The following is a 453,068-nucleotide window of genomic DNA, read 5'->3' on the forward strand; positions in this document are numbered from 1 at the left end:
GACCGCACCTCCAGCGGTACTGACTGCCGAGGATCACCGGCCCGGTGGTTTCGAGGCTCGCTGCGCTCGCACCTCAACCACCGGCGGAGGTGGCGGCCGGGGAGCCGGCCGCGGGCAGCGACCCGAGGCGCGCCGTACCCGCGTCGCTGCCACGGACCGCAACCCCCGACGGCCGTGGGTGAAGCACACGCACCCGTGGTCTCGACAAGCTCGACCACCGGGCATCGCCCGACCACGACTCGGACCTTGTCCTCTTGACGCCTGCCGCCGCGATCCGCACCGTTGACCCATGTCGCTCGCGGCCAGCTGTGTGCGGTGCTCCGCCCCCGTGCTGGAAGCGCCGGACGACCCGCTCGGCCGCTGGGCGTGCCCGGAGCACGGCCTGACCCACGCGCTGTGGCACGCCGAGGAGGCGTCGTACGCCGCGTTCGCGGAGCACCTGGGTGCGTCGCGGGCGTTCCCGACCTACCTGCCCTGGCCCCTCGGCCCGGGGTGGAGCGTGACCGACTTCGCGGCCGTCGGGGACGGGCCCGAGCAGGCGCGGGCGACGCTGACCTGCATCTCGGGCACCAGTGAGCTCGACGGGCCGGTGGACGTCCTCGTGGTGCTCGAGGAGGCCGGCACCGGGCTCGGTGCGCGCTGCGCGAGCACCCGGTACGACGACCCCGGCACCGAGATCATCCACCGCCCGCCGGCGGTGCGGATCCGCATCGACAGCCTGTCGGTGAGCCTGTGGGACGTGTCGACGAGCAGCGCGGACGGGGAGTTCGACCGGTCCGTGGTGGCCGGCGAGGCGGGTGGGCGCTGGCTCTGGATCGTGCTCCGCCCGGCCTCGGCGCTGCTGCTGCTGGGCGACGACTGGATCCTGCGCGACGTGTCCCGTCTGGGCCCCCAGCTGGTCGAGCTGCCGTTCGGAGGACCGCGCCCGACCTGGTGAGCCCGCGGACCGGCAGCGCTTAGGCTGCACGGATGCGCATCGACCTCCACACGCACTCGCGTGCCAGCGACGGGACCGACAGCCCGTCCGGCCTGGTGCGGGCGGCCGCGGACGCGGGGCTCGACGTGCTGGCGATCACCGACCACGACACCGCCGCCGGTTGGGCGGAGGCGTCCGCGGCGGCCGCGGAGGTCGGGGTGGAGCTGGTTCCCGGCATGGAGATCAGCACCCGCCACCACGGGCGCAGCGTGCACCTGCTGGCCTACCTGCCGGACCCGACGTACGGCCCGCTCACCGAGCAGCTCGGCCAGGTGCTCCGCGGCCGCGGGTCACGGGTGCCGGTGATGATCGAGCGGCTCCGGGGGCTCGGCATCGACATCACCGCCGACGACGTGCGCCGGGCGTCCGACGGCACCGCGGCGCCGGGTCGCCCGCACGTGGCGGACGCGCTGGTCTCGCTCGGGGTGGTGGCCGACCGCGACGCGGCGTTCGCGACGTACCTCGGCTGGGGCAAGCCGGCCCACATCGACCGCTACGCGATCCCGCTGGTCGACGCGCTGCGGCTGGTGGCCGAGGCCGGGGGAGCCGCGGTGGTCGCGCACCCCTGGGGCCGCGGCGGGCTGGGCCGCCCGGACGAGGACACGCTCGGGGAGCTGCAGGAGGTGGGCCTGGCCGGCATCGAGGTCGACCACCAGGACCACGACGCCGAGGCTCGCGACCGGCTGCGGGCGATCGCGCGCAACCTGAGCCTGGTCGTGACCGGGTCGAGCGACTACCACGGGGACGGCAAGACCGACCACGAGCTCGGCTGCAACACGACCGAGCCGGACGAGTACTCCCGGCTGCTCGAGCTCGCCCGGGAGGCGTCGCGGCGCTCGGGCCGGGTCACCCCCGCCGTCGTGGGCTGAGAGTCGCCCCGGCCGGGCGTCACTTCCGGCCGAGGGCCTGGAACCGCTGCAGCACCGACGTCGGCACCAGCCGGGCGGCCGTGCTGATCGCCTTGTACTGGGCGCCCGGGATCGAGAACGCCTTGCCGCGCGCGTGGTCCTTGAGCGCCTGCGCGACGAGCTCGTCCGCGTCGAGCCACAGGAACTCCGGCGCCGAGTCGCGGCGCACGCCCATCCGCTCGTGGAACTCGGTCTTGGTGAAGCCCGGGCACAGGCAGGTGACGCCGACGCCCTGGGAGGCGTACTCGTAGTGCGCCCACTCGGAGAAGCTGTTCACCCAGGCCTTGGCGGCCGAGTAGGAGCCCCGGGGCAGGAACGACGCGACGCTCGAGACGTTGATGATCCCGCCGCTGCCGCGCTGCGACATCGGGGCGAGCGCCGCGTGGCTGAGCCGCATCACCGCGGTCACGAGCACGTCGAGCATCGCCTGCTCGTCCTCCACGGAGTTGTCGAGGAACCGCTTCTTGAGGCCGAAGCCGGCGTCGTTGACCAGCAGGTCGACGGGTCGCGCGGCGTCGGCGAGGCGCGCCTCGACGGCCGCGAGCTGGCCGCGGTCGGTGAGGTCGGCGGGGAGCACCTCGACCAGCACGTCGTACGCCGTGCGGAGCTCCTCGGCCTCGGCCTCCAGCCGAGCCGCGTCGCGGGCGACGAGGACGAGGTCGTAGCCCTGCTGGGCGAGCTGGTGGGCGAAGGAGCGGCCGATGCCCGCGGTGGGGCCGGTGACCAGGGCCGTTCTCGAGGAGGCGGTGCGCGACATGAGAGAAGTCAAACAGGTGGCTGCACGATCTCGGCACCGACGTCCGGCATGATGGGCCTCGATGAGCACCCCGCGACGTTCTTCGTCTCCCCCGCTCCGCTCCTCCGGCGAACCACGGCGCGGGGACCCCGCATGACCACGACACTCGCGATCGCCAACCAGAAGGGCGGGGTCGCCAAGACGACCACGGTCGCCTCGGTGGGGGCAGCCCTCGCGGAGCTCGGTCACTCGGTGCTGCTCGTCGACCTCGACCCGCAGGCGTGCCTGACGTTCTCGCTCGGCATCGACCCCGAGGACCTCGAGCTGTCGGTGCACCACGTGCTCACCAAGGGCCTGGACCCGGCCGAGGTGATCATCGAGACCGAGGACGGCGTCGACCTGGTGCCGGCCACGATCGAGCTGGCCCGCGCCGAGGCCGAGCTGCTCACCCGCACCGGTCGCGAGCACGTGCTCAGGAGCATGATCGAGGCGCTCGACGAGGCCGAGCTCTCCTACGACTGGGTGCTGCTCGACTGCCCGCCCTCGCTGGGCGTGCTGACCGTGGCGGCGCTGACCGCCGCCGACGGGGTGCTGATCCCGCTGCAGTGCGAGACGCTGTCGCACCGCGGCGTGGGCCAGCTGCTCGACACGGTCTACGACGTACGCCGCTTCACCAACCGCGGGCTCGAGGTCTGGGGCGTGCTCCCGACGCTGTACGACGGGCGCACCAACCACTCCCGCACGGTGCTCGAGACCATCTCCGACACCTACGACCTCGAGGTGATCGAGCCGCCGATCCCCAAGACCATCAAGTTCGCCGAGGCGCCCGCGGCGGGCCGCTCGATCCTGGCGACCAGCCGCAGCAGCAAGGGCGCGAAGGCCTACCGCGACGTCGCGGAGAACCTCGTCAGCCGCTCGCAGCGGCCGAAGCCGAAGAAGAAGGCGAAGAAGTGAGCGCCCACCGCGGTGCCCCGGTGCGGCCGCGCTACGGCCGGCTGGCCGCGCTCGGCTCCTCGCTCTCGGTCACGGTGGTCGCGGTGCTCGGCGGCACCGGCGTGCTGCCCTCGGCCGTGGGAGACCCGCGCGACGCCGCGTCCGCGATCGAGAAGGTCGCCGACCCGCTGCCCTCCACGGACCCGGCCGCCGGGTCGTCCGGGGACCTGGCGGCGACCGGGACCGGCGTCGAGGACGAGGCCGTCGGGACGGACACCGGGACCGACCCGGTCGACGACACCGCGTTGCCGACCGGCACCGGCCACGGCAAGCGGATCGTGTTCAGCGAGAGCCGGCAGCGGGTGTGGCTGGTGAGCCGCGCGAAGCACGTCGAGCGCACCTACCTGGTCTCCGGGAGCCTCACCGACAACCTCGACCCGGGCACCTACTCGGTCTACTCGCGCTCCGAGCAGGCCTGGGGCGTCGACGACTCCGGGACCATGCGCTACTTCGTGCGCTTCACCCAGGGCGACACCGGTGCCGCGATCGGCTTCCACGACATCCCGATCGACGAGGGCGAGCCGGTGCAGACGCTCGACCAGCTCGGCACCCCGCAGTCGCACGGCTGCGTGCGGCAGAAGCGCTCCGACGCCAAGGCGCTCTGGGAGTTCGCGCCGCTCGGCACCACGGTCGTCGTCACCGCCTGAGATCACCTCGACCCGCCCGAAGCTCTCGGGCGGGTCGATGCGCGGTGCTGGTGACTTACTCGGTGGCGGTCGCCTGCGCGGTGCCGCCGGCCTCGCCGCCGCCACTGCCGCCGGAACGGCGACGGCTGCGCGAGCGGCTGCGGCTGCGGGACGCGCCGGAGCGGGCCTCGCCGCCCTCGGCGGGCGCCTCGGCGGAGGAGGCGGCCGGTGCGGAGCCCGCAGTGGCGGCTCCGCCGGAGCGGGTGCGGGTCCGGCTGCGGTTGCGGTTGCGCTCGCCACCGGAGCGCTCGCGGCCACCGCGGTCGCCACCCCGGTCGCCACGGTCCTCGCGGGGCTTGCGCTCCACCGGTGCGGCGTCAACGATGCGGCCCTTGGTGCCCGGGGCGATGCCCTGGTCGTGGTAGAGGTGCTCGGAGGTCGAGTAGGTCTCCTGCGGCTCGTCGAACGGCAGGTCGAGCGCCTTGTTGATCATCTTCCAGCGGGCCAGGTCGGGCCAGTCGACGAAGGTGATCGCGATGCCCGAGGCGCCGGCGCGGCCGGTGCGGCCGATCCGGTGGATATAGGTCTTCTCATCCTCGGGGCAGGTGTAGTTGATGACGTGCGAGACGCCGGCGACGTCGATGCCGCGGGCGGCCACGTCGGTGGCGACCAGCACCCGGAGCTTGTCCTCGCGGAACCGGTTCAGCGCCTTCTCGCGGGCGACCTGGGCCATGTCGCCGTGCAGCGGGCTCGCGCTGAAGCCGCGCTCGGCCAGGTCGTCGGCCACCCGCTGCGCCTGGCGCTTGGTGCGGGTGAACACGATGATCTTGCCGGCGTCCTCGGCCTGCAGCACGCGGCCGATGATCTCGGGCTTGTCGAGGTCGTGCGCCTGGTAGATGAACTGCGCGGTCGCGGGCACGGTGGCGTTCTCGTACGACGACTCCGCGCGGATGTTCATCGGGTGGCGCATGTGGGTGCGCGCGAGCGAGACGATCGCGGCCGGCATCGTGGCCGAGAACAGCATCGTCTGGCGGGTCTCGGGGGTCATCGACAGGATCCGCTCGACGTCGGGCAGGAAGCCCAGGTCGAGCATCTCGTCGGCCTCGTCGAGCACCAGCGCGTGCACGTGGGAGATGTCCAGCGCGCGGCGGTTGCACAGGTCGATGAGCCGGCCGGGGGTGCCGACGACGATGTCGACGCCGCTGGCGAGCGTGTCGAGCTGGGTGTCGTAGCCGACGCCGCCGTACACCGTGAGGACCCGGAGACCCAGGTCCTTGCTGGCGAGGTGGAGGTCGTTGGACACCTGGAGCGCGAGCTCGCGGGTCGGGGCGACGATCAGCGCCTGCGGCTTGCCCTGCGGCAGGTCCGCGTAGGCCGGGTCGGTCGGGGTGACGCTGCGCTGCAGCACCGGGATGCCGAACGCCAGCGTCTTGCCGGTGCCGGTGCGGGCCTGCCCGATGAGGTCGGTGCCGAGGAGGGCGACCGAGAGGGTCATCTCCTGGATGGCGAAGGGGGTGACGATGTTGGCGCGCTCGAGGGCGTCGCAGATCTCGGGAAGCACCCCGAGCTCTCGGAAGGTGGTCAGGGTCTTGTCGCTTTCGTGAGTCAGCCGGGTTCAACCGAGTGAATGTCGGATGCGGCGGACTCAGGAACTGCGGTCTGCCGCGCACATACGCGGCCCAAACGGGCCCATACGCGGGTCGCGCCGGGCGACCCGAACGCCCTCAGTCTATCGGTAGGGTGCGCACGTGCCCTCATCCCCGCCGGACGACTCGTCCACTCTCGCAGGCGTCGCGTTCCAGGACCCGGAGTACCGCGAGGCGGTGGTCGACCTCCTCGGGGCGATCGCCTACGGCGAGATCTCGGCGTTCGAGCGCCTCGCCGAGGACGCCAAGCTGGCGCCGACGCTCGAGGACAAGGTCGCGATCGCGAGCATGGCGGCCGCGGAGTTCGCCCACGTCGCGCGCCTCAACACCCGCCTCGCCGAGCTGGGCGCCGACCCGTTCGAGGCGATGGCGCCGTTCGTGGCCGCGATCGACCGCTTCCACGAGCACACCGCGCCCGCGGACTGGTACGAGGGCCTGATCAAGGCGTACGTCGGGGACGGCCTCGCCAACGACTTCTACCGCGAGATCGCGGCCTACCTCGACACCGACACCCGCGACCTGATCGTGGCCTCGCTGGAGGACTCCGGGCACGCGGCGTTCGTCGTCGACCGGGTCCGCGCCGCGATCGCCGCCGACCACCGCCTCGGCGGCCGGCTGGCGCTGTGGGGCCGCCGGCTGATGGGGGAGGCCCTCACCCAGGCCCAGCGGGTCGCGGCCGACCGCGACGCGCTCTCGGCGCTGCTGGCGGGTGGTGTGGACCGTCCCGGCCTCGACCTGGCCGCGATCGGCCGGATGTTCACCCGGATCACCGAGCGGCACGCCGAGCGGATGGCCGAGCTCGGGCTCGCGAGCTAGGACCGGTCAGCCGATCCCGCCGGCGTGGTCCGCGGTGAGGGTCCCCGCGAGCACCACGGGCGCGAGGAAGAGCAGCGGGTACGCGACGTGGCGGTACACGCGGGCCCGCAGCACGGTGAGGACCGCGCCCAGGAAGTAGACGGTCAGTCCGGCGCTCGCCGCCAGGCCGACCGCGGGGAGCCAGACCCCGGCCACCAGCCCGGCCGCCCCCAGGGTCTTCGCGGTGCCGAGCCACGGCCACCAGCTGCGGGGGACGCCGTACTCGGCCAGGTTGTCGACCACCCACGGCTGGTGGGTCAGGACGGCGTACGCCGAGTAGCCGACCCAGGCCGCGACGAGGATGACGATCAGGGTTGTCAAGGTGTCCATGCCGACTCGACACGTCCGCGCCGAGGAGTGTGACGGCTCAGCCGAGGTCGAGCCGGGCGAGACGCTCCGGGTCGGCGAGCACGTCGACGGCGACGATCCGGCCGCCGGTGACCGTGAACGCCATCACCACCTGCGGCCGCCCGTGCGGGGCGACCACGGCGCCCGGCGCACCGTTGACGAGCACGCGCCGCACGAACGGGGCGAGCCGGCGCGTGAGCACCGCCTGCCTCGCCACCCGGTCGCTGCCCCGGACCAGCAGGTTCAGCTGCGGCCGCGCCGTACCGCCGTCGGAGCGCAGCACGACGTCGGGGTCGAGGATCGCGACCAGCGCCTCGAAGTCACCGTCGTGTGAGGCCGCGAAGAACGCGTCGACGGCCTCGTGCTGGCGGGCCGGGTCGGGGTCGGGGGGCGGCGCGTCGACCCGGACCCGTCGCCGGGCCCGGCTGGCGAGCTGGCGCGCGGCGGCCGGGGACCGGTCGACGATCGGCGCGACCTCGTCGAAGGCGACGCCGAACATGTCGTGGAGCACGAAGGCCACCCGCTCGGCGGGGGTCAGGGTCTCGAGGACGACCATCAACGCCAGGCCCACGTGGTCGGCGAGCAGCGCGGACTGCTCCGGGTCGATGCCGGGCTCCGGGCTGACCACGGGGTCGGGGATCCGGACCAGCGGCTCCTCCCGCCGCTGCCGGCGCGAGCGCAGCACGTTGAGGCAGACCCGGGAGGTGACCGTGGTCAGCCAGGCCGCGGGGTTGGCGACCGGCTCGAGGTCGGCGCGGCTCACGCGCAGCCAGGTCTCCTGGAGCGCGTCGTCGGCGTCCGCGGTGGAGCCCAGCATCCGGTAGGCCACCGCCCGCAGCCGAGGTCGGTGCGCCTCGAACGCCTCCTCGAGCTGCTGGATCCCTCCCGAGTCCGGCACCCCGTCTCCCTCGTCCACCGTCTGCGCGACGTCCCCGCCGGTCAGGGCCCACAGGAACGCGGAGAGCATGAGGCGATCGTGCTCCTCGGGGGCGGCGTACCGCCAGCCTCGTGGATCAGCTGCGGAAGCCGACCTGCCCGAGGGTGCCGTGGCCGATCTCGACGTAGGCGAGCTTGGCGGCCGGGACGATGACCTTGCGGCCCTTGGCGTCGGTCAGCGTCAGCACACCCTCGCCGGACACCGCCTCGGCGACGAGCTTCTCGACCTCGTCGGCCGCCTGCTCGGTCTCGACGATCAGCTCTCGGGCGGCGTTCTGGACGCCGATCTTGACCTCCACGAGGTCCTCCTTCTTGCTTCGGGCTTGCTTCGGGCTTGCTTCGGGACAGTGCGGGGGTGGAGCGCGTGGGTCAGTCGTCGGACTTGGGCTCGTCGGACTTGGGGTAGCCCCTGATGCCGCGCCACGCGAGCCCGGCGACGAGCGCCGCAGCGTCGGCCTGGCTGATGCCGCCCGGCTCCGTGAGCCAGAACCGCGCGCTGACCTGGGCCATTCCCACCAAGGCGACCGCGAGCAGCCGCGAGGCGTCGGGGGGCAGGCCGGTGTCGTCGTGGATGACGTGCGCGATCATCGCCGCGCACTCGGTGGTGACCCGGTCGACGTGGCCGCGGACGGCCGGCTCGTTGGTCAGGTCGGACTCGAAGACCAGCCGGAACGCCCCGGTGGCGCCCGCGACGTACTCGAAGAAGACCTCCATGGTCGCCGCGACCCGCTGCTTGTTGTCGTGGGTGGACTCCAGCGCCACGCGGCAGTTGTCGATGATCGTGTCGCAGGACTCGTCGAGCAGCGCCAGGTAGAGGTCGAGCTTGCCCGGGAAGTGCTGGTAGAGCACCGGCTTGGAGACGCCGGCCCGCTCGGCGATGTCGTCCATCGCGGCGGCGTGGTAGCCCTGGGCGACGAAGACCTCCAGTGCGGACTCCATCAGCTGGGTGCGACGCTCGCGTCGCGGCATCCGGGCGCCACGCGGTCGGGCGGCGGGGGTGTCGTACTCGGCGGTCACCCGCGCAGCCTACTCGGCGGTTCGGCCCGTCCGGATGACGGGACGCGCCCGCCCGGTCGGGTCGCCGCGGGGAACATGGCGGAGCCGGCCGGCGTTGTCCCGAGCGTCCGACCAGGCGAACCGACCAGTCAAGGAGTACGCCGTGTCCTTTCCCGCGCTCGTGGAGCCCGCGGACGAGCTGACCATCGACGAGGTACGTCGCTACAGCCGCCACCTGATCATCCCCGACGTGGGCATGACCGGGCAGAAGCGCCTGAAGAACGCCAAGGTCCTCGTGATCGGGGCCGGCGGGCTGGGCAGCCCGGCGCTGCTCTACCTGGCCGCGGCCGGCGTCGGCACGATCGGCATCGCGGAGTTCGACGAGGTCGACGAGTCCAACCTGCAGCGTCAGATCATCCACGGCCAGTCCGACGTCGGGAAGTCCAAGGCGCTCTCGGCGAAGGAGTCGATCGCCGAGGCCAACCCGTACGTGAACGTCGTGCTGCACGAGGAGCGCCTCGACAACGACAACGTGCTGCAGGTGTTCGAGGGCTACGACCTCATCGTCGACGGCACCGACAACTTCGCGACCCGCTACATGGTCAACGACGCGGCGTACTTCCTGAGGATCCCGTACGTGTGGGGCTCGATCTACCGCTTCGACGGCCAGGCCTCGGTGTTCGCGCCGACGCTCGCCGACGACGCGCCGTGCTACCGCTGCCTCTACCCGGAGCCCCCGCCGCCGGGCATGGTCCCGAGCTGCGCGGAGGGGGGCGTGCTCGGCGTCCTGTGCGCCGCGATCGGCTCGATCCAGGTCAACGAAGCCATCAAGCTGCTGGCCGGCATCGGCGAGCCGCTGGTCGGCAAGCTGATGATCTACGACGCCCTCGAGATGGAGTACCGCAAGCTGCGCGTCCGCAAGGACCCCAACTGCGCGCTGTGCGGCGACAACCCGACCGTCACCGGGCTGATCGACTACGAGGCCTTCTGCGGGGCGATCTCCGAGGAGGCCGCCGAGGCCGCCGCCGGGTCGACGATCTCGGTCACCCAGCTCGAGCACATGCTCAAGGAGCGCGAGGAGGGCACCCGCGACTTCGTGCTCGTCGACGTGCGCGAGCCCAACGAGTACGAGATCAACCGGATCCCCGGCTCGGTGCTGATCCCCAAGGGCGACTTCCTCAACGGGTCGGCTCTGGAGAAGCTCCCGAGCGACAAGCAGATCGTGATGCACTGCAAGTCGGGTGTGCGGTCAGCCGAGACGCTGGCGATCGTCAAGGGCGCGGGCTACGCCGACGCTGTGCACGTCGGCGGTGGCGTGGTCGCCTGGGTCAACCAGATCGACCCCAGCCAGCCGTCGTACTAGGCGGGCTGGGGTTTCGGCTGCTGACAGCCGAACCCCGCCGGCGGCTCACACCTTCAGGCTGGCCGGCGATGACTACCCGCGCGTAACCCCCGCGGGGCAGTGGTCGTTGTCACTCCCGACAGAGCCATCGGTCCGGCGGTCGCCGGCCCCAATCGGGAGGGTCATCCACCCCATGCGCTTCTTCTCAAGCTCCGCGGCGCGTCGCGTCGTCGGCGCCACCGCCCTGGTCGTCAGCGCCGTCGTGGGCGCGGCGTACACCGCCGGTCCGGCGACCGCGGCCGGCCACCACCACCACAAGAAGGGCGCCCGCGTCGCGACCTGGGCGCCGGCCGACTCCGCGAAGATCCACCCCGGCACGATGATGTACACCGACGGCGCCCAGTGCACCGGCAACTTCGTCTTCGCCGACGCCTCCAGCAACGTCTACGTCGGCTACGCCGCGCACTGCGCCGGCACCGGCGCGGCCACCGACACCGACGGCTGCAAGGCGAGCTCGCTGCCGCTGGGCACGAAGGTGACGTTCAACGAGGGCGGCAGCCTGATCAGCGAGGGCACCCAGGTGGGCTCGGGCACCTTGGTGTACTCGTCGTGGGACACCATGCACAAGCTCGGCACCACGGACGCCAACACGTGCGCCTACAACGACTTCGCGCTGGTGAAGGTCGCCGCCGCTGACGTCGCGAAGGTCAACCCGTCGGTGCCGTTCTGGGGCGGGCCGACCGGCATCGACACCGACGGCACGGCCGCGGGCGACCGGGTGTGGACCTACGGCAACTCCAGCCTGCGGGGCGGCCTCGAGCCGCTCTCGCCGCACACCGGCGTCAGCCTCGGTGACGACCCCGCGGACGGTGGCTGGAGCCACCCGCTCTACACCGTGACCCCGGGCATCCCCGGCGACTCCGGCTCCGGCTTCCTCAGCGACGACGGCTTGGCCGTCGGCGTGCTGTCGACCCTGGGCCTCGCGCCGCTGCCGGCGTCCAACAACATCGGCGACCTCGCCAAGGAGCTCGTGTTCGCGCAGCAGCACTCCGGCATCTCCGGGCTCCAGCTGGTCAACGGCACCGAGCCGTTCTCGCCGATCCTCTGAGCACCCACAGCCTGAGCTGAGCCCGTGAGCTGAGCCCTGAGCCGAGGGAGCGTCCGGAGGCCCGGAACTTGCCTCCGGTGGCATCACGCACGACGGCCCCGTCCATGCCGGACGGGGCCGTCGTCGCGTTCGGGTAGTTTGCGGACCATGTCCGACCGGCGAGCCAGCACCGTGGCCGTCGTCTCGGTGGTCGCCGGCGCCCTGCTGGTCGTGGTGCTCGCCGCGTGGGCGTCCTCGATCGGGCCGAGCGAGGTGCTGCGCGGCGACGGCCCGTCGCCGGCCGCCACCGCCACCGCCACCGCGACCTCCTCGGAGTCGGCCTCGCCCGACCGCGAGGCCACCGAGCCCGCCGAACCGCGCGGCACCCCGCCGTGGATCCGCGCCTTCGCGCTGCTCGTCAACCTCGCCGTCGTCGTGGGGCTCGTGCTGGTCGCGGCGCGCTTCGGCGTCGTACCGCTCGTGCGATCGACCCGTCGCCGCCGTGAGGCGCGGCGCCGCCGCGTGCCCGAGCGCCTCGAGTTCGGGGTGCTCGAGCCGTCCGAGGCGGTCGCGCGCGCGATGCTCGCGGACGCCGAGGACCAGCGTCGGCTGCTCGCCGAGGACGGCAGCCCCCGCAACGCCGTGGTCGCCTGCTGGGACCGCTTCGAGACCCAGGCGGCGGCGGCCGGTCTGGCCCGGTCGCCCTGGGAGACCTCCGCGGAGTACACGATGCGGGTCCTCGACCTCGTCGACGCCGACCAGCCGGCGGTGACCCGGCTCGGCGAGCTCTACCGGGAGGCGCGGTTCTCCACGCACCCGGTCACCGAGGAGCGGCGGCGCGAGGCGCTCGAGGCGCTCGACGTCATCCACCGCACGCTGCTGCGCTCCACGGGGGTCGGCGCGTGAGCGCGCGGACCTGGTGGCGGCGGCTCCTCGGCGGGGTGGTCGCGTACGCCGTCCTCGAGGCCGGTCTCGAGCTGGCGAAGGCCGACCCCGACCCGCTGCGACTGGCCCTGCTGGTCGCCAGCGGCGTGGCGCTGCTCGGGCTGCTCCGCGACGCGCTCGACGGCGGGGCGGCCTCGTGGGACGTCGACGTCGACGTGCCCTCGCTGCGGGAGCGCGGCGACCCGCGGCTGCGCCAGTACCTCGGCCTCCTCGACGCCCACCTGGCCGCCCGCAGCCCCGACCCGGCGCTGCGCGACCGGCTCCGCCGGCTGACCACGCAGGTGCTCGCCCAGCGATACGCCCTGGACCGCGACGACCCGCGGGCGGCCGAGCTGACCGGCCCCGAGCTGACCGCGCTGCTCGACGGGCCGCCGCGGCGGCTGGCCCCCGCGGAGATCGACCGCTGCCTGACCCAGATCGAGGAGCTGTGAGCACCATGCCCGAGCAGGCGACCGAGACCACCCCACCCGAGCCGATGTCCGTCCCCGAGGCCGCCGACCTGGCCCGCCGGGTCCTCGACGAGGTCGAGCGGGCGGTGGTCGGCAAGCGGGACGCGCTCATGCAGGTGCTGGCGGCGGTGCTGGCCAAGGGCCACGTGCTGCTCGAGGACTACCCCGGCCTGGGCAAGACGCTGGCCGCCCGCTCCTTGGCCCGCACCCTCGGCATCGACTTCGCGCGTGCCCAGTTCACCCCCGACCTGCTACCGGCCGACCTGACCGGCTCGTTCATCTACGACCAGCGCCGCGGCGAGTTCGAGTTCCGGCGCGGCCCGCTGTTCACCGGGCTGCTGCTGGCCGACGAGATCAACCGCACCCCGCCCAAGACCCAGGCCGCGCTGCTCGAGGCGATGCAGGAGCGGCAGATCACCGTCGAGGGCGAGACGTTCCGGCTGCCCGAGCCGTTCCACGTGCTGGCGACCGCCAACCCGATCGAGTACGAAGGCACCTTCCCGCTGCCCGAGGCGCAGCTCGACCGGTTCCTGCTGCGCGTCTCCTTCGGCTATCCCACCCCGCACCAGGAGTACGACGTGCTCGCCCGCCGGATGGCCCGCCGGCAGGAGGAGGTCGACCTCGACGTGGTCACCGACGGCCCCGGGCTGCTGGCCATGCAGGCGGCGGTGGAGACCGTGGTCGTCGACGAGAGCGTCGGGCGCTACTGCGTGGACCTCGCCGTCGCCACCCGCCACCACCCCGACGTGCTCACCGGGGCGTCGCCGCGGGGGTCGCTCGGGCTGGTGCTCGCCGCGCGGGCCTTCGCGCTGCTGCGCGGCCGCGACTACGTCGTCCCCGAGGACGTCAAGGCCGTCGCGCGCCCCGTGCTCGCCCACCGCATCACGGTCAAGCCGGAGCTGTGGATGTCCGACGCGAGCGGGCGCCGCGTCGTGGACGCGGTGCTCGGCCAGGTCCCCACCCCGGCCACCCGCGACGCACTCCGATGAGCTCCCGGGAGGTCGGCCGGGGCGGCGCCGCCTCCTGGCGCTCGACGACGGCGCTCGGCCGGGCGCTGGTCGTGGGCGGTCTCGGCATCGGCATGGCGGTGCTCACCGGCGAGCCCGCGATCGTGGTGCTCGTCGCCCCGTTCGTCACGCTCGCCGCGCTCAGCCTGGTGCACCGGCCCGGTCGCGACCCGGTGCTGAACTCGCGGCTCGACCACCTCACGCTGCGCGAGGGCGTCGGCACCACGTCGCGGCTGAGCGTCACCGGCGCCGAGGACGCGGAGCTCCTGGTGCGGATCACCGGGCAGCCGCCGTACGTCGTCGCCCGCCCGCACGGTGGCCGGGTCGGGCGGCTCCTCGACGGCCCACCGCCCGAGGTGGAGATCAGCCCCCGGCGATGGGGCCGGCGGATGCTGGGGGCGGAGCGGGTCGCGCTCTACTCGCCGTGGGCGGGCTACCGCTTCGGGCCGGTCGCCCTCGGCGGCCAGTGGACGCGGGTGCTGCCGGTGACCGCGCCGTACGACTCGCGGGCCGAGGCCCCGCAGCCGCTCGGGCTGGTCGGCGCCCACCGGTCGCGCCGCACCGGCAGCGGCACCGAGCTCTCCGGCATCCGGCCGTTCCAGCCGGGCGACCGGCTGCGGCGGGTCAACTGGCGCGTCTCGCTGCGCACCGGCGACCTCCACGTCGTGACCACCCGGGCCGAGGAGGACACCGGTGTGCTGCTGGTGCTCGACGCGCTCGCCGACCACGGCGTCTCCGACGGCGTCGACGGCGCGGCCAGCAGCCTCGACCTCGGCGTGCGGGCCGCGTCGGCGATCGCCGAGCACCACGTGCGCCAGGGCGACCGGGTCGCGCTGCGGGTGGTCGGGCGCGGCCGCGAGCAGGTGGGGTACGGCGCCGGGGCGCGGCACCTGCGCCGGATCCAGGACCGGCTCGCGACCGTGCGCGTCGGGGACGCCGGCGAGCCCGACACCGGCGTGCTGCAGCTGGGCGTGACCGGCGGCGCCGTCGTGGTGGTGCTGTCGCCGATGCTCGCGGAGTCCGTCGGCACGGTGGCCGCGACCCTCACCCGGCGCGGTGTCGCGGTGCTCGTCGTCGACACGCTCCCCGCCGACGCCCGGCCCGACCTGCCCGAGGGCGCCGACCCCGAGCTGGCGGCGCTGGCCTGGCGGATGCGGATGCTCGAGCGGGCGGTGGTGCTCGACCGGCTGGCGGCGCTCGGCTGCCCGGTCGTCGCATGGCGCGGGCCCGGCACGGTCGACGACGTGCTGCGCCGCCTGGCGCGGCGCGCGCAGCTGCCACGGGTGGTCGGCCGATGACGCCGCGCGTGCCCGGCATCGAGCCGAGCGACTGGGCGCGCTCCCAGCTGGTGCTGCGGGCGCTGATGCTGCTCGGGCCGGTGGCGGCGCTGCTCGCGTCCGGCCCGACCGGCCACGCGGCGCCGTGGTGGCTGGTCGGCGTGGTCGCCGCGCTCGCCGGCGTCTGGGCCTGGTACACCGATGTGCCGTTCGGGGCCGCGCCCCTGCTCGTGGTCATCGGGTGGTGGGCGGCCGCCCTGGGGAGCACGACGTCCGCGTGGCTGCTGGTGGCCGCGGCGGCCCTGCTCGTGGCACACGTCGCCGCGGTGCTCGCGTCGTACGGCCCGCCGGCGATGCCGGTCGACCGTGCGGTCACCCGGCTCTGGGTACGGCGGGGCGCGCTCGTGCTGCTGACCGCGCCGGTCGCGTGGGGTGCGGCCCGGGCGCTGCGCGACCAGCCGGAGCAGCCCGGCATCTGGGTGCTCGGCGTGGCGGTCGCCTGCGTGGCCACGCTGATCGCCACCGCCGCGCTGAGGACCGACCAGGAGGAGCGGTGAGCGTCGATCCCGAGGAGTACGCCGAGCTGGTGCTGCAGTGCGTGGAGTCCGTGCCCCGGGGCCGCGTCACGACGTACGGCGCCATCGCGGAGGTCGTCGGCGAGGTGCTCGGCGGTGGCGGCCCGCGGCAGGTCGGCTCGGTGATGTCCTCGCAGGGCGGGGCCGTCCCGTGGTGGCGGGTCGTCCACGCCGACGGCTCCCCGCCCACCTGCCACGACGGCGAGGCGCACCAGGCCTACCTCGAGGAGGGCACGCCGCTGCGCCCGTCGGGCAAGGTCGACATGGCGCAGGCGTTCTGGCGGCCGGCGCTCCCGTAACCGGGTGGCCGTTGTCGGTGGTCGCGGGCAGAGTGGACGCATGCCCACCGCGATCCGGGCCACCGGCCTGGTCAAGAAGTACGGCGCCGTCACCGCGCTCGACGGCCTCGACCTCGAGGTCGAGGAGGGCACGGTGCTCGGCCTGCTCGGGCCCAACGGCGCGGGCAAGACCACGGCCGTGCGGGTGTTCACCACGCTGCTGCGACCCGACAGCGGACACGCCGAGGTGGCGGGCGTCGACGTGCTCCGGCATCCCAAGGAGCTGCGCCGCCGCATCGGCGTCTCCGGGCAGTACGCCGCGGTCGACGAGCACCTGACCGGCTTCGAGAACCTCGACATGGTGGGCCGGCTCTACCACCTCGGTGCGGCGGCGAGCCGGGCCCGGGCCCGCGAGCTGCTCGAGCAGTTCGACCTCGCGCACGCGGCCGAGCGCGTTGTGAAGGGGTGGTCCGGAGGGATGCGCCGCCGGCTCGACCTCGCCGGGGCGCTGGTCGCCCAGCCGCCGGTGCTGTTCCTCGACGAGCCGACGACCGGCCTCGACCCGCGCGGCCGGGTCGGCATGTGGAACGTCATCGAGGGGCTGGTCCGCGGCGGCACCACGCTGCTGCTCACCACGCAGTACCTCGAGGAGGCCGATCGGCTCGCCGACCGGATCGCGGTCATCGACCACGGCCGGGTGATCGCGCTGGGCACCGCGGACGAGCTGAAGGCCCAGGTCGGGGGCGAGCGGATCGAGGTCGTGCTGCTCGACCCCGCCCGGCTGACCACCGCCCGCCACGAGGCGGCCGCGGTCGGCATCGAGGAGCCCGGTGTCGACGACCGCGACCGCCGGGTCACGGTGGCGGTCGACGGCGGCACGACCGACCTCGTCGAGCTCCTCGGCCGGCTCGACCGGGCCGGCATCGAGGTCCTCGAGGCCGGCCTGCGCCGTCCGACGCTCGACGACGTGTTCCTCGCGCTGACCGGCCACCACGCCGAGGCCGAGACGCCGTCCGGGGACACTGACGACCCGAACCAGCCGGACGACCCGGACGACCCGGCCGCCGGCGAGCAGGAGGGGGTGGCCTGATGTCCGTGCTGTCCGCGGCGCTCGAGTCCGCCAGCGACGCGGCGGTGATCACCCGCCGCAACCTGCGCAAGATCCTCCGGGTGCCCGACGTGCTCGTGTTCACCACGCTGTCGCCGATCATGTTCGTGCTGCTGTTCGCCTACGTCTTCGGCGGGGCGATCGGCACCCAGGACACCGGGATCGACTACCGCGAGTTCCTGATCGCGGGGGTGTTCGCCCAGACCGTCGTGTTCGGTGCGACGTTCACCGGCTACAGCCTGGCCGAGGACCTCCAGAAGGGCATCATCGACCGGTTCCGCTCGCTGCCGATGTCGACGTCCTCGGTCGTGGTCGGTCGCACCGTCTCCGACATCGGCATCAACCTCGTGAGCCTGTTCGTGATGAGCCTGACCGGGCTGGTCGTCGGCTGGCGGATCCGATCGTCGGTCCTCGAGGCGGCCGGCGGCTACCTCGTGCTGGTCGCGTTCGCGTTCGCGATCTCGTGGATCATGGCGTCGGTCGCGCTGGTCGTGCGCACCCCCGAGGTGGTCAACAACGCGTCGTTCATCGTGATCTTCCCGCTGACGTTCATCGCGAACACGTTCGTGTCGATCTCGAGCCTGCCGGGCCCGCTGGCCACGTTCGCGAACTGGAACCCGGTCTCCTCGGTCACCCAGGCGGCCCGCGAGCTGTTCGGCAACACCGACCCGCGCGCGCCCGCACCCGAGGTGTGGTCGCTGCAGCACCCGGTGCTCTACACGCTGATCTGGGTGCTGATCATCCTCGCGGTGTTCGTGCCGCTCTCGATCCGGCTCTACCGGCGCGCCGCCAGTCGCTAGCCCTCGACGCCGGGACGGTAGTCCCTGACGAAAGGGCCCCGGATCGAGCCCGGGGAGGGCCCATTCGTCAGGGAGTACGCCCCCGGGCGAGCTCGGCCAGCCGGGCCAGCGCCTTCGGGAAGATCTCGGCCGGGGGCGTGACGAGCCCGGCGCCGACCTGCCCGACCCCGGCCTGCTTGCCGGCCATGCCGGTGTTGATCTGCGGGAGGATGCCCGTGCGGCACACCCGGGTCACGTCGATGCCGCTCGGGGTGCCCTGGAACTCCAGCACCGGCACCGACCAGCGCGGGTTCTCGCCGAGCGTGATCTCGTGCATCCGGCGGGTGGTCGCGAGCGCGTCGGGCACCGAGCCGCCGACGAACCGGACGATCGCGGGGGCGGTGGCCATCGCGAAGCCGCCGATGCCCGCGGTCTCGGTGATCGCGGAGTCGCCGATGTCGGGGTTCGCGTCGTCGGGACCGTAGTCGCCGAGGTACAGCCCGTCGGCCAGGAGCGCGGGGCCGGTGAACCACTCGTCGCCGGTGCCGGCCACCTGGATGCCGAAGTCGGTGCCGTTGCGGGCCATCGCCACGACCATCGTCGAGCCCTCGATGCCGCGGGCCGCGTCGAGCGCGAGCTTGCACGCCGGCATCGCGAGGTTGAGGAAGAAGTGATCGTTGCCGCCGATGAAGCGCAGCGACTCGGCCACGTCCGCGGGGTCGACCCCACCCGTGTCGATCGTGGTGACCATCGCGGGGGAGAGGTCGCGCAGCAGCATCAGCGTGCCGGCCCGGTTGCGGTTGTGGGCCTCGTCGCCCATCTGCAGCATCTGGGTGAGGATGCCGGTCACGTCGACCGGCCCCGCGTCCGAGTCGCGCACCGCCCGCACCGCGCGCTGGAGCAGCGGGCCGAGCACGTCGCCCATCCAGCGCAGCCGGGTGAGCACCTCGGGCCCGTAGGCGCCGTACCGCAGCACCTTGCCGAGGCCCTCGTTGAGCGAGCAGTGGGTACGCCGGCCGGTGGCCGCGTCCTCGAGCACGAACATCCACATGCTCGGCGTCACCACCCCGGCCATCGGGCCGACCGTGCCCCGGTGGTGGCACGGCTCGAGCGAGACGCTCGCGCCCGACTCGAACAGCGCGACCGCGTCCTCCGGGTCGTCGACGAGTCCCTCGAGCGCGGCGCCGCCCATGAGCGCCCCGCGCAGCGGCCCGGACGCGCGGGACCAGGCGATCGGCGGCCCCGCGTGCAGGAACTCACCGGGCTGCAGCCCGAGCGCCTCCGACGCGGGGAGCACGTCGACGAGCGTGGCCGTGACGCCGAGCATCGCGGCCAGCGCGCGCTCGTTGGCCGCGCGCCGCAGCGGATCCGCGGCGACGGTGGCCAGGTCGGCGGCGGTGCCGTCCATCGGCGGGCGCCAGTCGACGCGGGTCACCGGCACGGCCTGGTCGGCCACGGCGTCGGCGAGCAGGTCGGCGCCGACGTTCACGACGGCGTGCGGGGTGGTCTGCTGGCTGGTCACCGGGTCCCTCCCAGGAGCTCGATCGCGCGCCGGGTCGCGCCGGCGTTGGACAGGTGCACCTCGGCGCCGGCCTCGACGAGGGCGCGGACCTGTCGGTCGCGGCCCTGCGGGTCGCCGTCCGTGCCGACGACCGCGACCACGACCGGCTGCTCGACCCGGGCGATCGCCGGGGCCAGCGATGCGGCGGGATCGGGCTCGGCGCCGTGGCCGAGCACCACGTCGAGCAGCAGTACGCCGGTGGCCGGGTGCGCCGCGGCCCGGGCGAGGTGCTCGAGCCGGATCGACGGGTCGATCATCGGGTGCGCCCGGCCGGTTGTGTATTCGTCGTCGCCGAAGTCCACGAACGTGTGGCCGCCGTCGGCGCCGAGCGCCTCGGTAGCGATCAGCTCGGCCTCGCTGGCCAGCGTGCCGCCGACGAACAGCCCGCGGAGCACGGTCCCGTCGACCCGCCCGAAACTTTCGGGCGGGTCAACGGGCCAGGACGGGACCTCGCGGCCGAGCCGGCGCAGCACGGACTCGGCGGCGGCGGTGAGGTCGGGCCGGCCCGGTCCGAGGAGCGCGAGCTCGACCGGGGTCGAGAGCCCACCGGCGTACGCCTCGATCTCGGCGGTGACGTCGGGCGCCGGCGGCTTGGAGACCAGCACGATCAGCTCCACGCCGGGGTCCTCGTCGAGGCGGCGCAGCGCCTCGCGGGTCGCCAGGCCGCGCACGTCGGCGGAGAGGTCCCGGCCGCCGACACCGAGGGCCGAGGTGACGCCGACGCCCGCGTGGGCGAGCAGCGCCAGCAGCTGCTGGCAGCCGGTGCCGGAGGCGGCGACGATGCCGACCGGGCCGGGCGGGACGACGTTGGCGAACCCGAGGCCGAGGCCGCCGACCACCGCGGTGCCGCAGTCGGGGCCCATCACCAGCACGCCGCGCTCCGCGGCCGCCCGCTTGAGGGCGAGCTCCTGCTCGAGCGGCACGTTGTCGCTGAACACCATCACGTCGCGGCCCGCGTCGACGGCGTCCATCGCCTCGACGAACGCGTGCTCGCCCGGCACCGAGACCACGGCGACCGCGTCGGGGGCACGCCGCAGTGCGGCCGCGGTCGTGCGGGGCGCCGCGATCGCGGTCGCGCCCTCCTCGCGCCGGTTGGCGTCGCGCAGGGCGTGGTCGACGCCCGCGAGAGCGGGCGCCAGCGCATCGGGGCCGGCCAGCCGGAGGGCGACGACGAGGTCGTTGGGGCCCGCCTGCGCGGGCACCTCGAAGCCCATCTCGGTGAGCACGTCGACGTTGAGCGGGGTAGCCATCGCGACCTGGGCGGCCAGCACCCCGTCGAGGCCCTGCACGACGCGGCTGACCTGCAGGAGCGTGACCGAGTCGGCGTACGCGCCCGGCCTCAGCTCGACGTGGGAGTAGGTGCTCATGCGGCGGCGCCTTCCAGGTGGTCGAGGGCGAGGCGGGCGCCGTGCAGCAGCCCGCGTCCGGAAGTGTGCCCGACCGCCGCCAGGGTCGCGGCGCGGGCGGGGTCGTCGGGGGCGACCAGCCAGGCCGCGAACTCGGGGATGACCTCGCCTTGCATCGCGCAGTCCAGCAGCGTGGCCGACAGCAGCGTGGTGCGGTGGAGGTGGCGGCGGACCTCCGCGTCGACGTCGTCGGTCGCGACACCGGCGGCGCGGTGCACCGCCAGCCAGCCGCACAGCACGTCGTCGTCGTACGGCGTGAGCCCGTCGCCCCGGCCGACCATCGCGGTGACGTCGCCCGGCGGCGCGGCTGGGGTGGGCACCGCCGCCCGGACCCGGGGGACCTGCACGTCGACGAGCCGGCCGACCTCGAGCGGCGTGCCGTCCAGGTGCAGAACCCCGCCGCGGACCTCCGCGGTCGCGGCCCCCGGCACCCGGTCGGCGCCGGTGCGCAGCGCGCACGGCACCGCGGTCGCCCGGACGCCGACGACGCCGAGGCACCAGCCGTCCAGGTCGAGGTAGACCGCGTCGCGGCCGCGGTGCACGACCGGCACCGGCCCGTCGGCCGCCGCCCGCAGGCGCGCACCGACCCGGACGGGCGCGCTGACGGGGATCACCTACCCGACGCTAGTCCGGGCGATTACGGTTTGCCGATGTGAGGTTGTGCCAACGGCCGGGGCGAGGGAGTGCAAGTGTTGATAGGCAGTGAGCGCGAGGAGCTCGCGAGCGCCGCGCTGGCGAAGGTCGACGCGCTGCACACCGGCCTGACCCAGATCGTGCTCGAGGGCGGCAACCTCGACGGGATCGCGGCCGAGGTCGCCCGGGTGCTCGGCGTCGGGGTGGCCTTCACCTCCAGCGACGGCCGCGAGCGCGCCTCGGCGCTGCCGGAGGACCTGCGCTCGGCGCTGGAGTCCCACGGCCTCGTCGACCCGACCGGCCGGCTCCGGGTCGAGCGGATGGAGGGCGACGGGGTGGCCGTCGAGGCCGGCGAGGCGCGCTGCCTGCGGGTGGCCGCCGGCGGCACGGACCTGGCCCGGCTGGTGTGCCTGCGCGCGGGGGAGCCGTTGAGCTCCGACGACGTGCACGCGCTCGAGCGGGCTGCGGCGGTGGCGGCGCTGCTGATCACCCGTGAGGAGGCCGTCACCGCGGTCGAGAACAAGTACCAGGGCGACTTCCTGCGCGACCTGCTGATGCGCCGCGCCACGGGTCTGGCCAACGACCAGGCCTACGTCGCCGAGCACGCCGCGACCTTCGGCTGGGACCTCGAGCGGCCCGTGGTCGTGGTGGCCGCGGAGCTCGACCCGACGGTCGAGCCGTCGATCGAGCAGGAGCCGGTGACGAGCGCCCAGCGCCGCCAGTGGCAGGAGCGGTTCTCCGCCGCGTGGCGTCAGGTCAGCACCACGCTCGGCGCCGGGATCCCGAGCGTCGACTTCTCCTCCGAGGTCGTGACCCTGCTGCCGCTGACCGAGGGCGACGACGAGCCGGTCGCCGGCCACGGCGTCGTACGCCGGGCGGTCACCGCCGTCGCCGGTGACAAGGGCGGCGGCCGGCGCGCGTTCTCGGTCGGCGTCAGCCGGGTGGCGCACACCCTGGAGGAGCTGCCGGGCGCCTACGCCCAGGCGCGGCGGGCCGTGGAGGTCGGGCGCCGGGTGCGCGGCGGCGGGTCGACGACGTTCTTCGACCAGCTCGGCCTGCACCGGCTGATCGCGCTGATCCCCGAGGAGGAGAGCGGCGAGCTCCGCTCGTTCGTGCGCGACGTGCTGGGGCCGCTGGCCGAGCCGACCACCGAGGCCGCCGACCTGCGCGACACCCTGCAGGTGCTGCTCGACACGAACTTCAACGTCGCGGAGGCCGCCCGGCTGCAGTTCTTCCACTACAACACGATGCGCTACCGGGTCTCCAAGCTGGAGCGGCTGCTCGGCCCGCTCTCGACCGACCCGCACCTGCGCCTCGACGTCGCGGTGGCGCTGCGGGTGCTCGAGATCACGGGCTGATCGCACCCGGGACACGTCTCGGACACGGCTCGGTCTCGGGGTCGGAGGCATCCCGCCGCGCCCACAACAGGTGCCAGCCCCGTCGGCGTTCCTTCGGCATCTGTCGCCGTCGTGGGTGTGTCATGTGCATCACTAGTTTGTGACCACTCGGGGCCCGGTCACCACGGCAGAAGGGTGCTTTGACATGTCGATGTTCAAGTGGGATCTGGTCGATCCCAGACCCGGTGAGGCGGTCGCACCCCACCAGCGGCTCGCCTGGGGCAAGACGGTGGGTCTCGGCGCCCAGCACGTCGTGGCGATGTTCGGGGCGACGTTCGTCTTCCCGATCGTCATGGGCCTGAACGCCAACCTGGCGATCATGATGAGCGGCATCGCGACGATCTGCTTCCTGCTGATCGTCGGTGGCAAGGTCCCGAGCTACCTCGGCACCTCTGCCTCCTTCGTCGGCGGTGCGACAGCGATCTACACGTACTCCGGCGACGGTGGCCCGGGCGGCCCCGCGGACGTCACCGGCGCGATCCTGGTGGCGGGCGTGATCCTGGCCCTGGTCGGCGTCGCCATCCACTACCTCGGCGCGAACGCGGTCAACGCCGTGCTCCCGCCGGTCGTGACGGGTGCCGTGGTGATGCTGATCGGCTTCAACCTGGCTCCGGTCGCCACGAAGACCTACATGCCGTCAGACCCCTGGGTCGCGATCATCACGATGACCGGGGTCATCCTCATGGCCGTGGGCTTCCGCGGCTTCATCGGCCGCATCGCGATCTTCCTCGGCCTGATCTTCGGCTACCTGGTCTCCTGGCTGTTCGACGGCGTCTTCGGCAAGACCTCGCTCCCGTTGCCGAGCAACGCCGAGCCCGGGCCGCACCACCGTGTCGACTGGAGCGCGGTCAAGGACGCCGACTGGTTCGGTTTCCCCAAGCACACCGCGGACGGCCTTGTCGGCAACCAGACGCTCGCCAACAACCTCGACGCGGTCGGCTGGCACGCCCCGGCGTTCTCGATCACGTTCGTCCTCCTGGTCCTCCCTGCGGTGATCGCACTGATCGCCGAGAACGTCGGGCACGTCAAGGCCGTCTCGGAGATGACCGGTGCCGACCTCGACCCGGTGATGGGCCGCGCGGTCGCCGCCGACGGAGTCGGCACCGTCCTCGCCAGCGCCGTGGGTGGCTCGCCCACGACGACGTACGCCGAGAACATCGGCGTCATGGCCGCGACGCGGGTCTACTCGACCGCGGCGTACTTCGTGGCCGCCGTCGTCGCGATCCTGCTCGGACTGATCCCGAAGTTCGGTGCGATCGTGAACGCGACGCCGCCGGCGGTCCTCGGCGGCATCACGCTCGTCCTCTACGGCATGATCGGCCTGCTCGGGGCCAAGATCTGGAAGGAGAACGGGGTCAACTTCGCGAACCCCGTGAATCTGGTGCCGGTCGCAGCCGGGATCATCCTCGCCATCGGCAGCGCGGATCTGAAGTTCACCGACGACTTCATCCTCTCCGGCATTGCGCTCGGCACTCTCGTCGTCGTGTTGGGCTACCACCTCGCCCGGCTCGTCGCACCGGCCAGCGATGAGGGCGCGATCATCGTGACCCGCGAGGGCGCGGATGCCGAGGACCACGCCGCGCCGCACGACCACAAGCACTGACGAACAAAGGTTGCCGTGAAGCCAGCACCGTTCGCGTACCGCCGCCCTGGGACGCTCGCCGAAGCAGTGTCGGCCCTGGCCGGCGAGCCCGACGCGAAGGTGCTGGCCGGCGGCCAGAGCCTGGTCCCACTGCTGTCGATGCGCCTCGCCTCGCCGGCGATGCTCGTCGACATCAACGGGATCCCGGACCTCGACGCCATCGTCGTCAACGACGCCGGCGATGCGGTCGAGGGAGACGACGGCGGCGTCCGGGTGGGTGCACTCGCCCGGCACGCCGCCGTCCTCGCCTCTCCCGAGGTACGCCGGGTGCAGCCGCTCGTCCCGATGGCGCTGCAGCACGTCGCGCACGCGACGATCCGCAACCGCGGCACCACGGTCGGGTCGATCGTGCACGCCGATGCGGCGGCCGAGATGCCGGTCGTGCTCGCCCTGCTCGGCGGCTCGGTCGAGGTCGAGGGGCCGGGCGGGCGGCGGACGATCCCGGCCGAGGAGCTGTTCCTCGGCCCGCTGCAGTCCTCGGTGGCGCACGACGAGATCGCGGTGTCGGCGTACGTCCCGGGGCTCGCGGCGGGCGCCGGGGTCGCCTTCGACGAGATCGCCCGCCGGCACGGCGACTACGCGCTGGTCGGGGCGGCGGCGCTCGTCGAGGGCGACCGCGTCCGGGTCGGCTACCTCTCCGTCGGTGACGTGCCGACGGTGGTCGACCTGTCCGGCGTGGCCGACGACGAGCTCGGCGAGGCCGCGCTCGCCCACCTCGACCCCCCGGACGACATCCACGCGACGGCGGCCTACCGCGCCCAGCTGGTGCGGGTGCTGACCACCCGGGTGGTTCGATCGGCACGAGACATGGCGGAGGGCCTGTGAGCGAGGAGCTGCACGACGTACGCCTGACGGTGAACGGCGCCACCCACGAGATCCGGGTGCCGGCTCGCCGGCTGCTGTCCGACGCGCTGCGCCACGACCTGGGCCTGACCGGCACGCACGTCGGCTGCGAGCACGGTGTCTGCGGCGCCTGCACGATCCTCGTCGACGGCGCGCCGATGCGCTCCTGCCTGATGTTCGCGGTCTCGGCGGCCGGCCACGAGCTGACGACGGTCGAGGGCCTGGCCGACCCGGACGGCTCGCTCGGGCCGGTGCAGCAGGCGTTCCTGGAGTGCCACGGCCTGCAGTGCGGGTTCTGCACCCCGGGCTTCCTCACCACGATCACGGCCGGGTTGCGCGACAACCCCACGCCCACGCACGAGGAGGCCCGCGACATGATCGCCGGCAACCTGTGCCGGTGCACGGGCTACCAGAACATCGTGAAGGCCGTGGAGCGCGCCGCCGAGATCGGAGCGGAGCGCGCATGACCACCAAGCTGATGGGCCAGAAGGTCCAGCGGGTCGAGGACCAGCGCTTCCTGCGCGGGCAAGGCCGGTACGTCGACGACGTGGCCGTCGAGAGGGACCTGCTGCACGCGGCGGTGCTGCGCTCGCCGCACGCGCACGCGCGGATCGTCGACATCGACGTGGCCGACGTGCTCGACGTCGAAGGCGTGCACGCGGTGTGGACCTACGAGGACCTCACCGGCCCGATGAGCGAGCCACTCCCGCTGCTGATCCCACACCCGGACCTGACCCACGGGCGCACGCAGTACGCCCTGGCGAAGGACGAGGTCAACTACGTCGGCGAGGCGATCGCGTTCGTGGTCGCCGACGACCGCTACGTCGCCGAGGACGCCGTCGACCGGATCCGGGTGCGCTACGAGCCGCTGCCGCCGGTGGTCGGCATCGACGCCGCGCGGGCCGCCGACCGGCTGGTGCACGACGACGTGCCCGGCAACATCGGCGCGCGCATGGAGCAGAGCGTCGGCGACGCCCCGGCCGCGATCAAGGCCGCGCCCCACACGCTCACACTGGACCTGACCGTCGAGCGCAGTGCCTGTACGCCGCTCGAGGGGCGGGGGACGGTCGCGCGCTGGGACCCCGACCTCAACCGGCTGCAGGTGTGGACCTCGACGCAGAGCTCCACCGGCGTCCGGGCCGTGGTCGCGGTCAAGCTCGGGCTCGACCTCGGCCAGGTCGACGTGATCACCCCCGACGTCGGCGGGGGCTTCGGCGTGAAGATCAACCACCCGTGGCCCGAGGAGCTGCTGGTGCCGCTCGCGGCCCGCGCACTCGGCCGCACGGTGAAGTTCACCGAGGACCGCCGCGAGCACTTCATCTCCTCCGCCCACGAGCGCGGCCAGGTCCACCACATCGAGGTCGGGTTCGACGACGACGGCCGGCTGCTCGGGCTCGACGTGGAGTTCTGGCACGACCACGGCGCGTACACGCCGTACGGCCTGATCGTCCCGATCATCACCTCCACCCAGCTGCTCGGGCCGTACAAGCCGCAGAACTACCGGGTGGTCTTCGAGTCGCTCTACACCAACACCGTGATGGTCACGCCCTACCGCGGCGCGGGCCGGCCGCAGGGCTGCTACGCGATGGAGCGCACCATGGACGCGATCGCGTCGTACCTCGGCAAGGACCGCACCGAGGTGCGGTCGGTGAACTTCATCCAGCCCGACGAGTTCCCCTTCGACCAGGGCCTGATCTTCCAGGACGGCCGCGAGCTGGAGTACGACTCCGGCGACTACCCGGCCTCGCTGGAGAAGATCAAGGCGCTCGTCGGCTGGGACGAGTTCCCGGCGTTCCAGGCCGAGATGGCCGCCCAGGGCCGGCACGTCGGCATCGGGCTGGCCTGCTACGTCGAGGGGACCGGCGTCGGTCCCTACGAGGGCGCCCACGTGCACATCGAGACCAGCGGCAAGGTCAAGGTCGCCACCGGTCTCACCACCCAGGGCCAGGGCCACCAGACGGTGTTCGCTCAGCTGGTCGCCGACGAGCTCGGGTGTTCGTTCGAGGACGTCGAGGTCGTCACCGGCGACACCCGCCGGATGCCGTACGCCGTCGGCACGTTCGCCTCCCGCGCCGCGGTGATGAGCGGCTCGGCGATCCACCTCGCCGCCAAGCGGGCCAAGGAGAAGGTGCTCAAGATCGCCGCGGACGCGCTCGAGGCCGCGCCCGAGGACCTCGAGATCGTCGACGGGGTCGTGTCGGTCAAGGGCTCGCCCGGGTCGTCGATCGACCTCGGCACGGTCTCGGTGCTGTCCAACCCGCTGCGCTACGCCTTCGACGAGGCGTCCAAGGCCGCGACCCAGTTCTCGGTCGGCGACCCCGGCAAGCCGCCGGTGCCCGAGGACGAGGAGCCGGGCCTGGAGGGCAAGGACTTCTACTCCCCGGAGCGGGCGACGTTCGCCTCCGGCATGCACGCGGTGATCGTCGAGACCGACCCGGAGACCGCGGAGATCCGGATCCTGAAGTACGCCGTGGTCCACGACTGCGGCCACCTGATCAACCCGATGATCGTCGAGGGCCAGATCCACGGCGGCGTCGCCCAGGGCGTGGGGGGAGCGCTCTACGAGCGGATGGCGTACGACGAGTCCGGGCAGCTGCTCAACGCGTCGTTCATGGACTTCCTGATGCCCTACGTCACCGAGGTGCCCGACGGCATCGACATCGACCACCTCGAGACGCCCTCCCCGCTCAACCCGCTCGGCATCAAGGGCGCCGGCGAGGCCGGCGTGATCCCGTCCGCCGCGGTGTTCGCCGCCGCGATCGAGGACGCCGAGCGGGTCGGCCGTCCGGAGTTCACCGTCACCGCGATGCCGATCTCGCCCTCCGAGCTGTTCGCCCTGCGACAGGAGCACTCATGAAGATCACCGGGTCCGACGTCATCCCCTTCCCGGTCACCCAGGTCTGGGACTCGCTGCTCGACCCGCAGGTGCTGGTCGCCACCATCCCCGGCTGCGAGCGCCTGGAGACCACCGGTGAGCACACCTACGACATGACGGTCACGGCCGGCGTCGCCGCGATCAAGGGCACGTACGCCGGCAGCTGCGCGCTCTCCGACCTCGTCGAGCACGAGTCGCTGGTGATGCGGCTGCAGGGCGCCGGGGCGCCCGGCACCATCGACGCGACCGTCCAGGTCTACTTCACCGAGCCGGAGCCGGGCCACACGCGCATCGACTACGACGCGGACGCCGTCGTGGGCGGCATGGTCGGCGGGGTCGGGCAACGGATGCTCACCTCGGTGTCCAAGCGGATGGCGGCGGAGTTCTTCGGCAACGTCGGCGCCGCGATCGCGTCGCCGTCGCTCGCCGTGGCCGCCCCGGTCGGAGCCATGCCGCCGGGCGAGCGCTCGGGCATGCCGCAGGTGTACACCGCGCCCGCCCGGCCCGGTCTCGCTCCGTCGCCGGACTTCGCCAAGGGCATCGCCGTCGGCGCCGGCCTGGTGCTGCTCGGCGTGCTGGCGGGCTCGCTGCGGCGGCGTCGGTGAGCGGTCCGGTCGGGCGGAGGATCCCCGGTACACCGGGGAAACTGGCGCTTCTCGGGGGTTGCAACGGCCGACAAGCGCAAGAAGCCCCCGACCAGTACCCGGCACGGCGCCGAGGACAGGGCCGATGAGCGGCCTCTCGGTGGAGTCCACGGCCCGCGACCAGGCGGCTGCGGTCCGCGCCCGGGAGATCTCCGCCCGCGAGCTGCTCGACCTCCACCTGGCCCGGATCGCGGAGCGCAACCCGCAGCTCAACGCGATCGTCTCGCTCGACGAGGGGCGCGCCCGCGAGGGCGCCGCGGACGCCGACCAGGCGCTCGCGCATGGCCACGAGGTCGGTCCCCTGCACGGTCTGCCGTTCGCGTTCAAGGACACCCACGCGGTCGCCGGGTGGCGGACGACGTACGGCTCCCCGCTGTTCGCCGACCACGTGCCCGACGCCGACGAGCTGATCGTCGAGCGCGTACGCCGCGCTGGCGTGGTCGTGATCGGCAAGACCAACGTGCCCGAGTTCGCCGCCGGGTCGCACACGTTCAACCCGGTCTTCGGCACCACCCTCAACCCCGTGGACCCCACCCGTTCGGCCGGTGGGTCGAGCGGGGGAGCGGCGTGCGCGCTCGCATCCGGCATGGTGCCGCTCGCCGACGGCTCCGACATGGGCGGGTCGCTGCGCAACCCCGCGTCGTTCTGCGGGGTCGTCGGCCTGCGGCCCTCGCTCGGGCGGGTGCCGGAGTGGCCGCTGTACAACCAGTGGGAGACCACCTCGGTCGGCGGCCCGATGGCGCGCACCGTCGGCGACGTCGCGCTGCTGCTGTCCGTGCTCGCCGGGCCCGACCCCCGCGCGCCGCAGGCCCTCGGCGACCCCGGTACGGCGTTCGCCCCGCCGCTCGCCGGCTCGCTGGCCGGGCTGCGGGTCGCGGTGTCGGTCGACCTGGGCGGCGCGTTCGAGGTCGACCACGAGGTCGCCGCGGTCGTCGAGTCCTCGGCCGTCTCGTTCGCCGCGGCCGGCGCGACGGTCACCGGCGACCACCCCGACCTCCACGAGGCCGACGACACCTTCCGCACGCTGCGCGCCTGGCACCTGCACGCCAAACTCGGCCCCCTCCTCGCGGCGCACCCCGGCGAGCTCAAGCAGTCGCTCGCCGACAACATCCGTCTCGGCGAGCACCTCACCGGCGCCGACGTGGCCCGGGCCTACACCCGGCGCACCGCGCTCTCGGAGCGGATGCGGGAGTTCTTCGGCCCCGGCGGCCACGACCTGCTCGTCCTCCCGGTCTCTCAGGTGCCGCCGTTCCCGGCCGACCAGGAGTACCCGCACCAGATCAACGGCCGGCCGATGGAGACCTACCTGGACTGGATGCGGGCGGCGTACCTGATCACGGTCACCGGCTGCCCGGCGATCTCGGTCCCGTTCGGCCACACCGCCGACGGGCTGCCGGTCGGGCTGCAGCTGGTCGCGGCCCACGGACGCGACCGGTTCCTGCTCGAGGTCGCCGCGGCGCTCGAGGCCCGCGGCGCCTGACCCGGTCTGGACCACTCCCGGACGATATCCACAGGCCGGGGGAAAACCTGTGGGTTTCGGGCCCCTTGCCTGTGGACGGCCGGGACCGAACCTGTGGACGGACCAGGGACCTTCGGTAGAACCGCGGGTATGTTCCGCCGGCCTCTTGCGCGGGGGTCCGCGGCGGGCATAGAACTCTCTCACGCCCTCCGGCAACGGGGAGCGGGACAGCTCGAAGACGAGGGTCCACACGACGCGAGGCGGCTTGCCGGCTCGCGGCGCAGCGGCTGGGTGACGCGGTCGCTGGGACCGGAGTGGAAGAGCTGCCGACCGGGAGCGTCATCGGTACCGGTCACCCGAAGGCCCCTTGCGACTCATACTCGCGAGGGGCCTTCACCCATTTCCCGACCTGCTGCCCGCAAGCCGTGCGCCGCCCGCAACCACGACGTCGTAGCACCGAGCCAAGAGCGATCCCGCGGCCAGCGTGGCGGCGAAGCCGACGCGCCAGACGCGGCCTCTCGGCTGTGGGAATCCAGGCCACTTCTGTGGATGACCGAGCCCCCATCTGTGGAGGACCAGGGCAGTTCCGGTGGAACCAGCAGAATGTTGCGCGAATCCCTTGCGCGGTGTGGTCGCGCGGGCATAGAACTCTCTCACGCACTCCCGCAAGGGAGAGCGGGACAGCTCGGAGACGAGGGTCCACACGGTGCCGCACCAGCTTGCTGGGGCAGCGCCGCGGCGGCTGGGTGACGAGGCCGCTGGGACCGGAGTGGAAGGGCTGCCGATCGGGAGCGTCACCAGTACCGATCACCCGAAGGGCTCCTTGCGACTCATACTCGCGAGGGGCCCTTCACCTATTTCGGCCGCCGACTCCGCGCCCGCCGGGCGAGCGGACGCGCCGGCTCGGCGGTCACCCCGCGTGCCGGTGCGCCGACTCGCGGTCGGCCGGATCCCGCTCAGCTGTGGGGATCTGGGCCATTTCTGTGGATGACCGAGCCCCCATCTGTGGAGGACCAGGGCAGTTCCGGTGGAACCAGCAGAATGTTGCGCGAATCCCTTGCGCGGTGTGGTCGCGCGGGCATAGAACTCTCTCACGCACTCCCGCAAGGGAGAGCGGGACAGCTCGGAGACGAGGGTCCACACGGTGCCGCACCAGCTTGCTGGGGCAGCGCCGCGGCGGCTGGGTGACGAGGCCGCTGGGACCGGAGTGGAAGGGCTGCCGATCGGGAGCGTCACCAGTACCGATCACCCGAAGGGCCCTTGGAACTCATACTTTCGAGGGCCCTTCACCTATTTCACCGCATCATTCCGGTGTGTTCCGGCTCACGACGTGTACCGTCGGGGAGACCCGGACCTTGTAGACATGTGACTCCTTGGTGTGACCGCCGCTCCGGCAACCTGCTCGGAGCAGCCATGTCCCTCGTTCGTCCTTGCCGTCCCCACCACGGCCTTCGCCCTCGTGCTCGCCCTGCCCGGCGCCGCCCTCGCGGCGCAGGCTCCCATCGGCCTCGGCACCGCCACGTCGTACGCCGTGCTCGCCGGCACCACCGTCACCAACACCGGCCCGAGCGTCATCTCGGGTGACGTGGGCGTCAGCCCCGGCGCCGCCGTGACCGGGTTCCCGCCCGGCCAGGTCAACGCCGGTCACGTGCGGCGGGGAGTACGACGCGGACCGGGGCGGCTACCAGGCCAACGTCGTGGTCAACGCCCGCCTGGTCTCCCGGACGGCGTGATCGGGCGGGGGAGCGATGCGCCTCGCCATCCCCGTGACCGTGCTCGCACTCGTCACCGCCGATCTCCTGACCGTGGACCCGGGTCGGCGGACCGGCCGGTAACCGGGAGACTGGTCGGGTGGCTATGTACACCGTCCTGCACACGGTCGTCCCGCCCGTCGCCAAGGCGGTCTGGCGGCCGCGGGTGATCGGCCTGGAGAACGTCCCCCGCACCGGTCCGGTCATCCTGGCGAGCAACCACCTCAGCTTCGCGGACTCGCTGGTGATCCCGATCGTGGCCCCGCGCAAGGTGGCGTTCCTGGCGAAGTCGGACTACTTCGCCGGCGGCGGCCTCAAGGGCACGCTGCAGAAGGCGTGGTTCGAGGGGATGGGCATGCTCCCGGTCGACCGCGACAACACCTTGGCCGCGCTGGCCAGCCTCGACACGGCGCTGGAGGTGCTGAGCCGCGGCGAGGCGTTCGGCATCTACCCCGAGGGCACCCGCTCGCGCGACGGCCGGCTCTACCGCGGTCGCACCGGCGTGGCCCACCTCGCGCTGACGGCCGGCGCGCCCGTCGTACCCGTCGGCCTCACCGGCACCGAGCGGCTCCAGCCCGTCGGCTCGCGGCTGCCGCGGATCGTGCCGGTCACGGTGCGGTTCGGCGCCCCGATCCACGTCACCGGGAGGTACGACGGCGTCCCGGCCGGCCGGGCCCGCCGCGAGGTCACCGACGAGATCATGACGGCGATCCAGGCGCTGACCGGCCAGGAGGAGGCCGGCGTCTACAACGCTCGTCCTGAGGAGTGAGCGAAGCGAACGTCTCGAAGGCAACGGGCCCCGATGCCTGAGCTCGTGTCGGACCCGCTGGCAGAGGTTGCCGGAGAACAGTCGTCCCGTCGGCAACCTCTGCCGTGGTCGGGCCACCCGGTGACCGGTTGAATCGAACGGTGACCAGGCGCATCCGGATCGGCATCGACACCGGCGGGACGTTCACCGACGTCGTCGCCTTCGACGAGGAGTCGGGGGAGGTCGTCACTACCAAGACGCCGTCCACGCCGGGCAACCCGGCCGACGGGTTCCTCGCCGGCATCGACAAGGTGCTGGGCCTGCTCGGCGCGACCGGCGCCGACATCGACGCGGTCAGCCACGGCACGACCGTCGCCACCAACCAGCTGCTCGAGGGCAAGGTCGACCGGCTCGGGTTCGTCACCACCGAGGGCTACGAGGCGATGCTCGAGATCGCCCGCCAGTCGGTGCCCGACGGCTACGGCAACTCCTACTTCTGGGTGAAGCCCGAGCGGATCGTGCCGCGCCACCTCGTCCAGGGCGTCGGCGGCCGGCTCGACTTCACCGGGTCCGAGGTCCGGCCCTTCGACGAGGACGGCGCCCGCGCGGTCGCCCGCTGGTTCCGGGACCAGGGCGTGAACACGCTGGGGGTCTGCTTCCTGCACGCCTACGCCAACCCCGAGCACGAGGAGCGGATGCGGGCGGTGCTCGCCGAGGAGCACCCCGACGCCGTGGTGTCGCTGTCGAGCGAGGTGCTGCGCGAGTACCGCGAGTACGAGCGGGCGATGACCACGCTCGTCGACGCGGCCGTCAAGCCGCGGCTCTCGGCGTACGTCTCCAACATCAAGACCCGCCTTGGCGGCTACGTCCGCGCAGGCGCTCTCGGGGGGGACACGGGGGGCGGAGCTCCCCGTGCGATCCCGTTCTACGTGATGAAGTCCAACGGCGGTGTGCTCTCGGCCGACGAGGTCGTCCACCAGCCGATCACGACCGTGCTGTCCGGTCCGGCGGCCGGTGCCCTCGGTGCCGCGCTGATCGCGGAGGTCGCCGGCTTCGACCGGGTGCTCACCTCCGACGGAGGCGGTACGTCGACCGACGTCAGCGTGGTGATCGACGGCGAGCCGACGCTGACCACCGAGGGGTCGGTCGGGGCGTTCCCGTCCAAGATCCCGATGATCGACGTGGTCACCGTCGGGGCCGGCGGCGGCTCCATCGCCTGGCTCTCGCCCGAGGGCACGCTCAAGGTCGGCCCGCAGTCGGCCGGCGCCGACCCGGGCCCGATCTGCTACGGCAAGGGCGGCACCGAGGTCACGATCACCGACGCCCACGTGTTCCTCGGCCGGATCCCGCCGCACCTGCTCGGCGGCGAGATCCCGCTCGACGTCGACGCCGCGCGGGCCGGGGTCGAGGCGCTGGCCGGCAAGCTCGGCCTCGGCCCCGAGGCGTGCGCCACCGGCATCCTCGAGATCTCCGCCTGGAACCAGGCCAACGCGCTGCGCCAGGTCACCGTCAAGCGCGGACTCGACGTACGCGACTTCACGCTGGTCACGTTCGGTGGCTCCGGGTCGCTGCTGCTGTGCCGGCTGATGGACGTGCTCGGCATCCCCACCGTGCTGGTGCCGCCCAACCCCGGCAACGTCTCGGCGTTCGGGCTGCTCACCGTCGACGTGAAGAACGACTACGTGCGCACCCACGTGACCCTTGCCGACCACCTCGACGCCGCCGCGGTCACCGGCATCTACGACGACCTCACCACCCAGGCCGCCGCGGCGCTCGCGAAGGAGGGCTTCGCGCCCGAGCAGCACCAGTTCGCCCGCACCGCCGACCTGCGCTACTTCGGCCAGGCCTTCGAGGTGCGGGTGCCGGTCGCGCCCGGCCCGCTCGACCCGGCCGCGGTCGCCGCGGCCTTCCACGCCGAGCACAAGGCGCTCTACGGCTACGACTTCTCCACCGACCCCACCCAGCAGGTCGAGTGGGTCAACCTCCGGGTCTCCGGCGTCGGGCCGATCCAGCGACCCGAGATCAAGAGGCACGACGGCGAGGGTGGTTTCGAGGCTCGCTCCGCTCGCACCTCAACCACCGTGCGCGCGGTGTGCTTCGAGGCCGGGAAGGGGTACGTCGAGACGCCGCTGCACCAGCGCAGGGACCTGCGACCCAGCACGGTGATCACCGGCCCGGCGATCGTCGAGGAGTTCGGCTCGACGGTCCCGATCCACCCCGGTTTCGAGGTCCGCGTCGACGAGTACCTCAACCTGATCGTCACGAGGAGTGAGGCATGAGCAGGCGCGCCCCCACCCAGTTCCCGTTCGGCCACCTGACCGCCGACGCCGGCGCCAGCGCCGACCCGGTGCTCGTCGAGATCGTCCAGGGCTCCCTGGCCAGCGTCGAGATGGAGGTCGAGACCGCCATCGGGCGCACCAGCCGCAGCCCGATGATCCGCGACGCCCACGACTTCCGTGCCGGCATCCACGACCGGCTGCTGCGCAAGCTCACCGGCCGGTCCTACTCCGCCCTGGTGCACCCGGTCGCCCGCGACTTCCCGATCGAGGAGATGCGCGAGGGCGACGTGTTCTTCCACAACGACGTCTACCGCTCCGAGGGCGGCATCGGTCACCTGCCCGACCTGTGCGTGACGGTCCCGGTCTTCGCGGGGCCCGATGGCGAGCGCCGGGTCGTGGCGTTCGTGCAGGCCTTCGGGCACCACGACGACATCGGCGGCGCCGTACCGGGCTCGATGCCCTCGCACGCGACCAGCGTGTTCGAGGAGGGACTGATGGTCCCGCCGATCCGGCTCTGGGACGCCGGCGTGCCCAACCGCGCCGCGCTCAGCATCATGACCCGCAACTCCCGGATGCCCGAGTCGCTGGCCGCCGACCTCGACGCGGAGTGCTCCGCCTGCCTGATGGGCGCGCGCCGGCTCGGCGAGCTCTTCGACCGGTACGGCGTGGACGTGGTCGAGTCCTGCTTCGACGCGATCATCAACCGCACCACCGAGACCTACCGCCGCGAGATCCTCAGCCAGATCCCGGTCGGCAGCTGGGTGTGGGAGGACTACGCCGAGCACGACGGTGTCGACTCCCCGCAGCTGCACACGCAGCGGATCACGCTGACCCGCACCGCGGCCGACGACCCCGACGGTGAGCGGCTGATCCTCGACTTCGACGGCACCGGCCCGCAGGCCAAGGGCCCGATCAACCACTGCGGCGACTACAGCGACGGGGTCTTCCTCAAGAAGTGGCTGGCCCCGATCCTGCGCAACCTCGCCGAGACGCCCGAGAGGATGGCCGAGCTCGACGTCAACGAGGGCATCGTGCCGCTGATCGAGATGCGCTTCCCCGAGCCCGGCACCCTGCTCACCCCGGTCTTCCCGGCGCCCACCAACGCCCGCACGTTCGTGATCCTGCGACTGCTCGGCGTCCTCGCCGGTGTGGTCGCCAAGGCGGTCGACGGCCGGATGCCGGCCGACCAGGAGACGATCCGCTACACCGGCGTGTACGGCGAGGACCTCGACGACCGGCCCTACCTGATGCGCGAGGTGCTCGGCGGGGGGTCCGGCGGCCGCTACTACGCCGACGGCGAGGACACCATCCACGTCGTCCCCGACAGCCGCAACCTGCCGACGGAGTTCACCGAGGCGCGCTTCCCGTTCCGGGTCGAGTCGCTCTCGCTGGCGGTCGACAGCGGGGGAGCGGGGCAGTTCCGCGGCGGCCTGGGCTACGAGAAGCAGATCCGGATGCTCAAGGACGGCCACTTCATGTCGATCGCCGACCGCTCGATCCTGGCCTGCTGGGGCGTCAAGGGCGGCAAGGCCGGCCGACCGTTCCAGGTCACGATCGACCCGGGCGGCCCGCACGAGCGTGAGGTCGACGCGCTCGCCGACGCCGAGCCGGTCCAGGCCGGTGAGGTGATCCGGATCCGCACCACCGGTGGCGGCGGCTGGGGCGACCCGCTGCAACGCGACCCGGCGCTGGTGGTGCGTGACGTCGTGTGGCGCAAGGTCTCCCCGGAGGCCGCACTCGCCGACTACGGCGTGGTGCTCACCGGCTCGCTCGACGACGACACGCTGGCGTACGACGAGGCCGCGACCACCGCCGAGCGGTCCGGCCGGCCCGCGGCGGGCGAGGCGTTCTTCGACCGCGGGCCCGGCTACGCCACGCTCGCCGCGGGTGCGGCGTACGCCGAGGTGGACCTGGTCTGATGCGCGTCGCCGTCGTCGGGGGTCACGGCAAGACCGGCCGCGCCGTGTGCGCGGCCGTCCCCGGCGCGGTCGCCCTCGGCCGCGCCGACTGGCCCGACCTCGCCGGGGCGCTCCACGGGTGCGACGCGGTCTACCTGATCGCCCGAACCTGCACCCCGACGAGCCTGCGTACGTCGCGGAGGCTCTGGCCGCGGCGGCGACCGCCGGCGTCGGGCGGGTCGTCTACCACTCGGTCGCCTCGCCGTACGTCCCCGCGATACCGCACCACCTCGGCAAGGCCCGCGGCGAGGACCTGGTGCGCCGCTCCGGCCTGACCTGGACGATCCTGCAGCCCGGCGCGTACCTGCAGAACCTCGACCTCGGTGGCCCGGTGGTGCGGGTGCCGTACGACGTGGACGCGGAGTTCGGCTTCCTCGACCTCGCCGACCTCGGGCCGGCGGCTGCGCGGGTGCTCGGCGAGGCCGGCCACGAGGGCGCGACGTACGAGCTCGCCTCGCGGCTGGCGACCGTGCGGCAGCTGGCAGGCGAGGCCGGCCTGCCCGCCGAGCGGGTCGAGGACCCCGGCACCCACCCCTGGCTGAGCGCGATGTTCGCCTACTACGACCGCCACGGCCTCCCCGCCGGCACCCTGACCCTGCGCGCGCTGCTCGGCCGCTGAACCCGGACCGAGACCGCCCGACACCCTGTCGGTAAGATGCCGACATGGTGTCGACAAACGTCTGTGCGGACCTGGGAGGCGATCGTGTCCCTCGCCGTCCGTGAGCTCCGCTTCGCCCGCGCCCGGTTCGCCCTGATGGGGGCGGTCGTCGCCCTGATCGCCGTGCTGATGGTGCTGCTCTCCGGGCTGTCGGTCGGCCTGGTCGACGACGGTGTCTCGGGGCTGCAGAAGATGCCGGTGACGTCGTTCGCGTTCGAGAAGGACGTGCCGCACGACACCGCGTTCTCGCGCAGCGTCGTGCCGCTGTCGGCCGTCGACGAGTGGGCCGAGCAGCCGGGCGTCGAGGACGCCGCGCCGTTCGGCAACACCCTCGCCAACGCCCACAGCGACCGGGGCCTGGCCGTCGACCTCGCGCTGTTCGGCGTCGAGCCCGGCTCGTTCGTCGACCCGAAGCCGGTCGAGGGCGAGCCGCTCGGGAGCGACCCGCTCGGCATCGTCGTCAGCCAGACCCTGGTCGACCAGGGCCTGCGGATCGGCGACACCGTGACGATCGACCGGATCGGCACCGAGCTGCACGTCGTCGGCGTGATCGCGGGCCAGCACACCTACGGCCACGTCGACATCGCCTACGTCCCGCTGGAGACCTGGCAGCAGATCAAGGTCGGCGCCCGTCCCGGCGAGCAGATGTCGAGCACCGCGAAGGACGAGGCGACCGCAGTCGCGGTCCGGGCCGACGGCGACGTCGACCTCGCCGCCGGTGACCGGGCGGCCGGCACCGAGTCGCTGACCAAGAAGGAGTCGTACGGCGCCTCGCCCGGCTACACCGCGGAGACCTCGACGCTGCTGCTCATCCAGGTGTTCCTCTACGCGATCTCGGCGCTGGTCGTCGGCGCGTTCTTCACGGTCTGGACGATCCAGCGCCGCCAGGAGATCGCGGTGATGCGGGCGATGGGCGCGCCCACCGGCTACCTGCTGCGCGACAGCCTGCTCCAGTCGCTGCTGCTCCTCGTCGCCTCGGCCGCCGCCGGCGTCGCGGTCGGCGTCGGTGCCGGGGCCCTGATCGACGGGACCTCGATGCCGTTCGCGCTGAGCGCGCCGTCGATCGCGCTCGCCGCCGTGCTGCTCGTCGTGCTCGGGCTCGCCGGCGCCGCCGCGGCGGTGGTCCGCATCGTCCGGGTCGACCCGCTCACCGCCCTGGGAGGCGCCCGATGAACGCTCGCGTGGACCGACCAGAGCCGGGCCTGCTCCTCGAGGACGTCACGCTGCTCCTCGGCGACGGCGACGAGACCGTGCAGGCGCTGGACGCCGTGTCCCTCGCGGTGCTGCCCGGCGAGCTCGTCGCCGTGGTCGGCCCTTCCGGGTCCGGCAAGTCGAGCCTCCTGGCGGTCGCCGGGGCGCTCACCCTGCCGACGTCGGGACGCGTGGTCGTCGACGGCACCGAGACAGCCGCCGCCGGACGCCGCGGCCGGACCCGGCTGCGCCGCGACCACATCGGGTTCGTCTTCCAGTCCGGCAACCTGATCCCCGCGCTCACCGCGGCCGACCAGCTCCGGCTGCCGGGACGGTTCGGCGGGGCCCGTGCCCAGCGGGACCCGGTGGCGCTGCTCGCCGAGGTCGGGATCGAGCACAAGGCCGACCGCCGCCCGCACCAGCTCTCCGGTGGCGAGCGGCAGCGCGTCGGCATCGCGCGCGCCCTGGTCACCGACCCGCGGGTGCTGCTCGTGGACGAGCCGACCGCCGCCCTCGACCGGCAGCGCAGCCAGGACATCGTGGCGCTGCTCGCCCGCGAGACCCGGGCCCACGAGGTCGCGACGGTGATGGTCACCCACGACCACGACGTGCTGCACCACTGCGACCGGGTGTACGAGATGATCGACGGGTCGTTGCACGCGTTCGAGGGCTAGCCCGACCGACAGGGAGAGTGAGGCTGCGGTGCCGAGGATCCAGGCCGCCACCGTCGCCGAGCACCGCGCCCGCCAGCACCGCGCGCTGCTCGACGCCGCGCGCGCCCTGCTGGCCGAGCCCGGCCGGCGCGAGGGGCCCGGCCTCGGCGAGGTCGCGGCCCGCGCCGGGCTGGCGCGCTCGAGCGTCTACCAGTACTTCGGCTCCCGCGACGAGCTCTTCGACGCGCTGGTCGCCGAGCTGCTGCCCGGCTGGGCCGCCCACGTGCAGGAGCGGATGGCGGGGTCGAGCACGCCCGGGGGCAAGGTCCGGGCGTACGTCGAGAGCAACCTCGAGCTGGTCGCCGCCGGCGACCACGCCGTGCTGCGCGGGCTGGCGGCGGTCGCCCCGGCCTCGCTCGCGCACTCCAGCGCGGTGTTGCACGAGCAGCTGCGCCAGCCGCTGGAGCGCGCCCTCGCCGAGGCCGGCGAGGACGACCCGTCCGGCATGTCCGAGCTCGTGCACGCCGTCGTCCTCACCGCCTCGCGGCTGGTCGAGGAGGGCCGCCCGCTCGACGAGGTCACCCGGCTGTGCGAGCGGCTGCTCGCGGCGTACCTCGACCAGTGACCTCGGGTCTCAGGAGAACAGGCTGTCTCCGCCGCTCTTCTGGGTCGGCAGCTTCGGCACCAGCCAGCCCAGGAACGCGTCCTGGCTGCGGGTCTGGAGGTAGATCCGGCCCGGGCCGGTGAGGTCGCAGACCAGCCCCTCGCCGGAGAAGAACGTCGACTTCCAGTTGCCGACCTTACGGATGTTGTACTGGACGCCGTCGGTCCAGGCAACCATGTGGCCGGTGTCGACGGTGTAGGTCTGGCCCGGCTGCAGGTCGATCGCGTGGATAGCGCCGTAGCTGGAGAGCACCAGCTCGCCCTGACCCTCGATGCGGAGCATGAACAGGCCCTCGCTGGAGAAGAACGTCTTGCCGCCGCCCCACTTGGTGTCGACCTGGATGTGCGACGAGGCGGCGAGGAACGACCCGGACTGCACGTAGAGCACGCCGTTGAGCGGCCACGCGACGACGTCACCCGGCAGCGCGGGGGCGACGTACAGCTCGGCGCCGTCGGCCTGGGCGGTGAACGTGTTCATGAAGAACGACTCGCCGCCGAGCACCGAGCGCTTGAGGCCCTTGAGCACTCCGCCCTGGGTGGAGGTCTCCATGGAGATGCCGGGGGACATCGCGAGCATCGCCCCGGACTCGGCGCGCACGGCCTCGCCGGCGGCGAGGGTGAGCTTGGCGGTCGCGTAGGCGGGGCTGTACATGACTTCGGTCTGCATCGGACTACTTCCTCTACTGTCCCGAGCCGGGTCGGCCTGTCGCGGCCGAGCGTAGTGCTCGCGATCGAGACGAGGGCGGTGTTCGCGCTAGCGACCGGCGCCGGTCTGGAGGGGCGGCTCGCCGTACCGGTTCGGGTGCGGCTGGCTCGGCAGGCAGAAGAACACGATCAGCACCAGGATGCCCAGGCACGGGACGAGCAGCAGCAGCAGCCACCAGGCCGGGCGTCCGGTGTCGTGGAGCCGGCGCGCGCCCACGCTGAGGTTGGGGACGACCAGCGCCAGGGTCACGAGGATGCCGACGAGCCCCTGGTCGCCGGTGAGCGGTGTGCTCGTCACGTCGGTGCCGGCCAGGCCGTCGACGATCGAGGCCATGAGCGAGGCGGCGACGTTGAACACGAAGAACCACCAGAACTCCGGGCGCCCGGCGCGGCCCGAGAAGTCGGCGTACTTGCCGAGGCAGGTCGAGACGGCGTCGGAGAAGCTCACGGCCCCATCCTCGTGGATCGGGCGCGCTGCCGCCGAGGCGGCCCGGACAGAACGGCTAGCGGCCCGGTCCCCAGTCCAGCCGCTCGCCGTACTTGTTCGCGTGCGCGTCGCCGCGGGTGAGGCAGAAGACGAGCATCACGACCAGGCCCAGGCACGGCACCAGCACGATCAGCACCCACCAGCCGCTCCTGCCGATGTCGTGCAGTCGGCGCACGTTGACCGCGAGGCCCGGGAGGAACAGCGCCAGGGAGGTCAGGACCTGGAAGACCCCGCTGGACTCCCACACCCCTGAGTCGAAGTCGAGCCCGAGGATCGCGTCGAGGAGGGCGGCCGCGAACGAGACGAGGAAGGTGAAGAGGAAGAACCACCAGAACTCCGAGCGCCCGGCTCGGCCGGAGAGCTCGGCGTACTTGCGCAGGCAGGTCCTGACGGACTCGGAGAAGGTCACGCAGGCATCCTTCACCCGGAGCGCCCCGCCGTGAAACCGGTCTATCCGCTGTCCTGACAGACTCGGACCCATGGCCCGCTCCCCGCTCGCCGCGTCGATGATCCGATCCCTCGACCTGCAGCCGCACCCCGAGGGTGGGTGGTACCGCCAGACCTGGGCGGCCCCCGAGAACGTCACGCTGCCCGACGGCCGGGTCCGGCCGACGGCCACGCTGATCTACTTCCTGCTGCCCGCCGGGGAGTCCTCGGCCTGGCACCGGGTCGCGTCCGACGAGGTGTGGCTGGCCCACCACGGCACGGTCGCGCTCGAGCTGGGCGGCGTGGGCGCCGTACCCGTCCTCGAGACGACCGTGGTCGTCGACCGGGACGCACCGCAGGCCGTGGTCGCCTCCGGCACCTGGCAGCGCACGGTCCCGTCCGGGGAGGACGCGCTGGTCAGCTGCCTGGTCTCGCCGGGCTTCGACTTCGACGACTTCGAGCTGGCCACCGATGGCTGACCGGCCGGTCACGCTGGTCACCGGCGGCACCCGCGGCATCGGCGCGGCCACCGCGCTGCGGCTCGCCCGGGACGGCCACGACCTCGTGCTCGGCTACGCCCGCGACGACCGCGCGGCCGAGGAGGCCCGGCTGGCGGCCGAGGACGCGGGCGCCCGGTGCGCCGTGGTCCGCGCCGACCTCACCGAGCCCGACGGGGTCGAGGAGCTGTTCGCCCGCGCCGCCGCGCACGGGCGGCTCACCGGGGTCGTCAACAACGCCGGCGCGACCCTGCACATCGGGCCGCTCGCCGAGACCCCGGTCGCGGTCGTGCAGGCGACCGTCGACCTCAACCTCACCGCCGCCCTGCTGGTGGCCCGCGCGGCGGTGCGCGCGCTCGGCACGTCGTACGGCGGCCCCGGCGGCGTGCTCGTCAACGTCAGCTCGGGGGCGGCGACGCTCGGCGCACCGGGTGAGTACGTGCAGTACGCCGCCGCCAAGGCCGGGGTGGACGCGCTGACGATCGGCCTCGCGCAGGAGGTCGCCGGCGAGGGCATCCGGGTCGTCGGCGTGGCCCCGGGGATCGTGCGCACGGGCATCCACGCCGACGCCGGGGAGCCCGGTCGGCTGGAGCGGGTCGGGCCGCTGGTGCCGCTGGGCCGTCCGGGAGAGCCCGGCGAGGTCGCCGACGCGATCGCGTGGCTGATGAGCGTCGAGGCCTCGTACGTCACCGGCACCACGCTGCGGGTGGCCGGCGGGCGCTGACCGGGCTCAGGGCTCGATCAGCCCCGCCCGGATCGCGTAGCGGGTCAGCTGGGTGCGGTCGCGCATGCCCAGCTTGGCGAGGATGTTGGCCCGGTGCCGCTCGACGGTCTTGACGCTGATCGTCAGGGCTGCGGCGATCTCCTTCGACGAGCTGCCCTCGGCGATCAGCTTGAGCACCTCGTCCTCGCGCTCGGTGAGGACGGTCTCGGGGACCCGCTCGCCGCGCCGCATCCGGTCCAGGTAGTCGCGCACCAGCGGGCTCATCGCGCCCGGGTAGACGAACGCCTCGCCGCGCAGCGCCGCGCGGCAGGCGCCGACCAGGTCCTCGTCGGCGGCCGACTTGAGCACGTAGCCGCTCGCGCCGACCTTGAGCGACTCGAAGAAGTACTGCTCGTTGTCGTGCATCGACAGCATCAGCATCCGGGGCGGGTCGCCGTGGGAGGTGCGCCGGGTGATCTCGCGGGCCGCCTGCAGCCCCGTCATCCGGGGCATCGCGATGTCGAGCACCACGAGGTCGAGGTCGAGGGAGCGCACCAGCTGGACCGCCTCGGCGCCGTCGGCGGCCTCCGCGACCACCGTGAGGTCGGGCTCCTGGTCGAGGATCAGGCGCACGCCGCGCCGCACCAGCGCGTGGTCGTCGGCGAGCAGGATCCGGGCGGGGGTGCTCACGAGGCCGTCACCGGCACCTCGAGGCGCACGGTGGTCCCCGACGGGTCGCTGGTGACCGTGAGCTCGCCGGACGCGAGCCGGGCGCGCTCGCGCATGCCGCGCAGGCCCGCCCCCTCACGGCGTACGTCGAAGCCGTGGCCGTCGTCGGCCACGACGAGCGCGACCCGGTCGCCGACGCGGGTCAGGGACAGCTCCACGGAGGTGGCTCCCGCGTGCCGGGCGGCGTTGGTCAGGGCCTCCTGGGCGACCCGGTAGAGCACCAGCTCGGTGTCGGGCGGCAGCGGCGGCAGGCCCGGGGTCACGACCCGGCGGACCTGGGCGCCGCTGTGCTGCGCGAAGTCGGTGGTCAACGAGGCGAGGGCGCTCGCCAGCCCCAGGTCCTCGAGCACCCCCGGCCGCAGCTGGCGCGCGACCCGGCGTACGTCGTCGAGGCCCTCGCGGGTGGTCTCGCGTAGCAGGGCGAGGTCGGCCGCCAGCTCGGCGGGGGCCCGCTGCTCGGCCCGCTTGAGCCCCAGCAGCACGACCGTGAGCCGCTGCCCGACCTCGTCGTGCAGCTCCTGGGCGATGCGGTGCCGTTCGGCCTCCTGGGCGGCGAGCGCCTTGGCGTTGCTCGCGGACCGCTCGTCCTGGAGGCGGTCGACCATCGCGTTGAACCCCGCGACCAGCTGCCGTCCCGGGGCGCTCCGCGGGGTGGCCAGCCGGTCGGTGGGGTGAAGCGGGTCGACCGTGGCCATCTCGCGCACCACCCGGTCGACGGGTCCCAGGCTCGAGCGGAGCAGCAGCGCGTTGACCACCAGCATCGCGAGCAGCCCGACGCCCAGCACGACGACCTCGGACATCACCGGCCGCCGGGAGACGCTGAACGGGCCGAGCACCAGCAGCGCCGCCGCGGCGACGAGCACCGCGCCGTTGATCAGCCCCACCTTCCAGAACAGCCCCACGCCGCCAGCCTGACACGTGCCAGCGCACGGCCGGGCCCGGCGCCCGGCCCGGCGGTCTGCGAGGCGCCGAAGATGGGTGGTAGCACCCATTCGGTTCCCGGCGCCGGCCCCGAAGACTCGAGGTATGACCGACACCGCTCTCCTCCTGGTCGTCGCCGGCGTCCTCCTGGCGGCCTGGGCGACCACGTGCCTGCGTCGGGTCCCGGCCGGTCAGTGGCTGGCGGCGACCCGGCGTGGAGTGGTCCGCCGCAGCCGCTCCTCGGGGCTCGCCTGGCGGCTGCCGTTCGTCGAGCGCTTCGAGCGCGACCTCGTGCACCCCCACGACCTGCCGGTGGCGGTGCGGGCCACGACCCGCGACGGCGTGCCGGTGCTGGTGCTCGCGGACGCGATCGTCTCGATCCCGAGGCCGGCGCCCGGCTCGCGGTACGCCGACCCGTGGCCCGCGGCCGAGCTCGCCGCGGAGGAGGCCATCGCGGGCGTCGTGACCGACTGGTCCGCGGCCGGCCTCACGCAGACCGCGACCGACGCCCAGCCGCCGCTCCGGCGCGCGGTCAAGTCGCGGGTCGACCCGCTGGGGGTCGAGGTCCACGACCTCGAGCTCGTCGAGATCGGGGTCCAGCTGCCCGACGCCGGCCGTGGACCCAGCTGACCTCAACCTGGTCCTGCTGGCCGGAGCGGGGCTGCTCCTGGTCGCGGTGGCCGCGGTCCGGGCATCGAGCAAGGCGGGCCTGCCCAGCCTGCTGCTGTACCTCGCGATCGGCCTGGTGGTCGGCGAGGCCGGCCTCGGGCTGGAGTTCGAGGACGCGCAGCTGACCCAGGTGCTCGGCACGATCGCGCTCGCCGTCATCCTCGCCGAGGGCGGCTTCAGCACCGACTGGCGCACGGTGCGCCCGGTGGCGCCGCTCGCGGCCGTGCTCGCCACCGTGGGCGTCGGCGTCTCCGTGGTGGTCACCTCGTCGCTGGTCTACCTGCTCCTCGACGTCGACCTGCGCACCGCCGTCCTGCTCGGCGCCGTCGCCTCGTCCACCGACGCCGCCGCGGTCTTCGGCGTGCTGCGGCGGCTCCCCGTGCGCCAGCGGCTGCGGGCCACGGTCGAGGCGGAGTCCGGCTTCAACGACCCGCCGGTGATCATCCTCGTCACCGTGGTCACCTCCTCGGCGTGGACCGACGCGGACGGCCTGGGCATCCTGGGCCGGATCGGCTACCAGCTGGCCGCCGGCCTGGTCATCGGGTACGTCGTGGCGCGCGCGGCCGGGTGGCTCCTGCGGCGCAGCGCCTTCCCCGAGTCCGGGCTCTACCCGATCGCGACGCTGGCCCTGGCGTTCGTGGCGTTCGCGGTCGCCGGCCTGGTGGGCGGCAGCGGGCTGATGGCGATCTACGTCGCGGGCCTCACCCTCGGCAACGCCCACCTGCCGCACCGGTCCGCCACCGCGAGCTTCGTCGAGGGGCTGGCCTGGGTCGCCCAGATCGGGCTGTTCATCATGCTCGGGCTGCTGGCGAGCCCGGGCCGGCTGCTGGACGCGCTGCCCTACGCCCTGGTCGTCGGCGCCGCGCTGACCCTCGTCGCCCGGCCGCTGTCGGTGGTGCTGTGCGCGACGCCGTTCCGGGTGCCCTGGCGCGACCAGGCGTTCATCTCCTGGGCCGGCCTGCGCGGCGCCGTACCCATCGTGCTCGCCACGATCCCGATGAGCACCGGCCTGCCGCACGCGGAGCGGATCTTCGACGTGGTCTTCCTGCTCGTGGTGCTCTTCACGCTGGTGCAGGGCCCGACGCTGCCCTGGGTGACCCGCCGGCTGGGCGCGGCGGTGGAGCACCAGCCGCGGCCGGTGGCGATCGAGTCCGCGCCCCTGGACACGCTCGACGCCACGCTGCTCCAGCTCACCGTCGGCCCCGGCTCGCGGCTGGCCGGCGTGGAGGTCTCCGAGCTCCGGCTGCCGCAGCCCGCGGCGGTCTCGCTGGTGCTGCGCGGCGACGAGATCTTCGCGCCGGGCCCGGACACCGTGCTGCGCATGGGCGACCACGTGCTCGTGGCCGTCGGGCGGGGCGGCCACGTCGAGGTCGAGCGCCGCCTGCACGCCGTGAGCGACCACGGACGGCTGGCGGACTGGTACTCCCGACTCCCGGCGACGACCTCCCGGAGCGTTGGCACAACCTGACAGCGGGCCCGGCGGTCGTTGGCCGCTGTTGCCAGTGCCCGGCCCTCGGGACACTCAGTAGGTTCGACGACATGAGGGTCCTGCTCGCGCTCGGCGGCAACGCCATGACGAACGCCGAGGGCCGGGCCCGGCCCGAGGACCAGATCGCGGCGGCGGACGTCGCGATGGACGCGGTCGCGGGGCTGCTGGAGCGCGACGTCGAGGTGGTGATCACCCACGGCAACGGGCCGCAGGTCGGCAACCTGCTGGTGAAGAACGAGATCGCCGCGGCCGTCGTGCCGCCCGTGCCCCTGGACTGGTGCGGCGCCCAGACCCAGGCGACGCTCGGGTTCATCCTGATGAACTCCCTCGAGGCCGCGCTCGCCCGCCGCGGCGTCGAGCGCCGTACGGCGACCGTGGTCACCCGCGCGCTGGTCGCCGCCAACGACGAGGGCTTCACCCGGCCGACCAAGCCGATCGGCCGGTTCCTGCCGGCCGCGGAGGCCGCGGTGCTCATCGAGCACGGCGAGACCTGGGAGGACCGCGGCGAGAAGGGCTGGCGCCGCGTGGTCGCCTCGCCCGAGCCCCTGCGGATCGTCGACGCGCCCGCCGTCCAGGCCCTGGTCGACGCCGGCTTCGTCGTGGTCGCCAACGGCGGCGGCGGGATCCCGGTGATCCAGGACCTCGACGGCACCCTGCACGGCGTCGAGGCCGTGATCGACAAGGACCTCGGCGCGGCGCTGCTGGCCCAGACCGTCGCCGCGGACGTGCTCGTGATCGGCACCGACGTACCCCACGCGGTGCTGCGGTACGGCGCCCCCGACGCCGAACCGCTCGGCACGGTGACGGTCTCGCAGCTGCGGGGCTTCGCCGCCGAGGGGCACTTCGCGAGCGGGTCGATGGGCCCCAAGGTCGACGCGGCCTGCCGGTTCGTCGAGCGCGGGGGAGCGCGCGCCGTCATCACCGACCTCGCCCACATCACCCAGGCCGTCACCGGCGACGGCGGGACCGTCGTCGTCCCCGACCCCACCGGTGGTTGAGGAGGTCGCGCAGCGACCGTCTCGAAACCACCGGAACCCGAAAGGACCCCCATGCCCGACGCCATCGAAGTACGCAAGGTCCCGATCCACTCGGTCGCCGACGCCAGCGAGCTCGCGAAGCTCATCGACGACGGCGTCATGCAGGCCGACCGCGTGATCGCGATCATCGGCAAGACCGAGGGCAACGGCGGGGTCAACGACTACACCCGGATCATCTCCGACCGCGCGTTCCGCGAGGTGCTGGTCGCCAAGGGCGCCCCGGCCGAGCAGGTGCGCCAGGTGCCGATCGTCTGGTCGGGCGGCACCGACGGGGTGATCAGCCCGCACGCGACGATCTTCGCGACCGTGCCGCCGTCCGAGGTGGTGCCGAGCGAGGAGCCCCGGCTGACGGTCGGCTTCGCGATGAGCGAGCCGCTGCTGCCCGAGGAGATCGGCCGCACGACGATGATCACCAAGGTCGCCGACGCGGTGAAGGTCGCGATGTCGCGCGCCGGGATCACCGATCCCGCCGACGTCCACTACGTGCAGACCAAGACCCCGCTGCTGACCATCCACACGATCCGCGACGCCAAGTCGCGCGGCAAGACCGTGTGGACCGAGCACACCCACGAGTCGATGGACCTCTCGAACGGCTGCACCGCGCTCGGCATCGCGGTCGCCCTCGGCGAGATCGACATGCCCACCGACGCGGACGTCATGCACGACCGCTCGCTGTTCTCCTCCGTCGCGTCGTGCTCCTCGGGCGTCGAGCTCGACCAGGCCCAGGTGGTCGTGGTCGGCAACGCGCCGGGTGTGGGCGGGCGCTACCGGATCGGCCACGCGGTGATGGCCGACGCCCTCGACCAGGACGGCATCTGGGACGCGATCCGCTCCGCCGGGCTCGACCTGCCCGAGCGGCCGCGCACCTCCGACCTCGACGGCCGGCTGGTCAACGTGTTCCTCAAGTGCGAGGCCTCCCAGGACGGCCAGGTCCGCGGCCGCCGCAATGCGATGCTCGACGACTCCGACGTGCACTGGCACCGGCAGATCAAGGCGGCCGTCGGCGGCGTGACCGCGGCCGTCACCGGCGACCCCGCGGTCTTCGTCTCGGTCTCCGCTGCCCACCAGGGACCCGACGGCGGCGGCCCGGTCGCCGCGATCGTCGACCTGGGCTGAGTGGCGACACGCCGGAGGGTTTCGGCTGTCAGCAGCCGAAACCCGCACGACACGCGGGGCGCCTCCGGCGTGTCGTGCGGGTTCTGGCTGCCAGCAGCCGAACCCCGCACGGCGCGTCGACGGGACCAAGGTCAGTTAGATGAGATGTCAACCACATCAGACTGAGGACAAAGGTCCTACGAATTCCCGGGTCCCGCGCGGGACGATGGAGCGGTAAAGACGGGAGGACGGGCGTCGGACCCGCCCCCCGTCCCTTCACGAAGGACTCCATCGAACCCGTGACGACCACCGCAGACCGCCCCGTCGCCAGCCCCGCCGATCTCGCCGATCTCGCTGTCGACTCCGCCAGCAGCCCGGACACGATCACCGACACCGGTCCCTGGCGCGGGTTCGTGCGCGGCGACTGGTGTGACGGCATCGCGGTGCGCGACTTCATCCGCGCCAACTACACGCCGTACGACGGGGACGCGGACTTCCTCGCCGGCCCGACGCCCCGCACCACCGGCATCTGGGCGACGCTGTCGGCGATGTTCCCGGTCGAGCGGGCCCGCGGCGTCTTCGATATCGACACCCACGTGCCCGGCTCGATCACCAGCCACGGCCCCGGCTACATCGACCGCGACCACGAGCTGATCGTCGGCCTGCAGACCGACGTCCCGCTCAAGCGCGCGATCATCCCCAACGGCGGCTGGAAGATGGTCAAGGACTCGCTGGCGGCGTACGGCTACGAGGTCGACCCGCACGTCGAGGAGATCTTCACCCGCTACCGCAAGACCCACAACGCGGGCGTGTTCGACGCCTACACCCCCGAGATCCGCGCGGCCCGCCGCTCGCACATCATCACCGGCCTGCCGGACGCCTACGGCCGCGGCCGGATCATCGGCGACTACCGCCGGGTCGCGCTGTACGGCGTCGACCGGCTCGCCGCCGGCAAGGTCGCCGACCTGCGGGCCCTCGACTCCCGGCCCTCCAGCGAGGAGGTCATCCGCTCCCGCGAGGAGATCGCCGAGCAGATCCGCGCCCTCGACGAGCTCAAGACGATGGCCGCGTCCTACGGCTTCGACATCTCCGGCCCCGCGAGCAACGCCCGCGAGGCGATCCAGTGGCTGTACTTCGGCTACCTCGGCGCGGTCAAGGACCAGAACGGCGCCGCGATGTCGCTGGGCCGCACCAGCACGTTCGTCGACGTGTTCATCGAGCGCGACCTGGCCGAGGGCGTGCTCACCGAGGAGCAGGCCCAGGAGCTCGTCGACGACTTCGTGATCAAGCTGCGGATCGTCCGGTTCCTGCGGACCCCGGCGTACGACGCGCTGTTCTCCGGCGACCCGATGTGGGTGACCGAGTCGATCGGCGGCATGGGCGAGGACGGCCGCACCCTGGTCACTCGCACCTCGTTCCGCTACCTGCAGACGCTCTACAACCTCGGCCCCGCCCCGGAGCCGAACCTCACCGTGCTCTGGTCCCCGGAGCTGCCCGACGGCTTCAAGCGCTTCTGCGCCCAGGTGTCGCTGGACACCAGCGCGATCCAGTACGAGTCCGACGAGCTGATGCGCCCGCGCTTCGGCGACGACACCGCGATCGCGTGCTGCGTCTCGCCGATGGCGGTCGGCAAGTCGATGCAGTTCTTCGGCGCCCGGGTCAACCTCGCCAAGACCGTGCTCTACGCGATCAACGGCGGCCGCGACGAGGTCTCCGGCGCCCAGGTCGGCCCCGAGAGCGCCGTGTACGACGGGGAGGTGCTCGACTACGACGAGGTCCGGTCGCGCCTCGACGCGATGATGGACTGGCTGGCCGGCACCTACGTCTCCGCGCTGAACGTCATCCACTTCATGCACGACAAGTACGCCTACGAGAAGCTCGAGATGGCGCTGCACGACTCCGAGGTGCACCGCACGATGGCGTGCGGCATCGCCGGGCTCTCGGTGGCGGCCGACTCGCTGTCCGCGATCAGGTACGCCGAGGTGCGCCCGGTCCGCGACGAGCGCGGTCTGGTCGTGGACTACGACACCACCGGCGAGTTCCCGACGTACGGCAACGACGACGACCGCGCCGACGCGATCGCGGTCGAGCTGGTCGAGTCGTTCATGGCCAAGGTGCGCCAGCACCCGACGTACCGCAACGCCGAGCACACCCAGTCGGTGCTGACGATCACGTCGAACGTCGTCTACGGCAAGGGCACCGGCAACACCCCCGACGGCCGCCGCGCCGGCGAGCCGTTCGCTCCGGGCGCCAACCCGATGAACGGCCGCGACCGGCACGGCATCGTGGCCTCCGCGCTGAGCGTCGCGAAGCTGCCGTTCGAGGCCGCGCAGGACGGGATCTCGCTGACCACCACGGTCACGCCGAGCGGCCTGGGCCGCACCCGGGACGAGCAGATCACCAACCTCGCCGGCGTCCTCGACGGCTACATGTCCTCCGAGGGCTTCCACATGAACGTCAACGTGCTCGACCGCGAGACGCTGCTCGACGCGATGGAGCACCCGGAGAACTACCCGCAGCTGACGATCCGGGTCTCGGGGTACGCCGTGAACTTCGTGCGCCTGACCCGCGAGCAGCAGCAGGACGTCATCAGCCGCACCTTCCACGAAGGCCTGTAGATGACCGTCGACCTGTGCGCCGCCACCCCCGAGGCGGAGCAGTCCGCCCCGGCGGGGAGCGTCACCGGGTCGGTGCACTCGTGGGACATCTCCACCGGCGTCGACGGACCGGGCACGAGGTTCGTGCTGTTCACCGCCGGCTGCCCGCTGGCGTGCGCCTACTGCCACAACCCCGACACGCAGGACATGCGCTACGGCACCCGGCGCTCGGCCGACGAGGTGCTGACCAGGATCGGCCGCTACCGCGGGTTCATCGCGGCCTCGGGCGGCGGCGTGACGGTGTCCGGCGGCGAGCCGCTGCTGCAGCCGGCGTTCACCTCCGCGGTGCTGCGCGGCGCCAAGGACCTCGGGCTGCACACCGCCCTGGACACGTCCGGTGCGCTGGGGGAGCGCGCGAGCGACGAGCTGCTGGACGCGACCGACCTGGTGCTGCTCGACGTCAAGGCGATCGACCCGGCGATCTACGAGAACCTCACCCGGTTCGGCCTCACGCCCACGCTGCGGTTCGCCGAGCGGCTCGCGACCCTCGGCAAGCGGGTGTGGATCCGCTACGTCCTCGTGCCCGGCTGGAACGACGAGCCCGAGCACCTCGAGCGGCATGCGGCGTACGTCGCGACCCTCGGCAACGTCGAGCGCGTCGACGTGCTCGGCTACCACCGGCTCGGCCGCGAGAAGTACGCCCAGCTCGGCATGGAGGACCGGCTCGCCGGTGTCGACGGCGCGACCCCGGCGCAGGTCCGCGCCGCGCGCGACGTGTTCACCGCGGCCGGGCTGCGGGCGCCGTGACCTCAGGTGCACCGGGGATGATGGAGCGGTGACCACCACCCCCGAGCCCGTCGGCTCCGTCTGGCCCGGCCTCACCGACCAGGACCACTCCCACGCGTACGTCGACCGGTTCCGCCAGATGGCCGCCCGCGGCCAGGACCTCCACGGCGAGGCCCGGCTCGTCGACGCCCTCGCGCCGCGGGGCGCGCGGCTGCTGGACGCCGGCTGCGGCCCCGGCCGGCACGGCGGCTACCTGGCCGCCGCCGGCCACGACGTCGTCGGGGTCGACGTCGACCCGATCCTGATCGACGCCGCCCGGGCCGACCACCCGGGGGCCACCTGGCTGGTCTCGGACCTGTCGCGGCTCGACCTCCCGGCCCTGGGGGAGCCCGAGCCCTTCGACGGCGCGATGGTCGTCGGCAACGTCATGGACTTCGTGACCCCGGAGGCCCAGCCGCGGGTCATCGAGCGTCTCGGCGCCCACCTGCGCCCCGACGGCTTCCTGGTCGTCGGCTGCCGGACCGTCCGCGGGTTCACCCCCGCGGACCTCGACGCGGCGCTCCCGGGCGCCGGGCTGGTCCTCGAGCAGCGGTTCGCGACGTATGACCTGCGGCCGTGGACCGACGACGCGACGTTCTGCGTGAGCGTGCTGCGGGCCCGCTGACCGGGCCGACCGACCGGCCGCTCCGCCCCGCCCGACGTCATCCCTTTCGAGGGCCCTCGGCATCGAAAGGGATGACGTCCCGCGGCAGCGCGGGCCGGCTCGCGATCAGGCGGGCTGGAGGCCGGGGTTGCGGTCCTCGACGACGAACGACGCCGCCGTGCGCACCGGCGCGCCGGGACGCCGGACGTAGGGGACGGTCTTGAAGTCGGCGTACAGGCGCTCGCGCTCGAAGCGGGCCAGGACGTAGCCGCGCCGGCCGCTGGCGAACCGGATGTGCGGGTTGACGGCACGCTCGGCCCGCATCTCCCCGGACCGGTCCTGGCCGTCGCCGCCGCTGGTGATCGAGGTCGTCACGAGCTCCACGCCCACCGGCCGCGTGGACGGCCGGTCGAAGTCGAGGCGCAGGTCGTTGGCGTAGTGGCGGTGCACGTCGCCGGTGAGCACGACCGGGTTGCGCACGCCGCGGTGCTCGAAGCCCTCGAGGATCCGGTGGCGGGACGCGGCGTACCCGTCCCAGCCGTCCATCCCGACCTGGAGCCCGGGCCGCCGCGAGCGGTCCCGCTGGGCGAAGAACACCTGCTGGGCCAGCACGTCCCACCGGGCGTCGGAGTCGCCGAGACCCTGCAGCAGCCACTGCTCCTGCCGGTCGCCGGTGATCGAGCGGCGCGGGTCCAGGCGGGCCCGGCGCGCCGACCGGCTGTGGCCGCGGCTGACCTGGTCGTCGCGGTACTGCCGGGTGTCGAGCAGGTGCACGGTCGCCAGGTCGCCCCACTGCAGCCGCCGGTAGATCCGCATCCGCGGCCCGTGCGGCAGCGACGTGCGCCGCAGCGGCATGTTCTCGTAGTAGGCCCGGAACGCCGAGGCCCGCCGCTGCCGGAACGACGGGTCGGAGCGACGCCGGTGCTCCTGGTGCAGCCCGGCCCAGTTGCCGTCGACCTCGTGGTCGTCGAACACCACGCTCCAGGGCGCCGCGGCGTGCGCGGCCTGCAGGTCGGGGTCGGTCTTGTACTGCGCGTGCCGCTGCCGGTACGCCGCGAGCGAGACCGTCTCGGGCCCGGCCACCGACCGCACGTTGTGGGGGTAGGCCACGTAGGCGTCGTTGCGCATCTCGTAGAGGTAGTCGCCCAGGTGCAGGACCAGGTCGGGCGTCTCCTCCGCCAGCCGCCGGTAGGCGGTGAAGTAGCCGTGCTCGTACTGCGCGCACGAGGCCGCCGCGACCGTCAGCGACGAGGGCGAGCTCGCGTACGCCGGGGCGGTACGGGTCCGGCCGACCCCGGAGAGGTGGCCCTCCGCGCGGAACCGGTAGAAGTACTCGCGCCCGGGCTGGAGCCCGTCGACCTCGACGTGCACCGCGTGCGCGAAGCGGGGCACGGCCCGCACCCGGCCGCCGCGCACGACCCGGGTCAGCCCGGGGTCCTCGGCCACCTGCCAGTCCACGAGCACCTCGCGCGAGGGCATCCCGCCGAGCCCGTCCCAGGCCAGCGGCTGGGGGGCCAGGCGGGTCCACAGCACGACCCCGTCCGGCTCGGGGTCGCCCGACGCGACGCCGAGCGTGAACGGGTCGCGCAGCCTGCGCCGGGCAGCCATCGGCATCTCGAGGAGGGGTGGGCGGGCGGCGGCCGCGAGGGCCGGGGTGGACATCACACCGAGGGAGGCGAGGGCGCCTCCGACGACCGTGCGGCGGCTGATCACGGCCCTCACCGTGTCGGCGCCGGACGGGCTCTCGACGGCGCCCAGGAAGACGTCCGACGAACGCCGACCGAAACGACGGCGCGGGCGTCAACCCGCCCGTCAGGCTGCGGTCACCTGACGTGCGGGCTCAGGACTCCAGCCACTCCCGGATCGCGGCGTCGTGCTGCCCCAGCGTCGGCGGGGCGAGGTGCTCGGACCGCCCGCCGGAGAACGGGTTGTCGTCGAAGCGGATCGGCGACCCCGGCAGCTTCAGCTCGCCCTGGGTGGGGTGGTCGACCGAGAGCAGCAGGCCCTGGGAGAGCGTCTGCTCCCAGGAGTAGACGTCGTCCATCGACCGCACCTTGCCCGACGGCACGCCGGCCTCGGCGAGCCGCGCCAGCCACTGCTCGGCCGGCCCGTCGGCGAACAGCGCCTCGATGCGGGCGATCAGCCCGTCCCGGTTGGCCACGCGCAGCGCGTTGGTCGCGTACGCCGGCTCCTCGGGGTCCCAGCCGAACGCCGCGCACAGCGCCCTCCAGAGGCTCTCCGAGCCGCACGCGATCTGCACCGGCGCGGTCGCGGTCGCGAACATGCCGTACGGCGCGATCGAGGGGTGGTGGTCGCCGGCCAGCCCGGGCACCTCCCGGGCGACCGTCCACCGGGTGCCCTGGAACGCGTGCACGCCCACCATCCCGGCGAGCAGCGAGGTCCGGACGACCCGGCCCCGCCCGGTGCGGGTGCGCTCGTGCAGGGCCGCCAGCACCCCGAAGGCGCCGTTCATGCCGGCCACCAGGTCCGCGATCGGGACGCCGACCTTGGTCGGCTGCGACGTACCCGTCACCGACATCAGCCCGCCCTCGCCCTGCGCGATCTGGTCGTAGCCGGCGCGCGTCGCCTCGGGCCCGTCGTGGCCGAACCCGGTGATGCTCAGCAGCACCAGCCCGGGGTTGAGCTCGTGCAGCCGCTCGGCCGAGAAGCCCAGCCGGTCCATGACGCCCACCCGGAAGTTCTCCATCAGCACGTCGGCGCGCTCGACCAGCCGCGCCAGCACCTGCTTGCCGTCCTCGGACTTCAGGTCGAGGACCAGCGACTCCTTGTTGCGGTTGGCGGAGAGGAAGTACGTCGACTCCCGCTCGTCGTCCGCGCCGACGAACGGCGGCCCCCAGCCCCGGGTGTCGTCGCCGGCCGGCGGCTCGATCTTGATCACCCGCGCCCCCATGTCGCCGAGCATCATCGCGGCGTGCGGGCCGGCGAGCGCGCGGGTCAGGTCGAGCACGACCAGGTCGGAGAGGGGTCCATCGGTCATGCGGCGACGCTACTGATGTGTGCGGGCGCGGCCTACGGCGACACCTGCCAACGCGGGTCGCCTAGCTCTGCCACATCCACTCCATCTCGGCCACCACCAGGTCGCGGGTGGCCTGGCCAGCGAGCAGCTGCACGGCGTGCAGCGAGACATCGACCCCGGCGGACACGCCCGCCGAGGTCAGGATCGTCTCCGCGCTGCGCACGAACCGCTGGCCGCGCACGACCTTCGTGGTCGGCGAGATCGCCGCGAGCTCGTCGTACGCGTCGTGGTGGGTGGTGGCGGCCCGCCGCTCCAGCAGGCCGGCCTGCCCGAGCAGCAGCGCGCCGGTGCACACCGAGAGCAGCAGCTCGACCTCCGCGGCCCGCTCGCGCAGCCAGGCGAGCAGCCGCTCGTCGTGCAGCAGCGGGCGGGTGCCGGCGCCGCCGGGCACCACGAGCAGGTCGGGCGGGGGAGCGTCGTCGAGGGAGTACGTCGGCAGCACGGTGAACCCGCCGCGTCCGACGGCCGGGGCGCCGGTCAGGCCGACCGAGAACACCGAGAACGGCCCGTCCTCGCCCAGCTCGCCGGCGACGTTGAACACCTCGTAGGGGCCCGCGAAGTCCAGCACCTCCATGTCGTCGAAGGCGAGGATGGCGACGGTGCGGGCGCTCACGCACGCCATTGTCCCGCCTGTCGGCGCGGGATGGTCGAATGGCCACATGACGACCACCGCGACGACGTACCGCCTCGTGCGGCCCGACGCCGCCGCGGCCGTGCCCGAGCTCGACGAGCACCAGCGCCGCGTCGTCGACCATCCCGGCGGGCCGCTGCTGGTGCTGGCCGGCCCCGGCACCGGCAAGACCACCACGCTGGTCGAGGCGATCGTCGACCGCATCGAGCGGCGCGGCGCGACGGCCGACCAGGTGCTGGCGCTGACGTTCTCGCGCAAGGCCGCCGAGCAGCTGCGCGACCGGGTGACGGCGCGCGTCGGCCGCACGATGGCCACGACGCTGAGCTCGACGTTCCACTCGTTCGCCTACGGGCTGGTCCGGCGCTACGCGCCCGCCGAGCTGTACGCCGCACCGCTGCGGCTGCTCTCGGCGCCCGAGCAGGACGTCGTGCTCCAAGAGCTGCTCACCGACAACCCCGAGTCGGTCCGCTGGCCCGACGCGCTCCGGGCGGCGGTCGGCACGCGCGGGTTCGCCCGTGAGGTGCACGCCGTGCTGGCCCGGGCGCGCGAGCGCGGGCTGGACCCCGACGACCTGGTCGCGCTCGGCCGGGCCGAGGGCGTCCCGGAGTTCGAGGCGGCCGGGCTGTTCCTCGCGCAGTACCTCGACGTCCTCGGCGACCAGGCGGCGATCGACTACCCCGACCTGATCGCCCGCGGCGTCATCGAGGCGCAGCGCCACCGCGACGAGCTGCGCGCGCAGTTCCGCCACTTCTTCGTCGACGAATACCAGGACACCGACCCGAGCCAGGTGGCGCTGCTGCGGGCCCTGGCGGGCGACGGCCGCGACCTGACCGTCGTCGGCGACCCCGACCAGTCGATCTATGGCTTCCGCGGCGCCGACGTGCGCGGCATCCTCGACTTCCCGGCCGAGTTCCGCACCCGCGAGGGCGAGCCGGCACCGGTCGTCGCCCTCGGCACGACCCGACGGTTCGGGTCCCGGCTGCTGCGCGCCTCGCGCACCGTCGCCGCCTCGATCGGCGTCAGCGGGGCGATCCCGCACGGGGCCTGGGACGCGTTCCGCAACCCGGAGGCGGCGGCCCACGACCTCGGCCCCGGGTCGGTCGAGGTGCTCACGTTCGACACCGCGCGCGCCGAGACCGAGCACGTCGCCGACCTGCTGCGCCGCGCCCACCTCGAGGACGGGCTGCGCTGGTCCGAGATGGCGGTGCTGGTCCGCTCCGGCCGGGGCAGCATCCCCGCGCTGCGCCGGTCGCTGACCGCCGCCGGCGTCCCGGTCGAGGTGGCCAGCGACGAGACGCCGCTGGTCCGCGAGCCCGCGGTGCTGCCGCTGCTCGGGGCGCTCGCCGCCGTCGTCGACGCCGACGTCGAGGACCCCGCCCACGACGACCACGTCGGCCCCGACCGGGCCGAGGCGCTGCTGACCTCCCCGCTCGGCGGCCTCGACGCGACGGACGTCCGCGCCCTCACCCGCGCGCTGCGCGCCCGTGACCCCGAGGCCGCGCCGCGGACGCTCGTACGCCGAGCGGTGCTCGACCCCACCGCGCTCGACGGCGTCGATGGCGAGCCCGCCCGCCGCGCCCGCCGCCTCGCCGCGCTGCTCGACCGGGCGCGCCGGCAGGCGGCCGACGGTGGCACCGCCGAGGAGGTGCTCTGGACGCTCTGGGACGGCTCCGACTGGGGCCGCCGGCTCCGCCAGTCCACCCAGGGCGGCGGCCACGGCGCCCGGCTGGCCCACCGCGACCTCGACGCGATCTGCGCGCTGTTCGAGGTCGCCGCGCGCACCGAGGAGCAGCGCGGCCACACCAGCATCGGCGCGTTCCTCGACACGCTGCGCGCCCAGGAGATCCCGGCGGACACCCTGGCCGACCGTGGGGTCCGCGGCGACGCCGTCCGGCTCCTCACCGCCCACCGCTCCAAGGGCCTGGAGTGGCGGCTGGTCGTGGTCGCCCACGTCCAGGAGGGCGCCTGGCCCGACCTGCGGCGCCGCGACTCGCTGCTCGGGGCCGACCGGATCGGCCGCGACGGGCTGCTGCCGCCGCTGACCCGCGGCGCGATGCTCGCCGAGGAGCGGCGGCTCTTCTATGTCGCCGCGACCCGGGCGCGCCAGCGGCTCGTCGTCACGGCCGTGCAGTCGCCCGAGGACGACGGCGAGCAGCCGTCGCGGTTCCTCACCGAGCTCGGCCGCCCGGCCGAGCACCGGGTGGGCCGGCCGCGCCGGCCGCTGTCGATGGACGGCCTGGTCGCCGAGCTGCGCCGCACCCTCGCCGACCCCGACCAGCCCGAGCCGCTGCGCCGTGCCGCCGCCCGCCGGCTGCGGCTGCTGGCCGACACCGACCTCGACGGCCGCCCGCTCGCGCCGTCGGCCGACCCCGCGACCTGGTGGGGGCTGCGCGCGCCGACCCGGTCCGAGCGCCCGGTCCGGCCCGAGGGCGAGCCGCTCACGATCTCCGCGAGCGTGCTCGAGGGGCTGCTCACCTGCCCGGCGCAGTGGTTCCTCCAGCGCGAGGCGGGCGGCGAGGTGGTCAGCTCGGCCAGCCAGGGGTTCGGCAAGGTCGTGCACGCGATCGCCGAGCGGGTCGCGTCCGGGGAGCTCGACGCCGGCGACCCGATGCCCGAGCTGATGGCGCTGGTCGACGACGTCTGGGGGCGTATGGAGTTCCGCACGCCCTGGTCGTCGGCGCGCGAGCGCGCGGCGGTCGAGGCGGCGCTCCTCCGGTTCCTCCTGTGGCACCGCCGCCCCGGCGCCCGCACCGTCGTCGCCACCGAGCCGCGGCTGCACGCCGAGGTGACGCTGCCCGACGGCCAGATGGTCCGGCTGCACGGCTACGCCGACCGGCTCGAGCTCGACGAGGACGGGCGCGTGGTGGTCGTCGACCTCAAGACCGGCAAGTACGCCCCGACCGGGCCCGAGGTCGAGCGGCACTCCCAGCTCGGGCTCTACCAGCTGGCCGTCGACCACGGCGCGGCCGACGAGCTGGTCGGGCAGCCGGTGGTCTCCGGCGGTGCCGAGCTCGTGCAGCTGCGGCTCGGCGACGAGCTCCCCAAGGTCCAGCACCAGGCCCCCGCGTCCGGCGACGGCCCGCGGCTGGTCGAGGAGCAGCTCGCTCAGGCGGCCGCCGCCCTGCGCGCCGAGGAGTTCGCGGCCCGCCCGGGCGCCCACTGCGAGCGGTGCACGTTCTGGGCGGTCTGCCCCGCCAAGGCCTCCGGGACGGTGCTTTCATGAGGACCATCGACACCCCCGAGCAGCTGCGCGAGGTGCTGGGCGCCGACTTCACGTTCAGCGCCCAGCAGTTCGCGGCGATCACCGCGCCGCTGGAGCCCGCGGTCGTCATCGCCGGCGCCGGCTCCGGCAAGACCACGGTGATGGCCGCCCGCGTCGTGTGGCTGGTCGGCACCGGCCGGGTGCGGCCCGACCAGGTGCTCGGCCTGACGTTCACCACCAAGGCGACCGCCGAGCTCCAGCAGCGGATCCGCGAGAGCCTGCGCAACGCCGGGCTGCTGCCCGACCGCAGCCGGCCGCTGACCGGCCCCGGGGACGAGGACGACGAGGTCGAGGAGCCGACGGTCGCGACGTACCACTCCTACGCCTCGGGCCTGCTCAGCGAGCACGGCCTGCGGATCGGCCACGAGCCCGACACCCGGCTGATCGCCGACGCCAGCCGCTACCAGCTCGCCGCCCGGGCCGTGCAGCGCTACACCGCGCCGGTGGACAAGCTCAGCGACTCCCCGCGCCACGTCATCCAGTACCTCTTGTCCCTCGACGCCGAGCTGAGCGAGCACCTGGTGCTGCCCGAGGAGGTGCGCGCGTACGACGCCGCCGAGCGACCGCGCTTCGAGGCCGGCATGGCCACCGAGCACCGCAAGACCTACCGCGAGCGCAACGAGAAGGCGATCCTCGCGATCGACCGGCGGGCCGAGCTGCTCGGCCTGGTCGAGGCCTACCGGCGGCTCAAGTCCCACCTCGGGCTGATGGACTTCTCCGACCAGATCGCGCTCGCCGCCCGGCTCGCGCAGGACTGCCCCGAGGTCGGCGCGGCCGAGCGGGACAAGTACCGCATCGTGCTGCTCGACGAGTACCAGGACACCTCGGTCGCCCAGGCGCTGATGCTCAGCCGGCTCTTCGGCGCCGGCCACCCGGTCACCGCGGTCGGCGACCCCAACCAGGCCATCTACGGCTGGCGCGGCGCGTCGGTCTCCAACATCCTCGAGTTCGCCCAGGACTTCCCGGCGGCCTCCGGCACCACCCGCACCTACCCGCTCACGGTCAACCGGCGCTCCGACGAGCGGATCCTCGCCACCGCCAACCACCTGGCCGCGCAGCTGTACGCCGAGCGGCCGGACCTGCTGCCGCTCGAGCCCAAGCCGGACGCCGAGCCGGGCGAGGTGCGCGCGATCGTGCACGAGACCGACGTCGACGAGCTGGCCTGGCTGGCCGACCGGGTGGTCGAGACCCATGCCGCGATCGCGTCCCGCACCGACAAGCCGGCGTGGAGGGAGATCGGCGTCCTCACCCGCGACAACGCCCACGCCGCGGCGGTCTTCGACGCCCTCAGCGCGCGGGAGATCCCGGTCGAGATCGTCGGCCTCAAGGGCCTGCTGCGGCTGCCCGAGGTCTCCGAGGTGGTCGCCACGCTGACGCTGGTCCAGGACGTGACGGCCAACGCCGCGCTGCTGACCCTGCTGGCCGGGCCGCGCTGGGCGATCGGGCTCCGCGACCTCACGCTGCTCGGCCGCCGGGCCCGCGAGCTGGCCGGGGCCACCGGTCGCGGCGCGGCGTTCGCCGACCTCGAGGCGCAGCTGCGAGCGGCGGTCGAGGGCGCCGACCCGACCGAGATCCCGTCGCTGTGCGACGCCCTCGAGGACCCGGGCGACCTCGGCTACTCCGCCGAGGCGCTGGGGCGGTTCCGGATGCTGGCCGACGAGCTGCGCCGGCTGCGCACCGCGATCGGCGAGCCGATCCTCGACCTGGTCCGCCGCATCGTCGACGTCACCGGCATCGACGTCGAGCTCGCCTCGTCGGTCAGCCCGGCCGCGGCGGCCCGACGCGACAACCTCGACCTGTTCGTGCAGGCGGTCGCGGAGTTCCAGGCCGTCGACGGGCAGGTCACGCTGGCCGCGCTGCTGGCCTGGCTGGAGGCCGAGGACGAGTTCGGCCAGGGCCTCGACGTGGCCACGCCGTCCGAGGCCGACTCGGTCAAGCTGCTCACCGTGCACCGCGCCAAGGGCCTGGAGTGGGACGCGGTGTTCCTGGTCGGCGTGACCGAGCAGAAGTTCCCGACCAACCGCGGCCGGTCCAGCTGGCTGACCGTCCCCTACGCGATGCCGGTGGCGCTGCGCGGCGACGCGCGCGACCTCCCGCAGCTGGCCGGCCACACCCCCGAGGACATCGCCGCGCGGGCCAAGGCGGCCAAGGAGCACGAGGCGCTGGAGGAGCTCCGGCTCGGGTACGTCGCCTGGACCCGCGCCCGGCACCAGCTGTTCGTCTCCGGCTGGCGGTGGACGGCCTCGCGCAAGGGCGGGCTGGGCCCCTCGGCGTACCTCCTGCGCACCCGCGAGGCGATGGCGACGTGGGGCGGCCAGCCCGACGCGTGGCTCGAGCCCGTGATGAAGGGCGAGCCGCACCCGTTCGCCGACGCGTCCCCCGACCTGCCCTGGCCGATCTCCCACCAGACCGCGGAGGTCGGGCGTCGCCGCGAGGCGGCGGCGCGGGTGCGCGACGCCGACCCGGCGGTGCCCGATGCGGTCGAGGACATGCTGCTGCTGGACCGGATCCAGCAGTGGGACGACGAGATCCGGCGGCTGCTCGAGGAGGCGCGGCGCGAGCGCTCGCCGGACGTGGCCGTGCCGCTGCCCTCCAGCCTGTCCGCGACGTCGCTGGCCCGGCTGCGCGACGACCCCGAGGAGTTCGCCCGCGACCTGGCCCGGCCGATGCCGCGGCCGCCGTCGTCCGCCGCGCGATTCGGCACCCGCTTCCACGCCTGGGTCGAGGCGCGGTGCGGGCAGCAGCTGCTGCTCGACCCCGACGACCTGCCCGGCCGCGCGGACGCCGAGGTCGACGACGACGCCGACCTGCGCGAGCTGGTGAAGCGGTTCGAGGACGGCCCGTTCGGCGACCGGGTGCCGATCGCGATCGAACCGTCATTCGCGCTGGTGCTCGGCCACCCGGGCGGCGGCCAGGTCGTCCGCGGCCGGATCGACGCGGTCTACGCCGAGCCGGACGGCTCCCACCTGCTCGTCGACTGGAAGACCAACCGCGCGGCGACCGCCGACCCGCTCCAGCTGGCGATCTACCGGGTCGCCTGGGCCGAGCTGCACGGCCTGCCGCTCGAGCGGGTGCGCGCCGGGTTCTACTACGTCCGCACCGGCGAGCTCGTCGAGCCCGAGGGGCTCGCGGACCGTCAGGCGCTCGAGGCGATGCTCTCGCTCTGAGCCTCGCGGTCCAGCCAGGCGGCGACGCCGCGGGCGGCGACGCGGCCGGCCCGGTTGGCGCCGATCGTGCTCGCCGACGGGCCGTAGCCGACCAGCTGCACCCGCCGGTCGGCGACCGCGGTGGTGCCGTCGAGCCGGATGCCGCCGTACTCGGAGCGCAGCGCCAGCGGCGCCAGGTGGCCGACGGCCGGCCGGAACCCGGTCGCCCACAGGATCGCCTGCGCGGACTCGAGGGTCCCGTCGGGCATCCGCACCCCGTCGGGCTCGACCGCCACGAACATCGGGTGCCGGACGTACGCGCCGAGCCGTTCGGCCGCGCGCTCCTGCTCGCGCAGCACCAGCCCGGTGACGCTCACCACGCTGGCCGGCGCCAGGCCGCGGCGGACCCGCTCCTCGACCAGCGCCACCGCCTGGCGGCCGTGGTCGGGGGTGAAGTCGTCGGTGCGCCAGACCGGCTCGCGTCGGGTCACCCAGAACGTGTCCGTGACCGGGGCCAGCTCGCCGAGCAGCTGGACGGCGGACGCCCCGCCGCCCACGACCACCACCCGGCGGCCGCGGAAGTGCTCGGCGCCCGGATAGGCGACCGGGTGCAGCTGCTCGCCGCGGAACGTCTCCATCCCGGGGTAGCGCGGCACGAACGGGTGCGACCAGGTGCCGGTCGCGTTGACCAGGGTCCGGGTCGTCCAGGTGCGGTCGCCGGCCCGGACGACGAGCAGGTCGCCGGCGCTGGTCACCTCGTCGACCCTGATGGGCCGGAGCACGGGCAGGCCGTGCTCCCGCTCGTAGCGGTCGAAGTACGCCGGCACCACGACGTTCGCCCGGCCCGCCTCGTCGGCCGGCGGCTCGGAGTCGGGCAGCGCCGCGACCCCGTGCACGTCGCGCATGCTCAGCGAGTCCCAGCGGTGCTGCCACGCGCCGCCCGGCGCGCCGTCGGCGTCGAGCACGACGTGGCTCAGCCCGCGCCGCCGCAGGTGGTACGACGCGGAGAGCCCGGCCTGGCCCGCGCCGATCACCACCGAGTCCAACACCGCGTCGCCCATGCCCGGTGCAACACCGGTGCGCGGGCGATTAGTCCGTCGCGGTGCCCGCGGCGAGCGCGATCTCGACCATGGTGCCGAAGGTCTGCTCGCGCTCCTGCGACGTGGTCTCCTCGCCGGTGAGGATGTGGTCGCTGACCGTGCAGATGGTCAGCGCGCGCCGCCCGTGCTTGGCGGCGAGCGTGTACAGCGCGCTGGCCTCCATCTCGATCGCGAGCAGGCCGTAGTCGGCCATCCGGGCGACCAGCTCGGGGCGGGCGGCGTAGAACGAGTCGCTGCTGAAGATCAGCCCCACGTGCACGGCCTCGGCGAGGTCCTTCGCGGCCGCGGCGTCGTGCGCGGCGCGGAGCAGCCCGAAGTCGGCGACCGGGGCGTAGTCGAGCCCCTCGAACCGGATCCGGTTCATCGAGGAGTCGGTGCACGCGCCGGAGGCGATCACGATGTCGCGGACCGCGAGCCTCTCGGCCAGCGCGCCGCACGAGCCGACCCGGATGACCGACTGCACGTCGTACTCGGCGAACAGCTCGTTGACGTAGATCGACATCGACGGCTGGCCCATCCCCGAGCCCTGGACCGAGACCCGGTGGCCCTGCCAGGTGCCGGTGAAGCCGTACATGCCGCGCACCTCGGTGTAGCAGCGCGCGTCCTCGAGGAACGTCTCCGCGATCCACCGCGCTCGCAGCGGGTCGCCGGGCATGAGGACGAGGGGAGCGATGTCGCCGGGCTGGGCGCCGATGTGGGTACTCACGTGGCAGAAGCCTAGGACTAGCCTCGCGCAGGTGACGTATCCGCACGAGCGGCTCTCGGCCAACCCCCACGACCGGACCGCGCTGCACCGCGGCGACGACGCGTGGCTCGAGGAGAGGTGGGCGGACCCGCGGTCTCGGGTGCTGGTCGTCTCCGGCACCCGGATCCGTCCGCGCGACGGGCAGATCGCGTGGGTCTCGCCCGCCGACGCCCCCGATGGGTTGCGGGTGCTGCTGGGCGAGCAGGACGGCCGGGCGTGGTTCGCGGTGATCGTCGATGCGGAGCTCTCCCAGGCGGGCGAGCCGGGGGAGTGGACGCCGCTGCGCGGAGTGCTCCCGTACCTCGCCGACGACGCGGGCCTGGTCCTGCACGCGCTCGGCCTGGCCGAGTGGCTGTTCGTCACCCGGTTCTGCCCCCGCTGCGGCGAGCCGCTCTCGGCCCGGTCCGCGGGGCACGAGCTGGTCTGCCCGAACGGGCACACGCAGTTCCCGCGCACCGACCCGGCCGTGATCATGGTCGTCACCATCGGCGAGCCCGGCGCCGAGGACGAGCGCTGCCTGCTCGGCCGGCAGGCGGTCTGGCCGGCCGGGCGCTACTCGACCCTGGCCGGGTTCTGCGAGCCGGGAGAGACCCTCGAGGACGCCGTACGCCGGGAGGTGCTCGAGGAGGTCGGGATCGTCGTCGGCGAGGTGGAGTACTTCGGCAACCAGCCGTGGCCGCTGCCCGCGAGCCTGATGATCGGCTTCATCGGGCGCGCGCTGACCACCGAGATCCAGGTCGACGAGCGCGAGATCGAGGACGCCCGGTGGTTCACGCGTGCGGAGATGAGGGAGCTCTCCGAGGCGGGCACGATCGCGCTCCCCAGCGGGGTCTCGATCAGCCGGTCACTCGTCGAGCACTGGTACGGCGGCCCACTCCCGGGTCACTGGTAGCGGCCAGCGACCCGGGCGCGCGAGTTGGGGGGTTCGGCGGCGGGCAGCCGGAACCCGCACGACACGCCGGGCAGCCTCGGCGTGTCGTGCGGGTTCCGGCCGCCAGGTGGTGCGGCTGTGGCGGATGTGGCAACCCCGTGCCGGCCGGGCGAGCGCCTCGGTCCGCCGCGATGTGGGACCCCCCACGGATGCCCGGCGCCGCGGTCGGGCACCGTGGGGGACATGCCAGCACAGACGAGGAGCGTGGACGCGTGGGGCATCCAGCGCGACTGGATCGACTCCGACGACCTGCCGCAGACCGTCGCGTCCGAGACCGTCGAGAGCCTTCGCGCGGTGATCGACACTCCGCCGGACGACCTGGAGCAGCGCGCCCCGATCGTCACCCGTCCGGGCCGTGAGCTCGGCCTCGGCCGGGTGGAGGTGACCTGCGAGGACGGCTCGGAGCACGTCGTCGAGGGCCGGCTGCCCGAGGACTTCCCGCTCGGCTACCACCGGCTGCGCACCCCGGACGGCACCGGCCGCCGGCTGATTGTCTCCCCGGGCCGGTGCTGGCTGCCCGAGCGGCAGTCGTGGGGCTGGGCGGTGCAGCTGTACGCCGCCCGCTCGGCCGCCAGCTGGGGCATCGGCGACCTGGGCGACCTGCGGAACCTGCGGGCCTGGACCGAGCGCGAGGGTGGCGGGTTCCTGCTGGTCAACCCGCTGCACGCGGTCGCGCCCACGACGCCGCAGGAGGCCAGCCCGTACCTGCCGGCGACCCGGCGCTTCCGCAACCCGCTCTACCTCCGGGTCGACGAGGTTCCGGGGTACTCCGACGCTGACGTCGACGCCGAGGAGGTACGCCGGGTGGCGGCTGAGCCGCTGATCGACCGCGACGGGGTCTGGGCGGTGAAGCGGGTGGCGCTCGCGGCGGCGTACCGCCGTGTCGGTGACGACCCGGCGTTCAGCTCCTGGCGCGACGCGCAGGGTGCCTCGCTGGAGGAGTTCGCCACCTGGTGCGTGCTCGCGGAGGAGCACGGGCCTGACTGGCATGCCTGGCCCGACGAGCTCCGGCGGCCGGACGGGCCGGCGGTGGCGGCCTTCCGTGCGGCGCACGACGAGCGGATCGCCTTCCACGCCTGGCTGCAGTGGCAGCTCGACGCGCAGCTGCGCGCGGCGTCGGGCGACCTCACGGTGCTGCAGGACCTGCCGATCGGGGTGTCCGGCGGGGGCGCGGACTCGTGGGCGTGGCAGGACGTGCTCGCGCAGGGTGTCGCGGTCGGTGCCCCGCCGGACGCGCTCAACAGCCTCGGCCAGTCGTGGGGCTCGCCGCCGCTGGTGCCGTGGCGGCTCCGGGAGGCGGAGTACGAGCCGTTCATCCAGTCGGTGCGCGGCACGATCGCCGGTGCCGGTGGGCTGCGGATCGACCACGTGATGGGGCTGTTCCGGCTGTGGTGGATCCCGGAGGGCGCGGGCGCCACCGACGGCGCGTACGTCCGCTACCCCAGCGACGACCTGCTCGACATCGTCGCGCTCGAGTCCCACCGGGCCCGGGCCGTCGTGGTCGGCGAGGACCTCGGCACCGTCGAGCCGGGCGTGCCCGAGGCGCTCGCGGAGCGCGGCATCCTCTCGTACAAGGTGCTGTGGTTCGAGGAGGACGATCCGGCGGACTGGCCGGCCGGAGCGCTCGCGACCGTCACCACCCACGACCTGCCGACCGTGGCCGGGCTGTGGACCGGGTCGGACGCCGTGGAGCAGCACGTCGCGACCGGGATCCCCGAGGCGGAGGTGCAGAGCGGCCGGCGCGACCTGCTGGAGAAGCTCACCCGCGACGGGCTCGCGGCAGACGCCACCCCGGCCGACGCCGTGGCCGCGGCGTACGCCCAGCTCGCTCGCGCCGGCTGCCTGCTGCTCCAGCTCTCCCTCGAGGACGCCGTGCTCGAGGAGCGCCGCCCGAACATCCCCGGCACCGTCGACCGCGACAACTGGCGGATCCCGCTGCCGGTCCCGGTCGACCGGCTCGCGGACTCGCCGCAGGCCGCGCGGCTGGTGCGTCTGGTGACCGAGGCGCTGGCCGGGCGCTCCGCTCAGCGCCGCATCAGCACGACGACGCCCCAGCCGAGGTAGGTGCACTGGCAGGCCACGTGCTCGAACGGCGACGGTGTCCGTCTCGGCGTGCAGCTGGGCCGCGAGCTCGTCGTCGGGGTGCTCGTCGAGCCACCTGCGGGTGGTCACCCACTGACTCCGACTATTGCGGCGCGCGCAGGACCTTGCTCATCGGGCGGCCCTTGGCGAGCTCGTCGACGAGCTTGTCGAGGTAGCGGATCTGCCGCATCAGCGGGTCCTCGACCTCCTCCACCCGCACCCCGCACACCGGCCCGGTGATCAGGGAGGCGTGCGGGTTCAGGTCGGCCTGGGCGAAGAACTCCTCGAACGTCGTCTTCTCGTCCAGGTGCTGCTGGAGGGTGGCCTCGTCGTAGCCCGTCAGCCAGCGGATCACCTCGTCGAGCTCCTCGACCGTGCGCCCCTTCTTCTCGACCTTCGCGACGTAGTGGGGGTACACCGACGCGACGCTGGTGGTGAAGATCCGGTGGCTCACGGCGCCAGCGCCCCGAGGACGGTCTTCACGACCAGGGCCGGCGCGAGGCTCGCGGAGATCTCTCCCCGGTGGACCGCGGTCGAGGCGCCGTGGAGGATGCTCTGGATCGTCGTAACCTCCCACTCGAGGGGGAGGTCGGTCCGGAAGCACCCCTCGCGACGACCGCGGCGCAGGATCGCGCGCACGCGCTTGATGGGCGCCTGGTGGGCGTCGTGCAGGGTGTCGGGCGGCAGTGACGACTCGGCGGCGACGACGAGCGCCCCGAACCGGTGCGTGAGAGTCCACGAGGCCGTCAGCAACCGGGTCAGCACGTCCACCGGGTCGCCGGTCAGGTCGACGGAGGCGAGCTCTTCCTCCGAGCTCGCAATCGCCCGACCGGCGACGGCCGAGACCAGCGCGCCCCGGGACCCGAAGTGGCCGTACAACGTCATCCTGCCCACTCCGGCGGCCGCGGCGATGTCGTTGATGCTGGCGTCGGGGTCACGGGCCAGGCATGTCGTGGCGGCCTCGAGGATCGCGGCGATGTTCCTGCGGGCGTCCGCACGCACTGCCACCGGTCCGCGTGCGTTCGTCATGACCGGATGCTATCTCGTATCTAGACATACGAGATGCCTCGTGTTACAACTCGTACTATCGAATACGAGTTGACGGGAGTGGTCCCATGTCGGAGGTTCGGATCCACAACTTCGCGATCTCGCTCGACGGGTTCGGCACCGGCGACGGGCAGGCCGCCGACACGCCGTTCGGTCATGCCGGGAGCGTCTGCACGAGTGGATGTTCGGCACCCGCTTCTGGTTGGAGATGGGCGGCCATCCGGGCGGCACTGAGGGTGCCGACCACGCCTTCGCCCATCGCCACGGCGAGGGGTTCGGCGCCGAGATCATGGGGGCCGGGAAGTTCGGCCCTCCGGGCTGGCAGGATGATCCGGACTGGAAGGGCTGGTGGGGCCCGAACCCGCCGTTCCACACTCCCGTCTTCGTGCTCACCCACCGCCCCCGCGCCTCCATCGAGATGGACGGCGGCACGACGTACCACTTCCTCGACGCCACCCCGGGCGAGGCGCTCGAGCAGGCACGGGAGGCGGCCGACGGGCAGGACGTGCGGATCGGCGGTGGGGTCACCGTCGTGCGTGACTTCGTCGCCGCGGGCCTGGTCGACCACCTGCACCTGGTCCAGGTGCCGATCGTCCTCGGCCGGGGGGTCCGGGTGTGGGACGGCCTGGAGGCGCTCGACCGGACCTTCGATATCGAGGCGACGTCGACCGCCAGCGGCGTCACGCACCTGACCTTCACGGCCAAGCGCGGTGAGGCGCGATGAGCGCCCTCGACACGTTCATCCGCGAGGTGGCGTCGGTGGCCCGTGCGTCCGACGACGAGCATCAGGTCGCCCAGCGGGTGGCCGAGCTGCTCTCGGCGCTGCTGGCCGGCGGCTACCGCCCTCCGGCGGAGCTCACTCGGACCTCCGCGGACCGCCACGTGACGTACCCGCTCTACGTCGCCCCCGACGACAGTCTGTCGGTGGCGTGCGTGGTCTGGGCGCCCGGTCAGCGCACCCCCGTCCACTCCCACGAGACCTGGGGGGTCGCCGGCATCGTCTCGGGGGTCGAGCGCGAGGTCCGCTACCTCAAGCCCCGAGACGACCAGGTCCGCGCCCCGCTCACGCCGGCCGGGGTGAATGACTGGACGCGCGGGCAGGTCACCGTCTGTTGCACCACCGACGACGACGTCCACGCCGTCACGGCCATCGGCGAGGAGCCGACGATCGGGATCCACGTCTACGGCGGCAACATCGGCATCATCAAGCGCCGCTCCTACGACCCCGCCACAGGTGCGGTCGAGTGGTTCGCGTCCGGCTGGGACGCGCCGTCCGCGACCTCGGTCGGCTGAGGGCCGCCTCCCTGCCCGCACCATGGGACGGTGGCGCACGCATGACCCCGAGTGGCAGCGACCAGGTGCGGGACCGGATCGGTCGTGCGGTGGGTGAGCCCGCCACGGCGGACTGCTCGCCCAGCGGCGAAGTGATCGGCTGCTGTGCGCGGCCGAGCGCCTACAGTGACGACACATGTACCTGGAGAACATCGTCTTCGACGCCCACGCGCCGCGCGAGCTCGGCCGGTTCTGGGAGGCCGTGGTCGGCGGCGAGCAGCTGACCGACGAGCCGGCCGGCTACGAGACGCGCTTCGCCGTGTCCGGCGGGCCCGTGCTCGACCTGTGCTTCCAGCCCGTCCCCGAGCCCGCCGCCGGGTCGCCGCGGCTGCACCTGGACGTCGCGGGTGGCGGGGCCGCGATCGAGCGGCTCCTCGGTCTCGGTGCCCGCCGCTCCGACGGCGACGGCGAGCTCCTCGACCCCGAGGGCATGCCCTTCCGCGTCGTGGCGGGCGGCGAGAGCCGGCTCGCTGCGGTCCGCCTCGAGTCCGCCGACCCGGACCGGGACGTGGCCTTCTGGTCCTGGCTCACGGGCTGGGTCGAGGTGCCCGGCGCGCCCCCGGCGCTACGTCACCCGTCGGGCCTCGGCCCCACCCTCGAGCTGGTGCCCGAGGCGGGCGCCAAGGGCGCGACCAAGAACCGACGGCACCTCGACCTCCGGCTCGAGCGGGGCGACGACGAGGTCGCGGACGGCATCGCCGAGCGCGGTGGGCGCGAGCTCCCGGAGCTGTGGGGCGCGCTGCCGTGGCGCTCCTACGTCGACCCGTCGGGCAACGAGCTCTGCCTGCTGCCCGCGCGATCCTGATCCCTCAGCCGAGGTGCTCGAACAGCGACACGACGATCCCCTCCGGTCCACGCACGTAGGCCATCCGCACGCTGCCTTCGTACTCACCGATGCCGCCGACGAGCCCGTACCCGTCGGCGGCCACCGCGGCCACGGCGGCGTCGAGGTCGCCGACCTCGAAGGACACGTTGCGGATGCCGACCTCGTTGGCCAACGCGGTGGGTGAGCCGGGCAGATGTGCGGGCGCGACGAAGCTCGAGAGCTCCAGCCGGCACCCGTCGCCGGGCGGGCGCAGCATCACGATGCTGCAGTGCGCGCCCGGGATGTTGCACACGGTCTCCACGAACTCGCCCTGCACCGATCCGGTGCCCTCGACCTCCAGGCCGAGCCCGACGAAGAACGCCGTCGCCGTGTCCAGGTCGGCGACGGTGATGCCGACGTGGTCGAAACGCTGTACGTGAGCCATGGGTCCACTCTCCAAGGGTTGACGGGCGATTCGATGCTGGGACGGAGCCGGGGCGCGGATCTCGACATCGTGCCCTCTAGGTTGATCGGCATGGGTGTGGTGCTGCTGGTCCGTCACGGACAGGCGTCGTTCGGGGCCGACGACTACGACGTGCTCTCCGAGACCGGCTGGGAGCAGGGCCGCCGGCTGGGCGCCTGGCTCGGCGAGCGCAAGCTCGTGCCGACGCGCGTGTTCAGCGGCGGCATGCGCCGGCACCGGGAGACCGCGGAGGCCGTCGGGACCGCCGCCGGGTGGGACCAGCAGCCCGAGATCGACCTCGGCTGGGACGAGTTCGACCACTTGGGCGTGGTGGCGGCGTACCCCGACCATCCCGAGGGAGAGCTAGACCGGCGCGAGTTCCAGCGGGTCTTCGAGCTCGCCACCGAGCGCTGGACGGCGGGGACGTACGACGCCGACTACCCCGAGTCCTGGCCCGGCTTCGTCGCCCGGGTGCGCCGGGCGCTCGACCGCGCCTGTGAGGCGGCGGGTCCCGGCGGGACGGTCGTCGTGGTCAGCTCCGGTGGTCCGATCGCGGTCGCGTGCGCTGCACTCGTCGCCCCCGGCGCCGACGACCCCGCGACCTGCGCCCGGCTCTGGTCGCGCTTCAACACCGTGGTCGTGAACTCCTCGGTGACCCGGGTCGTGGTCGGCTCCACGGGCGCCCGGCTGCTGACCTTCAACGAGCACCCGCACCTCGAGGGCGAGACGCTCACCTACCGCTGACTACCGCTGGGCGAGCTCGCGCAGCCGCGGCAGGATCCGGCCGGCGTCCGCGCGCAGGCCGTCGTGCTCCCACTCGTTGGTGACCCAGGTCCGCACGTTCCCGACCCGGGCCGCGGTGTCGAGGGAGAGCTCGGCGTCGACATACATGTCGTCGAAGTAGACGATCGCGGCCACCGGCACCTCGTTGGCCGCGAGCCGGTCCAGGTCGTAGAGCGCCGGCCAGGCGTCGTACGCCGCCAGCAGCTCCGCCGCCCCCCGGAACGGCCGCAGCGAGGCGATCTCGTCGAACATCCAGGGGAACATCGTCTCGCCGGTGAGCAGCAGCGGGTCGGCGTCGGCGGCGAACTCCGGCCGCTGCTCGATCGCGCGCTGCGCGGCCCAGGCGGTCGGCGGCATCCCGGGCTGGCCGTAGGTGTACTCCTGCAGCACACCGAGCGGCGTGTCGACCCAACCGGTCAGCCCCATCACCGCGTGCCGGAACCCGTCGGCGAGCTCCTCGCCGTGCCAGGCCTCCTCGAGCAGCCAGTGGACACGGTCGTAGCCGTCGCTCATCCCGAACATGCCACCGAGCGTGCGCAGCCGCCGCGCGGTGAGCCGGTCGCCGTCCGGGAGCCGCACGTCGTGCTCGTCGAGGTGGTCGGCGATCGCCCGGAGCCGCTCGGCGTCGCCGGGGTGCCGCTCACGGAACTCCGCGTTCTTGCGGGCGATCCGCGGGAACGTCCGGGCGTAGACGGCGTCGGCGGTCGCGGTGAGGCCGGGCAGCCCGCCGGTCACGTAACAGGCGCGCAGCCCCTCGGGCGCCCGCGAGAGGTAGGTCATCGTCACGAACCCGCCGTAGCTCTGGCCCAGCGTCTCCCAGCGCCGCCCACCCGCGACGCGGCGGCGCAGCACCTCGGCGTCCTCGACGATCGCGTCGGCGCGGAAGTGACGCAGGTACGCCGCCAGTTCGGCATCCGACATGCCGACGACCGTCCGCGCGGTGATCGGGGTGCTGCGTCCGGTGCCGCGCTGGTCGAGCAGCAGGAGCCGGTGGGTCTGTGCGGCGTGCCACACCCACGCGTCACCGGCGCCGCCGCCCGGGCGTGGCGACTTGCCGCCCGGTCCGCCCTGCAGGAACAGCAGCCAGGGGAGGTCCTCGCTCGCGCGGTCGGCGGCGACCACCTCGCGGGCGAACACCTCGATCGTGCGCCCGTCGGGCTGCGCGTGGTCGAGCGGCACCTCGACGGCGTGGTCGGTCAGCAGCAGGCCGCGGACCCGTGCGGTCATGCGGTCCTACCGCTTCGGCTGGTTGACGACGACCGTGCTGAGGATCTTGTCGGCGAACGTCTGCCGCTTGGTGTCCCAGAGCGGCCAGAGCCAGCCGAGGTAGCAGGCGAGGCTGTCGAGGAAGTGCACGAGATAGCGCACGAACGACATGCCGCCGCCGATCGGCTGTCCGGTCGACTCACCGATCATCCGGATGCCGACGATGCCCTTGCCGAGGCTGTAGCCGGTGCGGCCCTGGCGCAGGCAGGTGTTCCAGACGAAGAACGCCAGCGGCACCAGGAACAGCACCGCCCCCAGGATCACCAGCGGGGTGCCGGCGTTGTCCCAGTCGCCGGTCGTGTGGTCGACGCCGTACCGGTCGGTGTAGGTCTCCATGTTGCGGGTGCCGAGCGCGATGCCACCGAACAGCAGGCCGTAGCCGGGGACCGAGACCAGCAGTGTGAAGAGGCTGTCGAGCAGGTAGCCGCCGACCCGCTTGCCCCAGTGGGCGTAGTCGTAGGCCGGGGTCGGGGCTCCGTAGGGCTGGCCGTAGGGCTGGCCGTAGGGCTGGCCGTAGGGCGGGGGCTGCTGGCCGTAGGGCGGCGGCTGCTGGCCGTACGGCGGCGGCGTCTGCCCGGGCGGCGGAGGAGCGCCGTACGGGTTGGCGAAGGGGTCCTGCGGCGGGTTCCCGGAGTCCGACATGGCCGACAGCGTAGTGAGGATCGGCCGATCGCGGAGGTGCTCGCCGGCATGCATACGTGGTATACATACTCGGTATCCACCGTCACGGGGGCGCGTGGATCGCTCGGTCGGGAGGCTCGGATGTCGGTCAAGCAGGCACTGCTGGCACTGCTGGAGCAGGGGCCGATGTACGGCTACCAGCTGCGCGGGGAGTTCGAGCAGCGGACGGGTTCGACCTGGCCGCTCAACGTCGGGCAGGTCTACACGACGCTCACCCGCCTCGAGCGCGACGGGCTGGTCGAGGGCGCGGGCTCCGACGCCGACGGCCACGTGGTCTACAGCATCACCGACACCGGCCGCGAGGAGGTCGCCGCGTGGTTCACCACGCCGGTGGCCCGCACCCAGCCGCCGCGCGACGAGCTCGCGATCAAGCTCGCCCTGGCCGTGACGGTCCCGGGCGTCGACGTCGGCACCGTCATCCAGCAGCAGCGCTCCGCCACGATGACCGCGCTCCAGGACTACGCCCGGCTCAAGCGCAGCGGCCCCGTCTCGGGGCAGCCGTCGGACCTGTCCTGGGGGCTGGTGCTCGACTCCCTGGTGTTCTCCGCCGAGGCCGAGATCCGCTGGCTCGACCACTGCGAGGCACGGCTGCGCCGGGCGGCGCTGGAGCGCCCGGCCGCCCGGACCGCGCGCGACGTCGCCGCGACGGCTGACGAGGAGGTCGCGCGATGAGCGCGAGGTTCGACGTCGAGCACGCGCACCTGCTGCGGCAGTCGGAGGCCGAGTGGCTGCGCCAGAGCGCGACCCGGATCCGCGCCGCCCGCGCTGCCCAGGGGCGCGACCGTGGCCGCCGCGCGACCCCGGAGAAGAACCGATGAGTGCGGTGCTCCACCTCGACGCCGTCACCCGGATCCACGGCGAGGGCGAGACCGCCGTCCGGGCTCTGCGCGAGGTCTCCTTCGCGGCTTCGGCGGGCGAGCTGGTGGCGATCATGGGGCCCTCCGGGTCGGGCAAGTCGACGCTCCTCACCCTGGCCGGCGGCCTCGACCAGCCCACGTCCGGCACCGTGTCGGTCGAGGGCGTCGACCTCGCCTCGCTGGGCAACGACGGGCGGGCCCGGATGCGGCGTACGTCGATCGGCTACGTCTTCCAGGACTTCAACCTGATCCCGGCGCTCTCCGCGGTCGAGAACGTCGCGCTCCCGCTCGAGCTCGACGGCGTCCGCGGTCGGAACGCCCGGGCCCGGGCCCGCGAGGCGCTCGAGGAGGTCGGCATCGCGGACCTGGCCGACCGGTTCCCCGACCACATGTCCGGCGGCCAGCAGCAGCGGGTCGCGATCGCGCGGGCGGTGGTGGGCGAGCGGCGGCTGATCCTGGCCGACGAGCCGACGGGCGCGCTCGACACCGAGACCGGCGAGGACGTCCTCCGGCTGCTGCGTGCCCGGTGCGACGCGGGCGCTGCCGGCGTCCTGGTCACCCACGAGGCCCGGCACGCCGCGTGGGCCGACCGGGTGGTGTTCCTGCGCGACGGCCTCGTGGTCGACGTCACCGGCACCGACCCGGCCGAGTCGCTGCTCGAGTCCGGCGTCTCGCGATGAGCCGCCTCACCTCCTGGCGACTGGCCCTCCGCCTCGCCAGGCGCGAGGCGCTGCGCTCCCGGGGTCGCTCAGTGCTCGCGATCGCGATGATCGCGCTGCCGGTGTTGGCGGTCACGGCGGCCGACGTGGTGATCTCGACCCAGCGGGTCAGCGCCGTCGAGTCCCTCGACCGGCGCCTGGGCACGACCGCCGCCGCGCAGGTGGTGGTGCCGGCCGAGGGGCAGCCGGTCATCCAGGGCGTCGACCCCCAGGCCGGGCACACCTCGCACGGCGGCCGGCCCGAGGCGGCGCCGACCGCCCGCGATCTCGCCGCGGCCCTGGGCGACGTGCGCCTCCTCCCGGAGCGATTGGGCGGGGTCGACCTGCGCACCGAGGACGGAGTCGGGTACGCCGAGGCCTTCGAGGTCGACCTCGCCGACCCGCTGGCCGCGGGGCTGGTCCGGCTCACCTCGGGCCGGCTGCCCGACGACGACGGCGAGGTCGTCGTCAACCAGGAGGTCCTCGACAAGGGCTACGCCGTGGGCGACCGGGTCGAGCTGACCGGCCGGCACGCCCCGTCGCCGGTGATCGTCGGCGTGGTGGAGGACGCCACCTGGCGCACCTACCCGGTGCTCGCCGGACCGCTCGGCAGCCTCGGGCTCGACGGGCCGGGCTACGCGCCCACCTGGCTGGTCGGCGGGGGACCCGTCGACTGGGACGCCGTGCGCGACCTCAACGCGCTCGGCGCGACCGTGTACTCCCGTGCGGTGGTGGAGCACCCGCCGCCGGCGTCGGCGATCCCGGCGGAGATCCGCTCCTGGCAGTCGGACGGCCCCGCCGAGGACGTGGTGGCGGCCGCCGTGCTCATCGTGGTGATGGCCCTGCTCGAGGTGGTGCTGCTCGCCGGACCCGCGTTCGCGGTGGGTGCCCGACGGCAGGCGCGCAGCCTCGCGCTGATGGCCGCGAGCGGCGGCACGCCCGCGCAGAGCCGCCGAGTGGTGTTGGGCAGCGGCGTCGTGCTCGGCGGTGCCGCCGCCGTGATCGGGATCGTCCTGGGCATCGGGTCGGGGATCGCCCTGGCGCCGGTCGTCCAGCGCTGGTCGAGCACGTGGTTCGGGCCGCTCGAGATCCCGTGGACGCACCTGCTCGGGATCGCCGGCTTCGGCCTGCTCAGCGCGCTGCTCGCGGCCCTCGTCCCGGCCTGGATCGCCTCGCGCCAGGACATCGTCGCCGTGCTCGCGGGACGGCGGGCCGACCGGCCGCCCTCACGCCGCTCGCCGGTCCTGGGGGTCGTGCTGCTCGGGGCGGGGGTCGCGGCCTCGGCGTACGGCGCCACCGCGGGCCGCGACGGCGCCTACTTCATCGCCGCCTCCGCGGTCATCGCCGTCCTCGGGATGATCCTGCTGGTGCCGGTCGTGGTGGTTGCGGTCGCCTGGGCGGCCGGTCGGCTGCCGCTCTCGGCCCGGTACGCCGCCCGCGATGCGGCGCGGCACCGGACCCGGACCGTGCCCGCGGTGGCCGCCGTCGCGGCGACCGTCGCCGGGGTGGTCTCGCTCGGGATCGCGGTCAGCAGCGACGAGGCCCAGAACGCCGGCACCTACACCCCGATGCTGCCGATGGGGGCCGCCACCGTCACCGACTACCGCACGAAGGCGGACTGGCCGGCGCTGCGAGATGCCCTCGACGCCATCGTGCCGTCGGCCACCGTCACCGAGCTCTCGGGGATGGTCGAGGCGACCGACGACGGCGGCTACATGGAGCTGACCGTCCGCCGCGACGGTGAGCAGGTGCCGTTGGCCGTTGCCGGTGGGGCCCTCGGCACGCCTGTCCTCGTCGACGCCGGCGCGGGCATCGGCGCACTGTCGATGCTGTCCGAGGCCGATGCTGCGGCCGCACGCCGGACCCTCGCGGCCGGCGGAGCCGTGGTCTTCACCAACGACGACGCGGACGGGGCGGGCGAGGTCCGGATGACCGCCCGGGTCCACCCCGGCCCCAAGCAACCCGCTGAGCCGCCGCGCTCGGCCACCCTCGCCGCTCTCCTCGTGCACGTCGACGAGCGCGACATCGCCCCTCGCGCCGTGGTCTCGCCCGCGCTCGCCGAGCGGCTCGGCCTCCAGACGCGCACGGTGTCGCTGCTGGTGACCGGCGCGGACATCAGCGACCGCCAGGCGACGGCCCTGGGCGAGGCTGTGACCGCGGTGGACCAGCACGCCGGGTTCTACGTCGAGCGCGGCTATCAGGCCGACGACTCGACGGTGATCCTGCAGCTGGTGCTGGGCGCGCTCGGGGCGGTGCTCATGCTGGGCGGCACCCTGACCGCGACGTTCCTCGCGCTCTCCGACGCCCGCCCCGACCTCGCCACGCTCTCGGCGGTCGGAGCCTCGCCGTGGCGCAGGCGCGCGATCGCGGCGGCGTACGCCCTCGTGGTCGGGCTGGTCGGTGCCGTGCTGGGCGCCGCGGTGGGGTTCATCCCCGGCATCGCGGTCAGCTATCCGCTCACGGCGCCCGACTTCGGCGGCCCCGGGCCGTTCCTCGACATCCCGTGGCTGCTCGTCGGCAGTCTGGTGCTCGGCCTCCCGCTGCTCACCGCCGCGATCGTCGGCCTCACCGCTCGCTCCCGGCTGCCGCTGGTGTCCCGCCTGGACTGAGATTCGCGGTAGTCCCTGACGATCGGGCCCCGGATCCGGCTCGGGAGGGGCCCGATCGTCAGGGAGTATCCCAAACAAAAAGTCAGGCTTGACTGTTTGTTGTTGACCGGCCATGCTGTGCCGGTGACGACGGCGGCAGGGAGCACTGCCCAGGCAACAGGCAGGGTGCCCCAGGAGGAGCGGACCCGGCTGATGCGGGCCCGGCTGCTGGAGGCGACCGTGGAGTGCCTCGTTGAGCGCGGCTTCGCCGGTACGTCGACCACGCTGGTCTCCGAGCGCGCCGGGGTGAGCCGCGGGGCGCAGCTGCACCACTTCCCGACCAAGAACGACCTGGTCGTCGCCGCCGTCGAGCACCTCACCGAGATGCGCGCCGCCGAGCTGGCCGCCGCCGCGGCCGCGCTGCCGACCGGGCGCCGCCGTACTCGCGCGGTGCTGCAGATGCTCGGCGACCACTTCACCGGCCCGGTGTTCACCGCGGCCCTGGAGCTCTGGGTCGCGGCCCGCACCGACGAGGCGCTGATGTCGGCGGTCGGCCCGCTCGAGCAGCGGGTCGGGCGCGAGACGCACCGGATGACCGTCGAGCTGCTCGGCGCCGACGAGTCGCGTCCGGGCACCCGCGAGCTGGTGCAGGCCACGCTCGACCTGGTCCGCGGCCTGGGCCTGGCCAACACCATCACCGACGACGCCCGCCGCCGCGGGCGCATCCTCGACCGCTGGGCCGACGTGCTCGACCAGCACCTCAAGGAGAGCGCATGACCCTGCTCGACGAGCTCCTCGACGACCTCAAGGCCGAGGGGGACCGGCTCTGGAACGTCGTCTCCGGCCTCGACGACTCCGCCACGGGCGGGTGGGCAACGCCGACCCCGGCGCCGGGCTGGACGGTGGCGACCCAGGTCGCGCACCTGCTGTGGACCGACGAGGTCGCGGTGCTCGCCGCCGGCGCGAGCACCTCTGAGGGCAAGCAGGCCTGGGACGCCGTCGTGCTCGAGGCGATCGAGGACCCGACCGGCTACGTCGACGCCCAGGCCCTCGAGGTCGCCCGCCTCGCGCCGGCCGCCCTGCTCGCCCGCTGGGGCTCGGCACGCGAGGCGCTCCAACGCGCGCTGCGCGAGGTGCCGGACGGGGAGAAGATGCCGTGGTTCGGCCCGCCGATGTCGCCGACCTCGATGGCGACCGCGCGCTTCATGGAGACCTGGGCCCACGCCCTCGACGTGTACGACGCCCTCGGCATCGACCCCGAGCCGACGGACCGGGTCCGGCACGTCGCGCACCTCGGCGTCCGCACCCGGAACTTCGCCTACTCCGTGCACGGGCTCGAGGCGCCGGCGGAGGAGTTCCGCATCGAGCTCACCGCGCCGTCGGGCGACCTCTGGACATGGGGCCCGGAGGACGCCCGGCAGTCGGTGCGCGGCTCGGCGTACGACTTCTGCCTGCTGGTGACCCAGCGCGTTCACCGCGACGACACCGACTTGGTGGCGAACGGCGAGGACGCCGACCGGTGGCTGGGCATCGCCCAGGCGTTCGCCGGGCCCGCGGGTGAGGGGAGGGCCAAGCGATGAGTGGTTTCGAGACGGTTGCAGCGCTTCCTCCTCAACCAGCGTTGCGGATCGGCAACTGCTCGGGCTTCTACGGCGATCGCCAGTCGGCGATGCGCGAGATGCTCGAGGGCGGGCCGCTCGATGTCCTCACCGGTGACTACCTGGCCGAGCTGACCATGCTCATCCTCGGCCGGGACACGATGAAGGACCCGTCGCTGGGCTACGCCAAGACTCATCTCCGGCAGCTCGAGGACTCGCTCGGCCTCGCGCTCGAGCGCGGCGTCCGCATCGTCAGCAACGCCGGCGGCCTCAACCCCGCCGGCCTCGCCGACCGGGTGCGCGAGGTGGCCCGTGGGCTCGGCCTGGACCCCCAGGTGGCCCACGTCGAGGGCGACGACCTCCGCTCGCGCTCCGCAGAGCTGGGCTTCGAGGGCGCGCTCACGGCCAACGTCTACCTCGGCGGCTTCGGCATCGCCGCCGCGCTGAGCGCCGGAGCCGACGTCGTCGTCACCGGCCGGGTCACCGACGCCAGCCTCGTGGTCGGCCCCGCGGTCGCCCACCACGGCTGGACGCCGACGTCGTACGACGAGCTCGCCGGCGCGGTCGTGGCCGGGCACGTGCTCGAGTGCGGCACGCAGGCCACCGGCGGGAACTTCTCCGGCTTCCGCACGCTGCCCCACGACGGTCGCCCGCTCGGCTTCCCGCTCGCGGAGATCGCGGCCGACGGCTCGAGCGTCGTCACCAAGCACCCGGGCACCGGTGGCGCGGTCACCGTCGACACCGTGACCGCCCAGCTGATGTACGAGATCCAGACCAGCCGCTACCTCAACCCCGACGTCACCGCCCAGCTCGACTCCGTGCAGCTGCGCGAGGTCGGGCACGACCGGGTCGAGATGTCCGGCATCCGGGGCGAGGCGCCGCCCGAGCAGCTCAAGGTCTGCGTCAACGAGCTCGGGGGCTTCCGCAACACGGTCGAGTTCGTGCTCACCGGCCTCGACATCGACGCCAAGGCCGACTGGGTGCGCGAGCAGCTCGCGCCGTCGCTCGACGCCCGCGAGGTCAGCTGGACCCGCAGCGCCCTCCCACCGGCGGACGCCGACACCGAGGAGGGCGCCTCGTGCCTGCTGCGGTGCACGGTCAAGGACGACCGGCCCGACCCGGTCGGCCGCGCGTTCACCAGCGCCGCGGTCGAGCTCGCGCTGGCGTCGTACCCCGGCTTCACGATGACCGCCCCGCCCGCCGCGCCCGCGCCGTACGGCGTCTACCGCGCGGCGTACGTCGACCGCGACGCGGTCCTGCACACCGTCGTCCACGCCGACGGGCGCCGCGAGGCGGTCGCCGACCCGACGGAGTTCGCGACGCCGGACCCCGAGTCCGGCCGGCGGCCGTCGCCGTTCCTCGCCCCCGCCGACTCGTTGACGCGCCGGGCGCCGCTCGGCTCCTTCGTGCACGCCCGGTCGGGCGACAAGGGCGGCGACGCCAACCTCGGGCTGTGGGTGGTCCACGACGGCTCCGGCAAGTACGACGCCCGGGTCACCTGGCTGGCCAAGCTGATCACGCCGCGCAAGGTCCGCGAGCTCGTCCCCGAGGCCGCCGACCTCGACGTGGAGGTGTTCGTGCTGCCCAACCTCGGCGGCGTGAACGTGCTGATCCGCGGGCTGCTCGGTGAGGGGGTCGCCGCGTCCACGCGGTTCGACCCGCAGGCCAAGGGCCTCGGCGAGTGGGTGCGGTCCCGGATGGTGCACGTGCAGGAGGGTCTGCTCTGATGAGTGGTTTCGAGGCTCGCTCCGCTCGCACCTCAACCACCGGCGAGCTGCGGGCGCTCGGCGCCGAGTTCGTGCGGCGCGAGGTCGCGCCGCACCTCCAGGAGTGGGAGGACGCGGGCGAGATCCCGCGCGCGCTCCACCTGGCGGCCGCGAAGCAGGGGCTGCTCGGCATCTCGTTCCCCGAGGACGTCGGCGGCGAGGGCGGCGACGTGCTCGACACCGTCGAGCTGCAGGAGGGGATGTTCGAGGCCGGGGCGTCCAGCGGGCTGATGGCCGGGTTGTTCACCGGCGGCATCGCGCTGCCGCACATCGCCGCGCACGGATCCCCGGACCTCGTGGACCGGTTCGTGCGGCCGACGCTGGCCGGCGAGAGGATCGGCGCGCTCGGCATCACCGAGCCCGGCGGCGGGTCCGACGTGGCCGGGCTGCGCACCACCGCCGTACGCCGTGGCGACGTCTACGTCGTCAACGGCGCCAAGACCTTCATCACCAGCGGCGTGCGCGCCGACTTCGTCACGACCGCGGTGCGCACCGGAGGCGACGGCCACGCGGGACTGTCCCTGCTGGTGATCGAGAAGGGCACGCCCGGCTTCACCGTCGACCGGTCGCTGGCCAAGATGGGCTGGCACTGCTCCGACACCGCCGAGCTGTCCTTCGTCGACGTCGAGGTGCCGGTCGCCAACCTGGTCGGCGAGGAGAACGCCGGCTTCTACTACATCGCCGAGCAGTTCGTCGTCGAGCGGCTCGCGCTCGCGGTGCACGCCTACGGCATCGCGGCCCGGTCGCTGGAGCTGGCCGCGGCGTACTGCCGCGACCGCGAGACCTTCGGCAAGCCGCTGATCGCCAACCAGGTGGTGCGGCACAAGCTCGTCGAGATGCGGCGACAGGTCGAGGTGGCCCGCGCCTACACCCGCGAGGTGGCCCGGCGGCACGCCGCCGGGGAGGACGTGATCGCCGAGGTCTGCCTGGCCAAGCAGACCGCCTGCGACACCGCGACCTACGTCTGTGACCAGGCCGTCCAGCTGCACGGCGGGACGGGATACATGCACGGGACCGAGGTGGAGCGGCACTACCGCGACGCCCGGATCCTGCCGATCGGAGGAGGTGCGACCGAGGTGCTCACTGATCTCGCCGCGAAGCTGCTGGGGTACGCCCGATGAGCGCGATGGGTGGGGAGGTGTCCCTGCACATGGACGCGCCGCCGGAGAGGGTGTGGGCGCTGGTCAGCGACGTCACCCGGATCGGGGAGTTCTCCCCGGAGACGTTCGAGGCGCGGTGGACCCGCGGCTCGACCGGGCCGGAGGAGGGCGCGTTCTTCAAGGGCCACGTGAAGCGCAACGGCGTGGGCCCGACGTACTGGACGCCGTGCCGGGTGACGAAGTGTGTCCCGAACGAGGTCTTCGAGTTCGCCGTCGGCAGCGAGGGCACCACGATCAACAACTGGGGCTACCGCCTCGAGCCCGACGGCACCGGCACCCGGGTCACCGAGTACTTCCGCCTGGAGCCGGTCTTCTACCTGCGCGCCTACTGGCTGCTGCTCGGCAAGCTGCGTGGCCGCACGAACGAGAAGGGCATGCGCACGACGCTCGAGCGGATGAAGAAGGTCGTGGAGGCATGAGCGCCGCGCACCGGACGGCGATGCTGGACAAGCTCGCCGCCCTCGACGCCGAGCACGCCAAGGCGGTCGCCGGCGGGGGGCCGAAGTACGTCGAGCGCCACCACGCCCGGGGCAAGCTGCTGCCGCGCGAGCGGATCGAGCTGCTGGTCGACGAGGGCTCGGCGTTCCTCGAGCTCTCACCGCTCGCGGGCTGGGGCTCGGACTTCCCGGTCGGCGCGAGCGTCGTGACCGGCATCGGCGTCATCGAGGGCGTCGAGTGCATGATCACCGCCAACGACCCCACGGTGAAGGGCGGCGCCTCGAACCCGTGGACGGTCAAGAAGATCTTCCGGGCCTCGCAGATCGCCGAGGAGAACGGCCTGCCGACGGTCTCGCTGGTGGAGTCCGGCGGCGCGGACCTGCCGACCCAGAAGGAGATCTTCATCCCGGGCGGCAAGCTGTTCCGCGACATCACCCGCGCCAGCGCCCGCAAGGAGCCGACGATCGCGCTGGTGTTCGGCAACTCCACCGCCGGCGGCGCCTACGTGCCCGGCATGTCCGACTACACGGTGATGGTCAAGGAGCAGGCCAAGGTGTTCCTCGGCGGCCCACCCCTGGTGAAGATGGCGACCGGAGAGGAGTCCGACGACGAGTCGCTCGGCGGCGCCGAGATGCACGCGCGGACCTCGGGTCTCGCCGACTACCTCGCCGAAGACGAGCGCGACGCGATCCGGATCGGGCGGCGCATCGTGGCGCGGCTCAACTGGCGCAAGAAGGGTGGTTTCGAGGCTCAGGCCCGGGGGGCCTTCGCACCTCAACCACCGTCGTCGTTGGTTGAGGTGCGAGGAGCGCTAGCGACGAGCCTCGAAACCAACGCCTACGCCGAGCCGGACGAGGACCCCGACGGCCTGCTCGACCTGATCCCCAGCGACCTCAAGGAGCCGTTCGACCCGCGCGAGGTGATCCGGCGCATCTGCGACGGCGTCTCCGCCGCCAACGAGGTGGTGTTCGACGAGTTCAAGCCGCTCTACGGCCCCTCGCTGGTCACCGGCTGGGCCAGGATCCACGGCCGGCCGGTCGGCATCCTCGCCAACGCCCAGGGCGTGCTGTTCTCCCAGGAGGCGCAGAAGGCCACGCAGTTCGTGCAGCTGGCCAACCAGACCGACACCCCGCTGCTGTTCCTGCACAACACCACCGGCTACATGGTCGGCAAGGAGTACGAGCAGGGCGGCATCATCAAGCACGGCGCGATGATGATCAACGCGATCAGCAACTCCACGGTCCCGCACCTGAGCGTGATCATGGGGGCGTCGTACGGCGCCGGCAACTACGGCATGAACGGCCGCGCCTACGACCCGCGGTTCCTGTTCACCTGGCCCTCGGCGAAGTCCGCGGTGATGGGCCCGCAGCAGCTCGCCGGGGTGCTCGAGATCGTCGCGCGCCAGTCGGCCGAGGCCAAGGGCGACGTCTTCGACGCCGAGGGGTTCAAGGGCATCAAGGAGATCGTCGAGGCGCAGATCGAGGAGCAGTCCCTGCCGCACTTCCTCTCCGGGATGCTCTACGACGACGGCGTCATCGACCCCCGCGACACCCGCACCGTCCTGGGCATCTGCCTGTCCGTGATCGAGAACAAGTCGTACGCGGGCACCGACCGCTTCGGCGTCTTCAGGATGTGACCCCGATGATCAGTCGCTTGCTCGTCGCCAACCGCGCCGAGATCGCCTCGCGGGTGTTCCGCACCTGCCGCGCCCTCGGCATCGAGACCGTCGCGATCCACTCGGACGCCGACGCGGCGCTGCCCTACGTCCGCGAGGCCGACCACGCCGTGCGCCTGCCCGGCAACGCGCCGGCCGACACCTACCTGCGCGTCGACCTCGTGCTCGACGCCGCGCGGCGCTCGGACGCCGACGCGATCCACCCGGGCTACGGCTTCCTCTCGGAGAACGCGGAGTTCGCCCGGGCCGTGATCGACGCCGGCCTGACCTGGGTCGGCCCTGCCCAGGAGTCCATCGAGGCGATGGGCTCCAAGATCCGCGCCAAGGAGATCATGAAGGCGGCCGGCGTCCCCGTGCTGGAGGCGCCGCCAGAGCCGACCGAGGACGACCTTCCGCTGCTGGTCAAGGCCTCGGCGGGCGGGGGCGGCCGGGGGATGCGCGTCGTGCGCACCCTGGCCGACCTGCCGGGTGAGATCGAGAAGGCGCGGGCCGAGGCGGCCTCGGCGTTCGGCGACGGCACCGTGTTCGTCGAGCCCTACGTCGAGCGTGGCCGCCACGTCGAGGTGCAGATCGTGAACACCAGCGTGTACGGCGAGCGCGACTGCTCGCTGCAGCGCCGGCACCAGAAGGTCGTCGAGGAGGCGCCGGCGCCGCTCCTGCCGGAGGAGGTGCGCACCGACCTCCATGACGCCGCGCGCAAGGCCGCCGAGGCGATCGGCTACCGGGGCGCCGGCACCGTGGAGTTCCTCTACGACCCGGCGAGCGAGCGCTTCTGGTTCCTGGAGATGAACACCCGGCTCCAGGTCGAGCACCCGGTCACCGAGCTGGTGCACGGCGTCGACCTGGTCGAGCTCCAGATCGAGGCGGCCGAGGGCAGGGTGGTTTCGAGACGGGCCCCTAGCGGGCCCTCCTCAACCACCGTGGACGGGCACGCGATCGAGGTGCGGCTCTACGCCGAGGACCCGGCCGCCGACTACCAGCCGCAGAGCGGGACCCTGACGACCTTCGAGATCCCCCAGGAGGAGGGGATCCGCGTCGACGCCGGCTTCGAGTCCGGCAGCGAGGTGTCCACACACTACGACGCCATGCTCGCCAAGGTGATCGCGCACGCACCGACCCGCGAGGCCGCGGCCCGCAAGCTCGCCGGCGTGCTGTCCCGGGCGAAGATCCACGGGCTGGTCACCAACCGGGACCTGCTCGTGGCGGTCCTGCGGGACGAGCGGTTCCTCCGTGGCGACGTGAGCACCGACTTCCTCGTTGACCCGCCCGAAACTTTCGGGCGGGTCAACGATGATGCGGCGGCGGCGGCGGCGATCGCGCTGGCCGAGCAGGCGAAGGCCGCACGGACCGTGCAGCGTGGCATCCCGGTCGCCTGGCGCAACGTGGTCTCCCAGCCCCAGCGCACCGTCTTCGAGGAGGCGACCGTCGACTGGCTCGGCGGTCGCGACGGGTACGTGGTCGACGGCCACACGGTGGTTGAGGTGCGAGGGCCGCTAGGCCCGAGCCTCGAAACCACCGTCACCCTGGAGACCGACGGCGTGCGCACGACGTACGCGATCACGGTCAACGGAGCCGGTGTCGACGTCGACAGCCCGCGTGGCCACGTGCGGCTGACCCGGGTGCCGCGGTTCGTCGACCCGGCCGAGGCGGTCGCCAGCGGCAGCCTGCTGGCGCCGATGCCCGGCACGGTGGTCAGCGTCGTGGTCGAGGCCGGACAGCAGGTCGAGGCCGGCCAGCCCGTCCTGGTGCTCGAGGCCATGAAGATGCAGCACACCGTGAGCGCGCCGTACGCCGGCGTGGTCACCGAGATCGACGTCAAGCCCGGTGCGCAGGTCGCCGCCGGAGAGGTACTCGCCGTAGTGGAGGAGCAGGAGTGAACACGTTCACCGAGTCCGAGGAGCGCCAGGAGCTGCGCAAGGCCGTGGCCAAGCTGGCCGGCAAGTACGGCGGCGACTGGTTCGCCCAGAAGGCCCGCGCCGGCGAGAAGACCACCGAGCTGTGGCTGGAGATCGGCAGATGTGGCTACCTCGGCATCAACATCCCTGAGGAGTACGGCGGGGGTGGCGGCGGCATCGGCGACATCGCGGCGGTCTGCGAGGAGCTGGCGACCGCCGGCTGCCCGCTGCTGCTCATGGTGGTCAGCCCGGCGATCTGCGGCACGATCATCAGCAAGTACGGCACCGACGAGCAGAAGCAGCAGTGGCTGCCCGGCATCTGCGACGGCACCTCGACGATGGCGTTCGCGATCACCGAGCCCGACGCGGGCACCAACACCCACAACATCACCACGACCGCCCGCAAGGACGGCGACGAGTGGGTGCTCAACGGTCGCAAGATCTACATCTCCGGCGTCGACGAGGCCGACAACGTGCTCGTCGTCGCCCGGGCCGAGGACGCCAGGACCGGCAAGGTCAAGCCGGTGCTGTTCGTGGTGCCGACCGACGCGGACGGGTTCGAGGCCCAGCCGATCCCGATGGAGATCGTCTCGCCGGAGCTGCAGTTCAGCGTCTTCCTCGACGACGTCCGCCTGCCCGCCGACGCGCTCGTCGGCGACGAGGACGGCGGCCTGGCGCAGCTGTTCACGGGCCTCAACCCGGAGCGGATCATGGCCTCGGCGTTCGCCACCGGCATGGCCCGGCACGCGCTCGGCAAGGCCACGGCGTACGCCAAGGAGCGCACGGTCTTCAAGGGCCCGATCGGCTCGCACCAGGCGATCGCGCACCCGCTGGCGCAGGCGCACATCGAGATCGAGATGGCGCGGCTGATGACCCAGAAGGCGGCCGCGCTCTACGACGCCGGCGACGAGTTCGGCGCCGGCGAGGCGGCCAACATGGCCAAGTACGCCGCCGGCGAGGCCGCCTGCCACGCCGCCGACGTCGCGGTGCAGACCCACGGTGGCAACGGCATCACCCAGGAGTACGGCGTCGCCGGGCTCCTCGTCGCCGCCCGCACCACCCGGATCGCCCCGGTCAGCCGCGAGATGATCCTCAACTTCGTCGCGATGCACTCCCTGGGGCTGCCGAAGTCATACTGACAAGGTGACCTCCTTCGAGCTCGACGGCGCCGCGGCGCTGGAGCAGTACGCCCCTGCTGCCGCGGCGGCGTTCCGCCGGGTCCAGGAGGTCCGTCCGTCCGGCCTCTACGACGAGGTGCTGGAGAGCCCTGGAGTGGCGGCGTTCGCCGACCAGTTCCGGGTCGACGTGTCGCAGGTCGACGAGCGGCTGCGGTCCGCCTTCGCCGACGCGACCGGCAAGCGTCAGTTCGACGTCGCGCAGATGGTCTGGGTCGCCGACATGGCCCCGCGCCTGACGGCGGCGCTGGACGCGGTCTTCGGCCCCTCGACCTGGGCCGAGGTGCCGCGCCGGGTGCCGGTCGCGGACGTGTGGGCGCTGATCGAGTCGTTCCTGGCGAGCGTGGCGCTGCTGGATCGGCTCGACCCGACCACGACCGAGCTGGTCCGGCTCCGCGGCGCCCGCCAGCACGCGTGCCGGCTCTGCGCGTCACGGCGCTCGGTCGCCGCGATCGAGGCGGGCGCCGGCGACGCCGACTTCGAGGCCGTCGACCACCACGAGACCAGCGACCTGTCGCCCGCGGCGAAGGCCGCGCTGGCGCTCACCGACGCGATCATCTGGACGCCGCTGGCGATCCCAGAGTCGGTCGTCGCCGACGTACGCCGCGAGCTCACGCCCGAGCAGGCCGTCGAGGTCGTGCTCGACGTGGTCCGCAACGCCGCCAACAAGATCGCGGTGGCCCTGGGCTCCGACGCCCCGACGATCACCGACGGCGTCGAGCTGTTCGTCACCGAACCGGACGGCACCCTCACCGTCGTCTGATCCCGACGTCCCTAAGGTGGGGGCGTGGTGGCGGTCTTCGACGGGTTCGCGACGATCGTCGCGCTGATCGCGCTCGGCACCCTGCTCGCCCACCTCGGCGTGATCGACGAGGCCGGCCAGCGGACGCTCTCGACCCTGGCGTTCTTCGTGGCCAGCCCGGCGCTGCTGCTCACCGTGCTCCAGGACAGCGACGTCGGTGCGGTGTTCTCCGAGAACCTGATCGCGACGGCCGGCGCCGTCCTCGCGAGCGCGGTGCCGAGCGTCCTGATCAGCCTCGCGCGCCGGCGCCGGCTCGGGGACACGGTGGTCGCGACGCTCTGCTCGTCGTACCAGAACGCCGGCAACCTCGGCCTGCCGATCGCGGCCTACGTGCTGGGCGACGCCGCCCTGGTCGCGCCGGTGCTGCTGATGCAGCTGCTGGTGCTGCAGCCGCTCGCCCTCACCCTGCTCGACGTCGACGCCAGCTCCGGTGCGGACGGGGGCGGGCTCTCGGTCCCGGCGGCGCTGCTGCGCCCGGTGAAGAACCCGCTCACGATCGGGTCCGCGCTCGGGCTGCTGCTCGCGGTCACCGACGTCGAGCTCCCGTCGGCCCTGCAGGACCCGCTGACGCTGATCGGCGGGATGGCGGTGCCCGCGATGCTGCTCGCGTACGGCGTCTCGCTGCGGCTCGGCCCGCTGCCGGGCCGTGGGGTCCCGATGCCCGATCTCGCGCTCGCCGTGGCGCTGAAGATGGTGGTGCAGCCGGCCGCGGCGTACGCGCTGGGCCGCTTCGCGCTCGGCCTCGACGGCAACGCGCTGCTGGCGGTCACCGTGCTCTCCGCGCTGCCGACCGCGCAGAACATCTTCATCATCGCCTCGCGCTACGACCGGTCCGTCCTGCTGGCGCGGGACGCGATCTTCGTCAGCACGATCGCGTCGGTGCCGGTGATCGTGACGATCACCGCGCTGGTGGCCTGAGCCCCCGTGGCCTGAGGTAGGTCCGCTCGACACGCTCGAACAACTGTTCGATACTGTCAGGGTGGGCAGGATCGCGAGCAGGCCGGAGGCGAGCATCCTGCACGCCGACCTCGACTCGTTCTTCGCCTCCGTCGAGCAGCGCGACGACCCGCGGCTGCGGGGCCGTCCGGTGATCGTCGGCGGTGGGGTGGTGCTGGCCGCGAGCTACGAGGCCAAGGCCTACGGCGTGCGCTCGGCGATGGGCGGGCGGCAGGCCTCGCGACTGTGTCCCGATGCGCTGGTGGTGCCGCCGCGGTTCTCGGCGTACGTCGAGGCGAGCCGGCGGGTGTTCGAGATCTTCGAGGACACCACGCCCCTGGTGGAGGGCATCTCGATCGACGAGGCGTTCCTCGACGTCGGCGGGCTGCGCCGGCTGGTCGGGTCGCCCGAGACGATCGGCGCCGCGCTGCGCGAGCGGGTGCGCGAGGAGGTCGGGCTGCCGATCTCGGTCGGCATCGCCCGCACCAAGTACCTCGCCAAGGTCGCGAGCGCGGTGAGCAAGCCCGACGGATTGCTGCTGGTGCCGCCCGACGGCGAGCGCGAGTTCCTGCATCCACTGCCGGTCGAGCGGCTCTGGGGCGTCGGCGCGATCACGGCCGCCAAGCTCCACGCCGACGGCATCCGCACCATCGGCCAGCTCGCCGAGCGCGAGGAGCTCGAGCTCACGGTCGCGGTCGGCAAGGCCGCCGGCCGGCACCTGTGGGCGCTGGCCAACCTGCGCGACCCGCGTCCGGTCGAGGTCGGCCGGCGCCGGCGCTCGATCGGGTCGCAGTCGGCCCTGGGCCGGGCCGGACGCCGGCGTACCCGCGAGGAGCTCGACGTGCGCCTCGCCGCGCTCGTCGACCGGGTCGCCCGGCGGCTGCGCGGCGGCGAGCGGATCGGCCGGACCTTCACGCTGCGGCTGCGCTTCGACGACTACACCCGCGCGACCCGCTCCGCGACGCTGCCGCGGTCGACGGCCGCCACCGCCACCTGGCTCGAGACCGGGCGGCGGCTCCTCGACGTCGCATGGCCGCTGATCGAGGAGCGTGGCTGCACGCTGCTCGGCATCACCATCTCCGGGCTGGAGGCGGCCGGTCCCGGGGTCTGGGAGCAGCTGGAGCTGCCGCTGTTCGTCGAGGAGTCGCGCGGCGACCGGCTCGACGTCGCGCTCGACCAGGTCCGGGACCGGTTCGGCTCCGCCGCGGTGACGCGTGCCGCCCAGGTCGGGCGGCATCTGGGGCTCGAGATGCCCACCCTCCCCGACCCGGCCCCGCGTCACGCGTAAACCACGCTCTCCGGCACCCCCGCCGGTACCGTGGGCAGGTGGGCAGGGCAATCGACGCCGTCGACCGCGGGCAGCGTCGCTTCCCGCCGGTCGCCATACCCCTGGCCGTGATCTACAAGTTCTTCGACGACCAGGGCAACTACCTCGCGGCGATCATCACCTACTACGCGTTCGTGGCGATCTTCCCGCTGCTGCTGCTCGGTACGTCGATCCTCGGCTTCGTGCTCCAGAACAACCCCGGCCTGGAGTCCGACCTGCTCGACACCGCGCTCAGCCAGTTCCCGATCATCGGCGACCAGCTGGGCCGACCCGAGGGCCTGCGCGGCTCGACCGCCGGTGTCGTCATCGGTGGCCTGGTCGCGCTGTACGGCTCGCTCGGCCTGGGCCAGGCGCTGCAGAACGCGCTCAACATCGCCTGGTCGGTGCCGCGCAACAGCCGCCCCAACCCGCTGCTGCTGCGGCTCAAGAGCCTCGGACTGCTGCTCACCGCCGGCGTAGCACTACTGGTGTTCTCCATCCTCTCCGCGCTCGGCAGCACCACCGAGGTGCTGGGCGGCACGATCAGCAGCTATCGCTGGCCGATCGTGATCGGCACCATCCTGATCATCACCGCGGTGCTCGCCGTGCTCTTCCAGTTCGGCACCGCCCGCAGTCACGACTTCCGCTCCGCGCTGCCCGGAGCCTTCACGGTCGCGATCCTCTGGCAGACGCTGCAGTACATCGGCGCGCTCTACGTCACCAAGGTCCTCACCGAGACCAACAGCATGAATAAGACCTTCGGGCTCGTCCTCGGTCTGATCGGCATCCTCTACATCGCTGCCGTCATGGGCGTCCTCGGCATCGAGGTCAACGTCGTCATCACCCGCCACCTCTGGCCGCGCGCCCTGCTCACGCCGTTCACCGACAAGGTCGACCTCACCGAGGCCGACAAGCGGGCGTACGCCGGCTACGCGCTCGCCCAGCGCCACAAGGGGTTCCAGAACGTCGAGGTGACGTTCGAGGGGCCGACGGTGGCGATGCCGGTGGTGGACGAGGACGACGGGAAGGGCACGGAGTAGGGCGGCCGCTGCTCGTCGGTGGGGGTCTCGTCCTCGATGACGTAGGCGTCGTGGTTGGAGATCGCGCGATGGCGTTCTGCCGCGCGCACCTGCCACGTGGTCGGCGCGGCGATGTGGTCGATGCTCAGCAAGCCGTCGATCTGGTGCGGCGGTGGTGCGGTCGGCACCTGGAGGCCGTGCCGGTCGACCACCGCGAGGACGGCGCGTGGTTCCAGTCGCTGCCCCACACAGTGGGGGCCGCCGCCTCGACGTCAGCGACTGCGGACTCCGTCAGTCTTGTCCGCGCTCTCCCGGTGACCCCGGACCGGTGCTGGTGGCGTAGCCGAACCGGAAGAACCCGCCCGCGAGGGCCGGAGTCACGCTGAGACGCCCCACCCGCCGGGCAGTTCATCCTGTCCGACTACGGGCGTTTCCCGACACCCTCAGACCTCGCGGGTGCTGTCGCGGTCGACGAGATCGGCGGACAGCAGCCGGGTGCCGTGCGGGCCGGCGTGGTCCGACGCCTGGATGCGACGGGCGAGCTGCTCGACGGCCAGCTGGCCGAGCATGCTGGGCGAGGAGTCCACGAAGGTGTACGGCAGCGAGAACCAGCGGGCGAAGTCCTGGGAGTAGAGGCTGACGACCGACAGGTCGTCGGGGACGCGGATGCCGCGCTGGTGCAGGACGTGGGGGAGTGCGGCGACCGACGCGTCGTTGTGGACGATCAGCCCCGTCGCCCCGGGGGAGCCGTCCAGGAAGTCGTGCCAGGACTGGTTGATCGCCGGCTGCTGCGACTCGCCGCAGTGGACCGCGAGCCCGATCCCGAGGGCGGCGGCGCGCTGCGCGGCGGCATCGCGGAAGCGCCAGGAGTAGGCGCCGCCGCGGTCGTAGACGTGCTGCGGCGGTGTCACCAGGATCAGCTCGCGGTGGCCGAGCTCGTGGAGGTGGTCGACCAGGGTGCGGGCGGCCCCCTCGAAGTCGAGGTCGACGACGTCGAGCCCGCGGGTGTTGCCGGGAAGCCCGACCAGCACGCTGGGCTGACGGGCCGCGCGCAGCGCGTCGAGACGGGGGTCGTCGTCGGTGACGTCGAGCAGGACCAGGCCGTCGACCATGCCGGACTCGGTGGTGCGCGTCAGCGCCTCGGCGCCGTCGGCCTCGGTCATCATCAAGATGTCGTAGCCGAGGGAGCGGGCCGTGTCGGCGATCGGCAGGATGTACTGCAGCATCGCTGGGGCGAACTCGTCGTCGTGGAACTGCACGAGCAGCCCGAGGACCGAGGTCTGCGAGGTGCGGAGGGCGCGGGCGCCGGCGTTCGGCGTGTACTTCAGGATCTTGATCGCGGCATCGATGCGCTGCCGGGTCTCGGGCGAGATCGACCGCTTGCCCGACAGGGCGTAGGAGACCGTGCTGCGGGAGACCCCCGCGGCCTTTGCGACGTCCTCGATGGTGGCCACTCGAGTCCCTTTCCGTGTTTCCAGTCGATCAGCGCGCCGGCACGACGCTACCGGCAGGCGCACAACAGGACGTCGAACCGATTCGACCCAGTGTTGCATTCGAAGTACGGATCGGCAAGCGAGTGCCGCCAGGACCGGCCGATGAGGACGACGGGATCGCACTCGGATGTGGACATTTTAGGCGGAGCGGAGCGTCATGGTCACCGGACGGAAACAATCGAATCGAATCGATTGACACGACCCCATGGGCGCGCTAACAATGGGCTCGTCGTGTAGTTGTGACGTCCGCCACCGGGGCGGCAGTCGTTCCCAGGGCGCCGCACGCTGCTCGGGTCCGCTTCGCAGTGCCAGGCCGTCGAGGCCCGGCGTGACTAGGAGATCAACATGAAGATGATGGGCACCCGACGGTGGGCGCTGGCGGCGGTCGCCGTCATCGCGGCCGGCGGCCTCGCGGCATGCGGTGGGTCGGACTCCGACGGCACCGACCAGAGCAGTGGGGGCGACGCTCTCACCACCGTGACCTACTGGGATCCCTACCCCCAGTACGAGGACGGCTCGGACTGGGCCGACTACGTCGCCGCGTGCGCTCCGGACGGCATGACCCTCAAGCGCACGGCGATCCCCAACGGCGACATCCTCAACGAGCTCACCACCGCGGTGAAGGAGGACAACGCCCCCGACGTCGTCCTCCTCGACAACCCGGCGGTGCCGGACGCGGCCGTGTCGGGCCTCCTCGCGACCGCGGACGACGCGGGCATCGACACCGAAGGCCCGGACGCCAACCTGGCCGGGCCGGGCACCGTCGACGGCACGACGTACGGCGTCCCCATCGGCGCCAACACCCTCGGGCTCTACTACAACGACGACATCCTCAAGCAGGCCGGCGTCGACCCGGCCAGCGTCACCTCCTGGGACGGCCTCGACGCCGCGTTGGAGAAGGTCACCGCCGCCGGCGCGAAGGGCATCACGTTCTCCGGGATCTCCGGTGAGGAGGGCACCTTCCAGTTCCTGCCGTGGTTCTGGGGTGCCGGTGCCGACCTCGAGGACCCGGGCTCGGACGCCGCGGTCGAGGCGGGCCAGCTGCTCTCGGACTGGATCGGCAAGGGCTACGCCCCCAAGTCGGCGATCACCGACAACCAGTCGGCCTCCTGGGACCTGTTCCTGACCGGCGACTACGCGTTCGCGGAGAACGGCTCCTGGTTCGCCAAGGCCGCCTCCGAGCTCGACTTCAAGGCCGTGATGATCCCGATCCCGTCAAAGGACGGCGGCCCTGCGCCGGTGCCGACCGGCGGTGAGTTCGCGGTCGCTCCGGTCCACCAGGACAACGCCGCCGCGCACTACGACGCTGCCCAGCAGGTCATCACCTGCCTGGTCGGCCAGGGCAACCAGGTCACGACCGACGACCAGCTCGGCTACTTCGCGGCGAACGGCGACGAGCGCCAGCAGCAGATCGACTCCGACCCGATCTGGGCGCCGTGGGCCGACGCGATCACGAGCGCCGAGGGCCGCACCACCGACCTCGGGCCCGACTACACCGCCACCTCCGGTGCCGTCTCCGAGGCGGAGCAGGCCGCGCTGAACGCGGCCGGCGACGCCGACGCCGTCCGGAAGGCCTTCGAGCAGGCCGCGCAGCAGGTCGGCTAGCGATCGTGCGGTGGTGGCGGCCACGGAGGCGGCCGTCACCACCCGCGGTCGTCCGAGCCCAGCAGCGCGTGCCCGGAGGTGTGAACGTGGACAACGTGACAGAGCAGAGGCCGACCACGACGACGTGGACCGAGCCCGGGGAGCGGGCGACGACCGTGACCCGACGACGCCTGCCGAGGCTCAAGCCGGGCACGCTCGCCGGCATCGGCTTCGTCGCCCCGTTGGCGGTCTACCTCGGCGCGTTCTACGCCTACCCGCTCTACGAGAACGTCTCGATGAGCCTGCACCGCTTCACGCGGGCGACGTACGTCACCGGGGATGCGCCGTACGCCGGCAGCGGGGTCTACCGCGAGGTCCTGGACTCTGCGCAGTTCTGGCCGACGGTGGTGCAGACCCTCACCTTCGTGGTGGTGTCGCTGGTCTTCCAGTACACCATCGGGCTGGCGCTGGCGGTGTTCTTCGAGCGCAGCTTCCGCCTCTCGGCGGTCCTGCGGGGGCTGTTCCTCGTGCCGTGGCTGCTGCCGATCATCGTCTCGGCGACCACGTGGCAGTGGATGATGGACGCCGACTCCGGGGTGATCAACCGGCTGATCGGCGTCTTCGGCGTCGACCCGGTGTGGTGGCTCAACAGCGACAACTCGCTGTGGGCGGTGATCATCGCCAACATCTGGCTCGGCATCCCGTTCAACCTGGTGATCCTCTACTCCGGGCTGCAGAACATCCCGACGGAGCTCTACGAGGCCGCGTCGATCGACGGGGCCAGCCGGTGGCGGCAGTTCCGGCACATCACGTTCCCGCTCCTCAAGCCGGTCACCGCGGTCACGCTGCTGCTGGGCTTCGTCTACACACTCAAGGTCGTCGACATCATCTGGATCATGACGACCGGGACCGGCAAGTCCCAGACGCTCGCGACCTGGGCGTACTCGATGGCGTTCGGCAAGGGCTCGTCGGCGGTCATCAAGTACTCCGAGGCCTCGGTGGTCGGCTCGATCCTGCTGCTGGTCGCGCTGGTCATGGGCTTCGTCTACCTCGCCGTCCAGCGGCGCCAGGAGGTGTGACATGTCCCGGCTACGCAGCGTGCAGCGGGCCCCGTGGAAGACCGCGCTGGGCGTGCTGCTGACCGCGGTCATGCTCTTCCCGCTCTACTGGATGGTGAACGTCTCGCTCACCGACCGCGGCGCGATCCGGGACGCCGAGCTCTACCCCCGCGCGTTCACGTTCGAGCACTACCGGGTGGTGCTCGGCGACCAGCTGCCCTACCTCCGCACCAGCCTCGTGGTCGGCCTGGGCACCGTGCTGCTCACGCTGGCGGTCGCGGCACCGGCCGGCTACGCGCTCTCCAAGCTGCGGGTGCCGGGGCGCAGGCTGATCGGCTTCCTGCTGATCGTCGCCCAGATGATCCCCGCCGTGGTGATGGCGCTCGGCTTCTACAGCGTCTACAACGACCTCGGCGTGCTCAACACGCTGCCCGGCCTGATCCTCGCCGACTCCACCATCGCCGTGCCGTTCGGCGTGATGCTGTTCTCGGCGTTCATGAGCGGCATCCCCCGGGAGATGCTCGAGGCCGCGCACATCGACGGCGCCTCGCACTGGCGGACGTTCGTCTCGATCGTGCTGCCGATCTCGCGCAACTCCGCCGTCACCGTGGCGCTGTTCGCGTTCCTGTGGGCCTGGTCGGACTTCCTGTTCGCGTCGACCCTCAACCGCGACGGCGGCAGGCTCCGACCGATCACGATGGGGCTCTACGACTACATCGGCTCCCAGAACCAGCAGTGGGGCGAGCTGATGGCGACCGCCGTCCTGGCCTCGATCCCCACTGCGCTCCTGCTCGTCGTCGCCCAACGCTACATCTCGGCCGGACTCACGGCCGGCGCGGTCAAGGACTGACCCCACCACCGACACCGAAGGACCCCATGACCGCCCCCGTCTCGTTCGACGTCCGCCAGATCCCCTTCTCCATCCGGGGCTCCTGGCTCGACCTCTCGCCGGTCGTCGCCCTGCACACGCAGGCCGACGAGATCCACCTGGTGTCGCACAAGAACGGCATGCACGCGGTCCTCGCGCTGCAGCCGGTGCTGGGCAGAGCGGCGGTGGACACCGCGTGGCGCGCCACACCCGCCGCCCTCACCTGGCGCGCGACCGACGGCGCAGAGGTGACGGCGGCCTTCGACGGCATCTCGGCCGTGCGGATCCGTGGCGCCGGGCTCGGGCTCCGGCTGAGCGACGCGTCGTCCGCGCTGACGCCGTTCACCGGCACCTACCTCTTCGAGGACCCCGTCGACGACGCGCTCGTCTTCACCTCCTACGAGACCGGGCGGCGCTACCGCGTCACGGCGCTCACCGGCGACCTGCACCGCGAGGGCGACCAGGCCCTCGGGCGCGCCGACCGAGCCGTGGTCGCCGGCGCCGACGGCCGGCCGTGGGAGATCGTCGTGCAGGAGACGACCGCGGCCGCCCCGCCGTACTCGTCGGACAGGTCCTTCGACGACGTGGTGGCCGTGGCGCGCGGCGCCTTCGAGGAGTACGTCGAGGCCGTCGCCCCGTGGCCGAGCGACACGGTGCCGGCCGCGGGGCTCGCGGCGTACGTCCTCTGGTCCGCGACCGTCGCGCCCGAGGGCTTCCTGCGGCGCGAGTCGGTGCTGATGTCGATGCACTGGATGGACAAGCTGTGGAGCTGGGACCACTGCTTCAACGCCCTCGCGCTCGCCGGGGGGCTGCCGGACCTGGCGCTCGACCAGTTCCGGGCGCCGTTCGACCACCAGGACGAGACCGGCGCCCTGCCGGACTCGGTCACACACTCCGAGGTGCTCTACAACTACGTCAAGCCGCCGATCCACGGGTGGACGCTGCGCCGGCTCCGGGCCACGCTCGCCCGCCCGCTCACCACGGCCGAGCTGACCGACATCTACGACCACCTCGCGCGCTGGTCGCGGTTCTGGCTCGACCGCCGCCGGCGGCCGGGGCACGAGCTGCCCTATTACCAGCACGGCAACGACTCCGGCTGGGACAACGCCACGACGTTCGACCTCGACCGGGTCGTCGAGGCGCCCGACCTGGCCGGCTTCCTGGCCATCCAGCTGGAGGTGCTCGCCGACCTCGCCGACGAGCTCGGGCGGCCGGCTGACGACTGGAAGCGCGCGCGCGACCAGCTCCTCGACGCCCTGCTGGGTCAGCTCTGGACCGGGGAGTCCTTCGTGGCGGTCGGTGCCACCTCGGGTACGCCGAGCACGGACTCGAGCCTGCTCAACCTGCTGCCCCTGGTGCTGGGCGACCGGCTCCCGCAGCAGGTCCGCGACGCGCTCGCCGAGCGGCTCGTGGAGCACCTCACGGCGTACGGCCCGGCCACCGAGCCGGTGACCTCGGCCCACTATGAGAGCGACGGCTACTGGCGCGGTCCGATCTGGGCGCCGTCGACGGCGCTCGTCGAGGACGGCCTGCGCGCCTGCGGGTACGCCGACCTCGCCGACACCGTCAACGAGCGGTTCCGGCGGCTGTGCGAGCAGTCGGGGTTCGCCGAGAACTTCGACGCGGTGACCGGCGAGGGTCTGCGCGACCGCGCCTACACCTGGACCGCCGCGGTCTACCTGCTCTTCGCCGCGGACGCCGTGGGTCGCTGACCGCGCCCCGTCCTCAGGCGTCGTAGTGCGACAGTTCTCCCCACCGTTCCGTCCACGACCCGCGCACGGACGAGCACCGCCAGACCGGCAGCCCCTGCTCCTCGTTGGGCGCGTCGGCGTCGTTGTCGAGCGTCGCCGCCCGGGTGCACCCGTCGAAGTCCGCGGTCGGGTCGCGCCACCCGACGACGATGACGGGGGCGGCGGACGCCGGCGGCGGGCCCCACTCCCGGTAGCCGTTGTGGCCGGAGTAGACGGGGACACCGACGCCGTACCAGCTCAGCGACCCCGCCTCGCCGTAGTTGCCGGTGAAGACCACGGCCGTACGGCGCTCGTCGGGTGGGAGCGCGTCGACGACCGCGCGGACCTGGTCGGTGTACTCCTCCCAGCCGATGGTCTCGAGCTGGACGTCGTTGACGTCGGCGTAGAACGAGCCGCCGAACGTCGAGGCCGGGAGGACCGGCAGCACCGCGGGGTAGGCGACGGCCGCCGACGCGACCATCCACGCACCGGCCCGGACGACGGCCCGCGAGGACCGGGTGGCGGCCAGGTGGGTGCACCCGGCGGCGATCAGCGGAGGGATCGCACCGGCGAGGTAGTAGCCCTTGCCGCCCGTGACGAGGAAGACGGCGAGCACGACGAGGAACGCGACCGCCAGCGGACGGGCCCGCACCCAGTCCGGGCGGCGGAGCAGCTGAACCAGCCCCAGCACCCACACCGCACCGATCAACGGGCTGAAGATCACCAGCGCCTCGAGCACCATCGTGATCCGTCCGCCGACCCCGCCGTACTCGTCGGCAATGTCGGCCGACAGGGCGAAGACCGGCCAGTCGTGCTGGGCCTGCCACCCCAGGTTCGGCACCCACATCGCCAGCGCGAGCAGGCCCCCGAGCCACGGCCAGCGCGTGCCCAGCGCCGGCCGTGTCTCGCGCACGAGCGCGACGCCGACCAGCACGCCGAGCAGGCAGAACGCGACCGCGTGCTTGTTGTTGAGGCCCACGCCGGCGACCGCGCCGGCGAGCAGCCAGAGCCGCGGGCGGTCGTCGACCAGCGCCTGTCCCACCACGACGAGCACCGCGGTCCAGAACAGCATGTCGAACGTCGCGGTCGACAGCAGGTGGCCGAGCCCCGGCACGATCGTGGAGAGGCCGACGGCCACCGCGGTCAGCGCCTGCCCGGCGCGGGCCGCGCCGAGCAGCCGGGCCGCCTGCACCGACAGCAGCACGACGCCGACCATTGCGAGCACCGACGGGATCCGGAGCACGGTGACGCTCGACGGCGCCACCAGGTCGGTGAGGCGGGCGAGGAACGGCGTGAACGCCGGCTGGTCGGGGTAGCCCCAGGCCAGGTGCTTGCCGGCCTCGACGAAGTAGAGCTCGTCGCGGTGCGGGCCGTAGTGGGGCGCGAGCAGCATCAGGCCGACGACGAGCACGAGACAGACGGCGCCGGCCTCGCGGACGGCGTACGGCGGGCGGTTCACGCGCCCCAGTGTGGCGCTCAGACCACCAGTCGTGCGCGGAGTTCGGCGAGCACGTCGTCGCCGAGCCCGAGGCCGTCGCGGAGGTAGCCGTCGACCGACCCGTAGTCCGCCGCGGCCGCGTCGTAGGCCGCCTGCAGGTACGACGCCTCGACGACCATCGTCGGCTCGTAGACCGCCACCTTGTCGGACCCCAGGTGCTCGGCGACCAGCGCGAGGTACTTCTCCCGGGTCGCCGACGAGACCTCGTTGGTCAGCAGGTAGTCCGCGACGATCGTGTCGTGGTCGACGCCGGCGAGCTCGAGCAGCAGCGCGGCCGCCCAGCCGGTGCGGTCCTTGCCGGCCGTGCAGTGGAACAGCTGCGGCAGCCCGCCGGTGGCGAGCTCGGTGAGCAGGGCGGCGTACGACGAGCGCGCGGCGGGCGAGCGCACGAACGCGACGTACACCTCGTGCATCACCCGGTGCGCCGCCTCGACGTCGGCCAGCGTCGCGACCGTCTCCATCGGGATGCCGGCCACCTCGGCGTGCCGCCACGCCGCGCCCGCGACCTCGACGTCGGGGTGCGCCTCGATCTCGGGCCCGCCGCGCAGGTCGTGGATCACCTGGATCCTCAGTCCCGCAAGGGATCTGGCGTCCTCCTGGGTCAGCTGCAGCTCGTTGGACCGGTAGTACGCGCCGCGCCGCACGTGCCGTCCGTCGCGGGTCGGGTAGCCCGGGTCGTCGCCGGCGACGTCGCGGAGGTTGTCGGCGGAGGCGAGTCGCAGCAGCTCGGCGGGGGCGTCGGTCACGTCGCCAGGCTAGGCAACCCGGGGCAACACCGGGTGAACGAGCCGTCAGCGCAGCGGGACGAACCGGTACCAGCCGTGCCGGGTGACCACCGGCGGGCCGCCGCCCTGAGCGACCACCAGCAGCATCTCGCCGCCCACCGGGATCACCATCCGGCCGGCCGGCGCGAGCTGCTCGACCAGCCCGGCGGGCAGGGCATCGGCCTGCGCCGACACCAGGATCCGGTCGTACGGCGCGTGCGCGGGGTCGCCGTACACCTCGGGCGTGGCCTGCTCGATCCGCGCCCACGACCACCCACCGTGGGCGAGGTTGGCGCGGCCGAACGTCACCAGCTCGGGCTCGAGCTCGACGCCGAGCACCTCGCCCGTGGGCCCGGTCAGCTCGGCCAGCAGGCCGGTCGTCCAGCCCGAGCCCGAGCCGACGTCGAGCACCCGGTCGCCGGGCCGGACCTCCAGCAGGCGCAGCATGTTCGCGACCGTCCGCGGCTGGGAGTTGGTCTGCCCGTGACCGATCTCGATCGGCCCGTCGTAGGCGGCGCGCCGGCGCTCGCGCGGCGGCAGGAACCACTCCCGCGGCACCGCCGCGAACGCCTTGTCGACCCGGTCGGGCGCCACCTGGCCAGTCAACCACCGAACCCGCGTCGCGAAACAGGTGACGCGGGAGCCCGTCCTGGGCGAGACTCGCGGGCGTGATCAAGGTCGAGCTGCTTCTCGGTGTGGCGGCGTTCGCGCTGTGGGTCTTCTGCCTGGTGGACGCGATCGGCGCCCCGTCGGACCGGATCCGCAACCTGCCCAAGGTGGCGTGGATCCTGCTGATCCTGTTCTTCCCGTTCGTCGGGTCGATCGCCTGGCTCGTCGCCGGCCGCCCCGACAACGGGGTGAGCCGCCGCTCGCCGTACGAGCGGGAGACGCCGCACTTCCCGGAGTACGACCGGCCGGGTCGGGCCGCCGCCGTCGACCCCGAGCGGGACGACGCGTTCCTGCGCCAGGTCCGCGAGCGGGCCGAGGCACAGCGCAAGGCCTACGAGGCCCAGCGCCGGCGCGACCGCGAGCGCGAGGCCGGCGAGCCGTAGTCGTCAGCCGCGCTTGGGCGGCAGCGGCACGAACATCGACGTGCGGGCGGCGTACTCGGGGTAGCCGGGCCGCTTCATCATGGTCTTCTCCAGCAGCCGCGCGCCGGTGATCCACACCAGCCAGATCGTCATCGCGACCGGCGCGAGCAGCGACGCCAGCCCGGCGACCCACCCGGAGGCGAGCCCGCCGGCGAGCCACAGCCCCCACCACACGCAGCAGTCGCCGAAGTAGTTGGGGTGCCGGGTCCACGACCACAGCCCGCGGTCCATCACCGGGCCGCGGTCGGGGTCGCGCTTGTACGCCGCGAGCTGGGCGTCGCCGACGGACTCGAAGAGCACCCCGACCAGCCAGAGCACGAGGCCGGCCCAGACCGGCCACGTCCACTCGAGGCCCGCGACCGCGGCGGTCTGCAGCGGCAGCGACACCAACCAGACGGCGGCGCCCTGGAGCCCGAACACCTTGCGGACGGCCCGGCCCATGCCCACCTGCTGGAGGGTGCCGCCGAGCATCGCCTCGTAGCGCGGGTCCTCGCCGTGGCCGCGCGACTTCACGAAGATGTGCCAGGACAGCCGGCCGCCCCAGGTGGTGACCAGCGCGGCCAGCAGCCAGGACTGTCCGGTGCCGGACACGACCGCGCACACGAGCGCGACCGCGATCAGGGCGAGCCCCCAGCCCACGTCGACGACCGAGACCCGGCCGACCCGCGCGGCGACGTACGCCGTCGCGGTCATCACGGCGGCGGCCGCGAGCAGCGAGAGACCGGCGACGAGCAGCAGGTCGGTCATGGTGTGATCATGACGGACGCGGGCCGCTCCAGGGTCAGCTGCTGCACGTCGAGGTAGCCCGAGGCGAAGCCGGCGCGGGAGTAGCACAGGTAGAAGTGCCACATCCGCACGAACGTCTCGTCGAAGCCCAGCCGGCGGACGTCGTCCTCGGCCGCCAGGAACGTCTCGTCCCACCGGCGCAGCGTCTCGGCGTAGTCGCCGCCGAACGCCAGCCGGTCGGTGACCCGCAGCGACGTGTGCCGCTCGGTGACCTCGTCGATGACCTGCGCCGACGGCAGGAACCCGCCGGGGAAGATGTACTTGTTGATCCAGGTGTAGCTGCCGCGGGTGGCAAGCATCCGGTCGTGCGGCATCAGGATCGCCTGGATCGCGGCCCGCCCGCCGGGCGCCAGCAGCCGGTCGATCGTGCGGAAGTACGTCGGCCAGTACTCGTGGCCGACCGCCTCGACCATCTCCACCGACAGCACGGCGTCGTACTCGCCGCGCACCTCGCGGTAGTCGCACAGCTCGATGCTCACCCGGTCCGCCAGCCCGGCCTCGGCCGCCCGGCGCTCCGCGAGCGCGAGCTGCTCCGAGGACAGCGTGACCGTGTGGACGGTCGCGCCGCGCGCCGCGGCGCGGATCGCGAGCTCGCCCCAGCCGGTGCCGATCTCCAGCACCCGGGTGCCCGCGCGGACGCCGGCCCGGTCGAGCAGGCGGTCGATCTTGCGGTGCTGGGCCGGGAGCAGCGCCTCGTCGAGGTCGCCGTCGAACAGCGCGGAGGAGTAGCTCAGCGACTCGTCGAGGAACAGCCCGAACAGGTCGTTGGACAGGTCGTAGTGGTGGGCGATCAGCTCGCGGGTGCGGTCCTGGGTGGTGCGGTGCGCGCGCGGCGTACGCCGCTGCACCAGCGACCGCGCCCGCTGCAGGCGCTGCGGGATCAGGTCGCCCACGTTCGCGGCCAGCACGGTGAGGAAGCCGGTGAGGTCCTCGGCGGTCCACGCGCCGGTCAGGTAGGCCTCGCCGAAGCCGATCAGGCCCTCGCGGCCCAGCCGCGCGAAGAGCTCGTCGGGCCGGTGCACGGTCATCGCCGGCCCGCCGCGGCCGAGGGTCTCCTCGCCGACGTGGACGGTGACGTCGAGCGCGTCGACGGCGTGGGTGAACAGGCGGCGCGCGACGCGGGACGAGACTTCCGTGCGGAGGCCGGTGGGTGCGGCGTCCAGCCCCGGCCAACGGCCGGAGGTGGATCGGGTGGACGTGATGGTCACCGGACTCCCTCCTGGTGGTGGGCCGGTCGCGGTCGGACCGGCAGTCGGCGCAGCCACAGCGCGATGCCGTGGGCGCGGATCAGTGCGGCGCCCCTGAGCGCCGCGGGTGCGGCCCGCCACGGGCCGTGGGTCGAGCGGGTGCCGGTGAGCGAGGCGCTGAAGCGCGCGCCGTCCTCGGTGTTCAACGTGACGCTGACCGTAAGCCGCTCGCCGGGCACCGGCACCAGCAGGTCGTAGCTGCCGTCGGTGCCGTGGAACGGCGAGACGTACATCTGCTTGGGCGTCGTGGCGCGGCCGCGCTCGTCGGGGCGGACGAGGTAGGCGTGCCGGTCGCCGTAGGTGTTGTGCACCTCGACGACCGTGCACGGGTCGCCGTGCTCCGGCGTCACCCAGAACACGCTGATCGGGTTGAAGCAGTGGCCGAACGCCCGTGGGTGCGCGGCCATCAGCACCCGGCCGGTGCCGAGCTCGACGTCGTGCCGGGCCAGGAAGGCCGCGAGGTTCTCCCTGATCGAGCGGTCCGGGTCGCCGAGGTGGTCGCGGCCCTCGAAGCGCCCGAGCAGCCCGTGGTCGGGCAGCGCGTCCAGGTCGACGAGCCAGGTGTGCGACCGGTTCCTGAAGGACCGCCGGAACGGCTGGCGCCGGACGTGGGTGATGGTGGTGGCGTAGACGCCGGTGGTGGTTTCGAGGCTCGGCGCTGGCGCGCCTCGCACCTCAACCCCCGTGTCGGTCGTCGCTGGCGCGCCTCGCACCTCGACCACCGTGGCGGTGTTTGAGGTGCGAAGGCGCCCTGGCGCCTGAGCCTCGAAACCACCACCCTCTGGATGGATCCACTCGAACCCCAGCCGCTCGGCGGCGGCCAGTCCCGAGCGTGCGCCGTCCTCGTGGAACCCCCACCCGTGGTAGGCGCCCGCGAACGCGACCCGGTCGCTGTCGAGCTCGGAGAGCCGGCGCTGGGCCGCGACGGACGCGGGCGTGTACAGCGGGTGCTCGTACTCCATCCGGGCGATCACGGTCGCCGGGTCGACGAGGTCCTCGCCACCCAGGGTCACCAGGTAGTGCGTCTGCGTGGGCAGCCGCTGCAGCCGCGTGAGGTCGTAGGTGACCGTGACGTGGCCGCGCTCCCCGACAGGCCGGCGGAAGTTCCACGACGCCCGTGCCGCCTCGGCGTCGGGCAGCAGCGAGGTGTCGGTGTGCAGCAGCGCCACGTTGGGGGAGTAGGTGATCGCGCCGAGCACCTCCCGCTGCGCCGGCGTCGGGTCGGCGAGCATCGCCAGCGCGTGGCCGGGGTGGGTGGCGATCACGACGGCGTCGTACGTCGTCACCACGCCGTTGCCGTCGGTCACCTCGACGCCGTCCGGGCTCTCGGCCACCGAGGTGACCTTGGTGCCCGTGCGGACCTCGTCGACCACGGCCGCGACCTGGCGGACGTACTCGTGCGAGCCGCCGGTCACCGTGCGCCACTGCGGCGAGCCGGTGACGCTGAGCATCCCGTGGTGGGAGAGGAACGCGAACAGGTAGCGGGCGGGGTACTCCAGCGCCACCTCCGGGTCGCACGACCACACGGCCGCGACCAGCGGCTCCATGAAGTGCCGCGTGAAGTACGCCGTGAACCCGCCGGCCTCGAGGAACTCCCGCAGGGTGCGGTCGTCGCCCTCGCCCGCGAGCAGCGCCCGGGCCCGCCGGTGGAAGCGCGGCACCTCAGCGAGCATCCGCAGGTACGCCGGGCTGGTCAGGTTCCGGCCGCCCGGGAACAGCCCCCGGGGACCGAGCGCGCCGGCGTACTCCAGGCCGGTGGCGTCGTCGCGCACCGACATCGACATCTCGGACTCCTGCGTGGCGACGCCGAGCTCGCCGAAGAGCCGCAGCAGCGTCGGGTAGGTCCGCTCGTTGTGCACGATGAAGCCGGTGTCGATCGCCAGCGGCCCGGCCGTCGCGTCCTCGACCAGGTGGGTGTCGGCGTGCCCGCCGAGCCGGTCGTCGGCCTCGAGCAGGGTGACCCGCGCGGTGCGGGAGGCGACGTACGCCGCGGTCAGCCCGGCGACCCCGGACCCGACGACCGCGACGTGCCGGCGGCTCATGCCTTCCTGCCGAAGTCGAACAGCGCGATCGGGTCGCTGGTCGGCTTGTCCGAGCCGCCCTCGGGCTCGACGGTGATCCCGGCCGCGGTGGCCGTCGCCGCGTCGCCGGCGAGCAGCACCCGCTGGTCCTCGCGCACGGGCATCAGACCGGCGGAGACCATGCCCTTGCCGGGCTGGTCGAGCCAGACCTGGTAGACCTTGCCCGGCGGGGGCGGCGGCATCTTCTCGGTGACGAGCACGGCCCGCCCGACGCTGTCGGAGTGGACGAGCGTCGCCCTGGCGCCGCCGTCGAAGTCGAGCGAGCTGCGCTTGGCGTCGGCGGCCGAGAGCACGGCCTCGACGGCCGAGGGAGCCTGGCTCGACTCCTGCCAGGGCTGCTGCCAGAGCACCGCGCCCCCGCCGACGGCGAGGACCGCGGCGGCCGCGGCGACCAGCAGGTTGACCCGGCGCCGGGGCCGGCGGGACGCGAGCGAGACCGGGGCGGGTGCCTCGGGCGGCAGCGGCCGGGTCGTGGCGATGCCGGCGAGCACGCGATCGCGCAACGCGGCGGGCGGCTCGACGGCGGTGGTCTCGGCGAGCGTGCCGGCGGCCTCACGGAGCGACGCGACCTCGGCCCGGCACTCCGGGCACTCGGCCAGGTGCCGCTCGAACGCGGCGCGCTCGAGGTCGTCGAGGGCGTCGACGGCGTACGCGCCGGAGAGCGCGTGCACGTCGTAGCCGGGGTTGCCCGGGTAATCGGAGCTCATGAGCCCACTCCCATCGCGTCACGCAGCCGGATCAGTCCGTCCCGGATGCGGGTCTTGGCGGTGCCGACCGGTAGGTCGAGCATGGTCGCCACCTCCGTGTGTGTGTAGCCACCGAGGTACGCGAGGCCGACGGCCTCGCGCTGCACCTCGGTGAGGGCCGCGAGCGCGCCGCGGACCCGGTGGGCTTCGAGAGACGCGTGCGCGGCCTCGGCGGTCGAGTCGTGCTCGACCGGCTGGTTCTGCTCGTGGTACGTCGCGTCGCGGCGGGTCGCCGCCTCCGCCGACCGCACCCGGTCGACCGCCTTGCGGTGGGTGATCGTCAGCAGCCAGCCGAGCGGGCTGCCCTTGTCGGGGGCGAAGCGGGACGCGGTGCGCCAGATCTCCAGGAACGCCTCCTGGGTGACCTCCTCGGCCTGGGCCGGGTCACGCACCACCCGCACCGCGAGCCCGAAGACCCGCGCGGCGGTGGCGTCGTACAGGCGCGCGAACGCCTGCTCGTCGCCGCGGGCCGAGAGCCGCAGCAGCTCGGCGAGGTCGGACGGCTCGGGACCGGCACCGGGCGCCCCCTCCTCGGGGGAGGGGGCGCCGGCGCCGACGGGGCGGATGTGGTCCACGGATGGATCCTTGCTCCTCGGGTCCTGGTGACGTCTGGTCTCGAGGGAGATCAGGGCATCAGGACGGAGTCGATGACGTAGACCGTGGCGTTGGCCGTGGGGATGTTGCCGCAGAGGACCTTGGCGTCGGCGGCGCCGACCGTGAAGTCCTCGCCCGAGCCCTTGACGACGACCTTCTCACCTTCGAGGGTCTCGTGGGTGCCCGCCAGGTCCGCCGGGGTGAGCTGGCCGGCGACCACGTGGTAGGTCAGCACCTTGGTGAGCAGGTCCTTGTCGGCGAGCACGCCCTTGAGGTCCTTCGGCGGGATCTTGCCGAACGCGTCGTCGGTGGGGGCGAAGACCGTGATGCCCTCGGCGGAGTTGAGGGTGTCGACCAGACCGGCCTCGCCGACCGCGGTGACCAGCGTCTTCAGCAGCGGGTTGGCGCTGGCCGCGGTGGCGACCGGCTCGGTGGCCATGCCGTTGAACGAGCCCGCGCCGGAGTCCGGGATCGCCGAGCAGCCCGCGCCGAAGGTGCCGGCGCTGGCGTCCATCGGCTCGGTGCCGGCGTCCGACCCGGAGTCGGACCCCATGTCGGACGGAGCGCTCGAGGCGGTGGTGGGCTCGGCCGAGGCGTCGTTGCTGTCGTCGGAGCCGCCGCAGGCCGCGAGGCCGAACGTGGCGACGAGCGCGAGGGCGGCGAGGCCGGAGGAGCGGCGGAGGGAGCGGTTCTTCATGGTGGTGCCTTTCGCTTCGAGTTCGTGGTGGTGGGGCGAGCTCTGCGGTTCTGGTCTGCGGCCGAGATGTGAGTAGTTCGGACCAGGTGCGGGATCGGATTGGTCGAAATGACGACGACCCGCCCGAAACTTTCGGGCGGGTCGACGTCAGGCGACGTTGACGACGATCTCCTGGATGCCGCTGGAGCCCGCCGGGAACGGCGCGGTGCGGGCGGCGGTCTGCACCTCGCCCTCCCCGTCGAGGGCGCGGACGGCGAGCGAGTGCCGCCCCGGCTCGGCGGTCCACGGCAGGTACCACTGCCGCCAGTAGTCGCTGCCGGCCGTCGGCCCGAGCCGGGCCTGCTGCCAGGGGCCGCCGTCGACGCGCACCTCGACGCGCTCGATGCCGCCCTGGTGCTGGGCCCAGGCGACGCCACCGATCACGGTGCGGCCGGCGTCGACCGTCGACAGCGGCCGTGGGGTGTCGATCCGGCTGGAGATCTTGATCGGGGCGTCGGTCGCCCAGTCGCGCCGGGTCCAGTACGCCTCCTGCTCGGCGTACGTCGTGAGCGTGATGCGGGTGATCCACTTGCAGGCGCTGACGAACCCGTAGAGGCCGGGCACCACCATCCGGGCGGGGAAGCCGTGCTCGCGGGTCAGCGAGCGCCCGTTCATGCCGACCGCGATCATCGCGTCCCGGCCGTCGGTGGCCAGCGCGAGCGGCGTGCTGATCGTCATGCCGTCGACGTCGGTGCTCAGCAGCTGGTCGGCGCGGGTGCCGTCGATGCCGGCACTGTCGAGCAGATCGGTGAGCCGGACCCCGAGCCAGCGGGCGGACCCGACGTAGGTGCCGCCGACCTCGTTGGAGACGCAGGTGAGCGTGATGTCCCGCTCGACGAGCGGCATCGCGAGCAGGTCGTCGAAGGTGAAGGTCACCTCGCGGTCGACGTCGCCGTCGATGGTCAGGGTCCAGCCGTCGACGTCGACGATCGGCAGCGTGAGGCGGGTGTCGACCCGGTAGAAGTCGTCGGTGGCGGTGCGGAAGCCGCTGATGCCGGGCACCCGGTCGTCGAGCCCGGCCGGGAAGGCCGGCGCCGGGTCGGTTGCGGCCGGCAGGTCGACCACCGTGGTGCGGCTGCGGTACGACGCGATCCAGCGGCCCGCGCCGCCCATCGCGGCCGCGGCGACGCCGAGGGTGGTCGCGGCGACCAGGACCCCGCGGCGGCTGGGGCCGGTCGCTCCGTCCGCCCCGCGGTCGGCCGCGGTGTGGGACCGGGTCAGCCAGGCGAGTGCGGCCAGGCCGGCGACGGCTGCCACGAGGCTGGGCAGCACGTCGCTGGTCGCCGCGCCCGGGCGGTCGAGCGCGGCGACGGCCGGGACGGCGACGAGCACCAGCAGCAGGGCGGCGCCGTACGCGAACCGGCGCCGCGCCAGCAGCCCGGCCACCGCAGCCAGGACGAGCACGCCGAGCAGCACCGAGCCGACCAGCACCGCCTTGTCGTGGGTGCCGAACTGCGCGATCGCCCACTCCTTCAGTGGCGTGGGCGTCAGGTCGATGACCGTGGACCCCACGACCAGCACCGGGGACGCGGCGGGCTCGGTCAGGCCGGCGACCAGGTGCCCGGCGGCGATGCCGACCAGGGTGGCCAGGATGCCGACGCCGGCGTGGGCGCTGGCATGGACTAGGCGATTCCTCATGGGTGCTGTTCGGAGCGGAGGCCACCCGCGGATGGGGATGCGGCAGGATGGCGCGCATGCCCGACGCCCCCACTGAACTCGTGCACTACACCGTCGGCGGTCCCGTCGGTGATGCCGTCGCCACCTTGACCCTCGACTCGCCCCACAACCGCAACGCGCTCTCGCGCCGGCTCGTCACCGAGCTGTTCGAGGGCCTCGAGCGCGCCGCGGCCGACCCGGCCGTGAGGGTCGTGCTGATCGGCGCCGAGGGCCGGGTCTTCTGCTCGGGCGCCGACCTGTCCGAGGCCTCCACCGGGGGCATGGAGGAGGGCACCCGCCGGATCATCGATCTCCAGCGCCTGATCGTCACCCTCGACAAGCCGGTCGTCACCCGGGTCTCCGGCGCCGTCCGGGCCGGCGGCATCGGCATCGTGGCCGCCTCGGACATCGCGATCGCCGCCGAGGACGCGACCTTCGCGCTCACCGAGGTCAAGCTGGGCCTGGCCGCCGCGATCATCTCGCTGACCGTGCACCACCGGATGACCCCCCGCGCCGCCGCGCTCACCACCCTCGGTGGCGAGGTGTTCACCGGCGCCCAGGCGGCGTCGTACGGCCTGGTCACCAGCGCGGTCCCCGGCGAGTCCCTCGACGAGGAGGTCGCCCGGGTGTGCGCGTCGCTGGCCACCGGCGCCGCCCAGGGGCTGCGGGAGTCCAAGCGGGTCCTCAACCGCGACCTGGTCGCCCGCATCGACGCCCACGGCACCGAGATGGCCGAGCTGTCCGCCCGGCTGTTCGCCTCCGACGAGGCCCGTGAGGCGATGACCGCTTTCTTGTCCCGTACGAAATAGCGGCATGTCGGCCCCGGGACACCGGGTAGGCTTGACGACTCGCTGAATCGGTCCGGAACGCTTCCGGGGTCTGAGGGGATCGAGAGTTGTCAGAAGAGCTGGTCGAGCGTGAGATCGCTGCCGAGCAGGCGTTCGTCGACCGGGTGTACGTCCAGCTGGCCGAGTCCGCCCGGCAGGCGCAGGCATTGGCCAAGGAGGGGCACAGCCGCGGCCGGCTGGGCCACGAGGGCGGGCTCGTCGAGCGCGACGCGATGGTGTTCCAGGCCGCCCGCCGGATCGCGCAGCTCGACGCGGCGCACGAGGGGCTGGTCTTCGGCCGCCTGGACATGACCTCGGAGGTCGACCCAGAGCCCCGCTACGTCGGCCGGATCGGCCTGCGCGACAGCAACCGCGACTCGCTGCTCATCGACTGGCGCGCCCCGGCCGCCGCGGTGTTCTACCAGGCCACCGCGGCCGAGCCGCACGACGTGGTACGCCGGCGGGTGCTGCGCTGCACCGGCCCGCAGGTCGTCGGGGTCGAGGACGAGCTGCTCGACGCCGAGGCGCTCGAGCGCTCCGGCGCCGACCTGCCGATCGTCGGCGAGGGCGCGCTGATGGCCCAGCTCTCCCGGGCCCGCGACCGCTCCATGCACTCGATCGTCGCGACCATCCAGGCCGAGCAGGACAAGGCGATCCGGGCCCCCGGCAAGGGCGTGGTCGCGATCTCCGGCGGCCCCGGCACCGGCAAGACCGTGGTCGCGCTGCACCGCGCGGCGTACCTCCTCTACAACGACCGGCGCCGCTACGAGGGCGGCGGCGTGCTGATCGTCGGCCCCAGCGGCGTGTTCATGCGCTACATCGAGCGGGTGCTGCCGAGCCTCGGGGAGACCGCGGTCGCGCTGCGCTCGCTCGGCGAGGTCGTCGACGGCGTGCGCGCCACCCGCCACGACGAGCCGGCCGTGGCCGACGTCAAGGGCTCGGCCCGGATGGCGGAGCTGATGCGGCGTACGGCGCGGCAACAGGCGCCGGGCAGCCCGCGTGAGTTCCGGATCTTCTGGCGCGACGACGTCGTCGTGCTCGACCGCGGCGAGCTGGGCCGGCTGCGCCGACAGCTGATGTCGCAGGGGCGCCGCAACCGGCAGCTGCCCCGGGTGGCGCACTCCCTGCTCGACGCCATGTGGCGCCAGATCCGCGGCGAGCGCGGCCGGGAGCGGGGCCGCGAGGCGTTCGACGAGGAGATGCTGTCGAACCAGTCGTTCGTCGACTTCGCCGCCGCGTGGTGGCCGCCGCTGGACGCCCTCGAGGTGCTCGGCTGGCTGCGCGAGCCCGAGATGCTCACCCGGGTCGGCGACGGCCTGCTCACCTCCGAGGAGCAGCGGCTGCTGGCCAAGTCGTGGGGCGACCCGAGCGGCACGGTCGACCTGTCGGTCGAGGACGTCCCGCTGCTCGACGAGCTGCGCTACGCCCTCGGCGACGTCCCGGCCCGCACCGACGACGAGCGCGAGCTCGACGACTCCGGCCTGCTCGAGGGCGGGGTGGACATGCAGGAGCTGTTCACCGCCGCCGACCGCGAGTACGCCCCGACCGGCCGCGCCTGGGCACCGCCGACGCACAAGATCGACGACGACCCGTTCGCCCACGTGCTGATCGACGAGGCGCAGGACCTCACGCCCATGCAGTGGCGGATGGTCGGGCGCCGTGGGCGCACCGCCTCGTGGACGATCGTCGGCGACCCCGCCCAGTCGTCCTGGCCGGTGCCGGCCGAGTCGGCCGCCGCCCGCGCCGCGGCGTTGGAGGGCAAGGAGATCCACGAGTTCCACCTCTCGACCAACTACCGCAACTCCTCGGAGATCTACGCCCATGCGGCGGCGTATGCCGAGCGGGTCGGCCTCGACGCCGACCTGCCGACCGCGGTGCGCTCGACGGGTGTGGAGCCGAAGACCCTCAGCGGGGTGACCGACCTGGAGGCCGCCACCCGCGAGGCGGTCAACGAGATCGCCGGCCAGGTCGCAGGCACCGTCGGCATCGTGGTCCCCGTCGCCCGGCGCTCGGAGGTCAACGCCTGGCTGGCCTCGTGGCCCGAGCTCGCCGAGGACGCCCCGGGGGCCCGTGCTGCGGTCGACTCCTCGGTGACCCCGTCGGGCGAGGACCGGGTCGTGGTGCTCACCGGCCTCGACACCAAGGGCCTGGAGTTCGACGGCATCGTGGTGGTCCGCCCCCAGGAGATCGAGGACGAGTCGGCGACCGGCAAGGCCACGCTGTACGTCGTTCTCACGCGAGCGACACAGCTGCTGACCACGCTGTCTTGAACCGTAGAGTTCGGGTATGACGACGACGCCCTCTGCCCGGGAAGCCATCGCGGCCCTCCAGGGGCACGAGGCGTGGGCGATCATCCGGCGCTCCACCCGGGCGGGAGACCGCGACACCGTCGGCCTGGTGGGCGGGCGGCGGCGCGTGGTCGAGTCGCTGCTCGACGTACCCCTCGAGGAGGGCGTGCCGCAGGAGGACCACATCGCCGACCGGCTGCTGGCGGTGCCGTTCCGCCAGGTGCGCGAGCGCGGGTTCGAGGCCCACGACGACGGCGCGCCACTGGTCGTGGTGGACGTCGAGACGGAGCTGGAGCTCTCGGTGGCCGAAGTGCTCGACGCGATCGACGACACCGGGGTGGAGTTCGCCGACCGCGGCGGCTTCGAGACCGACGACGAGGACTACGCCAAGCTGGTCGCGGCGATCATCCACGACGAGATCGGGCAGGGCGAGGGTGCCAACCTCGTCATCGGTCGCCACTACCGCGCGACCGTCGCCGACTGGGGCGCCGACAAGGCGCTGACGGTGTTCCGCCGGCTGCTCGAGCGCGAGCGCGGCGCCTACTGGACCTACGTGTTCTTCACCGGCGACCGCTACCTGATCGGCGCGAGCCCCGAGCGGCACGTCACGATCCACCCCGTCCGCGACGGAGCCGAGCGAGGGACGAGCGAGCGACCGAGCGGACCGTTCGGGTTGGCCGACGTGCGGATGAACCCGATCAGCGGCACGTTCCGCATCCCGCGTGAGGGCGACGTGCGCCGCGGTCTCCTGGACTTCCTGCGCGACGAGAAGGAGATCTACGAGCTCTTCATGGTCGTCGACGAGGAGCTCAAGATGATGTGCGACATCTGCAACGAGGGCGGCCAGGTGCTCGGCCCGTTCCTCAAGCCGATGAGTCACCTCGTGCACACCGAGTACCTCCTCGCCGGCCGCACCAGCCGCGACCCCCGCGAGGTGCTGCGCGACACGATGTACGCCGCCACCGTCACCGGGTCGCCGGTCGAGAACGCGTGCCGGCTGATCAAGCAGTACGAGTCCGAGGGCCGCGGCTACTACGGCGCCGCCCTGGCGATCCTGGGCCGCGACGACGTCGGCGGCCCGGTCGTGGACAGCCCGATCGTGATCCGTACGGCGGACGTCGGGCTCGACGGCCGGCTCACCGTGACGGCCGGCGCGACGCTGGTGCGCGACTCGGACCCGGCGTACGAGGTCGCGGAGACCCACGCCAAGGCCGGTGGCATCCTCAGCGCCTTCGGGCTGGTGCCGTCCGCGCCCGCCCCGTCGGTCAACATGGCCGAGCTCGTCAGCGACGAGGACGTGTTGCTCGCCCTCAACGCGCGCAACCAGCGGCTCAGCAGGTTCTGGCTCACCGACCAGGGCGGCTCGCCGCCCGACCCGCGGCTGGCGGGCAAGAGCGTGGTGATCCTCGACGGCGAGGACGACTTCGTGAACATGCTGCGACACGTGCTCGGCGTGCTCGGCATGACCAGCGAGGTGGTGCGGCACGAGGACTACGCGCCGGGACGCCTCGACGGCTTCGACCTGGTGATCGTCGGGCCCGGCCCCGGTGACCCGCGCGACGGGACCGACCCCAAGATGGCCAACCTGCGCGCCGCGGTCGCGGAGCTGATGGCCGCCCGACGGCCGTTCCTCGCGGTGTGCCTCGGCCACCAGGCCCTGTGCCACCACCTCGGCATCCCCCTGACCTACAAGGACATCGTCTTCCAGGGCACCCAGTCGCCGGTGCCGATCGGCGGTCGCACCGAGCGGGTGGGCTTCTACAACACGTTTGTCGGGCGCCTCGCCGACGGCTCGTCCGCGCCCGACGGGGTCGAGATCGAGACGGACGCCCACACCGGCGACATCCACCTCGTGCGTGGTCCGCACTACCGCGGCATCCAGTTCCACGCGGAGTCGATCCTCACCGAGCACGGCTACGACCTGCTCCACCAGATCGTGTCCGAGCTTCTCCTCGATGTCGTTCCGAGGTCGTCGGGGGAGCGCTAGGGTGGCGCAAGCAGCACATGGCGGGAACTCCGCTCGTGGGCCCGGTGAAGACTGCCCCCCAGCTTCATCGGGCCCGTCCCGTCTCCCGGACCCCGACGGTAGGTTGACCCGGTGGCCGCGCCCGAGGTGCCCCGTGTCGTCGTGGTCGACCACCACGACTCCTACACGTGGAACCTGGTCCACCTCGTCGCCGCCGTCACCGGCGTGCTGCCCGTCGTCGTCCAGCACGACGAGGTCTCCGCGGACGACGTGCTCGGGTTCAGCCACGTGGTGCTCTCGCCCGGCCCCGGCCACCCCGACGTGGTCGAGGACTTCGCCGTGGGGCGCGAGGTGCTGCGCCGCGCCACCCGGCCGGTCCTCGGCGTGTGCCTGGGCCTGCAGGGACTGGTGACGACGTACGGCGGCGCCGTCGGGCGGGTCGATCCGGCGCACGGCGACGTCGCCGTGGTCGAGCACGACGGACGGGGGGTGTTCGCGGGGCTGCCGCCGTCGTTCCGCGCGGTGCGCTACCACTCGCTCGCGGCGCTGGCCGTGCCGCCCTGCCTCGAGGTCTCGGCGTGGTCGGAGGGCGTGGTGATGGGGGTGCGGCACCGCACGCTGCCGCTCGAGGGCGTGCAGTTCCACCCCGAGTCGATCCTGTCCGAGCACGGCGCCCGGCTGGTCGCGAACTTCCTGGGCGTGCCGTGAGCCCGGCCGACCCCACGAGCAACCCGGTGGCGTTCTTCCACGACGTGGCCGCGGCGTACCGTCGGTGCTTCTGGCTCGACGGCGGCGGTGCCCGCGAGTGGTCGGGTCGCCGGTCGGTGGTGGGTTGGCTCGATCCCGACGACGTGTCGATCACCTACTCGGCGGAGCGGCGCGAGGTGGTGCGTCACGCGGGCGGGTCGTCGCAGGTCGTGGGTGACGACGTGTTCGCGGTGTTGGAGACGGAGCTGGCCGCGGGTGGGCCGACCGACCAGTGGGTGGGCTACCTCGGCTACGCGTGCCGGCCCGACCTCCCGGCGTCGGTCGGGGGCGGCCTACCTGATGCCGTCTGGATGCGGCCGTCCGGTGTCCGATTCTTCGAGCACGAACCTTTCAGGGAGTCCTTGCGCTACTCGGCCGTTGCAACCCCCGACAAGCGGAAGGATCCCCGGTACACCGGGGATCCTCCGCCCGCCCCCTACCGAGCCGCCTTCGCCCAGGTCCAGGAGCAGCTCCGGGCGGGCAACACCTACGAGGTGAACCTGACGTACCGGATCGAGGCGGACAGCGGGCACGACCCGGTGGCGGCGTACCTGCGGCTGCGCGAGCTCAACCCCGCGCCCTACGCCGGGTTCCTGCAGCACGACGTCCCGGGTGCCCGGGCGTGGCTGCTCAGCAGCAGCCCGGAGCGCTACGCCCGGGTGAGCGCCGACCGCACGGTCGAGACCAAGCCGATCAAGGGCACCACGCCCCGCGGTCGCACTCCCGAGGCGGACGAGGCGAACCGCCGCCGGCTCGCCGCGGACGCGAGGTTCCGCGCGGAGAACCTGATGATCGTCGACCTGCTGCGCAACGACCTCTCGATGGTCTGCGAGCCGGGGACCGTCGAGGTCCCGAGCCTGATGGAGGTGGAGTCGTACACGTCCGTGCACCAGCTGGTGAGCACCGTCCGGGGCCGGCTGCGCGACGGCGTCTCCACGGTCGGGGCGCTGCGGGCGCTGTTCCCCGCCGGCTCGATGACCGGCGCCCCCAAGCTGCGCACCATGCAGGTGATCGAGGAGGTCGAGGACTCGCCGCGCGGGCCGTACGCCGGGGCCTTCGGCTGGATTTGCGCGAACGGCCGGGCCGATCTCGGGGTGGTGATCCGGAGCCTCGCGACCGGCGGTGACGGCCGCTACGTCCTGGGCACGGGCGGCGGCATCACGGTCCGCTCCGCGGTCGAGGACGAGCACGCCGAGTCCCGCTGGAAGGCCGACCGCCTGCTGGCCGCGCTGGAGGATCCGGCGGGCTGAGGCAGGCGTACGCCGTGGGCCTCGTGGTTACCCTCGAAGCCATGGAGAACCCGCACGTCATCGTGCTGTTCGGGGCCACCGGCGACCTGTCGCGCCGCAAGCTGCTGCCGGGTCTGCTGCGGCTGTGGCAGGCGGGGCTGATCCAGGAGGCCCGCATCGTCGGCACCTCGCTCGAGGACATCGACACCGAGGCGTTCGTCAAGATCGCGCGGGTGGCGTGCGAGGAGTTCGGGCACTGCCCGATCGACGGGCAGGCGTGGGAGCCGTTCGAGCGGATGCTGCGCTACGTGCCGCAGTCGGCGGGGCCGACGGCGCTGGCCGAGATGGTGCGCGAGTGCCAGACCGAGCTGGGCTCGCCGGAGCGCGACGTCGACCTGCTCCACTACCTCAGCGTGCCGCCCAAGGCTGCGCTCGACGTGGTCCGCCAGCTCGACGAGGCGCACCTGGTCGAGCGGTCGCGGATCATCATGGAGAAGCCGTTCGGCACCGACCTCGCGTCGGCGAAGAAGCTCAACGCCCGGCTGCACGAGGTCTTCGACGAGAGCCAGATCTTCCGCATCGACCACTTCCTCGGCAAGGAGGCGGCCCAGAACATCCTCGCCTTCCGGTTCGCCAACGGACTGTTCGAGCCGATCTGGAACCGCAACTTCATCGACCACGTGCAGATCGACGTCCCCGAGACCCTCGGGCTCGAGGGCCGCACCAGGTTCTACGAGACCACCGGCGCCTACCGCGACATGGTCGTCACCCACCTGATGCAGGTGCTGGCGTTCATGGCGATGGAGCCGCCGACGTCCCTGGCGCCCGAGCCGATCGGCGACGAGAAGCTCAAGGTGTTCCGCTCGATGCGGCCGATCGAGCCGCAGCACGTCGTACGCGGTCAGTACGCCGGCTACCGCGACCACCCCGAGGTCGCCGACGACTCCGACACCGAGACGTTCGTGGCGCTCAAGGTCGAGATCGACAACTGGCGATGGGCGGGTGTGCCGTTCTTCCTGCGCACCGGCAAGAAGCTCGCCGAGGGCGCCCGGATCATCTCGATCGCGTTCAAGGAGCCGCCGCTGACGATGTTCCCTGCCGGGTCCAACGCCGGCACCCAGGGACCCGACCATCTGACGTTCGACCTGGCCGACCAGTCCCGGATGTCGCTGTCGTTCTACGGCAAGCGCCCCGGGCCGGGCATGAAGCTGGAGAAGGCGTCGATGCAGTTCGCGACCCACGACACCACGTCGTCGGGCGGGGTGCTCGAGGCCTACGAGCGGCTCATCCACGACGCGATCCGCGGCGACCACACGCTGTTCACCACCGCCGACGGCATCGAGACGCTGTGGGAGAAGTCCACCCCGCTGCTCGAGAGCCCGCCCCCGGTGCGCGCCTACGCCCCGGGCAGCTGGGGGCCCAACGCGATCCACCAGCTGATCGCCCCGCAGGCCTGGCGGCTGCCGTTCGAGCGGTCCTGGCGCGAGTCCAAGGACCCGTACGGCAGCTAGCCCCGGCAGATGCCGGCGAACGCCCCGACCAGCAGGTCGATGTCGTCCTCGGAGGCGACCAGGGGCGGCGCGAGCCGCACGGTCTGGCCGTGAGCCTCCTTGGCGAGCACGCCGCGCTCGAGCAGCTGCTCGGACACCTGCCGGCCGCTGGCCAGACCGGGGCTGATGTCCACGCCCGCCCACAGCCCGCGGGTGCGGACCGCGTCGACGCCCTGCCCGACCAGGCCCTCCAGACCCGCGGCCAGCCGCGCGCCGAGCGTCGCGGCCCGCTGCTGGAACTCGCCGGTCTCGAGCATCGCGACCACCTCGCGCCCGATCGCGGCCGCGAGCGGGTTGCCGCCGAACGTGGAGCCGTGGGTGCCGGGGGTGATCACCGACAGCACGTCGCCGTCCGCGGCGACCGCCGAGACCGGGTAGAGCCCGCCGCCCAGCGCCTTGCCGAGCATGTAGACGTCCGGGACGACGTCCTCGTGGTCGCAGGCGAAGGTCCGGCCGGTGCGGGCCAGGCCGGACTGGATCTCGTCGGCCATCATCAGCACGTCGGAGGCGTTGCACAGCGCGCGGACACCCTGGAGGTAGCCCTCGGGCGGGATGATCACGCCGGCCTCGCCCTGCACCGGCTCGAGCAGCACCGCGGCGGTCGTCTCGTCGATCGCGGCCTCCAGCGCCGCGAGGTCGCCGTACGGCACGAGCTTGAAGCCGGGCGTGTACGGCGCGTAGTGGGCGGTCGCCGCGGGGTCGTCGGAGAACGACACGATCGTGGTGGTGCGGCCGTGGAAGTTGCCCTCCATCGCGATGATCGTCGCCTGCGGCTCCGGGACGCCCTTGACCAGGTAGGCCCACTTGCGGGCGACCTTGATCGCGGTCTCGACGGCCTCGGCGCCGGAGTTCATCGGCAGGATCATCTCCTTGCCGGTCAGCGCCGCGAGGTCGCGGGCGAACGGGCCGAGCTGGTCGTTGTAGAACGCCCGCGAGGTCAGCGTCAGGCGCCCCAGCTGCTCGCGTGCCCGCTCGACCAGCCGCGGGTGGGAGTGGCCGAAGTTCAGCGCGCTGTAGCCCGCCAGGCAGTCGAGGTAGCGGCGGCCCTCGACGTCGGTGACCCACGCGCCCTCGCCGGAGGCCAGCACGACCCGCAGCGGGTGGTAGTTGTGCGCGGCGTACGACTCCGTGAGCTCGACGTGGGCCTGGGTGTCGTTGAGCGGGAGCAGGCTCGCGTCAGCAGTGTGGGCAGCGTCGGTGAGGTCGGTGGTGCGGGTCATGGCTGCATCGTCTCATCGGGTCTCGCGGCGGCCGTCGTCGGTGTAGGTCACCGACCCGAGGTCGACGGTACGTCGCGCGTTGGCCAGCGCGGCCACGATCACGGTGCCCAGCGGGCCGCGCCGGTCGAACATCGCGGCGGTGCCGACCGCGATGCCGTCGTGCTCGACCCGGTCGGTCGCGAGCAGCCCGATCTCCACGCCCTCGGGCTCGCGGGCCAGCGTCATCGTGATGTCGGTGTTGATGTGCTCGACGCCCCGGCTGCCCCAGTTGACGACCATGCTGGCGCCGTCGGCCGTGGCGGCCGCCGCCTGGAACCCGGTCACCGGCTCACCCGCGACCACCGGCACCGCCGTGCTCCACGAGGTCTTGCGGTCGGCGTTCTGGTGCTCGAGGAAGTCCTGGGACCAGCCTGCGGAGGAGCGCACGTACGGCGGCCGCGGCTCGGTCGCGGGCGGCACCACGTCCGCGGGCGGGGGCACCGGCCGCTCGGACGGCGCCCACACCTCGCCCTCGGTGTTGGCGGACGGCTTGAGGAACGTCGCGGTGCCGCGGGCCACCCGCTCGCCGTCCTGGGACAGGATCACGTCGACCAGGCAGATCCGCCGGCCCTCGCGCTCGACCTCCGCGGTGAGCGTGCACGGCACCATCCGGGCCGGGCGGAACAGGTCGACCGCCCACCGGGCCGGGCGCAGGTCGGTGCGGCCGGCCGCGGCCAGGCCGCGCTCGGCCGCCCAGGCCAGGGCGCCGCTGAGCGCCACGCCGTGCAGCTGGTCCTCGCTCCACATGCTGCACGCGAGCGGCGTGGGTACGAGGTCGTCACCGCGGCGGGTGAAGAACGAGAGCTGGCCAGCAACGGCGTCGGTCACTGGGTTGGTCACCGGGTCATTCTGGGGGACCCGCCGGCGCCCCACGCACCAGGGCCGCCAGCAGCCGCCGCGTCGCCGTGACGACCCGCTGCTCGTCGTACGGCTTCAGCTGGACGGCGTTGACGCTCTGCACGAGCCCGTCGGTCTGCACGAAGCCGGTGACCAGGACGCCGGAGGCTCGGGCGCGGACCGCCAGCCGCGCCGCGTCGGCGCCGGGGACGTCGACCGGCCGCAGCCGGGCGCCGGCCGAGCCCATCGCGTCGAGGGCCGCGTCGAGGCCGCCGTCGAACCACAGGTAGCTGACGTCGTACGCCGCGCCGCCCTCGGCCACCGGGGTGAACGTGCACCGCGGCTCGACCTCGGTGCCGGTCTGCTCGGCCATCCCCGCGCCGGCGAGCCGGCCGACCTGCGCGGCGGTCAGGCCGTCGCACGGGCTCCAGGCGACCGCGGCCGCGTCGGAGGCGACCAGGTCGTCGGCCGCAGGGTCGGGGTCGGCGTCCGAGGAGCACCCGGAGGCGAGCGCCGCCGCGGCGAGCGCGGCGGCGAGTGCCGCGGCCCTCACGAGGCCGGTGTCCAGTCGGGCACCGGGGCGTGCGCGCCGGGCAGCCACATGGTGAGCCGGGCACCTCCGGCGGGCGACGCGCCGGCCGTCACGGAGCCGGAGTGGCGCTCGGCGACCTGGCGCACGATCGAGAGCCCGAGACCCGAGCCCGGCATCGAGCGGGACTCCTGGGAGCGGTAGAAGCGGTCGAACACGTGCGGCAGGTCCTCCTCGGCGATGCCCGGACCCGCGTCGTCGACGGTCAGGGTCCCCTCGGCGAGCCGGACGGTGACGGTGCCACCGGGCGGGCTCCACTTCGCGGCGTTGTCGAGCAGGTTGGTCACGGCCCGCTCCAGCCCGGAGCTCTCGCCGACGACGTACCACGGCTCGGTGGCGACGTCGAAGGCCACGCTCGGGGCCCGACGGCGGACCCGCGCGATCGCGCGGTCGACCAGCTCGGGCACGTCCACGGCCTCGACCACGTGGGTCAGCGGCTCGTCGCGGGAGAGCTCCATGAGGTCGCCGATCAGCGTGGTCATCTCCTCGATCTGGGCGCGCACGTCGTCGAGCAGCTCGGCACGGGCCTCGGCCGGCAGCTCCACGCCGCCGCCGTCGGCCTGGCTGAGCAGGTCGAGGTTCGTGCGCAGCGAGGTGAGCGGGGTGCGCAGCTCGTGGCCCGCGTCGGCGACCAGCTGGCGCTGGCGGTCGCGGGACGCGGCGAGCGCCGCGAGCATCTGGTTGAACGCCGAGGCGAGCCGGGCGATCTCGTCGTCCCCCTCGACCGGCAGCGGCCGCAGGTCCTCGGTGCGGGCGATGTGCTCGACCGAGGAGGTGAGCCGGCGCACCGGTCGCAGGCCGTTGCGGGCCACCGCCCAGCCGGCCATGCCCGCGGCGATCACCCCGGCGAGGCCGAAGAGCAGCATCACGATGCCGAGCTTGCGGAGCACCGCCTGCTCGGACTCCAGCGACTGGGCGAGCACCATGGTCTCCCCACCCGGACGGTGCACGGCGACAACCCGCCACCGGGTGCCGTGCTCACCGATGATCGTGCGGACAGAGCTCGTGTCCTTGCCGTTGGCCACGTCGACCTCGGGCTGGCCCAGGCTGATCGCGGGCATGTGCTTCTGGGCGGAGCGGGCGACCGCGGAGCCACCGGTGATGCAGACCACCCAGGTGTTCGCGGTGCCGAGGTACTCCACCGGCACGTTGACGTCGGCGTCGCACAGTGCCACCGAGGCCGATCGGGCCCGGTCGAACAGCGAGTCGTCGAGCGCGGCCTGCATCTGCATCCGGACGGTCAGGTAGGCGCCCGCGGCGACGAACGCGACGGTGAGGCCGACCGCGATCGTGGTGAGCAGCGTGACCCGGCTGGCGAGGGAGCGGCGGTAGTGCCACCGCCCCTCGGCCGGGACCGCGGGGAAGATGGTCACGATTCCTTCAGCACGTAGCCCACGCCGCGCACGGTGTGGATCAGCCTCGGCTCCCCCTCGGCCTCGGTCTTGCGGCGCAGGTAGCCGACGTACACCTCCAGCGAGTTGGCAGTGGTGGGGAAGTCGTAGCCCCACACCTCCTCGAGGATGAACGAGCGCTCGAGCACCCGGCGCGGGCGGCGCAGGAACATCTCCAGCAGCGCGAACTCGGTGCGGGTCAGCTCGATCACCCGGCTGCCCCGGCGCACCTCGCGGGTGGCGACGTCCATGGAGAGGTCCGAGAACGACAGCACCTCGTCCGCAGCGTCCTCGCGCGGGACGACCCGGCGCAGCAGCGCCCGCAGCCGGGCGAGCAGCTCCTGGAGCGCGAACGGCTTGGTGAGGTAGTCGTCCGCGCCGGCGTCCAGGCCCTCGACCCGGTCGCCGACGGCGTCGCGGGCGGTGAGCACCAGGATCGGCAGGTCGTTGCCGGCGGTGCGCAGCGCTCGGGTGGTCTCCAGCCCGTCGAGGCGGGGCATCATCACGTCCATCACGACGACGTCCGGCGCGGAGGCGGAGATGCCGGCCAGCGCCTCGGCGCCGTCGGAGGCGAGCATCACGTCGTAGCCGTTGAACTCCAGCGACCGCCGCAGCGACTCGCGCACGGCCTTGTCGTCGTCGACGACGAGCACCCGCGGCTTGGGAGCAGGGGGCGTGTTCACGCACTCCACTGTGCCAGCCGAGCCTGAGTCCGGACTGAGAACGCGGGCGTTGCTCAGGCGTAGCGGGCGGCCGCCTCGGCTGCCTCGGCTGCCCGTGCGGCGTAGCCGCCGCCGAAGTGGCAGGCGTGCACGAGCAGCGGGAACACCTGGTGGAGCGCGACCCGGTCCTCCCAGCCGTCGGCCAGCGGCCGGGTCGCCGCCGCCGCCTCGGCGTAGGCGTCGAGGACCCGCGGCAGGTGCGGCAGCCCGAACAGCGCGAGCATGGCCAGGTCGACCTCGCGGTGCCCGCCGTACGCCGCCGGGTCGATCAGCCACGCCTGCCCGTCGAGACCCCAGAGCACGTTGCCGTTCCACAGGTCGCCGTGCAGCCGGGCCGGCGGCTCCTCGGGGACCAGGTCGGCCAGTCGGGGCAGCAGCGCCTCGATCGCGGCGGCGTCCTCGGCGCTCGCGGCCCCGCGGTCGCGGGCCAGCTTGAGGTAGGGCAGCACCCGGCGGGCGGCGTAGAACTCCGCCCAGGTGTCGGCGGGCCGGTTGGGCATCGGCAGCCGGCCGATGAATCCGTCGCGGTCGAGGCCGTACGTCGGGGCGCCGGCCGCGTGGGTGACGGCGAGCGCCCGGCCCAGCGCCGTGGCGGCGTCGACGGAGTTCTTGCCGGGCTCGACCCAGCGGATGATCAGGCACTCGTGGTCGGCGCCGAGCACCTCGGGCACGTGGACGCCGCCGTCGGGGGTGACCTCGTCGAGCCAGCGCAGTCCGGCCGCCTCCTCGGCGAAGAAGCCGTCCGGGGCGTGCGGCAGCGTCTTCATCAGCGCGGTGGTGCCGTCGCTGAGCCGCAGCCGGGTGGCGGTCGAGATGTCGCCGCCGGCGACCGGGGCCGTGGCCACCACCGCGGCGCCGAGGAGCTCCTCGGCGCGACGCGCGACCAGCGGCTGGCGGGTCACGAGGCCTGCCCGGTCCCGCTGATTGACCCGCCGTCGACCCAAGGGCGCTCGCGCTCCAAGGAGTCGACCAGCGATCTCGCCGTACGCTCGACCATCGCGAGGACCTCCTCGAATCCGGAGTCCCCACCGTAGTACGGGTCCGGTACGTCGCTCCCCGGATCGACCGGGTCGAGGTCGCGGAACAGCCGGACCCGGTCGGCGGCGCCGCCCGACTCGAGCACGTCGGCGAGGTTCTGGGCGTCCATCGCGAGCACCAGGTCGAAGCCCTCGCCGGCCCCGTCCGCCGCCCACTGCCGGGCCCGGTGGCGGGTGGCGTCGTACCCGGCGGCGGTGAGCGTCGCCGCGGCCCGGCGGTCCATCGGGTCGCCCACGTGCCAGCCGCCGGTGCCGGAGCTGGCGACCTCGACCCGGTCGGCGAGGCCGGCGTCGGCGACCCGCTCGGTGAGGACGACGGCCGCCATCGGCGAGCGGCAGATGTTGCCGAGGCAGACGACCGCGATCCGGTACCGCCCGGGAGTGCGCGCCGGGGGCAGCACCGGGTCAGCCCTCCTGGGCGTCACCGAGGAGCAGGCCCACGATCCAGGTGACGACCGTGATCACGATCGCGCCGCCGACCGCGGTCCAGAAGCCGTCGACGAAGAAGTCGATGTCGAACAGCCCGGCCAGCCACTCGGTGAACAGCAGCATCAGCGCGTTGATCAGCAGCAGGAACAGGCCGAGCGTGATGATGATGAACGGGATCGAGAGGAACTTCAGCACCGGGCTGACGAACGAGTTCACCACGCCGAGGATCAGGGCCACGAACACCAGCGGCCAGATCTTGTCCGAGACCTCGTCCCAGCCGGACGTCGCGCCACCGTGGAAGCCGATCCCGTCGAAGAGCTGGCACGCGACGGCCAGCGCGACGGCGTTGGTGAGCAGCCAGCCGGCGAACTTGAAGAGACCCACGCCGCGATCCTAGGGCCCTGGAGCGCCCGGAGGCAGCCTCCTAGAGGCCGAGGGCCTCGAGGATCGAGGTCTCGGCGTCGGCCAGGTGCCGGGCGAGGAACACCGAGGCGCCGTCGACGTCGCCGCGCTCGAGCAGCATCACCAGCGCGGTGTGGCTGTCGGCCTGGTCGTGGGCGTTGCGGCGGATCCGGTCCACCTGGGCGAGCGCCAGCTTGAGCTCGACCATCAGGCTCTCGGCCATCGCGACCAGCCGCGGCGAGTCGGTGAGACCGACCAGCGAGACGTGGAAGGCCAGGTGCCGCTCGTTGAGCTCCTGGTACGACGCCCCGGCGTGCACCGCCCTCGTGTAGTGCACCAGCGAGGTGCGCACGTCGTCGCGCAGCCGGTCGCCGGCGTCGGGCCACCGGCGTACCCCCGATCCCTCGAGCACCAGCCGGGCCCGGCAGATGTCGCGCACCGAGTCGGGGTCGGGGCTGGTCACGCTAACGCCGCGGTTGGGCTCGCGGGTGGCCAGGCCTTCGGCGACGAGCACGGTGAGGGCCTCGCGGACCGTGGGCCGGGAGACGCCGAGCGAGGAGGCCAGCGCCACCTCGCGCAGCGGGGTGCCGGACTCGAGCTCGCCGTCGAAGACCGCCCGGCGCAGCTCGTCTGCGACCCGGTCGACCGTCGAGGACAGGTCGAGGCGGAGGGAGTCGAAACGGCCGACGGGCCCGGTCATGGCCGCCATTGTGCCCTGCGGCGTCGGCCGCCCGTCGCCGGTCCGGGCTTGCGTACCGGGCTCGGGACCTTCAGACTGGGCCGCTCGTGTCAGATTGTCTGACAATCTCAGGACCTAGGTCACTGGACAGGCCGAAGGAGGGACCCATGGACCGGACTGCCACACGCCTCGGCTGGGGACGCCGCTACGTCATGGTCGAGCCGACGCACTTCCGCGTCGACTACCGCATCAACCCGTTCATGGACCCCGCCGACCAGCCCGACCCGGCGCGCGCGATCGCGCAGTGGCGCGAGCTGGTGGCCACGATCGAGCGGCTGGGTGGCACCGTCGAGGTGGTGCCGCAGCGGCCGGACGCCCCCGACATGGTCTACGCGATGAACCTCGGGCTCGGGCTGGTCCGCCCCGACGGCACGGAGCACGTGGTGATGTCGCACATGCGCTACCCGCAGCGGCGGATGGAGACCGGCAGCGCGCAGCAGTGGTTCGCCGGGCGCGGGTTCGCGACGTCGTACGTCGGCCGCGACGGCGTCGGCGCGCACCTCGAGGCCGGCGACGCGTTCGCGTTCGGCGACGCGCTGGTCGTCGGCTACGGACCGCGCACGGAGGAGCTCGCGCTCAAGCACCTGGCCGCCGACCTGGGCGTGCGGGTGCGCGGGCTGCGGATCACCCACCCGGGGATGTACCACCTCGACCTCGCGTTCTGCCCGCTCGACGAGCGCCGGGCGCTGGTCTGCCCGGCCGCCCTCGACGACGCGTCGGCCGCCGCGCTGCTCGCCCTGGTGCCCGAGCCGCTGGTGCTCACCGAGGAGGAGGCGCTCACGACGTTCTGCGCCAACTCGATCCTGGTCGGCTCGACGGTCGTGATGCCGGCCTGTCCCGACCGGGTGCGCGCGCAGCTGGAGGAGTGGGGCTTCGAGGTGGTCGTCGTCGACGTCTCGGAGTTCCACAAGGGCGGCGGGTCGGTGCGCTGCCTGACCAACCCCGTCGACGTGCGGATCGGCCGCGACCTGCCGTCCGTGCCCGGCGGTGAGGTGCTGCTGCCGCCGGAGTGAGGTGGCTCCGACGTCCCCGGATCACCGGGGAATCGGGACCAGCCTCCGCTCGCTAGCCTCGGCCCCATGTTCCCGGTCGGCGGCGTGGAGGTGATGCTGCTCCTCGTGGTGGCGTCGGGGGCGGTCTGCCTGCTGCTCACGCTGGCGCTGCAGCGGCGGCTGGGCTGGGTCTCGGCGGCCGCGTTCGGTGGGCTGTTCTGGTCGGTGGCGGTGATCGCGTCGATCACGCTGATCCCGGCCAACGGCGCCCCCGGGATCGTCCCCGCCGAGGGCCGGCTGACCACGTGCTCCTGGGACATCGGCGGGCCCGCGCCCGACGGGTTCTGGATCTTCTCCGGCGGGCAGCGGCTGCTGAACACCGCCGTGTTCGTGCCGCCCGGTGCGCTGCTCGTGCTGGCCGCGGCGCGCTGGCGGGCGGCGTGGGTGCTGGTGCCGCTGGGCCTCGTGCTGCTCGCCGGCTACTCGGCCGGCATCGAGGCGACCCAGCTGGCGCTGGCCCGGCTGGACCGGGCCTGCGACGTCACCGACGTCGTGGACAACACGATCGGGGCGGTGATCGGGGCCGGGCTGGGGATCGTTCTGGCGGCCCTGCTCCGGCCCTGGCGGCGCTGACTAGGGTGGCCGCCATGACCAGCCCCCAGCCCCGGCGCAACGTCGCGGAGATCCCGCCGTACGTCGCCGGCAAGCCGCCGACGGTCCGACCCGGGATGACGTCGTACAAGCTGTCGAGCAACGAGAACCCCTACCCGCCGCTGCCGGGCGTGATCGAGGCCGTGCAGGCCGGGGTCGCGGCGATGAACCGCTACCCCGACATGGGCAGCACCGCGCTGTACGCCGCGCTCGCGGACACCTTCGACGTGCCGGCCGACCACCTGTCGGTCGCGACCGGGTCGGTGGGCCTGATCTACCAGCTGGTGCAGGCGTTCTGCGACCCGGGCGACGAGGTCGTGTTCGCCTGGCGCTCGTTCGAGGCCTACCCGATCGCCGTGGCCGCCGCGGCCGCGACGGCGGTCAAGGTCCCGGTGCTCGCGGACGGTCGCCACGACCTGGACGCGATGGCGGCCGCGGTCACCGACCGCACCAAGGTCGTGCTCGTCTGCACGCCCAACAACCCGACCGGCCCGGCGGTCACCCAGGCCGAGCTCGACGCCTTCCTCGCGAAGGTCCCCCCGCGCGTGCTCGTCGTCGTCGACGAGGCCTACCTGGAGTTCGTGCGGATGGCCGACCCCGTGGACGGCCTGGCGACGTACCGCGACCACGACAACGTCGTGCTCACCCGGACGTTCTCCAAGGCCTACGGCCTGGCGGGCTTCCGGGTCGGGTACGCCGTCGCGCCGGCGCCCATCGCCGCGGCCCTGCGCGCGGTCTCGCTGCCGTTCGGCGTCTCGACCGTCGCCCAGGCCGCCGCGATCGCGTCGCTGGAGCGGCGAGCCGAGCTGCTCGAGCGCGTCGACGCGCTGGTCGCCGAGCGCACCCGCGTCGTGGCCGGACTGCGCGAGGCGGGCTGGAACCTGCCCGACGCCCAGGGCAACTTCGTGTGGTTCGAGCTCGGTGAGCGCACCGCGGAGTTCGCCGCCGCGGCCGACGAGGCCGGCATCGTGGTGCGCCCGTTCGCCGGCGAGGGCGCCCGGGTCTCCATCGGCGAGACCGAGGCCAACGACCGGCTGGTTCAGGTCGCCGCTGCCTTCTCCTGATCGACGACGCTGACCGGGCGCCGGATGTCGATCTCGCGCCACCGCGGGTCGACGGCCGGCAGCATCGTCACCAGCAGATACGCCGCTCCCACGGCCAGCATCGTCACCGGCAGCCCGGCCCCGGTGACGAGCAGGCCGCCGAGCACGCCGCCCAGGGGGATCAGCGAGAAGCACATGGCGGTCGTGAGCGACGAGACGCGGCCGACCAGGTGGGTCGGGATCCGCTCGAAGATCACCGCGCCCAGCACGGGGTTGATGAAGCCGGCCGCGAAGCCGCTGGTGGCCACGACGAGCACGACCGTCCAGAGCGGGCTGTCGAACGCGAACACGGCGTACCGCGGCGCCCCGCAGATGAGGAAGGCCACGAGGTAGGTGCGGTAGCGCGACAGCCCCGAGGCCCAGGTCGCCGCGCACACCGAGCCGAGCGCCGAGGAGCCCGAGAACACCGCGAACACCAGGCCGATCGACCCCGCGCCCCGCCCGGCGTCGACGGCCCAGACCGGGATCAGCACCGTGGAGTACGCCGCGTCGATCAGGTTGGTCAGCGCCACCATGACCGTGATGCCGAGCAGCACCCGGTCGCCGCGCAGGAAGTCCCAGCCCTCCCGCAGCTGGTGGCGGTAGCCGCCGGCCTCAACCTCCGGCTCGGGCGCCGCCACGGCCAGGGAGCTCGTCGACCACAGCAGCACGAGCGCCGAGACGCCGAAGCTCGCGGCGTCGATGACGAGGGCGTTGGTGGCGCCGAGCGCCGCGACCAGCACGCCGGCGAGCGCGGCGCCGAGCATCGAGGACGTGCGCTCGACGGTGCCGGCCAGGCCGGTGACCCGCTCCATCGGCACGCGGGCGTGCTCGACGATCACCGGCACCAGGGCGTGCTTGGCCGCGTCACCGGGGCCGCGCAGGCCGCCCGCGAGCGCCACCAGCCCGAGCAGCGCGGGGAACGAGAGCACCCCGGCCTCGTGCAGGACCGGGATCGCCCCGACCACGACGAGGCTGCCGAGGTCGCAGCCGACGCTGACCCGCCGGGCGCCGAGCCGGTCGATCACCGGGCCGCCGAGCACCTTGAGCAGCACCATCGGCAGCGCCTCGCAGAGCGCGACCAGGCCGGTCTTGGTCGCCGACCCCGTGGTGGTCAGCACCAGGAACGGCAGCGCGATCATCGACACGCGGGTGCCGGTGAGCGAGACCGCCTCGGCGGTCAGCCAGCCGTAGAGCGGGCGGCGGCCGGTCACGACCCCGAGACCTTGCCGGGGTAGGGGAAGGCGGACACCTGCACGACGTACGGCGCGGCCGCGTCGTCGTCCTCCTCCTCGACCGTGTCCATCTCCGACATCAGGTGGTCGACCAGTCGCTGGGCCCGGGCGGGCGTCAGCCGCAGCACCCAGTCGGAGTAGGTCGTGGTGGGCCGCCACTCCTCCGGCAGCGTCGGCAGCTCCTCGACCGAGCGCTGGAGCCGCTCGGTCATCACGACCACGACCGACTGGAGGTAGGAGTCCATCGTGTCGCGCTCCTCGGGCGTGCTCCCGCTGGCGGTGTCGGTGGTCGTGTAGCGGTGCGCCGCGCGCCACCAGCGGTCGCGGCCGTTGCCGCGCTCGGTGTCCTCCACGACGAAGCCGCGCTGGGCCAGCTGGCGCAGGTGGTACGACGTCGCGCCGGTGTTGAGACCCAGCCGGACCGCGAGCGTGGTCGCCGTCGCGGGGCCGTCGATGCGCAGCAGGCCGAGCATCCGCACCCGCACCGGGTGGGTGAGCGCCTTGAGCTGCTCGGGGGTCGGGGTGATCGAGGTGAGGTCCACCCCCTCAGGCTAGGACTGCACATATCCATTTGCAAACAATTCTTTGCAGTGATCGCGGGGTGCCTCTCCCGCCCGTCGCCCGCGGTCGGTACCGTCCCCGCGTGCTCTCTCGGTCCCGCCTCGTCCTGCTCGCCCTCGCCGCCGTCCTCGTCCTCGGGCTCCCCGTCTCCGCCGCCGGCTCCGCCCACGCGCCGGTGGCGCCGACCCGCCACCCGATGGACCAGCCCCGCACGGAGCACCGGATGGAGCGCACCCCGCGGAGCGTGCTGGCCCAGATGAGCCTGGCCCAGCGCGTCGGTCAGCTGTTCATGGTCGGGACCCCCGCCGACCGGGTCGACCGCGCCGCCCGCGCCCAGGTCCGCCGCCACCACGTGGGCAACGTGATGCTGACCGGCCGCAGCTACGGCGGGGTCCGCGAGCCGGCCCGGGTCTCCCGGGCGATTCGCGCCGAGGTCGGCCCCGACTCGACCGACGGCGTCCGCCTCTTCGTCGCCACCGACCAGGAGGGCGGCCAGGTCCGGGTGCTCCAGGGCCGCGGCTTCTCCGACATCCCCACGGCCCTGGTGCAGGGCACGTGGGAGCCGAGCCGGCTGCGCCGCGCCGCCACCACCTGGGCCGGGCAGCTGCGCCGAGCGGGCGTCAACGTCAACCTCGCGCCGGTGATGGACACCGTCCCGAGCCAGCGCGCCGCGCGGCACAACCCGCCGATCGGGCGCTACGACCGCGAGTTCGGGTACTCGACCAGGGTCGTCGCCCGGCACGGGGTCGCGTTCCTGCGCGGGATGGCCGACGGCCGCGTCGTACCCGCCGTCAAGCACTTCCCCGGCCTGGGCCGGGTCCGCGCCAACACCGACACCACCGCCGGGGTCACCGACCACGTGACCACCCGCCACGATCCCTACCTCGCGCCGTTCGCGGCGGCCGTCGATGCCGGTGCGCCGTTCGTGATGATGTCCACCGCGATCTACGAGCACCTCGACCCGAAGCGGCCGGCCGCGTTCTCGCCGTTCGTGGTCCAGACGATGCTGCGCGGTGACCTCGGGTTCCGCGGCGTGGTGATCTCCGACGACCTGGCCCGCGCCCGGCAGGTCGCGCGCTTCACGCCCGCCGCCCGCGCGCTGAGGTTCATCGGCGCCGGCGGCGACGTCGTGCTGGCGGTCGACCCAGACCCGGTGCCCGCGATGGTCGCTGCGGTCCTCGACCGGGCGCGCACGAGCGACCCGTTCCGGGCCAAGGTCGATGCGGCGGCGCTGCGGGTGCTGCGGGCCAAGCAGGCGCACGGCCTGCTCTGACGGCCCGTCGCAGGGGGCGGAGCAGGCTTCCGGGTGGTGGTTCAATCCCCGCATGACCACCGCCCGCACCGTCCCGGTGACCACCGAGATGGACGGCGACGAGCTCGACGCCGAGGACGCGTGGCGCGTCGCCCGGCGGCACGGCCTGGTCCGGATCCTCGTGGGATCGTTCGTGCGGTTCCGGTACGGCGACGGCTTCACGAGCAGCCGGGCGCTCGCGCTCCAGGCGAGCCTGGCGGTCATCCCGATGCTGCTGGCGCTCACCGGCCTCGCCGCCGACATCGACCGGGAGCGTCCCGCCCGGGTCGTGGCGTCCACGATCCAGCAGATCTCGCCGAGCCAGGGCAGCAAGGACGCGCTGGGATCGGCCGTGGTCGGCTCGGACTCGAGCGAGGAGGCCGGCGAGATCGCGCTCGTGGTGGGCCTGCTGCTGTCCGTGGTCTCGATGACGACCGCGATGGCCCAGGTGGAGCGCGGCGCGAACCGCATCTACGGCATCCGGCGGGACCGGCCGGCTCGGGCGAAGTACGGCCGCGCGACCGTGCTGACGGCGGTGCTGGCACTACCGGTCGGGGCGGGCTTCCTGCTGCTGGTGGCGGGTGGTGCCTTCGCCGACGCGATGGCCGACCAGTACGGCTGGTCGGCCCGTGCGGTCACGGCGTGGCAGGTCGCCCGGTGGCCGGTCGGCACCGTGCTGCTGGTCTTCTCGATCGCCGTGCTGCTCGACCACGCTCCCCGCCGCCGGCAGCCGGCCCTCTCGTGGCTCGCCCTCGGTTCGGGGATCGCCGTCGTGCTGACCATGCTCGCGACCGCGGGCCTCGCCGCCTACGTGCACGTCAGCTCGTCCTTCGGCACCACCTACGGCCCGCTCGCGGGGATCGTCGCCCTGCTGCTGTGGTCGCTGATGTCGGCGGTGTCCCTGTTCTACGGCGTCGCGGTGTGCGCGCAGCTCGAGGCGGTCCGATCCGGCGACCCGGCGCCGACGTACGACGACCCGGGCCGGCCGCACGGTCGCGCCGTGACGGACACCTGAACCACGGCGTGGGCGTCCGGGTTGGGTGCCCTTCCTAGGGTGGAGTGATGGCGACGGACTCGGGCACGACCAGGTACCTCACCCCCGGCGAGTTCGACCGGGACATGGACTACATCCCCGACCGGATCACCCAGGGCGCCCGCCGGCCCGAGCACGGTCCGGTCGAGGGTGAGCTGTGGCCGGTCGAGCCGGGGCGCTACCGACTCGTCGCCGCGAAGGCGTGCCCGTGGGCCACCCGCTCGATCATCGTGCGCCAGCTCCTCGGTCTGGAGGACGTGATCTCGCTCGGCCTGTGCGGCCCGACCCACGACGAGCGCAGCTGGACCTTCGACCTCGACCCCGGCGGCCACGACCCGGTGCTCGGCATCGAGCGGCTCCAGGAGGCCTACTTCGCGCGCCATCCCGACTACCCCCGCGGCATCACCGTCCCGGCCGTCGTCGACGTACCGACCGGCGCGGTCGTCACCAACGACTTCCCGTGGATCACCCACGACCTGTTCTTCGAGTGGCGCGACCACCACCGCCCCGACGCACCCGACCTCTGGCCGGACGACGTCCGCGAGGAGATGGACCAGGTGATGCAGCGGATCTTCACCGAGGTCAACAACGGGGTCTACCGGTGCGGGTTCGCGGGCGCCCAGGACGCGTACGACGCGGCGTACGACCGGCTCTGGACCGCTCTCGACTGGCTCGAGGAGCGGCTCGCCGACCGGCGCTACCTCATGGGCGACCGGATCACCGAGGCCGACGTGCGACTGTTCACGACCCTGGCCCGCTTCGACGCCGTCTACCACGGGCACTTCAAGTGCAACCGCAACAAGCTCACCGAGATGCCGGTGCTGTGGGCCTACGCCCGCGACCTGTTCCAGACGCCGGCGTTCGGCTACAACACCGACTTCGACCAGATCAAGGCGCACTACTACGTCGTCCAGGACGACATCAACCCGTCGCAGGTGATCCCGAAGGGACCCGACCCGGCCGTCTGGCTCACCCCGCACGCTCGGGAGAGGCTGTAGGTCTCACACGTCGACGGTCAGCCGCACGCTGACGTCCTGGCCGAGCTCCAGGCCCTCCGCGCGCCGGACCTTGTCCTTGAGCGGCACCACGTAGCCGCCGTCCTTGGGCCACAGCGAGGTGGTCCAGCGGGTCGCGCCGACGTGGACGGCGACGGGGATCATCCCCCAGCCGTAGGTCACCGCGGCCGCGGTCTCCGCCAGCTGCTCGCACTCGTCCTCGGGCACGCTGACGAAGTAGTACGGCGCGGGACCGCGCCACTCCCAGACGACGCCGTCGAACTCGAGCTCCACCTCGCCGAGGTTAGGGGGCGGGCGGGGTGACCGCTACCGCAGGCGCGCGAGATAGGCCGACGCCGTGTGCAGGTCGCGCAGCCGGCGCTCCCAGGTGATCCCGACGACGGTGAGCAGCGTGCCGGCCGCCCCGATCAGGACCCACTGCGGGGTCTGCGCGGCGTACGGCGCGAGCTCGCGCAGCACGACCAGCGTGCCGACCGTGGCGCCGACCAGCAGCGGGACGTTCCAGCGCAGCCAGGTGCCGGCGAGCACCAGCAGCAGGCAGCCCGCGCCGAGCAGCACGGCCCGCCACGTCAGCGGGTCGGCCAGCACCCACAGCAGCGACGGCACGGTCGCCAGCACCAGACCGGGGGTGAGCGCCTCGGCGGTCGACGCCCGCGGGTCGCGCCACAGCCGGTGCAGTCCGACGAGCAGCAGGGCGACCGCGCTCGGCAGCGTGTAGGCCTCGGGGGCGGTGACGCCGAGGTCCGCGAGCCGCACCCACGTCGCGGCGGCGAGCAGGAGCCCGCCCGCCCAGCCGAGCCCGCGGCGCTGCGGGTGGACCAGGGCGCTGGCGGAGACCAGGACCCCGGCGACGGTCAGGTGGACGGCGAGCGCGACCGACAGGTCGTCCGCACCGGCGAGCGCGCCCAGCGAGGCGGCGATGCCGGCCAGCGCCGCGCTGAGCTCGAGCTCGACCCGCGGCACCAGGATCGCCAGCACCCCGACGGCGAGGAGCGCCGGGACGCCGTGCTGGACCTGCTCGGCGTCGGCGACCGACGCCACCGACCAGACCAGGCCCGCCAGCGCTGCGGGGAGCAGCGCCCCGCCGATCGCGCGGAGCTCGCCGGTGGTGCCGCGCCAGGCCACGATCGCGGTCATCGCGACCAGGACCGCGGCGGCCGACGAGGTCAGGACGTCGCTGGGCAGCGAGCCGCCGACGGCCACGACACCGAGGCCGACGCCCACGAGGGCCTGGGCCTGCGCGTACCGGTCGTCGTGCCGCCGGGACCCGGCGAGCACGGCCTCGGCGAGCACGTTGGCGCCGAGCAGCAGCAGGGCCGCGGTGACGAGCACCAGCGGGACGGGGAAGAGCGCGAGCGTGGCGATCGCGGCCGCCAGCAGCACCCCGGCCGGCGCCTGCGGTCGGACCGCGGTCGGCCGCGGGGTCAGGGAGATCAGGGCCAGGAGCAGGCCGCAGGTGCCGAGCACCAGCAGTGCGGGCGCCGCGAGGGTGTCGGGCTCGCCGAGCCGCAGGCCGGCGCCCCGGGTGAACGGGTCGTCCTCGCCGAGGACGTTGCCGGTCGCCTGCACCACCAGCCCGGCGGTGACGGCCAGGACCGGCAGCGCGGCCAGCAGCATCGGGACCCGGGCCACCGGCCGCCAGGCCTGCGGCAGGGCCAGGGACACGACGGTCCACCCGACGAGCGCGACCAGGGCGACGGTTCCCAGGACGGTCGCGCCCTCGTCGACGGCGGGCAGGCTCGCGGTGAGGGTCAGCAGGCTGGCGGCGCCCGCGACGAGCACCCGGGTCGTGTCCGCGTCGCGGCGCACGGCCGGCACCGGGACCAGCAGGAGGAGCGAGGCAGCGAGCAGGCCCGCGCCGTACCCCTCGGCCCAGAGGCCGTGCAGCGACGGGTGGCCGGCCGCGTCGTCCAGCCCGACGGCGACGAGGGTCACCCACCACCACCCGGCGCCGACGGCGGCGAGCACCGTCCCGAGACGCAGCGAGCCCAGTCGGGCGGCCGCCGCCAGCACGAGGTACCCGAGCACCACGGCCACGATCACGGTCGTCACGTGGCCGCTGGCGGACATGGCGCCCGCACCGAGCACGCTCAGCGCGAGCGCGGCCAGCACCTGCGGCGCGCCGAGACGCGTCACCTGCGCGAGCGCCAGGGCGACCACCAGGACGGTGCCGCCGACCGCGCAGGTGAGGCCCGCGCCGTCCAGGCTGCCCAGCCAGCCGGCGTTGTCGGCCCCGACGACGTCGAGGGCCAGCAGGCCGAGCCCGACGGTGGTCAGCGCCTCGGCCGCGACCCGGAGCCCGCGGCGGCCGAGCCACACGCCGAGGCCGCCGCCGACCAGGGTGAGCGCCACCAGCACCGCCGTACGACCGCCGATGCCCAGCCACGACCAGGCCACCGCCAGGAAGATGACCGCGGCGACGAGCAGGCACAGGGCGCCGAGCCCGAGCAGGATCTTCGGCACCGACAGTGCCGACACCCCGTGGGGCTCGGTGGGCTCGGTGGGCTCCGCCGAGAACGCCGGGAACGGGGAGTACGACGAGTCCGTGGACTCCGCCCGGAGCCGGGCGAGGAGGTCGTCGGCGGTGCGGAGCGTCTGCAGCAGCTCGCTCGCCAGGGGGACGTTGAGCCGCAGCCCGCAGCCGGGGCAGGACGTCACCTGGAGCGGCAGCCGGGCGGAGCAGTCCGGGCACACGAACGGATCGGAGTAGCGGGTGGTCCGCGCCGTCGACGTCATACCGGTCACGATCCTCGCCCCGGCCCCGGAAACGAATGAGCACACGTACTCAACTCACCGGTCCTCCGTCCCGTCCGGTTGCCACAATGGGGGCATGGGCCACGACCACGACCACGCGGCCGGGCGGGCCGCGGACCGCGGTCGGCTGCGGGTCGTCCTCGCGGTGACGGTCGTCGTGATGGCGGTCGAGATAGTCGGGGCGCTGCTCACCGGCTCGCTGGCGCTGCTCGCCGACGCGGGCCACATGGCCACCGACGCCGCGGCCGTCGTGCTCGCGCTGGGGGCGTCGTACGTCGCGGCCAGGGGTGCCGGGCCGCGGTCGACGTTCGGCCTGCACCGGGCGGAGATCCTGGCCGCGCTGGTCAACGCGCTCGTCCTGCTGGTGGTCTGCGGCTACCTCGCGTGGGTGGGCATCTCGCGGCTCGCCGACCCGGAGCCGGTCGACGCCGGGCCGATGGTGGCGTTCGCCGCGGTCGGCCTGGTCGCCAACGCCGTGTCGCTGGCGATCCTCAACCGCTCCGACACCGGCTCGCTCAACCTGCGCGGGGCGCTCAACGAGGTCTTCGCCGACCTGGTGGGCTCGGTGCTCGCGGTGCTGGCCGGCGTGGTGATCCTGCTGTGGGGCCTCGACCGGGCCGACCCGATCGCCTCGCTGGTGATCGCGGTGCTGATCCTGCCCCGCTCGGTGGTGCTGCTGCGTGAGTCGGCGTCGATCCTGCTCGAGGTCGCCCCGCGCGGCCTCGACCTCGACGACGTACGCCGCCACCTCCTCGAGATGCCCGGCGTCGTGGACGTCCACGACCTGCACGCGTGGACGATCACCAGCGGCATGCCGAGCCTGTCGGCCCACGTGACCGTCACCCAGGACGTGCTCGACGAGCTGGGCGTCGGCGCCATCCTCGACCGGCTCTGCGAGTGCAGCGCGGAGCACTTCGACCTGCGGCACTCGACGTTCCAGGTCGAGCCGGTGACCCACCGCGAGCACGAGGACCTCGGCGAGGTGCACTGAACGACCCGGGAGGGATTGGCGGCCCCGACGATCACACCGGTAGGTTGAGGAGGCACGATTGTGTTCCGGGTCACAGGGCGCACCACCCCCGCGTCCCGCGTCCGGAGCGACCACACCTTGACCGGCCCTTGATCAGCCCGGCACGCGGCGACCCCGTACCGCCGACGACTCGAAGGAGCGCACGTGACCCAGCAGCCAGCAGGGGGCAACCCCGGCTTCGGCCCGGACCTCGTCGAGGTCTTCGGGCCCTCCCAGCAGGACGGCGGACCCGAGCTGGTCCAGCTGTTGACCCCCGAGGGCGAGCGGGTCGAGCACCCCGACTTCTCCTTCGACCTCGGTGACGACGCGATCCTCGGCTTCTACCGCGACATGGTGCTGACCCGCCGCATCGACACCGAGGCGACCGCGCTGCAGCGGCACGGCGAGCTCGGCATCTGGGCCCAGCTGCTCGGCCAGGAGGCCGCCCAGATCGGCGCCGGCCGCGCGCTGCGCCCGCAGGACTACGTCTTCCCGACCTACCGCGAGCACGGCGTCGCCTGGTGCCGCGGGGTCGACCCGCTCGACCTGCTCGGCCTGTTCCGCGGCGTCGACCAGGGCTCGTGGGACCCCAAGGCCAACAACTTCGGCCTCTACACGATCGTGATCGGCGCCCAGACGCTGCACGCCACCGGCTACGCGATGGGCATGCAGCGCGACGGCGTCGTCGGCACCGGTGACCCCGACCGCGACGCCGCGGTCGTCGCCCACTTCGGCGACGGCGCGTCCTCGCAGGGCGACGTCAACGAGTCCTTCATCTTCGCCGCGTCCTACAACGCGCCGGTGGTGTTCTTCTGCCAGAACAACCAGTGGGCGATCTCCGAGCCGATCGAGCGGCAGACGCGCATCCCGCTCTACCAGCGGGCCCTCGGCTTCGGCTTCCCCGGCGTCCGCGTCGACGGCAACGACGTGCTCGCGACGTACGCCGTCACCCAGGCCGCCCTCCAGCGGGCCCGCGAGGGGCAGGGCCCGACGCTGGTCGAGGCCTACACCTACCGGATGGGCGCCCACACCACGACCGACGACCCCACCCGCTACCGGCTCTCCGACGACCTCGAGCGCTGGAAGCTCAAGGACCCGATCGCCCGCGTCGAGGCCTACCTGCGGCGCAACGGCATCGCCGACGACGACTTCTTCGCCGGCGTCCAGCAGGAGGCCGCCGACCTCGGCGTGCGGCTGCGCGAGGGCTGCAAGGCGCTGCCCGACCCGGCGCCGCTGAGCATCTTCGACCACGTCTACACCGAGCTCACCGAGGAGCTCGCGGCCCAGCGGGACACGTTCGCGGCCTACCTGGAGAGCTTCGAGGGGGCACGGGCATGACCACGAAGATCACGTTGGCCAAGGGCCTCAACATGGGCCTGCGCAAGGCCATGGAGGACGACCCCAAGGTCCTGCTGATGGGCGAGGACGTCGGCAAGCTCGGCGGCGTCTTCCGCATCACCGACGGCCTGCAGAAGGACTTCGGTGAGGACCGGGTGATCGACTCCCCGCTGGCCGAGTCCGGCATCGTCGGCACCGCCGTCGGCCTCGCGCTGCGCGGCTACCGGCCGGTGGTCGAGATCCAGTTCGACGGGTTCGTCTACCCGGCGTACGACCAGATCGTCTGCCAGGTCGCGAAGATGACGTTCCGCAGTCAGGGCAAGATCCGGATGCCGATGGTGATCCGGATCCCGTTCGGCGGCGGCATCGGCGCGGTCGAGCACCACAGCGAGAGCCCGGAGGCGCAGTTCGCGCACACGCCGGGCCTCAAGGTGGTCGCCTGCTCCAACCCGGTCGACGGCTACTGGATGATCCAGCAGGCCATCGCCGCCGACGACCCGGTGATCTTCCTCGAGCCCAAGCGGCAGTACCACGCCGACAAGGCCGACCTCGACGAGAGCGCCACCCCCGACCCACTGTTCAGCTCCCGGGTGGTGCGCCGCGGTGGCGACCTCACCGTGCTGGCCTACGGCCCGACGGTGAAGACCGCGATGGCCGCGGCCGAGGCGGCCGCAGGAGAGGGCAAGTCGCTCGAGGTCATCGACCTCCGCACGCTGTCCCCGCTCGACATGGCGCCGGTCTACGAGTCCGTACGCCGCACCGGACGCGTCGTCACCGTCCACGAGGCGCACGTCAACCTCGGCCTGGGCGCCGAGCTCTCGGCGCGGATCACCGAGCAGTGCTTCTACTCCCTGGAGGCGCCGGTGCTGCGGGTCGGGGCCTTCGACACGCCCTACCCGGCGTCCCGGATCGAGGAGGACTACCTCCCCGACCTGGACCGGGTGCTGGACGCCGTCGACCGCTCGCTCGAGTTCTGAGGAGGCCCGCGTGGCCGAGTACAACCTGCCCGACGTCGGAGAAGGCCTGACCGAGGCGGAGATCGTGAAGTGGCACGTCGCCGTCGGCGACGTCGTCGAGATCAACCAGATCGTGGTCGAGATCGAGACCGCGAAGTCGATCGTCGAGCTGCCCTCGCCGTATGCCGGCACCGTCAGCGCGATCCTGGTCGCCGAGGGCGAGATGGTGCCGGTCGGCACCCCGATCATCGCGATCGGCGACGAGGCGGAGGTTGAGGAGGTTGCGAAGCAACCGTCTCGAGACTCCGATGCCGAGATCGACCTGTCCAACCCGGCCGCGTCCGGCGGCGGCGAGGGCGAGAGCCTGGTCGGTCGCAACAAGGCCGACCGCGGCCCGATCCGACGCGCCCGCCGGGTCGCGTCCGGCGCGATGGCCGCGCACATGCAGGCGCAGGCGGCGTTCGAGGGCGGCGGGTCGCCGATGGTGGAGGCCGACGAGCCGCCAGCCCCGGCCGCCCCGGCGCCGGAGCCCGTCGCGGCGCCGGCCGCGGTCCGCACACTGGCCAAGCCGCCGGTGCGCAAGCTCGCCAAGGACCTCGGCGTCGACATCTCGACGCTGACGCCCAGTGGGCCCAACGGCACCGTGACGCGAGACGATGTTCAAGCTGCGGTCGGCGGCTCGGTGGTTGAGGAGGTTGCGCTGCAACCGTCTCGAAACCACCTTGCTGCCCACGGCGAGGAGTGGCGCGAGCCGATCAAGGGCGTACGCAAGATGATGGCCGGCGCGATGGTGCAGTCCGCCTTCACCGCTCCGCACGTCACCGAGTGGGTCACCGTCGACGTGACCCGCACGATGGAGCTCGTCGAGCGGCTCAAGACGAGGCGCGAGCTCCGCGAGGTGAGGGTCTCCCCGCTGCTGGTGCTGGCCCGCGCGGTGATGCTCGCGATGCGGCGTACTCCGGAGATCAACTCCTGGTGGGACGAGGCGGCCCAGGAGGTCGTGTACAAGCGCTACGTCAACCTCGGCATCGCCGCGGCGACGCCCCGCGGGCTGGTGGTCCCGAACATCAAGGGCGCCCACGAGCTGTCGCTGGTCGAGCTGGCCTCGGCTCTCGGCTCGCTCACCGCCACGGCCCGCGAGGGCAAGACCCAGCCGGCGGAGATGAGCGGCGGCACGTTCACGATCACCAACGTCGGCGTCTTCGGCGTCGACGCGGGCACGCCGATCATCAACCCCGGCGAGTCCGCGATCCTTTGCTTCGGCGCGATCAAGAAGCAGCCGTGGGTCGTCTCCACGGGCGGGGTCGACGAGATCGTGGCGCGCGACGTCACCACGCTGGCGCTGTCCTTCGACCACCGGCACATCGATGGTGAGAAGGGCTCGCGGTTCCTCGCCGACGTGGCCGGGATCCTGGAGGATCCTGCCTCCGCGCTCTTGTTCTGATCGGGTGCGGGTTTTGGCTGTCGGCAGCCGAAACCCGCACGACACGCCGGGGTCCATCGGCGTGTCGTGCGGGAATGGGCCAGCCGAACCCCGCGGTAGACGATGACCCGTGCCCGAACGCGAGATCACCGAGCCCGTCGACCTGTGCCTGCCGAACGGGAGGCTGAACCCGGGCGCCGTCGGGTGGTCGCGCACCCCGCTGCACCGGGCGAACCTGCGTGGGTGGGGGCGGGCGAAGCGCTGGGAGTACTGGGGCGTCGTGACGCCGCGGCTGTGCGTCGGGGTGGTGGCGTCCTCGCTCGACTACGCCGGGGTCTGCTCGGTGTGGGTGCTCGACCGCGAGACCGGCCGCACCTGGTCGCACGAGGAGGTGCCGCCGCTGGCGCGCGGGGTGTCGCTGCCGCCCGCGGTCGGCGGGCGCGCGCTGGTGGAGGCGGGCCGGCTGCGGATCGAGCTGGACGCCGGCGCGGTGCGGGTGAGGGCACCGGGGATCGAGGTCGACCTCGCGGTCGGCCCCGGCGGCGAGTGCGTCGGGGTGGTGGTGCCGTGGAGCTCGCGGCGCTTCCAGTACACCGTCAAGGACGTCGCCCGGCCGGTCAGCGGGCGGGTCACGCTCGACGGCACGGCGTACGCCGTCACCGAGGGCTGGGCGGTCCTCGACCACGGCCGCGGCAAGTGGCCCTATGCGATCACCTGGAACTGGGCCGCGGGCTCCTCGGAGCGGGTCGGCATCACGCTCGGCGGCACGTGGACCGCGGGGACCGGGTCGACCGAGAACGCGCTGTTCGTCGACGGCCGGGCGCACAAGATCGGCGAGGAGCTGGTCTGGGAGTACGACCGCACCGACTGGCGGCGGCCGTGGCGGATCCACGGTCCCCGGGTCGACGCGCGGATCGAGCCGTTCCACGAGCGGGTCGACAAGACCAACCTGGGCGTGGTCGCCAACGAGACGCACCAGTGCTTCGGTCAGTGGTCGGGCTGGGCCGCCACCGACGACGGCGAGCGGGTGCCGCTCGACGGACTCGTCGGCTGGGCCGAGGAGGCCCGCAACCGCTGGTGAGCCGCGGGGTCAGTGGCCCGCGGCGTCGAGGGCGGCGGCGGTGAGCGTCCGACCGAGCCCGATCATCTCCGCGGCTCGGTGGAAGTCGAGCGAGCGGGCCGCCGACACCGGCACGGTCACCAGGACGTCGGGGGGCAGGCCGGCCATCCGGTAGCGGGTGACCAGCCCCTGCATGGCGTCCATGGACAGCCCGACGACGTCGGAGATCCGCAGCTCCTCGAGCGGGTCCGGCGGCTCCTTCTCGCGGCCGACCGTGCGGCGTACGCGCTCGACGAGCGCCTCGCGCCAGGTGGGCTCCGCGGGCTCGCGCGCCGGAGTGCTCTGCTCCTGGGCGCCGCGCTCACCCGACAGCGAGATCGCGACGGTCAGCTCGGCGGCGCTCGCGGCGGTCGGCTCGATCGGCACCGGGTTCATCAGGCCGCCGTCGGCGAGCAGGCGGCCGTTCATCACGACCGGCGTGATGACGCCCGGGATCGCGATCGACGCGCGCACCGCGGAGACGAGCGGACCACGCTGGAACCACACCTCGCGGCGGGCACGCAGGTCGGTGGCGACGGCCGTGAAGGGGATCGGCAGGTCCTCGATCAGTCGATCGCCGGCGATCTGCTCGACCTCGGCGAAGATGCGCACGGCGCCGATGGCACCCCCACTGGACCACTTGGGGTCCAGCAGCCGCACCACGCCACTGGAGGTCAGGGTGCGGGCCCACGCGGTGTACTCGTCGAGCACGCCGGCGGCGTACAACCCGCCCACGAGCGCGCCCATCGACGAGCCGGCGACGGCGACGATCTCATGGCCCCGGGCCTCGAGCTCCTCGATCGCGCCGATGTGCGCGTAGCCCCGCGCCCCGCCGGAGCCGAGCACCAGGGCGACACGCATGGCACCGAGAGTACGGGGAGCCTAGGGCTCGATGCCGGTGACCTCCCAGCCCGGCGGGGAGATCGGGTGCAGCATCGCGTCGGTGCCGCCGTCGACGAACAGCACCGCGCCGACGATGCTGGCGGCCCCCTCGGACAGCAGGAAGCAGATCGCGGCGGCCACCTCCTGGGGGCGTCCGGTCCGGCCGATCGCGGTCGGGTAGGAGTCGACCGCGGGACCGAACACCGGGTCGGCGCGCATCTCCTCGACCATCGGGGTCTCGGTCGCGCCCGGGGCCACGGAGTTGAGCCGGATGCCGGCGCCGGCCCACTCCGGCTTCACGCCCTCGCGGCGGGCCCACCAGGCGAGCGCCGCCTTCGTCGACGGGTAGACCATCACCGAGTCGACCTGGCCCGCCCCCTCGCGGGCCAGCGCCTCGTCGTCACGCAGGCAGGCCTGGGCGACCGGGGCGTTCCAGCCGGGCATGCCGGTGATGGAGTTGGAGGCGAGCAGCACCACGCCCGCGCCGCCGTCGGCGGCCCCGGCCGTGAGCTCGGCGTGCAGCCCGGTCACCAGCGCGATCGCCCCGAAGAAGTTCACCGATACCACGAGCCGCGAGTCGACGCCGGTGTGCCCGGCGATCCCGGCCGCCGGCACCAGCCCGTGGACCGTGCCGGTCAGCGCGCGTACGCCGGCAACCGCCTCGGCGCGGCCGGCCTCGGTCGAGAGGTCGGCGGTGACGTCGACCCCGTCGGCCGGGGTGCGGTCGACCCCGATCACCCGGTGCCCCTGCCCGCGCAGCATGGCGGCCGTGGCCGCTCCGATCCCGGACGCGGCCCCACTCACGACGTACGTCTTCACGGGCCGAACTGTAACGCGTTCTAGTGCGCTCAGGCGTAGCGGCGAGCCCGGTCGGCGGGTGAGCCGGGGCCGCGGGCGAGCAGCGCGGCGAGCTCGTGCTCGAGGACCGCGCCGACCCGCTGGCAGAACGCCTCGGGCTCGTCGGCGGCGTCGGGGCGCTCCGCCACGACCAGGTCGACGATGCCGCGGGCGTGCAGGTCGATCGCGCGCACCTGCTGGGCGCGGGCCATCTCGGGGGCGTGCGCGGTGTCGCGGTGCACGATCGCCGACGCGCCCTCCGGCGGCAGCGGCGAGAGCCAGGCGTGCTGGGCCGCGACCACCCGGTCGGCGGGCAGGAACGCCAGCGCGCCGCCGCCGTTGCCCTCGCCGAGCATCAGGCACAGCGTCGGCGCGTCCAGGGTGACGAGGTCGGACAGGCAGCGCGCGATCTCGCCGGCGAGCCCGCCGTTCTCGGCGTCCGGCGACAGCGCCGCGCCCTGGGTGTCGATCACCGTGACCAGCGGCAGGCCCAGGTCGGAGGCGAGCCGCATCCCGCGCCGCGCCTCCCGCAGCGCCTCGGGCCCCATCGGCCGCTCGCTGGTCTGCCCGCGCCGGTCCTGGCCGAGGAACACGCACGGCGCCTGGCCGAACCGCGCCAGCCCGAGCAGCAGCCCGGGGTCGCGCTCGCCCTGGCCGGTGCCGTTGAGGGGCACGACGTCGCTGGCGGCGTACCGCAGCAGCCGGCGGATCCCCGGGCGGTCCTCGCGCCGCGAGCGCAGCACGGCGTCCCAGGTGTCGACGTCCGGGGTGCCGTCGTAGAAGTGGTCCGGCGGAGGCGGTGGGACCGGGCCGACGCCCTGCCGGGGCGCGAGCAGGACCGACAGCGCCCGGTCGAGGATGTCGGCGATCTGGTGCGGCGCGAGGACCGCGTCGATGATGCCGCGGGCGTAGAGGTTCTCCGCGGTCTGCACGCCCTCGGGGAACTCCTTGCCGTAGAGCGTCTCGTAGACCCGCGGGCCCAGGAACCCCAGCAGCGACCCCGGCTCCGCGACCGTCACGTGTCCCAGCGACCCCCACGAGGCCATCACCCCGCCGGTCGTGGGGTGGCGCAGGTAGACCAGGTAGGGCAGCCCGGCCTCCTTGTGCGCCGCGACCGCCTCGGTGATCCGCACCATCTGCACGAACGCCGGCGTGCCCTCCTGCATCCGGGTGCCGCCGCTCACCGGTCCGGCGAGCAGCGGCAGGCACTCGTGGGTGGCGCGCTCGATCGCGGTCACCAGCCGGTCGGCCGCCGCGCGCCCGATCGAGCCGGCGAGGAACGCGAACTCGCCCATCACCACCGCCACCCGGCGCCCGTGCATCAGGCCCTCACCGGTCAGCACGGACTCGTCGGTGCCGCTCTTGTCGGCGGCCGCGGCCAGCACGGCGGCGTACTCGGGTGAGACGCCGGTGCGGTCCGGCGGGGTGTCCCAGGACACCCAGGAGCCCTCGTCGAGGACGAGGTCGAGCAGCTCGGTGGCCGAGAGTCGGGCGGGCGTCGGCGCGGTCACCCGCGCAGGGTACGGGAATACGGCGCCGCGTCGGCGGGCTCCGACCACCGTGGACCCCCTCGACCCGCCCGTCCTCCATCCCCTCCTGCGTGAGCGCCGCAGCGTGCGGGAGTACGACGAGTCGCACCGGCTGGACGACGTCGAGCTGGCGGCGCTCCTCGAGGCGGCCCGCTGGGCGCCGTCCGCGGGCAACTCCCAGCCCTGGGCCTTCCTCGTCGGTCGCCGCGACGACGGGGCCCACCGGGTGTTCGTGCCACTGCTCGCGCCGAGCGTGCGTCGCTGGGCGCCCGCGGCCTCGGCGCTGGTGTTCGCGCTGCACCAGGTCGCCTCGGGGCCGGAGGAGGACGCGCTCGTCTACTCCGACTACGCGGCGTACGACCTCGGCCAGGCGGTCGCCCACCTGACCGTGCAGGCCGCGGCCCTGGGGCTGTCCACCCACCAGTTCGCGGCGTTCGACCACGCCGGCCTCGCCGCCGCCTGCGGTGTCCCGCCGCACTGGGCGGTGACCACCGGCATCGCCGTCGGCCGGGGCGTCACCAGCGAGCTGGCCCCCCGGGTGCGGAGGCCGATGGCCGAGGTGGCGTACGCCGGGAGGTTCGGCGCGCCGGTGCTACCGGGCTGACTCCCGCCAGGCGGCGAGCACCTCGGCCTCGCGCTCGCGGCCGATCCCGGTGACGGTCGCGCCGGGGGTCGCCCGCAGCCACGCGAGGGTGTCGCGTGCGGTGTCGGCGAGCGGGCGCAGCACCAGCCCGGCGGCGTACGACGGCTCCGGGTCGTGGGCGCACATCCCGTCGTACTCGGGCCGCGGCAGCCACAGCGGCACCGCCCCGGGACCGGCCCACGGCTCGACGCCCTGCTCGGCGAGGACCTCCTGGGGCACCCAGGTCAGCTCGACGTCCGAGCCGCACCCCGCGGCGACCTGCTCGAGGACCTCGCGCATCGCCAGCACCTCGCCGACCCCGTCGTAGTCGCCGCCGGTGCGGGCCTCGGCCACCGTGACGATCCAGGCCGCCAGGTCGCGCACGTCGATGACCTGGGTCCGGTCGTCGGGCCGCCCGGGGGCGAGCACCTCGGGGTGCGCGGCGTCGGCCATCCGCGCCGGCCAGTACGTGAAGCGCCCGGTCGGGTCGCCCGGTCCCACGATCAGCCCCGGCCGGACCACCGTCCACGACGCGGCCCCGTCACGGACCGCCTGCTCGCAGGCGACCTTCATCGGGCCGTAGGCCTCCGGATCGACCGAGAGGTCGACGTCGTCCACGATCGGTTCGCGCAGCGGCAGCGTGCCGGGCCGGCCGCCGGGCGTCGACTCGTCGGCGTACACGTTGATCGTCGAGACGAACACCCAGTGCGCGTCCGGCAGCGCCGCCACCGCGCCCCGGACCCACGACGGCATCCGCGCGACGTCGACGACGGCGTCGTACGACGGGCCCGTCAGTGCGTCCGGCGCCGGCTCGCGCCGGTCCCAGACGACCAGCCGTGCACCGTCGGGCACCGACCCGGAGCTGCCCCGGTTGGCGCAGGTGACGTCGTGGCCGCGGCGCACGGCCTCGGCGGCGACCGCCTGGGAGAGGAACACGGACCCACCGAGCACGAGGAGCTTCACGCGGCAACCGTCGCTGCTGCGGCGCCGCCGGGCAAGGGATTCTGCTCAGGGCAGTCCTCAGCGGTCGGGTGCCCGCTCGCCCAGCAGCCAGGCGTCGAAGAACGCCGACAGGTCCTGGCCGGTCTGCTTCGTCCACCAGGTGGTGATCTTGGTGTAGTCGGCGTTGCCGTCCGCGTACACGCTCGGCCACTCCCGCACCAGCCGCCAGAACTCCCCGTCGCCGTACCGCTGCCGCAGGTCGTCCCACATCAGCGCCGGGCCGTAGTAGACGTTGCCGGAGCCGAACGAGTCCGGGTGATAGGCGGCCGGCGGCCCGGCCTCGGTCCGCAGCCTCGCCTCGAAGGTCGACCAGAAGTCCATCACGGCGGACACCGGCTCGCCCTCGCTCTCGGCCATCCAGACGCCCTGGAGGTAGGTGGCCATACCCTCGTTCATCCACACGTCGCGCCAGTCGAACGGCGTGACCAGGTCGCCGTACCACTGGTGGACGATCTCGTGCAGGAGCACCTCGGGCGAGGTTGCGCGGGGGGTGTCGCCGAGCGTGATCATGGTCTGGGTCTCCATGCCGCTCTCGGAGTCGACCACCAGGATCCCGAGCGTGTCGAACGGGTAGGGGCCGAGGTGGTCCTCGACCCACGCGAGCGCCTCGGGCGCGCGCCGCACCCGCTGCAGCAGGTCCGGCCGGTCCGAGGGGGTCCAGTAGCTGATCGGCACCCCCGACGCCGACTCGTCGGTGGTCATCGTGAGGTCGCCGAACGCCACCGTGATCACGTACGACGCGGCCGGGTCGGCCAGCCGCCAGCGGGTGACGGTGTCGCCTCGGGACACCGTGCGGGCGAGCAGCTCGCCGTTGGCGACGCCGACGAACGGCGCGGGCACACGGAGCGTGAAGTCGTAGAGCGCCTTGTCGGAGGGCTGGTCGTTGACGGCGTACCACGTGTAGGCGCCGTACGGCTCCTGCATCGTCCAGGCCCCGCCGTCGGGGGTGACGGTCCAGCCGGTCTCGTCGAAGTCCGAGCGCTGCACCGGCGCCGGCACCGGCTCGGGCCGGCCCGCGTAGCGGAGCCTGAGCGTGTGCAGCTCGTCGCGCTGCACGGTCGCGTCGACGACCAGGTCCTTGCCGCGGTGCTCGAACGGCGTCTCGCGGCCGTCGAGGGTGAGCCGACGCACCTGGAGGGGCGCGGCGAGGTCGAGCTGGAGGTGGTCGGCGTCCTCGGTGGCCCGCAGGCGGATCGACTCGACGCCGTCGAGCGTGCGGGTCGCGGGGTCCCAGGCCAGCTGCAGCCGGTACTGCAGCGTGTCGACGCCGGGGTCGCCCACGTCGGGGTAGACGCTGTCCTCGACCGGCGTGCTGTAGCCCTCGGCCGCACGACCGGCCGCGCGGCCCTGGTCGCCGGGGGCCGGGGTGGGCGAGGACTGGGGTGACGGCGTGGGGGGCTGGTCGTCCTCGGACGTGCAGCCCGCGAGCAGCAGCGCGGACGCGAGCAGGGCAGCGAGCGCCCTCACTCGCTCCCCCTCGGCCGAGTCATTCGCTGCTCCGCGGCCCGGTCATTCGCTGCTCCGCAGCCCGGTCATTCGCTGCTCCGCAGCAATGGCCGCGCGAGCCGGCGGCCGTGGTGGATCTGGGCCTTGATGGTGCCGAGCGGTGCACCGATCTGCTCGGCGATCTCCTCGTAGGACAGGCCGTAGACGTCGCGCAGCAGCAGCGGCTCGACGAACTGCGGATGGTCCTTCTCGATGGTCTCCATCGCCTCGAGCAGGTCCAGTCGGGTGCCGGCGATCACGCTCGTGGTCCGGGGGTCCGGCTTGTCGAGCGGGCCGTGCTCGAGGGGGTCGGTGGCGGTGGCCTGATTCTTCATCCGTCGGTACGTCGAGCGGGCGGAGTTGACCGCCACCACGTGCATCCACGTGGTGAACCGGCCGCGACCGCCCCAGGAGCCGATCTTGTTCGCGATGTTGAGCAGCGCCTCCTGGCAGGCGTCCTCGGCGTCCGGCAGGTGCGGCAGCACGCCCCGGCACACGTTGAGCGCTCGTGGGCGCACGGCGGCCAGCAGCGCCTCGAGCGCGTCCCGGTCGCCGGAGCGCGCTCGCCGGGCGAGCTCGTCGATCTCGTCCGCTGACAGTGCCTCATTCATCGGCATCACTTGTCATGCACATCACCCTTCCCCGTTGCCTGAACGATAGTCAGGTCACGGGGAAGGGTGATCGGACCGTTACTTGACCTCGGACCGGAGCAGCAGCGCCAGGCCGACCGCGAGCGGGGCGACCAGCCACAGCGCGCCGGAGACGGCCAGGTTGGCCCACTGCTCACCGGTGAAGCCGCCCTCGAACAGGAGGTTCTGGGTGTAGTTGAAGTCCGCCCAGGGGCGCAGGTCCGACCACCAGGACTGGCTGGCGGCGAGCACCTCGGACAGCGAGGACAGGACCAGGGAGTACACGAAGTACGCGACGATCGCGCCGGCCGAGTTGCGGATCAGGACGCCCAGCATGAAGCCCATCAGCATGCCCAGGGTGTTGGCGCCCACGATGTAGAGGAAGTCGTCCAGACCCATGTCCCAGACCAGGTCGGTGCCCGCGATCGTCGTGCCCACCAGGTTGCCCACCGCCCCGATGGCGAAGGCGAGGACCATGGAGACGACCGCGGTCGAGATCGCCACCGTCGCCTTGGCGCTGATCACCCGACCGCGGTGGGGGACCAGGGTGAACGAGGTCAGCCCGCTGCGCTGGCTCCACTCGGAGGTCACCGAGAGGATCGCGATCATCGGCAGGATCACCGCCATCGGGAAGCCGATCGCCGCCCCGAAGGTCGCGTAGGTGAGCTCGTCCTGTGGTGCCCACAGGATCACGGCGCCTGTGGCGAGCACCGACGTGATCGCGATGCTGGCCAGCAGCCAGAAGCCCGAGCGGGTGTCGAAAGACTTGCGGAGCTCGACGGAGACGATCCGCGAGAACGGGATCGGCGCCGGGACCGCGCGCTCGGTCCGCACGGCCTCGTGCTCGTGCTCGAGGGTCAGGGTGGTCATGCTGCTGCTCCTTCTGAGGTGTCGTCGCGCTGGGTGTCCGCGGTGAGGTCGAGGAACATCTCCTCGAGGCCGGCGCCGTCGGCGGCGCGCAGCTCGGTGAGCGGCACGCCGGCTCGCAGCGCCACCTGGCCGACGAGCTCCGCCTCGGCGTCGACGCGCAGGGCGTCGTGGGTGCCGCTCGCGGCGCTGTCGGTGAAGTCGATGTTCGCGTCGACCAGCGCGTGCGCCAGCCGTCGTACGTCGGGGGTGCGCACGAGCGTGCCGGCGGAGGCGAGCAGCTCGGCCTTGGTGCCCTGGGCGACGATCCGGCCCTGGCCGATCACGACGAGGTCGTCGGCGATCACCTCGATCTCGTGGAGCAGGTGCGAGGAGAGCAGCACGGTGCCGCCCTGGTCGGCGTAGCCGCGCAGCAGGTCGCGCATCCACCGGATGCCGGCGGGGTCGAGGCCGTTGGCCGGCTCGTCGAGGATCAGGGCCTCGGGATCGCCGAGGAGGGCGGTGGCGATGCCCAGGCGCTGGCGCATGCCGAGGGAGTAGTTGCGGACCCGGCGGCCGGCCTCCTCGGGGGTGAGGCTGACCAGCTCGAGCATCTCGTCGACCCGTCGGCGCGGTAGCCCCATCGTGCGCTGGGCGACGGTGAGGATCTCCCGGCCGGTGCGGCCCGCGTGCTGGGCGGAGGCGTCCAGCAGGACGCCGACCTCGAGGCCCGGGTTGGGCAGGTCGGCGTACCGGCGGCCGCCGACGTGCGCGGTGCCGGACGTGGCGGGGGTGAGCCCGACCATGATCCGCATCGTGGTGGACTTCCCGGCGCCGTTCGGGCCCAGGAAGCCGGTGACCCGCCCGGAGCGGGCGGTGAAGCTGACGTCGTCGACGGCCGTGAAGCCGCCGTACGTCTTGGTGAGTGAGTCGACCGTGATCATGGGTCAACCCTCGCGTTTGAGGGTCGGTCGCGGCATCGGGGAAGGGGGGCCCTCCGCCCCTGAGCCGACCCCGAGCGGTCTCAGGGTCCGACCCCGGCAGGGTGCGGGTCGGCTCGGGCATGATGGCCCCGTGCCCATGCCCTCCCGTCTCGGTCGGTACGCCGTGCGCCGGCGCATCGGATCGGGTGGCTTCGCCACCGTGTGGCTCGCCTACGACGAGCAGCTCGACTCACCCGTGGCGGTCAAGGTGCTCGCCGAGAACTGGACCGAGGACCAGGCCGTGCGGCAGCGGTTCCTCGAGGAGGGGCGGTTCCTGCGCAAGGTGGAGTCGCCGTACGTCGTCAGCGTCTACGACGCCGGCGAGCTCGACGACGGCCGGCCCTACCTGGTGATGTCGTACGCCGACCAGGGCACGCTCGCCGACCGGCTCGAGATCGTCGGGCTCACCCCCGGCCAGGCGCTCGAGGTGGTGCGCCAGGTCGGGACCGGCCTGCAGGCGCTGCACGTGCGCGGGGTGCTGCACCGCGACGTGAAACCGGCCAACGTGCTGTTCCGCACCGTCGAGGAGGGCGGCCGCAGCGAGGTGCGCGCGATGGTCGCCGACCTGGGCCTCGGCAAGGCGCTGGACATGTCCTCGCGGCTGACGATGATCGCGGGCACCCCGTCGTTCGTCGCGCCCGAGCAGGCCCAGGGCGAGCCGCTGGACGGGCGGGCCGACCAGTACTCCCTGGCGGCGCTGACCTACCTGATGCTCAGCGGGCGCGCGCCGTACGCCCACGCGTCGCTGGCGGCCGCGGCCGCTCCCGGTGCGCCGGCTCCGCTGTCGTCGCCGGAGCGGGTGTTCCCCAAGGCGGTCGAGGCGGTCGTGCGCCGCGGGCTCGCGGTCGACCGCGCGGACCGTTGGCCCGACGTGGCGTCGTACGTCGAGGCGCTCACCGCCGCGCTGGGGCCGGCCGCCGCGGTCGACCACTCGGCACCGTGGCTGCCCCTCGACCCGGAGCTGACCCAGCCCGGGGCCCGGCCCAGCCCGCTGCTCCCGGCCGATCCGCTGCCCGACCCGGTGCTGCCGCGCCGCACCGGGCGCCGGGTGCTCGGCGTCCTCGCGGCCGTCGCGGCCCTGCTCGCCGGTGCGGGTGTCGGGTACGCCGTCGAGCAGCGCGGCGACGCCGAGGTGACGGTCACCGACCGGACCGGCACCCTGTCGGTCAGCGTCCCGGGCGACTGGGACCGGGCCCGCTCACCGCGCGGCTGGAAGGCACCGGACGGCGGTGGGGAGTTCCCCGCGCTCTCGGTCGGCACCTCGCCGGAGTGGACCGACGTGGGCACCACCGCGCAGGGGGTCTTCCTTGGGATCATGCCGGGCGACGAGCTGCCGGACCAGGTGCCCCAGCATCCCGAGTGCCGCACTGCCCAGGACGCCGTGGATGACACCATCGACGAGAACGCCACCCGCACGGTCGTCTACACCGGCTGTCCCGGTGGCGTCACCGTGGAGCGGGTGGTCCAGGTCGCCGCCAACCGGCTGCTGTGGGTGCAGGTGCGCAGCGCCGACCGGGCCACCGCCAACGCCGTCCTGGACGACGTCCAGGCACACGGCTACTGACGCCCGGCGCGGTCGGGTCCTAGAGGAACCGGCGCAGCGCGTCGACGGACTTCGTGGGGACCGTGACCTTGATGCCCTCGCCGATCGCGCGCATCCGCCAGCCGGCGCCGGCGCGGAAGATCTTGGCCAGCGCGAGGCCGGTCTCGGGGACGCCCGCGGTCAGGGTGTAGCGGGCGATCTCGACCTCGGTCCCGTCGTCGCCCTCGCCGACCAGGCGGCAGTAGGCGCGGTTGATCCACTCCAGTGTGTGGCCCTGGTAGCTGCTGACCAGGAACACGATCTGGTCGACCTTGCCGTAGACCTTCCCCAGGTCGACGGTGATCGCCTCGTCGTCGCCCTCGCCGCTGCCGGTCAAGTTGTCGCCGAGGTGGGTGACCGAGCCGTCGCGGGTCGCGAGGTTGTTGTAGAACGCGAGGTCGAAGAGCTGGCCGTCGGCGAACTGCACGGCCGAGGCGTCGAGGTCCACGTCGGGGGCACCGGTGCCGATGAAGCCCGCGGTGCGCTCCTTGTCCCAGCCGACGCCCATCCGCAGCCGGGTCAGGGGCGTGCCGTCCGCGGCAGCCAGCTCGATCTCGGTGCCCTGACGGAGTTCGATCACGCTGCCGAACCTACCTCGCGGGCGTCACCGGCAGCTTGGTCACGCTCACCGCGACGTGCTCGAGCAGGGACTTCAGGCCGGGGACGTCGACGGCTCGCCCGGACACGCTCATCTCGAAGCTGGCGGCCGTCTGCCCGGGGGCGGTGAACCACCGGAACATGTTGTGCCGCTGGTGGTCGAGGCCGTCGCGGTAGGTGAAGTAGACCTCGTCCTCGTCCCGGTCCACGATCTCGACGTCCTCGTAGGTCGACTCCATCGCCGCGACCTTCTGCTCGACCATCTGCTCCGGCGTCAGCCGCTGCGTCACGATCTTGACCCGCAGGCTGAAGCCGCCCTCGGTGGGCTCGTCCGGCGGCCGCCAGCGGTACTCCTGGGGCTGGTCGGTCGTCGAGCGCACCCAGCCCAGGGGAGCGGCGTACCTCCAGAGGAAGAACGGCGGGTCGCCGAGCCGGTGGGTCCGGTACGGCAGCCTGGTCGGCAGCGCGGGGTAGGCGATGTCGACCGCGAACGTCGGTGGCGGGTCGACCGGGATCGAGGGCGACTCGGCGGGCACTGGCTCGGCGCGCTCGATCATGGCGGGCTCGTGGCGGTCGAGGGTGCCGAAGCCGTAGCCGCAGGCGGCCCCGATCAGCGCGAGGGCAAGCGTCAGCCCGATCCAACGCACCCTCATGGGCCACGAGGGTAGTCGTCCCTCGGTGTTGTGACAGATCTGTGTCAGAGTGTGCGAGTTCTGTCACAGACCTGCCCGGGAGAGCGTCATGACCGAGACCACCGCCGCGTCCCCCGCGGAGTCCCTGTTCGACCGGCACCGCGACCGGCTGGAGGCCGCCGTGGCGGCGTGCGCGAGCCGGGAGTACTACTCCGCGTTCGACGAGTCCCCGTCACCGCGCGTGTACGGCGAGTCCGCTGCGGCCGAGGGCAAGGCGGCGTTCGAGGCCTGGCTGGGCGGCGCGTTCCCGCTCGACACGCCGGGCGCCGAGGGCACCGTGGCGACCGAGCGATCGCCGTACGGCTTCGACCTCGAGGTGGCCTACCCGCGGGCTGTGGACATCGACGCGCTGATGTCGGCGGCGCGTGCTGGCATGAGGGCGTGGCGGGACGCGGGCCCGGACGGACGAACGGGGGTGTGCCTGGAGATCCTCTCCCAACTGCATACGCGCATCTTCGAGCTGGCCGGAGCGGTGCAGCACACGAGCGGGCAGGCGTTCGTGATGGCCTTCCAGGCCGGGGGAGCGCACGCCCTCGACCGGGCCGTGGAGGCGATCGCCTATGCGTGGACCGAGATGTCCCGCACGCCGGCGACCGCGCTCTGGGAGAAGCCGGGCCGCGGCGAGCCGCTCCGGATGGAGAAGACGTTCACCGTGGTGCCGCGTGGCGTGGCGCTGGTGATCGGGTGCAACACCTTCCCGACCTGGAACTCCTGGCCGGGGCTGTTCGCGTCGCTGGTCACCGGCAACGCCGTGGTGGTCAAACCGCACCCCGCGGCCGTGCTGCCGCTGGCGATCACCGTCCAGGTGTGTCGTGAGGTGCTCGTGGCCGCGGGCTTCGACCCCGACCTGGTCACGCTCGCGGCCGAGGACCCCGACGACCACCTGGCCGCGACGCTCGCGGTCCGGCCGGAGGTGCGCCTGGTCGACTTCACCGGCGGCAACGCCTTCGGCGACTGGCTCGAGGCCAACGCACGGCAGGCGGTGGTGTTCACCGAGAAGGCCGGCGTCAACACCGTGGTGCTCGACTCGACCTCCGACTTCGCCGCGATGTGCCAGAACCTCGCGTTCTCGTTCTCGCTGTACTCCGGGCAGATGTGCACCGCACCGCAGAACGTCTACGTGCCGGCGGCCGGGATCGCCACCGAGGACGGCGTGCGGACGCCCGCCGAGGTCGGCGCCGGGATCGGCGCCGCCCTCGACCGGCTGCTCGGCGACGACGCCCGCGCGGTCGAGCTGCTCGGCGGGATCGTCAACGACGACGTGCTCGAGCGGCTGGACGCCGCCCACCGGCGCGGCGAGGTGCTGGTCGCTTCGCGGACGGTCACGCACCCGTCGTACGCCGAGGCCACGGTGCGCACGCCCGCGCTGGTCCGGCTCACCGCCGCGGACGCGGGCGTCTACGAGGCGGAGTGCTTCGGGCCGGTCGCCTACCTGATCGAGACCGCGGGCACGGATGAGTCGGTCGCGCTGTTCCGCGACACCGTGCAGCGCCACGGCGCGATGACCGCCGCGGTCTACTCGACCTCCGAGGGGGTCGTCGGCCAGGTGCGCGAGGCCGCGCTCGACGCGGGCGTGGCGCTCTCGGAGAACCTCCTGGGCGGGGTGTTCGTCAACCAGTCCGCGGCGTACTCGGACTTCCACGGCACCGGCGCCAACCCGGCCGCGAACTCCTCCTACACCGACGGCGCCTACGTCGCGCCGCGGTTCCGGGTGGTGCAGTCGCGCCGCCACGTCTGACCACGGTGGTTGAGGTGCGAGCGAGCGCTCGTCCTGAGGCGCGAGCGGAGCGAGCCTCGAAGGGAGCCTCGAAACCACCGATGAGAAGGGTCGTCTCACCGGGTCTGTCGATCTCGTAGCACCCCGTCGCTTTCGGACGGGTCACCGATGATTCGGGACAACGAGGCCGGTCTGTCGATCTCATAGCGCCCCGTTCGTGGAGATGGTGAACGCACCGTCCACCCCAGGAGACCTCGATGACCGACCTCAAGAGCCGCTGGCTCGCGTTGTACGTGCTGTGCTTGGGCGACCTGATGATCGTGCTGGATACCAGCATCGTCAACGTCGCGCTGCCGTCCATCCAGACCGACCTGGGCTTCTCCCAGGACGCGTTGGCGTGGGTGGTCAACGCATACCTGCTGACGTTCGGCGGGTGCCTGCTGCTCTCCGGGCGCCTCGGCGACCTGGTCGGCAGCAGGCGGGTCTTCCTGGGCGGCGTCGTGTCGTTCACCGTCGCGTCGGTCGCCTGCGGTCTCGCGCCCTCCTCGGGCCTGCTGGTCGCGGGCCGGGCGGTCCAGGGCCTCGGCGGCGCCGCGGTCTCGGCGGTCGCGCTGTCGCTGATCATGGGACTGTTCTCCGACCCGGCCGAGCGGGCCAAGGCGATGGGCTTCTTCGGCTTCGTGATGTCCGGCGGCGGCGCGGTCGGCGTGCTGCTCGGCGGCGTGCTGACCGGGCTGTTCTCGTGGCACTGGATCTTCTTGGTGAACGTGCCGATCGGCGTCGGCGTCTGGATCGCCGCACGCCGGGTGCTGCCGGCCGACGAGACGGTGGACGGCGCCGCCCGGCTCGACGTCCCCGGTGCGGTGCTGGTGACCTGCTCGCTGATGCTGAGCGTCTACGGCATCGTCGGCGGCAACGACGCCGGCTGGACCTCCGGCCGCACCCTCGGGCTGCTCGGCACCAGCGCGGTGCTGCTCGCCGCGTTCGTCGTCCGCGAGGCCAGCGCGGCCAGCCCGCTCGTCCCGCTGCGGCTGTTCCGGCTGCGCAACGTCACGGTCTCGCAGGTGGTCGGCGCGCTGTGGGCGGCCGCGATGTTCGCATGGTTCTTCCTCGCCGCGCTCTACCTCCAGCGGGTGCTGGGCTACAGCGCGCTCGAGGTCGGCCTCGCGTTCGTGCCGACCAGCGTGGTGATGGCGTACTGCTCGCTGCGGGTCTCGGACAAGCTCGTGATGCGGTTCGGGATCCGGCGGCCGCTGATGGTCGGGCTCGCGCTCGCCGCGGCCAGTCTCGGCCTGTTCTCCCGGGCTCCGGTGGACGGCATCTTCGTGACCGACGTGCTGCCCTCGATGCTGCTGCTCGGTGCGGGCGCCGGCATCGCATTCAACCCGGTGCTGCTCGCGGCGATGGGCGATGTCGAGCCGCACGAGTCCGGTCTGGCGTCCGGGGCCGTCAACACCTCGTTCATGATGGGCGGCGCACTCGGGCTGGCGGTGCTGGTCAGCCTCTCCACCTGGCGCACCGACGCGCTCGCCGCCGACGGCGCGGGCGAGCTGGTCGCGCTCAACGGCGGCCTCCAGGTGGCGTTCGGGGCCGGCGCGCTCTTCGCCCTGGCCGCGGCGGTGATCGGCGGGCTGTTCCTGCGCCCCCAGCCGATGGGCGGGGCCGACGACCCGGTGCCGGTCGCCGTCGAGGCTGTCAGTCCCGACCCGGTCTGAGCATCCGAGCGGGGCCGGTAGCCTCGATCCGGTGAACCGGCTCGTGCGCCTGGTCGGCCCCACCCTCCTCCTGCTCGCGGCAGGGATCGGGCTGGTCATCCCCGCGACGATCGCGCTCACCCCGGCTCAGGAGACCGTCGTCGCCGGCCAGTACGTCGAGGTCGGCGCCGTCACGCCCTCCGGCGGCTGGCTCGGTGACCTCGGCGAGGCCTTCGGCGGCTGGCCGTGGACCTGGCCGGCCGCGATCGCCGACGGCTCCCGCGGACCGGCCCGGCTCAAGCAGATCGGCGACACCACGGTCGACCTGCAGCAGGTGCAGGTGCGCGGCCCGCTGCGGCCCCAGCTCGAGCTCGGACCGCTGGTGCGCACCCGCGCCGCCGAGCAGCTGCTCGATCCCCGCGAGGGGCCGGCGGCCCGTGACCGGGCGGTCCGGTCGGTGACGGACGCGTTCCGTGACTGGTACATCTGGGCCACCGTCCTGCTCGTCGCGATGACCGTCGGGCTGGTGACGCTCGTGATCAGCGTCCGGATCTGGGCGGTGCTGGCCAGGGCCAGCCGGAGCCACGCCCACCTGACCGTCGGGGAGGTGTGGCACCGGCACTCCCGGCGGCTCCGGGTGGCGGTGCTCGTCACGCTCGTCGGCACGCTCGTCGCGTGGCTCGGGGTCGGGGCGCTCGCGACCCGCGACGCCGGTTCGGGAATGGAGGGGGTCCGGTCGCTGCGGGACCTGGTGGGCGCGGCGCCGGTGACCCTCGCTCGTGCCGGACCGCCCGTCGAGGGCTACACCGGAGCCGTCATCGGCGACTCGCGTGCCTCTCGGCTCGGTGGGCCCCTGGTCGCCGACCCGGGGCCGGACGACGTCGCGTGCGACCGGTCCTCGGACTCTCTCGCCGCCCAGCTCGACCTGCTCCTGCCGCAGGACCGGGTGCGGAATCTGGCCTGCCCGTCGGCCACCGTCGACCGGGGGCTGCTCCACTCCCAGTACCGCGACGGCCGCACGGTGCCGCCCCAGGTCGCGCGGCTGCTGGGCATGCGCGACCTGCGGTTCGTGGTGGTGATGATCGGGCCCAACGACCTGGCCTGGTCGGACTTCCTGCGGTACTGCTACGGCTTCGCCGAGTGCGACGACCGGTTCGCCGAGGCGCAGTTCGACTACCGGCTCGCGAAGTTCGACCGCGACTACGGGGACCTGCTGGCGGCGCTGGCCGCGCTGCCCGGCAAGCCACAGGTCGTCGTGGTCACGTCGTACGACGTGTTCGCGCTGGACGCGGACTGTGCCGACACACAGGTCGAGGGGCGACCCGGGCTGGACGCCGACAGCCTGGCCCTGCTCGCCGACCGCAACGCGCAGTTCAACGACGTGCTGGCCGCCGGGGCGCGCGCCTACGGCTTCACCGTCGCCACCCCGCACCTCGCGACCCTCTGCCAGCCCGGTGACCCCGAGGTCGGTCGCGACCTGCAGGGCCTGGAGGACCCCTACCCGTTCCACCCGACCGGGATCGGCATGGTCCGGCTCGCCGCCACCGTGCTCGCCGCGATCGATCCGCCGGAGACCACCCGTTGACCCGCCCGAAACTTTCGGGCGGGTCAACCCCGTTAGCCTTCCGCCGGTGAGCAACCTGCTGATCCGCAACGCGCGGCTGGTCCCGGTCGGGGTGACGGACGCGGTGCCGGACGCGCCGGTCGACGTGGCCGTCGAGCACGGGGTGGTCACCGAGGTGCGGCCAGGTGCCGACCGCCCGGACGGCGCCGAGGTGATCGACGCCGGCGGGCGCTGGCTGGTCCCCGGGCTCTGGGACCAGCACGTGCACCTGGGTCAGTGGACGCTCGCCTCGCAGCGGCTCGACCTCGCGGGCGCCCGCTCGCCCGAGGACGCGACCCGGGCGGTCGCGGAGCGGATCGCGGCGTACCCCGACCAGCCGGTGATCGGCTGGGGCCACCGCTCCGCCGGGTGGGACCGCGACGTCACCGTGTCCGAGCTCGACGCGGTGTCGGGGGACACCCCGGTGGTGCTGATCAGCGGGGACGCGCACCACGCCTGGCTGAACACCACCGCGCTGATGCACCTCGCGATGCCGGTGCGCGACTCGGTGGTCCGCGAGACCGAGTGGTTCGCGGCCTATCCGCGGCTGGTGACGCTGGTCGGCACCGACGGGACCTCGCCGGAGGCCTACCGCCGCACCCTCGACGCCGCGGCCGCGCAGGGCGTGGTCGGCCTGGTCGACTTCGAGTTCGGCGGCGGTCGCGAGGAGTGGGCCGAGCGCTGGGCGCAGGGCTGCGACCGGCTGCGGGTCCGGTGGGCGACGTACGCCGACACCCTCGACGACGTGATCGCCGCGGGGCTGCGCACCGGCGACATGCTGCCCGGGTGCGACGCCCGCGCCACGATGGGGCCGCTGAAGATCATCAGCGACGGGTCGCTGAACACCCGGACCGCCTGGTGCTGCGAGCCGTACGGCGACGCCCACCGGCTGGAGTATCCCGCCGGCCAGCCCAACCTGGACGGCGCCGAGCTGCGCGAGCTGCTCGCCCGTGCGCACGCCGCCGGGCTGGAGGTCGCCACGCACGCGATCGGCGATGCGGCGGTGGGCGAGGCGCTGGCGGCGTACGCCGACACCGGTGCCCGCGGCACGGTCGAGCACGCGCAGATGGCCCGCCGCGAGGACGTGCGCCGGATGGCCACGCTCGGCATCCGCGCCAGCGTGCAGCCCGCGCACCTGCTCGACGATCGCGACCTCACCGAGAGGATCTGGGGCGAGCGGTCGGAGCGCTGCTTCGCGTTCCGCTGGATGCTCGAGGACGGCGTGGCGCTCGCCCTCGGCTCGGACGCGCCCGTCTCACCGCTCGACCCGTGGTTGGCGATGGCCGCGGCGGTGCACCGCAGCGCCGACGACCGCGCACCCTGGCACCCCGAGCAGTCCCTCACCGTCCGGGAGGCGCTGGCCGCCTCGGTCGACGGCCAGCCGACGGTCGCGCCGGGCTCGCCCGGCGACCTGGTGCTGCTCGACCGCGATCCGCTGCTGCGCGAGCTCGACCACGCCGACACCTCCGCGCTCGGGACCGCGCTCCGGTCGATGGGCTCGGCCCTGACCGTGGTCGCGGGCCGGCCCGTGCACCGGTCAGCGGAGCCGCTCTAGCACCGCCTTGGCGACCGCCCGCTGCTCCACCGCCAGCGGGTGGTAGGCCAGCGCCGTCCGGGCCGAGGTGACCCGGCCGTTGATCCACGGGTCGTCGGCGCAGATGTCGTGGCCGGCGCTGATGCCCCACAGGTCGACGTACTCCGCCCCGGCGTCGGTCGCGCCGGCCCGCACCGCGTCGTTGAGGCCCTGCGTGACGGACTCGGCGAACGCGTAGTCGCCGGCCGCGAGCGGCAGCAGGTCGCAGGTGCCGGAGGCGGGGACGATGTGCGGGTAGCCCACGACGAGCACCCGCGCGTCGGGCGCCTGCTCCTGCACGGCGCGGACCACGCCGGCGATGTTGCCGTGGATGCGCTCGAAGGTCTGCTGCAGGTCGCGGTCGGCGAAGGCGGCACGGCACGGCGCGCCCGTGGGGTCGGTGCGGCCCAGCTCCATGCACTGCCCGAGGACCCCGGCGAACAGGTGCTCGTCGTTGCCGCCCAGCCCGATGGTGACGAGGTCGGTGCCGCGGCGGACGGCCCGGATCTGCGGGGGCACCGTGCTGCCGCGCTGCCCGGTCTGCGCCGTGGTGACGTTCGCGGTCTGGGCGCCGCTGCAGCTGACGTCGGTCAGCTCGGTGCCGGGCATCGCCGCGGCCACCAGCGCCGGGTAGTTCACCCCCGAGCGCAGGCAGACCGTGCTCACGTCGGTCGGCGGCACCAGCGGTGCGGCGGTGTAGGAGTCGCCGAGCGCGACGTACCGGTCGTACTGCGTCGGCGCCGCCGGGCTGCCCGTCGTCCGCGCGGGAGCGGCGACCGGCTCGTCGGCGCCGTCCGAGCACCCCGCGAGCAGGGCGGCTCCCAGGACGAGCAGGAGAAGCTGTCGGCGCATGGCTCGACCGTACGTGTCGGGGGTACGGGACACCCATGGCCACCACCGACGCCGACCGCCAGACCGAGCCCCAGCAGAGCGAGTCGCTCCTGACCGTCGTGGTCGCGCTCGTCGCCAACGGCCTGCTTGCGACGGCGAAGTCGTTCGCCGCCGTCGTCACCGGCTCGGCGTCGATGGTCGCAGAGGCCGCGCACTCCTGGGCCGACACCGGCAACGAGGTGTTCCTGCTGGTGGCCGAGCGCAAGGGCAACCGGCCGCGCGACGACGAGCACCCCCGCGGCTACGGCCGGGCGACGTACATCTGGTCGCTCGTCGCGGCGTTCGGCCTGTTCTCCGCGGGCGCGGTCGTCTCCGTGTGGCACGGCATCGCCGAGCTCACCGCCGAGGAGACCGGCGCGCCGAGCTACACCGTCAACTACATCGTGCTCGGGATCGGCTTCGCGCTCGAGGGCGTGTCGTTCGTCCAGGCGAGCCGGCAGGTCCACGGGGCGTCACGGCGCTCCGGGATGCACCCCCTGAGCTATGTGTCGCGCACGTCGAACCCGACGCTGCGGGCGGTGTTCTTCGAGGACTTCTCCGCGCTCATCGGCATCCTGCTGGCCGCCAGCGGCATCGCGCTCCACCAGGTCACCGGGCACGCCGAGTTCGACGCGCTCGGGTCGATCGGGATCGGGGTGCTGCTGGCGTTCGTCGCGGTGTTCCTGATGCGGCGCAACATGGACTACCTGCTGGGGGAGGGGGTCAGCCCCGAGCTGCGGTCGCGGGTGATCGCCGAGCTGCTGGCCCACCCGCAGATCGACCGGATCACCTACCTGCACGTGGAGTACGTCGGCCCGCAGCGGCTGTTCGTGGTCGCCGCGGTCGACCTCACCGGCGACGACCGCGAGGGCCACCTCGCCGTACGTCTCCGCGACCTCGAGGCCGACCTGGAGCGCAACCCCCTCATCGAGGACCTGATCCTCACCCTCGCCCCGCCCGACGAGCCCGCCCTCTCCCCCTGACCGTCGAGTCGGGACACGCGCAGACCCGGGCGGCCAACGAGATCGGGCTGTGGGTGCTGCTCGGGCCCTCCGGGCTGTACGCCGGCATCGCGATCGTCAACGCCGTGCTGATGGGGGTCTCCCAGCGGCGCCGCCAGTTCCGCACGATCACGCTGCTCGGGGCCACCGATGCGCAGCTGCGGCGGATGGCGCTGTGGGAGGCCGGCCTGGTCGGCGCGGCCGCGCTGCTGGTCGGGTCGGCGATCACGGGGTTCGTCGGCTGGCTGGTGCGGCACGCGACCACCCGCGACGTACCGGACGTGGCGATGACCGTGCCCGTGGTGCCGCTCGCCGCGATCCTCGCGACGTGTGCGGGCCTGGCGCTCCTGGCCGCGCTCGCCGGCTCCGGCCGCGTGGTGCCCCGCCGGACCTGATGACCCTGAGCGGTAGTCCCTGACGAACGGGCCCCTCCAGGCCGAGATCAGGGCCCGATCGTCTGGGACTACCGCAGCGGAGGCTCTGGAGATGCCATCGAGATTCGGCGAACCCCTTGACAGGGAATATGTAAGTGCGCTGAACTAACAAACGTGACGACGATGTCCCCGGTCGGGAGGCCGCTCCGGCCCCGCGGCAAGCTCCTCCAGGAGGACGCCCGGAGGCACCACCGCTCGCTGCTGATCCAGCAGCTGTTCCGGGAGGGTCCGGCCAGCCGCGCGGACCTGGCGCGGACCACCGGGCTGACCCGGGTCACGGTCTCCGACCTGGTCGGCGAGCTGGTCGGCGAGGGTCTCGTCGAGGAGCTCGGCGCCCCCGCCGGCGCGCGGGTCGGCAAGCCGCCGACGCTGGTCGGGCTGGCCCCCGACTCCACCCACATCGTGGCCCTCGACCTGTCCGCCGACGACCGGATGAGCGGCGCGGTCGTCAACCTGCTCGGTCAGGTGCAGGCCCGCCACGAGCTCGAGATCGGCGGCGCCCGGGGCGCCGACGCGGTCGAGCTCGTCCACCGGCTCGCCTCGGAGCTGATCGCGATGACCGACCGCCCGGTCCTCGGGGTCGGCGTCGGCAGCCCGGGCGTGGTCGACGCCGGCGGCACCGTCGTCGACGCGCCCAACCTGGCGTGGACCGACACGCCGCTGGCGGCGAGCCTGGCCGAGGCACTCGGGCTGCCGGTCTTCGTCGCGAACGACGCCAACACCGCCGTCCTCGGCGAGCACACCTTCGGCCAGACCGGTGACGGCGGCCTGATGGTGCTCCGGGTCGGCATCGGTGTCGGCGCCGGGCTGGTGCTCGAGGGGGCACTGCTCCACGGCCACCTCGCCGCCGCCGGCGAGATCGGGCACGTCACGGTCGACCCCGACGGCGAGGTCTGCGCCTGCGGCCGCCGCGGCTGCCTGGAGACGATCCTCGCCGCCCCGCGGCTGCGCCGCCGCCTCGCCGAGCCCGGGATCGACCGCGACGCTGTGCTCACCGAGGTCGGCGAGCGGCTCGGCGCCACGCTGGCACCGGTCGTCGGCACCCTCAACATCCACGAGCTCGTGCTCAGCGGCCCCACCGAGCTGCTCGACGGCCCGCTCCGCGAGGCGGCCGACCGGGTGATCCGCGAGCGGACCATGCCGGTGAGCTCGGCGGGCCTCGCGGTCCGCACCTCGACCCTCGGGGACGACGTGGTGCTGGTCGGCGCCGCCGTCCTCGTCCTCTCGGGACAGCTGGGCGTGTCATGAGCACGGCCTCGATCTCGTACGACGGGCCAACCGGGCCCGCCGGCACCCAGGACCCGGCACTGCGCCGCACCTGGGCCAGTAACTCCGCCCGGTAGCCGGTCGGGGAAATCGCAAGAGAGGAACACTGCGGTGCGCATCAAGAAGACACTGGCCGGCGCAGCCCTGGCCACGTTGGCCCTCACCGCCCTGGGCGCGTGTGGCAGCGACAGCGACGACAGCAGCACCAAGAGCGAGGGCGACAGCCCGAAGACCGCGGACATCCGGGTCTGGCTCAACGGCGCGGACACCCCGCAGGAGGCGCGGGACTGGCTCAAGAGCACCTTCGAGGACGAGAACCCCGGTTCGACGCTGACGATCGAGGAGCAGCAGTGGGACGGCCTGGTGGAGAAGCTGACCACCGCGCTCTCCAGTGAGTCCGAGACCCCCGACGTGGTCGAGATCGGCAACACCCAGGCCCCGACGTTCACCTCGGCGGGCGCCTTCGCCGACCTCACCGACCAGCTCGCGACCCTCGGCGGCGACGACCTGCTGCCCGGCTTCGTCGACGGCGCGACCGTCGACGGCAAGACCTACGCGGTGCCCTACTACGCGGGCTCGAAGTACGTCTTCTACCGCACCGACCTGCTCGAGAAGGCCGGCCTCTCCGTGCCGACCACGATGTCGGAGTTCGTCGACACCGCGATCGCGCTCAAGCAGGCCAACCCCAAGCCGGCGAACTTCTCCGGCTTCTGGTTCCCCGGCCAGGACTGGCGCAACGGCGTCGCGTTCGTGTGGGACGCCGGCGGCGACCTCGCGACCGAGGACGGCGGCGAGTGGACCGGCGCCCTGGAGTCGCCGGAGTCGGTCGCCGGTCTCGAGACCGCGCAGAAGCTGTTCACGGAGGCCTCGGGTGCCGCCAAGGACGGCAACGAGGCCGACCCGCAGACGCCGTTCTGCGCCGGTGAGGTCGGCATGATGTCGGCTCCCGGCTGGGTCATGGGCCTGCTCAACGACCCGAAGACCGGCTGCCCCGACCTGGCGAAGAAGGTCGGCGTGTTCGCGCTGCCCGGCACCGACGGCCAGCCCGCCCCGGTGCTGCTCGGCGGGTCCGACATCGCGGTCGCCGCGAAGTCGCCCAACCAGGAGCTCGCCCAGAAGGCCGTCGCGCTGATGCTCAGCGACGACTACCAGACGATCATGGCGCAGAACGGCCTCACCCCGGCCAAGAACTCGCTCACCTCCCTGCTCGGTGACGACGCCTTCGCCCAGGCGACGATCGCGGCCGCGTCCAACGCCAAGCTGACCCCGGCCGCTCCCGGCTGGGCCACGGTCGAGGGCTCCCGGGTCCTCGAGGACCTGTTCAGCGCGATCGCCCAGGGCGGCGACGTGGCCGAGCTGGCGGCCAAGGCCGACGAGCAGATGAACCCGCAGCTCAACGGCTGACGCACCCGCTCGACCCGTGCTCGACCTGTAGGGACCGCACGTCACACGACCCCGGCCGGGGCGGCGCTCTGCGTCGCCGCCCCGGCCGTGGCCTGCCACTGCCAGGGTGGTCTCGACAGGCTCGACCACCGAGAGCCGTTCGACCACCGAGAGAGGAAGGAGGAGGCGCATGAGCACCACCGTCCGCCCGCCGCGTCCGCACCGCAGCCCGCTGCCGTACGGCCTGCTCGTGCCCGCGCTCGCCGCGCTCCTCGTGGCGCTCGGCTACCCGCTGGCGCGCGAGGTGGTGCTCGCGTTCCAGAAGTTCGGCCTCGCTCAGCAGTTCGGCACCCCGCCGGAGTGGGTCGGCCTGGCCAACTTCCGCGAGCTGCTGACCGACCCCTACCTGTGGCGGGTCGCGCTGCGCTCCCTGCTGTTCTGCCTGGTCAACGCGCTCGTCACGCTCGTCATCGGTGTCGGCCTCGCGCTGCTGATGCGACACATGTCCAAGTCCGTGCGGATCCTGCTGCAGACCGGCCTGCTGCTCGCCTGGGCGATGCCGGTCGTGGCGACCCTGACCGTCTGGCAGTGGCTCTTCGACACCCAGTACGGCGTGATCAACTGGCTGCTCACCACGGGCGGGGTCGACTACGCGGGCCACTCCTGGTTGCTCGACCCGCTCTCCTTCTTCTTCGTCGCCACGGTGATCGTGGTGTGGATGAGCGTGCCGTTCGTGGCCTTCACGGTGTACGCCGCGCTGACCCAGGTCTCCGAGGACATGATCGAGGCCGCCGAGATCGACGGCGCCGGGCCCGCGCAGCGGCTGCGCGCGGTGGTCCTCCCGAGCATCCGCCCGGTGCTGCTCGTCGTCGGCCTGCTCCAGGTGATCTGGGACCTGCGGGTGTTCACCCAGATCTACGTCCTCCAGCAGGCCGGCGGCAGCACCCGCGACACCAACCTGCTCGGCACCTACATCTACCGCCTCGGCATCGGTGGCGGCGACTTCGGGATGGCCGCCGCGGTGGCGATCTTCATGCTCGTGCTGACCGTGGTGCTGACCGCGCCGTACGTCTGGGCGATGCTCCGCCAGGAGGAGGACTGATGTCGCGCCCCACCCGCCGTCCGCTGCGGATCGCCGCCAACTCCGTCGGGATCGTGGCGTTCCTGATGTGCGTGTTCCCGGTCTACTGGATGGTCAACAGCTCGCTGCTGCCGCGCAACAAGATCCGCAACCCCGACCCGACCTGGGTGCCGTTCGGTGGCACGTTCGACAACTACCGCACGGTCTTCGACGGCGGCCAGTTCCTCGACTCGCTGAGGATGAGCCTGATGGTCACGCTGCTGACGATCGCGGTCGCGCTGTCCTTCGCGTTCCTCGCCGCCGTCGCGGTCTCGCGGTTCAAGTTCCGGGGCCGCAAGTCGTTCATCGTCGCGCTCCTGGTGATCCAGATGATCCCGGTCGAGGGGCTGTTCATCTCCCAGTACAAGATGCTCGAGGGGATGAACCTGCTCAACTCCGTGCTGGGCCTGAGCCTGGTGTACGTCGCCTCGGTGCTGCCCTTCACGATCTGGACGCTGCGCGGCTTCGTCGCCGGCGTGCCGTTCGAGCTGGAGGAGGCCGCGATGATCGATGGCTGCTCCCGGGTGCAGGCGTTCTTCCGAGTCACGTTCCCGCTGCTCGCGCCGGGCCTCGTCGCCACCGGCGTGTTCGGGTTCATCCAGGCCTGGAACGAGTTCACCCTCGCCGTCGTCGTGATGTCGCAAGGCGACAAGAAGACGCTGCCCGTGTGGCTGAGCACGTTCACCGACGTCAACCGCGGCACCGACTGGGGCGGAATCATGGCCGGTTCGACGCTGATCGCGATCCCCGTGGTCGTGTTCTTCCTGGTGGTCCAGGGCCGGATGGTCGCGGGCCTCACGTCCGGGGCGGTGAAGGGATGAGCGTCCCCCCAGTGGAGCGGCTGGCCCTGGGCGTGCTGCTCCCCGCCTTCCCGGGCACCACGCTGGCGCCCGAGGTCGCCGGGCTGCTGGCCGAGGGCCTCGGCGGGGTCTGCCTGTTCGGCAGCAACACCGCCGCCGGGCCCGGAGCGCTGGCCGAGCTGACGGCCGCGATCCACGCGGCCGCGCCGTACGCCGTCGTGGCCGTCGACGAGGAGGGCGGGGACGTCACCCGGCTGCACGCCGGCGAGCGCAGCCCGGTGCTCGGCCCGGCCGCGCTCGGCGCCGCGGACGACCTCGACCTCACCCGCGACACCGGGGCGGCGATCGGCGCGGAGCTCGCGGCCGCCGGCATCGACCTCGACCTCGGCCCGGTCGCCGACGTGAACTCCGACCCCGACAACCCCGTGATCGGCACCCGCAGCTTCGGCGCCGACGCCGGAGCCGTCGCCGCCCACGTGGCCGCCTGGGTCGCCGGGCTGCAGAGCGCGGGCGTCGCCGCCTGCGCCAAGCACTTCCCCGGCCACGGCGACACCGCCCAGGACAGCCACCTGGCACTGCCCACCGTCGACGTCGACCTCGCGACCCTGCGGGCCCGCGAGCTGGTGCCGTTCGCCGCGGCCGTCGACGCGGGCGTCGCGTCGGTGATGACCTCGCACATCGTGGTGCCGGCCATCGACCCGCTGCTGCCCGCGACGCTGAGCCGGCCGGTGCTCGCGCTGCTGCGCGAGGGGCTGGGGTACGACGGGGTCCTGGTCACCGACGCCCTCGACATGGCCGGCGCCTCCGCCGGCCGCGGGATCCCGGAGGCGGCCGTGCTGTCCCTGGCCGCGGGCGCCGACCTGCTGTGCCTCGGCGCCGACAAGGACGTCGCGCTGGTGCGGGAGGTCCAGACCGCGATCGTCGACGCCGTCCGCTCCGGGCGGCTCGCCGAGGAACGGCTGGTCGAGGCGGTAGGCCGGATCGCGCGGCTGCCGCGCCGGGACGGCGCCGTCGTGCCCGTCGACGCGGCCCGCCAGCTCGAGGGTGCGCGTCGCGCGGTCACCGTCGACGGCGCGCTGCCCGACCTGCGCGGCGCCGAGGTCGTCAGCGTCGCAACCACGGCGAACATCGCGGTGGGCGAGGTGCCCTGGGGACTGGACCCGGATCGGTTCGTCCACCCGGGGGAGCCGGTGAGGGGCGATCGGCCGGTGGTCCTGCAGGTCCGCGATGCCCACCGGCACCCCGAGGTCGCCGCCGGCGCCGCCGTCGTGGTGGAGTGGGGCTGGCCGGGCCCGTACGCCGGGGACACGCCCCGGATCTGCACGCGTGGGAGCTCCCGTCCGGGAGTCGCCGCGGTGACCGAGCTGCTGAGGAAGGCGGGGTGGGACCGGTGAACGTCGGGCTGGACATCGGCGCGACCAAGACCCTCGGTCTGGTGGTCGACGACGATGGCACGATCCTCGCCGAGGTGCGCGAGGCGACCGAGCCCGGTGCCGAGGGCGTGGTGCGGACGGCGGCGCAGGTCGTCGAGGCGCTGCGGGCCGCCACCGACGCGGGTCTCACCGGCACCGTCGGGGTGGGCATCCCCGGCCTCGTCGACGTCGAGCGCGGCGCGGTCAAGCACGCGGTCAACCTGGGCGTCAACGGCGAGTGGCTGCCGCTGCGCGACCTCCTGGGCGCGCGCCTCGGCGTGCCGGTGGTGGTCGAGAACGACGTCAACGCCGCGACCCTCGGCGCGGTCGCGATGAGCGGCGAGGACGACCTGGTCTACCTGAGCATCGGCACCGGCCTGGCCGCCGGCCTCGTGCTCGAGGGGCGGCTGCGGCGCGGCGACCACGGGGCCGCCGGCGAGATCGGGCACGTGCCCGTGGACCCGGCGGGGGCGCTGTGCCAGTGCGGCCAGCGCGGCTGCCTGGAGACCATCGCCTCCGGTTCGGCGATCGCCACGGCCTGGCCGTCGCCCGACGTACCCGCCGCCCAGGCGCTGTTCGCCGCCGCCGACGCCGGCGACCCGGCCGCGATCGCGGCCCGGGACCGGTTCGCCTCCGGGGTCGCGAGCGCGATCCGGGTGCTGAGCCTCACCGTCGACCCACGCTCGGTCGTGCTCGGCGGCGGAGTCGCCCAGCTGGGCGAGCCGCTCCGGGCAGCCGTCGCCGACGCGCTGCGCGCGCAGGCCCGGACCTCGCCGTTCCTCGGCTCCCTCGACCTCGCGGGCCGGCTCCGGGTGGTGCCCGCCGACTACCCGGTGGCCGCCGTCGGTGCGGCCCTGCTCGGGAGGTCGTGATGGGCACCGTCGTCTCCGGTCTCGTCGACGCCCAGGTCAACGGCGCCGCCGGCATCGACCTCACCGCCGAGCCGCACCGGCTCTGGGAGGTGGCCGCCGCCCTGCCGGCGTACGGCGTCGTCGCTTTCGTCCCGACCGTGATCACCTCCGACCCCGCGGCCCGCGACCAGGCGCTCGCCACGCTGGCCGCCGGCCCGCCCGCGGGCTGGGCGGGCGCCGAGCCGCTCGGGCTGCACTTCGAGGGACCGATGATCGCGCCGACCCGCAAGGGCGCCCACCCCGAGCGCTGGCTGCGGCCGCCGTCGCTCGAGCTCGTCGACGGCTGGTCGCGGGAGGCCGGCGTCGCGATCGTGACGATCGCCCCCGAGCTGCCGGGCGCGCTCGAGGTGGTCGAGCGGCTGACCGGCCGTGGGATCGTCGTCTCGGTCGGCCACACCGCCGCTCGCGCCGCCGAGGTGACCGCGGCGCTCGAGGCCGGGGCCCGCTACCTGACCCACCTCGGCAACGCGATGCCGCCGCTGCAGCCCCGCGAGCCGGGGCCGATCGGGGCCGCGTTCGGCGGGGACGTCGTTGCCGGTCTGATCGTGGACGGCCACCACCTCGACCCGCTGTTCGTCCGGACCGCCTGGCGCGCGCTGGGCCCGGACCACTTCCTGTCGGTCTCGGACACCACCGCCGGGCTCGGGCTGCCGGACGGACCCGCGCGCCTCGGCGACCAGGACGTCGTCGTCGCCGACGGCACCGTGCGGCTCGCCGGCGGCACGCTCGCCGGCTCCGCCGCGTCGCTCCTCGACTGCCTGCGGGTGCTCGTTGCCCAGACCGGGTGCACCCTGGAGGAGGCGGTGGCCACGGCGACCACCACACCGTTGACGCTGCTGGGCCTGCCGCCGCGCGAGGAGCGGATCCGGCTCAACGACGACCTGCGCCTGGAGGTGGACTGATGGAGGTCGTCCCGCTCGCGACCCCCGAGGAGGTGGGGGCGGTCGCCGCCGACGCGATCGAGGCGCTCGTGCGTGCCCACCCCGACGCCGTGCTCGGTCTGGCGACCGGGTCGAGCCCGCTGCCGGCGTACCAGGAGCTGGTCCGGCGGCACCGGGACGGCACCGGCCCGTCGTACGCCGGCGTCCGCGCGTTCCTGCTCGACGAGTACGTCGGCCTGCCGGCCGGCCACCCGCAGACCTACCGGGAGACGATCTTCCGCGAGCTCACCGACGCCCTCGGCATCCCGCGCGACCGGGTCGCCAGCCCCGACCCGTCGCCCGACGGGCTGGCCGGCGCGGGGGCGCGCTACGAGGAGGCGATCCGGGCCGCCGGTGGCGTCGACCTGCAGGTGCTCGGCATCGGCGCGGACGGCCACCTCGCGTTCAACGAGCCGGGCTCGTCGCTCGCGTCCCTGACCCGGATCAAGACGCTGACCGCGCAGACCCGCGAGGACAACGCGCGCTTCTTCGCCTCCGTCGAGGAGGTGCCGCGGCACGTGCTCACCCAGGGGCTCGGCACGATCCTGCGTGCCCGGCACCTGCTGATGGTCGCCTCCGGCGCCGGCAAGGCCGAGGCGGTCGCCGCGGCCGTCGAGGGCCCGCTCACCGCCTCCTGCCCGGCGTCGGTGCTGCAGCTGCACCCGCGCGCCTCGGTGCTGCTCGACCCGGCCGCCGCGTCCCGGCTCGCCCGGGCCCACTACTACCGCGAGGTGTGGTCCTCGAAGCCGGGGTGGCAGGGGCTCTGAGTCCTCGTCGGCGCGCCGGGTGTCGGCCCGTCGACCGTCGAGACACCAGAGATGGCTGGGAGCCGGCAGCCCGGGCAGCCATTCCTGGTGCCTCGACGGCAGATCAGCGCCCGGTGGCCTCGTCGTGAGGGGTCACCCCCAACCGCTCAACTCTGAGGTGACGCGGCCGATGTGCTGCGTGTGCTGGGGGTCGGCCCACGGACGTCAGAGGTGTCACGTGTCGTCCGGGGTCACGCCTCGACCAAGGGTCGACGGCACGGACAAGTGACACTCTGCGGCGATATCGACATACGTTGGTCGCGGACACTCGTGAAACACGGACCAAGGAACTGGTGATCTCTCGGTGAGAAAGCTCCTAGGCATGACGTCAGCGCTCCTTGCCTGCAGCGTGGTCTTCACGCTCGCACCTGCACACGCTGCCGTGATCGACGGCACCCCGCGCAAGGACCACCTCGTCGGTACCACCTCGGACGACCGCATCACGAGCGTGGGTGGTGGCGACTTCGTCAACGGGCGCGGCGGCGCGGACACGGTCTACTCCGGCGCTGCCGGGGACCGGGTGCTCGGCGGCATCGGCGCGGACCGCATCTACAGCTTCACTGGAGATGACCTGGTCCACGGAAATGGCGGCAACGACGTCGTCACCGCCAGCAGCGGGAACGACACCGTGTACGGCGACGCCGGTGACGACCAGCTCCTGGGTGGCCCGGGCATCGACCGGCTCTTCGGTGGTGTCGGCCTCGACCTGCTTCGCGGCGGCGGCGACAACGACACCCTGTGGGGTGGGGCCGACGATGACCGGCTCGAGGGAATGGCGGGCGACGACACTCTCTACGGGGAGGACGGCCGCGACACGATCCGAGGTGGTGGCGGCGTCGACATCGTCTACGGCGGCACCGGTGACGACAACCTGCGCGTCGTCAACCCCGGATCCGTTGACGGAGTCGGCGGGCTGCTGGGCGGCGCAGGTGACGACCGCGTCTACGGCGAGGACGGCAACGACCACGTCTCTGGTGCCACCGGTGACGACTACGTCGACGGCGGTGCTGGCAATGACGAGCTCGATGGTGGACCCGGCGCCGACCTGCTCGTGGACGGGGCGGGCGACGACCAGATCACGGGCGACGAGGACAACGACGTGATCTACCTCGGGCCCGGTCGGGACAAGTCGTACTCCGAGGAGGGCGACGACACCTACTACGTCCTCAACGACGGAGAGCGCGACGACATCTACTGCCAGGGCGGGTACGACCGCGTCTACTTCGTCGGCTCACGGGACTCCAGGGACATCATCCACCCCCTGCCGAATGGCACCGGCCCGTGTGAGGTGATCGAGGTCGTCGCGGACCCGCCCGCCGACTGGCCGTACTGACGTCAGCCCAGCGCGACCACGAGCGCCAGCACCACCTCGGGGTCGTCGAGCCGCTCGCCGTACAGCTCGCGCAGCTGGCCCATGCGGTAGCGCACGGTCTGGGGGTGCACGAACAGCTCGGCTGCGACCGCCTCGCGTCGGCCCTGGTGCAGCAGCCACGAGCGCAGCGTGTCGACGAGCTTGTCGGCGGTGCCCGGCCGCAGGCCTGCGAGCGGCGCGAGCAGCTGCTCGCGCAGGTCGGCGCGCGCGGCCGGGTCGGCGTCGAGGACCAGGCCGACCAGGTGCGCCTCGGTGTCCAGCTCGATGCCGGCCGCGCGGGCCCGCAGTGCCCGGTCGTACGACGAGCGCACCTCCAGCCACGGGCGCGCGGGCCCCGCGAGCGCACCGCGGTCGACGAGCGTGCGCAGCAGCGGCAGCCGGCGGTGGGCGTGCGCGTCGGGCACCAGCAGCAGCACGCCGTCGTCGAGCCCGGGCGGGTCGGTGACCTGCAGGGTCGCTGGTGAGACGGTGGACATCACCGGCCGCACCTGCGCCTCCGGCACGATCACCGCGGTCAGCGTCTTGGGCGGCTGCCAGCCGGCCCGGTCGGCGGCCGCGACGACCTGGTCGACCGGCGAGCCGGACAGCAGATGGTGGGCCACGCGCTCGAGCAGCCGCTGTCGCACCCGGCCGGTCGTGGCCAGCTCGTCGGAGTGCCCGGCGACGCTGGCCGCGGACAGCTCGTCGATGTAGGCGAAGACCAGCTCGGCGAAGCCGACCAGCGTCTCGCCGGCGACGCCCTTGCGCACCGCCACCGTCGACATCTCCCGCCACGAGACCCGAGCGCCGATCCGGTACGCCGCGAGCAGCGCGTCGGTCGACCGGCCGCTGCGGGCCTCGCCGCGCCCGAGCTGGTAGGCGCCCTCGACCGCGGGAGCCGCGGGCGTGGACACGTCGGCCCCGCGGCTGCCGCTGGCCAGCGACAGGAACCCGCCGAGCGCGAGCTGCACCGCGTTGCGGATCGTCTCGCCCATCGGCCCGCTGAACGCGTCGGTATAGCTGGGCACCTCGTCGATGATCGCGGCCACCACGTGCTCGGCCACGCGCGGCAGCTCGGCCCGCATGTCGTGGACCGCGGCGGGGTCGAGGCGCAGGCCGTGGTCCGCCGTACGCCGTACGGCACGTCGAACCATCGTAGCCTCCGATTGTTCGCAGATGACAAGAGTGATGCAGATCTTCACGTCGAGCGGTCATGATCTTACGCCCGAAGCGCAGCAGACTCGGAGCATGAGCATCTCCATCCCTTCTGGCACGGCCCGGTCCGGGTCGGGGTGGACCCTGCGCGGGACCCTGCGCCAGGTGGCCCAGGCCGCGGTCACGCCGCGCGACCTCGACGACGTGCTCGACCACTTCCACCCGCTGCGCCGCGGCACCGACCTGCGCGGCCGGGTCGTGGAGGTGCGCCCCGAGACCGCGGCGTCCGCGACGCTGGTGATCAAGCCCGGGCGGGACTGGGCCGGCCACGTGCCGGGTCAGTACCTCCGCGTGGGCGTCGACGTGGACGGCGTGCGCCTGTGGCGCACCTACTCGCTGACCCACGGTCCCCGCGCCGACCGCTGCATCTCGATCACGGTCAAGGCGATCCCCGACGGCGTCGTGTCCAACCACCTCGTGCACCGCATCCAGCCGGGCCAGATGATCCACCTCGGCCAGGCCGAGGGCGAGTTCGTGCTGCCCCAGCCGATCCCCGCCAAGCTGCTGCTGGTCACCGCCGGCTCCGGCATCACGCCGGTCATCGGCATGCTGCGCAACCTGTTCTCGCGCGCCGAGCGGCCGGCCACCGACATCGTGCTGCTGCACTCCGCGCTGTCCCGCTCCGAGGTGATCTTCGGTGAGGAGCTGCGGCGGTACGGCGCGGCCGGCTGGCTGCGCCTGGTCGAGCTGCACACCGACACCCACGGCCTGCTCGACGTCACCGAGCTCGACCGGATCGTGCCCGACCTGGCCGATCGCACGGCGTACGCCTGCGGCCCCGCGGGGCTGCTCGACGCGCTCCAGGAGCACTACGACGCGCGCGGCCTCGCGCTCAACGTGGAGCGGTTCCGTGCGCCGATGGTGGCCGCCGGCGAGGGCGGCACGCTGACGTTCAACTCCGGGACGACCGTCGAGGCCGACGGTGCCACCCCGATCCTCGACGTCGCCGAGTCCGCCGGCGTGCTGATGCCGAGCGGCTGCCGGATGGGCGTCTGCTACGGCTGCGTGCTGCCGCTGCGCGAGGGCGTCGTGCGCGACCTGCGCAACGGCGAGCTCACCACCGCCTCCCCCGGGGACGGCGTGATCATCCAGACCTGCATCAACGCCGCCGCCGGCGAGTGCCACCTCGACCACTGACCTCTCACCCGATCTCGATCTGAGGAGACCCGCATGACCGCGATCCAGAAGAAGCCCGTCAGCCCCATCGAGCACCTCACGCCCGAGGACATCGAGCAGCTCGGGGTCGAGCTGGACACGATCCGCCAGGACATCCTCGACAGCCGGGGCGAGAAGGACGCGAAGTACATCCGCACGGTCATCGACGTGCAGCGCCGCCTCGAGCTCGGCAGCCGCGCGGTGCTGCTGTTCTCGTCGTTCCCGCCGGCCTGGGTGGTCGGCACCGCCGGCCTGAGCGTCGCGAAGATCCTCGAGAACATGGAGATCGGCCACAACATCCTGCACGGCCAGTGGGACTGGATGCGCGACCCCAAGATCCACTCCACGACCTGGGAGTGGGACATGGCCACGCCGGCCGAGCAGTGGAAGCACTCGCACAACGAGCTGCACCACACCTACACGAACGTGATCGGCAAGGACAACGACCTCGGCTACGGCATCATGCGCGTCGACGAGGACCAGCCCTGGCACCCGTTCTTCCTCGTGCAGCCGCTGTGGAACTTCATCAACGCCTGCTTCTTCGAGTACGGCATCGCGGCGTACGACCTCGAGCTCGGCGCCACCATCAAGAAGAAGCAGACCAAGGACCCCGACTTCAAGCGCCGGGTCAAGGGCGTGCTGACCAAGATCCGCCGCCAGGCCACCAAGGACTACGTCGTGCACCCGGCGCTGTCGATCCCGACCGGCTCGTTCCTGCCGACGCTCGCCGCGAACTTCACCGCGAACGTCGTGCGCAACCTGTGGAGCCACTCGGTGATCATGTGCGGGCACTTCCCCGAGGGTGTGGAGACGTTCGAGAAGCGCTCGATCGAGGGCGAGTCGCGCGGCGAGTGGTACGTCCGCCAGATGCTCGGCTCGGCCAACATCTCCGGCTCCAAGGCGATGCACATCATGAGCGGCAACCTCTCGCACCAGATCGAGCACCACCTGTTCCCCGACCTGCCGTCGAACCGGTACGCCGAGATCGCCCCGCGGGTGAAGGCGCTGTTCGAGAAGTACGACCTCAACTACCACGAGGCGCCGCTCCCCAAGCAGGTCTACTCGGCCTGGCACAAGGTCGTCCGGCTCTCGCTGCCCAACGGCTGGCTGGCCACCACCAACGCCAAGAACGCCCCGCAGCAGCTCGCGATGCTCTACAAGATGAGCACCGGTGGCCCCAAGGTGCGGCGGGCCGCGCAGGCCCGGCTGAACCAGCTGGCTCGCAAGACCTCCGCTGCCGCCTGACCGGCGTCGCGGTGGTGTCGAGGCTCGTCGCTGGCGCTCCTCGCACCTCAACCACCGTGTGACCAACCGTGTGAGCGGCGTCCACGGCGGTTGAGGTGCGAGCGCAGCGAGCCTCGAAACCCGTGGCCCTGCGGGTCAACGACCGATCGCGTCGAGCTCCGCGAGGTCGTCCGGCGACAGCTCCAGCCCGGCGCCGGCGACGTTCTCCCGCAGGTGCGCGACCGACGAGGTGCCGGGGATCAGCAGGATGTTCGGCGAGCGGTGCAGGAGCCAGGCGAGCGCCACGGACAGTGGCGAGGCGCCGAGCCGGGTGGCGACGGCGTCGAGCTCGGCGGACTGCAGCGGCGTGAACCCGCCCAGCGGGAAGTACGGCACGTAGGCGACGCCCTGCTCCGCGAGGGCGTCGATCAGCTCGTCGTCCTCGCGGTTGGCGAGGTTGTAGGCGTTCTGCACGCACACCACCGGGGCGATCGACTGTGCCTCCGCGACCTGCTCGGCCGACACGGTGCTGACCCCGAGGTGCCGGATCAGCCCCTGCTCCTGCAGCTCGGCGAGGGCCCCGAAGCCCTCGGCGATCGAGCCGGGCTCGGGTCGGTCGAGGCCGCCGACGCGGTAGTTGACGACGTCCAGGGTCTCGAGGCCGAGGTTCTCCAGGTTCTGGTGCACGTCCTCGCGGAGCTCGCGGGGACTGCGCGCGTGCGGCCAGCCGCCCTCGGCGTCGCGGCGTGAGCCGACCTTGGTGACGATCACCAGGTCGTCGGGGTAGGGGTGCAGCGCCTCCTTGATGATCTGGTTGGTGACGTGCGGTCCGTAGATGTCGGCGGTGTCGAGGTGGGTGATGCCCAGCTCGACCGCCTCCCGGAGGACCGCGATCGCGCCGTCGCGGTCGGCCGGCGGACCGAAGACGCCGGGGCCGGCGAGCTGCATCGCGCCGTACCCGACGCGGGTCACGGTCAGGTCCCCCAGCTGGTAGGTCCCGCCGGGCAAGGTGGTGGTGGTCGTGGTCATGCCGACCACGGTGCCTGGCTCCGGCCGGGGGCCCCAGGTCCCCGTCATCCTGGGAGTGAGAGGGACAGGGACGGCCGGGACCACCCGGCTACCGTGGTCAGGGTGACCGACGACCGCCGCCTCGGGGACTACCTCCGCGCCCGCCGCGAGCTGGTGCTGCCCGAGGACGTCGGGCTGCAGGTCTTCGGCGTGCGACGCGTGCCCGGGCTGCGTCGCGAGGAGGTCGCGATGCTCGCCGGGATCAGCTCCGACTACTACCTGCGCCTGGAGCAGGGCCGCGACCGCAACCCGTCGGTGCAGGTGCTCGAGGCGCTCGCGCGGGTGCTCCAGCTCGACCCGACCGCGACCGAGTACCTCCTGACCCTCGGCGCCCCCCGACCCCGCTCGCGCTCCCGCCGGCCGCGGCGGGAGACCGTGCCCCCCGAGATCGCCCAGCTGGTGCAGGTGATCGGCCTGCCGGCGTTCGTGGAGGGCCGCTACCTCGACGTCCTGGTGACGAACCCGCTCGCGACCGCGCTGCAGCCGAACGTGCGGGTCGGCGAGAACCGGCTGCGCTCGTTGTTCCTCGACCCGGCCGAGCGCGCGGTGCTGCCCGAGTGCACCGAGCTCGCGCCCCAGATGGTGGCCGGGTTCCGGGCCCGGGTCGGCAACGACATCGACGACCCGCGCGTGGTGGAGCTCGTGGGCGAGCTGTCCCTGAAGAGCGAGGAGTTCCGCCAGGCCTGGGCGCGCCACGACGTCAAGGCGGTGCGGAGCAAGCCGGTGCGGATGCAGCACCCGTTGGTGGGCGATCTCGACCTGCGGCTCGCCAAGCTCGCCGTCGAGGGCACCGACGGCCAGACGCTGGTGGTGCACCACGCCGAGCCGGGCACCGACACCGCCGAGCGGCTCGCGCTGCTGGCCTCGCTGGTCGCGGAGGCGCCGGCGGAGCACGCGGCGTCGCGGCCGACCTGAGGTCGGTTCGTCACGACACCGAACGTGACGATGAGTCCCGCGCTTCGGCGGAGTCGGATGTGCATGACGACGTTCGCGCTCCTCCACGGCTCCGGCGACGGTGGCTGGTCCTGGCACCTGGTGCAGGACGCGCTGCGGGAGCGCGGGCACGAGACCGTTGCGCCGGATCTGCCCACCGACCGGGACGAGGCGACGTGGGACGACTGTGTCGCCGTGGTCGCGGAGGCGGTCGGAGAGGCGGGCGACCTGGTCGTCGTGGGGCACTCCGCAGGCGGCTTCGTCGTGCCCCTCGTCGCCCAGGAGCTCGGGGCGCGGCTGCAGGTGTACGTTGCCGGGATGGTGCCATGGCCCGGCGAGACCGCGGGCGACTGGTTCGACAACCTCGGCTGGTCGGAGGCCGTGGCCGAGCAGGCCGGCCGCGACGGTGGCCTGACCGGTAGCGCCGACCCGATCGTCGCGTTCTACGAGGACGTACCGGCGGAGCTCGCGGCCGAGGCGATCGCGCGGGAGCGGCCGACCAGCGAGCGGCTCGGGGAGACGCCCTGGCCGATGCCCGCGCTCCCCGACGTGTCGGCGACGTACGTCGTCACCGCGCGCGACCGGTTCCTCCCGCCGTCGGTGCAGCGCCGGGCTGCTGTCGACCGCCTCGGCGTCACCGCACCCGACGAGATCGACGCCGGCCACTGCGTCCACCTGAGCCGGCCCGAGGAGCTCGCCGACCTGCTCACCCGTGCTCAGGGCAGGAGAGCGAGCTTCCCGCCGGGGTGACCGCCGCGGAGGAGTTCGACCGCCTCGATCGCGTCCGCGAGCGGGAAGGTGCGCGCCACCGGCACCTCGAGCAGTCCCTGCTCGGCGAGCTCGATCAGGTGCCCGCGGACGGCGTCGCGGTAGGTCTTGCTGGCCGGCAGGGTGCCGCCGAGGGCGAGGAAGCCGTCGGACCGGGCGCGCTGGGGCGCCGCGATCGTGGCGATGCGGTCGCGGTCGGCGACCAGGGCGAGCGAGACGTCGATCGCCTCGTCCGTGCCGATGCAGTCGAGTGCCGCCGCGATGCCGCCGGGGGCCGCGCCGCGGACCCGCTGCTCGAGCCCGTCGCCGTGGGCCACCGGCACCCCGCCGTACCTCTGGACGCGGGCGAAGCTGCCCGCGCTCGCGGTCCCGACGACCCGGGCACCGAGCAGCGCCGCCTGCTGCAGGAGGCTCACGCCGACCGCGCCGGAGGCGCCGTGCACGAGGATCGTGTCGCCCGCCGCGACCCTGGTGACGTGCAGCATCTCCGCGGCCGTGGCTCCCGCGAGCAGCAGGGTGGCGGCCTCCTCCCACGCCAGCGACGCCGGCTTGGCGAACACGTCGGCGGCCGGGACGGTGAGCGCGGTCGCCCAGCCCCCGCGGACCCGGTAGGCGAGCACCTCGTCGCCGACGCCGCCGCCGCCGGAGGCGATCTCGGTGCCGGGTCCGATCGCGGTGATCACGCCGGCGACCTCGTAGCCGATCGGGAGCGGGAAGTCCGCCGCCGCCGCCCTCGCGGCGTGCTTGTGGTCGGCGGGGTTCATGCCGGCCGCGCGGACCTCGATGGTCACCTCGCCCGCGCGCGGCGGGGGTACGTCGTAGTCCTCGAAGGCGAACGCTCCCGGGGCGGTCGCGATCCAGTGCCGAGCCATGTCACCGACCCTAGTGCCGACGGACGGCCGCTCCGTCTCGCGCCAGGGCCTGGACCAGTTCGAGGGCGTCTCGGCGCAGAGCGTCGGTCGCACGCCGTCGCGAACGCGGGCGACTTCGTCTACATCCCGCCCGGCGTCCCGCACGTGCCGGTCAACATCAGCGACAACGAGTGGGCACGCGCTGTGGTCGCGCGGACCGACCCGGACGAGCAGGAGAGCGTCGAGCTGCTGCCGCACCTCGACGGGCTGCCGCACCTGACCGCCGGTCGTGACCGCCGCGGGCCCCGGTCCTGCTCAGTGCAGCCGGTTCAACGCCGAGGCGGCGAGCCGCCCGGCGCGGCGCGGGCTGCCGGTGGCGTTGACGTCGACGACGCCGACGTGGGCGCCGTCGACCAGGACGGCGTACCCGCCCGAGCGCGTGCCGTCGCCGTTGAACGTGGGCATCCAGAGCGCGCGCCCGGTGTCGGTGCTGACGCGGTGCACGCGGCCGAAGTACCAGTGCCCCTCCGGCACGTCCTGGCAGGCGCGGACCTGGCGGACGATGGTCCGGTAGCTCGCGGTGGCCTTGGCCGCCGACGCGCGGCCGGCGATCTGCTCGGAGACGTCGAACGGCGCGCCGCCGTCCCCGATCTGGCCCGTGAAGAGGCCGTGGAGGATGCGGTCGTGGCGGCCGACGACGTCGCGCATCCGGGTCTCGCCGGTACAGGCCGACAGGGCCTGCCGGCCGTCGCCCGTGCCGACGTGCCGGCTGACCGGCTGGGCGGCGTGGAAGGCGTCGGCCACGTCGGCACGGTGCAGCACGTCGCCCGCGCGCACGGGGGACGGAGCGGCCGCCTGGGCGAGCGCCGGCCCGGCGCCGAGCACCCCGGCGAGAGCGGTGGCGGCGACGGCGGCGAGAACGGTGGTGGGTCGGCTGATCATCGGGTTCCTCCGGTGGTGGGCACGAACGTGCCTGGTGATGTGGACACCTGAGTGATGACGGGCCGTCGGGCTTTGTTGGCTGGGATCTCCGAGAAATCTCAGCCGAGCCGCTCCGCGGTCTGGCGCGCCAGCTCGCGGAGGCCCTCGGGATCGACCGGGGTGACGTCGCCGTAGACGTCGACCAGGCACACCCGGTCGCCGGAGCGCGCGAGCACGCCGTACGCCGCGTGCTCGGGTGCGGCGCGGCCGATCCGCCACACCTGGGCGGTCCCGCCGGCGGTCGCCGCCGAGGCGACGAGCAGCGACGGTCGCTTGCCGGCGCCGCTTGTGCAGTGGCGGTACCACCCCGAGATCCGGTCGTAGAGGTGCCGGGCCTGGGGCGGGGTGTCGATCTGCGCGACCGTCTGCGCGGCGGTGAACGACGACTCACGGTCCCAACTGACGCTGACCGTCCCGACGGGGCCTGCGGCCTCGCCCAGCGAGGTGCGCTGGCAGGCGTAGGCGAACTGGGCCTCGCCGTTCGTCAGCGACTCGATCTTCAGGGTCGGCCAGCCGATCGTTGCGAAGTCGGTGGTGCTGAGCAGGTCGTCGGCGCCGAGCAGCCCGTCCGGTGACGCGGACGTTCCGTTGCTGGGCGTGACACCGGCATCGGCCCCCGGCCCCGTGCTCGTCGGGGCAGACGGCTCGTCCGTGAGCGCGTGGCCCGCGAGCCCGGCCCCAGTGCCGGCGACCAGCGATGCGGCCAGCAGGAGCAGGGCGGCCGCGCGGCCGATCCGTCGGCTCATCGGTCCCCGAGCATCCCGCGCAGCTGGGTGCGCGCCCGATGGATGCGGTCCTTGACCGCGCTCATCGGCGCGCCCGTCGCGGCCGCGATCTCGTCGTACGTGAGACCGCCGAGGTCGCGCAGCACGAACGGCTCGACCACCGTCGGCGAGCGCCCCTCGAGCTCCTCCAGCGCGTCGAGCAGGTCCAGCCGGGTGCCGGCGATCACGCTGGTCGTGCGCGGGTCGGGTTGCTCGGGGAGCAGGTCTGCGGTGCGCTCGCCGGCGCGGCGGCGCAGGGAGCGGTAGGTGCCGCGCGCGGCGTTGGACGTCACGACGACCACCCAGCCGCGGAACGAGCCGCGCCCGGTGAACTGGTCGAGCTTGGTCGCGATCGTCAGCAGCGCGTCCTGGGCCGCCTCCTCGGCGTCCTCCGGGTAGGGCAGGAACCGGCGGCACCGGCCGAGCACCATCGGGCGGATCCGCGCGAGCAGCTCCTCGAGTGCGGCCTGGTCGCCGTCGCGGGCCCGCGCCACGAGGGCGTCGAGCAGGTCGGCGTCACGCTCCGTGTCACGTGGGGAGGTCGGCATCGCGCCTCTCCCGGGGATACTGGCTCCATGGCACGCCTGGGACGCTACCTGCTCGAGGAGCGGCTCGGGTCGGGTGCCTTCGCCACCGTGTGGCGCGGCTACGACCCCGAGCTCGACAGCGCCGTGGCGGTCAAGGTCCTGGCCGAGAACTGGGCGGCGGACGGCGGCGTGTGCGAGCGGTTCCTCGCCGAGGCGCGGCTGCTGCGCCGGATCGCGCATCCGGCGGTGGTGCGCGTGCACGACGTGGGCACGGCGTACGGCGACGACGGGTTCGCGCGGCCGTACTTCGTGATGGATCTGGTCGAGGGCGGCACGCTGGAGTCGCGGGTCGGAGCGCTGCCGCCGGCGGAGGCCCTCGCGCTCGCGGCCGAGTCGGCCGAGGCGGTGCAGGTGCTCCACGACGAGGGCGTCCTCCACCGCGACGTGAAGCCCAGCAACCTGCTGGTCGACACGAGCGGCGGGACGCCCCGGGTGCTGGTCGCCGACCTCGGCAGCGCGAAGCTGCTCGCCGACGCGTCCATGCTCACCATGGTGACCGGGAGCCCGGCGTACATGGCGCCCGAGCAGGCGAGCAACCTCGACGGCTTCGATGCCCGCGCCGACGTCTACGCGATGGGCGCGGTGACCTACCAGCTGCTCAGCGGCCGGCTGCCGTACGACGTCGACTCGCCGGCCGCGGCGCGCACCCGCCCCGACGTACCGCCGCCGCCGATCGCCGACGAGGTCGGCCTGCCCACCCAGCTCGACGACGTCCTGTCCCGGGCGCTCGCGGTGCAGCCCGCCGACCGCTTCGCGAGCAGCGCCGACCTCGCCGCCGCGCTGCGCGACCTCGCGGCCGGTCGCACGGTGTCGCTGCCCCGCCGGCGTACCGCGGGCTGGCCGCTGGTCCCGGTGCTCCTGGTCGCCCTGGTGCTCTTCGTCGTGTCGGGTGCCATCGCCTGGATGCTCGGCTGAGCCGGGCGGTGGCGAGCGAGGAGGCCGAGGACAGCTGGTTCGCCCGCTGAGGTGCCTACTCGAGACCCCGCAAGAGTCGGAGCACGGTGGTTGAGGTGCGAAGGCCGCAAGGCGACGCACGGTGGTTGAGGTGCGAGGGCCGCTAGGCCCGAGCCTCGAAACCACCCCCGCAGGCGGACGTACGTCAGCCTGCGGGTCCGTACCTGGTTGCGGTGGTTGAAGGACGAGGGCGTGGTCGCCGTTCGCTGTGGTCACCCGAGGCTGGTCACCGCCGGCATCTCGGCACCAGATCGGTTTGTGGTTGCCGGGCTGTGGTCGCCGTCGCAGACCCGAGATCCCGCCTGCCGACATCCCCCACCTCACGACCCGGAAGACTTTACCTTCGACTTCGCCAGGGCCCTGTGGAACAAGGGGATTCCGGCCCTGCGATGTCGGTGGGCTCTGCTGGGATGGACACATGGCAGCCACCCCGCTCGTGCACCCGGACCTCGACGGTCCCCGGGCGCTGCTGGCTGCCCTCGAGACCAATCGGTCCGTGCTGACCGACGCCGAGGTCGCGCAGTTCCAGCTCGCGGTCGAGTGGGCCACCGCCCACCCCGCCGACGGGCTCGACGACGCCGCGACCATCGACGGCTCCGAGGGCGAGCTCGCGATCGCCGGCCCCGGCGCACCCCTGGTCGCGGAGTTCTGCATCGCGGACTTCGCGCTCGCGGTCGGCCTGACCACCGACGCCGGCCGCAGCTACCTCGGCGACGCCGTCGAGATCCGCCACCGCCTCCCCCGACTGTGGGCCCGGGTGATCGCCGGCACGGTGCCGGTCTGGCGGGCCCGCCGCATCGCCACCCACACCCGGTCCCTGCCCGCCGAGGGCGCCGACCACGTCGACAAGCACCTCGCCCCCCTCGCGCACCGGCTGTCCTGGGCCCAACTGGAACGCACCGTCGAAGCAGCCCGCGCGACGTTCGACCCAATCGAGGCCGAGCACCGCCGCCTGCTGGCCGCCGACGGCCGGTTCTGCGACGTCGACACCACCCAGGTCTCCCTCGACGGCACCATGGCGGTGCGCGGTGAGCTCGACCTCACCGACGCCCTCGACCTCGACCACGCGTTGAGCGAGGGTGCCCAACAGCTCGCCGACCTCGGCTGCACCGAGACGATGGATGTCCGCCGCGCGATGGCCGCCGGCGCCCTCGCCCGCGGCGACCTCATGCTCCAGACCTCACCGGCCCCGGAGACGGGGACAGACCCCGAGCAGCCGAACCCGACCCGGCGAAGCCGGGAGCTGGTGATCTACGCCCACCTGTCCCAGAGCGCGCTGGCCGGGATCGAGAACACCCGCACCCACGTCCTCCTCACCCAGGTCGCCGGCTGGTGCGCCACCGCCACCGGGCCCGTCACCATCCGCCCCGTCCTCGACCTGGGCGAGCACCTCCAGGTCCCCGGCTACACCCCCTCACCACGGCTCCGTGAGCAGGTCCTGCTCACCCATCCGACGTGCGTGTTCCCCGGCTGCCACCGACCATCACGCCGCTGCGACCTCGACCACGTCATCCCCTGGGCCGACGGCGGCCCGACCTGCACCTGCAACCTCGTCCCCCTCTGCCGCTTCCACCATCGCCTCAAGACCCATGGCAGCTGGACCCTCCACCGCACCGGCCACCGGATCTTCACCTGGACCAGCCCCCACGGACGCACCTACACCCGACATACCTGACCACCCCACCCCGCCGACCACGGCCGGCGGGGCCACAGTCATGCCCCGGCAGCAACGGTGCCGCGCGGAGGCCGTGGTCTCGAGGCTCGCTTCGCTCGCACCTCAACCACCGTGTGCCTCGACGACCTCTCCGTTGCGGGGCAGGTGTCCGCCGAGGGTGATCGGCACGGCCACGGCGCCGTCCACGCCCACGCGGTCGATGGCCTGGACGTGGACATGGGGCTCGGTGCTGTTGCCGGAGTTGCCGCATCGCGCCAGTGGCTCGCCCGCCCGGACGCGCTGACCGAGCTGGACTTCGATGCTCGCTTGACGCAGGTGGCACACGGCGACCACGGGCCCGGAGTCCGTCCGGATCATCACGTGATTGCCTGCCAGCGCCGCCCACCCTGCTGCCACCCGGCGGCGCTGGGTAAGGGCATAGCCGACGGACGGCAGACCACGGAAGGCATCGTGATCCGGTGCTCCGTCGTACAGGGCGACCACGACGCCGCGGACGGGTGCGAGGATCGGCTGCCCGAACCCGGGGAACCGCTCGGCGGCCTCGGAGCGCAGGAGCGATCGGGCCGTGATCGGTGCCGTCCGCCCCGCTGCGTCGACCGCGACGAAGTCGATGGCGAAGGATGTGGCGAACAGTGTGGTGCCGTGGCTCGGGACTCGGTTCGCCGGGCTGTTCTGGGTCAGCCAGCGGCCCGTGAATGGATAGGCCAGATCGACGGGCACGACCTCGGCGGTCCTACTCGTCGCCCGTCAGGTTGAACGCCCGCAGCGCACGTCCGGTCTGCCACGCGCCGGCCACGATGACGACCGTGAGCGCGAGGACGGCGTACGCCAGCGGCAGGTCGTCAACGAGGGACACGTCGGCGACCTGCTGGACGACCGCGGCCGACCAGCGGGTGACGCTGAGCCACCGCACCCCGTCCAGGAGCCCGCCGAGCAGTCCCTCCCACACCAGCAGGTAGATCAGCCCGACCACCACGGCGTGCCGGGTCAGCACCGACAGCAGCGCGAACAGCGCACAGTAGGCGACTCCCTCGGCGAGCGCACCGACCGCGAAGCCCACGGCGTACGACGGGGTGTCGGTGAGCAGGACCAGGCCCGCGACCAGCACCGGGAGGGCGGCGAAGGCCAGCACGCACGCGGCGGCGACCAGGAGCTTGCTGGTCACGATCGTGTGCCGCGAGATCGGCTTGGCGAGCAGGTAGGAGATCGACCCGTCGTCGATCTCGGGGGCCAGCAGCCCGGACGTCGCCAGCAGCGCCACCAGCGGCACGATCACGACCAGACCGAGGCCGTAGAGCGTGTGCCGGGCGCCCTCGTCGTCCTGGCCGACCAGTGCGCGGGCCAGGACGGACAGCCCGATCAGCACCGCGGGCAGCACGAACAGCAGGGCCCCGCGCCAGCGCCCGAAGATGCTGCGCACGCCCAGCCGGACGATCGTGCGGGAGACCACCGGGGACGTCATGGCGCCACCAGGTAGGAGAAGACGCTCTCCAGGGACTCGTCGGTCGGCGTCACCTCGTGCAGGCGTACGCCGTGCTCGCGGGCCAACCGCGGCAGCACCTCGCTGAACCGGCCGAAGTCGGAGGCCTCCAGCTCGATGCCGCCCTCCGAGCGCAGCCGGGCCCCGCGCACGGACGTGTCGGCGAGCAGCACCGAGGCCATCAGCCGGTCGTCGCCGGTGCGGAGCACGAACCGGTTGGGCCGGTCGGTCATCAGCCGCCGGATCGCGCCGAAGTCGCCCGAGGCCGCGTGCCGGCCCGCCACCACCACCTCGATCTGGCGGGCCACCTGCTCGACCTCCTCGAGGATGTGCGAGCTGAACAGCACGGTCCGCCCCTCGGCGCCCATCGTGCGCAGCAGCTCCATCAGGTGGATCCGTTGCCGCGGGTCCATGCCGTTGAACGGCTCGTCGAGCAGCAGCACCGCCGGGTCGTGCGCGAGCGCGGAGGCCATCTTGATCCGCTGCCGCATGCCCTTGGAGTACGTCGAGATCTCGCGGTCCTGGGCGTCGGTCATCTCGATCAGCGCGATCGCCCGCTGCGCCGCGGCCCCGGGGTCGGCCAGCCCGTGCAGCTCGGCGTTCGCGACCACGAACTGGCGCCCGGTGAGGTAGTCGAACAGCGCCTCCCGCTCCGGCACCAGCCCGAGCTTGCGATAGACCTGCTCGTTGCGCCACAGCGGCTCGCCGTCGAGCGTGACGGTCCCGGTCGAGGGCGCGAGGAAGCCCGACATCATCGCGATCAGCGTGGACTTGCCGGCGCCGTTGGGGCCGAGCAGCCCGGTGACGCCGGGGCCGATGGTCATCGTGACGTCGTTGACCGCGACGACGTTGCGGTACCAGCGCGAGACGTGGTCGATGCGGATCTCGCTCATGGCGAGACCTTCCGGTAGCGGAGCATCAGCCCGCCGATCGAGCCCAGCACGGTCAGCAGGGTGGCGACGACGTACAGGACCCCCATCGCGTCGCTGGAGGGCGGCGTCGGGGTGGCGTCGGGGGAGTCGAACAGGAACACCTGCAGCCCGTTGACCAGCGTGTACGGCGAGAACAGTCCGGCGACCTCGCCGACCACCTCCTGCTCGGCGCCGACCGCGATGCCCTGGATCGTGGAGACGACCGTGTAGCTGACGAGCAGCACCACGATCACCGCGGTGACCGCGAGGCCACGCCGGATCGTGAGGGCCGCGACGAGGGCGGCGAGCCCGGCCAGGCAGGCGGCCAGCAGGGCGGCGCCGACGATCGCGCCGAGGAACCGGCCGGTCTCGCGGCCGGGCGGCAGGTCGGCGAGCAGGCCGCCGAGGTACATCAGCAGCAGCGGTGCGCCGATCAGGACGAACGTCGCGACCGTCAGCGAGGCCAGCCGCACCAGCACGTAGACCGACCGGCGCATCGGCCGGGCCAGGTAGAGCGTGATCGTGCGGAAGCGCAGGTCGCGCGAGATCAGCGCCGGCGCCTGGGAGGCCACGAACACCGAGATCAGCAGCTGCGTGGTGAGGGGGTACGTCGAGTACGCGACGATCTGCTCGTCGAGGTCGAGGATGTTCTTGGCCTGCACGAGCACGCCGACCAGGATCAGCGCGGGCAGCAGCATCAGCCCCAGCAGGATCATCGGCAGCACCTTGGACCGCGCCGAGCGGCCGAGACCGTAGGTGTTGCGCAGGCCGGTGGTGAAGAACGACCAGGCGACCGGGCCCTCGCCGAGCCGCGGGCCGCCGTACGGCCGGTAGCCGAGGTCGTGGATGACGCCGGTGCGGGCCTCGCCGGCGTCGGTGCCGGTGTCCGTGGTCTCAGACGGGCTGGACACTGCCGGCACCTCCCTCGCGGAAGACGTCCTCGATGCGGTGGTGCCGCTCCTGCATCCGCACCAGGCCGAGGCCGAGGTCGACGGTGAGGTCGCGGACGACGTCGGGCGTGGTCTCGTCGCGGACCTCGACCTCGATCAGGTTGCCGTCGGCCGGCCGGGCGACCAGGCCGGCGTCGACGAGCGCCTGCCCGAGCAGCCGGTCGGCGTCGGGGCGGCCCTGCACCTCGATCAGCAGGCTGCCGGTGGCGTGCAGGAAGTCGGTGGTCGCCGAGGAGCGCAGCAGCCGGCCGCCGTCGAGGACGACGACGTGGTCGCTGACCCGCTCGAGCTCGCCGAGCAGGTGGGAGGTGACCAGCACCGCGATCCCGAACTCGCGACCGATCCGGCGCACCAGCGCGAGCATGTCGTCGCGCGAGGAGGGGTCGAGGCCGTTGGTGGGCTCGTCGAGCAGCACCAGCCGCGGGTCGTGGACCAGCGCCTGGGCGAGCTTGGCCCGCTGCTTCATGCCGGTGGAGTAGCCGCCGATCGGGCGGTAGCGCTCCTCGGCGAGCCCGACGTGGCGCAGCACGTCGGAGGCCCGCTCGCGCGCCGCGGCGTACGGCAGGCCGGACATCTGGCCCATGTGCACCACCAGGTCGCTGGCGGACACGTCGGCCGGCAGGCAGTCGTGCTCGGGCATGTAGCCGACCAGCGCGCGGATCCGGCCGCCGTCGGTGGCGACGTCGTGGCCGAGGACGGTCGCGCTGCCGCTGGTCGCCGGCACCAGGCCGAGGAGGATCTTGATGAGTGTGGACTTGCCCGCGCCGTTGGCGCCGACCAGGCCGGTCACGCCCTCCCCGACCGTGACGTCGAGGTGGTCGAGCGCGGTGACCCGTGGGTACTGCTTGGTCAGACCGGAGGTCTCGATCACGCCCACACGGCCAACCTAGACCCGCCGTCCTGGGTGAGTGCGGCAGGCTGGACCCGTGCGACTCACCGAACACGAGCTGACGGCCGCCCTCACCGGGGCGGCCAAGAGCGTCCTGGCCGCCCAGGACCGCGAGGTCCGCAAGGGACGGCGCACCGCCGACGAGGCGTGGGAGGCGCTCACCAAGTTCCAGCGGTTCCAGCTGCTCGACGGGCTCGGCGGCCAGGTGCTGCCGGTGCTGGTCGCGCTGCCCGACGTCGAGGTCGCCGTCGGCGAGCGGCCGTCGGCCACCGACGAGCAGATCACCGCCGCGGTCGAGGAGCGGCTCGGCGACGAGAAGGGCGTACGCCGCAAGGCGCTGCTGATGGCCCGGGTCGCGCTGGTGCGGGTCGCCCTGGAGAGCATCCCGCCGCGCCAGGACCCCGACGCGCTCATCGTCCCGGACCACCTCTGAGCGAGCCGACTCGAGGTCGTAGCTGCCGGCGGTCCTGACGTACGGGGGATGGTCGGCAGGACCGCCGGCACCCACCACCTGTCGCGACCCGGGGCCGGCGTTACATCCGTGCCCGCCGGTCTAGACCGGCGGGCGGCCAGGGTCAGCGGTCGATCATGCGCTGCATCGCCTCGGGGTAGCGGTCTCCGACGACCTGCACCTCGGTCGACGCGCTGTCCAGCTCGGCCAGGTCCTCGGCGGTCAGCTCGAGGTCGGCCGCGCCGAGGTTCTCGTCGAGGCGCTCGAGGCGACGGGTCCCGGGGATCGGGACGATCCACGGCTGCTGCGCGAGCAGCCAGGCCAGGGCGACCTGGCCGACGGTGGCGCCCCTGCGTTCGCCGACGTCGCGCACGCGGTCCACGAGCGCGAGGTTGGCCTGGAGCGCCTCCTGCTCGAAGCGCGGGAGCGATGAACGGATGTCCCCCTCGCCGAACCGGCTCTCGGCGGTGACCTGGCCGGTGAGGAACCCGCGGCCCAGCGGGCTGAACGGCACGAAGCCGATGCCGAGCTCCGCCAGGGCGGGCAGGATCGCGTCCTCGGGCTCACGCCAGAACAGGGAGTACTCGCTCTGCAGTGCCGTGACCGGCTGTACGGCGTGGGCGCGGCGGATCGTGCCGACGCCGGCCTCGGACATCCCGAAGCGGCGCACCTTGCCCGCCTCGATCAGCTCCTTCACCGTGCCGGCCACGTCCTCGATGGGGACGTCCGGGTCGACGCGGTGCTGGTAGAGCAGGTCGATGGTGTCCGTGCGCAGCCGGCGCAGTGAGCCGTCGACAGCGGCCCGGATGTGGTCCGGCCGGCTGGTGACACCGGTCTGGTGGCCGTCCTCGTCGTACGCGAACCCGAACTTGGTCGCGATCACGACGTCGTCGCGGACCGGCTGGAGGGCCTCGCCGACGAGCTCCTCGTTGTGGAACGGGCCGTAGACCTCGGCGGTGTCGAACAGCGTGACGCCGCGGTCCACCGCGCTGCGGAGGAACGTGATCATCTCGTCGCGTGGGGGCCGCGGGCCGAAGGCCTGGCTCATGCCCATGCAGCCGAGGCCGAGTGCGGATACCTGGAGGCCCTGCGAGCCGAGGGTGCGCGTGTCCATCGTGTGTCTCCTTCGTCGAGAGGTTCAGAGCTGTGTCCCAGGGAATTCGCTCGCCGAGCTGAGGCATCGTCGGTCAGTCTGATGCGATGACCAGCAGCGACCTGTGGGATGCCGAGACCGCCGAGCGCTATGACGAGGCCTCGGCCTTCATGTTCGCACCGGACGTGTTGGAGCCTGCGGTCGACTTCCTGGTCGACCTGGCGGGCGGCGGGCCCGCACTCGAGCTCGCGATCGGCACCGGGCGGGTCGCGGTCCCACTGGTCGAGCGCGGCGTCGCGGTGAGCGGCATCGAGCTCTCGGCGCCGATGGCCGACCAGCTCCTGCGCAAGACCCGCGACATCCCGGTCGTCGTCGGTGACATGGCGACGAGCACAGTGCCGGGGGAGTTCTCGCTGGTGTACCTCGTCTGGAACAGCTTGGGGAACCTCCGGACCCAGGCCGAGCAGGTGGCCTGCTTCCGCAACGCCGCCCGCCACCTCGCTCCCGGAGGCCGCTTCGTCGTCGAGCTGTGGGTCCCGGGTATCCGGCGCTTCCCGCCCGGGCAGGTGGCAGTGCCCTTCCACGTCGGTGAGCACCACGCGGGCTTCGACACCCTCGACATGACCACCCAGCAGGGCACGTCGCACCACTACCGGCGCCACTCCGACGGCACCGTGACCTACGGGGCGAGCAACTTCCGCTACGTCTGGCCGGCCGAGTGCGACCTGATGGCGCAGCTGGCGGGCATGAATCTCGAGGGCCGGTTCGCCGACTGGAGCCGTGCTCCGTTCACCCAGGACAGCGAGAGCCACGTCTCGGTCTGGCGCACGCCCGCCTGACGAGCCGCGGGGACCATGCCGCGACAGCGCGAGCGGGTGCCCAGCGACGTCCGATTGCCGCCAGAACCGGCCCGGCCGGCACGCCAGGCTGTGGGTCATGCACCGCGTCGTACCTCTCAAGGTCCACTACTACGGGACTCCCGTCGTCCTGGTGTCGTCCACGAACCCGGACGGCACCACGAACCTGGCGCCCATGTCGTCGGCATGGTGGCTGGGACAGAACGCGATGCTGGGACTCGGCGCGTCCTCACGCACCACGCACAACCTCCTGCGCACCGGTGAAGGAGTGCTCAACCTCGCCCCGGCCGACCTGGTCGACCACGTCGATCGGCTGGCGCTGCTCACCGGCTCGCCGGACCTGTCGCCGCACAAGCGCGAGACCGGCTACCGGTACGAGCCGCGCAAGTTCGAAGCCGCGGGACTGACCCGCCAGCGGTCGGAGCTCGTCGCTCCGGAGCGGGTGGCGGAGTGCCCGATCCAGCTCGAGTGCCGGGTCACGGGCCACTACCCGATCGACAGCGCCTCGACGACGGCGCAGGCCATCCACGTGGAGGTCCTGCGGGCGCACGTCGCCGACTCCGTGCGGCTGCCCGGTAGCGACCACATCGACCCGCAGGCGTGGGACCCGTTGATCATGAAGTTCTGCGACTACTTCGGCGACGGCCGGCCACTGGTCCCCTCCCGCCTGGCCGCGGGGTGGCGGATGCCGGGCCGGCTCGAGGAGTCGCCGACTGCCTGACGGCAGCCGCTCGTCGCGGGGGCCGGGTGTGCCCGCTGTCGCTGTCATCGTCGGCGACGCATCGGTCCGAGGGGCGGTGGGTGTCGTCGTCCAGGCCCTGGTCTTCGGCGCCCTGTGGGGTTCCTACAAGTACTGGCAGCTCCGCGCCGAGATCCGGGCGAGCCGGGCCGGTCGCCGCTCGTCCGACCCGGTCACCCCAGCGCCGCGTTGACCACCTCGCGCGCCTCCTCCTGCACCTGCGCCAGGTGCTCGGGCCCGCGGAACGACTCGGCGTAGATCTTGTAGACGTCCTCGGTGCCCGACGGCCGCGCCGCGAACCACGCCGACTCCGTCACCACCTTGAGCCCGCCGATCTTGGCGCCGTTGCCCGGCGCCTCGGTGAGCTTGGCGGTGATCTCCTCGCCGGCCAGCGAGGTGGCGGTGACGTCGGAGGGCGAGAGCGCGCCGAGGGCGGCCTTCTGCTCGCGGGTGGCGGGCGCGTCGATGCGGGCGTACGCCGGCTCCCCGTGCTCGGCGACCAGGTCGGCGTAGTGCGCCGAGGGCGACCGGCCGGTGCGCGCCAGGATCTCCGAGGCGAGCAGCGCCAGGATGATGCCGTCCTTGTCGGTGGTCCACGCCGAGCCGTCCATCCGCAGGAACGACGCCCCGGCGGACTCCTCGCCGCCGAACCCGAACGACCCGTCGATCAGCCCGGGCACGAACCACTTGAACCCGACGGGCACCTCGACCATCTCCCGGCCGGTCGACGCCGCGACCCGGTCGATCATCGAGGAGGACACCAGGGTCTTGCCGATCCGCGCGCCCGCCGGCCACCCCGGCCGTGCGCCGCCGAACAGGTAGCCGATCGCGACCGCCAGGTAGTGGTTGGGGTTCATCAGCCCCGCGTCCGGCGTGACGATGCCGTGCCGGTCGGAGTCGGCGTCGTTGCCGGTGGCGATGTCGTACGACGACCCCCCGTCGGTCATGCGGGCGATCAGCGACGCCATCGCGTTGGGCGAGGAGCAGTCCATCCGGATCTTGCCGTCCCAGTCGAGCGTCATGAACCGCCAGGTCGCGTCGACCAGCGGGTTGACGACCGTCAGGTCGAGGCCGTGCCGCTCGGCGATCTCGCCCCAGTAGTGCACAGACGCCCCACCGAGCGGGTCGGCGCCGATCCGCACGCCCGCGTCCTTGATCGCGGCCAGGTCGACGACGCTCGGCAGGTCGTCGACGTACGTCCCCAGATAGTCGTACGGCGAGGCCGCGGCCCGGGCGCGCCCGAACGGGATCCGCTTCACCCCGGCCAGGTCGGCCTTGATCAGCTCGTTGGCCCGCGCGGCGATCACCGACGTCGCGTCGGTGTCGGCCGGCCCGCCGTGCGGCGGGTTGTACTTGAAGCCGCCGTCGGACGGCGGGTTGTGCGAGGGGGTGACCACGATCCCGTCGGCGAGCCCGGCGCCCGGCCCCGAGGAACGACGGAGTCGGCCGCCGTTGGCGCGCAGGATCGCGTGCGAGACCGCGGGCGTGGGCGTGTAGCCGTCGCGGTCGTCGACGAGCACGGTCACGTCGTTGGCGGCCAGCACCTCCAGCGCGGTGGCCCACGCGGGCTCGGACAGGCCGTGGGTGTCGCGGCCGAGGAACAGCGGGCCGTCGTACCCCTGCTCGCGCCGGTAGTCGCAGATCGCCTGCGTGGTCGCGAGGATGTGGGTCTCGTTGAACGCGGTGCGCAGCGAGGAGCCGCGGTGCCCGCTGGTGCCGAACGCGACCTGCTGGTCGACGTTGTCGGGGTCCGGCACCCCGGTGTAGTACGCCGTCACCAGGTGCGCGACGTCGACGAGGTCGGAGGCTTCGGCGGGCTGTCCCGCGCGCGGGTGGCTCATGTCCACATCATGCCGGTCGATTGGTGTGAAGAGCGTGCCGCCTGGGCACGGCGTACAGTGGAGAGCGCGGGACCCCCTCGCGAACTCTCGTGAGGCAGGAACTATGCCGACTTCCGGCAGCGACACCGCCACTCTCGTCAAGCTCGCCAGCGTCCCGCCGAGCCCTGCCGAGCCGCACCGGCCGTGCCTGAGTGCGGTGATCCGCCGGGTCGGGCTGAGCCTGCTGATCGCCTGCGCCGTCCCGGCGACCGTCTTCTACGTCTGCCTGCGGCTCGAGGGCGTGTGGGTGGCGATCTTCGCCGCGCTCGCCTGGTCGTACGGCGCGATCGCGTGGCGCGCGATCACCCGTCGGCGGACGTCGGGACTGCTGATCCTGACCGCGGTGGTGATGACCGCCCGGACGCTGATCGCGCTGGCCACCGACAGCACCTACCTCTACTTCCTCCAGCCGATCATCAGCGACGGGCTGCTCGGCCTCACCTTCCTGGTCTCGCTCGGGACGGTGCGGCCGATGGTGGCCCGCCTGGCGGGCGACTTCTACCCGATGGACGACGAGCTGCACGTGCGCCCGCGGATCCGCCGGCTGTTCTGGTTCCTCACGCTCGGGTGGGCGCTGCTGTGCATCGGCAAGGCGTCGGCCACGCTGTGGCTCCTGCAGTCGCAGTCGCTCGAGACGTTCGTGCTGGTCAAGAGCGTCTCGGTTCTCCTGCTGAACGCCTTGGCGGTCGCCGCGACGATCGGCGCCGCGGTGCTGGTGGCCCGACGTGAGGGCCTGCTGGGCGAGCGGCTCGTCCCGGTGCCCGTCACCGCCTGAGGAGGCTCGGTCAGCCGACCGCGTCCAGCGCGGCGAGGTCGTCGGCGTCGAGGGCCAGCTTGGCGGCGCGCAGGTTCTCCTCCAGGTGCTCGACCGAGCTGGTGCCCGGGATCAGCAGGATGTTCGGCGAGCGCTGCAGCAGCCACGCCAGCGCGACCTGCATGTGCGTGGCGCGGTGCTTGTCGGCGACCTCCTGCACGGCGTCGACCGCGAGCGGGCTGAACCCGCCGAGGGGGAAGAACGGCACATAGAAGATGCCCTGCTCGGCGAGCGAGTCGATGAGCTTGTCGTCCTCGCGATGGGCCACGTTGTAGGCGTTCTGCACCATCGAGACCGGCGCGACGTCCTGCGCGGCCTTGACCTGCTCGGCGGTGCAGTTGCTCAGGCCGAGGTCGCAGACCAGCCCCTGGGACTGGAGATCGGCGAGCACGGTCCACTGCTTCGTGAAGTCGCCGTCCCACCCGTCCATGAACCGCAGGTTGACCCCGCCGAGCCGCTCGACACCCAGCCGGCCGAGGTTGTCGTGGACGGCCTCCTTGATCTCGTCGGGCTCGAACGCCGGCAGCCAGGCACCCTCGTCGTCGCGGCGCGCCCCCACCTTGGTGACGAGCACCAGCTCGGGCGGGTAGGGGTGCAGGGCCTCGCGGATCAGGTCGTTGACGACGTACGGGCCGTAGTAGTCGCTGGTGTCGATGTGGTCGACGCCGAGCTCGACCGCCCGCTGCAGCACCTGCTTGGCCTGGGCGGGGTCGGCGGGCGGGCCGAAGATGCCGGGGCCTGCCAGCCGCATCGCGCCGAATCCGATCCGCTTCACGTCCGAGAGTCGTTTCATGCGCCCCACTCTGCGCCGTCGCGCCGCGCCAGCCAAGGCCGCGCCCGGCCATAGGATCGTCGGGCGATGTGGGAGGTGGGGTGAGAGGGGCGCGGACGATGGCCCTGCTGGCCGTCGCCCTGCTGTTCCTGGCCGTCGGGCCGGTGGTGCTCCTCCTCGGTGCGGCCACGCTGTGCCTGCCCCGGGTCCGCGCCTGGCTCCGGCCGACCCGGCGGGTGCTCGCGGGGTGGGTGGGCGCGGTCCTGCTGGTCGCCGGCCTCGCGGTGGTCGTGCCGGACGGCTGGGTGCCGATCGCGCCCGGTCCGGGCACCTGGGTGACGCCGTCGTACGTCGGGCGCCCGGTGGCCGGCGGCACCGAGGACGGCCCGAGCGGCGAGTCGCCTCAGGTGACCACGAAGGGCTACGGACTCGACGACTGCCGCCGGATCGAGCTCGACGCGCAGGGCCGGCTGGTGACCGTGTGCGGTGGCGCCGGCGACCCCGTGCTGCGTCTGGTCGACCCCGGCAGCCTGCGGCTGCGGGCGTCCAAGGACCTGCCCGACCGCGGTGGCTGCCCGGCCGCGTTCGCCCTCGACGCCGGTGGCCGCGTGGTCGTCGCCGCGCGCGACCGGCTGCTGGTGGTCGGCACGGCGGACGCCGAGGGCGACCCCGACCTCACCACCGAGGCGACCGTCGACCTGGGCCTCGGCGTCGACGACTGCGTGGCCGGGCTGGCGGTCCGCGGTGCGCGCACCTGGTTCGTCTCGCGCGACGGCGTCGCCGGGGTGGTGACGGGCGACCGCGTCCACTCGGTCGAGCTCGCGGACTCCGTCGAGCGGCCGTTGGCCGTCGACGCCGGTGGTGCCTACGTCGCGGGCGCGGAGGCCCTGCACCGGGTGGTGCTCACGGGTCGCAGGCCGACCAAGGCCTGGAGCTCGCCGTACGACGGAGGCGGTGAGCGGGGTGCGGCCCCGGTGCCGCTGCCGGACGGCCTGGTGGCGGTCGCGGACAACCGCGAGCCACGGCTACAGGTGGTGTTCCACCGCGCCGAGACCGGCGCCGTGGTGTGCCGGGCCGAGGTCTTCGGCGACGACGAGGGCGCCACCGACGGCGGGCTGGTCGCCGCCGGCGGCGGTGTCGTCGTGCAGAACTCCCACGGCTACTTCGGCCCGCTCTCGACGGTCCTGGGTCGCACCACCGACCGCGGCATCGCGCGCGTCGACGTGGTCGACGGCGAGTGCCGGGTGACCTGGACGACCGCGATGGACGCCCCCAGCGGTGCGCCCGCCGTGTCCGAGGCCGACGGCCTCGTCTACGCCTATGTGAAGCGGCACAGCTGGCTCGGGGTGGACGCGTGGTACCTCGCCGCGCTCGACCTCGACGACGGCCACCTGCTCTGGGCTCGGCGCACCGGCCTGGGCGTGCTGCGCGACAACCACCACGGCAGGATCACGCTCGGCCCGGACCGGTCGGCGTACGTCCCGGTGCTCGGCGGGCTCGTGCGCGTCCACGACCGAGGTTGACCCGCCCGAAACTTTCGGGCGGGTCAACGTCCGATCACGGGTAGCGGATGCCCGTGACCTCCTGGCTGAGCTCCCAGAGCCGGCGCTGCGCGGTCTCGTCGTGGGACAGCTTGTTGCTGGTGGTGACGTGCGGGGTGCCGCCCCCCTCCGCGAATCCGCTCGGTCCGCAGTAGGTGCCGCCGGGGAGGTCGGCGGTGGCCGCCATCAGCGTCGGCCAGGCACCCTGGTCGGCCCGGTTGGGCGAGACTGCCTTGATCGCCGCGTCGAGGATCGTCGCCCGACCGCCACGAGCGCGGCCGTACTGCCCGTTGGCCGCGAGGTGCGTGGCGGCGAAGCCCGGGTGGGCGGCCAGCGCGCGCACCGGCACCTCCGCGCGCCGCGCCCGCCGGTCGAGCTCGTAGGTGAACAGCAGGTTGGCGAGCTTGGACTGCCCGTAGACCGGCCACCGCCGGTAGCGACCGTGCTGGGTCCGCGGGTCGTCCAGCGGCGCCCCGCGGGCGACCCGGTGCATCTGGGACGACACGGTGACGACGGTGCCGGCCCTGCTCGCCACCAGCTGGGGCAGCAGGAGACCGGTCAGCAGGAACGGCCCGAAGTGGTTGGTGGCCATCTGCAGCTCGAGGCCGTCCGCCGTGCGGTGGTACGGCGTCCCCATGACGCCGGCGTTGTTGACCAGCACGTCGATCGGCCCGAGCCCGGCGGCCTCGGCGGCCGCCCGGCGTACCGACGAGAGGTCGGCGAGGTCGACGACGAGCGTCTCCAGCGCGGCGGCCGGGACCTCGACGGTGATCGCGGCGCGGGTCTCGTCGAGCCGCTCCCGGGTGCGGCCGGCGAGCACGACCCGGGCGCCGCGCCGCGCCAGCTCGAGCGCGGTGAACTGCCCGAGGCCGCCGACGGTGGTGCCGGTGACGAGCACGGTGCGGCCGGACTGGTCGGGGATGTCGGCCAGCGACCAGCGGTCGGCGGCGGGCCTCACGGGGTGGTCGCCATCGCGTCGAGGACCCGGTCGGCGAGGGCCTGGTCGCCCTCGACGCTGACCGTGCCGGGCTCGGGGTCGCATCGTCCGCCGGCGACCCGGATGAACGCCTCCCGGTCCATGCGGAGCAGCACGTCCGGGTCGGGCGGAGCGTCGGCCAGCCGCTCGCCGCGGCCGGCGTCGTTGACGGTGAACGCGTACGGCGTGCTGCCCTCGAGCTCGAGCACCGCGGTGGTGCCGGCGGGTGCGCCGACCCGCTTGGCGAGCACGTAGCCCAGGCTCTCGGCGAGGTACTCCGCGGTGTGACGGGCGGCCGCGGAGTCCATGCCGCCGGGGCGGTCGACCGCCCGGCGGATGTCCTGCTCGTGCATCCACACGTCCAGCGGCCGGTTGCGCAGCAGCGTGCGCCAGTCCCAGCCGACGCCGCCGAAGATCGGCTCGGGCCTGCCGGCCGGGTCGGTCGGCGGGTCGGCGAGCAGCCGGGTGTGCCGCGCGGTCGCGGCGGACCGGATCTCGTTGATGATCGCGTCGGGGCTGGCGTCGCGGCGGGTGACGACCCCGATCTCGGTGTAGAGCCCCATCAGCCCGGTGACGTGGTCGGGCTCGCCGACGTCGGCGGTCTCCTCGGGTGCTCCGGCCAGGATCGACTCCAGGTGCGCGATGTGGGACGCAACGGCCTTCACGTCCCAGCCCGGCAGGTCGGTCGGCGTGGCCCAGTCCGACTCGTCGAGCTCCTCGAGCAGGTCGGTGAAGTCGTTGATCGCCTGCCACCACACGTCGACGTACCCGCGGAGCAGATCCTGGCCTGTGACGGGATCGGTCATGCGCGGAACCCTAGTAGTTCCTGAGGTTTCAGGGCACCCGCTGGTCGTGGAAGCGTACGGCGAGCACCGCGACGTCGTCGTCGAGCCGCCCCGGGGCGAGGTCGCCGACCACCGCGTCCAGGAAGTCGCCCATCGGCAGGTCGTGATGGGTCGAGGCGGCCGCACAGAGTCGCTCGAAGCCGATCGTGATGTCCTCGCCCCGCCGCTCGACCAGCCCGTCGGTGTAGAGCAGCAGCACCGAGCCGGCGTCGATCGTGGAGCGGTTGTCGGTGCGCTCGGTCCCGGGCAGCACCCCGACCATCAGGTCCGGCTGTCCGTGCTCGAGCAGCCGTGCCACGCCGGTCGGTGCGACGACCAGCGGCGGGGGGTGGCCGGCGTTGGTCCAACGCAGCGTCCGCTCGCCGCGGGCGCGCTGCTCGTCGCTCTGCTCGATGCGCGCGTAGACGAGGCTCGCCATGCCGTCGACCGCGAGGTCCTGCATGGCCTGGTCGAGGCGGGCGACGTTGCGCGAGGGCGCGTCGTCGACGGCCCAGGCGATCGCGCGCAGCATGTTGCGCAGCTGCCCCATGATCGCGGCCGCGCCGATGTTGTGGCCGACGACGTCGCCGACCATCAGGCTGGTTGCCCCGGAGGGCATCACCACGGCGTCGTACCAGTCGCCGCCCACCTGGTCGTGCGACGCCGCCGGCCGGTAGCGCGCCGCCAGCTCCAGGCTCTCGGGCTGCGGCAGGCGCGGCAGGAGCGAGCTCTGGAGCGTGACCAGCGCGTCCAGGCGCTCCTGGAGGAGCAGCGCGCGCTGCATCGCCTGGGCGGTGTACGACGCGAGCGCCTCGATGGTGAGCGCGTCCTGCTCGGAGAGCTCCCGGGCCTCGTCCCACACCAGCGCCAGCGCCCCGAGTGGCCGGCCGCGGCTGAGCAGCGGCACGAACGAGCGGGCCTCGCCGACCTGGCGCGTGGTGTCGAGGTGCGGGTACTCCCGGTTCTGCGTGTCCCGGTCGCGGTAGTGCTGGTGCCGGGCTCGCACGATCGCGCGGCCCAGGGGGTTGGACTCGTCGCGCGGCAGCACGGCGTTGCGCAGCGCGGACTCCCAGTGGCTGGTCGGCGAGGTGACGAACCGCAGGTGCTCCTGGGGCGGGCCGTCCCGGGTCGGGGCGTCGTCGCTCAACAGCCACATCCCGGCCCGGGCGCACCCCAGCTGCGCCAGCGCGGTCCGCTCGATCGCCGAGGCGACGTCGGCCATGGTGCGGGTCGCTGACAGTCCCTCGCTCAGGGCCAGCAGCACCCGGCTGCGGCGCGCCAGGCCGGCCTCGGCCACGCGCTTGCCGCGCTCCGAGAGCTCGGTCGAGCAGGCGGCCGCGAGGTCCTCGAGCTGCTCGCGGTCGTGGGCGCTCCACGACCGGGGCACCCGGTCGATCGCGCAGAGCGAGCCCACGACGTCGCCGGTGTGGTCGGTGAGCGGCCAGCCGAGGTAGGCGACCACACCGAGGTCCGTCCGCGCCGGGTGGTCGCGCAGGCGCGGGTCCGCGCGCAGGTCGTCGATCGCCACCGGGGCGCCACCCCCGACGACGTACTGGCACAGCGAGTGCGAGATCGGTGTCTCCCGGACGGCGTCGAGCTCGGGCGGGAGCCCGCAGGCGCCCGGGAACAGCTGCCGGTCGGGCCGGACGAGCGTCACCAGGCCGACGGGCACGCCGAGGGACCGGCAGACCATGCGGGCGTACCGGTCGAACGACGGGTCGGCGCGTGCGACGCCGGCGTGCTCCATGCTGTGCGGGTTCTCCTCCCGGTGCCCGGGGCCGCACGGTACCGCGACACCCCCGCCCGATGCTCACCCTTCGGGGGACTCGCTTCGCCTCCGACGTCAGCCGAGCGCGAGGGTGAGGGCGATCGCGAGCATCGTGAGGCCGATCAGCACGTCGAGCACCTGCCACGCGCGGGGACTGGCCAGCAGCCGGCCCGCGCGCCGGGCGCCGTAGCCCAGCCCGGAGAACCACACGCCGCTCGCGGCGCACGCACCGACGGCGAACCACCAGCGCCCGGTCGGGCCCTCGTGGTTGGCGATCGAGCCGAGCAGCAGCACGGTGTCGAGGTAGACGTGCGGGTTGAGCCAGGTCAGGGCGAGCGCGCGTACGGCGACCCCGCGCACCCCGGTCGATCCGCGATCGGCCGCACGCAGCGCGTCCGCCCGCCGGGCGCGCAGCAGCGAGGCGACGCCGTACCAGGTCAGGAAGGCGACGCCGAGCCAGCGCACCAGGTCGAGTGCCCACGGCGCGCGCTCGACGATCGTGCCGATCCCGCTGACCCCGGCGCTGATGAGGACGACGTCGGACAGGGCGCAGATCGCGACGACCACGCCGATGTGCTCGCGAGCCAGGCCCTGACGCAGCACGTAGGCGTTCTGGGCGCCGATCGCCACGATGAGGGACAGACCGGTCGCGAAGCCGGCGAGGGAGGAGTCGAGCACGCCGTCCACGCTAGGGGCGGCAGCAGATGAAGGCCAACGAAACAATCTGTCCGACCATTAGCATCACTTCATGGACCTCGCACCGTCCCAGCTGGCCGCCCTCGTCGCGATCGCCGACCAGGGCACGTTCGAGGCCGCGGCCCGGCACCTCCACGTGACCCCGTCGGCCGTGAGCCAGCGGATCCGCGCCCTCGAGTCCGAGGTCGGTCAGGTCGTCGTGCAGCGGACCACCCCGTGCCGCCCGACCGCGGCCGGACAGGTGCTGCTGCGGCTGGCCCGGCAGACGCAGCTGCTGCACGACGAGGTGCGCGACGCGCTCGCCCACGGGCACCGCTCCACGATCGAGCTGGCGGTGGCGGTCAACGCGGACTCGCTGGCCACCTGGTTCCGCGCGTCCGTCGCCGAGGTGGCGGGCTGGCCGGACGTCGCGCTGCGGCTGCACGTCGAGGACCAGGCCTACTCCGCCGGCCTGCTGCGCGGTGGCGACGTGCTGGCGGCGGTGACGTCCGAGCCCGCCGCGGTCCAGGGCTGCTCGGTCGAGCGGCTCGGCCTGATGCGCTACGTGCCGGCCGCGACCCCGTCGTTCGTCGAGCGCTGGCGCCGCGGCCGGGGCGCCGACTGGGCCGGCATGCCGGTGGTGGTGTTCAACGAGAAGGACGCGCTCCAGCAGGACGTGCTCACCGCGCGCGGGGTGGGGCTGCCGCCCCTGGTGCACCGCGTGCCGACGTCGGCGGACTTCCTCGAGGCGGTGCGCCTGGGCCTGGGCTGGGGGATGATCCCCGAGCCGCAGCTGCGTCCCGACGTCCGGGCCGGGCGGCTGGCACCGCTGCCGGGCCGTCACCACGTCGACGTGGCGCTGCACTGGCAGCGCTGGCGGCTCGACTCCCCGACCCTCGACCGGCTCACCGACGCCGTACGCCGCGCCGCGCGAGGTGCGCTCAGGCCCGGATGACCCCCCATGCACATTGACCCGCCCGAAAGTTTCGGGCGGGTCAACGTCGTGAGTGACTCAGGGGTGGATCAGAAGGCGTCCTCGTCGAGGTCCATCAGGCTGAGGTCGGTCGCCTCGGCGATCGCGCGCTCCGCGGTGAGCCGCGGCAGGTTGGTGTGCGCGAAGAACTGCGCGGCCGCGACCTTGCCCTCGTAGAAGGCGCGGTCCTTGCCCGGGTCGCCGCCGAGCTTCTCGAGGGCGATCTCGGCCTGGCGGAGCAGCAGCCAGGCGCACACGACGTCACCGAGCACCATCAGCAGGCGGGTGGTGTTGAGGCCCACCTTGTAGATGTTGCGGACCTCCTCCTGCGAGGACATCAGCTCGTTGATCATGTGCCCGACGATCGCGTTGGCATCGGCCAGCGCCGTGGCGAGCAGCTCGCGCTCGTTCTTGAGCCGCCCGTTGCCGGCCTCGCTGTCGATGAACTTCTGGATCTCGCCCGCCAGGTGGCCGAGAGCGGTGCCCTGGTCCTTGACGATCTTGCGGAAGAAGAAGTCCTGGCCCTGGATCGCGGTGGTGCCCTCGTAGAGGGTGTCGATCTTGGCGTCGCGGACGTACTGCTCGATCGGGTACTCCTGCAGGAAGCCGGAGCCGCCGAAGGTCTGCAGCGACTCGGTGCCGAGCAGCACCCACGAGCGCTCCGAGCCGTAGCCCTTCACGATCGGGAGCAGCAGGTCGTTGACCTTCTCGGCCAGCTCGTCGCGCTCGCCGTTGTGCTCGGCGATCATCACCTTGTCCTGCCAGGACGCGGTGTAGAGCACGAGCGCGCGCATCGCCTCGGCGAACGACTTCTGGGTCATCAGCGACCGGCGCACGTCGGGGTGGTGGGTGATCGTCACCCGCGGGGCGGTCTTGTCGGCGGACTGTGCCAGGTCGGCGCCCTGGACCCGCTCCTTGGCGAACTCCAGCGCGTTGAGGTAGCCGGTCGACAGCGTCGCGATGGCCTTGGTGCCGACCATCATCCGGGCGTTCTCGATGACCTGGAACATCTGCGCGATGCCGTTGTGGACCTCGCCGAGCAGGTAGCCGACGGCGGGCTCGCCGCCGCCCACGCCCGGGTCGCCGAAGGTCAGCTCGCAGGTGTTGGAGACCTTGATGCCCATCTTGTGCTCGACGTTGGTGACGTAGGCGCCGTTGCGCTCGCCCAGCTCGCCGGTCTCGAGGTCGAAGTGGTACTTCGGCACGATGAACAGGCTCAGGCCCTTGGTGCCGGGGCCGCCGGCGCCCTCGACGCCGACCGGACGGGCCAGCACCATGTGGATGATCTGGTCGGTGGTGCCCTCGGCGGAGGTGATGAACCGCTTGACGCCCTCGATGTTCCAGGTGCCGTCGGGGTTCTGCGTCGCCTTGGTGCGGCCGGCGCCGACGTCGGAGCCGGCGTCGGGCTCGGTGAGCACCATCGTGGTGTTCCAGCCGTGGTCGACGATCAGCTGGGCGATCTGCCGGTCCCGCTCGTTGCCGTTGCGGTAGAGCACGCCCGCGAACATCGGGCCCGCGCCGTACATCCAGACCGCGGAGTTGGCGCCCAGCACCAGCTCGCCCATCGCCCAGCAGATGCTGGAGGGAGCCGGGGTGCCGCCGAGCTCGGCGAACGTGGTGAGCCGCCAGTACTCGGCGTCCATCCATGCCTGGTAGCTCTTGAGGAACGCCTCGGGCAGCGGCGCGGTGTTCGTCTTCGGGTCGAAGATCGGCGGGTTGCGGTCGCCCTCCACGAAGGACTCCGCGAGGTCCTCGCGAGCGAGGCGGTCGACCTCGGCGAGGATCGCGCGGGCGGTCTCGGTGTCGACGTCGGCGAACGGGCCGGTGCCGAGGATCTCGTCACGACCGAGCACCTCGAAGAGGTTGAACTCGATGTCCCGCATGTTGCTCTTGTAGTGGCTCATGCCCCAACCTTCGCGATTGTGTACTCGTCAGTAACATCCATGATACGTACCCACGAGTAACCCAGCAACCCGGGTCTCGCGCGTCGCCTCCGGTGCCGCGCGCGGCCCCCGGATCGCTCTGCGGGTTGATCACCAGACGGTGTGGTTGCGGTCGGCGCGTGGGTTGCAGGCCGCCGAGACGGCGCGTCTGCACGCACGGTCGCTCAGGTCCGCTCCAGCCGCAGGGCCAGGGCGGGGCAGGCGGAGACCGCCCGGCGGGCGTGTCGCAGGTTTGCCGGATCGACCTCGGCGCGGTGGATGAGGGGGAAGCCGTCCGCGTCGTTGGCGAGGTTCTCCGGCAGCAGCAGCCCGCACAGCGCGTGGCCGTCGCAGCGGGTCCAGTCCACCTCGATCCGTGCCGCCCGGCTCATCAGCCGGCCCCGTCGAGCGGGAGTACGCCGCCGTAGGGACGCCCGCAGGTCCCGTGCCGGCGGTGCTCGGCGAGCTCGTCCGGCAGTGCCTCGAGGGCGCTCGCGACGAAGGCCGCGGTGCCGTCGGGGTGGGCGCAGGCACCGCGGCGCACCAGCCCGGCCACCCGGGCCTCGACCGCGGGCGCGGCACGTCCACGCAGCAGCTCGCCGACGTCGCGGGCCGCGGCCGCGGTCCCGAACAGGCACGGGCCGCACTGGCCGGCCGACTGGGCCGCCAGCCAGCGGGCGACCGCGGTGACCTCCGCGAGTGCGCACACGTCGCGCGGCAGCCGGGCGACCACGCCGGCGTTCAGCGGCAGTCCGGCGGCGCGCAGCCCGGGCCGGGCCGCGGTGCGGCCGACCACGTCGTGGACCCACCGGCCGTGGTAGCCGCCCAGCAGCACCGGCCCGCCCTCCCCGGGCACCAGCGCGTCGAGCGGCAGATCGGTCGGCACCTCGACGACACCCCGGGTCCGGGTGTCGCCGAGCAGGGTGAGCAGCGTGGTGCCGGGCTCCTCGGGGTCGCCGACCGCGGCGTACTCGGCGGGTCCGAGCGAGATCAACAGCGCCACCTGGGCGAACGTCTCGACGTTGCTCGCGAACGTCGGGGCGCCGTGCAGCCCCGACACCGACGGCAGCGTACGACGGCTCGGTGGCACGGCCGGGCCGCCGTCGAGCCCGCGCAGCACCGCGCGCACCTCGCCCGAGACGAACCCGGCGGGCTGGCGGTGCAGGTCGACCCGCCCGGTCACGGGCTCGCGCCGGGTGCGCTCCTCGAGCGCCGCGCGCAGCGACGCGTACGCGGCCTCGTCGTGGACGGCGATCGTGACGTGGGTGGTGCGCAGCGCCCTGGCCACCGCCAGCGCCCCGTCGAGCACCAGGTGGGGGGTGAGCGTCATCAGGGTCCGGTCCTTGCGGCTGGCCGGCTCGCTCTCGGAGCCGTTCACCACGACCTGGGTGCGTGGCCCGACGGGGACCGCGGCCAGTTTGGTGGCGACCGGGAACGCGGCGCCGCCCCGCCCGAGCAGCCGGACGCGTGAGGCGTCGGCGGCCAGCTCGTCGAGCGTGCGGTGGTGCTGGGGTCCGTGGACCCGTCGGTGGGTGGTCAGGTCGGCGCGGCCGCCGTGGGTGACGCCGCCGAGCAGGCGGGCGGTGCCGAACGCGGTCGGGGACGCCGCCGGCAGTCCGACGGTGGTCATGCCCGCCGCCCGCTGGTCGCGAGCTGCTGCCGGGCCGTCGCCAGCGGCGCGGTCACGTGCTGCTCCTCCGAGGTGAGCCGCGCCAGCACCGCGGTGACGACCGCGACCGTGGAGCCGGCGTACAGCGACCAGGCCCACCAGGTCTGGGTGTCGGTGCCGGACCACAGCCCGTGCGCGATGCTCAACGGCCAGACGGCGTAGGCGAGCGCGTGCACCGGTCGCCACCAGCGCACCGCCCGCGGCGAGGAGGCGAGCCGGCCGCGGAGCGCGCCGACCAGGGCCACCACGACCAGGCAGTACGCCGCCAACGTCCCGAGGCCCACGGCCGTGCCGCGGTAGCCGGCCGTGAACGGCACCAGCGCGCCGGGCACGCTGATCGCCACGTGGCTGTCGACCACCAGCAGCACGGCGTGGAGGCCGAGCAGGGCCAGCGTTACGACCGCGGCGGAGCGGTGCGCGAGCTGCAGCAGCATCCGCGACTCGCGCTGCTCGAGGCGGCGTCCCGCCGAGGAGCCGGACGCCCAGGCGCCCAGGCAGATCGCGACCGTCGCTCCGGCCAGGGCGGTGAAGCCCGCTGCGCGGGCCAGGAACCACAACGTCATGCCGCGCGCACCTCCGCGGGCCAGGCGCCGACGAGGCGGACCGCACCGGACCGGTCGACGAGGCGCGCGTCGACGTCGGCGAGCGCGAGCCGCGCGGCCGCGGCCTCGCCCCAGACCAGGGCGGCGGTGCTCCACGAGTTGGCCTCGAGCGCCGAGGGTGCCCACACGGTTGCGGTCCGGACGGGACCGTCGGCGGGCCGCCCGGTGGCGGGGTCGACGACGTGGTGCGCCGGCCCGGTCGTCGAGCGCCACCTGCGGACCGTCGTCGAGGAGGTGGCGAGGCCGCCGTGGGTGAGGCCGACCAGCTCGCCGGGGGCGTCCTCGGACTCCGAGACGCGCACCCGCCAGGGCTGCTCGGCGGCGCCGGCGACCGCGACGTCGCCCCCGATCTCGACGAGCACCGGGCGCCGGTGCCGGCGGGCCACCCGGCGGGCGGCCTCGTCGGCGGTCCAGGCCTTGGCGGTCGCCCCGAGGTCCAGCCGCAGCCCGCGGGCGACACCGATCCGGCCGAGGTCGCGGTCGACCACGACCCGGCCCCAGTCGCCGGGTCGGCCGGCCGGCCCGGTGGCCGCGACCCGGCTGCGGACGGCGGCGATGTCGCCGTCGTAGCCCAGGGCCAGCAGGTGGCCGCCGACCGTCGGGTCGACGGCGCCGTCCGTATGCCGGGCGGCGTCCAGGGCGACCCCGACCAGCGTGAGGGTCAGGGGACCCACCGGCAGCAGCCGGGGGGCGGCGTCGTTGACGCGCTCGAGCTCGGAGTCGCGGCGGAACCTGCTCACGGCGAGGTCGACCTCGCCCATGAGCCGGCGGACGATCGCGGCGGCGTCGTCGGCGACCGCGTCCGGGACGGCCTCGTCCTGGCCGACCACGACCCGGACCGTGCAGGACCAGTCCCGCCAGGTGCGCGTGGTCATGACGCGCTCGACCCGCCCTGCGCCTGGCCGGCGGGGGCCTGGACCACCCCGGAGCCCGAGCCGGTGCTCTGCCGGGTGCCGGTGCTGCTCGAGCCGCCGGTCCCGCCGGTGCCGCTGTCGGTGGTGCCGGTGCGGGAGCCGGACGCGAGGTCGGTGGCGTTGGCGGCGACCGCGGCCAGGCCGGCGGTGCCGGCCACCGCCGAGACCACGATGCCGGCGGTGGCGTACCGCGCACGACGGAGGAGCTGGCGGCGAGGGCTGTCGGTCATGGCCCCACGGTGTCCCGGGCTTGCTCAGGCCTGCCGGAACGGGCTCTCAAATCGACGTCAAATCCCTCTGTGCAGTGGCTAGGGGCGCCCGAGGAGCAGCCGGACGACGGTCCAGCCGTCCTGGCGGTGCAGCTCGAGGCGACCGCCGCTGGCCTCCGCGCACGACCGTGCGATGTCGAGACCGAGCCCGGTGGAGCCCCGGTCGCTGCGGCCCCGGCGTACGGCGTCCTCGGGCATCCCGGGCCCGCGGTCGCGGACGTCGAGGCGGACCAGGCCGGGGTCCGGGTCGCCGTGCTGGGTGAGGACCACCTCGATCGGGGTGCCGTCGGGTGTGTGGGCGACGCAGTTCTCCAGCAGGGCGTCGAGGGCGGCGCGCAGGTCGTCCTCGGCGCAGCGCACCTCGACCGGTCCGGGTGCCGGCCGGGTGGTCAGCGTGCGGCCCTGGTCCTCGGTGAGCGGGCGCCAGAAGTCGACGCGCTCGCCGACGACCTGGGCGGCGTCCGCGCGCGGCCGGACGCCCTCACGCTCGGGGCGACGGGCCGCGTGGATCACGGCGGTGAGCGTCCGCTCGAGCTGGTCGAGATGGGCCTCGAGCTCCTCGCTGCGGTCGGACGGCGGCAGCCCCTCGACGTCGAGCCGGACGGCGGTCAGCGGCGTGCGCAGGCGGTGGGAGAGGTCCGCCACGGTCTCGCGCTCGGCGGCCAGCAGGTCGTCGATGCGGCCGGCGAGCCGGTTGAGCGCGTCGGCGACCCGGCGCACCTCGGACGGGCCCTCGTCGGGAGCCCGCGCGGTCAGGTCGCCCTGCCCGAGCCGGTCCGCGGCCTCGGCCGTGCTGGCGAGGTGCCGCACCAGCCGGCGCGAGACGACCTCCGCGGCGGCGGCGGCCAGCAGCAGCAGTCCGACAGCCGCCGCCACGAGCAGCAGGAGCCGGTCGCCGAGGAGGGAGCGGATGTCGTCGCGGGAGGCGTAGGCGGCGACCAGGACCGGCCCGTCGCCGGTGCCGGCGCGCACGCTTACCAGCTGGCCACCGCCGATCTCGTGGACCTCGGCGTCCGAGACGGGCATCAGCCGGTTGTCGGCGTCACCGTCGCCCTCGCCGGTCTCCGCCTCCCGTGCGCCCTCGGCAGCGTGCTCGGCGTAGTCGCCGGCCTCGCCGGGGAGCGCCGCCCCGAGTGTGGTGCCGTCCGGCAGCAGCACGGTGACGGGCGTGGCGTCCTCGCGGGCGTTGACCCGGTCGACGTACGCCTTGAGGAGATCGGCGTCGGCGGGTCCGGTGCTCACGTAGTCCGCGACGCTGCGCGCGATGTCGGCGGCGCCCTCCCGGCTCTCCTCGGTCGCGGTGCGCTGCAGCAGGATCACCAGCGGGATCGCGAACAGCACGAGCACGGTCGCGGTGGCGCCGACCGCGAGGGCGAGGATCCGGCCGCGCAGGCTCATCGGTCCGTGCCGGGGTCGACGAGCTTGACGCCGACACCCCGCACGCTGACCAGGTAGCGCGGCTCGGCGGCGGTCTCACCGAGCTTGCGGCGCAGCCAGGACAGGTGGACGTCGACGGTGCGGTCCGCGCCGCCCCACGGCATCTGCCAGACGTCGGCGAGCAGCTGCCGCTTGGTGACGACCTCGCCGGCGCGGGAGGCCAGCGCGAACAGCAGGTCGAACTCCTTACGGTTCAAGGTCAGCTCGACCCCGTCCAGCTGTGCGGTGCGGGACACCGGGTCGACGACGAGCCCGCCGACGACCACCCGCGGGTCCTCCCGCTCCGCCGGGCTCGACCGGCGCAGCACCGCGCGGACCCGCGCCATCACCTGGGCTGCCGAGAACGGCTTGATCAGGTAGTCGTCGGCACCCGCGTCGAGGAGCCGGACGATCTCCCGCTCGTCGTCGCGCGCGGTGGCGACGACGACCGGGAGGTCGCTGCTGGCCCGGATCAGCGCGAGCACGTCCGCGCCGTCGAGGTCGGGCAGCCCGAGGTCGAGGATGACGGCGTCCGGCCGCTCGGTGCTCACGGCCTTGATCGCCTCCACCGCGGTCGCCACCGGAACCACCGTGGCGCCCTGCTCGCCGAGGCCCCGGGAGAGCGTGCGACGGATCTCCGGGTCGTCCTCGACCAGCAGGAGGCGCACCATGCCGGTCACCGTACTGCGGCCGGACCGCGCATCGTCCAGGCTCAGCCGCTCGCCGATCCCGTGTCGGACCAGGCGGCCTTCGCTCCGCTGTGCCCGATCCGCGCGACCTGGACGCTGGTGCCGACGGCGGCGACGAGCGCGAGGACGCCGACCACGATCGTGAGGGTGCGCATCCGGCTCGCGGTGCCCGCGTCCGAGGTGTGCGCGGGTGTCGAGACGTCGGTGGCCGCCGTACGACGGCGGTCGACCCACCAGAACGCGACCGAGAGCACGAACAGGGCGATCGTGAACGGCAGCAGCTGATCTCCGAGCTCCGCGTGCTTCTCGACCAGGGAGCTCTCGCCGACCTGGTGCTCGAGGTTCTCCCCGCTCGAGGTCGAGAGCGGGGTCAGGATCAGCGCCACCAGGCTGAGGGCCATCGGCAGCGGTCCCGCCCAGGCTCGGAGCCGGGGCGACGCGACGACGCCGATCACCAGCAGGGCGGCGAGCGGGACGAGCACGGCGGTGGCGTGGACGATGAGTGGGTGCAGGGGCAGGCCGAAGATCTCGGACGGCATCGGGTTCTTCCTCTCTCGCGATCGACGGGGTGCCGACCGGCCTGACCGACGATCGCGGTGCCGGTCTCAGCCGAGCCCCAATGCCCCCTCAAATCCAGATCAAAAAGTCCCGCCGCGACCAGGATCTTCCGGCCGCCCCTCAGTCCGGCCGGGTGTGCCGCCGTACCCGTCAAGGTCGAGTGAACAAGTCGACACATCTGACACACTTGACCCCATGCGAGTCTCCGCGAAGTCCGACTACGCCCTGCGTGCGCTGATCGAGATGGCCTCGCGCGTGGACGGTCGCGCCGTGAGCGCCGAGGAGCTCGGCCGGCTCCAGGAGATCCCGCACGGCTTCCTCCAGGCGATCCTCGCGGACCTGCGACGCGCCGGCATCGTGATGTCCCAGCGCGGCCAGTCCGGGGGGTGGCGGATGGGCCGCCCCGCGGCGGACGTGTCGGTCGCCGACGTCATCCGTGCCGTCGACGGGCCGCTGGTGTCGGTCTACGGGCTGCGGCCCGAGGCGGTCAGCTACAACGAGACCGCGGACGTGCTGCAGCACGTCTGGATCGCCGCGCGTCACTCGCTGCGCGACGTCTTCGAGCAGGTGTCGATCCAGCAGCTCGCCGACGGCGCGCTCCCCGACGCGGTCACCTCGCGCACCGCCGACGAGGACGCCTGGCAGCCGCACTGACGGAGCGCGCTAGCGCGCCTCCGCCGCCAGTCGCCGCTTGAGCTTCTTGCGCTTCCGCGCCAGCTTGGCGTTGCGCAGCTCGAGCGCCTGGTTGTGCTCGCGCAACCGGGCGACCTCGACCAGCGCGTCGGCGAGCGCCCCGGTGGCGGTCGCGAGCCGCTCCTCGGCGGGGACGTCGTCGGGCGGCACCATGCCCGCCTGGGGCGCGGCCGGCAGCAACCCCATGGTGTCGCCGTGCACGTCGTACCCGCCATCGGCCAGCTGCTTGCGCCAGCGCTCGCCCACCTCGAGCAGGTCGTCGTAGAGGTCTGGCGGCAGCGCCGGCCGTGCGCCGTCCTCCGTCGTGCCCTCGGCGAGGTGGCGCCCGACGACCGTGCGGTGCGTCCGGCGCGACAACCGGCCGTCGACCGCCCGGTTGACCGACCGCAGGACCGCCAGGCCGGCGGCGCCGGGGGCGGCCGGCTCGGTCCGCATGGTGTCGGAGAGCGGGAGCGCCGCGGCGTCGAAGCCCACGATCTCGCCGACCGCGCCCCAGACGGCCTGGTGCGGGTCCTGGTCCGGGACGACGACCACGTGGATGCGGTGCGGCTTGCGGACGGCCCCGCTCCAGCGCTCGAGGACGTCGCCGAGATCCTGGCCCGCCCAGAAGCGCTGGGCCTGCTCGTGCTCGCGCGCCGGGTCCATGACCCGTTTGCGGTAGCGGGCGAACGAGGCGGACCGGCCGGCCTCCACGGCGCCGGTCCAGGCGCTCAGGAGCTGGCTACCGAGGTCGCGCGCGGTCACCACGAGGTGGACCTCGAAGCCGGCGAGGCCGTCGAGGAGCAGGTCGATCTGGCCGGGGGTGCAGGGAGCGAGCAGCTCCTGGCTGAACACCACGTCGTGGCGGCCCCGGTGGGCGCGGCGGCAGATCCCCGCCCACGCGCCCTCCACCTCGCGGCGCTGGTAGCCCCACGCCTTGTGGTCGCGGCGGATCTCGGCGGCGGCCCGGAACATCTCGTCGGGCGAGACCGCCGGTTGCCGCACGCCCAGCGCGTCCAGCGCCTCGGCGTGCTCGGCGAAGGCGGAGTCGAGGAAGGCGCCCCCGGTGCGGGGCAGACCGATGTGCAGGTAGGCCTTGCGCTTGCGTGCCATACCGGCACCGTGACAGCCCCGGTCGGCCGGCCGGTGAACGCGCGGTGACCGCTCAGCGCCGCCGCCACTCTAGAACGTGTTGCAGTTTCCAGCCTAGGATGCCCGCGTGATCACCTCCGACGCCATCACCTGGAACGCGCCGAACGACCCGCACCCCGCCCGCGCCGCGTCCCAGCGCTCCTACTCGGCCGTCGCCAAGGGCGACCTCGCCGAGTGGCTGACCGTGTACGCCGAGGACGCGGTGCTCGAGGACCCGGTCGGGCCGTCGATGTTCGACCCCGAGGGTCGCGGCCACCGCGGCCACGAGGGCATCACGGCGTTCTGGTACCAGGCCATCGCGCCGATCGCGCGCTTCGAGTTCGAGATCAACGACTCCTTCGCCAACCCGGGCAGCAACACCTGCGCGAACATCGGGCGGATCCGGACGTCGTTCCCCGACGGCAGCCACACCACGACCGACCTGATCATGGTCTACGTGGTGGACGACGACGGCCGGGTCGTCTCGATGAGGGCCTACTGGGAGCCGGACCGCACGATGGCGAGCTTCACGCAGGCCTGACCGGGGCTCACCGCTGCCGTCAGGTCGCGCAGTGCTCGGCGATCCACTCGACCAGCGGCCGCAGCGTGCGCCAGTCGTCGCGGATCAGGTCGAGCACGTCCGCGGTGTGGATCACCGGCTCGAAGCCGAGCGAGTGCCCGGCCACGAGCGACTTGTGCCGGAGCAGCTCGATGCGCGGATGGTCGGCGTCGTACCCGCGCGGCGTGGTCTTGAGCCGGTCGCCGCCGATCTCGAACCCGCCCTTCTCCAGCGCGCCGAGGATCCGCTCCAGTTCGGGGCCGAAGCGGTCGTGCGCCACCGAGGAGCGGAACGCCGCCAGCCGCGGCCCGCTCGCCTCGTAGAAGCCCGCGCCGGTGCGCACGCCGCGAGGTGACAGCTCGACGTACCAGCCGGTGGCCTCGCCCACCCGCACGAACGCGCCCTGGTGGGTCTTGTACGGCGTCTTGTCCTTCGCGAAGCGCACGTCGCGGTAGGGCCGGAAGATCTTCGCCGGCCCGAACTCCGGCTCCAGCGCGGTGCACAGCGCAGTCATCGGCGCCTTGATTGCCTCGGCGTACACCGACTTGTGCTTCTCCCAGAACGACTTGGTGTTGTCGACCTCGAGGTCGTCGTAGAAGTCGAGCGCGGCGACCGGGAAGCCGGTGAAGGCAGGGGTCTCGGGAGCGGTCACGCACCGAGGGTAGCCAGCCCGCACACGACGAGGTGGCGCCGCCCGCTGCTGCGCCGCCACCTCGCCCGTGCATCGGATCCCCACGCTCCGACACAGGGTCCAACGTGGGTACGGCGGGAATGTGACGCGACCGGTCCGGTATTTCTCCGACCGGCGTGTCGCTCCCCGGAGCCTCAGTCGAGCGTCGCGGTGACCTGCTCGTCGCCGTCCTCGGCCAGCGCGGTGACGGTCAGTGCGTCGCCGCCGCAGCGCGGCTGGTCGAGGAACGCCTGTCCCCCGGGGGACTGGTAGACGACCGCGAGGCCCGTGTCCGCGCTCCAGCGCACCAGCGCCGCCGGGTCGCCCTCCCGCTGCGGGTCGCGCACGAAGTACGCCGCGCCGGCGCACCAGGTGAGGCTGCCGGCGGTGCCGGGGCCGAGGTCGAAGTAGCCCTCGCCGGCGCGGGCGTAGAAGTGCGCGGCCTCGATCTGGCGCTCCTTCGGGATCACCGACCAGACGGCGCCGTCGTCGGTGAGCAGGCCGTCCCAGCCCTTGCAGTCCGCGACACCCGGGAACGGCGTGACCCGGTCACCCTCGAGGGTGACCAGCGTCCGGCAGGCGGGCTGGGAGTCGTCGAAGGTCTGGAGCGCGGTGCCGGCCGGGGTGATCCGGGCGTCGTTGAAGCCCTGCCGGTCGGGGGCGCACCAGCCCAGCGTCGAGGTGCGGCTCGCGAGGTCGACGGTGGCGACGCAGTAGTCGCCGTCGTGGACCGTGGCGTGGAGCAGCCGGCCCTCACCGAGCGCCCAGGTGCCGCCGGTGTGCGTGGGGAGGTCGGAGCCGCCGTCGATCCGGAACGTCTTGCCGGTCGCCAGCTCGGTGACCTCGGCGACGCTGGGGCGCTGCTCGTGACGGTCCTGGAGCACGACCACGGCCCAGTCGCCGTCGATCAGCGCCTCGCTCACCTGGGAGCGCGACCCGCCGCTCGAGCCCGATCCCGAGCTCGAGCCCGGTCCGTCCAGCTGGTAGCCGCGGCCGTTGCCGGTGACCCTGAGCGTCCAGTCGCCGCTGCGCGTGACGGTGTCGCCCACCGGCCCGTCGACCGGGCGCCAGTCGAGGAGGTCCGTGGCCGGCTCGACCACCTCCGGCTGGTCCGCGGTGCCGCCGGAGGCGGCGGTCGAGGGACTCTCGGAGGGCTCGGGGTCGGCGGTCGTCGGCCCGGTGCTGGTCGGTGACGTGCTGGGCTCGGGCGTGACCGGCTCGTCGCTGCCGCCGCAGGCCGCCAGTCCCAGGGCGAGCACCGCCGCGGAGGCGGCGTACCGGAGCCGGCGCATCAGACGCCGACGTTGTGGGCGTAGTGGGCCTGGTTGCCGCGGTAGCTCTTGTAGGCGCTGCGCCACTGCACCCGCGCGATCGAGGGCTCGGAGGGGTCGAAGCGGTGCTGGTTCCAGGGCTCGAAGTAGTTGAGCACGTCGGGCTTGTCGCCGCGCTTCGCGTAGCCGCGGCCGACCTGGAAGTGCCCCGAGGCGTCGTCGTCGAGGTAGGGGTAGAACTGCTTGAGCAGGATCGGGTGGAGCACCACCGGTGCCTTGTAGTCGGCGAGATGCCGCATCATCAGCAGCATCCACTGGCGGAAGCTGTACTTGCCGATGTCGAGCACGATGTAGGGCCCGGCGTGGTCCTCGTTGTCCCAGCCGGTGCTCTGGTTGACGACGCGCACCATGTCGTAGACCGAGGTGCCGTTGCCGGTGGTGTTCAGCCGCCGGGCCCAGTGCCCTTGCGTCTGACGCCGGTCGCGCCAGCCCCAGGCGATCATCTGCATCGAGGTCGGGCCGCACCAGTAGGTGCGGATCTGCTCCGACACCTGCGTGGGGTCGAGGATCGTGACCCGCTCGGGGTAGTCGCCCATGGTCTTCACGCTCGCCTGGCTGGGCGTGGCGCTCGCGCTGGCGGAGGCCGACGGCTTGGTGGTGGGGCTGGCGGTGGTGCTCGCCGACGTCCTCGCGGCGGCGGGTAGGGCGGCGCGCGCCTCGGGGTGGTCGGCCAGGAACCCGACGGGCAGCGGGACGCCCTCGATCTCGTGGCGCAGCAGCCACACCTTGGCGACCGACCGGGCGGCCATGGTCAGCTCCGCGCGGTCCGCGGCGGCGCGGTCCGCGGGGCTCATCCGGACGCGCTGGTCGAGCGCGGCCACGGGATCCAGGTCGCCGGTGGACTCGGTGGCGCCGGTGCTGCCGGCCGGTCGGGCGGCGGCGGTGCGTGCGGACCTGGCCATCCGCGCCCGGACCTCGGCCTCGGAGTCCTCGGTCCACCCGGCGCCGAGGCAGTAGCGCTGGCCCTCGAGCTCAGCGCAGCGCACCGCGGAGGACGCGAGCTGCTCGGGGGTGGTCCTGCCCGAGACCCGGCCCAGGGTGCGGCCCGCGGCGACGACGCGGTCGATCTCGGCCTGCATCTGCGGCGTCACCTCCGACCAGCCGGCCGTGGCGGCGGGTCGCAGGCCGCCCGCCTTGCCCCCGTCGGACGGCACGATCGCCCCGTCGTCCTCGCCCCTGGGGATGAGCGGGGTGAGCGCGAGCAGCACGACGAGGGTGCCGGCGACGGCCAACACGGAACGGCGGGACATGGAACGACCTCGAGACGACGGTGGGGGAAGGACCGGTCATCCCACTGTCACCTCTGGCCACTTGAAGCGTCAAGTTGCCCAATGGTCACAGCGACGGCCGGCGTCTGGTCGCGGAACGTCCTACGTCGTGAGGTCGAGGGGCCACGAACGGGATGACGTCGCGGGCCTCCTCCGGGGAGTGGAGCGGATGACGAGACTCGAACTCGCGACATCGACCTTGGGAAGGTCGCGCTCTACCAACTGAGCTACATCCGCACGACCCGGCGAACGGGTCGGCGCACATGCTATATCGCTCACTCCCCGCCGGGGGAGATGACCCTCGGTACGACGGGGGCGACCACCTGGGCGAGCGTCGGGTGCTTGGGGCTGACCAGGTGGCCGGACGAGCGTCCGGTGAGCCGACGGTGCACCCACGGCACAGCCGACGTGCGCACCCATGCGGCGTGCTCGCGCAGCTGCTCGGAGCGAGTGACGGTCGGCAGGTCGAGGAGCGGCAGCGGCTCGAGGCCGTGGTCGATGCCGAGGGTGTCGAGCACCTCGATCGCCATCCGCTGGTGGCCGGCCGGGCCCATGTGCATGCGGTCGGGGTCCCAGTAGCGCCAGTCGCGGTACTCCCGCAGCTTCCAGTAGTCCACGACGCTCGCGCCGTGCCGCTGGGCGCTGTCGCGCACGAACTCGTTGTAGAGCGCGAAGCGGCCGCGCAGTGGCCGGAAGATCGCGGACCCGCCCGGGTCGAAGGCGGTGAACACCAGCAGGCGGGCGCCGGTGTCCGCGAGCCGGCCGAGCGCGTCGTCGTACCTCTCGGCGAGGGCGTCGATGTCGACCTTCGGCCGCAGGATGTCGTTGGCACCGGCGTAGATCGTGATCAGGTCGGGGCGCAGCGCGATCGCGGGCTCGAGCTGCTCGTCGAGGACGCCGCGCAGCTTGCGGCCGCGGATCGCGAGGTTGGCGTAGCCGAAGTCGTCGGTCCGGCTCGCCAGCACCTCGGCGACCCGGTCGGCCCAGCCGCGGAGGCCGTTGGGGCGGTCGGGGTCGGGGTCGCCGACGCCTTCGGTGAACGAGTCGCCGAGGGCGACGTACCGGTGGAAGCTCACCCACCCATTCTCGCCGCCATCGCATCCCGACGCCGCAGCGGGTCCGGGCCGGTAGGTTGAGCGCGTGCTGCTCTCAGACCGCGACATCCTCGTCGAGATCGAGGCGGGCCGGATCGCCCTCGAGCCCTACGACGAGGGCATGCTCCAGCCGTCCTCGATCGACGTGCGGCTGGACCGCTTCTTCCGGGTGTTCGAGAACCACAAGTACCCCCACATCGACCCGGCGGCCGACCAGTCCGACCTGACCCGCGTGGTGGAGCCCGACGGGGACGACCCGTTCATCCTGCACCCGGGGGAGTTCGTGCTGGGGTCGACGTACGAGGTCGTGACGCTGCCCGACGACATCGCCGCGCGCGTCGAGGGCAAGTCCTCCCTCGGGCGGCTGGGGTTGCTCACCCATGCCACCGCGGGGTTCGTCGACCCCGGGTTCTCCGGGCACGTGACGCTCGAGCTGGCGAACGTCGCGACGCTGCCGATCAAGCTCTACCCCGGGATGAAGATCGGACAGTTCTGCTTCTTCCGGCTGTCCTCGCCCTCGGAGCACCCGTACGGCTCGGCGAAGTACGGCTCGCGCTACCAGGGCCAGCGCGGCCCGACGCCGTCGCGGTCGTACCAGAACTTCCACCGCACCCCGATCTAGGCGATGGAGCTTAGGCTAACCTAACTTCCATGACGACCACCGTTACGACCGTGCCCCCGATGATCCTCGACGAGGTCGAGGCCGTCCGGGTCGAGCGACTCTCGCCGTCGTTCGTCCGGGTCGAGCTGGGCGGTGCGTGCCTCGCGGAGTTCGGCGTGGACGGACCGCTCTACGACCAGCGGATCAAGCTCGTCTTCCCGTACGCCGACGGCCCGCTGCCGTCGCTCGCAGGCGCTGACGAGTCATGGCTGCGCGTCTGGCTCGAGAGGCCGGTGGAGGAGCGCGGCCACATGCGCACCTACACGATCCGCGACGTCGTCGGGTCCGCTGCCGACACCCGTCTCGTGGTCGACTTCGTGGTGCACGGCGAGGACGGCTCCGCGGGGCCGGGGTCGTCCTGGGCCGAGCGGGCCCGGCCCGGCGACCGGCTGGTGCTGCTGGCGCCCCGGCGGGGTCACGCGTTCGGAGGGATCGAGTTCGACCCCGGTACGGCGGCCCGGCTGCTGCTGGTCGGCGACGAGACGGCGGTCCCGGCGATCTGCTCGATCCTCGCCCAGCTGCCGTGGCGGGCGCGTGGGGCGGCGTTCCTCGAGGTCCCGACGACCACGGACGTGCCGAGCGTGGTGCACCCCGAGGGGGTGGAGGTCGTCTGGCTGCCCCGCGACGGCGCCCCCCTCGGGTCGCTCGTCCACGACGCGGTGCTCGAGCACCTCGGGGTGCCGGGGCTGGTGGTCGAGGAGCCGGACGTGGTCGACCCGGACCTGTGGGAGACCCCGACGTACTCCTCCTCCGGCGAGGAGGTCGAGTCGGCGGTGACCGTGGTGGGCCACGATCTCGACGACCTCTACGCGTGGATCGCCGGGGAGTCGGGGATGGTCATCGCCCTGCGGCGGGCCCTGGTGAGCGACCTCGGCGTCGACCGGCGCCAGGTCGCCTTCATGGGCTACTGGCGCCGGGGCGTCGCGATGCGCTCCTAGGGTTCGGCGGCGGTACTCCCTGACGAACGGGCCCCGATTCGGCCGGCTGGGGGGCCCGTTCGTCAGGGAGTACCGCTGCGAGCGGTCAGCTGTCGAGGCGCGATGCGACGCGACGCATCCGCTGGACGAGCAGGCTGCGGTAGGTGGTGGACGGGATGCGGGGCGCCCGCGCACGGGTGATCCGCTCGGCAAGCTGCTGGCGGGCGACCTCGGCGTCGAGGACCACGTTGCTGTTCTCCATGGCGTTCTCCTGCGAGTGAGTGGGTGGGGTCAGGCCTGGGTCAGGACGATGTCGCCGCTGACCGTCTTCGCGCGGACCTCGACGTGGTCGGCGCCGTCGCGGGGTTCGCCGGCGCCGCTGAGGTTGGAGCGGATCTCGCCGGTGATCGTGGAGATGTCGGTCCACACCGGTACGCCGGCGGGGACGCCGACCGCGACGTCTCCCGAGGCGCCCTTGACCGTGACCCGGCCTCGAAGCGCCTTGCTCACGACCAGGTCGCCGGAGCCGGTGGTGAGGGCGACGTCGCCCTCGGACTCGCCGACCTTGAGGTCACCGGACCCGGTCTTCACCACGGCAGAGCCGCGGGTGGCCCACAGCTGCACGTCGCCGGACCCGGTCGAGACGAGCACGCTGGCGGCGGCGTCGACGACGAGGACGTCGCCGGAGCCGCTCTTGGCCTTGAGGTCGGCGCGGGCCGCCTCGATGCGGATGTCGCCGGACCCGGTCTCGACGACGAGCGGGCCGGCGCCGGTGTCGACCTCGACGTCGCCGGAGCCGCTCTTGAGCTGGGCGGTGCCGACCGTGCCGGTCACCATGATGTTGGCGCTGCCGGTGCGGACCGCGAGGTCGCTCGAGGTGGGCAGGGTGACGACCACGTCGAGGCGGCTGTCCCCGCCGAAGATGCCGCCGCGCTGCTTGGGCCCGACGACGCTGATCTGGCTGCCGTCCTGACGGACGACGGTCTGGTCGGCGTCGCGCCCGGTGACGACGACGTGGGTCTCGGTCGTGTCGGTGGCCGCAACCTTCACCGAGCCCTTGCCGATCTCGGCGACGAGGCGGACGGGCTGGTGGGTCTCGAAGTGATGCTCGGTCATGGTGCTCCTCCTGCATGAGGGTGTGGTCGGCCGCGGGGCCGGCCTGGTGCCGGACCCGGGAAGAGGGATGGGGGAGTGTGTTGCTGCTGTGCGACTGGGTCTCGACACGCCGGTCGCGGCTTCGTTCCTCAGCCGCGCGGCTCGCTCGACCACCATCAGCGGAGCCGCTGACGCGTCTCCGCTAGACCCAGCCGGTCATCCGGCGGTTGCCACGCTTGCCGCCGAAGGGGTCGTTGCCGCTGAGGAACGGGATGCTCGACAGGTCGATGTCGACGTTGATGGCGCTGTCCCGGGTGGTTGCCGCGCGGACCACGGTGACCAGCCAGGTGTTGAGCGAATGGCCCGACCGAGCCGCAAGCTCCTCGGCCTTGGCCTTGACCGACTCGGGGATCCGGAGCGTGATGCGGGCGACGTTGCCGTCGTCCTCGGGCTCCTCGACCGGAGCAGCGGGGGAGGTCGCCTCCTCGGACGGCCCGGCCGGCGTGCTGTGCACGACGAAGTCGAGCTCGCGGCCGGTGAGGCGCACGTCGACGCCGCCGTTGGGCATCTCGGCGGTGATCTCGGCTGCGGCCTGGGAGACCGCCTCCATCAGGGCGAGGCGGGCGGCGGGGTCGAGCGCGAAGGCCAGCCGCTCGGTGGCCTCGCGGGCCTCCGGGCCGGCCGCCTCGGCGGCGGCCACGAGGTCGCGGCGGAGGCTTTCGACGTACGGCGTGATGTCCATGCGCACCACGATGACATCACGATGATGTCATGTCAAGGCCATGTGACGTCACGACGGTGTCACCGTGGTGCGCGAGGTTTGTGCGGCTCGCGGGCCGGGCACGTGATCCGGTGGCCCATCCGGGCCTCCCCGATCGGTGCACGAAAGGTCATCACCATGGCGAGTCCGACCGTCCTGGCCACCGACACGATCATCTCGGCCCATGCGGTCGACTACCTGATCATCGCGCTCTACTTCGCGGTCGTGATCGGCATCGGCGTGATCGCCCGCCGGCAGATCTCCGACTCGGTCGACTTCTTCCTCTCGGGCCGCTCGCTCCCGGCCTGGGTCACCGGGCTGGCCTTCATCTCGGCGAACCTGGGCGCGGTCGAGATCATGGGCATGTCGGCGTCGGGTGCGGAGTTCGGCCTGCCGACCGTGCACTACTTCTGGATCGGCGCGATCCCGGCGATGCTGTTCCTCGGCGTCGTGATGATGCCGTTCTACTACGGCTCCAAGGTCCGCTCGGTGCCGGAGTTCATGCGCCGGCGGTTCGGCACCGGCGCCCACCTGGTCAACGCGACGTCGTTCGCGGTCGCCCAGCTGCTGATCGCCGGCATCAACCTGTACCTGCTCGGCAGCATCGTGCACGCGCTGCTCGGGTGGCCGCTCTGGGTGGCGCTGATCGTGGCCGCCGCCATCGTGCTCTCCTACATCACCCTCGGCGGCCTGAGCGCCGCGATCTACAACGAGGTCCTGCAGTTCTTCGTGATCGTCGGCGGCCTGCTGCCGTTGACGCTGATCGGCCTGCACCGCGTCGGCTGGTGGAGCGGACTGTCCGACAGGATCACTGCGGCCGCCGAGGCGCACCCCCAGGACATCGCGCCGGCCGAGCAGCAGTTGAACTCGTGGCCCGGCCTGCCCCTGACCGGCTTCGACTCGTCGTTCCTGTCGGTGATCGGCATCGTGTTCGGTCTTGGCTTCGTGCTGTCGTTCGGCTACTGGACGACGAACTTCGTCGAGGTCCAGAGGGCGATGGCGTCCAACTCGATCTCCTCGGCCCGCAAGACGCCGATCATCGGCGCCTTCCCCAAGATGTTCGTCCCGTTCATCACGATCCTGCCGGGCATGATCGCCGCGGTGCTGGTCACCGAGATCGGCGACATCAAGTCCGGGCAGACGGTTGCCGGCGGAGCCTCCGGCGAAGGGGTCAAGTACAACGACTCCCTGCTCTACCTGATGCGTGACATCCTGCCGAACGGCCTCCTCGGACTGGCCATCACCGGACTGCTCGCGGCGTTCATGGCTGGCATGGCGGCCAACATCTCGGCGTTCAACACGGTGCTGAGCTACGACCTCTGGCAGCAGTACGTCGTCAAGGACCGCGACGACGACTACTACTTGTGGATCGGACGGGTCGCGACCGTCGCCGCGACCGTTATCGCGATCTTCACCGCGGGCCTGGCGAGCAACTTCAGCAACATCATGCAGTACCTCCAGACGCTGTTCGGGTTCTTCAACGCCCCGCTGTTCGCGACCTTCATCCTCGGCATGTTCTGGAAGCGGATGACCGCCACCGCCGGCTGGGTCGGCCTGGTCGCGGGCACCGCCTCAGCGGTGATCGTGGCGTTCCTCAGCGAGGATTCGTTCGGGTCCGCGAGCACCGGCACGCTGGCGATCAGCGGTCAGGGCGCGGCCTTCGTTGCCGCCGGCGTGGCGTTCGTGGTCGACGTCGGACTCAGCATCGTGGTCTCCCTGGTCACCGCTCCCAAGCCGGTCGAGGAGCTCCGCGGGCTGGTCTACTCCGAGACCCCGCGCGAGGACCTCGTCGACCCGGACGAGGCAGCTCATCCGTGGTACCAACGCACGCTCCCGCTCGCCGGGGTCGCGCTGGTCATGGTCGTCATCCTGAACGGCATCTTCTAGGAGCCCGTCATGTCTGATACCTCGACGCAGGGCCGCCACACGGCCGGCATCCTCGACATCCGCAACATCATCGGCAGCCTGATCGGCGTGTACGGCGTGATCCTCACGCTGATGGGCCTGTTCGGCGACCAGGAGTCCGACAAGACCGGCGACGTCAACGCCAACCTCTGGGCCGGCCTGGTGATGATCGTGGTCGGCCTGGTGTTCGTGACCTGGGCCCGGCTCCGCCCGGTCGTCGTGCCCGAGCACCACGATCGACCCCAGGGCCCGCCTCACGACGAGGCGGCGTAGAGCGCCACCGCCGCCACGCGGTGGGCGTCGTCGCGGTAGACCTCGACCCGCAGCGGGCACCCGGCGCGGGTCGGCGAGAAGATCAGCGCCGCGAACGCGTCACCGGTGCCGGCGACCGCCGGCTCGGGGACCCCGCAGTCGCCGGGCCCCTCGGTGGCGCGGACGATCCGGAGCGCCGGCACGGCGTACGTCAGGGGCAGGTCGTCGGTCAGCCGCACCCGTGAGGTCGCCTCCCGCAGGGCGTCCAGGACTCCCGTCTCGGCCCACGCCTCGGGGTCGGCTGCTTCGTCACCGCTCAGCACGGTGGCCGGACCGTCGCCGGCGTACACGAAGACCCGGTCGGCGAACGCCGGGCCCGGGCCGCGCGCGTTGGCGAGGTCGACGAGCTGCCAAGTCGTCGAGCGCTGCTGGTAGGTGGTCAGACAGGTGATGTTGGCGGGGATCGAGGTGTAGAGCGTGATCGGGTCCCCGCGGTCGTACGCCGCACCTCGGGCGGGGTCGGTCCCGATCGCCCGGTCCGCCACCTCGCACGCGCGCACCGGCTCGACGGTCACCTCGAGGCCGAGGCCCTGCAGCAGGTCCTCGGCCGACTGCCGACCGAACCCGAAGACCGAGGGCACCTGGTCGTCGTCCAGGTGGTCGACCGGCGGCTCGTCGGGACGGGTCAGGGCCACCACGGCGAGCACCGCCGCGAGCGCGGCCACGGCGGCGCCGATCGCCCGCCAGGGTGGTCGCCGCGGTTCGCGCGGCCCACGGACGGCGTCCTCGAGGGCCGCCTGCACGAGCGGGTCGGGGTCCTCCGCGTGGCGGATCCGCCGGTGCTGTGCGGCCAGGACCTGGCGGACCAGCGCGGGCGCGTCGTCCTCGTCGACGCCGAGGTCGACCGCGGTGCGGAGTAGCGCGTGCCACCGGGCGTCGGCGTACTCCTGCGGGTCCACCCTCCCTAGGGTTCACCCAGGAGCAAGGAGACGGCCACGAGCTCGCCGGCGTCGTTGCTGAACAGCTGCACCGCGAAGTCGTCGACGCACGAGTCCACCGATCCCGGCGCCGGCACGACCGCGACGTGGTTGAGCTTGCGCAGGTCGGGGGGCACCGGCCCGTAGGTCTTCAGGCAGCGGCCGTCGGGCGCGGCGACGTACGCGACGGCACGGTGGTCGGTCAGGACATCGAGCGGCGACAGCGGGCACGCGCGGCCGGCGTACTCGCCGAGCTCGGTGCAGGTCCCCCAGGCCTGGGGCCGGCGGGCCTGGGCCCGGGTGACGAACCCTGTGAGTGCGTTGCCGAGGTAGAGGTCCACCTGGTCGGCCAGCGGGGGCAGGTCGGACCCGTCCCGGGCGAAGGCCCGGAACGCCTCCGCCTCCTCCTGGCCCGCCGGCGCCGGGTCCGCCGGGGCACTCGCCGTCGTCGTCGGCGTGGCGGGCGCGCTGGTGGTCGGCGCGGGCGTGCTCGACGGCGTGGGCGTCGGCTCCTCGGCGGTGGTGGGTCCGGCATCGGACCCACAGCCGGCCAGCAGGAGGATCCCCGACAGGGCCAGGGTGGCTGCTGCCCCGAGCCGCGTCATCGCTCCACCGTACGCGAGTCAGCTCCGGCCGGTCAGCAGGTCGACGGCGCGGATCGCGCCGTCGTCGTCGACCCAGACCAGCACCGACCAGTCGTCGCCGCAGCCACGTGGCTCGGGCACGGAGAGGCGCCAGGCGGCCGAGCTCGAGAGGCCGTCGGGGAGCTCGCCGCGCACGAGGCAGGAGTCCTGTCCGACGCCCGCGCCCTCGGACTGCGCGACCGGACCGGTGAGCCTCTCGAGGACCTCGCCCCAGGCCGTCGGGTCCGCCGCCTCCTCCGGGGTGAGCGTCGCCCACAGCCCGTCGGCGACGTACAGCTCGACCTGGCTCGCGACGGTGGGCGCCGGGCCGTCCCCGCGGGCGAAGGCGACGAGGTCGTCGGCGGCCTCGGTGAGCGGCGTCGGTACGACGAACGCGGAGCTGTCACACCCGGTCTGCCGGTCGACCACCCCGATGGTGACGGTCACGCCGGGCTCGACCTCGTCGCCCCAGGCGGGTGTCTGGGCCGCGACCGTGCCGACCTGGCCGCAGTCGGGCCGCGCCACCTCGTCGACGCCGTACCCGGCCGCCTCGAGACGGTCCCGGGCGTAGGCCGCGGAGTCGCCGACCACGTCCGGGGGGCCGGGTACGTCGCCGGGGGCGTGCACGTCCGAGACGAGCACCGCGTCGAGCGCGCCGGCCGGGTTGCGGAAGAGGGTGACTGCGGTGCAGGTCCCGAACAGGTGGACGCCGTCGGTCGGGATCCCCACCCACAGGACGAGTCCGCGGCGGCCGCGCAGCTCCTGCGGGCGCGGGCCGCAACCGCCGGGCCCGATCTGCGTGCCGAGCCCCGGGGTCTGGTAGACCGTGCTCCCGTCGCTGCTCCACCGCTGGACCTCGCCGACCGCCCGCCGCACGATGTCCAGTCCCGGCCACGACTGGGGGTTCGACGCCTCGGTGCGCGACAGCGTCGTGCGGTCGTCCCCGACGTAGACCGCCACCTCCCCGGCGAGCGGTGGTGCGTCACCGCGCCCCCTGGCGAAGTCGAGGAACCGCCACGCAGCCTCGCGGTCCGGTCCGAGGTCGCGCCCGAGACACCCGGCGTCCGGGGCGGCCGTGGTGACGGTGACCGATGTGCCCGGATCGACCAGGGTGCCGGTCGCAGGCCTGGTCCCCAAGGCGCGCCCGGGCAGGTCGCGGCAGCTCGCGACGGTCGCGATGGTCCCGCGCAGGCCGAGATCCTGGAGCCGGTCCACGGCCTGCTCGGCGGTCAGCCCGAACACCGACGGCACCTGGTCGGGGCCGAGCCGGAAGCGACCGTCGTCCGGTGGAGGTGGGGCGGGCTCTGGGGTCCGACCGCCGCCGGGCAGGGTCACGGCCAGCAGGGCGGCGACCAGCACGATCGCGGCGGCCGCAGCGAGTGCCGGCCACCAGGGCCGCATCGGCGGGGCGGGCAGCGGGCCGGCCGGAGCGACCTCCACGGTGTCGCCGGCGAGGTGCAGGAGCCTGCGGGCATCGTCGTCGGTGAGCATCAGCTGCTCCTCACATGGTCGTCGGCGGCCAGCGCCGCCAGGGCGCGCGCGGTCCGGCTCTTCACGGTCCCAGGCGCGACGCCCAGGACCTCGGCGGTCTCGCGCTCGGAGAGGTCGGCGTAGTAGCGCAGCACCAGCACCTCGCGGTGGAGGAGGCTCATCGCCGCCAGGGCCTGGCGGACGGCCAGGCCGGCGGCCAGGTCAGGATCGGGGGTCGGTACGTCGGGCAGCTCCTCGGTCGGCAGCTCACCGGTCCACCGGCGGGCCCGGGCGTCGCGCAGCGTGTTGACCAGGATCCGGTAGACGTACGCCTCCGGCTGATCGGCCCGGACGACCCGCCGCCAGGACCGGAAGCAGCGCAGCAGTGCGGTCTGCACGACGTCCTCGGCGTCGGGCTGCGGGCAACCGAGCAGCACGGCGGTCCGCACCAGCGTGGGACGCCGCGCGGCGACGTACTCGCTGAAGTCCATGCGGCCTCCCGTCCGGTCCACACCGTATGACCGGCGAGTGGCACGGATCGGTTCCCGAGAACGCCGAACGGGTCGTGTGCCTCAGCACGCGCGATGGCGCGTCCTGGGGCACACGACCCGTCGGTCGCGCTCAGAGGTCGAAAAGCGAGCCGGCCTCGTGGATGTCCACGTCGGTCTTCGGCTGGTGCGCCTCGCCGCTGGCCTGCGGCTGCGGCTTCTCCTCGGCCGCGGGCTCCTCGGGCTGCTCAGCCTCCGGCTCGGGCTCGGGCTCCGCTGCGGGCTCCGGCTCCGGCTCTGCGGCTGCCTCGGGCTCGGGCTCGGGCTCGCCGACCGCGGCGTTGGCGGCAGCGGTGGCCGAGGCGCTGAGCTCCTGCGGGTCGGGGGCCGCGATGTCGAACAGCGAGCCGCCCGAGCTCAGGTCGATCTCGGGCTGCGGCTCCGGCGCCTTCGCGGGCGCCGCCTTCGGCTCGGCTGCCGTCGGCTCGGCGGCCTTCGGCTCCTCGACCGTCGGCTCGGCGGCCTGCGGCTCCTCGGGAGCGGCGATGTCGAACAGCGAGCCACCGGACCCGAGGTCGATCTCGGATTGCGGCTGCTGGGCGGGCTTCTCGGCTGCGGGGGTCTCGGCGGCGTTCGCCGGCGCTCGCTGCTCGGCCTCCGGTGCGGGCTCGGCGGCCTTCGGCTCGTCGGCGGCGATGTCGAACAGCGAGCCACCGGACCCGAGGTCGGTGTCGGGCTGGGCGGGCTTCTCGGCTGCCGGGGCCTCGGGGACGCTCGCCGGCGCTCGCTGCTCGACCTGCGGTGCGGGCTCGGCGGCCTTCGGCTCGGGCTCCGCGTCGCCGCCCAGGTCGAACAGTGAGCCACCGGACGAGGCGGGCGGGGCCGGGGCCGGCTCGGCCTCCTCCTCGGCGGGCGCCGGGGTGTCGAACAGCGACGTGCCACCGGAGGCCTTGGCCGCCGGACCGACCTCCGCCGTCTCGGTGACGGTGTCGGTGGTCTGGGTGACGTCGCCCGCCTCCGGCTCCGCCTTGGTCTCCACCGACCGAGCAGCCGGGGCGGCGGCACCGCCGGAGCCGGGCGCGTACCGGGTGGCCATCTCGCCCTTGACCGAGGCGAGCAGCATCTGCGCCACGTCGAGCACCTCGACCTCGGCACGGGCCGCGCCCTTGTCCTGCTGGGCGGTGAGCCCGTCGGAGAGCATCACCCGGCAGAACGGGCAGCCGACCGCGATCTGGTCGGCTCCGGTGCCGACCGCCTCGATGGTGCGGTTGTCGTTGATCCGCTCCCCGATGGTCTCCTCCATCCACATGCGCGCGCCGCCGGCGCCGCAGCAGAAGGACCGTTCGGAGTTGCGCTCCATCTCGACGACCTGTGCGCCGGGCAGCACCTGGAGCAGCTCGCGCGGCGGGGTGTAGACGCCGTTGTGGCGACCGATGTAGCACGGGTCGTGGTAGGTGATCGTGCGCTTGTGGGCGCCGGCACCCTCGCGCACCGGGGTCAGCTTGCCCTCGCGCACCAGCCGGTTGAGCAACTGCGTGTGGTGCACGACCTCGAGCTCGATGCCGAACTCCTTGTACTCGTTCTTGAGCGTGTTGAAGCAGTGGGCGCAGGTCGAGACGACCTTCTTGACCCGGTACTCCTTGAACGTCTCGACGTTCTGCTGGGCGAGGCCCTGGAACACGAACTCGTTGCCGGCCCGGCGGGCGGAGTCACCCGTGCAGGTCTCGCCGTTGCCGAGCACGCCGAAGCTGACGCCGGCGATGTCGAGCAGCTCGGCGACCGCGCGGGTGGTCTTCTTGGCCCGGTCCTCGTACGCGCCGGCGCAGCCGACCCAGAACAGCCAGTCGACCTCGTCGAGCGACTCGATGGTCTCTCCGACGACCTTGACCTCGAAGTCCAGGCCCTTGGCCCAGTCCATGCGCGCGTTGGGCGACATGTTCCAGGGGTTGCCGTTGTTCTCGAGGCCGCGGAACAGCTGGTTGAGCTCGCTGGGGAAGTTGGACTCGACGAGCACCTGGTAGCGGCGCATGTCGATGATGTGGTCGACGTGCTCGATGTCGACCGGGCACTGGTTCACGCACGCCCCGCAGGTCACGCACGACCACAGCACGTCGGGGTCGAGGACACCGGACCCGTCCTCGGGCATGTAGAACCACTCGTCGCCGGTCTCCCCGATGAGCGGACGCTCGACCTCCTTGGTCAGCGTGGCGTTGCCCTCGAGCAGGCCCTCGCGCTTGCCCTCGTCGGCGAGCAGGTACGGCGCCTTCGCGAACGCCGCGTCGCGCAGCGCCATGATCATGAGCTTGGGCGAGAGCGGCTTCTCGGTGTTCCACGCCGGGCACTGCGACTGGCATCGACCGCACTCGGTGCAGGTCGCCATGTCGAGCAGGCCCTTCCAGGTGAAGTCCTCGACCGCGCCGACGCCGAGCTTGGCGTCCTCGTCGAGGTCGTCGATGTCGTCGAGGGTGACCGGCTTGCCGTCGGAGATCAGCGGCTTGGCGGCGCCGAGCGCGACCGGCTCGCGACCGAAGAGGATGTTGATCGGCGCCATGAAGATGTGCAGGTGCTTGGAGTTCAGCACGAAGATCAAGAACACCAGCATCACGCCGATGTGCAGGAGCAGGCCGATGCCGATCAGGGCGGTGCTGTCGGGGAGCACCTTGCCGAGCAGGTGCGAGACGAACGCCGCCTTGCCGTAGCCCTCCTCGCCGGTCGCCATGTCGCGGGCTGCGACCGCGCCGCGGAACAGGAACATCGTCCACACGACGTTGAAGATCATGAACAGCGTGAAGTACGCCGGGCCGAGGTGCGAGCCGAAGAAGCGGGACTTGCGGCCCATCTGCTTGGGCTGGTTGCGCAGCCGGATGGCCCAGAAGACGACGAGCCCGAGCGTGCACATCACGGCGATGAAGTCCTGGAGGAAGCCGAGGACGCCCCAGTTGTTGAAGACGAACCAGTGCCATTGCGGGTCGCGCGCGATGAGTGCGGCGTACGCCTCGAGGTAGACCGTGGCCAGGATCAGGAACGCCCACATCACGAAGAAGTGCGCGGTGCCGGGCACCGACCACTTGAGCATCTTGCGCTGACCGAACACCTCGACGACCTGCCGCTTGGCCGCGGCGCCGAGGCGGCGGGTCACCCCCGCGACGCGGTCCGGGGCGGGCTGGCCGTGGGTGATCAGCCGATACAGGAAGAGCACTCGCTTCCCCGCGATCGGCAGGGCTATCGCGTTCATCACGAGGCCCAAGATCAGCACTGCAGTCACTGGTTGCTCCCTGTCAGGTGGTCGGTCCGCGCGCCCGGGGGCGCGACCGCGAGCCTATTGGCAGCCGCGTTGCCCGTCAGTCCCCCGGAAGCGTGAGAAGAATCCTACCCATTGGTAACTTGATCCGGATACAGCACAGCTCCCGGCCGAGGCCGGGAGCTGTGCGAGGGCCCGAGGGTCAGGGGACCTGGGTGATCCGGTCGGTCGCGGAGGCCGCCACCGGGTCGTGCTCCTGCAGGTACTTCACGAGAGCGTCGATGTCGAGCCCGCCGAAGTAGCCGTTGGTCGACTCCGTGAACGTCGAGAACCCGTCGCCGCCGCCGTACAGGAAGTTGTTGGCGACGACGCGGTAGGTCGCGGCGTCGTCGATCGGCACCATCGGCGTCGCCGGGTCACCGTCCGCGTCCACCATCACCGAGCCCGGCACCAGCGCGTCGGCGTCGACCGCCGCCGCCTCGGAGGTGTCCCACGCGTAGCTGAGACCCGAGACCTGGAGGATCTTGCGGCTGGCCTCGTTGGTGCCGTTCCACTGCTGGTTGAGCAGCGCCTTGATCTGGGCACCCGTCAGGTCCATCGACACCATGTAGTTGTTGAACGGCTGGACGGTGAAGGTGGCGCCGTAGGTCACATCGCCGGCGGCGTTCTCCAGCAGGTCGGCCCGGATGCCGCCGGGGTTCATCAGCGCGATCACCGGCTCGACGGCGGTCCGTCCGCTAGCTCCGGCCTCGACCGTGGAGCCGTCGGCGACCTGGGCGTCGGCGATCAGGTTGCCGAGCGGCGAGTCGCCGCCGTCGGCGTCGGCGGTCCGGCTGACAGAGGTGCCCGGCTCGATGTGCCCGACGACCTGGTTCTCGATCGGCGCGACCAGGGCCTTGTAGGTGTCGATCAGCGACTGGACGGCCGGCACCGGCGTCACGTCGGCGCCGTTCTGGGCGATCAGGTTGTCGGCGTACTCCGCCGGCCGCACGACGTCGTGCGTCGTCGGGTCGATCAGCAGGTGGATCTTGGTGAGCATCCGGCCGATCGACATCGCGCTGGTCAGGAGCCGCGGCTGGCCCTTCGGGTCCTTCACGAGGCAGTTGTACGCCTGGTGGGTGTGCCCGGACACGACGGCGTCGATCGCGGGGCTGAGCTTCTGCGCGATCTCGAGGGCGGGGCCGCTGACGCCGGAGCAGTCGTTGTAGGCCGTGGTGTCCGCGGGCTTGACCCCCTCGTGCAGGAGCACCACGATCGACCTGATGCCGCGCTTGCGCAGCTTCGGCACCAGGGCGTTGGCGGTCTTGACCTCGTCGGCGAACGCCAGGCCCTGCACGCCGGCCGCTGTCACGATGTCGGGCGTGCCCTCGAGCGTCATCCCGATGAACGCGACCTTCTGGCCCTTGACCTTCATGATCTTGGTCGCCGGGAAGAGCGTGTCGCGGGCGTGCGCCTGGCCGTCGGCCCACTTGACGTTGGCGGCGAGGTACCGGAAGTCCGCCCCGCCGAAGCCCTGGTCACCAGGGCAGGAGTTGGCGCCGTTCGCGCCGTCCGGGCCGTCGTCGAGGCAGCCGCCGTTCTGCATCCGGCGCAGCTCGCGCCAGCCCTCGTCGAACTCGTGGTTGCCGACCGAGGCCACCTGGAGACCCAGCAGGTTCATGGCCTTGATGGTGGGCTCGTCGTGGAACGCGCCCGACAGCAGCGGCGTCGCCCCGATGAGGTCGCCCGCGGCGACGGTCAGCGGCGCCGCGCCCGCGGCGCGGGACCGCGCGCGCTCCTGCTTGAGCAGTCGGGCGAGGTACGCCGCTCCGCCGGCCGGGGTGTTGTTGATCCGCCCGCTCGAGCTGGTCGCGGGGACCGGCTCGAGCTGGCCGTGGAAGTCGTTGATCGCCAGCAGGTCGACCTTGACGTAGTCCTTCTTAGCGCCACCCTTCGCCGGCGAGGCCTTCGTCAGCTGGGTGTAGGTGGCCTTCGCGTCCGGGCGGTGCTCCCGGGTCGCCGTGGCGGACGAGGCGCCGGCGGCCACCAGGAGCGCCAGTGAGGTGAGTGCTGCTGCAGCAGGCAGGAGACGAGTGTGAACCGTCCGGGACATGGCTCTCCTTGGATCGGGCTGGGGCCTGCAAGGTAACCGACCCCCGACTTCCCGGGGAAGGCCCGCAGCGCCGACCCTCCCGAAAGGGCAAGCAGCGGTCTGCTAGCCCTGGCGCACCCCGGTGACCCGTCCGCCGCGGGTGAACGTGACGGTCATCGGCACCCGTGGCTTCGCCGCGGTGCTGGCGCAGAAGCCGTACGTCGTGCCGAGCCGCGTGTAGGGCTGTCCGACCGCCTCCATGACCTGACGGGTGGTCATGCCGGGGCGGATCAGGGCGCGGACCCGGTCGACCGTCTTGCGCTGCCCTGGGTTGCGGCAGGAGTCGGGGGCGATGCCCTCGGCCCGCTCCCACATCTGCAGGTAGGCCTCCGCGCCGCGCGCCATGTCGTCCTTGATCTCGGCACCGTCCCCGGTGTGCTGGGCGTCGGCGACCTTGCCCAGGTCCTGGATCCAGTCCGGGTAGAGGCCGTACTGGGCGACGCCGTCGACGTTGATGTCGTAGACGCGCTCGCCGGCGTGCTGCTGCCCGACCTGAACGCCGCCGAGGCCGGTGAACGGGTAGGTCACGGGGTTGGGCACGTCGGCCCCGCGTGGGTCGCCCTGGGCGCCCAGCCCGTTGATGTCCGCGCCGAAGCCGAGGCCCCAGTAGTAGCGCGGATCCGCCCAGCCGACGTGGGTGCGCCACTTCTCGACGAAGCCGGTCGAGTCGCCGGCGTACGGTGCGATGAACCCGCCCTCCTCGTAGATCCGCGGGTAGGCGTCGGGCGTCGACCAGGAGTGGCTCGAGAGGACCCCGTGGTAGCCCATCTCGTCGATCTGGTCGAGGGCCGCGACCCGGGCCTTGACGCTCATGTGGTCGGGGTCGAACAGCATGTGCCGCTTCGCGAGGCCGCGGATCGTGTACTCGCCGAGCGTGGTGAGGCCGCGGTTGTTGCAGTGGTCCGGGGGCCCGTAGGCGGGCAGCGCGGGCAGGTTGAGGGTGCCGAACAGCTCGGCCACCGCACCGAACAGCGCGTCCTGCTGGCCGGCGGAGATGTCCGGCGCGGCGAGCTGGTTGTGGTCGTGCGCGCCGGGGATCTCCGGCTCGCAGTGCCGCATGTCCCAGAACGTGCCGGTCTCGAGGAAGTTGGCGCTGTTGACCGCGACGCCGACCTCGCCGTTGTCGCCGGCGATGCCGGACAGCGCGTTGTCGAACTTGTTGACGAGCTCCATCTGGCGCACGCCCATGCGCTTGACCGCGTCGAGCTGCTCGTCGATGCCGGCGATGTCGCAGGCCGGCACGTCACCGCCGGGTAGCGCCTTGAACGTGCAGCCGAACGGCACGCTGGTCTCGATGCCCATGACCACCGCCATCTTGCCGGCGTTGATGACCTTCCGCGCCTGGAAGGGGTTGGTGACGATCCGGTAGAAGCCCTTGCCGGGCCCGCCGAACTGGGCGTCGATGTAGTCCTGCATCGCGTACATGTCCTTGGCCTGGAGGCGGACCGAATCCATGTCGTCGCAGGAGTTGTGCTTGATCGGGTAGAGCTGGCAGAGCTGGTTGTTCTCGACCAGCAGGTTCACGAAGAGCCGCTGCCCGCCGCGCCAGGAGCGCTCCAGCCACCGGTAGTAGGTGCCCTCGTGGGTCAGCGAGTCGGGCGCCGGCCAGTCCTTGAAGGTCGGCCAGCCGACCGGGTCGTGGTGCGGCCGCCCCGAGAGCACCGACTCGAGGACGCCGCCGTACCCGCCGGTGGCGGTGTGGTCGGGGCAGTCGACCAGGGCGTACGGCGCGCCGTAGCGGTCCCACGGCTTGCCGCAGTGGGCGTCGCCGCCGAGGAACTCGAACGCCATGCCGTGCGTGTGGGCGTCGACGTAGCCGCGGACCTCCTGGAACGGCGTGACACCGGCGTGCGGGCGGCCGGTGATGTCGATCTGGGACTCGGGGTACGCCGCGCAGCCGGTGGTCCGGGTCGGCCGGAACGTCGACGCGCCGCCGAGCGTGAGCGCGCCGACCGCGTTGGCGAAGGAGTAGCGGCCGCCGCCCAGCGTGGCGATCCGCCACACGGTGTCGGCGCTCGGGTCGCCGGCACGGTCGCCACCGGCGGACACGAAGGCCCGGTCGGTGTCGTAGATGAGGTAGCGGCCGAGGTCGGTGGCCTTGAAGTAGAACGGCTCGCCGCCGGAGGTGAGCGTGTAGCAGCCGCCCGCGAGCGCGTAGCGGTTCTGGGGGTGCAGCAGCCGCGGGCCGGTGATCGGCGCGGTGGTGAGGCGGGGGTCGGGCAGGGCGCGCTCGCGCTCGACGTACGCCGCGGCCTCGGCCTTCTCGGCCGCGGTGGTCGGGTCCCGCGTGATCGCGCCGAGGTCGCCGGCGCGGGAGATCGCGTTCTTGTCGGCCTTGAGGGCTTCGAGCGCGTCCTGCGCGTAGGTGTAGCGCTGGCCCAGGCCGCCGGGCCGCAGGCCTGCGGCGCCGCCCATCGACACCGCGACGGCCACCACCGTCGCCCCGGCGACGACGGCCATGGTCAGCTGACGGAGGCGTCTCTTCTCGTTCACCGGGGCTCCTTCACGTCGACGGCAGCGGTTCAACGATCAGTGCCCGCTGGGGTCACTCGCGGTGCGGCTGGCCACCGATGCGACGGGTCAGGTGCGCGGCGGTCACCGCGACCGCCTCGACCAGGGCGGCCGGGCCGGAGCCGCCAGGGTCGGCGGGATAGGTCACGGCGACCGCGGCGACGGGGTGCCGGTTGTGGTCGAGCACCGCGACCGCGACGCTCGCCAGACCGGGCGTGATCTCGCCGTCCTCGACGGCATGCCCGCGCTGCCGGGTGTCGGTGAGCACCCGGCGCAGCGCGCTGAGCGTCCGCGGGCCGCTGCCGTGCCGGTCGACGAAGTCGCCCGGGCCCGAGTAGAGCGCCCGCACCTGGCTCGACGGGAGCAGCGCGAGGATGGCACGGCCGCTCGCGGTGAGGTGGGCGGGCAGCCGGACCCCGACGTCAGTGACCAGTGGAGGCCGCCCGGGCGCTCGCTCCTCGACGACGTACAGGACCTCGCGGCCGTGCAGGATCGCGAGGTGTGCGGACTGCCGGGTCCGGTCGACGAGGTCGGCCAGCGGGCGCCGGGCGATCCGCTGCAGCGGCTCCTGGCGGGCGTAGCCGCTGCCGAGCTCGAAGGCCGCCGGTCCGAGCCCGAACCGGTGCTCCTCGGGCAGGTGCACGACGAAGCCCTCGTCGATCATCGCGTGCAGCAGGTGGTACGTCGTGCTGCGCGGCAGGTCGACCGCGCGCATGATCCGGTCCAGCGCGACCGGGTCGGGCTGGCCGGCGAGGAACCGCAGCACCCGCAGCGCTCGAGTCGCTGCGGGCACCTGGCTCATGCGGCGGAGGCTACCCCTCGCGAGACCCCGTGGATCCCGGCTGGTAGCCGTCGGCCCGGTGGTTGACGTCCGGGTCGAGTGCGTCGGCCTTGCGCAGCACGTCCTCCTGGCGGGCCTCCTCGACGTGCATGCCCTGGCGCGCCTCGGCGGCCCGCTGCTCGGCCTGCTCGGCCTCCGCGCGGGCGACCTCGGCGCGGGCCTCGGCCTCGGCGGCCCGGCGACGCTCGAGGTCCACCTCGGTCCGCTTGGCGTCAGCCTCGCGGCGCAGGTGCTCGGCGTGCTGACGGCGCTCCTCGGTGCGGCGCTTGCTCATCAGGTACGCGGCGACGGCGACGGCGAGCAGCACCAGCACCACGACGATGACGATGACGGTCTTCATGGGTCCTCCCTGGTTGTGTAACCCCCGGGAGTCCGTACCCCATCGGCGCCGGATCAGTCCCCGCGCCGACCAGAGGTCGGTGGGTCAGGAGAGCTCACGCTCCTCACGGACCGGCACCAGCGGCGCGGCCAGGACCGGGAACAGCGCGGCCAGCCCGAACGCCGCGGCGTACCCCCATCCGGTCACCACGAGCCCGACGAGCGGGGGTACGGCGGACGCCGCGAGGAACTGTGCGGTGTTCTGCACGCCGAGCGCCCGGCCGGACCAGAACGGTCCCGCGCGCTCGGCGACCGCGGTGAACGCCAGGCCGTTGTCCGCGACCGTGACCATGGTCGCCACCACCATGAGCAGCACCGCCACCCCGAGGTCGAGGGCGGCGGCCAGCCCGAGCAGCCCCATCGTGGCCGCGGCGGCGAGCGCCACCCAGCGCAGCGGCCGCATCCGGCCGCCGACCACGTCGGAGAGGTGACCGACCGCGATCCGGCCGAGAGCGCCCGCCACCTGCGCGATCGCGACGACGGTCCCGGCGGCCGCCGGAGACCAGTCGCGCTCCTGCACCAGCCAGGCCAGCGCGAAGGTCCACACCACGAACTGGGGAACCACCAGGAGCACCGAGACCCCGTGGATCCGACCGAGGTAGGAGTCCTCCCGGTAGGGGTTCGCGACCGCCGTGGCGTGCCGCTCCGGCCGGGGCGGGTCGACGACCACGAGCGCGACCACCGCGGCTGCGAGCGCGCAGGCGGCGGTGGGCACCCAGAGGGCGGCGTGCACGCCGGCCGTGTCGGCGACCACCGCGACCGAGATCGCCGCGACCCCGACCCCGACCGGCTGGGCCATCTGGCGGATCCCCATCGCCAGGCCGCGCCGTTCGGGCGGGAACCAGCCGACCACCAGCCGGCCGCTGGCCGCGTTGGTGCTCGCGGCGCTCGCGCCGGCGAGGAACAGCGCCAGGGCGAGCAGCGCCGTACCGCCGGTGACGGCGCCGGCGACGCCGGCGGCCACGGTCGCGCCCAGGCCGGTGAGCAGGACGAACCGCTCGCCACGGCGGTCGGTGACCGCTCCCCAGGCGACGAGCGAGATCATCACGCCGAGCGTCGGCGACGCGGCCACCAGGCCCGCCCGGGCCAGGCTCATCCCCTCGCGGTCGTGGAGGGCCGGGATCAGGAACGCGGGTCCGTGGACCATCACCGCGCCCGCGGCCTGCGCGAGCGTGCTGGCGCCGAGCATGGACCAACGACGGACGGCGCCGACGTCGTGCCGCTGCGCGGTCAGGGTCATGGCCCCAAGTGAACGCTTCGCGGCACGACGTACGACGCCGTGTCTTGCTGGTCGGGCAGTGACGAACCCGTCAGTGGCCCGTCAGCGGCGGATCGTGGTCTTCGCGACGCCGAGGTCGATGACCGCGCCCGATCCGTCGAGGAGGGTGATCCTCAGGGCGATCACCTTGAGACCGGCGGCGAGCCTCTGGACGACCTTCGGCTCGAGCTTGGCAACGCCCGGGATCTCGATCGTCTGGTCGATCGGGATGTCCTGCGGCTCACCGTTGGCGGTGATCGTCCCGATCGAGGTCCCCGCGGCGCTGCGGACGATCCCGCCTCCGGCCTTGCGGATCACCGTGGCCTTGCCGACCACCGCGTCGATCTTCAGGGCGCCGTCGCCGAGGTTGATGCCGGCCACGGAGCCGCGCTCCCAGGCCTTGCTGCGCCGGTCGTAGCGCTTGCCCCACTGGCTCGAGCTCACCGCGTCGACCACGAGGCCGCCGCCGAGGTCGACGTGAGCGTCGGAGCGGGTCAGGGGCTGCCCCTTGGTGCCCTGGCAGGGCATGATCGAGAGCGGGTTGCGACCGCTGGTGAGCACGCCGCCGAGGACCTCGGCCTCGGTGCCGGCGGAGTAGCCGCCGAAGCGACCGTGCTTCACACCGGAGACCGCCACGGCCTTGCTGCGGGCGACGACCAGGTCGGTGCCGGTGGCGAGCACCTTCACCCGCAGGGCCGCGGCCCACGCCGAGGCGGCGCTGGAGTTGGTGCTCTCGTTGGACGCACCGAGGCTGATCTGGGCCACCCCGGGGACGATGATCGGCGTCCCCGGCGTGGGGATGTCGAACTCCTGGGGGTCACCGACCGGCGGGGTGAGCACGATCTTGCCGATGCTCGAGCTGGTCTCGGCGTGGAACCCCGTGGCGTTGTGCCAAGCGTGGGAGAGCGAGGTGACGCCGCGGATGCTCAGCTTGCCGAGCGGGCTGTCGGCCAGGACGACCTCGGCCGTGGTGCTGCGCGAGTAGGAGTGCAGCGAGGCGCCGGACTTGCGGGTCCACACCCGGGTGGTCACACCGGAGACGGTGCCTGCGCTGGGCAGGTTGGCGGTGACGACCTCGTTGGTCCGCTCGATGCCGGGCGTGACCGAGCAGCTGATCACCGAGAACGCGGTCATCCCCGACCCGGCGGGGACCTGTCCACCCGTCAGCCGGGTGCCGTAGGCGCTCGCCTTGAGGGCGATGTCGCTGCGGGCCTTGGCGCTGGTGCGGCTCGCACCCGCCGGGGCCGGTGCTCCCGACGCAGGCGCGATGAGGCCCAGCGACGCGACGAGTGCGCCGGTGGCGAGGGCGGCGAGGACGGTGGTACGGCGGCGCTTCATCGTGGACCCTTCGCGCGGTGCGGTTGTTGTCGTCATGGGTGCCCGCTGCGAGGCGGGCCTATCAGATGGTCTAGACACGTGCCCCCGATGGGCGTGGCTGTGCTGAGACATGGTTCCCTCCTGGATGCGGCGGCTGTGCCCCCGGTGCCCCCACCTGGAGCGCGCGTCGTCCCTCGCCGCGGCAGCCGTCAGGGGCCCAACGGCGCCGGGCCGCTGCGGTTACGGTCGAGTAGCGTTGGTGTCTCGGATCCCGGACTCCAGTCGGTGGCGACCGTCTGGTGGCCGCCCGGTCCCCGGGCGAGGATGGCGGGATGGATCACGCGTCAGTCCCCTCGGTCGGTGTCGGTGTCGGACCGGTCTCGTTCGCCGACCTCCGGGCCGTCGCGCGGGACGGAGCCGCGGTGCGGCTCGCCGACGACGCGGTGGCCGCCATCGACCGGGCCCGCGGCGTCGTCGACGCGCTGGCCGCCTCCGAGACGCCGGTGTACGGCGTCTCGACCGGGTTCGGTGCGCTGGCCACCCGGCACATCCCCACCGAGATGCGGGCTCAGCTCCAGCGGTCGCTGGTCCGCTCGCACGCCGCCGGCTCGGGTCCCGAGGTCGAGCGGGAGGTGGTGCGGGCGCTGCTGCTGCTGCGGCTCTCGACGCTCGCGACCGGGCGGACCGGGATCCGCCGGGAGACGGCGACGCTGCTGGCCGCCCTGCTCGAGCACGGCATCACGCCGGTGGTGCGCGAGCACGGCTCGCTCGGCTGCTCGGGCGACCTCGCGCCGCTGGCCCACTGCGCCCTGGCGCTGATGGGGGAGGGCGAGGTCCGGGACGCCGCCGGCACGCTGATGCCTGCCGCCGAGGCGCTGGCCGCCGCCGGGCTGAGGCCGGTCGAGCTGGCCGCGAAGGAGGGCCTCGCGCTGATCAACGGCACCGACGGCATGCTCGGGATGCTGGTGCTCGCGATCGAGGACCTGCGGATGCTGCTGCGCACCGCGGACGTGGCCGCCGCCATGTCGGTCGAGGGGCAGCTCGGCACCGACCGCGTGTTCGCACCCGAGCTGCAGGCGATCCGCCCGCACCCGGGCCAGGCGCTCTCGGCGGCCAACCTGGTCACGCTGCTGCGCGACTCCGGCATCGTCGCGTCGCACCGCGGGCCCGACTGCAACCGGGTGCAGGACGCCTACTCGTTGCGCTGCTCGCCCCAGGTCCACGGCGCGGCCCGCGACACCGTCGAGCACGCCGCGACCGTCGCCGAGCGCGAGCTCGCCTCGGCGGCCGACAACCCCGTGGTGATGTTCGACGAGAGCGGGGACGAGAGCGCGCCCGGGCGTGTGGAGAGCAACGGCAACTTCCACGGTGCCCCGGTCGCCTACGTCCTCGACTTCCTCGCGATCGTCGCCGCCGACGTGGCCTCGATCAGCGAACGGCGTACCGACCGGTTCCTCGACAAGTCCCGCAACCACGGCCTGCCGCCCTTCCTCGCCGACGACCCGGGCGTGGACAGCGGGCTGATGATCGCGCAGTACACCCAGGCGGCGATCGTGTCCGAGCTCAAGCGGCTCGCGGTGCCCGCCTCGGTCGACTCGATCCCCTCCAGCGCGATGCAGGAGGACCACGTGTCGATGGGCTGGTCCGCGGCCCGCAAGCTGCGCCGATCGGTCGACGGCCTGACCCGGGTGGTGGCGATCGAGGTGCTGACCGCCGCGCGCGCCCTCGACCTGCGAGCGCCGCTCGAGCCGTCCCCGGCGACCGCGGCCGTCGTCGCGCTGCTCCGCTCCTCCGGGGTCGCGGGTCCGGGGCCCGACCGCCACCTCTCGCCCGAGATCGAGGCCGCCGTCGAGCTGGTGGCCTCGGGCGCCGTCCTGCATGCCGTCGAAGCCGTGATCGGAGAACTGCGATGACGAACCCCCGCCTGCCCATCCATGCCGCCCGTGGCACCGAGCTGACCGCGCGGTCCTGGCAGACCGAGGCGCCGCTTCGGATGCTGATGAACAACCTCGACCCCGACAACGCCGAGCGCCCCGAGGACCTCGTCGTGTACGGCGGCACCGGCAAGGCCGCCCGCTCCTGGGAGGCGTACGACGCGCTGGTGCGGACGCTGCGCACGCTGGGCGACGACGAGACCATGCTCGTGCAGTCGGGCAAGCCCGTCGGCGTGATGCGGACGCACGAGTGGGCGCCGCGGGTGCTGATCGCGAACTCCAACCTGGTCGGCGACTGGGCCAACTGGGAGGAGTTCCGCCGGCTCGAGGACCTCGGCCTCACGATGTACGGCCAGATGACGGCGGGCTCCTGGATCTACATCGGCACCCAGGGCATCCTCCAGGGCACGTTCGAGACGTTCGCCGCCGTGGCCGACAAGCGGTTCGGGGGCACGCTCGCCGGGACCATCACCGTCACCGCCGGGCTGGGCGGCATGGGCGGCGCGCAGCCGCTCGCGGTGACGATGAACGACGGCGTGGTGATCTGCGTCGAGTGCGACCCCGAGCGCATCCGGCGACGGATCGAGCACCGCTACCTCGACGTCCAGGCCGCCTCGCTCGAGGAGGCGCTGGCGCTCGCCGTCCAGGCCCGGGACGAGCGCCGGCCGCTGTCGATCGGCCTGCTCGGCAACGCCGCCGAGGTGCTGCCGCGGCTGCTGGAGGGCGACGTGCGCATCGACGTGGTCACCGACCAGACCTCGGCCCACGACCCGCTCTACTACCTGCCGGTCGGGACCGCTGTCGCGGACTGGGCGGCCGAGCGCGAGGCCGACCCCGCCGGCTTCACCAAGCGGGCGCGGGAGTCGATGGCGGTGCACGTGCGGGCGATGGTCGAGCTCCAGGACCAGGGCGCCGAGGTCTTCGACTACGGCAACTCGATCCGCGACGAGGCCCGCAAGGGCGGCTACGACCGGGCGTTCGAGTTCCCCGGCTTCGTGCCGGCCTACATCCGGCCCCTGTTCTGCGAGGGCAAGGGCCCGTTCCGCTGGGCCGCACTCTCCGGCGACCCCGCCGACATCGCCGCCACGGATCGGGCGATCCTCGAGCTGTTCCCCGACAACGAGCGGCTGCGCAAGTGGATCACGATGGCCGGTGAGCGGGTCCAGTTCCAGGGGCTGCCCGCGCGGATCTGCTGGCTGGGGTACGGCGAGCGCCACCTGGCGGGTCTGAAGTTCAACGAGATGGTCGCCTCCGGCGAGCTGAAGGCGCCGATCGTGATCGGCCGCGACCACCTCGACTGCGGGTCCGTGGCCTCGCCGTACCGCGAGACCGAGGGGATGCTCGACGGCTCCGACGCGATCGCGGACTGGGCGGTCCTCAACGCGCTGGTCAACACCGCCTCGGGCGCGACCTGGGTGTCCTTCCACCACGGCGGCGGAGTCGGCATGGGCCGCTCGCTGCACGCCGGCCAGGTCTGTGTCGCGGATGGCACGCCACTGGCGGCCGAGAAGATCGAGCGGGTGCTCACCAACGACCCCGGCATGGGCGTGATCCGACATGTCGACGCGGGCTACGAGCGCGCCGTCGAGGTGGCCCGGGAGCGGGGCGTCCGCATCCCGATGTCCGAGGGCTGAGGCGGAGGATCCCCGGTTCACCGGGGATCCTGGCGCTTGTCGGCGGTTGCAACGGCCGACAGGCGGAAGAAGAGGCTGACCAGTAGCCCAGCCTGGCGACACCGACCGTGCCAGAGTGGTCTCGTGACGACCCAGCCGGCTCGGTCCCGCGCCACCCTCACCGACATCAGCTCCCGCGCCTGGGAGCACCCCGCCGACCGCGGAGCGCTGGTCGCGCTGCGCAAGCTCAAGGGCTTCGACACCCTGCTCAAGGCGATCTCCGGCCTCTTCAACGAGCGCGCGGTGCGACTGGTCTTCCTCGGCTCCGCCGTCCGCGTCGACGAGCGCCAGTTCACCCGGCTGCACGGGCTGCTCGGCGAGGTCGGGCGCACGCTCGACGCGCCCGAGCTGCCCGAGATGTACGTCGTGGCCAACCCGGTCCCGGGTGCCCTCACGATCGGCATGAACAAGCCGTTCATCGTGCTCAACTCCGGCCTGGTCGACCTGCTCGACACCGACGAGCTGCGGTTCGTGATCGCCCACGAGCTCGGCCATGCGATGAGCGGCCACGCGGTCTACCAGACCCTGCTGCAGCGACTGATCCAGCTCACCGGCGTGCTGAGCAGCGTGCCGGTCGGCGGCCTCGGCTTCCGGGCGATCATGGCGGCGCTGTACGAGTGGTCCCGCAAGGCCGAGCTCTCCGCCGATCGCGCCGGGCTCCTCGCGACCCAGGACCCCGCCACCGCGTTCCGGGTGCACATGAAGCTCGCCAGCGGCGGCCACCTCGACGACCTCGACGCGACCTCGTTCTTCGCGCAGGGCCAGGAGTACGACGACGCCGACCTGCGCGACTCGGTCCTGAAGATGCTGCTGGTCGAGAATCGCTCCCACCCGTTCCTCGTGGTCCGGGCCACCGAGCTGCGCCGCTGGGTCGACTCCGGCGAGTACACGCGGATCCTCGCGGGCGAGTACCCCCGCCGCCAGGACGACGCCGAAGCCGGAGTGTCCGAGGCGGCGAAGGCCGCGGCGCGCAGCTACTCCGACACGTTCCGGCAGAGTCAGGACGCGGTCGGCAAGCTGGTCCACGACGTGGCCGGCGTGCTCGGCAGCGTCAAGCTGTGGCTCGACGAGCAGCTGCGCCGCGGGGACGACTGACCGGCCGCCCCGACGGCGGCCCAGACGGCGGCCCAGACGGCGGCCCAGACGGCGACACGGACGGAGCGAGGCCCCGGGACGGTGCGTCCCGGGGCCTCGACTGTCGAACCGTGTGGCGCTAGAAGACCCTGCGGCGGGTGCCGCCGATCGGCACGAGGTTCAGGATCAGTCCCACGACGAGCAGGATCAGCCCGATCGTCGTCAGGATCGGAATGCTGGCTACCAGGCCGATGATGAGCAGGATCAAGCCAAGAATGATCATTTTCTTACCTCCCTTGAGTACCCCCAACCGGCAGTACCCCAGGGGTGGTGCGGCGCAAACCTCCGGTCACCCCAGGGACTGGATCGCCCGGTGGATGTCGAGCGTGCGGCGGGCGGACTCGACGTGGAGGTTCTCCACCATCCGGCCGTTGTAGGTGACGACGCCCGAACCTTCCCCCGAATCCGACTGAGCGTCCTCCCAGGCCTGGATCAGGCCCTCGGCATCGGCGACCGCCTGCTCGCTGGGTGCGAACGCCTCGTTCGCGCCCTCGACCTGGCCGGGGTGGATCAGCGTCTTGCCGTCGAAGCCCATCTCGCGGCCCTGCCGGCACTCGGCGAGGAAGCCGTCGGCGTTCTTCACGTCGTTGTAGACGCCGTCGAGGATCGCGATGCCCGCGGCGCGAGCGGCGAGCAGCGCGGTGTGCAGGCTGGGCAGGATCGGCGCCCGGCCGGGCACGTGCTCGGCGTACAGCTCCTTGACCAGGTCGTTGGTGCCCATCACGAACGTGCTGAGCCGCTCGGACGCCCGGGCGATCGCGAGCGCGTCGAGGATCGCGACCGGCGTCTCGATCATCGCCCAGAGCGTGGTGTGGTCGGGCGCGCCGTACCGCTCGAGCGCGTCGACGAGCTGCGCCACCTCGGCGGCGCTGCTGACCTTGGGTACGACGACCGCGCGCGGGCCCGCCTGGGCGGCGGCCTCGAGGTCGGCCTCGTGCCACTCGGTGCCGATGCCGTTGACCCGGATCGTGAGGGTACGCCGGCCGTACTCGCCGCTCGCCGCGGCGGCGCAGGCGGCCTCGCGGGCGGCCGGCTTGGCGTCGGGAGCCACGGCGTCCTCGAGGTCGAGGATCAGTCCGTCGCAGGCGATCGTCTTGGCCTTCTCCAGCGCCCGCTCGTTGGAGCTGGGCATGTAGAGCACGCTGCGCAGCGGGGTGAAATCGCTCATCAGGCGTCCACCTCGATGGCGTCGTACGCCTTCTTCAGCTCGGGGTCGATCGCGGCGAGCTGCTCGGCGAGCTCGACCATCACCAGGCACTGCTTGAGCGAGGCGTCGTCCTCCATCTTGCCGTCGAGCATCACCGCGCCGGTGCCGTCGCCCATCGCGGCCGCCACCCGGCGGGCGTGGGCGACGTCCTCGACGCTGGGGCTGAAGACCCGGTTGGCGATCGCGATCTGCTTGGGGTGCAGGCTCCAGGTGCCGACGCAGCCGAGCAGGAACGCGTTGCGGAACTGGTCCTCGCACGCCACGGTGTCGGCGATGTCGCCGAACGGGCCGTAGTAGGGGTAGATCCCGTTCATCGCGCACGCGTCGACCATCCGGGCGATCGTGTAGTGCCACAGGTCCTGCTGGTACGTCGTGCGCTTCGCCTCGACGTCCGGGACGCCGACGTCGTTCTTGGGTGGGTCCTGGCGCACCAGGTAGCCGGGGTGGCCGCCGCCGACACGGGTGGTCTTCATCCGCCGGTCGGCGGCGAGGTCGGCCGGGCCGAGGCTCAGGCCCTGCATGCGCGGGCTGGCGGCGCAGATCTCCTCGACGTTCGCGACGCCGCGGGCGGTCTCGAGGATCGCGTGCACGAGGATCGGGCGGTCGAGCCCGGCCTTGGCCTCGAGCTGGGCGAGCAGCCGGTCGACGTACTGGATGTCCTCGGCGCCCTGCACCTTGGGGACCATGATCACGTCGAGCTTGTCGCCGATCGCGGGCACCAGCGTGGTGAGGTCGTCGAGCACCCAGGGGCTGTCGAGGGAGTTGATCCGGGTCCACAGCTGGGTCGGCCCGAAGTCCGTCTTCTGCGCGATGTCGACCAGGCCGTCGCGCGCCGCCTCCTTGTTGTCGGCCTTGATCGCGTCCTCGAGGTTGCCGAGCAGCACGTCGACCTTGCCGACCAGGTCGGGGACCTTGGCCGCCATCTTGGGGTTGCTCGGGTCGAAGAAGTGGATGGCCCGGCTCGGCCGGGCCGGGATCTCGGTCAGGGGCGTCGGGGCCCCGACCGCGAGGGGTCGGAAGAAGTCCTTGGCGGAGCGCATGGGCCGGAACGTAGCAGCGCACCGCCGCCCAGGGGTATGACCGATCTGACAGAGTGGTGAGCGTGGAGGCGCGGCAGGGGCTGTCCTCGGCCGAGGTCGAGGCGCGCTGTGCCCGTGGCGAGACCAACGCCGCCGACAACCGGTCGTCCCGGCCGCTGTGGACCATCGTCCGCGCGAACGTCTTCACCCGCTTCAACGCGATCCTGGGCGCCCTCTTCGTCCTGATCCTGGTCACCGGCTCCTTCGCCGACGGCCTCTTCGGGCTGGTGCTCGTCATCAACTCCGGGATCGGGATCGTGCAGGAGTACCTCGCCAAGCGGAAGCTGGACCGGCTCGCGCTGATGCATGCGCCGACCAGCCGAGTGGTCCGAGACGGCGTGCTCGTGACGGTGCCGACCTCCGCCATCGTCCTGGACGACCTGGTCGAGCTGCGGACCGGCGACCAGGTGCCGGCCGACGGCGACCTCGTCTCCGAGGACGGCCTCGAGGTCGACGAGTCGAACCTCACCGGCGAGGCCGACGCCGTGGCGAAGGACGTCGGCGACGAGGTGCGGTCGGGCACGGCCGTCGTCGCGGGGACCGGGCGGTTCGTGGCGGCGGCCGTCGGGCCGTCGGCCTACGCGAACGGGATCGCCGCCGAGGCCCGGAAGTTCACCCGCACCTCCTCCGAGATCCAGCGCTCGGTCAACCGGCTCCTCACCTACATCACCTGGATCATCGTGGTCGCGCTGCCACTGCAGCTGTGGTCCCAGGCGCGGGTCGTCGGCGACCAGGGCTGGCAGGAGGTCCTGATCCGCTCCACCGGCGGCCTGGTCGGGCTGGTGCCCGAGGGGCTGGTCCTGCTGACCTCGGTCGCGTTCCTGCTCGCCGCCGTCTCGCTGACCCGGCAGCAGGTGCTGGTGCAGGAGCTGCCCGCTGTGGAGGGGCTGGCCCGGGTCGACGTGGTCTGCCTGGACAAGACGGGCACGCTGACCACCGGCGAGATCGCGTACGAGCGCTGCGAGCCGACCGCAGACCTCGGCGAGGCCGCGTTGGGCGAGGCGCTGGGCGCCTTCGCCGACGACCCCAACGCCAACAGCACCCTGCAGGCGGTGGCCGGGGCCCTGCCGGCGCCGGCCGGCTGGGTGCGCACGTCGACGGCGCCGTTCAGCTCGGCCCGCAAGTGGAGCGCCGCGACGTTCGAGGGGCGAGGCGCCTTCGTCCTCGGGGCGCCGGAGATGCTCCTGCCCGACGGCGACCCGCTGCGCGACCGGGTCGCGGAGCTGGCGGCGAGCGGCCGCCGGGTGCTCGCGCTGCTCCACGGAACGGCGGACGGCCAGGACGGGCTGCCCGACGACGCCCGGTGCGTGGCGCTGGTGACGCTGACCGAGCAGGTGCGCCCGGACGCGGCCGAGACGTTGCAGTTCTTCGCCGAGCAGGACGTGCGGATCAAGGTGATCTCGGGCGACAACCCGACCACGGTCGCCGCGATCGCCCGACGCGTCGGGCTCGTGGTCGGCCCCGAGGCGGTCGTCGACGCCCGGACCCTCGGCACCGACCCGGACGAGCTCCGGGAGGTCGTCGAGCGGGTCACGGTCCTGGGCCGGGTGACGCCGGAGCAGAAGCGGGCCCTGGTACAGGCGCTGCAGCGCGACGGCCACGTCGTCGTGATGACCGGGGACGGCGTCAACGACGCGCTCGCCCTCAAGGACGCCGACATCGGCGTCGCGATGGGCAGCGGCGCCCAGGCGACCAAGGCCGTGGCCCAGCTGGTGCTGCTCGACGGCCGGTTCTCGCACCTGCCGTCGGTGCTCGCCGAGGGGCGCCGCGTGATCGGGAACGTCGAGCGGGTCGCCAACCTGTTCGTCGCCAAGAACGTGATGAGCCTGATCGCGATCCTGACCGCCGCGGCCTTCACGCTGCCGTTCCCGTTCCTCCCGCGCCACCTCACGCTGGTCTCGGCGACCACGATCGGGATCCCGGCGTTCTTCCTCGCGCTCGGCCCCAACCGCCGCCGTTACGTGCCCGGCTTCCTCCCCCGGGTGCTGCGCTTCGCCGTCCCGGCGGGAGCGGTGTCCGGCCTGGTCGTGGTGACGTCGTACCTGCTGGCGCGGTGGCTCTTCGACGAGCCGTCGGCGAGGGCCTGCGTCAGCGCGGGTGCCCTCGGTGGCGACGGGGCCTGCTGGGAGCCCTCGACCGGCGCGACCCTCGCGCTGTTGGTGACGTCGTTCTGGATCCTGGCGGTGCTGGCGCGACCGTTCCGGCCGTGGAAGGTCGCGCTGGTCGCGTCGTGCGTGGGGCTGGCGGCGCTCGCCTTCGTGCTGCCGTCCGCGCGGGAGTTCTTCCAGTTCGCGGCGTCGCCGCAGGTCGTGCTGCTGTCCCTCGGCGTCGGCGCGGTCGGTGCGGCCGCCGTCGAGGTCGTCTACCGGACGGCGCCGGACATGCGGCGGGCCGCGGGCACCTGAGGGTCAGCCGTAGGTGTAGAAGCCCCGGCCGGTCTTGCGTCCGAGCAGCCCGGCGTCGACCATCCGCTGCAGCAGCGGGGGCGCGGCGTACAGCGGCTCCTTGAACTCCTCGTACAGCGACTCCGCGACCGCCTTGGTGGTGTCCAGGCCGATCAGGTCGGCCAGGGCGAGCGGTCCCTGCGGGTGCGCGGCGCCCAGCACCAGCCCGCGGTCGATGTCCTCGGCGGACGCGAAGCCCGACTCGTACATCCGGATCGCGGAGAGGATGAACGGGATCAGCAGCGCGTTGACCACGAAGCCGGCGCGGTCCTGGCAGTCGATCGCCTTCTTGCCCAGCGACCCCTCGACCCACGCCCGCGACCGCTCGGTGGTCTCGGCCGAGGTCAGCAGCGACGGCACCAGCTCGACGAGCTGCAGCACCGGCACAGGGTTGAAGAAGTGCACGCCGATGACCTGGGTGGGCCGCGACGTGACGACGCCGAGCTTCATGATCGGGATCGAGGAGGTGTTGGACGCCAGGATCGCGTCCGGCGCCTCGACGATCGCGTCGAGCGAGCGGAACAGTGCGACCTTCGCGGCCTCGTCCTCGACGATCGCCTCGACGACGACCTCGCGGTCGGCCATCGCGTCGAGGTCGGTCACGACCCGGATCCGGTCGAGCACCGCGGTCGCCGACTCGATCTTGCCCTTGGTCTCGGCACGCTGCAGCGACCGCTCGAGCCGGCCCAGCGCGGCCTTGGCCGCCTCGTCGCCCGACTCCACGACCACCACGTCCTGGCCGGCGCGGGCGCTGACCTCCGCGATGCCCGAGCCCATCAGGCCGCCACCGACCACTCCGACGTTCTTCACCCTGCTCCTCCTCCGGACCGCTTCGTCCGTCGATTCCACCAGTGCCGCCGCGGCGGCGGTGCGGCGGGTGCCGTCCGGGCGGTACGGCGCGCCGCGCGCCGCTGGTGCCACGCGGCGACCGTGGCGTCGACGTCGCGGGGCATCGTCACCAGCGGCGGCCCGGGGGAGAGCGAGTAGCGGGCCCGGATCACCCGCTCGTTGAAGTCCTCGACATGCCGCCGCACCTCCGACTCGACGGCGTACCTGTCGAGCTCCGCGTCGAGCTCGGCGTCCTCCTTGCGCAGCGCGACGCTCAGCGGCAGCACGGTGATCCGCTCGCGCTCGACGAGCCGCTTCAGCCACCAGTCCGGGTCGTGCTGCTCGCCGAGACCCTCGATCGGCTTGCCGGTGCCGGGCAGGTTCTCGAAGTCGCCGCGCTCCATGGCCTGGCGGATCTGCAGGTCCACCCAGGTGTGCTGCTGCTCGATCCGGGCGCGGGCGGCCGCGCGCTCGGCCTTCCGGTCCGGGTCGTGCTCGTCGGGCATCGGGCATCACCTCCTGCCCGGCCCAGACTAATCGGCGGCTGGAACCGGCTCCCGGTCCTCCGCGACCACCCGCGGCATCGCCAGCAGCGCGACGGCCGCGGCCACGGCGGCGAGGGCGCACACCGACCACACGGTGAGGTAGCCCGCCAGCGGGGCGTGGCCCTCGGTCGGGTCGTCGATGGTGCCGGTCGCCGAGAGCGCGATCGCGAACACCGCGGAAGCGATCGCGCCGCCCACGGTCTTGGTGGCGTTGGTCATCCCGGTCGCGAAGCCGGTGCGCTCCGGGGGTGCGGCGGCCGCGGCGGTCGCGGGCAGCGCCGCGACCAGCGCACCCGACCCGAGGCCGGCGACCGCCATGTTGACCAGGGCCTGCCAGGTGGCGTCGTGGAACGGCAGCCACAGCGCGTAGCCGGTCGCGACCAGCAGCGACGAGAACACCAGCGCACCGCGGGCGCCCAGCGCCCGTGTCGTGAGCGGCAGCGTGAACGCGCCGATCGCCAGGAAGATCACGTAGAGGCCGATCAGCGTCGACACGAACCCGGCGCCCGCGCCCAGCCCGTAGCCGGCGACGTCGGGGTCGGTGCGCGCGAACGTCGACAGCGGGATCTGTGCGCCGAGCACGGACATGCCGAACAGGAACGCCGTGAGCTGCACCGGCCACTGCCCCGGCTCGCGCAGCAGGCGTACGTCGATCAGCGGCTCGGCCTGCGCCAGCTCGAAGCGCACGAACGGCGCCAGCGCCACCAGGCCGAGCACGACCAGCGTCCACGCGAGCACGCTGCCGACCCCGTCGACCCGGACCACGATCAGGCCCGCCATCACCAGGCCGACCGCGGTCGTGATCAGGCCGAGGCCGCCGAGGTCGAGCCCGCCGGTGCCGGTGCCGGGCAGGTCCTCGATGCCGAGCCAGATCACCACGAAGCACGCGGTCACCGCGACCGCCGGCAGCGCCAGCAGCACGGTCATCGAGGTGGCCCCGACCAGCGCGCCGCTGGTCAGCGCGCCGATGATCACGGCCAGCTCGAGCGCGCCGACGAGGATCGCCGCGGACCGGCGGGTCAGCTGGTTCTGCCGGCCGGTGTCGGCGGTGCGGCGGAAGATGATCGCGACCTCGAGGGGCAGCCACACGACGTACGCCCCTTGCAGTGCGGCACCGACCAGGAAGGTGGAGAACGATGGTGCGAACGCCAGGATCCACGAGCCGACCGCGGTCGCCGCCGTCGAGAGCAGCAGCACCCTCTTGTGGCCGACCAGGTCGCCGAGCCGGGCCAGTGGCGGCACCACCAGCGCGGCCACGATCAGCTGTGCCGCCTCGAACCAGTTGACGTCCGCGTCGGCGATCTCGAGGTGGTCGGCGATGTCGCTGAAGATCGGCGTGTAGTAGCCCTGCAGGATGCCGCTGGCGAGCTCGACGCAGACCAGGAACCCGACGATCGCGAACAGCCCGCGTTGGGGGGAGTGCCGGGGCCGGGCGTCGGTGGTCATCCGGGGATCCTCTCGATGAGGCGCTGGTACCAGCGCACGCCGTCGACGAGGGCGTCGATCCCGAGGTGCTCGTCGTAGGAGTGGATCGACTCGCGCTGCGCCTTGGTCATCCGGAACGGCGCGAAGCGGTAGACCCGTGGGCAGATGGCGGTGAAGAACCGCGAGTCGGTGGCCGCCATCATCACGTACGGCGCGGGCACGGTGTCCGGGAACACCTCGACGATCGTGGCCTCGAGGAGCCGGAACGCGTCGTCGTCGACCGGGGAGACCGGGCTCGGCTCGTTCTGCTCGACGACGTCGACCCGGACCTGGTCGTCATCGATCGTGCGGCGCACGTGCTCGAGCACCCCGGCGACGGTGTCGCCGACCATGATCCGGATGTTGACCCCGGCCTTGGCGGTGCTGGCGATGACGTTGAGCGCGGGCGAGCCCGAGAGCGTGGTCACCGCGAACGTCGTCCGGGTCATCGCCGCCGGCTCCGGGCCGGCGGCGACCAGGGCGCGGGTGAGGACCGGGCGCAGGCGGGCCGCGTTCGCGAGCAGCGGGCGCAGCGCGAGCATGGCGTGCGGGGCCATCCGGCGGAACAGCTCCACGGTCGGCTCGGGCACGCTCGCCGGCATCGGCGCGCGGTCGAGCCGGGTGATCGCCCGGGCCAGCCGCGCGGTCGGCCCCATCCGCGCCGGGGTGGACGCGTGCCCGCCGCGGCCCTCGACGCGCAGCTCGATCGAGGTGACGCCCTTCTCGGTCACGCCGACCACGCCGATCGGGGCGCCGACCCCGGGGAACGCCTCCGAGGCGACCGCGCCGCCCTCGTCGACGACGACCCAGGGGCGCACCCCGCGGGCCTCCAGCTCGACGACGGCGAGCCGTGCCGCCGTACCCGAGACCTCCTCGTTGCAGCCGAAGGACAGCCACACGTCCTGGGCCGGCACGAACCCGCGCTCGAGCAGTGTCTCGACCGCCTCGCAGATGCCGACCAGTGCGCCCTTGTCGTCGAGGGTGCCGCGCCCCCAGATCGCGCCGTCGTGGATCTCGGCGCCGAACGGCGGGTGCTGCCAGGGGGCGTCCGCCTCGACCGGTACGACGTCGAGGTGGGCCATCAGCACGACCGGCCGGGCGTCGCTGCGGCCGGGCCAGCGGAACAGCAGGCCGTGGGTGTCGACGCGGGTCGGCTCGAGGCGCTCGTGCAGCAGCGGGAACTGGGCCGCGAGCTCGGCCAGCAGCTCGTCGAACACGGCCGCGTCGACCAGCGCCGGGTCCCGGTCCGACACCGTCGGGATGCGGACCAGGGCCTGCAGCTTGCCGACGGCACGATGGGTCACCCGGGGGAGGCTAGTGCTCGCAGCGCCGTACGTCTCGGATGCGAGACGAAGGGAGGGGCTGCGGTCGTTGACCGCGGGGGCTCACGCCGATGGACTGGCCCCGTGCCCCCACCGTCCGCGATGCACGACGTCCTCGACCGGCTTGCGGCGCCGCCGCGACGGCGACCCGGCGGCCCCCTGGTCGCCCGGGTCGGCCGGGTGGTGGCCGATCGTGATCACGCCGACGGGGTCGAAGTCGTCGGGGATGGCGAACGCGTCCCGCACCGCCGCGTCGCGCTCGGGCGGGACGCCGATGAAGCAGGACGCGAGGCCCGCGTCGGTCGCCGTCTGCAGGATCAGCAGGCTCGCCATCGCGGTGTCCATGTCCCAGAACGGCTTGGGCCAGCGCGCCTCGTCCTGGTCGGTCCAGCCCTTGTCGGGCTCGGCATAGCGGCGCAGGTAGGCCGCCTTGCTCGAGCACGGCAGGATCACCACGGGCGCGCGCATCATGCCGGTCAGCCACTCGTCCGGGTGCTCGATGTCGTCGGCGGTCGCCTCCCAGAAGGTGCGGACGTCCGCCGTGGTGTCGAGCACGAGGAACGCCCAGCCCTGGCTGAACCCGGCGTTCGGGGCGCGGGTGGCGTTGCGCAGCGCGCGGTCGACGACCGCCGGGTCGACGGGATCGGTCGCGTAGTTGCGGACCATGCGGCGGCGTCGTACGACGTCCTGGAACTCCATGGAGCGAACTGTGCCTGACGACTTCGAACGGATGTGGGCCGACCTGGCCCCGGTCGGCCGGTCGGCGGTGTCGGGCGGGTACTTCCGTCAGCCGTTCACCGCGCCGGAGGCGGAGCTGCGGGGGTGGTTCCGCGAGCAGTGCGCCGCGCGGGCGCTGCGGGTCGAGGAGGACGCCTTCGGCAACCTCGTGGGCTGGTGGGACGTCGGCTCCGGCCCCGCGGTCGTGACCGGGTCGCACCTCGACTCGGTGCTCGACGGCGGGGCATACGACGGTCCCCTCGGCGTGGTGTCGGCGCTCGCCGCGGTCGACCTGCTGCGGGCGCGCGGAGTCGCGCCCGCCCGGCCGGTCGGGGTGTCGGTGTTCGTCGAGGAGGAGGGCTCGCGCTTCGGGCTGGCGTGCCTGGGCTCGCGGCTGGCGACCGGCACGGTCTCGTGGGAGGTCGCCCGGGAGCTGCGTGACGGCGACGGGGTCGCGTTCGGCGACGTCGTCGAGGGGGTGGTCGCGGGCGGCTCGTCGTCGCTGCTCGCCTCGGTCGGCACGTACGTCGAGCTGCACGTCGAGCAGGGCCGCGACCTCGTCGACCGCGGCGCGGCCGTGGGGGTGGCCAGCGGGATCTGGCCGCACGGGCGCTACCGCTTCGAGTTCGCCGGGTCGGCCAACCACGCCGGCACCACGCGGATGGAGGACCGCGCCGACCCGATGCTCACCTACGCGTTCACCGCGCTCGGCGCCAACAAGCAGGCCCGGCTGGCCGGCGAGCGGGCCACCTTCGGGCGGGTGTCGGTGACGCCGAACGGCACCAACGCCGTGCCGTCGCACGTGACGGCCTGGCTCGACGCCCGGTGCTCGACGTCGGAGTCGCTGACCGCTCTCGTGGACGGGATCACCGCCCAGGCCACCGACCGGGCGGGGCGCGACGGCACGTCGCTGACGGTGACCGCGGAGTCGGTGTCGCCGGCGGTGGCGTTCGACGCGGCGCTCGCCGCCCGGGTGGCCGCCGACCACGAGGACGGCGACTGGCCGGTGATCCCCACCCAGGCCGGCCACGACGCCGGCATCCTCTCCGCGGCCGGGATCCCCTCCGCGATGCTGTTCGTCCGCAACCCGACCGGCGTCTCGCACTCGCCGGCCGAGCACGCGGAGCTCCCCGACTGCCTGGTCGGCGTCTCCGCCCTGGCCGACACCCTGGAACGGCTGCTCCGGTGAGCGAGCCCCCCTCGTCGTACCTCCTCGAGCGGGCGTGGGTCGACGGCGTCGTGCGCGAGGACGTGCTGGTGGAGATGGCCGACGGCCAGATCACCCGCGTCACTCCTGCACCACTCGGCAGCCAGAACCCGCACGACACGCCGGGCGGCCACGGCGTGTCGTGCGGGGATCGGCTGTCAGCAGCCGAACCCCGCAGCCTCCGCGGCCTCACCCTCCCCGGGCTGACCAACGACCACAGCCACGCGTTCCACCGGGCGCTGCGGGGGCGGACGCAGCGGGGGCGGGGGACGTTCTGGACGTGGCGCGAGCAGATGTACGCCGTGGCGGAGCGGCTCACGCCGGACACCTACTTCACGCTCGCCCGGGCCACGTTCCGCGAGATGGTGGCGGCCGGCTACACGAGCGTGAGCGAGTTCCACTACCTCCACGACCCCGAGCCGCAGACGGGTGACGCGCTCCGCGCCGCCGCCGCCGAGGCGGGCATCCGCCTGACGCTGCTCGACGCCTGCTACGTCAGCAGCGGGTTCGGTGCGCCGCCCGAGGGCGTCCAGGTGCGCTACAGCGACGGGACCGCCGAGCGCTGGGCGGAGCGGGTCGGCGACGGGCCGGCCGCGATCCACTCCGTGCGGGCCGTGCCGCGCGACCAGCTGCACGTGTTCCGGGGCCGCAGCCCGCTCCACGTCCACCTCTCCGAGCAGCAGGCCGAGAACGACGCCTGCCTGGCGGCGTACGGCGTCACTCCGACCCGGCTGCTCCATGAGGAGGGGCTGCTCGGGCCCGGCACCACGGTCGTGCACGCCACCCACCTCACCGACGACGACATCGCGCTCCTCGGCAGCACCCGCACCAACGTCTGCATCACCCCCACGACCGAGCGCGACCTCGCCGACGGCATCGGGCCGGCCCGGCGGCTGGCCGACGCCGGCTGCCGGATCAGCGTGGGCAGCGACAGCCACGCGGTCGTCGACCCGTTCGAGGAGCTGCGCGCACTCGAGATGGACGAGCGGCTGGCGACCCGGACCCGCGGGCACTGGTCCGCGGCCGAGCTGCTCGCGATCGGCGCCGGCGGCCGCGGCATCGCGGTCGGCGAGCCCGCCGACCTCGTCACGATCGGCACGACCAGCACCCGCACCGCCGGCACCGGCGCCGACGAGAACACCGCGGTGTTCGCGGCCACCGCCGCCGACGTCACCCACGTCGTGGTCGACGGACGCGTGGTCGCGACGGCGGACGACCACGACGAGATCGGGCGCGAGCTCGCCGACGCGATGGAGGCACTGTGGCCACGACCCTGATCACCAACATCGGCGAGCTGGTCACCAACGACCCGGAGGCCGACGACCTCCTGGGGACCGTCGAGCAGGCGGCGCTCGTCGTCGAGGGCGCCCACGTCGCCTGGGTCGGGCCCGCGAGCGCCGCGCCCGCGGCCGACGAGCTCGTCGACGCCGGCGGCCGCGCGGTGCTGCCGGGCTTCGTCGACAGCCACAGCCACCTGGTCTTCGCCGGCGACCGGGCCGCCGAGTTCGCGGCCCGGATGGCGGGGACGCCGTACGCCGCCGGCGGCATCCGCACGACGGTCGCGGCCACCCGCGCCGCCACCGACGAGCAGCTCACCAGCCACGTCGGCCGGCTTGTCGCGGAGATGCGCCGCCAGGGCACCACCACCGTCGAGATCAAGAGCGGCTACGGGCTCACCGTCCGCGACGAGGCCCGCAGCCTCGCGGTCGCGCGGCAGTTCACCGAGGAGACGACGTACCTCGGCGCCCACGTGGTGCCCGAGGGCAGCACGCCGGAGGAGTACGTCGAGCTGGTGACCGGCCCGATGCTCGACGCCGCCCGGGAGCACGCGCGGTGGATCGACGTGTTCTGCGAGCGCGGCGCCTTCGACGGCGACCAGGCGCGGACGATCCTCGCCGCCGGCGCCGCTGCCGGCCTGCGCGGACGCCTGCACGCCAACCAGCTGACGTACGGCGAGGGGGTCCGGCTCGCCGCGGAGCACGGCCTCGCGGCGGTCGACCACTGCACCTACCTCAGCGACGCCGACGTCGACGCCCTGCGGGACAGCGGCACGATCGCGACGCTGCTCCCGGGCGTGGAGTTCTCCACCAGGCAGCCCTACCCGGACGCCCGGCGGCTCATCGACGCCGGCGTGCGGGTCGCGCTGGCCAGCGACTGCAACCCCGGGTCGTGCTTCACCAGCAGCCTCCCGCTGTGCATCGCGCTCGCGGTCCGCGAGATGGGGATGACCCCGGCCGAGGCCGTGCACGCAGCGACGTACCGCGGCGCGCAGGCGCTGGACCGCGAGGACGTGGGCGCACTCACCGTCGGGCGCCGCGCGGACCTGATGCTGCTCGACGCGCCCAGCCACGTATACCTGGCCTACCGCCCCGGAGTGCCCCTCGTGCTCGGCACCTGGGTGGCCGGCCGCCCGCTGTAACGCGGGTTACCCGATCCTCCCACCGTGCCGCAGGCCCCTGGGAACAGCGGCTAACACGGCGTTACCTGCGGCCGGGCGACCCACCTAAGACCCCCCTCAGCCGGAACCTAAGGCACTTGCCCGATGTGGGTGCCTACCTCAGGGAGCGAATCTCTTCTCACCACCGAGGAGCTGAGGAGCCCACCATGTACGAGAACACCGCGCACCGCGACTACGTCAAGAGCGAGCTGGAGTACCGGCTCAACCGGGTCCAGGCCGACCTGGCGGGGCGCCGCAAGCGCCGGGCGCTGGTACGCCGGAGCAGGGACGTCGACGGGCTGACCTGGAACACCGTGCGCTGACGGGCGCGCGGCGATGGCAGACCGGATCCTGACGCTCGTCCCGGACGTGACGACTAATCAGGAGCACCCGACAACGGAACACGGGATCATGGACGGCATGGCAGCACACACCAGCCGGACCCTGGTCGGGCGAGACGCCGAGCTGACGGAGATTGCTTCGCTGCTCGGCGTCCGTCCGTCCGGGACGGACCCGGGCGCCCAGACCGGCGCCCAGACCGGCATGGTGCTGCTCTCCGGCGACGCCGGCGTCGGCAAGACCCGGCTGCTCACCGAGCTCCGCGACCTCGCGTTCGCCGAGGGCTGGCAGGTCGTCGCCGGCCACTGCCTCGACTTCGGCGACAGCGCGCTTCCCTACTTGCCCTTCTCCGAGGTCCTCGGCCGGCTCGCGACCGACCGGCCGGACGTCGTCGAGGAGGTCGGCGCCCGCCACCCCGCGCTGGCGCGGCTCCAGCCCGGCCGCCGGATGATGGGCGGCCCCGACCGCTCCGGCGACGACCAGGGCGCCCTCGACCGCGGCGACCTCTTCGAGGCGATGCACGCGCTGCTCGAGGCGGCGTCCGTCAAGGCGCCGCTGCTCCTCGTGATCGAGGACACCCACTGGGCCGACCAGTCGACCCGCGACATGATCAGCTTCCTCTTCTCCCGTCCCTTCGACGGACCGGTGTCCGTGGTCGTCTCCTACCGCTCCGACGACCTGCACCGCCGGCACCCGCTGCGCCGCCAGGTCGCCGAGTGGTCCCGGTTCGGCGGCGTCAACCGGGTGGCGCTCTCGCCGCTCCCCGACGACGCGGTCCGCGCCCTGATCGCCCAGCTCGCTCCCGAGGGGTTCACCGAGAAGGAGCTCGCCGACATCGTCGACCGCGCCGAGGGCAACGCGTTCTTCGTCGAGGAGCTCACCAGCGCCGCCGCAGGGCCCGGCCGCTGGGTGCCGGCCGACCTCGCCGACGTGCTGCTGGTGCGGCTCGACCGGCTCGACGACACCGCGCGGCAGGTGGTCCGCACGGCGAGCGTCGCCGGTCGCCGGGTCAGCCACGAGATGCTGGCCGCCGCGTCCGGGCTCGACGCGTCGGCGCTCGACGAGGGCCTGCGCAAGGCCGTCGAGATGAACATCCTGGTCGTCGGCGCCGACGGCCGCTACTCCTTCCGCCACGCCCTCCTCGGGGAGGCGGTCTACGACGACCTGCTGCCCGGCGAGCGGGTCCGGCTGCACGCCCAGTACGTCGCGGCGCTGCAGGCCGGCGCGCGCGGCACGGCGGCCGAGCTGGCCCGCCACGCCCGGCTCGCGATGGACCTCGACACCGCTCTGACCGCGAGCATCCAGGCCGGCAACGAGGCCTCGCAGGTCGGTGGCCCCGACGAGGCGGCGTACCACTACCAGCAGGCCCTCGAGCTGCTCGTCGACCCGCGCCGGTGCGCGCAGGTCGACCTCGACCTGTCCAAGCTGGTGGTCAGCGCCGCCGAGGCGCTCTCGGCGAGCGGCGACCCCGAGCGCGCGGTCAAGGTGATCGCGGAGCAGGTCGACCGGCTGCCGGTGGACGCGCCCACGACCTGGCGGGCCCGGATGATGTCCACCCAGGCGCTGATGATGATGATGATCGACGGCGACTACGACCCGGTCTCGATCTCCGCCGAGGCGGTCGCGCTGGTGCCCGACGGCGACAGCGGGCTGCGCACCCGCGTGCTCGCCAACCACGCCCGCGTGCTCGCCGGCATGGGCCAGTACGACGAGGCGCAGACCGTCGGCCTCGACGCGCTGCACCTCGCGGAGCGGCTCGACCTCCACGAGCTCGCCTCCGAGGTGATCACCACGCTCAGCGGCCTCAAGAAGGCCGGCCCCAAGGAGGGGCTGCGCCACGCCCTCGCCGACGCGGTCGCCCGCGCCGAGGCCACGGGCGCGCTGTCCTCGGAGCTGCGGGCGCGCTACCTGCTCGGCCGCTCCTACGAGGACTGGGCCGAGTTCGACGAGACCGAGCGCTGGTTCCGCAGCGCGATCGACCGTGGCACCGACGCGGGCATGCCGTACGCGCCGTACGCCTTCGAGGCCCGCTGGCAGCTCACGTGGGTGCTGCTCGTGCAGGGCCGGTGGGACGAGGCGCTCGACCTGATCGACACCGGCCAGGACTCGCCGCCCCCGCCGCTCCCGCGGGCACTGATCGCGCCGCTGCGGATGCAGATCCTCCAGGCCCGCGGCGTCGACGTGTGCGACGAGGCCCGGATGCTGCGGAGGTTCTGGGCGCGTGACGGCGGGGTCGCGATCAACGCCAGCGCCGTGGAGATGGACGCGGCCGGCCTGCGCGGCGACGCCGCCGCCGCGGTCGAGGTGTACGACGCGGTCGTCGCCGTGCTCACCCGCATCTGGCACGAGTGGTTCAGCGCGCGCATCCGGCTCGGCGCGGTCACGATCGGCGCGGTCGCCCGGGCCATGCCGGAGATGTCCGGGGCCGAGCGGGCGGCGTACGTCGAGCGCGTCGACCGGATCCACGCCGACGGCCACGTGGTGCTCGACCGCTACGCCGACCCGTCGGGTCACTGGGGGCCCGAGGGCCGGGCGTGGATGAAGCGGCTGGACGCCGAGACCCTGCGGGTGCGCTGGCTCGCCGGCATCGACGCGCCCCCGCTGGACGCGCTGCTGGACAGCTGGCGCGACGCGGAGGTGCTGTTCGAGGACTTCGGGCACGTCTACGAGCTGGCCCGGGTGCGCACGGTGCTCGCCGGCATCCTGCGCGCGACCGGTGACCTGGCCGGCGCCCGCGAGCTCGGCGACCTGGCCCGGGCGACCGCGCACCGGCTCGGCGCGCAGCCACTGCTCGACGAGCTGCGTGTGCTCGGCAGCACCCCGGTGCGCGAGGAGTCCACACCCGACGCGCTGACGCCGCGTGAGAGCGAGATCCTGCAGCTGGTCGCGCAGGGCCGGTCGAACGGCGAGATCGCCAAGCAGCTGTTCATCAGCGCCAAGACCGTCTCGGTGCACGTCTCGAACATCCTCGGCAAGCTCGACGCCTCGGGCCGCACCGAGGCCGCGGCGATCGCGCGGCGGCGGGGGCTCGTCGGGTGAGCGTCACGTCCGGGCGGCCCCGATCGTCCTGTCCACCGTGACCGATCCGATCGCCGCCGCCTGGACCGCCGACCGCCGCTACCTCGAGGCGGTCGCCTCCCGCATCCTCGCCGACGCGGCCGAGGCCGAGGACGTCGTCCAGGACGCGTTCGCCCGGCTCTCGGTGCAGCGCGTGGACGAGATCGACGACGTCCGGGCGTGGCTGGTGGTCGTGGTCCGCCGGCTCGCCCTGGACCGTCTCGGGTCCGCGCACCGCCGGCTGTCGTCGCCGGCCGAGGAGGTGCCCGGCGATCCGGTCCCGGACCCGGCCGACCGGGTCACCCTCGACGAGGACGTGCGCCGCGCGTTCGGCGTCGTGCTCGACCGGCTGACGCCGGCGGAGCGTACGTCGTTCCTGCTGCACGACGTGTTCGGCTTCCCGTTCGACGGCGTGGCCGAGATCGTGGGCCGCAGCCCCGCCGCCTGCCGGCAGCTCGCGAGCCGGGCCCGCCGGGCGATCCGCGACGGCGCGTCGGCCCGGCCGGTCCCGGTCGACCCGCGGGTGCTGGCGGTGGCCGAGCGGTTCGCGGCGGCCTGCGCGGGCGGCGACCTCGAGGCGCTGGTCCGCGAGCTCGACCCGGACGTGTCCGGCTGGGCGACCGTGGACGGCCGGCGCACCGGGTTCGCCGAAGGCGCCGCCACGGTCGGGCCGCGGATCCTGTGGTTCCTCGGGCCGCGGTCGGGCTGCGAGCTCGTGCCGGTCCCGCTCGAGAGCGGGGTCGCCGTCCTGGCCAGCCGTCGCGCCGAGCCGGTGGTGGTGCTCCGGCTCGACGTCGAGCTGGGCGAGGACGCCGCCCGCGACCGGGTGGTGTCGATGCACGCGCTGGTGCTGCCCGCGTAGTCACGCCGACTTGCGGATCCCCTCACGCCAGATCAGCTGCACCATGCTCGGCTTGACCTCGGTCGTGGCGACGGCGACGGCCCGGCGCACCCACGTGGCGTCGGTCGCCTGGCGCAGCAGGCAGTCGGCCAGGTCGGCGCGCGAGGTGAACCGCTCCGGCAGGTGGCGGTCGCCGACGGCGTACGCCGTGACGTCCTCGGTCTCGAACAGTCCCGACGGTCGCACGATCGTCCACGCGAGGCTGCTGGCGGTGACCAGGGCCTCGAGGCGGCGCATGTCGTCGTACACGGTGCGGCCGATCGTGCCGGCGACGAGCGGCTGCACGATCCTGTCGAACACCAGGCCGCCGGTGCGGGCCCCGGGCTCCATCACGCTGGACGTGACGCAGGCGAACCGCTCCACGTCGTGGCGGTGCATCGCCGCGAGGATGTTGCGGCCGCCGCGGGAGTAGACCTCGACGGGATCGCGGGAGAACGGCACCCCGAGGGCCGAGAGCACCACGTCGTGGCCGGCGACCGCGTCGAGGACGGAGGGCAGGTCGAGCACGTCGCCCCCGACGACCCGCAGACCGGGGCCGGTCGCCGGGAACTCGTCGGGGTGACGGGTGAACGCGGTGACCTCGTGGGACTCCGCGACGGCTTGGGCGGTGAGGCGGCGGCCGGTGGGGCCGTTGGCTCCGAACACGATGATCTTCATGGCGGACAGGACGATCGCGGGTGCCGAGGTGTGACACGGGGCGCTCGCACCGGTGTACGGCCTTGTCCTCGGGGTACATGATCGGCACATCCGCATCCGACCCCAGGAGGACCCATGACCAGCACCCCCGAAGAGCCCCTGAGCGACGACGACATGGCGACCGCCCCGGCGGGCGACCCGGCCCCCGGCCCCGGCGGTGACGCCGACGGCACCGACGGCGACGCGACCGACACCACCGACGGCGACACCACCGACAGCGACGGCACCGACAGCGACGGGTCCGACAGCGACGGGTCCGACGGCGGCGACAGCGACGGGACCGACAGCGACGGCACGGACGGTGACGCCACGGACACCACCGATGGGGATGCCTCCTGAGTGAGCGCCCTCGACCTGTTGAGCGGTGACGCCCAGACCTTCCTCGCGAAGGTCTGGGCGTCCCGCGTGCACCTGCACCGCACCGACCCCGCCGATCCCGAGAGCCTGGTCGGGCTGCTGTCGCTCGACGACGCCGACCGGCTGCTGACCGCGAGCGCGATCCGCACCCCGTCGATCCGGCTGGCCCAGGACGGCGCGGTGCTGCCGGAGTCGGCGTACACCCGCAACGCCACCCTGGCCGGCAAGCAGCTGACCGGCCTGGTCGATGCCCGCAAGGCGCTCGCGCTGTTCGACGACGGCGCGACCGTGGTGTTCCAGGGGCTGCACCGCTACTGGCCGCCGCTGACCCGGCTGGTCGCCGAGCTCGAGCTCGAGCTCGGCCACCCGTGCCAGGCCAACGCCTACCTGACGCCGCCCGGGTCCCAGGGCTTCGCCGTGCACTCCGACTCCCACGACGTGTTCGTGTTCCAGACCGCCGGAGCCAAGCAGTGGGAGGTGCACGGGCCCGACGGGCCCGAGCAGGTGCTGCTCGAGCCGGGCCTGTCGATGTACCTGCCGACCGGCACCCCGCACGCCGCCCGCGCCCAGGACACCGTGTCGCTGCACGTCACGCTCGGCATCAACCAGCTCACCTGGCGCGGGCTGGTCGAGCGCACGGTCGCGCCCGCGCTGCGCGACGTGGCCGACGACCACCTGCCCGCCGGCTACCTCGACGACCCGGCCGCGCTCGCCGGGCCGCTCGCCGAGCGGCTGGAGCAGCTGGCCGACGCCGTACGCCGTCTGGACGCCGGCGCCGCCGTCGAGGCGGACGTACGCCGCTTCCTCACCAGCCGGCCGCCGCGCCTCGAGGGCGGCCTCCGCGACGTGCTCGGCCGGGCCGAGATCGCCGACACCACCCCGTTGCGCCGCCGGCCGGGCCACCCCTGCGTGCTGCTCGACCGGGCCGACCGGGTCGAGGTGCTGCTCGGCGACCGGTCGATGACCGTGCCCGCGTGGATCCGCCCCGCGCTGGAGGAGGTCCGCGCCCGCGGCGAGCTCACCCCGGCCGACCTGCCGCTCGACGAGCAGAGCCGGGTCGTGCTGTGCCGGAGGCTGGTCCGGGAAGGGCTGCTGGAGATCGCGTGAGCCCGGCCTTCCGCTGTGCGGCCGAGAGCCTGCTGCGGGACGAGCCCGCGGCGGGGACGGCGACCCACGTGCGCACCTGGCTGCTCCTCGAGCACACCGGGCCGTGGGGCAACGACGCGCTCCTCGACGCCCGGCTGTCCGAGGGCCTCGGACCCCGGCTCAAGCAGCTGGCCCGCGAGCACCGCGCCAAGGTGCTGTTGATCCGCCGCTTCAGCTCGAGCTCCGACGGCGACGGGGCGCGGGTGTTCGTGGCGTCTGCCGACCCGTTGTCTCCCCGGCTCGAGTCCGGCGTGCTCGCCGACGAGCGCGAGGTGCTCGACCTCGACCTGGCCGGGTTCCGGGCCGGCGGCACGACCGGGCTGGCGGCGTACGACGGCGACCTGTTCTGCGTGTGCACCAACGGGCGTCACGACGCGTGCTGCGCCGAGCGCGGCCGCCCGGTCGCCCAGGCCCTCGACCGGGCGCACCCCGCGGAGACCTGGGAGGTCTCGCACATCGGCGGCGACCGGTTCGCCGGCAACATGGTGGTGCTGCCGCAGGGGCTCTACTACGGGCGGCTCGACCCGGTGTCGGCCCTGGCGGTCGCCGGCGCGCACCTGGCGGGCGACCTCGACCTCGACCACCTGCGCGGGCGCTCCTCGCAGCCGATGCCGGTGCAGGCCGCGGAGATCTTCCTGCGCCGACAGCTGGGCGTCACCCGGGAGGCCGACGTCGTCCTGACCGGGCGCGCGTCGCAGGCGGGCGTCACCACGGCCCGCTTCGCGGTCGCCGGTGCTGAGTACGACGTGCGCGTGCGCACCACCGTCGACCCCGCCACCGCGACCCGGCTGACCTGCAAGGCGCACCGCGACAACCCGGTGCCCGAGCACGAGCTGCTCAGCGTGACGCGGCGCTCCTGACCACGACCAGCACGCCCTCGCCGCCCTCCCAGCGGCCGGTGAGGGTGGCGTCGCCGTCGGGCGCCTCGCCGACCCGGTGCACGACGACGGCCTCCGGGTCCTCGACCGCACCGCCACTGCCGCGCACGGCCACGAGCGGCTCGCGGGTCTCGCGGACCCCGTCGACCTCGAAGTACTCCGCCGCCCCGCTGCCGCCCGCCAGCACCGTCGCGGTCGCGGTCGCGTGCCAGACCGGGTCGCCCTCGGCGTCGTACACCCAGCGGGTGCCGAGCGCCGAGTGCTCCAGGGTGCCGACCAGGTGCTCCTCGGCGCCCTCGAGCGGCGCGGCCCGGTAGGTCAACGGCACGTGCACGAAGCCGCCGTCGACGCGGCCGAGCACGATGCCCTCCACACCGACCTCGCCCTCGGGGTCGTCGAGCCGGTAGCTGCCCACAACGGTCAGCTCCGGCAGTTCCGCCGCCCACTCCTGGCTCGGCAGCCAGGCGTCGAGCAGCTCCTTCTTCGTCGGGGTCAGCGTCGCGTGGTGGAGGAGGGCCATGGCGCGAGCCTAGGGGCGCGCCCCGCCGGTGGAGCGGGTGATGCCGGGACGAGTCACACCAGTCCCTCAGCTACCACTTGGCAGTCGGAACCCGCACGACACGCCGATGCCCCACGGCGTGTCGTGCGGGGTTCGGCTGCCAGCAGCCGAACCCCGCAGACACGCCGCCGAGGCCTCAGCTGAAGGCGCGCGTGACATGCCCGACGAGGTCGGGGTAGCGCATCAGATGCGCGCCGCCGTTGATGTCGAGGACCTCGCCGGTCAGCCAGGCGGCGCGCGCGAGGTAGACCGCGGCCTCGGCGATCTCCTCGGGCGTGCCGGACCGGCCCAGCGGCGTGTTCGCGAGGTAGTCGTCCTCGATGCCCGGGATCTCCATGGCCGGTGCGGTGAGCGGGGTGACGACGAGCCCGGGGGCGATCGCGTTGACGCGGATGCCCTTCGGGGCGAGCTCGAGGGCGGCGACCTCGGTGAGCATCGAGAGGCCCGCCTTGGCGGCGCAGTACGGCGCGAGGCCGGCGCCCGGCTGGCGGCCGTTGAGCGAGGAGAGCGAGATGACCGTGCCGCCCGGGCCGAGCCGGCGTCCGGCGTGCTTGAGGACGAGGAACGCGCCGGTCAGGCAGACGTCGACGACCCGGCGCCACTCGCCCGCGTCCAGGTCGGTGACCAGGCCGAGCGTCGAGACGCCGGCGCTGTTGACCACGACGTCGAGGCGGCCGTGCGAGCCGAGCACGCCCTCGAGCAGCGCCTCCACGGAGGCCTCGTCGGTGACGTCGACGACCACGTCGGCGTGGGCCGGGTCGACGTCCGCGACCACCACCCGGCAGCCGTCGCCGGCCAGCCCGCGGGCGATCGCGGCCCCGATCCCCGACCCGCCGCCGATGACCACCGCCACCCGGTCCGCTGTGTCGCCCATGTGCTCCTCCTCGCCTCAGCCCCGTAGTTGACGCGTGTCAATCTAGGACCTACGGTCCCGGAATAGAACACGTTCCACCCAACTCAGGAGGACCGGTGACCCGACCGACCACCCGACCCAGTGCTCACCCCCGGGTGGCCGTGATCGGCGCCGGCATCAGCGGCCTGACCTCGAGCAAGATGCTCGACGACTACGGCATCGACTACACAACGTTCGAGTCCTCCGACCGGGTCGGCGGCAACTGGGCGTTCGGCAACCCCAACGGGCACAGCAGCGCCTACCGCTCGCTGCACATCGACACCTCCAAGCACCGGCTGTCGTTCAAGGACTTCCCGATGCCGGACGACTACCCCGACTTCCCGCACCACACCCAGATCAAGGCCTACCTCGACTCCTACGCCGACGCGTTCGGGCTGCGCGACCGCATCGAGTTCGAGAACGGCGTCGTCCACGCCGAGCGGCTGCCCGACGGCGGCTGGGAGCTGCAGACCGAGCGGACCGGCACCCGGCGCTTCGACCTGCTCGTGGTCGCCAACGGCCACCACTGGGACCCGCGCTTCGCGGACTTCCCGGGCGAGTTCACCGGGGTCTCGATGCACTCCCACCACTACATCGACCCCCACGACCCGCTCGACTTCACCGGCAAGCGGATCCTGGTCGTCGGCCTCGGCAACAGCGCCGCCGACATCGCGGTCGAGCTGTCCTCGAAGTCACTGCAGAACGAGGTGACGCTCTCCACCCGGTCGAGCGCCTGGATCGTGCCGAAGTACACCTACGGCCTCCCCGCGGACAAGTACTACGTGACCACGCCGTACCTCCCGCTGAAGTGGCAGCGCTGGTTCGTGCAGAAGATGCAGTTCATGACCGGGTCCAACCCCGAGCTCTACGGCCTGCCCAAGCCCAACCACAGGTTCTTCGAGGCCCACCCGACCCAGTCCGTCGAGCTGCCGCTGCGGCTCGGGTCGGGCGACATCACGCCCAAGGGCGACATCGCCCGCCTCGACGGGGAGACCGTGCACTTCGTGGACGGCACCAGCAGCGACTTCGACGTGATCGTCTACGCCACCGGCTACAACATCACGTTCCCGTTCTTCGACCCGTCGTTCATCAGCGCGCCCGACAACCAGATCAGCCTCTACAAGCGGATGTTCAAGCCCGGCATCGACGACCTGGTGTTCGCGGGCTTCGCGCAGGCGACGCCGACGCTGTTCCCGTTCGTGGAGGCGCAGGCGCGACTGGTGGCGGCGTACGCCGCGGGCCTCTACCGGCTGCCGTCCGTCGAGGAGATGGAGCGGGTGATCGTCGAGGACCAGCAGAAGTACACCGGCCACATGCTCGACCGGCCCCGGCACACCCAGCAGCTCGACTACTTCATCTACGAGCACGACCTGCGGGCCAAGGAGATCCCGGCCGGGCGGAAGCGGGCGGCCCTGGCCGTCCACGGGAGCGCCCGGTGAGCGCGACCAAGGGCGACGAGCGGCGCGGGGCCCTGCTCGCCGCGCTCGAGGAGCATCTCGAGCAGGCCAGCCTCGACGACATCAACATCGCCGACATCTCGCGGCGCGCGGGCGTGACCCGGTCGGCGTTCTACTTCTACTTCGAGAACAAGGCGGCCGCGGTCGGCGCGCTCTACGAGGAGATGTACGCCGACGGGTTCGGTGCCGCCGAGGTGCTCGGTGGTGACGGGACCGTGCGCGACCGGATCTCCTCGGCGATCCGGGCGATCGTCCACGGCTGGGCCCAGCGCACCCACCTCTACCGAGCGATCCTCGACGCGCGGGCCGGCAGCCCGGCCGTCCGCGACCAGTGGGAGGCGTTCCAGGCGTCGTATGTCGACCTGGTCGCGGAGCTGATCGAGGACGAGCGCGCGGCCGGGGCGGCCCCCGCCGGGCCCGACGCCCGTGCGGTCGCGGCGGCACTGCTCGACCTCAACGACCGGACGCTGGAGCGCGTGGTCCGCGCGCCCGACGACTTCGACCGCGACGGCCACCTCGAGGCGGTCGTGCACGTGTGGCTGACCGCGATCTACGGGAGGACTTCGTGAGTGTCACTGTGAAGTACGACGAGCTGACGTTCCCCTCGGGGCAAGCCGACTGCCACGCCTGGCACTTCACCGGCGAGGGCGAGGCGCTCGCGACCGACGCCGGCCGCCCGGTCGCGGTGATGGCCCACGGGCTGGGCGGCACCAAGGACTCCGGTCTTCAGCCGTTCGCGGAGTCGCTGGCCGCGGCCGGGATCGACGTACTGGTCTTCGACTACCGGGGGTTCGGCGCCAGCGGGGGAGCGCCGCGCCAGACCGTGTCGATGTCCGGCCAGCTCGAGGACTACCGCGCGGCGATGGCCGCCGCGGCGCGGCTGCCCGGCGTCGACGGGTCTCGCCTGGTGCTGTGGGGGGTGTCCCTGGCCGGCGGCCACGTGCTCGCCGCCGCCGCCCACCGCGACGACGTCGCCGCGGTCGTGTCGCTGACGCCGCTGGTCGACGGCCTGGCCGCGGGCCGGCACGCGCTGTCCTTCCACAAGCCCTCCGCGATGCTCCGCTCGACCGCCGCGGGGGTGCGCAGCCGGGTCGGCGCGCCGCGGATGATGCCGGTGGTCGCGCGGCCGGGTGAGCTCGGCGCGCTGACGCTGGAGGGCTGTCTCGAGGACTACCTCGCGATCGCCGGCCCCACCTGGCGCAACGAGATCGACGCCTCGGTGGGTCTCGAGCTCGGCAACCACCGCCCCGGCCGGCAGGCCAAGCACGTCCGCGCGCCGCTGCTGGTGCAGATCGCCGACCTCGACCGCAGCGCCCCGCCGCACGCCGCCGCCAAGGCGGCGTTCGCCGGCCGCGCCGAGGTCCGCCACTACCCGTGCGACCACTTCGACGTCTGGCCCGGCAAGCCCTGGCACGACCCCGCCGTACGCCACCAGGTCGCGTTCCTGACCCGCCACCTGGCGCCCCCCGCCCGCTTGTAACGCTCCTCTATTGCCCCTCGGGCCCGGTCCCTCACGCCTGAGCCGGAGGACATGAAGGAGCGTTACAAGCGGCGGGCGTGGGTACCGTGAACCGGTGCCGATCTGGATCGAGGCGGGGCTGTGGGGCCTGCTGGCCGGGGCCGCGCTGGTGGTCGGGGCGGCCGTCGCGTGGTCGGTGCGGGTGCCGCGGATCGTGGTCGCGGGCGTGATGGCGTTCGGCGCCGGGGTGCTGATCTCCGCGCTGGCGTTCGACCTGATGGACGAGGCCGAGCACACCGGAGGGCTGACGGCCACTGCGGGCGGCTTCCTCGTGGGCGCGGTCCTGTACGTCGCGGCCAACGCCGTGCTCGCCCGCCGCGGCGCGCGGCACCGCAAGCGCGCCGGCGACGAGCAGCCCTCGGAGGAGGAGCAGGCCGGCAGCGGTACGGCGATCGCGGTCGGCGCGCTGCTCGACGGTGTGCCGGAGTCGGTGGTGCTCGGGCTCTCGCTGCTGGGCGGCGGTGGCGTCGGCGTACCCGTGCTCGCCGCGATCTTCATCTCCAACCTGCCCGAGGGGCTGTCGAGCTCCGCCGGCATGAAGCGCAGCGGCCGCAGCGCCCGCTACGTGTTCGGCGTGTGGTCCGGCATCGCCGTGGCCAGCGGCGTGGCCGGCGCGCTCGGCGTCCTCGCGCTGCAGGGTGCGCCCGGGGAGACGGTCGCGGCGATCACCGCACTCGCGGCCGGCGCGATCCTCGCGATGGTCGCGGACACGATGATCCCGGAGGCGTTCGAGCGCGCCCACCTGGCCACCGGGCTGATCGCCACGCTCGGCTTCCTGACCTCGTTCGTGGTCGAGCGCGCCGGCTGACGCCGCCGTTATTGACGACTATTCAATTCACCGAGACCCGCCTAGCATCGATCCATGGCGACGCTGGACGACGTGAGTGGGCTGACCGCCGAGCGGATGCGGCGGATGAGCCCGGGCAACCAAGGCAAGCTCCCGCCGGTCGACCGGACCGGCCTCCCGCCCGGCCCGCGGTGGCCGGTGCTGGTGCAGACCGCCGGGCTGCTGCGGTTCCGGCACCGCTTCCATCCCTACATGCGCCGCAAGTACGGCGACGTCTTCACGGTCCGGCTCGCGCCGGGCGGCAGGCCGCTGGTGTTCTTCACCCGGCCCGAGCACGCGAAGGAGATCTTCGCGGGCGACCCGGAGATCTTCCACGCCGGCAAGGCCAACGGCATCCTCGGGCCGATCATGGGCGAGCACTCGCTGCTGCTCCAGGACGGCGGGGAGCACAAGCGGGCCCGCAAGCTGCTGATGCCGGCGTTCAACGGGCACGCACTGCGGGAGTACGAGTCCCTGGTCACCGAGGTCGCCCGCGCCGAGATCGACGGCTGGCGCGACGGCCAGGAGTTCCGGGCGCTCGACCGGATGAACTCCCTCACCCTCGAGGTGATCCTCCGCGTGGTCTTCGGCGTCACCGACGAGCGGCGCCTGGCCGAGCTGCGCCCCCGGGTCAACAAGACCGTGAACATCAGCCCGGCGATCCTGCTCGGCTGGGGCTACCCGTGGCTGCAGAAGGTCGGGCCGTGGAAGGCGACCGTCGACAACCAACGCGAGCTCGACGAGCTGATGTACGCCGAGATCCGCGAGCGGCGTACCGCCTCCGACCTCGCCGAGCGCACCGACGTGCTCTCCCGGCTGATCCTCCAGGGTGAGGAGGGGGACCGGCCCGGCGACCGGCTCAAAGACACCGAGCTGCGCGACCAGCTGGTCACGCTGCTGCTCGCCGGCCACGAGACCACCGCCTCCGCGCTCGCCTGGGCGCTCTACGAGACCGGTCGTGACCCGGAGCTGCTGGCCCGCTGCCAGCGTGCGGCGGCCGAGGGCGACGACGACCTCCTCGAGGCGGTGCTGAAGGAGTCGATGCGGCTGCACCCGATCATCCCGATGGTGGTCCGCACGCTGATGGAGCCGGCCACGATCGCCGGCTGGGACCTCCCGAAGGGCACCACGGTCGGGCCGTCGATCATCATCGCCCACCAGCGCGAGGACAACCACCCGGATCCCGAGGTGTTCCGGCCCGACCGGTTCCTCGGCCACAACCCGCCGCCGAACACCTGGATCCCGTTCGGGGGCGGCGTACGCCGCTGCATCGGCGCCGGGTTCTCGCTGATGGAGGGCGTGGCCGTGCTGCGCGAGGTGTTCACGGCGTACGACGTCACCGCGCTCGGCAGCGACGAGCCGAAGGTCCGCAACATCACCAGCGTGCCCCGCCGCGGCGCCCGGATCCGCGTCACGGCTCGGTAGGCCGCGGCCGGTGGTCGGCCGGCGCGACGTCCCTCACGCCGACGAGACCCGCGGCCGCCAGCGGAACCGATCCACGACCCTCACCCGTCGGAGGGGTGAGGAGGTGCCGATGGCACGGGACGAGTCCGAGCAGTCCGACGAGTTCGGGGAGTACGTCGCGGCGCGCTGGCCACGACTGGTGCGGGCGGCGGTGCTGCTCGGGTGCGAGCCGCACGAGGCCGAGGACGTGGTCCAGTCGGCGCTGACCCGGTGCCTGGTGAAGTGGTCGCGGGTCAGTCGCGCCGGTGACCGCGACGCCTACGTGCACCGGATCGTGGTCAACACGTTCGTCGACCACCGGCGCCGGAGGTGGAGGGGCGAAGTGGCGACCGAGCGGGTGCCCGACCGGGACGAGGTCGACGGCAGCCTCGCGGTGATCGACCAGATCGGCGTCGACCGCGCCCTGGCCGGGCTGGTCGAGGACCAGCGGATCGCCGTGGTGCTGCGCTACTACCTCGACCTCAGCGAGGCGCAGATGTCCGCCGTGCTGGGCGTCGCGCCCGGCACCGTCAAGAGCCGGCTCTCCCGGGCGCTCACCGCGCTCGGCGCCGACCCGAACCTGACCAACGTGGAGGAGCCATGGACGCCCAGCAGCTGATCGACCGTCTCGAGGAGCACGCCGCCGAGGTGCCGGTCGGCCCGCCGCCGCTGGCGCTGATGCGCACCCGGGCCCGGCGTCAGCGGCAGGGCCGGATGGCCGTCGTGGCCGCGGCCGCGGCGGTCGCCGCCATCGGCGTGGGCGTCGCGTGGCCGGGTGGCTGGGGCTCCGGCTCCGACGCCCAGACATCGGTCGCCTCCGACGGGCCTGCCGACCCCGACTCCCCGCCGGACGGCTACCGCTACGTCGGCGCCGGGGACGTGGTGGCCGCCGTACCCGAGAGCTGGGGGACGAACAGGACCGACTGCGGAACCCCGGTCGAGGACACGGTCGTCATCGACCAGGGCGTGACCTGTATGGCGCTGGTCCCGCGACCCGCGGACGTCGACAGCCTGACCGTCCTCACCGGTTCCGCCGCCGGAGACACCCAGGACTGGGAGCACGTTGACGTGGCGGGCGAGCCTGCGCTGCGATCCCAGATCACCGACGAGGACGGCAGGGTCATCCAGAGCGTCCTGGTCTCCGGACGCAACGTGATGTTCGTGGCCGAGTCGTCCTCGGCGGATGGTGCCGATGTCGTCGACGGGATCCTCGACAGCCTCACCGTGCTGCGCGAGCACACCACCGTGCCCGCGTTCCAGGACCTCGCCTTCCGGCGCGGGGGCGATCCCATGGTGGAGGAGTACGCCGCCAGGCTGGCGGATCTCGGCCTCCGCACCCAGGTCAGCGAGAGGAACGGCAAGGGGTTCGACGCCGGCACCGTGCTGGACGTGACTCCCGGTGTCGGGTCGGTGGTCTCACCCGGCGACACCGTCCGGGTGGTCGTCGCCCGCTGACCCCCCTCAGCCCTGCTGCGCGAGCCAGGTCCCCCACGCTGGCCCGCGCAGCAGGGCGCCGGGCCCGGGCAGCATCGAGCCGCCGGCCATGCTCGGCGGTGCATCGACGGCCTCCACGGTGACGTCCGAGCCGGTGTGCTCGACCAACCGGCGCACCTGGTCGACCAGCCGCTCGACCTGCGGCCCGGCGAGGTCCTGGTCGGCGGTCACCTCGCCGGTCGCGAGGTCGAGCAGCAGGCGCGCCACCTCGGCCGAGTCCACCGGCTGACTGGGCACGTCGATGATCCGCGCGACGCCGTCCTGGGTGTTCCACCGGAGCATCTGACCGGGGAACTCGTGGAACTGGGTCGCCCGCAGCACCACCGCCCCCGGCGCGGCCTCGCGGGTGGCCTGCTCGTGCGCGAGCTTGGCGGCGTAGTAGTCGTAGTCGGGGCTTTGGTCGACGCCGACGATCGAGAGCACCACGCTCCGGCGTACCCCCGCGGCCGTCGCGGCGCGGCCGAGGTTGCGCGCGACGGTGGTGAAGTACGGCGCCGCGTCCTGCAGGCCGATGCTCGAGGTCACGTCGACGACGGCCTCGGCGCCCGCCAGCGCCTCCTCGAGGCCGTCGGGGGCGAGCAGGTCGAACCCGGTCGACCGGGCGATCTCGACGACGTCGTGCCCCTCCTTGCGGGCGAGGGCGGTGAGCTGGGCTCCGATCAGTCCGGTGGCTCCGGCGACGGCGATCTTCATGACGCACTCCTGGTTACTCGGATAGTTGTTGTCCGCGATGCTAGCCATGAACTCGGACACTTGTCATCCAGGTTTCGCCTACCATGGGCCCATGAGGATGTCAGCGGGGGTCGAGTGGGCCGTGCACTGCTGCGTGGTGCTCAGTCAGGCTGAGGGCCCGGTGCCCGCGACCCGCCTCGCGGAGTTCCACGGGGTCTCGCGCACCTACCTCGCCAAGCACCTCCAGCAGCTGGCCCGCGCCGGACTCGTCGCGTCCACGGAGGGTCGGGTCGGCGGCTACCGGCTCACGCGCCCGGCCGCGGACATCGCCCTGCTCGACGTCGTGGTCGCGATCGAGGGCAGCGACACGGCGTTCCAGTGCACCGAGATCCGCCAGAACGGTCCGCTCCCGGCCAGTCCGCGCAACTGCCGGAAGGCCTGCGGCATCGCCCGCGCCATGTGGGCCGCCGAGCAGGCGTGGCGCGACTCCCTGGCCGGCGTCACCATCGCCGACCTCGCCGCCGGCGTCACCGCCGACACCGGCCCGCAGACGTTCGTCGCGCTCCGCGGCTGGCTGGCCGGCACGCCGGCCTGATCGCCGTCGAGACACCCAGAATGGCTGTCCCGATGCGGGATCCTCAGCCATTCCTGGTGTCTCGACGGTCCCGGGTCGGCCTAGGAGCGCCAGGCCGCCCAGGCCAGACAGGCCAGTGACGCGGTCGAGGTGACCGCCCGCGCGACGTTCCAGCGCACCCAGGCGTCCTCGAAGTCCGCGCGTACGCCGGCCAGGTCGGTGATCCGGTCGACCGCGCCGGCGGCGTCCAGCGCGTTGTTGAGCGGGATGTTGCCGCCGGCCGTGATCGCGACGGTGCCGATCGCCAGCGCCAAACCGGCGATCACCCACGGCCGGGCGGTACTGCTGCTGGTGAGTACTGCCGCGCCCGCGAGCAGCGGTGCGCCGAGGAACGTGGCCATGAAGACCGGGTTCACGATCGCGATGTTCATCTGCTGCATCGTGTGGACGAACGTGCGGTCGTCCGTCCGTGCGAGGCCGGGCATCACGCCGGACGCCCAGGTGTAGTACGTGCCGGCCTGCAGCCCCGCGGCGACGGTCGCGGTGAGCAGCGCCGGCGCCCGGAGGGTCTCGAGGATCTCGTTCATGGGACGAGCACACCGCACAACGACGAGACGATCCATCGCCGTACGTCGCGGTTCCATACGCCAGCGTCTACGATCTCGCCATGGACGGACTCGCGGCCCTGCTGGACGGTCCCCGCGCCCGCGGTGCGTTCCTGCTCCGCTGCCTGATGGACCCGCCCTGGTCGGTCCGGCTCCAGGACGAGGCGCCGCTGTCACTCACCGCGGTCGTGCGCGGCGGGATGTGGGTCGTCCCCGACGACGCGGCGCCGTTCCACGTCGGCGCCGGGGACCTCCTGGTCGCGACCGGGCCCGAGCCGTGGACGATCGCGGACGAGGTCGACACTCCGGTGCAGGCGGTGATCCACCCGGGTCAGCACTGCACGACGCCCGAGGGACGATCCCTCGAGGAGGAGATGCACCAGGGGGTGCGCAGCTGGGGCAACAGCTCCACGGGCGAGGCCGTGCTGCTCACCGGCGCCTACCTGCTCGAGGGCGAGGTCAGCCGCCGGCTGCTGCGCGCGCTGCCCCGCTTCGTGGTGCTCGGGGAGGCCGACCTGGACTCCCCGCTGCTCCCGCTGCTCGCGCACGAGATCGGCCGGGACGAGCCGGGCCAGCAGGCGGTGCTCGACCGGCTGCTCGACCTGCTCCTCATCGCGGTGCTCCGGGCCTGGTTCGCGCGGCCCGAGGCCGACCCGCCGGCCTGGTACGCCGGGCAGTCCGACCCGGTCGTCGGGCCCGCCCTCCGGCTGCTCCAGCACCATCCCGAGCACCCGTGGTCCGTGGCCGAGCTGGCCACCGCCGGCGGCGTCTCCCGGGCCGCGTTCGCCCGGCGCTTCGCCGACGTGGTGGGCGAGCCCCCGATGGCGTTCCTCACCGGCTGGCGGCTCGCGCTCGCCGCCGACCTGCTGCGCGAGCCCGATGTAACCCTGGCCGCGGTCGCGCGCCGGGTCGGCTACTCCACGCCGTTCGCCCTCAGCGCGGCCTTCAAGCGCCTCTACGGCGTGAGCCCGCGCGAGCACCGGGCGGAGCCGGCGTAGGTCCCTGGTCTGCCGTCGAGACACCAGAAGTGGTTGGCTCCCGGCCCAGATCACCGCCACTTCAGGTGTCTCGACGGAAGACGGTCGCTCAGCGGATCGTGCCCACCCCCGGGATCATCGGCAGGTCGAGCGCGGTGATCCAGCCGGGCGGCAGGTCGTTGACCGCGGGTACGGCGTTGAGCGCCCGCAGCCCGGTGGCCAGGCAGCCCGCGATGGCCGGGGCGCGGCCGCTGCCGTCGGTGAACCGGAACGCGGTCTCCTGGCTGATCGAGGGTGAGCCGTCGATGTCCACGCGGTAGACGTCGTCGGCCGAGCCGGCCGGCCACTCGGGCGCCGCGTCCGGGCCGATCCGGTTGACGTGCTCGAGCGTGATCACCTCGCGCCCGTCGTACACGCCGTTGATCGTGAACCGGATCGCGGCGACGTTGCCGGCCTCGACGACGCCCTTGGCGGTCATGCGGTCGGTGGGCGTCACCCACTTCTCCCAGGTGGTCGTGATCTCCTCGAGCTCGATGCCGGCGGCGTGCGCGATCATCGGCACCGTCGCGCCCCACGCCATGATCAGCAGGTCGGGGATCTGCAGCAGGGGCGTGTACGACGGCGGGCGGCCGATGCCCATCTCGTCCTCGTAGTCGCCCTCGTAGTCGGTGTAGTCGAGCAGCTCGCTCGCGCGCACCGACCGCACCTCCCCGCACAGGCCCATCAGCGTCAGCGGGAACAGATCGTTGGCGAAGCCCGGGTCGATGCCGGTGGTGAAGCAGGACGCGCCACCGTCGAGGCTGGCCTCGGTGATCGGCTCGATCCAGCTCGGCGGGTTCTGGGTCATCTCCGGCCAGACCCAGGGCGTCATCGCGGTCGAGCACACGTCGATGCCCGCGCACAGGAAAGCCGAGATCACCCGGATGTTCTCGTCCGCGTGCTGCGCGGTCGGGCCGTAGTGCACGAGCGCGTCAGGGCGCAGTGCGATCAGCTCCTCGACGTCGGTGGTCGCGACGATGCCGATGGGCTCCGACAGCCCGCAGAGCTCGGCCACGTCCTTCCCGGCCCGCGTCGAGCGGGTCACGCCGACTCCGACGAGCTCGAACACCGGGTGTCGGACGATCTCCGCGATCACCATCGACCCCACGACCCCGGTGCCCCAGACGACGACGCGCTTCCTCATGCTGTCTCCTTGTCGGGGTGGTTTCGAGGCTCGGGCAGAGCGGCCCTCGCACCTCAACCACCGCGCCGGTGGTTGAGTTACGCCGAACCGCCACCGCCACCGCCACCGTCACCGGTCGAACGCTGCGCGGACCCGGTCCTCGGTCAGGCCGTAGTCCTCGAGGGTGTAGCTGTGCGAGGGCTTGGCGTTGCCCTGCTTGGACTCCTGGTCGATCGCCTCGAGTGCCGCCTGCACCTCCGGGGTCCAGTCGAGCCCGAACTGCTCGTAGATCCGCCTAGTCACCCCGAGCGGGTCCGCCACGAGGTCGCCGAACGCGACATCGGCGAACTGCGCCTGGTCGTACGCCGGCCGCGCGTCGTGGAAGGCATGGAACGCCCGCGACCACAGGTCGAGCTGGGTCTCCCCGATCGTGCGCCCGACGTACGTCGTGCTGTGCCCCGCGGTCGTCTCGGCCGAGAGCGAGCACGACGACGCGAGGCAGGTGACCGGGTCGCGGTGGGTGTAGACGATCAGCGCGTCCGGGTAGACGCTCATCAGCGCGTCGAGGGCGGTCAGGTGGGAGGGGTTCTTGAGCACCCAGCGCTTCTCGGGGTCGTTGAGGCCGACCAGCTGGAGGTTCTGCTTGTGCCGGGCGTAGGCGTCCGTCCAGTCCTGCTGCTGCAGCCACGCGGAGTAGCGCGGCACGTTCGCCAGCGACTCGTACGAGTTGGACTTGCCGGTCTGGCGCAGCAGCCGCCAGCACTCCTCGACGGTGGTGGCATCCATGTAGTGGATGCCCATGAACTCCGGGCTCTCCACGTGGTGCGCCGAGAACGCCTGCTGCATCGCCTGGAAGATCGGGTCGGACTCCCACGTCTCCCGCGGTGGCCGCGGCTGGGGGTACTGCGTCAGCCACATCTCCAGACCCTGCGCCATCGGGTCGGCGTGCAGCAGCCGGTGCAGCGCGGTGGTGCCGGTGCGCGGCAGGCCCATCACGAAGACCGGCCGCTCGATGTGGACCTCGCGGTGCTCCGGGTGGGCGGTGAACTGCGCCTGGGTGAGCAGCACGCCGACCAGCGCCGACTTCACCTCGGAGCGCTGGAAGTAGTTGCCCCGCGGGGTGAGCCCGGCCTCCGGCGAGGCGAGGTCCTCGGTGAGGACCCGCAGCCCCGTCTCGTGGGGGGTGCCCCCGAAGTCCGACATCCCCGTCGTCCGCATCGCCGCGGCCGCGATGTCCTCGTAGGACCCGACGTCCGCCCGCTCCCGGGTCATGATGTTGTCGCTCATCGTTCTCTCCCGCTGGTTGAGGTGCGAGGGCCGCTAGGCCCGAGCCTCGAAACCCGGTGAGCCGAGAGGCGGCCTCGATCGAGGCTGCCTCTCGAGCTGCGGGGGCTTCGAGGCTCCTGCGCTCGTACCTCGCTCCGGAGCACCTCAACCACCGCTAGTCGTGGAACTCGCCGCAGTCGACGGTGAGCATCTGCCCGGTGACGGCGGAGGCCAGGTCGGAGGCGAGGAAGAGCGCCGCGCGCGCCACCTCCTGCGGCGAGGCGAGCCGCTTGAGGTCGGTGGGCGCGGCCTTGGCGGCGTACACCTGCTCATGCGTCGTGCCCTCGACCGCGGCGAGGAAGTCGAAGTAGCCGCGGTTGACGTCCTCGTAGATGTACGACGGCGCCACGCTGTTGACGCGGATCCCGCGCGGCCCGAGCTCGGTGGCGAGCGACGAGGCGAGGTGCTCCAGCGTCCCCTTGGAGAGCTTGTAGCCGGCGTACTCCGGCTGGGAGCTGAACACCACGCACGAGTTCAGCATGATGATCGAGCCCTTGCTCTCCGCGAGCGCGTCGGCGAACAGCGCCGAGAGCCGCAGCGGCGCGAACACGTTGGTCTCGTTGACCTTCGCGAGCTTGCGCGGCTCGATCTGGGTGATCGGATCCATGGGCGGGATCGTGAACGCGTTGTTGATGACACAGTCGACGCGGCCGAACGCCTCGAGCGCCTTGTCGCGCAGGCTGACCCGCGAGTCCTCGTCGGTGACGTCCGCGACCACGCTCACGACCTTGCCGCCGTACCCCTCCAGCTCGGCCTGCAGCTCGAGCAGCCGCGACTCGGTGCGGCTGGCGATCACCAGGTCGGCGCCCATCTTCGCGGCCTCCTCGGCCAGCGCCCGCCCCAGGCCGGGGCCGATCCCGGAGATCACGATGACCTTGCCCCGCAGCAGCGGGACCGGCTCGTAGCGGTCCTCGATCGAGGTGTCGTGGGCCTGTGCGTAGCCAAGGTCGGTCATCAGCTCAGCATCCTTCGGGCGACGGAGCGCTGCCGGGCGGCGATCCGCTCGGCGTACTGCTCGGTGGTGAGGGGGGTGAAGTGCGGCAGTCGGCTCGGTACGTCGGCGGTCTTGACGACCTCGACGACCGGGCCGTCCTCCGGGCCGAGGTCGCGCTCGAGGCGCTGCCAGCGCAGCATGATCGAGCCGGTGCGGTGGCCGGTGGTCTCGAGCCAGTTCGCGATCGGGGCGCCGCCGGGCGGCGTCTCGGAGATCACGAACCGCATCAGGCCGTCGGGGTCGGTGACCGCCTGGGCCTTGGTGAGCGAGGTCTGGTGGGTCTCGTAGTCGGTGGAGACGTACCAGTCGGAGCCGATCTGGATCGCCTGGTAGGCGCAGTCGGTGCACTCGGGCACCGTGACGATCAGCGCCTCGTCGTCGGCGAGGTCGTAGTGGCCGATCGAGGAACGCTGCGAGGACAGGCCGCCCGGAGTCGACTGCGGCGCGGTCGGCTGGTTCGCCGGCTCCTTGCGTTCGAAGAACTGCGGAAACGCCAGCCAGGTCTGGATCGACCCGGTCAGCAGCTTGGCCGCGACCTCGTACTTGCGCTCCAACCGGGCCTGGGTGAGCGGGGCGGCCGGAAGGCCGACGGTGTCGGTGCGCTCGATCCAGAGCCGGCCGCGCTCCTCGGTGTCCCAGTCGTTGTAGACCTCGCGCACGATCATCGTCTTGGCGCCGGGCTCGGCGACGTAGGTGAACTCGAACGACCCGTCCTCGGCGATGTCGAGCTCGCGGTCGTCGAACGCTGCGTAATCGAAGGGCACCTCTCCGGGTCCGTAGGACCCCGCCATCACCTGGAAGGACAGGTCGGCGGTAGTGCCGCGGACGCCGCGCACGACGTACTCGACGCCCTCCTTGAGGTAGGCGTTGAAGTAGATCGCGTCCGGGTTGTCCAGGCCCTGCCGGGAGAACTGGTGCGTGGGGTTGATGAACAGCGGCCGGTCGAGGTCGTGGTCGAAAGCCATCTGCAGGGCCATCCGGATCCGTCCTGCGAGGTAGTCGTAGCCCTCCAGCAGGTCCAGCTCGGTGCGGATGAACGGCGCGCTCTCGATGAGCTTCTCCGCCTCGGCGATCGCGTCCTGCAGGGGCCGGGTGAGGTCGCTCATGCGTCCACCTCGGTGGTTTCGGGGCTCCTCGCTAGCGCTCGTCGCACCTCAACCACCGTGTCGCCGCCGGCGGTTGAGGTGCGAGCGCAGCGAGCCTCGAAACCCCGGCGGCTCACGAGCCCACCTTGGCGATGATCTGCTCGGCGTACCGCTCGAGGTGCTCGATCTTCTTGTCCAGCGGCTCGGTGTCGGGGCCCTTGATGTAGGGCACCCGGAACCCGACGATGCAGTCGGTGACGCCCTTGTCCTCCAGGCGCTTGATGCCGTCGAGGTCGTAGGCGTCGTACGAGATCACGTGCACCTCGAAGTCGTCGCGAGTGTCGCCCTCCTCCTGGCGGATCTCCGCCAGCCGCTTGAGCAGCCGGTCGAGCTCCTCGCCGTCGCCGCCGGCGTGCATCCAGCCGTCACCCTTGCGCACGGCCCGGCGCAGCGCGGCGTCGACATGGCCGCCGACCAGCAGCGGGATCCTCTCGCTCGCGCCGGGGCACTGCTTGAGCGCGTCGACGTCGTAGAACTCGCCGTGGTACTCGAAGTGCTCGCCGGTGGTCAGCCCGCGCAGGATGTCCATGCACTCGTCCATCCGCTTGCCGCGCCGCTCCCACGGCACGCCCATCGCGTCGAAGTCCTCGGGCCAGGGCGAGATGCCGACGCCGAGCCCGAGCCGGTTGCCCGAGAGGTAGGCCAGCGAGGAGGCCTGCTTGGCGACCAGCACCGGCGGGCGGATCGGCAGCTTGAGCACGAACGGCGTGAGCCGCAGCGTCGTGGTGTGCGCGAACAGATGCGCGCACAGCACCATCGTCTCGATGAACTCCTTGCCCTCGAGGAACTCGCGGTCCCCGGTGTCGGTGTAGGGGTACTTCGAGTCGGAGTCCTTGGGGTAGATCAGGCTGTCGGCGACCGTCATCGACGTGTAGCCGGCCTGCTCGGCCGCCTGGGCGAGCGGCGCGTAGTACGTCGCCTGGGTCATCGCCTCGGCATAGGTGAACCTCATGGGCCACAGAGTAGAACGTGTTCCAGTTTTCTGCCAGAGTGTGGCCGTGGACCTCCAGGAGATCAGCGACCGTCTCGAGATCGAGGGCGTGCTCGTCCGCTACACCCGCGCGATCGACACCGGCGACTGGGACGCGCTCGACACCGTGTTCACCCCCGACGCGGAGATCGACTACACCGAGTCCGGCGGCGTGGCCGACACCTACCCCGCGGTGAAGCCGTGGCTGGCGGAGGTGCTGCCGGCGTTCTTCCCGAAGCGGATGCACTCCCTGGGGCAGGTCGACGTCCGGCTCGAGGGGGACAGTGCGACGGTCACGGCGTACTTCCACAACCCTATGCCCATAGACGACGGCGCCGGCGGCACCAAGGTCGTGGAGTTCGGCGGTCTCTACCATCACTCCATGGTGCGGACCCCCGACGGTTGGCGCAGCCGCAAGCTCCACGAGGAGATCATCTGGAAGCGTGGCCTGTGAGCACGACCAAGCGGAAGCCGCAGGGGCTCGACTCCCCGCTGACCGCGAAGCTCATCAAGTACGGCGCCCGCGCCCAGGTCAGGGCCTTCCGGCTGACCAACGGCCGGATCGGGTCGAAGTGGCGGATCGGCGCGGGGTTCCGCAAGCCGGTCCCGACGCTGCTGCTCAACCACGTGGGTCGCACGTCGGGACGGACGTTCACGACCCCGCTGCTCTACCTCGAGGACGGCCGCGACCTGGTGATCGTCGCGTCGCAGGGCGGGCTCCCGAAGAACCCGCAGTGGTACCCCAACCTGGTCGCGCAACCGGAGGTGACCGTGGAGCTGCGCGGCGAGGGCGTGCGGCCGGTCCGGGCGCGCACGGCGGCGTCTGAGGAGCGGGCCGCGCTCTGGCCGCGGCTGGTCGAGCTGTACGCCGACTTTGCGAGCTATGCGTCCTGGACCGACCGTGAGATCCCCGTCGTGGTCCTCGAGCCGCGCTGACGTGTTTGGCCTGGTTTGGCCGGGCACCGACAATGGAGGGACGACGAACCGACCGACGGGGGAGATGACGCGTGTCCGAGCAGCTGCCCGAAGGCCCTGACGAGCGGCACCCGATCGTCATCGGCCTGGTGGCGCTGGTGGCGGTCGCCGTGTCCGTGGGCCTGATCATGGGCGTCGTGGTGCTCGCCGGGACGCACGTGCTCGGCCTCGGTGGCGGTGACGACAGTGGCGGGTCGACCTCGGCGCGGTCGATGTACCTGCCCCGCCCGGTGAAGACCCCCGCGGCCACGGGGCCGGAGATCACCCTGGCCCCCGGCCCGTCCGCGTCCTCGAAGGCCACGCAGCCGACGAAGGACCCGACGAAGTCCCGGAAGCCGCGCAAGCAGATCACGCTCTCCGCGTCCGTGACCTCCGCCGGCCCGATGGAGCCGTTCGGCCTGACCGGCGTCTATCCCGGTGGCGAGGGCGCGATCCTGCAGGTGCAGCGGTTCACGGCGGGGTCGTGGCAGGACTTCCCGGTCACGGCGTCGGTGAGCGACGAGACGTTCCAGACCTCCGTGGCGACGAGCTATCCGGGCCCGAACCGGTTCCGCGTGGTCGACACCGACACCGGGCTGGAGTCCAACGAGGTCAGGATCACGATCGGCTGACGACGGGCCGTCAGACGGGCCACCAGCCGGCCCGCGACGGCCGGCTGTCCGACCGCGATGCCGGTGAGCACCAGCAGCATGCCGAGCGCCTGGGCGGGGCCGAACATCTCGCCGGCGAGCGCGATCCCGACGACGGTGCCGGCGACCGGGTTGAGCAGGCCCACCAGCGAGACGGCCGCGGCCGGCAGCCGGCCCAGCCCGCGGAACCACACGACGTACGCCAGCACGGTCCCGGCCAGCCCGAGGTAGAGGAACCCGCCGACCGCCTGCAGGTCCATCGGCGGGGGAGCGCCCTCGACGATCAGCGCGACGGGCAGCAGCACCAGACCGCCGGCCACCAGCTGCCAGGCGGTGAACGTCAGCAGGTCCACCGGCGGCGTCCAGCGCTTGACGAGCACGAAGCCGAGCGAGGAGAGGGCGACCGCGCCGAACGACGCGGCCACGCCGATCGGGTCGACGACGAAGCCGGCCCGCAGCACGAGCAGAGCGACGCCCGTGGCGCCGACCGCCGCGCCGGCCAGCGACAGCGCCCGCGGCCGCTCCCGGATCAGGCCCCAGGCCAGCAGCATCACCATGATCGGCGCGGTCGCGGTGAGCGTCGCGGCCATGCCGCCGGGCAGCCGGTACGCCGCGATGAAGATCAGCACGAAGAACGCCCCGATGTTGAGCGTGCCCAGCACCAGCGTGCGCCACCACCAGATGCCGGTGGGCAGCCGCGGCCGGAACGCGAGCATCAGCAGGCCGAACGGCAGCGCCCGCACGAGCGCGCCGAACAGCGGCCGGTCCGGAGGGAGGAACTCCTCGGTCACGTAGTAGCCCGAGCCCCACGCGATCGGGGCGAGGGCGGTGAGGCTGAGGGTGCGCCAACTAGTTTCCACGGAAAGGATAATAGTTTCCGTGTCAGATATATTCCAGTCCATGGTGACGCCGGATCAGCGGGACCTCGACCACGTCGGCCGGATCATGGCGCAGTGGCGGGTGGAGCGACCCGACCTGGACGTCTCCCCGCAGGGGATCATCGGCCGGCTGCACCGGCTCGCCGCGCACCTGAACGAGGAGCTGGCGGTGGTCTACAGCCAGTTCGACCTCGGCCACGGGGAGTTCGACGTGCTCGCCACGCTGCGCCGCGCGGGCGCGCCGTACGAGCTGACGCCCAGCGACCTGGCCGCCCAGACGATGGTCTCCTCCGGCGCGGTCACCAAGCGCGTCGACCGCTGCGTCGAGCACGGCTGGGTCACCCGCCGGGTCGGCGAGGGCGACGCCCGCAGCCGTGTGGTGGCGCTCACCCCCGCCGGCCTCGATCTCATCGACAGCGCCTTCGAGGCGCACATGGCCAACGAGCAGCGACTCGTCTCCTCGCTCGACGAGCTCGAGCGCACCCGCCTCGCCGGCCTCCTTGAGAAGTGGGGCCGCACCCTCGGCGCCTGAGTGCCACGCCGGTGGCCTCGAGACGGGCGCAGAACGCCCTCCTCGACCACCGGGGCACGGTGGTTGAGGAGGTTGCGCTAGCAACCGTCTCGAAACCACCCGCTCGGGCAGCTCAGCTGGGGATCCAGTCGAACGCGTCCGGGTTGGGGCCGGTGCGGCCGGCCTCGCCCTGGTCGAGCCCGCTGATCGCGGCGACCTCGTCGGGGGTGAGCGAGAAGTCGAAGATCTCGAAGTTCTCGCGCATCCGCTCCGCCCGCATCGACTTCGGGAACACGACGTCCCCGCGCTCGACGTGCCACCGCAGCGTCACCTGCGCCGGCGTCTTGCCGTGCGCGGCCGCGATCTCGCCGATGACCGGGTCGCCGAGGACGCCGCCCTGGGCGATCGGCGACCAGGACTCGACGACGACCTGGTGCCGGTACGACGCGGCGCGGGCCTCCTCGTTGGTGAAGTAGGGGTGTACCTCGATCTGGTTGACCGCGGGCAGCGCCCCGGTCTCCTCGATGATCCGGTCGAGGTGCGCGGGCTGGAAGTTGGACACCCCGACCGACGTGGCGCGCCCGTCGTCGACGAACTCCGTGAGCGTGCGCCAGGTGGAGACGTAGTCGCCGTCGTACCTCGTCGGCAGCGGCCAGTGGATGAGGAACAGGTCGACCCGGTCCAGCCCGAGCTTCGTCAGCGTCTCGTCGAACGCGCGGCGCGCGTCGTCGGGCCGGTGGAAGCCGTTGTTGAGCTTGCTGGTGATGTACAGCTCCTCGCGCGGGATGCCCGAGGAGCGGATCGCCTCGCCGACGCCGGCCTCGTTGCGGTACATCTGCGCGGTGTCGATGTGCCGGTAGCCCACCTCCAGTGCCTTCGCGGTCACCTCGGCGGTCTGGTCGGGCGGCACCTGGAAGACCCCGAAGCCGAGCTGGGGGATCGTGGTGCCGTTGTTCAGGGTGATGGCGGGAACGGTCATACCCGCATTGAACTCCTCTCGGCGAGATCCATTCCCGCGGGTGCCAGTGCCAGGTCGACGAGCAGGTCGGCGTGGGCGGTGGTGGAGTCGATCGTCGGCAGCGGCGCCTGGTCCGGGCCGACGAGCAGGCCGATCTCGGTGCAGGCGAGTGCGACCGCGTCCGCGCCGCGGCCGGCCAGGTCGCGCATGATCTCGACGTACCGCTCGCGCGAGGAGTCGAGGAGCCGGCCCTGGGTGAGCTCCTCGAAGATCACCCGGTCGACCTCCGCGCGGTCGGCCGCGGACGGTACGACGACGCCGACCCCGCGCTGCGCCAGCCGGTCGGCGTAGAACGTCTCCTCCATGACCCACGACGCCCCGAGCAGGCCGAGGGTCGTCCACCCCGAGCGCTGGGCGAGCGCCGCGACCGCGTCGGCGATGTGCACGGCCGGCACCGAGACCGCGGCCTCGACGGCCGGGAACACCTTGTGCATGAGGTTCGTGCAGATCGCGACCAGGCCCGCGCCGCCCGCCTCGCAGCGCCGGGCGGCGTCGGCGAGCAGCTCGCCCGCGCCCGCCCAGTCCTCGCGCAGCTGGCAGTCGCGGACGTCCTCGAAGTCCAGCGACTGCAGCGCGATCCGGGCCGACGCGTGGCCGCCGCGGCGGGCGGCGACCTGCTCGTTGATCCGGCGGTAGTAGGCCTCCGTGGAGTGCCAGGACATGCCCCCGATGAGGCCGATGGTCTGCATGTCTCCAGCGTGCGGCCGGCGACCATCTCCAAGGAATCCCTGTTCTCGTTGCACGACCCATAAGTCATCCTTGGGTGATGGAGCCTCTCGACCCGCGCCGGGTGCTGATCTTCCGGGCCGTCGCCCGCGCCGGCTCGATCAGCGCCGCCGCCCGCGACCTCGGCTGGACCCAACCCGCCGTGAGCCAGCACCTCGCGCGGCTGGAGCGCGACGTCGGCGGGGCGCTGCTGCTGCGCGGCGCCGCCGGCGTCCGCCTGACCGAGGCCGGTACGGCGCTCCTGCGCCGGGCCGACGTCGTCGCGGCCGAGCTGCACGCCGCGGGCGAGGAGCTCGCCGACCTGGCCGAGCTGCGGGGCGGGCGGGTCCGGCTCGTGGCGCACCCCTCCGCTGCGGCCACCCTGGTGCCGTCCGCACTGGGCGTCCTGGCCCTCGACCGGCCCGGCCTCGAGGTGCGCCTCGAGGAGGCCGAGCCGCCGGAGGCGATGGCCGCCGTGCTGGCCGGCGACGCCGACCTCGCGCTGGTGTTCGGCTACGGCGGCCCGCCCGAGGGGCTCGGCCTCCTGGAGTGGCAGCCGGTGCTCGAGGAGTCGGTCCACCTGGTGCTGCCCGAGCAGGCGCCCCCGGTCGCGGGGCTCGCCGACCTGGCCGGCGCGGAGTGGATCGGCGGGTGCGTGCGCTGCCGGGCCCACCTGGTCGACTGCTGCACGGCCGCCGGCTTCGCCCCGGCGATCCGGCACGTCACCGACGACTACGTCGTGGTGCAGAACCTCGTGGCCGCCGGGCTCGGCGTGAGCGTGCTGCCGGCCTCCGCGCTCGCGGCCCACCGGGCGTCCGGCGTCCGCACCCACGAGCTGCCCGAGCTCGGCCGGCGGCGGGTCGGCATCGTGCACCGGCCCGGCGCACTGGCGGTCCCGGCCACCGCCGCGGTCGCCGCCGCGCTGGCGCACGCCGCCCGTTGACCCGCCCGAAAGTTTCGGGCGGGTCAACGGGAACACCGCTGGGAGACCATGCGTTGGAACGGATGATGAAACTTGAGTTGAACCGACTCAACTAATTTGCCAGACTCGCCGAGAGCGGCGCAGGATGGTCGCAACCTGAGACTCACAAGCGGAGGTAGCAGAAATGGCACGTGCGGTCGGCATCGACCTGGGCACGACGAACAGCGTCGTGGCCGTCCTGGAGGGTGGAGAACCCACCGTCATCGCCAACGCCGAGGGTGCCCGCACCACGCCCTCCGTGGTGGCGTTCGCCAAGTCCGGCGAGGTGCTCGTCGGCGAGGTCGCCAAGCGGCAGGCCGTGACCAACGTCGACCGGACCATCCGGTCGGTCAAGCGTCACATGGGCACCGACTGGAAGACCAAGATCGACGACAAGGACTTCACGCCGCAGCAGATCAGCGCGTTCGTCCTGCAGAAGCTCAAGCGCGACGCCGAGGCCTACCTCGGCGAGCCCGTGACCGACGCGGTCATCACGGTGCCGGCGTACTTCTCCGACGCGCAGCGCCAGGCCACCAAGGAGGCCGGCGAGATCGCGGGCCTCAACGTCTCGCGCATCGTCAACGAGCCGACCGCCGCCGCGCTGGCGTACGGGCTCGACAAGGGCGACGACCAGACGATTCTCGTCTTCGACCTCGGTGGCGGCACGTTCGACGTGTCCCTCCTCGAGATCGGCGAGGGCGTGGTCGAGGTCAAGGCCACGTCCGGTGACAACCACCTCGGTGGTGACGACTGGGACCAGCGCGTCGTCGAGTGGATGGTCAAGAAGTTCAAGGACAACAACGGCGTCGACCTCGCGGCTGACAAGATCGCCAAGCAGCGCCTCCAGGAGGCCGCCGAGAAGGCGAAGATCGAGCTGTCCTCGTCGTCCGAGACCACGATCCACCTGCCGTACATCACCCACGGCGAGTCCGGCCCCCTGCACTTCGAGGAGAAGCTCACCCGCAGCGAGTTCCAGCGGATGACGTCCGACCTGCTCGACCGCACCAAGGGCCCGTTCCAGAGCGTGCTCAAGGACGGCGGCGTCGCGATCAAGGACATCGACCACGTGGTGCTCGTCGGCGGCTCGACCCGCATGCCCGCGGTGACCGAGGTCGTCAAGGAGCTGCTCGGCGGCAAGGAGCCCAACAAGGGCGTCAACCCCGACGAGGTCGTGGCCGTCGGTGCCGCGCTCCAGGCCGGCGTCCTCAAGGGCGAGGTCAAGGATGTGCTGCTGCTCGACGTCACCCCGCTGTCGCTGGGCATCGAGACCAAGGGCGGCGTGATGACCACGCTGATCGAGCGCAACACCACGATCCCGACCAAGCGCTCGGAGATCTTCACGACCGCCGACGACAACCAGCCGTCGGTCGAGATCAAGGTCGCCCAGGGCGAGCGCCCGATGTGGGCGCAGAACCAGCCGCTCGGCAACTTCGAGCTCACCGGCCTGCCGCCGGCACCCCGGGGCATCCCGAAGATCGAGGTCACCTTCGACATCGACGCCAACGGCATCGTGCACGTGACCGCCAAGGACCAGGCCTCCGGCAAGGAGCAGTCCATGACGATCTCCGGCGGCTCGGCGCTCGGCAAGGACGAGATCGACCGGATGGTCCGTGAGGCGGAGCAGTACGCGGAGGAGGACGCCAAGCGTCGCGAGGCCGTCGAGACCCGCAACCAGGCGGAGCAGCTGGTCTACACGACCGAGAAGTTCCTCGACGACAACGCCGACAAGCTGCCCGACGACGTCAAGACCGAGGTCCGCACCGACGTCGACGCGCTCAAGGTCACCCTCGAGAAGGAGGACGCCAGCGCCGACGACATCCGCGCCGGGGTCACCAAGCTCGGGGAGTCCAGCCAGAAGATGGGCGCCGCGATGTACGCCGCCGCCGAGGCCGACGCGGCCGCGGCCGGCGGGTCCGCCGGCGCGACCGGCGAGGCCGACGACGACGTCGTCGACGCCGAGATCGTCGACGAGGGTCCGGCTGACGAGGGCGAGTCCAAGTGACGGAGCCGTCGTACGACGAGCAGCGCACGCAGGTGGAGGAGGAGCGGCCCCAGGAGACCGGGGTCGCCCCTCCCGCCGCCCAGCCGGCCGCGCCTGGGGCGGGGACGGGTGCGGAGACCGAGGCCGAGGCCGAGGCCGCCGAGGAGCAGGCCGAGCAGGAGGTCGAGGACGACCTCTCGGTCGCCCAGCGGGCGGTCGGCGAGCTGACGGCCGATCTGCAGCGGCTGCAGGCGGAGTTCCTCAACTACAAGCGCCGCGTCGACCGCGACCGCGAGCTGATCCGGCAGAACGCGACGTACGTCGCGCTCACCCCGATCATCGAGGTGCTCGACACCATCGACCGGGCCCGCGAGCACAGCGAGCTCGACGGCGGCTTCAAGGCCGTCGCCGACCAGCTCGAGCGCGTGGTCTCGGGTCTGGGCCTGACGAAGTTCGGCGAGCCCGGCGACCCGTTCGACCCCAGCCTGCACGAGGCCCTCTCCCACATCGGCGAGGACCCCGAGGTCACGGTGACCACCTGCAAGGTGGTCGCCAAGGCGGGCTACCGGATGGGCGACCGCGTCGTGCGCGCCGCGCAGGTGCTCGTGGTCGACCCGCCGAGCGGCCCGACCGAGTAGGAATAGCGATATCGACCGAGGAGAGGGGGTGCGCGCATGAGCACGACTGACGGCTTCCGGGCCGACTGGGCCCAGAAGGACTTCTACAAGGAGCTGGGCGTCACGAAGGACGCCTCGGCCGACGAGATCAAGAAGGCCTACCGCAAGCTGGCGCGCGCCAACCACCCCGACTCCAACCCGGGCGACTCCGCGGCCAGCAAGGCCAAGCACGACAAGTTCAAGGCCGTGGCCGAGGCCTACGACGTCATCGGCGACCCCGACAAGCGCAAGAAGTACGACGAGATGCGCGAGCTCTACGGCTCCGGCACGTTCCGCGGCGGCTTCGGCGGTGGCGGCGGCCAGGGCGGCGCCGGGGGCTTCAACCTCGACGACCTGCTCCGCGACCGGGCCGGTGGCGGGGCCGGCGGTGGCGGCGGCTTCGGCGACATGTTCGGCGACCTCTTCGGGGGCGGCTTCGGGCGTCGCCAGCAGCAGCAGCGGCCGCGGGCGACCAAGGGTCAGGACGTCGAGACCACGGCGACGATCAGCTTCACCGACGCCATCGACGGGGTCACGATCTCGCTGCGGCTGACCTCCGACGCGCCGTGCCCCGACTGCCACGGCACGGGCGGCAAGCCGGGCACCAAGCCACACGTCTGCCCCGAGTGCGAGGGCGCGGGCTTCGTGGTGTCCTCGGCGGGCGGGGCGTTCTCGATCAACGAGACCTGCCCGCGCTGTGGTGGCCGCCAGCTCGTCTACGACGAGGCGTGCCCGACCTGCCACGGCTCCGGCCGCGGCACCTCGGCCCGCTCGATCCAGGCCCGCATCCCGGCCGGGGTGCGCGACGGCCAGCGGATCCGGCTGCGCGGCAAGGGCGGTGCCGGCGACAACGGCGGCCCTGCCGGCGACCTGTTCGTGACCGTCAAGGTCGCCCCGCACCGGCTGTTCGGCCGCAAGGGCGACAACCTCACGATCGACGTACCCGTCTCCTTCGACGAGCTCGCGCTCGGCGCGGACATCAAGATCCCCACCCTCGGCGGCGCGCCGGTGACCCTCAAGGTCCCCGCCGGCACCCCGAGCGGGCGGACCTTCCGGGTGCGCGGCAAGGGCGCGCCCAAGTCCGACGGCACCAAGGGCGACCTGCTCGCGACCGTCGAGGTGCAGGTGCCGGCGGTGCTCGACACCAAGGCGCGTGCGGCCGTCGAGGCCTTCCGCGAGGCGACGGCCGGCAAGCCGTTGCGCTCGAAGCTCTTCGAGGACGCGTGACGTCATGCCGACCCGCCGACCGCCGTTCGAGCCGCCGGGGCCGGACGCCGCCGTCTTCGTCATCAGCGTCGCCGCTGAGCTGAGCGGCCTGCACCCGCAGACGCTGCGCACCTACGAGCGCCTCGGCCTGGTCTCCCCGGGCCGCACCGTCGGCGGCGGGCGGCGCTACTCCCACCGCGACATCGAGCGGCTGCGCGAGATCTCCGAGCTGACGTCCGCCGGCATCGGCATCGAGGGCGTACGCCGCATCCTCGACCTCGAGCACCGCGCCGCCGCGCTCGCCCAGCGCAACGAGGAGCTGGTGCGCGAGCTCGAGGCGCTCCGCGAGGCCCTGCGTGAGGCGCTGCGCCGCGCGGCGGGCACCGGCCCCGCCGGGCTGCCCAACAAGCTGCCGGTGCTGCGCGCGCCGGACCCCGGCCAGTCCGTGGTGGTCTGGCGCCGCGGGCGCCACTAGACCGGGAGCACCCCTGGTACGGTGGCTCACGGACGGGCAGACGGCCCGTCGCTCGAGTCGAAGGTCGTGAGTTGATGTCCGCCGCGCACGCCACTGCGCAACGCAGTGACGCCGGGACCGTCCTCGCGTCCGGCCTCTGACCACGAGCGACCGCCGCCCGGCGGGTTTGCCCTGACTCCACCCGTCGCCTGACGAGACGCGCCCCGAGTACGCGGGCGCTGCCGCCGGCGACGACTCTCCGCGACCCGGCGTACCGCCGCGTCGCTGACCGAAGGGACCACATCGTGTGGCACACCCGAGCTGAGACCATCAACGACATCACCGCCATCCACGCCGTCGTCGCGGCGGCGTTCCCCACCGAGTTCGAGGCCGACCTGGTCGACGCGCTGCGCGCCGATCCCGAGGCCTGGATCGACGGCCTGTCCGTCGTCGCCGAGAGCGAGGACGGACAGATCGTGGGGCACGCGCTCCTGACCCGCTGCCAGGTCGACGGGGCGCCCGCACTCGCGCTCGCGCCCTGCTCGGTCCGTCCGGACCACCAGCGCTCCGGCGCCGGGTCGGCCGCGATCCGGCACGGGCTCGCAGCGGCCCGCGACCTGGGGGAGAACCTGGTGCTGGTGCTCGGCCATCCGGCGTACTACCCGCGGTTCGGGTTCACCCCGGCCTCCGGGTTCGGGGTGCGGGCGCCGTTCGACGCACCCGACGACGCCTTCCTGGCCCAGGCCCTCGACCCGGAGCAGCCGACCCCGACCGGGGTCGTGCGGTACCCGGCGGCCTTCGGGGTCTAGGCGCCCGGACAGCGCCTGACCGCGGGCGGCACTCGGCACCGTGCGTGCCGGGTGCCGCCCGTCGGCGACACTAGAGTCGGCTCGTGACGACCGAGCGGAGCCACCGGGCCAGGTGGGTGGTCGCCGGCTGCTGGGCGCTCTGTGTCGGCTCGCTCGCGCTGCTGCCGCTGGTGACCACCGGGTCGGACGCCGATCGGGTGCCCGGCCTCGGCGGCGCCGCCTGGTGGGCCGGCGTGGCCCTCCTGACCGTGCAGGCTGTGGCGCTGCTGCGATGGTGGTCGAACCCGCCGCTGGCGCTGCTGGCGGTCGCACCGGCGGCGGTGGCCGCCGGCGGCGTGACCCTCGGCGACGCCACCAACGTCACGGGGTTGTTCGTGATGGTGGCGGCGTACCTGGTCGCCGTCGCTCGACCCGTGCGGCAGGCCTGGCCGGCGCTGGTCGCGGCGGGCGGCCAGGTGGCCTGCGGGGGCTACGTCGCCGGGCTGCGGCTCGACGACCCGGTGCTGACGTCGATCGGTGGCTCGCTGCTGCAGGCCGTGGGCACCATCGGCGCGCCGGTGCTGGTCGGCGTCCTCGTCGCGACCCGGCGCGAGTCGCGGGCCGCACGCGAGGACGAGCAGCGGGCGTTGCTGCGCGAGCGCGACGCGCTGCTCGTCGCCGCCGTCGCCCGCGAGCGCACCGCGATGGCGCGCGAGCTGCACGACATCGCCGCCCACCACCTGTCCGGCATCGCGGTGATGAGCGCCGCGATCGGCACCCAGATCGACACCGACCCCGAGGGCGCCAAGGCCGCCGCGGCGCAGGTACGCCGCCAGAGCGTCTCGGTGCTCCACGACCTGCGCAGCCTGGTCGGGCTGCTGCGGGTCGGCGACGACGCCCCGGACCCTGGCACGACCCCGACCCGGATCGAGAACCTGGCCGGCCTCGCCGCGCTCACCCACGACTTCTCCTCGGGTGCGACGCCGGTGGAGCTGACGGTCCTCGAGGCCTCCGGCCATTCCCTGGGCCACGGCGTCGGCCCGCTGGCCCAGCTCGCGGCGTACCGCATGGTGCAGGAGTCGCTCGCCAACGCCGCCCGTCACGCTCCCGGCGCCCGCTGCGAGGTGGTCGTCGACGACCGCGCCGCCGCCTCGCTCGTGTGACGGTCCGCAACGGCCCGCCCACGGCGCCGCCCGATGCCGCCGTCGGGTCGAGCGGCTTCGGGCTGGTCGGGATGCGCGAGCGCGCGGAGCTCACCGGTGCGCGGCTCGAGCACGGCCCGACGTCCGACGGCGGCTGGCAGGTGCTGCTGCGCATCCCGCGCGACCCCGACGTCCAGCCCGGCCTGCAGGAGGACTCATGATCCGCGTCGTCATCGCCGACGACCAGCCGCTGATCCGGGCCGGGCTGGCCACGCTGATCGGGGCCGAGCCCGACATCGAGGTGGTCGGCGTGGCAGAGGACGGTGTTCGAGCGGTCGAGATCGCGCAGGAGAGGCGGCCCGACGTGGTGTGCATGGACATCCGGATGCCCGGCCAGGACGGCATCGCCGCGACCCGCGCGCTGTGCGGCCCCGGCGTCGAGGACCCGATCCCGGTGCTGGTGCTGACGACGTTCGACATCGACGACTACGTGTTCGGCGCACTCGAGGCGGGCGCCTCCGGCTTCCTGCTCAAGGACGCCGAGCCGGCGGTGATCGTCGCGGCCGTGCGCTCGGTCGCGAGCGGCAACGGCACCATCGACCAGACCCTGACCCGACGCGTGCTGCGCGAGTTCACCACCAGGCGCCAGACCCAGCCGGTCACCGCCGGCCGCGCCAGCGAGCTGCTCACGTCCCGCGAGCTCGACATCCTGCTGCTGCTCGCGCAGGGCATGTCGAACGACGAGATCGCCGAGCAGCTGTACCTCGAGGTGTCGACGGTGAAGTCGCACCTGGCCCGGATGATGCCCAAGCTCGGCGTTCGGTCGCGCCTGCAGGCGGCGGTGTGGGCCTACCAGAACCGGGTGGTCGAGGTCCCCGACTGACGATCTCGGCGCCGTCGCGGGCCGAGACCGGTTGCTGGGTGTCCTCGATGCTTGCTGCCGAGCGTGCTCCGCATACTCCGCGCGGAGTACGCGGGAGTGTCTGCCGTGGCCAGACGCGTCAGCACCGCCGGCTTGACACCGTTGTCCGAGGCTCACTGGCACAACAAAGGAGCACAACGGACATGAGGCCGATCGAGCAAGGCCCAGCGCGCTCGTCGATGGGGCGCCGTAGTTTCGTCACCCGCGCGGCTGCCGTCGGTGCCGGCGTCGGACTGTCTGCCGCGGGCCTCGTGGCCTGCACCGACGACACGGCGGAGCCGAAGGCCCCGCCCGGTGACCAGGACGTCGCGCTTCGCGACCAGGACCTGAAGTTCATCGGCGTGGAGGAGACCTTCTCGACCCCGGAGCTGCTGAAGCTGAACTCCATCAACGACGACCACATCGCGTTCCTCGAGGAGATCGGTCTCGCGGATCTCGGCGAACGCCGACTCGGTGACATGGACGAGGGAGGACTCAACGTCCAGATCCTCTCGGCGCACACGCCGGCGGTACAGCTTGTCCCTGGGCAGGAGGGCATCGACTTCGCCTACCGTCTCAACCGGCAGCTCGTCGAAGGGCCGATGGCCAGCTACCCGGACCGCTTCCAGGCCTTCGCCACCTTGCCCCTGCAGAGCCCGGAGGCGGCGGCGGACGAGCTGGAACGCTCGGTGCGAGAAGACGGCTTCCTGGGCGCACTGACCAACGGGCACATCACGGGGAAGTACCTCGACCATCCCGACTTCGAGCCTGTCCTGGCCCGTGCCGTTGCTCTCGATGTCCCGATCTACCTGCACCCGGGCTACCCGGCTGAGGAGGTCTTCGACATCTACTACAGGACGACCCGGAAGGAGTACACGAAGGAGTACCAGGACTACATCTTCAGTGGGTCCGGATTCGGCTGGCACCAGGAGGTGCTGATCCAGGCCGTCCGGATGATCACGTACGGGGTCTTCGACAGGTTCCCCGACCTGAAGATCATCATCGGCCACATGGGCGAGGGCCTGCCGTTCTACTACGAGCGGATCGCCAACGACATGGGCGAGCCGACCGAGGACTCGCTCGAGAAGCCGATCGAGCAGTACTGGCACGACAACTTCTGGTTCACGACCAGCGCGTTCTTCCAGGACAACCTGCTCGAGCAGCTGCTGAAGTACATCAGCGTGGATCGGGTGATGTTCGCGACCGACTATCCCTTCATCGACAGCATCAAAGAAGGGACCGACTGGTTCCGGGCAGTCGACCTCCCGCGTGCGGACAAGGAGAAGATCGCGTTCCGCAACGCCGAGAGCCTGTTCGGCCTCAAGGTCTGACGCATCGGGCCCGACCGAGCTCGACGTGACGTCGTACGGCGCTTGCATCGAAGGATGCAAGCGTCGAAGACCGTTCTCGCGAGGCTCGTTCGGGGCGCTCTCGGTTCCTAGCGTCGTAGGTGATGGATCAAGAGAACCCACGACGTACGGAGAACACCCTCGTGACCACCCAGACCATTCCCCAGGAGACGTCACAGTCGACGGCGCAGACCGCCGTACGCCTGCTCGACGTCACCAAGAGCTACGACGGCGGCCCGGCACCCGTGACCGCGCTGCGGTCGGTGTCGCTGGCCCTGCAGCCCGGCTCGTTCACCGCCGTGATGGGCCCTTCGGGGTCCGGCAAGTCCACGCTGCTGAACACCGCCGCCGGGCTCGACACCCCCAGCAGCGGGCGGGTGCTGATCGGCGAGGTCGACATCAGCACGATGTCCGCCGACCAGCTGACCCGGTTCCGCCGCGAGCACGTCGGCTTCGTGTTCCAGGCCTACAACCTGATCGGCCACCTCACGGTCGCCGAGAACATCCAGCTGCCGGTGCGGCTCAGCGGCCGCGAGCCCGATCTGGCCCGCCAGGCCGAGCTGGTCGAGTCCGTCGGCCTGACCGGCATGGAGGACCGGCTCCCCAGCGAGCTGTCCGGCGGCCAGGCGCAGCGCGTCGCGATCGCCCGCGCGCTGATCACCGGCCCCACGGTCGTCTTCGCCGACGAGCCCACCGGGGCACTGGACTCCCGGACCGGGGCGCAGGTGCTCGGCGTACTCCGCGACACCGCGCGCCGACAGGGCCAGACCGTGGTGCTCGTGACCCACGACCCGCAGGTGGCCTCGGCTGCCGAGCGGGTCCTCTTCCTCGCCGACGGCCGGCTCGTCGACCAGCTCGACGCCCCGACCGTCGAGCAGATCACCGGGCGCGTGGTCGCCCTGAGCAAGTGAACGGGCCGGTGAGCGCGATGAGCACGATGACCGCCACCTTCGGCCCCACCGTCCGCAACGCCCGCGCCGCCGTCCGCGCCGACCGCGGCGGCGTCGCCGGCACCTTCATCGTCCTGGTGCTCGCCGCCGCCCTGATCTCGGCGACCGGCGTCGTCATGGAGTCCGGCATCCGTGCCCAGGCCGACGGCGCCGGCGACGCCGCGCTGCTCGCCACGCTGGCCGGCTCGTTCGCCGGTACGGCGCTCAGCGTCGTGGTGCTCGTCGTCGCCTCGACCTTCGCTCTGGCGATCCGGCGCCGTCGCCGCGAGTTCGCGCTGATGCGTGCGGTGGGTGCCACCCGGCGGCAGGTACGCCGGATGGTCGGTGCCGAGGTCCTCCTCGTCACCGCCGTCGCGGCCCCGCTCGGCGCCGTGCCCGGCCTGTTCGCGGCCCGGCTGCTCACCCCGACGCTGGTCGACAGCGGCATCGTCTCGGACGGCTTCCAGCTGACGCTCTCGCCGTTCCCGGTGCTCGCGGCCATCGTGTTGCTGCTGCCGGTCTCGCTGCTCGCCGCCCGCCTCGCGGCCCGCGAGACCCTCCGGATGCCGCCGACCGCGGCCGTCCGTGAGGCCTCGGTGGAGAAGCCCGGCATCGGGCGTGTCCGCCGGATCACCGCCGCGGTCCTCGCGGTCGGTGGTCTGTCGGTCGCGTTCTCCTCGGTGGCCGTGCCCGGCACCGTCGGCGCCGCCGCGGCCGCGTCCTCGGCGTTCCTGCTGGTCGGCGCCGCCGCGCTCGCCGGACCGCTGCTGGTCACCCGGCTCCTGGGACACAGCTCCTCGGTGCTCGCCCGAGCGGGCGGCGTCAGCACCGGGCTCGCGCTCGCGAACACCCGTGGCTTCGCCCGTCGGCTGACCTCCGCGATCGTCCCGCTCGCGCTGGCACTGTCAGCCGGCACCGTGCAGACCAGCGTCGACAAGACCGTCTCCGAGGCGGCCACCCGCCAGCTCGACGCGGGCCTCCACGCCCAGCTCGTCGCGACCGGCCTCACGGCCGACCAGGTCGACCGGATCTCCGACCTGCCCGGCGTACGCTCCGCGACGGCGCTGTCCACGATCGCCACCCAGGTGCGCACCGACGACGAGATGCCGTCCGCCCTCAGCGGTCTGGCGTGGGAGCCGAACCAGATGTGGGTGCTGCCCGAGGGCGGTCCCGGCGACGCGTTCGACCCGGACCTCACTGCGGGCTCGCTCGCCGACCTCGACGCCGTGGACACCGTGGCGATCAGCGCGGACACGAAGTTCGACCTCGGGAAGGGGATCGGCGACCGGGTGACCGTGCGGTTCCCCGACGACACCGAGACCGACGCGAAGATCGTCGCGGTCTACGACCGCAGCCTCGGGTTCGGCGGCTATCTCGTCGGCGCCTCCACCGTGGCTGACCACGACCCCGACGCGGCCGCGACCACCGTGCTGGTGTCGACCTCGCCCGGCGCCTCTGCGGATGTCGCCTCGGAGCTCGAGGACCTCGGCGTGCCGGCGCAGTCCAAGGACGCGTACGTCGGCTCCGTGCAGACGGCCGCCGCGAGCAGCCAGCACCTGTCCGCCGTACTCCTCCTCGCGCTGCTGGCCTTCGTCGGCCTCGCCGCCGCGAACACCCTGGTGATGACCACCGCCGGCCGCCGCGCCGAGCTCGACCTGCTGCGCCGCACCGGCGCCACCCGCACGCAGCTGCTGCGGATGGCCTGGGTGGAGTCGCTCATCACCGGCGCCGCTGCCTGGGTGATCGGCACGGTAGCGGTCATCCCCGCGGTGCTGGGTGTGGGCTTCGGCCTGCTGGGCGCGTCGGTGCCCGGCGTCGGCTGGACAGCGTACGCGTTGCTCAGCGTGCTGGTGTTCGCGATCTCGGTGCTGACCATCGTGCCCACCGTGGTGCGCAGCCTGCGGGGACCGGTGTCGGCACGGTCGGCCGGGTAACGTCTCGGTGTGGTCGATGTGGGTCCGGTGCTGGTCGACCACCGCGAGCGCAACAGCCCGATCCCGGACGCTCTGGTCGCCGCCGGCCTCGACGTCCAGCTGACCGATCTGCCGGTCGGCGACTACGTCCTCGGGCAGGGGCTGGCGATCGAGCGGAAGGGCCCGAACGACCTCGGCGCATCGGTTCGCGACGGTCGCATCTTCGACCAGTCCGTCCGGCTGCAGTCGGCCTTCCCCCAGGCGGTCCTCCTGGTGGAGGGCGAACCACGCGGGATCGCGGAAGACGCGTGGCGTGGGGCGGTGTGCCGGCTGGTGGAGGACGGGTTCACCGTGCTGCACAGTCTGGACGCCGAGGACAGCGCGGCGTGGATCGTGCGGCTCGCCAAACGCGCCCGTCGCGCCGGACCCACCATCCGCACCGACGGCCCGCGTCGCGCACCCCGCCATCCGTCCGCGCAGGCCGAGGTGATGCTCTCCGTCGTGCCGGGGATCAGCACCGCCATGGCCCGCAGCCTGCTCGACGCCTACGGCAGTCTCGCCGCGGTGGCAGCAGCAGCACCCGAGGGTCTCCGCCGCCACCCCGGCATCGGGCGGGTGCGTGCCACCCGACTCGCGGAAGCGCTGCACGGGCCGTACGTCGCGCTCGCGGACCGCGAGCCGGAGCCGGAACGACCCGCCCGCGGGCAGCGGCCGCCGCGTCGCTGGATCCTCACCAGCCCGACTCCAGGGGCGGAGCTGCAGTCGTTCGACCGTCGAGCGATCGCGCTGCGCGCCCTGCGGTCGGCCACTGACGGCAGCCAGCTGATCGACGGTCTCACTGGTGAGGTGGTGGCCGCTACTGGTGAGGATCGTCACCGCCGCGCCTGAAGGAGGCTCGCCTCAGCGGTCCTCGCCCCAGTTGGCGACGATCACCGCGATCGGCGGCAGCACGGCAGCGATGACCGACATCGCGACGGCCGCCGTCGTCGACCACAGCCTGACCAGGTTCCAGGCGAGCACGATGAGCAGCAGGCAGACGCCCATCAGGGCGAAGTACCACCGCTGACGGCGGCGTAGCCGTTCACTCTGCGGCCTGCGGACCACGCCGGCCGTGACGCGCTGGGGTCGTCTCATCGTCTCCACGGTAGGACTCCCACCGACCAGCGTCACCGCTCGTCGAGGTCGTCGTCGGAGAGCCGCGGCAGCGCGGTGGTCTCGGCGTCCAGGTCGATCTCGGCCCCGGGGTCCGGGAGCGCCGCGCCCCGGCGGCGGGACGGATGGGGTCGCAGCGGGGCCGGCCAGGTGCGGACCGGGCGTCGCAGCTGGAGCTGGCGGCGTACTCGTTGCTCGAGGTCGAGCTCTCGCTGCACGCGCTTGACGGTGGACAGGATGGTGCCGTGCAGCTCGCCCAGGTGGGGATCGGCCACGGCGGCGGTCATGCCCTCGAGACGGCTGCGCGCCTCGGGCAGCCCCTGGATCGACTCGCGTAGCGCCTCGAAGTCCGCCGAGTCGGCCTGGCCGGCCGGCGCCGCCTCGAGCCGGACCAGCTCACCGAAGGCGTCGACGGCGTCGGCCAGGTCGCGGAACGTCAGCGCCAGACCGAGGAGCACGTCCATGGCGCCCTCGGCCTCGAGCCACTCAGGGTCGCCCTCGGTGGCATCGGCGAGCGCGCGGTACATCGAGCGGACGGTCAGCGCCGTGTGCTCGAGCGACTCCAACCCGTGCCGCAGACCGGGCCCGAGGTCCGGCGTGCCGACGGCCCGGACGTTGAGGCGGCGGCCCTGCTCGGCGTGCAGGAGCGCGGCTCCGACCCGGGGGACGTCGTGATGGGTGATCCGGCGGGCGTCGCCCAACCAGGCACCAGCGGCCGCCGCGACCGAGCCGCGGTCGCCGGTCAGCTGCTCCAGCGCGTCGGCAGACCGCCGCAGGACCGCACTGATCGCATCCGCGAGGCCCTCGATCTCGCGGCCTGCGTCGGAGGTGGGGACGCGCGGTGGGAAGAGCAGGTTGGCCGCGACGCCGATGCCAGCGCCGACGAGCGTCTCCGCGATCCGCTGGCCCGCGGCGGCGCCCGCGCCGAGCGAGCCGACGCCGAGGACGAGCATCCCGCTGATCGCGACCTCGATGAGGTTGTCGCGCAACCGGAGGGCCTGGCCCAAGGTGATCGAGATGAGGATGAGCAGGCCGAGGCTCCACCACTCCAGCGGCACGACCGCGGCGAACGCGACCGCCAGTGACACCCCGGTCACCACGGCCACGACGCGGTCGAGGCCGCTGGCCAGCAGGGAGACGGGCGTGACCTGCACGACCAGCATCGCCGTCAGCGGCGCGAGCAACGGCTGGGTCCCCGGGAAGATCAGGGTCGCCACGACGTAGCTGATCACGGCCGCCATGGTGATGCGCAGCGACCAGAGCACCGCTCCTCGCCAGCCCGTGCGCAGTCGTCTCAGCTCACGACTGAGCCTCCGGCGCCACTGGTCACGCATCCCTCGATGATGGCGCACGTGGGTGAGGCGTGCGGTGCGCCGTCGAGACGTGCGTCGTCGCGGGCTGCGTGTCAGGTGAGGTCGACGACCAAGCGTCGATCGTTGACGCCGATCGCCTGGCGCTGCCAGCTGGCGGCTGCGTGCGTATGAGGTATCGCCTCGTGGGCGACGGTCAGTCCACCGGATGCCGCATGACCGATCAGAGCATCAAGCGCAGCGCGTCGCTGCACTGCGGTGAGGGAGTTGTTGGTGTAGCCCAGGATGCTCTGGCTGCCGCCGCGGAGCAGGGCGCTCGTGAAGGTGGCCTCGGTGCCGGCGGAGCTGCCGAGGTTGACCAGGCGGCCGCCGGGGGCGAGGCACTGGGCCGCCGCGGTGGCCGGGACGCCGCAGAGCGGGTCGATCACCAGGTCGATCGGGGCGCCGGTGGCGGCGCGGATCTGTGCCGCGAGGTCGTCGACCTGGTCGTCGTCGCGCAGGCGGACGATGCCGTCGGCGCCGAGGGACTCGGCGGTGGCGACGGCGCCGTCGGAGCGGCAGGCGGCGTAGACCGCCGACGCGCCGAGGAGCCGCGCGCTTTGGAGGGCGACCTGGCCGACGACGCCTCCGGCGCCCAGGACCAGGACCCGCTCGCCGGGCTTCAGCTCACCGCGCCAGGTCAGGGACATCCAGGCGGCGATGGCCGAGTAGCCGAGGGCGGCGACGAGGGCGTCGGGCACGTCGGCGGTGATCGGCACCAGGTCCGCCGCGTCGGCCACGGCCCGCTCGGCGAGGCTGCCGTCGCCCGGGGCCATCCCGGCCGAGGTCGGGAACCAGACGCGGGTGCCGGGGTCGTGCAGCGGCGAGGTCACGACGACCCCAACGCCCTGGACGCCCGGGACGTAGGGGAGCGCGGGCGGGCCGAAGTACGACGTGCCGGTCGCGCAGAGCACGTCCAGCGGCGTGATCGGAGTCGCGGTCACGGCGATCAGCGCCTGGCCAGGACCGGGGACCGGCTCAGGGATGTCGACGAGCTCCGGGGGAGCGCCGTGCTGGGTGATGTGTGCGGCGCGCACGATCAGGCGTCCGTGGGGTCGACGTACACCGCGTTGCGGTCGACGGCCATGTAGATGTCGTTGGCGATCGGGCGCCGGATCTCCTCGGCGATGTGGCCGAGCAGGCCGGCGCAGCGGGCGAGCAGCACCGTGCCGCGCAGCAGCTCGAGCGGCAGGCCGAGGTCGGCGAGTGCGGCGCCGCTCACACCCGCGCCGTTGAGCGGCAGCGTCTTGCCGAGCACCTGCGAGTGCACGCGGCCGATCGCCTCGAACAGCGCCAGGTGCGGGCCGTAGAGGCCCTCCTCGTGCGCGATCTGCACCAGCCGCGGGGTGCGCGGGTCGCCGTTCTTATGGACCGGATGTCCCAGGCCGGGCACGAACTTCCCGGCCTCGCGCTGCCGGCGTACGGCGGCGAGCGCGACCTCGTCCCAGCCCGCCTCGTCGGTCGGCAGCTCCGACAGACCGGCGAGCTCGCCGGCCAGGAACCGGCCGGTGTCCTCGGTGACGCCGAGGAACCGCGAGCCACCACCGAGCAGGCCGGCGGCGAGCGCGCCCTGGATCGCGTCCGGCGCGCTGAGATAGGTGAGACGGGCCGCGATCGCGGTCGGGGTGAAGCCGTGGTCGGCCAGCCCGATCAGCACCGCCTCGAACAGCCGCGACTGCTGGGGCGTCGGCTTCTGCAGCGTCAGCAGCCAGTAGGCCAGCTCGCCGAAGGACACCTTGCCCATCAGGTCGGTCGCGAGGTCCTGGCCGAGCAGGGTGATCGTCGTACCTTCGGACGTGCCGAGCGACGTGGGAAAGGACGGGGTGCTCATGAGGTCTCCTTCGGGAAGCCGAGCCACGCGCGCACCTCGGCGCCGTGCTCGTCGAGGCCCGGCGGGGGCAGGTCGTAGCGGGCCGGGCTGGCGCTGAACCGGATCGGGTTGCGGACGGTCGGCACCCCGCCGACCTCGACGACCGGCTCGAGGCCGAGCCGCTCGGCCAGCTCGACGCCGCCGCGCACGTCGTTGATCGGGCCGCACGGGATGCCGGCCTCGGTCAGCACGTCGAACCACTCCTGCGCGGAGCGCTCGGCCAGCCGCTCGAGCAGCAGCGGCCGCAGCTCCTCGCGGTTGTCGTTGCGCGACCCGACCGTCGCGAACCGCGGGTCGTCGGCCAGCTCGGGCGCGCCGATCGCGGCAGCCAGCTTGCGGAACTGCCCGTCGTTGCCGGCCACCACGATCAGGTCGCCGTCGCCGGTCGCCAGCGGCTCGTAGGGGAACAGGCTCAGGTGCGCGTTGCCCATCCGGTGCGGGACGACGTCGCCGGCGACGTACGCCGAGGTCTGGTTCACCAGCGTCGACATCGCCGTCGACAGCAGGTTGGTCTCGACGTGCTGGCCCTCGCCGGTGAGGTCGCGGTGCCGCAGCGCGGCCAGGATGCCGATCACCGACTGCAGACCGGTCATCACGTCGAACACCGAGATGCCCGCGCGGTACGGCGGGCCGTCGGGGCTCCCGGTCAGACTCATCAGCCCCGACATGCCCTGTACCAGCAGGTCGTAGCCCGGCAGCGACGCACCGCCCGCGGCGCCGAACCCGCTGATCGAGCAGTAGACGACCCGCTCGTTGGTCGCGCGCACGGAGTCGTAGTCGAGGCCGAAGCGGGCCAGGCCGCCGGGCTTGAAGTTCTGGATCATCACGTCGGCGCGGGCCGCCAGCGCCTGCGCCACCTCGCGGTCGGCGTCGTCCTTGAGGTCGAGCGCGATCGAGCGCTTGTTGCGGTTGACCGCCAGGTAGTAGGTGCCCTGGTCGCCGCGCCGCGGCGGCACCCACTCCCGGGTGTCGTCCCCGGCGGGACTCTCGACCTTGATCACCTCGGCGCCCAGGTCGCCGAGCAGCATGGTCGCGTACGGGCCCGCGAGGACCCGCGAGAAGTCGGCCACGACCAGGCCCGCGAGCGGGGCCGCTCCGGTGTCGGCGTTCGCCATCTGCACTCTCCGACCACTAAGCGGACATGTGTCCGTCAATGTCGTCGGTGAGGCGGCCGGATGTCAAGCGGTGTCGCCCGGTGTGGTGGTTTCGAGACGGTTGCTAGCGCAACCTCCTCAACCACCGAGCGGCTCAGGCGCCGAGCGTCGCCTGGGGGCGGGACTGCCAGAGGGCCCAGTCGGCGGAGACGTCCCCGGCGGCGCGGAGCAGCAGCGGCAGGTGGTGGCCGGTGAGCGTCTCGACGCTGGTCTCGGCCGCGTGCACGGTCACGTTCATCGCCGCCCGCACCACTCCGGCGCCGTCGCGGACCGGTACGGCGACCGAGCGGACGCCCCGGGCCAGCTCCTCGTCGGCGAGCGCCCAGCCGCGGGCGCGGACCACGCGGAGCTCCTCGAGCAGGTCCTCGACGTCGCGCTCCGCGACGACGAGCCCCGAGCGGCTCGGCTCGGCCAGCGTGGCGCGCACGCCGTCGTCGTCGAGCCCGGCCAGCAGCACCTTGCCCTGCGAGGTGACCGGCGCCGGGAAGCGCGTGCCGACGTCCACGCGCAGCGCGATGATCTTCGGAACGGCGACGCGCGCGACGTACACGATGTCGGAGCCGTCCAGCTGCGCCATCGAGGACGACTCGTGGGTCTGGGAGACCAGTGACTCCAGGTGCGGCCGGGCGACGTCCCACAGGCCGAGCGACCCGACGTACGACATGCCCAGGCGCAGCACCCGCGGGGTGAGCTCGAAGCCGTCCGACGTGCCGCGGACGTAGCCGAGCTCCTCGAGCGTGAGCAGCAGCCGGCGCGCGGTCGGGCGGGCCAGGCCGGTGTCGGCGGCGACCTCGCTCAGGGACATCGACCCGCGGTGCGCCTCGAACGCGCAGAGCACGTCGAGCCCGCGGGCCAACGCCTCGACGAAGTCCGGGCCGGTGCCACGTCCTGCCATGAGTCCTCCTCCTGCCGGCCCGATCGTGCCACACCGGACACGTGACCGCACCAGGCCCGGAGAGAGTGGTTGAACCCTTGACAGTGACCGCGGTCACGCGGCACTGTTCGATCGCAGCCACGATACGGACGACAGTCCGCGAATGAAGGGAGGTGCGCGGTGGCGAAGCTCGTGGCGATCCTGGCGACGACCCATCACCCGTTCTTCTACAAGACCAGCCTGCTGCCGCCCGAGGAGGCGCCGCCGTTCGCGGCCGAGTGGGTGCGCAAGGTCGAGGCCTACCGCGCGACGCTGACCGCGGCCCGGCCGGACGTGCTGGTGATGGTGGGCTCGGACCACTTCCACCAGCTGTGGCTGGACAACATGCCGCAGTTCCTCGTCGGCAAGGCGCCGTTCTACGACGCGAACTACTACAACGAGGAGCGCGAGTTCGGGCTGCCGCGGCTGCTGCTCAAGGGCCACGAGGAGCTCTCGGCGTACATCCTGCGCGAGGGCATCGACCGCGAGTTCGACCTGGCGTTCAGCAACGAGCTGCGGGTCGACCACTCGATCACCTGCCCGATCATCACGGTGCGTCCGCAGAACGACCTGCCGGTGGTGCCGATCTACACCAACATCTTCGCGCCGCCGCTGCCGCGGCCCGAGCGCTTCGTCAAGCTGGGCAGGACGATCCGCGAGATCATCGACGCCTGGCCCAGCGACCTGCGGGTCGCGGTGATCGGCACCGGCCACCTCTCGCTCGAGCTCGGCGGCCCGCGCCAGTTCGGCCCGCACGGCCCCGACCCGGAGTTCGACGCCAAGGCCGTCGAGTGGATCGCGAACGGCGACATCGACGGCTGCCTGTCGAACGTGACGCTGGACAGCCTGCACGCCCCGGGCAACGCGACCCACGGCTTCATGGACTTCATGCTGATGATGGGCATCGCCGGGCACCGCAAGGCCGACTACGCGGACAACCTCGACCTGTTCCACACCATGGAGGCCTACTTCACCTGGTACCCCGAGGGGGATCCGAGATGAGCAAGTACCTCGTCGACAAGTTCCTCTTCACGGTCGACCGCGACCCCGAGCTCGTCGAGCGCTACCGCGAGGACCCGGCCGGCACCGTGGAGTGGTGGGAGAACGAGAAGGCCAACTCTCTCCTGAACTGCCATGCCGGAGAGGCCTCGACCTGGCTGTCGTTCACCGACGAGGAGCGCCGGGCGCTGGCCGAGCACGACCACGTCGCGCTGTTCGAGCTCGGCGCCCACCCGTTCCTCACCCTCACGCTCTGGATCGCGATGTTCGAACGCGACCACGACGAGCCGTTGGGCATGCAGCTCGACTACGCCCGCCGGCTCCAGCACTTCTCCCTGCCCTACCCCGACATCACCACCTGAGGACGCGCCATGAACCCCGACGAGATCTCGCAGGCCAACGACGGGCGCCCGGTGGTCTTCCGTGGCGCCACCGTGCTCACCATGGACCCCGCCATCGGCGAGGCCGGGATCGTCCGCGACGGCGACGTGCTCGTGCAGGGCGACGCGGTCGTCGCGGTCGGCCAGCGCCTCGACGTGCCCGAGGGGACCCTTGAGGTCGACGCGTCCGGCGGCATCCTGATGCCGGGCATGATCGACACTCACCGGCACATGTGGCAGACCGCGCTGCGCGGGTACGGCGCGGACTGGACGCTCTCGCAGTACTTCGTCTTCTACTACCTCACGCACGGGCCGATGTTCCGGCCGCAGGACATCCGCGCGGGCAACCTGCTCTCCGCGCTCGAGGCCGTCGACGCCGGCGTCACCACCACCCTCGACTGGTCGCACGGACTGCAGACCGTCGAGCACGGCGAGGCCGCCCTCGACGCGCTGCGGACCTCGCCGGGCCGCTTCGTGCTGGCGTACGGCAACCTGCTCGGCGCGCCCTGGGAGTGGACCAACAGCGCGGAGTTCCGCGCGTACGTCGACCGGTTCCCGCGCTCCGACCGGCTCGGCCTGCAGCTGGCGTTCGACGTCACCGCGGACCCGGCGTTCCCCGAGAAGGGCGCGTTCGAGGCGGCCCGCGAGCTCGGGCTCCGCGTCACCACCCACGCCGGCGTGTGGGGCGCCACCAACGACGACAGCATCAAGCTGATGTCCGACCACGGGTTCATGGGGCCCGAGGTCACCTACGTGCACGCCGCGAGTCTCTCGACCGACAGCTACCAGCGGATCGCCGCGTCCGGCGGCACCGTGTCGGTCTCGACCGAGAGCGAGCAGAGCGCCGGCCAGGGCTATCCCCCCACCTGGAACCTGCGCAAGCACGGCATCGGTGTCTCGCTGTCGATGGACACCAGCGTGTGGTGGAGCGCCGACCTGTTCTCCGCGATGCGCGCGACGCTGTCGGCCGACCGGTCGCGTGAGCACCTGGCCGCGCACGCCGAGCAGGAGACCGTGGTCACCAACGCGCTGCGCGCCGAGGAGGTCGTCCGGTGGGCGACCGTCGGCGGGGCCCAGGCCCTCGGCCTCGACCACCTCGTCGGCACGCTCACCCCCGGCAAGCGCGCCGACCTGGTGCTGATCAAGAACGACGCCTCGCCGGCGCTCTACCCGGTGCTGCACCCCTACGGCACCGTCGTCTACCAGGCCGGGCGCGGCGACGTGCACACCGTGCTCGTCGACGGCCGGGTCGTGAAGCACGAGGGCCGGCTGGTCGCCGGCGACCTCGATGCGGCCAAGGCTGCGGTCGGGGAGACCGTGGAGTTCGCCCGCTCGACGATGGGCGAGCAGGCCTGGGACGAGGGCATGCACCCCGAGCTGCCCGTCACCGAGCGGATCCCGAACCCCTACACCTACACGGACTTCACCGGCAGCGCCGACCGGCACCAGCCGCAGCAGGCACCGGCCGAGCGCGCCTAGGCAGGCAGCCCGTCCGGCACCCGCGTCGTCTCGTCGGTGCGGGCGCCGGCGAGCTGCGGGCCGGTGAGGAACAGCGCCTCGGTCAGGTCGGCGCCGCGCAGGTCGGCGCCGCGCAGGTCCGCGCCCAGCAGGTCGGTGCGGTGCAGTACGACGCTACGCAGGTCGGCACCGATCAGCAGTGCGCCCCGCAGGCAGGCCGAGCGGAGGTCGCGCTCGCGCAGGTCCTGCCCGGCGAGATCGGCGTGGGTGAGGTCGGGCCCGGCCGGTTCGCGCAGCCGCCGGCTCGCCCGGGCGAGCACGTCCCCGCACTCCTCCTGCAGCTCGTCGAGGTCGGCGGTGAGGATCTCGACCGGCGTGCCGTCGCGCATGGTCATCAGCCGCTCGCCGAGGTCGTCCGCCGCCGGGTTGGGCGAGCGCACCGCGACCTCGGCGAGGTGCAGCAGCATCTCCTGCACCAGCCGCAGGACGGAGAGCACCGCCCCCATCTCGCCGAGGTCCTCCTGGTGCCGCCAGGACGCGCCGCCGTACGTCACCTCGGTCATGTGCTGGCCGGCCCCGAAGCAGTCGAAGACGACGCACCCGGGCCAGCCGCGCTCGCGCAGGTCGGTGTGGATGCCGCAGCGATCGTCCTCGCGGAGGTGGTGGCAGGCCACGCCGCCGGGCTTGTCGGCCCCGAAGCCGCCGTCGCGCCGGTAGGGCAGCAGCACGCAGCACAGCGCGTGGCAGCGCGAGCAGTCGGCGGCCAGGTCCGAGGAAGTCAGCTCGGTGAGCTGGAGGCGGGGTCCGGGCATGCCTCATCCTCCCTGACCTGCGAGAATTTCACAGACTTGAGTGGAACAGACTCAACTTTCGGCGCGTTGGACCAGGTGGCAGGCGCGGAGGGGCGCCCGTCGTAGCGAGTCATCGAGATCGGGCACGAGGAGAATGCACCCATGAGTCAGTTCGGGGCCGACAAGTTCACCACCCGCAGCCGCGAGGCCATCGAGGCCGCCCAGCTGTCGGCGACGACGGCGGGCAACACCAACACCGAGCCGATCCACCTGCTGGTGGCACTGCTCCTGCAGACCGACGGCACCGCGGCCAACCTCGTCGCCAAGGCCGGCGTCGACGTGCCCGAGCTGGTCCGAGCCGCGGCCGCGGAGCGCGACAAGCTGCCGAAGGCCGCCGGCGCGACCGTGCAGCAACCCAGTGCCTCGCCCGCGCTCACCCGCGTGCTCGCGGGCGCCCTGGACCTCGCGTCCGGCATGAAGGACGACTACGTCGCCAGCGAGCACCTGCTGATCTCGCTGGCCACCGTCGAGAGCAGCGCGAAGGCCGTGCTCGCCGGCGCCGGGCTGAGCGCCGACGGGCTGCGCGAGTCGCTGACAGCGGTGCGCGGCAACCGCCGGGTCACCAGCCAGGACGCGGAGTCGACGTACGAAGCGCTCGACAAGTACTCCCTCGACCTCACCCAGGCCGCCCAGGAGGGCCGGCTCGACCCGGTGATCGGGCGCGACGCCGAGATCCGCCGGGTCGTGCAGGTGCTGTCGCGGCGCACCAAGAACAACCCGGTGCTGATCGGCGAGCCCGGCGTCGGCAAGACCGCCGTCGTCGAGGGCCTCGCCCAGCGTGTCGTCGCCGGCGACGTGCCCGACTCGCTCAAGGGCCGGCGCGTGCTCAGCCTCGACCTGGCCGGCATGGTCGCCGGCGCGAAGTACCGCGGCGAGTTCGAGGAGCGGCTCAAGGCCGTGCTCGAGGAGATCAAGGACGCCGGCGGGCAGATCATCACGTTCATCGACGAGCTGCACACGGTCGTCGGCGCGGGCGCCGGCGGCGACTCCGCGATGGACGCCGGCAACATGCTCAAGCCGATGCTCGCGCGCGGCGAGCTGCACATGATCGGCGCCACCACGCTCGACGAGTACCGCGAGCGGATCGAGAAGGACCCGGCCCTGGAGCGCCGCTTCCAGCAGGTGTACGTCGGGGAGCCCAGCGTCGAGGACACCATCCAGATCCTGCGCGGCATCCAGGAGAAGTACGAGGCCCACCACGGCGTCCGGATCACCGACGCCGCCCTGGTCGCGGCCGCGACCCTCTCCGACCGCTACATCAGCGGGCGGCAGCTGCCCGACAAGGCCATCGACCTGATCGACGAGGCCGCCTCGCGGCTGCGGATGGAGATCGAGTCCTCGCCCGAGGAGATCGACCAGCTCCGCCGGTCGGTGGAGCGGCTGAAGATGGAGGAGTTCGCGCTCGCCAAGGAGTCCGACGACGCGTCCAAGGAGCGGCTGGACAACCTGCGCCGCGACCTCGCCGACCGCGAGGAGGAGCTGCGCGCCCTCGAGGCCCGCTGGGAGCGGGAGAAGTCCACGCTCGAGGGCGAGGGCGAGCTGCGCCGCCAGCTCGACCAGCTGCGCATGGAGGCCGACCGGCTGCAGCGCGAGGGCGACCTCGGCAAGGCCAGCGAGCTCCTCTACGGCCGCATCCCCGAGCTGGAGCGGCAGATCGAGGCGGCCGGCGCCGCGGAGCGCTCCGACATCGAGCCCCTGGTGGGCGAGGAGGTCGGGCCCGAGCAGATCGCCGAGGTCGTCGAGGCCTGGACGGGCATCCCGACCGGCCGGATGCTCGAGGGCGAGACCGCCAAGCTGCTGCACATGGAGGAGGTCATCGGCGAGCGGCTGATCGGCCAGCGGGCCGCGGTCAACGCCGTCAGCGACGCCGTACGCCGCTCGCGCGCCGGCATCAGCGACCCCAACCGGCCCACCGGCTCGTTCCTGTTCCTCGGCCCCACCGGCACCGGCAAGACCGAGCTGGCCAAGTCGCTCGCGGACTTCCTGTTCGACGACGAGCGCGCGATCGTCCGCATCGACATGAGCGAGTACGGCGAGAAGCACTCGGTCGCGCGCCTGGTCGGCGCACCTCCCGGCTACGTCGGGTACGACGAGGGCGGCCAGCTCACCGAGGCGGTCCGCCGCCGGCCCTACTCGGTCGTCCTCCTCGACGAGGTCGAGAAGGCCCACCCGGAGGTCTTCGACATCCTGCTGCAGGTGCTCGACGACGGCCGGCTCACCGACGGCCAGGGCCGCACGGTCGACTTCCGCAACACGATCCTGGTGCTCACCAGCAACCTGGGCTCGGGCTACCTGGTCGACCCGACGCTGGACGCGGAGAAGAAGCACGACTCGGTGATGGCCGTCGTCCGCTCGTCGTTCAAGCCGGAGTTCCTCAACCGGCTCGACGAGATCGTGGTCTTCGACGCGCTCACGATGGAGGACCTGACCCGGATCGTCGACCTGCAGCTGGCGCTGCTCGAGAAGCGGCTCGCGGTGCGCCGCGTCGCGATCTCGGTGACCGACGAGGCCCGCACCTGGCTCACCGACGTCGGGTACGACCCGGCGTACGGCGCGCGCCCGCTGCGCCGGCTGATCCAGAGCGCGATCGGCGACCCGCTCGCGCGGATGCTGATCGCCGGGGAGGTCCTCGACGGCGCCGCGGTCACGGTCGACCGGGCGCCCGGTGGCGACGGCCTCGTCCTGGCGTCCGGATGACCCCGGGTCGCGTGATCCAATGAGCGATGTGAAGCAGCCGACTCCCGCCCGCCCGCGCCAGGTGACCCTGGCGGCGTGGCTGATCATGGTCGGCTCGGTGATCGTCGTCGCGATGGTGTTCGACCGCGTCGGCGCCCTGCACACCCTCGAGACCCGCAAGTCGGTGGAGAAGTTCCTCGCCGAGCCGCCCGGCTCCGACCTCGGGGTCGGCGTCGACGGCGTCCTCACACTGCTGCGCGTCGTCTCGATGGTGGCGGCCGGCTGCGCCACGGCGGCCGCGATCCTCGGCTACCAGGTGCTGCGGCGCAGCCGCAGCGCCCGGCTGGCGCTCACGGTGGTCGCGGTCCCGCTGTTCCTCACCGGCATGGTCACCGGGGGCTTCGTCTCCTCGGTGGTCGCGGCGGCCGCGCTGATGCTGTGGCTGCAGCCGTCCCGCGACTGGTTCCAGGACGCCGGCACGACGGCCGCTCCGCGCATCGGGGCCCTGGCGCCGCGGACGAGCGCCCCGGTCGACGCGCCCACGCCGGCGGCCTGGGTCGCGCCTCCGGCCGCACCGCCGGGACCGTCGACCGCCGTACCGCCCACGTCCAGGGCCGGGGCCGCGGCCGCGCGGCCGCCGGCCGTGCTGACCGCGAGCGTCCTCACCTGGGTCTGCAGCGGCCTGGCCGCGATCGGGCTCGTGCTGACGGCGGTGGTGCTCGCCCTCGACCCGGACATGCTCCTCGACGAGGCGCACAAGCAGCGGCCCGACCTGGCCGAGCAGGGCGTCTCCGACGACATGCTCCTCGCGGTCTCGTTCGTGATGATCGGCGCGCTCGTCGTGTGGTGCATCGCGGCCGCCGTCCTGGCCGTGCTGGTCCTGCGGCGCATCGACTGGGCCCGGATCGTCCTGGTCGTGTCCGCCGCCGTCGCCGCGCTGGTGAGCCTCGCCGGGCTGGTCATGGGTGGTGTGCCGCTGATCCTCATGCTGGTGGCCGCGGTCGGCACCGTGGTGCTGCTGGTCCGCCCGGACGTCAGCGCCTGGTTCCGGGGCGGTACTCCCTGACGAACGGGCCCCTTGGGATCGCTCCCACGGGGCCCTTTCGTCAGGGACTACCGCAAAACGGGCTACGCCGAGAGATCCGCCCCGGAGAGCCGGCGCAGGCCCTCCTCGATGACCTCGCGCTCCTTGCAGAACGCCCAGCGGACCAGCTGGCGTCCGGCGTCGGAGTCGTAGAAGACCTGGGTCGGGATCGCGACCACACCGGCGCGCTCGGGCAGGGCGAGGCAGAACGACCGGCCGTCGGGCCAGCCGAGCGCGGAGATGTCGGTGGTGGCGAAGTAGGTGCCCTCCGGCACGCGTACGTCGAGGCCGACGGCGGCGAGCCCCGCGCACAGCAGGTCGCGCCGCTCCCGCAGGCCGGCGGCCAGCCGGGCCGGGTGGTCCGGCTCCTCGTCCAGCGCGTACGCGACCGCCGGCTGCAGCGGCGACCCCGAGGTGAACGTCAGCCACTGCTTGGCGGCGAGCACCGCGCCGACCAGCTCGGCCGGGCCGGTCGCCCAGCCGACCTTCCAGCCGGTGAACGAGTAGGACTTGCCCGCACTCGACAGCGAGAGCGTGCGCTCGAACATGCCGGGCAGTGTGGCCAGCGGGACGTGCTCGCGCCCGTCGTACACGAGGTGCTCGTAGACCTCGTCGGTGATCACCACGAGGTCGTGCTCGATCGCGACGTCCGCGACCGCCTGCAGCTCGGCGCGGGTGAGCACGGTGCCGGTCGGGTTGTGTGGGGAGTTGAGCAGCACGAAACGGGTGCGCGGCGTGACCGCGGCCCGCAGCTCGTCGGGGTCGAGCCGGAAGCTCGGTGCGCGCAGCGTGACCGGACGGCGTACGCCGCCCGCCATCTGGATCATCGCCGTGTAGGAGTCGTAGTAGGGCTCGAGCACGACCACCTCGTCGCCTGGGTCGACCAGGCCGAGCAGGGCGGCGGCGATCCCCTCGGTGCAGCCCGTGGTGACCACCACCTGGCGGTCCGGGTCGAGCTCGAGGCCGTAGTGGCGCAGCTGGTGGCGGGCGACGGCCTCGCGCAGCGCGGGGATGCCGATGCCCGGTGCGTACTGGTTCTGGCCGGACTCGAGCGCGTGCACCGCCCGCGCGATCACCTCGGGAGGCCCGTCGACGTCCGGGAAGCCCTGGCCGAGGTTCACCGACTGGATGCGGACGGCGAGCGCCGACATCTCCGAGAAGATCGTCGGGGGGATGCCCTCGAGGCGGTGAGCGAGCATGCGGTCGACCCTAGCGAGGGGTGCGGCGAGCGGCCTGGCACGCCGCTCCGCGCTGCGCCGCTGCGCGGCCCGGCTACGCTGCCGCCGTGACCCAGGACGAGACCCTCGCCGCCGACATCGACGCGGTCTGCCGCCTGACCGGGCAGTTCACGCTCCGGTCCGGCCAGCAGGCGACCGAGTACTTCGACAAGTACCTGTTCGAGGCGCAGCCGCAGCTGCTGCTCCGGGTCGCCCGCGAGATGGTCGGGCTGCTTCCGCCGGACACCGATCTGCTCGGCGGTCTCGAGCTCGGCGGCGTGCCGATCGCGACGATGCTCAGCAGCCTCACCGGCCGGCCTGCGCTGTTCGTGCGCAAGAAGGCCAAGGAGTACGGCACCTGCAAGCTGGCCGAGGGTCCGGACGTGGCCGGCCGGCGGATCACGCTGATCGAGGACGTCATCACCACCGGCGGCGCGGTCCGCGACGCGACCCGCGCGCTGCGCGAGGCCGGCGCGGACGTCGAGGTGGTGGTCTGCGCGATCGACCGCAGCCCCGCTGGGGAGAGCCCGCTCGCCGACGTCGGGCTCGAGGTGCGGCCGGTGCTCACCAAGGCCGAGCTGGACGCCGCGAGAGGCTAGTCGCGGCTGGGGGCCTCGACGCCTGCGACGTCGAGGTCGGGCACGCCGTCGCCGTCGTTGTCCTGGGCGCGGCGGCTCGACGTACGCCGATGCCGCCACCACTCGAAGACGATGGGGAGCACGGTGAACGCGAGGATGGCCAGCAGCGCCTTGTCGATGTTCTCGCCGAGGCTGGGGAACGCCTGACCCAGGGTGAAGCCCAACAGCAGGATGCTCAGCACCCACAGCACCGCCCCGACCGCGCTCCACAAGAAGAAGCGCCGCCGCCCCATCCGGGTCACGCCGGCCACGACGGTGATGAACGTGCGCACGAACGGCACGAATCGGCCGATCACCAGCGCCTTGTTGCCGTGCCGGTCGAAGAACACCTCGGTCTGGTCGAAGTACTTCTTCTTCAGCAGCCGGCCCTCGCGGTGGTAGAGCGGGGGGCCGATCGCCCGCCCGATCTCGTAGCCCACGACGTTGCCGAGGAAGGCCGCGCCCGTGAGCAGCACTGCGGCGACCACCAGCTCGACGACCGGTCCGCCGGGGAAGATGTCGATCCGCTCCGCGTTGAGGAACAGCCCCAGCGCGAACAGCAGGGTGTCACCGGGTAGGAAAGGGAAGAAGAGCCCGCACTCCACGAAGACGATCAGCAGGCTGATCCAGTAGAACTCCGCACCGAACTGGGCCAGGAGCCAGTTCGGATCCATCCAGTCCATGCCGAGCAGCATCGTCTGCCCAGGGAGGACGCTCATCACCTGGCAAACGGTACCTGCCGGGTCCTGACGCCGTGCGTGTATCGCCGAGCGTTCGCCTTACCGTTACCGACGTGGAGGAGAGAGCGCCGTACGACCCGATGCCGCACGGGGCCCCGGAGGTCGGGGTGGGACCGTGGCCCGGGGAGTGGCCGACCGGCCCGGAGTACGACCCCGACCTGCTCGCCGGCGGCGACCGCCGCAACGTCGTCGACCGCTACCGGTACTGGACCGTCGAGGCGATCGTCGCCGACCTCGACACCCGGCGGCACGGGTTCCACGTCGCCATCGAGAACTGGCAGCACGACTTCAACATCGGGACGATCGTGCGGACCGCGAACGCGTTCCTGGCCGCCGAGGTGCACATCGTCGGCAACCGGCGGTGGAACCGCCGCGGCGCGATGGTGACCGATCGCTACCAGCACGTCCGGCACCACCCGACGGTGGCCGACCTGGCGGCGTACCTCGGCGACCACCCCGACGGCCCGGTCGCGCTGCACGGCATCGACAACCTGCCGGGGTCGCGGCACCTGGAGACGGCCACCGTGCCGAGGCGGGTGTGCTTCCTGTTCGGGCAGGAGGGCCCCGGGCTGTCCGAGGGCGCTCGGGAGGCCTGCGACGGGACGTTCTCGATCGCGCAGTTCGGCTCGACCCGCTCGATCAACGCCTCGGCCGCCGCCGCGATCGCGATGCACGCGTGGGTGCGGCAGTACGCCGACCTCGGCGGCGACACCGCCTGGCGCGGTTAGTGCCGGTCGCCGGCGAGGGCGGTCCGCAAGGCATCGAGGCCACGTGAGGAGTGGCTCTTCACGGTGCCCTCGCCGATCTTCAGCTCGTGGGCGGTCTCGGCGACCGACAGCCCGAGCCAGTGCCTCAGCACCGCCGCCTTGCGCTGCATCGTCGGCAGCGCCTGGAGTGCGTCGAACAGCGCCGACCGCTCCTCGACCGGCAGCGCCTCGCGAGCGGGACGGTCGACGGCCGGGAGGCCGGGCGACTCCCGCCGCCACGGCCGGCGGTGCTCGTCGATGTCGGCGCGCACGATGATCGTCCGCACGTACGCCTCCTCGCGTCCGTCGCGGTGCACCCGCGGCCACGCGACGTACAGCTTCACCAGCGCCGTCTGGACCAGGTCGTCGGCCTGGTGCCAGTCGCCGCAGATCGCGTACGCGACGCGGCGCAGGTGGAGACGCCGCGCCCGGACGAAGTCCGAGAACGCCCGATCGCGCTCGGTCGACCTCACAGCAGGCCACCGCCGCCCTCGGCGTAGCGCTCGCGAGCCAGCTCGAGGAAGTCGTCCAGCGTCGCGCCGCCCCGAGAGGCCTTGACCGCGATGTACTGCGGCGTGCGTTCGCCCGCGTTGCTGCGGGCCAGCACGTAGTAGCGCGTGCCGTCGAGTTCGACCTCCGCGACCGCGCTGCGGTCACCGGCGCCGGCCCAGCTCCTGGGCAGGTCGGGATGCTCGCGCTGACGCAGCAGGGTGGCCCCCGGGACGGGCTCGAGCCGCTCGGTGCCCTCGACGAAGCGGACCAGCTCGACGTCGGTCAGCCCGGGCCAGCCGCCCTCCGGCGTCGTCCCCTCGCTGGTCGAGTCGCCGCCACGCACGCCGTCGCCCTGGGCGGCCACCCAGGCGTCGAAGCCGAGGCCGCGGGAGTACTTGGCCGCGATGCTCGCGGACGAGGCGCCTCCGTCGGCCCCGACGTACCCGACCCACCAGGTGAGGGGGGCGCCCGGCGCCGTGTAGGCGACGGCGACCGACCAGTCGCCGTCGTCGCGGACGTTCCAGGGGTCGTCTCGAAGCTCCTCGATGCCCACACCGAGAGCGACGTGCAGCCCGTCGACCTGGGCGTCGACCGGCGTGTCCGCCGGCAGGTGCGGGTCGCGCACGACCGGTGCGCCCGGCGCGCGACCGTCGCCGTCACTGGTCGGCGCAGGAGGGAAGGTCGGGGCCGGGTCCTTGCTCTCCGTGGTGCTGGTGGGCGGCCCGGCCGGCATCGGTTCGGCATTCGGGCCGTCGCCGCCGGCGAGCAGACCGGCGCCGGTGACGGCCACGAGCGCGACCGCCATCACCGCGACCGACTCTGCCAGCCGACGCCGCCGGAGCGCCCCGTGCGCTCGACGCAGCAGGTCGTCGTCGAGAGGCAGCGGCGGCCCGTCGCCGAAGGAGTGCTCGATCTCGTCGCGGATGTCGGTGTCCATGCGATGGATACGCAGCTCGGCCGTGATCGGTTGTCAGCGCGACCGGAGGACTTCGACGACCAACGCGACAGCGGCCTCGGGTCCGTCGACGACGGTGCCGGCGTCCTCGGGCAGGTCCCAGGGGTCGATGAGCGCCAGAGGTACGCCGGTACGCCGGGCGATCGCGATCTCGCTCAGCGTGCCCCAGCTGCACCCGACGGCGACGACCGCGTCGGCCGCGCGCACCAGCAGGGCGTTGCGCAGCTCGCCGAGTCCGGTCGGCAGCAGGTAGGTGTGGTCGGCCGAGCCCTCGGCCCGGTCGAACCCCGGCATCAGCCCGATCGACGTCCCGCCGCCGGCCCGGGCGCCCCGGGCGGCCGCGCCCATCACGCCGTGGTGGCCGCCGGTGAGCAACACCGCGCCGGCCTGGGCCAGCAGCCGGCCGACCTCCTCGGCGTGCTCGAGGTCGGCGGGTCGGGCGCCGTCGGCGGGGCCGACGACGGCGACGTACCGACCGGTGAGGGGCATGCCGTCGAGGCTACGTGACACACCGGTCACGCAACGGCGAGCCGATCGGTTGTCCGGCCGTCGCCGGGACCTGAGGGACCGCCCGGCCCGGGATCCCGGGCCAGAGGTCCCTAGGGGGCCCTCCGGGCAGGCACTAGGGTCGAAGACGATCTGTTCAAGTCGTTCGCACGAGGAGCCCGCATGCCCATCGCCACCCCCGAGAAGTACGCCGAGATGCTGGATGCGGCCAAGAAGAACGCGTTCGCGTTCCCGGCCATCAACGTCTCGTCGTCGCAGACCCTCAACGCGGCGCTCCAGGGCTTCGCGGACGCCGGGGCCGACGGCATCATCCAGGTGTCCACCGGCGGCGCGGAGTACTTCTCCGGCCCGACGATCAAGGACATGGTCACCGGCTCGGTCGCCTTCGCGGCGTACGCCGCCGAGGTCGCCAAGAGCTACCCGGTCAACGTCGCCCTGCACACCGACCACTGCCCCAAGGGCAAGCTGGACGGCTTCGTGCGGCCGCTGCTCGCGATCTCCGCCGAGCGCGTCGCGCGCGGCGAGGCCCCGCTGTTCCAGTCGCACATGTGGGACGGCTCGGCCGTGCCGCTCGAGGAGAACCTCGAGATCGCGCAGGACCTGCTGGCCCGCGCCGCCGCCGCGCACATCATCCTCGAGGTCGAGATCGGCGTCGTCGGTGGCGAGGAGGACGGCGTCGTCGGCGAGATCAACGACAAGCTCTACACGACCCCCGCGGACGCGCTGGCCACCATCGCCGCGCTCGGCTCCGGTGAGAACGGCCGCTACATGACCGCGCTGACCTTCGGCAACGTGCACGGCGTCTACAAGCCGGGCAACGTCAAGCTCCGCCCCGAGATCCTCAAGTCGGCCCAGGAGGCCGTCGCCGAGAAGCTCGGCCTGCCGGCCGGCTCCAAGCCGTTCGACCTGGTCTTCCACGGTGGCTCCGGCTCGACCGCCGAGGAGATCGGTGCGGCCGTCGACTACGGCGTGGTGAAGATGAACGTCGACACCGACACCCAGTACGCCTTCACCCGCCCGGTGGCCGCGCACATGTTCCAGAACTACGACGGCGTCCTGAAGATCGACGGCGAGGTCGGCAACAAGAAGCAGTACGACCCGCGCGCCTGGGGCAAGGCCGCCGAGGCCGGGATGGCCGCCCGCGTCGTCGAGGCCTGCCAGAACCTGCGGTCCGCCGGCCAGACGATCGGCTGACCCGGCTCGACGCAGCACCACGCGGCAAGACGCCGTACGGACGGGACCCGGGGGGTGCGTCCGTACGGCGTCTTCTGCGGTCCGGTGTGGTCGGCTCAGTCGGTCGAGGCGGCGGGCGAGCCCGCGAAGCCGGCGTGGCCGGGTCGCTCGAAGAACAGCACCGCCACGAGCCCGAGGACCAGGACGGCCGGGGGCAGCAGCATCGAGGTGGCCATCGCCTGGCTGAAGTGGTCGGCCACCTGGGGTGGCAGCGTGACCGGGCCGCCGTCGCCGCCCTCGCCGGTGAACGCCGGCAGGCCCTCGGCCGCGAGCCGGGAGTCCATCAGCACCGCGATCGCGGCGGAGCCGAGCACCGCGCCCACCTGGCGGGTCGCGTTGTAGACGCCCGACCCGGCGCCGGCGAGCTGCATCGGCAGGTTGCGCGTCGCGGTGGCGCTGTTGGGGGCCCACACGCAGGCGTTGCCGATGCCGAGCAGGAGCATCGGCAGCACCAGCCACCAGATGTCGATCTCGGGGGTCATCAGCGCCGAGAGCCACACCAGCGAGCCGATGATGCAGGCGAACCCGAAGCTCGTGATCAGCCGCGGGTGCACCCGGTCGGTGAGCCGGCCGACGTTGCGGGCCAGCAGGATCGTCATCACCGCCATCGGCACCAGCAGCAGCGCCGACCGGGTCGGGCTGAGCCCGCGGACCACCTGGGCCCAGATCATGATCGGGATCGCCATCGCGGTGATCGCGAAGCCCATCGCCGAGATCGCGACGTTGGCCAGCGAGAAGTTGCGGTCGGCGAACAGCCGCAGCGGCACCAGCGGCTCGCGGGTGTTGCGGGCCTGCCACAGGACGAAGAGCCCCAGCACGATCAGGCCGACCGCGATCAGCGTCAGGATCACGCCGTTCCAGGAGTACTGGTGGCCCTCCTGGATGCCGAACACCAGCAGGAACATGCCCACGCCGCTGAGCGCGACCCCGAGCCAGTCGAAGCGGTGGGTGTGGGTCTCCAGCCGCGGCACGAGGCGTACGGCGAGCGCGAACCCGGCCAGCCCGACCGGGACGTTGATGAAGAAGATCCACTCCCAGCCCAGGCCGTCGACCAGCACGCCGCCGAGGATCGGGCCGACCAGCGTCGCCACCCCCGCGGTCGCCCCCCACAGCGCCATCGCGGCACCGCGCCGGTGGGCCGGGAAGATGCGGGTGATGATCGCCATCGTCTGCGGGGTCATCATCGACGCGCCGAAGCCCTGGACCACCCGGGCCGCGATCAGCATCTCGATGCTGCCGGTCAGGCCGCACCACAGCGAGGCGAGCGTGAACACCGTGAGACCGGTGAGGTAGAGCCGCTTGGGCCCGAACCGGTCGCCGAGCCGGCCGGTGATCAGCACCGGCACGGCGTAGGCCAGCAGGTAGGCGCTGGTCACCCACACGACGTTGTTCACGTCGGCGTGGAGGTCCTCGATGATCGCCGGCGTCGCGACCGAGACGATCGTGGTGTCGACCAGGATCATGAAGAAGCCGATGCACAGCGCGAACAGCGCCGGCCAGGGCTCCTTGCCGTCGGTCGCCGGCACGAGGTCGGGAGAGGTGGCGGGTTGGGTCACGGGGACACTCAACACCCCACCGTGGACAATCGACCATATGAATTCGTTGACGCCCGGTGCCGACCTGATGGCGGGCCCCCCGCCGACCCACCTCCCCGAGGACCCGGCGGCCGCCGAGCTCGTCGAGGACGCCGACGTCATGGAGGTGGTCCGCCGGCACCCCGAGTCGCCGATCGCCTGGGCGACGCTGGGCATGGTGCTGGCCAACCAGGCCGAGGACCTCGACGACATCGTGACCGTCTACGCCTACGCCCGGGTCGGCTACCACCGCAGTCTCGACCAGCTGCGCCGCAACGGCTGGAAGGGGCACGGCCCGGTCCCGTGGGAGCACGAGCCCAACCGCGGCTTCCTGCAGTCGCTCGCGCTGCTGGCGCTGGCGGCCCGCCAGATCGGCGAGACCGCCGAGTGGGAGCGGTGCGCCCAGTTCCTCAAGGACTCCAGCCCGACGGCGTACGACGAGCTCCTCGGCGACGAGTGACGCCGGGCTGAGGGCGGGCTGAGGCCGGGCTGAGGCCGGGCTGAGACGGGAGCCGGTCAGGCCCGGGCGATCCGCAGCAGCTCCGCGAGTGCGCCCGCGGGCCGGCGGCTGGGCAGCCAGACCGCCCGCAGCGAGCGGCCGAGGTCGAGACCGGCGACCGGGACCACCGCGAGCTGACCGGCCGCGACCTCGGCCGCGACGGCGAGGTCGCTGAGCACGGCCGGCGCCTCGCCCTGGGCGGCCGCCGCCTTCACCGCGGCGGTGCTCGCCAGCGCCAGCCGCGACGGCCCCAGCTCGAGCCCGGTGCGGGCGAGCGCGCGGACCAGGGTCTCCCGGGTGCCCGACCCCGCCTCGCGCAGGACCAGGTCGGCCGCGACCAGCTCCTCGGGCGCCAGCGGCGTCCGGCGCCGGGCCCACGGGTGGTCCGGGTCGACCACGACCACGAGCGTGTCGTGGGCCACCGTGGTCGAGGACAGTGATGCCGGCACCCGCGGCGACTCGACGAAGCCGAGGGCCACCTCGCCGCGCTCGACGCGGGCCAGGACGTCCACGGAGTTGCCGACCTCGAGGCTGAGGTGCAGGTCGGGGTGGGCCCGGCGGAACCGGGCCAGCCAGCGGGGCGCCAGGTACTCCGCGACGGTCAGGCTGGCGGCCACCGCCACGTGGGCGGCGCGCTGCTCGGCCAGGGAGCGGGCGCCGAGGGTCACCCGGTCGACCGCGGTGAGCGCCTCGCGTGCCCAGGCCTCGACCACCTCGCCCTCCGTGGTGAGCCGGGAGCCGCCCGGGGTGCGGACCAGCAGCGTGAGCCGCAGCTGTCGCTCGAGCCGGGTCAGGGACCGGCTCGCGTTCGGCTGGGCCATGCCGAGCTCGCGTGCCGCGGCGCCGAGCGACCCGCTCTCGGCCACGCGGACGAGGAGGTCGAGCGCGGTCAGGTCGGGTCGCGACGTCATGCCCGAATGATATGGCGAACCAGATGCCCATATCGATCACGCATGAGTGCAGGTGGGATCGACGGCTACCGCGGCACCAGCCGGGGCTCGACGCTGGAGTCATGGTCCCCGCCCGTCTGCCCGGTCTCGGGCTCGCCGTCCTCGGCGGCGCCGCGGCGCTCGCCGGCCACGCCGTCGTGCCGGCCCTGAGCCCGACCCTGGTCGCGATCGCCCTCGGCGTCGCGCTCGCGACCGCCGGCGGGGTCCGCGAGCCGGTGCGCCCGGGGCTGCGCGTCGCGTCCCGCCACGTGCTCCGGATCGGGGTGGCGCTGCTCGGCCTGCAGCTGGTGCTCCCCGAGATCGTCGCGCTCGGCTGGCCGGTGCTCGTCGTGATCGCGGGGGTGGTCGTGCTCGGCATCGCCGGGACGCTCGCGCTCGGGCGTCTGATCGGGGTCCGCGCCGAGACCGCCCTGCTCGTGGCCTGCGGCTTCTCGATCTGCGGCGCCGCCGCGGTGGCGGCCGTGGACGGCGTGCGCACGTCGAAGGACGAGGACGTCGCCACGGTGGTGTCCCTGGTCGTCGTGTTCGGCAGCGGCGCGATGCTCCTGCTGCCCGCCGTCGCCGCCCTCGCCGGGCTCGACCCGGTGGCGGCCGGGGCGTGGTCCGGGGCGTCGATCCACGAGGTGGGGCAGGTCGTCGTCGCCGGCGGGCTCGTCGGCGGCGGGGCGGTCCAGATCGCCGTGGCGGTGAAGCTCGGCCGGGTGCTGCTCCTCGCGCCGGTGCTGGCCGGGATCTCGCTGCGCGCCCGGGGCGCCACGGGGACCAGGCCGCCGCTGGTGCCGGGGTTCGTGGCCGTGTTCGTGGGCCTCGCGGCCGCGCGCACGTTCCTCCCGCTCCCCGGCGGGCTGCTCGACGCGGCGGCGTTCGTGCAGGCCGCCACCCTGGCCGCGGCGATGTTCGCGCTCGGGTGCGCGCTCGAGCCCGCGGTGCTGCGCCGGACCGGCCGGCCGCTCCTGCTGCTCGCCACGGCGGCGACCGCCCTGGTGGCGCTGCTCGGACTCCCGGCCGCGTTCGTCGCCGGCTGACGTCGGTAGCCTTGCCCGGTGACCGACGCCGCCGTACCCCCCACGCCCGAGGACGACCTGCCCGACCAGATGCGGGTGCGCCGGGCCAAGCGGGCCCGGCTGCTGGAGGAGGGCCGAGAGGCCTACCCGGTCGTGGTGCCGCGCACGCACACGCTCGCCCAGGTGCGCGAGACGTGGGGCCACCTCGAGGCCGGCGAGGAGACCCAGGACGAGGTCGCGGTCACCGGCCGCGTGGTGTTCATCCGCAACACCGGCAAGCTCTGCTTCGCCACCCTCCAGGAGGGCGTCGGCACCCGGCTCCAGGTGATGCTCAGCCTGGCCGAGGTCGGCGAGGAGTCGCTCGCGGACTGGAAGGCCACCGTCGACCTGGGCGACCACGTCGCCGTCGAGGGCCGGGTGATCTCCTCCAAGCGCGGCGAGCTCTCCGTGATGGCGTCCTCGTGGGCGATGGCGTCCAAGGCGCTGCGCCCGCTGCCGGTGCTGCACAAGGAGCTCTCCGAGGAGGCGCGGGTCCGGCAGCGGTACGCCGACCTCGTCGTGCGACAGGAGGCCCGCGACATGGTCCGCACCCGGGCCGCGGTCGTGCGCGCCGTACGCCGGACGCTCGAGGACCAGGGCTACCTCGAGATCGAGACGCCGGTGCTCCAGCTGATCCACGGCGGCGCCCGGGCGCGCCCGTTCCGCACGCACATGAACGCGTTCGACCAGGAGATGACGCTGCGGATCGCCCTGGAGCTGAACCTGAAGAAGGCCGTGGTCGGCGGCGTCGACCAGGTCTTCGAGATCGGCCGGATCTTCCGCAACGAGGGCTCGGACTCCACGCACAGCCCGGAGTTCACGATGCTCGAGGTCTACCAGGCCTACGGCGACCAGCACACGATGGCCGTGCTGATGAAGGACATGCTCCTGGCCGCCGCCGACGCCCTCGGCTCGCGCACCATCGAGACCCCGGCCGGCACCATCGACCTCGACACCGAGTGGCGCTGGCTGCCGGTGTACACCGGCGTCAGCGAGGCCGTCGGCCAGGAGATCACCCCGGACACCGACGTCGCGACGCTGCGCGCGCTGATGGACGAGCGCGAGCTCACCTACGACCCCGCGTGGGGCGCCGAGAAGCTGGTGCTCGAGCTGCTGAGCGAGATCGTCGAGCCGACGCTGATCCAGCCGACGTTCGTCTGCGACTACCCGCCCTCGGCCCAGCCGCTGGCCCGCCCGCACCGTGACGACCCGCGCCTGATCGAGGCCTGGGACCTGATCATCGGCGGCGTCGAGCGCGGCACGGCGTTCAGTGAGCTCGTCGACCCGGTGATCCAGCGCGAGGTGCTCACCGAGCAGTCCCGACAGGCCGCCGGGGGAGACGTCGAGGCGATGCAGCTCGACGAGGACTTCCTGCGGGCGCTGGAGTACGGCGCCCCGCCGATGGGCGGCCTGGGACTGGGCATCGACCGGCTGATCATGCTGTTCACCGGCGCCGGCATCCGCGAGACGATCCTGTTCCCGCACCTCAAGGCCGAAGCCGAGCGCTGATCTGGTCGGCGGGTGCCGGAACCCCACACGTGTGGCCCCGGCACCCCGCCTGCGCGTGCGCCGGTTCGACCGATCCCCCGATGTGGGTCGCCCGGGCCGTACGGCCGCGCCCCGAGATGGTCCGCGGCCGTCTGCGCTGTGCCCGATCCTCGCATTGACCTGTCCGTGCCAACCGGGGAGAAGGTGCCGCTGGCACTAAGATGCCACGATGGCGCGACCAGAGCCCACGACCGTCCTCGCCGCCCTCGGGTTCAGCCCCGCGGTCGAGCGGACCTACGAGCAGGTGCTGCGCCACTCGGGCCAGCGGGTGGCGTACGTGGCGGCGGCACTGCTGCGCTCGCCCGAGGAGCTGCTGTCCGAGCTCGACCCGCTCGTCGCCCGCGGGATGGTGCGCGTCACCGACGACCGGGTGCACGTGGAGTCGCCCGCCCAGGCGCTGGCGCGGCTCATCGTCGAGCTCAGCGAGGTGGCCTCCCACGCCCAGACCGAGCTGACGGCGCTGGCGAGCGCCGTACCCCTGCTGGTCGCACGGGCCGCGCGTCCGCCCGACAGCGAGCACCACGTCCTCCCCATCGACGGTGAGGTCAGCTCGGGGGGCGACCCGGGCGCGCTGATCGCGTCGCTGATCCGCAACAGCCTGGGCGACCTGTCGTGGCTGCGGCCCGAGCAGTGGCGGGCCCCCCGCGAGCGGGACATGCTGGAGGTGGTCCGCGAGCTGATCGCCTCCGGGCGTCGGTCCCGGGCCATCTACCCGGTGCGGGCCCTGCGGGAGGCGCCCGACATCGTCCGGGCGCGGGCCGCGGCCGGCGAACAGATCCGGGTGGTCCCCGAGGTGCCGACCCGGATGTTCGTCATCGGGACCTCCCACGCCGTCGTGCCCGACCCCCTCGGCTTCGTGGACGAGCCGCGCATCCTGGTGCGGCAGCAGGGCATCGTCGAGGCCCTCGGCCTGCTCTTCGAGATGATGTGGGAGCGGGCGTCCCCGGTCCCCGAGCTCGAGCAGCGCGAGGGGCGGCCCGACCTGCGCGCGTTCCTCCTGCGTCAGCTCGCCACCGGCGCCCAGGACGAGCAGATCGCCCGCCAGCTCGGCCTGAGCCTGCGCACCGTGCGACGCCGGGTCGCGGACCTGATGAGCGAGCTCGGCGCGGACTCCCGGTTCCAGGCCGGCGTCGAGGCGGTACGCCGCGGCTGGCTGTGAGCGCGCGGTTCCGCGTCATGTCCATCGGGTAGCCTCCCCAAGACGTTGACCGACCGCGATGCGAGACGGGGACCGCATGAAACTGGCCGGGCGAGTCCGGAAGCCTGATCCGAGGATGGTGGCGCTGAGCGTCGCCGGGGCGCTCGTCCTGGCCACGCTGGCGGCCTGCACCCCCGGCCCGGCGGCTCCCGTCGCCCTGACCACGGCGTCGAGCACCCTGTCGAGCGCCCAGGCGAGCACCCGCATCCCGGCCCCCGAACCGCACCCGCGCGCCGGCGCCGACTACACATTCGTCGCGGCCCCCGACTTCCTCAACCAGGACGTCGGCGACGTGACCTCCCGGCCGGGCTGGGACCCCGGCGAGCCCAACTCGTGGACGCAGCGGCTGCAGACGAGCATCGACGTGTTCCTCGACGAGATCAAGGCACAGCGACCCAGCTCCGTGCTGGTCACGGGAGACCTGGTGGAGGGCCACTGGTTCTCCGACATCGACCACACCGGCATCTTCGGCCCGTCCCGCACGCCCGCCCAGAAGAGCCACATGCTCCGCAATGCCGGCAACTTCTACGAGGACGTGTGGGCGCAGCGCTTCGCCGACCGGGACCTCGTCGTCCACGCCGCCGTGGGCGACCACGACATCGGGGACAACCCGTGGTCGGGCAGCAGCAGCAAGATGCGGTTCAAGCGCAGCCAGATCCCGGCCATGAAGCGGATCTTCGCCCACCACTTCACCGACCGCCCGAGCGGCGCGCACCGCTACCGCAGCCGGCCGCGCGGCACCCCGTGGGAGGGCACCGCCTACTCCGTCCACCTCTCACCCGACATCCTGCTGGTGACCCTGGACGTGTTCCACCAGACCCCCGACGGGATCCGCGTCGAGGTCGTCGGCGGCCAGCTCCGCTGGCTGGAGCACGTGCTGCGCGCGGCGAAGGAGCAGGGCACCAAGTGGATCATCGTGCAGGGGCACACGCCGATCGCGGAGCCGGTGCGCACCCGCAGCTCGAGCGGCCTGGAGCTGGAGCACGGGACGCGCTCGGAGGTGTGGCAGCTCTTCGCGAAGTACGGCGTCGACATGTACCTCTGCGGCGAGGTGCACGACACCACGTTCCGGCGGGCCGGTGGCGTCACCCAGGTCTCGACCGGGGGGCTGCTCTACAAGGGCGAGGCGACCTACATGACCGGCCGCGTCTACGGCCGGCGGATGGCCCTGGACGTCCGCGAGTTCGACTACACGCGAGGCCGGGGGCCCCAGCTCTGGCAGCTGGGCGCCTACCGCACCAAGGGCGTCAACGAGCTGCACCCGGGCAGCCACTCGGTCGGCACGCTGACGCTGACCAGCGACGGCCGGGTGCTGCGCGGGACGGGCAAGCTCGCGCCGTACCACCGCTGACCCGGTCAGGGCACCAGCAGCGAGTAGGCGCCGGGCTCGACCCGCCAGGTGCGGCGCCGCTCGGGGCCGTAGATCTCGCCGTCGGCGCTGCACCAGAACGGACCGCCGGACACCGAGACCGTGCTGCCCCGCAGGTAGGTGACGTCGTCGCGCTCGGGGTGCGTGCCGAGGCCGAGGCGGGCGGCGTACAGCAGCCGGGCCAGCGGCCCCACCGACCGGGAGACCATCACGTCGACCCGGCCGTCGCCCGGGTCGGCGTCGGGGGTGAGCTCGGCGCCGCCGCCGACCGACGAGCCGTTGCCGATCGCCGCCATCAGCACCGGGTGGTCCAGGTCGTTGACCACGACGCCGTCGACCTCGATCCGGACCCGGATGATCGGTGGGTTCCAGGCCGTCAGCGCCGCGCCGATGGGGTAGCCGAGCTTGCCGAGGTTGACGTCGCCGACGCCCACGGCGTGCAGCCGGTCCTTCCAGCGCTGGCCGCGGCGGCTGGCGTTGGCGCCCGCGCCGACGTGCACGCTGTTGACCACCACCTCGCCGACCTCGTCGACGACCAGGTCCATCCGCTTCGGCCGGTCGCGGAGCACGACCCGGGCCGCCTCCTCGATGTCGAGGGGGATGCCGGTCCCACGGGCGAAGTCGTTGCCGGTCCCGAGCGGGAGCAGCCCGAGGACCCGGCCGGCCAGCTCGTGGCGCCGGTGCAGCGCCGCGATCACCGCGTGCAGGCTCCCGTCGCCGCCCGCGACCACGATCCGGCGCGACCCGGCGCGATGCAGGACGCCGTCCAGCTCGCCCGGGTTGGCGGTGGCCGCCACCTCGACCGAGGCCTGCTCACGGAGCGCGGCGAGTGCGGCCGCCAGCGTCTCCTCGTCGGAGGTGCCGGCCTCACTGTTGGTGATCACGAGGAGGGGGTCCACCTCGCGGACACTATCCGAGGCCTCGAAGCCGCGGGTCCGGCTTTGGTAGCGTGTGGCCGCAAGAGCTCCGGTGCCTTGTGCCGGAGCTGTTTCTTTTCGTGGCCCACGTTCGGGCCACCGCTAGGAGCGACATGCCCGCGATCGCCATCATCGGTGCCCAGTGGGGCGACGAGGGGAAGGGCAAGGCGACCGACCTCCTCGGCACCAGCGTCGACTACGTCGTGAAGTTCAACGGCGGCAACAACGCCGGCCACACGGTCGTCATCGGCCAGCCCGACGGGAGCAGCGAGAAGTACGCCCTGCACCTGCTGCCCAGCGGCATCCTCACGCCGGGATGCACGCCGGTCATCGGCAACGGCGTCGTCATCGACCTGGCCGTGCTGTTCGAGGAGCTGGAGGCGCTCGACGCCCGGGGCGTCGACATCAGCCGGCTCAAGGTGAGCGCCAACGCGCACGTGATCGCCGACTACAACCGCACGGTCGACAAGGTCACCGAGCGCTTCCTCGGCTCCCGGCGCATCGGCACCACCGGACGCGGCATCGGTCCGACGTACGCCGACAAGATGAACCGCATCGGCATCCGGGTCCAGGACATCTTCGACGAGAAGATCCTCACCCAGAAGGTCGAGGGCGTCCTGGACCTGAAGAACCAGATCCTCACCAAGATCTACAACCGCCGCGCCGTCACCGTCGAGGCCACCGTCGAGGAGCTGCTGGCGTTCGCCGACCGGCTCCGGCCGATGGTCTGCGACACCGGGCTGCTGCTCAACGAGGCGCTCGACCGTGGCGAGACCGTGCTGCTCGAGGCCGGCCAGGCCACGCTGCTCGACGTCGACCACGGCACCTACCCGTTCGTGACGTCGTCCTCCGCGACCGCCGGCGGGGCCTGCACCGGCTCCGGCATCCCGCCGCGCCGCCTCGACCAGGTCATCGGCATCGTCAAGGCCTACACCACCCGCGTCGGCGAGGGCCCGTTCCCCACCGAGCTGCACGACGATGCCGGTGAGCATCTGCGCAAGGTCGGCGCCGAGTACGGCACGACCACGGGCCGGCCGCGCCGGTGCGGGTGGTACGACGCCGTGATCGCGCGCTACGCCGCCCGGGTCAACGGGGTCACCGACTTCGTGCTCACCAAGCTCGACGTGCTCACCGGGCTCGAGCAGGTGCCGGTGTGCGTCGCGTACGACGTCGGCGGGGTGCGCCACGACGAGATGCCGGTCAACCAGACCGACTTCCACCACGCGGTGCCGATCTACGAGTACCTCCCCGGCTGGTGGGAGGACATCTCCGAGGCCCGGACGTTCGCCGACCTCCCGGCCAACGCCCAGGCCTACGTCAAGGCGGTCGAGGAGATGTCCGGCTCCCGCATCTCGGTGGTCGGGGTCGGCCCGTCCCGCGACGCGACCATCACCATCCACGACCTGATCTGAGGCGCCGTGAAGACCCTCGTCATCGGCACCGGCGGCCGCGAGCACGCGGTGGCCATCTCGCTCTCCCTCGACCCTGCGGTGACCGAGGTGCACGCTGCGCCCGGCAACCCCGGCATCGCCGACGTCGCGACCCTGCACGACGTCGACCCGATGTCCGGTACGGCGATCGCGGACCTGGCCGTCGCGCTCGGGGTGGACCTCGTGGTCGTCGGCCCCGAGGCGCCGCTGGTGGCGGGCGTCGCCGACGCCGTGCGCGCGCGCGGCATCGCGGTCTTCGGCCCGTCGCGGGCCGCCGCGCAGCTCGAGGGCTCCAAGGCGTTCTCCAAGGACGTGATGGCGGCCGCCGGGGTGCCGACCGCGGGATCGCGCACCTGCACGACCCCGGACGAGGTGGCGGCCGCGCTGGACGCGTTCGGCCCCCCGTTCGTGGTCAAGGACGACGCGCTCGCCGCGGGCAAGGGCGTCGTCGTCACCCGCGACCGGGGCGAGGCGCTGGCCCACGCAGCACTCTGCATGTCATCAGGGGGTCACCGGGTCGTGGTGGAGGAGTTCCTCGACGGCCCCGAGGTGTCCGTGTTCGCGATCTGCGACGGGGCCACGGCGTACGCCCTGCAGCCCGCGCAGGACTTCAAGCGGATCTTCGACGGCGGCCGCGGGCCGAACACCGGCGGCATGGGCTCCTACAGCCCGCTGACCTGGGCGCAGCCCGACCTCGCCGACCTCGTCCTCGAGACCGTCGTCCGGCCGACGCTGGCGGAGATGGGCCGCCGCGGCACGCCCTTCGTCGGCTGCCTGTACGTCGGGCTCGCGCTGACCGACTCGGGGCCGCGGGTCATCGAGTTCAACGTCCGCCTCGGCGACCCGGACATCCAGCCGGTGCTGGCGCTGCTGGAGTCCCCCCTCGGCGGGCTGCTCGCCGCCGCCGCGGACGGACGGCTCGCCGACGTGCCCGCCCCGGTGTTCCGCGACGGCGCCTCGGTCACGGTCGTGCTCGCCTCGGCCGGCTATCCCGAGAGCTCCTCGAAGGGCGACGTCATCACCGGCGTCGACCGGGCCGGGCAGGAGGACGGGGTCGACGTCATCCACGCCGGGACCGCGCTCTCCGGCGGCGACCTGGTCACCGCCGGCGGCCGGGTGCTGGCCGTCCGGGCCGTCGGGACCGACGTCGCCGCGGCCCGTCGTACGGCGTACGCCGCCGCCGACCTGATCGCCTTCCCCGGCCTCCAGCGCCGCAGCGACATCGCCGCCGAGCCCCTCGGTGTGGTCGAGGGCGCCTCGCTCCGTTGAGTCGTGACTTGTGACGGTTGAGTCGTGACTTGTGACGGTCGAGTCCGGACTTCCGGTCCGGGACGCGGCCGGAACTCCCGACTCAACGCGCAGAAGTGACGAATCAACGTGCGGAGGTCCCGACTCAACGGGCGTGGGAGAATCACCCTCCGTGACCGTCCCCAACGTCCTGGCCACCCGCTACGCGTCGGCCGAGCTGGCCCACATCTGGTCCCCCGAGCACAAGATCGTGCTGGAGCGACGGCTGTGGATCGCGGTGCTGGAGGCGCAGCGCGACCTCGGGATCGACGTGCCCGACGGCGTGGTCGAGGCCTACCGCGAGGTCGTCGAGAAGGTCGACCTGGAGTCGATCGCCGCCCGTGAGCGGGTCACCCGCCACGACGTGAAGGCGCGGATCGAGGAGTTCAACTCCGTGGCGCAGGCCGGCCACGAGCACATCACTCTGCAGTTCGTTCACAGGGGCATGACCTCGCGCGACCTCACCGAGAACGTCGAGCAGCTGCAGATCCGCCAGTCGCTCGCGCTGGTCCGGGACCGCGCCGTGGCCACGCTCGCGCGCCTGGCCCGGCTCGCTGCCGAGCACGAGGCCACCGTGATGGCCGGCCGCAGCCACAACGTCGCCGCGCAGGCGACGACGCTCGGCAAGCGGTTCGCGACCGTGGCCGACGAGATGCTGATCGCGCTCGACCGGGTCGAGGAGCTGCTGGCCCGCTACCCGCTGCGCGGCATCAAGGGCCCGATGGGCACCGCCCAGGACATGCTCGACCTGCTCGACGGCGATGACGCCAAGCTGGCCGAGCTCGAGGAGCGGGTCGCCGCGCACCTCGGCTTCGACCGGGTGCTGACCAGCGTCGGCCAGGTCTACCCGCGCTCGCTGGACTTCGACGTGGTCTCCAGCCTGGTCCAGCTCGTGGCCGGGCCGTCCAACCTCGCCACCACGGTCCGGCTCATGGCCGGCAACGAGCTGGTCACCGAGGGCTTCAAGGAGGGCCAGGTCGGCTCGTCGGCGATGCCGCACAAGATGAACAGCCGCTCCTGCGAGCGCGTCAACGGCCTCGCGGTCGTGCTCCGCGGCCACCTCTCGATGATCGGCGAGCTCGCCGGCGACCAGTGGAACGAGGGCGACGTGTCCGACTCCGTCGTACGACGGGTGGCGCTGCCCGACGCGTTCTTCGCCGCCGACGGGCTGTTCCAGACTTTCCTCACCGTGCTCGAGGAGTTCGGCGCGTTCCCCGCGGTCATCCAGCGCGAGCTCGACCGCTACCTGCCGTTCCTGGCCACCACCAAGGTCCTGATGGCCGCGGTCCGCAACGGCGTGGGCCGCGAGTCCGCCCACGAGGCGATCAAGGAGGCCGCGGTCGGCACGGCGCTCGACATGCGCCGCGGCCAGGCCGACAACGACGTGTTCGCCCGGCTGGCCGCCGACGCCCGCCTCGGGCTGACCGAGGCCCAGCTGGCGTCGCTGGTGGCCGAGCCGATCACGTTCACCGGGGCCGCGGTCGCGCAGGTGCAGGAGGTCGTACGCCGGGTCGCCGAGGTGGCCGCCCGGCACCCCGTGGCTGCGGCGTACTCGCCCGGCGACATCCTCTAGAAGTCGTCTGCAACGCTCGGGCGGGTGCCGGACATGAGCAAGGCATGACGGACGGCCGCGAGGAGACCTTCCGACGGCTCTACGCGGAGCACTTCGACGCGGTCCTCGGCTTCGCGCTGCGCCGCACCGATCGTCCCGAGGACGCCGGCGACGTCACCGCCGACACGTTCCTGGTGGTCTGGCGGCGCCTCGCGCACGTGCCCGCGGGCGACGAGGCACGCCCCTGGATGTACGGCGTTGCCCGGCGCGTGCTGGCCAACCACCGGCGCGGCGACCGCCGGCGCACCCACCTGGGCGAGCGGCTGCGCCGCGAGCTGGCCGCGGCGGTGCCGGACGTCAGCGACGGCGTGGTGCAGCGCGCCGACGTGACCGCGGCGATGCGCCGGCTCAGCGCCCGCGACCAGGAGGTCCTCGAGCTGCACCTGTGGGAGGGCCTCGAGCCCCGCGAGATCGCGGAGGTGCTCGGGCTGACCACGGTCGTGGTGCGACCACGGCTCTCCCGCGCCCGCGCGAGGCTGCGGGACCTGCTCGGCGAGGACCCCGGCAACGATCCCGGCCCGCCCGGACATGACCCCTCCAGACACCCGCAGCTCACCCGGAAGGAGCGGCCATGAACCACCACCTCAGCGACGAGACCGTCGCCGGCCTGCCGCTCTCGCTCGGGCGGGCCGAGCTCCTGGAGGAGATCATGAGCACTCCCGTCCTCGACGACCGCCCGGTGGCGACAGCGGACCGCCGACGCAGCCGCTGGCTGGTCCCGACGGCGGTCGCCGCCGCCGTGGCGCTCCTGGTCGGGTTCGGAGCGTGGTGGGGCAGCGGGTTCGGGCCGTCCGGCGACGACCGCACCGGCCAGGTGGCGACCGCCCCGGGCCCGGAGACGAGCTTCCGCGCGGTCCTCGACGCGCCCGGGTGGACCGTCGACAACGTCTACACCGACTCCCGCGGCGGCGAGCTCTCCTACGTCAACGGCGACCTGTCCTTCGAGATCAACTGGTACCCCGCCGACAGCTACGCCGACTACGTCGAGGACCGCCGGCACATCACCGACCCGCCGAGCGACGGCGAGCCTGTCGAGGTGCTCGGCCTGGGCGCGCAGATGTGGGCGTACAGCGACCTCGACCACACCGCGATCCGCGAGCCCGAGGCGGGCCACTGGATCGAGGCGCGTGGCGACGGCATGGACGAGGCGGCGTACGTCGCGCTCCTCGGGCAGCTGCGCCTGGTCGACGAGCACGCGTTCGAGGCCGCGATGCCCGCGTCGTACGTCGACGGGAGCGAGCGTGACGCCGCGATCCAGCAGATCATCGACGGGATCGGCGAGCACCTCGACCCGGTGATCCCGCCGGGCAGCCAGCGCGTCGGGTTCAGCTCCGACCAGAACGACCCCTACCACCTCGGTGCCGACGTCGCCGGGGCCGTCGCCTGCGAGTGGCTCGCCGACTTCGACGAGGCGCACAGCGCCGGCGACCAGCAGCGCATGGACCGGGCCGCGGCGGCCCTCGCGACGGCGCGCGACTGGCCGGTGCTGCAGGACATGGAGGAGCGCGGCGACTACGCCGAGGTCGTCTACGACTACGCCGACCAGGTGGCCCGTGGCCAGGTGCCCGAGGGCTACGCCGAGGGGCTCGGCTGCGAGGGCTGAGCCCGCTCGTCGCGCAGCGCGCGGATCGCCATCAGCAGGGCGGCCGAGAGCAGCACGACCGCGGTCAGCAGCGCGGCCCGGAGCGCGGTGCCGTCGGAGCTGCTGTCGACGGTCACCTGATAGACGGTGACGAGTACGGCGGCCCCGATCGAGGCGCCGATCCGCTGGCCGGTCTGCAGCGCGCCGCCCGCAGCGCCGCCCATCCGGGGCGGCACCTCGGTCAGTGTCAGCGTGATGTTCGGTGAGACGACCGCGCCGCCGCCGAGCCCGGTGAGCAGCAGGGTCGGGACCAGCCACGGCCACAGCGGGTCCCGGCCCGGCACCAGCAGGGCGAGCAGCAGGACGCCGCCGATCATCGCGACCAGCGCTCCGACGGTCAGCCGGCGCCCGGCGTCGGAGACGTACCGCCCGGCGATCGGTGCGCTGATCGCCGACCCGAGCGCGAACGGGATGATCAGCAGCCCCGCCTCGAGCGGCGTGTGGCCGAGGCCGTCCTGCAGGTAGATCGAGAACACCAGCAGCAGCCCGGTGAACCCGGTGAAGTACAGCGCCCCGACCACCAGCCCGTTGAGGTAGCCGGGCAGCCGGCGCAGCAGCGCGATGTCGAGCAGCGGCGCGCGGCCGCGCCGCGCCGTACGCCGTTCCCAGCGCACGAAGCCCCACGCGAACAGGGGGACGCCGGCGAGCAGCGCCAGCGGCAGCCGCGCCCCGCCCTCGACGCTGACGACCGGGTAGAGCAGGCACAGCACCGCCGCGCCCAGCAGCAGCGCGCCGGGCACGTCGATGCGGGTGCCGGCCGGACCGCTCGACGCCGGCCGGCGCGGCACCAGCCGCGCGACCGCCACCATCGCGACCAGCCCGATCGGGGCGTTCACCCAGAACAGCCAGCGCCAGCCGTCGTCCGCGCCGGCGAGCGCGATGATCAGCCCGCCGAGCACCGGCCCGGTGGCCGAGGACACCGACACGGTGAACCCGAACACCCCGAACGCCCGGGCCCGCTCCCGCCCGCGGAACAGCTGCTGGATCAGCCCGGAGTTCTGCGGCGTCAGCACGCCGGCCGACGCTCCCTGGAGCAGCCGGGCCGCGATCACGGTCTCGATGTTGGGGGCGAACCCGACCGCGATGCTCGAGGCCACGAAGCACACGAGCCCGATCAGCATCATCCGCCGCCGGCCGTAGGCGTCGCCGAGGCGGCCGCCCGCGACCAGCGTGAGGCCGAACGCGAGCGCATAGCCGGACACCACCCACTGGACGGTGCCGGCGGACGTGTCGAGGCCGGTGCGCATCGAGGGGATCGCGACGTTGACGATCGAGACGTCGAGCAGCGCCATGAAGCCGACGACGAGGGAGACGCCGAGGATGCGCCAGCGGTGGGGGTGCGGCTCGTACGCCGGCTCCTCCTCCCCGTCGGGCGGCGCGACGGCGTGCTCACTCACCCCACCACCTTGCCCGAGCGATGATGGGCGCATGCGCAGGTCCGTCGATCTCACGGTGACCGGTCGGGTCCAGGGCGTGTCGTTCCGCTACTACGCCGAGCGCGAGGCGGCCCGCCTCGGCGTCGCCGGCTGGGTGCGCAACGAGCCCGACGGGTCGGTCGCCGCCCATGTCGAGGGCGACCCTGGCGCGGTCGACGCGTTCGTGCGCTGGTGCCACGAGGGCCCGCGGATGGCGTACGTCGAGCGGGTCGACGTGCGCGACGCCGACGACCAGGGGCTCAGGTCCTTCCGCACCGCTGGTTGAGGTGCGAGCGAAGCGAGCCTCGAAACCAGCTGCTCCGTCAGACGCGGGCGGTGCCACCCCAGTTGGCGAGCTTGGTCGCGATCGCGTGCAGGTCGGCACGGCGCACGTCGTCGGGGACCGGCGGCAGGATGTCGTCCCAGTCGACGGCGTGGGAGCCCTTGATCTGCGCGAACCCCGCGGGCCGGGCGAAGAACCACACGTGGGAGTGCGAGGACCCGTCGCCCCAGCGGTTGACGTGCACCCGACCGATGCCCGGCATCGCCTCGATGATCCGCACGAGGCGGTTGGCGATCCGGCCGAGCTCGGCGGCGTGCTCGTCGTCGAAGTCGCCGACGTCGAGGTGCTCGCGGGTCCACAGGATCAGCACGACCGGGAGGCCGGTGGGCTCCTGGGAGGTCGTGAGGACCCAGTGCTCGTCCTCCCACACGACGCTCTCCGGCGCGAACCCCTCGCAGGCGCCGCACGGGGCGCCGCCCGGTTCACCGATCCGCGGCTGCTCGATGCCGGGCGCGGTGAGCGCCTTGGGCGCGAGGGACCCGTCGACGACCTCCCAGGGGAAGACGTCCCACTGGCTCATCGACGGCGTGGGCAGTCGCCCGTCCGCGGCGGCGGCGAGGACCCGTGCGTACATCTCGGCTGCAGACTCCGGCATGGCGTCACTGTGCCAAACCGGGATTTGCGCACACACCTCGGCCCCCCGGACGATCACCGATATGAGCGCCCCCGTCACCGTCTCGATCACGCGGACCGTCGCCCCGGGACACCGCGACGAGATGCAGGCCTGGATCCGGGCCGGGTCCGCCCTGGCCAGCCGCTTCGACGGTTTCCTCGGCCACGGCTGGGTCCGCCCGGCGAAGGACTCCGAGGAGTGGCACATGCTCTACCGGTTCGCCGACGAGGAGTCGCTGGCCGCGTGGGAGGCCTCGCCGCAGCGGGCCTGGTGGCTCGGCGCCGCCCAGGGGCTGGTGGGCGAGTCGCGCGTGGAGCGGCGTACCGGCATCGAGGGCTGGTTCGACCGGCCGGTCGCCGAGGACGTGCAGGACCTGCGGCCGGCGCCCCCGGCGCCGCCGCGCTGGAAGCAGATGGGCGTGATCTTCCTGGTGTTCTTCCCGCTGAGCCTGGTCGTCAACTGGGTGGGTCGCGAGTACCTCGGCGACTGGTCGCTGCCGCTGCGCGTCCTGGTCTCGGTCCTGGTGATGACGCCGGTGATGACGTACGCCGCGCTGCCGTGGGTGACCCGGCGGCTGGAGTGGTGGCTGCACGGCGAGCCGCCGCCGTGGCGCCGCTAGGGACCTTCTACTGGCGGCGGCCACGGTCGCCGACGAGGGCAACCACTGGGACGTCACCTACGACAGCGGCGGCTGCTGAGCTCGGCGGCGGAGGGTTCGAGGGCCCCCTTCGAGGCGCGCTCGGCTCGCACCTCGGGACCAGCGCTGCGCTCGCACCTCAACCACCGTGGCCATCGGTGGTTGAGGAGGTTGCGCAGCAACCGTCTCGAAACCACGCCTAGGCTGCGGGTGTGCCCGACCTCAACATCCCCACCGCGCCGGTGATCCCGGGCGCGACGCACCTGCACTCCGGCAAGGTGCGCGACCTCTACGAGCTGCCCGGCGGCGACCTGCTGATGGTCGCCAGCGACCGGATCTCGATCTTCGACTTCGTGCTCGACACGACGATCCCCGACAAGGGCGAGATCCTCACCCGGATGTCGCTGTGGTGGTTCGACCAGCTCGCGGACCTGGTGCCCAACCACGTGCTCTCCACCGACGTCCCCGACGTCGTGCGCGGGAGGGCTGTGGTGTGCCGGCGCCTCGACATGTACCCCGTCGAGTGCGTCGCCCGCGGCTACCTCACCGGCTCGGGCCTGGTGGACTACCAGGCCTCCGGCGCCGTCTGCGGGATCGCGCTGCCCGACGGGCTGCTCGACGGCAGCCGGCTGCCCGAGCCGATCTTCACCCCGGCGACCAAGGCCGAGCTGGGCGAGCACGACGAGAACGTCTCGTACGACGCGGTCGCGGCCACCGTCGGCGCCGAGCGCGCCGCGGAGCTGCGCGACCTGACGCTGCGGGTCTACGGCCGCGCCGAGACGATCGCCCGTGAGCGGGGCATCATCCTGGCCGACACCAAGCTGGAGTTCGGGGCCCGCCCCGACGGCACCACGGTCCTGGGCGACGAGGTGCTGACGCCCGACTCCTCGCGGTTCTGGCCGGCCGCGGAGTGGGCGCCCGGCCACGCGCAGCCGTCGTACGACAAGCAGATCGTGCGCAACTGGGCGCTGTCGCCGGAGTCCGGCTGGGACCGGGCCTCGGGCGACGCGCCGCCGCCGCTGCCGCCCGAGGTCGTCGAGCGGACCCGCAGCCGGTACGTCGAGGCCTACGAGCTGCTCACCGGAGAACGGTGGTAGCCGTCCGGTTCCCGGTCGCCCGGGAGGTCGCCTTCGACTACCTCGCGGACCCGCGGAACCGTCCCGAGTGGCAGTCGAGCCTGGCCCGGGTCGAGGACGTCGATGGCGAAGTGCGGGTCGGCCAGACCTGGGTCGACGTCACCAGGCCCGGCCCGCGGCCGCTGATGGAGACCACCGAGCTGGACCGGCCGCGGCGCTGGTCGGAGCGGGGCACCTGGCGTGGCTTCGCCGCCGTCCTGACCCTCGACTTCACCGAGGTCGCCGGCGGCTGCGACGTGGTCGCCACCATGCGGGTGACCGGCCGCGGCCTCGCCGCCGTGCCGGCCCGGGCGCTGGGCGTGCTCGCCCCGCGGGCGGTCCGCTCCGACCTGCGGCGCGCGGCGCGGGCGCTCCGCCGCTGACCCGCCGCGCTCACCAGGGGACGGCGCCGGCGAGGCTGACGAACCGCCCGCTGGGCGTGCCCTCCGGTGCCAGCGCGGCCTCGACGACGACCCGGGCCGCCTCCTCCGCGCTGAGCGGCGCGTCGGCCGCCGCGGGGGCGAGCCCGGTGCGCACGAACCCCGGGCATACCGACGTCGCGACCAGCCCGGTGCCGGCGAGCTGCTTGGCCAGCGCGATCGTGACGCTGTTGAGCGCCGCCTTGGAGGCCTGGTAGGCCGGCACCACGGTCCCGTAGTACGGCGACTCCGGGTCGGTCTGGTCGGCCAGCGAGCCCATCGTCGAGGACACGTTGACGATCCGGGGCCGGTCGCTGCGGCGCAGCAGCGGCAGGAACGCCTCGAGCACGGCGACGGCGCCGAACACGTTCGTGTCGAACGTCTGCCGGAACAGCCCCAGGTCCACGACCTCGGCCGCCGGCGTCACCGCCTCGGGCAGGATGCCGGCGTTGTTGACGAGCACGTCGAGCCGGCCGTGGGCGCACTCGACGCGGTGGGCCGCCGTACGGATGCCGGCGGGGTCCTCCACGTCGAGCCGGAGGGCCTCGGCCCGGTGGCCGTCGGCCCGCAGGTCGGCGGCGACGCGCTCGCCGTCCTCGAGGCGTCGGGCGCCCACGAGGACGGTCACGTCGTGGTCGGGGTGGGTGGCGAGGGCTCGGGCGGTGGCGAGGCCGAGGCCGCGGGTGGCCCCGGTGATGAGAGCGATCGTGGTCATGGCACGAGCCTGCGGGACCGGGGGCCGGGGCGTCCGGCGGGAATCGGACCCGGCGTGACGGTGCCGTGGTGATCGACCACGTGACCCGTGAGTAGGTTTGGTCCACACCCCGCAGTGATGGAGGCCACGCCCATGACGACGTACAACCTGGCGACCCTGCTCGAGGACGGCGCCGCGTCCTACCCCGACCGCACCGCGATCGTGCTCGGCGACACCCGGCTCAGCTACGCCGAGGTCGACACGTTCGCCAACATGGTCGCCAACCTGCTGGTCTCGCGGGGGATCCGGCCGGGCGACAAGGTCGCGCTGACGTGCCCGAACCTGCCGTACTTCACCGTGGTCTACTTCGGCATCCTCAAGGCCGGGGCCACCGTCGTGCCGCTCAACGTGCTGCTCAAGGGCCGCGAGGTCGGTTACCACCTGGCCGACTCGGACGCGAAGGCCTACTTCTGCTTCCAGGGCACCCCGGAGCTGCCGATGGGCGAGGCCGGGCACGCCGGCTTCAACGCCACCGAGGGCTGCGAGCACTTCTTCGTGATCACCGCCGGCCTGGGCGACCCGTCGCCGATCGAAGGTGTCGAGACGATGGCCCAGGCGATGGGCGGCCAGCCGGGGACGTTCGAGACGGTCGCCACCGACGAGGACGACACCGCGGTGATCCTCTACACGTCCGGCACCACCGGCCAGCCCAAGGGCGCCGAGCTGCGGCACCGCAACATGCGCGACAACGCGCTGCTCGGCGAGCCGCTGTTCGGCGCCGAGGCCGCCAAGCCCGACACCTACCTGTGCGTGCTGCCGCTGTTCCACTCCTTCGGCCAGACGGTCTGCCAGAACGGCGCGTTCGCGTACGGCGGCACCGTGGTGATGCTGCCGCGCTTCGAGGCGCACGCCGCCCTGGAGCTGATGCTGAAGGAGAGGATCACGTTCTTCGCCGGCGTCCCCACGATGTACTGGGGCCTGCTCGGCGCCCTCGAGGACGGCGTCGACGTCTCGGCGCTGCGCGACAACCTCCGCGTCGCCGTCGCCGGTGGCTCGGCGCTGCCGGTCGAGGTGCACAAGGAGTTCGAGAAGCGGTTCGGCATCACGATCCTCGAGGGCTACGGGCTCTCCGAGACCTCACCCGTGGCGAGCTTCTCCCGGTACGGCCAGCCCGCGCGCCCGGGCTCGATCGGGCTGCCGGTCCCCGGCGTCGAGATGAAGCTGATCGACCCGCGCTGGCAGGAGGTCGAGGGCCCTGGTGAGCATGGCGAGATCGGCGAGATCGCGATCAAGGGCCACAACGTCATGAAGGGCTACTACAACCGGCCCGAGGCGACCGAGGAGGTCATCCAGGACGGGTGGTTCCGCTCCGGCGACCTGGCCCGCCGCGACGAGGACGGCTGGTACTACATCGTCGACCGCTCCAAGGACATGATCATCCGCGGCGGCTACAACGTGTACCCCCGCGAGATCGAGGAGGTGCTGCTCACCCACCCGGCCGTCTCGCTGGCGGCGGTGATCGGCGTACCGGACGAGAGCCACGGCGAGGAGATCAAGGCGGTGGTCATCAAGGCCCCGGGGGCCGAGATCACCGAGGCCGAGCTGGTCGCGTGGGGCAAGGAGCAGATGGCGGCGTACAAGTACCCGCGCCACGTCGAGTTCGTCGACTCGCTGCCGATGACGTCCACCGGCAAGATCCTCAAGCGCGAGCTGAGCTAGCGCGCTGGGGTGGTTTCGAGGCTCGGGCCTAGCGGCCCTCGCACCTCAACCACCGATGCTGGGGTGGTTTCGAGGCTCGGGCCTAGCGGCCCTCGCACCTCAACCACCGACGTCGGTGGTTGAGGTGCGAGCTTGCGAGCCTCGAAACCACCACCACGGCCCGCCTACGCGAACGGGTCCGGCAGGGCCCCGGGCAGCTTGGCCAGCAGCTCGCGAGCCTGGGCGGCGACCTTGTGCTCGACGAGCACCTCGTACTTGGTGGCGACCACCTGGGTGACCGAGGAGAAGTCCCGCTGGCCGCGGGTGAAGGCGTAGCCGATCAGCGCCCAGATCAGCCCGAAGACCGCGCCGAACAGCATCGTGGACACGATCATCGCGACCGCGTTCTCGTCGACGAAGATCGCGAACACCAACCCCACGAACAGGCCGAGCCACAGGCCCGACAGCACGCCGCCGAGGGCGACCCGGCCGGTGGTGAGCCGGCCGGTGATCCGCTCGACCCGCTTGAGGTCGGTGCCGACGATCATCAGGTGCTGCACCGGGAAGTGGTTGTCGGAGAGGAAGTCGACGGTCTTCTGGGCCGCCGCGTAGTCGTCGTAGACGGCGAGGGACTGGGGGAACTCCAGCTTCAGCGGGGAGGCGCCCGGCATCGGGGTGCGCATGCTCATGCGTCCAGTGTGGCGCAGCCGCCCAGGACCGTCGGTGACGACGCCCTACACTTGCGGCGTGCCGCGCGTAGTCGTCGATGTCATGCCCAAGCCCGAGATCCTCGATCCCCAGGGCAAGGCCGTCCTCGGTGCCCTGCCCCGCCTGGGGTTCAGCGGCGTCACCGACGTCCGCCAGGGCAAGCGGTTCGAGCTCGAGGTCGCCGGTGAGCTCACCGACGAGGTCCTCGAGCAGGTCCGCCAGATGGCGGAGACGCTGCTGTCCAACCCGGTGATCGAGGACTTCACGGTCTCCGTCGAGACCACCCCGGACGCCGTGGAGACGGTCGCGGGGCCGGCGTCGTGAAGGTCGGGGTCGTCACCTTCCCCGGCTCCCTCGACGACGTCGACGCCCAGCGCGCGGTCCGGGTCGCCGACCACGAGGCGGTCGCGCTCTGGCACGGCGACCACGACCTGTGCGGCGTCGACGCGGTGATCCTGCCGGGCGGCTTCTCGTACGGCGACTACCTGCGCTGCGGAGCGATCTCCCGCTTCTCCCCGGTGATGGCGGAGGTGATCGAGGCCGCGCGTCGCGGGATGCCCGTGCTCGGCATCTGCAACGGCTTCCAGATCCTGTGCGAGTCCCACCTGCTGCCGGGTGCGCTGATCCGCAACGACCACCGCAAGTTCGTGTGCCGCGACCAGCGGCTGCGCATCGAGAACACCAGCACGCGGTGGACCTCGTCGTACGCCCCGGGCGCCGAGATCACCGTCCCGCTCAAGAACGGCGAGGGCGGCTTCGTCGCCGACGCCGAGACCCTCGACCGGCTCGAGGGGGAGGGCCAGGTCGTGGCGCGCTACCTCGACGGCAACCCCAACGGCTCGCTGCGCGACATCGCGGGCGTGACCAACGCGCGCGGCAACGTCGTCGGACTGATGCCGCACCCCGAGCACGCGGTGGAGTCGCTCACCGGCCCCGGCACCGACGGTCTCGGGTTCTTCACCAGCCTCGTGGAGCGTGTGCTCGCGTGACCCCACTGCGACTCTTCCGTCGGCTGGCGCTCGCCGAGGCGGTGACCTGGGCGCTGCTGCTCGGCGGCATGGTCCTCAAGTACGTCACCGAGACCACCGAGCTCGGGGTTCGGGTCTTCGGCATGGTGCACGGCATCGTGTTCGTGGCCTACTGCCTGACGACGGTCCTGGTGGCCGTGGACCAGCGCTGGACGGTACGCCGGCTGCTGCTCGGCCTGGCCGCGTCGGTGCCGCCGTTCGCGACCGTGCTCTTCGAGCGCTACGCCGAGGCCCGGCACGGTCTCGGCGACACCTGGCGGCTGCGGACCTCCGTGCCGGCCGGGCGGGTGGACCGGGTCGCCGGCTGGCTGTTGCGCAACCCGCGGCACGGCACGCTCGCCGGGCTCGTCGCGGTCGGTGCCCTGACCGGTGTGGCGCTGCTCGTCGGGCCGCCGGCCGGCTGAGGGGCTACAGGAGGCCGGAGAGCAGGCGAGCAGCCCGCGCGGCGCCGTCCGTCTCGACGGGCCGGTAGTCCACGTCGCGCCCGAGCTCCTTGACGATCGCCTCCGCGAGACCGCCCGGGTCGAGGGCGTCGGCGTAGTCGACGCAGGTGCCGGCACGGTAGCGCTCGAGCCGGTGCCGAACGTGCAGGTTCTGCTCGAAGTGGCGCCGCAGCGGGACGTAGAGGAACGGCTTGCGCAGTGCGGTCAGCTCCATGCAGGTCGTCAGCCCTCCCTGCACCACCGCGACGTCGCAGGCAGCGAGGTGGGCCGCCAGGTCGGGCAGATAGCCCCGGACGGTCGCGCCTCGACGGCGCGGCAGCGCGCCGGGGTCGATCCGCGGACCGGTGACGACGACGAAGCGCAGGTCGGGCGCCAGCCGTCGGGCCAGGGGCACGGCGTCCAGGATCCGCCGCAGCAAGGGCAGCCCGACGCCGGAGCCACCCACGGTGACCACGCAGACCCGCTCGTCGGGGTGGTAGCCCAGGCGGGCGCGCGCCTCCTCTGCCTCGCCGTACCGGGCCGGGTCGAAGCCGGTGACGTAGCCGGCGAAGTCGAAGGTGTCCTCGGTCCACTCGCGGATCCCCGGCAGGCCCGGCCCGAACGGGTCGGTGACGACGTCCTCCGGATCCCCGACGAAGATCGACCGGTCGCGCAGCCACGGGTGCCGGGCGCGCTGCTCGATCATCTCCGCGTTGACGTCGGCGGTGAGCGTGACCTCCCGGTCACCGCCCTCCGGCATCGGCAGCCAGCCGACGAAGTCGGTGAACCACGCGTACGCCGAGCGCTTCAGCTCGGGGTTCTCGTGGAGGAAGTGGTCCACGTCCCAGGCCTCGTCGCCGATCACCAGGTCGTAGGACTCGCACTCGAGCAGCTCGTCGAAGACCATGAAGTTGTTGACCAGGATCTCGTCCATGCGCCGGATCGCCTGGAACGCGTGCAGGTCGTGCTCGCCGGCCTCGTGCTCGACGTGGCCGGACTCGTTGGCCAGGTGCCGCGAGGCAGGGTGGACGTGCTCCCCGCGGTCGGTGAGCACCCGGGTCACGGGATCCTGGGCCAGCCAGTCGATCCGGAGGTCGGGGTGCAGGGCGCGCAGCTCGTCGGCCACGGCGAGGTCCCGCCGTGCGTGGCCCAGCCCGATCGGTGAGGAGAGGTAGAGCGCCCGCTTGCCGCGGCGCGCCGGCCGGATCCAGGTCCGGGTCGCCGGCTGCGGGGCGACCGCCTCGACGAAGCGCCGGATCTCGTGGTTGACCAAGACCGGGTCGCGCGCCATCGGCCCGTGCCCGCAGCCCTCCGCGAGCACCAGTGCCCCGCCGGTGAGCTCGGCGAGCCGGGCCCCGATGGCCGGGGGACGGATGTGGTCCTCGGTTCCGTGCAGGACCGTGACCGGGCAGCGCACCCGGGCGCACAACGGCTCCAGGCTGGTGCAGGTCGCGCCGTCGCAGCCCAACCGTCCGGCGGTGGTGTCGACGAGCGTCGCGGGGGAGAGGTCGAGACCCCAGGCGACGGCGTCCTCGATCTGCTTCGTCGAGTGCGGCTCGGGGTACATCTCGCCGAAGAAGAAGTGCAGGAAGTCCTCGTAGCCTCCCTCGAGCCAGTGGTGCCGGTTGTACTTCGCCCAGCCGCGGGCGTGCGGAGGGCGCACGTCCCAGACGAACTCGTCGCGGTGCGCGTCCGGGATGTCGAAGCCGCAGGCCGGGGCGATCGCGAAGAGGCCCTGCACCCGGTCGGGTCGCTCGGCCGCGACGTGGACCGAGTACGCACCCCCGCACGAGAGCGAGACGAGCACGGCTCGGTCCACGCCGGCCGCGTCCATGACCGCCACGGTGTCGGCGGCGTACTGCTCGTTGGTGTACGCCGCCGCACCGACCGGCCGGCTCGAGGCGCCGCTGCCGCGCCCGTCGAAGGTGATCACCCGGTAGTGCCGCGCGAGGTACGGCACCTGGGCCTTCCACACCCGGGACGGCACGATCGACCAGGTCGGCATCATCACCAGCGTGGTCGGCCCGCGCCCGTAGGAGGCCCACGCCAAGCAGACACCGTCGCGCTCGGCGGTGCCCGTCGTGTCGGGCAGCCGTGCCCTGCTGGCGTGGTCTGCTGCGTCGCCGTACCTGTCCATCGCTGCTCCCGGTCAGGCGATCGCACTCACTTGCGGATCTCGAGCACGTTGTTGAACGGTGTCTGGGCCGCGATCCGGAACCTGGAGAACCCGGCGGCGGTGACGATGTCGTTGATCCGAGCCGGGCCGGCCTGGGTGCCGATCGCGAGGCCGACGTCCTGGGACAGCGACGACGGCGTGCACAGCAGGGTCGAGAACCCATAGTAGGCACGGCCGATGGGGTTGAGGTTGTCCTCGATCCGGTCGCCGGCGGCCGGCTCGACGACCATCCACGTGCCGTCGTCCGCGAGCAGGTCGTGGACCCGGCGGGCCGCGCCGACCGGATCCCCCATGTCGTGCAGCGCGTCGAAGGTCGTGACCAGATCATAGGGACCACCGGTGGTGCCGGTGGCCGGCGTGACCTCGAAGCCGATCCGGTCGGCTCCGAGTCCGGCGTCGACGGCCCGCTGACGGGCCGTGGCGACGGAGGCGGCGTGCGCGTCGGAGCCGACGAACGTCGAGGCGGGGTAGGCCTGGGCCATCAGGATCGTGGAGGACCCGTGCCCGGCGCCGAGGTCGTGCACGCGGGCGCCACGCTCGAGCTTGTCGACCACCCCGTCGAGGGCCGGCAGCCACGTCGACACGAGGTTGGTGGCGTAGCCGGGCCGGAAGAACCGCTCGCAGCCATCGTGGACGTCGCTGTTGTGGTCGCCCCAGCCGAGCCCGTCACCGTCGCGCGCGAGGTCGAAGATCCGAGGTGCGTCGCAGACCGTGCCGAACGCGATCTGGAAGAACCCGGGCAGGAACGCCGGGCTGGTCTCGTCGGTCAGCGCGACGGCGTGTTCCGCGGGCAGGGTGTACGTGCCGCTGTCCGGGTCGTACTCGACGAACCCGCCCGCCGCCTGGGCGTTGAGCCACTCGGCGGCGTACCGCTCGCCGGTGCCGGTCAGCTCGGCCAGGCGAGCGGCGGCGAGCGGGCCGTGACCGGCGAGGGCGCGGTAGTAGCCGAGCCGGTCGCCCATCACGACCAGGGCGCAGTTGAGGGTGGCCCCGACCTCGCCGACGGCACGGAACACGAAGTCCATGAGGGCGGCCTCGTCGATCGGCGGGACGGTCGTGGGGTGGTCGGTGGTGGTGGTCATGCCGGACTCCTGGGATCGGTCCCGGCCGAGTGCCGGGTGGGTGGTCCGACCCTGCGACCCACGGTTCCGGTGTCGCATCCGGTGGCCCCCCTAGTCACCGCCCGCGGCACTACGATCACGGTCCATGCTGGTCGGCCGCCACGACGAGCAGCGCGCTGTCGGTGCGCTGCTGGCGGCGGCCCGCCTCGGCCAGAGTGGTGTCCTCGTGCTCACGGGGGAGCCGGGCATCGGGAAGAGCGCGTTGCTGGACCATGTCGTCGCGCACGCGGGTCGGTTCCGCGTGCTCCGGGTGACGGGCACCGAGGCCGAGCGGGACCTGCCGTTCGCGGGCCTGGCGCAGTTGCTCCGTCCCGTCGTGGACCGCGTCGACCGTCTGCCCGAGCCGCAGGCGGCGGCACTCGGGGTGGCACTGGCGCTGCGAGCCGGCGACGGGGACGTGGACCGCTTTGCGGTCTCTGCGGCCACCCTCACCCTGGTCGCGACCCTCGGGGAGGATCGACCGGTGCTCGTGGTCGTCGACGACGCCCACCTCCTGGACCGGCCGTCCGCGGAGGCGCTGAGCTTCGTGGCGCGGCGGCTCCTCGCCGACGCGGTCCTCCTGGTCGCCGCGGTCCGTCCGGGGGCGTCGGACCTCTGGCCGGGCGACCTGCCCCGGCTGCCCCTCGCCCGGCTGGACCCCGGCTCCTCGGTCCAGCTGGCCGCGGACGCCGCACCGGTGCCGCTCACCGGCGACCAGGCGGACCGGATCGCGATGCTCGGCGGCGGCAACCCCCTGGCGATCCGGGTCATCGCCCAGCAGGCGGACGCGATCGGCACCCGGTCGGCGGACCTGCCGGTCCCGCTTCCCGACGAGGCCGCGAGGGCCGCGTTCGGTCGGCTGGCCGACGAACTCGAGCCCGCGGACCTGCAGGTGCTGCGCGTGGTGGCCGTCGCCGGTGGCGACCTCGCGGTCGTCGGGAGGGCCTGCGAGAGCGAGGGTTTGGCGCTGGAGGCGCTCGGACGCGCAGAGCGCGCCGGGCTGGTCGCGGTGGCCCCGGACCGGGTGGAGTTCGCGCACCCCCTTGCGCGCTCGGCCGTGTACGGCGGGCTGTCCCCGGACGACCGGCGCCGACTGCACCGCCGCGTCGCGTACGCACTGCCGCCGGGCGACCTCGATCGGCGGGCGTGGCACCTCAGCGCCGCCGCGCTGGGGCCGGCCGAGCCGCTGGCGCTCGAGCTGGAAGGGGTCGGCGTCCGCGCTGCCGGGCGTGGCGCCTTCGCGGTCGCGGCCTCCGCCCACGAGCGGGCGGCTCAGCTCTCGACGAGCGATCTCGCGCGGGCTCGGCGCTACCTCGCGGCCGGCGAGGCCGCCTGGCACGCGGGGGAGGATGCCCGGGCCACGAGCCTGCTCGAGGAGGCCCTGCGCCACGACAGCTCACCGGTGGGCAGGGCCCGGGCCCGGGCGGTCTCCGGCCTGGTGGCCGCTCGCGGCGGCTCGCTGCTGCGCGCTCGCGACCTGCTGCTGGACGCCGCGGCCGAGGCCGAGGCCGACGCGCCCGACGAGGCGCTCGGGCTGTACGCCGAGGTGGTCGACGTCTGCTTCTACCTCCTGGACACACGGGGTGCGTCCGCCGCCGCGGAGCGGATCGAGCGGCTCCTGGCCGGCCGGGCCGCGGCCGGGGCGGCGCCGAGTCGGTCGGCGGCGGTGGCCTCCATCGCGGTCGGGATGGCGCGCGTCTTCCAAGGGGTTCCGGGCGCGGACCCGATCCGGGCGGGCGTCACCGCGTTGACGCGGCTCCCGCACCCGGCCCGGCCGGCCCCACCAGCCCAGTCAGCGCAGTCGGCGTGGGAGGTCATCGGACCGCTCTACCTGCGCGAGTCCGGTGCCGGCCGCGAGCTGATGGTGCAGGCGCTGGAGCGGCGCCGCCAGGCGGCCGCACTCGGCACCCTCCCGCACCTGCTCTTCCACCTGGCCCGCGTGGACGCGACCGAGGACCGGTGGCCGCGCGCCGAGGCGGCGTACGCCGAGGCGGTCGCGCTCGCGCGCGAGTGCGGCCAGGCGACCGAGCTCGGCGCCTCGCTCGCGGGCCTGGCCTGGGTGCTCGGCAGGCAGGGCCGGGAGGTCGAGTGCCGGTCGGTGGCGGCCGAGGCGACCGCGGTCGCCTCGGGCCGGGAGCTCCATGTCGTGACCGCCTGGATCGCGTTCGCGCTCGCCGAGCTGGATCTCTCGCTCGGGGCCGTGCCGCAGGCGGTCGTCGGGTTCGGCGGGCTCGAGGACCTCCTCGAGCTGCACGAGGTGCGCGACCCCGATCTGTCACCGGTCCCGGAGCTGGTGGAGGCGTTGGTGCGTGTCGGCGACCTGGACCGGGCGCGCAGATCGGCCGGGACGTACCTGCGTCGCGCGGAGACCAAGGGTCAGCCGTGGTCGCTGGCCCGGGCGGCGCGGGTGCGCGCGATGCTCGCCCCGGCCGAGGTCGCCGAGGAGGGCTTCCTGGAGGCCCTCGCCTGGCACCGCGCAACGCCCGACCGGTTCGAGCTCGCCCGCACCCGGCTCGTGTACGGCGAGCGGCTGCGGCGTGCTCGGCGCCGGACCGCCGCCCGGGAGCAGCTGGAGCAGGCCCTCGGCGACTTCGACCGGCTCGGTGCCCGGCGCTGGGCCGAGGCTGCCCTCGCCGAGCTGCAGGCGACCGGGCAGACGGTGCGGCGCCGGGAGGCCGGCCCGATCGTGGAGCTGACGGCCCGCGAGCTGCAGATCGGACTGTTGCTCGCCGACGGCCGGACCACCCGCGAGGCGGCTGCAGCTCTGTTCCTGAGCCCGAAGACGGTCGAGTACCACCTGCGCCACATCTACACGAAGCTCGACATCGGCTCCCGGGCCGAGCTCACCGCGAGGCTGCGCGCGCGCGAGGAGTGATGCCTGCTGGTGGCTCCGCTAGGAGCGCCCGGCCGCGATCGCGCGCCAGGACTTGGCCCCGGCCACGCCAGACACCTCGACGCCGACCCGCTGCTGCCAGGTGCGCAGCGCGGTCGCGGTCTCGGCGCGGAAGATCCCGTTGACCCGCACCGGCTTCGGCAGACCGGCCGCGTTGAGCGCGCGCTGCAGGCGGCGTACGGCGGCGCCCGCCGAGCCGAACTTGACCACCGGGGTGTCGCCGGCGGAGAGCAGGGACATCCAGTTCTTGCGCGACCACACCTCGCGCTGCGCCATCTTGTGCCCGGCCTGCCAGGCCTCGAAGGCCTTGACGGTGGCCTTGGTCCAGGTGCCGTTGAGCGGGCCGCTGTAGAACTCCTGCTCGGTGAGCAGGCACTGCAGCGCCTTGACCCGACCGGCCGCCGGCACGTAGTCCGCCGTCGGCGGGCGCAGCGTCTCGTAGGTGGGGTAGTTGATCCGGGTGCCGTCGCAGTGCTTCTCGGCGGCGGCCACCGACCCGCGGCCGACGTCGAGGTAGTTGCGGTCGATGTTGATCGTGACGCCGCCCCAGGTCTCGTTGTGCCCGCCCTGGTACTGCTTGATCCGGGCGTGCGGGCGCCAGCCGTCCTCGCGGAGGTACGACGTGGAGGTGTTGGCGACGCCATCCCAGCGGGCCACCCAGATCTGGTCGGGGAGGACGACCTCGTCGGGCCGGTTGACCCGGGCGTCGTCGAGCATCTTGATGCCCGAGCCGGCGCTGGAGTAGACCCCCGACACGTAGCCGAGCTGACGGATCTGCCAGGTCCAGCCACTGAGGAAGGCCAGGGCCGACTCGCGACAGTTGGTGTTGCGCAGGTCGAAGCCCTCGAGGTCGTACCAGAGCGTGCTGCCCGGCGCGATGCCGAGGTCGGCGGCGACGCCGACCGACTTCACGGCCTCCTGGTTGCCCTGCTTCTTGGCCAGGCCGTAGAGCCCGCTCGTGCCGGGCCGCGGGTTGATCGTCTCGTCGTCGCCGTACCGCGGGTACCGCGGCTGGCACGACGCCTGCGGCCCGAGCGTGATCGGCAGCAGCCGCCAGCCGGCGGCGAGCTGGGTGCTGACCCAGGTGGGCGTCAGGTTCGGCTGCTCGCGGCAGGCGCGGGAGTCGCCGGAGATGTAGATCCCGACCGCGAGGAACGGCGAGCTCTGCAGCCAGCTGCTCATCTTCCACTGCTCGGGGGTGTGGCACTGGTCGAAGCCGTAGCCGGTGAAGTCGCCGGGGGTGACGACGGCGCCGGCGCGCTGCGCGCCCGCTGCGGTGGCACGGGTGCCCGCGTCCGCGGGGCCGCTGGTGCCGAGCACCGCCACGGTGGCCGCGACGAGCACGCCGCCGGTGACGGCGACGACGGTGCGGCGCAGCAGGGCGCGGGTGGTCCGAACGGACGGGCGGGACATGGCGGGACTCCTGGGGAAGTAGGACTGCCTCCCGTCGAGGCCACGCCACCATAACCTCAGAAATCACACCAGTAACAGCGGTTCCCTGAACTACAGATCTGTAATTCACGCCGGTGGGCGCAAGGTTCGCGCACGCCGGCGTGCGGCGGACCCGATCGGCTCAGGCTGGAGGTGCGGCTGCCGATCCTGCGGTCGAGAGGGGGAACGATCATGGACGAGACCTGGACGAGCCAGCCCTGCCTCGGGCCGGTGCCCGACTTCCACGCCGATCCGGCGCTGGGGGGCGCGCCGCTGGCGAGCGCCGACGGCCACTGGTGGTGGGACGGCAGCCGCTGGACGCCGGTGCACGCACCGACGCTCGACGAGGCCGTGGCCCACGACGAGCACCCCGTGCAGCTCCGGACCCGGACGCAGGAGACGACCCAGCCGACCCCGCCGTTGGCGGAGGCCAGCTGAGCCGCCGTACCTGCCGGTGATCGGGGCCGCTCAGGCCGCCTCGACCGCGACCGCCTCGAGCTCCTCCTCGGCGATCTGCACCGGCCGCGGCGCACGCCGGGGCAGGGCGACGGCGCCGACCACGGCGGCCGCCGCGGCGAACGTCGCCGAGGTGAGGAACGCCGCCTGCAGGCCGGGCACGAACTCGCCCGGTACGGCGCCGGCGGCGTAGACCGAGACGATCGCGGCCACGCCCACGGCGCTGCCGAGCTGCTGCGTGGTCTGCAGCAGTCCGGAGGCGGACCCGGCGTGCTCGGGCTCGACACCGGCGAGCACCGTCGCGGTGATCGGCATGAACACCAGACCGGTCGCGAGGCCGGCGATCACCATCGGCCCGAACACGGCCGCGAAGTAGGTGTCGGTCGTGCCGATCGTGCTCAGCCACGCGTAGCCGACCGCCAGTGCGGCGCTGCCGGTGACGATCATCGTGCGGGCGCCGAGCCGCGGGAGCAGCTGCGGGGTCACCCGCGAGATCGCGAAGATGCCGAGGCTGAACGGCAGGAACGCCGCGCCGGCCGTCATCGGGCCGAAGCCGAGCACGCCCTGGACGTACTGCACGACCAGGAAGAACATCGACAGGTTGGCGCCGATCATCAGCGCCATCACCGCGAGGGCGGCGACCCGGGGCCGGTTGCGGACCAGGTGCGGCTGCACCATCGGGTGCGGGTGGCGCACCTCGGTGCGGGCGAGCAGCGCGAGCAGGGCCAGGCCGAGGGCGAACCCGCCCAGCGTGCGGGCCGAGGTCCAGCCGTGCTCGGGGGTGCCGATCAGCGCCCAGACCAGCGAGACCGCGCCGAAGGTCGCGGTCAGCGCCCCGACGACGTCGAAGCGGCCGGGGCGACGAGCGGTCTCGTCGACGTACCGCGGCGCGAGGACGAGCACCGCGATGCCGATCGGCACGTTGATGAACAGCGTCCAGCGCCACGAGCCCACGTCGGTGAGGAAGCCGCCGAGCAGCAGCCCGATCGAGGCGCCTCCGGAGGACACGGCGCCGAACAGCGCGAACGCGCGGTTGCGGGCGGCCTCGTCGGGGGCGCTGGTCGTCAGCAGGGCGAGGACGCCGGGTGCGGCGAGCGCGGCGCCGACACCCTGGAGGGTGCGCGCGGCGACGAGCTGGCCGGGGGACTGGGCCAGGCCGCCGAGGGCCGAGCCGAGCGTGAAGACGGCGAGGCCGGTCTCGAAGACCTTGAGCCGGCCGAAGACGTCGCCGAGCCGGCCGCCGAGCAGCAGCAGGCCGCCGAAGGCGAGCGTGTAGGCGTTGAGGATCCACGACAGCGAGGCCGGGCCGAAGTCCAGGTCGGCGTCGATGCGGGGGAGTGCGACGTTCACGACCGTCGCGTCGAGGACGAGCATGAGCTGGGCGACGAGCACGATCGCGATGCCGGTGGCCGCCCGTCCCGCGTTCTGCGGGAGGTCGGTGGGGAGGGTGTCTCGAGAGGACATGTGATGAGGTCCTGTTCTGGCCCGGCGGGCCGGGGTACAGTAGATCCGGAGGATGGCTCCGCTTCCTCCACCACAATACGGAGAGAGTCTCCGGTTAGCAAGGCCTTTTCGAGATCGAGGTGAGATTTCCGTGCGTGCCGATGCCAGGCGCAACTACGACCGGATCGTCGAGGTCGCACGGGAGGTGTTCCGCGAGCAGGGGTACGACGCGTCCCTCGACGAGGTCGCCAAGCGGGCCGGTGTCGGCCCGGGCACGCTCTACCGGCACTTCCCGAAGCGCGAGAACCTGCTCGACGCGATCATGCAGTCCTGGGTCGACCGGGTGAACGAGACCACCGACAAGGCGCTCGCGTTCGAGGGCTCGGACCGTGAGCTGCTGCTGCACTGGTTCGAGGACTACGTCGGGCTGATCAGCCTCCACAAGGGCGGGCCCGCCAAGATCACCTCCGCGATGGGCGACCCCAACTCGCCGATCATCACCAAGTGCAAGGTCCTCTCCTCCGCCAACGACCGGGTGATCGAGCGGCTCCGCGCCGACGGTGCCCTGCGCGACGACGTCGAGACGCTCCAGGTGTGCCGCCTCGTCGGCGGCGTCGCCACCGTCGCCGACCAGGGCAGCCTGGAGCCCGAGGCGGTCCGCCCGATGCTCGCCGTCGTGGTCGACGGGCTGCTGAAGTAGCCGCGCCGCGCCTCAGCGCCGGGCCAGGACGACCGGCGGTGACTGGTAGTACAGCGACGGCTCCGTCGGCAGCGGGGTGTGCCAGACCCGGCTTGCCCGCTCGCACGAGCCGGTGACGTCGCAGCGGACGATCGCGGCCCCGCCGGCGTCGCCCTGCGCGAGCGTCAGGACGTGCTGGTCGTCCTCCCAGACGGCCGTCCAGTCGAGCCGCCCGGCGATCTGCGCCTGCCGGTGCGCGGTCTCGCCGTCGACCACCCACCAGCGGTCGGTCCCGGCGGCGTCGAAGTAGGCATGGGTCAGGAGCGCACGCGTGCCGTCGGGCGACCACGCGTGGGGCGCGACCCGACAGCTGCGCCAGAGCGTCCGCCCGGGGTCGGACAGCAGCGCGACCCGGTTGCAGAACTCCCCGGCGCGGGGCGTGCCGAACACGACCCGGTCGTGCCCGACGTCGGCCCGCACCGCGGCCTGGTGCTGGATCGTGCGCAACCGGTCACGACCCCAGCTCCACCACTGGGTGGCCGGGTGACGCCAGTGGAAGCGCCGCGCGACCAGCACGCGAGTGTCCGTGGCCGCGACCAGCGCGGCCAGCCGCATGGTCCGCGAGGCGAGCTCCACCCCGGCCGCCGGGTCGGTGACCGTGACGACCGAGCGCTGCCCGGTGGGGCCGAGGGTCCGCAGGAACGCCAGCCGGGTGCCGCTGTCCGAGACCGCCACCTCGATCCAGTCGCGGGACTGCGCGATCGTCCGCCGCTCGCCGGTCGGGGCGACGAACGTCAGGCGGATCAGGTGCCGCGCCCCCACGTTGTAGTCGCGGACGACGTAGCCGCCGGCGACCTGCCACAGCGCCTCGTGCCGCCCGTGCGTGGTCGCCGGGACCCGCAGGTCGCCGTCGCGGATCGTGTCTCGGACCAGGTACGCGATCGCCGGGTCGGATCCGCGTTCCAGCGCGGCCGGATCCAGACGGTCGGGGTCGCCGGCCGCGGCGGGCGGAGCGACCAGCATCGGTGTCAACGTCGCACCCACGGCGGCGAGCGCGAGCCGCCGGAGCATTCGGGAGTTCCATCGGGTGAGGGTCATGACCGCTCCTAGGTCATCTCCGAGGTCATCGGATCCCCAGCGTCGGCCGGCGGCGCGGGGCGCGCCAGAGGCCATCGTCCCGGACCCGCCGGGAGCCTCGCGGCGTCCTCCCGTGGACCGACGTACGGCCGCCGCCTCCGGCGCCGGTAGATTGACGTCGTGCTCGACACCGTCGCCATCGCCGCCGAGGACCCCCACCACGACCAGCCGTGGGCCGACCTCGGCCTCAAGGCCGACGAGTACGCCCGGATCCGGGAGATCCTCGGGCGTCGCCCGACCAGCTCCGAGCTCGCGATGTACTCGGTGATGTGGAGCGAGCACTGCTCCTACAAGAGCTCGAAGGTCCACCTCAAGCAGTTCTCCGAGCTCGCCGACGTGCTCGCCCAGCAGGCGCCCGAGACCGGCCGCCTGCTGGCCGGCATCGGCGAGAACGCCGGCGTCGTCGACATCGGCCACGGCTACGCGGTCACGTTCAAGATCGAGTCGCACAACCACCCGTCGTACGTCGAGCCCTACCAGGGTGCCGCGACCGGCGTCGGCGGCATCGTCCGCGACATCCTCGCCATGGGCGCCCGCCCGGTCGCGGTGATGGACCCGCTGCGCTTCGGCCCGCTCGATGCCGACGACACCCACCGGGTGCTGCCCGGGATCGTGGCCGGCGTCGGCGGCTATGGCAACTGCCTCGGCCTGCCGAACATCGGCGGTGAGGCGGTGTTCGACGAGACCTACCTCGGCAACCCGCTCGTCAACGCGCTCTGCGTCGGCGTGTTGCGCCACGAGGACCTGCACCTGGCCAAGGCCAGCGGCGTGGGCAACCAGGTGATCCTGTACGGCGCCCGCACCGGCGGCGACGGCATCGGCGGCGTGTCCGTGCTGGCCTCCGAGACCTTCGACGCAGACGGCCCGGCCAAGCGGCCCAGCGTGCAGGTCGGCGACCCGTTCATGGAGAAGCTGCTCATCGAGTGCACGCTCGAGATCTTCGCCGCCGGCCTGGTCGCCGGCATCCAGGACCTCGGCGGCGCCGGGCTCTCCTGCGCCACCTCGGAGCTGGCCAGCGCCGGCGACGGCGGCATGCACGTCGAGCTCGACCGGGTGCCGCTGCGCGACTCCACGCTCGCGCCCGAGGAGATCCTGATGAGCGAGTCGCAGGAGCGGATGATGGCGGTCGTCGAGCCCGACGACGTCGCGGCGTTCCTCGCGATCTGCGCCAAGTGGGACGTCGAGGCGGTCGTGGTCGGCGAGGTCACCGACACGGGCCGGCTCCAGATCGACTGGCACGGCGAGCGCGTGGTCGACGTGCCGCCGCGGTCCGTCGCGCACGACGGCCCGACGTACCACCGCCCCTTCGCCCGGCCCGCCTCTCAGGACGACCTCCAGGCCGACGCCGCGGAGACGCTGCCGCGGCCCGCCGGCGGCGACGAGCTGCGCAAGACGCTGCTCACGCTGGTCGCGAGTCCCAACCTCTGCGACAAGTCGTGGATCACCGACCAGTACGACCGCTACGTGCGCGGCAACACCGTGCTCGCCCAGCCCAGCGACAGCGGCATGGTGCGCGTCGACGAGGAGACCAACCTCGGGGTCGCGATCGCCACCGACTGCAACGGGCGGTTCGCCCTGCTCGACCCGTACGCCGGGGCGCAGCTCGCGCTGGCCGAGTCCTACCGCAACGTCGCCACGGGCGGCGCGACGCCGCTGGCGATCTCCGACTGCCTCAACTTCGGCTCGCCCGAGGACCCGGCGGTGATGTGGCAGTTCGCCGAGGCCTGTCGCGGCCTCAAGGACGGCTGCCTCGAGCTCGGGGTCCCGGTCACCGGCGGCAACGTCAGCCTCTACAACCAGACCGGCGAGACCGCGATCCTGCCGACCCCGGTGGTCGCGGTGCTCGGCGTGATCGAGGACGTCACCCGTCGTACGCCGTCGGCCTGGTCGGCCGGCGGGGAGCGGGTGTTCCTGCTCGGCGAGACCCGCGAGGAGCTGTCCGGGTCGGAGTGGGCGCACGTCGTGCACGGCCACCTCGGCGGGCTGCCGCCGCAGGTCGACCTCGCCGCCGAGCGGACGCTCGCGGCCCTGCTGTTCGACGCGGTCGGCGTGGTCAGCTCCGCGCACGACCTCTCCGACGGCGGGCTCGCGCAGGCGCTCGCCGAGGCCGCGCTGCGCCACGACGTCGGTGTCGTGGTCGAGGTGCCGGGCGACCCGTTCGTCGCGCTGTTCAGCGAGTCCACGGCCCGCGTCGTGGTCACCGTTCCCGACGGCGACGCCGAGCGGCTGGTCGAGCTCGCGGAGCGGCACGGCGTGCCGATCACCCCGCTGGGCGTCACCGGCGGCGACGCGCTCATGGTCGAGGGTCAGTTCGAGGTCCCGCTCGACGAGCTGCGCGCTGCCTGGACCGCCACGCTGCCGGCTGCGCTCGCCTGACCGTGGGTGGGGGCGGGTCCGTGACTTCCCCGGTGCACCGGGGAGATCTCGACCTCTCGGGTGGCATCTCCCCCGAGACGCCCAGGTTCTGCCCCAGACGTCAGTCCGCCGGGCCGTCCGCGCCGAACACCCCGTGTGCGCCGACGCTCCTTCCTCGCCCTGCCGCCGCTCGTCGGGCTCGGCACCCTCGCGGCGTGCGGCTCGGACGGTGAGCGGCCGATGAGCGCTGCCGCGCAGAGGATCGCGTACGGCGGCGACCCGGCGCAGTACGGCGAGCTGACCCAGCCCGCCGGCACCGCGAGGGGCGTCGCGGTCGTCGTGCACGGCGGCTTCTGGAAGCCGGCCTACGGCATCGAGTACGCCCGCCCGCTGGTGCCGGGCCTGGCCGCCGCGGGCTGGGCGGTGTGGGCGGTCGAGTACCGCCGCGGCACCGGGGCGGCGGACACCCTCGCGGACGTGCGGGCCGCCGTCGACGCGCGACCCGAGGTCGACGGCCCCGTCGTGGGGATCGGGCACTCGGCCGGCGGGCACCTCGCGACCTGGGCGGCGGCGGGCGGCGGGCTGACCCACGTCGTGAGCCAGGCGGGGGTGCTCGACCTGCGTGCGGCCCACGGGCTCGGCCTGGGTGACGGGGCGGTCGAGGCGTTCCTCGGACATCCGCCGGGGCCGGCGGACGACGGCGCCGACCCGATCCGTCAGGTGCCGCTCGGCGTGCCCGTCTGGTGCGTGCACGGTCGCGCCGACGACGTGGTGCCGATCAGCCAGTCGAGGGCGTACGTCGCCGCCGCGCGGGCCGCCGGCGCGACCGCGGAGCTGGTCGAGGTTGAGGGCGACCACTTCGTCGTGATCGACCCCGACTCGACCGCGTGGGCGCGCACGCTGGAGATCCTGGACGCGCTCGTCTGACCGGTCACCGACGAGGGGCGAGCCGCGGAACGATGATCGCGGCGGCGACCAGGTGGGTGAGCACCAGGCCGGCCTTGTCGCCGGCGGTCGTGCCCAGCGCGATCGACGGGACGCAGGACAGCGCCGTCAGGGTGACGGTCGTGCGCAGGAACGCCGTACGCCCGACGTGGCGGGCCACGACGATGCCGATGACGCCGCTGATCACGACCAGCTGGGCGAACCCGAGCGGCGGGATCGGCTCGCCCTCGACGCCGAGCGGGGCGCCGGCGACGTCGAAGGCGACGGCCAGCATTGCGACGACGAGGGCGGCGGCGACGGTGGTCGCGACGCCGGCCCGCCACGTGACGCGGCTGCCGGCGGGTCGGGCCGAGCGGGTGCTGCGGGTGGTGCGAGGTGCGGTGGTGGTGATCGTGGTCATCTCGAGCTCCTGGGTGAGGGGAGCGGTCCGTTCCGCTCCGTCACCCTCTCCACGAACACCGGGTGCGCGGATCGACACCCGCGCCCAGAAGTCGCCGAGAACCACCTCAGCGCACGTGCATCCGCTCGCCCTGCGGGCCGAACAGCGCGAGCACCTCGGTCGGCTGCGGTCCGGGGTTGCCGACCCAGTGCGGCGTACGGGTGTCGAACTCCACCACCTCGCCGGGACCGAGGACCAGGTCGCGGTCGCCGAGCAGCAGGCGCAGCCGTCCCGACAGCACGTAGACCCACTCGTAGCCCTCGTGCGTGCGCAGGTCCGTGACCGCGTCGGGCTCCGGCGGCATCACCATCTTGTAGGCCTGGAGCCCGCCGGGCCGGCGGGTGAGTGGCAGGAAGGTGCGGCCATGCCGGCGCACCGCCCGCAGCTGCACCCGCGGGTCGCCGGTCGCGGGCGCGTCCACGAGCTCGTCGAGCGAGACCCGGTGGGCGCGCGCCAGCGGCAGCAGCTGCTCGAGCGTCGGGCGGCGCTGCCCCGACTCCAGCCGGGACAGCGTGCTCACCGAGATGCCGGTCTCGTCGGCGAGGTCGCGCAGGGTCGCACCGCGCTGCTGACGCAGCGCGCGCAGCCGCGGTCCGACCTGGATGGTCTCGTCGGTCATGGCACCAGTTTGCCGGATCGGCAACGGATGTTGTCGATCCGACCTGGCGCCGCGGACACTCGGACCATGAGCCACGAGATCACCCCCGAGATGTTCGAGCAGCCCTCCTGGGACGAGAGGTACGGCGGCCCCGGCCGTGTCTGGAGCGGCCGCGCCAACGCGGTCCTCGCGGCCGAGGCGGCCGGGCTGGTGCCGGGCCGCGCGGTCGACCTCGGCTGCGGCGAGGGCGGGGACGCGATCTGGCTCGCCGAGCACGGCTGGCAGGTCACCGGCATCGACTTCTCCGAGGCGGGCCTGGCCCGCGCCGCCGCGCACGCGGCCGAGCGGGGCGTGGCGGACCGGGTCGAGTGGCGTCAGGCCGACCTGCGTGCGTGGACGCCCGCTGGTGCCGACGGAGTCGAGCAGTGGGACCTGGTCACCTCGCACTTCCTGCACCTGCTCGACGACGGGATGCTCGAGGCCACCCGCGAGATGGCGCGGGCCGTCGCGCCGGGCGGCACGCTCCTGGTGGTCGGGCACCACCCGGACGACGAGCACACCGGGCTGCGCTGGTCGATGCCCGGGGTGCTGTTCACCGCCGAGGGGCTCGGTGTGGCCCTGCACCCCGACCTGTTCGACGTACACGTCGAGGCGCGGCAGCGGGAGGAGGTCCGAGACGGCGTCGCCCACCAGGTGACCGACGCAGTGCTGCGCGCCCGGCGCCGCGATTAGGCCTCGACGACCTCGAGCCGCTCGGCGAGCACCCCCGCCCAGGCCAGGTCGGTGACGTACGACGTGACCAGGTCCCGGCCGTCGGGGACCAGGATCGTGAGGTCGCGGCCGGTCAGGTCGACCAGCGCGCCGGGCAGGTGCAGGGCGCGCTCGGTCGCGGTCGCGGCGTCCCCGTCGGAGGCGAAGCGCAGCGAGATCCGGTCGCGTCTGGAGGTCAGGAGCCTCAGGGTGCGGACTGTCATGGCACGCACGCTAGGAACCCAAGCGGTCAGTTCCTGACCGCTTTCGGATCTAGTCTCGATGCCATGAGCACCAGCGCCCGGATGCTGCGACTCCTCTCCCTGCTGCAGACCCACCGCTACTGGCCCGGCGGCGAGCTGTCCGAGCGGCTCGAGGTCAGCCCGCGCACGCTGCGCCGCGACATCGACCGGCTGCGCGAGCTCGGCTATGCCGTGGACGCCGTGCGCGGTGTCGCCGGCGGCTACCAGCTGCGCGCCGGGGGCCAGCTGCCGCCGCTGCTGCTCGAGGACGAGGAGGCGGTGACGATCGCGGTCGCGCTGCGCACCGCCGCGTCGGGGGCGGTCGCCGGCATGGAGGAGACGGCGATCCAGTCGCTCACCAAGGTGATCGGGCTGATGCCGCCGCGGTTGCGTCGCCGGATGGATGCGGTGCACTCCCAGACCGACGGGGTGCCGTGGGGCGGCGGCCCGGCGCTCGACGCCGGCGTGCTCACCACGCTCGCTCAGGCCTGCCGCGACGACGAGCCGATCTCCTTCGCCTACACCGCCCGGGACGGCGCGGCCAGCGAGCGCCGGGTCGAGCCCTACCGGCTGGTCTGCCTGGGCCGCCGGTGGTACCTCGTCGCCTACGACCGCGACCGCGAGGACTGGCGCTCCTTCCGGGTCGACCGGATCACCGCGCCGCGCGCGTCGGGCCAGCGGTTCCGGCCCCGGCCGCTGCCCGCCGAGGACGCGCCGTCGTTCGTGCGCGCCGGGATCCGCTCGATGCCGCAGCGCTACGAGGTGCGGGTGCGGTTCGAGGTCGACGCGGCGACGGTGGCGTCGTACGTCGGGCACTGGGCCACCGTCGAGCCCGACGGGGAGGCGGCGTGCCGGATGGTGATGCCCACCGACTCCCTCGACTGGCCGCTGATGGTGCTGTCCCGCATCGACGCCGAGTTCACCGTCGAGGGTCCCCAGGAGCTCCGCGACCACCTCGCCTCCGCCGTCGCGCGCTTCGCCCGCGCCACGGCTCCCACCCGCTTGTAACGCTCCTTCATCGCCCCTCGGCTGCGCCGTCCGCACGCCTGGACCCGGGGCAGTAATGGAGCGTTACAAGGGTGAGGCGGCCGCCGGCTCGGGCAGCAGCACCCGGTGGCGGTCCCACTCGGTCGGGCGGGGCACGGAGCGGACCGACGACGACAGGGTGGGGATCAGCGCGACGCCCGCGGTGAGCACACCGAGTACGGCGACCGCCGGGCCGCCGCCGATCGTCGAGAGCAGGACGCCGGCCAGCACCGGGGCGAGCGGCATCGCCGACATCGAGACGAACTGCATCGTGGACTGCACCCGGCCGAGCAGCTCCGGCGGCGTGACCGCGATCCGGTAGGAGCCCATGCCGGCGTTCCCGGCCGGGTTGAGCAGCATCCCGGTGCCGAGCGCCGCCGCGACGACCAGCGGCTGGTTCCACAGCGCCATCGGGACCACCAGCGGCACGAAGCTCCACGCGATCGCCACGGTCAACCGCCCGGTGGGCACCCGGTCGATCAGCCACGGCGCGAGCACCGCGCCGAGGATCCCGGCCGCCCCGGCGACGGCCTCGACCAGCCCGATGTGGACCGCGTCGAAGCCGCCCGCGATCAGGCGCAGCACCGCCACGAAGAACAGCGCGTTCACCGCGAGGTTGACCAGCGCGCTCCAGATCGTCAGCACCCGGAAGAACGGCTGCGACGCCACGAACCGCACGCCCTCGGCGAGCTCGCGGACCGGGCGGCGCCGCGGTCCGCCGTACGCCGGCGCGGCGAGGTCGGCGCGGATCCGGCCCAGCAGCAGCCAGGAGACCGCGAAGCTCGCGGCGTCCGCCGCGAACGGCACCCAGCGCGCCACGCCGTAGAGCACGCCGCCCAGTGGGGCGCCGAGCAGTCCGGCCACGTGCAGGCGGGCCTGGTTCTGGCTGAGCGCGGTCGGCAGGTCCTCGGTCGGCACGACCGTGCGTACCGCGGAGATCTCGGCCGGGGCGAACAGCCCGGCCCCGACGCCGGTCAGCAGCGCGACCACGAGCAGGTGGGGGATCGTGAGCGCGCCGGCGATGCCGGCGGCCGCGAGGGAGGCGTAGAGCAGCACCCCGCCGCCGCTCGCCGTTCGCATCAGCGCCCGACGGTCGACCCGGTCGGCCAGCACCCCCGCCGGCAGCAGTGTGGCCACCATCCCCAGCAGGTGCGCGGCCTCGGCCGCCGCGGCGAGCAGCGCCGACCCGGTCATCGCGTAGGCGACCAGCGGGAACACGAACATGCTCACCCGGCTGCCGAGCTCGCTGACGGTCTGCCCGATCCAGAGCGCGGTGAAGTCGTGGTTGCGGGCGAGGGTCCGGTACGACGTCATATCCCGCACCATAGATTGCGCAATAGTTGTTGCGCAATAGTACGTGCGGAATTCGGCTACGATGTGCCCATGGCGATGTACGACGATCCGCGGGTGCTGCGCGCGATCGCCCACCCGACCCGCAACCGGATCCTGTCCGAGCTGTTCGCCGCCGGCCCGCTGCGCGCGGCGGACATCTCCCGGCTCATCGACGTGCCCGCCAACCAGGCGAGCTTCCACCTGCGCCAGCTCGCCAAGTACGGGCTGGTGGAGGAGGCACCCGACGAGGGTCGCGACAAGCGCGACCGGGTCTGGCGGCTCGTCGACCCTGACGGCGTCAGCTTCCGGACCAAGGAGATGCTCGAGAGACCCGGGGGGAAGGCGGCGTACGCCGTCTTCCAGCGCAACGCGGTCGCCTGGGGGCACCACCTCGTCGACCGGGCGCTCACCCCGGACCCGGAGCCGGGGCGGCACAAGAGCGTCTCGGAGTGGGCGTTGCGGCTCACTCCCGAGGAGTCGCAGGAGCTGCTCGGCGAGATCGGCGAGGTCGTCGAGCGCTGGCGCGGGCGCACCCAGGGCACCGCCGGGACCGACGACGCGCGCGCGACGTACTCGATCTATCAGCTGATCCAGCCCTACCCCGAGCCCGAGGAGGCCGAGGACTGATGCCCGCCCGTCTGCGCCCCGCCGACCCCGCCGAGGTCGCGGCCGCCCTCGACCGGGTCCGCAGCGCGGAGCCGGACCGCGCCGACCTGCGGCTGCTCACCAAGCACTTCCTCGCGGTCCTCGAGGCCCGGGCGCCGGGCCGCTCGGTGGAGGTGCGGGTGCCGCCGTACGCCGCCGTGCAGGTGATCCCCGGCGTCCGGCACACCCGCGGCACGCCGCCCGCCGTCGTCGAGATGGACGCCGCCACCTGGATCGACCTGGCCACCGGTGCGCTGTCCTGGCAGGACGCCGAGAGCTCGGGCCGGGTCCGCGCCTCGGGTGAGCGCGCCGATCTCGCCCCCTACCTCCCCGTCACTGGCTAGGGACGGAGTTCCTCCGAAAGCCTGCGGACCGGCCCCCGATGATGGGACGTTGGTCCTTCTGGTCATGGGCGTCCGCTCTCGGGTGGCGAGCGCGCCGCTGCAAGAGGGAGCAAGACGTGTCGTTGCGCGTGCCGGTGCGGTCGTCGCGGGGTCGCCGGTTCTGGTCCGTGCCGCTTGTCGCAGCCGTGGTGGTCGCGCTCGGTCCGGCGCCGCTCGCTGCGGGCGCGGTGCCCGAGCGTCGCGCCGATGGGTGCACGATCGTGGGCACCTCCGGCCCGGACGTCCTGGTCGGTGGCCCGGGCGCTGACGTCATCTGCGGGCGCGGTGGCGACGACCGGCTCGTGGGCCGGGGCGGCGACGACACCCTCATCGGCGGGGCCGGGGACGACATCCTTGTCGGGGGCTCCGGCGACGACGACCTCGACGGCGGTGCCGGCGACGACACGCTGAGAGGTGAGGGCGGCGACGACCGGCTGACCGGCGGGGCCGGTGACGACGTGTTCGCCGGCGGGTCCGGCAACGACACCCTCCTCGGGCGCGACGCCGCCCGCTTCCGCGACCGGCTCGTCTGCGGCCCCGGGGGAGCGGACCGGGCGGTCGCGGACACGCGCGACGTGGTGGCCCGCGGCTGTGAGCGGATCACGCAGAACGACCGGCCGACCGCCGTCGTACTGAGCCCGGACACCGTGGCGGAGAACGAGCCGGCCGGGACCGTCGTCGGCCTGCTCTCGGCCACGGACCCCGACCGGGGCGACCGCCACACGTTCCGGCTGGTCGGGGGCGAGGGCGCGGACGACAACGGCTCCTTCACCGTCGACGGCGACCGGCTGCTGACCGTCGCCGAGCTCGACTTCGAGGCCGACCCGGTGCTCTCGGTCCGGGTGCGCGCGACCGATGCCGAGGGTGCGAAGCGCGAGCAGGCACTGACGATCCACGTCATCGACGTGGGCGAGAACGCCGCCCCGGTCGCGGTCGACGACCGCTTCTCGACTCCCGAGGACACTCCGCTCGACCTCCCGGCCGCGGATGCCGGCGGTCCGGCGGCCAACGACACCGACGCGGACGGCGACCCGCTCAACGTGACCGCCGTGTCGGCGGCGACCGGGGGCACGGTGGCAGTCCTCGGTGCGACCGTCCGGTTCACCCCCGAGCCGAATCTCTGCGGACCGGCGGCCGGCTCGTTCTCGTACGTCGTGTCCGACGGGCGTGACGGCACCGCCAGCGGACAGGTCACGGTCGACATCGGGTGCACCCCCGACCCGGCGGCGGCCAACGACGACACCGCGACTGTGACGGAGGGCGCTGGTGCACCGCCGATCCCCGTGCTCGCCAACGACACCGATGCCGACGGTGACGCGATCCTGATCGCCTCGGTGACCCAGCCGTTCCACGGGACGGTGGTGATCACCGGTGGGGGCACCGGGCTGACCTACGCGCCGGCGGCGGGCTACTGCAACGATCCGGGCGCCGACCCCGACGACACGTTCACCTACACCGTCGACGGTGGGTCGACCGCGACAGTCTCGGTGCGGGTGACGTGCGTGGACGACGCCCCGGCCGCCGTGGACGACTCCGCGACGGTGACCGAGGACGACCCGGCGACCGGCATCGACGTGCTGGGCAACGACACCGACGTCGACGGTGGTCCGATGCTGGTGGCGTCGGTGACGCAGGCCGGGCACGGCACGGTGGCGATCACCGGTGGTGGCGCCGGGCTGACCTACCGGCCGGCCGCGGACTACTGCAACGATCCGGGCGCGGCTCCCGACGACAGCTTCACCTACACCCTGAACGGCGGTTCCACCGCCACTGTGACCGTGACGGTGACGTGCGTCGACGACGCCCCGGTGGCGGTCGACGACTCCGCGACGGTGAGCGAGGACGACCCGGCGACCGGCATCGACGTGCTGGGCAACGACACCGACGTCGATGCCGGTCCCATGCTCATCGGCCCGCTCACCGTGCCCGCCCACGGCACCGTCGCCCTCTCCGCCGACCGGACCGGGCTGACCTACCGGCCCGACTCGAACTACTGCAACTCCCTGTCAGGGCCGGACGACACCTTCACGTACACGCTCGACGGCGGCTCGACGGCCACGGTGTCGATGACGGTCACGTGCGTGGACGACGTACCGGTCGCCGTCGACGACGCGGCGACCGTGCTGCAGGGCTCCAGCGCGACGGCGGTCAATGTGCTGGCCAACGACACCGACATCGACGCAGGCACCAAGTCGGTGGCGTCGGTGACCCAGGGCTCCCACGGCACGGTGGTGATCGCCAACGGTGGCACGGGCCTGACCTACGAGCCGGATGCGGGCTACTGCAACAACCCGCCCGGGCTGGTGCTCGACGCGTTCACCTACACGTTGAACGGCGGCTCGGTCGCCACGGTCTCCATGACCGTGACCTGTGACGCCGCACCGGTGGCCGGGGACGACTCCGCGACCGTGGCCGAGGACGACGCGGCGACCGCGGTCGACGTGCTGGGCAACGACACTGACGTCGACGGTGGTCCGAAGGAGATCGTGTCGGTGACCCAGCCGGTCGACGGAACCGTGGCGATCACGGGCGGCGGCACCGGCCTGACCTACCGGCCGCGGGCGAACTACTGCAATGACCCCATGGCGCTGCCGGACGACACCTTCGACTACACCCTCAACGGCGGCTCCACGGCCACCGTCTCGATGACCGTGACGTGCGTCGACGATGCCCCGGTGGCGGTAGACGACGCGGTCACGGTGACCGAGGACGACCCGGTGACCGTGGTCGACGTGCTGGGCAACGACACGGACGTCGACGGTGGACCGATCTCGGTCGCGTCGGTCACCCAGCCGGCGAACGGGACCGTGGTGATCACGGCCCTCGGCTCCGGGCTGACGTACGTGCCCGACCCCGACTACTGCAACTCCGCGGTCGGGCCGGACGACACCTTCGACTACACGCTCGACGGCGGGTCCACGGCCACCGTCAGCGTCACGGTGACCTGTGTCGCCGAATCCCCGACCCTGGCGACGTCGGCCGGCCCGACGACGTACACCGAGAACGGTGCGCCGATCGTCGTGGACGCGGGGGCGTCCATCGCGAACCCCGACGGCGTGACACTGACCGGCGGCTCGGTGGAGCTGACCGCCAACGCCGCGGCCGGCGACGTCCTCGACTGGACCGACAACGACCTCGGAGACGCGATCACCGAGGGCGCGAGCTCGGCGCACGCCATCGTGCTCACGGGCGACGGGACCGCTGCCCAGTACGCCGCGGCGTTGCGAGCGGTGACGTACGCGAACACCTCGGAGGACCCGTCCACCCTCGCGCGCACGGTGACCTTCTCGGTCAGCGCCGGCGTCGGTACGGCGTCCGGCACCATCGAGCTCGACGTGATCGCGGTCGACGACGCCCCCACCGCGGTCGACGACGCGGCCACCGTGCTCGAGGACGCCTCGGCCACCACGCTGGCCGTGCTCGGCAACGACACCGACGTCGACGGCGGACCGATGACCATCGAAGCGGTGGACCAGCCCGCCCACGGCACGGTCACGGTCGATGCCGCCAGGACCGGCCTCACCTACGCCCCTGACGCGAACTACTGCAACTCCGGGGCCGGGACCGACGACACGTTCACCTACACCCTCAACGGCGGGGCTATCGCCACCGTCGCGATGGCGGTCACCTGTGTGAACGATGCTCCCGTCGCCGGCGACGAGACCTTCAGCGGTGCCAGCAGCGCGATCGGCAACACCCAGCTGGTCGTCGACGACCCGACCGACGGCGCTCCCACGAACACCCGGCCGCACAAGTCGATCACCGGTGATCTGCTCGCCGGCGCCACCGACGTCGACGGACCGGGGCCGCTCGAGGTGGTGCCCGGCACGATCACGACGAACGACGGCGGCACGGTCGTGCTGCAGTCCGACGGCGACTTCACCTACACGCCGGCAGCGGGCTCCAGCTGCACGGACACGTCCGACTTCTTCGACTACACCATCACCGACCTCGCGACCCCGACCGCGGCGACCGACACCGGCCGCGTGACGATCGCGATCGCCGGCTGCGTCTGGTATGTCGACAACGCCGCGGCCGGCAGCGCGGGCACGTCCGCCGCGCCGTTCGACACCCTCGCCCAGGCCCAGAGCTCGTCGCTGGCCGGGGACACGATCTTCGTGTTCGGCGGCGACGGCACCACCACCGGCTACGCCGCCGGCATCGACCTCAAGGCCGACCAGAGCCTCGTGGGCGAGGCCGCGGACCTGCAGGTCGGCTCCGACACGCTGTGGACCGGCGTCCCCGGCGCACGTCCCACGATCACGGACTCCAACGCCGACGTCGTCGCGCTCGCGGCCGGCAACACCGTGCGCGGCCTGGCGATCGACCCGTCGGGCACCGGCGGCGGCATCGCCGGCGGCGTGGGCGACGCGAGCGGCACCATCGCCGACGTCCGGGTCGTCGACACGGGCGTCGCCGGCACCCAGCCGGGGCTCGAGCTCGACGGCACCAGCGGGACCTTCGACGTCTCCGACCTGACCGTGGACAACGCGGCCGCCGCCGGCCCGACCGCCGGCTCCGTCGGGGTGCGGCTCAACAACGCCGGGACCGTGCGGTTCGCGACCGGCGGCACGATCTCGCTGACGACCAAGGGCGCCAAGGCCCTCGAGGCGAACGCCACCGCACTCGGTGCGGCCAGCGTGTTCGACGACATCACGGTGACCGGATCCGGGAGCGGAGGGGTGTCGATGGTCAACACGACCGGCACCACGACGTTCTCGAACCTCGCCCTGGCGACGACCGCGGGCCCGGGGGGCGCGTTCGTGCTCACCAACGCCGGCACCGTCGCCGTGTCTGCCGCCGGGACGGCGAACGTGGGCGCGACCGGCGGCCCCGCCGTCGACGTGACCGGCACCCCCGGTGCCGTGCTCGCCTTCGACACCGTCACCTCCACCAACAGCCCGGGCGACGGTGTCAACCTCGTCGGCCTCGGGTCCGGCACGTTCACCGCCGGCGCGGGAAGCGCCGTGACCAACGCGGCCGCGGTCGGGTTCGACCTCGACGGGGGCAGCGGTGCGGTCACCTACGACGGCACGATCACTGACGACGTCGGCCAGCCGGTCCGGGTGCAGAACACGACCGGCGGCGTGAAGGACTTCAACGGCGCCATCACCGACGGCGGCGACGGCGACGGGTCGGGCATCCTGCTGGCCGCCAACCCGGGTGCGACGCTCCGGTTCGACGGCGGTCTCACCCTCGCCACGGGCCCCAACCCGGCGCTCACCGCGACCGGAGGCGGCACCGTCGCCGTGACCGACCCCGCTGGCGCGCCGAGCAACACGCTCCAGACGACCACCGGTGTCGCGCTGACGGTCCAGAACACGACGATCCACGCCGACGACCTGACGTTCGAGCGGATCTCGTCGAACGGTGCACCGAGCGGAGTCACGCTGAGCAACACCGCGAACCCGTCCGGCGCGCTGGTCGTCACCGGCAACGGAGGATCGTGCAGCTCACCGGGGTCCTGCACCGGCGGGGCGATCCAGTCCTCCACCGGAGCCGGTATCGCGCTGGCGAACGTGCCGGGCGGCGTCAGCCTCACGCGGATGAGCGTCAACGGCGGCGGCGACGACGGCGTCCGGGCCGCCACGGTCGTCGGCCTCACGCTGGCCGACAGCGTGGTGACCGGCAACGGCAACAGCCACGCTGGCGGTGCCGAGGAGCGCGGACTCGACCTGAGCAACGTCACGGGCGCGGTGCAGATCCTGCGGACGACGGTCTCGGGCTCCGACGACTCCAACGCGCACATCGAGAACCTCACCGCCGGGACCATCTCCCTGACCGTGACCTCCTCGACGTTCACCGGGTCGAAGTACAACGCCGGCCTGCGGCTGCGCGGCGGTGGCACCTCGGTGCTCAACGCGACCGTCAGCAACAGCACGTTCTCGGCCAACGCCGACCCCGGGTTCGCGATGGCGACCGACGCGTCGAACAGCGCCCAGCAGACGCTGCTGTTCACCGGCAACGCCGTCTCGGGCGGCAGCCCCACGGCGGTGCCGGGGCGTCCGCAGCTGTCGATCAACACCGACGGCGGCTCGGTCGGCAAGGTCACGATCAGCAACAACACCATCAAGTCCGGCGCGGGAGCGGAGATCATCGTGAACTCCGGCGCCGGGCAGACGGTGAGCGGAAGCCTCGACGTCAAGGTCGTCGGCAACACGATCAACGACGCACAGCCCGGTGCCCTGGACCCGCTGACGGACAGCGGAACCGGCATCTGGGGCTGGGCGCACGGCGACGGCGCGACCCGGATGGAGATCCGTGACAACGTCGTCCAGAACACCGGCGGCCGCCTGCTGGAGCTCTCCCACAACGACGGCACCGGGACCGCGGACTTCACGGTCACCGGCAACACGTTCAGCAACCCCGACGCCGGGATCAACCAGTTCGAGGGGATGTACGTGTTTGCGGGCGGCGCCGCCGGCGACACCAGCAACGTGTGCGCCGACCTGCAGGGCAACACGTTCGCCGGCATCGGCCAGAACGGCGTCTCGGACCTCGCGTTGGACCGCTACACCGGGAGCAGCCTGCGGTTCGCCGGCTTCAACGACACCTCGGTGGCCAGCCTGGCTGCGTTCCTGCGCACCCGCAACCCGTCGAGCGGGGCGCTGACCGTCGAGACGTTCAGCAGCGGCCCGACGGCGACCACCGCCCCCGCGTGCACGCTGACGTCGGGGACGCCGTGAGAACCATCAGGAGAGGAGGATCCCGTGGCTGAGCCGTACTTGGGCGAGATCCGGATCATGTCCGTCAACTTCGCCCCGAAGGACTGGGCGATGTGCAACGGACAGCTGCTGCCGATCAACCAGAACCAGGGGCTGTTCAGCCTGCTCGGCACCACGTACGGCGGTGACGGCCGCGTGAACTTCGGGCTGCCCAACCTGCAGGGCAGGGTGCCGATCCACGTCGGCAGCTGGCACGTCCTCGGTGACCGTGGCGGCGAGCAGGCGCACACGCTCTCGATCGCGGAGCTGCCCACCCACACCCACCCGCTCCACGGGTCGACGGCCAACGCGGACACGGTGCTTCCGACCGACAACGTGGTCGCCGGTCCAGCCAGCTGTACGGCCCCCCCGACCAGCTGACCGCGCTGGATCCGTCCTCGAGCAGCAGCGTCGGTGGGTCCCAGGCGCACCTGAACATGCAGCCGTTCCTGGCGCTGACCTTCTGCATCGCCCTCGTGGGCATCTTCCCGAGCCAGACCTGAAGGAGGACGGATGGCACAGCCCTTCATCGGCGAGATCCGCATGTTCGCCGGCAACTTCGCGCCCGCCGGCTGGGCGTTCTGCGACGGTCAGCTCGTGCCGATCTCCGAGAACGACACGCTCTTCAACCTGATCGGCACGACGTACGGCGGCGACGGCCAGGAGACGTTCGCGCTGCCCGACCTGCGCGGCCGGATCCCGATCCACCAGGGCAACGGGTTCATCCTCGCCGAGACGGGTGGCGTCGAGGAGGTGACGCTGACCGTGCAGCAGATCCCGGCGCACGCTCACCCGCTCCTCGCCTCGACGGCGATCGGCAGCGCGGCCAGCCCCCAAGGCCACGTGCTGGCCGCGTCCGGATCCTCGAACGCCTACCGTCTGGGGCCGGCGTCGGCCGCGTTGTCCTACCAGTCGGTCGGTGCGACCGGCGGCTCCCAGCCGCACACGAACATGCAGCCCTACCTGTGTGTCGACTACATCATCTCGCTCTTCGGGCTCTTCCCGTCACCGACCTGAGAGGACACCCAGATGGCTGACCCGTTCGTTGCGGAGATCCGGATCTTCCCGTTCAACTTCGCCCCCAAGGGCTGGGCGTGGTGCGACGGGCAGCTGCTGCCCCTGTCGCAGAACACCGCGCTGTTCTCACTGCTCGGGACGACGTACGGCGGCAACGGCAAGTCGAACTTCGCCCTCCCCGACCTGCAGGGCCGCGCCGCGATGCACCCCGGGCAGGGCCCCGGCCTGAGCCTGCACGACCTCGGCGAGACCGGCGGCACCGAGACCGTGACGCTCCTGGAGTCGGAGATCCCGAGCCACGCCCACCCGGTCAGCGGGAGCGGTGGCCCCGCGAACCTCCAGTCACCGGCGCCCGACCGGGTGCTGGGCCGGGCGAACCAGACCGCCTACCTCGATGCGCCCGCGAGCCTGGTGCCGATGGCGCCGGAAGCGCTGGCCCCCGCCGGCGGCGACCAGCCGCACAACAACATGCAGCCCTACCTGACCTTCTACTTCAACATCGCCCTGCAGGGCGTGTTCCCGCCGAGGGGCTAGGACGATGGCGACGACCACCCACGCCGTGACCCTCCGGCCGGTCACCGAGGACGACCGGGAGTTCCTGGTCGGCCTCTATGCGTCGACCCGCGCCGAGGAGCTCGATCAGGTCACGTGGGAGCCCGGTCAGCGGGACTGGTTCGTGCGGATGCAGTTCGACGCCCAGGACACGGCGTACCGCACGCATAACCCCCACGGCGCCTTCGACGTGATCGAGGTCGGCGGTGAGGCGGCCGGCCGGCTCTACGTCGACCGCCGGCCCGCGGAGGTCAGGATCGTCGACATCGCCCTGCTGCCCGCGTTCCGTGGCACCGGCACCGGGACGCATCTGATCGGGCTGCTGCAGGACGAGGCGGCCGCGTCGGGGCGGGTGCTCAGCATCCACGTCGAGGTCCACAACCCCGCCGCGCGGCTCTACACGCGGCTGGGGTTCGTCGTCGCAGGCGAGAGCGGGCTCTACCGGCGGATGGAGTGGACCGCGTCGTGACCAGCCTCCTCCAGGCCCGATCAGGCGAACGCGGCCTCGTACTGCAGCGCGTCGGCGTCGCGCGCGATCGGCACCAGGAACAGCTCGAACCGGCCCAGACCCGGATGACCGACCACGTAGGTGCCCTGCGGGAGCGCCGGCTCGCCTGGACCTCGGAAGACCAGCGAGAACTGCCGTCGGCTCTGGCCGTCCGGGCCGGTGCCGCCGGGCTCACTGCCCTCGGTCGCCTCCGTGAGGACCATCGAGACGGTCCGGGAGCCACCTGCCACACCGACCTGGAACTCCTCGCCCACGAGCGGGGCGAACTGGTCGCAGGTGAGCCACTGGATTCCCGTCACGATCCGATGCTATGGCCAGCCGTCCTCCACGAAGGGAGCGCTCCATGACCGAGACCTCACGCCGTGCCCTCCTCCGCGCCGGCGCCCTGGCCGCGGCCGCCGCGCCCGTGGTCGCGCCGCTCGTCACGGCCGCGCCGGCCGCCGCCGCGAGCGGCTCGGCGACCCCGGGCGCGGCCCTCCCCGGCCGGTCCACCAGCGGCCGCCAGCTCTACCGGCGCTCCCGGTTCTCCCCGCTCCTGGGTGCCGGGTTCACGGTGGTCGAGCCGGCCCGCCGGTGGTCGATGCGGCTCACCGACGTGGGCGACCTGTCGCCCGGGCAGCCCGACGACGACCGCTGCTTCACGCTCACGTTCACCTTGAGGACGCCAGGCCCGAGCCAGGGCACCTTCCTGGTCCGCCGTACCGGCTTCCCGGCCACCACGCTCTTCCTCGTCCCCAGCGACAACGACCGGCGGTCCTACCAGGCGATCGTCAACACCCGGTAGCAGTGGGCGGTACTCCCTGACGTTCGGGCCCTGTGGGAACGCTCCCAAGGGGCCCGATCGTCAGGGACTACCGCACTGGATAGATTCAGAGCCATGACCGACGACCTCCGTACCCGCGTCCACGCCGTCCTGCCCGGGATCCGCCAGGACCTCGAGGACCTGGTGCGGATCGAGTCGGTCAGCGCAGACCCGGAGCGGGCGGGCGAGGTGCAGCGCTCCGCCGAGGCGGTCGCCGAGCTGTTCCGCGCCGAGCGCTTCGAGCAGGTCGACATCGTCAGCGCCGACGGCGGCGCCCCCGCGGTGATCGCGCACAAGGCCGGCCCCAAGGGCGCGCCGACCGTGCTGCTCTACGCCCACCACGACGTGCAGCCCGAGAACGACCCCGCCGACTGGGACTCCCCGCCGTTCGAGCCCACCGAGCGCGACGGCCGGCTCTACGCCCGCGGCGCGGCCGACGACAAGGCTGGCATCGCCGCCCACCTCGGCGCGCTGCGCGTGTACGGCGACGACCTCCCGGTGAGCGTCACGATGTTCATCGAGGGCGAGGAGGAGGTCGGCTCCGAGACGCTGCCCGCGCTCCTGACGGAGCACCACGACCGGCTGCGCGCCGACGTGATCGTGATCGCCGACTCCGGCAACTGGGACATCGGCGTGCCCGCCCTCACCACGAGCCTGCGCGGGCTGGTCCGCGTCGACATCGAGGTCCGCACGCTGACCCACGCCGTGCACTCCGGCATGTGGGGCGGGCTGGTCCCCGACGCGCTGATGGCGCTGTCGCGGCTGATCGCCACCCTCCACGACGACGAGGGCAACGTCGCGGTCGAGGGGCTGTACGCCGGCCCGGCGGCCGACGTCGACTACCCCGAGGAGCGGCTGCGCGCCGAGTCCGGAGCGGCCCCGGGCCTGCACTGGATCGGCAGCGGCTCGAGCGTCGAGCGGCTGTGGACCAAGCCGTCGCTGAGCATCACCGGTCTGGACGCGCCCAAGGTCGCCGGCGCCAGCAACACCCTGGTCCCCGCGGCCCGGGCCCGCATCTCGATGCGCACCGCCCCCGGCGACACGACCACGAACGCGCTCGCCTGCCTGGTGCGCCACCTCGAGGCGCACGTCCCGTGGGGTGCGACGTTCTCCCACACGGTCGTCGACACCGGCGAGGCCACCCGGATCGACGCGACCGGACCGGCGTACGACGCCGCGCGCGCCGCGTTCACCGAGGCCTGGGACGGCACCGCCCCGGTCGATATGGGAGTGGGCGGGTCGATCCCGTTCATCGCCGAGTTCCTCGAGGCGTTCCCCGAGGCCAGCGTGCTGGTGACCGGGGTCGAGGACCCCGACACCCGCGCGCACGGGGCCAACGAGGGGCTACACCTCGCGGAGTTCGAGCGCGTCGTGCTCGCCGAGGCGCTGCTGCTCGGCAAGCTCGGCGGCTGACCGGCCCGGCAGCAGCCGGTCCAGCCAGCGCGGCGCCCACCAGTTCGCGCGGCCCAGCACGGCCATCGCGGCGGGCACCAGCACCAGGCGGACGACGGTCGCGTCGACGGCGACGCTGACGGCGAGGCCGATCGCGAGCATCTTGATCACCACGTCGTCGTTGGTGGCGAACGCGAGGAACACGCTCACCATCACCATCGCCGCGCACGAGATCACCCGGGCCGTGCTGGCCAGCCCCTCGGCGACACTGGCGGTGGTGTCGCCGGTGCGCAGCCACGCCTCGCGGACCCGCGACAGCAGGAACACCTCGTAGTCCATCGACAGGCCGAATACGATCGCGAACATCATCATCGGCACGAACGACTCGACCGGCACGCTCTCGTCGAGCCCGATCAGCCCGGCGCCCCAGCCCCACTGGAAGACCGCGACGACGACGCCGTACGCCGCCCCGATCGACAGCAGGTTCAGCGCCGCGGCCTTGGCTGCCAGGACCAGGCTGCGGAACGACACCAGCAGCAGCACGAACGACGCGGCCACGACCACCCCGATGATCAGCGGGAGCCGGGAGATCACCCGGTCGCCGAACTCGATCTGCCCCGCCGTCTGGCCGGTGAGGTAGGCCTCGGACCCGGACCGAGCGAGGTCGTCGGCGAGCCGCTCGTGCAGGGCGCGGGTCTCCTGGTCCATCGGCGCCGTCGTCGGCGTCACGGTCGCGACCTGCACGCCGGGGTCGCTGGTCGCCGCGAACGGTGTCACCGACGCCACCCCGTCGTCGGCAGAGACGGTCTCTCGCAGGCCCTCCAGCTCCGCGTCGTCGGCGCCCTGGGCCACGATGGTGAACGTGCCGTTGCTGCCGGGTCCGAACTCCTCGGCCACGAGGTCGTAGGCGGCCCGCGTGGTGGTGCCCGCGGGATCGGCGCCGGCGTCGACGTGGCCCAGACGCAGGTCGAGCACGGGGACCGCGAGCACCGCGAGCAGCAGCACGCCACCGGCGAGGAACGGCCAGGGCTGACGGGCGACGAGGCCGGCGTAGCGGTACCACCCGCGACCGTCGGCGGCCGGCTCGGCCACCGGCCGGCGTACCGCGAGCCGGTCGATCCGGCGCCCGGTGATCGTGAGCACGGCGGGCACCAGGGTGACCGCGGCGAGGGCAGCGGTGGCGACCGTGAACGTCGCGGCCAGGCCGAGCCGGCCGACGAACGTGATCCCGGAGGCGTAGAGCCCGAGCAGGGCGACCGCCACGGTGCCCGCGGCGATCAGCACCGCGTGCCCGCTCCCGCGCAGCGCGGCAGCCGCGGCCTCGGCGGGCGGAGCGCCCTCGAGCAGGCGCTGGCGACCGCGCGTGACGAGGAACAGCGCGTAGTCGATCCCGGTGCCGAGTCCGATCATCGTGGCCAGCGTCGGGCTGGTGGTGCCGAACGTCGAGACCGACGCCGCCAGCGACAGCAGCGCCAGCCCGGCGCCGACGGCGAGCATCGCGGTCACCAGCGGCACCAGCGCGGCGAGCACCGAGCCGAAGGTCAGCAGCAGCAGGACCAGCGCGGCCGCGACGCCGATCAGCTCCGCGGTCCGGTGGCCGCCACCGTCGCGGCCCGCCTCCTGGCCGAGCACGCCGGCGTACTCCACCTCGACACCGTCGGCCCGCAGCGGCGCCAGCGCCGCGTCCACGTCGTCGACCAGTCCGGCCCCGAGCTGCCGCGGCGAGTCGTCCAGGCGCACGGTCGCGATCGCCGTGCCGCCGTCCGCGCTGACCGGCCCGGTGCCGGCGAGCGGGTCGTCGACCTCGACCACGTGGTCGACGAGGTCCAGGTCGGCGAGCGCGGCCTCGACCGCGGGCCGATGCGCGGCGAGGGTGCCGTCGTCGACGTGCAGCACCAGCTGGCTGGCGCGGCCCTGCGACTCGTCGCGGTCGCCGAGCAGCGCGGCGCCGGCGGACGCCTGGGTGTCCGGAAGCGTGATGTCGTCGTCGTAGGAGCCGCCGACGAGGCGGGCGGTGGCCACCAACGCCACCAGCAGGAGCAGCCAGGCCACGACGGTGGTCCACGGACGGGAGACGGGGAAGGAGAGGAGGCGCACGACCCCGATCCCACCAACCGGCTCGCCCGGACCACCGACGGTCTGCCGTGCGTCCCCCGCCGGTTCGCTGACGATCTGCTGAGGACCGGGCCCCGGCAGCACGGGCAGCTGCAGGTGGACGGCGAGGCCCGCACCCGGGCGGGAGTCGAGCGTCAGCTCGCCGCCGTGGGCCCGGGCCACCTCGCGGGCGATCGCCAGCCCGAGGCCGGTGCCCTCGCCGTGCTCGCCACCCTGACGGCTGCGGCCGTCGTCGGCACGCCAGAAGCGGTCGAACGCGCGGTCCTCGGTGCCGGCCGGGAGCCCCGGGCCGTCGTCGGCCACCGTCGCCACGACCTCGCCCGCCTCGACGGACACCGACACCCGTACGGTCGTCCCGGGCGGCGTGTGCCGGTAGGCGTTCACCAGCAGGTTGCGCAGGCAGCGGTGCAGCAACGCCCGGTCGCCGCGGACGTACGCCGGATCCGCGCGCGGCGGGTCCGTCGGCGGACTCGTGGGGTGGTCGGTGTGCAGCGGCGCGAGCTCGGCGACCACCTCGCGGGCGAGGTCGGCGAGGTCGACCGGCTCGAGCACCGGCTGTTGCCCGGCGTCGAGCCGGGCCAGCGACAGCAGGTCCGCCACCAGGCGCTGCATCCGCTCGGACTCGGACCGGATGGAGGTCATCGCCCCGTCGACATCCTCCCAAGTCGAGAGCCCGCCCTCGAGGTGGAGGTCGGCCCAGCCGTGCACGGCCGTCAGCGGGGTGCGCAGCTCGTGGGAGGCGTCGGCGACGAAGTCGCGGATCCGCTCCTCGCTGGCCGAGCGGGCCTCGAAGGCCGCGTTGAGGGCGTCGACCACCCGGCCCGTCTCGGTGCGGGACCCGCCGCCGGGGATCCGCTCGCGGTGGTCGCCGCGCTCGATCGCCCGGGCGGTCGCGGCGATCCGCCCGAGCGGCCGCAGCCCCACCCGGAGCAGCAGCAGGGCCGCCCCGGCGCCGAGCAGCAGCACCGCCGCGCCCGAGACGACCTCGACCAGCAGCAGCGTGCGCAGCGACTCCGCGTCGTCGGCCAGCGGCAGCCCGACGACGACCGTCCGCACCCGCTCGACCCGGTCGCCGACGTCGACCCGGAGGTCCGCGCCGGGCACCGCCACCGACAGCACCCGGTAGTCGTCCGCGGATCCCGGCCCGCCGGAGAGGGTCCGGGGCTCGCCGTCAGGCAACGCCGTCAGCTCCTCGGCCGTCCACGACCGCGACGCGCCGGCGACGCCGGTCGGGGTGGTGGTCGCGACCAGCCGGCCGTCATCGTCCAGCAGCGCCACGAACAGGTTGCGCGGGGCGAGCCGCTCGAGCAGCTCCAGGTCGGTCGGCTCTGGGTCGTCGATCGCGCGGAGCCGATGCTCGGTGGCGTGCAGCACCTTGTCGTTGCGCTCCATCAGGTGGGAGCGCAGGGCGGCGTACGCCGTGACGTCCGCGGCCAGGATCCCGCCCGCGAGCACCAGCAGGGTCAGGGCGAGCAGCCGAGTCCGGAGGGCCACGTCAGCCGGCCACGATCAGCGGGGTGCCCGCAGCACGTAGCCGAAGCCACGCACGGTGCCGATCAGCGGCGCGTGGCCGGTGTCCACCTTGCGCCGCAGCTGGCTGACGAACTTCTCCACGACGCCGACATCGCCGGTGTACTCGTACTGCCAGACCTGCGCGAGGATCTGCTCCTTGGAGAGCACCTGGCCGGCGTTGAGCATCAGATAGCGCAGCAGCCGGTACTCCGTCGGGGACAGCTCGACCGGGAGCCCGGCGCGGGTCACCTCATGGCCGCGGTCGTCGAGCTCGAGGTCGGCGACCGCCAGCCGGTCCGCACCCGGCCCGGCAGCCCGGCGGCGCAGCACGGCGTTGACCCGGGCGACCAGCTCGGCGACGCTGAACGGCTTGGAGACGTAGTCGTCGCCGCCGAGCGCGAACCCGTTGAGCCGGTCGTCGACGCCGTCTCGGGCGGTGAGGAACACGATCCCGATGTCCGGGTCGGTGGTCCGCAGGGTGTGGCACAGGTCGAGCCCCGAGCCGTCCGGGAGCATCACGTCGAGGACGGCGAGCTCGGGCGCGAACGTCGCCGCGACGTCGGCGGCCTCGGAGACCCGGGTGGCGGTGGCGACCTCCAGCCCCGCGACGCGCAGCGTGCGGCCGACGAGGTCGACGATGGCGGGCTCGTCGTCGACCACGAGCACACGGGCCGACCGGTCGACGGTGAGCGCGCGGGACCGTGGTCGGCGCCGGTCGTCGGGGGTCATGGGACCAGCGTGCCGGACGTTGCTGACGGTTTGCTGACGGTCGGCCGCCGGGACGCCGGGCAACCCGGAGCGCGGGCACAGCGGTGCGGGGCCGGGCCACCAGGCGCGAGGGCGATCGTCGGGGGCCATGCGTCGGTTCCTGGGTCGGAGACTGTTGGTGGTGGCGGGTGCCCTGTGCCTGCTCCTCGTGGTGGGCGACGTCGTCGCGGGCTCGTGGGTCGAGCGCCGGGTCGGCGAGCGGCTCGGCTGCCGGCTGGGCGCCAGCGACGGAGCGGACGTCGACGTGTCCGGCTGGCCGGCGTCCCTGTCGCTGTTGACCGGCACCGTGCCGTCCGTGCGGGTGACGGCCCCGGACGCGCACCTCTCGCCACAGCTGGAGGGTGACCTCGCCGTCGACCTGCACGACGTACGCCGCACCGGCGACGGCATGTCCACCGGCGGCGGCCGGGCAGAGGTCACCGTGCCCTGGTCGCAGGTCGAGCAGCGGCTGGACCGACCCGGGATCGGGCTGTCCGGGGCGGATGGAGACGTGGTCGCGACCGTCGAGACCGGGCTGGTGCCGCTCGCGGTCGTCGCGCGGCCGCGCGTGACCGACGGCCGGCTCACGCTCGACCCGACCGGGGTCCGGGTCGGCGACCGGGAGCTGTCCGGGGGCCTGGCCGACCGGCTGGTCGCCCGGATGGGCGGTGGGGCGGCTCTGCTCGGCGACGGGCTGGTGGTGCCGGCCCCGGCCGGCCTGTCGCTCACGGCCGCCACGGGAACGGCCGACGGCCTCGAGCTCACCCTCGACCTCGCGCCGGGGCCGCTCGGCTCCGGCCTCGGCGGCGGTCGTTGTTGAGGCTGAGCCTCAGCCCGCCGCCGGCAGGAACACCCGGAACGTGCTGCCCCGGCCGATCGCGGACTCGACCTCGATCCGGCCGCGGTGGCGCTCGACGACCCGGCGGACGATCGCGAGGCCGAGCCCGGAGCCGGGCTGGGCGACCGCTGCGGGGTCGGTGGAGCGGAAGAACTCGTCGAACAGGCGGGCCTGCTCCTCCTCCGCGATGCCGATGCCGGAGTCCGTGCAGCACAGCACCGCCTGATCGCCGACGCGCTCGACCGACACCGCGATCGTGCCGCCGTCCGGGGTGTACTTCAGCGCGTTGCCGAGCAGGTTGGTGACGATGTGGTCGACGTCCCGCGGCTCGGCCAGGGCCAGCACCGGTACGTCGGGGAGCTCGGTGCGCAGGGTCTGCCGGCGCGCCCGGGCGACCGCGTCGTTGAGGTCGACGACCTCGGTGACCGCCTGCCCCAGGTCGACCGGCTCGGCCGTGGCGGAGGCCTCGATGCCCGTGGACTCGTGCAGCAGCAGCAGGTCGCCGACGACCTGGGCGAGCCGGCCGCCGCCGCGCTCGATCGCGGCGACGCAGGCGAGTGCGGTGTCGCTGAGGCCGGGCTCGGCGCCGAGGATCTCGACGTACCCGAGGATGGCGCTCAACGGGTTCTTCATCTCGTGGGAGACGGTCGCGAGCAGCCGCTCCTTGTAGTCGGCGAGCTCGCGGAGCTCGTCGACCAGCTGGTGCTCGCGCTCGAGGGTGCGGGCGTTCGCGAGGGCCCGGCCGAGGTCGCGCCCGATCTCCAGCGCGGTCGCGGCCTCCTCCTCGCTCCACTCCGCGCCGCCGCGCCGACGGGTCAGCCCCATCGCGCCGAAGCACTCGCGCCCCGCGCCCATCGGCACGAACAGCAGGGACTCGACCTCGAGGCCCGCGAGGAACTCGATCACCTCGGCGTGCTGCTCGGGCCCGAGCACCCCGGTGACGGGACGCTCGGGGGCGAGCACGGCCACGCACTGGCGCTCCCACGCCCTCCGGGAGTGCGCGGACGCGAGCGCCCGGATGCCGGCGGGCAGCCGGACGGTCGGCCCGCCGTCGACGTACAGCGGGCCGTCGCAGCGCCCGTCGGGCCCGATCCTCTGGATCCACAGCGACTCCGCCCGGAACCCGTCGGTGATCGCGCGGCCGCACTCGGCGAGCACCCGGTCGGGGGACTGGGTGCCGACCGCGAGCCGGACCACGTCGGCGGCGGCCCGGGCGAGCCGGACCTGCTCGGCGAGGCGTTCGTGCTCCAAGGTGGCGACCACGGCTCGCGCGGCCTGGCGGGCGTAGAACTCCAGCGTCTCGCGCTGCGCCGGCCCGGGGATCAGGCCGTCGCGGGGCAGCTCCATCGCGAGCGTTCCGAGCAGCGTCCCGTCGGCGCCCCGGAGCGGCGCGACCAACTGGTCCTGGGGGTGCCACTTGCCGGGCTCGACGTGGTCGCGGGGTCGGTCGGCCACCCAGCCCCACCGGTCGAGGTCGAGGATCAGCCGCTCGTGGGGGATGAACTTCAGCGTGCCCCAGTCGTCGGCGAGAGCCAGCTGGTCGACCATCGGGGCCAGTGGCGCGAGGCTGTCGATGAGCAGCTTGCGGGCCTCCTCGGGCCCGACGAGCACCATGATCTGCAGGTAGCCGTCCTCACGGACGACGCTGACGCCGACCAGCTCGAACCCCGCGACCTCCGCGACGCCCTCGGCGATCGCCTGGAGGGCCTCGCGGGACTGTGCGTCCGACCAGCGCGAGGCGCGGACCGGACGATCGAGGTCGGGCGACCCCAACGACTCGGACATCCTTCGATCCTAGGGATTCGGCGCCGTGACCGTTGCCACATCGCGTCGTTGGGCCGGTGTGACTCGGGACCACGTGGACGCCACTCCGGCGTCCGGGATCGACCGCCGGTCGTTCCTCGGCTTCGTCGTGGCCGGCACGACGCTCGTCGCGGCCGCCGACCTGCTCGGCTCGCCCGCCGGCGCGGCGCCGGGCGTGCCCCAGCCGGCGGAGCTGTACGACCTCAACGACTTCCTCACCGAGGCCGCGACCCCGACCGCGAACCTGATCACGGTCACCGTCCATGACGACGGCACCGCCTCGTTCGAGCTGCCCCGGATGGAGGTCGGCCAGGGCATCACCACCTCGACCGCGATGCTGATCGCCGAGGAGCTCGAGCTGCCGGTGGAGAAGGTGCGGGTCACCCTGGCGGACGCCCGGCCCGAGCTGCTGTTCAACCAGCTGACCGGCGGCTCCAACACCACGATCTCGACGTACACGCCGATCCGGGTCGCCGCGGCCGTCGCCAAGGGCGCGCTGCTCGAGGCCGCCGCGATCCAGCTCGGCGACACCGTCGAGAGCCTGCGGGCCCGCGCCGGGGTGATCCAGGCCCCCGACGGCCGCTCGCTGACGTACGCCGAGCTCGCGCGCGCGGCCGCGAGCCGCACGACCCGGCCGGTGCGGGTGCGGCTCAAGGACCCGGCGGAGTTCCGGGTCGTCGGGGTCGGCCACGGCCGCATCGACGCCCGCGACGCCGTGACCGGGCGCAAGAGGTTCGCCACCGACCTGCGGGTGCCCGGAGCGCTGCCGACGATGGTCTGCCGCGCGCCCACCCTCAACGGCACCCCCCGGCGGCTGCGCAACAAGCGGACGATCCTCGCGATGCCGGGCGTGCGCGACGTCGCGCTCGTCGACACCGGCGTCGCCGTGCGGGCGGAGACCTTCGGCCAGTGCATCGAAGCGATCCGCGCGATGGACGTCGCCTGGGCCGACGGCCCGGTCGCCGGGCTCTCCGACGCCGACATCGTCGAGGAGCTCCGCGCGGCCGAGCTGCCGCTGCCCGCACTGCCGGACACGCCGCTCGCGCAGACCGTCGAGGTCGACGTGCTGTTCTACTTCCGCAGCAACTCCGCGATGGACACCAACGCCGCGATCGCCGACGTCCGCGCGGACCGCGCGACCGTCTGGGCCGGCCTCAAGTCGCCGATCACCGCCCAGGCGCGGATCGCCGAGGCCCTCGGGCTCGACCAGGATGCCGTGACCGTACACGTCGTCCAGGGCGGCGGGTCGTTCGGGCGCCGGCTGTTCTTCGACGGCGCCCTCGAGGCCGCGAAGATCTCCCAGGCGATGGGCAAGCCGGTCAAGCTCATGTGGCACCGCGCCGACGACGCCCGGGTCGGCCGCGGCCACCCGATGGCGACCAGCCGGGTGCGCGCCGTGCACGCGGGCGGGCAGGTGCTCGCGTTCCAGCAGAGCCACACCAGCGTCGAGACCGACTTCCGCCACGGGCTCGGCGAGATCATCACCGCGCGCTCGGCCGACCTGCCCACCGGCCTGGGCAACCTCGGCTTCGCCGAGACGGTCTTCGAGCTCACCCAGGAGGTCCCCTACGACTTCGGGGCGATCACCCAGACGCTGACCGAGACCGACGACCGCTTCAACACCGGCAGCATGCGCAACATCTACTCACCCGACGTCCGCACCGCCGGCGAGCTCGCGGTCGACCGGCTCGCCGAGGCGATGGGCCAGGACCCCTACGAGTTCCGCCGCGCCCACCTGCGCAACGGCCGGGTCCGGGCGGTGCTCGACGCGGTCGCCGAGGCCGGCCGGTGGGGACGGCCGATGCCCACCGGCACCGCCCAGGGCATCGCGATCCACAAGGAGTACAAGGGCTGCAGCGCGTGCCTGGTCGAGATCGACTGCCGGCCCGAGCAGACCGGGCGCGACATCCGCGACGGCGTGGGCGGCCCTCGGGTCACCAAGGCCGTGTTCGCCGTCGACGTCGGCCTGGTGCTCAACCCGCGCGGCCTCGAGGCGCAGATGCAGGGCGGCATCAACGACGGCATCGCACTCGCCCTGACCTCGAGCATGCACCTGCGCGACGGACACTTCCTCGAGGCCAGCTGGGACAACTACTTCTACACCCGGCAGTGGAACACCCCGCCCGAGGTCGAGGTGATCGTGATGCCCTCGGACAGCGGCCAGCCCGGCGGGGCCGGCGAGGCCGGGGTGGCGGCGACCTTCGCCGCGGTCGCGTGCGCCTATGCCCGCGCGACCGGCGAGGTGCCGGCGTACTTCCCGGTCAACCACCGCGACCCGCTGGCGTTCCGGGTGAAGCCGTTCGTGCCGCCGGTCCCGCAGTCCCCGACCAACGGCCGCAAGCTGGCCTGGTGAGGAGCCGCTGATGCCCCGGCAGACCTTCGTCCTCAACGGCAGGAGCGTCACTGTCGACGTCCACGACGACGTGCGCGTGCTGTGGGTGCTGCGCGACCTGCTCGGCGTGACCGGGCCCAAGTACGGCTGCGGCATCAACGTCTGCAAGGCCTGCACCTCCCACCTCAACGGCCGCGCCTTCAACCCGTGCTCGGTGCGGGTCGGCGACCTGCGGCCCCACGACCGGGTGACCACGATCGAGGGGCTGGCCGACACCGGTGAGGCGGCCGGGGCCGACCTGCACCCGATGCAGCAGGCCTGGCTCGACCGTGACGTCGCGCAGTGCGGCTACTGCCAGCCCGGCCAGATCATGGCGGCGGTCGCGCTGGTGCGGAAGGTACGCCGGGAGGGCCGGTCGGTCACCGACGCGGACCTCGACGCGATCCGCAACATCTGCCGCTGCGGCACCTACACCCGGATCCGGGAGGCCATCGCCCAGGGCGAGCGGCGCATGTGAGGCGGTGCCGGCGGCTCAGGAGCCGGTGTCGGCCGCGGGCAGCCACACCCGGAACGTGCTGCCGCGACCCAGCTCGGACTCGATCTCGATCTGACCGCCGTGCCGGTCGACGATCCGGCGCACGATCGCCAGACCCAGGCCGGTGCCCGGCTGGGCGACCGCCTCGGGGTTGGACGAGCGGAAGAACTCGGTGCCGAGCCGGAGCAGGTCGTCCTGGGAGATCCCGATGCCCTCGTCGGCGACCGTGAGCAGCACGTCGTTGCCGACCCGCTCGACGCCGATCCGTACGGCGCCCTCGGCCCGGGTGTACTTCACCGCGTTGCTGACCAGGTTGGCGGCGACCCGGTCGAGCTCGTCGTGGTCGCCGAGCGCGTAGGCCGGCTCGTCCGGGAGCGTGACGGTCACGTCGAGCTGCTTCTGCTTCGCGGCGACCATCGTCAGGTCGACGACGTCGTCGACGATCCGGGCCAGGTCGACCGGGGCGGCGATCACCGTGTCGTCGGGGTCGCCGACCTTGGACAACAGCAGCAGGTCGTCGATGACGCGCACCATCCGCCGCGCGCCCCGGTCCATGGCGTTGAGCGAGGTGCGGGTGGTGCCGGAGAGGTCGGGGGAGGACTCGAGCATCTCGAGGTGCCCCATCACGGAGGTGAGCGGGTTCTTGAGCTCGTGGGCGACGGTGGCGATCAGCTGGCCCTTGTAGGCGTCGAGCTCCTGGAGCTCCTCGACCAGCTCGTGCTCGCGCTCGAAGATCCGGGCGTTGAGGATCGCGCGGCCCAGGTCGTGGCCGATGTCGAGCGCCGCGGTCGCCTCGGCCTCGGTCCACTCCGGGGCGCCGGCCGCCCGGGTCAGCACCAGGTTGCCGAGACACTCGGGTCCCGCTCCCAGGGGCGTGAACAGCAGCGACTCGACCCCGATCTCACGGAGGAATGCGAGCACCACCTCACCCTGCTCGGGGGTGATCGTCGGCCCGAACTCGCGGTCGGGGGCGACCACCGACACCTGCTGGCGCTCCCACGCCAGACGGGCGGCGCCCTCGGCGATCGTGATCAGCTCGGGCGTGAGGTGGACGTGGCTGCCGTCGGAGGAGTAGATCTCGCCCCGGGCCCCGCCGTGGTCGTCGCGGTCGAAGGTCTGCAGCCACATCCCGGCCGCCCGGAAGCCCTCGACGACCGCCTCGCGGCTGTCGGCGACGATCCGGTCGAGGCTGAGCTGGGCGGTCGCGGTGCGCACGATCCTGCGGGCCGCGTCGGCCATCCGCACCTGTTCGGCGAGCCGCTCGCGCTCGAGCGCGACGAGGACGGCTCGGCGCGCCTGCTCGGCGTACTGGTTGAGCACCGCGCGCTGCCCGCGGCCCGGTCGCCGCCCGTCCACGGGCAGGTCGATGGCCAGCGAGCCGCGCAGGGCGCCGTCGTCGTCGTACAGCGGTGCGACCAGCATGTCGAGCGGGTGCCAGGCGTCGGCGGTGTCGATCGGGTCGATGTCGGGGACCCAGCCCCAGTCCTCGCCGGCGCTGGGGTCCAGCCGCTCGTGCGGGACGAAGCGCAGCAGGCCCCAGTCGTCGGCCTTCTCGAGCTCGCCGGTGAGGCGGTCCACGGGGGTGCGCCGGCCCTGGAGCTGCACCCGGGCGGCGTCGCTCCCGGCGACCGCCATGACCTCCATCTTGCCGTCCTCACGGACGGCGCTGATCGCGGCGACCCCGAACCCGGCCAGCTGGGTCACGCCCTCGGCGATCAGCTGCAGGGCGTCCCGAGACGGGGCATCGGACCAACTCGCGGGCGCGCTGGTGACCGGCGGGTCCTGGGGGGTCTCCCGAGTCAATGGGTCCTCGTGTCGGTGGGTGGTCGCTCGCCTCATGCTACGGGCGTGAGACGGGGAGGGTGCCCGTTTCTGCCCGGTCAACGGCGAGACGCCGAATGGGACACGCGGTACCCGGGCCATAGACTCCCCATGTGCCCTTCGAGAGCAGCCCCCGCAAGGGAGGCGACGGCCGGCTGACCGCGGCGCTCGACCCCCACGAGCAGGGACCCCAGGACGCCTGCGGCGTGTTCGGCGTCTGGGCGCCCGGCGAGGACGTCGCCAAGCTGACCTACTTCGGCCTCTACGCGCTGCAGCACCGGGGCCAGGAGTCCGCCGGCATCGCGGTCAGCAACGGCCGCCAGATCCTGGTCTACAAGGACATGGGCCTGGTCTCCCAGGTCTTCGACGAGACCACGCTCGCCTCGCTCAACGGCCACCTCGCGATCGGCCACTGCCGCTACTCCACCACCGGCGCCAGCACCTGGCAGAACGCGCAGCCGACGTTCCGGCCGACCGCCGACGGCTCGATCGCGCTCGGCCACAACGGCAACCTGATCAACACCCACGACCTGGCCCAGATGGTGGTCGACCTCCCGGGACCCGACGACGAGCTCGAGCTGCACACCCGCCCGGCCGAGCCGTCCACCAACGACACCGGGCTGGTGACCGCGCTCCTCGCGCACCACCCCGACACCTCGCTGGAGCTGCGCGCGCTCGAGGTGCTGCCGCAGCTGCAGGGCGCGTTCTGCTTCGTGTGGATGAACGAGAACACGCTGTACGCCGCGCGCGACCCCCAGGGCATCCGCCCGCTGGTGCTCGGCCGCCTGGAGCGCGGCTGGGTGGTGGCCAGCGAGGACGCCGCGCTCGCCACCATCGGTGCCAGCGTGGTCCGCGAGGTCGAGCCCGGCGAGCTGCTCGTCATCGACGAGAACGGCCTGCGCTCCCACCGGTTCGCGCCCGCCGCGCCCAAGGGGTGCGTGTTCGAGTACGTCTACCTCGCCCGCCCCGACGCCACGATCAGCGGCCGCAGCGTCCACGAGTCCCGGGTCGAGATGGGCCGCCAGCTGGCCCGCGAGTTCCCGGTCGACGCCGACCTGGTGATCCCGGTGCCGGAGTCCGGCACCCCGGCGGCGGCCGGGTACGCCGAGGAGAGCGGCATCCCGTTCGGGCAGGGGTTCGTCAAGAACGCCTACGTCGGGCGCACGTTCATCCAGCCCAGCCAGACGCTCCGTCAGCTCGGCATCCGGCTCAAGCTCAACGCCCTGGAGCACATGATCCGCGGCAAGCGGATCGTGGTCGTCGACGACTCGATCGTGCGCGGCAACACCCAGCGCGCCCAGGTCCGGATGCTGCGTGAGGCCGGGGCGCGCGAGGTGCACGTGCGGATCTCGAGCCCGCCGGTCAAGTGGCCCTGCTTCTACGGCATCGACTTCGCCACCCGCGCCGAGCTGATCGCCAACGGCCTGACGCCCGAGGAGATCGCGGCCAGCATCGGCGCCGACAGCCTGGGCTACATCTCCTTGGAGGGGATGGTCGACTCCACCGGCCAGCAGCCCGAGCGGCTCTGCCAGGCGTGCTTCACCGGCGAGTACCCGATCGCGCTGCCCGACGAGAGCCTGCTCGGCAAGCACCTGCTGGAGTCCTCGATCCAGGCGCCGACGTACGGCAAGTCGCTGCCCGTCCTGAACAACCCCTGACCGATCGACCCCGACGAGGAGCTCCCGTGAGCGAGTCGAACGCGTACGCCGAGGCCGGCGTCAACATCCAGGCCGCCGACACGGCGATCGAGCTGATGAAGGGCTGGATCGACAAGGCCCGCCGGCCCGAGATGATCGGGGGGCTCGGCGGCTTCGCGGGGCTGTTCGACGCCTCCGCGCTGACCCGCTACACCCGCCCGCTGCTGGCGACGTCGACCGACGGGGTCGGCACGAAGGTCGCGATCGCGCAGGCGATGGACGTCCACGACACGATCGGCTTCGACCTGGTCGGCATGGTCGTCGACGACCTCGTGGTCTGCGGCGCCGAGCCGCTGTTCATGACCGACTACATCGCCACCGGGCGGGTCGACCCCGAGAAGATCGCCGCGATCGTCAAGGGCATCGCCGAGGGCTGTGTGCTCGCCGGGTGCGCGCTCATCGGCGGGGAGACCGCCGAGCACCCCGGGCTGCTCGGGCCCGACGACTACGACGTGGCGGGTGCGACCACCGGCGTGGTCGAGGCGGACAAGCTGCTCGGACCGGGCCGGGTGCGCCCCGGGGACGTCGTGATCGCGATGGAGGCCTCCGGGCTGCACTCCAACGGCTACTCCCTGGTGCGGCACGTGCTGCTCCAGAAGGCCGGCCTGCCCCTGGAGGGGCACGTCGACGAGCTCGGTCGCACGCTCGGCGAGGAGCTGCTCGAGCCGACCCGGATCTACGCGAAGGCGTGCCTCGACCTCGCCGAGCGCACCCGGACCCACGCGATGTCGCACATCACCGGCGGCGGCCTGGCCGCCAACCTCGAGCGGGTGCTGCCCGTCGAGCTGACCGTGACGATCGAGCGCCGTACCTGGACCCCCGCGCCCGTGTTCGACCTGGTCCGCCGGGTCGGCGACGTCCCGCAGCCCGACCTGGAGGCGACACTCAACTGCGGCGTCGGGATGGTCGCGCTGACCGACCCCGAGGACGCCGACGCGGCGATCGCGGTCCTCGGGGAGCACGGCGTACGCGCCTGGATCGCCGGTGAGGTCAGCGCCGACCTCGGCGGCGACACCGCCCGCGGCGGGGGGGTCGAGCTGGTCGGACAGCACCCCGGCTGGTGAGTTTCGGGCCGGTTCCCGGTCTCGAGGGTCGAAAACACCGAACGGATGTGCGGGAACACCCGCCCAGCAGGTAGCGTTGCCCCCACGAGAAAACTTTGAGACAGCCCGGGTGCCATGTGCCCCGGCCGAGCGTGCGAGGGGGCTGACCCTATGGGGCGCGGCCGAGCGAAAGCCAAGCAGACGAAGGTCGCCCGCGACCTGAAGTACCGCACTCACGAGACGGACTTCGGGGCCCTGGCCAACGAGCTGCACGGGCGAAGCGACGATGACGACACCGACCAGGTCGAGCCGGAAGTGCTCGAGAAGTGGTCGGACTACACGGGTCCCGCGCGCGACTGAGCGTCTTCTGATCGTGGAGCCACCGGCGCGTCGGCTCTCCTGACCCGTCATCGTGTGGTCGGTGTGCTCAGCGGTGTTGTCGTTTGGTCACCAACGACGACTCTGGACCGATCCGAGCTGCGGTTGGTGACCAAACGACAACACTCCGCACACCTCAGCGGGCGCTGAGCCACATCCCCCGCAGCCGGCTGACCTCACGCATCCGCTGCTCGGCGAGCCGGTCGGCGGCGATCGCGGGCGGTACGCCGTCGGACGCGGCGCGCTCGAACACGCTCAGCGTGGTGTCGAAGATGCCGGTGGCGCGCTGGTGGGCGCGCTCGAAGGAGAAGCCCTCGAGCTCGTCGGCGACCTGGATCAGCCCGCCGGAGTTCACGCAGTAGTCGGGGGCGTAGAGGATGCCCTGCTCCTCGAGCGCCTTCTCGACGCCGGGGTGGGCCAGCTGGTTGTTGGCCGCGCCGCACACGATGCGGGCCGAGAGCCCCTCGACGACCTCGTCGGTCAGCGCCCCGCCGAGGGCGCACGGCGCGTAGACGTCGAGCGTCGAGGCGACCAGCTCCTCGGTCGACGCCACGACCCGCACGGACGGGTGCTCGCCGCGGACCCGCTCGACCGCCGCGGCGTCCACGTCGGTGACCACGACGGTGGCGCCGTCCTCGACGAGGTGGCGCACGAGGTGGTGGCCGACCTTGCCGACGCCGGCGACGCCGACGACCCGGCCCTCGAGCGAGGCCGTGCCCCACGCGACGGTCGCGGCCGCACGCATGCCCTGGAACACGCCGTACGCCGTGAGCACCGAGCTGTCGCCGGCGCCGCCGTGCGCCACGGTCCGGCCGGTGACGAACGAGCACTCGCGCGCGATCACGTCCATGTCGGTCGAGTTCGTCCCGACGTCGCAGGCGGTGTAGTAGCGCCCGCCGAGGGACTGCACGTGGCGGCCGTAGGCGCGCAGCAGCGGCTCGGACTTCTGGGTGGTCGGATCGCCGATGATCACGGCCTTGCCGCCGCCGAGGTCGAGCCCGGCGAGCGCGGCCTTGTAGGACATGCCGCGCGAGAGGTTGAGGACGTCGCGGACCGCGTCGGCGGTCGAGGCGTAGGGGTAGAAGCGGGTGCCGCCGAGGGCGGGACCGAGCGCGGTGGAGTGGATCGCGATGATCGCGCGGAGGCCGGTGGCCGGGTCGTTGGCGAAGACGACCTGCTCGTGCCCGGAGCCCAGCTCGAACACGTCAGCAGGGGTGACAGCGGGTGCAGACATGGATGGTGCCCACTTTCGTTTCGGCCACGGGGGTGGTGTGGCGCGGTCAGGGGGACCCGGCAGGGATGGCGCCGTGTCCTGCCTCACACGGTAGCCCGATCAGGCCGGTTGTGGGATCGTCCGGCACAACACAACATCGCCGTGGGTTCCGTAGCCCGCGACGGGCCCGCCCTGGGGCCGTCCGTTGAACCCGACCAGCAGCCAGGAGCCGTCGAGCGGCACCAACGTCGGCCACGGGATGTTCGTGGGGTACGGCGCGCACAGCTCGCCGGTCTCGCGCATCCGGAGGTCGAACACGGGGTAGCGCCGCGCCTCCTGGTCGCTCGCCAGCACCCGCCAGTCGCCGCCGAGGTGGGCGAGCGTGGTGCCCTCGGCCTGGGTCAGGCCGGTGGCCGCGCCCTGGAGCGTCAGGTCGTCCAGCGTCGGGCCGGCCGCCAGGGCCGGGTGGAACCGGAAGAACTCGGTGGCGCTCACGAACCCGACCAGCCAGCCGTCGCCGGTGCGCACCAGGTGCGGGTCCCAGACCCCGACCGAGCGCAGCCCGTCGACCGGGAGCGGGAGCGGCTCGGTGTCGAGCAGGTGCACGCCGGTGCGCAGGTCGGCGGCGGTGCGGGCCAGCGTCACGCCCACCGCGGGCCGGCGCGGGTCGAAGTCGCCCCAGGTGCTCGTCGCGACCAGCCACCCGTCGCCGTCGCGGAGCACGTGGGTCGCATGGTCGCCGAACACCCCCGGGCGGTCGGGCCGCCGGAAGAACAGGTCCGAGACGTGGGTGAGCCCGAGGGTCGCCGGGTCCAGCTCCCACAGCGAGGTGTGCGCGGTGTCGAAGAACCCCGGGCCGGCGCTGGTCGCCGAGAGCAGCACGGGACCGCCGGGCGGGCTCTCGACCAGGCGCAGGTCGCGCAGCCCGAGCTGGCCGAACCGGCCCGACACCGGGGCGTCGCTGACCAGCCCCGCGAGCCAGCCCCCGTCGCGGGTGTCGACGCGCCCGCGCAGGTCGGCGCGGGCGCGCACCACCCACGGCCCGGGGCCGCGGGTCAGCACGCTGGCGTGGGTGCCGGTCAGGGCCAGGCCGAGCTCGCGGGGCGGCCCACCGGTGCGGCCGTGGCGCCGGGACCGGTGCCGGCTCGTCCGGCCGCCGGTGGTCACCTCCAGCCACGCGGTCCGGCCGTCACAGCGTGCCGCCAGCCGGTCGGTGCCGGAGGCCAGCTCGAAGGCGGGACCGGGGCCGGTGGCCGCGGCGTACGGCGCGACCACCTCGCCGAGGGACGACCTGGGGACGACCAGGTCCACGGGCCGGCGGCGTCCGGCCGCCGCGAACCGGGGCAGCAGGCTCGGCGGGTCCGGGGTCATCGCTTGCGGGTCGTCGCCCGCTGCAGCGCGGCCACCGCGACCTCGACGTCGGCGGTGAGCTCGGCGAGCAGCGGCCCGGCGCCCGTGGTGCGGCCCTCGATGCCGAGCGTCTCGAGCCGCTGCGCGGCCGTCGCGACCCGGGGGAGACCGAGGTTGAGCGCGCTGCCCTTGAGCTGGTGGGCGGAGGTGAGCAGCCCCATCGCGTCGTCGCGGGCGACCGCGTCGCGGATCGCGACCAGCTGGTCGCCGACCCGGCCCATGAACGACGCGGCGGTGCGCTCGAAGAAGCTGATGCCGTCCTTGCGCAGGCCGTCGAGCATCGCGATCCGGTCGGGGTCGAGGACGCCGTCCTCGGGGCCGACCGGCGCGCCGTCCTCCTCGGCCGCACCGGCGGCCGGACCGGCCTCCGGGAGCGCCCACTCGCGGATCACCCGCTCGAGCTCGGTGGTGTCGACCGGCTTGGTGAGGTAGTCGTCCATCCCGGCGGACAGGCACCGCTCCCGCTCGCCCTCCATCGCCGAGGCGGTCATCGCGATGATCGGCACCCGCCGGCCGACGGGCTCGTGGCGGCGGACCTGGCGGGTCGCGTCGAAGCCGTCGAGCCGGGGCATCCGGCAGTCCATGAGGACCGCGGCGTACTCGTGGGGGCGGGTGAGCAGGTCGACCGCCTCGACGCCGTCGCCGGCGACGTCGACGGTGCACCCGAGGTTCTTCAGCAGCCCCGCGGCGACCATCTGGTTGACCTCGTTGTCCTCCACGACGAGGATCCGGACGCCCAGGCCGGGCGTGCTGGGTGAGGACGGGGCGCGCTGCTCGGGGACGCCGCCGATCAGCGCCAGCAGCGCGCCGCGCAGCTCGCCGTGGCGCACCGGCTTGCTCAGCGACGCCTGGATGCCGGCGTCCTCGACCTCCTGGCGGGTCACGGTCTGGTCCGAGGTGAGCAGCAGCATGGTCGGGGCGCCCAGGGTCGGGTCCGAGCCGATCTGGCGGGCGAGCATCAGGCCGTCGGTGCCGGGCATCATCAGGTCGAGCAGCGCCACGTCGTACGGCTCGCCGGAGCGGGCGGCCTCGCGCAGGGTCGCGACGGCCTCGGCGGCGGACTCGACGGCCACCGGCCGCATCCGCCAGGCCGAGAGCTGCTGGTCGAGGATGAAGCGGTTCGTCTCGTTGTCGTCGACGATCAGCGCCCGGTGCCCGGCGAGCTGACGTGCGGAGTCGCGGGTCCGCGCGGGGGTGCCCGAGCCGTGGCCGAACCGGGCGGTGAAGGAGAACGTGCTGCCCCGCCCCGGCACGCTCTCGACCCAGATCTCGCCGCCGAGCGCGGTCGCCAGCTGGCGGGAGATCGCCAGCCCCAGCCCGGTGCCGCCGTGCCGGCGGGTCGTGGACGGGTCGGCCTGGGTGAACGCGTCGAAGAGCCGCTCGCGGGCCTCCGGCTCGATGCCGACCCCGGTGTCGGCGACGTCGACGCGCACCACGACCTGCGACCCCGAGTCCGCCACGATCCGCGCCTGGATCACGACCTCGCCGCGGTCGGTGAACTTCACGGCGTTCGACCCGAGGTTGGTCAGGATCTGCCCGAACCGTACGGCGTCGCCGCGCAGCTGGGTCGGTACGTCGGGGTGGCAGGCCACCACGAGCTCGAGGCCCTTGCCGTGCGCGGGCCCGCTGAGCACCGACGCGACCTGGTCGAAGACCGCCCGCACGTCGAAGTCGGCGGTCTCGAGCTCGAGCTTGCCGGCCTCGATCTTGGACAGGTCGAGAATGTCGTTGATGATCCCCAGGAGCGTGAGCCCGGCGCCCTGCAGGTTCTCGGCCAGCCGGCGCTGGTGGTCGTCGAGCTCGGTGAGCAGCAGCAGGTCGGTGAGCCCGATGACGCCGTTCATCGGGGTGCGGATCTCGTGGCTCATCGTCGCCAGGAACTCCGACTTCAGCCGTGAGGCCTCCATGGCCTCGTCGCGCGCCTCGGCGAGCTGGGCGGCACTGCGCTCGCGCTCGGCGACCACCGCGAGCTGGGTGGCCACCTGGTCGATGAGCTGGCGGGCGTTCTCGTCGGGCGGGACCTCGTCGGCGAGCAGCTCCGCCACGCCCACCACCGTGGGGCCGATCGCGACGGGGAACGCCACCAGGCTGTGGGTCTGCTCCAGCCCGGGAGCCGGGCCGACGACGACGGTCCCGGTCGACCTGGCCCGCTCGGCGAGGTCGACGTCGACCGCGACGTCGACGGGCGGTCGCGGCGGCGACGCGAGCTCGACCGGCTCGAACCTCCCCTCGTCGTCACAGGCCCAGGCGCCGAGCGCGAACCACCCGGTGCGCTCGGGCAGGCCGTGCGCCATCAGCACCAGCGCCTCCTCCAGGGAGGTCGCGAGGTTCGCGGCGGTGGCCATCTGCCCCAGCAGCTCGAGGCGCCGGGTGGCCTCGGCGGCGTGCTCGTCGGCGGTCCGCAGGTCGGTGATGTCCTGGACGGTGCCGCCGGTGCGCACCGCGTTGCCGTCGGCGTCGCGCTCGACGTACCCGATCACCCGACCCCATCGCAGCGAGCCGTCCCGCCGGAGGATCCGGGCCTCGTAGGCGTACTCGGTGCCCGCCGCGGTCGCCTCGCGGGCGGCGGCGCGGACCTTCTCCCGGTCGTCGGCGTGCACGAACGACAGCAGCCGATCGATCGAGGAGGGCACCTCCTGGGGCGCCAGTCCCAGCAGCCGGTACAGCTCGTCGGACCAGGTCATCTCGTCGGTGCGCACGTCGCGCTCCCAGCTCCCCAGCCGCGCGATGTGCTGGGCCTGCGCGAGCTGCTGCTCGCGGACCACGAGCCGGTCGAGCAGCTGCTTGCGCTCGGTGTACGGCGCCACCCGGTGCAGCCAGCCGGTCCGCCGCCCCGTCGCGTCGTGCATCGGCACATAGCTGACCAGGCCCCAGACGGTGGACCCGTCGGGCCGGTAGAAGAACGCGTCGAAGTTGTCCCGGCCCTCGCCGGTGGCGACCATCACGGAGAGCCACTGCCGGAAATCGCGGCGGCCCTGCTCGTCGAAGAGGCTCTCGATGGGCATCCCGACCAGCTCCGGTCGGGTGCGGCCCAGCATCCGCGCCATCCGCTGGTTGACGTAGGTCGTGACGCCCGCGTCGTCGAAGATCAAGATGCCGTCGGGGAGCAGCTCGAAGGGACGCAGATCGGGGCCGGGTTCACCGGCCGCGACGTCGTACCCCTCCGAGCTCATGGACCGATCATCGCCCACGGCCCCAGGAATGTGAGCCGTTCGCGGAGGGACGCGTCGCTCGGTCGCGGGTCGGTCCCGGGTCAGGCCCGCCGGCTCGGGCCCGGGTCAGGCCTGGTCGGTGTCAGCGTACTGCTCGGAGTGGGAGTAGTAGCCGAGGGCGGTGCTCAGGCTCTCCAGGGAGCGCCGGGCGGCGAGGGCGAACTCGGGAGCAGGATCGCGGCCCAGGTCGTCGTGGTGGACGGCGCCGAGACCGATGCTGGGTGCGGCGCTCGACTCGTCAGCCCGCAGCTTCGCAACCGCGGTGACCTCGTCCCCGTCGTCGGACAGCTCGATGTCGACGTGCCAGGTGGTGGTCTGCATGTCCTGCTTGTCTCCTTGATTCGCGCGGACGGTTCTCGCCCTGCTGTGAGTCAACAGGCCGGCGAGCGGCGCCGACACGGACTACTGCACCCTGCGGACGGGGACCTTGGTCCCCGGGAGGCTGGGACGTGACGGTCGCGATCCGTGGTCGTTGACCGGACATGCGCTCGCGACTCCTCCTGGTCCTGCTCGCCCTGGTGGCGCCGCTGCTCCTGGCGACCCCGCTGGCCTCCCCGCCGGCGGCGGTCGGCGCACCGGCCGCCACCCGGGCGCGGCTGGTCGTCGAGGTGCTCTCCAACCGGGCCGACCTGGTCTCCGCCGGCGACGCCCTGGTCGCCGTCCGCATCCCACGCGGCGTGCGGCCCCGCCAGGTCCGGGTGACGCTCGAGGGCCGCGACGTCACCCGCCGCTTCGCCGTCCGCGACGACGGGCGCCTCCTCGGCCTGGTCCGCGGGCTCCAGGTGGGCCGCAACGTGCTGCGCGCCACCGCGCCCGGCGCGCGCCCCGGCCGGGTGGTGATCGTCGACCACCCCAACGGGGGGCCGCTGTTCTCGGGTCCGCAGACCGCGCACTACCGCTGCCAGGAGTCCGCGCGTGACGCGGACTGCAACGAGCCCGCGACGTACGACTTCCTCTACAGGTCCACCGATCCGCTGACGCCCGACCTCCAGCCCTACGACCCGGCGGACCCGCCGTCCGACGTCGCGACCACGACCACCGACGAGGGGGTCGAGGTGCCGTTCGTGGTCCGGCGCGAGCAGGGCTACCAGGATCGCGACCGCTACACGATCCTCACGCTGTTCCGGCCCGGCAAGCCGTGGCGGGCCTGGTCGCCGCAGCGGCAGTGGAACCACAAGCTGCTGGTCACCCACGGCGGCGGCTGCGGCGCGTCGTACACCCCCGGCTCGCCGCCGCTGGCCGACTACTCCGGCACGTTCGACGGGGCGCCGCTGGTGACGCCGAGCTACGTCACCGCCCTGGGGCTCGGCTTCGCGGTGCTGTCCACGGCGCTCGACAACACCGGCCACAACTGCAGCGTCGCGATGAACGCCGAGTCGGTGCTGATGGCCAAGGAGCGGCTCGTCGAGCGGTACGGCGAGCTGCGGTACACGATCGGCACCGGCTGCTCGGGCGGCTCGATCGCCCAGCACACCGTCGCCAACGCCTACCCCGGCATCTACCAGGGCCTGGTCACCACCTGCTCCTACCCCGACGTGTTCACCGCGGGAGCCCAGTTCGCCGACTACCACCTGCTGCGGCTCTACTTCGAGGACCCGTCGCGGTGGGCCCCGGGTGTGGTGTGGACGCCGGTGCAGATGGCGCAGGTCGAGGGGCACCTGTCCCACCTCAACGCGGTGGTGGCCGACGAGGGCCTGTTCAAGGCGGCCCTCGATCCGGAGCACGCCTGCCCCGGCACCACCGACCCGGTCGCCGGCGACCCCGCCACCCGCTACGACTCCGAGACCAACCCCGGCGGCGTCCGCTGCTCGGTGCTCGACCTGCTGGTCAACCTGCTCGGTCGGCGCCCGGCCTCGGTGTGGTCGCCGCAGGAGAAGGCGGTGGGCCACGGCTTCGGCGGCATCCCGTTCTCCAACGACGGCGTGCTCTACGGGCTGGCCGAGCTGCGCTCCGGCGCGATCACCGCCGCCCAGTTTGTCGACCTCAACGCCCAGCTCGGCGGGCTCGACGTCGACTCCCAGCCCACCGCCGGCCGCATCACGGGCGACCCCGCGTCCATCGCCCGCGCCTACCGCACCGGGCTGATCAACGAGGCCAACCACCTCGACGAGGTCGCGATGATCAACCACGGCGGGCCCGACCCGGGCATCGCGCACGACTACGCCCACGCGTTCTGGACCCAGGAGCGGCTGCTCGCCGACCAGGGCAACACCGACAACCGGGTGATGTGGTTCGGGCCGACCCCGCTGATCGGGGACGTCACCTGGGCCAACGAGGCGCTGGTCGCCATGGACCGCTGGCTCGCCGCGATCGAGCGGGACCGCGGCTCCGAGCCCCTCGCGCAGAAGGTCGCCGAGGACCGGCCCGCCGACGTCACCGACCGCTGCGTGGTCGCCGAGCTGGCCGACGCGTGCGACGTCGAGGAGCTGCAGACGCTCCAGACGCGGCTCTCGACGCCACGTCAGGAGGCCGGCGGCCCGCTCGCCAACGACGTCGTGGCCTGCCGGCTCACCCCGCTCGACCGCGCGGACTTCGACTTCATGCTGGTGCCCTTCACCGACGACCAGTGGGCCACCCTCGAGGCGACCTTCCCGCGCGGCGTGTGTGACTGGTCCCAGCCGGGTGTCGGCCAGGGCCCGGCGCAGACCTGGCTGCGCTACGACGCAGCCGACGGCGACCCGGCGTACGGCGGCCGCAACCTGCCGCCCATCCCCGCCCACTCCGCCGTCGGCACCGTCGCCCCGGTGTGGGCGGAGATGCTGCGCAAGTAGCCGCGGCTGGCGTGTCGGGGCTCCGCCCCGCCACGCCGGCCGCGGGATCGCTCCTCGGGTGGATGCTCCGACGGTGTGGTTGCGGTGGGCGCGCGGGCTGCGGGCCCTCCAGCACGCCCTACTCCCGGCGGCCGGAGCCTTGACCTCGGGCCGCGGACCGGGCAGCGTGCCGCCATGAGGCGCGCCCCCCACGAGAACGTGGCGACCGTCCTGGTCGACCCGGCGGTGCTGCGCGAGCTCGAGGTGCACCTGATGTCGCTGGACCTGTGGGTCTGGCCGGTCGCGACCTCGCCGGTCTACGTCGACGGCCCGCGGGCCGCGTTCCAGCTGCGTCGCCGGATGCTGACCGCCCGCCGCGGCGCGTGGGACGACGCCGCGACCTGGACGCCGGTGTGGGTCGCGTTCGGAGAGACCTGGCGGCACGGCGCCGACCCGCTGCCCTGGGCGGCGCACCAGACCCTCTGGCGCACCCTGGAGGAGTACGCCAACCACGTGCGCTACCGGCTCGGTCTGGGCGGCATCCCGCGGCTCGAGGTGCCGCGCGAGCGCACCGCCTGAACCGGATGAGGGTCTCGCGGGACCATCGACCCTGCGCGGTCCAGACGCCGGCCCGGTAGCCTGGGACCATGACCCCCCGAGCGCAGCACGAGGCGACGTGCGCCTGCCTGCCCTCGGTGCCGTTGATCCGCCGCCGGGCCGTGGACCACTGCCTCGTCCGGTCGGCTCTCTGTCGCCTGCGCTGATCGCCCGCTCCTCCGCCGTGCCACCCGGCGCGGCTGACGTGCGCGCACCTCGCCCAGACCGTCACCCCTCTTCGCAGTGAAGGACCTCCCATGCGCGTCTACGACGACGTCACCCAGCTTGTCGGCAACACCCCGCTCGTCCGCCTCAACCGGGTGGTCGGCGACGCCGGCGCCACCGTGCTCGCCAAGCTCGAGTTCTACAACCCCGCCAACTCCGTCAAGGACCGCATCGGCGTCGCGATGATCGACGCCGCCGAGGCCTCCGGCCAGCTGGCGCCCGGCGGCACGATCGTCGAGGCCACGTCCGGCAACACCGGCATCGCGCTGGCGATGGTCGGGGCGGCCCGCGGCTACCGCGTGGTGCTCACCATGCCCGAGACCATGTCGCGCGAGCGGCGTGCGCTGCTGCGCGCCTTCGGCGCCGAGCTGGTGCTGACCCCGGGCAGCGAGGGCATGAACGGCGCCGTCCGCCGCGCCGACGAGATCGCGTCGGAGTCCGGCGCCGTGGCGGCGCGGCAGTTCGCCAACGCCGCCAACCCGGAGGTGCACCGCCGGACCACCGCCGAGGAGATCTGGACCGACACCGACGGCGAGGTCGACATCGTCGTCGCCGGCATCGGCACGGGCGGCACGATCACCGGGATCGGCCAGGTCCTCAAGGCCCGCAAGCCCGGCGTCCAGATCATCGGCGTCGAGCCCGCCGAGTCGCCGATCCTCAACGGCGGGCAGCCGGGCCCGCACGGCATCCAGGGCATCGGCGCCAACTTCGTGCCCGAGATCCTCGACACCACCGTGTACGACGAGGTCCTCGACGTCACCGCCCCGGACGCCATCACGTGGGCTCGCCGCGCGGCCACCGAGGAGGGCCTGCTCGTCGGGATCTCGTCGGGTGCCGCGATCAAGGCCGCCGTCGAGGTCGCCCAGCGGCCCGACAACGCCGGCCGGACGATCGTGGTGATCGTGCCGTCGTTCGGCGAGCGCTACCTGTCCACGCCCCTGTTCGAAGGCCTGGTGGACTGATGGCCGGACACATCTGGGGGCGCATCCGCGAGGACCTCCAGGCGGCCCGTGACGGCGATCCGGCGGCCCGGTCCACCCCCGAGCTCGTGCTGGCCTACCCGGGCCTGCACGCGGTGTGGCTGCACCGGTTCGCGCACCGGCTCTGGCAGCGCCCGCGCGGCAAGCTCGTCGCGCGGGTGATGTCGCACGTCGGCCGGATGGTGACCGGGATCGAGATCCACCCCGGCGCCACGATCGGCCGGCGGGTGTTCATCGACCACGGCATGGGGGTGGTGATCGGGGAGACCGCGGTCGTCGGCGACGACGTGCTGATCTACCACGGGGTCACCCTCGGCAGCCGCTCCGCGGTGCCGGGCCGGCGGCACCCGCTCGTGGGGGACGGCGTGATCCTGGGCACGGGCGCCCGCGTGCTCGGGCCGGTCTCGATCGGCGCCGGGGCCCGCGTCGGCGCCAACTCCGTCGTGGTCAAGGACGTGCCGCCCGCCGCCACCGTGGTCGGCATCCCCGCCCGCGAGGCCGAGACGCTCGCCGAGTGGGCGATCGACCCGGCGCTGCTCATCTGAGCGCGGTCCACAGACGCGCACCGGCGGGTGCCGCGGTCACCAGCCACAGGGCCCGCTCGGTGACCGCGAAGCCGGTGACGGTGCCCGACGGGACCTCGAGCTCGCGCCAGCCGCTGCCGCTGTCCACCAGCACCTGGCTGCCGCCGTCCGGGTCGGCGACCGTGACCGCCGCCAGGCCTGCTCGGGCGTAGGCGCCGATCTCGACCGCGGCCGGCCCGGCGGGTACGTCGGGCAGGTCGATCGCGGCCACCGCCCCCGCGGCGGAGACCGTCCACGCGGCGAGCCGCTCGCCGGCGTACCCGGCCACGAGGCACCGGCCGTCCGGGTCGCACGCCGCGGCCTCCGCCTCCGCTACCTCGTCGTCCGGCGCGGGCAGCACGGTCCTCGTCCAGGGGCCTCCGGAGCCGGGGGAGGACCAGATGGCCGGCCGGGTGTGCACCCCGTCACCGAACGACGTGATCGAGCCCGCGATCAGCAGCCCGTCGCCTCGGCGGGTGATCGCGGACGCGGACGGCTGCTGCTCGTCGTCGGCCGCCAGCGGGGTGCCGGCCGACGGGCGGCGGACCCAGCGCCCGTCGTCGAACGCCCACACGGCGATGTCCAGCCCGGCTCCGGTGTCGCTGACCCGCGAGCCGACCAGGAGGGGCGGCCCGGCCGCGGGCGCGACGATCTGCGCGAGCCCGCCGGCCGCCGGCCCTCCGAACGTCTCGAAGTCCTGGACGTCCTCCGCCAGTCGCCCCGACGGCCCGAGCGTGCCGGACCACGCCGTCCAGCGGACGTTGCCGTGGGCCCCGCCCGAGCGGCCGCCGAACGCGTAGACCCGGCGGCCGGCGGTGGCGATCCCGCCCCAGACCGTGCGACGGCCGTAGAAGCTGGCGGCGACCACGGGCACCGCCGCCGTCGCGTCGCCGTCGAGCTCGAGCAGCCGGGGTGGGTGCCGGCTCGAGCCGTCCTCGGCGACCAGCACGGTGTCGCCGGTCTCGCCGGGGTCGCCCTGGCCGGCCGGCCCCGGCGCGAGCAGCGACGGTGCGAACCCGGCGGGCAGCCGGACCGCCGACCAGGCCACCCGCGGGGGTGGCTCCGGGGAGCCGGTCGACGTGCAGGCCGCGGTGACCGCGGCCAGCAGCACGACGACGCCCGCGCCGGAGGTGAACCGCATGGCCGCCACGATCACGAGTCGACCCGGGCCAGGTCAACGGGTCGACGGGTCAAGCGGCGCGTGTTGCGGGGCCCACGACGACCGGGTCCGCGGCCTCGGCCTCCGGCAGTACGACGGGGCGGCGGCGGGCCCGGCGACGGGACCGCACCCGGAGGCCGACCACGGTGATCGCGGCGGCGACCAGCACCAGGGCGCCGGGGAGCTCGGTGCGCAGCAGGGCCGTGACCAGGGACCCGGCCGCGATCCAGAGCAGGCTCCAGAGGGTCGAGCCGACGATGGAGGCGGCCAGGAAGGTGCGGTAGCGCAGGCGGGCGACGCCGGCGACGGCCGGCATCAGCGTGCGCACGACGGGCAGCAGCCGGCTGACGACCAGGGCGAGCGCGCCGCGGGTGCGGAGCAGCTCCGCCCCGCGGTCCCAGTGCCGGACGCCGATCCGGCGTACGATCCGCGACTGCGGCAGCCGGGCGCCCAGCAGCCGGCCGAGGCCGTAGTTGAGGTGGTCCCCGCCGACCGCGCCCAGGGTCACGAGCAGCACCAGCCACGGCAGGTGGCCGCTCGGGGTGGTGGCGGCGATCGAGCTGACCGCGGCCTCGCCGGGCAGCACCAGACCGACGCCCAGGACGGCCTCGGCGAACGCCGCGACACCGCCGAGCAGGATCCCGGTCCAGCCGTCGCCGCCGGTGACGCTGCCCGTGACGGAGGCCAGCGTCTGGCCCAGGTCGAGGATCATGCGGCGCTCGCCGCGCTGCGCCGACGCCACGGGCGCGGCAGGCGGGTCCGGCCGGGCTCGGGGAACACCACGAGCGCGAGCCCGAGGAACCCGACCGCCACCACGGTGTCGAGGAACCAGTGGTTGGCGGTCACGGTCACCACCGTGAACGTGGCCAGCGCGTGGGCGGCGGTCAGCCAGCCCAGCCAGCGCGGGCCGGTGCGGATCACGACGAACGCGATCAGGACCGCCCAGCCCACGTGCAGGCTCGGCATCGCGGCGTACTGGTTGGCGACGGTGGCGCTGGCGCCGTCGTACGCCGAGGGCCCGTAGCGGCTCATCGTGTCGAGGAAGCCCCACTGCGGGAACATCCGCGGCGGGGCCAGGGGGAACGCGATGTGCACCGCGACCGCGGTGAGGGTCTGCACGACCAGCAGGTTGCGCGCCCAGCGGTACTCGGCGCGGGGCCGGGCGACGAAGCCCCAGACCAGGAACGCGATCGTGAGCGGGAAGTGGACGCTGACGTAGTAGACGTTGGCGGCCTCGAACAGCCGGGCGCCGCCGACCGCGTGCTGGATCGCGGCCTCGGAGGGCAGGTGCATGGCCCGCTCGACCTGCCGGACGAGCAGCGAGTGCTGGTGTGCGACCGCCACGGAGCCCGCGGTCAGCATGCGGCCGGCCCGGTAGGCGAGGTAGACGGCCGCGATCAGCCCGAGCTCGGCGGCCGCGGCGCGGACCGCCGCCCAGGTGACCCGGCGCGGCCGGACCGGGGTGGAGTCGTCCGCCGCGTCGACGATCACGACACCTGGTCCCGGTGCGGTCGGCCAGGGCGCGGAGGGGCGCGGGCGCGGGCGCGGCGTGGTCACGGCACGGGTCGCAGTCTGGTCCACGCTCACACCGTGCTCCTCTCCTCTGGTGGTCGACTGGGGGTCGGCTGGTGGTCCGCTGGGTGCGGTCCGGGAATGGCCCGGGTCTCCCCGGGGTTGACCCGAAACCGACCGCCAGGTCATCGGTCTCGCTACAAGTGGAGATTGTCTCCGTTTGAACCGTACTCGATCCGGAGAAGCCTTTCCACTTTTTTCTCGGGCGAGTTTGCCACAAGATCGCGAATACGGAGAACACCCTCCGGTTGAGTAGGGTGGTGCCATGAGCGATCCGGCGACGACCCAGACGGCGGGCCAGGCGGCGGGCCAGGGGGCGGTCCAGACGACCGGCGAGCCGCGCCTGCGCAAGGACGCTCAGCGCTCCCGTCAGCTGGTGCTCGAGGCCGCGAAGAGCCTCTTCGCCGCCCGCGGCGTGGAGGTCGGGTTCGACGAGATCGCGCGCCGCGCGGGCGTGGGCGTCGGCACCGTCTACCGCCGGTTCCCGTGTCGCGAGGCGCTCGTCGAGGCGCTGTTCGCCGAGAAGCTGCTGCGGGTCAAGCAGACCGCGGCCACGGCGCTCGAGATCCCCGACCCGTGGCAGGCCCTGGTCTGGTTCTGCGAGAGCTGCATCAGCGAGCAGCAGTGCGACCGCGGCCTGACCCAGGTGCTCGCGAGCGGCGGCGTCGACACCGACAGCCTCGGCGACCTGCGCGAGCAGATCGGCGCCGCGGTCGACGACGTCGTACGCCGCGCGCAGGACGCCGGCGTGGTGCGCTCCGACCTCGCGTACGGCGACCTCGCCGTCACCCTGCACGTGCTCAGCCGGATGAGCGTGGAGGGCAGCGAGGTCTGGCGCCGCTACCTCGCGCTGTTCCTCGACTCGATCCGGACCCGGTCCGGCCAGGACGAGCTGCCCGGCCCGGCGCCCACCTTCTCGATGATCGAGGAGATCGCCCGCCGCCTCTGACCACGTTGAGTCGTGACTTGTGACCGTTGAGTCCGGAGAACCGGCCGTCAAAACCCCGACTCGACGGTCAGAACCCCCGACTCGACCGTCAGAAGTCCCGAATCAACGTCGGGGTGGGGTCAGGCGACCACGTGGTCCCAGCCGGCGGCGAGATAGTCGATGAAGGCCGGGCCGACCGCCTCGGCGCGCAGCTGCTCGCGGGTCAGCGGCCCGGGCCGTGCCTGGAACTCCCCGTCCGCGACCGCTCGGGCCGCGAAGTCGTGGTGCAGGATCGCGCCGATCCCGACCGTGACGATGTCGGCGCCCTGGTCCAGGCACCACCGGGCGTCGGCGGCCGACAGCACCCGGCCGGCGACCCCGAGCCGGGTGTCGCCGCGGGGCAGGTCGGTGAAGTGCTCGATGAGCAGCCCGTCGGCGCCGCCGCGCGGCCGCATGAAGACGTCCCACAGCGACATGTCGAGGTAGTCGAGCAGCCCCGAGGCGAGCACCTGCCGGGCGGTCTCGCGGCCCTCCTCCAGCGTGATGCCATTGCCCTCCGGGGTCAGGCGCAGCCCGAGCTGGAAGTCCGGCCCGGTGGTCGCGCGGATGCCCTCGAGGACCTCGGTGACCACGCGGAGCCGGTGGTCGAGGGAGCCGCCGTACCCGTCGGTGCGCTGGTTGCGGCCGTCGAGGAACTGGCCGAGCAGGTAGCCGTGCGCCCCGTGCACCTCGACGCCGTCGAAGCCGGCCCGCTCCGCCCGACCGGCGGCGGCCACGAAGTCGGCGACCAGCTCCTCGACCTCGCCGGCGGTCATCGCGACCGCGTTCTTCTCCGGGTCGTCCCACGGGCACTGGTTGGGCCGTCCGCTCAGCGCCGGGTCGGCGCGGCGGCCGCCGTGGTGCAGCTGCACCGAGGAGGCAGTGCCGGTGGTGCGGAGCCGCTCGGCCAGCCGGGTCAGGCCCGGCAGGTGCGCGTCCGCGGCGATGCCCAGCTGGCCGGCCCACGCCTGGCCCGCGGGGGCGACGTACGCCGCCGCCGTCATCACCAGGCCGAACCCGCCCTCGCCCCGCGCCTCGAGCCAGCGGGTCTCGTCCTCGGAGAGGGTGCCATCGGGGTTGCTCTGGGTGTTGGTGAGCGGCGCGAGCGCGAGCCGGTTGCGCCAGACGGGGCCGTGGGTCAGCGACAGTGGGTCGGAGATCGAGGTCACCGACCCATCCTCCTGCCTCGCCCAACCCGGCCGGCCACCGGTCACCCCGCCCGGTAGGGTCCCAGCTGGTCGAGGACGTGCCGGCAGATGCGGGCCAGCGCCTGCACGTCGGTCGCCGAGAGGGGGTCGAAGACCAGGCTCCTGACCGCGGCGACGTGGCCGGGCGCGGCCTGTCGGATCCGCTCCCAGCCCCGGTCGGTGATGTGCGCGTTCGTCTGGCGACCGTTGGCCGGGTCCCTCTCCCGCCGGGCGAGACCCTTGGCCTCCATCCGCTTCATCAGGTGCGAGAGCCGGGACTGCTCCGAGCTGGTGAGGATGGCCAGGCTCGACATGCCGAGCACCCCGTCCGGCGCCTCCGAGAGGCTGGCGAGCACGTAGTACTCGAGGAAGCTCAGGTCCGCGTCGCGCTGCAGCTGCTGGTCGAGCGCGACCGGCAGCCGGGCGAAGGTCTGCATCAGCGCCCGCCAGGCGGCCATCTCGCTGTCGGTGAGCCAGGCCGGGGAGGTGTCGTCCACAGGGGCAGTCTAGGCGACCGCGCTTGAATGTTCATATGTCGCGTGTATCGTCACTCATGAACATTCAAATGTCCGGCGACGCCGGACCTGGCAATTGGAGAGCACGATGCGCGCACTGCACGTCCCCACCCCCGGTGACCGGCCGACGGTCGGCGACCTGCCCGTCCCCGAGGTCGGTGAGGGCAGCGTCCTGATCCGGGTCCGGGCGGCCGGCCTCAACCCGATCGACAACCTCCTCGCCGCCGGCGCGATGTCCGGGATGGTCGAGCACGCCTACCCCCTGGTCGTGGGTCGCGACGCCGCCGGCGTCGTCGAGGCGGTCGGCGCGGGCGTCGACCACCTCCGGCCCGGCGACCGCGTCTACGGCCACGTCCTGCTGGCGCCGCCGGTCCAGGCCGGCACGGTCGCGGAGTACGCCGTGCTCCCCGCCGCCGGCGTCGACCTCCTCCCGGCCGGCCTGGACTTCGCCACCGCCGCGGCCATCCCGCTCGCGGCCGCGGCCGCGTCCGCCGCCGTCGACGCGCTCGACGGCAGCATCGGTCCCGGCAGTGTGGTCCTGGTCAACGGCGCCTCCGGTGGCGTCGGCTCGTACGTCGTCCAGCTGCTCGCCGCCCGACAGGTCGAGGTGGTGGCCACCGGCGTCGCCACCGACGTCGAGCGGCTCCGCGAGCTCGGCGCCACCAGGGTCGTCGACCACACGGCCGGCCCCGTGGTCGACCAGGTCCGCGCGGCGTACCCCGACGGAGTCGACGCCCTCGTCAACCTGGCCGGCAACACCGCCGAGGAGATCCCCCTCGGCGCGGTCGCGAAGGGTGGCGTGGTCTCGTTCACCACGATGGGGCCGGACGAGGAGTCGCTGGCCGCCGCCGGTCTGACCGGCACCAAGGTGATGGCGCGGCCGGTCCGCGAGGTCACCGCGCCGATCGTGGCCAAGGTCGCGGATGGGTCGATGCACGTCAGCGTCGCCGAGGTCCTCGACCTCGACCACGCCGCCGACGGCCTCGCCACACTGGCCCGGGGCGCGGCGCGGGGCAAGATCGTGGTCGTGCTCTAGCGGGATCGACGGAGGCGCGCCGCCCCGGATGGGGCGGCGCACCTCGGTATCCGAGGGTGGTCAGGCCGCGGCCAGGAGCTCCCGAGCGGCCGGTCGCGGGGCGCGGATGCCGACGCTCGCGACCAGCCCGCCCGCCACGGCGAGTCCGGCGACCAGCGTGAACCCGGCGTGGAACCCGGCCAGGCCAGCGCTGGTGACCAGTGCCGTCGTGACGAAGGCGACGCCGGCGGCGCCACCGATCTCGCGCGTGGTCTCGATCAGTCCGGCGGCCACCCCTGTCTGCTCTGCCGGCACTCCGGTGAGGGCCGCCATCTGGACGGCGGGCCCGCAGAGCCCGAAGCCCACGCCGATGAGCACGAACGCGGGGACGAGGCCGGTCGCGTAGTCGGTGTCCGCCGCCACCCGGGTCAGCAGCAGTGCCCCGACGGCCACCAGGACGAGGCCGGTCACGAGCATCCGGCGCAGGCCGACGCGGCCGGCCAGGCGTCCGCCGGCCATGGCGGCGACGAACACGGTCGCGGTCGTCGCCAGCCAGGCGATGCCGGTCCGGATCGGCGAGTAGCCCATCACCTGCTGCATGAGCAGCGTGCCGAGGAAGATGAAGCCGAACAGCGCGGCGAACGCGAGGAAGGCCGCCAGGTTGGCCGTGACGACCGTCCGGTTGCGCCACGTCGGCCGGGGGATCAGCGGCACGTCCGCGCGTGCCTCGAGGAGCGCGAAGACGACCAGCAGGGCTGCTGCGCCGCCCATCAGCGCCGCCGTCGAGCCGGTGAGCCAGCCGTGTCCGGTGGCGTGGTGCAGTCCGTAGACCGCGAGCAGCAGGCCGCCGGTCACCGCCGTGGCGCCGCCGAGGTCGAGGGGCGTGTCCAGGTCGCGGTCGCGGTCCTGCGACAGGACGACCGCCGCGAGGACGACCAGCGCCGTACCGGTCGGGACGTTGATGAAGAACGCCCAGCGCCACCCGGGGCCGGCGGTCAGGAGCCCGCCCACGACCACCCCGAACGAACCCGCGATCCCGCCGACGGCACCGAAGGCGCCGATCGCCCGGTCGCGCTCGGGGCCCTCCTCGAACGTCGCCGCCAGCAGCGACAGCGCGGCGGGGATCACCAGCGCGGCGCCCAGGCCCTGACCGCTGCGGGCGGCGATCAGCACCCCGGCCGACCCGGACATCCCCGCCACCAGCGACGCGGACGCCATCAGCGTGATGCCGGTGACGAACGTGCGGCGGCGGCCGAGCCGGTCCGTCGTCCGGCCGCCGACCAGGAGGAAGCCGCCGAGGATCAGGCTGTAGGCGACCACGACCCACTGCACCGTGTCCCGCCCGACCGTGAACTCCGACTGGATCGACGGCAGCGCGATGTTCACGATCGCCGTGTCCAGGTTCGCCATCCCCATCGCCGTACAGGCCAGGAGCAGTACGACGGCCTTCCGTCGCCGCGTGGTGGTGCCCGGTGGCGCCGGGTGCTCGGTCCGCTGGTGTGTCTCGGTCATCGTGATCCTCCCGGCCGTCGGCCTCTCCGTGGTTAACGCAACTGATGGTTGCGTATTGCCATGGTAGGCCGAGGTCGCGGAAATGCGCAAGCATTGGTTGCGCGTCGAGGAGGCCCGCGGCCGCCGAGGTGACCTGGCACGTGCATCCGACCGATCGGGCGGGGACGATGGTCTGGCAGATCTCACATCCACCACCTGCGGAGCGTCTTCCACCACGTGAAGCCATTTGACGACGTCGTCGCCGAGCACGGTGCCACCGTGCTGCGGGTCTGTCGCGCGGCCCTCGCTCAGGCAGACGCCGATGACGCTTGGGCCGAGACCTTCGTGTCTGCCATGCGTGCCTACCCAAGCCTCCCGGCAGACGCGAACGTCGAGGCCTGGCTGGTCGCGATCGCCCACCACAAGATCATCGACACTCACCGAGCGACCCGGCGTCGTCCTGTGCCCGTCGACGTCCTTCCGGAGTCCGGCACCGAACCAGGCCCGGGCCCAGGCGAGCACGACGCGCTCTACGACGCACTCAAACGGCTCCCGGACAAGCAACGTCACGCTGTCGCCTACCACCACCTCGGAGGACTCTCACACCGCGAAGTCGCCACCGTTCTCGGCGGCACCGAGGCCGCGGCCCGGCGCGCCTCGGCCGATGGCATCAAGGCGCTGCGCCGCACCTACCAGCAGGAACGAGCACACCGATGACCGAGAACCGCCCCGATGAGGTCTTGGCGTCACTGCAGGCTGATGAGTCGGTCGTGATCGACCGCCTCCGGGCGAGACTCGCCGCCGACGCGGCCGACGCCGGCCTCCTCGACGTCGCTTACCGTACGCTCGACACGCCCGTCGGCACGCTTCTCCTTGCGGCCACGGAGAGTGGCCTGGTCCGAGTTGCTTACGCGCGGGAGGATCACGACGTCGTCCTGCAGGCCCTGGCGGACAGGATCAGCCCCCGTGTCCTTCTCGCGCCCCGGCGCCTGGACCCTGCTGCCTACCAGCTGGAGGAGTACTTCGCCCGCGCGCGCAGGGCCTTCGACATCGCACTCGACCTCCGTCTTGCCGCCGGATTCCGTCGCGATGTTCTGACGCGCCTGGGCGAGATCGCTTACGGGCACACCGGCAGTTATGCCCAGGTCGCCGCCGCAGCCGGCAGTCCGCGCGCGGTCCGCGCCGTCGGCTCGGCGTGCGCCACGAACCCGCTGCCTGTCGTCGTGCCGTGCCACCGGGTCATCCGTTCGGACGGCGCGCTCGGAGAGTACGTCGGGGGTCTCGATGCGAAGCGAACCCTGCTCACCCTCGAGGGAGCCGTCTGATCTCGGGTCGGCCCACGTGCTGACGAGTTTGCCCGACGACCTCACATCCGGGCCGGCTCGCACGTCTGCTCGGTGGAGCGCGCCGCGTTCTCCCCCGGTCGACCGACCCGGGCTCTCGTCCTTGATTGGAAACGTATGTCTATCGCACTCGTCACTGGCGCCAACCGCGGTATCGGCCTCGCCACCTCTCGCGCCCTCGCACAGACCGGAGCGTGCGTCGTGCTCACCGGCCGCAGGCTCGCAGACGCCGAAGCGGCAGCCGCGTCGTTGAGGCAGGAGGGCCTCGACGTACGGGCCCTCGAGCTGGATGTGACATCTTCGGACAGCATCACCGCTGCTGCGGAGCGGGTCGCTCGTGACCAGGGACACCTCGACATCTTGGTGAACAACGCCGGCGTGCTGCCGGAGGCCACTGACGCGACCGAGCACCACTTCGCCAACCCGGAACTGGTCCGCGCGACCTTCGAGGTCAACGTCGTTGGCGCCGTCGCGGTGACCGAGGCCTTTCTCCCGCTGCTGAAGCGAAGTGCCGGCGCCCGGATCGTGAACCTCTCGACGACCATGGGCTCGCTCAGCGACCAGACGAACCCCGCGTCGCCGTACTACGGGATGGTCGTGCCCGGCTACCAGAGCTCCAAGGCAGCCTTGAACAGCATCACGATCGGTCTCGCCAAGGCCCTCGCCCCGACGGGCATCAAGGTCACCGCCGTCTGCCCGGGATTCGTGCAGACCGAGCTGACTCCGATGAACAAGGAGCAGGCGCCCCTCACCGCGTCGCAGGCCGCCCAGGTGGTGCTCGCCGCGGCGACGCTGCCAGAGGATGCTGCGTCGGGAACCTTCGTCGACGCCAACGGCACGGTCGCCTGGTAGTCGAGCGCCCCGACGTCGGCGGTGTCTTGTCGGCGGGGCCGTCCACCTCGATGGTCCCGCCGGCTGGCACGCGCTGTTCTGACCGTGAAAGGCGGCCACCCACGTGTCGACCGGCCTCGCCAGCCTCGCCGGCGCCATCGCGACGCTGCTGTTCGTGACCAGCACGCTCCCCATGCTGACCAAGGCCGTGCGCACCAGGGATCTGACCTCGTACAGCGGCAGCAACCTCGCCGTCGCGAACGTCGGAAACATCGCTCAAACGCTCTATCTGACGACCGTCCCGTCGATCCCGATCTGGGCACTCCACCTCTTCAACACCCTCGCCAGCGCGTCCATGCTCGCCCTCTGGATCCGGCACCGACCGGTGGAGGGCCCTCGACGAGCGGCGGGTCGAGCTGCGTCGACCCCGAGCGCGCCAACCGGTCGGGTCTGCGGCACCATCCATCGTGCCTCGAATACCGAAGCAGATCTTGCTAGGGTTCGCTCATGCCCTCCCGGCTAGTCACGTCCGTCCAGGGCCGCGAGGTCGGCGCGATCGCGGGCGAGCTCGCGGCGGCCGTCCGGTTCCACAGCCCCGTAGCCGACTATGAAGGCCGTCCAGATGTCAGCCACCTTCTCGGACTCATCGCTGGGGTGTTGGGTGAGCTTCGGATCACGCGCGAGGTCCAGGCTGGGGCGCACTGGACGACGTTCTTCGACACCGACTTTGACGGACGCACCCTTCAAGGGATATTGGACGAACGGCGCGACGCGGCCGGCAAGGTGATCGAGGCGACCCTGATGCTGCGGCCGCTGGGTACTCTCCGGCACGCGGTCGCTGCCATGGGGGAATCCCTCGCCGCCAGCCCTCTTCCGGGGTCGGTCCGCTGATGCAGGGTGCCGGGATCATCGACGCCTGGGCACGGCTGCCTAGGACCGACGAGGCCATCCCTCTGGCCTGGAAACCTATCCCCAGCTCCCGTTGGAGCGGTGCGTTGACGACGTCCGCGCTCGGGACCTTCCTGACCCCACACGCACGCAGTTCCTCAGGTCCAACGCCGAGCGGGTCTTCGGGATGGGATGACCCACGTGAGTGACGAGACGCCCAAGACGATCCCTCCACGCGCCGGACGACCGGTGCGCGGCTCGCGAACCGGCCGCCCAGTCATGGCGTTGCTGGACCTTCTCGGGCGACGGTGGACCCTGCGGCTGCTGTGGGAACTGCACACCGCTGGTTCCAGCCCGTTGACATTCCGAGCAATCCAGGGACGCTGCGAGGACATGTCGTCGAGCGTCCTGAGCGATCGGCTCGGCGAACTGCGTCAGGCCCAGCTGATCGAGCACGATCGGGGCGGGTATCGGCTTTCTGCCCTCGGCGCCGAACTCGTCGGCCTGCTGCTTCCACTGGATGCCTGGGCAACCCGATGGGGCGGTCGGGAGACCAACCCCTAGAGCGACTGGGTTGGCGCAGTTCTGTCGTCGAACCAGAGATCGGGCGCTGGGCCTTGTCAGCGAGACGGTGCCTCCGCCGGCCGGTCGCTGAACGCCGCGCTCCTCCCGCTGGCCGACCGCGGCGAGCGCAACCACGACCGCATCCGCGAGGTTCGTGCGGCGGCGGCGAGTGACGAGCCGTGGCTTCGCGGGAGTCTCAGGCGCCGAGAGATGCCAGGCTGCGGCGCAGCCACGCGTGCTCGGCCTGCCACGTCGCCTTGGCCATGGTGGTCATGCCCTCGCGGAAGAGGGAGTCCTGGTCACCGCCGGCGATGAAGAACCCCCGGGCAGGATCCTCGAGGAAGGCCAGGCGTCGTTCCAGCACGGCCCGTTGGCGACCGACCTCAGGGACGTGATGGAGGAACGCGAGCACGGCGAACCAGCGGTTGCGGTCGGACACGTCGACGTGATCGGCCTCCACCAGGCGACGCAGAAGCTCGGAACGGCCCTCGTCGGTGAGGTGGAGCACGACACGGGCAGGTCCCCCGTCGCCGGGCGCGGTCGTCCGGGTCACCAGGCCCCGCGCTTCCAGGCGCTTCGTCGCCGGCGACAGCGCTCCGTCGCTGACCGGTCGTACGTGCCCGGTCAGCGCCGTGATGCGTCGGCGCAGCTCGTAGGCGTGCAAGGGCTCCTCGGCGAGGAATCCGAGGATGCAGAGCTCCAGCACGAGGCGCTCCTTCCGGGAGGGGTGGTTGGTGGTTCGGGTCAGGATGCCGGGCGGCGCGAGGAAGACCGCGACCGCCGTAACGATCACGAGGATGCCGACGCAGACGCGGGCGGTGATCGGCTCGTCGAGGAAGGCGGCACCGAGCGCCACCGAGACGATGACCGAGGCGTAGGAGACGATCGAGGACCGGGCCGCGCCGACCTGCTGGATCAGGGCGGTGTTGGCCAGCCAGCCCAACCCCGAGCAGCCCACGCCGACCGCTGCCACCGCGGCCCAGGCCGCCGGTTTCCAGTGCAGGTCGCCCCCGGCCAGCGCCGCGAGCGGCAGCAGGGCCAGGCTGGCCAGGCCCATCTCGGCCGTGCTCAACGCCAACGGGCTGACCCCGGACAGCTGTGCGCGCACCACGATCGCGGCGACGGCGTAGCAGCCCGAGGCGGCCAGCGGCAGCAGGCTCCAGTGGAGTGCGGAGGCAGGGACCGCCGTCGCACAGATCAGGGCGACGCCGGCCAGTGCGACCGGGAGCGCGACCACCTGCGGGGCGCGCAGGCGCTCGGCGGGCCGGATCGAGGTCGCCAGCGCGATCCAGACCGGCGTCATGGCGAGGATGACCGCCGTCGTCCCGGTCGGGACATGTCGCTCTCCCGCACCGATGAGCAGGTTGGGCAGCACCGCGGCGCCCAGGGTGACGGTCGCCACGGCGAGTGGGTGCCGGCGGAGGAGTCCGGCGATCTCTGCTGCGGCCCCGCCCCGGTTTCGCCGGCTGAGGACGGCGGAGGCGAGCCCAAGCGCGGCGACAGCCGACGTCACCCGGACCGCCGCCATCGTCGCCGTCGGCATGGCCTGCTGTGCGACGGCGATCAGCCAGAACGGCGCCCCGAGTCCCAGGGTCGCGGCGACGCCCAGGCCGAGCGTCTGGGATGGCCGATGCACGACACCAGGCTAACACTAATCGAGGTAGCCCCTGCCTCCTGGCGGCCCGCGAGCGTCGATCGGGTGGAGAGCGGTGCTCCTCCACCCGATCGACGTCGTGTGATCACCCCCAGCGCGTGCCTGCAGGCACCCGCAGTGTGGTGTTGATGCGGTTGAAGAAGTTGGTGGTCGCGATCATCAGGACGATCCCGTTGAGCTGAGCGTCATCGAAGTGCGTGGCGGCCTCGTCCCAGATCTCGTCCGTCACCGCTCCCGGGTTGTCTGCGAGGCGGGTTGCTGCCTCAGTCAGGGCGAGTGCGGCCCGGTCGGCCGCGGTGAACAGTGGGGACTCGGACCAGGCGCTGACGGCGAGCAGCTGCTCGACGCTCACGCCGGCCTTGTTGGCCGACTCGATGCCGGCGTCGACGCACGCGCTGCACGCGTTGATCTGGCTGGCCCGCATGTGCACCAGCTCGAGCGTCGACGGTGCGACGCCGCTGGCGTACATCGCCTTGTAGAGGTGCTGGACGCCGGTGATCGTGTCGGGCGAGGTCGGGGCGGTGGATCGGGCGGTCATGTCGATTGCCTCCTGGGCGGTCGTGGTGGATCGGTCAGGGGTACGACGCGGCCGGGGCCGAAGATGTAACCACAGCGGGTCGTCACATATCGGCCCGGCCGCACGTCGTACCGGTGATCGCCCGACACAGGAGAACGCCGTGACCCGAGATGACGACCTTGCCCAGCGCTTCGAGGCCAGGCGTGGCTACCTGCACCGCCTGGCGCTCAAGATCGTGGGCACGCACTTCGAGGCGGAAGACGCGGTGCAGGAGACGTGGCTGCGGCTGTCCAGGAACGGCGCGCACGAGATAGAGAATCTCGACGCCTGGCTGACGACGGTGACCGCCCGGGTCTGCCTCGATCTGCTGCGGGGCCGGACGGCGCGGCGCGAGCACGCGCTCGAGATCCAGTTCGACCTCGCAGAGCCGACCGACGGGACCAGCCCGGAGACCGAGGCCGTGCTCGCCGAGTCGGTCGCCGTGGCGCTGCACGTGGTGCTCGACGGCCTCACGCCTGCCGAACGGGTGGCGTTCGTCCTCCACGACCTCTTCGCGGTGCCGTTCGCCACCGTGAGCGACGTACTCGGACGCACTCCCGACGCGACCCGGATGCTGGCCAGCCGCGCCCGTCGCCGGGTCCGGGTCGAGGCCGGCGCCGGGCAGCAGGCCGGCCGCGAGGTCGTCGAGGCATTCTTCGCCGCCGCGCGCTCGGGGGAGCTGGAGGAGCTCGTCACGCTGTTGGCGCCGGACATCGTGCTGCGCACTGACCGCCTCGTCGTCCACGGCGCCCGTCAGGTCGCCTCGGGTGCGGTCACCTTCGCCCGCCCCGATGCCGTCGTACACCCGGCGGTCGTCAACGGCCTGCCCGGCGTCGTCGTCACCGTCGGTGGTCGTCCGCTCACGATCATGGCGTTCACCGTCCGCGACGGGCGGGTCGCCGCGATCGACGGCCTCAGCGACCAGGCTCGGCTCGCCAAGCTCGTGCCGTCCTGGATCCGCTGACCACCTGGGGTTCGGCCCGCGTCCCGCGTCTGCTCCGTCAGCGCACCACTCGGCCGGAGAGCGAGATGCGACGAGGCCCCCGCCGGTCATCCGGTGGGGGCCTCGCCTTCGCAGATCGGGACCTGCGTGCTTGTGGGCAGGGGCGGGGTCGAACCGCCGACCTTCCACTTTTCAGGCGGACGCTCGTACCAACTGAGCTACCTGCCCAAGCGACGGACACCCTACAGGAGCAGTGACGGCTCCCGGAAACCGAGGTGGCTCGCCCCGGGTGTGACCGGCAGCGCTTCCCGCCGGGTGACAATTCGTACGACGCCGGGCGGCCGTCCTATGCTCTTCCGAGCGTGTCCGGCCCCCATCGTCTAGCGGCCCAGGACCCCGCCCTTTCACGGCGGTAGCACGGGTTCGAATCCCGTTGGGGGTGCGATCCCGGCCTGTTCCCGCCTCGATTGGGAGCGGACGAGGTCTGTAGGTTAGAGTTCCCACCGCTTCGACAACGAGGCGAAAGCACCATCCCAGCACCAGCAAGGCCCCGTAGCGCAGTTGGTTAGCGCGCCGCCCTGTCACGGCGGAGGCCGCGGGTTCGAGTCCCGTCGGGGTCGCCAGCAGACGCCCCGGATCGAGAGATCCGGGGCGTTCGCCATTTCCCCCGGCCCGTGTCCGACCACCCCTGGACCACAATGGCGCCATGCCGATCGAGATGGGCGCCGCGGAGTTCGACGCGCTGGTGGACCGCGCGCTCGACGGGATCCCCGACGAGATCGCGGCGCTGGTGCGCAACGTGGTGGTGCTCGTCGAGGACGAGCCTCCGGAGGACGACCCCGACCTGCTCGGGCTCTACGACGGCATCGCGCTCACGGAGCGCTGGGGCGACCCGATGATGGAGCTGCCCGACCGGATCTTCGTGTTCCGCGGTCCGTTGCTCGACATGTGCGACACCGAGGAGCAGCTGGTCGACGAGGTGCGGATCACCGTGGTGCACGAGGTCGCCCACCACTTCGGCATCGACGACGACCGCCTGCACGACCTGGGCTACGCGTAGCCGGCAGCCCTCAGGAGACGGTGCTGGGGGCGCGCCCGGAGACCGCGCCGTCCCACGGCGTCGGCGGCGCGCCGCCCTCCTGGCGCACGAACTCGCTGAGGAACCAGCGCTGGAACTGCTGCTGCTGTGGGGTGCGGGCCAGCGACAGCAGCCGCTCCTCGCGGCAGAACGCGTCGGCGAGGTCGAGCAGCTCGATGAAGCGGCCGATCGTCGCGGCGGTCTGCCGGGGCATCGCGACCCGCAGGTCGGCGGTCGCGGCGCCGGACTCGAGTGCGGTGTCGATCTGCTCCGCACCGATGCCCTCGCGCAGGTCGCGCTCGAGCGAGCCGAACAGGTCCGAGAGGTCCTTCGCGAGCGGGTACTCGTGCTCGTGGGCGAGTGCCAGCAGCCGCACCTCGCGGCGCAGCTCGCGGTAGTGGTGCTGGAACTCCACGAACGGGCGCAGCGGAACCCCGCGGATCTCGATCCGCAGCTCGTCGGGCGAGGGCTGACGTGCGGTCACCGGCGCGACCAGGCCGGTCACCACGCCCTCGACCATCTCGTCCCCGGAGTGGGCCCGCGGCACGAACCAGAGGATCTTGCCGTCCTCCTCGACCTCGACCCCCCAGGCCGCCGAGCACCGGGCCACGATGCTGAGCCCTCGACCGAAGGTGAGGAGCAGCTCGTCCTCGTCATGTGCGCCGGCGGTCGGCATCAGCGGCAGCTCGCGTGAGCCGTCCCGGACCTCGACCCGGGGATGCTCGCGGGTGCCGCGGACCCGCACCGAGAGCGGGGCCTCGGCGTGCAGCAGGGCGTTGGTGACGAGCTCGGAGACCGCGAGCTCGGCGCACTCGACCAGGTCGCTGCGGCCGATGTCGTGGCAGGTGCTGACCACCCAGCGGCGTGCGTCCTGCACGCCACGAGGACCCGAGCCCAAGGACAGGGCTGGCCTGTTCAGCGGCACGGTGGTCTCCACGACGGGACGGGGCGGTACGGACGGGGGTCAGGCGGCGATGCCATTGTCGGCTCGTGTACCCGAGGGGATTCCGCACGAAACATCGCCCGAGCGCGGCGCATCCAGCGGTCCAGACGAGCCCAGGCAACGGGATCGACGCCATGGGTACTGGTGTGACCGAGAGTACTAGCGCCGTTTGGCCGGGAGCGGGCTCTCCCGGAAGAATGCGGGTACGGGTCAGCGTTGACCGGACAGGAACCGATCTCGCACGGAAGGGCCCGCGATGGCAGCAACCGAAACCCACCGTCACCAGGTCGTGATCGTCGGCTCGGGCTTCGGCGGGCTGTTCGGCGCCAAGGCACTGCGACGTGCGGACGTCGACGTGACGATGGTCGCGAAGACCTCCCACCACCTCTTCCAGCCGCTGCTCTACCAGGTGGCGACCGGCATCCTCAGCCAGGGCGAGATCGCCCCGCCGACCCGCGAGATCCTCAGCGGCCAGAAGAACGCCACGGTGCTGCTGGGTGAGGTCACCGACATCGACCTCGAGGCGCGCACGGTCACCTCGCAGGTGCTGGGCCGCCCGACGGTCACGCCGTACGACTCCCTGATCGTGGCGGCGGGCGCCGGCCAGTCCTACTTCGGCAACGACCACTTCGCGGAGTACGCCCCCGGCATGAAGAGCATCGACGACGCCCTCGAGCTGCGCGGGCGGATCTTCGGGGCCTTCGAGATGGCCGAGCTCGGCGCGTCCCGCGGCGACGACATCGACCACCTGTTGACCTTCGTCGTGGTCGGCGCCGGCCCCACCGGGGTCGAGATGGCCGGCCAGATCGCCGAGCTGGCGCACCGCACGCTGCGCAAGGACTTCCACTACATCAACACCCGCACCGCGCGGGTGATCCTCGTCGACGCGGCACCGCAGGTCCTGCCGCCGTTCGGCGCCAAGCTCGGCGCCAAGACCAAGACCGAGCTGGAGCGGCTCGGCGTCGAGGTGATCCTCGGCGCGATGGTGACCGACGTCGACGAGCGCGGCATCGAGATGAAGTTCAAGGACGGCCGGGTCGAGCAGATCGACACGGTGACCAAGATCTGGGCCGCGGGCGTGCAGGCCAATCCGCTCGGCGGCACCCTGTCGGAGCAGACCGGCGCACCCCTCGACCGGGCCGGCCGGATCTCGGTCAACCCCGACCTGACGCTGCCCGGCCACCCCGAGGTGTTCGTGGTGGGCGACATGATCGCCCTCGACAACCTCCCCGGCGTCGCGCAGGTCGCGATCCAGGGCGCCAAGTACGCCGCCAAGGAGATCGACCGGCGGTTGAAGGGCAAGCCCTCGCAGGGGCCGTTCAAGTACTTCGACAAGGGCTCGATGGCGATCATCAGCCGGTTCCGTGCGGTCGCGATGATCGGCAAGGTCCGGGTCACCGGCGTGATCGCCTGGCTGATGTGGCTGGGCCTGCACCTGATCTACATCACCGGCTTCAAGAGCCGGGTCACCGCGCTGCTCCACTGGGCGGTCTCGTTCATCGGCCGCGGGCGGTCCGAGCGGACCACCACCGAGCAGCAGATCTTCGCCCGCAGCGCCCTCGGCCGGCTCAAGCACGGCGCCGCCGACCTCGTCTCCGACCCGGGGGCGTACGACGCGGCCCGCGAGCTGCTGGAGACCACGCGGCGTGCCGAGCTCGAGGCGCGGGCCCGCGAGGAGGCGCGGCTCACCGACGCCGGCGAGCGCGGCGTGAAGAGCGGCTGACCCTACTCGAAGTAGCTCGGGGTCGCCGCCGGGTCCTGCTTCGCGATCGCCTCGCGGGCCCAGCGGGGCAGGATGAACAGGCCCTCGGCCTCGACCGTCACCCCCTCGGCGTCCTGCAGGTGGCCCTTGGCCCAGGTCTTGATGCCCTCGCTGCGGTCGATCCAGGCCTCGGCGCGCAGGTCGCCGAGCGGGGTGCCGCGCCGGTAGCGCAGCGTGAGCGTGCCGGTCATCCCGGGCTTGCCGCCGGCGCCGGCCGCCTCGCCGAGCATCTGGTCGAGGATCAGCGCGGAGACGCCGCCGTGCACCAGCCCCGGCGGCCCTTCGTACGCCGCGCCGAGGTGGAAGTCCGACCAGGCGCGCCCGGTGTCGTCGTGGTCGATCACCAGCGGCGGCGCGACCGCGTTGCGCAGCCCGACCACGGTGTTGCCCCAGGGGCGGCCGCGGCCGGTCGCGCCGAACCGCACGCCGTACGGCCCGTCGAGCTGCCGGACCCGCAGCCGGGCGGTGAGCGCCTCGACCTCCGCCTGGACGGCCCGGACCTCGTCGTCGTCGACCTCGGTGCGGATCGTGGCGTCGACCAGCTCGCGCACCGCCTGGGTGAACGGCCCGTAGAGCGCCTTCTGGCGCTCGAGCTCCTCGGCGGTGATGTCGTCCTGCACGTATCCGGGCACGCCCCGAATCCTAAGACACTGTCCTAGAACACGTTCCAGTCACCGGGGCCGGTAGTGCACCTCGGGCCGATGGGTGTGGAGCGCCCGCAGGAACTCGGCCGGGTCGACCATCGACGCGTCGAGCACGTACGGCGCCAGGCCGCGCCGGTGGAACAGCACCCGCCAGGAGCGGTCGCCCGGCAGTCCGAGGACGTCGACCGGCGAGCGGGTGTCGGCGAGGTCGAAGACGTGCCGGCTGCCGTGGCGGACGATCTCGAGGTGGCTCCCGGTCAGCGCGACCGTGGTGGACGTGGTGCGCCGGGCCCAGGCCCGCCAGCAGCCGAGCGTCAGCGCCACCAGCACGCCCGCCAGCCCGAGCGTGAGCGCACTGGGGTCGGCGTACGCGACCGCGGCCTGGGCCACGGTCACCACGGCGCACGCGAACAGCAGGAAGGCGACGACCCGTCGTCCGCCCGGGGCGACGCTGAGGTCGATCGAGGGGGGCGCGGGCGCGGTGACGGGCATGGCGACGGGCGCGGCCAGGGCCGCGCCCGTCGGTCCCCGTGCGTCCGAGCCCTCGCCGCCCTCCGGAGACGGCGGGGTCACGGCAGGATCCGACTGCCGGGACGTGTTCATCAGAACTGGGAGGGCGGCCCGGGTGAGATCCTCGATCACTGCCAAGCCGGGCTCACGATCGTCGGAGGTGAGCCAGCCGTTGAGCAGGTCGAGGGAGGACGCGGGGGTCTGCTCCCGATTCGCGCTCCCCATACCCGGAGAACGCAGCCGCCAATCCTGCGTTATGGAGACGGCTGCCAGTGGTCTGGTCCACCGGAAGTCCGGGGCGTCCGGCCCGGTCCGGAAATAGAGTGAACCGCCGGCGTCTCGGGTCACCGACGGTTCAACAGTCCGAGAGGTTAGGGGCTCCCGGATGCCGCGCGCACCGAATCGGCCAAGGTGGTCCCACTGGAGTAGACCGGTTGCGGTGACCGGTCTGCGGGTCGGTGGGCCCCGTGGGGCTCGAACCCACAACCTATGGATTAAAAGTCCACAGCTCTGCCAGTTGAGCTAGAGGCCCGGGGAACAGGGGTACCCGGCGGGGAGTCCTCTGGCTGACCAGCAGGTGGTTCCGCCGCCCTGACCGAGGAGACAGTACCCGGTCGGCGGGCTGGTTCAGTCGTCCGGGCCCGGCGACCAGCCCACGGGCACGCGGGCGGTCTCGAGCACCTCGGTCAGGCTCGCCGCCGCCTCCGGCGGGAGCGCCGTCGCCGCGTGGGCATAGATGATCGGCTCCTCCTTGGAGTTGTGCCGATCCAGCTGGGCGAGCAGGGTCCGGCCCAGGACCTGGAGGCGGTCGCCTGGTCCGTCGCCGTCCAGCGCGGCGTCGATCTCGTCCATCGTGCGCCACAGGTCGCGGTGCTCGGTGAGCATCACGAACAGCGGCATCCGCAGCGCCGGGTCCTGGAGCATCGGGAACAGGCACTCCTCCTCGACGAAGATGTGCCGGCGCAGCGCCGCCAGCGCCGTCCGCAGCTGCGGCGCCCCGGCGATCCCGTGGGCGACGAAGTACTCGAGCCCGGCGTCGACCTCCTGGTGCTCACGCTCGAGCACCGCCATCGGCGTCGTCGCGTCCAGCTCGGTGTCCCTCGTTGCCTCGTTCACGGTCGTCCTCTCGTCGGTGGCTAGTTTATACAAGCACGGATTGTGTAAACTAGCCATCGTGACCTACGTGATCGGACAGCCCTGTGTGGACGTGATGGACCGCGCCTGCGTCGACGAGTGCCCGGTGGACTGCATCTACGAGGGAGCCCGGAGCCTCTACATCCATCCCGACGAGTGCGTGGACTGCGGCGCGTGCGAGCCGGTGTGCCCGGTCGAGGCGATCTACTACGAGGACGACCTGCCGCCCGAGCTCACGCCGTACCTCGCCGACAACTCGGCGTTCTTCTCCGAGCCGCTGCCGGGCCGCGACCGGCCCCTCGGATCGCCCGGGGGAGCGGCGAAGCTGGGGGCGCTCGGGGTCGACACGCCCCTGGTCGCCGGGCTCCCGCCCCAGAGCTCATGAGCCGGGCGCCGGAGAGGGGCGGCCGCGAGCGGGTGCTCGCGGTGCTCCGCGGCGCGCGGCAGCCGATGAGCATCGTCGAGATCGCCCGGCGGCTGGACGTCCACGCCAACACGGTGCGGTTCCACCTGGACACGCTCACCGAGCAGGGACGAGTCGAACGGGTCGAGGCGACGAACACCGGCCCCGGACGACCGCCGCTGCTGTTCCGGATCACCCCCGGCATGGACCCGGCGGGGCCGCGCAACTACGAGATGCTCGCCGGGATCCTGGTCGAGGGGCTGGCGCGCGAGCCGGACGCCGACGCGCGCGCCGAGCGCTTCGGGGACACCTGGGGCCGGGGCCTGGTGGCCTCGCCGCCCGCGTCGCAGACCCCCGGTGAGGCCACAGACACTCTGGTCGCCATGCTCGACGATCTCGGCTTCGCCGCCGAGCGGCGCGGCGGCGGGACCCGGCTGGAGATCGGTCTGCGCCACTGCCCGTTCCTCGAGCTCTCGAGCCACCGCACCGACGTCGTGTGCCCCCTCCACCTCGGTCTGATGCGGGGCGTGATGGGGCAGCTCGCCAGCGGGGTCTCCGTCGAGTCCCTCGAGCCCTACGTCGAGCCCGACCTGTGTCTGACGCGCCTCGTCCTCAACCCCTAGGAGGAAGCATGACGACAGGAACCGATCCGACCGCCGCCCTGATCCTGTTCCTCGCGGCGTTGGTCATGGTGGTCGTGGTCATCGGTGGGGGCGTGTGGCTGGCCGTGCGCGCCGGCAACACGAACAAGCCCCACTAGCCCCGGCCAGGACGAAGGGCCCTACTCGGTGCCCCGCCGCTGTGGTCCGATCGACTCGGCGGGGAGGCGACATGACGGCCATGTTCCGGTACCGGGCGCCGCGGCGGCGCGACGAGCTGCTCGAGCTGCTCGCGGAGTACGGCGAGCGAGCGCGCGTCCTGGCCGGCGGGACCGACCTGCTCGGCGACGTCCGCAGCGGCCTGGCCCGCCCCGCCGCGGTGGTCGACGTGAAGCTGGTCCCCGGGTTCGGCGAGCTCGCATGGAGCGCCGCCGAGGGGCTGGTGATCCGGCCGGGTGTCACCATCGACGACGTGCTCCGCGACGAGCGGGCCCGCTCGTCGTACCCGCTGCTCGCGGCGTGCGCGCAGGACCTGGCGTCGCACCAGATCCGCAACCGCGCCACCGTGGTCGGCAACGTCGTCAACGCCTCGCCGTGCGCGGACATGGCGCCCGCCCTCCTGTGCCTCGGCGCCCGGGCGGTGATCAGCTCCCAGGACAGCCGGCGAGAGGTGCCGTTCACCGAGTTCTTCACCGGGGCCAAGCGCACCGTGCTGCGCGCCGGCGAGCTGCTCGAGGAGATCGTCGTCCCGGCGCAGAGCGCCGGCGCGCGCGGCTCCTACCGCAAGCTGAAGCGCATCAAGGGCCACGACCTCGGCATCGTCGGGGTCGCCGCGATGGCCAAGGACGGCGAGCTCCGGCTGGGCATCAGCTCGTGTGCCCCGACGCCACTGCTCGTCGACGGGCTGACCACGCGCGACCCGGTCGACGAGGTGGTGGCGGTGGCCCGGGCGGCGATCAGCCCGATCAGCGACGTGCGCTGCACGAAGGAGTACCGGACCCACATGGTCGGCGTCTACGTGCGCAGGGCCATGGAGGAGGTGGCCTGATGCAGATCTCGGTGACCGTCAACGGCCAGGTCTGCCAGAGGGACGTCGAGGACCACTGGACGCTCCTGCGCCTCCTGCGCGACGGGCTGGGCCTGACCGGCTCGAAGGAGGGCTGCGGGGCCGGCGAGTGCGGGGCGTGCACCGTCGAGCTGAACGGGCGGACCGTCAACTCGTGCCTGGTGCTGGCGGTCGAGGCCGACGGCGGCAGCGTGCGGACCGTCGAAGGTGAGGCCGAGCAGGGTCGGCTCTCGCGGATCCAGGAGGCGTTCGCTCGCCATCACGCGGTCCAGTGCGGGTTCTGCACCGGCGGCATGGTGATGTCGGTCCGCGACCTGCTCCAGCGCAACCCCCAGCCCACGGTTCGCGAGATCCAGGAGGGCATTGAGGGCAACTTCTGCCGCTGCACCGGCTACGCGCAGATCATCGAGGCGGTCCTCGACGTCTCCGGCCAGCTCGACGACTCCTCGGTGGGGGACCTGCGGCATGTCTGAGCTGACGGTGGTCGGTGCCGACGTACCCCGCGTGGAGGCGGTGGAGAAGCTCACCGGGGACGCCCTCTACACCGGCGACCTGCTGCTGCCGGGCCTGCTGCACGCGAAGGTGAAGGCGAGCCCGCACGCCCGCGCCCGGATCCTCCGCATCGACACCAGCAGGGCCGAGGCGCTCCCAGGGGTGCACGCCGTCCTCACCGGGCACGAGCTCGACCACAAGCTCGGCCTGTACGTCGTCGACAAGGACATCCTCGCCAAGGACGTGGTCCGGCACTTCGGCGAGGCGGTGGCGGCTGTCGCGGCCGAGTCGGTGGAGACCGCGAGCGCGGCGGTCGAGTTGATCGAGGTCGAGTACGAGGTGCTGAGCCCGGTGCTCGACCCGATGGAGGCGATCGGCGACGACGCGCCCCTGGTGCATCCCGACCTCGGGAGCTATGCGTACGTCGAGGCCGCCTTCAGCCCGCAGCCCGGCACCAACGTCGCGCACGTGCAGCGGGTGCGCAAGGGCGACCTCGACCGGGGCTTCGCCGAGGCGGAGTGGGTCGTCGAGCGCGAGTACACCAACCCCTCGGTGCAGCACGTCCCGCTGGAGACCCACGTGGCGGTGGTCCAGTGGAAGGCCGGTGACCAGGTCACGATCTGGACCAGCGCCCAGTCCCCGTTCACCGTGCGCAACCTCTTCTGCACCGCGATGCGGCTGCCGCTCAACCAGGTGCGGGTGGTCGTCCCGCACGTCGGCGGCGGGTTCGGCGGCAAGGCCGGCATCCACCTGGAGCCGCTGGTGGCCTGCCTGTCCCGCAAGGCGGGCGGCCGCCCGGTGCGCCTGCAGGCGACCCGCGAGGAGGAGTTCAGCCTGCTCCCGTGCCGCAGCGCGCTGACCTACCGGATCAAGACCGGGGTGCGCGCCGACGGCACCATCACCGCCCAGCAGATGACGATGTACTGGGACGCGGGCGCCTACGCCGACTACGCCGTGAACGTGACCCGGGCGTCGGCGTACTCCGCGAGCGGCCCCTACGAGATCCCCAACGCCTGGGTGGACGCCTACACGATCTACACCAACAAGCCGTACGGCACGGCCTACCGCGGCTTCGGGCACGTGGAGTTCTTCTGGGGGCTCGAGCGGCACATGGAGCTGGTCGCGCACGCGATCGGGATGGACCCCCTGGAGTTCCGGCGCCGGAACCTGCTGAAGCCGGGCTCGCGGACGATGACCGGCGAGCTGATCACCGAGCACACCGGAGACCCCCGGGCCTGCCTGGACGCCGTCGCCGCGGCGATCGGGTACGGCGGGCTCACCGACGAGGAGAGGGAGCACGAGCGGCGCACCGGCCGCCGGGTCGGCAAGGGCGTCGCCACGCTGCACAAGGCGCCCGCGATGCCGTCCTTCACGGCCACGGCCGCGGTCGTGAAGATGAGCTCCGACGCCACGGTCGTGGTGAACGTCGCGCTCATGGAGATCGGGCAGGGCTGCAACACCGCCCTCGCCCAGATCGTCGCGGAGCGCCTGAGGTTCCCGATCGACCGCGTCAAGGTCGCGATCGAGCGTGACACCGACAAGGACCCCTACGACTGGCAGACCGTGGCCTCCAAGGGCCTGATCCTCTCGGGCAACGCCTGCCTGCTGGCCTGTGACGACCTGCTGCGCCAGGCGTACGACGTGGCCGCCCAGGTGCTGCGGGCCAACGTGGCCGACCTCGACCACGACGCCGACCGGGTCTTCGTCGCGCACCGGCCCCAGGAGTCGGTCACCTTCGCCGAGCTGTCGATCGGCTACGCGTTCCCCAACGGCAACGGCATCGGCGGCCCGCTGATCGGGGTGGGGCGCTACATCGCCCAGGGATTGACCAACCTCGACAAGGAGACCGGTCAGGGCCTCCCCGCCCTGGACTGGACCTACGGCGCCCACGGCGTCGTCGTGGACGTGGATCCCGACACCGGCGAGTTCGACGTGCTCGCGATCTCCTCGGCGTACGACGTGGGGCGGGTCGTCAACCCGGGCCTGGTGCGCGGGCAGGCCATCGGCGGCATGGTGCAGGGCCTCGGGACGGCGCTGTGCGAGGGCTACATCTACGACCAGCAGGGCCGGCTGCTCAACCCCTCGTTCACCGACAACAAGATCCCGACCGCCCGTGACCTCCCCGCCCGCCTCGACATCGCGGTCGTGGAGACCGCCCAGCTCGACGGCCCGTACGGCGCCCGCGGGGTCGGTGAGCACCCGATGATCTCGGTGGCGCCGGCCATCGGCAACGCGATCCAGCAGGCCACGGGCGCCGAGCTCCTGCACATGCCGATGCGCTTCGAGGACGTGTGGCGTGCCTTGCGCAGCCACGAGCCGATCGACAACTGGATCACCGAGACACCGGCCGGGTCCTGCCGGTCCGACCTGCCCGGCGGCGCCGGGCAGCCCTCTCCCAGAAAGTGAGCACCATGGCATCCAGGCTCTGGACCGTGCACGGGGACGGGCACCACGTCGCCCCCACCGACGTGGTCGCCCCCGAGGAGCGGCTCTCCTGGCCCCTCACCATCGGCATCGGCATGCAGCACGTCGTCGCGATGTTCGGCGCGACCTTCCTGGTGCCCGTGCTGACCGGGTTCCCTCCCACCGCGACGATCTTCTTCTCCGGCGTCGGCACCCTGGTCTTCATCGCGATGACCATCGGCCGCGGCCAGCGGCTGGGACTGCCGAGCTACACGGGCTCGAGCTTCGCGTTCATCTCCCCGGTGATCGCCGCCACGGTCGACGGCGACATCTCCCAGGCCCTGAGCGGCATCATCGCCGCCGGCCTGGTGCTGTTCGTCATCGGCCTGCTGGTGGACCGCTTCGGCTCCGGGTGGATCAACCAGCTGATGCCCCCGGCCGTCACCGGAGCCATCGTGGCGCTGATCGGGCTCAACCTCGCCCCGGTGGCCTGGGACAACTACGAGCAGCAGCCGTGGACCGCGACGATCACGCTCCTCGTCATCGTCCTCGCCACGGTTCTGCTCCGCGGGTTCTGGGGCCGCATCTCGATCCTGATCGGTGTCGTCGTCGGCTACCTCGTCGCCGTCCCGCAGGGACAGCTCGACCACCTGGAGGGGAACCTCGACAAGGCGGACTGGGTCGGGCTGCCGGACTTCACGGCCCCCAGCTTCAGCTGGAACGCCATCGCGCTGATCGTCCCGGTGGTGGTCGTGCTCGTCGCCGAGAACACCGGCCACATCAAGGCCGTGGCCTCGATGACCGACCGCGACCTCGACCGGTCCCTGGGCCGGGCGTACATGGGCGACGGGGCCGCGACGATGATCGCCGGCGCGGGCGGCGGCTCCGGCACCACGACGTACGCCGAGAACATCGGCGTGATGGCGGCGACCAGGGTCTACTCGACCGCCGCCTACGTCGTGGCCGGCCTGACCGCGATCGCCCTCGGCATGATCCCGAAGTTCGGTGCCCTGATCGTGAGCATCCCGATCGGCGTGCTCGGCGGCGCGACGATCATCCTGTACGGCCTGATCGCCGTGCTCGGCGGACGCATCTGGGTCGAGGGCGGGGTCGACTTCAAGAACCCGGTCAACCTGTTCCCCGCGGCGATCGGCCTCATCCTCGGGTCGGCCAATGCGACCTGGACCTCGGCCGACGGCGACGTGTCGTTCAACGGGATCGCCATCGGCACGTTCGCGACGATCATCGGCTACCAGCTGATGTTCCACGCGGCGCGCTACGGCATCTTCCGCAACCAGCCGCTGAGCCCGGCGTCACCGCTCAGGGACCCGGGCACGCCCCATGACCCGCACGAGCCGCCACCGGACCGGGCGTAGCCCGTCCGCAGTTCAGACCAAGCACACCCACACCTGGAGGTAGCACCGCCATGCCCCGTCCCATCGAGGTTCGCAAGGTCCCGATCGAGCACGTCAGCGACGCCAGCGGGCTCGCCGACCTGATCGACCAAGGGGTGTTCTCGGCCGACGACGTCATCGCCGTGGTCGGCAAGACCGAGGGCAACGGTGGCGTCAACGACTACACCCGGATCATCTCCACCAACGCCTACCGTGCGGTGCTGGAGGAGAAGGGGACCAGGACCAAGGAGGAGGTCGCCCAGGTCCCGCTCGTCTGGTCCGGCGGCACCGACGGCGTCATCAGCCCGCACGCGACGATCTTCGCCTGCGCCCCGGAGGGCCGCTACCAGCCCACGGACGAGCCGCGGGTCACCGTCGGCTACGCGATGAGCGACGTACTGCTGCCGGAGGACATCGGCCGCCCGGCCATGGTCGAGAAGGTCGCCGCGGGCGTCCGGGTCGCGATGGAGCGGGCCGGGATCACCGACCCGGCGGACGTCCACTACGTGCAGACCAAGACGCCGCTGCTGGTCCAGGACACCATCAACGACGCCGAACGCCGGGGCGAGACCGTCTTCACCCACAACACGCTGGAGTCGATGGACGTGTCGAACGCGACCACCGCCCTGGGCGTCGCCGTGGCCCTGGGCGAGATCGAGATGCCGACGCCCGAGCAGATCTTCCACGACCTGTCGCTCTACTCCTCGGTCGCCTCCTGCTCCTCCGGCGTCGAGCTCGACCAAGCCCAGATCGTGGTGGTCGGGAACGCCCGTGGCGTCGGTGGCCGGTACCGGGTCGGGCACAGCGTCATGAAGGACGCGCTCGACATGGACGGGGTCTGGGAGGCGATCCGCGACGCCGGCCTCGACGACATGCCGGCCGACTGCATCCACCCGCGGCACATCAAGGGCCGACTGGTGAACCTCTTCCTCAAGTGCGAGGCGGACCCGACCGGGAGGGTGCGCGGGCGACGCAACATCATGCTGGACGACTCCGACGTCGCCTGGCACCGGCAGATCAAGGCCTGTGTCGGTGGCGTGGTCGCCGCGGTCTCCGGCGACCCGATGAACTTCGTGTCGGTCGCGGCGGTGCACCAGGGGCCGTCCGGAGGTGGACCGGTGATCGCGATCGTGGATCTGGGGGTCTGACGGGCGGGGCCTTCACAACGCCCTTTACCTGTGACAGGTTTCCGGGGCAGGCGCACCCATTCTCGGAGGTCACCTCATGACGGAATCTCGGCAGATCGTCGACACCGGCTCTCCCAAGAGCCAGCTCAACCTCTCCAAGGGCTGGCTGCAGGGGGTGGTCCTCGTGATGGTCTTCGGATTCTTCGTGATGGGCATGCTCGCGGTCCGCACCTACACCGACTCGATGCCGCTGCCGGAGCAGGTCACCGACCAGGACGGCCAGGTCGTCTTCGACCAGGGCGACATCACCGCCGGCCAGGAGATCTTCCTGCGCCGCGGCCTACAGCAGTACGGCTCGGTGATGGGTCACGGTGCCTACCTCGGCCCCGACTACACCGCCGAGTACCTCCGTCTCGCCTCGGAGCACGTCTACGAGGACCTGACCGAGCAGGGCGTGCAGGACCCCACCGCCGCGACCAGCGAGATGCTCCGGGAGAACCGCTACGACGAGGACTCGGGCACCCTGGTCTACACCCCCGAGCAGGTCTCCGCCTTCGAGGCGGCCACGGCGTACTACGCCGACTTCTTCGGCGACGACAGCACCGAGCACGGCCTGATCCCCAAGGTCATCACCGACCCCCAGGAGATCCACGAGCTCACCGCGTTCTTCTCCTGGACCGCGTGGGCGGCGGCCGCCGAGCGCCCGGGTCACAGCTACTCCTACACGAACAACTGGCCGGCCGAGAAGCGCGTCGACAACGGGCCGACCGCCGACATCATCGTGTGGTCCGGCCTCTCCCTGATCGCCCTGCTGGTCGGGCTCGGTCTGCTCTTCGCCGTCTATGGCCGCTGGAGCAGGCGGATCGGCTGGCATGCCACGGAGCAGCCCTCGCTGGCCTTCCGCCAGCCGGGGGAGGTGGAGATCACCAAGTCCCAGCGGGTGACCGCCTGGTTCTTCTTCACCGTCGCCGCGCTGTTCCTGGTGCAGGCGGTCCTCGGTGCGGCGGTCGAGCACTACCGCGCCGACCTGACCAGCTTCTTCGGGCTCGACCTGGCGAGGCTGCTGCCGTTCAACCTCGCGCGCACCTGGCACCTCCAGCTGTCCCTGCTGTGGACCGCCGCCTCGTTCCTGGCCGCCGGCATCTTCCTCGCCCCGATCATCTCGGGGCGTGAGCCCCGGCGGCAGCACTGGCTGACCTGGGGCCTCCTGGGCGCGCTCGTGGTGGTCGTGGTCGGCTCCCTGACCGGGGAGGCGATCAGCATCTTCGGCGCCGACTGGGCCAAGGGGTCGATCTTCTTCGACCAGCAGTGGGAGTACCTCGACCTGCCGCGCTTCTGGCAGCTGCTGCTCGTGGTCGGGCTGTTCCTCTGGATCGCGATCGTCTACCGGGCGATCCGCTCGCGGCTGAAGACCGAGAGCAAGCTCAACATGCCGTGGCTGTTCTTCTACGCCGGCCTCGCGATCCCGGCCTTCTACGCCGTCGGCATGCTGGCCCGCACCGACTCGCACCTGACCGTCGCGGAGTTCTGGCGCTTCTGGGTGGTCCACCTGTGGGTCGAGGACTTCCTCGAGCTGTTCACCACGGTGATGGTCGCCTACATCTTCGTGATGCTGGGGGTGGTGCGTCGCGAGATCGCGATCCAGATCATCTTCCTCGACGTGATCCTCTACTCCGCCGGCGGCGTCATCGGCACCATGCACCACCTCTACTTCTCGGGCACGCCGGTGGAGCACATGGCGCTGGGTGCGTTCTTCTCGGCCCTGGAGGTCATCCCGCTGACGTTCCTGACCGTCGAGGCATGGACGTTCCTGCAGCTCGGCTCGCGCCAGCAGACCCGCAGCAGCGCGCCGTTCCCGCACCGGTGGGCCGTGATGTTCCTGGTCGCGGTGGGCTTCTGGAACTTCGTCGGCGCGGGCGTCTTCGGCTTCCTGATCAACCTGCCGATCGTGTCCTACTACCAGATCGGCACCGCGCTCACGGCCAACCACGCGCACGGCGCGATGATGGGCGTCTACGGGATGATGGGCGTGGGTCTGTCGCTCTTCGCGCTGCGCTACATCATCCCGGCCAACCGGTGGCCGGACCGGCTGGCCAAGCTCTCGTTCTGGTCGCTCAACATCGGCCTCGCGTGGATGGTGTTCGTCACCCTGCTGCCGCTCGGCGTGCTCCAGCTGTGGCACTCCGTCAACGACGGCTACTTCGAGGCCCGCGAGCTCGGCTACATCACCCGTCCTGGCAACGCCTTCCTCGAGTGGATGCGGATGCCGGGCGACGTGATCTTCCTCGTGCCGGGCATCCTGCCGTTCCTGTGGATCGCGTTCCTCGGTGTCCGCTACGGCATCAAGGCGACCGCCGTCGTGATGGAGCCGGAGACGCTCTTCGTCGAGGAGCACCCGGAGGCGCGCGAGGACCGGACCGGCGAACTGGTCCCGCCGTCGCGCTACGCCTCGGACCGCCGTACCGACGTCGTCGTCGACGACCCTGACGGCGAGGGCCGGACGTGACCGCCCTGGCAGACGTCGGCTTCGAGACCTGGTTCGCCGCCGGCTACAGCCTGGCCCTGGTCGCGATGGCCTACCTCATCGACCGCCTCGCGCGCCGTGCCGGGGCAGCGGCGGAGGGCGGCGTCACGTTCGGGTTCACCTACCACGAGGACCACGACGCCTGGCAGTGTCCCGAGGACCAGTGGCTGTGGCCGCAGTCGTTCGACCCCGACCACCGCGTGATGCGCTATCGCGGCAGCCCGTCGGTCTGCAACGCGTGCCCCGTCAAGAAGACCTGTACGCCGTCCCACTCGGGCCGCGAGATCCAGCGGGCGATCGACGTGTGGCCGGCGTCGGAGGCCGCGAGGTTCCACCGCGGCATCGCCTGCGCCGTCGTGCTGATGGGGCTGGTCTGGCCGGTCGGCGCGCTGCTGGCGGGCCCCGACCGGGTCGCCGCGACCGTGCTCACCTCGGCCATCCTCGCTGCGCTGCTGCTCAGCTGGCCGCTCTGGTCGCACCTGCGTCGCTCGACGGTCGTCCTGCCCGAGGGGATGGTGCACCGCTCCCTGGACGAGACCATGGCCGAGCGGGCCCTGACCGCGACCGCCGTCCGGCAGCGGCACTCCCGGTTCGCCTCGGCGCGACGACACCAGGACGGTGACACCGCATGGTGACCTATCTCGTGGTCGTGGCCGTCGTCGTCCTGGTCGTGCTGGCCGGTGCGTCGGTGCGGGTGCTCAAGGAGTACGAGCGGGGCGTGGAGTTCCGGCTGGGCCGGCTGCGCGAGCTGCTCGGCCCGGGCGTGGTGCTGGTCGTGCCCGGCCTGGACAAGCTGGTCCGGGTCGACATGCGGGTCGTCACGCTGACGATCCCGCCGCAGGAGGTCATCACCCGCGACAACGTGCCGGCCCGGGTGAACGCGGTCGTGATGTTCCGGGTCACCGACGCGGTGAAGTCGGTGATGACGGTCGAGAACCACGCCGTCGCGACCTCCCAGATCGCCCAGACGACACTGCGCTCCGTGGTCGGTCGGGCGGACCTGGACACGCTGCTCGCGCACCGCGACGACCTCAACGAGGACCTCGCCGCCTCGATCGCGGCGCAGACCGAGCCCTGGGGCGTCGAGGTCGCCGTCGTGGAGATCAAGGACGTCGAGATCCCCGAGGCGATGCAGCGGGCCATGGCCCGCGAGGCCGAGGCGGAGCGGGAGCGCCGCGCCAAGGTGATCAGCGCGCGCGGTGAGCTCCAGGCGTCCGCCGAGCTGCGTGACGCGGCGAAGACCCTCAGTGAGGCGCCGGCGAGCCTGCAGCTCCGCTATCTCCAGACGCTCCTCGAGCTCGGCGCCGACCAGAACTCCACGGTCGTGTTCCCCCTGCCCATCGACATCATCGGGCCGTTCCTCGACGCGGTTCGCTCCAACCCCGCGAACGCCATCAACGGTCTGGTGAACGGCAACGCTCCCGTGGAAAGGAACCCCGATGACCACCGATCCTGAGCTGCACGACAGCGAGCGTGACCTCGGTGCCGGACGCCCGGTCGTGCTGGAGCCGATGCCCTCCGGCTGGTGGTTGGTGATCGGCGGAACGGTGCTGGCGGCGCTCGCCCCGCTCTTCGGCTTCCTCATCGGGTCGATGATCGGCGAGGGCGACGGCGACGGGATGGACCCGATCCAGCTCTGGCTCCTGCTCGGCTTCCTGCTGGGCGGCGTGGGCGTGGCCATGGCCCTCATGGGCGTCTACACGATCATCGACCGGCGCCGCGCCGAGGAGACGCCGGTCGACCCTGTCTGACCGATCCGGGACGCCGCGCGGCCGGTCCCGCCCGACCGGGACGGACTAGAGTCGTCCAGCGGGGGCCTACGGACGAACGGTGCGGCAGGCATGGCACAGACCGGTACGACCATCGACGACCGCACCACCGCCGCCCGGCACGCCGGGGTGAGCAGCCTCGTGGCGTTCGTCGTCACGCTGTTGGCGCTGGCCGACGGCACGACCGCGTGGCCCGCGGTCGTGGGCGTCGCCGCCGCCCATCTCGTGCTGGGCGCGATGGTCTGGAGACTGCCCTCGGACAGCTGGACCGGCGTCCGCGGAGAGCGCCAGGCGGTGGTGGTCGGGGTGGCGATGCTGGTCCTGCTCGCGGCCACGAGCTGGGTGTTCGAGGGCTACGCCTCGGGCGTCGGACCGCTCTACGTCCTGGTGTTCGTCTGGTTCGGCCTGCACTGCCGGCCGTGGTCCCTGGTCGCCGCGGTCCCCGTCGCCGCGATCGGGTACGCCGGCTCCCTGCTGCTCACCGACGCGCCGACCCGGCGGGTCCTCTCGGTGCTGATCCTGGTGCCGATCGCGACCGTGGTGAGCCTGCTGATCTCCCAGCACGTCCGCCTCCAGCGTGCGCTCCGCCGCGACCTCGAGCTCCGCGAGCGGTGGCGCGGCGCGCTGATGGCCACCCTCGCGCACGACGTGCGCAGCCCGCTCGCGTCGGTCACCGGAACGATCGAGGTCCTCCAGGACGACGAGACGCTCGACCCGGCGTACCGCCCGCTGCTTGCCTCGGCGATGCGGCAGAGCCAGCGCGTGCTGCGGCTCGCGACCGGCATCCTCGAGGTCGAACGTGTCGAGCACGGCCGCCTGGTCCTGGACCGGAGCCGGGTGTCGGTCGCGGCCCTCGGTCACCAGGTCGCGGAGCTGACCCAGCGCGACGACGTGGTGGTCGACGTCGATCCGGGAGTCGAGGTCGTGGTGGACCCCGAGCGGATCGAGCAGGTCCTCTACAACCTGGTCAGCAACGCCCTGCGCCACGGCAGGCCGCCGGTGGTGGTCAGCGCGCGCCAGCTTGCCGACCGGGTCGAGGTCGCGGTCGAGGACCACGGCAGCGGGGTGCCGGAGACCGAGGTGCCCTTTCTGTTCGACCGGTTCTCCTCCGCCGACCACTCGCCGCACTCCGTGGGGCTGGGCCTGTGGATCGTGCGCACGCTGGTCGGAGCGCACGACGGGGAGGTGCGCTACGAGGCTCCCCGCGGCGGGGCCCGGTTCGTCGTGTCGCTGCCCGGCGCGCCCGCCGTACGGGACGCCGGAACCGGGGCCGCCGACCCGCCCGAGGGCGACCCGAAGCCGCCGTGTTCCCCGCCTGTCACGCGTGCGTAGCAGAACCTTCATCGCATCGGATGAGATTTCCGGCTCCAGGGAGTTGGCGTGGCGCCGAGAATTGGTAGCCTGTGCAGTGCAACAGGTGCAAGTTCCAGCAGGTCTGACGCCCGCGGAGTTTGTGATCCAACGGCGTTTCTTCTTCCGTGGGCCTGCCACTCACGTAAGTCGGAGCGACGGTGTCACCGCATCTGGTGTGGACCGTCGAGGTGGCGGTTCTCGCCCCGACTAAGGAGTATCGAGCACATGGCTCAGGGCACTGTTAAGTGGTTCAACGCGGAGAAGGGCTTCGGCTTCATCGCGCAGGAGGACGGCGGCGACGACGTCTTCGTGCACTACTCGGCGATCCAGTCTCAGGGTTACAAGTCCCTGGACGAGAACCAGAAGGTCGAGTTCGACGTCACGCAGGGCCCGAAGGGCCCGCAGGCGGAGAACGTTCGCCCGATCTGAAACACCGGGAGATCTCGGGCTTCGGCCTGAGCAGTCTTCGAAGAGGCCCCACCCGTCCGGGTGGGGCCTCTTCATCTGTTTGGGGCATGTCACATGACCCGGACGGGCCAGATTTCACCGGCCGTGTTTGGATCAGTCACTCCTCGGGCACGCTTGCCTTGATGGAGGGGGTCCCCGGCATGCGTATGAGGAGTGATGAGGTGCACGACCAGTTCGACGTGACCCTCGAGGACTCCGACCTCCTCGGCGAGGTCGAGCTCACCACCAACCTGATCATCGCGGCGAGCGAGTCCGATGATCACCTGTCGCCCGCCGAGATCGACCAGATCCTCGGCGTCGTGCCGGAGCCGCGTCAGGAGTCCTGACCGAACGGCCACCCTCCCATACCCCCGAGGGGTATGGTTGAGCCATGGCAGAGCACCAGCACGGCTACATCCACCGCAAGGACGACTACCTCAAGCGGCTGCGCCGCATCGAGGGTCAGGCGCGGGGGCTGCAGCGGATGGTCGAGGACGAGAAGTACTGCATCGACATCCTCACCCAGATCTCCGCGATGACGAAGGCCCTCCAGGCCGTGTCCCTGGGCCTGCTCGACGAGCACATGAACCACTGCGTGCTCGACGCCGCCCGCTCCGACGACGACGCCGCCGCCCAGGAGAAGATGACCGAGGTCCTCGACGCCGTCGCCCGACTGGTCCGCTCCTGAGGCTTGATTGCGGTAGTCCCTGACGATCGGGCCCCGTGGAAACGTTTCCATGGGGCCCGATCGTCAGGGACTACCGCAGCAGGTCAGCAGGTCGCGAACAGCACCGGCCCGGTGGAGAGGTCGGAGAGCACGTAGGTGCCGGGGCGCGGGTCGAGCTCGAGGCGTACGACGCGCCCCTCGGCGGTGGCCGACTCGACGGAGAACCGGTCGGTGAAGTCGCCGCCCTGGCCGGGGGCCGGGCCGCTGGCCAGCGTGGAGCGGCTGTCGGCGTTGTGGCGGGCCTGGTCGTCGTTCTCGAACGCCATCGCCACCCGCACGCCGCCTCCCGGCTGGACCGACATCGCGAAGCCGGTGAGCGGGTCGACCCCGCCGGCGTCGTCGACCAGCTGGTCGCCCTGCTCCGCGTCCGAGGCGTCGGCCTGGCTCATCGCCAGCGCCGAGCACGTGTAGGGGCCGTCGTAGACGGCCGCCGACAGCGGGTCGCCGGAGGCCGCCACGACGTCGGACAGGCCCTGAGGGAGGTCGCCGGAGCCGAGGTCGGACACCGCCTGCTCGAGGTAGTCGGAGGTGTCGCTGGTCAGCACCAGGTGCCGGCCGGCGTCGAGGGCGACGTACTGCAGCTCGGGGGTCAGGTCCGCACCCAGGCTCGGCAGCAGCCGGTCGCCGCCCAGCCAGACCCCGTCCTCGTCGTCCGGGCGGGTGAATCCGGTGCCCTCGAGCTGGTCGGCCAGCTCGTCGAAGTCGGTGTCGTCGGGCATCCGCACGATCACCACGGCCCCGGCCTCGGACTGGGCGAACAGCTCCCAGTCGGCGGTCGCGGGGGAGAAGCCGAACCGCGCCTGCAGCACCGGCGCGGACTGCACGAGCGCGGACGCGGAGGTCAGGTCGCGGTCGTAGCCGTCGTCGAGGAATCCCTGCACCTGCTCCCGCGAGGACGACGCGTCCAGCCGCGCTCCGACGGCGTCACGCACGCCGGCCCAGTCGGTCCACGACAGCCGCTGCGCGTCCGCCGGCGCGTACGACGCCGCCAGCTCGAGGTCGGTGCGCTGGGTGTGGCGCCACCACCACACCCCGGCCGTCACCGCCGGCAGCGCCACCACCAGTGTGACCAGGGCCGCGATCGTGAGGCGTCTGCGCACCAGGGTCTCCTGTTCCGGGCGGGGTGATGTGACACTAGCGGCATGCCCGCGAAGGACGTGCTCGCCGCCGGGGTCGTCGTCTTCCGTCCGGGTAAGCGGGTGCTGCTCGTGCACCGGCCTCGCTACGACGACTGGTCGTTCCCCAAGGGCAAGCTCGACCCCGGTGAGCACTCGGCGGCGGCCGCGGTCCGGGAGGTGGAGGAGGAGACCGGTCTGCACGTTCGGCTCGGGCCACCGCTGACCAGCCAGCGCTACCCGGTGACCGGCGGCCGGATGAAGACGGTCTTCTACTGGGCCGGGCGGGTGGTCGGCCACGACGACGTCAGCGGCTACCGGCCCAACGCCGAGATCGACGACGTCCGCTGGTTCGACTACGACGACGCCCTGCGGCAGCTCAGCTACGACCACGACCGCGACACGCTGCGCGAGGCCCGCCCGCTGCGCCGCAAGACCCACCCCCTGGTCGTGCTGCGGCACGGCCAGGCCCGCTCCCGCCGGGCGTGGCGCCAGGACGACCGGCTGCGCCCGCTCGTGCAGCTGGGCCGGCACCAGGCGCAGCGGCTGGTGCCGGTGCTGGCGGCGTACGACGTCACCCGCATCGTCAGCTCCAGCAGCACCCGCTGCGTGGAGACCGTGGGCCCGTACGCCGACACCACGGGCTGGAAGCTCGAGCTGGAGGACGGCCTCACCGAGGAGGACGCCACCGCGATGTCGGTGGTCTCGGTGGTCGACGAGCTGGTCTCCGCCGCGGTGGAGGGCGCGGTGCTGTGCACGCACCGGCCGGTGCTGCCGGCGGTCTTCGACGTGCTCGGCGTCCCCGACCCGGGACTGAAGCCCGGGGCGATGCTCGTGGCCCACCTGCGCCAGGGCAAGGTGGTCGCCACGGAAGTACACGAGGTCCACTGAGGTCAAGCCCTCCCGGGCTTGTTCACGTGATGTCCGTCTCGTCACTGGCTGTCGGTATCCGACTGGGCGATTCGAGTTCACTCCTCGTTCACCGACGACCCCGGATCCGTCCACCTCGGGTGCCTAACTTCGCTGCTGTCAGCAACGACAAAGACACCAGGAGCTTCGAAGTGATCCGCACTTCCATCCGCCGGGCCATCGTGCCCGGGATCGCCGTTCTCGCGCTCGCCCTCACCGGTTGCGGCGCCGACAACGAGGACGACAGCAACACGGGCGCCGGCTCGGGCGGCGGCGAGAGCAGCACCACCAGCAACCTCTCCGGCGACCTCAGCGGTGGTGGCGCCTCGACCCAGCAGGCGGCCATGGGCGCCTGGGCCGTCGGCTTCCAGGACGCCAACTCCGGCGTGACGGTGAACTACGACCCGATCGGGTCGGGTGGCGGCCGTGAGAACTTCATCTCCGGGGCCTTCCCGTTCGCGGGCAGCGACGCCTACCTGACCGACGACGAGGGCGAGCTCACCAAGGCGCAGGACCAGTGCGGTGGCACGGTCATCGAGGTGCCCGACTACGTGAGCCCGATCGCGATCGCCTTCAACGTGCCCGGGCTCGACGAGCTCAACCTCTCGCCGGAGACGCTCGCGGGCATCATGAGCGGCGCCATCACCACGTGGGACGACGCGGCGATCGCCAAGGACAACCCCGACGCGGACCTGCCGTCCGAGCGCATCAACGCCGTGCACCGCTCCGACGAGTCCGGCACCACGGAGAACTTCACCGACTACCTCGACGCGGTCGCGGGCGACGTGTGGACCGCCGGTGTCGTGGAGACCTGGCCGAGCGACTTCGGAGGGGAGGGCGCCAAGGGCACCTCCGGCGTGGTCCAGACCGTGACCAACTCCGAGTACTCCATCGGCTACGCCGACGCCAGCCAGACCGGTGACCTCGGTCAGGCCAACATCAAGGTCGGCGAGGAGTACGTCGCCCCGTCGGCGGAGGCCGCCGCGAAGATCCTCGAGGTCTCGCCCGAGGCGGACGTCGCCACCGACACCCAGCTGGTGTTCGACCTGGATCACAAGACCCAGGAGTCCGGGGTCTACCCGATCGTCCTGACGTCCTACTTCCTGGCCTGCGGCTCGTACGACGACGCCGCCACCGCCGACCTGGTCAAGGCGTTCGCCGAGTACATCCTCAGCGACGAGGGCCAGCAGCAGGCGGCTGCCGAGGCCGGCTCCGCGCCGCTCTCGGCCGACCTGGCCTCCAAGGCACAGGACATCGTCGCCCAGATCGGCGGCTGAGCAGTTCCACCTCAGACGTCGCGCAAGGGGTCCGGGCCGCCTAACGTGGCCCGGACCCTTGTCGACGTGAATGACCCGAGCAGGAGACACTAGTGACCGTGACGGCGCCACCAGAAGTGGATCGCGAGGAGTCGACCGGACGCGTCGGCGACGTCGTGTTCGCCGGCATCAGCCGCGGTTCGGCCATCGTGATCATGCTCGCCCTCGCCGGCGTGGCGGTCTTCCTGCTCCAGCAGGGCCTGCCGGCGCTCGGCAACCACGGTGAGGCGGCGTACGGCAAGGACAACATCTGGGCCTTCGTGTGGCCGCTCCTGTTCGGCACGCTGCTCGCGTCGGTGATCGCGATGCTCATCGCCGCGCCGCTGGCGATCGGGGTCGCGTTGATCATCAGCCACTACGCACCGCGGCCGGTCGCCAAGGTGCTCGGCTGGCTGATCGACCTCTTGGCCGCGATCCCGAGCGTCGTCTACGGCCTGTGGGGCATCCAGTTCCTGGCCCTGAACATGGTGCCGGTCTACAAGTGGTTCGACGCGCACGCCGGCTGGATCCCGTTCTTCGAGGGGCCGGTCCCGAACTCCGGGCGGACGATGTTCACCGCCGGGCTGGTCCTGGCGGTGATGGCGCTGCCGATCATCACGGCGATCTGTCGTGAGGTCTTCGCGCAAACGCCCCTGATGCACCAGGAGGCCGCGCTCGCGCTGGGCGCGACCCGCTGGGAGATGATCCGCCTCGCGGTCTTCCCGTACGCCCGCTCCGGCATGATGTCCGCCGTGCTTCTCGGCCTGGGTCGGGCCCTCGGCGAGACCATGGCAGTGGCCCTGGTGCTGGCGCCGACCCTGATCGTGTCGTTCAACCTGATCACCGCCGAGCGCAGCTCCTCCACGATCGCCGCCAACATCGCGTTGAACTTCGGCAACGCGTCGGGGTCCAAGATCGACACGCTGATCTTCTCCGGGCTGGTGCTGTTCGTGATCACGTTCGCCGTCAACTTCCTCGGCCGCTCGATCGCGGCCCGGGGCCAGAGGGGCTGAGGACATGGCCGACCTGCAGACCGCGCAGAGCCTGGAGCGGCAGTCGATGCCGCTCACCGGGGCCTCGCTTCCGCGGCAGGCGCCCCTGCTCGCCGCCGTCATCGCCGGAGGGATCGCCGCGCTGATCGCGTTGCTCGGCGGGTTCGGCTGGGTGGCGGCGATCTTCGTCGCCTGGCTGCTGCTGCTGGTCGGGCTGCCGCTGTGGTCGCGGGCCGTCGAGGGCGGCCGCCGCGCCGTCGACCGGATCGTGACCCTGCTGGTCTGGTCGGCGTTCGCCCTGGCCATGATCCCCTTGGTGTCGCTCGTGTGGACCGTGCTCAGCAAGGGCGTCGGGATCCTCTCGAGCCAGTTCTTCAACAACTCGATGCGCGGCGTGCTCGGCGAGGGTGGCGGCATCTACCACGCGATCATGGGCACGCTGATCATCACGGCGCTGGCGACCGTGATCTCGGTGCCGATCGGGGTGCTGACCGCCGTCTACCTCGTCGAGTACGGCAAGACCTCGCGGCTCGCGCAGGTGATCACGTTCCTCGTCGACGTGATGACCGGCATCCCCTCGATCGTGGCCGGCCTGTTCGCCTACGCGCTGTTCGCGCTGTTCTTCGGTCCCGGCGTCCGTATGGGCATCGGCGGCGCGGTGGCGCTGTCGGTGCTGATGGTGCCGATCGTGGTGCGCGCCGCCGAGGAGATGCTCAAGCTCGTGCCCGACGAGCTGCGCGAGGCGTCGTACGCTCTCGGCGTGCCGAAGTGGCGGACGATCACGAAGGTGGTGCTCCCGACGGCGATCGCCGGGATCGTCACGGGCGTCACGCTCGCGGTCGCCCGGGTGGCCGGCGAGACGGCGCCGCTGCTGATCATCGCCGGCTTCACGACCAGCACGAACCTCGACCCGTTCAACGACCGGATGACGACGCTCCCGGTCTTCATCTTCTACTCGATCACCGAGCCCGGTCTGCACGCGGACGCGATGGCCGACTACGCGTGGGGCGCCGCGCTCGTCCTGGTCGCGATCGTCATGTTCCTGAACGTCGTCGCCCGCGTCGTCGGTGGGCTCTTCGCCCCCAAGACCGGCCGCTGAGCAGCCCGAGAGAACGAGGACACACCCCCATGGCCAAGAGCATCGACGTCTCCGACCTGAACATCTACTACGGCGACTTCCTCGCCGTCGAGGGCGTCAACATGACCATCAAGGCGCGGTCGGTCACCGCGTTCATCGGCCCCTCGGGCTGCGGCAAGTCGACGTTCCTGCGGTCGCTGAACCGCATGCACGAGGCGATCCCGGGCGCCCGGGTCGAGGGCAAGGTGATGGTCGACGGCCAGTCGCTCTACGAGCCGTCGATCGACCCCGTCGCCGTACGCCGTCAGATCGGCATGGTCTTCCAGCGGCCCAACCCGTTCCCGACGATGTCGATCTACGAGAACGTGCTGGCCGGCAAGCGACTCAACGCCAAGCGGATGTCGAAGTCGGACGCCGACGCGCTGGTCGAGCGGTCCCTGCGCGGCGCGAACCTGTGGACCGAGGTCAAGGACCGGCTCAACAAGCCGGGCATGAGCCTCTCCGGCGGGCAGCAGCAGCGGCTCTGCATCGCCCGTGCGATCGCGGTCGAGCCGCAGGTGCTGCTCATGGACGAGCCGTGCTCGGCGCTCGACCCGATCTCGACCGCCGCGATCGAGGACCTGATCGCGGAGCTCAAGTCCGACTACACGATCGTGATCGTCACCCATAACATGCAGCAGGCCGCCCGCGTCTCCGACGACACCGGCTTCTTCAACCTCAAGGCCACCGGCGAGCCCGGCCACCTGGTGGAGTTCAACCCCACCAACAAGATGTTCACCAACCCCGACGAGGAGTCGACCGAGGCCTACATCTCGGGTCGCTTCGGCTGAGCCGTCCCTGGGTTTTGGGTAGTCCCTGACGATCGGGCCCCTGTTCGACCCGATCTGGGGCCCGATCGTCAGGGAGTACCCGCTCGGCAGGCCAGCCCTGTGGATGAGCCCGGCACGCGAGAGCCGACCCGGGGCATCGTCTCGGCATGGATCTTTCGGATGTCAGCCGGCCGACGGTGACGGTACCGGTACGCCGTGACCCCAAGGGCCGGACCGGTCCGACGCCGAAGGCTGCGCGGGGGCCGGGCTGGCGCCGTACCGGACGCGGGTTCTACGTCCCCTCCGACGTCGACCCCGACGATCGCGACCAGCGCGTGGTCGAGGCGGCAGCGATGCTGCCCGACGACTGGGGCGGCGTCACCGGTTGGGCGGGGCTCTCGTGGCTGCAGGGCAGGTGGTTCGACGGGTCGCCGTGGGGTGGCGGCCCGACGCGGCCGGTGGTCCTGGCCGTCGGTGGCAATCGGGCGATCCGCCCGCAGCCCGAGTGCCGGGTCGAGACCTCCGAAGAGCGGTTGTGGGACACCGACATCCTGCTCGTCGATGGCGTGCGCGTGACCCACGCCGCGCGCTCGGTGTGCTTCGAGATGCGCTACGCACGCGACTGGCGGCTCGCCGCGGTGAGCTTGGGGATGGCCTGCTTCAACGACCTGGTCTCGATCGACGAGGTCTCGGCGTACGCCGCGGGTCTCAACGGCTGGACCGGGATCCCCCAATGCCGCAAGGCGATCCCGTTTGCTCGCGAGAACGTGTGGTCGCCGCAGGAGGCCATGATGGTCATCCATTGGTCAGTGGATGCGGGCTTCCCGCCTCCGCTGTGCAACGTGCCGGTCTTCGGGCCCGACGGGACGCTCCTGGGGGTGCCGGACCTGCTCGATCCCGTGGTCGGCGTCGCGGGCGAGTACAACGGTGCGCTCCACCTGGTCGACAGTCGCCGGGCGCGTGACCTGGTGCGCGAGGATCTCTTCCGCTCCCATGGGCTCGAGTGCGCCACGATGGACACGGTCGACCTCGCGGATCCGACGGACTTCCTGCGCCGGCTCGCCGCGGCCTACGACCGCGCCGTCCACATCGCGCCGGAGCGGCGCCGATGGACGATCGAGCCTCCACCGTGGTGGGTCGACACCACGACCGTCGCCGCCCGCCGCGCGCTGTCAGACCAGCAGCGTGCCCAGCTCCTGGCGCACCGGGTGGCCTGACCGCTCGGTGTACTCCCTGACGATCGGGCCCCAGTTCAGCCCGATCTGGGGCCCGATCGTCAGGGAGTACCGCCAATCAGGCCCGCGGACTAGCCACCAGACATCGATGACTGTCAAGATAGACGCATGTCGATGTCTTGTGCGGGGTCGGAGTCGTTCGGGTGCTGCGCCCCGCTGGCGCGGGAGCCGCTGAACGAGGACCAGGCGGCGGGGATGTCCGTCATCCTCAAGGCGCTGGCCGACCCGGTGCGGCTGCGGCTGATGTCGATCGTGCTGTCCCACGAGGGCGGCGAGGCGTGCGTGTGCGACCTGCTGCCCGCGTTCGACCTCTCCCAGCCGACGATCAGCCACCACCTCAAGGTGCTGCACGAGTCGGGACTGCTCGACCGCGACAAGCGCGGGGTGTGGGTCTACTACCGGGCCCGCCCCGAGGCGATGGCCGCGGTCGCCTCGGTGTTCGACGTCGACACCCTGACGGAGACCGCCCGATGAGCGCCGTCGAGCACGCCTCGGAGACCCCGGTCATCCAGCGGCTCTCGACGCTGGACCGCTACCTGCCGGTCTGGATCGGCGCCGCGATGCTCGCCGGCCTGGTCCTGGGCCGCGCGGTCGACGGGCTCGACGACGCCCTGTCGAAGGTCGAGGTCGGGTCGGTGTCACTGCCGATCGCGATCGGCCTGCTCGTGATGATGTACCCCGTGCTGGCCAAGGTCCGGTACGACGAGCTCGGGCACGTGACCGCCGACCGGCGACTGCTGGTCTCCTCGATCGTCCTGAACTGGGTGCTCGGCCCCGCGCTGATGTTCGCGCTGGCGTGGCTGCTGCTGCCCGACCTCCCGGAGTACCGCACCGGCCTGATCATCGTCGGCCTCGCCCGCTGCATCGCGATGGTGCTGATCTGGAACGACCTGGCCTGCGGCGACCGCGAGGCCGCGGCGATCCTGGTCGCGCTCAACGCGGTGTTCCAGATCGTGGCGTTCGCGGCGCTCGGCTGGTTCTACCTCGAGCTGCTGCCCGGCTGGCTGGGCCTCGACACCGACTCGCTCGACGTGTCGGTGTGGGAGATCGCCCGCAGCGTGCTGGTCTTCCTCGGCATCCCGCTGCTGGCCGGCTACCTCACCCGCACGATCGGGGAGCGGGCCAAGGGCCGCGAGTGGTACGAGACCCGGCTGCTGCCGCGGATCGGCCCGGCCGCGCTCTACGGCCTGCTGTTCACGATCGTGATCCTGTTCGCCCTGCAGGGCGACACGATCACCAACCAGCCGCTCGACGTGGCCCGGATCGCCGTACCCCTGCTCGTCTACTTCGCGGTGATGTGGACCGGCTCGTTCCTGCTCGGCGTGCGCCTCCGGCTCTCCTACGAGCGGTCCACGACGCTGGCGTTCACCGCCGCCGGCAACAACTTCGAGCTCGCGATCGCGGTGGCGATCGGCGTGTTCGGCGTGACCAGCGGCCAGGCCCTGGCCGGCGTGGTCGGTCCGCTGATCGAGGTGCCGGCGCTGGTCGGCCTCGTCTACGTCGCGCTGTGGGCGCGGCGCCGCTACTACCCGGAGGAGACCACCGCATGAGCGACGTGCCCGAGGTCCTGTTCGTCTGCGTCCACAACGCCGGCCGCTCCCAGATGGCGGCCGCGCTGCTCGCCCACCACGCCCGGGGGCGGGTGCGGGTCCGCTCGGCGGGCTCGGCACCGGCCGACCAGGTCAACCCGGCCGTGGTCGAGGTGATGGACGAGCTCGGCATCGACGTCTCCCAGGAGGTCCCCACCAAGCTCCTGACCGAGGACGTCGCCGCCTCCGACGTCGTGATCACGATGGGCTGCGGCGACGCGTGCCCGATCTTCCCGGGCAAGCGCTACGAGGACTGGGAGCTGACCGACCCGGCCGGCAAGGGCGCCGACGACGTACGCCGCATCCGCGACGAGATCGACCAGCGGGTGCAGGCGCTGCTCGCCGAGCTCGTCTGACTCCTCGCGCCTCGACGACCTCTCAAGGCACAGCGTGGCCGGCCGATGGCTGTCACATGGGGGCGACTGAGCCTACGCCGCGGCGCGCGGTCGTGATCGAGGACGATGCGGACATCGCGTCGCTCCTCCAGGTCGCCCTGGCCTCGCAGGGGTTCGAGGTGACGATCGCCCCCGACGGCGTCACCGGCATCGAGCGGGTCGCGGCCCTCGACCCCGACCTGGTCACCCTCGACGTGGGGCTGCCGGGCATCGACGGGCTCGAGGTGTGCCGGCGGATCCGGCCGACGACCGACGCCTACGTGATCATGGTGACGGCCTACGGCGAGGAGATCGACCGGCTGATCGGGCTCGAGACCGGCGCCGACGACTACCTGACCAAGCCGATCAGCGTGCGCGAGCTCAAGGCCCGGGTCAACGTGCTGTTCCGCCGCCCGTGGCGGCTGCGCGTGGTGCCCGGGTCCGCGGGCCCGCCGGCCGACCACGTGGTGCTGCGGCACGGCGACCTGGTGGTCGACGTCGACGCCCACCGGGTGTGGCGCGACGGCGAGCAGGTCGACCTGACGCCGACCGAGTTCAGCCTGCTGGCCACGCTGATGCGGGCTCCTACCCGGGTGTGGACCCGGGCCCTCCTCCTCGAGGAGGTGTGGGGTGGTGGCTGGGACGAGACGCACCTCGTCGAGGTGCACATGGGCAACCTGCGCCGCAAGCTGGGCGACCGGCGCGGGCAGGCCCGGTTCGTCGAGAACGTCCGGGGCGTCGGCTACCGGATGCTCGCCGCCGGTTGAGCTCCCGGTTGAGCTCCCGGCTGAATCCGCAGGCGATCATCCCGCCCTCCGTTCGGTGAGGTACGTCGTGAGCGCCCGCTCCGCCCGCCGCCCGGCGTGCGTGAGCCCGTCGGCGTGGCTGCGCGCGGCGGCGAGGTCGTGGCGGCGGACGCTGAGCTCGATCACGGTCGCGAGCCGCTCGAGCTCGCGGGCCCCGACCGTGGTGGAGGAGACCTTGAGGCTGAGCGCCGCGTCGAGCGCGGAGTCGAGGTCGGCCGGGTCCTGCTCGGACCCGAGCGCCGCGCAGATCCGGTCGAGGCGCTGCGGCAGCAGCTCCTGGTAGCGGGCGGCGAACGTGGCCGGGTACGCCGGGTCCTCGAGGTCGTCGGCCAGCCGGCCGAGCGCGGCGTCGTCGAGCGCGTCCGGGACGGGTGCGCCGTCGTCGGTGTGCTCCTCTCCGCGGCTCCAGATCAGGCTCGAGCCGAGCACGACCAGGGCGCCGAGCGCGAGCCAGAACAGCCCGTGCCGCACGATCGGGGCGCGCAGCGCGCGTACGACGTTGCCGACCGCGGGGACGACGTGCGCGACCCGCCAGACGGTGTCGCCCTGGACGGTGGCCCGCCACGGGTCGGGGGCGGCGTTGGCGTCGCCCTGGGTGCGGATGATCGTGCGCCCGTCGGTGGTGTGGCGCACCGCGATCACCCGGTGCGTCTCGAGGTGCTGGTCGGCCACCGGGGCGTGGAAGGTCAGGATGTCACCGACCGCGATGTCCGAGGTGGGCTTGGGTACCGAGACGACCACGTCGCCGGGGTCGATGGTGCCGGCCATGCTGCCGGTGAGCATGGTGGCGGTGCGGTAGCCGAAGATCCGGGGACCGAGGCCGAGCCCGGCGAACGCGACCAGGCCGCCGACCAGCAGCACCGTCAGCACCGCGCTCACGACCCGGTCGAGCCGCGAGCGTCGTACCCCCGCCACGGCGCGGTGCCGCGGCGTGGCGGAGACCCGACCGCCCCGCGGGAAGGAGATGACATCGGTGGTCATGGCTTCCTCCTCTGCGGGGCGGGTCGGGCGGTCGGGTCGTGCGGGTCAGGGCAGCGGGACCGGCGTGATCGCGGTGGTCTCGGAGGCGCGCTGGGTGCCGGTCACGACCCAGCTGACGGTCGCGGACTTGCCCTGCGTGGTGTTCGCCGCGGTCGTCGGCAGGGTCAGGGTGCCGCGCAGGTAGACCTTGGCGTCGCTGTTGAGCTTGGTGACCCAGGCGGCTGGCAGCGGGTAGTTGGTGACCGGGCCCGCGCCGCTGAGCGACCCGTTGTAGAGGGAGACCGCGCCGGTGCAGGTCTTGCCGTCGGTGGGGACCTGGGTGGTGCAGGTCTCGACCTGGAGGTTCATGGTGCTGGCGAGCTCGCCGCTGACCGAGGAGCTGACGGACAGTCCGTCGAGCGTGAGCGAGCCGGCCTGGCGCTCGAGGGTGATCGGCACGTAGGCCACGTCGCCGGCGGCCATGTTCGACTTGGTGACCGAGACGCCCTTGTCGTAGCCGTTCATCAGCACGGCGACCCGGCCGGAGTCGACCTTCGTGTCTGCGCTCGTGGTGTCGGTGTAGGCGCCGAACGTGCCGACCCCCGCGACACCGGCGGCGCCGGCCACGAGAGCGACGGTGGCGGCGATCTTGGTGAGGTGCTTGCGAGCGGAGCGCATGGTCCGGTTCCCTTCCCTGGGTGACCGGGCCTCTCGCCCGGTCGGTGCATCCTTGACGTGCACCAGCCTGCGACACGCGCGACAAGGCACATCGGTGCCGAGGTAGCGGATTCGTGCAAGAGAAATGCAAGGTGGGTCGGGCTCGGTAGTCCCTGACGATCGGGCCCTTGGGAGCGCTCCCAAGGGGCCCGATCGTCAGGGAGTACCGTCGACGGACGGCCGACCTACTGGCCGATGACCAGGTGCAGCACCCAGTAGCAGACGGCGGCGACGAGGCCGGCGGCCGGGAAGGTCAGCACCCAGGCCGCGACGATCGAGCGGGCGACACCCCAGCGGACCGCCGAGAAGCGCTTGGTGGCGCCGGCGCCCATGATCGCGGAGGTGATCGTGTGGGTGGTCGAGATCGGCGCCTGGAAGGCGAACGCCGTCGTGTACAGCACGCCGGCGGCGACGGTCTCGGCGGCGAACCCGCGGGCCGGGTCGAGGTGGATGATCCGGCGGCCGAGGGTGCGCATGATCCGCCACCCGCCCGACCAGGTGCCGAGCGAGATCGCGCCGGCGGCGCAGATGATGACCCAGACCGGGAGGCTGTCGTTCTCGGAGACGTAGCCGCCGGTGAGCAGCGCCAGGAAGATCACGCCCATGGTCTTCTGCGCGTCCTGGAGGCCGTGGCCGAGCGCCATCGCGGCCGCCGAGATGGTCTGCGCGAGGCGGAACCCGCGGAACACCCGGTGCGGGTTGCGTTTCTTGAAGATCCACATGATCGCGAGCATCAGCAGGAACGCCGCCGCGAACCCGACCAGGGGCGACCCGACCATCGGGATCACGACCTTGTCGATGATCACCTTCCACTCGACCGTCGACCCCGACGCGAGGGCCGCGCCGACCAGACCGCCGATGAGGGCGTGCGAGGACGAGGAGGGCAGGCCGAAGTACCAGGTGATCAGGTTCCACGCGATGGCGCCGAACAGGCCGCCCATCACGATCACCAGACCGTGGGAGTCCTCAGGGATCGTGATGACGCCGCTGACGGTGTGCGCCACCTCCTGGCCGAGGAATGCGCCGAGGAAGTTCATGATCGCAGCCATGCCGAGCGCGATGCGCGGCGTCAGCGCCCGCGTCGACACCGACGTGGCGATGGCGTTGGCGGCGTCGTGGAAGCCGTTGGTGTAGTCGAAGGCGAGCGCGACGACGACGACCGCGATGATGATCGCGAGGTCCATGGAAGGTCAGGACTCCTTGACCGCGATCTGCTCCACGATGTTGGCGACCTTCTCGAACGCGTCGATCGCCTCCTCGAGGGACTCGACGATGTCCTTGAGCTTGAGCACCTCGATGGTCTTGAACTCACCGCTGAAGAGCTTCGCGAGCGTACGGCGGTGGTTGCGGTCGCCGGTGTTCTCCAGCCGGTTGACCTCGATCCAGTACTCCTCGAGCGACTGCATCGACTGGAGCCGCGGCATCGCGTCGGCGGTGAGCTCGGCGCACCGCTGCAGCACCTCGACCTGCGTCGAGAGCTCCGGCGGCATCACCTTCACCTCGTAGAGCAGGATCAGGTCGACGACCTCGTCCATCATGTCCATCACGTCGTCGAGGCCCGACCCGAGCGCGTAGATGTCCTCGCGGTCGAAGGGCGTCACGAACGTCGTGTTGACCTTGCGGATCAGCGCGTGCGTGGTCTCGTCGGCGTTGTGCTCGGCCTCGCGCATGCGCCGGGCCACGTCCTCGTGGTCGGCGCCCTCGCCGAGCATCTCGGCGAGCAGGTCGGCCCCGGTGACGAGGTGCTGTGCTGACTCGGTGAACAGGTCGTAGAACGACGTGTCGACGGGCCGGAATCTCAAACCCACGGATAACTCCTGCTGAGGAGGAAGAGAACGCGCAACAGACTAGGGGGTGCCGCGGCGATTCGTGCAAGCGAGGGGCGCGCGAGCCTGGTCGCCGCGCCGGCCGCCGCGATCACGCCTGGATTAGGCGGGGATCGGGAGGAATTCAGCCGCTCGTACGCCGCCTCCGCTGTGCCTCGATCAGCGCCTCCTGGAGATGGACGGAGCCGGCGTTGTGGTGCCACTCGCCGGTGCTGTCCAGGTCCCACGCGGCGGTGCCGGGGGCGAACGCCAGGTCGAGCAGCCGGGCCACCTGGTCGACGCTGTCGGCGGGCAGCCGGACCAGCACCTCGACCCGGCGGTCCAGGTTGCGGTGCATCATGTCCGCCGACCCGATCCACGCGGTGGGGGACCCGCCGTTCTCGAACCAGAAGATCCGGCTGTGCTCGAGGAACCGGCCCAGGATCGAGCGCACCGTGATCGTCTCCGACAGCCCGGGGACGCCCGGGCGCAGCGCGCAGATGCCGCGCACCAGCAGCTCGATCGGCACCCCGGCCTGGGAGGCGAGGTAGAGCGCGTCGATGACCGCCTCGTCCACCACCGAGTTGGCCTTGAGCCGGATCCGCGCCGGCCGCCCGGCCTGCTGGTGGGCGACCTCGCGGTGGATCTGGTCGATCAGTCCGGTGCGGATCGAGTCCGGGGCGACCAGCAGCTCGTCGTACGTCGCGTTGCGCGACCACCCGGAGAGGTTGTTGAACAGGTGGGCGACGTCCTCGCCGATCCGCTCGTTGGTGGTGATCAGCCCCAGGTCCTCGTACATGCGGGAGGTCTTGGGGTTGTAGTTGCCGGTGCCGATGTGGGTGTAGCGACGGATGCCGTCGGGCTCGTCGCGCACCACCATCGAGAGCTTGCAGTGGGTCTTGAGGCCGACCAGGCCGTAGACGACGTGGCAGCCGGCCTGCTCGAGCTTGCGGGCCCACCGGATGTTGGCCTCCTCGTCGAAGCGGGCCTTGATCTCGACGATCACCAGCACCTGCTTGCCGGCCTCGGCGGCGTCGACGAGGGCGTCGATGATGGGGGAGTCGCCCGACGTGCGGTAGAGCGTCTGCTTGATCGCGAGCACGTGCGGGTCGGCGGCGGCCTGCTCGAGGAAGCGCTGCACCGAGGTCGCGAACGAGTCGTAGGGGTGGTGCAGGAGTACGTCGCGGCGCCGGGTGGCCTTGAAGACGTCGACGGGCGCGGCCGACTCCACCTCGGCCAGCCGCAGGTGGGTGGTCGGCAGGAACGCCGGGTACTTCAGCTCCTGGCGCGGCAGGTCGGCGATGTCGTGCAGGCCGCGCAGGTCGAGCGGCCCGGTCAGCCGGAACACCTCGGCCTGCGACACGCCCAGCTCGGAGATCAGCAGGTCGAGCACCTGCGGGGCGATCGACTCCTCGACCTCGAGCCGCACCGGCGGCCCGAACCGGCGGCGCAGCAGCTCCTTCTCCAGCGCGGCGAGGATGTTCTCGGCGTCGTCCTCCTCGACCTCGAGGTCCTCGTTGCGGGTGACCCGGAACGTGTGCACCTCGAGCACGTCCATGCCCGGGAACAGCCGCTTGAGATGCTCGCGGATCACGTCCTCGAGCGGCACGAACCGCTGGTTGCCGACCGGCACGAACCGGGCGAAGATCGGCGGCACCTTGACCCGGGCGAAGTGCTCCTTGCCGGTGCGCGGGTTGCGGATCAGCACCGCGAGGTTGAGCGAGAGCCCCGAGATGTACGGGAACGGGTGGGCCGGGTCGACGGCCAGCGGGGTGAGCACCGGGAAGACCCGGTCGCGGAACAGCCGCTTGCAGGTCTTCTGCTCCTCGCGGTCGAGGTCGTCCCAGCGGACCAGCTCGATGCCGACGTCGGCGAGCGCGGGCACGACCTCCTCGCGGAACACCCGCGCCTGCCGCTCGACCAGCCCGCGGGTGGTGGTGAGGATCAGGTCGAGCACCTGGGCCGGCATCAGCCCGGACGCGGCCGGCACCGCCACGCCCGCGGCGATGCGCCGCTTGAGGCCGGCGACCCGGACCATGAAGAACTCGTCGAGGTTGCTGGTGAAGATCGCCAGGAACCGGGCCCGCTCGAGCAGCGGCAGGTGGGGGTCCTCGGCCAGCTCGAGCACCCGCTGGTTGAACCGGAGCCACGAGAGCTCGCGGTCGAGGAACCGGTCGTCGTACTTCTCGACCGCGGCGATCTCGTCGTGGTCGGGGCGGTACGGCGGCTCCACCTCGAAGGACTCCTCCGGGACGTCCTCCCCGTGGCTGGAGGCCCGGGTGTCGAAACCGTCCGGGGGCAGGCTCTCCAGGCTCATGCCGGCCAGTCTGACACTTCGGGGTGAACGGTAGGTTGCGGTCGTGACCACCCGACACCGTCTCCAGGTGCTGCTGGAGACCCTGGGCCTCCGCGTCGCGATGGCGCTGCCGGAGCGCCTGCAACGCCTCCTCGGCGGCCGCGCGATCGTCCGCGACGGCCAGACCCTGGCCGCGGACACCCAGCTGATGCTGCGGATGCAGCGCCTGGTGCGTGAGCCGGGCGCCGAGACGCTGCCGATCCCCGCGGGCCGCGAGGCGATCCGGCGGCACGCCGGCATGACCGGCGGCCGCCAGCGGATCGGTGTGGCCCGCGACCTCACGGTCGCCGGCCTCCCGGCCCGCCTGTACACCCCGACCACGGCCGCGGTGCCGGGCCCGCTGCTGCTGTTCTTCCACGGCGGCGGGTTCATGTACGGCGACCTCGACTCCCACGACGCCTCGTGCCGGTTCCTGGCCGAGCGGTCCGGGGTGCGGGTGCTCGCGGTGGACTACCGGCTCGGGCCGGAGCAGCCGTTCCCCGCGGCGTACGACGACGCGCTCGCCGCGCACCGCTGGCTGGTCGACCACGCGGCCGAGGTGGGCGCCGACCCGGCCCGGCTCGCGGTCGGCGGCGACTCCGCGGGCGGCAACCTGGCCGCGGTGGTCGCGATCGAGGCGGCCCGCGCCGGGCTGCCGCTGGCGTTCCAGCTGCTGGTCTACCCAGCCACCGACGCGGTCCGCGAGACCGAGAGCGCCGCGCTGTTCGCCGACGGCTTCTACCTGACCAAGGCGTTCATGGACCTCGCCAACCAGTGCTACATCGGCCGCACCGACCCCCGCGACCCCCGCGTCTCGCCGCTCTACGCGGACCTGCCGGCCGGCCTCGCCCCGGCGTACGTCGCCACCGCCGGCTTCGACCCGCTCCGCGACGAGGGTGAGGCCTACGCCCGCCGGCTCGCCGACGCCGGCGTCCACGTCGAGCTGCAGCGCTTCACCGACCAGATCCACGGGTTCTTCAACATCGTCGGCGTCGGCCGCACCAGCCGCGCCGCCAACGCCGAGATCGCGGTGAAGCTCAGAGCCGCGCTGGCTTGAGCGTGTGGGGTAGTCCCTGACGTTTGGGCCCCTTGGGAAGGCTCCCATGGGGCCCAAACGTCAGGGACNGCCACCCTGGGGCCCAAACCGTCGGGGACTACCGCTCAGGCGGCGTGGAACCGGCTGCCGGGGCGGACAGTGCGGTGTCTGGGATCAGCCTGCTTGAAGCCAGACACCGCACTGTTCCGTGGCCCGGGCGGTCAGGGGCAGCGCGGGCAGCGGACCAGCTGGCCCTCCCAACCGAGCCGCTGCATGACGGACGCGACGGCGGCGGCGGTGGCGCAGCTGCGGGCGAACACCTGGGCGAACCCGAGCCGCAGCGTCGTCCCGGCCTCGGACACCAACGTGTCCAGGTCGCGCTGGAGGTCGCGGTCGTGGGCGGCAGCGGTGCCGTGGAACAGCCAGCCGTCGAGCTCGACGACCAGGCCGAGCGCGGCGTACCGGACGTCGAGGTAGGCCCGGGTGCCACCCGTGATCCGGACCGCCTGCCGGGCGCCGACGGGCAGTCCGTGCGGTCGCTCGATCAACGTGAGATAGCCGTGCTCAAGTGCCGAGCAGGTGCCTTCCGAGACGTCCACCAGCACGGCCGCGAGGAAGTCCCGCCGCGGGATCCGGGCGCGTGCGGCGAGGCACCCGAGCAGCCGACGAGCGGTCGTACGCCGGGCGCCGCAGGCGTCCGCGAGCACACCGACCGCGGCGACGTCGTCGCGGGCGAGGACGGCCAGGTCGAGGATCGTCTCGTCGTAGCGGACCCGCGGCGGGCCGAGGTTCCACTGCACCCGCGCGTCGAGATCGGCGACGCGGTGCAGCCGGACCCCCGGCGGCGACGCACGGTGGCGGACCGGTCGACGGCCACGTGGATGGTGGTGTCGTCGATCTCCCGCCGGCCGGGACCCTCATGAGCGCGCCGCGCAGACTCGCCGTACAGCGCGGCCGGCCAGCAGGCGAGCACGGCCGCCCAGGCGCGCTGCTGCCAGGTCAAGGGGCCGGTGTGGTCGACGTACACACCAGGATGGACGGTGACCCACTCGCGGCGACGCAACAGGCGGGCGACGGAGGTCGCGGTCTCACCAGCCTCGAGCGCCTGCGCGCGGCGGATCAGGCCGTCCTGCTCCTGCAGCACTCGCGCCAGCTTGTCCATGCCGCCATCGTCTGCCGCGGAGCGTCGCGCCGCGACCGATCGGCGACCGGCCTGTGGACGAACGGCGTCAGCGGGAGCGGAAGAACCCGCGCTTCTGGCGCTGCAGGTCGAGCAGCTCGGCGCGCACGTGGTCGAGCTCGACCGCGAGGTCGCGGGCCTTCTGCTCGGCCTCGGCCCGCTCGCGCATCGCGTCCTCGGCGATCTCGGCCTGCCGGCGTACGGCGGCCTCCACGGCGCTGCGGTCCAGGGCGCGCTGCTCGGCCGAGGCCTCGGCCTCGGCCCGCAGCCGGGCCTGCTCGGCGGCCGCCTGCTCGGCGGCGGCGCGGGCCGCGACGGCGGCCTGCAGGTCGGCCAGCGCCTGGCGCAACTGCTCCTCGACGGACTGCCGCTCGGTGGCGGACTGGCCGGCGAGCTCGGCGTGGGCGCGGGCGTCCTCCTCGGCCGCGCGGCGCTGCTCGGCCGCGTCGGCGGCGGCCCGCTCGGCGGCGGCGCGGGCCTCGGCGTGCTCGCGGGCGGTGGTGTCGGCGACCGCGCGGGCCTCGTGGGCCAGGGCGGCTTGCGCGGCCTGCTGCTCGGCGCGCTGGTGGGCGCCGATCTGGTCGGTGGCGGCGCGGGCCGCGGCCTCCGCCTGCTCCTGGGCGCGCATCTCGGCGGCCTCGCGGGCGGCCTGGGCCTCCTCGGCGCGGGCCGTGGCCGCGCGGACCGTCAGCTCGGCGGCCTCGCGGTCGGCGTGGGCGGCGGCAGCGGCGGCGGCCTGTACCCGGGCGGCCTCCTCGGCGGCCTCGCGGGCGGCGGCGGACTCGGCGGCGGCGGTCTCGGCGGCCAGCCGGGCCTCGTGGGCCTCCCGGGCCCGGTCGGCGTGGGTGCGGGCGTTGTCGTCGGCGGCGATCCGGGCCTCGTGGGCGGTGCGCAGCGCTTCGGCCAGCTCGGAGGCGGTGCGGTGCGCACCGCCCACGAGGCC

The 453,068-nt window shown here is 72.9% G+C and carries 432 protein-coding genes, 5 tRNA genes and 1 pseudogene; 252 read left to right on the forward strand and 186 right to left on the reverse strand.

The features are described from left to right. The first annotated feature begins 289 nt into the window (after positions 1-289). Both QQZ14_RS12810 and QQZ14_RS12815 read left to right on the forward strand, forming a co-directional pair. A complete protein-coding gene (locus QQZ14_RS12810) occupies positions 290-937 on the forward strand; it encodes a DUF6758 family protein (protein WP_284534711.1) in 648 nt (215 codons plus the stop codon). Between the two features lie 32 nt (positions 938-969). After that, positions 970-1,845, forward strand: a complete 876-nt coding sequence (locus QQZ14_RS12815) for a PHP domain-containing protein (protein WP_284534712.1) — start codon at positions 970-972, stop codon at positions 1,843-1,845. Positions 1,846-1,864: 19 nt separating this feature from the next. Here the strand turns inward: QQZ14_RS12815 and QQZ14_RS12820 are convergent, their stop codons facing one another. Next, positions 1,865-2,641, reverse strand: a complete 777-nt coding sequence (locus tag QQZ14_RS12820) for an SDR family NAD(P)-dependent oxidoreductase (protein ID WP_284534713.1) — start codon at positions 2,639-2,641, stop codon at positions 1,865-1,867. Between the two features lie 132 nt (positions 2,642-2,773). On the opposite strand from QQZ14_RS12820, the gene QQZ14_RS12825 reads away from it, so the two are divergent. Continuing rightward, positions 2,774-3,574 carry a ParA family protein gene (locus QQZ14_RS12825; protein ID WP_284534714.1) on the forward strand — a complete coding sequence of 267 codons (801 nt, stop codon included), beginning with the start codon at positions 2,774-2,776 and terminating at the stop codon, positions 3,572-3,574. Further along, positions 3,571-4,260, forward strand: a complete 690-nt coding sequence (locus QQZ14_RS12830) for a L,D-transpeptidase (RefSeq protein ID WP_284534715.1) — start codon at positions 3,571-3,573, stop codon at positions 4,258-4,260. The genes QQZ14_RS12825 and QQZ14_RS12830 overlap by 4 nt, the downstream gene beginning before the upstream one ends. 55 nt (positions 4,261-4,315) lie before the next feature. Here QQZ14_RS12830 and QQZ14_RS12835 read toward each other — a convergent pair whose 3' ends face one another. Continuing rightward, a complete protein-coding gene (locus QQZ14_RS12835; protein ID WP_284534716.1) occupies positions 4,316-5,800 on the reverse strand; it encodes a DEAD/DEAH box helicase in 1,485 nt (494 codons plus the stop codon). 187 nt (positions 5,801-5,987) lie between these two features. On the opposite strand from QQZ14_RS12835, the gene QQZ14_RS12840 reads away from it, so the two are divergent. After that, entirely contained in the window at positions 5,988-6,701 is a 714-nt protein-coding gene (locus QQZ14_RS12840; RefSeq protein WP_284534717.1) for a ferritin-like fold-containing protein, read from the forward strand. Positions 6,702-6,707: 6 nt separating this feature from the next. Here QQZ14_RS12840 and QQZ14_RS12845 read toward each other — a convergent pair whose 3' ends face one another. The 4 genes from QQZ14_RS12845 to QQZ14_RS12860 all read right to left on the reverse strand — a co-directional run bounded on the left by QQZ14_RS12845 (position 6,708) and on the right by QQZ14_RS12860 (position 8,993). Then, positions 6,708-7,070: a DoxX family protein gene (locus tag QQZ14_RS12845; protein WP_284534718.1), complete on the reverse strand. Its 363-nt coding sequence runs from the start codon at positions 7,068-7,070 to the stop codon at positions 6,708-6,710. A gap of 37 nt (positions 7,071-7,107) precedes the next feature. Continuing rightward, positions 7,108-8,055, reverse strand: a complete 948-nt coding sequence (gene sigJ / locus QQZ14_RS12850; RefSeq protein WP_284534719.1) for an RNA polymerase sigma factor SigJ — start codon at positions 8,053-8,055, stop codon at positions 7,108-7,110. Positions 8,056-8,101: 46 nt separating this feature from the next. After that, positions 8,102-8,323, reverse strand: coding sequence for a DUF3107 domain-containing protein (locus QQZ14_RS12855; protein ID WP_284534720.1), 222 nt, complete (start codon positions 8,321-8,323; stop codon positions 8,102-8,104). Between the two features lie 70 nt (positions 8,324-8,393). Further along, positions 8,394-8,993: a TetR/AcrR family transcriptional regulator gene (locus tag QQZ14_RS12860; protein ID WP_342395239.1), complete on the reverse strand. Its 600-nt coding sequence runs from the start codon at positions 8,991-8,993 to the stop codon at positions 8,394-8,396. Between the two features lie 190 nt (positions 8,994-9,183). Here QQZ14_RS12860 and moeZ point away from each other — a divergent pair, with 190 nt between their 5' ends. The 10 genes from moeZ (at position 9,184) to QQZ14_RS12910 (ending at position 17,888) form a co-directional block, all read left to right on the forward strand. Then, entirely contained in the window at positions 9,184-10,383 is a 1,200-nt protein-coding gene (gene moeZ / locus QQZ14_RS12865; protein WP_284534722.1) for an adenylyltransferase/sulfurtransferase MoeZ, read from the forward strand. Positions 10,384-10,555: 172 nt separating this feature from the next. Beyond that, positions 10,556-11,470, forward strand: coding sequence for a hypothetical protein (locus QQZ14_RS12870; RefSeq protein WP_284534723.1), 915 nt, complete (start codon positions 10,556-10,558; stop codon positions 11,468-11,470). 147 nt (positions 11,471-11,617) lie between these two features. Then, on the forward strand, positions 11,618-12,355 hold the full coding sequence (locus QQZ14_RS12875) for a DUF4129 domain-containing protein (protein ID WP_284534724.1): 738 nt from the start codon (positions 11,618-11,620) through the stop codon (positions 12,353-12,355). Continuing rightward, complete coding sequence (locus tag QQZ14_RS12880) at positions 12,352-12,825, forward strand: hypothetical protein (RefSeq protein WP_284534725.1); 474 nt, start codon at positions 12,352-12,354, stop codon at positions 12,823-12,825. Before QQZ14_RS12875 ends, QQZ14_RS12880 begins: the two co-directional genes overlap by 4 nt. A 5-nt stretch (positions 12,826-12,830) precedes the next feature. Further along, on the forward strand, positions 12,831-13,832 hold the full coding sequence (locus QQZ14_RS12885) for an AAA family ATPase (RefSeq protein WP_284535137.1): 1,002 nt from the start codon (positions 12,831-12,833) through the stop codon (positions 13,830-13,832). Beyond that, the gene (locus tag QQZ14_RS12890) at positions 13,829-15,148 is read left to right on the forward strand and encodes a DUF58 domain-containing protein (RefSeq protein WP_284534726.1); all 1,320 of its coding nucleotides are present in this window, start codon (positions 13,829-13,831) and stop codon (positions 15,146-15,148) included. The genes QQZ14_RS12885 and QQZ14_RS12890 overlap by 4 nt, the downstream gene beginning before the upstream one ends. Continuing rightward, a complete protein-coding gene (locus QQZ14_RS12895) occupies positions 15,145-15,684 on the forward strand; it encodes a hypothetical protein (RefSeq protein WP_284534727.1) in 540 nt (179 codons plus the stop codon). Before QQZ14_RS12890 ends, QQZ14_RS12895 begins: the two co-directional genes overlap by 4 nt. Next, positions 15,681-16,001 carry an MGMT family protein gene (locus QQZ14_RS12900; protein WP_284534728.1) on the forward strand — a complete coding sequence of 107 codons (321 nt, stop codon included), beginning with the start codon at positions 15,681-15,683 and terminating at the stop codon, positions 15,999-16,001. Before QQZ14_RS12895 ends, QQZ14_RS12900 begins: the two co-directional genes overlap by 4 nt. A gap of 40 nt (positions 16,002-16,041) precedes the next feature. Continuing rightward, a complete protein-coding gene (locus QQZ14_RS12905; protein WP_284534729.1) occupies positions 16,042-17,070 on the forward strand; it encodes an ATP-binding cassette domain-containing protein in 1,029 nt (342 codons plus the stop codon). Further along, positions 17,070-17,888 (forward strand): ABC transporter permease, encoded by an 819-nt coding sequence (locus QQZ14_RS12910; protein WP_284534730.1) that lies wholly within the window; start codon positions 17,070-17,072, stop codon positions 17,886-17,888. Before QQZ14_RS12905 ends, QQZ14_RS12910 begins: the two co-directional genes overlap by 1 nt. Positions 17,889-17,955: 67 nt before the next feature. On the opposite strand, the gene QQZ14_RS12915 is transcribed toward QQZ14_RS12910, so the two are convergent. From QQZ14_RS12915 to QQZ14_RS12925, 3 genes are read right to left on the reverse strand one after another with little or no spacing between them, the layout of a single operon-like run. After that, positions 17,956-19,389 carry a DUF1116 domain-containing protein gene (locus tag QQZ14_RS12915; RefSeq protein ID WP_284534731.1) on the reverse strand — a complete coding sequence of 478 codons (1,434 nt, stop codon included), beginning with the start codon at positions 19,387-19,389 and terminating at the stop codon, positions 17,956-17,958. Next, on the reverse strand, positions 19,386-20,795 hold the full coding sequence (locus QQZ14_RS12920; RefSeq protein WP_284534732.1) for an FdrA family protein: 1,410 nt from the start codon (positions 20,793-20,795) through the stop codon (positions 19,386-19,388). Before QQZ14_RS12920 ends, QQZ14_RS12915 begins: the two co-directional genes overlap by 4 nt. Beyond that, the gene (locus tag QQZ14_RS12925; protein WP_284534733.1) at positions 20,792-21,448 is read right to left on the reverse strand and encodes a DUF2877 domain-containing protein; all 657 of its coding nucleotides are present in this window, start codon (positions 21,446-21,448) and stop codon (positions 20,792-20,794) included. The genes QQZ14_RS12920 and QQZ14_RS12925 overlap by 4 nt, the downstream gene beginning before the upstream one ends. Before the next feature lie 75 nt (positions 21,449-21,523). Here QQZ14_RS12925 and QQZ14_RS12930 point away from each other — a divergent pair, with 75 nt between their 5' ends. The 15 genes from QQZ14_RS12930 to QQZ14_RS12995 all read left to right on the forward strand — a co-directional run bounded on the left by QQZ14_RS12930 (position 21,524) and on the right by QQZ14_RS12995 (position 40,190). Continuing rightward, on the forward strand, positions 21,524-22,825 hold the full coding sequence (locus QQZ14_RS12930; protein WP_284534734.1) for a PucR family transcriptional regulator: 1,302 nt from the start codon (positions 21,524-21,526) through the stop codon (positions 22,823-22,825). Between the two features lie 184 nt (positions 22,826-23,009). Continuing rightward, positions 23,010-24,467 carry a uracil-xanthine permease family protein gene (locus tag QQZ14_RS12935; RefSeq protein ID WP_284534735.1) on the forward strand — a complete coding sequence of 486 codons (1,458 nt, stop codon included), beginning with the start codon at positions 23,010-23,012 and terminating at the stop codon, positions 24,465-24,467. A gap of 15 nt (positions 24,468-24,482) precedes the next feature. Next, on the forward strand, positions 24,483-25,331 hold the full coding sequence (locus tag QQZ14_RS12940; protein WP_284534736.1) for an FAD binding domain-containing protein: 849 nt from the start codon (positions 24,483-24,485) through the stop codon (positions 25,329-25,331). Then, complete coding sequence (locus QQZ14_RS12945) at positions 25,328-25,816, forward strand: (2Fe-2S)-binding protein (RefSeq protein ID WP_284534737.1); 489 nt, start codon at positions 25,328-25,330, stop codon at positions 25,814-25,816. Before QQZ14_RS12940 ends, QQZ14_RS12945 begins: the two co-directional genes overlap by 4 nt. After that, the gene (gene cutA, locus QQZ14_RS12950) at positions 25,813-28,206 is read left to right on the forward strand and encodes an aerobic carbon-monoxide dehydrogenase large subunit (protein WP_284534738.1); all 2,394 of its coding nucleotides are present in this window, start codon (positions 25,813-25,815) and stop codon (positions 28,204-28,206) included. Before QQZ14_RS12945 ends, cutA begins: the two co-directional genes overlap by 4 nt. After that, positions 28,203-28,829: an SRPBCC family protein gene (locus QQZ14_RS12955; RefSeq protein WP_284534739.1), complete on the forward strand. Its 627-nt coding sequence runs from the start codon at positions 28,203-28,205 to the stop codon at positions 28,827-28,829. The genes cutA and QQZ14_RS12955 overlap by 4 nt, the downstream gene beginning before the upstream one ends. Positions 28,830-28,953: 124 nt before the next feature. Continuing rightward, positions 28,954-30,348 carry an amidase gene (locus tag QQZ14_RS12960; protein ID WP_284534740.1) on the forward strand — a complete coding sequence of 465 codons (1,395 nt, stop codon included), beginning with the start codon at positions 28,954-28,956 and terminating at the stop codon, positions 30,346-30,348. A gap of 1,510 nt (positions 30,349-31,858) precedes the next feature. Continuing rightward, complete coding sequence (locus QQZ14_RS25410) at positions 31,859-32,248, forward strand: ice-binding family protein (protein WP_446740494.1); 390 nt, start codon at positions 31,859-31,861, stop codon at positions 32,246-32,248. Then, entirely contained in the window at positions 32,185-32,847 is a 663-nt protein-coding gene (locus QQZ14_RS12965) for a lysophospholipid acyltransferase family protein (protein WP_284535138.1), read from the forward strand. The genes QQZ14_RS25410 and QQZ14_RS12965 overlap by 64 nt, the downstream gene beginning before the upstream one ends. Positions 32,848-32,987: 140 nt before the next feature. Further along, the gene (locus QQZ14_RS12970) at positions 32,988-35,105 is read left to right on the forward strand and encodes a hydantoinase/oxoprolinase family protein (protein WP_284534741.1); all 2,118 of its coding nucleotides are present in this window, start codon (positions 32,988-32,990) and stop codon (positions 35,103-35,105) included. Then, positions 35,102-37,024 carry a hydantoinase B/oxoprolinase family protein gene (locus tag QQZ14_RS12975; RefSeq protein ID WP_284534742.1) on the forward strand — a complete coding sequence of 641 codons (1,923 nt, stop codon included), beginning with the start codon at positions 35,102-35,104 and terminating at the stop codon, positions 37,022-37,024. The genes QQZ14_RS12970 and QQZ14_RS12975 overlap by 4 nt, the downstream gene beginning before the upstream one ends. A gap of 118 nt (positions 37,025-37,142) precedes the next feature. Then, on the forward strand, positions 37,143-37,682 hold the full coding sequence (locus QQZ14_RS12980; protein WP_284534743.1) for an NmrA family NAD(P)-binding protein: 540 nt from the start codon (positions 37,143-37,145) through the stop codon (positions 37,680-37,682). 84 nt (positions 37,683-37,766) lie between these two features. Next, positions 37,767-38,894, forward strand: a complete 1,128-nt coding sequence (locus QQZ14_RS12985; protein ID WP_284534744.1) for an ABC transporter permease — start codon at positions 37,767-37,769, stop codon at positions 38,892-38,894. Next, positions 38,891-39,586, forward strand: a complete 696-nt coding sequence (locus tag QQZ14_RS12990) for an ABC transporter ATP-binding protein (protein ID WP_284534745.1) — start codon at positions 38,891-38,893, stop codon at positions 39,584-39,586. Before QQZ14_RS12985 ends, QQZ14_RS12990 begins: the two co-directional genes overlap by 4 nt. 28 nt (positions 39,587-39,614) lie before the next feature. Then, a complete protein-coding gene (locus tag QQZ14_RS12995; protein ID WP_284534746.1) occupies positions 39,615-40,190 on the forward strand; it encodes a TetR/AcrR family transcriptional regulator in 576 nt (191 codons plus the stop codon). Between the two features lie 9 nt (positions 40,191-40,199). Here QQZ14_RS12995 and QQZ14_RS13000 read toward each other — a convergent pair whose 3' ends face one another. The 3 genes from QQZ14_RS13000 to QQZ14_RS13010 all read right to left on the reverse strand — a co-directional run bounded on the left by QQZ14_RS13000 (position 40,200) and on the right by QQZ14_RS13010 (position 41,829). After that, positions 40,200-40,895: a TIGR00266 family protein gene (locus QQZ14_RS13000; protein WP_284534747.1), complete on the reverse strand. Its 696-nt coding sequence runs from the start codon at positions 40,893-40,895 to the stop codon at positions 40,200-40,202. Between the two features lie 87 nt (positions 40,896-40,982). Further along, a complete protein-coding gene (locus QQZ14_RS13005; RefSeq protein WP_284534748.1) occupies positions 40,983-41,381 on the reverse strand; it encodes a DUF805 domain-containing protein in 399 nt (132 codons plus the stop codon). 55 nt (positions 41,382-41,436) lie between these two features. Then, entirely contained in the window at positions 41,437-41,829 is a 393-nt protein-coding gene (locus QQZ14_RS13010; RefSeq protein ID WP_284534749.1) for a DUF805 domain-containing protein, read from the reverse strand. Positions 41,830-41,899: 70 nt separating this feature from the next. Here QQZ14_RS13010 and QQZ14_RS13015 point away from each other — a divergent pair, with 70 nt between their 5' ends. Together QQZ14_RS13015 and QQZ14_RS13020 are read left to right on the forward strand one after the other, a co-directional pair. Next, the gene (locus tag QQZ14_RS13015) at positions 41,900-42,325 is read left to right on the forward strand and encodes a cupin domain-containing protein (protein WP_284534750.1); all 426 of its coding nucleotides are present in this window, start codon (positions 41,900-41,902) and stop codon (positions 42,323-42,325) included. Then, entirely contained in the window at positions 42,318-43,067 is a 750-nt protein-coding gene (locus QQZ14_RS13020) for an SDR family oxidoreductase (protein WP_284534751.1), read from the forward strand. The genes QQZ14_RS13015 and QQZ14_RS13020 overlap by 8 nt, the downstream gene beginning before the upstream one ends. Positions 43,068-43,073: 6 nt before the next feature. On the opposite strand, the gene QQZ14_RS13025 is transcribed toward QQZ14_RS13020, so the two are convergent. Continuing rightward, a complete protein-coding gene (locus tag QQZ14_RS13025) occupies positions 43,074-43,736 on the reverse strand; it encodes a response regulator (protein ID WP_284534752.1) in 663 nt (220 codons plus the stop codon). Continuing rightward, on the reverse strand, positions 43,733-44,677 hold the full coding sequence (locus QQZ14_RS13030; protein ID WP_284534753.1) for a sensor histidine kinase: 945 nt from the start codon (positions 44,675-44,677) through the stop codon (positions 43,733-43,735). The genes QQZ14_RS13025 and QQZ14_RS13030 overlap by 4 nt, the downstream gene beginning before the upstream one ends. Positions 44,678-44,801: 124 nt before the next feature. On the opposite strand from QQZ14_RS13030, the gene QQZ14_RS13035 reads away from it, so the two are divergent. The 7 genes from QQZ14_RS13035 (at position 44,802) to QQZ14_RS13065 (ending at position 53,033) form a co-directional block, all read left to right on the forward strand. Continuing rightward, on the forward strand, positions 44,802-45,326 hold the full coding sequence (locus tag QQZ14_RS13035) for an SPFH domain-containing protein (RefSeq protein ID WP_284534754.1): 525 nt from the start codon (positions 44,802-44,804) through the stop codon (positions 45,324-45,326). Then, positions 45,313-46,833, forward strand: a complete 1,521-nt coding sequence (locus QQZ14_RS13040) for a potassium/proton antiporter (RefSeq protein ID WP_284534755.1) — start codon at positions 45,313-45,315, stop codon at positions 46,831-46,833. Before QQZ14_RS13035 ends, QQZ14_RS13040 begins: the two co-directional genes overlap by 14 nt. 71 nt (positions 46,834-46,904) lie before the next feature. Beyond that, a complete protein-coding gene (locus QQZ14_RS13045; RefSeq protein WP_284534756.1) occupies positions 46,905-47,852 on the forward strand; it encodes a carbamate kinase in 948 nt (315 codons plus the stop codon). A gap of 51 nt (positions 47,853-47,903) precedes the next feature. Then, the gene (gene atzD / locus QQZ14_RS13050; protein WP_284534757.1) at positions 47,904-49,007 is read left to right on the forward strand and encodes a cyanuric acid amidohydrolase; all 1,104 of its coding nucleotides are present in this window, start codon (positions 47,904-47,906) and stop codon (positions 49,005-49,007) included. A 278-nt stretch (positions 49,008-49,285) separates the two neighbouring features. After that, a complete protein-coding gene (pflB, locus tag QQZ14_RS13055; protein WP_446740492.1) occupies positions 49,286-51,604 on the forward strand; it encodes a formate C-acetyltransferase in 2,319 nt (772 codons plus the stop codon). Next, on the forward strand, positions 51,605-52,390 hold the full coding sequence (gene pflA / locus QQZ14_RS13060) for a pyruvate formate-lyase-activating protein (RefSeq protein ID WP_284534758.1): 786 nt from the start codon (positions 51,605-51,607) through the stop codon (positions 52,388-52,390). Between the two features lie 28 nt (positions 52,391-52,418). Beyond that, positions 52,419-53,033, forward strand: a complete 615-nt coding sequence (locus QQZ14_RS13065; protein ID WP_284534759.1) for a class I SAM-dependent methyltransferase — start codon at positions 52,419-52,421, stop codon at positions 53,031-53,033. A 105-nt stretch (positions 53,034-53,138) separates the two neighbouring features. On the opposite strand, the gene QQZ14_RS13070 is transcribed toward QQZ14_RS13065, so the two are convergent. The 3 genes from QQZ14_RS13070 to QQZ14_RS13080 form a co-directional block, all read right to left on the reverse strand. After that, the gene (locus QQZ14_RS13070) at positions 53,139-54,725 is read right to left on the reverse strand and encodes an alkaline phosphatase D family protein (protein WP_284534760.1); all 1,587 of its coding nucleotides are present in this window, start codon (positions 54,723-54,725) and stop codon (positions 53,139-53,141) included. 127 nt (positions 54,726-54,852) lie between these two features. Continuing rightward, the gene (locus QQZ14_RS13075; protein WP_284534761.1) at positions 54,853-56,010 is read right to left on the reverse strand and encodes a CaiB/BaiF CoA transferase family protein; all 1,158 of its coding nucleotides are present in this window, start codon (positions 56,008-56,010) and stop codon (positions 54,853-54,855) included. A 61-nt stretch (positions 56,011-56,071) separates the two neighbouring features. Continuing rightward, positions 56,072-56,662: a DJ-1/PfpI family protein gene (locus QQZ14_RS13080; protein WP_284534762.1), complete on the reverse strand. Its 591-nt coding sequence runs from the start codon at positions 56,660-56,662 to the stop codon at positions 56,072-56,074. 46 nt (positions 56,663-56,708) lie between these two features. Between QQZ14_RS13080 and QQZ14_RS13085 the strand changes: the two genes are divergently transcribed. Both QQZ14_RS13085 and QQZ14_RS13090 read left to right on the forward strand, forming a co-directional pair. Beyond that, on the forward strand, positions 56,709-59,903 hold the full coding sequence (locus tag QQZ14_RS13085; protein WP_284534763.1) for an ATP-dependent helicase: 3,195 nt from the start codon (positions 56,709-56,711) through the stop codon (positions 59,901-59,903). After that, complete coding sequence (locus QQZ14_RS13090; protein ID WP_284534764.1) at positions 59,900-63,109, forward strand: ATP-dependent DNA helicase; 3,210 nt, start codon at positions 59,900-59,902, stop codon at positions 63,107-63,109. The genes QQZ14_RS13085 and QQZ14_RS13090 overlap by 4 nt, the downstream gene beginning before the upstream one ends. Here the strand turns inward: QQZ14_RS13090 and QQZ14_RS13095 are convergent. Together QQZ14_RS13095 and deoD are read right to left on the reverse strand one after the other, a co-directional pair. Further along, a complete protein-coding gene (locus QQZ14_RS13095; RefSeq protein WP_284534765.1) occupies positions 63,079-64,149 on the reverse strand; it encodes an NAD(P)-binding domain-containing protein in 1,071 nt (356 codons plus the stop codon). The two genes, QQZ14_RS13090 and QQZ14_RS13095, sit on opposite strands and share 31 nt — an antisense overlap. A 28-nt stretch (positions 64,150-64,177) precedes the next feature. Next, a complete protein-coding gene (gene deoD, locus QQZ14_RS13100; RefSeq protein ID WP_284534766.1) occupies positions 64,178-64,894 on the reverse strand; it encodes a purine-nucleoside phosphorylase in 717 nt (238 codons plus the stop codon). 31 nt (positions 64,895-64,925) lie between these two features. Here deoD and nudC point away from each other — a divergent pair, with 31 nt between their 5' ends. After that, complete coding sequence (nudC, locus tag QQZ14_RS13105; RefSeq protein WP_284534767.1) at positions 64,926-65,825, forward strand: NAD(+) diphosphatase; 900 nt, start codon at positions 64,926-64,928, stop codon at positions 65,823-65,825. A 222-nt stretch (positions 65,826-66,047) separates the two neighbouring features. Then, on the forward strand, positions 66,048-67,928 hold the full coding sequence (gene malQ / locus QQZ14_RS13110) for a 4-alpha-glucanotransferase (RefSeq protein ID WP_284534768.1): 1,881 nt from the start codon (positions 66,048-66,050) through the stop codon (positions 67,926-67,928). Between the two features lie 121 nt (positions 67,929-68,049). Here malQ and QQZ14_RS13115 read toward each other — a convergent pair whose 3' ends face one another. Both QQZ14_RS13115 and QQZ14_RS13120 read right to left on the reverse strand, forming a co-directional pair. Then, positions 68,050-68,400 carry a DUF2200 domain-containing protein gene (locus QQZ14_RS13115; RefSeq protein ID WP_284534769.1) on the reverse strand — a complete coding sequence of 117 codons (351 nt, stop codon included), beginning with the start codon at positions 68,398-68,400 and terminating at the stop codon, positions 68,050-68,052. Then, positions 68,397-68,975, reverse strand: coding sequence for a TetR/AcrR family transcriptional regulator (locus QQZ14_RS13120; protein ID WP_284534770.1), 579 nt, complete (start codon positions 68,973-68,975; stop codon positions 68,397-68,399). Before QQZ14_RS13120 ends, QQZ14_RS13115 begins: the two co-directional genes overlap by 4 nt. Positions 68,976-69,174: 199 nt before the next feature. On the opposite strand from QQZ14_RS13120, the gene QQZ14_RS13125 reads away from it, so the two are divergent. The 3 genes from QQZ14_RS13125 (at position 69,175) to QQZ14_RS13135 (ending at position 71,130) form a co-directional block, all read left to right on the forward strand. Then, on the forward strand, positions 69,175-69,717 hold the full coding sequence (locus QQZ14_RS13125; protein ID WP_284534771.1) for a dihydrofolate reductase family protein: 543 nt from the start codon (positions 69,175-69,177) through the stop codon (positions 69,715-69,717). After that, on the forward strand, positions 69,714-70,286 hold the full coding sequence (locus QQZ14_RS13130; protein ID WP_284534772.1) for a cysteine dioxygenase family protein: 573 nt from the start codon (positions 69,714-69,716) through the stop codon (positions 70,284-70,286). The genes QQZ14_RS13125 and QQZ14_RS13130 overlap by 4 nt, the downstream gene beginning before the upstream one ends. Before the next feature lie 175 nt (positions 70,287-70,461). Next, positions 70,462-71,130 (forward strand): VOC family protein, encoded by a 669-nt coding sequence (locus tag QQZ14_RS13135; protein ID WP_284534773.1) that lies wholly within the window; start codon positions 70,462-70,464, stop codon positions 71,128-71,130. Positions 71,131-71,134: 4 nt separating this feature from the next. Here QQZ14_RS13135 and QQZ14_RS13140 read toward each other — a convergent pair whose 3' ends face one another. Further along, positions 71,135-71,575, reverse strand: coding sequence for a VOC family protein (locus QQZ14_RS13140; RefSeq protein ID WP_284534774.1), 441 nt, complete (start codon positions 71,573-71,575; stop codon positions 71,135-71,137). A gap of 90 nt (positions 71,576-71,665) precedes the next feature. Here QQZ14_RS13140 and QQZ14_RS13145 point away from each other — a divergent pair, with 90 nt between their 5' ends. Continuing rightward, on the forward strand, positions 71,666-72,337 hold the full coding sequence (locus tag QQZ14_RS13145) for a histidine phosphatase family protein (RefSeq protein ID WP_284534775.1): 672 nt from the start codon (positions 71,666-71,668) through the stop codon (positions 72,335-72,337). Here QQZ14_RS13145 and QQZ14_RS13150 read toward each other — a convergent pair whose 3' ends face one another. After that, positions 72,338-73,603 (reverse strand): alpha/beta fold hydrolase, encoded by a 1,266-nt coding sequence (locus QQZ14_RS13150; protein WP_284534776.1) that lies wholly within the window; start codon positions 73,601-73,603, stop codon positions 72,338-72,340. Between the two features lie 6 nt (positions 73,604-73,609). Next, positions 73,610-74,284, reverse strand: a complete 675-nt coding sequence (locus QQZ14_RS13155; RefSeq protein WP_284534777.1) for an RDD family protein — start codon at positions 74,282-74,284, stop codon at positions 73,610-73,612. Positions 74,285-74,404: 120 nt separating this feature from the next. Here QQZ14_RS13155 and QQZ14_RS13160 point away from each other — a divergent pair, with 120 nt between their 5' ends. From QQZ14_RS13160 to QQZ14_RS13235, 16 genes are all read left to right on the forward strand, one after another. Then, positions 74,405-74,995 (forward strand): PadR family transcriptional regulator, encoded by a 591-nt coding sequence (locus QQZ14_RS13160; RefSeq protein ID WP_284534778.1) that lies wholly within the window; start codon positions 74,405-74,407, stop codon positions 74,993-74,995. Beyond that, positions 74,992-75,141 carry a hypothetical protein gene (locus tag QQZ14_RS13165; RefSeq protein ID WP_284534779.1) on the forward strand — a complete coding sequence of 50 codons (150 nt, stop codon included), beginning with the start codon at positions 74,992-74,994 and terminating at the stop codon, positions 75,139-75,141. The genes QQZ14_RS13160 and QQZ14_RS13165 overlap by 4 nt, the downstream gene beginning before the upstream one ends. Continuing rightward, entirely contained in the window at positions 75,138-75,860 is a 723-nt protein-coding gene (locus tag QQZ14_RS13170; protein ID WP_284534780.1) for an ABC transporter ATP-binding protein, read from the forward strand. Before QQZ14_RS13165 ends, QQZ14_RS13170 begins: the two co-directional genes overlap by 4 nt. Beyond that, positions 75,857-78,487, forward strand: coding sequence for an ABC transporter permease (locus QQZ14_RS13175; protein WP_284534781.1), 2,631 nt, complete (start codon positions 75,857-75,859; stop codon positions 78,485-78,487). Before QQZ14_RS13170 ends, QQZ14_RS13175 begins: the two co-directional genes overlap by 4 nt. Positions 78,488-78,610: 123 nt before the next feature. Then, complete coding sequence (locus QQZ14_RS13180) at positions 78,611-79,243, forward strand: TetR/AcrR family transcriptional regulator (protein ID WP_342395236.1); 633 nt, start codon at positions 78,611-78,613, stop codon at positions 79,241-79,243. Continuing rightward, positions 79,240-80,046: a TIGR03084 family metal-binding protein gene (locus QQZ14_RS13185; protein ID WP_284534782.1), complete on the forward strand. Its 807-nt coding sequence runs from the start codon at positions 79,240-79,242 to the stop codon at positions 80,044-80,046. The genes QQZ14_RS13180 and QQZ14_RS13185 overlap by 4 nt, the downstream gene beginning before the upstream one ends. Next, a complete protein-coding gene (locus QQZ14_RS13190; RefSeq protein WP_284534783.1) occupies positions 80,043-81,791 on the forward strand; it encodes an acyclic terpene utilization AtuA family protein in 1,749 nt (582 codons plus the stop codon). Before QQZ14_RS13185 ends, QQZ14_RS13190 begins: the two co-directional genes overlap by 4 nt. Then, positions 81,791-82,951 carry an acyl-CoA dehydrogenase family protein gene (locus QQZ14_RS13195; RefSeq protein WP_284534784.1) on the forward strand — a complete coding sequence of 387 codons (1,161 nt, stop codon included), beginning with the start codon at positions 81,791-81,793 and terminating at the stop codon, positions 82,949-82,951. Before QQZ14_RS13190 ends, QQZ14_RS13195 begins: the two co-directional genes overlap by 1 nt. Further along, the gene (locus QQZ14_RS13200; protein WP_284534785.1) at positions 82,948-83,409 is read left to right on the forward strand and encodes an SRPBCC family protein; all 462 of its coding nucleotides are present in this window, start codon (positions 82,948-82,950) and stop codon (positions 83,407-83,409) included. The genes QQZ14_RS13195 and QQZ14_RS13200 overlap by 4 nt, the downstream gene beginning before the upstream one ends. After that, positions 83,406-85,064 carry an acyl-CoA carboxylase subunit beta gene (locus tag QQZ14_RS13205; RefSeq protein ID WP_284534786.1) on the forward strand — a complete coding sequence of 553 codons (1,659 nt, stop codon included), beginning with the start codon at positions 83,406-83,408 and terminating at the stop codon, positions 85,062-85,064. The genes QQZ14_RS13200 and QQZ14_RS13205 overlap by 4 nt, the downstream gene beginning before the upstream one ends. 5 nt (positions 85,065-85,069) lie before the next feature. Further along, positions 85,070-86,980, forward strand: coding sequence for an acetyl/propionyl/methylcrotonyl-CoA carboxylase subunit alpha (locus QQZ14_RS13210; RefSeq protein WP_284534787.1), 1,911 nt, complete (start codon positions 85,070-85,072; stop codon positions 86,978-86,980). Beyond that, positions 86,977-88,137 carry an acyl-CoA dehydrogenase family protein gene (locus tag QQZ14_RS13215; RefSeq protein WP_284534788.1) on the forward strand — a complete coding sequence of 387 codons (1,161 nt, stop codon included), beginning with the start codon at positions 86,977-86,979 and terminating at the stop codon, positions 88,135-88,137. Before QQZ14_RS13210 ends, QQZ14_RS13215 begins: the two co-directional genes overlap by 4 nt. 4 nt (positions 88,138-88,141) lie before the next feature. Then, a complete protein-coding gene (locus QQZ14_RS13220; protein ID WP_284534789.1) occupies positions 88,142-88,936 on the forward strand; it encodes a carboxymuconolactone decarboxylase family protein in 795 nt (264 codons plus the stop codon). Positions 88,937-88,960: 24 nt separating this feature from the next. Continuing rightward, positions 88,961-89,893, forward strand: coding sequence for an AEC family transporter (locus QQZ14_RS13225; RefSeq protein ID WP_284534790.1), 933 nt, complete (start codon positions 88,961-88,963; stop codon positions 89,891-89,893). A 61-nt stretch (positions 89,894-89,954) separates the two neighbouring features. Next, positions 89,955-91,199 carry a DNA polymerase IV gene (gene dinB / locus QQZ14_RS13230; RefSeq protein WP_342395237.1) on the forward strand — a complete coding sequence of 415 codons (1,245 nt, stop codon included), beginning with the start codon at positions 89,955-89,957 and terminating at the stop codon, positions 91,197-91,199. 38 nt (positions 91,200-91,237) lie between these two features. Then, positions 91,238-92,257, forward strand: coding sequence for a YihY/virulence factor BrkB family protein (locus tag QQZ14_RS13235; RefSeq protein WP_284534791.1), 1,020 nt, complete (start codon positions 91,238-91,240; stop codon positions 92,255-92,257). Positions 92,258-92,679: 422 nt separating this feature from the next. Here QQZ14_RS13235 and QQZ14_RS13240 read toward each other — a convergent pair whose 3' ends face one another. Continuing rightward, positions 92,680-93,690 carry a LacI family DNA-binding transcriptional regulator gene (locus QQZ14_RS13240; protein ID WP_284534792.1) on the reverse strand — a complete coding sequence of 337 codons (1,011 nt, stop codon included), beginning with the start codon at positions 93,688-93,690 and terminating at the stop codon, positions 92,680-92,682. 384 nt (positions 93,691-94,074) lie between these two features. On the opposite strand from QQZ14_RS13240, the gene QQZ14_RS13245 reads away from it, so the two are divergent. The 4 genes from QQZ14_RS13245 to QQZ14_RS13260 all read left to right on the forward strand — a co-directional run bounded on the left by QQZ14_RS13245 (position 94,075) and on the right by QQZ14_RS13260 (position 98,951). Then, the gene (locus QQZ14_RS13245) at positions 94,075-95,334 is read left to right on the forward strand and encodes a sugar ABC transporter substrate-binding protein (RefSeq protein ID WP_284534793.1); all 1,260 of its coding nucleotides are present in this window, start codon (positions 94,075-94,077) and stop codon (positions 95,332-95,334) included. An 86-nt stretch (positions 95,335-95,420) separates the two neighbouring features. Then, positions 95,421-96,392, forward strand: a complete 972-nt coding sequence (locus QQZ14_RS13250; RefSeq protein ID WP_284534794.1) for a carbohydrate ABC transporter permease — start codon at positions 95,421-95,423, stop codon at positions 96,390-96,392. A gap of 1 nt (position 96,393) precedes the next feature. Further along, a complete protein-coding gene (locus QQZ14_RS13255) occupies positions 96,394-97,221 on the forward strand; it encodes a carbohydrate ABC transporter permease (protein ID WP_284534795.1) in 828 nt (275 codons plus the stop codon). Between the two features lie 26 nt (positions 97,222-97,247). After that, the gene (locus QQZ14_RS13260) at positions 97,248-98,951 is read left to right on the forward strand and encodes an amylo-alpha-1,6-glucosidase (RefSeq protein ID WP_284534796.1); all 1,704 of its coding nucleotides are present in this window, start codon (positions 97,248-97,250) and stop codon (positions 98,949-98,951) included. Between the two features lie 13 nt (positions 98,952-98,964). On the opposite strand, the gene QQZ14_RS13265 is transcribed toward QQZ14_RS13260, so the two are convergent. From QQZ14_RS13265 to QQZ14_RS13275, 3 genes are read right to left on the reverse strand one after another with little or no spacing between them, the layout of a single operon-like run. After that, positions 98,965-100,428, reverse strand: coding sequence for an ArnT family glycosyltransferase (locus tag QQZ14_RS13265; protein WP_284534797.1), 1,464 nt, complete (start codon positions 100,426-100,428; stop codon positions 98,965-98,967). Between the two features lie 17 nt (positions 100,429-100,445). Next, entirely contained in the window at positions 100,446-101,213 is a 768-nt protein-coding gene (locus tag QQZ14_RS13270; protein WP_284534798.1) for a tyrosine-protein phosphatase, read from the reverse strand. A 45-nt stretch (positions 101,214-101,258) separates the two neighbouring features. Then, the gene (locus QQZ14_RS13275; RefSeq protein ID WP_284534799.1) at positions 101,259-101,825 is read right to left on the reverse strand and encodes a protein-L-isoaspartate O-methyltransferase family protein; all 567 of its coding nucleotides are present in this window, start codon (positions 101,823-101,825) and stop codon (positions 101,259-101,261) included. Between the two features lie 74 nt (positions 101,826-101,899). On the opposite strand from QQZ14_RS13275, the gene QQZ14_RS13280 reads away from it, so the two are divergent. Beyond that, positions 101,900-102,283: a PLDc N-terminal domain-containing protein gene (locus QQZ14_RS13280; RefSeq protein WP_284534800.1), complete on the forward strand. Its 384-nt coding sequence runs from the start codon at positions 101,900-101,902 to the stop codon at positions 102,281-102,283. Between the two features lie 3 nt (positions 102,284-102,286). On the opposite strand, the gene QQZ14_RS13285 is transcribed toward QQZ14_RS13280, so the two are convergent. The 7 genes from QQZ14_RS13285 to QQZ14_RS13315 form a co-directional block, all read right to left on the reverse strand. Continuing rightward, on the reverse strand, positions 102,287-103,069 hold the full coding sequence (locus QQZ14_RS13285) for a DUF1295 domain-containing protein (protein WP_284534801.1): 783 nt from the start codon (positions 103,067-103,069) through the stop codon (positions 102,287-102,289). Then, a complete protein-coding gene (locus QQZ14_RS13290) occupies positions 103,066-104,316 on the reverse strand; it encodes an SAM-dependent methyltransferase (protein ID WP_284534802.1) in 1,251 nt (416 codons plus the stop codon). The genes QQZ14_RS13285 and QQZ14_RS13290 overlap by 4 nt, the downstream gene beginning before the upstream one ends. Beyond that, on the reverse strand, positions 104,313-106,397 hold the full coding sequence (locus QQZ14_RS13295) for an FAD-dependent oxidoreductase (protein WP_284534803.1): 2,085 nt from the start codon (positions 106,395-106,397) through the stop codon (positions 104,313-104,315). The genes QQZ14_RS13290 and QQZ14_RS13295 overlap by 4 nt, the downstream gene beginning before the upstream one ends. Further along, complete coding sequence (locus QQZ14_RS13300) at positions 106,394-107,143, reverse strand: anti-sigma factor (RefSeq protein WP_284534804.1); 750 nt, start codon at positions 107,141-107,143, stop codon at positions 106,394-106,396. Before QQZ14_RS13300 ends, QQZ14_RS13295 begins: the two co-directional genes overlap by 4 nt. Continuing rightward, entirely contained in the window at positions 107,140-107,757 is a 618-nt protein-coding gene (gene sigK / locus QQZ14_RS13305; protein WP_284534805.1) for an ECF RNA polymerase sigma factor SigK, read from the reverse strand. Before sigK ends, QQZ14_RS13300 begins: the two co-directional genes overlap by 4 nt. A 50-nt stretch (positions 107,758-107,807) precedes the next feature. After that, positions 107,808-108,473 carry a fasciclin domain-containing protein gene (locus QQZ14_RS13310; protein WP_284534806.1) on the reverse strand — a complete coding sequence of 222 codons (666 nt, stop codon included), beginning with the start codon at positions 108,471-108,473 and terminating at the stop codon, positions 107,808-107,810. 147 nt (positions 108,474-108,620) lie between these two features. Further along, positions 108,621-110,150 (reverse strand): molybdopterin-dependent oxidoreductase, encoded by a 1,530-nt coding sequence (locus QQZ14_RS13315; protein WP_284534807.1) that lies wholly within the window; start codon positions 110,148-110,150, stop codon positions 108,621-108,623. A 56-nt stretch (positions 110,151-110,206) separates the two neighbouring features. Between QQZ14_RS13315 and QQZ14_RS13320 the strand changes: the two genes are divergently transcribed. From QQZ14_RS13320 to zwf, 6 genes are all read left to right on the forward strand, one after another. Beyond that, positions 110,207-110,977: an enoyl-CoA hydratase-related protein gene (locus QQZ14_RS13320; RefSeq protein ID WP_342395238.1), complete on the forward strand. Its 771-nt coding sequence runs from the start codon at positions 110,207-110,209 to the stop codon at positions 110,975-110,977. Positions 110,978-111,063: 86 nt separating this feature from the next. Continuing rightward, complete coding sequence (locus QQZ14_RS13325; RefSeq protein WP_284534809.1) at positions 111,064-113,265, forward strand: HelD family protein; 2,202 nt, start codon at positions 111,064-111,066, stop codon at positions 113,263-113,265. 16 nt (positions 113,266-113,281) lie between these two features. Further along, the gene (locus QQZ14_RS13330) at positions 113,282-115,270 is read left to right on the forward strand and encodes an anthranilate synthase family protein (RefSeq protein ID WP_284534810.1); all 1,989 of its coding nucleotides are present in this window, start codon (positions 113,282-113,284) and stop codon (positions 115,268-115,270) included. A 111-nt stretch (positions 115,271-115,381) separates the two neighbouring features. Further along, positions 115,382-115,957 (forward strand): anthranilate synthase component II, encoded by a 576-nt coding sequence (locus QQZ14_RS13335; RefSeq protein ID WP_284534811.1) that lies wholly within the window; start codon positions 115,382-115,384, stop codon positions 115,955-115,957. Continuing rightward, positions 115,954-117,246 (forward strand): anthranilate synthase component I family protein, encoded by a 1,293-nt coding sequence (locus QQZ14_RS13340; protein WP_284534812.1) that lies wholly within the window; start codon positions 115,954-115,956, stop codon positions 117,244-117,246. Before QQZ14_RS13335 ends, QQZ14_RS13340 begins: the two co-directional genes overlap by 4 nt. A 41-nt stretch (positions 117,247-117,287) precedes the next feature. Then, positions 117,288-118,736 carry a glucose-6-phosphate dehydrogenase gene (gene zwf, locus QQZ14_RS13345; RefSeq protein ID WP_284534813.1) on the forward strand — a complete coding sequence of 483 codons (1,449 nt, stop codon included), beginning with the start codon at positions 117,288-117,290 and terminating at the stop codon, positions 118,734-118,736. On the opposite strand, the gene rocD is transcribed toward zwf, so the two are convergent. The 9 genes from rocD to QQZ14_RS13390 are packed head-to-tail and all read right to left on the reverse strand — an operon-like array spanning position 118,733 to position 126,141. Continuing rightward, positions 118,733-119,995: an ornithine--oxo-acid transaminase gene (gene rocD / locus QQZ14_RS13350; protein ID WP_284534814.1), complete on the reverse strand. Its 1,263-nt coding sequence runs from the start codon at positions 119,993-119,995 to the stop codon at positions 118,733-118,735. The two genes, zwf and rocD, sit on opposite strands and share 4 nt — an antisense overlap. A gap of 12 nt (positions 119,996-120,007) precedes the next feature. Then, a complete protein-coding gene (locus QQZ14_RS13355) occupies positions 120,008-120,874 on the reverse strand; it encodes an acyl-CoA thioesterase domain-containing protein (protein WP_284534815.1) in 867 nt (288 codons plus the stop codon). A gap of 4 nt (positions 120,875-120,878) precedes the next feature. After that, complete coding sequence (locus QQZ14_RS13360; protein ID WP_284534816.1) at positions 120,879-121,424, reverse strand: hypothetical protein; 546 nt, start codon at positions 121,422-121,424, stop codon at positions 120,879-120,881. After that, the gene (locus QQZ14_RS13365; RefSeq protein ID WP_284534817.1) at positions 121,421-122,833 is read right to left on the reverse strand and encodes a sensor histidine kinase; all 1,413 of its coding nucleotides are present in this window, start codon (positions 122,831-122,833) and stop codon (positions 121,421-121,423) included. Before QQZ14_RS13365 ends, QQZ14_RS13360 begins: the two co-directional genes overlap by 4 nt. Continuing rightward, positions 122,830-123,534: a response regulator transcription factor gene (locus QQZ14_RS13370; RefSeq protein WP_284534818.1), complete on the reverse strand. Its 705-nt coding sequence runs from the start codon at positions 123,532-123,534 to the stop codon at positions 122,830-122,832. Before QQZ14_RS13370 ends, QQZ14_RS13365 begins: the two co-directional genes overlap by 4 nt. Before the next feature lie 53 nt (positions 123,535-123,587). Next, positions 123,588-124,475, reverse strand: a complete 888-nt coding sequence (locus QQZ14_RS13375; RefSeq protein WP_284534819.1) for a fructosamine kinase family protein — start codon at positions 124,473-124,475, stop codon at positions 123,588-123,590. Then, a complete protein-coding gene (locus QQZ14_RS13380; RefSeq protein ID WP_284534820.1) occupies positions 124,472-125,011 on the reverse strand; it encodes a low molecular weight protein-tyrosine-phosphatase in 540 nt (179 codons plus the stop codon). The genes QQZ14_RS13375 and QQZ14_RS13380 overlap by 4 nt, the downstream gene beginning before the upstream one ends. 4 nt (positions 125,012-125,015) lie before the next feature. Beyond that, complete coding sequence (locus QQZ14_RS13385) at positions 125,016-125,423, reverse strand: phage holin family protein (protein WP_284534821.1); 408 nt, start codon at positions 125,421-125,423, stop codon at positions 125,016-125,018. Between the two features lie 40 nt (positions 125,424-125,463). Continuing rightward, positions 125,464-126,141, reverse strand: a complete 678-nt coding sequence (locus QQZ14_RS13390; protein ID WP_284534822.1) for a GntR family transcriptional regulator — start codon at positions 126,139-126,141, stop codon at positions 125,464-125,466. 146 nt (positions 126,142-126,287) lie between these two features. On the opposite strand from QQZ14_RS13390, the gene QQZ14_RS13395 reads away from it, so the two are divergent. From QQZ14_RS13395 to hisC, 3 genes are all read left to right on the forward strand, one after another. Next, on the forward strand, positions 126,288-127,193 hold the full coding sequence (locus tag QQZ14_RS13395; protein ID WP_284534823.1) for a dimethylarginine dimethylaminohydrolase family protein: 906 nt from the start codon (positions 126,288-126,290) through the stop codon (positions 127,191-127,193). 66 nt (positions 127,194-127,259) lie between these two features. Beyond that, a complete protein-coding gene (locus tag QQZ14_RS13400; RefSeq protein WP_284534824.1) occupies positions 127,260-127,805 on the forward strand; it encodes a VanZ family protein in 546 nt (181 codons plus the stop codon). 14 nt (positions 127,806-127,819) lie between these two features. Further along, on the forward strand, positions 127,820-128,887 hold the full coding sequence (gene hisC / locus QQZ14_RS13405; RefSeq protein ID WP_284534825.1) for a histidinol-phosphate transaminase: 1,068 nt from the start codon (positions 127,820-127,822) through the stop codon (positions 128,885-128,887). Here the strand turns inward: hisC and QQZ14_RS13410 are convergent. Both QQZ14_RS13410 and QQZ14_RS13415 read right to left on the reverse strand, forming a co-directional pair. Then, the gene (locus QQZ14_RS13410; RefSeq protein WP_284534826.1) at positions 128,863-130,119 is read right to left on the reverse strand and encodes an MFS transporter; all 1,257 of its coding nucleotides are present in this window, start codon (positions 130,117-130,119) and stop codon (positions 128,863-128,865) included. The genes hisC and QQZ14_RS13410 overlap by 25 nt on opposite strands. After that, on the reverse strand, positions 130,116-130,682 hold the full coding sequence (locus QQZ14_RS13415) for a winged helix-turn-helix domain-containing protein (protein ID WP_284534827.1): 567 nt from the start codon (positions 130,680-130,682) through the stop codon (positions 130,116-130,118). Before QQZ14_RS13415 ends, QQZ14_RS13410 begins: the two co-directional genes overlap by 4 nt. 101 nt (positions 130,683-130,783) lie before the next feature. Here QQZ14_RS13415 and QQZ14_RS13420 point away from each other — a divergent pair, with 101 nt between their 5' ends. The 3 genes from QQZ14_RS13420 to QQZ14_RS13430 are packed head-to-tail and all read left to right on the forward strand — an operon-like array spanning position 130,784 to position 134,023. Beyond that, a complete protein-coding gene (locus QQZ14_RS13420) occupies positions 130,784-131,974 on the forward strand; it encodes a glycoside hydrolase family 3 N-terminal domain-containing protein (protein ID WP_284534828.1) in 1,191 nt (396 codons plus the stop codon). 52 nt (positions 131,975-132,026) lie between these two features. After that, a complete protein-coding gene (locus QQZ14_RS13425) occupies positions 132,027-133,007 on the forward strand; it encodes a YihY/virulence factor BrkB family protein (protein WP_284534829.1) in 981 nt (326 codons plus the stop codon). Between the two features lie 47 nt (positions 133,008-133,054). Further along, a complete protein-coding gene (locus tag QQZ14_RS13430; protein ID WP_284534830.1) occupies positions 133,055-134,023 on the forward strand; it encodes a glutathione S-transferase C-terminal domain-containing protein in 969 nt (322 codons plus the stop codon). A 3-nt stretch (positions 134,024-134,026) separates the two neighbouring features. On the opposite strand, the gene QQZ14_RS13435 is transcribed toward QQZ14_RS13430, so the two are convergent. Both QQZ14_RS13435 and QQZ14_RS13440 read right to left on the reverse strand, forming a co-directional pair. Beyond that, on the reverse strand, positions 134,027-134,314 hold the full coding sequence (locus QQZ14_RS13435) for a DUF1905 domain-containing protein (protein WP_284534831.1): 288 nt from the start codon (positions 134,312-134,314) through the stop codon (positions 134,027-134,029). A gap of 33 nt (positions 134,315-134,347) precedes the next feature. Beyond that, positions 134,348-136,777, reverse strand: a complete 2,430-nt coding sequence (locus QQZ14_RS13440; RefSeq protein WP_284534832.1) for an SCO7613 C-terminal domain-containing membrane protein — start codon at positions 136,775-136,777, stop codon at positions 134,348-134,350. Between the two features lie 94 nt (positions 136,778-136,871). On the opposite strand from QQZ14_RS13440, the gene QQZ14_RS13445 reads away from it, so the two are divergent. From QQZ14_RS13445 to QQZ14_RS13465, 5 genes are all read left to right on the forward strand, one after another. After that, a complete protein-coding gene (locus QQZ14_RS13445; RefSeq protein ID WP_284534833.1) occupies positions 136,872-137,786 on the forward strand; it encodes a cation diffusion facilitator family transporter in 915 nt (304 codons plus the stop codon). A 183-nt stretch (positions 137,787-137,969) separates the two neighbouring features. Then, entirely contained in the window at positions 137,970-139,142 is a 1,173-nt protein-coding gene (pdhA, locus tag QQZ14_RS13450) for a pyruvate dehydrogenase (acetyl-transferring) E1 component subunit alpha (RefSeq protein WP_284534834.1), read from the forward strand. Next, a complete protein-coding gene (locus QQZ14_RS13455) occupies positions 139,139-140,119 on the forward strand; it encodes an alpha-ketoacid dehydrogenase subunit beta (protein ID WP_284534835.1) in 981 nt (326 codons plus the stop codon). The genes pdhA and QQZ14_RS13455 overlap by 4 nt, the downstream gene beginning before the upstream one ends. 10 nt (positions 140,120-140,129) lie before the next feature. Beyond that, positions 140,130-141,542: a dihydrolipoamide acetyltransferase family protein gene (locus QQZ14_RS13460; RefSeq protein ID WP_284534836.1), complete on the forward strand. Its 1,413-nt coding sequence runs from the start codon at positions 140,130-140,132 to the stop codon at positions 141,540-141,542. Positions 141,543-141,651: 109 nt separating this feature from the next. Further along, positions 141,652-142,602 carry a DUF2804 domain-containing protein gene (locus QQZ14_RS13465; RefSeq protein WP_284534837.1) on the forward strand — a complete coding sequence of 317 codons (951 nt, stop codon included), beginning with the start codon at positions 141,652-141,654 and terminating at the stop codon, positions 142,600-142,602. 9 nt (positions 142,603-142,611) lie between these two features. Here QQZ14_RS13465 and QQZ14_RS13470 read toward each other — a convergent pair whose 3' ends face one another. Genes QQZ14_RS13470 through QQZ14_RS13480 form a run of 3 tightly spaced genes read right to left on the reverse strand, consistent with a single transcriptional unit; the run spans position 142,612 to position 145,850 of the window. After that, positions 142,612-143,481 (reverse strand): patatin-like phospholipase family protein, encoded by an 870-nt coding sequence (locus QQZ14_RS13470; protein ID WP_284534838.1) that lies wholly within the window; start codon positions 143,479-143,481, stop codon positions 142,612-142,614. Positions 143,482-143,502: 21 nt separating this feature from the next. Further along, complete coding sequence (locus tag QQZ14_RS13475; RefSeq protein WP_284534839.1) at positions 143,503-144,321, reverse strand: SDR family oxidoreductase; 819 nt, start codon at positions 144,319-144,321, stop codon at positions 143,503-143,505. Between the two features lie 29 nt (positions 144,322-144,350). After that, entirely contained in the window at positions 144,351-145,850 is a 1,500-nt protein-coding gene (locus QQZ14_RS13480; protein WP_284534840.1) for a carboxyl transferase domain-containing protein, read from the reverse strand. A 49-nt stretch (positions 145,851-145,899) separates the two neighbouring features. Between QQZ14_RS13480 and QQZ14_RS13485 the strand changes: the two genes are divergently transcribed. Next, positions 145,900-146,472 carry a nitroreductase family protein gene (locus QQZ14_RS13485; protein ID WP_284534841.1) on the forward strand — a complete coding sequence of 191 codons (573 nt, stop codon included), beginning with the start codon at positions 145,900-145,902 and terminating at the stop codon, positions 146,470-146,472. Here QQZ14_RS13485 and QQZ14_RS13490 read toward each other — a convergent pair. From QQZ14_RS13490 to QQZ14_RS13510, 5 genes are all read right to left on the reverse strand, one after another. Beyond that, complete coding sequence (locus tag QQZ14_RS13490; protein ID WP_284534842.1) at positions 146,461-147,453, reverse strand: NAD-dependent epimerase/dehydratase family protein; 993 nt, start codon at positions 147,451-147,453, stop codon at positions 146,461-146,463. The genes QQZ14_RS13485 and QQZ14_RS13490 overlap by 12 nt on opposite strands. 57 nt (positions 147,454-147,510) lie before the next feature. After that, positions 147,511-148,959 (reverse strand): M1 family metallopeptidase, encoded by a 1,449-nt coding sequence (locus tag QQZ14_RS13495; RefSeq protein WP_284534843.1) that lies wholly within the window; start codon positions 148,957-148,959, stop codon positions 147,511-147,513. A 65-nt stretch (positions 148,960-149,024) separates the two neighbouring features. Further along, positions 149,025-149,588, reverse strand: a complete 564-nt coding sequence (locus tag QQZ14_RS13500; RefSeq protein WP_284534844.1) for an RNA polymerase sigma factor — start codon at positions 149,586-149,588, stop codon at positions 149,025-149,027. A 78-nt stretch (positions 149,589-149,666) separates the two neighbouring features. Further along, positions 149,667-150,476 carry an ABC transporter permease gene (locus tag QQZ14_RS13505; RefSeq protein ID WP_284534846.1) on the reverse strand — a complete coding sequence of 270 codons (810 nt, stop codon included), beginning with the start codon at positions 150,474-150,476 and terminating at the stop codon, positions 149,667-149,669. Beyond that, positions 150,473-151,396, reverse strand: a complete 924-nt coding sequence (locus QQZ14_RS13510) for an ABC transporter ATP-binding protein (RefSeq protein ID WP_284534847.1) — start codon at positions 151,394-151,396, stop codon at positions 150,473-150,475. Before QQZ14_RS13510 ends, QQZ14_RS13505 begins: the two co-directional genes overlap by 4 nt. A gap of 136 nt (positions 151,397-151,532) precedes the next feature. Between QQZ14_RS13510 and QQZ14_RS13515 the strand changes: the two genes are divergently transcribed. Further along, positions 151,533-152,999 carry a serine/threonine-protein kinase gene (locus QQZ14_RS13515; RefSeq protein ID WP_284535142.1) on the forward strand — a complete coding sequence of 489 codons (1,467 nt, stop codon included), beginning with the start codon at positions 151,533-151,535 and terminating at the stop codon, positions 152,997-152,999. Between the two features lie 19 nt (positions 153,000-153,018). Here the strand turns inward: QQZ14_RS13515 and QQZ14_RS13520 are convergent, their stop codons facing one another. Together QQZ14_RS13520 and QQZ14_RS13525 are read right to left on the reverse strand one after the other, a co-directional pair. Beyond that, positions 153,019-153,597, reverse strand: coding sequence for a TerD family protein (locus QQZ14_RS13520; RefSeq protein ID WP_284534848.1), 579 nt, complete (start codon positions 153,595-153,597; stop codon positions 153,019-153,021). 10 nt (positions 153,598-153,607) lie between these two features. After that, positions 153,608-154,267 carry a hypothetical protein gene (locus tag QQZ14_RS13525; protein WP_284534849.1) on the reverse strand — a complete coding sequence of 220 codons (660 nt, stop codon included), beginning with the start codon at positions 154,265-154,267 and terminating at the stop codon, positions 153,608-153,610. Positions 154,268-154,355: 88 nt separating this feature from the next. Here QQZ14_RS13525 and paaN point away from each other — a divergent pair, with 88 nt between their 5' ends. From paaN to QQZ14_RS13545, 4 genes are all read left to right on the forward strand, one after another. Next, on the forward strand, positions 154,356-156,044 hold the full coding sequence (gene paaN / locus QQZ14_RS13530) for a phenylacetic acid degradation protein PaaN (protein WP_284534850.1): 1,689 nt from the start codon (positions 154,356-154,358) through the stop codon (positions 156,042-156,044). A gap of 236 nt (positions 156,045-156,280) precedes the next feature. Next, positions 156,281-157,738, forward strand: a complete 1,458-nt coding sequence (locus QQZ14_RS13535) for a DHA2 family efflux MFS transporter permease subunit (RefSeq protein WP_284534853.1) — start codon at positions 156,281-156,283, stop codon at positions 157,736-157,738. 31 nt (positions 157,739-157,769) lie between these two features. Further along, positions 157,770-159,302 carry a GDSL-type esterase/lipase family protein gene (locus QQZ14_RS13540; RefSeq protein WP_284534854.1) on the forward strand — a complete coding sequence of 511 codons (1,533 nt, stop codon included), beginning with the start codon at positions 157,770-157,772 and terminating at the stop codon, positions 159,300-159,302. Between the two features lie 46 nt (positions 159,303-159,348). Continuing rightward, entirely contained in the window at positions 159,349-160,875 is a 1,527-nt protein-coding gene (locus tag QQZ14_RS13545; protein ID WP_284534856.1) for an amidohydrolase, read from the forward strand. On the opposite strand, the gene QQZ14_RS13550 is transcribed toward QQZ14_RS13545, so the two are convergent. Next, positions 160,858-161,745, reverse strand: a complete 888-nt coding sequence (locus QQZ14_RS13550) for an SGNH/GDSL hydrolase family protein (RefSeq protein WP_284534857.1) — start codon at positions 161,743-161,745, stop codon at positions 160,858-160,860. The two genes, QQZ14_RS13545 and QQZ14_RS13550, sit on opposite strands and share 18 nt — an antisense overlap. Positions 161,746-161,780: 35 nt before the next feature. Here QQZ14_RS13550 and QQZ14_RS13555 point away from each other — a divergent pair, with 35 nt between their 5' ends. The 11 genes from QQZ14_RS13555 (at position 161,781) to QQZ14_RS13605 (ending at position 173,149) form a co-directional block, all read left to right on the forward strand. Next, entirely contained in the window at positions 161,781-162,746 is a 966-nt protein-coding gene (locus QQZ14_RS13555; protein WP_284534858.1) for a cation diffusion facilitator family transporter, read from the forward strand. A gap of 53 nt (positions 162,747-162,799) precedes the next feature. Next, positions 162,800-163,159 carry an FtsX-like permease family protein gene (locus QQZ14_RS13560; RefSeq protein WP_284534859.1) on the forward strand — a complete coding sequence of 120 codons (360 nt, stop codon included), beginning with the start codon at positions 162,800-162,802 and terminating at the stop codon, positions 163,157-163,159. A 162-nt stretch (positions 163,160-163,321) separates the two neighbouring features. Continuing rightward, positions 163,322-164,446, forward strand: coding sequence for an ROK family transcriptional regulator (locus QQZ14_RS13565; protein ID WP_284535143.1), 1,125 nt, complete (start codon positions 163,322-163,324; stop codon positions 164,444-164,446). A gap of 129 nt (positions 164,447-164,575) precedes the next feature. After that, positions 164,576-165,868: an extracellular solute-binding protein gene (locus QQZ14_RS13570; RefSeq protein WP_284534861.1), complete on the forward strand. Its 1,293-nt coding sequence runs from the start codon at positions 164,576-164,578 to the stop codon at positions 165,866-165,868. A 169-nt stretch (positions 165,869-166,037) separates the two neighbouring features. After that, entirely contained in the window at positions 166,038-166,949 is a 912-nt protein-coding gene (locus QQZ14_RS13575) for a carbohydrate ABC transporter permease (RefSeq protein ID WP_284534862.1), read from the forward strand. Next, positions 166,949-167,788 (forward strand): carbohydrate ABC transporter permease, encoded by an 840-nt coding sequence (locus QQZ14_RS13580; RefSeq protein WP_284534863.1) that lies wholly within the window; start codon positions 166,949-166,951, stop codon positions 167,786-167,788. Before QQZ14_RS13575 ends, QQZ14_RS13580 begins: the two co-directional genes overlap by 1 nt. Beyond that, the gene (locus QQZ14_RS13585) at positions 167,785-169,161 is read left to right on the forward strand and encodes a glycoside hydrolase family 3 N-terminal domain-containing protein (RefSeq protein ID WP_284534864.1); all 1,377 of its coding nucleotides are present in this window, start codon (positions 167,785-167,787) and stop codon (positions 169,159-169,161) included. Before QQZ14_RS13580 ends, QQZ14_RS13585 begins: the two co-directional genes overlap by 4 nt. Then, entirely contained in the window at positions 169,149-170,051 is a 903-nt protein-coding gene (locus QQZ14_RS13590; RefSeq protein WP_284534865.1) for an ROK family protein, read from the forward strand. Before QQZ14_RS13585 ends, QQZ14_RS13590 begins: the two co-directional genes overlap by 13 nt. Continuing rightward, the gene (locus tag QQZ14_RS13595) at positions 170,051-170,992 is read left to right on the forward strand and encodes an N-acetylglucosamine-6-phosphate deacetylase (protein ID WP_284534866.1); all 942 of its coding nucleotides are present in this window, start codon (positions 170,051-170,053) and stop codon (positions 170,990-170,992) included. The genes QQZ14_RS13590 and QQZ14_RS13595 overlap by 1 nt, the downstream gene beginning before the upstream one ends. Further along, positions 170,992-171,777 (forward strand): glucosamine-6-phosphate deaminase, encoded by a 786-nt coding sequence (locus tag QQZ14_RS13600; protein ID WP_284534867.1) that lies wholly within the window; start codon positions 170,992-170,994, stop codon positions 171,775-171,777. The genes QQZ14_RS13595 and QQZ14_RS13600 overlap by 1 nt, the downstream gene beginning before the upstream one ends. A gap of 361 nt (positions 171,778-172,138) precedes the next feature. Continuing rightward, positions 172,139-173,149, forward strand: coding sequence for a calcium-binding protein (locus QQZ14_RS13605; protein WP_284534869.1), 1,011 nt, complete (start codon positions 172,139-172,141; stop codon positions 173,147-173,149). Positions 173,150-173,151: 2 nt separating this feature from the next. Here the strand turns inward: QQZ14_RS13605 and QQZ14_RS13610 are convergent, their stop codons facing one another. Beyond that, positions 173,152-174,321, reverse strand: a complete 1,170-nt coding sequence (locus tag QQZ14_RS13610) for a PucR family transcriptional regulator (protein ID WP_284534870.1) — start codon at positions 174,319-174,321, stop codon at positions 173,152-173,154. Positions 174,322-174,415: 94 nt separating this feature from the next. Between QQZ14_RS13610 and QQZ14_RS13615 the strand changes: the two genes are divergently transcribed. Next, the gene (locus tag QQZ14_RS13615; RefSeq protein WP_284534871.1) at positions 174,416-175,519 is read left to right on the forward strand and encodes a ferredoxin reductase; all 1,104 of its coding nucleotides are present in this window, start codon (positions 174,416-174,418) and stop codon (positions 175,517-175,519) included. Positions 175,520-175,552: 33 nt separating this feature from the next. Then, a complete protein-coding gene (locus tag QQZ14_RS13620) occupies positions 175,553-176,782 on the forward strand; it encodes a fatty acid desaturase family protein (protein ID WP_284534872.1) in 1,230 nt (409 codons plus the stop codon). Between the two features lie 135 nt (positions 176,783-176,917). Here QQZ14_RS13620 and QQZ14_RS13625 read toward each other — a convergent pair whose 3' ends face one another. After that, complete coding sequence (locus QQZ14_RS13625; RefSeq protein WP_284534873.1) at positions 176,918-177,790, reverse strand: aldo/keto reductase family oxidoreductase; 873 nt, start codon at positions 177,788-177,790, stop codon at positions 176,918-176,920. 102 nt (positions 177,791-177,892) lie between these two features. Between QQZ14_RS13625 and QQZ14_RS13630 the strand changes: the two genes are divergently transcribed. Both QQZ14_RS13630 and QQZ14_RS13635 read left to right on the forward strand, forming a co-directional pair. Further along, the gene (locus QQZ14_RS13630; RefSeq protein ID WP_284534874.1) at positions 177,893-178,744 is read left to right on the forward strand and encodes a helix-turn-helix domain-containing protein; all 852 of its coding nucleotides are present in this window, start codon (positions 177,893-177,895) and stop codon (positions 178,742-178,744) included. 63 nt (positions 178,745-178,807) lie between these two features. Further along, positions 178,808-179,512: an alpha/beta fold hydrolase gene (locus QQZ14_RS13635; protein WP_284534875.1), complete on the forward strand. Its 705-nt coding sequence runs from the start codon at positions 178,808-178,810 to the stop codon at positions 179,510-179,512. Here QQZ14_RS13635 and QQZ14_RS13640 read toward each other — a convergent pair. From QQZ14_RS13640 to QQZ14_RS13655, 4 genes are all read right to left on the reverse strand, one after another. Beyond that, positions 179,479-180,402, reverse strand: a complete 924-nt coding sequence (locus QQZ14_RS13640; protein ID WP_284534876.1) for an NADP-dependent oxidoreductase — start codon at positions 180,400-180,402, stop codon at positions 179,479-179,481. The genes QQZ14_RS13635 and QQZ14_RS13640 overlap by 34 nt on opposite strands. Before the next feature lie 294 nt (positions 180,403-180,696). Then, positions 180,697-181,323 carry a hypothetical protein gene (locus tag QQZ14_RS13645; RefSeq protein ID WP_284534878.1) on the reverse strand — a complete coding sequence of 209 codons (627 nt, stop codon included), beginning with the start codon at positions 181,321-181,323 and terminating at the stop codon, positions 180,697-180,699. A gap of 98 nt (positions 181,324-181,421) precedes the next feature. Next, positions 181,422-182,108 carry a hypothetical protein gene (locus QQZ14_RS13650; RefSeq protein WP_284534879.1) on the reverse strand — a complete coding sequence of 229 codons (687 nt, stop codon included), beginning with the start codon at positions 182,106-182,108 and terminating at the stop codon, positions 181,422-181,424. After that, the gene (locus tag QQZ14_RS13655) at positions 182,105-182,674 is read right to left on the reverse strand and encodes an RNA polymerase sigma factor (protein ID WP_284534880.1); all 570 of its coding nucleotides are present in this window, start codon (positions 182,672-182,674) and stop codon (positions 182,105-182,107) included. The genes QQZ14_RS13650 and QQZ14_RS13655 overlap by 4 nt, the downstream gene beginning before the upstream one ends. A gap of 27 nt (positions 182,675-182,701) precedes the next feature. Between QQZ14_RS13655 and QQZ14_RS13660 the strand changes: the two genes are divergently transcribed. Next, positions 182,702-183,628 carry a serine/threonine-protein kinase gene (locus QQZ14_RS13660; protein ID WP_284534882.1) on the forward strand — a complete coding sequence of 309 codons (927 nt, stop codon included), beginning with the start codon at positions 182,702-182,704 and terminating at the stop codon, positions 183,626-183,628. A 457-nt stretch (positions 183,629-184,085) separates the two neighbouring features. Beyond that, on the forward strand, positions 184,086-185,342 hold the full coding sequence (locus QQZ14_RS13665) for an HNH endonuclease signature motif containing protein (protein WP_284534883.1): 1,257 nt from the start codon (positions 184,086-184,088) through the stop codon (positions 185,340-185,342). Between the two features lie 102 nt (positions 185,343-185,444). On the opposite strand, the gene QQZ14_RS13670 is transcribed toward QQZ14_RS13665, so the two are convergent. Genes QQZ14_RS13670 through QQZ14_RS13690 form a run of 5 tightly spaced genes read right to left on the reverse strand, consistent with a single transcriptional unit; the run spans position 185,445 to position 189,554 of the window. Further along, positions 185,445-186,062 carry a M23 family metallopeptidase gene (locus QQZ14_RS13670; RefSeq protein WP_284534884.1) on the reverse strand — a complete coding sequence of 206 codons (618 nt, stop codon included), beginning with the start codon at positions 186,060-186,062 and terminating at the stop codon, positions 185,445-185,447. 13 nt (positions 186,063-186,075) lie between these two features. Beyond that, the gene (locus QQZ14_RS13675; protein ID WP_284534885.1) at positions 186,076-186,804 is read right to left on the reverse strand and encodes an ABC transporter permease; all 729 of its coding nucleotides are present in this window, start codon (positions 186,802-186,804) and stop codon (positions 186,076-186,078) included. Beyond that, complete coding sequence (locus tag QQZ14_RS13680) at positions 186,801-187,715, reverse strand: ABC transporter ATP-binding protein (protein WP_284534886.1); 915 nt, start codon at positions 187,713-187,715, stop codon at positions 186,801-186,803. Before QQZ14_RS13680 ends, QQZ14_RS13675 begins: the two co-directional genes overlap by 4 nt. Then, complete coding sequence (locus QQZ14_RS13685; RefSeq protein WP_284534887.1) at positions 187,712-188,644, reverse strand: ABC transporter permease subunit; 933 nt, start codon at positions 188,642-188,644, stop codon at positions 187,712-187,714. Before QQZ14_RS13685 ends, QQZ14_RS13680 begins: the two co-directional genes overlap by 4 nt. Beyond that, complete coding sequence (locus tag QQZ14_RS13690) at positions 188,628-189,554, reverse strand: ABC transporter ATP-binding protein (RefSeq protein ID WP_284534888.1); 927 nt, start codon at positions 189,552-189,554, stop codon at positions 188,628-188,630. The genes QQZ14_RS13685 and QQZ14_RS13690 overlap by 17 nt, the downstream gene beginning before the upstream one ends. Positions 189,555-189,609: 55 nt before the next feature. On the opposite strand from QQZ14_RS13690, the gene QQZ14_RS13695 reads away from it, so the two are divergent. Then, entirely contained in the window at positions 189,610-190,005 is a 396-nt protein-coding gene (locus tag QQZ14_RS13695) for a hypothetical protein (RefSeq protein WP_284534889.1), read from the forward strand. 142 nt (positions 190,006-190,147) lie between these two features. Here QQZ14_RS13695 and QQZ14_RS13700 read toward each other — a convergent pair whose 3' ends face one another. Then, positions 190,148-191,137 carry an aldo/keto reductase gene (locus tag QQZ14_RS13700; protein ID WP_284534890.1) on the reverse strand — a complete coding sequence of 330 codons (990 nt, stop codon included), beginning with the start codon at positions 191,135-191,137 and terminating at the stop codon, positions 190,148-190,150. A gap of 86 nt (positions 191,138-191,223) precedes the next feature. Between QQZ14_RS13700 and QQZ14_RS13705 the strand changes: the two genes are divergently transcribed. From QQZ14_RS13705 to QQZ14_RS13715, 3 genes are all read left to right on the forward strand, one after another. Next, a complete protein-coding gene (locus QQZ14_RS13705) occupies positions 191,224-191,955 on the forward strand; it encodes a class I SAM-dependent DNA methyltransferase (RefSeq protein WP_284534891.1) in 732 nt (243 codons plus the stop codon). A 97-nt stretch (positions 191,956-192,052) separates the two neighbouring features. Next, positions 192,053-192,694 (forward strand): flavin reductase family protein, encoded by a 642-nt coding sequence (locus tag QQZ14_RS13710; RefSeq protein ID WP_284534892.1) that lies wholly within the window; start codon positions 192,053-192,055, stop codon positions 192,692-192,694. A gap of 28 nt (positions 192,695-192,722) precedes the next feature. Then, entirely contained in the window at positions 192,723-192,905 is a 183-nt protein-coding gene (locus QQZ14_RS13715; RefSeq protein ID WP_284534893.1) for a hypothetical protein, read from the forward strand. Here the strand turns inward: QQZ14_RS13715 and pgm are convergent. Further along, complete coding sequence (gene pgm / locus QQZ14_RS13720; RefSeq protein WP_284534894.1) at positions 192,886-194,553, reverse strand: phosphoglucomutase (alpha-D-glucose-1,6-bisphosphate-dependent); 1,668 nt, start codon at positions 194,551-194,553, stop codon at positions 192,886-192,888. The two genes, QQZ14_RS13715 and pgm, sit on opposite strands and share 20 nt — an antisense overlap. Before the next feature lie 103 nt (positions 194,554-194,656). Between pgm and QQZ14_RS13725 the strand changes: the two genes are divergently transcribed. Next, positions 194,657-195,367 (forward strand): VC0807 family protein, encoded by a 711-nt coding sequence (locus QQZ14_RS13725; RefSeq protein ID WP_284534895.1) that lies wholly within the window; start codon positions 194,657-194,659, stop codon positions 195,365-195,367. A 10-nt stretch (positions 195,368-195,377) separates the two neighbouring features. On the opposite strand, the gene QQZ14_RS13730 is transcribed toward QQZ14_RS13725, so the two are convergent. Beyond that, entirely contained in the window at positions 195,378-196,199 is an 822-nt protein-coding gene (locus QQZ14_RS13730) for an oxidoreductase (RefSeq protein ID WP_284534896.1), read from the reverse strand. Between the two features lie 98 nt (positions 196,200-196,297). On the opposite strand from QQZ14_RS13730, the gene QQZ14_RS13735 reads away from it, so the two are divergent. Continuing rightward, complete coding sequence (locus QQZ14_RS13735) at positions 196,298-197,701, forward strand: hypothetical protein (RefSeq protein WP_284534897.1); 1,404 nt, start codon at positions 196,298-196,300, stop codon at positions 197,699-197,701. Positions 197,702-197,735: 34 nt separating this feature from the next. Here QQZ14_RS13735 and QQZ14_RS13740 read toward each other — a convergent pair whose 3' ends face one another. The 4 genes from QQZ14_RS13740 to QQZ14_RS13755 form a co-directional block, all read right to left on the reverse strand. Beyond that, positions 197,736-198,677 (reverse strand): oxidoreductase, encoded by a 942-nt coding sequence (locus QQZ14_RS13740; protein ID WP_284534898.1) that lies wholly within the window; start codon positions 198,675-198,677, stop codon positions 197,736-197,738. Further along, a complete protein-coding gene (locus QQZ14_RS13745) occupies positions 198,674-199,501 on the reverse strand; it encodes a maleylpyruvate isomerase family mycothiol-dependent enzyme (protein WP_284534899.1) in 828 nt (275 codons plus the stop codon). Before QQZ14_RS13745 ends, QQZ14_RS13740 begins: the two co-directional genes overlap by 4 nt. Positions 199,502-199,529: 28 nt before the next feature. Further along, entirely contained in the window at positions 199,530-201,266 is a 1,737-nt protein-coding gene (locus QQZ14_RS13750; protein WP_284534900.1) for a GAF domain-containing SpoIIE family protein phosphatase, read from the reverse strand. A gap of 96 nt (positions 201,267-201,362) precedes the next feature. Beyond that, complete coding sequence (locus QQZ14_RS13755; RefSeq protein WP_284534901.1) at positions 201,363-201,965, reverse strand: LysE/ArgO family amino acid transporter; 603 nt, start codon at positions 201,963-201,965, stop codon at positions 201,363-201,365. Positions 201,966-202,035: 70 nt separating this feature from the next. Between QQZ14_RS13755 and QQZ14_RS13760 the strand changes: the two genes are divergently transcribed. Then, positions 202,036-202,917: a LysR family transcriptional regulator ArgP gene (locus QQZ14_RS13760; RefSeq protein WP_284534902.1), complete on the forward strand. Its 882-nt coding sequence runs from the start codon at positions 202,036-202,038 to the stop codon at positions 202,915-202,917. A 68-nt stretch (positions 202,918-202,985) separates the two neighbouring features. On the opposite strand, the gene QQZ14_RS13765 is transcribed toward QQZ14_RS13760, so the two are convergent. The 9 genes from QQZ14_RS13765 to QQZ14_RS13805 all read right to left on the reverse strand — a co-directional run bounded on the left by QQZ14_RS13765 (position 202,986) and on the right by QQZ14_RS13805 (position 210,955). Beyond that, entirely contained in the window at positions 202,986-204,839 is a 1,854-nt protein-coding gene (locus QQZ14_RS13765) for an acyl-CoA dehydrogenase (protein ID WP_284534903.1), read from the reverse strand. A gap of 203 nt (positions 204,840-205,042) precedes the next feature. Further along, the gene (locus tag QQZ14_RS13770) at positions 205,043-205,249 is read right to left on the reverse strand and encodes a ferredoxin (RefSeq protein ID WP_284534904.1); all 207 of its coding nucleotides are present in this window, start codon (positions 205,247-205,249) and stop codon (positions 205,043-205,045) included. After that, positions 205,249-206,487: an NADH-ubiquinone oxidoreductase-F iron-sulfur binding region domain-containing protein gene (locus QQZ14_RS13775; RefSeq protein ID WP_284534905.1), complete on the reverse strand. Its 1,239-nt coding sequence runs from the start codon at positions 206,485-206,487 to the stop codon at positions 205,249-205,251. Before QQZ14_RS13775 ends, QQZ14_RS13770 begins: the two co-directional genes overlap by 1 nt. Next, positions 206,484-207,089, reverse strand: a complete 606-nt coding sequence (locus QQZ14_RS13780; protein ID WP_284534906.1) for a hypothetical protein — start codon at positions 207,087-207,089, stop codon at positions 206,484-206,486. Before QQZ14_RS13780 ends, QQZ14_RS13775 begins: the two co-directional genes overlap by 4 nt. Continuing rightward, on the reverse strand, positions 207,086-208,003 hold the full coding sequence (locus QQZ14_RS13785; protein WP_284534907.1) for an FAD:protein FMN transferase: 918 nt from the start codon (positions 208,001-208,003) through the stop codon (positions 207,086-207,088). The genes QQZ14_RS13780 and QQZ14_RS13785 overlap by 4 nt, the downstream gene beginning before the upstream one ends. Further along, positions 208,000-208,272 carry a hypothetical protein gene (locus tag QQZ14_RS13790; RefSeq protein ID WP_284534908.1) on the reverse strand — a complete coding sequence of 91 codons (273 nt, stop codon included), beginning with the start codon at positions 208,270-208,272 and terminating at the stop codon, positions 208,000-208,002. The genes QQZ14_RS13785 and QQZ14_RS13790 overlap by 4 nt, the downstream gene beginning before the upstream one ends. 78 nt (positions 208,273-208,350) lie before the next feature. Beyond that, complete coding sequence (locus QQZ14_RS13795; protein ID WP_284534909.1) at positions 208,351-209,709, reverse strand: sensor histidine kinase; 1,359 nt, start codon at positions 209,707-209,709, stop codon at positions 208,351-208,353. After that, the gene (locus QQZ14_RS13800; protein WP_284534910.1) at positions 209,706-210,398 is read right to left on the reverse strand and encodes a response regulator transcription factor; all 693 of its coding nucleotides are present in this window, start codon (positions 210,396-210,398) and stop codon (positions 209,706-209,708) included. Before QQZ14_RS13800 ends, QQZ14_RS13795 begins: the two co-directional genes overlap by 4 nt. A 41-nt stretch (positions 210,399-210,439) precedes the next feature. Further along, a complete protein-coding gene (locus QQZ14_RS13805; protein WP_284534911.1) occupies positions 210,440-210,955 on the reverse strand; it encodes a DUF2231 domain-containing protein in 516 nt (171 codons plus the stop codon). Positions 210,956-211,169: 214 nt separating this feature from the next. Between QQZ14_RS13805 and QQZ14_RS13810 the strand changes: the two genes are divergently transcribed. Continuing rightward, positions 211,170-211,628 (forward strand): RrF2 family transcriptional regulator, encoded by a 459-nt coding sequence (locus QQZ14_RS13810; protein WP_284534912.1) that lies wholly within the window; start codon positions 211,170-211,172, stop codon positions 211,626-211,628. Between the two features lie 9 nt (positions 211,629-211,637). On the opposite strand, the gene QQZ14_RS13815 is transcribed toward QQZ14_RS13810, so the two are convergent. Then, positions 211,638-212,759 carry a hypothetical protein gene (locus QQZ14_RS13815; RefSeq protein ID WP_284534913.1) on the reverse strand — a complete coding sequence of 374 codons (1,122 nt, stop codon included), beginning with the start codon at positions 212,757-212,759 and terminating at the stop codon, positions 211,638-211,640. Between the two features lie 106 nt (positions 212,760-212,865). On the opposite strand from QQZ14_RS13815, the gene QQZ14_RS13820 reads away from it, so the two are divergent. Further along, positions 212,866-213,318, forward strand: coding sequence for a nuclear transport factor 2 family protein (locus QQZ14_RS13820; RefSeq protein WP_284534914.1), 453 nt, complete (start codon positions 212,866-212,868; stop codon positions 213,316-213,318). Positions 213,319-213,337: 19 nt separating this feature from the next. Here the strand turns inward: QQZ14_RS13820 and QQZ14_RS13825 are convergent, their stop codons facing one another. The 5 genes from QQZ14_RS13825 to QQZ14_RS13845 all read right to left on the reverse strand — a co-directional run bounded on the left by QQZ14_RS13825 (position 213,338) and on the right by QQZ14_RS13845 (position 217,681). Beyond that, a complete protein-coding gene (locus tag QQZ14_RS13825; protein ID WP_284534915.1) occupies positions 213,338-213,988 on the reverse strand; it encodes a DUF2461 domain-containing protein in 651 nt (216 codons plus the stop codon). Between the two features lie 173 nt (positions 213,989-214,161). Continuing rightward, a complete protein-coding gene (locus QQZ14_RS13830) occupies positions 214,162-215,298 on the reverse strand; it encodes a hypothetical protein (protein ID WP_284534916.1) in 1,137 nt (378 codons plus the stop codon). Then, positions 215,298-216,587 (reverse strand): C39 family peptidase, encoded by a 1,290-nt coding sequence (locus QQZ14_RS13835; protein ID WP_284534917.1) that lies wholly within the window; start codon positions 216,585-216,587, stop codon positions 215,298-215,300. Before QQZ14_RS13835 ends, QQZ14_RS13830 begins: the two co-directional genes overlap by 1 nt. Positions 216,588-216,766: 179 nt before the next feature. Continuing rightward, a tRNA-Gly gene (locus QQZ14_RS13840) sits at positions 216,767-216,842 on the reverse strand. Between the two features lie 38 nt (positions 216,843-216,880). Next, a complete protein-coding gene (locus QQZ14_RS13845; RefSeq protein WP_284534918.1) occupies positions 216,881-217,681 on the reverse strand; it encodes an SGNH/GDSL hydrolase family protein in 801 nt (266 codons plus the stop codon). A gap of 64 nt (positions 217,682-217,745) precedes the next feature. Between QQZ14_RS13845 and dcd the strand changes: the two genes are divergently transcribed. Both dcd and QQZ14_RS13855 read left to right on the forward strand, forming a co-directional pair. Next, positions 217,746-218,321: a dCTP deaminase gene (dcd, locus tag QQZ14_RS13850; protein WP_284534919.1), complete on the forward strand. Its 576-nt coding sequence runs from the start codon at positions 217,746-217,748 to the stop codon at positions 218,319-218,321. Positions 218,322-218,350: 29 nt separating this feature from the next. Continuing rightward, positions 218,351-219,298, forward strand: coding sequence for a siderophore-interacting protein (locus tag QQZ14_RS13855; protein ID WP_284534920.1), 948 nt, complete (start codon positions 218,351-218,353; stop codon positions 219,296-219,298). Positions 219,299-219,383: 85 nt separating this feature from the next. Here QQZ14_RS13855 and QQZ14_RS13860 read toward each other — a convergent pair whose 3' ends face one another. The 3 genes from QQZ14_RS13860 to QQZ14_RS13870 form a co-directional block, all read right to left on the reverse strand. After that, on the reverse strand, positions 219,384-219,539 hold the full coding sequence (locus QQZ14_RS13860) for a hypothetical protein (protein WP_284534921.1): 156 nt from the start codon (positions 219,537-219,539) through the stop codon (positions 219,384-219,386). 29 nt (positions 219,540-219,568) lie between these two features. After that, positions 219,569-220,393, reverse strand: a complete 825-nt coding sequence (locus QQZ14_RS13865) for a DUF4097 family beta strand repeat-containing protein (RefSeq protein WP_284534922.1) — start codon at positions 220,391-220,393, stop codon at positions 219,569-219,571. Between the two features lie 181 nt (positions 220,394-220,574). Then, positions 220,575-221,114, reverse strand: a complete 540-nt coding sequence (locus QQZ14_RS13870; RefSeq protein ID WP_284534923.1) for a toxin-antitoxin system HicB family antitoxin — start codon at positions 221,112-221,114, stop codon at positions 220,575-220,577. Positions 221,115-221,270: 156 nt separating this feature from the next. On the opposite strand from QQZ14_RS13870, the gene QQZ14_RS13875 reads away from it, so the two are divergent. Continuing rightward, positions 221,271-223,019, forward strand: coding sequence for a sodium:solute symporter family protein (locus tag QQZ14_RS13875; protein ID WP_446740493.1), 1,749 nt, complete (start codon positions 221,271-221,273; stop codon positions 223,017-223,019). A gap of 9 nt (positions 223,020-223,028) precedes the next feature. Next, a complete protein-coding gene (locus tag QQZ14_RS13880) occupies positions 223,029-223,310 on the forward strand; it encodes a hypothetical protein (RefSeq protein ID WP_284534924.1) in 282 nt (93 codons plus the stop codon). On the opposite strand, the gene QQZ14_RS13885 is transcribed toward QQZ14_RS13880, so the two are convergent. From QQZ14_RS13885 to QQZ14_RS13935, 11 genes are all read right to left on the reverse strand, one after another. Then, on the reverse strand, positions 223,292-224,248 hold the full coding sequence (locus QQZ14_RS13885; RefSeq protein WP_284534925.1) for a PASTA domain-containing protein: 957 nt from the start codon (positions 224,246-224,248) through the stop codon (positions 223,292-223,294). The genes QQZ14_RS13880 and QQZ14_RS13885 overlap by 19 nt on opposite strands. 5 nt (positions 224,249-224,253) lie before the next feature. Beyond that, positions 224,254-224,871: a hypothetical protein gene (locus QQZ14_RS13890; RefSeq protein WP_284534926.1), complete on the reverse strand. Its 618-nt coding sequence runs from the start codon at positions 224,869-224,871 to the stop codon at positions 224,254-224,256. Between the two features lie 18 nt (positions 224,872-224,889). Continuing rightward, on the reverse strand, positions 224,890-226,380 hold the full coding sequence (locus tag QQZ14_RS13895) for a PASTA domain-containing protein (protein ID WP_284534927.1): 1,491 nt from the start codon (positions 226,378-226,380) through the stop codon (positions 224,890-224,892). After that, a complete protein-coding gene (locus QQZ14_RS13900) occupies positions 226,380-226,850 on the reverse strand; it encodes a SigE family RNA polymerase sigma factor (protein WP_284534928.1) in 471 nt (156 codons plus the stop codon). The genes QQZ14_RS13895 and QQZ14_RS13900 overlap by 1 nt, the downstream gene beginning before the upstream one ends. A 130-nt stretch (positions 226,851-226,980) precedes the next feature. Then, entirely contained in the window at positions 226,981-230,112 is a 3,132-nt protein-coding gene (locus QQZ14_RS13905) for a heterodisulfide reductase-related iron-sulfur binding cluster (protein WP_284534929.1), read from the reverse strand. Positions 230,113-230,290: 178 nt separating this feature from the next. Then, entirely contained in the window at positions 230,291-232,180 is a 1,890-nt protein-coding gene (locus QQZ14_RS13910) for a bifunctional metallophosphatase/5'-nucleotidase (protein ID WP_284534930.1), read from the reverse strand. Positions 232,181-232,282: 102 nt separating this feature from the next. Then, complete coding sequence (locus QQZ14_RS13915; RefSeq protein WP_284534931.1) at positions 232,283-234,712, reverse strand: hypothetical protein; 2,430 nt, start codon at positions 234,710-234,712, stop codon at positions 232,283-232,285. Positions 234,713-234,764: 52 nt separating this feature from the next. Then, entirely contained in the window at positions 234,765-235,532 is a 768-nt protein-coding gene (locus QQZ14_RS13920; RefSeq protein ID WP_284534932.1) for an IclR family transcriptional regulator, read from the reverse strand. Positions 235,533-235,542: 10 nt separating this feature from the next. Continuing rightward, the gene (locus tag QQZ14_RS13925) at positions 235,543-235,911 is read right to left on the reverse strand and encodes a hypothetical protein (RefSeq protein ID WP_284534933.1); all 369 of its coding nucleotides are present in this window, start codon (positions 235,909-235,911) and stop codon (positions 235,543-235,545) included. Between the two features lie 84 nt (positions 235,912-235,995). Then, complete coding sequence (locus QQZ14_RS13930) at positions 235,996-237,189, reverse strand: MFS transporter (RefSeq protein WP_284534934.1); 1,194 nt, start codon at positions 237,187-237,189, stop codon at positions 235,996-235,998. Positions 237,190-237,270: 81 nt separating this feature from the next. Next, the gene (locus tag QQZ14_RS13935) at positions 237,271-238,545 is read right to left on the reverse strand and encodes a choice-of-anchor P family protein (RefSeq protein ID WP_284534935.1); all 1,275 of its coding nucleotides are present in this window, start codon (positions 238,543-238,545) and stop codon (positions 237,271-237,273) included. 311 nt (positions 238,546-238,856) lie between these two features. Here QQZ14_RS13935 and hutH point away from each other — a divergent pair, with 311 nt between their 5' ends. The 3 genes from hutH to QQZ14_RS13950 all read left to right on the forward strand — a co-directional run bounded on the left by hutH (position 238,857) and on the right by QQZ14_RS13950 (position 243,226). Continuing rightward, the gene (gene hutH, locus QQZ14_RS13940) at positions 238,857-240,437 is read left to right on the forward strand and encodes a histidine ammonia-lyase (protein WP_284534936.1); all 1,581 of its coding nucleotides are present in this window, start codon (positions 238,857-238,859) and stop codon (positions 240,435-240,437) included. After that, a complete protein-coding gene (gene hutU / locus QQZ14_RS13945) occupies positions 240,434-242,092 on the forward strand; it encodes a urocanate hydratase (RefSeq protein WP_284534937.1) in 1,659 nt (552 codons plus the stop codon). Before hutH ends, hutU begins: the two co-directional genes overlap by 4 nt. A gap of 123 nt (positions 242,093-242,215) precedes the next feature. Then, entirely contained in the window at positions 242,216-243,226 is a 1,011-nt protein-coding gene (locus QQZ14_RS13950) for a M48 family metallopeptidase (RefSeq protein WP_284534938.1), read from the forward strand. Between the two features lie 118 nt (positions 243,227-243,344). Here the strand turns inward: QQZ14_RS13950 and QQZ14_RS13955 are convergent, their stop codons facing one another. The 3 genes from QQZ14_RS13955 to QQZ14_RS13965 form a co-directional block, all read right to left on the reverse strand. Next, positions 243,345-243,473: a hypothetical protein gene (locus tag QQZ14_RS13955; RefSeq protein ID WP_284534939.1), complete on the reverse strand. Its 129-nt coding sequence runs from the start codon at positions 243,471-243,473 to the stop codon at positions 243,345-243,347. 81 nt (positions 243,474-243,554) lie between these two features. Next, the gene (locus QQZ14_RS13960; RefSeq protein WP_284534940.1) at positions 243,555-244,433 is read right to left on the reverse strand and encodes an HpcH/HpaI aldolase/citrate lyase family protein; all 879 of its coding nucleotides are present in this window, start codon (positions 244,431-244,433) and stop codon (positions 243,555-243,557) included. Continuing rightward, the gene (locus tag QQZ14_RS13965; protein WP_284534941.1) at positions 244,433-245,512 is read right to left on the reverse strand and encodes an HpcH/HpaI aldolase/citrate lyase family protein; all 1,080 of its coding nucleotides are present in this window, start codon (positions 245,510-245,512) and stop codon (positions 244,433-244,435) included. Before QQZ14_RS13965 ends, QQZ14_RS13960 begins: the two co-directional genes overlap by 1 nt. 62 nt (positions 245,513-245,574) lie before the next feature. On the opposite strand from QQZ14_RS13965, the gene QQZ14_RS13970 reads away from it, so the two are divergent. Further along, positions 245,575-247,956: an HAD-IC family P-type ATPase gene (locus QQZ14_RS13970; protein WP_284534942.1), complete on the forward strand. Its 2,382-nt coding sequence runs from the start codon at positions 245,575-245,577 to the stop codon at positions 247,954-247,956. 3 nt (positions 247,957-247,959) lie between these two features. On the opposite strand, the gene QQZ14_RS13975 is transcribed toward QQZ14_RS13970, so the two are convergent. The 5 genes from QQZ14_RS13975 to QQZ14_RS13995 form a co-directional block, all read right to left on the reverse strand. After that, positions 247,960-248,805, reverse strand: a complete 846-nt coding sequence (locus tag QQZ14_RS13975; protein WP_284534943.1) for a 3-hydroxybutyryl-CoA dehydrogenase — start codon at positions 248,803-248,805, stop codon at positions 247,960-247,962. Beyond that, complete coding sequence (locus QQZ14_RS13980; RefSeq protein WP_284534944.1) at positions 248,802-249,329, reverse strand: DnaJ family domain-containing protein; 528 nt, start codon at positions 249,327-249,329, stop codon at positions 248,802-248,804. The genes QQZ14_RS13975 and QQZ14_RS13980 overlap by 4 nt, the downstream gene beginning before the upstream one ends. A gap of 27 nt (positions 249,330-249,356) precedes the next feature. Further along, entirely contained in the window at positions 249,357-250,814 is a 1,458-nt protein-coding gene (locus QQZ14_RS13985; RefSeq protein ID WP_284534945.1) for an MFS transporter, read from the reverse strand. Beyond that, positions 250,811-252,136, reverse strand: coding sequence for a M20/M25/M40 family metallo-hydrolase (locus QQZ14_RS13990; RefSeq protein ID WP_284534946.1), 1,326 nt, complete (start codon positions 252,134-252,136; stop codon positions 250,811-250,813). Before QQZ14_RS13990 ends, QQZ14_RS13985 begins: the two co-directional genes overlap by 4 nt. An 81-nt stretch (positions 252,137-252,217) precedes the next feature. Beyond that, positions 252,218-252,853 carry a nitroreductase family protein gene (locus tag QQZ14_RS13995; protein WP_284534947.1) on the reverse strand — a complete coding sequence of 212 codons (636 nt, stop codon included), beginning with the start codon at positions 252,851-252,853 and terminating at the stop codon, positions 252,218-252,220. Positions 252,854-252,863: 10 nt separating this feature from the next. Between QQZ14_RS13995 and QQZ14_RS14000 the strand changes: the two genes are divergently transcribed. The 6 genes from QQZ14_RS14000 to QQZ14_RS14025 all read left to right on the forward strand — a co-directional run bounded on the left by QQZ14_RS14000 (position 252,864) and on the right by QQZ14_RS14025 (position 260,773). Beyond that, positions 252,864-254,060, forward strand: coding sequence for an allantoate amidohydrolase (locus QQZ14_RS14000; protein WP_284534948.1), 1,197 nt, complete (start codon positions 252,864-252,866; stop codon positions 254,058-254,060). Then, positions 254,057-255,355: a formimidoylglutamate deiminase gene (locus QQZ14_RS14005; RefSeq protein ID WP_284534949.1), complete on the forward strand. Its 1,299-nt coding sequence runs from the start codon at positions 254,057-254,059 to the stop codon at positions 255,353-255,355. The genes QQZ14_RS14000 and QQZ14_RS14005 overlap by 4 nt, the downstream gene beginning before the upstream one ends. Beyond that, positions 255,340-256,497: an imidazolonepropionase gene (hutI, locus tag QQZ14_RS14010; RefSeq protein ID WP_284534950.1), complete on the forward strand. Its 1,158-nt coding sequence runs from the start codon at positions 255,340-255,342 to the stop codon at positions 256,495-256,497. Before QQZ14_RS14005 ends, hutI begins: the two co-directional genes overlap by 16 nt. Before the next feature lie 185 nt (positions 256,498-256,682). Then, a complete protein-coding gene (locus tag QQZ14_RS14015; RefSeq protein WP_284534951.1) occupies positions 256,683-256,838 on the forward strand; it encodes a hypothetical protein in 156 nt (51 codons plus the stop codon). 97 nt (positions 256,839-256,935) lie between these two features. Further along, positions 256,936-259,893, forward strand: coding sequence for a helix-turn-helix transcriptional regulator (locus QQZ14_RS14020; protein ID WP_284534952.1), 2,958 nt, complete (start codon positions 256,936-256,938; stop codon positions 259,891-259,893). 37 nt (positions 259,894-259,930) lie between these two features. Beyond that, a complete protein-coding gene (locus QQZ14_RS14025) occupies positions 259,931-260,773 on the forward strand; it encodes a sigma-70 family RNA polymerase sigma factor (RefSeq protein WP_284534953.1) in 843 nt (280 codons plus the stop codon). Here the strand turns inward: QQZ14_RS14025 and QQZ14_RS14030 are convergent, their stop codons facing one another. Beyond that, on the reverse strand, positions 260,774-261,469 hold the full coding sequence (locus tag QQZ14_RS14030; protein ID WP_284534954.1) for an NAD(P)-dependent oxidoreductase: 696 nt from the start codon (positions 261,467-261,469) through the stop codon (positions 260,774-260,776). 114 nt (positions 261,470-261,583) lie between these two features. On the opposite strand from QQZ14_RS14030, the gene QQZ14_RS14035 reads away from it, so the two are divergent. The 3 genes from QQZ14_RS14035 to QQZ14_RS14045 are packed head-to-tail and all read left to right on the forward strand — an operon-like array spanning position 261,584 to position 263,871. Then, positions 261,584-261,847 carry a hypothetical protein gene (locus QQZ14_RS14035; protein ID WP_284534955.1) on the forward strand — a complete coding sequence of 88 codons (264 nt, stop codon included), beginning with the start codon at positions 261,584-261,586 and terminating at the stop codon, positions 261,845-261,847. Beyond that, on the forward strand, positions 261,848-262,972 hold the full coding sequence (locus QQZ14_RS14040) for a cupin domain-containing protein (RefSeq protein WP_284534956.1): 1,125 nt from the start codon (positions 261,848-261,850) through the stop codon (positions 262,970-262,972). It begins immediately after the preceding gene. Then, complete coding sequence (locus QQZ14_RS14045; protein ID WP_284534957.1) at positions 262,969-263,871, forward strand: sucrase ferredoxin; 903 nt, start codon at positions 262,969-262,971, stop codon at positions 263,869-263,871. Before QQZ14_RS14040 ends, QQZ14_RS14045 begins: the two co-directional genes overlap by 4 nt. Here the strand turns inward: QQZ14_RS14045 and QQZ14_RS14050 are convergent. Then, positions 263,849-264,409 carry a CG0192-related protein gene (locus QQZ14_RS14050; RefSeq protein WP_284534958.1) on the reverse strand — a complete coding sequence of 187 codons (561 nt, stop codon included), beginning with the start codon at positions 264,407-264,409 and terminating at the stop codon, positions 263,849-263,851. The two genes, QQZ14_RS14045 and QQZ14_RS14050, sit on opposite strands and share 23 nt — an antisense overlap. 175 nt (positions 264,410-264,584) lie before the next feature. Further along, the gene (locus QQZ14_RS14055) at positions 264,585-265,322 is read right to left on the reverse strand and encodes an SDR family NAD(P)-dependent oxidoreductase (protein WP_284534959.1); all 738 of its coding nucleotides are present in this window, start codon (positions 265,320-265,322) and stop codon (positions 264,585-264,587) included. 95 nt (positions 265,323-265,417) lie between these two features. Here QQZ14_RS14055 and QQZ14_RS14060 point away from each other — a divergent pair, with 95 nt between their 5' ends. The 7 genes from QQZ14_RS14060 to QQZ14_RS14090 all read left to right on the forward strand — a co-directional run bounded on the left by QQZ14_RS14060 (position 265,418) and on the right by QQZ14_RS14090 (position 272,040). Beyond that, on the forward strand, positions 265,418-266,779 hold the full coding sequence (locus tag QQZ14_RS14060) for a flavin-containing monooxygenase (RefSeq protein ID WP_284534960.1): 1,362 nt from the start codon (positions 265,418-265,420) through the stop codon (positions 266,777-266,779). Then, a complete protein-coding gene (locus tag QQZ14_RS14065; RefSeq protein ID WP_284534961.1) occupies positions 266,776-267,366 on the forward strand; it encodes a TetR/AcrR family transcriptional regulator in 591 nt (196 codons plus the stop codon). The genes QQZ14_RS14060 and QQZ14_RS14065 overlap by 4 nt, the downstream gene beginning before the upstream one ends. Further along, positions 267,363-268,277, forward strand: a complete 915-nt coding sequence (locus tag QQZ14_RS14070) for an alpha/beta hydrolase (protein ID WP_284534962.1) — start codon at positions 267,363-267,365, stop codon at positions 268,275-268,277. Before QQZ14_RS14065 ends, QQZ14_RS14070 begins: the two co-directional genes overlap by 4 nt. A 94-nt stretch (positions 268,278-268,371) precedes the next feature. Next, the gene (locus QQZ14_RS14075) at positions 268,372-269,124 is read left to right on the forward strand and encodes a ZIP family metal transporter (protein ID WP_284534963.1); all 753 of its coding nucleotides are present in this window, start codon (positions 268,372-268,374) and stop codon (positions 269,122-269,124) included. Between the two features lie 54 nt (positions 269,125-269,178). Then, positions 269,179-270,567 (forward strand): cytochrome P450, encoded by a 1,389-nt coding sequence (locus QQZ14_RS14080; protein WP_284534964.1) that lies wholly within the window; start codon positions 269,179-269,181, stop codon positions 270,565-270,567. A 109-nt stretch (positions 270,568-270,676) separates the two neighbouring features. After that, positions 270,677-271,204 carry a SigE family RNA polymerase sigma factor gene (locus tag QQZ14_RS14085; RefSeq protein ID WP_284534965.1) on the forward strand — a complete coding sequence of 176 codons (528 nt, stop codon included), beginning with the start codon at positions 270,677-270,679 and terminating at the stop codon, positions 271,202-271,204. Beyond that, positions 271,186-272,040: a PASTA domain-containing protein gene (locus QQZ14_RS14090; protein ID WP_284534966.1), complete on the forward strand. Its 855-nt coding sequence runs from the start codon at positions 271,186-271,188 to the stop codon at positions 272,038-272,040. Before QQZ14_RS14085 ends, QQZ14_RS14090 begins: the two co-directional genes overlap by 19 nt. A 6-nt stretch (positions 272,041-272,046) precedes the next feature. Here the strand turns inward: QQZ14_RS14090 and QQZ14_RS14095 are convergent, their stop codons facing one another. Then, the gene (locus QQZ14_RS14095) at positions 272,047-272,772 is read right to left on the reverse strand and encodes an SDR family oxidoreductase (protein WP_284534967.1); all 726 of its coding nucleotides are present in this window, start codon (positions 272,770-272,772) and stop codon (positions 272,047-272,049) included. 91 nt (positions 272,773-272,863) lie between these two features. Between QQZ14_RS14095 and QQZ14_RS14100 the strand changes: the two genes are divergently transcribed. Further along, complete coding sequence (locus QQZ14_RS14100) at positions 272,864-273,346, forward strand: RrF2 family transcriptional regulator (RefSeq protein ID WP_284534968.1); 483 nt, start codon at positions 272,864-272,866, stop codon at positions 273,344-273,346. A gap of 80 nt (positions 273,347-273,426) precedes the next feature. On the opposite strand, the gene QQZ14_RS14105 is transcribed toward QQZ14_RS14100, so the two are convergent. Then, on the reverse strand, positions 273,427-273,912 hold the full coding sequence (locus QQZ14_RS14105; protein ID WP_284534969.1) for an anthrone oxygenase family protein: 486 nt from the start codon (positions 273,910-273,912) through the stop codon (positions 273,427-273,429). 80 nt (positions 273,913-273,992) lie between these two features. On the opposite strand from QQZ14_RS14105, the gene QQZ14_RS14110 reads away from it, so the two are divergent. Next, positions 273,993-274,928 carry an AraC family transcriptional regulator gene (locus tag QQZ14_RS14110; RefSeq protein ID WP_284534970.1) on the forward strand — a complete coding sequence of 312 codons (936 nt, stop codon included), beginning with the start codon at positions 273,993-273,995 and terminating at the stop codon, positions 274,926-274,928. Positions 274,929-275,016: 88 nt separating this feature from the next. Here the strand turns inward: QQZ14_RS14110 and QQZ14_RS14115 are convergent, their stop codons facing one another. The 5 genes from QQZ14_RS14115 to QQZ14_RS14135 form a co-directional block, all read right to left on the reverse strand. Then, the gene (locus QQZ14_RS14115; RefSeq protein ID WP_284534971.1) at positions 275,017-276,090 is read right to left on the reverse strand and encodes an NAD(P)H-dependent amine dehydrogenase family protein; all 1,074 of its coding nucleotides are present in this window, start codon (positions 276,088-276,090) and stop codon (positions 275,017-275,019) included. Between the two features lie 108 nt (positions 276,091-276,198). Further along, the gene (locus QQZ14_RS14120; RefSeq protein ID WP_284534972.1) at positions 276,199-277,356 is read right to left on the reverse strand and encodes a sulfotransferase family protein; all 1,158 of its coding nucleotides are present in this window, start codon (positions 277,354-277,356) and stop codon (positions 276,199-276,201) included. A gap of 154 nt (positions 277,357-277,510) precedes the next feature. Continuing rightward, positions 277,511-278,350, reverse strand: coding sequence for an SDR family oxidoreductase (locus tag QQZ14_RS14125; RefSeq protein WP_284534973.1), 840 nt, complete (start codon positions 278,348-278,350; stop codon positions 277,511-277,513). After that, entirely contained in the window at positions 278,350-279,495 is a 1,146-nt protein-coding gene (locus tag QQZ14_RS14130; protein WP_284534974.1) for a hypothetical protein, read from the reverse strand. The genes QQZ14_RS14125 and QQZ14_RS14130 overlap by 1 nt, the downstream gene beginning before the upstream one ends. 112 nt (positions 279,496-279,607) lie before the next feature. After that, positions 279,608-280,486: a TIGR03619 family F420-dependent LLM class oxidoreductase gene (locus QQZ14_RS14135; protein WP_284534975.1), complete on the reverse strand. Its 879-nt coding sequence runs from the start codon at positions 280,484-280,486 to the stop codon at positions 279,608-279,610. A gap of 46 nt (positions 280,487-280,532) precedes the next feature. On the opposite strand from QQZ14_RS14135, the gene QQZ14_RS14140 reads away from it, so the two are divergent. The 3 genes from QQZ14_RS14140 to QQZ14_RS14150 all read left to right on the forward strand — a co-directional run bounded on the left by QQZ14_RS14140 (position 280,533) and on the right by QQZ14_RS14150 (position 282,090). Then, on the forward strand, positions 280,533-280,958 hold the full coding sequence (locus QQZ14_RS14140) for a nuclear transport factor 2 family protein (protein WP_284534976.1): 426 nt from the start codon (positions 280,533-280,535) through the stop codon (positions 280,956-280,958). After that, entirely contained in the window at positions 280,955-281,440 is a 486-nt protein-coding gene (locus QQZ14_RS14145; protein ID WP_284534977.1) for a nitroreductase family deazaflavin-dependent oxidoreductase, read from the forward strand. Before QQZ14_RS14140 ends, QQZ14_RS14145 begins: the two co-directional genes overlap by 4 nt. A 71-nt stretch (positions 281,441-281,511) precedes the next feature. After that, positions 281,512-282,090, forward strand: a complete 579-nt coding sequence (locus tag QQZ14_RS14150) for a hypothetical protein (RefSeq protein WP_284534978.1) — start codon at positions 281,512-281,514, stop codon at positions 282,088-282,090. On the opposite strand, the gene QQZ14_RS14155 is transcribed toward QQZ14_RS14150, so the two are convergent. After that, complete coding sequence (locus QQZ14_RS14155) at positions 282,009-282,968, reverse strand: EamA family transporter (protein ID WP_284534979.1); 960 nt, start codon at positions 282,966-282,968, stop codon at positions 282,009-282,011. The genes QQZ14_RS14150 and QQZ14_RS14155 overlap by 82 nt on opposite strands. A gap of 40 nt (positions 282,969-283,008) precedes the next feature. On the opposite strand from QQZ14_RS14155, the gene QQZ14_RS14160 reads away from it, so the two are divergent. Continuing rightward, positions 283,009-283,518, forward strand: coding sequence for a MarR family winged helix-turn-helix transcriptional regulator (locus tag QQZ14_RS14160; protein WP_284534980.1), 510 nt, complete (start codon positions 283,009-283,011; stop codon positions 283,516-283,518). 112 nt (positions 283,519-283,630) lie between these two features. Here QQZ14_RS14160 and QQZ14_RS14165 read toward each other — a convergent pair whose 3' ends face one another. Next, entirely contained in the window at positions 283,631-284,476 is an 846-nt protein-coding gene (locus QQZ14_RS14165) for an aldo/keto reductase (RefSeq protein WP_284534981.1), read from the reverse strand. Beyond that, a complete protein-coding gene (locus QQZ14_RS14170) occupies positions 284,473-285,204 on the reverse strand; it encodes an aspartate/glutamate racemase family protein (RefSeq protein WP_284534982.1) in 732 nt (243 codons plus the stop codon). The genes QQZ14_RS14165 and QQZ14_RS14170 overlap by 4 nt, the downstream gene beginning before the upstream one ends. Positions 285,205-285,281: 77 nt before the next feature. Between QQZ14_RS14170 and QQZ14_RS14175 the strand changes: the two genes are divergently transcribed. The 13 genes from QQZ14_RS14175 (at position 285,282) to QQZ14_RS14235 (ending at position 298,388) form a co-directional block, all read left to right on the forward strand. Then, positions 285,282-286,163, forward strand: a complete 882-nt coding sequence (locus QQZ14_RS14175) for a LysR family transcriptional regulator (RefSeq protein WP_284534983.1) — start codon at positions 285,282-285,284, stop codon at positions 286,161-286,163. A gap of 163 nt (positions 286,164-286,326) precedes the next feature. Beyond that, positions 286,327-288,183: a molecular chaperone DnaK gene (gene dnaK / locus QQZ14_RS14180; RefSeq protein ID WP_284534984.1), complete on the forward strand. Its 1,857-nt coding sequence runs from the start codon at positions 286,327-286,329 to the stop codon at positions 288,181-288,183. Then, positions 288,180-288,800 (forward strand): nucleotide exchange factor GrpE, encoded by a 621-nt coding sequence (gene grpE, locus QQZ14_RS14185; RefSeq protein ID WP_284534985.1) that lies wholly within the window; start codon positions 288,180-288,182, stop codon positions 288,798-288,800. The genes dnaK and grpE overlap by 4 nt, the downstream gene beginning before the upstream one ends. Positions 288,801-288,836: 36 nt before the next feature. Further along, positions 288,837-290,045: a molecular chaperone DnaJ gene (gene dnaJ / locus QQZ14_RS14190; protein ID WP_284534986.1), complete on the forward strand. Its 1,209-nt coding sequence runs from the start codon at positions 288,837-288,839 to the stop codon at positions 290,043-290,045. Between the two features lie 4 nt (positions 290,046-290,049). Further along, entirely contained in the window at positions 290,050-290,499 is a 450-nt protein-coding gene (locus tag QQZ14_RS14195) for a heat shock protein transcriptional repressor HspR (protein ID WP_284534987.1), read from the forward strand. A 284-nt stretch (positions 290,500-290,783) separates the two neighbouring features. Continuing rightward, a complete protein-coding gene (locus QQZ14_RS14200; protein ID WP_284534988.1) occupies positions 290,784-291,287 on the forward strand; it encodes a GNAT family N-acetyltransferase in 504 nt (167 codons plus the stop codon). Between the two features lie 83 nt (positions 291,288-291,370). After that, entirely contained in the window at positions 291,371-292,429 is a 1,059-nt protein-coding gene (locus tag QQZ14_RS14205) for a sensor histidine kinase (RefSeq protein WP_284534989.1), read from the forward strand. Continuing rightward, positions 292,426-292,629: an ATP-binding protein gene (locus QQZ14_RS14210; protein ID WP_284534990.1), complete on the forward strand. Its 204-nt coding sequence runs from the start codon at positions 292,426-292,428 to the stop codon at positions 292,627-292,629. The genes QQZ14_RS14205 and QQZ14_RS14210 overlap by 4 nt, the downstream gene beginning before the upstream one ends. After that, complete coding sequence (locus QQZ14_RS14215) at positions 292,626-293,291, forward strand: response regulator (protein ID WP_284534991.1); 666 nt, start codon at positions 292,626-292,628, stop codon at positions 293,289-293,291. Before QQZ14_RS14210 ends, QQZ14_RS14215 begins: the two co-directional genes overlap by 4 nt. Positions 293,292-293,473: 182 nt before the next feature. Further along, complete coding sequence (locus tag QQZ14_RS14220) at positions 293,474-294,640, forward strand: amidohydrolase family protein (protein WP_284534992.1); 1,167 nt, start codon at positions 293,474-293,476, stop codon at positions 294,638-294,640. Positions 294,641-294,801: 161 nt separating this feature from the next. Further along, positions 294,802-295,569: an ABC transporter ATP-binding protein gene (locus QQZ14_RS14225; RefSeq protein ID WP_284534993.1), complete on the forward strand. Its 768-nt coding sequence runs from the start codon at positions 294,802-294,804 to the stop codon at positions 295,567-295,569. Between the two features lie 17 nt (positions 295,570-295,586). Beyond that, on the forward strand, positions 295,587-297,521 hold the full coding sequence (locus tag QQZ14_RS14230; RefSeq protein WP_284534994.1) for an FtsX-like permease family protein: 1,935 nt from the start codon (positions 295,587-295,589) through the stop codon (positions 297,519-297,521). A gap of 9 nt (positions 297,522-297,530) precedes the next feature. Then, on the forward strand, positions 297,531-298,388 hold the full coding sequence (locus tag QQZ14_RS14235; protein ID WP_284534995.1) for an ERCC4 domain-containing protein: 858 nt from the start codon (positions 297,531-297,533) through the stop codon (positions 298,386-298,388). A gap of 12 nt (positions 298,389-298,400) precedes the next feature. Here the strand turns inward: QQZ14_RS14235 and QQZ14_RS14240 are convergent, their stop codons facing one another. The 6 genes from QQZ14_RS14240 to QQZ14_RS14265 all read right to left on the reverse strand — a co-directional run bounded on the left by QQZ14_RS14240 (position 298,401) and on the right by QQZ14_RS14265 (position 303,920). Beyond that, positions 298,401-298,634 carry a DUF3099 domain-containing protein gene (locus QQZ14_RS14240; protein ID WP_284534996.1) on the reverse strand — a complete coding sequence of 78 codons (234 nt, stop codon included), beginning with the start codon at positions 298,632-298,634 and terminating at the stop codon, positions 298,401-298,403. A gap of 32 nt (positions 298,635-298,666) precedes the next feature. After that, on the reverse strand, positions 298,667-299,986 hold the full coding sequence (locus tag QQZ14_RS14245; protein ID WP_284534997.1) for an FUSC family protein: 1,320 nt from the start codon (positions 299,984-299,986) through the stop codon (positions 298,667-298,669). A gap of 71 nt (positions 299,987-300,057) precedes the next feature. Continuing rightward, positions 300,058-301,038: a quinone oxidoreductase family protein gene (locus tag QQZ14_RS14250; RefSeq protein ID WP_284534998.1), complete on the reverse strand. Its 981-nt coding sequence runs from the start codon at positions 301,036-301,038 to the stop codon at positions 300,058-300,060. Between the two features lie 2 nt (positions 301,039-301,040). Further along, complete coding sequence (locus QQZ14_RS14255; protein ID WP_284534999.1) at positions 301,041-301,832, reverse strand: citryl-CoA lyase; 792 nt, start codon at positions 301,830-301,832, stop codon at positions 301,041-301,043. Further along, on the reverse strand, positions 301,829-302,986 hold the full coding sequence (locus QQZ14_RS14260; protein ID WP_284535000.1) for a CaiB/BaiF CoA transferase family protein: 1,158 nt from the start codon (positions 302,984-302,986) through the stop codon (positions 301,829-301,831). Before QQZ14_RS14260 ends, QQZ14_RS14255 begins: the two co-directional genes overlap by 4 nt. Before the next feature lie 133 nt (positions 302,987-303,119). After that, complete coding sequence (locus QQZ14_RS14265; protein ID WP_284535001.1) at positions 303,120-303,920, reverse strand: IclR family transcriptional regulator domain-containing protein; 801 nt, start codon at positions 303,918-303,920, stop codon at positions 303,120-303,122. A gap of 159 nt (positions 303,921-304,079) precedes the next feature. Here QQZ14_RS14265 and QQZ14_RS14270 point away from each other — a divergent pair, with 159 nt between their 5' ends. The 3 genes from QQZ14_RS14270 to QQZ14_RS14280 are packed head-to-tail and all read left to right on the forward strand — an operon-like array spanning position 304,080 to position 306,796. After that, positions 304,080-304,940, forward strand: coding sequence for a DODA-type extradiol aromatic ring-opening family dioxygenase (locus QQZ14_RS14270; protein WP_284535002.1), 861 nt, complete (start codon positions 304,080-304,082; stop codon positions 304,938-304,940). Then, on the forward strand, positions 304,937-305,299 hold the full coding sequence (locus tag QQZ14_RS14275) for a hypothetical protein (RefSeq protein ID WP_284535003.1): 363 nt from the start codon (positions 304,937-304,939) through the stop codon (positions 305,297-305,299). The genes QQZ14_RS14270 and QQZ14_RS14275 overlap by 4 nt, the downstream gene beginning before the upstream one ends. Before the next feature lie 9 nt (positions 305,300-305,308). Beyond that, on the forward strand, positions 305,309-306,796 hold the full coding sequence (locus QQZ14_RS14280; RefSeq protein WP_284535004.1) for an amidohydrolase family protein: 1,488 nt from the start codon (positions 305,309-305,311) through the stop codon (positions 306,794-306,796). Here the strand turns inward: QQZ14_RS14280 and QQZ14_RS14285 are convergent. Then, positions 306,793-307,587: a pentapeptide repeat-containing protein gene (locus QQZ14_RS14285; protein ID WP_284535005.1), complete on the reverse strand. Its 795-nt coding sequence runs from the start codon at positions 307,585-307,587 to the stop codon at positions 306,793-306,795. The two genes, QQZ14_RS14280 and QQZ14_RS14285, sit on opposite strands and share 4 nt — an antisense overlap. A gap of 141 nt (positions 307,588-307,728) precedes the next feature. Here QQZ14_RS14285 and clpB point away from each other — a divergent pair, with 141 nt between their 5' ends. After that, complete coding sequence (clpB, locus tag QQZ14_RS14290) at positions 307,729-310,323, forward strand: ATP-dependent chaperone ClpB (RefSeq protein ID WP_284535006.1); 2,595 nt, start codon at positions 307,729-307,731, stop codon at positions 310,321-310,323. 19 nt (positions 310,324-310,342) lie between these two features. Beyond that, positions 310,343-311,368, forward strand: a complete 1,026-nt coding sequence (locus tag QQZ14_RS14295; protein WP_284535007.1) for a hypothetical protein — start codon at positions 310,343-310,345, stop codon at positions 311,366-311,368. Between the two features lie 62 nt (positions 311,369-311,430). On the opposite strand, the gene QQZ14_RS14300 is transcribed toward QQZ14_RS14295, so the two are convergent. After that, positions 311,431-312,585 (reverse strand): pyridoxal phosphate-dependent aminotransferase, encoded by a 1,155-nt coding sequence (locus QQZ14_RS14300; RefSeq protein WP_284535008.1) that lies wholly within the window; start codon positions 312,583-312,585, stop codon positions 311,431-311,433. Between the two features lie 86 nt (positions 312,586-312,671). Between QQZ14_RS14300 and pyrE the strand changes: the two genes are divergently transcribed. Next, positions 312,672-313,202 (forward strand): orotate phosphoribosyltransferase, encoded by a 531-nt coding sequence (gene pyrE / locus QQZ14_RS14305; protein ID WP_284535009.1) that lies wholly within the window; start codon positions 312,672-312,674, stop codon positions 313,200-313,202. On the opposite strand, the gene QQZ14_RS14310 is transcribed toward pyrE, so the two are convergent. After that, complete coding sequence (locus QQZ14_RS14310) at positions 313,199-313,939, reverse strand: DedA family protein (protein WP_284535010.1); 741 nt, start codon at positions 313,937-313,939, stop codon at positions 313,199-313,201. The two genes, pyrE and QQZ14_RS14310, sit on opposite strands and share 4 nt — an antisense overlap. Before the next feature lie 101 nt (positions 313,940-314,040). Here QQZ14_RS14310 and QQZ14_RS14315 point away from each other — a divergent pair, with 101 nt between their 5' ends. After that, complete coding sequence (locus tag QQZ14_RS14315) at positions 314,041-314,688, forward strand: TrmH family RNA methyltransferase (protein ID WP_284535145.1); 648 nt, start codon at positions 314,041-314,043, stop codon at positions 314,686-314,688. On the opposite strand, the gene QQZ14_RS14320 is transcribed toward QQZ14_RS14315, so the two are convergent. Genes QQZ14_RS14320 through QQZ14_RS14330 form a run of 3 tightly spaced genes read right to left on the reverse strand, consistent with a single transcriptional unit; the run spans position 314,685 to position 316,642 of the window. Continuing rightward, positions 314,685-315,179, reverse strand: coding sequence for a SigE family RNA polymerase sigma factor (locus QQZ14_RS14320; RefSeq protein ID WP_284535011.1), 495 nt, complete (start codon positions 315,177-315,179; stop codon positions 314,685-314,687). The two genes, QQZ14_RS14315 and QQZ14_RS14320, sit on opposite strands and share 4 nt — an antisense overlap. Next, positions 315,176-316,135, reverse strand: coding sequence for a hypothetical protein (locus tag QQZ14_RS14325; RefSeq protein ID WP_284535012.1), 960 nt, complete (start codon positions 316,133-316,135; stop codon positions 315,176-315,178). The genes QQZ14_RS14320 and QQZ14_RS14325 overlap by 4 nt, the downstream gene beginning before the upstream one ends. A 33-nt stretch (positions 316,136-316,168) precedes the next feature. Continuing rightward, on the reverse strand, positions 316,169-316,642 hold the full coding sequence (locus QQZ14_RS14330; RefSeq protein WP_284535013.1) for an SLOG cluster 4 domain-containing protein: 474 nt from the start codon (positions 316,640-316,642) through the stop codon (positions 316,169-316,171). A gap of 180 nt (positions 316,643-316,822) precedes the next feature. Between QQZ14_RS14330 and fbaA the strand changes: the two genes are divergently transcribed. Continuing rightward, positions 316,823-317,854 carry a class II fructose-bisphosphate aldolase gene (gene fbaA, locus QQZ14_RS14335; protein WP_284535014.1) on the forward strand — a complete coding sequence of 344 codons (1,032 nt, stop codon included), beginning with the start codon at positions 316,823-316,825 and terminating at the stop codon, positions 317,852-317,854. A 95-nt stretch (positions 317,855-317,949) separates the two neighbouring features. Here the strand turns inward: fbaA and QQZ14_RS14340 are convergent, their stop codons facing one another. Next, entirely contained in the window at positions 317,950-319,449 is a 1,500-nt protein-coding gene (locus QQZ14_RS14340; RefSeq protein WP_284535015.1) for a DHA2 family efflux MFS transporter permease subunit, read from the reverse strand. Between the two features lie 37 nt (positions 319,450-319,486). Here QQZ14_RS14340 and QQZ14_RS14345 point away from each other — a divergent pair, with 37 nt between their 5' ends. Further along, the gene (locus tag QQZ14_RS14345) at positions 319,487-319,927 is read left to right on the forward strand and encodes a DUF3151 domain-containing protein (RefSeq protein ID WP_284535016.1); all 441 of its coding nucleotides are present in this window, start codon (positions 319,487-319,489) and stop codon (positions 319,925-319,927) included. Positions 319,928-319,983: 56 nt separating this feature from the next. On the opposite strand, the gene QQZ14_RS14350 is transcribed toward QQZ14_RS14345, so the two are convergent. Continuing rightward, entirely contained in the window at positions 319,984-320,877 is an 894-nt protein-coding gene (locus tag QQZ14_RS14350; RefSeq protein WP_284535017.1) for a LysR substrate-binding domain-containing protein, read from the reverse strand. A gap of 101 nt (positions 320,878-320,978) precedes the next feature. Here QQZ14_RS14350 and QQZ14_RS14355 point away from each other — a divergent pair, with 101 nt between their 5' ends. The 4 genes from QQZ14_RS14355 to QQZ14_RS14370 all read left to right on the forward strand — a co-directional run bounded on the left by QQZ14_RS14355 (position 320,979) and on the right by QQZ14_RS14370 (position 326,056). Continuing rightward, positions 320,979-321,941 carry a YeiH family protein gene (locus tag QQZ14_RS14355; protein WP_284535018.1) on the forward strand — a complete coding sequence of 321 codons (963 nt, stop codon included), beginning with the start codon at positions 320,979-320,981 and terminating at the stop codon, positions 321,939-321,941. Positions 321,942-322,010: 69 nt separating this feature from the next. Next, entirely contained in the window at positions 322,011-323,468 is a 1,458-nt protein-coding gene (gene lysS, locus QQZ14_RS14360; protein ID WP_284535146.1) for a lysine--tRNA ligase, read from the forward strand. A 208-nt stretch (positions 323,469-323,676) separates the two neighbouring features. Continuing rightward, positions 323,677-324,666: a LuxR C-terminal-related transcriptional regulator gene (locus QQZ14_RS14365; protein WP_284535019.1), complete on the forward strand. Its 990-nt coding sequence runs from the start codon at positions 323,677-323,679 to the stop codon at positions 324,664-324,666. A gap of 115 nt (positions 324,667-324,781) precedes the next feature. After that, the gene (locus QQZ14_RS14370; RefSeq protein ID WP_284535020.1) at positions 324,782-326,056 is read left to right on the forward strand and encodes a metallophosphoesterase family protein; all 1,275 of its coding nucleotides are present in this window, start codon (positions 324,782-324,784) and stop codon (positions 326,054-326,056) included. 5 nt (positions 326,057-326,061) lie between these two features. Here QQZ14_RS14370 and QQZ14_RS14375 read toward each other — a convergent pair whose 3' ends face one another. Further along, positions 326,062-326,973 (reverse strand): diacylglycerol/lipid kinase family protein, encoded by a 912-nt coding sequence (locus QQZ14_RS14375; protein ID WP_284535021.1) that lies wholly within the window; start codon positions 326,971-326,973, stop codon positions 326,062-326,064. A 131-nt stretch (positions 326,974-327,104) separates the two neighbouring features. Here QQZ14_RS14375 and QQZ14_RS14380 point away from each other — a divergent pair, with 131 nt between their 5' ends. The 5 genes from QQZ14_RS14380 to QQZ14_RS14400 all read left to right on the forward strand — a co-directional run bounded on the left by QQZ14_RS14380 (position 327,105) and on the right by QQZ14_RS14400 (position 332,923). Next, positions 327,105-328,403: an adenylosuccinate synthase gene (locus QQZ14_RS14380; RefSeq protein ID WP_284535022.1), complete on the forward strand. Its 1,299-nt coding sequence runs from the start codon at positions 327,105-327,107 to the stop codon at positions 328,401-328,403. Between the two features lie 6 nt (positions 328,404-328,409). Beyond that, positions 328,410-329,690 (forward strand): phosphoribosylamine--glycine ligase, encoded by a 1,281-nt coding sequence (gene purD / locus QQZ14_RS14385; RefSeq protein ID WP_284535023.1) that lies wholly within the window; start codon positions 328,410-328,412, stop codon positions 329,688-329,690. A gap of 151 nt (positions 329,691-329,841) precedes the next feature. Further along, positions 329,842-331,281 carry an adenylosuccinate lyase gene (gene purB / locus QQZ14_RS14390; protein ID WP_284535024.1) on the forward strand — a complete coding sequence of 480 codons (1,440 nt, stop codon included), beginning with the start codon at positions 329,842-329,844 and terminating at the stop codon, positions 331,279-331,281. A gap of 44 nt (positions 331,282-331,325) precedes the next feature. Beyond that, entirely contained in the window at positions 331,326-331,895 is a 570-nt protein-coding gene (locus QQZ14_RS14395) for an RNA polymerase sigma factor (protein WP_284535025.1), read from the forward strand. Beyond that, positions 331,892-332,923, forward strand: coding sequence for a hypothetical protein (locus QQZ14_RS14400; RefSeq protein ID WP_284535026.1), 1,032 nt, complete (start codon positions 331,892-331,894; stop codon positions 332,921-332,923). The genes QQZ14_RS14395 and QQZ14_RS14400 overlap by 4 nt, the downstream gene beginning before the upstream one ends. Here QQZ14_RS14400 and QQZ14_RS14405 read toward each other — a convergent pair. After that, positions 332,893-334,359: an MFS transporter gene (locus QQZ14_RS14405; RefSeq protein WP_284535027.1), complete on the reverse strand. Its 1,467-nt coding sequence runs from the start codon at positions 334,357-334,359 to the stop codon at positions 332,893-332,895. The genes QQZ14_RS14400 and QQZ14_RS14405 overlap by 31 nt on opposite strands. 31 nt (positions 334,360-334,390) lie before the next feature. Here QQZ14_RS14405 and QQZ14_RS14410 point away from each other — a divergent pair, with 31 nt between their 5' ends. Then, positions 334,391-334,663, forward strand: coding sequence for an acylphosphatase (locus QQZ14_RS14410; RefSeq protein WP_284535028.1), 273 nt, complete (start codon positions 334,391-334,393; stop codon positions 334,661-334,663). A gap of 37 nt (positions 334,664-334,700) precedes the next feature. Here QQZ14_RS14410 and QQZ14_RS14415 read toward each other — a convergent pair whose 3' ends face one another. Further along, positions 334,701-335,315, reverse strand: coding sequence for a hypothetical protein (locus QQZ14_RS14415; RefSeq protein WP_284535029.1), 615 nt, complete (start codon positions 335,313-335,315; stop codon positions 334,701-334,703). A gap of 61 nt (positions 335,316-335,376) precedes the next feature. On the opposite strand from QQZ14_RS14415, the gene QQZ14_RS14420 reads away from it, so the two are divergent. From QQZ14_RS14420 to QQZ14_RS14430, 3 genes are all read left to right on the forward strand, one after another. Then, positions 335,377-335,952, forward strand: coding sequence for an antibiotic biosynthesis monooxygenase (locus tag QQZ14_RS14420; RefSeq protein ID WP_284535030.1), 576 nt, complete (start codon positions 335,377-335,379; stop codon positions 335,950-335,952). A 230-nt stretch (positions 335,953-336,182) separates the two neighbouring features. Continuing rightward, positions 336,183-337,067: a phosphoribosylaminoimidazolesuccinocarboxamide synthase gene (locus tag QQZ14_RS14425; RefSeq protein ID WP_284535031.1), complete on the forward strand. Its 885-nt coding sequence runs from the start codon at positions 336,183-336,185 to the stop codon at positions 337,065-337,067. Beyond that, complete coding sequence (locus QQZ14_RS14430; RefSeq protein WP_284535032.1) at positions 337,061-337,468, forward strand: SRPBCC family protein; 408 nt, start codon at positions 337,061-337,063, stop codon at positions 337,466-337,468. The genes QQZ14_RS14425 and QQZ14_RS14430 overlap by 7 nt, the downstream gene beginning before the upstream one ends. A 10-nt stretch (positions 337,469-337,478) precedes the next feature. Here the strand turns inward: QQZ14_RS14430 and QQZ14_RS14435 are convergent, their stop codons facing one another. Further along, on the reverse strand, positions 337,479-338,219 hold the full coding sequence (locus QQZ14_RS14435) for an SDR family NAD(P)-dependent oxidoreductase (RefSeq protein WP_284535033.1): 741 nt from the start codon (positions 338,217-338,219) through the stop codon (positions 337,479-337,481). 132 nt (positions 338,220-338,351) lie between these two features. Here QQZ14_RS14435 and QQZ14_RS14440 point away from each other — a divergent pair, with 132 nt between their 5' ends. Further along, entirely contained in the window at positions 338,352-339,917 is a 1,566-nt protein-coding gene (locus tag QQZ14_RS14440) for a long-chain-fatty-acid--CoA ligase (RefSeq protein ID WP_284535034.1), read from the forward strand. Between the two features lie 164 nt (positions 339,918-340,081). Here the strand turns inward: QQZ14_RS14440 and QQZ14_RS14445 are convergent, their stop codons facing one another. Next, positions 340,082-340,579, reverse strand: a complete 498-nt coding sequence (locus QQZ14_RS14445; protein ID WP_284535147.1) for a general stress protein — start codon at positions 340,577-340,579, stop codon at positions 340,082-340,084. Between the two features lie 64 nt (positions 340,580-340,643). Between QQZ14_RS14445 and purS the strand changes: the two genes are divergently transcribed. The 3 genes from purS to QQZ14_RS14460 are packed head-to-tail and all read left to right on the forward strand — an operon-like array spanning position 340,644 to position 342,036. After that, the gene (gene purS / locus QQZ14_RS14450) at positions 340,644-340,928 is read left to right on the forward strand and encodes a phosphoribosylformylglycinamidine synthase subunit PurS (protein WP_284535035.1); all 285 of its coding nucleotides are present in this window, start codon (positions 340,644-340,646) and stop codon (positions 340,926-340,928) included. Next, positions 340,925-341,593 (forward strand): phosphoribosylformylglycinamidine synthase subunit PurQ, encoded by a 669-nt coding sequence (gene purQ / locus QQZ14_RS14455; RefSeq protein WP_284535036.1) that lies wholly within the window; start codon positions 340,925-340,927, stop codon positions 341,591-341,593. The genes purS and purQ overlap by 4 nt, the downstream gene beginning before the upstream one ends. Beyond that, a complete protein-coding gene (locus QQZ14_RS14460) occupies positions 341,590-342,036 on the forward strand; it encodes a DUF3817 domain-containing protein (RefSeq protein ID WP_284535037.1) in 447 nt (148 codons plus the stop codon). The genes purQ and QQZ14_RS14460 overlap by 4 nt, the downstream gene beginning before the upstream one ends. A 4-nt stretch (positions 342,037-342,040) precedes the next feature. Here QQZ14_RS14460 and QQZ14_RS14465 read toward each other — a convergent pair whose 3' ends face one another. Both QQZ14_RS14465 and QQZ14_RS14470 read right to left on the reverse strand, forming a co-directional pair. Continuing rightward, the gene (locus QQZ14_RS14465) at positions 342,041-344,191 is read right to left on the reverse strand and encodes an alpha/beta hydrolase (protein WP_284535038.1); all 2,151 of its coding nucleotides are present in this window, start codon (positions 344,189-344,191) and stop codon (positions 342,041-342,043) included. Between the two features lie 26 nt (positions 344,192-344,217). Next, positions 344,218-345,312 carry a class I SAM-dependent methyltransferase gene (locus QQZ14_RS14470; protein WP_284535039.1) on the reverse strand — a complete coding sequence of 365 codons (1,095 nt, stop codon included), beginning with the start codon at positions 345,310-345,312 and terminating at the stop codon, positions 344,218-344,220. 124 nt (positions 345,313-345,436) lie between these two features. Here QQZ14_RS14470 and QQZ14_RS14475 point away from each other — a divergent pair, with 124 nt between their 5' ends. Beyond that, positions 345,437-348,205 carry a helix-turn-helix transcriptional regulator gene (locus tag QQZ14_RS14475; RefSeq protein ID WP_284535040.1) on the forward strand — a complete coding sequence of 923 codons (2,769 nt, stop codon included), beginning with the start codon at positions 345,437-345,439 and terminating at the stop codon, positions 348,203-348,205. Positions 348,206-348,223: 18 nt separating this feature from the next. Here QQZ14_RS14475 and QQZ14_RS14480 read toward each other — a convergent pair whose 3' ends face one another. Beyond that, a complete protein-coding gene (locus QQZ14_RS14480) occupies positions 348,224-349,636 on the reverse strand; it encodes a glycoside hydrolase domain-containing protein (RefSeq protein WP_284535041.1) in 1,413 nt (470 codons plus the stop codon). Between the two features lie 210 nt (positions 349,637-349,846). Here QQZ14_RS14480 and QQZ14_RS14485 point away from each other — a divergent pair, with 210 nt between their 5' ends. After that, on the forward strand, positions 349,847-350,092 hold the full coding sequence (locus tag QQZ14_RS14485; RefSeq protein ID WP_284535042.1) for a hypothetical protein: 246 nt from the start codon (positions 349,847-349,849) through the stop codon (positions 350,090-350,092). A 30-nt stretch (positions 350,093-350,122) separates the two neighbouring features. Here the strand turns inward: QQZ14_RS14485 and QQZ14_RS14490 are convergent, their stop codons facing one another. Next, a complete protein-coding gene (locus tag QQZ14_RS14490; protein ID WP_284535043.1) occupies positions 350,123-351,574 on the reverse strand; it encodes an MFS transporter in 1,452 nt (483 codons plus the stop codon). A gap of 130 nt (positions 351,575-351,704) precedes the next feature. On the opposite strand from QQZ14_RS14490, the gene QQZ14_RS14495 reads away from it, so the two are divergent. Next, on the forward strand, positions 351,705-352,253 hold the full coding sequence (locus QQZ14_RS14495; protein WP_284535044.1) for a TetR/AcrR family transcriptional regulator: 549 nt from the start codon (positions 351,705-351,707) through the stop codon (positions 352,251-352,253). A 12-nt stretch (positions 352,254-352,265) separates the two neighbouring features. Here the strand turns inward: QQZ14_RS14495 and QQZ14_RS14500 are convergent, their stop codons facing one another. Then, positions 352,266-353,330: a hypothetical protein gene (locus QQZ14_RS14500; protein WP_284535045.1), complete on the reverse strand. Its 1,065-nt coding sequence runs from the start codon at positions 353,328-353,330 to the stop codon at positions 352,266-352,268. Between the two features lie 159 nt (positions 353,331-353,489). Here QQZ14_RS14500 and purL point away from each other — a divergent pair, with 159 nt between their 5' ends. Both purL and QQZ14_RS14510 read left to right on the forward strand, forming a co-directional pair. After that, complete coding sequence (gene purL, locus QQZ14_RS14505; RefSeq protein ID WP_284535046.1) at positions 353,490-355,745, forward strand: phosphoribosylformylglycinamidine synthase subunit PurL; 2,256 nt, start codon at positions 353,490-353,492, stop codon at positions 355,743-355,745. A gap of 135 nt (positions 355,746-355,880) precedes the next feature. Then, positions 355,881-356,651 carry an alpha/beta hydrolase family protein gene (locus QQZ14_RS14510; protein ID WP_284535047.1) on the forward strand — a complete coding sequence of 257 codons (771 nt, stop codon included), beginning with the start codon at positions 355,881-355,883 and terminating at the stop codon, positions 356,649-356,651. Between the two features lie 4 nt (positions 356,652-356,655). On the opposite strand, the gene QQZ14_RS14515 is transcribed toward QQZ14_RS14510, so the two are convergent. Further along, positions 356,656-357,069: a DUF6069 family protein gene (locus QQZ14_RS14515; protein ID WP_284535048.1), complete on the reverse strand. Its 414-nt coding sequence runs from the start codon at positions 357,067-357,069 to the stop codon at positions 356,656-356,658. Positions 357,070-357,175: 106 nt separating this feature from the next. After that, positions 357,176-357,727, reverse strand: coding sequence for a helix-turn-helix domain-containing protein (locus QQZ14_RS14520; RefSeq protein ID WP_284535049.1), 552 nt, complete (start codon positions 357,725-357,727; stop codon positions 357,176-357,178). Positions 357,728-357,793: 66 nt separating this feature from the next. Here QQZ14_RS14520 and QQZ14_RS14525 point away from each other — a divergent pair, with 66 nt between their 5' ends. Then, positions 357,794-358,438, forward strand: coding sequence for an SAM-dependent methyltransferase (locus tag QQZ14_RS14525; RefSeq protein ID WP_284535050.1), 645 nt, complete (start codon positions 357,794-357,796; stop codon positions 358,436-358,438). On the opposite strand, the gene QQZ14_RS14530 is transcribed toward QQZ14_RS14525, so the two are convergent. Then, positions 358,435-358,680 (reverse strand): hypothetical protein, encoded by a 246-nt coding sequence (locus tag QQZ14_RS14530; protein WP_284535051.1) that lies wholly within the window; start codon positions 358,678-358,680, stop codon positions 358,435-358,437. The genes QQZ14_RS14525 and QQZ14_RS14530 overlap by 4 nt on opposite strands. 63 nt (positions 358,681-358,743) lie before the next feature. Between QQZ14_RS14530 and QQZ14_RS14535 the strand changes: the two genes are divergently transcribed. Next, positions 358,744-359,706, forward strand: a complete 963-nt coding sequence (locus tag QQZ14_RS14535; RefSeq protein ID WP_284535052.1) for a helix-turn-helix transcriptional regulator — start codon at positions 358,744-358,746, stop codon at positions 359,704-359,706. A gap of 63 nt (positions 359,707-359,769) precedes the next feature. On the opposite strand, the gene QQZ14_RS14540 is transcribed toward QQZ14_RS14535, so the two are convergent. Then, positions 359,770-361,038 carry an MFS transporter gene (locus QQZ14_RS14540; protein ID WP_284535053.1) on the reverse strand — a complete coding sequence of 423 codons (1,269 nt, stop codon included), beginning with the start codon at positions 361,036-361,038 and terminating at the stop codon, positions 359,770-359,772. Between the two features lie 69 nt (positions 361,039-361,107). Between QQZ14_RS14540 and QQZ14_RS14545 the strand changes: the two genes are divergently transcribed. The 7 genes from QQZ14_RS14545 (at position 361,108) to QQZ14_RS14575 (ending at position 370,826) form a co-directional block, all read left to right on the forward strand. Continuing rightward, on the forward strand, positions 361,108-361,683 hold the full coding sequence (locus QQZ14_RS14545) for a winged helix-turn-helix domain-containing protein (RefSeq protein ID WP_284535054.1): 576 nt from the start codon (positions 361,108-361,110) through the stop codon (positions 361,681-361,683). Further along, positions 361,683-362,045: a sterol carrier family protein gene (locus QQZ14_RS14550; protein ID WP_284535055.1), complete on the forward strand. Its 363-nt coding sequence runs from the start codon at positions 361,683-361,685 to the stop codon at positions 362,043-362,045. The genes QQZ14_RS14545 and QQZ14_RS14550 overlap by 1 nt, the downstream gene beginning before the upstream one ends. A 167-nt stretch (positions 362,046-362,212) precedes the next feature. Next, positions 362,213-368,770 (forward strand): Ig-like domain-containing protein, encoded by a 6,558-nt coding sequence (locus QQZ14_RS14555; RefSeq protein WP_284535056.1) that lies wholly within the window; start codon positions 362,213-362,215, stop codon positions 368,768-368,770. A 24-nt stretch (positions 368,771-368,794) separates the two neighbouring features. After that, complete coding sequence (locus tag QQZ14_RS14560) at positions 368,795-369,169, forward strand: phage tail protein (protein ID WP_284535057.1); 375 nt, start codon at positions 368,795-368,797, stop codon at positions 369,167-369,169. 132 nt (positions 369,170-369,301) lie between these two features. Then, positions 369,302-369,805 carry a phage tail protein gene (locus QQZ14_RS14565; RefSeq protein WP_284535058.1) on the forward strand — a complete coding sequence of 168 codons (504 nt, stop codon included), beginning with the start codon at positions 369,302-369,304 and terminating at the stop codon, positions 369,803-369,805. Between the two features lie 12 nt (positions 369,806-369,817). Continuing rightward, the gene (locus QQZ14_RS14570; RefSeq protein ID WP_284535059.1) at positions 369,818-370,339 is read left to right on the forward strand and encodes a phage tail protein; all 522 of its coding nucleotides are present in this window, start codon (positions 369,818-369,820) and stop codon (positions 370,337-370,339) included. A 4-nt stretch (positions 370,340-370,343) separates the two neighbouring features. Then, entirely contained in the window at positions 370,344-370,826 is a 483-nt protein-coding gene (locus QQZ14_RS14575; protein WP_284535060.1) for a GNAT family N-acetyltransferase, read from the forward strand. A 20-nt stretch (positions 370,827-370,846) separates the two neighbouring features. On the opposite strand, the gene QQZ14_RS14580 is transcribed toward QQZ14_RS14575, so the two are convergent. Continuing rightward, entirely contained in the window at positions 370,847-371,164 is a 318-nt protein-coding gene (locus QQZ14_RS14580; protein ID WP_284535061.1) for a DUF6916 family protein, read from the reverse strand. A gap of 44 nt (positions 371,165-371,208) precedes the next feature. Between QQZ14_RS14580 and QQZ14_RS14585 the strand changes: the two genes are divergently transcribed. Next, entirely contained in the window at positions 371,209-371,649 is a 441-nt protein-coding gene (locus QQZ14_RS14585; RefSeq protein ID WP_284535062.1) for a DUF6916 family protein, read from the forward strand. A gap of 93 nt (positions 371,650-371,742) precedes the next feature. Continuing rightward, complete coding sequence (locus QQZ14_RS14590; RefSeq protein ID WP_284535063.1) at positions 371,743-373,080, forward strand: dipeptidase; 1,338 nt, start codon at positions 371,743-371,745, stop codon at positions 373,078-373,080. On the opposite strand, the gene QQZ14_RS14595 is transcribed toward QQZ14_RS14590, so the two are convergent. Further along, positions 373,012-376,668: an MMPL family transporter gene (locus QQZ14_RS14595; RefSeq protein ID WP_284535064.1), complete on the reverse strand. Its 3,657-nt coding sequence runs from the start codon at positions 376,666-376,668 to the stop codon at positions 373,012-373,014. The two genes, QQZ14_RS14590 and QQZ14_RS14595, sit on opposite strands and share 69 nt — an antisense overlap. Before the next feature lie 15 nt (positions 376,669-376,683). Continuing rightward, complete coding sequence (locus QQZ14_RS14600; RefSeq protein ID WP_284535065.1) at positions 376,684-377,415, reverse strand: response regulator transcription factor; 732 nt, start codon at positions 377,413-377,415, stop codon at positions 376,684-376,686. 160 nt (positions 377,416-377,575) lie between these two features. Here QQZ14_RS14600 and QQZ14_RS14605 point away from each other — a divergent pair, with 160 nt between their 5' ends. Next, on the forward strand, positions 377,576-378,253 hold the full coding sequence (locus QQZ14_RS14605; RefSeq protein ID WP_284535066.1) for an LmeA family phospholipid-binding protein: 678 nt from the start codon (positions 377,576-377,578) through the stop codon (positions 378,251-378,253). Positions 378,254-378,262: 9 nt separating this feature from the next. On the opposite strand, the gene QQZ14_RS14610 is transcribed toward QQZ14_RS14605, so the two are convergent. After that, positions 378,263-380,056 carry a sensor histidine kinase gene (locus QQZ14_RS14610; RefSeq protein WP_284535067.1) on the reverse strand — a complete coding sequence of 598 codons (1,794 nt, stop codon included), beginning with the start codon at positions 380,054-380,056 and terminating at the stop codon, positions 378,263-378,265. Positions 380,057-380,129: 73 nt separating this feature from the next. Here QQZ14_RS14610 and QQZ14_RS14615 point away from each other — a divergent pair, with 73 nt between their 5' ends. Together QQZ14_RS14615 and QQZ14_RS14620 are read left to right on the forward strand one after the other, a co-directional pair. Continuing rightward, a complete protein-coding gene (locus tag QQZ14_RS14615) occupies positions 380,130-382,427 on the forward strand; it encodes a molybdopterin cofactor-binding domain-containing protein (RefSeq protein ID WP_284535068.1) in 2,298 nt (765 codons plus the stop codon). 10 nt (positions 382,428-382,437) lie between these two features. Beyond that, complete coding sequence (locus QQZ14_RS14620) at positions 382,438-382,923, forward strand: (2Fe-2S)-binding protein (RefSeq protein ID WP_284535069.1); 486 nt, start codon at positions 382,438-382,440, stop codon at positions 382,921-382,923. A gap of 15 nt (positions 382,924-382,938) precedes the next feature. On the opposite strand, the gene QQZ14_RS14625 is transcribed toward QQZ14_RS14620, so the two are convergent. Then, positions 382,939-384,780, reverse strand: a complete 1,842-nt coding sequence (locus tag QQZ14_RS14625; RefSeq protein WP_284535070.1) for a sensor histidine kinase — start codon at positions 384,778-384,780, stop codon at positions 382,939-382,941. Positions 384,781-384,875: 95 nt separating this feature from the next. Between QQZ14_RS14625 and purF the strand changes: the two genes are divergently transcribed. From purF to QQZ14_RS14640, 3 genes are all read left to right on the forward strand, one after another. Further along, positions 384,876-386,420, forward strand: a complete 1,545-nt coding sequence (gene purF, locus QQZ14_RS14630; RefSeq protein WP_284535071.1) for an amidophosphoribosyltransferase — start codon at positions 384,876-384,878, stop codon at positions 386,418-386,420. A gap of 26 nt (positions 386,421-386,446) precedes the next feature. Then, complete coding sequence (gene purM / locus QQZ14_RS14635) at positions 386,447-387,523, forward strand: phosphoribosylformylglycinamidine cyclo-ligase (protein ID WP_284535072.1); 1,077 nt, start codon at positions 386,447-386,449, stop codon at positions 387,521-387,523. Positions 387,524-387,673: 150 nt separating this feature from the next. Further along, positions 387,674-387,862: a DUF3073 domain-containing protein gene (locus QQZ14_RS14640; RefSeq protein ID WP_284535073.1), complete on the forward strand. Its 189-nt coding sequence runs from the start codon at positions 387,674-387,676 to the stop codon at positions 387,860-387,862. Between the two features lie 154 nt (positions 387,863-388,016). Here QQZ14_RS14640 and QQZ14_RS14645 read toward each other — a convergent pair whose 3' ends face one another. The 4 genes from QQZ14_RS14645 to QQZ14_RS14660 all read right to left on the reverse strand — a co-directional run bounded on the left by QQZ14_RS14645 (position 388,017) and on the right by QQZ14_RS14660 (position 394,036). Further along, positions 388,017-389,114, reverse strand: a complete 1,098-nt coding sequence (locus QQZ14_RS14645; RefSeq protein WP_284535074.1) for a Glu/Leu/Phe/Val family dehydrogenase — start codon at positions 389,112-389,114, stop codon at positions 388,017-388,019. Positions 389,115-389,213: 99 nt separating this feature from the next. After that, complete coding sequence (locus QQZ14_RS14650; RefSeq protein WP_284535075.1) at positions 389,214-390,464, reverse strand: hypothetical protein; 1,251 nt, start codon at positions 390,462-390,464, stop codon at positions 389,214-389,216. After that, positions 390,461-393,676 carry a response regulator gene (locus QQZ14_RS14655; RefSeq protein ID WP_284535076.1) on the reverse strand — a complete coding sequence of 1,072 codons (3,216 nt, stop codon included), beginning with the start codon at positions 393,674-393,676 and terminating at the stop codon, positions 390,461-390,463. Before QQZ14_RS14655 ends, QQZ14_RS14650 begins: the two co-directional genes overlap by 4 nt. Before the next feature lie 105 nt (positions 393,677-393,781). Next, complete coding sequence (locus QQZ14_RS14660) at positions 393,782-394,036, reverse strand: hypothetical protein (protein ID WP_284535077.1); 255 nt, start codon at positions 394,034-394,036, stop codon at positions 393,782-393,784. Between the two features lie 161 nt (positions 394,037-394,197). Between QQZ14_RS14660 and QQZ14_RS14665 the strand changes: the two genes are divergently transcribed. From QQZ14_RS14665 to cysE, 4 genes are all read left to right on the forward strand, one after another. Then, positions 394,198-396,486, forward strand: a complete 2,289-nt coding sequence (locus tag QQZ14_RS14665) for a DUF6351 family protein (protein ID WP_284535078.1) — start codon at positions 394,198-394,200, stop codon at positions 396,484-396,486. A 174-nt stretch (positions 396,487-396,660) separates the two neighbouring features. Beyond that, positions 396,661-397,044, forward strand: a complete 384-nt coding sequence (locus tag QQZ14_RS14670; protein ID WP_284535079.1) for a hypothetical protein — start codon at positions 396,661-396,663, stop codon at positions 397,042-397,044. A gap of 275 nt (positions 397,045-397,319) precedes the next feature. Continuing rightward, positions 397,320-398,249, forward strand: a complete 930-nt coding sequence (cysK, locus tag QQZ14_RS14675; RefSeq protein WP_284535080.1) for a cysteine synthase A — start codon at positions 397,320-397,322, stop codon at positions 398,247-398,249. After that, entirely contained in the window at positions 398,249-398,812 is a 564-nt protein-coding gene (gene cysE / locus QQZ14_RS14680) for a serine O-acetyltransferase (RefSeq protein ID WP_284535081.1), read from the forward strand. Before cysK ends, cysE begins: the two co-directional genes overlap by 1 nt. On the opposite strand, the gene QQZ14_RS14685 is transcribed toward cysE, so the two are convergent. From QQZ14_RS14685 to QQZ14_RS14695, 3 genes are read right to left on the reverse strand one after another with little or no spacing between them, the layout of a single operon-like run. Then, the gene (locus QQZ14_RS14685) at positions 398,805-399,971 is read right to left on the reverse strand and encodes a hypothetical protein (protein ID WP_284535082.1); all 1,167 of its coding nucleotides are present in this window, start codon (positions 399,969-399,971) and stop codon (positions 398,805-398,807) included. The two genes, cysE and QQZ14_RS14685, sit on opposite strands and share 8 nt — an antisense overlap. A gap of 49 nt (positions 399,972-400,020) precedes the next feature. Next, positions 400,021-400,701: a DedA family protein gene (locus QQZ14_RS14690; RefSeq protein WP_284535083.1), complete on the reverse strand. Its 681-nt coding sequence runs from the start codon at positions 400,699-400,701 to the stop codon at positions 400,021-400,023. Then, on the reverse strand, positions 400,698-401,570 hold the full coding sequence (locus QQZ14_RS14695) for a phosphatase PAP2 family protein (RefSeq protein WP_284535084.1): 873 nt from the start codon (positions 401,568-401,570) through the stop codon (positions 400,698-400,700). The genes QQZ14_RS14690 and QQZ14_RS14695 overlap by 4 nt, the downstream gene beginning before the upstream one ends. 256 nt (positions 401,571-401,826) lie before the next feature. Here QQZ14_RS14695 and QQZ14_RS14700 point away from each other — a divergent pair, with 256 nt between their 5' ends. After that, on the forward strand, positions 401,827-402,510 hold the full coding sequence (locus tag QQZ14_RS14700; protein ID WP_284535085.1) for a TetR/AcrR family transcriptional regulator: 684 nt from the start codon (positions 401,827-401,829) through the stop codon (positions 402,508-402,510). Between the two features lie 119 nt (positions 402,511-402,629). On the opposite strand, the gene QQZ14_RS14705 is transcribed toward QQZ14_RS14700, so the two are convergent. Together QQZ14_RS14705 and QQZ14_RS14710 are read right to left on the reverse strand one after the other, a co-directional pair. Then, entirely contained in the window at positions 402,630-403,697 is a 1,068-nt protein-coding gene (locus QQZ14_RS14705) for an NADH:flavin oxidoreductase (protein WP_284535086.1), read from the reverse strand. Positions 403,698-403,738: 41 nt separating this feature from the next. Beyond that, positions 403,739-404,212 carry a MarR family winged helix-turn-helix transcriptional regulator gene (locus QQZ14_RS14710; protein WP_284535087.1) on the reverse strand — a complete coding sequence of 158 codons (474 nt, stop codon included), beginning with the start codon at positions 404,210-404,212 and terminating at the stop codon, positions 403,739-403,741. Positions 404,213-404,318: 106 nt separating this feature from the next. Here QQZ14_RS14710 and QQZ14_RS14715 point away from each other — a divergent pair, with 106 nt between their 5' ends. Further along, positions 404,319-405,266 (forward strand): NADP-dependent oxidoreductase, encoded by a 948-nt coding sequence (locus QQZ14_RS14715; RefSeq protein ID WP_284535088.1) that lies wholly within the window; start codon positions 404,319-404,321, stop codon positions 405,264-405,266. 60 nt (positions 405,267-405,326) lie between these two features. Here QQZ14_RS14715 and QQZ14_RS14720 read toward each other — a convergent pair whose 3' ends face one another. After that, on the reverse strand, positions 405,327-406,757 hold the full coding sequence (locus QQZ14_RS14720; protein ID WP_284535089.1) for an MFS transporter: 1,431 nt from the start codon (positions 406,755-406,757) through the stop codon (positions 405,327-405,329). 216 nt (positions 406,758-406,973) lie between these two features. Here QQZ14_RS14720 and QQZ14_RS14725 point away from each other — a divergent pair, with 216 nt between their 5' ends. From QQZ14_RS14725 to QQZ14_RS14750, 6 genes are all read left to right on the forward strand, one after another. Next, positions 406,974-407,453: an RNA polymerase sigma factor gene (locus tag QQZ14_RS14725; RefSeq protein ID WP_284535090.1), complete on the forward strand. Its 480-nt coding sequence runs from the start codon at positions 406,974-406,976 to the stop codon at positions 407,451-407,453. Beyond that, on the forward strand, positions 407,450-408,061 hold the full coding sequence (locus QQZ14_RS14730) for a methylated-DNA--[protein]-cysteine S-methyltransferase (RefSeq protein WP_284535091.1): 612 nt from the start codon (positions 407,450-407,452) through the stop codon (positions 408,059-408,061). The genes QQZ14_RS14725 and QQZ14_RS14730 overlap by 4 nt, the downstream gene beginning before the upstream one ends. A gap of 135 nt (positions 408,062-408,196) precedes the next feature. Beyond that, a complete protein-coding gene (locus tag QQZ14_RS14735; protein WP_284535148.1) occupies positions 408,197-408,931 on the forward strand; it encodes an SDR family NAD(P)-dependent oxidoreductase in 735 nt (244 codons plus the stop codon). A 103-nt stretch (positions 408,932-409,034) separates the two neighbouring features. Then, the gene (locus QQZ14_RS14740) at positions 409,035-409,433 is read left to right on the forward strand and encodes a hypothetical protein (RefSeq protein WP_284535092.1); all 399 of its coding nucleotides are present in this window, start codon (positions 409,035-409,037) and stop codon (positions 409,431-409,433) included. Beyond that, on the forward strand, positions 409,418-409,801 hold the full coding sequence (locus QQZ14_RS14745; protein ID WP_284535093.1) for a hypothetical protein: 384 nt from the start codon (positions 409,418-409,420) through the stop codon (positions 409,799-409,801). The genes QQZ14_RS14740 and QQZ14_RS14745 overlap by 16 nt, the downstream gene beginning before the upstream one ends. A 198-nt stretch (positions 409,802-409,999) precedes the next feature. Further along, the gene (locus tag QQZ14_RS14750) at positions 410,000-410,362 is read left to right on the forward strand and encodes a winged helix-turn-helix transcriptional regulator (RefSeq protein ID WP_284535094.1); all 363 of its coding nucleotides are present in this window, start codon (positions 410,000-410,002) and stop codon (positions 410,360-410,362) included. Positions 410,363-410,558: 196 nt separating this feature from the next. Here the strand turns inward: QQZ14_RS14750 and QQZ14_RS14755 are convergent, their stop codons facing one another. Both QQZ14_RS14755 and QQZ14_RS14760 read right to left on the reverse strand, forming a co-directional pair. Continuing rightward, on the reverse strand, positions 410,559-411,998 hold the full coding sequence (locus QQZ14_RS14755; RefSeq protein WP_284535095.1) for an EamA family transporter: 1,440 nt from the start codon (positions 411,996-411,998) through the stop codon (positions 410,559-410,561). 103 nt (positions 411,999-412,101) lie between these two features. Continuing rightward, on the reverse strand, positions 412,102-412,554 hold the full coding sequence (locus QQZ14_RS14760; protein WP_284535096.1) for a carboxymuconolactone decarboxylase family protein: 453 nt from the start codon (positions 412,552-412,554) through the stop codon (positions 412,102-412,104). Between the two features lie 139 nt (positions 412,555-412,693). Here QQZ14_RS14760 and QQZ14_RS14765 point away from each other — a divergent pair, with 139 nt between their 5' ends. Continuing rightward, a complete protein-coding gene (locus QQZ14_RS14765) occupies positions 412,694-413,536 on the forward strand; it encodes a sigma-70 family RNA polymerase sigma factor (protein ID WP_284535097.1) in 843 nt (280 codons plus the stop codon). A gap of 133 nt (positions 413,537-413,669) precedes the next feature. On the opposite strand, the gene QQZ14_RS14770 is transcribed toward QQZ14_RS14765, so the two are convergent. Then, positions 413,670-413,743, reverse strand: a tRNA-Phe gene (locus tag QQZ14_RS14770). A gap of 141 nt (positions 413,744-413,884) precedes the next feature. Here QQZ14_RS14770 and QQZ14_RS14775 point away from each other — a divergent pair. The 3 genes from QQZ14_RS14775 (at position 413,885) to QQZ14_RS14785 (ending at position 414,575) form a co-directional block, all read left to right on the forward strand. Beyond that, positions 413,885-413,957: transfer RNA gene (locus QQZ14_RS14775), tRNA-Glu, on the forward strand. Positions 413,958-414,061: 104 nt separating this feature from the next. Beyond that, positions 414,062-414,138, forward strand: a tRNA-Asp gene (locus QQZ14_RS14780). An 83-nt stretch (positions 414,139-414,221) separates the two neighbouring features. Then, positions 414,222-414,575, forward strand: coding sequence for a metallopeptidase family protein (locus QQZ14_RS14785; protein ID WP_284535098.1), 354 nt, complete (start codon positions 414,222-414,224; stop codon positions 414,573-414,575). A gap of 10 nt (positions 414,576-414,585) precedes the next feature. Here QQZ14_RS14785 and QQZ14_RS14790 read toward each other — a convergent pair whose 3' ends face one another. After that, entirely contained in the window at positions 414,586-415,470 is an 885-nt protein-coding gene (locus QQZ14_RS14790) for an ATP-binding protein (RefSeq protein ID WP_284535099.1), read from the reverse strand. A gap of 322 nt (positions 415,471-415,792) precedes the next feature. Between QQZ14_RS14790 and QQZ14_RS14795 the strand changes: the two genes are divergently transcribed. Then, positions 415,793-417,259: an NAD(P)/FAD-dependent oxidoreductase gene (locus tag QQZ14_RS14795; RefSeq protein WP_284535100.1), complete on the forward strand. Its 1,467-nt coding sequence runs from the start codon at positions 415,793-415,795 to the stop codon at positions 417,257-417,259. Positions 417,260-417,261: 2 nt separating this feature from the next. Here the strand turns inward: QQZ14_RS14795 and QQZ14_RS14800 are convergent, their stop codons facing one another. The 4 genes from QQZ14_RS14800 to QQZ14_RS14815 form a co-directional block, all read right to left on the reverse strand. Beyond that, entirely contained in the window at positions 417,262-417,930 is a 669-nt protein-coding gene (locus tag QQZ14_RS14800; protein WP_284535101.1) for a PaaI family thioesterase, read from the reverse strand. Between the two features lie 39 nt (positions 417,931-417,969). Then, entirely contained in the window at positions 417,970-418,515 is a 546-nt protein-coding gene (locus QQZ14_RS14805) for a hypothetical protein (RefSeq protein ID WP_284535102.1), read from the reverse strand. Positions 418,516-418,911: 396 nt separating this feature from the next. Then, a tRNA-Lys gene (locus QQZ14_RS14810) sits at positions 418,912-418,984 on the reverse strand. 95 nt (positions 418,985-419,079) lie between these two features. After that, positions 419,080-419,568, reverse strand: coding sequence for a hemerythrin domain-containing protein (locus QQZ14_RS14815; RefSeq protein WP_284535103.1), 489 nt, complete (start codon positions 419,566-419,568; stop codon positions 419,080-419,082). 58 nt (positions 419,569-419,626) lie between these two features. Here QQZ14_RS14815 and fdxA point away from each other — a divergent pair, with 58 nt between their 5' ends. The 16 genes from fdxA (at position 419,627) to QQZ14_RS14895 (ending at position 433,851) form a co-directional block, all read left to right on the forward strand. Continuing rightward, on the forward strand, positions 419,627-419,971 hold the full coding sequence (fdxA, locus tag QQZ14_RS14820; protein WP_284535104.1) for a ferredoxin: 345 nt from the start codon (positions 419,627-419,629) through the stop codon (positions 419,969-419,971). Beyond that, a complete protein-coding gene (locus tag QQZ14_RS14825; RefSeq protein ID WP_284535105.1) occupies positions 419,968-420,612 on the forward strand; it encodes a helix-turn-helix transcriptional regulator in 645 nt (214 codons plus the stop codon). The genes fdxA and QQZ14_RS14825 overlap by 4 nt, the downstream gene beginning before the upstream one ends. A gap of 8 nt (positions 420,613-420,620) precedes the next feature. Next, positions 420,621-420,749 carry a hypothetical protein gene (locus QQZ14_RS14830; protein ID WP_284535106.1) on the forward strand — a complete coding sequence of 43 codons (129 nt, stop codon included), beginning with the start codon at positions 420,621-420,623 and terminating at the stop codon, positions 420,747-420,749. A gap of 71 nt (positions 420,750-420,820) precedes the next feature. Further along, on the forward strand, positions 420,821-421,636 hold the full coding sequence (locus tag QQZ14_RS14835; protein ID WP_284535107.1) for an FAD binding domain-containing protein: 816 nt from the start codon (positions 420,821-420,823) through the stop codon (positions 421,634-421,636). Further along, the gene (locus tag QQZ14_RS14840) at positions 421,636-422,127 is read left to right on the forward strand and encodes a (2Fe-2S)-binding protein (protein ID WP_284535108.1); all 492 of its coding nucleotides are present in this window, start codon (positions 421,636-421,638) and stop codon (positions 422,125-422,127) included. The genes QQZ14_RS14835 and QQZ14_RS14840 overlap by 1 nt, the downstream gene beginning before the upstream one ends. Further along, a complete protein-coding gene (locus QQZ14_RS14845; RefSeq protein WP_284535109.1) occupies positions 422,120-424,552 on the forward strand; it encodes a xanthine dehydrogenase family protein molybdopterin-binding subunit in 2,433 nt (810 codons plus the stop codon). Before QQZ14_RS14840 ends, QQZ14_RS14845 begins: the two co-directional genes overlap by 8 nt. A 5-nt stretch (positions 424,553-424,557) precedes the next feature. Further along, positions 424,558-425,925, forward strand: a complete 1,368-nt coding sequence (locus QQZ14_RS14850; RefSeq protein WP_284535110.1) for a uracil-xanthine permease family protein — start codon at positions 424,558-424,560, stop codon at positions 425,923-425,925. Between the two features lie 50 nt (positions 425,926-425,975). Beyond that, a complete protein-coding gene (gene atzD / locus QQZ14_RS14855; protein ID WP_284535111.1) occupies positions 425,976-427,091 on the forward strand; it encodes a cyanuric acid amidohydrolase in 1,116 nt (371 codons plus the stop codon). A gap of 76 nt (positions 427,092-427,167) precedes the next feature. Further along, entirely contained in the window at positions 427,168-429,576 is a 2,409-nt protein-coding gene (locus QQZ14_RS14860; RefSeq protein WP_284535112.1) for a nitric-oxide reductase large subunit, read from the forward strand. Continuing rightward, complete coding sequence (locus QQZ14_RS14865) at positions 429,573-430,229, forward strand: hypothetical protein (protein WP_284535113.1); 657 nt, start codon at positions 429,573-429,575, stop codon at positions 430,227-430,229. The genes QQZ14_RS14860 and QQZ14_RS14865 overlap by 4 nt, the downstream gene beginning before the upstream one ends. Further along, a complete protein-coding gene (locus QQZ14_RS14870; protein WP_284535114.1) occupies positions 430,223-431,050 on the forward strand; it encodes a slipin family protein in 828 nt (275 codons plus the stop codon). The genes QQZ14_RS14865 and QQZ14_RS14870 overlap by 7 nt, the downstream gene beginning before the upstream one ends. Continuing rightward, positions 431,034-431,345: a hypothetical protein gene (locus QQZ14_RS14875; RefSeq protein ID WP_284535115.1), complete on the forward strand. Its 312-nt coding sequence runs from the start codon at positions 431,034-431,036 to the stop codon at positions 431,343-431,345. The genes QQZ14_RS14870 and QQZ14_RS14875 overlap by 17 nt, the downstream gene beginning before the upstream one ends. Positions 431,346-431,435: 90 nt before the next feature. Continuing rightward, positions 431,436-432,695 carry a sensor histidine kinase gene (locus QQZ14_RS14880; RefSeq protein WP_284535116.1) on the forward strand — a complete coding sequence of 420 codons (1,260 nt, stop codon included), beginning with the start codon at positions 431,436-431,438 and terminating at the stop codon, positions 432,693-432,695. Positions 432,696-432,941: 246 nt separating this feature from the next. After that, on the forward strand, positions 432,942-433,145 hold the full coding sequence (locus tag QQZ14_RS14885; protein WP_116570574.1) for a cold-shock protein: 204 nt from the start codon (positions 432,942-432,944) through the stop codon (positions 433,143-433,145). A gap of 200 nt (positions 433,146-433,345) precedes the next feature. Continuing rightward, a complete protein-coding gene (locus tag QQZ14_RS14890; RefSeq protein ID WP_284535117.1) occupies positions 433,346-433,510 on the forward strand; it encodes a hypothetical protein in 165 nt (54 codons plus the stop codon). Between the two features lie 44 nt (positions 433,511-433,554). After that, positions 433,555-433,851 carry a metal-sensitive transcriptional regulator gene (locus QQZ14_RS14895; protein WP_284535118.1) on the forward strand — a complete coding sequence of 99 codons (297 nt, stop codon included), beginning with the start codon at positions 433,555-433,557 and terminating at the stop codon, positions 433,849-433,851. Positions 433,852-433,934: 83 nt separating this feature from the next. Here QQZ14_RS14895 and QQZ14_RS14900 read toward each other — a convergent pair whose 3' ends face one another. Beyond that, positions 433,935-434,990, reverse strand: coding sequence for a hypothetical protein (locus QQZ14_RS14900; RefSeq protein WP_284535119.1), 1,056 nt, complete (start codon positions 434,988-434,990; stop codon positions 433,935-433,937). Between the two features lie 42 nt (positions 434,991-435,032). On the opposite strand from QQZ14_RS14900, the gene QQZ14_RS14905 reads away from it, so the two are divergent. From QQZ14_RS14905 to QQZ14_RS14950, 10 genes are all read left to right on the forward strand, one after another. Beyond that, on the forward strand, positions 435,033-435,896 hold the full coding sequence (locus QQZ14_RS14905; protein ID WP_284535120.1) for an NUDIX hydrolase: 864 nt from the start codon (positions 435,033-435,035) through the stop codon (positions 435,894-435,896). A 170-nt stretch (positions 435,897-436,066) separates the two neighbouring features. Then, complete coding sequence (gene pstS / locus QQZ14_RS14910) at positions 436,067-437,191, forward strand: phosphate ABC transporter substrate-binding protein PstS (protein WP_284535121.1); 1,125 nt, start codon at positions 436,067-436,069, stop codon at positions 437,189-437,191. 98 nt (positions 437,192-437,289) lie between these two features. Beyond that, positions 437,290-438,222 (forward strand): phosphate ABC transporter permease subunit PstC, encoded by a 933-nt coding sequence (gene pstC, locus QQZ14_RS14915; RefSeq protein WP_284535122.1) that lies wholly within the window; start codon positions 437,290-437,292, stop codon positions 438,220-438,222. 4 nt (positions 438,223-438,226) lie between these two features. Beyond that, positions 438,227-439,300, forward strand: a complete 1,074-nt coding sequence (pstA, locus tag QQZ14_RS14920) for a phosphate ABC transporter permease PstA (protein ID WP_284535123.1) — start codon at positions 438,227-438,229, stop codon at positions 439,298-439,300. Between the two features lie 29 nt (positions 439,301-439,329). Next, positions 439,330-440,109 carry a phosphate ABC transporter ATP-binding protein PstB gene (gene pstB, locus QQZ14_RS14925; protein ID WP_284535124.1) on the forward strand — a complete coding sequence of 260 codons (780 nt, stop codon included), beginning with the start codon at positions 439,330-439,332 and terminating at the stop codon, positions 440,107-440,109. Positions 440,110-440,255: 146 nt separating this feature from the next. Beyond that, positions 440,256-441,305 carry a hypothetical protein gene (locus QQZ14_RS14930; protein WP_284535125.1) on the forward strand — a complete coding sequence of 350 codons (1,050 nt, stop codon included), beginning with the start codon at positions 440,256-440,258 and terminating at the stop codon, positions 441,303-441,305. A gap of 126 nt (positions 441,306-441,431) precedes the next feature. Continuing rightward, positions 441,432-441,797, forward strand: a complete 366-nt coding sequence (locus QQZ14_RS14935; RefSeq protein ID WP_284535126.1) for an ArsR/SmtB family transcription factor — start codon at positions 441,432-441,434, stop codon at positions 441,795-441,797. Continuing rightward, positions 441,794-442,873: an ACR3 family arsenite efflux transporter gene (arsB, locus tag QQZ14_RS14940; protein ID WP_284535127.1), complete on the forward strand. Its 1,080-nt coding sequence runs from the start codon at positions 441,794-441,796 to the stop codon at positions 442,871-442,873. Before QQZ14_RS14935 ends, arsB begins: the two co-directional genes overlap by 4 nt. Then, entirely contained in the window at positions 442,870-443,268 is a 399-nt protein-coding gene (locus QQZ14_RS14945; RefSeq protein WP_284535128.1) for an arsenate reductase ArsC, read from the forward strand. The genes arsB and QQZ14_RS14945 overlap by 4 nt, the downstream gene beginning before the upstream one ends. Positions 443,269-443,324: 56 nt before the next feature. After that, positions 443,325-444,053, forward strand: a complete 729-nt coding sequence (locus tag QQZ14_RS14950) for a response regulator transcription factor (protein WP_284535129.1) — start codon at positions 443,325-443,327, stop codon at positions 444,051-444,053. Positions 444,054-444,089: 36 nt separating this feature from the next. Here QQZ14_RS14950 and QQZ14_RS14955 read toward each other — a convergent pair whose 3' ends face one another. From QQZ14_RS14955 to QQZ14_RS14975, 5 genes are all read right to left on the reverse strand, one after another. Further along, a complete protein-coding gene (locus tag QQZ14_RS14955) occupies positions 444,090-445,073 on the reverse strand; it encodes a signal peptidase I (protein WP_284535130.1) in 984 nt (327 codons plus the stop codon). A gap of 45 nt (positions 445,074-445,118) precedes the next feature. Further along, positions 445,119-445,730, reverse strand: a complete 612-nt coding sequence (locus QQZ14_RS14960; protein ID WP_284535131.1) for a SipW-dependent-type signal peptide-containing protein — start codon at positions 445,728-445,730, stop codon at positions 445,119-445,121. A 224-nt stretch (positions 445,731-445,954) separates the two neighbouring features. Next, positions 445,955-446,953 carry an inorganic phosphate transporter gene (locus QQZ14_RS14965; RefSeq protein WP_284535132.1) on the reverse strand — a complete coding sequence of 333 codons (999 nt, stop codon included), beginning with the start codon at positions 446,951-446,953 and terminating at the stop codon, positions 445,955-445,957. 6 nt (positions 446,954-446,959) lie between these two features. Next, a complete protein-coding gene (locus tag QQZ14_RS14970; protein WP_284535133.1) occupies positions 446,960-447,577 on the reverse strand; it encodes a DUF47 domain-containing protein in 618 nt (205 codons plus the stop codon). A gap of 142 nt (positions 447,578-447,719) precedes the next feature. Then, entirely contained in the window at positions 447,720-449,891 is a 2,172-nt protein-coding gene (locus tag QQZ14_RS14975) for an RNA degradosome polyphosphate kinase (protein ID WP_284535134.1), read from the reverse strand. A 43-nt stretch (positions 449,892-449,934) separates the two neighbouring features. On the opposite strand from QQZ14_RS14975, the gene QQZ14_RS14980 reads away from it, so the two are divergent. Next, entirely contained in the window at positions 449,935-450,966 is a 1,032-nt protein-coding gene (locus tag QQZ14_RS14980) for an alpha/beta hydrolase (RefSeq protein WP_284535135.1), read from the forward strand. A gap of 200 nt (positions 450,967-451,166) precedes the next feature. Here QQZ14_RS14980 and QQZ14_RS14985 read toward each other — a convergent pair whose 3' ends face one another. Both QQZ14_RS14985 and QQZ14_RS14990 read right to left on the reverse strand, forming a co-directional pair. Further along, entirely contained in the window at positions 451,167-451,745 is a 579-nt protein-coding gene (locus QQZ14_RS14985; RefSeq protein ID WP_284535136.1) for a hypothetical protein, read from the reverse strand. A 429-nt stretch (positions 451,746-452,174) separates the two neighbouring features. Beyond that, positions 452,175-453,068, reverse strand: a pseudogene (locus QQZ14_RS14990) (hypothetical protein); the annotation flags it as partial.

The organism is Nocardioides sp. T2.26MG-1, from assembly GCF_950101795.1.
Classification (GTDB): domain Bacteria; phylum Actinomycetota; class Actinomycetes; order Propionibacteriales; family Nocardioidaceae; genus Nocardioides.

Excerpts from the sequence above, each read along its gene's own strand:
- fbaA (WP_284535014.1), top strand. The coding sequence starts at position 316,823 with ATGCCCATCGCCACCCCCGAGAAGTACGCCGAGATGCTGGATGCGGCC.
- QQZ14_RS12935 (WP_284534735.1), top strand. The coding sequence starts at position 23,010 with ATGTCGATGTTCAAGTGGGATCTGGTCGATCCCAGACCCGGTGAGGCG.
- QQZ14_RS13550 (WP_284534857.1), bottom strand. The coding sequence starts at position 161,745 with ATGCGCCGACAGCTTCTCCTGCTCGTCCTGGGAGCCGCCCTGCTCGCG.
- QQZ14_RS14905 (WP_284535120.1), top strand. The coding sequence starts at position 435,033 with ATGCCCGCGAAGGACGTGCTCGCCGCCGGGGTCGTCGTCTTCCGTCCG.
- QQZ14_RS14280 (WP_284535004.1), top strand. The coding sequence starts at position 305,309 with ATGAACCCCGACGAGATCTCGCAGGCCAACGACGGGCGCCCGGTGGTC.
- QQZ14_RS14525 (WP_284535050.1), top strand. The coding sequence starts at position 357,794 with ATGAGCCACGAGATCACCCCCGAGATGTTCGAGCAGCCCTCCTGGGAC.
- QQZ14_RS13645 (WP_284534878.1), bottom strand. The coding sequence starts at position 181,323 with ATGATCAGCCGACCCACCACCGTTCTCGCCGCCGTCGCCGCCACCGCT.
- QQZ14_RS14540 (WP_284535053.1), bottom strand. The coding sequence starts at position 361,038 with ATGACGTCGTACCGGACCCTCGCCCGCAACCACGACTTCACCGCGCTC.
- QQZ14_RS13200 (WP_284534785.1), top strand. The coding sequence starts at position 82,948 with ATGAGCGCGATGGGTGGGGAGGTGTCCCTGCACATGGACGCGCCGCCG.
- arsB (WP_284535127.1), top strand. The coding sequence starts at position 441,794 with ATGAGCGCCGTCGAGCACGCCTCGGAGACCCCGGTCATCCAGCGGCTC.
- QQZ14_RS14840 (WP_284535108.1), top strand. The coding sequence starts at position 421,636 with ATGCAGATCTCGGTGACCGTCAACGGCCAGGTCTGCCAGAGGGACGTC.
- QQZ14_RS14475 (WP_284535040.1), top strand. The coding sequence starts at position 345,437 with ATGCTGGTCGGCCGCCACGACGAGCAGCGCGCTGTCGGTGCGCTGCTG.
- QQZ14_RS14410 (WP_284535028.1), top strand. The coding sequence starts at position 334,391 with ATGCGCAGGTCCGTCGATCTCACGGTGACCGGTCGGGTCCAGGGCGTG.
- QQZ14_RS13595 (WP_284534866.1), top strand. The coding sequence starts at position 170,051 with ATGGGCACCGTCGTCTCCGGTCTCGTCGACGCCCAGGTCAACGGCGCC.
- QQZ14_RS13390 (WP_284534822.1), bottom strand. The coding sequence starts at position 126,141 with ATGACCGGGCCCGTCGGCCGTTTCGACTCCCTCCGCCTCGACCTGTCC.
- QQZ14_RS13620 (WP_284534872.1), top strand. The coding sequence starts at position 175,553 with ATGACCGCGATCCAGAAGAAGCCCGTCAGCCCCATCGAGCACCTCACG.
- QQZ14_RS13605 (WP_284534869.1), top strand. The coding sequence starts at position 172,139 with ATGACGTCAGCGCTCCTTGCCTGCAGCGTGGTCTTCACGCTCGCACCT.
- QQZ14_RS14730 (WP_284535091.1), top strand. The coding sequence starts at position 407,450 with ATGACCGAGAACCGCCCCGATGAGGTCTTGGCGTCACTGCAGGCTGAT.
- QQZ14_RS14125 (WP_284534973.1), bottom strand. The coding sequence starts at position 278,350 with ATGACCGACCTTGGCTACGCACAGGCCCACGACACCTCGATCGAGGAC.
- QQZ14_RS13585 (WP_284534864.1), top strand. The coding sequence starts at position 167,785 with ATGAGCGTCCCCCCAGTGGAGCGGCTGGCCCTGGGCGTGCTGCTCCCC.
- QQZ14_RS13300 (WP_284534804.1), bottom strand. The coding sequence starts at position 107,143 with ATGAGCTCCGATTACCCGGGCAACCCCGGCTACGACGTGCACGCGCTC.
- QQZ14_RS14965 (WP_284535132.1), bottom strand. The coding sequence starts at position 446,953 with ATGGACCTCGCGATCATCATCGCGGTCGTCGTCGTCGCGCTCGCCTTC.
- QQZ14_RS13000 (WP_284534747.1), bottom strand. The coding sequence starts at position 40,895 with ATGCAGACCGAAGTCATGTACAGCCCCGCCTACGCGACCGCCAAGCTC.
- QQZ14_RS14830 (WP_284535106.1), top strand. The coding sequence starts at position 420,621 with ATGACGACAGGAACCGATCCGACCGCCGCCCTGATCCTGTTCCTCGCG.
- QQZ14_RS14330 (WP_284535013.1), bottom strand. The coding sequence starts at position 316,642 with ATGCCCCTCACCGGTCGGTACGTCGCCGTCGTCGGCCCCGCCGACGGC.
- hutU (WP_284534937.1), top strand. The coding sequence starts at position 240,434 with ATGACGAACCCCCGCCTGCCCATCCATGCCGCCCGTGGCACCGAGCTG.
- QQZ14_RS13165 (WP_284534779.1), top strand. The coding sequence starts at position 74,992 with ATGAGCGCGAGGTTCGACGTCGAGCACGCGCACCTGCTGCGGCAGTCG.
- QQZ14_RS12960 (WP_284534740.1), top strand. The coding sequence starts at position 28,954 with ATGAGCGGCCTCTCGGTGGAGTCCACGGCCCGCGACCAGGCGGCTGCG.
- QQZ14_RS13965 (WP_284534941.1), bottom strand. The coding sequence starts at position 245,512 with ATGCGCTCCGCCAAGGACTTCTTCCGACCCCTCGCGGTCGGGGCCCCG.
- QQZ14_RS13510 (WP_284534847.1), bottom strand. The coding sequence starts at position 151,396 with ATGATCACGGTCGACTCACTCACCAAGACGTACGGCGGCTTCACGGCC.
- QQZ14_RS13120 (WP_284534770.1), bottom strand. The coding sequence starts at position 68,975 with ATGACGAACGCACGCGGACCGGTGGCAGTGCGTGCGGACGCCCGCAGG.
- QQZ14_RS14825 (WP_284535105.1), top strand. The coding sequence starts at position 419,968 with ATGAGCCGGGCGCCGGAGAGGGGCGGCCGCGAGCGGGTGCTCGCGGTG.
- QQZ14_RS12820 (WP_284534713.1), bottom strand. The coding sequence starts at position 2,641 with ATGTCGCGCACCGCCTCCTCGAGAACGGCCCTGGTCACCGGCCCCACC.
- QQZ14_RS14875 (WP_284535115.1), top strand. The coding sequence starts at position 431,034 with ATGACCACCGATCCTGAGCTGCACGACAGCGAGCGTGACCTCGGTGCC.
- QQZ14_RS14880 (WP_284535116.1), top strand. The coding sequence starts at position 431,436 with ATGGCACAGACCGGTACGACCATCGACGACCGCACCACCGCCGCCCGG.
- QQZ14_RS13500 (WP_284534844.1), bottom strand. The coding sequence starts at position 149,588 with ATGAATGAGGCACTGTCAGCGGACGAGATCGACGAGCTCGCCCGGCGA.
- QQZ14_RS14735 (WP_284535148.1), top strand. The coding sequence starts at position 408,197 with ATGTCTATCGCACTCGTCACTGGCGCCAACCGCGGTATCGGCCTCGCC.
- QQZ14_RS14245 (WP_284534997.1), bottom strand. The coding sequence starts at position 299,986 with ATGCGTGACCAGTGGCGCCGGAGGCTCAGTCGTGAGCTGAGACGACTG.
- QQZ14_RS14105 (WP_284534969.1), bottom strand. The coding sequence starts at position 273,912 with ATGAACGAGATCCTCGAGACCCTCCGGGCGCCGGCGCTGCTCACCGCG.
- QQZ14_RS14400 (WP_284535026.1), top strand. The coding sequence starts at position 331,892 with ATGAACCACCACCTCAGCGACGAGACCGTCGCCGGCCTGCCGCTCTCG.
- QQZ14_RS14685 (WP_284535082.1), bottom strand. The coding sequence starts at position 399,971 with ATGCGGTTCACCTCCGGCGCGGGCGTCGTCGTGCTGCTGGCCGCGGTC.
- QQZ14_RS14870 (WP_284535114.1), top strand. The coding sequence starts at position 430,223 with ATGGTGACCTATCTCGTGGTCGTGGCCGTCGTCGTCCTGGTCGTGCTG.
- QQZ14_RS14015 (WP_284534951.1), top strand. The coding sequence starts at position 256,683 with ATGTACGAGAACACCGCGCACCGCGACTACGTCAAGAGCGAGCTGGAG.
- QQZ14_RS13890 (WP_284534926.1), bottom strand. The coding sequence starts at position 224,871 with ATGACGCGGCTCGGGGCAGCAGCCACCCTGGCCCTGTCGGGGATCCTC.
- QQZ14_RS13160 (WP_284534778.1), top strand. The coding sequence starts at position 74,405 with ATGTCGGTCAAGCAGGCACTGCTGGCACTGCTGGAGCAGGGGCCGATG.
- pstA (WP_284535123.1), top strand. The coding sequence starts at position 438,227 with ATGGCCGACCTGCAGACCGCGCAGAGCCTGGAGCGGCAGTCGATGCCG.
- QQZ14_RS12825 (WP_284534714.1), top strand. The coding sequence starts at position 2,774 with ATGACCACGACACTCGCGATCGCCAACCAGAAGGGCGGGGTCGCCAAG.
- QQZ14_RS13430 (WP_284534830.1), top strand. The coding sequence starts at position 133,055 with ATGGCGACGGACTCGGGCACGACCAGGTACCTCACCCCCGGCGAGTTC.
- dnaK (WP_284534984.1), top strand. The coding sequence starts at position 286,327 with ATGGCACGTGCGGTCGGCATCGACCTGGGCACGACGAACAGCGTCGTG.
- QQZ14_RS12955 (WP_284534739.1), top strand. The coding sequence starts at position 28,203 with ATGAAGATCACCGGGTCCGACGTCATCCCCTTCCCGGTCACCCAGGTC.
- QQZ14_RS13855 (WP_284534920.1), top strand. The coding sequence starts at position 218,351 with ATGACGACCACCGTTACGACCGTGCCCCCGATGATCCTCGACGAGGTC.
- cysK (WP_284535080.1), top strand. The coding sequence starts at position 397,320 with ATGCGCGTCTACGACGACGTCACCCAGCTTGTCGGCAACACCCCGCTC.
- QQZ14_RS13725 (WP_284534895.1), top strand. The coding sequence starts at position 194,657 with ATGCCGACTTCCGGCAGCGACACCGCCACTCTCGTCAAGCTCGCCAGC.
- QQZ14_RS13930 (WP_284534934.1), bottom strand. The coding sequence starts at position 237,189 with ATGACCCTGACCGCGCAGCGGCACGACGTCGGCGCCGTCCGTCGTTGG.
- QQZ14_RS13190 (WP_284534783.1), top strand. The coding sequence starts at position 80,043 with ATGAGTGGTTTCGAGACGGTTGCAGCGCTTCCTCCTCAACCAGCGTTG.
- QQZ14_RS14545 (WP_284535054.1), top strand. The coding sequence starts at position 361,108 with ATGGCGATGTACGACGATCCGCGGGTGCTGCGCGCGATCGCCCACCCG.
- QQZ14_RS13515 (WP_284535142.1), top strand. The coding sequence starts at position 151,533 with ATGCCCTCCCGTCTCGGTCGGTACGCCGTGCGCCGGCGCATCGGATCG.
- QQZ14_RS13400 (WP_284534824.1), top strand. The coding sequence starts at position 127,260 with ATGTTCCCGGTCGGCGGCGTGGAGGTGATGCTGCTCCTCGTGGTGGCG.
- QQZ14_RS14625 (WP_284535070.1), bottom strand. The coding sequence starts at position 384,780 with ATGAGGCGAGCGACCACCCACCGACACGAGGACCCATTGACTCGGGAG.
- cysE (WP_284535081.1), top strand. The coding sequence starts at position 398,249 with ATGGCCGGACACATCTGGGGGCGCATCCGCGAGGACCTCCAGGCGGCC.
- QQZ14_RS14620 (WP_284535069.1), top strand. The coding sequence starts at position 382,438 with ATGCCCCGGCAGACCTTCGTCCTCAACGGCAGGAGCGTCACTGTCGAC.
- QQZ14_RS13260 (WP_284534796.1), top strand. The coding sequence starts at position 97,248 with ATGACCGCCCCCGTCTCGTTCGACGTCCGCCAGATCCCCTTCTCCATC.
- QQZ14_RS14435 (WP_284535033.1), bottom strand. The coding sequence starts at position 338,219 with ATGACCACGATCGCTCTCATCACCGGGGCCACCCGCGGCCTCGGCCTC.
- QQZ14_RS14355 (WP_284535018.1), top strand. The coding sequence starts at position 320,979 with ATGGTCCCCGCCCGTCTGCCCGGTCTCGGGCTCGCCGTCCTCGGCGGC.
- QQZ14_RS13445 (WP_284534833.1), top strand. The coding sequence starts at position 136,872 with ATGGGCCACGACCACGACCACGCGGCCGGGCGGGCCGCGGACCGCGGT.
- QQZ14_RS14095 (WP_284534967.1), bottom strand. The coding sequence starts at position 272,772 with ATGAAGATCGCCGTCGCCGGAGCCACCGGACTGATCGGAGCCCAGCTC.
- QQZ14_RS14670 (WP_284535079.1), top strand. The coding sequence starts at position 396,661 with ATGAGGCGCGCCCCCCACGAGAACGTGGCGACCGTCCTGGTCGACCCG.
- QQZ14_RS14700 (WP_284535085.1), top strand. The coding sequence starts at position 401,827 with ATGAGCGATCCGGCGACGACCCAGACGGCGGGCCAGGCGGCGGGCCAG.
- QQZ14_RS14325 (WP_284535012.1), bottom strand. The coding sequence starts at position 316,135 with ATGGACACCGACATCCGCGACGAGATCGAGCACTCCTTCGGCGACGGG.
- QQZ14_RS13600 (WP_284534867.1), top strand. The coding sequence starts at position 170,992 with ATGGAGGTCGTCCCGCTCGCGACCCCCGAGGAGGTGGGGGCGGTCGCC.
- QQZ14_RS13315 (WP_284534807.1), bottom strand. The coding sequence starts at position 110,150 with ATGAGGAATCGCCTAGTCCATGCCAGCGCCCACGCCGGCGTCGGCATC.
- pflA (WP_284534758.1), top strand. The coding sequence starts at position 51,605 with ATGACCGTCGACCTGTGCGCCGCCACCCCCGAGGCGGAGCAGTCCGCC.
- QQZ14_RS14690 (WP_284535083.1), bottom strand. The coding sequence starts at position 400,701 with ATGATCCTCGACCTGGGCCAGACGCTGGCCTCCGTCACGGGCAGCGTC.
- QQZ14_RS13535 (WP_284534853.1), top strand. The coding sequence starts at position 156,281 with ATGACCGACCTCAAGAGCCGCTGGCTCGCGTTGTACGTGCTGTGCTTG.
- QQZ14_RS14795 (WP_284535100.1), top strand. The coding sequence starts at position 415,793 with ATGGCAGCAACCGAAACCCACCGTCACCAGGTCGTGATCGTCGGCTCG.
- QQZ14_RS13780 (WP_284534906.1), bottom strand. The coding sequence starts at position 207,089 with ATGACGTTGTGGTTCCTGGCCCGCGCAGCGGGCTTCACCGCCCTGGCC.
- QQZ14_RS14420 (WP_284535030.1), top strand. The coding sequence starts at position 335,377 with ATGAGCGCCCCCGTCACCGTCTCGATCACGCGGACCGTCGCCCCGGGA.
- QQZ14_RS13910 (WP_284534930.1), bottom strand. The coding sequence starts at position 232,180 with ATGTCCCGGACGGTTCACACTCGTCTCCTGCCTGCTGCAGCAGCACTC.
- QQZ14_RS13245 (WP_284534793.1), top strand. The coding sequence starts at position 94,075 with ATGAAGATGATGGGCACCCGACGGTGGGCGCTGGCGGCGGTCGCCGTC.
- QQZ14_RS13020 (WP_284534751.1), top strand. The coding sequence starts at position 42,318 with ATGGCTGACCGGCCGGTCACGCTGGTCACCGGCGGCACCCGCGGCATC.
- QQZ14_RS13680 (WP_284534886.1), bottom strand. The coding sequence starts at position 187,715 with ATGAGCGAGATCCGCATCGACCACGTCTCGCGCTGGTACCGCAACGTC.
- hutH (WP_284534936.1), top strand. The coding sequence starts at position 238,857 with ATGGATCACGCGTCAGTCCCCTCGGTCGGTGTCGGTGTCGGACCGGTC.
- QQZ14_RS13730 (WP_284534896.1), bottom strand. The coding sequence starts at position 196,199 with ATGAAACGACTCTCGGACGTGAAGCGGATCGGATTCGGCGCGATGCGG.
- QQZ14_RS12920 (WP_284534732.1), bottom strand. The coding sequence starts at position 20,795 with ATGAGCACCTACTCCCACGTCGAGCTGAGGCCGGGCGCGTACGCCGAC.
- QQZ14_RS14120 (WP_284534972.1), bottom strand. The coding sequence starts at position 277,356 with ATGAGCGACAACATCATGACCCGGGAGCGGGCGGACGTCGGGTCCTAC.
- QQZ14_RS13015 (WP_284534750.1), top strand. The coding sequence starts at position 41,900 with ATGGCCCGCTCCCCGCTCGCCGCGTCGATGATCCGATCCCTCGACCTG.
- QQZ14_RS14785 (WP_284535098.1), top strand. The coding sequence starts at position 414,222 with ATGCCGATCGAGATGGGCGCCGCGGAGTTCGACGCGCTGGTGGACCGC.
- rocD (WP_284534814.1), bottom strand. The coding sequence starts at position 119,995 with ATGACCCGCACCACCGACCTCACCGACGCTGCCCACACTGCTGACGCG.
- QQZ14_RS13085 (WP_284534763.1), top strand. The coding sequence starts at position 56,709 with ATGACGACCACCGCGACGACGTACCGCCTCGTGCGGCCCGACGCCGCC.
- QQZ14_RS14500 (WP_284535045.1), bottom strand. The coding sequence starts at position 353,330 with ATGACCCTCACCCGATGGAACTCCCGAATGCTCCGGCGGCTCGCGCTC.
- QQZ14_RS13830 (WP_284534916.1), bottom strand. The coding sequence starts at position 215,298 with ATGCGCCGGCTCCGGTACGCCGCCTCCGCGGCGGTGCTCGCCCTGGGA.
- QQZ14_RS14860 (WP_284535112.1), top strand. The coding sequence starts at position 427,168 with ATGACGGAATCTCGGCAGATCGTCGACACCGGCTCTCCCAAGAGCCAG.
- QQZ14_RS14530 (WP_284535051.1), bottom strand. The coding sequence starts at position 358,680 with ATGACAGTCCGCACCCTGAGGCTCCTGACCTCCAGACGCGACCGGATC.
- QQZ14_RS13565 (WP_284535143.1), top strand. The coding sequence starts at position 163,322 with ATGTCCCCGGTCGGGAGGCCGCTCCGGCCCCGCGGCAAGCTCCTCCAG.
- QQZ14_RS13205 (WP_284534786.1), top strand. The coding sequence starts at position 83,406 with ATGAGCGCCGCGCACCGGACGGCGATGCTGGACAAGCTCGCCGCCCTC.
- QQZ14_RS13700 (WP_284534890.1), bottom strand. The coding sequence starts at position 191,137 with ATGGACACGCGCACCCTCGGCTCGCAGGGCCTCCAGGTATCCGCACTC.
- QQZ14_RS14935 (WP_284535126.1), top strand. The coding sequence starts at position 441,432 with ATGTCGATGTCTTGTGCGGGGTCGGAGTCGTTCGGGTGCTGCGCCCCG.
- QQZ14_RS14720 (WP_284535089.1), bottom strand. The coding sequence starts at position 406,757 with ATGACCGAGACACACCAGCGGACCGAGCACCCGGCGCCACCGGGCACC.
- QQZ14_RS14380 (WP_284535022.1), top strand. The coding sequence starts at position 327,105 with ATGCCCGCGATCGCCATCATCGGTGCCCAGTGGGGCGACGAGGGGAAG.
- QQZ14_RS13665 (WP_284534883.1), top strand. The coding sequence starts at position 184,086 with ATGGCAGCCACCCCGCTCGTGCACCCGGACCTCGACGGTCCCCGGGCG.
- QQZ14_RS13995 (WP_284534947.1), bottom strand. The coding sequence starts at position 252,853 with ATGGAGTTCCAGGACGTCGTACGACGCCGCCGCATGGTCCGCAACTAC.
- QQZ14_RS13800 (WP_284534910.1), bottom strand. The coding sequence starts at position 210,398 with ATGGTGCGCCTCCTGCTGGTCGAGGACGACCCGGAGATCCGTCGCACG.
- QQZ14_RS14600 (WP_284535065.1), bottom strand. The coding sequence starts at position 377,415 with ATGACCCCCGACGACCGGCGCCGACCACGGTCCCGCGCGCTCACCGTC.
- QQZ14_RS13470 (WP_284534838.1), bottom strand. The coding sequence starts at position 143,481 with ATGCGTGTCGCCCTGGTGCTCGGCTCCGGCGGGGCGCGGGGCTACGCG.
- QQZ14_RS13795 (WP_284534909.1), bottom strand. The coding sequence starts at position 209,709 with ATGAGCCTGCGCGGCCGGATCCTCGCCCTCGCGGTCGGCGCCACCGCG.
- QQZ14_RS14345 (WP_284535016.1), top strand. The coding sequence starts at position 319,487 with ATGAATTCGTTGACGCCCGGTGCCGACCTGATGGCGGGCCCCCCGCCG.
- pgm (WP_284534894.1), bottom strand. The coding sequence starts at position 194,553 with ATGAGCCACCCGCGCGCGGGACAGCCCGCCGAAGCCTCCGACCTCGTC.
- QQZ14_RS13870 (WP_284534923.1), bottom strand. The coding sequence starts at position 221,114 with ATGGACATCACGCCGTACGTCGAAAGCCTCCGCCGCGACCTCGTGGCC.
- QQZ14_RS13790 (WP_284534908.1), bottom strand. The coding sequence starts at position 208,272 with ATGACCGACAGCCCTCGCCGCCAGCTCCTCCGTCGTGCGCGGTACGCC.
- QQZ14_RS13175 (WP_284534781.1), top strand. The coding sequence starts at position 75,857 with ATGAGCCGCCTCACCTCCTGGCGACTGGCCCTCCGCCTCGCCAGGCGC.
- QQZ14_RS13810 (WP_284534912.1), top strand. The coding sequence starts at position 211,170 with ATGCGAGTCTCCGCGAAGTCCGACTACGCCCTGCGTGCGCTGATCGAG.
- QQZ14_RS14055 (WP_284534959.1), bottom strand. The coding sequence starts at position 265,322 with ATGGGCGACACAGCGGACCGGGTGGCGGTGGTCATCGGCGGCGGGTCG.
- QQZ14_RS14575 (WP_284535060.1), top strand. The coding sequence starts at position 370,344 with ATGGCGACGACCACCCACGCCGTGACCCTCCGGCCGGTCACCGAGGAC.
- QQZ14_RS12905 (WP_284534729.1), top strand. The coding sequence starts at position 16,042 with ATGCCCACCGCGATCCGGGCCACCGGCCTGGTCAAGAAGTACGGCGCC.
- QQZ14_RS14085 (WP_284534965.1), top strand. The coding sequence starts at position 270,677 with ATGGCACGGGACGAGTCCGAGCAGTCCGACGAGTTCGGGGAGTACGTC.
- QQZ14_RS13980 (WP_284534944.1), bottom strand. The coding sequence starts at position 249,329 with ATGCCCGACGAGCACGACCCGGACCGGAAGGCCGAGCGCGCGGCCGCC.
- QQZ14_RS13090 (WP_284534764.1), top strand. The coding sequence starts at position 59,900 with ATGAGGACCATCGACACCCCCGAGCAGCTGCGCGAGGTGCTGGGCGCC.
- QQZ14_RS14315 (WP_284535145.1), top strand. The coding sequence starts at position 314,041 with ATGCCGCACGGGGCCCCGGAGGTCGGGGTGGGACCGTGGCCCGGGGAG.
- QQZ14_RS14365 (WP_284535019.1), top strand. The coding sequence starts at position 323,677 with ATGGCGCGACCAGAGCCCACGACCGTCCTCGCCGCCCTCGGGTTCAGC.
- QQZ14_RS13925 (WP_284534933.1), bottom strand. The coding sequence starts at position 235,911 with ATGAAGACCGTCATCGTCATCGTCGTGGTGCTGGTGCTGCTCGCCGTC.
- QQZ14_RS13880 (WP_284534924.1), top strand. The coding sequence starts at position 223,029 with ATGTCTGATACCTCGACGCAGGGCCGCCACACGGCCGGCATCCTCGAC.
- QQZ14_RS14165 (WP_284534981.1), bottom strand. The coding sequence starts at position 284,476 with ATGACCGTTCCCGCCATCACCCTGAACAACGGCACCACGATCCCCCAG.
- QQZ14_RS12815 (WP_284534712.1), top strand. The coding sequence starts at position 970 with ATGCGCATCGACCTCCACACGCACTCGCGTGCCAGCGACGGGACCGAC.
- QQZ14_RS13985 (WP_284534945.1), bottom strand. The coding sequence starts at position 250,814 with ATGACCACCGACGCCCGGCCCCGGCACTCCCCCCAACGCGGGCTGTTC.
- QQZ14_RS14020 (WP_284534952.1), top strand. The coding sequence starts at position 256,936 with ATGGCAGCACACACCAGCCGGACCCTGGTCGGGCGAGACGCCGAGCTG.
- QQZ14_RS13575 (WP_284534862.1), top strand. The coding sequence starts at position 166,038 with ATGAGCACCACCGTCCGCCCGCCGCGTCCGCACCGCAGCCCGCTGCCG.
- QQZ14_RS14950 (WP_284535129.1), top strand. The coding sequence starts at position 443,325 with ATGGGGGCGACTGAGCCTACGCCGCGGCGCGCGGTCGTGATCGAGGAC.
- QQZ14_RS13865 (WP_284534922.1), bottom strand. The coding sequence starts at position 220,393 with ATGACCGAGCATCACTTCGAGACCCACCAGCCCGTCCGCCTCGTCGCC.
- QQZ14_RS13425 (WP_284534829.1), top strand. The coding sequence starts at position 132,027 with ATGACCACCGCCCGCACCGTCCCGGTGACCACCGAGATGGACGGCGAC.
- QQZ14_RS13210 (WP_284534787.1), top strand. The coding sequence starts at position 85,070 with ATGATCAGTCGCTTGCTCGTCGCCAACCGCGCCGAGATCGCCTCGCGG.
- QQZ14_RS13785 (WP_284534907.1), bottom strand. The coding sequence starts at position 208,003 with ATGACCACGCGCACCTGGCGGGACTGGTCCTGCACGGTCCGGGTCGTG.
- QQZ14_RS14955 (WP_284535130.1), bottom strand. The coding sequence starts at position 445,073 with ATGACCACCGATGTCATCTCCTTCCCGCGGGGCGGTCGGGTCTCCGCC.
- QQZ14_RS13255 (WP_284534795.1), top strand. The coding sequence starts at position 96,394 with ATGTCCCGGCTACGCAGCGTGCAGCGGGCCCCGTGGAAGACCGCGCTG.
- QQZ14_RS14760 (WP_284535096.1), bottom strand. The coding sequence starts at position 412,554 with ATGACCGCCCGATCCACCGCCCCGACCTCGCCCGACACGATCACCGGC.
- QQZ14_RS13150 (WP_284534776.1), bottom strand. The coding sequence starts at position 73,603 with ATGACCGCACGGGTCCGCGGCCTGCTGCTGACCGACCACGCCGTCGAG.
- QQZ14_RS13320 (WP_342395238.1), top strand. The coding sequence starts at position 110,207 with ATGCCCGACGCCCCCACTGAACTCGTGCACTACACCGTCGGCGGTCCC.
- QQZ14_RS13610 (WP_284534870.1), bottom strand. The coding sequence starts at position 174,321 with ATGGTTCGACGTGCCGTACGGCGTACGGCGGACCACGGCCTGCGCCTC.
- QQZ14_RS14175 (WP_284534983.1), top strand. The coding sequence starts at position 285,282 with ATGGAGCCTCTCGACCCGCGCCGGGTGCTGATCTTCCGGGCCGTCGCC.
- QQZ14_RS12875 (WP_284534724.1), top strand. The coding sequence starts at position 11,618 with ATGTCCGACCGGCGAGCCAGCACCGTGGCCGTCGTCTCGGTGGTCGCC.
- atzD (WP_284534757.1), top strand. The coding sequence starts at position 47,904 with ATGCCCGACGCCATCGAAGTACGCAAGGTCCCGATCCACTCGGTCGCC.
- QQZ14_RS12910 (WP_284534730.1), top strand. The coding sequence starts at position 17,070 with ATGTCCGTGCTGTCCGCGGCGCTCGAGTCCGCCAGCGACGCGGCGGTG.
- QQZ14_RS14035 (WP_284534955.1), top strand. The coding sequence starts at position 261,584 with ATGACCAGCACCCCCGAAGAGCCCCTGAGCGACGACGACATGGCGACC.
- QQZ14_RS13505 (WP_284534846.1), bottom strand. The coding sequence starts at position 150,476 with ATGACCACCCTGACCCTCGAGCACGAGCACGAGGCCGTGCGGACCGAG.
- QQZ14_RS13745 (WP_284534899.1), bottom strand. The coding sequence starts at position 199,501 with ATGACCGATCCCGTCACAGGCCAGGATCTGCTCCGCGGGTACGTCGAC.
- QQZ14_RS13770 (WP_284534904.1), bottom strand. The coding sequence starts at position 205,249 with ATGAGCCGGGCGGCACGGATCGAGGTGGACTGGACCCGCTGCGACGGC.
- QQZ14_RS14715 (WP_284535088.1), top strand. The coding sequence starts at position 404,319 with ATGCGCGCACTGCACGTCCCCACCCCCGGTGACCGGCCGACGGTCGGC.
- QQZ14_RS14170 (WP_284534982.1), bottom strand. The coding sequence starts at position 285,204 with ATGCAGACCATCGGCCTCATCGGGGGCATGTCCTGGCACTCCACGGAG.
- QQZ14_RS14350 (WP_284535017.1), bottom strand. The coding sequence starts at position 320,877 with ATGACGTCGCGACCCGACCTGACCGCGCTCGACCTCCTCGTCCGCGTG.
- QQZ14_RS13960 (WP_284534940.1), bottom strand. The coding sequence starts at position 244,433 with ATGAGCGATTTCACCCCGCTGCGCAGCGTGCTCTACATGCCCAGCTCC.
- QQZ14_RS13710 (WP_284534892.1), top strand. The coding sequence starts at position 192,053 with ATGCACCGCGTCGTACCTCTCAAGGTCCACTACTACGGGACTCCCGTC.
- QQZ14_RS13625 (WP_284534873.1), bottom strand. The coding sequence starts at position 177,790 with ATGACCACGACCACCACCACCTTGCCCGGCGGGACCTACCAGCTGGGG.
- QQZ14_RS14470 (WP_284535039.1), bottom strand. The coding sequence starts at position 345,312 with ATGACCACCACCACCGACCACCCCACGACCGTCCCGCCGATCGACGAG.
- QQZ14_RS13555 (WP_284534858.1), top strand. The coding sequence starts at position 161,781 with ATGGCCACCACCGACGCCGACCGCCAGACCGAGCCCCAGCAGAGCGAG.
- QQZ14_RS14050 (WP_284534958.1), bottom strand. The coding sequence starts at position 264,409 with ATGGCCCTCCTCCACCACGCGACGCTGACCCCGACGAAGAAGGAGCTG.
- QQZ14_RS12860 (WP_342395239.1), bottom strand. The coding sequence starts at position 8,993 with ATGCCGCGACGCGAGCGTCGCACCCAGCTGATGGAGTCCGCACTGGAG.
- QQZ14_RS13805 (WP_284534911.1), bottom strand. The coding sequence starts at position 210,955 with ATGCCGTCCGAGATCTTCGGCCTGCCCCTGCACCCACTCATCGTCCAC.
- QQZ14_RS14610 (WP_284535067.1), bottom strand. The coding sequence starts at position 380,056 with ATGTCCGAGTCGTTGGGGTCGCCCGACCTCGATCGTCCGGTCCGCGCC.
- QQZ14_RS13580 (WP_284534863.1), top strand. The coding sequence starts at position 166,949 with ATGTCGCGCCCCACCCGCCGTCCGCTGCGGATCGCCGCCAACTCCGTC.
- QQZ14_RS14230 (WP_284534994.1), top strand. The coding sequence starts at position 295,587 with ATGAGCACGATGACCGCCACCTTCGGCCCCACCGTCCGCAACGCCCGC.
- hisC (WP_284534825.1), top strand. The coding sequence starts at position 127,820 with ATGACCAGCCCCCAGCCCCGGCGCAACGTCGCGGAGATCCCGCCGTAC.
- QQZ14_RS13835 (WP_284534917.1), bottom strand. The coding sequence starts at position 216,587 with ATGTCCCGCCGTTCCGTGTTGGCCGTCGCCGGCACCCTCGTCGTGCTG.
- QQZ14_RS13895 (WP_284534927.1), bottom strand. The coding sequence starts at position 226,380 with ATGCTCACCGACGACGATGCCCGCAGGCTCCTGCACCTCGCCGGCGAC.
- QQZ14_RS13650 (WP_284534879.1), bottom strand. The coding sequence starts at position 182,108 with ATGAGCCGACGGATCGGCCGCGCGGCCGCCCTGCTCCTGCTGGCCGCA.
- QQZ14_RS13395 (WP_284534823.1), top strand. The coding sequence starts at position 126,288 with ATGGACCGGACTGCCACACGCCTCGGCTGGGGACGCCGCTACGTCATG.
- QQZ14_RS13330 (WP_284534810.1), top strand. The coding sequence starts at position 113,282 with ATGACGACGACGCCCTCTGCCCGGGAAGCCATCGCGGCCCTCCAGGGG.
- lysS (WP_284535146.1), top strand. The coding sequence starts at position 322,011 with ATGCGGGTGCGCCGGGCCAAGCGGGCCCGGCTGCTGGAGGAGGGCCGA.
- QQZ14_RS12885 (WP_284535137.1), top strand. The coding sequence starts at position 12,831 with ATGCCCGAGCAGGCGACCGAGACCACCCCACCCGAGCCGATGTCCGTC.
- QQZ14_RS14585 (WP_284535062.1), top strand. The coding sequence starts at position 371,209 with ATGACCGAGACCTCACGCCGTGCCCTCCTCCGCGCCGGCGCCCTGGCC.
- sigJ (WP_284534719.1), bottom strand. The coding sequence starts at position 8,055 with ATGCTCTCCGCGTTCCTGTGGGCCCTGACCGGCGGGGACGTCGCGCAG.
- QQZ14_RS12845 (WP_284534718.1), bottom strand. The coding sequence starts at position 7,070 with ATGGACACCTTGACAACCCTGATCGTCATCCTCGTCGCGGCCTGGGTC.
- QQZ14_RS14160 (WP_284534980.1), top strand. The coding sequence starts at position 283,009 with ATGGTGACGCCGGATCAGCGGGACCTCGACCACGTCGGCCGGATCATG.
- QQZ14_RS13455 (WP_284534835.1), top strand. The coding sequence starts at position 139,139 with ATGACCACGAAGATCACGTTGGCCAAGGGCCTCAACATGGGCCTGCGC.
- QQZ14_RS13660 (WP_284534882.1), top strand. The coding sequence starts at position 182,702 with ATGGCACGCCTGGGACGCTACCTGCTCGAGGAGCGGCTCGGGTCGGGT.
- QQZ14_RS13095 (WP_284534765.1), bottom strand. The coding sequence starts at position 64,149 with ATGGGCGACGCGGTGTTGGACTCGGTGGTGATCGGCGCGGGCCAGGCC.
- QQZ14_RS13035 (WP_284534754.1), top strand. The coding sequence starts at position 44,802 with ATGACCGACACCGCTCTCCTCCTGGTCGTCGCCGGCGTCCTCCTGGCG.
- QQZ14_RS13635 (WP_284534875.1), top strand. The coding sequence starts at position 178,808 with ATGACGACGTTCGCGCTCCTCCACGGCTCCGGCGACGGTGGCTGGTCC.
- QQZ14_RS13875 (WP_446740493.1), top strand. The coding sequence starts at position 221,271 with ATGGCGAGTCCGACCGTCCTGGCCACCGACACGATCATCTCGGCCCAT.
- QQZ14_RS14655 (WP_284535076.1), bottom strand. The coding sequence starts at position 393,676 with ATGAGCTCGGAGGGGTACGACGTCGCGGCCGGTGAACCCGGCCCCGAT.
- QQZ14_RS14255 (WP_284534999.1), bottom strand. The coding sequence starts at position 301,832 with ATGAGCACCCCGTCCTTTCCCACGTCGCTCGGCACGTCCGAAGGTACG.
- QQZ14_RS14370 (WP_284535020.1), top strand. The coding sequence starts at position 324,782 with ATGGTGGCGCTGAGCGTCGCCGGGGCGCTCGTCCTGGCCACGCTGGCG.
- QQZ14_RS12895 (WP_284534727.1), top strand. The coding sequence starts at position 15,145 with ATGACGCCGCGCGTGCCCGGCATCGAGCCGAGCGACTGGGCGCGCTCC.
- QQZ14_RS14080 (WP_284534964.1), top strand. The coding sequence starts at position 269,179 with ATGGCGACGCTGGACGACGTGAGTGGGCTGACCGCCGAGCGGATGCGG.
- QQZ14_RS13525 (WP_284534849.1), bottom strand. The coding sequence starts at position 154,267 with ATGAGGGTGCGTTGGATCGGGCTGACGCTTGCCCTCGCGCTGATCGGG.
- QQZ14_RS13310 (WP_284534806.1), bottom strand. The coding sequence starts at position 108,473 with ATGAAGAACCGCTCCCTCCGCCGCTCCTCCGGCCTCGCCGCCCTCGCG.
- QQZ14_RS14285 (WP_284535005.1), bottom strand. The coding sequence starts at position 307,587 with ATGCCCGGACCCCGCCTCCAGCTCACCGAGCTGACTTCCTCGGACCTG.
- dnaJ (WP_284534986.1), top strand. The coding sequence starts at position 288,837 with ATGAGCACGACTGACGGCTTCCGGGCCGACTGGGCCCAGAAGGACTTC.
- QQZ14_RS14570 (WP_284535059.1), top strand. The coding sequence starts at position 369,818 with ATGGCTGACCCGTTCGTTGCGGAGATCCGGATCTTCCCGTTCAACTTC.
- QQZ14_RS14520 (WP_284535049.1), bottom strand. The coding sequence starts at position 357,727 with ATGACCGACGAGACCATCCAGGTCGGACCGCGGCTGCGCGCGCTGCGT.
- QQZ14_RS14240 (WP_284534996.1), bottom strand. The coding sequence starts at position 298,634 with ATGAGACGACCCCAGCGCGTCACGGCCGGCGTGGTCCGCAGGCCGCAG.
- QQZ14_RS14665 (WP_284535078.1), top strand. The coding sequence starts at position 394,198 with ATGCGCTCGCGACTCCTCCTGGTCCTGCTCGCCCTGGTGGCGCCGCTG.
- QQZ14_RS13900 (WP_284534928.1), bottom strand. The coding sequence starts at position 226,850 with ATGGACTTCAGCGAGTACGTCGCCGCGCGGCGTCCCACGCTGGTGCGG.
- QQZ14_RS14415 (WP_284535029.1), bottom strand. The coding sequence starts at position 335,315 with ATGCCGGAGTCTGCAGCCGAGATGTACGCACGGGTCCTCGCCGCCGCC.
- QQZ14_RS14090 (WP_284534966.1), top strand. The coding sequence starts at position 271,186 with ATGGACGCCCAGCAGCTGATCGACCGTCTCGAGGAGCACGCCGCCGAG.
- QQZ14_RS14220 (WP_284534992.1), top strand. The coding sequence starts at position 293,474 with ATGAGGCCGATCGAGCAAGGCCCAGCGCGCTCGTCGATGGGGCGCCGT.
- QQZ14_RS14550 (WP_284535055.1), top strand. The coding sequence starts at position 361,683 with ATGCCCGCCCGTCTGCGCCCCGCCGACCCCGCCGAGGTCGCGGCCGCC.
- QQZ14_RS14480 (WP_284535041.1), bottom strand. The coding sequence starts at position 349,636 with ATGTCCCGCCCGTCCGTTCGGACCACCCGCGCCCTGCTGCGCCGCACC.
- QQZ14_RS14850 (WP_284535110.1), top strand. The coding sequence starts at position 424,558 with ATGGCATCCAGGCTCTGGACCGTGCACGGGGACGGGCACCACGTCGCC.
- QQZ14_RS13155 (WP_284534777.1), bottom strand. The coding sequence starts at position 74,284 with ATGTCGGACTCCGGGAACCCGCCGCAGGACCCCTTCGCCAACCCGTAC.
- QQZ14_RS14310 (WP_284535010.1), bottom strand. The coding sequence starts at position 313,939 with ATGAGCGTCCTCCCTGGGCAGACGATGCTGCTCGGCATGGACTGGATG.
- QQZ14_RS14515 (WP_284535048.1), bottom strand. The coding sequence starts at position 357,069 with ATGACCACGATCACCACCACCGCACCTCGCACCACCCGCAGCACCCGC.
- QQZ14_RS14110 (WP_284534970.1), top strand. The coding sequence starts at position 273,993 with ATGGACGGACTCGCGGCCCTGCTGGACGGTCCCCGCGCCCGCGGTGCG.
- QQZ14_RS13615 (WP_284534871.1), top strand. The coding sequence starts at position 174,416 with ATGAGCATCTCCATCCCTTCTGGCACGGCCCGGTCCGGGTCGGGGTGG.
- QQZ14_RS14395 (WP_284535025.1), top strand. The coding sequence starts at position 331,326 with ATGACGGACGGCCGCGAGGAGACCTTCCGACGGCTCTACGCGGAGCAC.
- cutA (WP_284534738.1), top strand. The coding sequence starts at position 25,813 with ATGACCACCAAGCTGATGGGCCAGAAGGTCCAGCGGGTCGAGGACCAG.
- QQZ14_RS13185 (WP_284534782.1), top strand. The coding sequence starts at position 79,240 with ATGACCCTGCTCGACGAGCTCCTCGACGACCTCAAGGCCGAGGGGGAC.
- QQZ14_RS14960 (WP_284535131.1), bottom strand. The coding sequence starts at position 445,730 with ATGCGCTCCGCTCGCAAGCACCTCACCAAGATCGCCGCCACCGTCGCT.
- QQZ14_RS14465 (WP_284535038.1), bottom strand. The coding sequence starts at position 344,191 with ATGGACAGGTACGGCGACGCAGCAGACCACGCCAGCAGGGCACGGCTG.
- QQZ14_RS13760 (WP_284534902.1), top strand. The coding sequence starts at position 202,036 with ATGGACCTCGCACCGTCCCAGCTGGCCGCCCTCGTCGCGATCGCCGAC.
- QQZ14_RS14650 (WP_284535075.1), bottom strand. The coding sequence starts at position 390,464 with ATGACCCCGGACCCGCCGAGCCTGCTGCCCCGGTTCGCGGCGGCCGGA.
- QQZ14_RS14135 (WP_284534975.1), bottom strand. The coding sequence starts at position 280,486 with ATGAGGTTCACCTATGCCGAGGCGATGACCCAGGCGACGTACTACGCG.
- QQZ14_RS14260 (WP_284535000.1), bottom strand. The coding sequence starts at position 302,986 with ATGGCGAACGCCGACACCGGAGCGGCCCCGCTCGCGGGCCTGGTCGTG.
- QQZ14_RS14895 (WP_284535118.1), top strand. The coding sequence starts at position 433,555 with ATGGCAGAGCACCAGCACGGCTACATCCACCGCAAGGACGACTACCTC.
- QQZ14_RS14645 (WP_284535074.1), bottom strand. The coding sequence starts at position 389,114 with ATGTCTGCACCCGCTGTCACCCCTGCTGACGTGTTCGAGCTGGGCTCC.
- QQZ14_RS13735 (WP_284534897.1), top strand. The coding sequence starts at position 196,298 with ATGGCCCTGCTGGCCGTCGCCCTGCTGTTCCTGGCCGTCGGGCCGGTG.
- QQZ14_RS13775 (WP_284534905.1), bottom strand. The coding sequence starts at position 206,487 with ATGACCACCGTCGGACTGCCGGCGGCGTCCCCGACCGCGTTCGGCACC.
- QQZ14_RS13935 (WP_284534935.1), bottom strand. The coding sequence starts at position 238,545 with ATGAAGCGCCGCCGTACCACCGTCCTCGCCGCCCTCGCCACCGGCGCA.
- QQZ14_RS14640 (WP_284535073.1), top strand. The coding sequence starts at position 387,674 with ATGGGGCGCGGCCGAGCGAAAGCCAAGCAGACGAAGGTCGCCCGCGAC.
- QQZ14_RS14565 (WP_284535058.1), top strand. The coding sequence starts at position 369,302 with ATGGCACAGCCCTTCATCGGCGAGATCCGCATGTTCGCCGGCAACTTC.
- QQZ14_RS14130 (WP_284534974.1), bottom strand. The coding sequence starts at position 279,495 with ATGAGCGACCTCACCCGGCCCCTGCAGGACGCGATCGCCGAGGCGGAG.
- pstB (WP_284535124.1), top strand. The coding sequence starts at position 439,330 with ATGGCCAAGAGCATCGACGTCTCCGACCTGAACATCTACTACGGCGAC.
- QQZ14_RS13920 (WP_284534932.1), bottom strand. The coding sequence starts at position 235,532 with ATGAGCCAGGTGCCCGCAGCGACTCGAGCGCTGCGGGTGCTGCGGTTC.
- QQZ14_RS13705 (WP_284534891.1), top strand. The coding sequence starts at position 191,224 with ATGACCAGCAGCGACCTGTGGGATGCCGAGACCGCCGAGCGCTATGAC.
- QQZ14_RS14975 (WP_284535134.1), bottom strand. The coding sequence starts at position 449,891 with ATGAGCCTGGAGAGCCTGCCCCCGGACGGTTTCGACACCCGGGCCTCC.
- clpB (WP_284535006.1), top strand. The coding sequence starts at position 307,729 with ATGAGTCAGTTCGGGGCCGACAAGTTCACCACCCGCAGCCGCGAGGCC.
- QQZ14_RS13135 (WP_284534773.1), top strand. The coding sequence starts at position 70,462 with ATGTACCTGGAGAACATCGTCTTCGACGCCCACGCGCCGCGCGAGCTC.
- QQZ14_RS13125 (WP_284534771.1), top strand. The coding sequence starts at position 69,175 with ATGTTCGGCACCCGCTTCTGGTTGGAGATGGGCGGCCATCCGGGCGGC.
- QQZ14_RS14100 (WP_284534968.1), top strand. The coding sequence starts at position 272,864 with ATGAGGATGTCAGCGGGGGTCGAGTGGGCCGTGCACTGCTGCGTGGTG.
- QQZ14_RS14535 (WP_284535052.1), top strand. The coding sequence starts at position 358,744 with ATGAGCACCAGCGCCCGGATGCTGCGACTCCTCTCCCTGCTGCAGACC.
- QQZ14_RS12975 (WP_284534742.1), top strand. The coding sequence starts at position 35,102 with ATGAGCAGGCGCGCCCCCACCCAGTTCCCGTTCGGCCACCTGACCGCC.
- paaN (WP_284534850.1), top strand. The coding sequence starts at position 154,356 with ATGACCGAGACCACCGCCGCGTCCCCCGCGGAGTCCCTGTTCGACCGG.
- QQZ14_RS14590 (WP_284535063.1), top strand. The coding sequence starts at position 371,743 with ATGACCGACGACCTCCGTACCCGCGTCCACGCCGTCCTGCCCGGGATC.
- QQZ14_RS14275 (WP_284535003.1), top strand. The coding sequence starts at position 304,937 with ATGAGCAAGTACCTCGTCGACAAGTTCCTCTTCACGGTCGACCGCGAC.
- QQZ14_RS12870 (WP_284534723.1), top strand. The coding sequence starts at position 10,556 with ATGCGCTTCTTCTCAAGCTCCGCGGCGCGTCGCGTCGTCGGCGCCACC.
- QQZ14_RS12810 (WP_284534711.1), top strand. The coding sequence starts at position 290 with ATGTCGCTCGCGGCCAGCTGTGTGCGGTGCTCCGCCCCCGTGCTGGAA.
- QQZ14_RS14490 (WP_284535043.1), bottom strand. The coding sequence starts at position 351,574 with ATGTCCTCTCGAGACACCCTCCCCACCGACCTCCCGCAGAACGCGGGA.
- QQZ14_RS13860 (WP_284534921.1), bottom strand. The coding sequence starts at position 219,539 with ATGGAGAACAGCAACGTGGTCCTCGACGCCGAGGTCGCCCGCCAGCAG.
- zwf (WP_284534813.1), top strand. The coding sequence starts at position 117,288 with ATGGAGAACCCGCACGTCATCGTGCTGTTCGGGGCCACCGGCGACCTG.
- QQZ14_RS13765 (WP_284534903.1), bottom strand. The coding sequence starts at position 204,839 with ATGAGCCACTACAAGAGCAACATGCGGGACATCGAGTTCAACCTCTTC.
- QQZ14_RS14030 (WP_284534954.1), bottom strand. The coding sequence starts at position 261,469 with ATGAAGATCATCGTGTTCGGAGCCAACGGCCCCACCGGCCGCCGCCTC.
- QQZ14_RS14835 (WP_284535107.1), top strand. The coding sequence starts at position 420,821 with ATGACGGCCATGTTCCGGTACCGGGCGCCGCGGCGGCGCGACGAGCTG.
- QQZ14_RS14745 (WP_284535093.1), top strand. The coding sequence starts at position 409,418 with ATGCCCTCCCGGCTAGTCACGTCCGTCCAGGGCCGCGAGGTCGGCGCG.
- QQZ14_RS12965 (WP_284535138.1), top strand. The coding sequence starts at position 32,185 with ATGTACACCGTCCTGCACACGGTCGTCCCGCCCGTCGCCAAGGCGGTC.
- QQZ14_RS14660 (WP_284535077.1), bottom strand. The coding sequence starts at position 394,036 with ATGCAGACCACCACCTGGCACGTCGACATCGAGCTGTCCGACGACGGG.
- QQZ14_RS13170 (WP_284534780.1), top strand. The coding sequence starts at position 75,138 with ATGAGTGCGGTGCTCCACCTCGACGCCGTCACCCGGATCCACGGCGAG.
- QQZ14_RS14440 (WP_284535034.1), top strand. The coding sequence starts at position 338,352 with ATGACGACGTACAACCTGGCGACCCTGCTCGAGGACGGCGCCGCGTCC.
- QQZ14_RS14265 (WP_284535001.1), bottom strand. The coding sequence starts at position 303,920 with ATGGCAGGACGTGGCACCGGCCCGGACTTCGTCGAGGCGTTGGCCCGC.
- QQZ14_RS13075 (WP_284534761.1), bottom strand. The coding sequence starts at position 56,010 with ATGACCGATGGACCCCTCTCCGACCTGGTCGTGCTCGACCTGACCCGC.
- QQZ14_RS13195 (WP_284534784.1), top strand. The coding sequence starts at position 81,791 with ATGAGTGGTTTCGAGGCTCGCTCCGCTCGCACCTCAACCACCGGCGAG.
- QQZ14_RS13285 (WP_284534801.1), bottom strand. The coding sequence starts at position 103,069 with ATGACCGACCTGCTGCTCGTCGCCGGTCTCTCGCTGCTCGCGGCCGCC.
- QQZ14_RS14215 (WP_284534991.1), top strand. The coding sequence starts at position 292,626 with ATGATCCGCGTCGTCATCGCCGACGACCAGCCGCTGATCCGGGCCGGG.
- QQZ14_RS14845 (WP_284535109.1), top strand. The coding sequence starts at position 422,120 with ATGTCTGAGCTGACGGTGGTCGGTGCCGACGTACCCCGCGTGGAGGCG.
- QQZ14_RS13295 (WP_284534803.1), bottom strand. The coding sequence starts at position 106,397 with ATGAGCCGCCGGCACGTCGCGGTCGTCGGGTCCGGGGTCGCCGGGCTG.
- QQZ14_RS13440 (WP_284534832.1), bottom strand. The coding sequence starts at position 136,777 with ATGACGTCGACGGCGCGGACCACCCGCTACTCCGATCCGTTCGTGTGC.
- QQZ14_RS14885 (WP_116570574.1), top strand. The coding sequence starts at position 432,942 with ATGGCTCAGGGCACTGTTAAGTGGTTCAACGCGGAGAAGGGCTTCGGC.
- atzD (WP_284535111.1), top strand. The coding sequence starts at position 425,976 with ATGCCCCGTCCCATCGAGGTTCGCAAGGTCCCGATCGAGCACGTCAGC.
- QQZ14_RS14945 (WP_284535128.1), top strand. The coding sequence starts at position 442,870 with ATGAGCGACGTGCCCGAGGTCCTGTTCGTCTGCGTCCACAACGCCGGC.
- malQ (WP_284534768.1), top strand. The coding sequence starts at position 66,048 with ATGCCAGCACAGACGAGGAGCGTGGACGCGTGGGGCATCCAGCGCGAC.
- QQZ14_RS13640 (WP_284534876.1), bottom strand. The coding sequence starts at position 180,402 with ATGGCTCGGCACTGGATCGCGACCGCCCCGGGAGCGTTCGCCTTCGAG.
- QQZ14_RS12990 (WP_284534745.1), top strand. The coding sequence starts at position 38,891 with ATGAACGCTCGCGTGGACCGACCAGAGCCGGGCCTGCTCCTCGAGGAC.
- QQZ14_RS13140 (WP_284534774.1), bottom strand. The coding sequence starts at position 71,575 with ATGGCTCACGTACAGCGTTTCGACCACGTCGGCATCACCGTCGCCGAC.
- QQZ14_RS13130 (WP_284534772.1), top strand. The coding sequence starts at position 69,714 with ATGAGCGCCCTCGACACGTTCATCCGCGAGGTGGCGTCGGTGGCCCGT.
- QQZ14_RS13145 (WP_284534775.1), top strand. The coding sequence starts at position 71,666 with ATGGGTGTGGTGCTGCTGGTCCGTCACGGACAGGCGTCGTTCGGGGCC.
- QQZ14_RS14295 (WP_284535007.1), top strand. The coding sequence starts at position 310,343 with ATGAGCGATGTGAAGCAGCCGACTCCCGCCCGCCCGCGCCAGGTGACC.
- QQZ14_RS13655 (WP_284534880.1), bottom strand. The coding sequence starts at position 182,674 with ATGCCGACCTCCCCACGTGACACGGAGCGTGACGCCGACCTGCTCGAC.
- QQZ14_RS14485 (WP_284535042.1), top strand. The coding sequence starts at position 349,847 with ATGGACGAGACCTGGACGAGCCAGCCCTGCCTCGGGCCGGTGCCCGAC.
- QQZ14_RS13675 (WP_284534885.1), bottom strand. The coding sequence starts at position 186,804 with ATGACGTCCCCGGTGGTCTCCCGCACGATCGTCCGGCTGGGCGTGCGC.
- QQZ14_RS12890 (WP_284534726.1), top strand. The coding sequence starts at position 13,829 with ATGAGCTCCCGGGAGGTCGGCCGGGGCGGCGCCGCCTCCTGGCGCTCG.
- QQZ14_RS13815 (WP_284534913.1), bottom strand. The coding sequence starts at position 212,759 with ATGGCACGCAAGCGCAAGGCCTACCTGCACATCGGTCTGCCCCGCACC.
- QQZ14_RS14930 (WP_284535125.1), top strand. The coding sequence starts at position 440,256 with ATGGATCTTTCGGATGTCAGCCGGCCGACGGTGACGGTACCGGTACGC.
- QQZ14_RS14195 (WP_284534987.1), top strand. The coding sequence starts at position 290,050 with ATGCCGACCCGCCGACCGCCGTTCGAGCCGCCGGGGCCGGACGCCGCC.
- QQZ14_RS14115 (WP_284534971.1), bottom strand. The coding sequence starts at position 276,090 with ATGAGGAAGCGCGTCGTCGTCTGGGGCACCGGGGTCGTGGGGTCGATG.
- QQZ14_RS14445 (WP_284535147.1), bottom strand. The coding sequence starts at position 340,579 with ATGCGCACCCCGATGCCGGGCGCCTCCCCGCTGAAGCTGGAGTTCCCC.
- QQZ14_RS13750 (WP_284534900.1), bottom strand. The coding sequence starts at position 201,266 with ATGGAGCACGCCGGCGTCGCACGCGCCGACCCGTCGTTCGACCGGTAC.
- QQZ14_RS13045 (WP_284534756.1), top strand. The coding sequence starts at position 46,905 with ATGAGGGTCCTGCTCGCGCTCGGCGGCAACGCCATGACGAACGCCGAG.
- QQZ14_RS14300 (WP_284535008.1), bottom strand. The coding sequence starts at position 312,585 with ATGCTCGCTCACCGCCTCGAGGGCATCCCCCCGACGATCTTCTCGGAG.